This is a genomic window from Enterocloster bolteae (assembly GCF_002234575.2).
In the GTDB taxonomy this organism is placed as follows: Bacteria; Bacillota; Clostridia; order Lachnospirales; family Lachnospiraceae; genus Enterocloster; species Enterocloster bolteae.
The window spans coordinates 3,112,047-3,573,419 of sequence record NZ_CP022464.2 but is presented as its reverse complement, the minus strand read 5'-3'; the positions used below and the strand labels follow the sequence as shown (position 1 = coordinate 3,573,419).

General features: G+C 48.9%; 442 protein-coding genes, 5 tRNA genes, 2 pseudogenes and 2 riboswitches (1 of these 451 cut by a window edge). Of the genes and pseudogenes, 298 read left to right on the top strand and 151 right to left on the bottom strand.

What is annotated here, in order from left to right:
• Positions 1 to 139 precede the first annotated feature (139 nt).
• The 26 genes from CGC65_RS16820 to CGC65_RS16690 all read left to right on the top strand — a co-directional run bounded on the left by CGC65_RS16820 (position 140) and on the right by CGC65_RS16690 (position 31,497).
• Positions 140 to 1,810, top strand: a complete 1,671-nt coding sequence (locus CGC65_RS16820; protein ID WP_002564543.1) for a formate--tetrahydrofolate ligase — start codon at positions 140 to 142, stop codon at positions 1,808 to 1,810.
• Between the two features lie 97 nt (positions 1,811 to 1,907).
• On the top strand, positions 1,908 to 3,443 hold the full coding sequence (locus tag CGC65_RS16815; RefSeq protein WP_002564542.1) for a UDP-N-acetylmuramoyl-L-alanyl-D-glutamate--2,6-diaminopimelate ligase: 1,536 nt from the start codon (positions 1,908 to 1,910) through the stop codon (positions 3,441 to 3,443).
• Complete coding sequence (locus tag CGC65_RS16810) at positions 3,424 to 4,857, top strand: UDP-N-acetylmuramoyl-tripeptide--D-alanyl-D-alanine ligase (RefSeq protein ID WP_002564541.1); 1,434 nt, start codon at positions 3,424 to 3,426, stop codon at positions 4,855 to 4,857. Before CGC65_RS16815 ends, CGC65_RS16810 begins: the two co-directional genes overlap by 20 nt.
• A gap of 106 nt (positions 4,858 to 4,963) precedes the next feature.
• Entirely contained in the window at positions 4,964 to 6,370 is a 1,407-nt protein-coding gene (locus CGC65_RS16805; RefSeq protein WP_002564540.1) for an APC family permease, read from the top strand.
• Between the two features lie 71 nt (positions 6,371 to 6,441).
• Positions 6,442 to 7,764, top strand: a complete 1,323-nt coding sequence (locus CGC65_RS16800; protein WP_002564539.1) for a M18 family aminopeptidase — start codon at positions 6,442 to 6,444, stop codon at positions 7,762 to 7,764.
• Between the two features lie 137 nt (positions 7,765 to 7,901).
• A complete protein-coding gene (locus CGC65_RS16795) occupies positions 7,902 to 9,224 on the top strand; it encodes an MATE family efflux transporter (protein WP_002564538.1) in 1,323 nt (440 codons plus the stop codon).
• A gap of 484 nt (positions 9,225 to 9,708) precedes the next feature.
• Positions 9,709 to 10,317 (top strand): TetR/AcrR family transcriptional regulator, encoded by a 609-nt coding sequence (locus tag CGC65_RS16790; RefSeq protein WP_002564537.1) that lies wholly within the window; start codon positions 9,709 to 9,711, stop codon positions 10,315 to 10,317.
• A gap of 14 nt (positions 10,318 to 10,331) precedes the next feature.
• A complete protein-coding gene (locus CGC65_RS16785; protein ID WP_002564536.1) occupies positions 10,332 to 11,168 on the top strand; it encodes a class I SAM-dependent methyltransferase in 837 nt (278 codons plus the stop codon).
• A 424-nt stretch (positions 11,169 to 11,592) separates the two neighbouring features.
• Positions 11,593 to 13,902, top strand: a complete 2,310-nt coding sequence (priA, locus tag CGC65_RS16780) for a replication restart helicase PriA (protein ID WP_002564535.1) — start codon at positions 11,593 to 11,595, stop codon at positions 13,900 to 13,902.
• Positions 13,903 to 13,921: 19 nt separating this feature from the next.
• Positions 13,922 to 14,407 (top strand): peptide deformylase, encoded by a 486-nt coding sequence (gene def, locus CGC65_RS16775; protein WP_002564534.1) that lies wholly within the window; start codon positions 13,922 to 13,924, stop codon positions 14,405 to 14,407.
• Between the two features lie 11 nt (positions 14,408 to 14,418).
• Positions 14,419 to 15,405 carry a methionyl-tRNA formyltransferase gene (gene fmt / locus CGC65_RS16770; RefSeq protein WP_002564533.1) on the top strand — a complete coding sequence of 329 codons (987 nt, stop codon included), beginning with the start codon at positions 14,419 to 14,421 and terminating at the stop codon, positions 15,403 to 15,405.
• Positions 15,405 to 16,109, top strand: a complete 705-nt coding sequence (locus CGC65_RS16765; protein WP_002564532.1) for a zinc metallopeptidase — start codon at positions 15,405 to 15,407, stop codon at positions 16,107 to 16,109. The genes fmt and CGC65_RS16765 overlap by 1 nt, the downstream gene beginning before the upstream one ends.
• 66 nt (positions 16,110 to 16,175) lie before the next feature.
• Positions 16,176 to 17,543 (top strand): 16S rRNA (cytosine(967)-C(5))-methyltransferase RsmB, encoded by a 1,368-nt coding sequence (gene rsmB, locus CGC65_RS16760; protein WP_002564531.1) that lies wholly within the window; start codon positions 16,176 to 16,178, stop codon positions 17,541 to 17,543.
• A 23-nt stretch (positions 17,544 to 17,566) separates the two neighbouring features.
• Complete coding sequence (gene rlmN, locus CGC65_RS16755; RefSeq protein WP_002564530.1) at positions 17,567 to 18,655, top strand: dual-specificity RNA methyltransferase RlmN; 1,089 nt, start codon at positions 17,567 to 17,569, stop codon at positions 18,653 to 18,655.
• Positions 18,656 to 18,657: 2 nt separating this feature from the next.
• Positions 18,658 to 19,404, top strand: a complete 747-nt coding sequence (locus CGC65_RS16750) for a Stp1/IreP family PP2C-type Ser/Thr phosphatase (RefSeq protein WP_002564529.1) — start codon at positions 18,658 to 18,660, stop codon at positions 19,402 to 19,404.
• Positions 19,398 to 21,569, top strand: coding sequence for a Stk1 family PASTA domain-containing Ser/Thr kinase (pknB, locus tag CGC65_RS16745; RefSeq protein WP_002564528.1), 2,172 nt, complete (start codon positions 19,398 to 19,400; stop codon positions 21,567 to 21,569). Before CGC65_RS16750 ends, pknB begins: the two co-directional genes overlap by 7 nt.
• A gap of 9 nt (positions 21,570 to 21,578) precedes the next feature.
• Entirely contained in the window at positions 21,579 to 22,457 is an 879-nt protein-coding gene (rsgA, locus tag CGC65_RS16740; protein ID WP_002564527.1) for a ribosome small subunit-dependent GTPase A, read from the top strand.
• Positions 22,458 to 22,459: 2 nt separating this feature from the next.
• Complete coding sequence (gene rpe / locus CGC65_RS16735) at positions 22,460 to 23,125, top strand: ribulose-phosphate 3-epimerase (protein ID WP_002564526.1); 666 nt, start codon at positions 22,460 to 22,462, stop codon at positions 23,123 to 23,125.
• Positions 23,122 to 23,772 (top strand): thiamine diphosphokinase, encoded by a 651-nt coding sequence (locus tag CGC65_RS16730; protein WP_002564525.1) that lies wholly within the window; start codon positions 23,122 to 23,124, stop codon positions 23,770 to 23,772. The genes rpe and CGC65_RS16730 overlap by 4 nt, the downstream gene beginning before the upstream one ends.
• Before the next feature lie 155 nt (positions 23,773 to 23,927).
• Positions 23,928 to 24,548, top strand: a complete 621-nt coding sequence (locus tag CGC65_RS16725) for an ECF transporter S component (protein ID WP_002564524.1) — start codon at positions 23,928 to 23,930, stop codon at positions 24,546 to 24,548.
• A 13-nt stretch (positions 24,549 to 24,561) separates the two neighbouring features.
• Positions 24,562 to 25,467 (top strand): pyridoxamine kinase, encoded by a 906-nt coding sequence (locus CGC65_RS16720; RefSeq protein WP_002564523.1) that lies wholly within the window; start codon positions 24,562 to 24,564, stop codon positions 25,465 to 25,467.
• A 149-nt stretch (positions 25,468 to 25,616) separates the two neighbouring features.
• A riboswitch (Lysine riboswitch) is annotated at positions 25,617 to 25,837 on the top strand.
• Positions 25,838 to 25,953: 116 nt separating this feature from the next.
• Positions 25,954 to 27,420: an alanine/glycine:cation symporter family protein gene (locus CGC65_RS16710; protein WP_002564522.1), complete on the top strand. Its 1,467-nt coding sequence runs from the start codon at positions 25,954 to 25,956 to the stop codon at positions 27,418 to 27,420.
• 13 nt (positions 27,421 to 27,433) lie between these two features.
• Entirely contained in the window at positions 27,434 to 29,071 is a 1,638-nt protein-coding gene (locus CGC65_RS16705; protein WP_002564521.1) for an amidohydrolase, read from the top strand.
• A gap of 158 nt (positions 29,072 to 29,229) precedes the next feature.
• A complete protein-coding gene (gene serS, locus CGC65_RS16700) occupies positions 29,230 to 30,519 on the top strand; it encodes a serine--tRNA ligase (protein WP_002564520.1) in 1,290 nt (429 codons plus the stop codon).
• A 118-nt stretch (positions 30,520 to 30,637) separates the two neighbouring features.
• Positions 30,638 to 31,006, top strand: a complete 369-nt coding sequence (locus CGC65_RS16695) for a VOC family protein (protein WP_002564519.1) — start codon at positions 30,638 to 30,640, stop codon at positions 31,004 to 31,006.
• A gap of 29 nt (positions 31,007 to 31,035) precedes the next feature.
• On the top strand, positions 31,036 to 31,497 hold the full coding sequence (locus tag CGC65_RS16690) for a DUF5684 domain-containing protein (RefSeq protein ID WP_002564518.1): 462 nt from the start codon (positions 31,036 to 31,038) through the stop codon (positions 31,495 to 31,497).
• Positions 31,498 to 31,725: 228 nt separating this feature from the next.
• Here CGC65_RS16690 and CGC65_RS16680 read toward each other — a convergent pair whose 3' ends face one another.
• From CGC65_RS16680 to CGC65_RS16660, 5 genes are all read right to left on the bottom strand, one after another.
• Positions 31,726 to 32,907: an ISL3 family transposase gene (locus tag CGC65_RS16680; RefSeq protein ID WP_093979934.1), complete on the bottom strand. Its 1,182-nt coding sequence runs from the start codon at positions 32,905 to 32,907 to the stop codon at positions 31,726 to 31,728.
• A 197-nt stretch (positions 32,908 to 33,104) separates the two neighbouring features.
• On the bottom strand, positions 33,105 to 33,536 hold the full coding sequence (locus CGC65_RS16675) for an aspartate carbamoyltransferase regulatory subunit (RefSeq protein WP_002564515.1): 432 nt from the start codon (positions 33,534 to 33,536) through the stop codon (positions 33,105 to 33,107).
• Positions 33,530 to 34,453 carry an aspartate carbamoyltransferase gene (gene pyrB / locus CGC65_RS16670; RefSeq protein ID WP_002564514.1) on the bottom strand — a complete coding sequence of 308 codons (924 nt, stop codon included), beginning with the start codon at positions 34,451 to 34,453 and terminating at the stop codon, positions 33,530 to 33,532. The genes CGC65_RS16675 and pyrB overlap by 7 nt, the downstream gene beginning before the upstream one ends.
• A 252-nt stretch (positions 34,454 to 34,705) precedes the next feature.
• Positions 34,706 to 36,226: a response regulator gene (locus CGC65_RS16665; protein ID WP_002564513.1), complete on the bottom strand. Its 1,521-nt coding sequence runs from the start codon at positions 36,224 to 36,226 to the stop codon at positions 34,706 to 34,708.
• 245 nt (positions 36,227 to 36,471) lie between these two features.
• On the bottom strand, positions 36,472 to 38,214 hold the full coding sequence (locus tag CGC65_RS16660) for a sensor histidine kinase (RefSeq protein ID WP_002564512.1): 1,743 nt from the start codon (positions 38,212 to 38,214) through the stop codon (positions 36,472 to 36,474).
• Between the two features lie 184 nt (positions 38,215 to 38,398).
• On the opposite strand from CGC65_RS16660, the gene CGC65_RS16655 reads away from it, so the two are divergent.
• From CGC65_RS16655 to CGC65_RS16490, 32 genes are all read left to right on the top strand, one after another.
• A complete protein-coding gene (locus CGC65_RS16655; protein ID WP_002564511.1) occupies positions 38,399 to 39,748 on the top strand; it encodes an ABC transporter substrate-binding protein in 1,350 nt (449 codons plus the stop codon).
• 33 nt (positions 39,749 to 39,781) lie between these two features.
• Positions 39,782 to 40,690 carry a carbohydrate ABC transporter permease gene (locus CGC65_RS16650; RefSeq protein WP_002564510.1) on the top strand — a complete coding sequence of 303 codons (909 nt, stop codon included), beginning with the start codon at positions 39,782 to 39,784 and terminating at the stop codon, positions 40,688 to 40,690.
• A 9-nt stretch (positions 40,691 to 40,699) separates the two neighbouring features.
• Positions 40,700 to 41,542 (top strand): carbohydrate ABC transporter permease, encoded by an 843-nt coding sequence (locus tag CGC65_RS16645; protein ID WP_038281955.1) that lies wholly within the window; start codon positions 40,700 to 40,702, stop codon positions 41,540 to 41,542.
• A 6-nt stretch (positions 41,543 to 41,548) separates the two neighbouring features.
• Positions 41,549 to 42,580: a hypothetical protein gene (locus CGC65_RS16640; RefSeq protein ID WP_002564508.1), complete on the top strand. Its 1,032-nt coding sequence runs from the start codon at positions 41,549 to 41,551 to the stop codon at positions 42,578 to 42,580.
• A 108-nt stretch (positions 42,581 to 42,688) separates the two neighbouring features.
• Positions 42,689 to 44,089, top strand: coding sequence for a family 4 glycosyl hydrolase (locus tag CGC65_RS16635; protein ID WP_002564507.1), 1,401 nt, complete (start codon positions 42,689 to 42,691; stop codon positions 44,087 to 44,089).
• A 311-nt stretch (positions 44,090 to 44,400) separates the two neighbouring features.
• Positions 44,401 to 45,201, top strand: coding sequence for an ABC transporter ATP-binding protein (locus tag CGC65_RS16630; RefSeq protein ID WP_002564506.1), 801 nt, complete (start codon positions 44,401 to 44,403; stop codon positions 45,199 to 45,201).
• Positions 45,188 to 47,026: a COG1361 S-layer family protein gene (locus CGC65_RS16625; protein WP_002564505.1), complete on the top strand. Its 1,839-nt coding sequence runs from the start codon at positions 45,188 to 45,190 to the stop codon at positions 47,024 to 47,026. The genes CGC65_RS16630 and CGC65_RS16625 overlap by 14 nt, the downstream gene beginning before the upstream one ends.
• Positions 47,013 to 48,401 carry an ABC transporter permease gene (locus CGC65_RS16620; RefSeq protein WP_002564504.1) on the top strand — a complete coding sequence of 463 codons (1,389 nt, stop codon included), beginning with the start codon at positions 47,013 to 47,015 and terminating at the stop codon, positions 48,399 to 48,401. Before CGC65_RS16625 ends, CGC65_RS16620 begins: the two co-directional genes overlap by 14 nt.
• Positions 48,402 to 48,500: 99 nt before the next feature.
• Positions 48,501 to 48,590: riboswitch (ZMP/ZTP riboswitch) on the top strand.
• 70 nt (positions 48,591 to 48,660) lie between these two features.
• Positions 48,661 to 49,374: an IMP cyclohydrolase gene (locus tag CGC65_RS16615; protein WP_002564503.1), complete on the top strand. Its 714-nt coding sequence runs from the start codon at positions 48,661 to 48,663 to the stop codon at positions 49,372 to 49,374.
• A 16-nt stretch (positions 49,375 to 49,390) separates the two neighbouring features.
• Positions 49,391 to 50,569, top strand: a complete 1,179-nt coding sequence (locus tag CGC65_RS16610) for a phosphoribosylaminoimidazolecarboxamide formyltransferase (protein ID WP_024726355.1) — start codon at positions 49,391 to 49,393, stop codon at positions 50,567 to 50,569.
• Between the two features lie 227 nt (positions 50,570 to 50,796).
• Positions 50,797 to 52,134, top strand: coding sequence for an MATE family efflux transporter (locus tag CGC65_RS16605; RefSeq protein WP_002564501.1), 1,338 nt, complete (start codon positions 50,797 to 50,799; stop codon positions 52,132 to 52,134).
• A 46-nt stretch (positions 52,135 to 52,180) separates the two neighbouring features.
• Complete coding sequence (locus CGC65_RS16600) at positions 52,181 to 54,643, top strand: hypothetical protein (RefSeq protein WP_002564500.1); 2,463 nt, start codon at positions 52,181 to 52,183, stop codon at positions 54,641 to 54,643.
• A gap of 190 nt (positions 54,644 to 54,833) precedes the next feature.
• On the top strand, positions 54,834 to 56,765 hold the full coding sequence (locus CGC65_RS16595; RefSeq protein WP_002564499.1) for an LTA synthase family protein: 1,932 nt from the start codon (positions 54,834 to 54,836) through the stop codon (positions 56,763 to 56,765).
• Between the two features lie 70 nt (positions 56,766 to 56,835).
• Positions 56,836 to 57,465 (top strand): RNA polymerase sporulation sigma factor SigK, encoded by a 630-nt coding sequence (gene sigK / locus CGC65_RS16590; RefSeq protein WP_002564498.1) that lies wholly within the window; start codon positions 56,836 to 56,838, stop codon positions 57,463 to 57,465.
• A 157-nt stretch (positions 57,466 to 57,622) separates the two neighbouring features.
• A complete protein-coding gene (gene galE, locus CGC65_RS16585; protein WP_002564497.1) occupies positions 57,623 to 58,639 on the top strand; it encodes a UDP-glucose 4-epimerase GalE in 1,017 nt (338 codons plus the stop codon).
• Positions 58,640 to 58,962: 323 nt separating this feature from the next.
• Entirely contained in the window at positions 58,963 to 60,510 is a 1,548-nt protein-coding gene (locus CGC65_RS16580) for a putative DNA modification/repair radical SAM protein (protein ID WP_002564496.1), read from the top strand.
• A 20-nt stretch (positions 60,511 to 60,530) separates the two neighbouring features.
• The gene (locus CGC65_RS16575; RefSeq protein ID WP_002564495.1) at positions 60,531 to 61,316 is read left to right on the top strand and encodes a TIGR03915 family putative DNA repair protein; all 786 of its coding nucleotides are present in this window, start codon (positions 60,531 to 60,533) and stop codon (positions 61,314 to 61,316) included.
• A gap of 240 nt (positions 61,317 to 61,556) precedes the next feature.
• Positions 61,557 to 63,092, top strand: coding sequence for a YifB family Mg chelatase-like AAA ATPase (locus CGC65_RS16570; RefSeq protein WP_002564494.1), 1,536 nt, complete (start codon positions 61,557 to 61,559; stop codon positions 63,090 to 63,092).
• Positions 63,083 to 64,255 carry a DNA-processing protein DprA gene (dprA, locus tag CGC65_RS16565; protein ID WP_002564493.1) on the top strand — a complete coding sequence of 391 codons (1,173 nt, stop codon included), beginning with the start codon at positions 63,083 to 63,085 and terminating at the stop codon, positions 64,253 to 64,255. Before CGC65_RS16570 ends, dprA begins: the two co-directional genes overlap by 10 nt.
• A gap of 88 nt (positions 64,256 to 64,343) precedes the next feature.
• Positions 64,344 to 66,431, top strand: coding sequence for a type I DNA topoisomerase (gene topA, locus CGC65_RS16560; RefSeq protein WP_002564492.1), 2,088 nt, complete (start codon positions 64,344 to 64,346; stop codon positions 66,429 to 66,431).
• Positions 66,432 to 66,586: 155 nt separating this feature from the next.
• Entirely contained in the window at positions 66,587 to 67,375 is a 789-nt protein-coding gene (gene codY / locus CGC65_RS16555; RefSeq protein WP_002564491.1) for a GTP-sensing pleiotropic transcriptional regulator CodY, read from the top strand.
• Between the two features lie 280 nt (positions 67,376 to 67,655).
• The gene (gene rpsB, locus CGC65_RS16550) at positions 67,656 to 68,408 is read left to right on the top strand and encodes a 30S ribosomal protein S2 (protein ID WP_002564490.1); all 753 of its coding nucleotides are present in this window, start codon (positions 67,656 to 67,658) and stop codon (positions 68,406 to 68,408) included.
• 29 nt (positions 68,409 to 68,437) lie between these two features.
• On the top strand, positions 68,438 to 69,373 hold the full coding sequence (gene tsf / locus CGC65_RS16545) for a translation elongation factor Ts (protein ID WP_002564489.1): 936 nt from the start codon (positions 68,438 to 68,440) through the stop codon (positions 69,371 to 69,373).
• A 323-nt stretch (positions 69,374 to 69,696) separates the two neighbouring features.
• On the top strand, positions 69,697 to 69,897 hold the full coding sequence (locus tag CGC65_RS16540; RefSeq protein ID WP_007037518.1) for a hypothetical protein: 201 nt from the start codon (positions 69,697 to 69,699) through the stop codon (positions 69,895 to 69,897).
• Positions 69,898 to 69,958: 61 nt separating this feature from the next.
• Positions 69,959 to 70,159, top strand: coding sequence for a hypothetical protein (locus tag CGC65_RS16535; RefSeq protein ID WP_007037517.1), 201 nt, complete (start codon positions 69,959 to 69,961; stop codon positions 70,157 to 70,159).
• A 61-nt stretch (positions 70,160 to 70,220) separates the two neighbouring features.
• Complete coding sequence (locus CGC65_RS16530; RefSeq protein WP_007037516.1) at positions 70,221 to 70,553, top strand: hypothetical protein; 333 nt, start codon at positions 70,221 to 70,223, stop codon at positions 70,551 to 70,553.
• 56 nt (positions 70,554 to 70,609) lie between these two features.
• Positions 70,610 to 70,903 carry a hypothetical protein gene (locus CGC65_RS16525; RefSeq protein ID WP_007037515.1) on the top strand — a complete coding sequence of 98 codons (294 nt, stop codon included), beginning with the start codon at positions 70,610 to 70,612 and terminating at the stop codon, positions 70,901 to 70,903.
• A 60-nt stretch (positions 70,904 to 70,963) separates the two neighbouring features.
• Entirely contained in the window at positions 70,964 to 71,173 is a 210-nt protein-coding gene (locus tag CGC65_RS16520; protein ID WP_007037514.1) for a hypothetical protein, read from the top strand.
• A gap of 618 nt (positions 71,174 to 71,791) precedes the next feature.
• A complete protein-coding gene (locus tag CGC65_RS16510; protein ID WP_007037512.1) occupies positions 71,792 to 72,040 on the top strand; it encodes a hypothetical protein in 249 nt (82 codons plus the stop codon).
• 707 nt (positions 72,041 to 72,747) lie between these two features.
• Positions 72,748 to 73,287 carry a hypothetical protein gene (locus tag CGC65_RS16500; protein WP_002564488.1) on the top strand — a complete coding sequence of 180 codons (540 nt, stop codon included), beginning with the start codon at positions 72,748 to 72,750 and terminating at the stop codon, positions 73,285 to 73,287.
• A 24-nt stretch (positions 73,288 to 73,311) separates the two neighbouring features.
• Entirely contained in the window at positions 73,312 to 73,719 is a 408-nt protein-coding gene (locus CGC65_RS16495) for a PDDEXK family nuclease (protein WP_002564487.1), read from the top strand.
• Positions 73,703 to 74,692, top strand: a complete 990-nt coding sequence (locus CGC65_RS16490; protein ID WP_002564486.1) for a hypothetical protein — start codon at positions 73,703 to 73,705, stop codon at positions 74,690 to 74,692. The genes CGC65_RS16495 and CGC65_RS16490 overlap by 17 nt, the downstream gene beginning before the upstream one ends.
• Here CGC65_RS16490 and CGC65_RS16485 read toward each other — a convergent pair.
• From CGC65_RS16485 to CGC65_RS16365, 24 genes are all read right to left on the bottom strand, one after another.
• Positions 74,635 to 74,841 (bottom strand): hypothetical protein, encoded by a 207-nt coding sequence (locus tag CGC65_RS16485; RefSeq protein WP_002564485.1) that lies wholly within the window; start codon positions 74,839 to 74,841, stop codon positions 74,635 to 74,637. The two genes, CGC65_RS16490 and CGC65_RS16485, sit on opposite strands and share 58 nt — an antisense overlap.
• Before the next feature lie 28 nt (positions 74,842 to 74,869).
• The gene (locus tag CGC65_RS16480) at positions 74,870 to 75,301 is read right to left on the bottom strand and encodes a hypothetical protein (RefSeq protein ID WP_002564484.1); all 432 of its coding nucleotides are present in this window, start codon (positions 75,299 to 75,301) and stop codon (positions 74,870 to 74,872) included.
• A 10-nt stretch (positions 75,302 to 75,311) separates the two neighbouring features.
• Positions 75,312 to 75,659 (bottom strand): hypothetical protein, encoded by a 348-nt coding sequence (locus CGC65_RS16475; RefSeq protein WP_002564483.1) that lies wholly within the window; start codon positions 75,657 to 75,659, stop codon positions 75,312 to 75,314.
• A 50-nt stretch (positions 75,660 to 75,709) separates the two neighbouring features.
• Positions 75,710 to 75,982 carry a hypothetical protein gene (locus CGC65_RS16470; protein WP_002564482.1) on the bottom strand — a complete coding sequence of 91 codons (273 nt, stop codon included), beginning with the start codon at positions 75,980 to 75,982 and terminating at the stop codon, positions 75,710 to 75,712.
• Positions 75,979 to 76,359 carry a GNAT family N-acetyltransferase gene (locus CGC65_RS16465; protein WP_002564481.1) on the bottom strand — a complete coding sequence of 127 codons (381 nt, stop codon included), beginning with the start codon at positions 76,357 to 76,359 and terminating at the stop codon, positions 75,979 to 75,981. Before CGC65_RS16465 ends, CGC65_RS16470 begins: the two co-directional genes overlap by 4 nt.
• A gap of 92 nt (positions 76,360 to 76,451) precedes the next feature.
• On the bottom strand, positions 76,452 to 76,796 hold the full coding sequence (locus CGC65_RS16460; RefSeq protein ID WP_002564480.1) for a hypothetical protein: 345 nt from the start codon (positions 76,794 to 76,796) through the stop codon (positions 76,452 to 76,454).
• 53 nt (positions 76,797 to 76,849) lie between these two features.
• Positions 76,850 to 77,242, bottom strand: coding sequence for a TIGR04076 family protein (locus CGC65_RS16455; protein ID WP_002564479.1), 393 nt, complete (start codon positions 77,240 to 77,242; stop codon positions 76,850 to 76,852).
• Between the two features lie 27 nt (positions 77,243 to 77,269).
• Positions 77,270 to 77,737: a hypothetical protein gene (locus tag CGC65_RS16450; RefSeq protein WP_002564478.1), complete on the bottom strand. Its 468-nt coding sequence runs from the start codon at positions 77,735 to 77,737 to the stop codon at positions 77,270 to 77,272.
• 78 nt (positions 77,738 to 77,815) lie between these two features.
• Positions 77,816 to 78,130: a hypothetical protein gene (locus tag CGC65_RS16445; protein ID WP_007037505.1), complete on the bottom strand. Its 315-nt coding sequence runs from the start codon at positions 78,128 to 78,130 to the stop codon at positions 77,816 to 77,818.
• A 2-nt stretch (positions 78,131 to 78,132) separates the two neighbouring features.
• On the bottom strand, positions 78,133 to 78,393 hold the full coding sequence (locus CGC65_RS16440; protein WP_002564476.1) for a hypothetical protein: 261 nt from the start codon (positions 78,391 to 78,393) through the stop codon (positions 78,133 to 78,135).
• Positions 78,394 to 78,601: 208 nt separating this feature from the next.
• Positions 78,602 to 78,820 carry a YdbC family protein gene (locus CGC65_RS16435; protein ID WP_038281658.1) on the bottom strand — a complete coding sequence of 73 codons (219 nt, stop codon included), beginning with the start codon at positions 78,818 to 78,820 and terminating at the stop codon, positions 78,602 to 78,604.
• Positions 78,821 to 79,010: 190 nt separating this feature from the next.
• Positions 79,011 to 79,499 (bottom strand): hypothetical protein, encoded by a 489-nt coding sequence (locus CGC65_RS16430; protein WP_002564475.1) that lies wholly within the window; start codon positions 79,497 to 79,499, stop codon positions 79,011 to 79,013.
• A 348-nt stretch (positions 79,500 to 79,847) separates the two neighbouring features.
• A complete protein-coding gene (locus CGC65_RS16420) occupies positions 79,848 to 80,477 on the bottom strand; it encodes a CatA-like O-acetyltransferase (protein WP_002564474.1) in 630 nt (209 codons plus the stop codon).
• A gap of 90 nt (positions 80,478 to 80,567) precedes the next feature.
• Complete coding sequence (locus CGC65_RS16415) at positions 80,568 to 81,125, bottom strand: helix-turn-helix domain-containing protein (RefSeq protein WP_002564473.1); 558 nt, start codon at positions 81,123 to 81,125, stop codon at positions 80,568 to 80,570.
• Between the two features lie 193 nt (positions 81,126 to 81,318).
• Positions 81,319 to 81,918 carry a hypothetical protein gene (locus CGC65_RS16410; RefSeq protein ID WP_002564472.1) on the bottom strand — a complete coding sequence of 200 codons (600 nt, stop codon included), beginning with the start codon at positions 81,916 to 81,918 and terminating at the stop codon, positions 81,319 to 81,321.
• Between the two features lie 38 nt (positions 81,919 to 81,956).
• Positions 81,957 to 82,325, bottom strand: a complete 369-nt coding sequence (locus tag CGC65_RS16405) for a nuclear transport factor 2 family protein (RefSeq protein WP_002564471.1) — start codon at positions 82,323 to 82,325, stop codon at positions 81,957 to 81,959.
• A 55-nt stretch (positions 82,326 to 82,380) separates the two neighbouring features.
• Positions 82,381 to 82,893: a hypothetical protein gene (locus tag CGC65_RS16400; protein ID WP_002564470.1), complete on the bottom strand. Its 513-nt coding sequence runs from the start codon at positions 82,891 to 82,893 to the stop codon at positions 82,381 to 82,383.
• 22 nt (positions 82,894 to 82,915) lie between these two features.
• Complete coding sequence (locus CGC65_RS31350) at positions 82,916 to 83,068, bottom strand: hypothetical protein (protein ID WP_002564469.1); 153 nt, start codon at positions 83,066 to 83,068, stop codon at positions 82,916 to 82,918.
• 74 nt (positions 83,069 to 83,142) lie between these two features.
• Positions 83,143 to 83,664, bottom strand: a complete 522-nt coding sequence (locus CGC65_RS16395; RefSeq protein ID WP_002564468.1) for a GNAT family N-acetyltransferase — start codon at positions 83,662 to 83,664, stop codon at positions 83,143 to 83,145.
• A gap of 229 nt (positions 83,665 to 83,893) precedes the next feature.
• Positions 83,894 to 84,265: a hypothetical protein gene (locus CGC65_RS16390; RefSeq protein WP_002564467.1), complete on the bottom strand. Its 372-nt coding sequence runs from the start codon at positions 84,263 to 84,265 to the stop codon at positions 83,894 to 83,896.
• 155 nt (positions 84,266 to 84,420) lie between these two features.
• Positions 84,421 to 85,149 carry a hypothetical protein gene (locus CGC65_RS16385; RefSeq protein ID WP_227124992.1) on the bottom strand — a complete coding sequence of 243 codons (729 nt, stop codon included), beginning with the start codon at positions 85,147 to 85,149 and terminating at the stop codon, positions 84,421 to 84,423.
• Between the two features lie 184 nt (positions 85,150 to 85,333).
• Positions 85,334 to 85,582 carry a DUF3781 domain-containing protein gene (locus tag CGC65_RS16380; RefSeq protein ID WP_038281663.1) on the bottom strand — a complete coding sequence of 83 codons (249 nt, stop codon included), beginning with the start codon at positions 85,580 to 85,582 and terminating at the stop codon, positions 85,334 to 85,336.
• A 440-nt stretch (positions 85,583 to 86,022) separates the two neighbouring features.
• Positions 86,023 to 86,460, bottom strand: coding sequence for a hypothetical protein (locus tag CGC65_RS16370; RefSeq protein WP_002564463.1), 438 nt, complete (start codon positions 86,458 to 86,460; stop codon positions 86,023 to 86,025).
• Positions 86,461 to 86,561: 101 nt separating this feature from the next.
• Complete coding sequence (locus tag CGC65_RS16365) at positions 86,562 to 86,756, bottom strand: hypothetical protein (RefSeq protein ID WP_007037495.1); 195 nt, start codon at positions 86,754 to 86,756, stop codon at positions 86,562 to 86,564.
• A 96-nt stretch (positions 86,757 to 86,852) separates the two neighbouring features.
• Between CGC65_RS16365 and CGC65_RS16360 the strand changes: the two genes are divergently transcribed.
• The 5 genes from CGC65_RS16360 (at position 86,853) to CGC65_RS31345 (ending at position 89,323) form a co-directional block, all read left to right on the top strand.
• On the top strand, positions 86,853 to 87,482 hold the full coding sequence (locus CGC65_RS16360) for a hypothetical protein (protein WP_002564462.1): 630 nt from the start codon (positions 86,853 to 86,855) through the stop codon (positions 87,480 to 87,482).
• A gap of 17 nt (positions 87,483 to 87,499) precedes the next feature.
• A complete protein-coding gene (locus CGC65_RS16355) occupies positions 87,500 to 88,183 on the top strand; it encodes a hypothetical protein (RefSeq protein ID WP_002564461.1) in 684 nt (227 codons plus the stop codon).
• Between the two features lie 296 nt (positions 88,184 to 88,479).
• Entirely contained in the window at positions 88,480 to 88,857 is a 378-nt protein-coding gene (locus CGC65_RS16350; RefSeq protein WP_227179619.1) for a hypothetical protein, read from the top strand.
• Positions 88,858 to 88,903: 46 nt separating this feature from the next.
• A complete protein-coding gene (locus tag CGC65_RS16345) occupies positions 88,904 to 89,092 on the top strand; it encodes a hypothetical protein (RefSeq protein ID WP_002564459.1) in 189 nt (62 codons plus the stop codon).
• Positions 89,093 to 89,167: 75 nt separating this feature from the next.
• Positions 89,168 to 89,323: a hypothetical protein gene (locus CGC65_RS31345; RefSeq protein WP_002564458.1), complete on the top strand. Its 156-nt coding sequence runs from the start codon at positions 89,168 to 89,170 to the stop codon at positions 89,321 to 89,323.
• 533 nt (positions 89,324 to 89,856) lie between these two features.
• Here the strand turns inward: CGC65_RS31345 and CGC65_RS16335 are convergent.
• From CGC65_RS16335 to CGC65_RS16300, 7 genes and pseudogenes are all read right to left on the bottom strand, one after another.
• Positions 89,857 to 90,414, bottom strand: a complete 558-nt coding sequence (locus CGC65_RS16335) for a hypothetical protein (RefSeq protein ID WP_002564457.1) — start codon at positions 90,412 to 90,414, stop codon at positions 89,857 to 89,859.
• A gap of 719 nt (positions 90,415 to 91,133) precedes the next feature.
• On the bottom strand, positions 91,134 to 91,805 hold the full coding sequence (locus CGC65_RS16325) for a hypothetical protein (RefSeq protein ID WP_002564455.1): 672 nt from the start codon (positions 91,803 to 91,805) through the stop codon (positions 91,134 to 91,136).
• A 107-nt stretch (positions 91,806 to 91,912) separates the two neighbouring features.
• Positions 91,913 to 92,362, bottom strand: a complete 450-nt coding sequence (locus tag CGC65_RS16320; protein WP_002564454.1) for a hypothetical protein — start codon at positions 92,360 to 92,362, stop codon at positions 91,913 to 91,915.
• A gap of 143 nt (positions 92,363 to 92,505) precedes the next feature.
• Positions 92,506 to 93,039: a flavodoxin family protein gene (locus tag CGC65_RS16315; protein WP_002564453.1), complete on the bottom strand. Its 534-nt coding sequence runs from the start codon at positions 93,037 to 93,039 to the stop codon at positions 92,506 to 92,508.
• A 133-nt stretch (positions 93,040 to 93,172) separates the two neighbouring features.
• The gene (locus tag CGC65_RS16310; RefSeq protein ID WP_002564452.1) at positions 93,173 to 93,391 is read right to left on the bottom strand and encodes a hypothetical protein; all 219 of its coding nucleotides are present in this window, start codon (positions 93,389 to 93,391) and stop codon (positions 93,173 to 93,175) included.
• Between the two features lie 34 nt (positions 93,392 to 93,425).
• Positions 93,426 to 93,935 (bottom strand): GNAT family N-acetyltransferase, encoded by a 510-nt coding sequence (locus CGC65_RS16305; RefSeq protein WP_002564451.1) that lies wholly within the window; start codon positions 93,933 to 93,935, stop codon positions 93,426 to 93,428.
• Between the two features lie 62 nt (positions 93,936 to 93,997).
• Positions 93,998 to 94,276, bottom strand: a pseudogene (locus tag CGC65_RS16300) (hypothetical protein); the annotation flags it as partial.
• A 264-nt stretch (positions 94,277 to 94,540) separates the two neighbouring features.
• On the opposite strand from CGC65_RS16300, the gene CGC65_RS16295 reads away from it, so the two are divergent.
• Positions 94,541 to 95,707, top strand: coding sequence for an IS110 family RNA-guided transposase (locus tag CGC65_RS16295; protein WP_039896941.1), 1,167 nt, complete (start codon positions 94,541 to 94,543; stop codon positions 95,705 to 95,707).
• A 123-nt stretch (positions 95,708 to 95,830) separates the two neighbouring features.
• On the opposite strand, the pseudogene CGC65_RS16290 reads toward CGC65_RS16295, so the two are convergent.
• A pseudogene (locus CGC65_RS16290) lies at positions 95,831 to 96,664 on the bottom strand (DNA alkylation repair protein); the annotation flags it as partial.
• Positions 96,665 to 97,048: 384 nt separating this feature from the next.
• Between CGC65_RS16290 and CGC65_RS16285 the strand changes: the two are divergent.
• Entirely contained in the window at positions 97,049 to 97,609 is a 561-nt protein-coding gene (locus CGC65_RS16285; RefSeq protein ID WP_002564449.1) for a DUF4240 domain-containing protein, read from the top strand.
• A 67-nt stretch (positions 97,610 to 97,676) separates the two neighbouring features.
• Entirely contained in the window at positions 97,677 to 98,174 is a 498-nt protein-coding gene (locus tag CGC65_RS16280) for a nucleotidyltransferase family protein (RefSeq protein WP_002564448.1), read from the top strand.
• A gap of 193 nt (positions 98,175 to 98,367) precedes the next feature.
• On the opposite strand, the gene CGC65_RS16275 is transcribed toward CGC65_RS16280, so the two are convergent.
• The 4 genes from CGC65_RS16275 to CGC65_RS16260 all read right to left on the bottom strand — a co-directional run bounded on the left by CGC65_RS16275 (position 98,368) and on the right by CGC65_RS16260 (position 102,673).
• A complete protein-coding gene (locus CGC65_RS16275) occupies positions 98,368 to 100,170 on the bottom strand; it encodes an ABC transporter permease (protein WP_002564447.1) in 1,803 nt (600 codons plus the stop codon).
• Positions 100,167 to 100,850, bottom strand: coding sequence for an ABC transporter ATP-binding protein (locus CGC65_RS16270; RefSeq protein WP_002564446.1), 684 nt, complete (start codon positions 100,848 to 100,850; stop codon positions 100,167 to 100,169). Before CGC65_RS16270 ends, CGC65_RS16275 begins: the two co-directional genes overlap by 4 nt.
• 89 nt (positions 100,851 to 100,939) lie before the next feature.
• Positions 100,940 to 101,977, bottom strand: coding sequence for a sensor histidine kinase (locus CGC65_RS16265; protein ID WP_002564445.1), 1,038 nt, complete (start codon positions 101,975 to 101,977; stop codon positions 100,940 to 100,942).
• Positions 101,978 to 101,986: 9 nt separating this feature from the next.
• The gene (locus tag CGC65_RS16260) at positions 101,987 to 102,673 is read right to left on the bottom strand and encodes a response regulator transcription factor (RefSeq protein WP_002564444.1); all 687 of its coding nucleotides are present in this window, start codon (positions 102,671 to 102,673) and stop codon (positions 101,987 to 101,989) included.
• 294 nt (positions 102,674 to 102,967) lie between these two features.
• Here CGC65_RS16260 and CGC65_RS16255 point away from each other — a divergent pair, with 294 nt between their 5' ends.
• On the top strand, positions 102,968 to 103,594 hold the full coding sequence (locus CGC65_RS16255; protein ID WP_002564443.1) for a GyrI-like domain-containing protein: 627 nt from the start codon (positions 102,968 to 102,970) through the stop codon (positions 103,592 to 103,594).
• A gap of 87 nt (positions 103,595 to 103,681) precedes the next feature.
• Here the strand turns inward: CGC65_RS16255 and CGC65_RS31340 are convergent, their stop codons facing one another.
• Positions 103,682 to 103,825 (bottom strand): hypothetical protein, encoded by a 144-nt coding sequence (locus tag CGC65_RS31340; protein ID WP_002564442.1) that lies wholly within the window; start codon positions 103,823 to 103,825, stop codon positions 103,682 to 103,684.
• Positions 103,826 to 104,061: 236 nt separating this feature from the next.
• Here CGC65_RS31340 and CGC65_RS16250 point away from each other — a divergent pair, with 236 nt between their 5' ends.
• The 7 genes from CGC65_RS16250 (at position 104,062) to CGC65_RS16220 (ending at position 111,577) form a co-directional block, all read left to right on the top strand.
• A complete protein-coding gene (locus tag CGC65_RS16250) occupies positions 104,062 to 104,820 on the top strand; it encodes an EFR1 family ferrodoxin (protein WP_002564441.1) in 759 nt (252 codons plus the stop codon).
• Positions 104,821 to 105,024: 204 nt separating this feature from the next.
• Positions 105,025 to 105,381 carry a hypothetical protein gene (locus CGC65_RS16245; RefSeq protein WP_002564440.1) on the top strand — a complete coding sequence of 119 codons (357 nt, stop codon included), beginning with the start codon at positions 105,025 to 105,027 and terminating at the stop codon, positions 105,379 to 105,381.
• A gap of 250 nt (positions 105,382 to 105,631) precedes the next feature.
• The gene (locus tag CGC65_RS16240; RefSeq protein WP_002564439.1) at positions 105,632 to 107,518 is read left to right on the top strand and encodes an ABC-F family ATP-binding cassette domain-containing protein; all 1,887 of its coding nucleotides are present in this window, start codon (positions 105,632 to 105,634) and stop codon (positions 107,516 to 107,518) included.
• Positions 107,519 to 107,570: 52 nt separating this feature from the next.
• On the top strand, positions 107,571 to 109,175 hold the full coding sequence (locus tag CGC65_RS16235) for a hypothetical protein (RefSeq protein ID WP_002564438.1): 1,605 nt from the start codon (positions 107,571 to 107,573) through the stop codon (positions 109,173 to 109,175).
• A gap of 24 nt (positions 109,176 to 109,199) precedes the next feature.
• On the top strand, positions 109,200 to 109,484 hold the full coding sequence (locus CGC65_RS16230) for a Smr/MutS family protein (protein WP_235622279.1): 285 nt from the start codon (positions 109,200 to 109,202) through the stop codon (positions 109,482 to 109,484).
• A 247-nt stretch (positions 109,485 to 109,731) separates the two neighbouring features.
• On the top strand, positions 109,732 to 110,571 hold the full coding sequence (locus tag CGC65_RS16225) for a mechanosensitive ion channel family protein (RefSeq protein ID WP_002564436.1): 840 nt from the start codon (positions 109,732 to 109,734) through the stop codon (positions 110,569 to 110,571).
• Between the two features lie 34 nt (positions 110,572 to 110,605).
• A complete protein-coding gene (locus CGC65_RS16220) occupies positions 110,606 to 111,577 on the top strand; it encodes a Gfo/Idh/MocA family protein (RefSeq protein WP_002564435.1) in 972 nt (323 codons plus the stop codon).
• A gap of 197 nt (positions 111,578 to 111,774) precedes the next feature.
• Here CGC65_RS16220 and CGC65_RS16215 read toward each other — a convergent pair whose 3' ends face one another.
• The gene (locus tag CGC65_RS16215; protein ID WP_002564434.1) at positions 111,775 to 113,154 is read right to left on the bottom strand and encodes a bifunctional diguanylate cyclase/phosphodiesterase; all 1,380 of its coding nucleotides are present in this window, start codon (positions 113,152 to 113,154) and stop codon (positions 111,775 to 111,777) included.
• 460 nt (positions 113,155 to 113,614) lie between these two features.
• Between CGC65_RS16215 and CGC65_RS16210 the strand changes: the two genes are divergently transcribed.
• From CGC65_RS16210 to CGC65_RS16195, 4 genes are read left to right on the top strand one after another with little or no spacing between them, the layout of a single operon-like run.
• On the top strand, positions 113,615 to 114,130 hold the full coding sequence (locus CGC65_RS16210; protein ID WP_002564433.1) for a (2Fe-2S)-binding protein: 516 nt from the start codon (positions 113,615 to 113,617) through the stop codon (positions 114,128 to 114,130).
• Positions 114,127 to 116,427 carry a xanthine dehydrogenase family protein molybdopterin-binding subunit gene (locus CGC65_RS16205; RefSeq protein ID WP_002564432.1) on the top strand — a complete coding sequence of 767 codons (2,301 nt, stop codon included), beginning with the start codon at positions 114,127 to 114,129 and terminating at the stop codon, positions 116,425 to 116,427. Before CGC65_RS16210 ends, CGC65_RS16205 begins: the two co-directional genes overlap by 4 nt.
• Positions 116,427 to 118,814, top strand: a complete 2,388-nt coding sequence (locus CGC65_RS16200) for an FAD-dependent oxidoreductase (protein WP_002564431.1) — start codon at positions 116,427 to 116,429, stop codon at positions 118,812 to 118,814. The genes CGC65_RS16205 and CGC65_RS16200 overlap by 1 nt, the downstream gene beginning before the upstream one ends.
• On the top strand, positions 118,807 to 119,214 hold the full coding sequence (locus tag CGC65_RS16195) for an iron-sulfur cluster scaffold-like protein (RefSeq protein ID WP_002564430.1): 408 nt from the start codon (positions 118,807 to 118,809) through the stop codon (positions 119,212 to 119,214). Before CGC65_RS16200 ends, CGC65_RS16195 begins: the two co-directional genes overlap by 8 nt.
• Here the strand turns inward: CGC65_RS16195 and CGC65_RS16190 are convergent.
• On the bottom strand, positions 119,192 to 119,866 hold the full coding sequence (locus CGC65_RS16190) for a GntR family transcriptional regulator (protein WP_002564429.1): 675 nt from the start codon (positions 119,864 to 119,866) through the stop codon (positions 119,192 to 119,194). The genes CGC65_RS16195 and CGC65_RS16190 overlap by 23 nt on opposite strands.
• Positions 119,867 to 119,995: 129 nt before the next feature.
• Between CGC65_RS16190 and CGC65_RS16185 the strand changes: the two genes are divergently transcribed.
• Positions 119,996 to 120,385, top strand: coding sequence for a SpoVA/SpoVAEb family sporulation membrane protein (locus tag CGC65_RS16185; protein WP_002564428.1), 390 nt, complete (start codon positions 119,996 to 119,998; stop codon positions 120,383 to 120,385).
• Positions 120,386 to 120,420: 35 nt separating this feature from the next.
• Positions 120,421 to 120,786: a SpoVA/SpoVAEb family sporulation membrane protein gene (locus tag CGC65_RS16180; protein ID WP_002564427.1), complete on the top strand. Its 366-nt coding sequence runs from the start codon at positions 120,421 to 120,423 to the stop codon at positions 120,784 to 120,786.
• Positions 120,787 to 120,790: 4 nt separating this feature from the next.
• Here CGC65_RS16180 and CGC65_RS32555 read toward each other — a convergent pair whose 3' ends face one another.
• Positions 120,791 to 120,937: a hypothetical protein gene (locus CGC65_RS32555; RefSeq protein WP_235622280.1), complete on the bottom strand. Its 147-nt coding sequence runs from the start codon at positions 120,935 to 120,937 to the stop codon at positions 120,791 to 120,793.
• A gap of 29 nt (positions 120,938 to 120,966) precedes the next feature.
• Here CGC65_RS32555 and CGC65_RS31010 point away from each other — a divergent pair, with 29 nt between their 5' ends.
• From CGC65_RS31010 to ltrA, 60 genes are all read left to right on the top strand, one after another.
• Entirely contained in the window at positions 120,967 to 121,134 is a 168-nt protein-coding gene (locus CGC65_RS31010) for a hypothetical protein (protein ID WP_007038080.1), read from the top strand.
• Between the two features lie 138 nt (positions 121,135 to 121,272).
• Complete coding sequence (gene pyrH, locus CGC65_RS16170; protein ID WP_002564426.1) at positions 121,273 to 121,974, top strand: UMP kinase; 702 nt, start codon at positions 121,273 to 121,275, stop codon at positions 121,972 to 121,974.
• 52 nt (positions 121,975 to 122,026) lie between these two features.
• Complete coding sequence (frr, locus tag CGC65_RS16165; protein WP_002564425.1) at positions 122,027 to 122,578, top strand: ribosome recycling factor; 552 nt, start codon at positions 122,027 to 122,029, stop codon at positions 122,576 to 122,578.
• 130 nt (positions 122,579 to 122,708) lie between these two features.
• On the top strand, positions 122,709 to 123,428 hold the full coding sequence (locus tag CGC65_RS16160; RefSeq protein WP_038281676.1) for an isoprenyl transferase: 720 nt from the start codon (positions 122,709 to 122,711) through the stop codon (positions 123,426 to 123,428).
• 21 nt (positions 123,429 to 123,449) lie between these two features.
• A complete protein-coding gene (locus CGC65_RS16155; protein WP_007038078.1) occupies positions 123,450 to 124,250 on the top strand; it encodes a phosphatidate cytidylyltransferase in 801 nt (266 codons plus the stop codon).
• Between the two features lie 46 nt (positions 124,251 to 124,296).
• Positions 124,297 to 125,445: a 1-deoxy-D-xylulose-5-phosphate reductoisomerase gene (dxr, locus tag CGC65_RS16150; protein ID WP_002564422.1), complete on the top strand. Its 1,149-nt coding sequence runs from the start codon at positions 124,297 to 124,299 to the stop codon at positions 125,443 to 125,445.
• 85 nt (positions 125,446 to 125,530) lie between these two features.
• Positions 125,531 to 126,580, top strand: a complete 1,050-nt coding sequence (gene rseP, locus CGC65_RS16145; RefSeq protein WP_002564421.1) for an RIP metalloprotease RseP — start codon at positions 125,531 to 125,533, stop codon at positions 126,578 to 126,580.
• Positions 126,581 to 126,615: 35 nt separating this feature from the next.
• Positions 126,616 to 127,686 carry a flavodoxin-dependent (E)-4-hydroxy-3-methylbut-2-enyl-diphosphate synthase gene (gene ispG / locus CGC65_RS16140; RefSeq protein WP_002564420.1) on the top strand — a complete coding sequence of 357 codons (1,071 nt, stop codon included), beginning with the start codon at positions 126,616 to 126,618 and terminating at the stop codon, positions 127,684 to 127,686.
• Between the two features lie 15 nt (positions 127,687 to 127,701).
• Entirely contained in the window at positions 127,702 to 132,399 is a 4,698-nt protein-coding gene (locus CGC65_RS16135) for a PolC-type DNA polymerase III (protein WP_002564419.1), read from the top strand.
• A 181-nt stretch (positions 132,400 to 132,580) separates the two neighbouring features.
• Positions 132,581 to 133,783, top strand: coding sequence for a BMP family lipoprotein (locus CGC65_RS16130; protein ID WP_002564418.1), 1,203 nt, complete (start codon positions 132,581 to 132,583; stop codon positions 133,781 to 133,783).
• 176 nt (positions 133,784 to 133,959) lie between these two features.
• Positions 133,960 to 135,516: an ABC transporter ATP-binding protein gene (locus CGC65_RS16125; protein WP_002564417.1), complete on the top strand. Its 1,557-nt coding sequence runs from the start codon at positions 133,960 to 133,962 to the stop codon at positions 135,514 to 135,516.
• Complete coding sequence (locus CGC65_RS16120; RefSeq protein ID WP_002564416.1) at positions 135,513 to 136,613, top strand: ABC transporter permease; 1,101 nt, start codon at positions 135,513 to 135,515, stop codon at positions 136,611 to 136,613. Before CGC65_RS16125 ends, CGC65_RS16120 begins: the two co-directional genes overlap by 4 nt.
• Entirely contained in the window at positions 136,610 to 137,563 is a 954-nt protein-coding gene (locus CGC65_RS16115; protein ID WP_002564415.1) for an ABC transporter permease, read from the top strand. The genes CGC65_RS16120 and CGC65_RS16115 overlap by 4 nt, the downstream gene beginning before the upstream one ends.
• A 126-nt stretch (positions 137,564 to 137,689) precedes the next feature.
• A complete protein-coding gene (locus tag CGC65_RS16110) occupies positions 137,690 to 139,063 on the top strand; it encodes a sodium-dependent transporter (RefSeq protein WP_002564414.1) in 1,374 nt (457 codons plus the stop codon).
• 395 nt (positions 139,064 to 139,458) lie between these two features.
• Positions 139,459 to 139,659 carry a helix-turn-helix transcriptional regulator gene (locus tag CGC65_RS16105; protein ID WP_002564413.1) on the top strand — a complete coding sequence of 67 codons (201 nt, stop codon included), beginning with the start codon at positions 139,459 to 139,461 and terminating at the stop codon, positions 139,657 to 139,659.
• A gap of 2 nt (positions 139,660 to 139,661) precedes the next feature.
• The gene (locus CGC65_RS16100; RefSeq protein WP_002564412.1) at positions 139,662 to 140,150 is read left to right on the top strand and encodes a hypothetical protein; all 489 of its coding nucleotides are present in this window, start codon (positions 139,662 to 139,664) and stop codon (positions 140,148 to 140,150) included.
• A gap of 257 nt (positions 140,151 to 140,407) precedes the next feature.
• Positions 140,408 to 140,887, top strand: a complete 480-nt coding sequence (locus CGC65_RS16095; RefSeq protein WP_002564411.1) for a DUF3788 family protein — start codon at positions 140,408 to 140,410, stop codon at positions 140,885 to 140,887.
• Positions 140,880 to 141,788 (top strand): helix-turn-helix transcriptional regulator, encoded by a 909-nt coding sequence (locus CGC65_RS16090; RefSeq protein WP_002564410.1) that lies wholly within the window; start codon positions 140,880 to 140,882, stop codon positions 141,786 to 141,788. Before CGC65_RS16095 ends, CGC65_RS16090 begins: the two co-directional genes overlap by 8 nt.
• Before the next feature lie 81 nt (positions 141,789 to 141,869).
• On the top strand, positions 141,870 to 142,703 hold the full coding sequence (locus CGC65_RS16085) for an AraC family transcriptional regulator (RefSeq protein ID WP_330361545.1): 834 nt from the start codon (positions 141,870 to 141,872) through the stop codon (positions 142,701 to 142,703).
• A 98-nt stretch (positions 142,704 to 142,801) separates the two neighbouring features.
• Entirely contained in the window at positions 142,802 to 143,350 is a 549-nt protein-coding gene (locus tag CGC65_RS16080) for a DUF6144 family protein (protein WP_002564408.1), read from the top strand.
• A 160-nt stretch (positions 143,351 to 143,510) separates the two neighbouring features.
• Positions 143,511 to 144,284 (top strand): MurR/RpiR family transcriptional regulator, encoded by a 774-nt coding sequence (locus tag CGC65_RS16075; protein WP_002564407.1) that lies wholly within the window; start codon positions 143,511 to 143,513, stop codon positions 144,282 to 144,284.
• Entirely contained in the window at positions 144,259 to 145,029 is a 771-nt protein-coding gene (locus CGC65_RS16070) for a MurR/RpiR family transcriptional regulator (RefSeq protein WP_002564406.1), read from the top strand. The genes CGC65_RS16075 and CGC65_RS16070 overlap by 26 nt, the downstream gene beginning before the upstream one ends.
• 154 nt (positions 145,030 to 145,183) lie before the next feature.
• Positions 145,184 to 146,038: an HAD hydrolase family protein gene (locus CGC65_RS16065; protein ID WP_002564405.1), complete on the top strand. Its 855-nt coding sequence runs from the start codon at positions 145,184 to 145,186 to the stop codon at positions 146,036 to 146,038.
• A gap of 116 nt (positions 146,039 to 146,154) precedes the next feature.
• The gene (locus tag CGC65_RS16060; protein WP_002564404.1) at positions 146,155 to 147,927 is read left to right on the top strand and encodes an alpha-glucosidase; all 1,773 of its coding nucleotides are present in this window, start codon (positions 146,155 to 146,157) and stop codon (positions 147,925 to 147,927) included.
• 18 nt (positions 147,928 to 147,945) lie between these two features.
• Positions 147,946 to 149,919 (top strand): PTS sucrose transporter subunit IIABC, encoded by a 1,974-nt coding sequence (locus CGC65_RS16055; protein ID WP_002564403.1) that lies wholly within the window; start codon positions 147,946 to 147,948, stop codon positions 149,917 to 149,919.
• A 245-nt stretch (positions 149,920 to 150,164) separates the two neighbouring features.
• Entirely contained in the window at positions 150,165 to 152,549 is a 2,385-nt protein-coding gene (locus CGC65_RS16050) for a heavy metal translocating P-type ATPase (RefSeq protein WP_002564402.1), read from the top strand.
• Between the two features lie 89 nt (positions 152,550 to 152,638).
• Complete coding sequence (locus tag CGC65_RS16045) at positions 152,639 to 152,944, top strand: metal-sensing transcriptional repressor (protein ID WP_002564401.1); 306 nt, start codon at positions 152,639 to 152,641, stop codon at positions 152,942 to 152,944.
• 60 nt (positions 152,945 to 153,004) lie between these two features.
• A complete protein-coding gene (locus CGC65_RS16040; protein WP_002564400.1) occupies positions 153,005 to 154,495 on the top strand; it encodes an MBOAT family O-acyltransferase in 1,491 nt (496 codons plus the stop codon).
• A gap of 39 nt (positions 154,496 to 154,534) precedes the next feature.
• Positions 154,535 to 155,632: a hypothetical protein gene (locus CGC65_RS16035; protein ID WP_002564399.1), complete on the top strand. Its 1,098-nt coding sequence runs from the start codon at positions 154,535 to 154,537 to the stop codon at positions 155,630 to 155,632.
• 112 nt (positions 155,633 to 155,744) lie between these two features.
• Positions 155,745 to 155,939 carry a heavy-metal-associated domain-containing protein gene (locus CGC65_RS16030; protein ID WP_002564398.1) on the top strand — a complete coding sequence of 65 codons (195 nt, stop codon included), beginning with the start codon at positions 155,745 to 155,747 and terminating at the stop codon, positions 155,937 to 155,939.
• A 108-nt stretch (positions 155,940 to 156,047) separates the two neighbouring features.
• A tRNA-Pro gene (locus CGC65_RS16025) sits at positions 156,048 to 156,121 on the top strand.
• 10 nt (positions 156,122 to 156,131) lie between these two features.
• Positions 156,132 to 156,203: transfer RNA gene (locus CGC65_RS16020), tRNA-Glu, on the top strand.
• Between the two features lie 67 nt (positions 156,204 to 156,270).
• A tRNA-Thr gene (locus CGC65_RS16015) sits at positions 156,271 to 156,343 on the top strand.
• A gap of 379 nt (positions 156,344 to 156,722) precedes the next feature.
• Positions 156,723 to 157,430, top strand: a complete 708-nt coding sequence (locus tag CGC65_RS16010; protein WP_002564397.1) for a response regulator transcription factor — start codon at positions 156,723 to 156,725, stop codon at positions 157,428 to 157,430.
• Between the two features lie 12 nt (positions 157,431 to 157,442).
• Positions 157,443 to 159,968, top strand: coding sequence for an ICP22 family protein (locus CGC65_RS16005; protein WP_002578364.1), 2,526 nt, complete (start codon positions 157,443 to 157,445; stop codon positions 159,966 to 159,968).
• Complete coding sequence (locus tag CGC65_RS16000) at positions 159,965 to 161,884, top strand: sensor histidine kinase (RefSeq protein ID WP_002564395.1); 1,920 nt, start codon at positions 159,965 to 159,967, stop codon at positions 161,882 to 161,884. Before CGC65_RS16005 ends, CGC65_RS16000 begins: the two co-directional genes overlap by 4 nt.
• Before the next feature lie 200 nt (positions 161,885 to 162,084).
• Positions 162,085 to 162,804, top strand: coding sequence for a LytR/AlgR family response regulator transcription factor (locus tag CGC65_RS15995; protein ID WP_002564394.1), 720 nt, complete (start codon positions 162,085 to 162,087; stop codon positions 162,802 to 162,804).
• A gap of 1 nt (position 162,805) precedes the next feature.
• Positions 162,806 to 164,698 carry a sensor histidine kinase gene (locus CGC65_RS15990; protein WP_002564393.1) on the top strand — a complete coding sequence of 631 codons (1,893 nt, stop codon included), beginning with the start codon at positions 162,806 to 162,808 and terminating at the stop codon, positions 164,696 to 164,698.
• A 253-nt stretch (positions 164,699 to 164,951) separates the two neighbouring features.
• Positions 164,952 to 166,955, top strand: coding sequence for a type IV secretory system conjugative DNA transfer family protein (locus tag CGC65_RS15985; RefSeq protein WP_002564392.1), 2,004 nt, complete (start codon positions 164,952 to 164,954; stop codon positions 166,953 to 166,955).
• Positions 166,952 to 168,664 (top strand): ICP22 family protein, encoded by a 1,713-nt coding sequence (locus tag CGC65_RS15980; RefSeq protein ID WP_002564391.1) that lies wholly within the window; start codon positions 166,952 to 166,954, stop codon positions 168,662 to 168,664. Before CGC65_RS15985 ends, CGC65_RS15980 begins: the two co-directional genes overlap by 4 nt.
• 12 nt (positions 168,665 to 168,676) lie before the next feature.
• Positions 168,677 to 170,527, top strand: coding sequence for an Mbov_0396 family ICE element transmembrane protein (locus tag CGC65_RS15975; protein ID WP_002564390.1), 1,851 nt, complete (start codon positions 168,677 to 168,679; stop codon positions 170,525 to 170,527).
• 21 nt (positions 170,528 to 170,548) lie between these two features.
• Positions 170,549 to 172,612, top strand: coding sequence for an Mbov_0396 family ICE element transmembrane protein (locus CGC65_RS15970; protein WP_007038712.1), 2,064 nt, complete (start codon positions 170,549 to 170,551; stop codon positions 172,610 to 172,612).
• A complete protein-coding gene (locus tag CGC65_RS15965) occupies positions 172,609 to 175,320 on the top strand; it encodes a VirB4 family type IV secretion system protein (protein ID WP_007038711.1) in 2,712 nt (903 codons plus the stop codon). The genes CGC65_RS15970 and CGC65_RS15965 overlap by 4 nt, the downstream gene beginning before the upstream one ends.
• A gap of 40 nt (positions 175,321 to 175,360) precedes the next feature.
• Positions 175,361 to 176,077, top strand: a complete 717-nt coding sequence (locus CGC65_RS15960) for a type 2 periplasmic-binding domain-containing protein (RefSeq protein WP_002564387.1) — start codon at positions 175,361 to 175,363, stop codon at positions 176,075 to 176,077.
• An 11-nt stretch (positions 176,078 to 176,088) separates the two neighbouring features.
• Positions 176,089 to 176,382, top strand: coding sequence for a hypothetical protein (locus CGC65_RS15955; RefSeq protein WP_002564386.1), 294 nt, complete (start codon positions 176,089 to 176,091; stop codon positions 176,380 to 176,382).
• A 4-nt stretch (positions 176,383 to 176,386) separates the two neighbouring features.
• Positions 176,387 to 177,505, top strand: coding sequence for a hypothetical protein (locus CGC65_RS15950; RefSeq protein ID WP_002564385.1), 1,119 nt, complete (start codon positions 176,387 to 176,389; stop codon positions 177,503 to 177,505).
• A 50-nt stretch (positions 177,506 to 177,555) separates the two neighbouring features.
• Complete coding sequence (locus CGC65_RS15945) at positions 177,556 to 177,876, top strand: Mbov_0395 family pilin-like conjugal transfer protein (protein ID WP_002564384.1); 321 nt, start codon at positions 177,556 to 177,558, stop codon at positions 177,874 to 177,876.
• A gap of 100 nt (positions 177,877 to 177,976) precedes the next feature.
• Entirely contained in the window at positions 177,977 to 180,406 is a 2,430-nt protein-coding gene (locus tag CGC65_RS15940; protein WP_002564383.1) for a hypothetical protein, read from the top strand.
• Positions 180,407 to 180,408: 2 nt separating this feature from the next.
• On the top strand, positions 180,409 to 183,375 hold the full coding sequence (locus tag CGC65_RS15935) for a hypothetical protein (RefSeq protein ID WP_002578365.1): 2,967 nt from the start codon (positions 180,409 to 180,411) through the stop codon (positions 183,373 to 183,375).
• Positions 183,376 to 183,414: 39 nt separating this feature from the next.
• Positions 183,415 to 184,200, top strand: a complete 786-nt coding sequence (locus tag CGC65_RS15930) for a hypothetical protein (protein WP_002564381.1) — start codon at positions 183,415 to 183,417, stop codon at positions 184,198 to 184,200.
• A gap of 23 nt (positions 184,201 to 184,223) precedes the next feature.
• Positions 184,224 to 185,432: a SpoIIE family protein phosphatase gene (locus CGC65_RS15925; protein WP_002564380.1), complete on the top strand. Its 1,209-nt coding sequence runs from the start codon at positions 184,224 to 184,226 to the stop codon at positions 185,430 to 185,432.
• Positions 185,433 to 185,840: an ATP-binding protein gene (locus CGC65_RS15920; RefSeq protein WP_002564379.1), complete on the top strand. Its 408-nt coding sequence runs from the start codon at positions 185,433 to 185,435 to the stop codon at positions 185,838 to 185,840.
• Positions 185,841 to 185,877: 37 nt separating this feature from the next.
• Positions 185,878 to 186,150, top strand: a complete 273-nt coding sequence (locus tag CGC65_RS15915; protein ID WP_002564378.1) for an STAS domain-containing protein — start codon at positions 185,878 to 185,880, stop codon at positions 186,148 to 186,150.
• A 14-nt stretch (positions 186,151 to 186,164) separates the two neighbouring features.
• Positions 186,165 to 187,049, top strand: a complete 885-nt coding sequence (locus CGC65_RS15910) for a CPBP family intramembrane glutamic endopeptidase (RefSeq protein WP_002564377.1) — start codon at positions 186,165 to 186,167, stop codon at positions 187,047 to 187,049.
• On the top strand, positions 187,050 to 188,039 hold the full coding sequence (locus tag CGC65_RS15905) for an NHL repeat-containing protein (RefSeq protein WP_002564376.1): 990 nt from the start codon (positions 187,050 to 187,052) through the stop codon (positions 188,037 to 188,039).
• A 22-nt stretch (positions 188,040 to 188,061) separates the two neighbouring features.
• The gene (locus tag CGC65_RS15900; protein WP_002564375.1) at positions 188,062 to 189,909 is read left to right on the top strand and encodes a CHASE2 domain-containing protein; all 1,848 of its coding nucleotides are present in this window, start codon (positions 188,062 to 188,064) and stop codon (positions 189,907 to 189,909) included.
• A 21-nt stretch (positions 189,910 to 189,930) separates the two neighbouring features.
• Positions 189,931 to 192,456 (top strand): FecR domain-containing protein, encoded by a 2,526-nt coding sequence (locus tag CGC65_RS15895; protein ID WP_002578366.1) that lies wholly within the window; start codon positions 189,931 to 189,933, stop codon positions 192,454 to 192,456.
• Positions 192,457 to 192,514: 58 nt separating this feature from the next.
• Positions 192,515 to 193,348 carry an MBL fold metallo-hydrolase gene (locus tag CGC65_RS15890; RefSeq protein ID WP_002564373.1) on the top strand — a complete coding sequence of 278 codons (834 nt, stop codon included), beginning with the start codon at positions 192,515 to 192,517 and terminating at the stop codon, positions 193,346 to 193,348.
• Positions 193,349 to 193,530: 182 nt separating this feature from the next.
• Entirely contained in the window at positions 193,531 to 193,857 is a 327-nt protein-coding gene (locus CGC65_RS15885; RefSeq protein WP_002564372.1) for a hypothetical protein, read from the top strand.
• A gap of 515 nt (positions 193,858 to 194,372) precedes the next feature.
• Positions 194,373 to 195,764 carry a group II intron reverse transcriptase/maturase gene (ltrA, locus tag CGC65_RS15875; protein WP_002578367.1) on the top strand — a complete coding sequence of 464 codons (1,392 nt, stop codon included), beginning with the start codon at positions 194,373 to 194,375 and terminating at the stop codon, positions 195,762 to 195,764.
• A gap of 137 nt (positions 195,765 to 195,901) precedes the next feature.
• Here ltrA and CGC65_RS15870 read toward each other — a convergent pair whose 3' ends face one another.
• A complete protein-coding gene (locus CGC65_RS15870) occupies positions 195,902 to 196,210 on the bottom strand; it encodes a DUF3837 family protein (RefSeq protein WP_002564370.1) in 309 nt (102 codons plus the stop codon).
• 203 nt (positions 196,211 to 196,413) lie between these two features.
• Between CGC65_RS15870 and CGC65_RS15865 the strand changes: the two genes are divergently transcribed.
• The 5 genes from CGC65_RS15865 to CGC65_RS15840 all read left to right on the top strand — a co-directional run bounded on the left by CGC65_RS15865 (position 196,414) and on the right by CGC65_RS15840 (position 202,373).
• Positions 196,414 to 197,661, top strand: coding sequence for an AI-2E family transporter (locus CGC65_RS15865; RefSeq protein ID WP_002564369.1), 1,248 nt, complete (start codon positions 196,414 to 196,416; stop codon positions 197,659 to 197,661).
• Positions 197,662 to 197,691: 30 nt separating this feature from the next.
• The gene (locus tag CGC65_RS15860) at positions 197,692 to 199,653 is read left to right on the top strand and encodes a fructose-bisphosphatase class III (RefSeq protein WP_002564368.1); all 1,962 of its coding nucleotides are present in this window, start codon (positions 197,692 to 197,694) and stop codon (positions 199,651 to 199,653) included.
• 248 nt (positions 199,654 to 199,901) lie between these two features.
• A complete protein-coding gene (locus tag CGC65_RS15855) occupies positions 199,902 to 200,750 on the top strand; it encodes a transporter substrate-binding domain-containing protein (RefSeq protein ID WP_002564367.1) in 849 nt (282 codons plus the stop codon).
• Positions 200,751 to 200,971: 221 nt separating this feature from the next.
• Entirely contained in the window at positions 200,972 to 201,652 is a 681-nt protein-coding gene (locus CGC65_RS15845; protein WP_002564366.1) for an amino acid ABC transporter permease, read from the top strand.
• Positions 201,642 to 202,373, top strand: a complete 732-nt coding sequence (locus tag CGC65_RS15840; protein ID WP_002564365.1) for an amino acid ABC transporter ATP-binding protein — start codon at positions 201,642 to 201,644, stop codon at positions 202,371 to 202,373. The genes CGC65_RS15845 and CGC65_RS15840 overlap by 11 nt, the downstream gene beginning before the upstream one ends.
• 185 nt (positions 202,374 to 202,558) lie before the next feature.
• On the opposite strand, the gene CGC65_RS15835 is transcribed toward CGC65_RS15840, so the two are convergent.
• Positions 202,559 to 202,629, bottom strand: a tRNA-Gly gene (locus tag CGC65_RS15835).
• Between the two features lie 256 nt (positions 202,630 to 202,885).
• Here CGC65_RS15835 and CGC65_RS15830 point away from each other — a divergent pair.
• The 5 genes from CGC65_RS15830 to CGC65_RS15810 all read left to right on the top strand — a co-directional run bounded on the left by CGC65_RS15830 (position 202,886) and on the right by CGC65_RS15810 (position 210,223).
• Entirely contained in the window at positions 202,886 to 204,805 is a 1,920-nt protein-coding gene (locus tag CGC65_RS15830; protein ID WP_002564364.1) for a DNA gyrase/topoisomerase IV subunit B, read from the top strand.
• 18 nt (positions 204,806 to 204,823) lie between these two features.
• The gene (locus CGC65_RS15825; protein WP_002564363.1) at positions 204,824 to 207,058 is read left to right on the top strand and encodes a DNA gyrase/topoisomerase IV subunit A; all 2,235 of its coding nucleotides are present in this window, start codon (positions 204,824 to 204,826) and stop codon (positions 207,056 to 207,058) included.
• 17 nt (positions 207,059 to 207,075) lie between these two features.
• A complete protein-coding gene (gene deoD, locus CGC65_RS15820) occupies positions 207,076 to 207,801 on the top strand; it encodes a purine-nucleoside phosphorylase (protein ID WP_002564362.1) in 726 nt (241 codons plus the stop codon).
• 251 nt (positions 207,802 to 208,052) lie between these two features.
• Positions 208,053 to 209,129 carry an aspartate-semialdehyde dehydrogenase gene (asd, locus tag CGC65_RS15815; RefSeq protein ID WP_002564361.1) on the top strand — a complete coding sequence of 359 codons (1,077 nt, stop codon included), beginning with the start codon at positions 208,053 to 208,055 and terminating at the stop codon, positions 209,127 to 209,129.
• 29 nt (positions 209,130 to 209,158) lie between these two features.
• Positions 209,159 to 210,223 (top strand): aldose epimerase family protein, encoded by a 1,065-nt coding sequence (locus tag CGC65_RS15810; protein WP_002564360.1) that lies wholly within the window; start codon positions 209,159 to 209,161, stop codon positions 210,221 to 210,223.
• Here the strand turns inward: CGC65_RS15810 and CGC65_RS15805 are convergent.
• Positions 210,210 to 210,464 carry a hypothetical protein gene (locus tag CGC65_RS15805; protein WP_002564359.1) on the bottom strand — a complete coding sequence of 85 codons (255 nt, stop codon included), beginning with the start codon at positions 210,462 to 210,464 and terminating at the stop codon, positions 210,210 to 210,212. The two genes, CGC65_RS15810 and CGC65_RS15805, sit on opposite strands and share 14 nt — an antisense overlap.
• 200 nt (positions 210,465 to 210,664) lie before the next feature.
• On the opposite strand from CGC65_RS15805, the gene CGC65_RS15800 reads away from it, so the two are divergent.
• The gene (locus CGC65_RS15800) at positions 210,665 to 212,767 is read left to right on the top strand and encodes a DNA topoisomerase (RefSeq protein ID WP_002564358.1); all 2,103 of its coding nucleotides are present in this window, start codon (positions 210,665 to 210,667) and stop codon (positions 212,765 to 212,767) included.
• Positions 212,768 to 212,770: 3 nt separating this feature from the next.
• Positions 212,771 to 213,517: an acyltransferase gene (locus tag CGC65_RS15795; protein ID WP_002564357.1), complete on the top strand. Its 747-nt coding sequence runs from the start codon at positions 212,771 to 212,773 to the stop codon at positions 213,515 to 213,517.
• A gap of 148 nt (positions 213,518 to 213,665) precedes the next feature.
• Here the strand turns inward: CGC65_RS15795 and upp are convergent, their stop codons facing one another.
• Positions 213,666 to 214,295 carry a uracil phosphoribosyltransferase gene (gene upp, locus CGC65_RS15790; protein WP_002564356.1) on the bottom strand — a complete coding sequence of 210 codons (630 nt, stop codon included), beginning with the start codon at positions 214,293 to 214,295 and terminating at the stop codon, positions 213,666 to 213,668.
• 81 nt (positions 214,296 to 214,376) lie between these two features.
• Complete coding sequence (locus CGC65_RS15785; protein WP_002564355.1) at positions 214,377 to 215,201, bottom strand: hypothetical protein; 825 nt, start codon at positions 215,199 to 215,201, stop codon at positions 214,377 to 214,379.
• Between the two features lie 189 nt (positions 215,202 to 215,390).
• Between CGC65_RS15785 and CGC65_RS15780 the strand changes: the two genes are divergently transcribed.
• The 5 genes from CGC65_RS15780 (at position 215,391) to CGC65_RS15760 (ending at position 218,509) form a co-directional block, all read left to right on the top strand.
• Positions 215,391 to 215,615, top strand: a complete 225-nt coding sequence (locus tag CGC65_RS15780) for a helix-turn-helix domain-containing protein (protein ID WP_002564354.1) — start codon at positions 215,391 to 215,393, stop codon at positions 215,613 to 215,615.
• Positions 215,616 to 215,654: 39 nt separating this feature from the next.
• Entirely contained in the window at positions 215,655 to 216,149 is a 495-nt protein-coding gene (locus tag CGC65_RS15775; RefSeq protein WP_002564353.1) for a macro domain-containing protein, read from the top strand.
• Between the two features lie 336 nt (positions 216,150 to 216,485).
• Entirely contained in the window at positions 216,486 to 216,692 is a 207-nt protein-coding gene (locus CGC65_RS15770) for a hypothetical protein (protein WP_002564352.1), read from the top strand.
• 30 nt (positions 216,693 to 216,722) lie between these two features.
• Entirely contained in the window at positions 216,723 to 217,253 is a 531-nt protein-coding gene (locus CGC65_RS15765) for an O-acetyl-ADP-ribose deacetylase (protein WP_002564351.1), read from the top strand.
• A gap of 179 nt (positions 217,254 to 217,432) precedes the next feature.
• Positions 217,433 to 218,509 carry a 5'-3' exonuclease gene (locus CGC65_RS15760; protein ID WP_002564350.1) on the top strand — a complete coding sequence of 359 codons (1,077 nt, stop codon included), beginning with the start codon at positions 217,433 to 217,435 and terminating at the stop codon, positions 218,507 to 218,509.
• A gap of 90 nt (positions 218,510 to 218,599) precedes the next feature.
• Here CGC65_RS15760 and CGC65_RS15755 read toward each other — a convergent pair whose 3' ends face one another.
• On the bottom strand, positions 218,600 to 219,349 hold the full coding sequence (locus tag CGC65_RS15755; protein ID WP_002564349.1) for a GntR family transcriptional regulator: 750 nt from the start codon (positions 219,347 to 219,349) through the stop codon (positions 218,600 to 218,602).
• 205 nt (positions 219,350 to 219,554) lie between these two features.
• Between CGC65_RS15755 and CGC65_RS15750 the strand changes: the two genes are divergently transcribed.
• The 6 genes from CGC65_RS15750 to CGC65_RS15725 are packed head-to-tail and all read left to right on the top strand — an operon-like array spanning position 219,555 to position 225,996.
• Positions 219,555 to 220,502 (top strand): carbohydrate kinase family protein, encoded by a 948-nt coding sequence (locus CGC65_RS15750; RefSeq protein ID WP_002564348.1) that lies wholly within the window; start codon positions 219,555 to 219,557, stop codon positions 220,500 to 220,502.
• Positions 220,503 to 220,518: 16 nt separating this feature from the next.
• Positions 220,519 to 221,376, top strand: coding sequence for a class II fructose-bisphosphate aldolase (locus CGC65_RS15745; RefSeq protein ID WP_002564347.1), 858 nt, complete (start codon positions 220,519 to 220,521; stop codon positions 221,374 to 221,376).
• A gap of 25 nt (positions 221,377 to 221,401) precedes the next feature.
• On the top strand, positions 221,402 to 222,550 hold the full coding sequence (locus CGC65_RS15740; RefSeq protein ID WP_002564346.1) for a galactose ABC transporter substrate-binding protein: 1,149 nt from the start codon (positions 221,402 to 221,404) through the stop codon (positions 222,548 to 222,550).
• Between the two features lie 18 nt (positions 222,551 to 222,568).
• Complete coding sequence (locus tag CGC65_RS15735) at positions 222,569 to 224,098, top strand: sugar ABC transporter ATP-binding protein (RefSeq protein ID WP_002564345.1); 1,530 nt, start codon at positions 222,569 to 222,571, stop codon at positions 224,096 to 224,098.
• A complete protein-coding gene (locus CGC65_RS15730) occupies positions 224,095 to 225,099 on the top strand; it encodes an ABC transporter permease subunit (protein ID WP_002564344.1) in 1,005 nt (334 codons plus the stop codon). The genes CGC65_RS15735 and CGC65_RS15730 overlap by 4 nt, the downstream gene beginning before the upstream one ends.
• A gap of 15 nt (positions 225,100 to 225,114) precedes the next feature.
• Positions 225,115 to 225,996: an aldo/keto reductase gene (locus CGC65_RS15725; protein WP_002564343.1), complete on the top strand. Its 882-nt coding sequence runs from the start codon at positions 225,115 to 225,117 to the stop codon at positions 225,994 to 225,996.
• Between the two features lie 43 nt (positions 225,997 to 226,039).
• Here CGC65_RS15725 and CGC65_RS15720 read toward each other — a convergent pair whose 3' ends face one another.
• On the bottom strand, positions 226,040 to 226,672 hold the full coding sequence (locus CGC65_RS15720; protein ID WP_002564342.1) for a YczE/YyaS/YitT family protein: 633 nt from the start codon (positions 226,670 to 226,672) through the stop codon (positions 226,040 to 226,042).
• Between the two features lie 144 nt (positions 226,673 to 226,816).
• On the opposite strand from CGC65_RS15720, the gene CGC65_RS15715 reads away from it, so the two are divergent.
• Positions 226,817 to 226,899, top strand: a tRNA-Leu gene (locus CGC65_RS15715).
• A 113-nt stretch (positions 226,900 to 227,012) separates the two neighbouring features.
• On the opposite strand, the gene CGC65_RS15710 is transcribed toward CGC65_RS15715, so the two are convergent.
• Positions 227,013 to 227,993: a Gfo/Idh/MocA family oxidoreductase gene (locus tag CGC65_RS15710; RefSeq protein WP_002564341.1), complete on the bottom strand. Its 981-nt coding sequence runs from the start codon at positions 227,991 to 227,993 to the stop codon at positions 227,013 to 227,015.
• Between the two features lie 170 nt (positions 227,994 to 228,163).
• Here CGC65_RS15710 and CGC65_RS15705 point away from each other — a divergent pair, with 170 nt between their 5' ends.
• The 10 genes from CGC65_RS15705 to CGC65_RS15660 all read left to right on the top strand — a co-directional run bounded on the left by CGC65_RS15705 (position 228,164) and on the right by CGC65_RS15660 (position 238,169).
• Complete coding sequence (locus CGC65_RS15705; RefSeq protein ID WP_002564340.1) at positions 228,164 to 228,988, top strand: AraC family transcriptional regulator; 825 nt, start codon at positions 228,164 to 228,166, stop codon at positions 228,986 to 228,988.
• A gap of 118 nt (positions 228,989 to 229,106) precedes the next feature.
• Positions 229,107 to 229,436, top strand: a complete 330-nt coding sequence (locus tag CGC65_RS15700) for an anti-sigma factor family protein (RefSeq protein WP_002564339.1) — start codon at positions 229,107 to 229,109, stop codon at positions 229,434 to 229,436.
• A 25-nt stretch (positions 229,437 to 229,461) separates the two neighbouring features.
• Positions 229,462 to 232,254 carry a DNA polymerase I gene (gene polA, locus CGC65_RS15695; RefSeq protein ID WP_002564338.1) on the top strand — a complete coding sequence of 931 codons (2,793 nt, stop codon included), beginning with the start codon at positions 229,462 to 229,464 and terminating at the stop codon, positions 232,252 to 232,254.
• Positions 232,255 to 232,322: 68 nt separating this feature from the next.
• On the top strand, positions 232,323 to 232,949 hold the full coding sequence (gene coaE / locus CGC65_RS15690; protein WP_002564337.1) for a dephospho-CoA kinase: 627 nt from the start codon (positions 232,323 to 232,325) through the stop codon (positions 232,947 to 232,949).
• A 23-nt stretch (positions 232,950 to 232,972) separates the two neighbouring features.
• The gene (locus tag CGC65_RS15685; RefSeq protein ID WP_002564336.1) at positions 232,973 to 233,770 is read left to right on the top strand and encodes an MBL fold metallo-hydrolase; all 798 of its coding nucleotides are present in this window, start codon (positions 232,973 to 232,975) and stop codon (positions 233,768 to 233,770) included.
• 58 nt (positions 233,771 to 233,828) lie between these two features.
• Positions 233,829 to 234,101: an ACT domain-containing protein gene (locus tag CGC65_RS15680; RefSeq protein ID WP_002564335.1), complete on the top strand. Its 273-nt coding sequence runs from the start codon at positions 233,829 to 233,831 to the stop codon at positions 234,099 to 234,101.
• A gap of 58 nt (positions 234,102 to 234,159) precedes the next feature.
• Positions 234,160 to 235,530: a PFL family protein gene (locus tag CGC65_RS15675; protein ID WP_002564334.1), complete on the top strand. Its 1,371-nt coding sequence runs from the start codon at positions 234,160 to 234,162 to the stop codon at positions 235,528 to 235,530.
• A 39-nt stretch (positions 235,531 to 235,569) separates the two neighbouring features.
• Complete coding sequence (locus CGC65_RS15670; RefSeq protein ID WP_002564333.1) at positions 235,570 to 236,211, top strand: histidine phosphatase family protein; 642 nt, start codon at positions 235,570 to 235,572, stop codon at positions 236,209 to 236,211.
• Positions 236,212 to 236,282: 71 nt separating this feature from the next.
• Positions 236,283 to 236,918 (top strand): HAD family hydrolase, encoded by a 636-nt coding sequence (locus CGC65_RS15665; protein ID WP_002564332.1) that lies wholly within the window; start codon positions 236,283 to 236,285, stop codon positions 236,916 to 236,918.
• Between the two features lie 9 nt (positions 236,919 to 236,927).
• Positions 236,928 to 238,169, top strand: coding sequence for a class I SAM-dependent methyltransferase (locus tag CGC65_RS15660; protein ID WP_007036821.1), 1,242 nt, complete (start codon positions 236,928 to 236,930; stop codon positions 238,167 to 238,169).
• Positions 238,170 to 238,246: 77 nt separating this feature from the next.
• Here the strand turns inward: CGC65_RS15660 and CGC65_RS15655 are convergent, their stop codons facing one another.
• Positions 238,247 to 239,563 carry a tRNA(Met) cytidine acetate ligase gene (locus CGC65_RS15655; RefSeq protein WP_002564330.1) on the bottom strand — a complete coding sequence of 439 codons (1,317 nt, stop codon included), beginning with the start codon at positions 239,561 to 239,563 and terminating at the stop codon, positions 238,247 to 238,249.
• A 259-nt stretch (positions 239,564 to 239,822) separates the two neighbouring features.
• Here CGC65_RS15655 and CGC65_RS15650 point away from each other — a divergent pair, with 259 nt between their 5' ends.
• From CGC65_RS15650 to CGC65_RS15605, 10 genes are all read left to right on the top strand, one after another.
• A complete protein-coding gene (locus CGC65_RS15650; RefSeq protein ID WP_002564329.1) occupies positions 239,823 to 241,427 on the top strand; it encodes a S1C family serine protease in 1,605 nt (534 codons plus the stop codon).
• 140 nt (positions 241,428 to 241,567) lie between these two features.
• Complete coding sequence (locus tag CGC65_RS15645; RefSeq protein ID WP_002564328.1) at positions 241,568 to 241,900, top strand: cyclic-di-AMP receptor; 333 nt, start codon at positions 241,568 to 241,570, stop codon at positions 241,898 to 241,900.
• A 251-nt stretch (positions 241,901 to 242,151) separates the two neighbouring features.
• Positions 242,152 to 243,147, top strand: a complete 996-nt coding sequence (gene pta, locus CGC65_RS15640) for a phosphate acetyltransferase (RefSeq protein ID WP_002564327.1) — start codon at positions 242,152 to 242,154, stop codon at positions 243,145 to 243,147.
• Positions 243,148 to 243,171: 24 nt separating this feature from the next.
• The gene (locus tag CGC65_RS15635; protein ID WP_002564326.1) at positions 243,172 to 244,365 is read left to right on the top strand and encodes an acetate kinase; all 1,194 of its coding nucleotides are present in this window, start codon (positions 243,172 to 243,174) and stop codon (positions 244,363 to 244,365) included.
• A gap of 256 nt (positions 244,366 to 244,621) precedes the next feature.
• The gene (locus CGC65_RS15630) at positions 244,622 to 245,149 is read left to right on the top strand and encodes a YceD family protein (RefSeq protein ID WP_002564325.1); all 528 of its coding nucleotides are present in this window, start codon (positions 244,622 to 244,624) and stop codon (positions 245,147 to 245,149) included.
• A gap of 3 nt (positions 245,150 to 245,152) precedes the next feature.
• On the top strand, positions 245,153 to 245,335 hold the full coding sequence (rpmF, locus tag CGC65_RS15625) for a 50S ribosomal protein L32 (protein ID WP_002564324.1): 183 nt from the start codon (positions 245,153 to 245,155) through the stop codon (positions 245,333 to 245,335).
• Between the two features lie 264 nt (positions 245,336 to 245,599).
• On the top strand, positions 245,600 to 246,169 hold the full coding sequence (locus CGC65_RS15620; protein WP_002564323.1) for a TetR/AcrR family transcriptional regulator: 570 nt from the start codon (positions 245,600 to 245,602) through the stop codon (positions 246,167 to 246,169).
• A 203-nt stretch (positions 246,170 to 246,372) separates the two neighbouring features.
• Positions 246,373 to 246,696 (top strand): PH domain-containing protein, encoded by a 324-nt coding sequence (locus CGC65_RS15615; RefSeq protein WP_002564322.1) that lies wholly within the window; start codon positions 246,373 to 246,375, stop codon positions 246,694 to 246,696.
• 227 nt (positions 246,697 to 246,923) lie between these two features.
• Positions 246,924 to 247,691 (top strand): hypothetical protein, encoded by a 768-nt coding sequence (locus CGC65_RS15610; RefSeq protein WP_002564321.1) that lies wholly within the window; start codon positions 246,924 to 246,926, stop codon positions 247,689 to 247,691.
• Positions 247,688 to 248,293, top strand: coding sequence for a hypothetical protein (locus CGC65_RS15605; protein WP_002564320.1), 606 nt, complete (start codon positions 247,688 to 247,690; stop codon positions 248,291 to 248,293). The genes CGC65_RS15610 and CGC65_RS15605 overlap by 4 nt, the downstream gene beginning before the upstream one ends.
• A gap of 244 nt (positions 248,294 to 248,537) precedes the next feature.
• Here CGC65_RS15605 and CGC65_RS15600 read toward each other — a convergent pair whose 3' ends face one another.
• Positions 248,538 to 249,704: an IS110 family RNA-guided transposase gene (locus CGC65_RS15600; RefSeq protein WP_039896941.1), complete on the bottom strand. Its 1,167-nt coding sequence runs from the start codon at positions 249,702 to 249,704 to the stop codon at positions 248,538 to 248,540.
• 274 nt (positions 249,705 to 249,978) lie between these two features.
• On the opposite strand from CGC65_RS15600, the gene CGC65_RS15595 reads away from it, so the two are divergent.
• Both CGC65_RS15595 and CGC65_RS15590 read left to right on the top strand, forming a co-directional pair.
• Positions 249,979 to 251,538: a DUF4454 domain-containing protein gene (locus CGC65_RS15595; protein WP_002564319.1), complete on the top strand. Its 1,560-nt coding sequence runs from the start codon at positions 249,979 to 249,981 to the stop codon at positions 251,536 to 251,538.
• A 328-nt stretch (positions 251,539 to 251,866) separates the two neighbouring features.
• The gene (locus tag CGC65_RS15590; RefSeq protein ID WP_002564318.1) at positions 251,867 to 254,107 is read left to right on the top strand and encodes an ATP-binding cassette domain-containing protein; all 2,241 of its coding nucleotides are present in this window, start codon (positions 251,867 to 251,869) and stop codon (positions 254,105 to 254,107) included.
• Between the two features lie 81 nt (positions 254,108 to 254,188).
• On the opposite strand, the gene CGC65_RS15585 is transcribed toward CGC65_RS15590, so the two are convergent.
• The 5 genes from CGC65_RS15585 to CGC65_RS15565 all read right to left on the bottom strand — a co-directional run bounded on the left by CGC65_RS15585 (position 254,189) and on the right by CGC65_RS15565 (position 260,257).
• A complete protein-coding gene (locus tag CGC65_RS15585; RefSeq protein ID WP_002564317.1) occupies positions 254,189 to 254,815 on the bottom strand; it encodes a CatB-related O-acetyltransferase in 627 nt (208 codons plus the stop codon).
• Position 254,816: 1 nt separating this feature from the next.
• Positions 254,817 to 256,442: a ribosomal protection-like ABC-F family protein gene (gene abc-f, locus CGC65_RS15580; protein WP_002564316.1), complete on the bottom strand. Its 1,626-nt coding sequence runs from the start codon at positions 256,440 to 256,442 to the stop codon at positions 254,817 to 254,819.
• A gap of 52 nt (positions 256,443 to 256,494) precedes the next feature.
• Positions 256,495 to 257,844: an MATE family efflux transporter gene (locus tag CGC65_RS15575; protein WP_002564315.1), complete on the bottom strand. Its 1,350-nt coding sequence runs from the start codon at positions 257,842 to 257,844 to the stop codon at positions 256,495 to 256,497.
• A 432-nt stretch (positions 257,845 to 258,276) separates the two neighbouring features.
• The gene (locus CGC65_RS32550) at positions 258,277 to 259,191 is read right to left on the bottom strand and encodes a collagen-like protein (RefSeq protein WP_002564314.1); all 915 of its coding nucleotides are present in this window, start codon (positions 259,189 to 259,191) and stop codon (positions 258,277 to 258,279) included.
• Between the two features lie 169 nt (positions 259,192 to 259,360).
• A complete protein-coding gene (locus CGC65_RS15565) occupies positions 259,361 to 260,257 on the bottom strand; it encodes a radical SAM protein (protein ID WP_002564313.1) in 897 nt (298 codons plus the stop codon).
• Between the two features lie 473 nt (positions 260,258 to 260,730).
• Here CGC65_RS15565 and CGC65_RS15560 point away from each other — a divergent pair, with 473 nt between their 5' ends.
• Both CGC65_RS15560 and CGC65_RS15555 read left to right on the top strand, forming a co-directional pair.
• Complete coding sequence (locus CGC65_RS15560; RefSeq protein ID WP_002564312.1) at positions 260,731 to 263,250, top strand: transporter substrate-binding domain-containing diguanylate cyclase; 2,520 nt, start codon at positions 260,731 to 260,733, stop codon at positions 263,248 to 263,250.
• A gap of 14 nt (positions 263,251 to 263,264) precedes the next feature.
• Positions 263,265 to 265,370, top strand: a complete 2,106-nt coding sequence (locus CGC65_RS15555) for a sensor domain-containing diguanylate cyclase (protein WP_002564311.1) — start codon at positions 263,265 to 263,267, stop codon at positions 265,368 to 265,370.
• A 7-nt stretch (positions 265,371 to 265,377) separates the two neighbouring features.
• Here CGC65_RS15555 and CGC65_RS15550 read toward each other — a convergent pair whose 3' ends face one another.
• On the bottom strand, positions 265,378 to 267,075 hold the full coding sequence (locus tag CGC65_RS15550; RefSeq protein ID WP_002564310.1) for a putative bifunctional diguanylate cyclase/phosphodiesterase: 1,698 nt from the start codon (positions 267,073 to 267,075) through the stop codon (positions 265,378 to 265,380).
• Between the two features lie 268 nt (positions 267,076 to 267,343).
• On the opposite strand from CGC65_RS15550, the gene plsX reads away from it, so the two are divergent.
• The 14 genes from plsX to CGC65_RS15480 all read left to right on the top strand — a co-directional run bounded on the left by plsX (position 267,344) and on the right by CGC65_RS15480 (position 283,693).
• Positions 267,344 to 268,351, top strand: coding sequence for a phosphate acyltransferase PlsX (plsX, locus tag CGC65_RS15545; RefSeq protein WP_002564309.1), 1,008 nt, complete (start codon positions 267,344 to 267,346; stop codon positions 268,349 to 268,351).
• A 49-nt stretch (positions 268,352 to 268,400) separates the two neighbouring features.
• Positions 268,401 to 268,631, top strand: a complete 231-nt coding sequence (acpP, locus tag CGC65_RS15540) for an acyl carrier protein (RefSeq protein WP_002564308.1) — start codon at positions 268,401 to 268,403, stop codon at positions 268,629 to 268,631.
• Between the two features lie 100 nt (positions 268,632 to 268,731).
• The gene (gene rnc, locus CGC65_RS15535) at positions 268,732 to 269,436 is read left to right on the top strand and encodes a ribonuclease III (protein WP_002564307.1); all 705 of its coding nucleotides are present in this window, start codon (positions 268,732 to 268,734) and stop codon (positions 269,434 to 269,436) included.
• Positions 269,437 to 269,447: 11 nt separating this feature from the next.
• On the top strand, positions 269,448 to 273,008 hold the full coding sequence (gene smc, locus CGC65_RS15530) for a chromosome segregation protein SMC (RefSeq protein ID WP_002564306.1): 3,561 nt from the start codon (positions 269,448 to 269,450) through the stop codon (positions 273,006 to 273,008).
• Between the two features lie 98 nt (positions 273,009 to 273,106).
• Positions 273,107 to 274,060: a signal recognition particle-docking protein FtsY gene (gene ftsY, locus CGC65_RS15525; protein ID WP_002564305.1), complete on the top strand. Its 954-nt coding sequence runs from the start codon at positions 273,107 to 273,109 to the stop codon at positions 274,058 to 274,060.
• Between the two features lie 59 nt (positions 274,061 to 274,119).
• A complete protein-coding gene (ilvA, locus tag CGC65_RS15520) occupies positions 274,120 to 275,352 on the top strand; it encodes a threonine ammonia-lyase (protein ID WP_002564304.1) in 1,233 nt (410 codons plus the stop codon).
• A gap of 33 nt (positions 275,353 to 275,385) precedes the next feature.
• A complete protein-coding gene (locus CGC65_RS15515) occupies positions 275,386 to 276,972 on the top strand; it encodes a ClC family H(+)/Cl(-) exchange transporter (RefSeq protein ID WP_002564303.1) in 1,587 nt (528 codons plus the stop codon).
• A 32-nt stretch (positions 276,973 to 277,004) separates the two neighbouring features.
• Positions 277,005 to 277,586: a hypothetical protein gene (locus tag CGC65_RS15510; protein ID WP_002564302.1), complete on the top strand. Its 582-nt coding sequence runs from the start codon at positions 277,005 to 277,007 to the stop codon at positions 277,584 to 277,586.
• Positions 277,587 to 277,604: 18 nt separating this feature from the next.
• Positions 277,605 to 277,898 (top strand): hypothetical protein, encoded by a 294-nt coding sequence (locus CGC65_RS15505; protein WP_002564301.1) that lies wholly within the window; start codon positions 277,605 to 277,607, stop codon positions 277,896 to 277,898.
• Positions 277,899 to 278,133: 235 nt separating this feature from the next.
• Positions 278,134 to 279,831, top strand: a complete 1,698-nt coding sequence (locus CGC65_RS15500) for an ammonium transporter (RefSeq protein ID WP_038281975.1) — start codon at positions 278,134 to 278,136, stop codon at positions 279,829 to 279,831.
• Between the two features lie 139 nt (positions 279,832 to 279,970).
• On the top strand, positions 279,971 to 281,089 hold the full coding sequence (locus tag CGC65_RS15495; RefSeq protein WP_002564299.1) for a YkvI family membrane protein: 1,119 nt from the start codon (positions 279,971 to 279,973) through the stop codon (positions 281,087 to 281,089).
• Entirely contained in the window at positions 281,067 to 281,762 is a 696-nt protein-coding gene (gene pnuC / locus CGC65_RS15490; protein ID WP_002564298.1) for a nicotinamide riboside transporter PnuC, read from the top strand. Before CGC65_RS15495 ends, pnuC begins: the two co-directional genes overlap by 23 nt.
• Positions 281,752 to 282,792, top strand: coding sequence for an AAA family ATPase (locus CGC65_RS15485; RefSeq protein WP_002564297.1), 1,041 nt, complete (start codon positions 281,752 to 281,754; stop codon positions 282,790 to 282,792). Before pnuC ends, CGC65_RS15485 begins: the two co-directional genes overlap by 11 nt.
• Before the next feature lie 22 nt (positions 282,793 to 282,814).
• A complete protein-coding gene (locus CGC65_RS15480) occupies positions 282,815 to 283,693 on the top strand; it encodes an SPL family radical SAM protein (protein ID WP_002564296.1) in 879 nt (292 codons plus the stop codon).
• A gap of 46 nt (positions 283,694 to 283,739) precedes the next feature.
• Here the strand turns inward: CGC65_RS15480 and CGC65_RS15475 are convergent, their stop codons facing one another.
• Positions 283,740 to 284,624, bottom strand: a complete 885-nt coding sequence (locus CGC65_RS15475) for an MBL fold metallo-hydrolase (RefSeq protein WP_002564295.1) — start codon at positions 284,622 to 284,624, stop codon at positions 283,740 to 283,742.
• A gap of 205 nt (positions 284,625 to 284,829) precedes the next feature.
• Here CGC65_RS15475 and CGC65_RS15470 point away from each other — a divergent pair, with 205 nt between their 5' ends.
• The 9 genes from CGC65_RS15470 (at position 284,830) to CGC65_RS15425 (ending at position 298,279) form a co-directional block, all read left to right on the top strand.
• A complete protein-coding gene (locus CGC65_RS15470; protein WP_319638739.1) occupies positions 284,830 to 285,702 on the top strand; it encodes a DUF368 domain-containing protein in 873 nt (290 codons plus the stop codon).
• 288 nt (positions 285,703 to 285,990) lie between these two features.
• The gene (locus tag CGC65_RS15465) at positions 285,991 to 288,204 is read left to right on the top strand and encodes a transporter substrate-binding domain-containing diguanylate cyclase (RefSeq protein ID WP_002564293.1); all 2,214 of its coding nucleotides are present in this window, start codon (positions 285,991 to 285,993) and stop codon (positions 288,202 to 288,204) included.
• Between the two features lie 461 nt (positions 288,205 to 288,665).
• On the top strand, positions 288,666 to 290,102 hold the full coding sequence (locus CGC65_RS15455) for a D-alanyl-D-alanine carboxypeptidase family protein (RefSeq protein WP_002564292.1): 1,437 nt from the start codon (positions 288,666 to 288,668) through the stop codon (positions 290,100 to 290,102).
• Positions 290,103 to 290,161: 59 nt separating this feature from the next.
• Complete coding sequence (locus CGC65_RS15450) at positions 290,162 to 290,887, top strand: precorrin-2 dehydrogenase/sirohydrochlorin ferrochelatase family protein (protein ID WP_002564291.1); 726 nt, start codon at positions 290,162 to 290,164, stop codon at positions 290,885 to 290,887.
• Positions 290,880 to 291,788: a hydroxymethylbilane synthase gene (hemC, locus tag CGC65_RS15445; RefSeq protein ID WP_002564290.1), complete on the top strand. Its 909-nt coding sequence runs from the start codon at positions 290,880 to 290,882 to the stop codon at positions 291,786 to 291,788. Before CGC65_RS15450 ends, hemC begins: the two co-directional genes overlap by 8 nt.
• Before the next feature lies 1 nt (position 291,789).
• The gene (gene cobA, locus CGC65_RS15440) at positions 291,790 to 293,334 is read left to right on the top strand and encodes a uroporphyrinogen-III C-methyltransferase (protein ID WP_007036797.1); all 1,545 of its coding nucleotides are present in this window, start codon (positions 291,790 to 291,792) and stop codon (positions 293,332 to 293,334) included.
• 508 nt (positions 293,335 to 293,842) lie between these two features.
• Positions 293,843 to 295,561: a carbon starvation CstA family protein gene (locus CGC65_RS15435; RefSeq protein ID WP_002564288.1), complete on the top strand. Its 1,719-nt coding sequence runs from the start codon at positions 293,843 to 293,845 to the stop codon at positions 295,559 to 295,561.
• 261 nt (positions 295,562 to 295,822) lie between these two features.
• Complete coding sequence (locus CGC65_RS15430; RefSeq protein ID WP_002564287.1) at positions 295,823 to 296,581, top strand: glycoside hydrolase family 25 protein; 759 nt, start codon at positions 295,823 to 295,825, stop codon at positions 296,579 to 296,581.
• Positions 296,582 to 296,698: 117 nt separating this feature from the next.
• Positions 296,699 to 298,279 carry a hypothetical protein gene (locus CGC65_RS15425; RefSeq protein ID WP_002564286.1) on the top strand — a complete coding sequence of 527 codons (1,581 nt, stop codon included), beginning with the start codon at positions 296,699 to 296,701 and terminating at the stop codon, positions 298,277 to 298,279.
• A 323-nt stretch (positions 298,280 to 298,602) separates the two neighbouring features.
• Here the strand turns inward: CGC65_RS15425 and CGC65_RS15420 are convergent, their stop codons facing one another.
• A complete protein-coding gene (locus CGC65_RS15420) occupies positions 298,603 to 299,943 on the bottom strand; it encodes an IS30 family transposase (protein ID WP_002564285.1) in 1,341 nt (446 codons plus the stop codon).
• Positions 299,944 to 300,157: 214 nt separating this feature from the next.
• On the opposite strand from CGC65_RS15420, the gene CGC65_RS15415 reads away from it, so the two are divergent.
• The 39 genes from CGC65_RS15415 (at position 300,158) to CGC65_RS15220 (ending at position 337,255) form a co-directional block, all read left to right on the top strand.
• The gene (locus tag CGC65_RS15415) at positions 300,158 to 301,042 is read left to right on the top strand and encodes a DUF362 domain-containing protein (protein ID WP_002567754.1); all 885 of its coding nucleotides are present in this window, start codon (positions 300,158 to 300,160) and stop codon (positions 301,040 to 301,042) included.
• 38 nt (positions 301,043 to 301,080) lie between these two features.
• Positions 301,081 to 301,455 carry a MerR family transcriptional regulator gene (locus CGC65_RS15410; RefSeq protein ID WP_002567753.1) on the top strand — a complete coding sequence of 125 codons (375 nt, stop codon included), beginning with the start codon at positions 301,081 to 301,083 and terminating at the stop codon, positions 301,453 to 301,455.
• A gap of 131 nt (positions 301,456 to 301,586) precedes the next feature.
• The gene (locus CGC65_RS15405; protein WP_002567752.1) at positions 301,587 to 302,258 is read left to right on the top strand and encodes a helix-turn-helix transcriptional regulator; all 672 of its coding nucleotides are present in this window, start codon (positions 301,587 to 301,589) and stop codon (positions 302,256 to 302,258) included.
• Positions 302,259 to 302,343: 85 nt separating this feature from the next.
• A complete protein-coding gene (locus CGC65_RS15400; RefSeq protein WP_002567751.1) occupies positions 302,344 to 302,808 on the top strand; it encodes an NUDIX hydrolase in 465 nt (154 codons plus the stop codon).
• Positions 302,809 to 302,862: 54 nt separating this feature from the next.
• Positions 302,863 to 304,245, top strand: a complete 1,383-nt coding sequence (locus tag CGC65_RS15395; protein ID WP_002567750.1) for a Wadjet anti-phage system protein JetA family protein — start codon at positions 302,863 to 302,865, stop codon at positions 304,243 to 304,245.
• A complete protein-coding gene (locus CGC65_RS15390; protein ID WP_002567749.1) occupies positions 304,245 to 305,078 on the top strand; it encodes a DUF4194 domain-containing protein in 834 nt (277 codons plus the stop codon). Before CGC65_RS15395 ends, CGC65_RS15390 begins: the two co-directional genes overlap by 1 nt.
• The gene (locus CGC65_RS15385) at positions 305,063 to 308,455 is read left to right on the top strand and encodes an ATP-binding protein (protein ID WP_002567748.1); all 3,393 of its coding nucleotides are present in this window, start codon (positions 305,063 to 305,065) and stop codon (positions 308,453 to 308,455) included. Before CGC65_RS15390 ends, CGC65_RS15385 begins: the two co-directional genes overlap by 16 nt.
• A gap of 35 nt (positions 308,456 to 308,490) precedes the next feature.
• A complete protein-coding gene (locus CGC65_RS15380) occupies positions 308,491 to 309,669 on the top strand; it encodes a Wadjet anti-phage system protein JetD domain-containing protein (RefSeq protein ID WP_002567747.1) in 1,179 nt (392 codons plus the stop codon).
• A 130-nt stretch (positions 309,670 to 309,799) separates the two neighbouring features.
• On the top strand, positions 309,800 to 311,158 hold the full coding sequence (locus CGC65_RS15375; RefSeq protein WP_002567746.1) for a citrate/2-methylcitrate synthase: 1,359 nt from the start codon (positions 309,800 to 309,802) through the stop codon (positions 311,156 to 311,158).
• Positions 311,159 to 311,277: 119 nt separating this feature from the next.
• Positions 311,278 to 311,487: a DUF4177 domain-containing protein gene (locus CGC65_RS15370; RefSeq protein ID WP_002567745.1), complete on the top strand. Its 210-nt coding sequence runs from the start codon at positions 311,278 to 311,280 to the stop codon at positions 311,485 to 311,487.
• Positions 311,488 to 311,631: 144 nt separating this feature from the next.
• Positions 311,632 to 312,495: a MerR family transcriptional regulator gene (locus CGC65_RS15365; protein ID WP_002567744.1), complete on the top strand. Its 864-nt coding sequence runs from the start codon at positions 311,632 to 311,634 to the stop codon at positions 312,493 to 312,495.
• Between the two features lie 71 nt (positions 312,496 to 312,566).
• Entirely contained in the window at positions 312,567 to 312,911 is a 345-nt protein-coding gene (ylxM, locus tag CGC65_RS15360; protein ID WP_002567743.1) for a YlxM family DNA-binding protein, read from the top strand.
• 44 nt (positions 312,912 to 312,955) lie between these two features.
• Positions 312,956 to 314,332 carry a signal recognition particle protein gene (ffh, locus tag CGC65_RS15355; protein ID WP_002567742.1) on the top strand — a complete coding sequence of 459 codons (1,377 nt, stop codon included), beginning with the start codon at positions 312,956 to 312,958 and terminating at the stop codon, positions 314,330 to 314,332.
• A 100-nt stretch (positions 314,333 to 314,432) separates the two neighbouring features.
• Entirely contained in the window at positions 314,433 to 314,675 is a 243-nt protein-coding gene (rpsP, locus tag CGC65_RS15350) for a 30S ribosomal protein S16 (RefSeq protein WP_002567741.1), read from the top strand.
• 19 nt (positions 314,676 to 314,694) lie between these two features.
• A complete protein-coding gene (locus CGC65_RS15345) occupies positions 314,695 to 314,922 on the top strand; it encodes a KH domain-containing protein (RefSeq protein ID WP_002567740.1) in 228 nt (75 codons plus the stop codon).
• Between the two features lie 126 nt (positions 314,923 to 315,048).
• A complete protein-coding gene (gene rimM, locus CGC65_RS15340; protein WP_002567739.1) occupies positions 315,049 to 315,561 on the top strand; it encodes a ribosome maturation factor RimM in 513 nt (170 codons plus the stop codon).
• 240 nt (positions 315,562 to 315,801) lie between these two features.
• The gene (locus CGC65_RS15330; protein ID WP_051070355.1) at positions 315,802 to 316,011 is read left to right on the top strand and encodes a YcxB family protein; all 210 of its coding nucleotides are present in this window, start codon (positions 315,802 to 315,804) and stop codon (positions 316,009 to 316,011) included.
• Between the two features lie 121 nt (positions 316,012 to 316,132).
• Entirely contained in the window at positions 316,133 to 318,424 is a 2,292-nt protein-coding gene (gene mutL, locus CGC65_RS15325; protein ID WP_002567738.1) for a DNA mismatch repair endonuclease MutL, read from the top strand.
• 16 nt (positions 318,425 to 318,440) lie between these two features.
• Positions 318,441 to 319,400 carry a tRNA (adenosine(37)-N6)-dimethylallyltransferase MiaA gene (miaA, locus tag CGC65_RS15320; RefSeq protein ID WP_002567737.1) on the top strand — a complete coding sequence of 320 codons (960 nt, stop codon included), beginning with the start codon at positions 318,441 to 318,443 and terminating at the stop codon, positions 319,398 to 319,400.
• 29 nt (positions 319,401 to 319,429) lie between these two features.
• Positions 319,430 to 320,725: a methionine gamma-lyase family protein gene (locus CGC65_RS15315; RefSeq protein ID WP_002567736.1), complete on the top strand. Its 1,296-nt coding sequence runs from the start codon at positions 319,430 to 319,432 to the stop codon at positions 320,723 to 320,725.
• Between the two features lie 94 nt (positions 320,726 to 320,819).
• The gene (locus CGC65_RS15310) at positions 320,820 to 321,071 is read left to right on the top strand and encodes a DUF4321 domain-containing protein (RefSeq protein WP_002567735.1); all 252 of its coding nucleotides are present in this window, start codon (positions 320,820 to 320,822) and stop codon (positions 321,069 to 321,071) included.
• Between the two features lie 44 nt (positions 321,072 to 321,115).
• Positions 321,116 to 321,811 carry a RadC family protein gene (radC, locus tag CGC65_RS15305; protein ID WP_002567734.1) on the top strand — a complete coding sequence of 232 codons (696 nt, stop codon included), beginning with the start codon at positions 321,116 to 321,118 and terminating at the stop codon, positions 321,809 to 321,811.
• Positions 321,812 to 321,825: 14 nt separating this feature from the next.
• Positions 321,826 to 322,671, top strand: coding sequence for a rod shape-determining protein MreC (gene mreC, locus CGC65_RS15300; protein WP_002567733.1), 846 nt, complete (start codon positions 321,826 to 321,828; stop codon positions 322,669 to 322,671).
• Positions 322,668 to 323,201, top strand: coding sequence for a rod shape-determining protein MreD (mreD, locus tag CGC65_RS15295; protein WP_002567732.1), 534 nt, complete (start codon positions 322,668 to 322,670; stop codon positions 323,199 to 323,201). Before mreC ends, mreD begins: the two co-directional genes overlap by 4 nt.
• The gene (locus tag CGC65_RS15290) at positions 323,194 to 326,115 is read left to right on the top strand and encodes a penicillin-binding transpeptidase domain-containing protein (RefSeq protein WP_002567731.1); all 2,922 of its coding nucleotides are present in this window, start codon (positions 323,194 to 323,196) and stop codon (positions 326,113 to 326,115) included. Before mreD ends, CGC65_RS15290 begins: the two co-directional genes overlap by 8 nt.
• Before the next feature lie 21 nt (positions 326,116 to 326,136).
• Positions 326,137 to 326,805: a septum site-determining protein MinC gene (locus tag CGC65_RS15285; RefSeq protein ID WP_002567730.1), complete on the top strand. Its 669-nt coding sequence runs from the start codon at positions 326,137 to 326,139 to the stop codon at positions 326,803 to 326,805.
• A gap of 77 nt (positions 326,806 to 326,882) precedes the next feature.
• A complete protein-coding gene (minD, locus tag CGC65_RS15280) occupies positions 326,883 to 327,674 on the top strand; it encodes a septum site-determining protein MinD (protein ID WP_002567729.1) in 792 nt (263 codons plus the stop codon).
• 16 nt (positions 327,675 to 327,690) lie between these two features.
• Positions 327,691 to 327,975: a cell division topological specificity factor MinE gene (gene minE / locus CGC65_RS15275; RefSeq protein ID WP_002567728.1), complete on the top strand. Its 285-nt coding sequence runs from the start codon at positions 327,691 to 327,693 to the stop codon at positions 327,973 to 327,975.
• Positions 327,976 to 327,977: 2 nt separating this feature from the next.
• Positions 327,978 to 329,099: an FtsW/RodA/SpoVE family cell cycle protein gene (locus CGC65_RS15270; RefSeq protein ID WP_002567727.1), complete on the top strand. Its 1,122-nt coding sequence runs from the start codon at positions 327,978 to 327,980 to the stop codon at positions 329,097 to 329,099.
• Between the two features lie 21 nt (positions 329,100 to 329,120).
• On the top strand, positions 329,121 to 329,516 hold the full coding sequence (gene mgsA / locus CGC65_RS15265; RefSeq protein WP_002567726.1) for a methylglyoxal synthase: 396 nt from the start codon (positions 329,121 to 329,123) through the stop codon (positions 329,514 to 329,516).
• Positions 329,516 to 330,493, top strand: coding sequence for a D-alanyl-D-alanine carboxypeptidase family protein (locus CGC65_RS15260; RefSeq protein ID WP_002567725.1), 978 nt, complete (start codon positions 329,516 to 329,518; stop codon positions 330,491 to 330,493). The genes mgsA and CGC65_RS15260 overlap by 1 nt, the downstream gene beginning before the upstream one ends.
• An 89-nt stretch (positions 330,494 to 330,582) precedes the next feature.
• On the top strand, positions 330,583 to 331,002 hold the full coding sequence (locus CGC65_RS15255; RefSeq protein ID WP_002567724.1) for a hypothetical protein: 420 nt from the start codon (positions 330,583 to 330,585) through the stop codon (positions 331,000 to 331,002).
• A 127-nt stretch (positions 331,003 to 331,129) separates the two neighbouring features.
• Positions 331,130 to 332,530: a biotin/lipoyl attachment domain-containing protein gene (locus tag CGC65_RS15250; protein ID WP_002567723.1), complete on the top strand. Its 1,401-nt coding sequence runs from the start codon at positions 331,130 to 331,132 to the stop codon at positions 332,528 to 332,530.
• Between the two features lie 14 nt (positions 332,531 to 332,544).
• Positions 332,545 to 333,225 carry a YggS family pyridoxal phosphate-dependent enzyme gene (locus tag CGC65_RS15245; protein WP_002567722.1) on the top strand — a complete coding sequence of 227 codons (681 nt, stop codon included), beginning with the start codon at positions 332,545 to 332,547 and terminating at the stop codon, positions 333,223 to 333,225.
• 47 nt (positions 333,226 to 333,272) lie between these two features.
• Positions 333,273 to 333,782 (top strand): cell division protein SepF, encoded by a 510-nt coding sequence (locus CGC65_RS15240; protein WP_002567721.1) that lies wholly within the window; start codon positions 333,273 to 333,275, stop codon positions 333,780 to 333,782.
• Between the two features lie 95 nt (positions 333,783 to 333,877).
• Positions 333,878 to 334,972, top strand: coding sequence for a 3-dehydroquinate synthase (gene aroB / locus CGC65_RS15235; RefSeq protein WP_002567720.1), 1,095 nt, complete (start codon positions 333,878 to 333,880; stop codon positions 334,970 to 334,972).
• Positions 334,972 to 335,481: a signal peptidase II gene (gene lspA, locus CGC65_RS15230; protein ID WP_002567719.1), complete on the top strand. Its 510-nt coding sequence runs from the start codon at positions 334,972 to 334,974 to the stop codon at positions 335,479 to 335,481. The genes aroB and lspA overlap by 1 nt, the downstream gene beginning before the upstream one ends.
• A gap of 31 nt (positions 335,482 to 335,512) precedes the next feature.
• Entirely contained in the window at positions 335,513 to 336,424 is a 912-nt protein-coding gene (locus CGC65_RS15225) for an RluA family pseudouridine synthase (RefSeq protein ID WP_002567718.1), read from the top strand.
• A 192-nt stretch (positions 336,425 to 336,616) separates the two neighbouring features.
• A complete protein-coding gene (locus CGC65_RS15220; protein WP_007037172.1) occupies positions 336,617 to 337,255 on the top strand; it encodes a cytidylate kinase-like family protein in 639 nt (212 codons plus the stop codon).
• Between the two features lie 97 nt (positions 337,256 to 337,352).
• On the opposite strand, the gene CGC65_RS15215 is transcribed toward CGC65_RS15220, so the two are convergent.
• A complete protein-coding gene (locus CGC65_RS15215) occupies positions 337,353 to 337,898 on the bottom strand; it encodes a hypothetical protein (protein ID WP_002567716.1) in 546 nt (181 codons plus the stop codon).
• A gap of 156 nt (positions 337,899 to 338,054) precedes the next feature.
• Positions 338,055 to 339,881, bottom strand: coding sequence for a glutamine--fructose-6-phosphate transaminase (isomerizing) (gene glmS, locus CGC65_RS15210; RefSeq protein WP_002567715.1), 1,827 nt, complete (start codon positions 339,879 to 339,881; stop codon positions 338,055 to 338,057).
• A gap of 554 nt (positions 339,882 to 340,435) precedes the next feature.
• Here glmS and CGC65_RS15205 point away from each other — a divergent pair.
• A complete protein-coding gene (locus CGC65_RS15205; protein WP_002567714.1) occupies positions 340,436 to 342,331 on the top strand; it encodes an NlpC/P60 family protein in 1,896 nt (631 codons plus the stop codon).
• Positions 342,332 to 342,371: 40 nt separating this feature from the next.
• On the top strand, positions 342,372 to 344,312 hold the full coding sequence (locus tag CGC65_RS15200) for an LCP family protein (protein ID WP_002567713.1): 1,941 nt from the start codon (positions 342,372 to 342,374) through the stop codon (positions 344,310 to 344,312).
• 146 nt (positions 344,313 to 344,458) lie between these two features.
• On the opposite strand, the gene CGC65_RS15195 is transcribed toward CGC65_RS15200, so the two are convergent.
• Positions 344,459 to 345,184, bottom strand: a complete 726-nt coding sequence (locus tag CGC65_RS15195) for a tRNA 2-thiocytidine(32) synthetase TtcA (RefSeq protein WP_002567712.1) — start codon at positions 345,182 to 345,184, stop codon at positions 344,459 to 344,461.
• Positions 345,185 to 345,362: 178 nt separating this feature from the next.
• On the opposite strand from CGC65_RS15195, the gene CGC65_RS15190 reads away from it, so the two are divergent.
• The 12 genes from CGC65_RS15190 to CGC65_RS15135 all read left to right on the top strand — a co-directional run bounded on the left by CGC65_RS15190 (position 345,363) and on the right by CGC65_RS15135 (position 356,575).
• On the top strand, positions 345,363 to 345,620 hold the full coding sequence (locus tag CGC65_RS15190) for an HPr family phosphocarrier protein (RefSeq protein ID WP_002567711.1): 258 nt from the start codon (positions 345,363 to 345,365) through the stop codon (positions 345,618 to 345,620).
• A 146-nt stretch (positions 345,621 to 345,766) separates the two neighbouring features.
• Positions 345,767 to 346,861: a DUF871 domain-containing protein gene (locus tag CGC65_RS15185; protein ID WP_002567710.1), complete on the top strand. Its 1,095-nt coding sequence runs from the start codon at positions 345,767 to 345,769 to the stop codon at positions 346,859 to 346,861.
• Between the two features lie 24 nt (positions 346,862 to 346,885).
• Entirely contained in the window at positions 346,886 to 348,805 is a 1,920-nt protein-coding gene (locus tag CGC65_RS15180) for a BglG family transcription antiterminator (RefSeq protein ID WP_002567709.1), read from the top strand.
• Positions 348,806 to 348,945: 140 nt separating this feature from the next.
• The gene (locus tag CGC65_RS15175) at positions 348,946 to 349,284 is read left to right on the top strand and encodes a PTS sugar transporter subunit IIA (protein ID WP_002567708.1); all 339 of its coding nucleotides are present in this window, start codon (positions 348,946 to 348,948) and stop codon (positions 349,282 to 349,284) included.
• Positions 349,285 to 349,364: 80 nt separating this feature from the next.
• On the top strand, positions 349,365 to 349,685 hold the full coding sequence (locus CGC65_RS15170; RefSeq protein ID WP_002567707.1) for a PTS sugar transporter subunit IIB: 321 nt from the start codon (positions 349,365 to 349,367) through the stop codon (positions 349,683 to 349,685).
• A 68-nt stretch (positions 349,686 to 349,753) separates the two neighbouring features.
• Positions 349,754 to 351,088 carry a PTS cellobiose transporter subunit IIC gene (gene celB / locus CGC65_RS15165; RefSeq protein ID WP_002567706.1) on the top strand — a complete coding sequence of 445 codons (1,335 nt, stop codon included), beginning with the start codon at positions 349,754 to 349,756 and terminating at the stop codon, positions 351,086 to 351,088.
• A 72-nt stretch (positions 351,089 to 351,160) separates the two neighbouring features.
• Positions 351,161 to 351,685 (top strand): GrdB-related putative oxidoreductase, encoded by a 525-nt coding sequence (locus CGC65_RS15160; protein WP_002567705.1) that lies wholly within the window; start codon positions 351,161 to 351,163, stop codon positions 351,683 to 351,685.
• Between the two features lie 15 nt (positions 351,686 to 351,700).
• The gene (locus CGC65_RS15155; RefSeq protein ID WP_002567704.1) at positions 351,701 to 352,681 is read left to right on the top strand and encodes a N(4)-(beta-N-acetylglucosaminyl)-L-asparaginase; all 981 of its coding nucleotides are present in this window, start codon (positions 351,701 to 351,703) and stop codon (positions 352,679 to 352,681) included.
• A gap of 4 nt (positions 352,682 to 352,685) precedes the next feature.
• The gene (locus tag CGC65_RS15150) at positions 352,686 to 353,903 is read left to right on the top strand and encodes a Sapep family Mn(2+)-dependent dipeptidase (protein ID WP_002567703.1); all 1,218 of its coding nucleotides are present in this window, start codon (positions 352,686 to 352,688) and stop codon (positions 353,901 to 353,903) included.
• 50 nt (positions 353,904 to 353,953) lie between these two features.
• Positions 353,954 to 354,700: a copper homeostasis protein CutC gene (locus tag CGC65_RS15145; protein WP_002567702.1), complete on the top strand. Its 747-nt coding sequence runs from the start codon at positions 353,954 to 353,956 to the stop codon at positions 354,698 to 354,700.
• A gap of 3 nt (positions 354,701 to 354,703) precedes the next feature.
• Complete coding sequence (locus CGC65_RS15140) at positions 354,704 to 355,576, top strand: YitT family protein (protein WP_002567701.1); 873 nt, start codon at positions 354,704 to 354,706, stop codon at positions 355,574 to 355,576.
• Between the two features lie 264 nt (positions 355,577 to 355,840).
• A complete protein-coding gene (locus CGC65_RS15135) occupies positions 355,841 to 356,575 on the top strand; it encodes a hypothetical protein (RefSeq protein WP_235622226.1) in 735 nt (244 codons plus the stop codon).
• Between the two features lie 305 nt (positions 356,576 to 356,880).
• Here CGC65_RS15135 and CGC65_RS15130 read toward each other — a convergent pair whose 3' ends face one another.
• On the bottom strand, positions 356,881 to 357,114 hold the full coding sequence (locus CGC65_RS15130; RefSeq protein WP_002567698.1) for an HPr family phosphocarrier protein: 234 nt from the start codon (positions 357,112 to 357,114) through the stop codon (positions 356,881 to 356,883).
• A 712-nt stretch (positions 357,115 to 357,826) separates the two neighbouring features.
• Here CGC65_RS15130 and CGC65_RS15125 point away from each other — a divergent pair.
• The 5 genes from CGC65_RS15125 (at position 357,827) to CGC65_RS15105 (ending at position 361,694) form a co-directional block, all read left to right on the top strand.
• A complete protein-coding gene (locus CGC65_RS15125; RefSeq protein WP_002567696.1) occupies positions 357,827 to 358,246 on the top strand; it encodes an Hsp20/alpha crystallin family protein in 420 nt (139 codons plus the stop codon).
• Between the two features lie 86 nt (positions 358,247 to 358,332).
• Positions 358,333 to 358,794, top strand: a complete 462-nt coding sequence (locus CGC65_RS15120; RefSeq protein ID WP_002567695.1) for an Hsp20/alpha crystallin family protein — start codon at positions 358,333 to 358,335, stop codon at positions 358,792 to 358,794.
• Positions 358,795 to 358,980: 186 nt separating this feature from the next.
• Positions 358,981 to 359,805 carry a hypothetical protein gene (locus tag CGC65_RS15115; RefSeq protein ID WP_002567694.1) on the top strand — a complete coding sequence of 275 codons (825 nt, stop codon included), beginning with the start codon at positions 358,981 to 358,983 and terminating at the stop codon, positions 359,803 to 359,805.
• 99 nt (positions 359,806 to 359,904) lie between these two features.
• Positions 359,905 to 361,107, top strand: coding sequence for a hypothetical protein (locus CGC65_RS15110; protein ID WP_002567693.1), 1,203 nt, complete (start codon positions 359,905 to 359,907; stop codon positions 361,105 to 361,107).
• A 56-nt stretch (positions 361,108 to 361,163) separates the two neighbouring features.
• Positions 361,164 to 361,694, top strand: a complete 531-nt coding sequence (locus CGC65_RS15105; RefSeq protein WP_002567692.1) for a hypothetical protein — start codon at positions 361,164 to 361,166, stop codon at positions 361,692 to 361,694.
• Between the two features lie 87 nt (positions 361,695 to 361,781).
• On the opposite strand, the gene CGC65_RS15100 is transcribed toward CGC65_RS15105, so the two are convergent.
• Positions 361,782 to 362,624 carry a YitT family protein gene (locus CGC65_RS15100; protein WP_002567691.1) on the bottom strand — a complete coding sequence of 281 codons (843 nt, stop codon included), beginning with the start codon at positions 362,622 to 362,624 and terminating at the stop codon, positions 361,782 to 361,784.
• A gap of 188 nt (positions 362,625 to 362,812) precedes the next feature.
• On the opposite strand from CGC65_RS15100, the gene CGC65_RS15095 reads away from it, so the two are divergent.
• From CGC65_RS15095 to CGC65_RS15080, 4 genes are all read left to right on the top strand, one after another.
• A complete protein-coding gene (locus CGC65_RS15095) occupies positions 362,813 to 363,472 on the top strand; it encodes a suppressor of fused domain protein (protein WP_002567690.1) in 660 nt (219 codons plus the stop codon).
• 106 nt (positions 363,473 to 363,578) lie between these two features.
• The gene (locus CGC65_RS15090; protein WP_002567689.1) at positions 363,579 to 364,817 is read left to right on the top strand and encodes a hypothetical protein; all 1,239 of its coding nucleotides are present in this window, start codon (positions 363,579 to 363,581) and stop codon (positions 364,815 to 364,817) included.
• 126 nt (positions 364,818 to 364,943) lie between these two features.
• On the top strand, positions 364,944 to 367,016 hold the full coding sequence (locus CGC65_RS15085) for a ribonucleoside triphosphate reductase (protein WP_002567688.1): 2,073 nt from the start codon (positions 364,944 to 364,946) through the stop codon (positions 367,014 to 367,016).
• A 2-nt stretch (positions 367,017 to 367,018) separates the two neighbouring features.
• Positions 367,019 to 367,870: a PhzF family phenazine biosynthesis protein gene (locus CGC65_RS15080; protein ID WP_002567687.1), complete on the top strand. Its 852-nt coding sequence runs from the start codon at positions 367,019 to 367,021 to the stop codon at positions 367,868 to 367,870.
• 54 nt (positions 367,871 to 367,924) lie between these two features.
• Here the strand turns inward: CGC65_RS15080 and CGC65_RS15075 are convergent, their stop codons facing one another.
• The gene (locus CGC65_RS15075) at positions 367,925 to 368,689 is read right to left on the bottom strand and encodes a MerR family DNA-binding transcriptional regulator (protein WP_002567686.1); all 765 of its coding nucleotides are present in this window, start codon (positions 368,687 to 368,689) and stop codon (positions 367,925 to 367,927) included.
• Between the two features lie 131 nt (positions 368,690 to 368,820).
• Here CGC65_RS15075 and CGC65_RS15070 point away from each other — a divergent pair, with 131 nt between their 5' ends.
• The gene (locus tag CGC65_RS15070) at positions 368,821 to 370,140 is read left to right on the top strand and encodes an MATE family efflux transporter (RefSeq protein ID WP_002567685.1); all 1,320 of its coding nucleotides are present in this window, start codon (positions 368,821 to 368,823) and stop codon (positions 370,138 to 370,140) included.
• A 229-nt stretch (positions 370,141 to 370,369) separates the two neighbouring features.
• A complete protein-coding gene (locus CGC65_RS15060) occupies positions 370,370 to 370,993 on the top strand; it encodes a DUF4317 family protein (RefSeq protein WP_002567683.1) in 624 nt (207 codons plus the stop codon).
• Positions 370,994 to 371,083: 90 nt separating this feature from the next.
• On the opposite strand, the gene CGC65_RS31850 is transcribed toward CGC65_RS15060, so the two are convergent.
• Entirely contained in the window at positions 371,084 to 371,329 is a 246-nt protein-coding gene (locus CGC65_RS31850) for a (2Fe-2S)-binding protein (protein ID WP_240162627.1), read from the bottom strand.
• 205 nt (positions 371,330 to 371,534) lie between these two features.
• Here CGC65_RS31850 and CGC65_RS15050 point away from each other — a divergent pair, with 205 nt between their 5' ends.
• From CGC65_RS15050 to CGC65_RS15010, 11 genes are all read left to right on the top strand, one after another.
• Entirely contained in the window at positions 371,535 to 372,206 is a 672-nt protein-coding gene (locus CGC65_RS15050; RefSeq protein ID WP_002567681.1) for a TFIIB-type zinc ribbon-containing protein, read from the top strand.
• 11 nt (positions 372,207 to 372,217) lie between these two features.
• A complete protein-coding gene (locus CGC65_RS15045; RefSeq protein ID WP_002567680.1) occupies positions 372,218 to 373,177 on the top strand; it encodes a hypothetical protein in 960 nt (319 codons plus the stop codon).
• Between the two features lie 203 nt (positions 373,178 to 373,380).
• Positions 373,381 to 374,577 carry a hypothetical protein gene (locus CGC65_RS15040; RefSeq protein WP_002567668.1) on the top strand — a complete coding sequence of 399 codons (1,197 nt, stop codon included), beginning with the start codon at positions 373,381 to 373,383 and terminating at the stop codon, positions 374,575 to 374,577.
• The gene (locus CGC65_RS15035; RefSeq protein ID WP_002567667.1) at positions 374,578 to 374,796 is read left to right on the top strand and encodes a hypothetical protein; all 219 of its coding nucleotides are present in this window, start codon (positions 374,578 to 374,580) and stop codon (positions 374,794 to 374,796) included.
• 93 nt (positions 374,797 to 374,889) lie between these two features.
• Complete coding sequence (locus tag CGC65_RS15030) at positions 374,890 to 375,864, top strand: hypothetical protein (protein WP_002567666.1); 975 nt, start codon at positions 374,890 to 374,892, stop codon at positions 375,862 to 375,864.
• Complete coding sequence (locus CGC65_RS31335) at positions 375,837 to 375,980, top strand: hypothetical protein (RefSeq protein ID WP_002567665.1); 144 nt, start codon at positions 375,837 to 375,839, stop codon at positions 375,978 to 375,980. Before CGC65_RS15030 ends, CGC65_RS31335 begins: the two co-directional genes overlap by 28 nt.
• 185 nt (positions 375,981 to 376,165) lie before the next feature.
• A complete protein-coding gene (locus CGC65_RS15025) occupies positions 376,166 to 376,450 on the top strand; it encodes a hypothetical protein (RefSeq protein ID WP_002567663.1) in 285 nt (94 codons plus the stop codon).
• Positions 376,451 to 376,494: 44 nt separating this feature from the next.
• Positions 376,495 to 376,656 (top strand): hypothetical protein, encoded by a 162-nt coding sequence (locus CGC65_RS31330; protein WP_002585212.1) that lies wholly within the window; start codon positions 376,495 to 376,497, stop codon positions 376,654 to 376,656.
• Entirely contained in the window at positions 376,656 to 377,441 is a 786-nt protein-coding gene (locus CGC65_RS15020) for a zonular occludens toxin domain-containing protein (RefSeq protein ID WP_002567662.1), read from the top strand. The genes CGC65_RS31330 and CGC65_RS15020 overlap by 1 nt, the downstream gene beginning before the upstream one ends.
• Before the next feature lie 93 nt (positions 377,442 to 377,534).
• Positions 377,535 to 378,455, top strand: coding sequence for a hypothetical protein (locus CGC65_RS15015; protein ID WP_002567661.1), 921 nt, complete (start codon positions 377,535 to 377,537; stop codon positions 378,453 to 378,455).
• Complete coding sequence (locus tag CGC65_RS15010; protein WP_002567660.1) at positions 378,448 to 378,627, top strand: hypothetical protein; 180 nt, start codon at positions 378,448 to 378,450, stop codon at positions 378,625 to 378,627. The genes CGC65_RS15015 and CGC65_RS15010 overlap by 8 nt, the downstream gene beginning before the upstream one ends.
• 346 nt (positions 378,628 to 378,973) lie before the next feature.
• Here CGC65_RS15010 and CGC65_RS15000 read toward each other — a convergent pair whose 3' ends face one another.
• Both CGC65_RS15000 and CGC65_RS14995 read right to left on the bottom strand, forming a co-directional pair.
• Entirely contained in the window at positions 378,974 to 379,240 is a 267-nt protein-coding gene (locus CGC65_RS15000) for a hypothetical protein (RefSeq protein ID WP_002567658.1), read from the bottom strand.
• Between the two features lie 76 nt (positions 379,241 to 379,316).
• Positions 379,317 to 379,568 (bottom strand): hypothetical protein, encoded by a 252-nt coding sequence (locus tag CGC65_RS14995; RefSeq protein WP_002567657.1) that lies wholly within the window; start codon positions 379,566 to 379,568, stop codon positions 379,317 to 379,319.
• Positions 379,569 to 379,771: 203 nt separating this feature from the next.
• Between CGC65_RS14995 and CGC65_RS14990 the strand changes: the two genes are divergently transcribed.
• The 5 genes from CGC65_RS14990 to CGC65_RS14965 all read left to right on the top strand — a co-directional run bounded on the left by CGC65_RS14990 (position 379,772) and on the right by CGC65_RS14965 (position 382,111).
• Complete coding sequence (locus tag CGC65_RS14990; RefSeq protein WP_002567656.1) at positions 379,772 to 380,011, top strand: hypothetical protein; 240 nt, start codon at positions 379,772 to 379,774, stop codon at positions 380,009 to 380,011.
• A complete protein-coding gene (locus tag CGC65_RS14985; RefSeq protein ID WP_002567655.1) occupies positions 379,984 to 380,184 on the top strand; it encodes a hypothetical protein in 201 nt (66 codons plus the stop codon). Before CGC65_RS14990 ends, CGC65_RS14985 begins: the two co-directional genes overlap by 28 nt.
• An 86-nt stretch (positions 380,185 to 380,270) precedes the next feature.
• Positions 380,271 to 380,531, top strand: coding sequence for a hypothetical protein (locus CGC65_RS14980; protein WP_002567654.1), 261 nt, complete (start codon positions 380,271 to 380,273; stop codon positions 380,529 to 380,531).
• A 161-nt stretch (positions 380,532 to 380,692) separates the two neighbouring features.
• Positions 380,693 to 380,911, top strand: coding sequence for a hypothetical protein (locus tag CGC65_RS14975; protein ID WP_002567653.1), 219 nt, complete (start codon positions 380,693 to 380,695; stop codon positions 380,909 to 380,911).
• A gap of 606 nt (positions 380,912 to 381,517) precedes the next feature.
• The gene (locus CGC65_RS14965) at positions 381,518 to 382,111 is read left to right on the top strand and encodes a 3D domain-containing protein (protein WP_002567652.1); all 594 of its coding nucleotides are present in this window, start codon (positions 381,518 to 381,520) and stop codon (positions 382,109 to 382,111) included.
• 164 nt (positions 382,112 to 382,275) lie between these two features.
• Here CGC65_RS14965 and CGC65_RS14960 read toward each other — a convergent pair whose 3' ends face one another.
• Positions 382,276 to 383,958, bottom strand: coding sequence for a methyl-accepting chemotaxis protein (locus tag CGC65_RS14960; RefSeq protein ID WP_002567651.1), 1,683 nt, complete (start codon positions 383,956 to 383,958; stop codon positions 382,276 to 382,278).
• A gap of 521 nt (positions 383,959 to 384,479) precedes the next feature.
• Entirely contained in the window at positions 384,480 to 384,842 is a 363-nt protein-coding gene (locus CGC65_RS14955) for a winged helix-turn-helix transcriptional regulator (RefSeq protein ID WP_002567650.1), read from the bottom strand.
• 174 nt (positions 384,843 to 385,016) lie between these two features.
• On the opposite strand from CGC65_RS14955, the gene CGC65_RS14950 reads away from it, so the two are divergent.
• Positions 385,017 to 385,532 carry a nitroreductase family protein gene (locus CGC65_RS14950; RefSeq protein ID WP_002567649.1) on the top strand — a complete coding sequence of 172 codons (516 nt, stop codon included), beginning with the start codon at positions 385,017 to 385,019 and terminating at the stop codon, positions 385,530 to 385,532.
• A gap of 83 nt (positions 385,533 to 385,615) precedes the next feature.
• On the opposite strand, the gene CGC65_RS14945 is transcribed toward CGC65_RS14950, so the two are convergent.
• The 3 genes from CGC65_RS14945 to CGC65_RS14935 are packed head-to-tail and all read right to left on the bottom strand — an operon-like array spanning position 385,616 to position 388,453.
• Positions 385,616 to 386,371 (bottom strand): hypothetical protein, encoded by a 756-nt coding sequence (locus tag CGC65_RS14945; RefSeq protein ID WP_002567648.1) that lies wholly within the window; start codon positions 386,369 to 386,371, stop codon positions 385,616 to 385,618.
• Positions 386,364 to 387,584 (bottom strand): glutathionylspermidine synthase family protein, encoded by a 1,221-nt coding sequence (locus tag CGC65_RS14940; protein WP_002567647.1) that lies wholly within the window; start codon positions 387,582 to 387,584, stop codon positions 386,364 to 386,366. The genes CGC65_RS14945 and CGC65_RS14940 overlap by 8 nt, the downstream gene beginning before the upstream one ends.
• Positions 387,581 to 388,453 carry a DUF350 domain-containing protein gene (locus tag CGC65_RS14935; RefSeq protein ID WP_038281714.1) on the bottom strand — a complete coding sequence of 291 codons (873 nt, stop codon included), beginning with the start codon at positions 388,451 to 388,453 and terminating at the stop codon, positions 387,581 to 387,583. Before CGC65_RS14935 ends, CGC65_RS14940 begins: the two co-directional genes overlap by 4 nt.
• Positions 388,454 to 388,673: 220 nt before the next feature.
• Between CGC65_RS14935 and msrB the strand changes: the two genes are divergently transcribed.
• Positions 388,674 to 389,621 carry a peptide-methionine (R)-S-oxide reductase MsrB gene (gene msrB / locus CGC65_RS14930; protein WP_002567645.1) on the top strand — a complete coding sequence of 316 codons (948 nt, stop codon included), beginning with the start codon at positions 388,674 to 388,676 and terminating at the stop codon, positions 389,619 to 389,621.
• A gap of 45 nt (positions 389,622 to 389,666) precedes the next feature.
• Here the strand turns inward: msrB and CGC65_RS14925 are convergent, their stop codons facing one another.
• From CGC65_RS14925 to CGC65_RS14905, 5 genes are all read right to left on the bottom strand, one after another.
• Positions 389,667 to 390,608: a 3-oxoacyl-[acyl-carrier-protein] synthase III C-terminal domain-containing protein gene (locus CGC65_RS14925; RefSeq protein WP_002567644.1), complete on the bottom strand. Its 942-nt coding sequence runs from the start codon at positions 390,606 to 390,608 to the stop codon at positions 389,667 to 389,669.
• Positions 390,605 to 391,927 (bottom strand): F390 synthetase-related protein, encoded by a 1,323-nt coding sequence (locus tag CGC65_RS14920; RefSeq protein ID WP_002567643.1) that lies wholly within the window; start codon positions 391,925 to 391,927, stop codon positions 390,605 to 390,607. The genes CGC65_RS14925 and CGC65_RS14920 overlap by 4 nt, the downstream gene beginning before the upstream one ends.
• Positions 391,920 to 393,848, bottom strand: coding sequence for an NAD-dependent epimerase/dehydratase family protein (locus CGC65_RS14915; protein ID WP_002567642.1), 1,929 nt, complete (start codon positions 393,846 to 393,848; stop codon positions 391,920 to 391,922). The genes CGC65_RS14920 and CGC65_RS14915 overlap by 8 nt, the downstream gene beginning before the upstream one ends.
• Positions 393,849 to 393,889: 41 nt before the next feature.
• A complete protein-coding gene (locus CGC65_RS14910) occupies positions 393,890 to 395,146 on the bottom strand; it encodes a glycosyltransferase (RefSeq protein WP_002567641.1) in 1,257 nt (418 codons plus the stop codon).
• A gap of 264 nt (positions 395,147 to 395,410) precedes the next feature.
• Positions 395,411 to 396,952, bottom strand: a complete 1,542-nt coding sequence (locus CGC65_RS14905; protein WP_002567640.1) for an RtcB family protein — start codon at positions 396,950 to 396,952, stop codon at positions 395,411 to 395,413.
• Positions 396,953 to 397,114: 162 nt separating this feature from the next.
• Between CGC65_RS14905 and CGC65_RS14900 the strand changes: the two genes are divergently transcribed.
• Positions 397,115 to 398,167 (top strand): tyrosine-type recombinase/integrase, encoded by a 1,053-nt coding sequence (locus CGC65_RS14900; RefSeq protein ID WP_002567639.1) that lies wholly within the window; start codon positions 397,115 to 397,117, stop codon positions 398,165 to 398,167.
• Positions 398,168 to 398,312: 145 nt separating this feature from the next.
• Here the strand turns inward: CGC65_RS14900 and CGC65_RS14895 are convergent, their stop codons facing one another.
• The 7 genes from CGC65_RS14895 to CGC65_RS14865 all read right to left on the bottom strand — a co-directional run bounded on the left by CGC65_RS14895 (position 398,313) and on the right by CGC65_RS14865 (position 406,465).
• Positions 398,313 to 399,665, bottom strand: a complete 1,353-nt coding sequence (locus tag CGC65_RS14895; protein ID WP_002567638.1) for a hypothetical protein — start codon at positions 399,663 to 399,665, stop codon at positions 398,313 to 398,315.
• 52 nt (positions 399,666 to 399,717) lie between these two features.
• Positions 399,718 to 400,398, bottom strand: coding sequence for an MgtC/SapB family protein (locus CGC65_RS14890; protein WP_002567637.1), 681 nt, complete (start codon positions 400,396 to 400,398; stop codon positions 399,718 to 399,720).
• Between the two features lie 244 nt (positions 400,399 to 400,642).
• Positions 400,643 to 402,715, bottom strand: a complete 2,073-nt coding sequence (locus tag CGC65_RS14885) for a M56 family metallopeptidase (RefSeq protein WP_002567636.1) — start codon at positions 402,713 to 402,715, stop codon at positions 400,643 to 400,645.
• A complete protein-coding gene (locus CGC65_RS14880; RefSeq protein WP_038281719.1) occupies positions 402,712 to 403,098 on the bottom strand; it encodes a BlaI/MecI/CopY family transcriptional regulator in 387 nt (128 codons plus the stop codon). The genes CGC65_RS14885 and CGC65_RS14880 overlap by 4 nt, the downstream gene beginning before the upstream one ends.
• Before the next feature lie 104 nt (positions 403,099 to 403,202).
• On the bottom strand, positions 403,203 to 405,269 hold the full coding sequence (locus tag CGC65_RS14875; RefSeq protein WP_002567634.1) for a methyl-accepting chemotaxis protein: 2,067 nt from the start codon (positions 405,267 to 405,269) through the stop codon (positions 403,203 to 403,205).
• 126 nt (positions 405,270 to 405,395) lie between these two features.
• Positions 405,396 to 405,833 carry a flavodoxin gene (locus CGC65_RS14870; RefSeq protein WP_002567633.1) on the bottom strand — a complete coding sequence of 146 codons (438 nt, stop codon included), beginning with the start codon at positions 405,831 to 405,833 and terminating at the stop codon, positions 405,396 to 405,398.
• 14 nt (positions 405,834 to 405,847) lie between these two features.
• Positions 405,848 to 406,465 (bottom strand): DUF3793 family protein, encoded by a 618-nt coding sequence (locus tag CGC65_RS14865; RefSeq protein WP_002567632.1) that lies wholly within the window; start codon positions 406,463 to 406,465, stop codon positions 405,848 to 405,850.
• A 361-nt stretch (positions 406,466 to 406,826) separates the two neighbouring features.
• Between CGC65_RS14865 and CGC65_RS14860 the strand changes: the two genes are divergently transcribed.
• The gene (locus CGC65_RS14860) at positions 406,827 to 407,717 is read left to right on the top strand and encodes a LysR family transcriptional regulator (RefSeq protein WP_002567631.1); all 891 of its coding nucleotides are present in this window, start codon (positions 406,827 to 406,829) and stop codon (positions 407,715 to 407,717) included.
• A gap of 91 nt (positions 407,718 to 407,808) precedes the next feature.
• Here CGC65_RS14860 and atpC read toward each other — a convergent pair whose 3' ends face one another.
• The 9 genes from atpC to yneA form a co-directional block, all read right to left on the bottom strand.
• Positions 407,809 to 408,225: an ATP synthase F1 subunit epsilon gene (gene atpC, locus CGC65_RS14855; protein ID WP_002567630.1), complete on the bottom strand. Its 417-nt coding sequence runs from the start codon at positions 408,223 to 408,225 to the stop codon at positions 407,809 to 407,811.
• Positions 408,226 to 408,258: 33 nt separating this feature from the next.
• A complete protein-coding gene (atpD, locus tag CGC65_RS14850; RefSeq protein ID WP_002567629.1) occupies positions 408,259 to 409,659 on the bottom strand; it encodes a F0F1 ATP synthase subunit beta in 1,401 nt (466 codons plus the stop codon).
• A 26-nt stretch (positions 409,660 to 409,685) separates the two neighbouring features.
• The gene (gene atpG, locus CGC65_RS14845) at positions 409,686 to 410,579 is read right to left on the bottom strand and encodes an ATP synthase F1 subunit gamma (protein ID WP_002567628.1); all 894 of its coding nucleotides are present in this window, start codon (positions 410,577 to 410,579) and stop codon (positions 409,686 to 409,688) included.
• A gap of 19 nt (positions 410,580 to 410,598) precedes the next feature.
• Positions 410,599 to 412,122 carry a F0F1 ATP synthase subunit alpha gene (atpA, locus tag CGC65_RS14840; RefSeq protein ID WP_002567627.1) on the bottom strand — a complete coding sequence of 508 codons (1,524 nt, stop codon included), beginning with the start codon at positions 412,120 to 412,122 and terminating at the stop codon, positions 410,599 to 410,601.
• 10 nt (positions 412,123 to 412,132) lie between these two features.
• Complete coding sequence (locus tag CGC65_RS14835) at positions 412,133 to 412,648, bottom strand: ATP synthase delta subunit family protein (RefSeq protein WP_002567626.1); 516 nt, start codon at positions 412,646 to 412,648, stop codon at positions 412,133 to 412,135.
• The gene (atpF, locus tag CGC65_RS14830) at positions 412,641 to 413,132 is read right to left on the bottom strand and encodes a F0F1 ATP synthase subunit B (protein ID WP_002567625.1); all 492 of its coding nucleotides are present in this window, start codon (positions 413,130 to 413,132) and stop codon (positions 412,641 to 412,643) included. Before atpF ends, CGC65_RS14835 begins: the two co-directional genes overlap by 8 nt.
• Before the next feature lie 24 nt (positions 413,133 to 413,156).
• A complete protein-coding gene (atpE, locus tag CGC65_RS14825; protein ID WP_002567624.1) occupies positions 413,157 to 413,381 on the bottom strand; it encodes an ATP synthase F0 subunit C in 225 nt (74 codons plus the stop codon).
• A gap of 53 nt (positions 413,382 to 413,434) precedes the next feature.
• Positions 413,435 to 414,124 carry a F0F1 ATP synthase subunit A gene (locus CGC65_RS14820; protein ID WP_002567623.1) on the bottom strand — a complete coding sequence of 230 codons (690 nt, stop codon included), beginning with the start codon at positions 414,122 to 414,124 and terminating at the stop codon, positions 413,435 to 413,437.
• A 405-nt stretch (positions 414,125 to 414,529) separates the two neighbouring features.
• On the bottom strand, positions 414,530 to 414,829 hold the full coding sequence (gene yneA / locus CGC65_RS14815) for a cell division suppressor protein YneA (RefSeq protein ID WP_002567622.1): 300 nt from the start codon (positions 414,827 to 414,829) through the stop codon (positions 414,530 to 414,532).
• Positions 414,830 to 415,011: 182 nt separating this feature from the next.
• Between yneA and lexA the strand changes: the two genes are divergently transcribed.
• On the top strand, positions 415,012 to 415,626 hold the full coding sequence (lexA, locus tag CGC65_RS14810) for a transcriptional repressor LexA (RefSeq protein WP_002567621.1): 615 nt from the start codon (positions 415,012 to 415,014) through the stop codon (positions 415,624 to 415,626).
• A 211-nt stretch (positions 415,627 to 415,837) separates the two neighbouring features.
• Here the strand turns inward: lexA and CGC65_RS14805 are convergent, their stop codons facing one another.
• From CGC65_RS14805 to CGC65_RS14715, 19 genes are all read right to left on the bottom strand, one after another.
• Positions 415,838 to 416,725: a hypothetical protein gene (locus CGC65_RS14805; protein WP_002567619.1), complete on the bottom strand. Its 888-nt coding sequence runs from the start codon at positions 416,723 to 416,725 to the stop codon at positions 415,838 to 415,840.
• A 284-nt stretch (positions 416,726 to 417,009) separates the two neighbouring features.
• On the bottom strand, positions 417,010 to 417,360 hold the full coding sequence (gene rsfS, locus CGC65_RS14800; protein WP_002567618.1) for a ribosome silencing factor: 351 nt from the start codon (positions 417,358 to 417,360) through the stop codon (positions 417,010 to 417,012).
• Complete coding sequence (gene yqeK, locus CGC65_RS14795; RefSeq protein WP_002567617.1) at positions 417,311 to 417,949, bottom strand: bis(5'-nucleosyl)-tetraphosphatase (symmetrical) YqeK; 639 nt, start codon at positions 417,947 to 417,949, stop codon at positions 417,311 to 417,313. The genes rsfS and yqeK overlap by 50 nt, the downstream gene beginning before the upstream one ends.
• Before the next feature lie 4 nt (positions 417,950 to 417,953).
• On the bottom strand, positions 417,954 to 418,598 hold the full coding sequence (gene nadD, locus CGC65_RS14790) for a nicotinate-nucleotide adenylyltransferase (protein ID WP_002567616.1): 645 nt from the start codon (positions 418,596 to 418,598) through the stop codon (positions 417,954 to 417,956).
• Positions 418,599 to 418,640: 42 nt separating this feature from the next.
• Positions 418,641 to 418,940, bottom strand: a complete 300-nt coding sequence (gene yhbY, locus CGC65_RS14785; RefSeq protein ID WP_002567615.1) for a ribosome assembly RNA-binding protein YhbY — start codon at positions 418,938 to 418,940, stop codon at positions 418,641 to 418,643.
• Between the two features lie 11 nt (positions 418,941 to 418,951).
• A complete protein-coding gene (gene obgE / locus CGC65_RS14780) occupies positions 418,952 to 420,241 on the bottom strand; it encodes a GTPase ObgE (RefSeq protein WP_002567614.1) in 1,290 nt (429 codons plus the stop codon).
• Between the two features lie 61 nt (positions 420,242 to 420,302).
• On the bottom strand, positions 420,303 to 420,593 hold the full coding sequence (gene rpmA, locus CGC65_RS14775) for a 50S ribosomal protein L27 (RefSeq protein WP_002567613.1): 291 nt from the start codon (positions 420,591 to 420,593) through the stop codon (positions 420,303 to 420,305).
• A 3-nt stretch (positions 420,594 to 420,596) separates the two neighbouring features.
• Positions 420,597 to 420,935, bottom strand: a complete 339-nt coding sequence (locus CGC65_RS14770; RefSeq protein WP_002567612.1) for a ribosomal-processing cysteine protease Prp — start codon at positions 420,933 to 420,935, stop codon at positions 420,597 to 420,599.
• A gap of 11 nt (positions 420,936 to 420,946) precedes the next feature.
• Complete coding sequence (gene rplU, locus CGC65_RS14765) at positions 420,947 to 421,255, bottom strand: 50S ribosomal protein L21 (RefSeq protein ID WP_002567611.1); 309 nt, start codon at positions 421,253 to 421,255, stop codon at positions 420,947 to 420,949.
• Positions 421,256 to 421,439: 184 nt separating this feature from the next.
• Positions 421,440 to 422,048, bottom strand: coding sequence for a hypothetical protein (locus CGC65_RS14760; protein WP_002567610.1), 609 nt, complete (start codon positions 422,046 to 422,048; stop codon positions 421,440 to 421,442).
• Positions 422,049 to 422,181: 133 nt separating this feature from the next.
• Positions 422,182 to 423,621 (bottom strand): TrkH family potassium uptake protein, encoded by a 1,440-nt coding sequence (locus tag CGC65_RS14755; RefSeq protein WP_002567609.1) that lies wholly within the window; start codon positions 423,619 to 423,621, stop codon positions 422,182 to 422,184.
• Positions 423,622 to 423,637: 16 nt separating this feature from the next.
• The gene (gene trkA, locus CGC65_RS14750) at positions 423,638 to 424,993 is read right to left on the bottom strand and encodes a Trk system potassium transporter TrkA (protein ID WP_002567608.1); all 1,356 of its coding nucleotides are present in this window, start codon (positions 424,991 to 424,993) and stop codon (positions 423,638 to 423,640) included.
• Positions 424,994 to 425,028: 35 nt separating this feature from the next.
• Positions 425,029 to 426,186 carry a ribonuclease E/G gene (locus CGC65_RS14745; protein WP_002567607.1) on the bottom strand — a complete coding sequence of 386 codons (1,158 nt, stop codon included), beginning with the start codon at positions 426,184 to 426,186 and terminating at the stop codon, positions 425,029 to 425,031.
• Complete coding sequence (locus CGC65_RS14740; protein WP_002567606.1) at positions 426,186 to 426,941, bottom strand: TIGR03936 family radical SAM-associated protein; 756 nt, start codon at positions 426,939 to 426,941, stop codon at positions 426,186 to 426,188. Before CGC65_RS14740 ends, CGC65_RS14745 begins: the two co-directional genes overlap by 1 nt.
• A 5-nt stretch (positions 426,942 to 426,946) precedes the next feature.
• Entirely contained in the window at positions 426,947 to 428,815 is a 1,869-nt protein-coding gene (locus CGC65_RS14735; protein WP_002567605.1) for a TIGR03960 family B12-binding radical SAM protein, read from the bottom strand.
• A 481-nt stretch (positions 428,816 to 429,296) separates the two neighbouring features.
• Complete coding sequence (locus CGC65_RS14730; RefSeq protein ID WP_002567604.1) at positions 429,297 to 429,932, bottom strand: GNAT family N-acetyltransferase; 636 nt, start codon at positions 429,930 to 429,932, stop codon at positions 429,297 to 429,299.
• Between the two features lie 564 nt (positions 429,933 to 430,496).
• Positions 430,497 to 430,991 carry a hypothetical protein gene (locus CGC65_RS14725; RefSeq protein WP_002567603.1) on the bottom strand — a complete coding sequence of 165 codons (495 nt, stop codon included), beginning with the start codon at positions 430,989 to 430,991 and terminating at the stop codon, positions 430,497 to 430,499.
• A 296-nt stretch (positions 430,992 to 431,287) separates the two neighbouring features.
• A complete protein-coding gene (locus CGC65_RS14720; protein ID WP_002567602.1) occupies positions 431,288 to 431,689 on the bottom strand; it encodes an effector binding domain-containing protein in 402 nt (133 codons plus the stop codon).
• A 257-nt stretch (positions 431,690 to 431,946) separates the two neighbouring features.
• The gene (locus CGC65_RS14715; protein WP_002567601.1) at positions 431,947 to 433,197 is read right to left on the bottom strand and encodes a polysaccharide deacetylase family protein; all 1,251 of its coding nucleotides are present in this window, start codon (positions 433,195 to 433,197) and stop codon (positions 431,947 to 431,949) included.
• A 383-nt stretch (positions 433,198 to 433,580) separates the two neighbouring features.
• Between CGC65_RS14715 and CGC65_RS14710 the strand changes: the two genes are divergently transcribed.
• Positions 433,581 to 434,033, top strand: a complete 453-nt coding sequence (locus tag CGC65_RS14710; RefSeq protein WP_002567600.1) for a helix-turn-helix domain-containing protein — start codon at positions 433,581 to 433,583, stop codon at positions 434,031 to 434,033.
• A gap of 94 nt (positions 434,034 to 434,127) precedes the next feature.
• Here CGC65_RS14710 and CGC65_RS14705 read toward each other — a convergent pair whose 3' ends face one another.
• Together CGC65_RS14705 and CGC65_RS14700 are read right to left on the bottom strand one after the other, a co-directional pair.
• Positions 434,128 to 434,898 (bottom strand): SseB family protein, encoded by a 771-nt coding sequence (locus CGC65_RS14705; RefSeq protein WP_002567599.1) that lies wholly within the window; start codon positions 434,896 to 434,898, stop codon positions 434,128 to 434,130.
• Complete coding sequence (locus tag CGC65_RS14700; protein WP_002567598.1) at positions 434,885 to 436,618, bottom strand: putative bifunctional diguanylate cyclase/phosphodiesterase; 1,734 nt, start codon at positions 436,616 to 436,618, stop codon at positions 434,885 to 434,887. The genes CGC65_RS14705 and CGC65_RS14700 overlap by 14 nt, the downstream gene beginning before the upstream one ends.
• 172 nt (positions 436,619 to 436,790) lie before the next feature.
• Between CGC65_RS14700 and CGC65_RS14695 the strand changes: the two genes are divergently transcribed.
• A complete protein-coding gene (locus CGC65_RS14695; RefSeq protein ID WP_235622228.1) occupies positions 436,791 to 437,303 on the top strand; it encodes a hypothetical protein in 513 nt (170 codons plus the stop codon).
• 6 nt (positions 437,304 to 437,309) lie between these two features.
• Here the strand turns inward: CGC65_RS14695 and CGC65_RS14690 are convergent, their stop codons facing one another.
• The 32 genes from CGC65_RS14690 to CGC65_RS14540 form a co-directional block, all read right to left on the bottom strand.
• Positions 437,310 to 438,356 carry an IS30 family transposase gene (locus CGC65_RS14690; RefSeq protein ID WP_007037220.1) on the bottom strand — a complete coding sequence of 349 codons (1,047 nt, stop codon included), beginning with the start codon at positions 438,354 to 438,356 and terminating at the stop codon, positions 437,310 to 437,312.
• 82 nt (positions 438,357 to 438,438) lie between these two features.
• A complete protein-coding gene (locus tag CGC65_RS14685) occupies positions 438,439 to 438,972 on the bottom strand; it encodes a hypothetical protein (protein WP_007037221.1) in 534 nt (177 codons plus the stop codon).
• A gap of 25 nt (positions 438,973 to 438,997) precedes the next feature.
• The gene (locus tag CGC65_RS14680; protein ID WP_007037222.1) at positions 438,998 to 439,213 is read right to left on the bottom strand and encodes a hypothetical protein; all 216 of its coding nucleotides are present in this window, start codon (positions 439,211 to 439,213) and stop codon (positions 438,998 to 439,000) included.
• Positions 439,214 to 439,312: 99 nt separating this feature from the next.
• On the bottom strand, positions 439,313 to 439,453 hold the full coding sequence (locus tag CGC65_RS14675) for a hypothetical protein (protein ID WP_015516494.1): 141 nt from the start codon (positions 439,451 to 439,453) through the stop codon (positions 439,313 to 439,315).
• Positions 439,454 to 439,901: 448 nt separating this feature from the next.
• Positions 439,902 to 440,114 (bottom strand): hypothetical protein, encoded by a 213-nt coding sequence (locus CGC65_RS14670; RefSeq protein WP_007037224.1) that lies wholly within the window; start codon positions 440,112 to 440,114, stop codon positions 439,902 to 439,904.
• A gap of 40 nt (positions 440,115 to 440,154) precedes the next feature.
• The gene (locus CGC65_RS31325; RefSeq protein WP_007037225.1) at positions 440,155 to 440,316 is read right to left on the bottom strand and encodes a hypothetical protein; all 162 of its coding nucleotides are present in this window, start codon (positions 440,314 to 440,316) and stop codon (positions 440,155 to 440,157) included.
• A gap of 206 nt (positions 440,317 to 440,522) precedes the next feature.
• On the bottom strand, positions 440,523 to 441,467 hold the full coding sequence (locus tag CGC65_RS14665) for a glycoside hydrolase family 73 protein (RefSeq protein ID WP_007037226.1): 945 nt from the start codon (positions 441,465 to 441,467) through the stop codon (positions 440,523 to 440,525).
• A 3-nt stretch (positions 441,468 to 441,470) separates the two neighbouring features.
• A complete protein-coding gene (locus CGC65_RS14660; RefSeq protein WP_007037227.1) occupies positions 441,471 to 441,899 on the bottom strand; it encodes a phage holin family protein in 429 nt (142 codons plus the stop codon).
• A gap of 70 nt (positions 441,900 to 441,969) precedes the next feature.
• Complete coding sequence (locus CGC65_RS14655; protein ID WP_007037228.1) at positions 441,970 to 443,010, bottom strand: RNA-directed DNA polymerase; 1,041 nt, start codon at positions 443,008 to 443,010, stop codon at positions 441,970 to 441,972.
• A 357-nt stretch (positions 443,011 to 443,367) separates the two neighbouring features.
• Positions 443,368 to 443,757, bottom strand: coding sequence for a diversity-generating retroelement protein Avd (gene avd, locus CGC65_RS14650; protein ID WP_007037229.1), 390 nt, complete (start codon positions 443,755 to 443,757; stop codon positions 443,368 to 443,370).
• Between the two features lie 59 nt (positions 443,758 to 443,816).
• Entirely contained in the window at positions 443,817 to 444,911 is a 1,095-nt protein-coding gene (locus tag CGC65_RS14645) for a phage major tropism determinant (RefSeq protein WP_007037230.1), read from the bottom strand.
• Positions 444,911 to 445,405 (bottom strand): hypothetical protein, encoded by a 495-nt coding sequence (locus tag CGC65_RS14640; protein WP_007037231.1) that lies wholly within the window; start codon positions 445,403 to 445,405, stop codon positions 444,911 to 444,913. The genes CGC65_RS14645 and CGC65_RS14640 overlap by 1 nt, the downstream gene beginning before the upstream one ends.
• A gap of 21 nt (positions 445,406 to 445,426) precedes the next feature.
• Positions 445,427 to 446,467: a hypothetical protein gene (locus tag CGC65_RS14635; protein WP_007037232.1), complete on the bottom strand. Its 1,041-nt coding sequence runs from the start codon at positions 446,465 to 446,467 to the stop codon at positions 445,427 to 445,429.
• A gap of 19 nt (positions 446,468 to 446,486) precedes the next feature.
• A complete protein-coding gene (locus CGC65_RS14630) occupies positions 446,487 to 447,533 on the bottom strand; it encodes a siphovirus ReqiPepy6 Gp37-like family protein (protein WP_007037233.1) in 1,047 nt (348 codons plus the stop codon).
• Positions 447,534 to 447,537: 4 nt separating this feature from the next.
• Positions 447,538 to 448,491, bottom strand: coding sequence for a phage tail family protein (locus CGC65_RS14625; protein ID WP_007037234.1), 954 nt, complete (start codon positions 448,489 to 448,491; stop codon positions 447,538 to 447,540).
• 3 nt (positions 448,492 to 448,494) lie between these two features.
• Positions 448,495 to 451,488, bottom strand: coding sequence for a phage tail tape measure protein (locus CGC65_RS14620; RefSeq protein ID WP_007037235.1), 2,994 nt, complete (start codon positions 451,486 to 451,488; stop codon positions 448,495 to 448,497).
• Positions 451,481 to 451,654 carry a hypothetical protein gene (locus CGC65_RS31845; RefSeq protein WP_235622229.1) on the bottom strand — a complete coding sequence of 58 codons (174 nt, stop codon included), beginning with the start codon at positions 451,652 to 451,654 and terminating at the stop codon, positions 451,481 to 451,483. Before CGC65_RS31845 ends, CGC65_RS14620 begins: the two co-directional genes overlap by 8 nt.
• 116 nt (positions 451,655 to 451,770) lie before the next feature.
• Positions 451,771 to 452,121, bottom strand: a complete 351-nt coding sequence (locus CGC65_RS14610; RefSeq protein ID WP_007037237.1) for a hypothetical protein — start codon at positions 452,119 to 452,121, stop codon at positions 451,771 to 451,773.
• 81 nt (positions 452,122 to 452,202) lie between these two features.
• A complete protein-coding gene (locus tag CGC65_RS14605) occupies positions 452,203 to 452,757 on the bottom strand; it encodes a hypothetical protein (protein ID WP_007037238.1) in 555 nt (184 codons plus the stop codon).
• A 2-nt stretch (positions 452,758 to 452,759) separates the two neighbouring features.
• Positions 452,760 to 453,119 carry a hypothetical protein gene (locus CGC65_RS14600; RefSeq protein ID WP_007037239.1) on the bottom strand — a complete coding sequence of 120 codons (360 nt, stop codon included), beginning with the start codon at positions 453,117 to 453,119 and terminating at the stop codon, positions 452,760 to 452,762.
• Between the two features lie 2 nt (positions 453,120 to 453,121).
• Positions 453,122 to 453,514 (bottom strand): HK97 gp10 family phage protein, encoded by a 393-nt coding sequence (locus CGC65_RS14595; protein WP_007037240.1) that lies wholly within the window; start codon positions 453,512 to 453,514, stop codon positions 453,122 to 453,124.
• Positions 453,511 to 453,768: a hypothetical protein gene (locus CGC65_RS14590; protein ID WP_007037241.1), complete on the bottom strand. Its 258-nt coding sequence runs from the start codon at positions 453,766 to 453,768 to the stop codon at positions 453,511 to 453,513. The genes CGC65_RS14595 and CGC65_RS14590 overlap by 4 nt, the downstream gene beginning before the upstream one ends.
• Positions 453,761 to 454,072: a hypothetical protein gene (locus CGC65_RS14585; protein WP_007037242.1), complete on the bottom strand. Its 312-nt coding sequence runs from the start codon at positions 454,070 to 454,072 to the stop codon at positions 453,761 to 453,763. Before CGC65_RS14585 ends, CGC65_RS14590 begins: the two co-directional genes overlap by 8 nt.
• Before the next feature lie 18 nt (positions 454,073 to 454,090).
• A complete protein-coding gene (locus tag CGC65_RS14580; protein WP_007037243.1) occupies positions 454,091 to 455,302 on the bottom strand; it encodes a phage major capsid protein in 1,212 nt (403 codons plus the stop codon).
• A gap of 18 nt (positions 455,303 to 455,320) precedes the next feature.
• Positions 455,321 to 456,094 carry a head maturation protease, ClpP-related gene (locus tag CGC65_RS14575; protein WP_235622230.1) on the bottom strand — a complete coding sequence of 258 codons (774 nt, stop codon included), beginning with the start codon at positions 456,092 to 456,094 and terminating at the stop codon, positions 455,321 to 455,323.
• 5 nt (positions 456,095 to 456,099) lie between these two features.
• A complete protein-coding gene (locus CGC65_RS14570; protein ID WP_007037245.1) occupies positions 456,100 to 457,254 on the bottom strand; it encodes a phage portal protein in 1,155 nt (384 codons plus the stop codon).
• 228 nt (positions 457,255 to 457,482) lie between these two features.
• Complete coding sequence (locus CGC65_RS14565; RefSeq protein ID WP_007037246.1) at positions 457,483 to 459,153, bottom strand: terminase large subunit; 1,671 nt, start codon at positions 459,151 to 459,153, stop codon at positions 457,483 to 457,485.
• 3 nt (positions 459,154 to 459,156) lie between these two features.
• Entirely contained in the window at positions 459,157 to 459,546 is a 390-nt protein-coding gene (locus tag CGC65_RS14560) for a hypothetical protein (RefSeq protein WP_008722332.1), read from the bottom strand.
• A gap of 14 nt (positions 459,547 to 459,560) precedes the next feature.
• Entirely contained in the window at positions 459,561 to 459,965 is a 405-nt protein-coding gene (locus CGC65_RS14555) for an HNH endonuclease (RefSeq protein ID WP_007037248.1), read from the bottom strand.
• 85 nt (positions 459,966 to 460,050) lie between these two features.
• Positions 460,051 to 460,425: a hypothetical protein gene (locus CGC65_RS14550; RefSeq protein ID WP_007037249.1), complete on the bottom strand. Its 375-nt coding sequence runs from the start codon at positions 460,423 to 460,425 to the stop codon at positions 460,051 to 460,053.
• Between the two features lie 18 nt (positions 460,426 to 460,443).
• Complete coding sequence (locus CGC65_RS14545) at positions 460,444 to 460,836, bottom strand: hypothetical protein (protein WP_007037250.1); 393 nt, start codon at positions 460,834 to 460,836, stop codon at positions 460,444 to 460,446.
• Positions 460,833 to 461,373 carry the 3' portion of a VRR-NUC domain-containing protein gene (locus tag CGC65_RS14540; RefSeq protein ID WP_007037251.1) on the bottom strand. Its footprint extends 209 nt past the window's final position, so 541 of the gene's 750 nt are visible here — the last part of the coding sequence; its start codon lies off the right edge, out of view; it ends in the stop codon at positions 460,833 to 460,835. The genes CGC65_RS14545 and CGC65_RS14540 overlap by 4 nt, the downstream gene beginning before the upstream one ends.

Here is a 461,373-nt window from a genome sequence, read left to right as displayed (position 1 = left end):
AGGGGAACAGGGGTGTATGGGGAAACAAGAGCAGCGGCTGCCGGCAAGGGCAGCAGCGGCCGGTGCTTTTGAATAAAACGTTGACGGACCTGCAAAGGCGGGAAACCGTGGGGCGTAATATAAGAGGAGGAACAAAAATATGAAATCAGATATTGAGATTGCGCAGGAGGCCGTGATGCAGCCCATTAAAGAAGTGGCTGCTGCTTACGGAATCGGGGAGGATGACCTGGAGCTTTACGGTAAATACAAAGCAAAGCTGACAGATGAACTCTGGGAGCAGGTAAAGGACCGTCCCAACGGAAAGCTGGTGCTGGTAACAGCCATCAATCCAACACCGGCAGGAGAAGGAAAGACCACCACCACGGTTGGTCTGGGCGAGGCATTTGGAAAGATGGGAAAGAAGGCCATCATAGCCCTCAGAGAGCCTTCCCTGGGCCCCTGCTTCGGCGTTAAGGGAGGAGCAGCCGGCGGCGGTTATGCCCAGGTTGTGCCCATGGAGGATTTAAACCTGCATTTTACAGGTGATTTCCATGCCATTACCTCCGCCAATAACCTGTTGGCAGCTCTCTTAGACAACCATATCCAGCAGGGCAATGCCCTGGGGATTGACCCAAGGCAGATCCAGTGGAAGCGATGCGTGGACATGAATGACCGCGTTCTGCGCAACATCGTGGTGGGCCTGGGAGCAAAGGGAGACGGCATGGTCAGGGAGGATCACTTTGTCATTACAGTGGCTTCTGAAATTATGGCGATCCTGTGCCTGGCAGACAACATGGAGGATTTAAAGAACCGTCTGGGCAAGATTATTGTGGCCTATAATTTTGCAGGAGAGCCTGTGACCGCAGAGCAGCTCCATGCAGTGGGCTCCATGGCAGCCCTCCTTAAGGAAGCGTTAAAGCCCAACCTGATCCAGACCCTGGAGCACACAGGCGCCCTGGTACACGGCGGCCCGTTTGCCAACATCGCCCACGGATGCAACAGCGTGAGAGCCACGAAGACAGCCCTGAAGCTGGCAGACGTGGTAGTGACAGAGGCCGGCTTCGGTGCTGACCTGGGAGCTGAGAAGTTCCTTGACATCAAGTGCCGCAAGGCAGGGCTTAAGCCGGACGCAGTGGTTCTGGTGGCTACGGTCAGGGCCCTTAAGTACAACGGCGGCGTGCCCAAGGACCAGCTGTCAGCTGAGAATCTGGAAGCCCTTGAAAAGGGCATTGTCAATCTGGAGAAGCACATTGAGAACCTCCAGAAGTTCGGCGTGCCTGTGGTGGTTACTCTCAATTCCTTCATATCCGATACCGAGGCAGAATATGCTTATATCAAGAAGTTCTGCGAAGACAGGGGATGCGAGTTCGCTCTGTCCGAGGTATGGGCAAAGGGCGGCGAGGGCGGCATTGCCCTGGCTGAAAAGGTAATGGAGACACTGGAGAACAAGCCAACCCAGTACCATGTACTCTATCCGGATGAGATGAGCCTTAAGGATAAGATTAACACCATTGCAAAAGAGATTTACGGAGCAGACGGCGCTTCCTTTGCACCGGCCGCTGCCAAGGCGTTAAAGCGCATTGAGGATATGGGCTTTGGAAACCTGCCGGTGTGTATGGCCAAGACCCAGTATTCCCTGTCGGATGACCAGACCAAGTTAGGGCGGCCCGCGGGCTTTACCATCAATGTAAGGGATGCCTATGTATCAGCAGGAGCAGGCTTCGTGGTGGCGCTTACAGGTTCCATCATGACCATGCCGGGACTTCCGAAGAAACCGGCAGCAGACAGCATTGATGTGGATGAGAACGGTAAGATTACCGGACTTTTCTAGGAAATGGGCCTGGCCCGGCGCATCCGAAAAAGGAGCGCCGGGCCAGGATATATTTTGGCATAATATAAGTTGCACGAAAAAGAAATGAGGTATTGATATGATACTTAGAACCTGGTTGAATGAGCTGGATTATGAACTTGTCAGAGGAAGCCTGGATGTGGAGGTCACAGAGGTGGTCTACGACTCCAGAAAGGCAGTGCCCGGTGCTGTGTTTGTGTGTATGGCGGGGACCCGGGTGGATTCCCACCGGTTTGTACCGGATGTGCTGCGCGCTGGCGTCCGCGTCCTTGTGACGGAGCGGGACATTGAGGAGGAATTGGCTGCCTCAGGACTTGCGGAGCATGAGATGGGCCGGGTGACAATACTTAAGACAGCAGAGGCCAGGAGAAGCCTGGCTCTTCTCTCGGCAGCCAGGTTCGGTTATCCTGCGTCCAAAATGATTACCATTGGCGTGACGGGAACAAAGGGAAAGACCACCACCACCCATATGATAAAAGCCATTCTTGAAGCGGCAGGAAAAAAGGTGGGGATGATAGGCACCACAGGCACGGTGATCAATGGACAGGTGACCCCTACTATGAACACCACGCCGGAATCCTATGAACTGCACCAGTCCTTTGCGAAAATGGCGGAGGCAGGCTGCCAGTATATGATTATGGAGGTGTCCTCCCAGGGAATCAAGATGCACCGGGTGGACGGCCTCGCCTTTGACTACGGCATTTTCACCAATATATCCCCGGACCACATCGGGCCGGATGAGCACGCTGATTTTGCGGAATATCTCTGCTGCAAATCACGTCTTTTGAGCATGTGCAGGATAGGGCTGGTAAACTTAAACGACGGGCATTTTAAAGAAATCGTAAAGGACGCGTCCTGCCGGCTTTATACGTACTGCGTAAAGGAGGACGGGGAGACGAAGGCAGACTTTGAAGCCTCAAACGTCCGGTATGTGTCCCGGCCGGATTTTGTGGGCACTGAGTTTGATGTCACAGGGAACCTGGACATGGATGTCCGTCTGGGAATTCCCGGCCTGTTCAACGTGGACAATGCCCTGGCAGCCCTGTGCGTATGCTCCTTCCTGGGACTTCCAAAAGATAGGATTGTCCATGCCCTGGAGCACATACGTGTCAATGGACGTATGGAAATCGTCTACACCTCATCCAGGTGTACGGTCCTGGTAGACTACGCCCACAATGCGGTAAGCATGGAGAGCCTTCTTACCACCCTGCGCCAGTATCATCCCAGGCGGCTGGTGGTGGTATTTGGATGCGGCGGCAACCGTTCCAAGGACAGACGCTACTCCATGGGCGAGATTGGAGGAAGGCTGGCCGATTTAAGCATCATCACGGCAGACAACTCCAGGTATGAAAAGGTGGAGGACATCATGGCGGACATCCGGGGAAGCATAGAAAAAACAGGAGGGGACTTTGTTGAAATTCCTGACAGAAGGGACGCAATCCGCAGCAGCATCCTTCATGCGCAGCCGGGGGATATGATAGCTGTCATCGGCAAAGGACATGAGGACTATCAGGAGATCAACGGCGTGCGCCATCATTTCCTGGACAGGGAAGTCATTGAAGAAACCATAAAAGAGTTGGGAGACGAGACACAGTATGACAGGAATAACGGTTAAGGAACTGCTTGAAGCCACAGGAGGAAACCTGCTGCATGGCCAGGAGGATCAGCATGTTAAACACATCAGCCTGGATTCCAGAACAATGGAGGGGGATGACCTGTTTGTGCCCATAGTGGGTGAGCGGGTGGACGCCCACCGCTTTCTCTGCCAGGCAATTGCCAGCGGGGCGGCCGTGGTATTTACCAGCGAACATCACTGCGGGGAGGATGTTAAAGCCTGTGTCCGGCAGCAGTGCGGGGAAAACAGGGAGCAGGAGAGGAAAGCACTTCAGGCAGCGTGGATTGAGGTGCGTGACACGAAGAAGGCCCTTCAGGACCTGGGGAGTTTTTGCAGGAAAAGCCTGAGTCTGCCCCTGGTGGGAATCACGGGAAGCGTGGGAAAGACCACTACCAGGGAAATGATAGCGGAGGCCCTGAGCGCCGGATTCAAGGTCTATAAGACACCAGGCAACAGCAACAGCCAGGTGGGGGTGCCCATTACCATTGCGGAGATCCCGCAGTCTGCTGAGATTGGCGTCATTGAGCTGGGGATGAGCGAACCCGGGGAGATGGAGCGTATTGCCAGGGTGGCCAGGGTGGACTGTGCCGTCATGACCAACATAGGAATAGCCCACATCGAACAGCTGGGATCACAGGAATGCATTCTGGAGGAAAAGCTCCATATCCAGGAGGGAATGCCGCCAGAGGGCATATTGTTCTTAAACGGCGACGACCCTCTTCTGGCCTCAGTGGTTCCTAAGGAGGGCAGGAAGAAGGTGCTGTACGGACTGGGCAGGGACTGTGACTACAGGGCAGAGGACCTGCACCTGGAAGAGGGGTATCCCGTGTTCACGGCGGTTCACGGTGACTGCAGGGTCCGGGTGCGCCTTAAGGTTATGGGAAGCCACATGGTGAGCAATGCCATGGCGGCCCTGGCAGTGGCGGATACATACGGGCTTTCCATGGAGAAGGCGGCCCTGGCCCTGGGACAGTTTAAGGGCTACAAGGGACGCCAGCAGATATTTGAATGGGGCGGCGTCACTGTCATTGACGACAGCTACAATGCCAGCCCGGTGTCCATGAAGGCCGGACTGGAGGTGCTGGACAGCGTGAAGGGAGAACGAAAGATTGCGGTCTTGGCCGACATGAAGGAGCTGGGCCCGGATACGGAAAGGTTCCATGCCGAAATAGGCGCCTACATAGGAGAACATCCACTGGACATGGTTCTTTTGCTTGGAGAGCTGGCAGCCTGCATCGGCAGCGGAATGGATGCAGCCCGCGCAGCGACGCCCCATATTGAAATAGACAGTCTGGCCCAGGCAGAAAAGTGGCTGGACGAAAACATCAGGGAGGGCGACTGCATTCTTTTTAAAGGCTCCAACAGCATGAAGCTGTCCGAGGCAGTAAAGCATCTGAAGGAAACCAGGTCATGATTCTATCTGAGTGCTTATATCTTTCCCTCATTTTGGGAAGAATGTACGATATGGACAGAAATGTCACAGAAAGTACATTCTGAATGAGATAAGGAGAAACATTGTGATGCAGCAGAAAGATGATAAAAAGATTCTCTGGCATACCCTGGCTTTTATGGCTTTTTCAACGGTCTGGGGATTTGGGAATGTGATAAACGGATTTTCGGAATACGGCGGATTAAAGGCCATTGTATCCTGGATTCTTATATTTGCCATTTATTTTGTGCCCTATGCCCTGATGGTGGGAGAGCTGGGATCCACCTTCAAGCATGCCGGGGGCGGGGTCAGCTCCTGGATTCATGAGACCATAGGGCCCAAGATGGCTTACTACGCAGGCTGGACCTACTGGGTGGTCCACATGCCCTATATATCCCAGAAGCCGAATTCCACTGTGATTGCAGCCAGCTGGGCCCTGTTCCAGGACAAGAGGGCCAGCGGCATGAACACCACGGTGATGCAGATTCTGTGCCTGGTCATTTTCCTGTTTGCCATGTATCTGTCCGGCAAGGGGATGGGGGTGCTAAAGAGGCTTGCCACATTGGCAGGTTCCGCCATGTTCATCATGTCCATGCTGTTCATTGTCATGATGGTGGCTGCTCCGGCCCTGACAGACGGTGCCTTCTTGGCCATTGACTGGTCCCCTTCGTCCTTTATACCGGATTTTAACGCCAATTTTTTTCTGAGCCTTTCCATCCTGGTTTTTGCGGTGGGAGGATGTGAGAAGATTTCCCCCTATGTAAATAAGATGAAGGATCCTTCCAGGGATTTTGCAAAGGGCATGGTAGCCCTGGCAGCCATGGTGGCCGTGACCGCCATCCTGGGCACCATTGCCCTGGGCATGATGTTTGACTCCAATCATATTCCCCAGGACCTGATGACCAACGGAGCCTACTACGCGTTCCAGAAGCTGGGTGAATATTACCATGCGGGGAATTTCTTTGTGGTGGTATACGCGCTGACCAATCTGATTGGACAGTTTTCCGTTATGGTCCTGTCCGTGGACGCGCCCCTCAGAATGCTTTTGGACAGTGCGGATTCCCGCTTTATCCCCGGCAAGATGTTTGAGAAAAATGAACACGGCACCTATGTGAACGGACACAGGCTGGTGACGCTCATTGTCTGTGTGCTGATTGTGGTCCCTGCCTTTGGCATCAGGAACGTGGACGCTCTGGTGCGCTGGCTGGTCAAGGTAAACTCGGTGTGCATGCCCCTGCGATATCTGTGGGTCTTTGTGGCATACATTGCCTTAAAAAGGGCCGGGGATGCGTTCTGCGGCGAGTACAGGTTTGTGAAGGGGAAAACAGCAGGCATCCTGGTGGGCGGCTGGTGCTTTCTATTCACGGCCTTTGCATGCCTGACAGGTATTTACTCAGAGGATCCCTTCCAGCTGGCTCTGAATATCGTGACTCCCTTTGTGCTGGTAGGACTTGGGTTCATTATGCCATGGATGGCAGCAAAGGAGAAAAAAAGTTAAGCTTCCCGCATTGCCGTGGCGATGTCTTTATGGTACAGTAGAGGAGAAATAAGAGACAAAGGAGATATCATATGAATATAGACAGAGAAGACTGCTTAAGCACAGCCAAAGAACTCATCGGTTTTCTTGAAAAAAGCCCCACCTGCTTCCACGCGGTACAGTCCATTGCGGATTGTCTTGAGGAGGCGGGCTTCACACAGCTTCATGAGGGAGAAAAGTGGGAACTCACAGAGGGCGGCTCCTACTATGTGACCAGGAACGGTTCATCCATTGTGTCCTTTAAGGTGCCGGGAAAGGCATTTTCCGGTTTCCAGATCATGGCCAGCCACAGTGATTCCCCCTCCTTTAAAATCAAGGAAAATCCGGAGATGGAGGCAGAGAACCACTATGTGAAGCTGAACGTGGAGAAATACGGCGGTATGCTGTGCGCTCCCTGGTTTGACCGTCCCCTTTCCGTGGCAGGCCGTCTGGCAGTGAAGGAGGGAAACCGCATTGCCACAAAGCTGGTAAAGGTGGACCGCGATCTGCTTATGATACCAAACCTGGCCATTCATTTTAACCGTGAGGTCAATGAGGGCTATCAGTATAATGCCCAGGTAGACATGCTGCCCTTATACGGCGGTGCGGACGCAAAGGGAACCTTTATGGAGACTGTGGCTGAGAGCGCAGGGGTCAAAAAGGAGGATATCCTGGGACACGATCTCTATCTCTACAACCGTGTGCCCGGAAGTATCTGGGGGGCCGGCGGGGAGTTCTTATCCTGCGGCCATTTAGACGACCTGCAGTGCGCATTTTCCACCTTGAAGGGATTCTTGGAGGGCGGTCATCCGGAGTGTGTAAGTGTTCACGCGGTATTTGACAATGAGGAGATAGGCAGCCTGACCAAGCAGGGAGCTGACTCCACCTTCCTGGAGGATGTGCTGAGGCGGATTAACAGCGCCATGGGAAGAAGCGAGGAAGAGTATTTGATGGCCATTGCCTCCAGCTTCATGGTCTCCGCTGACAATGCCCACGCAGCCCACCCCAACCATGGAGACAAATCAGATCCCGTAAACCGTCCCTATATGAATGAGGGAATCGTCATCAAATACAGCACAAAGTACGCCACAGACGGACTTTCAGCTGCCGTGTTCAGGGCACTGTGCCAGGAAGAGGGAGTACCCTGCCAGGCATTTACCAACCGTTCCGACAAGGCAGGAGGCTCCACTCTGGGAAATATTTCCAACAGTCATGTGGCTGTGAACACAGTAGACATCGGACTGCCTCAGCTGTCCATGCATTCCCCCTACGAGACAGTGGGAATCAAGGATACCTGTTATCTGATTCGGGCCGCAAGGAGGTTCTACAGCACCTCTATGAAGGCCATGGGTTCCGGGAGCTACGAAGTGCGGTAATGAATGCAGAAAAACAATAAAGGGCAGGCCCTGGCCTGTCCCACGGATACCCAGCCACAGACCTGAGAGGAAAAAGCGCCTCCGGGTATTATGGCTGGGTATTTGCTGGAACTATGAGAGAAAGAGGAACGTAAGATATGTTTTCCAGAAAACAAATGATAAAACTTCTGGCCCCCCTTATTGTGGAACAAATCATGGCAGTGCTGGTGGGAATGGTGGACGTGGTGATGGTGGCCGCAGTGGGGGAATCCGCGGTCTCCGGCGTTTCCCTGGTGGATTCCATCAGCGTCTTAATCATACAAATCATGGGAGCCCTGGCTACCGGAGGCGCCGTTATTTCGGCCCAGTACCTGGGCAAGGAGCAGCCCAGGGATGCCAGAAAGGCAGCCGGGCAGCTGGTCCTGGTGACCTTGCTTCTCTCAGTCATCATTGCCGGGACAGCTCTTGCAGGGGGACGCCACCTGCTGGGAGGTATATTTGGAAAAGTGGAACAGGACGTAATGGACAACGCCCAGACCTATTTCTGGATCACAGCCCTGTCATATCCCTTTATCGGACTCTACAATGCCTGCGCAGCCCTGTTCCGTTCCATGGGCAACTCAAAGGTATCCATGATGACTTCCTTTGTCATGAATATGATTAACATTATAGGAAATGCAATCTGCGTGTTCGGCCTTAAGATGGGTGTGGCCGGAGTGGCCTGGCCCACCCTCATAAGCCGTGTGACAGCAGCCTTTATGATGTTTGTCCTTATACAGAACCGGAACAATACCATTCGTCTCAACAGCTGGAAGTTCCTGATTCCGGATCGCCATATGATAAAGAATATCCTGTCCATCGGAATTCCCAACGGGCTGGAAAACGGCATGTTCCAGTTTGGCAAGATATTCCTTCAGAGTCTTGTCTCCTCCCTTGGCACAGTATCCATAGCCAGCTTTGCCGTGGCCAGTAACCTGGTGACCGTGCTCTATCTTCCGGGAAATGCCATCGGTTTAGGACTGGTGACCATAGTGGGCCAATGCGTTGGCGCAGGCCGTCTGAAGGAAGCCAAGAGCGACACCAAATCCCTTATTATGGTGGTCTATGGAATCCTGGCCGTATTCAGCACAGCCATGGTCATCTGGTCCGGTCCGCTGGTGGGAATCTATCATCTGTCTCCCCAGGCAGCCCTTATGGCCCGTGAGCTGATCCTGATCCACAGCATAGCCATGGTTATATGGCCCCTGGCCTTCACCATCCCCCATGCCCTGAGGGCCTCCTTGGACGCCAAATTCACCATGGCAGTGTCCGTATTCTCCATGTGGGTATTCCGTATCGGGTTTGCATACCTCTTTGTATACATATTCGACCTGGGACTTTCCGGGGTATGGTACGGCATGTTCATTGACTGGATATTCAGGGCATTGATGTTTTCGGGAAGGTTTAAGGGGTTTGAGAGGAGAGCGGGGGTTGTGGAGTGAGAGGATTGGGAGTGGGAGGCTGCGGGAGGCGGTGGAATCGCGTCCGTGGAAGCAAGGGGGAAGGAACCTGGGGATACGGCTTCCTTCCCCCTTGCTCCCACCCACTACGTATAATAGGTCTCCCGGTACTTCACTGCACAATCAGAGAAATGGGTGTACCTTCCTCTGGGTATTTCCTGATGCTGTTTAAAATAGAAAATGATTGTTTTGCTGGTGGGTGCGGTTAATTCCATTGCGGATGGATGAACCGCACTTTTTAGTGAGGAAGGGGGAGTGTAAATTATAAAATATTAAATAAATTATAAAATATTGAATAGGGCTTGACAGTTGTTGATTGTTATGTAACAATGGTTGTATAACATTTGTTACATAACGTTTTGGCACAAATTTTGTGACATATCGGATGTTGTGCAACTGATGGGATGCATGTGATGGTACATGTGTAAAGCTGCTGATATAATATGACAATGAGCGAGGTAAGCCGATGCCGCCTAAAGCGAAGATTACGAAAGAGATGATTCTGAATACGGTTCTGGAGATTACAAGAGAGGCAGGATTTGAGTCTGTTAATGCCAGAAGTATTTCAGGCAGATTACAATGTTCCACGCGGCCTATTTTTACATGTTATGAGAACATGGAGGAATTAAGAAAGGAATTTCTTGACTTTGCATATGAGTTTTACAGTCAGTATGTGGAGAGTTACAGCAGTACGGAACACATAAATCCATGTCTGGTTCTGCCGCTTTCGTACATTGAGTTTGCGAGAGAGGAGACGAATTTGTTCAGGCTGTTGTTTATAAACCATATGGATTTGAGTATGGCGGAGCCAAAGGATTTTTATATGGAGGCAGGCAACGGGGAGAGGGAAAGGGTATTTTCTGATACAATTGGAATCGAGCCGGAGCGGGCAAAGGCAATCTTTATAGATTTATTTCTTTATTCCCACGGCATAGCGGTTTTAGCAGCGGCGCAAAAAATAACACTGGACAGAAGCCATATAGAAAAAATGGTTGCAAACATGCTGACAGCTCTCATAAGACAGGAAAAACCGGACTGGACCTTATCCGTTAGCGGTATAACCGAATCAATATAACATAGGGGTGCGATATGAAGACAAATCCATACATCATTGATTATTATAATAACTATGACGAGGACAGCCGGCTGAGCCCAAGGCATGGGACCGTGGAATTTCTTACAACCATGCGCTACATAGAAAAATACATAAAACCCGGCAGCCGTGTTCTTGAAATCGGAGCAGGAACCGGCCGGTATTCCCATGCGCTGGCGCGTCTGGGATATACGGTTGACGCAGTAGAACTGGTCCCCCATAACATAGAAGTATTTTGCAGTCATATGCTGCCGGCAGAACATATAACAATTACCCAGGGCAATGCGCTGGACTTATCAGCCTTTTCGGACAACCAATACGACATCACACTGCTGTTAGGGCCCTTATACCATCTATACACAAAAAAAGACAAGCGCCAGGCGCTGGGCGAGGCCATCCGCGTCACAAAACAGGGCGGCATCATCTTTGCAGCATACGTCATATCCGACGGCTGTCTTCTGGACGAAGGATTCAACCGCGGCAATATCAATGCAGCCGAATACATAAAAAACGGCCTGCTGGACCCCGAAACATTCGCTGCCAAATCCGAGCCCAAAGATCTGTTTGAACTTGTGCGTAAAGAAGACATCGACGATTTGATGTCCATATTCCCGACAACACGCCTGCATTACGCAGCATCAGACGGCTGTGCGCTGCTCATCCGGGAAGCAATCGACAAAATGGATGATGAAACATTCCAATTATACTTAAAATACCACTATGCCACCTGCGAACGCAAAGACCTGACAGGCATCACCAGCCATGCAATTGACATATTCCAAAAACAAACCACTCACCCCAAAACAAGCCCTAAAACAAGCCAGTCCCAATAAGGAATACTCCCAGCGAGCAGTATCTTTCACTCCCTTGGCGGGGAAGAACCAGCAAACGTCAAAAGAGCAGTGGGTGAGAGGGAGGCGGACGGGGGCGGGAGTGAATTTGGAGCGGTTCGCAGGGACTTAGGCGGCGGGGCGGGCCAGAGGGGAGGTTGCGCAGGGCGCTCAACGCCCGGAGCAAAGTGAACACGGAGCAGAACTCATCAAGAGTTCTGCGCAGTTTTCACGATCCTCCCCTCTGGCCCGCCCCGGCGTCTTAGTCCCTGCCGCCGCGAAAACCATCACTCCCGCCCCCGTCCGTCTCCCTCTCACGGACGCGATCCCCCCATCCCGTTTGCGTCCTCTCCCTCCCATTTGCATTTTATTCAATTCTCATGTATAATAACCAAGTACAAAATAACAAGACAGACAGGTGACGTAAGTGGCGCATAGATATGCCAGTATTATCATAGATATTTCCCATGAAAATGTGGACAGGACATTCCAGTACAGGATACCGGAGGAGCTTCAGGGAAAGATTCAGGTGGGGCAGCAGGTCCGCATACCCTTTGGGCAGGGAAACAGACAGCGCAGGGGCTATGTGGTGGATCTGACGGACCAGGCCCAGATAGATGTCCATAAACTAAAAGATGTGGCTGGGATTGTGCAGGGAAGCGTGGCTGCGGAGTCCCAGCTTATTTGGCTGGCCTGGTGGATGAAGGAGCGGTATGGCTCCACCATGAATCAGGCGTTAAAAACAGTCCTGCCTGTAAAACAAAAGGTCAGGGAGGCTCCCAAGCGGAGAATCCGTACCCTGGTGGACAGGGGTGTGCTTGAAGAACTGGCGGAGGAAGCCGGGAGAAAGAAGCATAAGGCAAAGCTGCGGCTTTTAGAGGCGCTGCTTCTGACAAGCGCTATTCCGTATGAGGAGGCTATGAACCGGCTGAACCTTACGCCGTCAGCCATCAAGCCTCTTTTGGAGGCCGGCGTCATTGCCGTAGAGGTGGTGGAAAGGTACCGGAATCCCCTGGAGGAAATGAAGCTGCTTATGGGCAGCCGGGAGAGGAACCAGGCTGTTTCGGATGATCGGGAATCAGGACTGTGGGGCGCGCCCCCTGAACTGAATCCGTTCCAACGGGAGATCGCGGATGCTGTCATAGGGGAATACGACCGGGGAATCCGGCGTACCTATTTGCTTCACGGGGTGACGGGAAGCGGTAAGACGGAAGTTTACATGGAGCTCATTGCCCATGTGCTGTCGGCGGGACGTCAGGTGATTGTGCTGATTCCGGAGATTTCACTTACCTGGCAGACCGTGATGCGGTTTTACAGCCGTTTTGGCAACCGGGTATCGGTTATGAATTCCCGGATGTCTGCCGGGGAACGGTACGACCAGTATGAACGGGCCAGGACAGGCGATATTGACATTGTCATTGGTCCGCGTTCCGCCCTTTTTGCCCCCTTTGAAAACCTGGGGCTTATCATCATTGACGAGGAGCATGAAAATGCTTATAAAAGCGAACTGTCCCCGCGTTATGATGCCAGGGAGGCGGCCGCAAAGCGGGCCCAGATGAACGAAGCCTCACTTGTGCTGGGGTCAGCCACCCCATCCCTGGAATCCTACACAAGGGCTATAAGGGGAGAGTATGGGCTTTTTACCCTGAAGGAGAGGGCAAAGGAGGATGCCTGCCTTCCCCTGGTTGAGATCGTGGATTTGCGGGAAGAATTAAAGGAGGGGAACCGCTCTATTTTCAGCAGGCGCCTTAAGGCTCTGATAGAGGAACGGCTGGAGAAAAGAGAGCAGGTCATGCTGTTTATCAACCGCAGGGGCTATGCCAATTTTGTGTCCTGCCGTTCCTGCGGCGAGGCCGTCAGATGCCCTCACTGCGACGTGACCTTGACACTGCACCGGGATGGGCGCATGATGTGCCATTACTGCGGCTACTCCATTCCCCAGCCCAAGAAATGTCCTGTCTGCGGCTCCCCGTATATTGCGCCTTTTGGCACCGGGACCCAGAAAATTGAGGCAATGGCGGCAGAGCTTTTCCCCAAGGCCAGGATTCTCAGGATGGATTTGGATACCACCTCAAAAAAGGGAGGCCATCAGGAGATTCTTTCTTCCTTTGCCAGGGGAGAGGCGGATATACTCATAGGCACCCAGATGATTGTCAAGGGCCATGATTTTTCAAAGGTGACCCTGGTGGGGGCCCTGGCAGCGGATTTATCCCTTTATGCCTCGGACTACAGGTGCGGGGAGCAGACCTTTGCCCTTCTGACCCAGGCAGCCGGACGGGCGGGAAGAGGGCAGCTGGCCGGAAATGTGGTGATACAGACCTATCAGCCGGATCATTACAGCATACGCACCGCGGCCACTCAGGATTATGAGAGCTTTTACAGCCAGGAGATGGCTTACAGAAGGCTGCTGGGTTATCCTCCGGCAGTGGCCCTGCTCACCGTGCAGATGGCGTGTCCTGCAGAAGGGACCCTGGCTCAGACAGCGGATCTGGCGGCAGGGTGGGTGCAGCAGTGGGCGGACCGCATGGAGCGGGAAAAAGTACAGGGATACAAGTCTTTCCGGCTCATAGGACCGGTCAATGCAGCGGTATACAAAGTTAATGATATTTATAGAAAAATTTTATATATTAAGCATGAAAATTATGATATACTGATACAGATTAGGAAAATGACGGAAGAGGGCCTGAAGGGGTTAGAAGGCCGTGATGGACTGACTGTGCAGTACGATTTAACATGATGAAGGAGATTGAAAAGAGATGGCAGTTCGGCAGATAAGAATTATGGGAGACGAAATTTTGACAAAAAAGTGTAAGCCCGTGAAGGCGATGAATGACCGCACCATGGAGCTGATAGAAGATATGTTTGAGACCATGTACCAGGCCAACGGATGCGGTCTGGCCGCCCCGCAGGTGGGGGTGCTGAAGCAGATTGTAACCATTGATGTGGACGACGGGAACCAGTATGTCCTGATTAACCCTGAAATCACAGCCACCGACGGCAGCCAGACAGGCTACGAGGGATGCTTAAGCCTGCCAGGCAAGTCGGGCATCGTTACCCGCCCAAACTACGTGAAGGTGAAGGCGCTTAATGAAAATATGGAGCCCTATGAGCTGGAAGGCGAGGGGCTGCTGGCAAGAGCCATCTGCCATGAATGCGCCCATCTGGAAGGACAGATGTATGTGGAGCTGGTGGAAGGCGAACTGGTGGATACGGCTGCGGACGAGGAAGAAATCGTAGAATAGGAGTGTAGTTTATGCGCATTGTATTTATGGGAACACCGGATTTCTCCGTGCCTGCCCTTAAGGCCCTGGTGGAAGCCGGTCATCAGGTAATTGCAGTGGTCACCCAGCCTGATAAGCCAAAGGGCAGGGGAAAGGAAGTCCAGATGACACCTGTGAAAATACAGGCCATGGAATACGGCATTCCGGTGTACCAGCCGGCGAAGGTGCGGGAAGCCTCCTTTGTGGAGGTCCTAAAGGGACTGGAAGCGGATGCGTATGTGGTCATAGCCTTTGGCCAGATTCTTCCAAAGGCAGTGCTGGAGCTTCCGAAGTACGGCTGCATCAACATCCACGCGTCCCTGCTTCCTAAGTACAGGGGCGCCGCACCCATCCAGTGGTGTGTCATAGACGGCGAAAGGGAGACTGGCATTACCACCATGATGATGGATGTGGGCCTGGATACAGGTGACATGCTGGAAAAGGCGGTAATCCCCATAGAGGAAAAGGAGACCGGCGGCAGCCTCCATGACAAGCTTTCCATGGCTGGCGGAGATTTGATTTTATCCACCCTTAAGAAGCTGGAGGAAGGCACTCTGGTCCGCACGCCCCAGACAGATGAGGGCACCTGCTATGCAAAGATGCTGACAAAGTCCCTTGGGGACATTGACTGGAATCAGGGCGCCGTGTCCATCGAACGCCTGATTCGCGGCTTAAATCCGTGGCCCAGTGCATATACCATGTGGAATGGGAAGACAATAAAGATATGGGCGGCAGATGTGATTGCAGGCCGGGAGGCGGCAGAATTTCTGTCCGAATCAGGTGTTCCCGCAGAAACGGGGACTGCTCCCGGCACGGTAGTGTGTTCGGATAAGCGGGGACTGGTGGTCTGCACCGGCGGCGGCCTGCTGTCCATCAGGGAGCTTCAGATGGAAGGAAAAAAACGCATGGATACCCCAGCATTTCTCCGCGGATATCCCATCCCGGCGGGGGACATGTTTGTAAAGAAAGAGAGTGATTGATGATGTTTTACCCTATGTTTTATTTTGACCCAACCTATGTACTGATATTGATCGGCGTAGTCATATCCATGGCAGCCTCTGCCAAGCTTAACTCCACGTATCAGCGCTACAGCGCTGTCAGGAGCATGTGCGGCATGACAGGCGCGGATGCAGCTAAAAGGCTTCTCGCCAATCAGGGAATCTATGACGTGACCGTGCGCCGGGTACCGGGCAACCTGACAGACCATTACGACCCCAGAAGCAAGACCGTAAACCTGTCCGACGCAGTGTATAATTCCACATCCATTGCAGCCATCGGAGTGGCGGCACATGAGTGCGGCCATGCCATGCAGGATGCCAATGATTACTCGCCCTTAAGGATACGCGCGGCCCTGGTGCCGGCGGCTAATCTGGGATCCCAGCTTTGCTGGCCCCTGATTATCATTGGACTTTTACTGGGAGGAAGCTCTGTCCTGTTGAATCTGGGCATCCTTTTGTTTTGCCTGGCAGTGCTGTTCCAGCTGGTGACCCTGCCTGTGGAGTACGATGCTTCCCACAGGGCGGTGACCCTTTTGGATTCCACCGGCATCCTGGCCGGACAGGAAGTGGGACAGACCAGAAAGGTCCTGAACGCAGCGGCCCTTACTTATGTGGCGGCAGCGGCTGCTTCCATCCTTCAGCTTCTCCGCTTGCTGATATTATTCGGCAACCGCAGGAATGATTAAGGCGCCGGGTACGGCAGATTTTATGGGGACTCATAAACAGACAGGCCCTGAGAGGAGAAAATTCAGATGGCAAAGACCTTAGACAGAGGACTGGAAAACCGGGAAATTGTCCTGGATATATTGACGGAGGTACTGGAACAGGGCGCTTTTGTCCACCTTGTACTGAACCAGGCCCTGCAGAAGTACCAGTACCTGGGCAAGGCGGACCGTTCTTTTATCACACGCGCTGTGGAAGGAACACTGGAATACCTGATACAGATTGACGAGGTCATAAACCGGTATTCCAAGACAAAGATAAACAAGATGAAGCCGTTCATCCGCAGTCTTCTGCGGATGAGCGTATATCAGATATTATATATGGACCGCGTGCCTGATTCCGCTGTCTGCAATGAGGCGGTGAAGATGGCGGTGAAGCGTCATTTCTCCGGGCTTAAGGGTTTTGTGAACGGCGTGCTGCGGACCATTTCCAGGGAAAAGGAGAATCTGACCTTTGACACTCCCTCCCTGCGGTACAGTATTCCTGAGTGGATGTACGCCATGTGGGAAAAGGAATTTGGGAAAGAAAAGGCGGAGAAGATTGCCGCCTCTTTTCTTGAAGATAAGCCTACCTGGGTCAGGTGCAACCTGCACCGGGCAGACCGGGAGAGCATTCTGGCCTCCCTTAAGGCACAGGGGACATCGGTCAGGGAGCTGCCTTTTATGGAGTCCATGATAGCCATTGACGGGTACGATTATCTGGAGGGACTGGATGCCTTTAGGAAGGGCTGGATACAGGTACAGGATGTGACCTCTGCCTTTGTGGGGGAGATTGCGTCCCCTGAAAAAGACAGTTATATCATAGATGTGTGCGCTGCCCCCGGAGGTAAGAGTCTCCATCTGGCGGATAAGCTGGAGGGCACCGGCATGGTGGAGGCCAGGGATCTTACATACCAGAAGACAGCCCTGATTGAGGAAAATATGGCCCGCTGCGGCGTGACCAACATGAAGACCCTGGTGTGGGACGCGCTGGAGACAGATTTGTCAGCCATGGCAAAGGCAGACATTGTCATAGCGGACCTGCCCTGTTCCGGTCTGGGAATCATAGGGAGGAAGCCGGATATCAAGTACAACATGACGCCTGAGAAGCTTGAGGAGCTGGCAGGGCTTCAGCGGGAGATTCTGTCTGTTGTCTGGCAGTACGTAAAGCCGGGCGGTCTCCTCTGCTACAGCACCTGCACCATTGACAGGCTGGAAAACCAGGACAATGCGGCCTGGTTAAGGGATCGGTTCCCGCTTGTGCCGGTGGATTTGACGGACCGGTTCGGCGGACTGCCCCAGGAGCCCTCGTTAAAGGACGGATGGATTCAGTTCCTGCCGGGGGTGCATCCCTATGACGGGTTTTTCATCAGCGTATTCAGACGTGCGGAGGATGAAACCGGCCCGGAGGGGATTTAGAGCGTGTTTTGGAAGGAGTTTTTATGCTGGATTTATTGGACTGCAACGGAAAGAAAGATATAAAATCCATGACACTGGAAGAAGTGACAGCACAGATGGCTGCCCTGGGAGAGAAATCTTTCAGGGCAAAACAGCTTTATGACTGGATGCATGTGAAGCTGGCAGAAGGATTTGACGATATGAGCAGCCTGTCCATACCGCTGAGGCAGAAGCTTAAGGAAAATTACAGCCTTACCTGTCTGAAGATGGTGGATGAGCGTGTTTCCCAGGTGGATGGCACCAGGAAGTATCTGTTTGGCCTGGAGGACGGTCATGTGATTGAGAGCGTGTGGATGCAGTACCATCACGGCAATTCCGTGTGTATTTCATCCCAGGTGGGCTGCCGCATGGGCTGCCGTTTCTGTGCGTCCACTCTGGACGGTCTGGAACGGAACCTGCGTCCCTCCGAGATGCTGGAACAGATATACAGGATTCAGTCCATCACAGGGGAACGTGTTTCCAATGTAGTGGTCATGGGATCAGGGGAGCCTATGGATAACTATGACAATGTCATCCGTTTTTTGCGGCTGGTTTCCCATGAAAAGGGGCTGAATATAAGCCAGAGGAGTCTCACCATCTCCACCTGCGGAATTGTTCCGGGCATCCGTAAATTCGCGGAGGAGGGCCTGGCCGTAACCCTGGCGCTTTCCCTTCACGCGCCCAACGACGAAGTGAGAAAAACCCTTATGCCTGTGGCCAACAGCTATAAACTGCAGGATGTGCTGGAGGCCTGCCATTACTATTATGAAAAGACAGGTCGCCGCCTCACCTTTGAGTACAGCCTGGTCCGGGGCGTCAACGACAATCTGGATGAGGCCAGGGCGCTGGCGAAGCTTATCAAGGACCAGCACGGCCATGTGAACCTGATTCCGGTCAACCCCATCAAGGAGCGGGATTACGTCCAGTCAGGCCAGAAGGCCATACAGGATTTCAAAAATCTTCTTGAAAAAAACGGTATAAATGTTACTATTAGAAGAGAAATGGGCCGGGATATAGGCGGAGCCTGCGGCCAGCTGCGCAGAAGTTATAAGGAAGCTTCGGCAGTACCCCAATGCACGGAAGGAGAGGGATGACCATGGAAGCATATGCTTTGACAGACATTGGCCGGGTCAGAACCATGAACCAGGATTATATTTATTCCTCACCGGAAAAGGTGGGCTCCCTGCCCAACCTGTTTCTGGTGGCAGACGGCATGGGCGGCCACAGGGCCGGCGATTATGCCTCGCGGTTCGCGGTTGAGAATCTGGTGATATACATAAACAGGGCAGGGGATGGCTCTCCTGTCATGCAGCTGAAAAAGGGCATCGAGGCAGTGAATGGGATGCTGTATGAAGAATCACTAAAAAGGGAAGAACTGAAAGGGATGGGATGCACCCTGGTGGCCGGTGTGGTGGAGGACAATATCCTCTATGTGGCCAATGTGGGGGACAGCCGTCTCTATCTCATCCATGGTGATTCCATCCGTCAGGTCACCAGAGACCACTCCTATGTGGAGGAAATGGTGGCCATCGGACAGATGAGAAGAGGCAGCGAGGATTATAACAGGCGAAAGAACATCATCACCAGAGCTCTGGGAATCGGCAGGGAAGTGGAGCCTGATTTCTTTGAGGTGGATCTGGAGGGCGGGGATTATATTCTGCTCTGTTCCGATGGTCTCAGCAACATGCTGGAGGACCAGTCCATGTATGAAATCATCACAGGAGAGGGAAGCCTTAAGGAAAAGGCAGCCCTTCTTATAGAGGAAGCCAACCGTCAGGGAGGCATTGATAACATTGCGGTGGTACTTGTAAGTCCGTCAGGAAGGGAGGCAGGCGTATGTTAGCTCCCGGAACATATCTCCAGAACCGGTATGAGATTCTGGAACGGATTGGCTCAGGCGGCATGTCAGTGGTGTATAAGGCACGGTGCCATACCCTGGACCGTCTGGTGGCCATCAAGGTATTAAAAGAGGAATTTGCCTTTGACGAGAATTTTGTAAGCAAGTTTAAGATGGAGGCCCAGTCGGCGGCGCGCCTGTCCCATCCCAATATTGTAAGTGTTTATGATGTAGTGGATGAGGATGTGTACCATTATATTGTGATGGAGCTGATTGAGGGCATCACCCTTAAGAATTATATAGAGAACAAGGGCTATCTGGAGAGCAAGGAAGCCATTGGAATCGCGCTTCAGGTGGGGCAGGGCATTGCGGCGGCCCATGAACAGCACATCATACACCGCGACATCAAGCCCCAGAACATGATTATATCCAGGGACGGCAAGGTGAAGGTGGCTGACTTTGGCATTGCCAGGGCCGTGTCCTCCCAGACCATGAACGCTACGGCCGTGGGTTCAGTCCACTATATTTCGCCGGAACAGGCCAGGGGAGGCTACTGCGACGAGCGCAGCGACATCTATTCCTTTGGTATTACCATGTATGAGATGGTAACCGGACGTGTGCCCTTTGAGGGGGATAACACGGTTACAGTGGCCCTGGCCCATCTGGAGGAACCGGTGACACCGCCCAGCCAGTACGTGCCGGACATGTCCCGCGCCATGGAGCAGATCATATTAAAATGTACCCAGAAACGTCCGGACCGCCGCTATGCCTGCGTGACGGATGTGATTGAGGACCTGCGGGCTGCCCTGATGGACCCGGACGCAGACATCTATGCCCGCAAGGACGGGGAAGAGGATGAGTTTGGCAAGACCAGGCCCATCACAAGGGATGAGCTCAACAGCATCCAGGAAGGCAGGAAGAGCTATCCCGAGGAAGCCCTGGAGGAACCGGAGGAGGAACAGCCCGGGCATCAGGACAGGAACCGGGCCAGGGAACCGCGCAAAAAAGAAGGCCGCATCCATACCAGGAAAAAGAATGAAGGGGATGATGTAAGTACCCAGTTTGAGCGCATCATAACGGCCTTTGGCATCGTGGCAGCCATCATTATCGTGGCGGTGGTGCTGTTTGTATTTTCGCGGCTCACCGGGATTTTCAGACAGGGCAGCAATAAGCCTACCACAGAGACCGTTTCCATGACCACCGAAGATTCCACCACCGTGGTGGATATCAATACGGAGGACCAGATAAATATGCCCAGCGTCCTGGGACTGCCCCAGGATATGGCCAGGGAAAAACTGAAGGAGAGCAGCCTTGTGATGGAAATCACAGGCAGCGAGTATTCGGATAACTATACGGAAGGCCAGGTCATGGGTCAGGATATCCTGGCAGGGACTGTGGTGAAGAAGTGGAGCACTGTGGGAGTGACCATCAGCAAGGGCAGCGACAAGGTAGACCTAAATGCCCTGGACCTGACTCAGATGACGGGTGAGGATGCCAGGCTACTGCTGGAGCAGAAAGGACTGGTTGTAGAAGTCAGAGAGGAGAACAGCGATACCGCCATAAAGGGCAATGTGATTCGTTTCAGCCCCCAGGTGGTGAAGGTAGGCGAGAGCGTCAGCCTCTATGTGAGCAAGGGATCACAGAACGTGGAGGGACGTGTTCCCAACCTTCAGGGACAGACTCCCACATCCGCGGATGCCCTTCTGGCGGGAGCAGGACTCTTGACAGGCAATGTAACCGTGGAAGCCAGTGATACGGTGGAGGAAGGCCTGATTATCAGCCAGTCGGAGCTGCCGGGTACCATACTTCCCCCAGGCACTGCGGTGGATTATGTGGTCAGCGGAGAGCCTGCACAGACCCAGGCGGCAGATGAACGCTATTACATCGGATCCATTGACGAGGCGTGCTCCTTAAGCAACTATATAGGACCGGCTTCCCAGACCAGCAGCGTGCGCGTGCTGATTCGCCTGAACCAGACCAATGATGAGGGAGCTTCCGTTTACACAACCCTTATGAGTCCAAGACTGGTTGTGGGCGCCCAGACCGTACCTGTGGTATTCCCCAGAATCAAGGGGGCGTACGGCGTGGACAGCGGCATGGTGGAAGTGGTGGATGCAGACAATTTAACAGTAATCAAGTCCTATCCGGTGGCATTTTTTCCGGTGGGATAAGAGGCGTATATGACAGGTAAGATAATCAAAGGAATTGCAGGCTTTTATTATATCAATGACGGAAGGAACCATGTGTACCAGTGTAAGGCAAAGGGCGTGTTCCGCAACCGTAAAATCAAACCCCTTGTGGGGGATAATGTGGAGTTTTCTGTATTGGACGAGGAGGAAAAGGAAGGCAATATTGACGTCATCCTTCCCCGATCCAACGTCCTCATCCGTCCGGCGGTGGCCAATGTGGACCAGGCCCTGGTGGTGTTCGCCATCACCCATCCGGAACCCAATCTGAATCTCCTGGACCGCTTTCTGGTGATGATGGGGATTCAGGGAGTACCGGTCACCATCTGTTTTAACAAGGTGGATCTGGGAGAGGCCGGGCTTGTGGATAAGTACCGCGTCATTTACGAGAGGGCAGGGTATGAAGTCCACTTTGTCAGCACCTACGAGGATACGGGGCTGGAGGAAATGAAAAAATTTCTCAGAGGAAAAACCTCGGTCCTGGCGGGACCTTCAGGTGTCGGAAAATCCTCACTGACTAACTGCATCCAGCCCCAGGCTGCCATGGAGACAGGGGATATCAGCCGCAAGATTGAGAGGGGACGCCATACCACCCGCCATTCTGAATTGTTTTATGTGGAAGAGAATACCTACATGATGGATACGCCGGGATTCAGCTCCATGTTTATCGACTGTCTGGAGCCGGGAGAACTGAAGGATTATTTTCCGGAGTTCGGGCCTTATGAGGAAGAATGCAAATTTCTGGGGTGCGTCCATGTGGGAGAGCGTGTCTGCGGTGTGAAGGAAGCCCTGAAACGGGGAGAACTGAGCCGCAGCCGCTATGACAATTACATCCTCATGTATGAGGACCTGAAAAATAAAAGGAGGTACTAGAGATGTATTACAAATTAGCGCCGTCTATTCTTGCGGCTGATTTTACCCGTCTGGGAGAACAGGTGAAGGAGGTGTACGGGGCGGGTGCTGAGTATCTCCATTTGGATGTGATGGACGGGGCCTTTGTGCCCAGCATCTCCTTCGGTATGCCGGTCATCAAGAGCTTGCGCCCATGTACCAGGGCTGTTTTTGACGTGCATATGATGGTGGAGGAGCCGGGACGCTACGTGGAGGATATGAAGAACTGCGGGGCGGATATCATAACAGTCCAGGCCGAGGCCTGCACGCATCTGGACCGTGTGGTGAACCAGATTAAGGAAGCCGGGCTGAAAGCCGGCGTGGCCTTAAATCCCGCCACACCGGTGCGTTCCCTGGAGTGTATCCTGGGGCAGCTGGATATGGTGCTTATCATGACCGTGAATCCTGGTTTCGGAGGACAGAAGTTTATCCCTTATACCCTTGACAAGGTACGCGAACTGAAGAATATGCTGAATGAGCAGGGACTGAAAACGGACATCCAGGTGGACGGCGGCGTAAACGCGGGAAATGTCCGGGAGATCATAGAGGCGGGGGCCAATATATTTGTGGCCGGCTCTGCTGTCTTTGGCCGGGACCCTTCTGCCAGAACCAGAGAATTCATGGATATTTTAAAGGAATATGAGAAATGAAGCGTTGTTTGATTATAACCGGCGGAAAACTGGACCTGTCCTTCGCCGGTTCTTTTTTGGGACAGGAAACCTTTGATAAAATCATTGCGGTGGACGCAGGGCTGGAGGCCGTGAAGACCCTGGGACTGGAACCGGATATGATAGTAGGTGATTTTGACACGGTGAAGCCGGAGGTGCTGGCATATTACAGGAGGATGGAACACATTGTATGGGACACCCACCAGCCGGAAAAGGATGAGACAGACACGGAGCTGGCCCTCTTAAAGGCCCAGGCCACCGGGTGCACCGAGGTGGTGGTGCTGGGGGCCACCGGAGGACGCATGGACCATATGCTGGGCAATATCCATCTGCTTTTTCCCTGCCTGCAAAAGGGAATGGAGGCATATATCCTGGACAGCCAGAACCGTATCTATCTCATTGACAAGGAACGGACGTTTAATAGGCGTGAGATCTGGGGAAAATATATCTCCTTCCTCCCTCTTACTGAGGAGGTCAGGGGCATTACCCTCACCGGTTTTAAATATCCTCTCCATGAAAAGGACATCGAGATAGGGACAAGTCTCTGCATCAGCAATGAACTTGTGGGGGAGGAAGGCGCCATTACCTTTACGGACGGGGTGCTGATTGTGGTGGAATCCCACGATTGACAACCCGGACAAAAGGATTTTTCTTCCACAGAACTGGACTGGCCAAAACTTCTCAAACTGGATATTTAAAACATTCCACTTTAGTGATACCATAGGTGGCATGAACGAATGCAGTTGTTCCGGTAAGAAATCTACAATATGAGGAGAGAATTTGTATGAAGACATCCAGTGCAGTGACAGCAGGCCACAGGGGCCTGGAAGACAGCCGTATATACAAGCTGGCCCTGACCGGCCTGTTTGCAGCATTATCCTATGTGGTTTTTACATTTTTGCAGATTAAGATTACCCTTCCCGGAGGAGACGCCACCTCCATTCATCTGGGCAATGCGGTCTGCGTCCTGGGAGCCCTGATATTGGGAGGCTTTTACGGAGGATTAGGCGGGGCCCTGGGAATGACCATCGGAGATTTGTTTGACCCCATCTATGTGGTGTACGCGCCGAAAACCTTCCTGCTGAAGCTGTGTATCGGTCTGATAACCGGTCTGGTGGCTCACAAGATTGGCAGAATCAATGAGAGTTCTGACAAGAGGCATGTGTTCCGCTTTGTTGTGGCGGCCTCTGTCTGCGGTCTGCTGTTCAACGTGATATTTGATCCCTTGGTGGGATATTTTTACAAGCTGGCGATTCTGGGCAAACCGGCAGCGGATCTGGTGCTGGCATGGAACATTGCCTCCACCTCCATCAATGCGGTGACGTCTGCCGCTGCGGCGGTAGTCATCTACATGCCCCTTCGCAGTACACTTATAAGATCCGGACTCTTTGACCGGTTCAGATGACAGGAGATTTGACATGAGTGCTTACCGACAGAAAAAGATTGCTATGGTTAATGATTTATCCGGATACGGCCGCTGTTCTTTGACAGTGGCTATTCCCATTTTATCTGCGATGAAGGTCCAGTGCTGCCCCATCCCCACCTCCATTTTGTCCAACCACACAGGATTCCCGGTCTACTTCTTTGACGACTACACGGAGAAGATGGGGGAGTTTATTCACAAGTGGAAGGAGCTGGAGCTGACCTTTGACGGTATTGTCAGCGGTTTTTTGGGTTCCGAGGCGCAGATTGAGATTGTGATGGATGTTATACGGCAGTTCGGGCAGGAGGATACAAAGGTAATCATAGACCCGATTATGGGAGACCACGGGGAGACCTACGCCACCTATACGCCGGCCATGTGCAGCCGCATGAAGGAGCTGGTATCCATGGGTGATATTGTGACTCCTAATCTGACAGAGGCGTGTATCCTGACAGGACGGACCTACCGAAAGGATGGATGGAGCAGGAAAGAGCTGGGGCAGCTGGCCGGGGAAATCCAGGCCATGGGGCCGAAATGCGTGGTTATTACAGGTGTGAACCAGGGCGGCTATATTATGAATGTGGTGGCTGAGGGAGAGCGGACAGCTTTCCCCAGAACCAGGCGCGTGGGCCATGAGCGGCCGGGAACAGGGGATGTATTCTCCTCCGTAGTGTCGGCGGCTGCCGTAAGGGGATGGAGTCTGGACAGCGCTGTGCGTCTGGCTGCCTCATTTGTAAAAGCCTGCATCGCCAGGTCGGAGGAGCTTGACATCCCCATTGCCAATGGCGTGTGCTTTGAGGAGCTGATGGATGTGCTGGTCCGCGCAGTGGACAGAAGGCATGAGGCAGGAAAGCTGGTCCGCGCGGTGGACAGCAGGTGTGAGGCAGGACAGCAGGCGTGAGGCGGGACAAGCTGGCAGGATGCAGGACAGCTGGCATGAGGCGGGACAACCGCAGAAAGCGCAGCCAGTCAGGGCCGGTCAGGAAATGTCGAAAAACGTTGACAGTTTCAGCCTTAAATAGTATGATGTTAAGGCAATATTAAAATATAGGATGCGATAGAGGCGCAGTAAGCATTAGTATCTGTGTGATAATGGATGCCATCCCCAGGGTGGCGGACAGAGGGGATTTTGTCCCGGAGGCCGGCGGGCCGGAGCACACAGGGAAAGGGATTACTGCCGAAACGGATTCTGTCTGCCGGCGGAATGTGTTGGGATGCAGTCTAACAGGCTGCGTACTCTCACTTTTTAAAGTGGTGGCGCTATTGGCTGGATTTTCTTAAGCAGATATGTGATTATGGAAAGCAATGGCCTGGGGTCATTGCTTTTTGTATATTGTGCCGGACAGCCATGATATCGCAATCCAGAACCAATAGGGGGAAGTAAAGAATGACAGAATTTTTAAACTGGCTAAACGGTGAAATCATATGGGGGCCGCCTCTGATTGCGCTTATTATCATTACGGGTATCTACGTGACGGTCCGATCCGGTTTTTTTCAGGTATGCCATCTGGGGTACATATTTAAACGGACCCTTGGATGTATCCTGAGAAAGGACCATGTCACCGATGAAAACGACAAGGGTCTTTTAAGCCCTTATGAAGCCATCGCAACAGCCGTAGGCGGTTCTGTGGGCTTTGGCAATATTGCCGGCGTGGCCACAGCTGTTACCACAGGCGGGCCTGGAGCCGTGCTCTGGATGTGGCTGACAGCCTTCATGGGCATGTTAATTAAGCAGGTGGAGGTTACTCTGGCCGTGTATTACCGCCGCACGGACGAGGAGGGAAATCCATACGGAGGACCCACCTATTACATGGAGTACGGACTTGGGGAGGAGCGCCATTGGGGTAAGAAATGGCTTCCGCTGGCTTTTGTGTTCGGCCTCGGCATCTTTTCCACCTTTTTTATCAGCGCCTCCAACTTTACCACATCGGAAGTGCTGGCCCAGTCCTTTGGAATTCCCCAGGAGCTGGCGTCCCTGCTGTTAGTGGTGTTTATCTATGCCCTGATCTGGAGAGGGGTTAAGAATTTAAGCAAGATATTTGTGAAGCTGGTGCCGGTTATGAGTCTGGGGTACCTGATATTCGGCCTGGTAATCATTGTGCTGAACATCGGCAACCTGATTCCCACCATTGTCTCTATCTTTACCCAGGCCTTTACTGGGACAGCTGCCATGGGCGGGTTCGCCGGAGTCACGGTGTCCAAGGCCATTGCCACCGGCATGCAGAGAAGTGTTTATTCCAATGAGGCCGGCTGGGGTACAAGCCCTATGGTCCACGCCTCCAGCAAGACACGTCATCCCGTGGAGCAGGGGCTCTGGGGATCCTTTGAGGTATTTGTGGACACCTTCATTGTGTGTACCATTACGGCGCTCAGCGTGCTGATTACCGGTGAATGGACCTCCGGGGCAACCAATGCAACCCTTGCCCTTAACGTGTTCCAGAACAATCTGGGATTTTTCGGAACTGTGTTCATGACAGCCACCATGGTGATCTTCTCCGTGACCACTTCCGGCGGATGGTATGTGTACTATGAGGCAACCCTGCGCCATCTGGCTATGAACCATCCCACGGTGAAGAAATGGCTGCTGCGCATGTTCAAGTATTTTTATGCCCTACCTCCCTTTTTGCTCACCCTTTACCTGATTCATGTGGGTGATTTGAGCATATGGACCCTGGTGGACATCACCAGCGGTATCCCAACTTTCATCAATGTGTTCGTGGTTCTTATACTGTCAGGCACATATTTCAGGCTTCTGAAGGATTACAAGGCCCGCTATATGAACATCGGAACACTGGAGGATAAGGATATGCCGCTGTTTTATGAGGATAAAAAGAAGCTGGAGAAGGCAGAATAAGGGGAGGGACGACATGAGGACAATATACCGGAATGGAGCCGTATACACTGGGGAGCTTCCCCTGTGCCGGGCCTTTGTGGTGGAGGATGGAAGATTTATATGCACAGGCAGCGACGAAGACGCCCTGGCCATGAAGGAACCGGGAGATGAGGTAACGGACTTAAAGGGAAGATTTGTGTGCGCGGGCTTTAATGATTCCCACATGCACCTTTTGAACTATGGAAATGCCCTTGGCGCAGCGGATTTGTCACAGCACACCCAGTCCCTGTCAGGGATGAAGGAATATATGAAGGAATTTATCCGGGAGCAGTCCCCAAAGCCCGGCACCTGGGTAAGGGGAAGAGGATGGAACCACGATTACTTTGAGGATGAAAGGCGGTTTCCCAACCGCCGTGACCTGGATATGATATCCACGGAGCATCCCATCTGCCTTACCAGAACCTGCGGCCATGCCTGTGTGGTAAATACCATGGCTCTCCGGCTGGCCGGCATCACAGGAAACACGCCCCAGGTGGAAGGCGGGCTCTATGAGGTGGATGAAAGCGGCGAGCCTAACGGGATATTCCGGGAAAATGCAATGGACCTGATATACGGATGCCTGCCTGAGCCCGCCAAAGAGGACATAAAGGAGATGATACTGGCAGCGTCCAAAGCCCTCAACCGTTATGGAGTCACCTCCTCCCAGACAGATGATTTGCTGGCTTTTAACAATGTTCCCTATGAGCGGGTGCTGGAGGCATACAGGGAACTGGATGCAGAGGGAAGGATGACGGTCAGGGTCTATGAACAGTCCCAGTTTACTACCCTGGACGGGCTGAAGGCCTTTGTGGAAAAAGGGTATAACACGGGCTGGGGAAACCATTGGTTTAAGATTGGCCCGCTTAAAATGCTGGGAGACGGTTCCCTGGGAGCCAGGAGCGCCTATCTCAGCCAGCCATATACAGACGATGGATCCACCAGGGGAATCCCCATTTTCACCAGGCAGCAGTTTGAAGACATGGTGGAATATGCAGATTCCCAGGGAATGCAGGTGGCCATCCATGCCATAGGGGACGGAATTCTGGATGATATCCTGGCAGCCTACGAAAAGGCCCTTGCACGGCATCCCGGAAAGGACCACAGGCACGGCATTGTCCACTGCCAGATTACAAGGCCGGATCAGCTTGATAAGTTTGCAAAACTGTCCCTCCACGCATATTTCCAGTCCATTTTCCTGGATTATGACATCCATATCGTGGAGGAACGGATCGGAAAGGAGAGGGCGGCATCCAGCTATCACTTCAGGACCCTTTATGAGACTACCCATGCTTCCAACGGCTCCGACTGCCCGGTGGAGCTGCCGGATGTGATGAAGGGAATACAGTGCGCAGTCACCAGGACAACGGTGAAGGATCACGTGGGCCCCTACCTTCCGGAACAGGCCCTGGACATAAAACAGGCCCTGGATTCCTTTACCGCGGAGGGAGCCTATGCATCCTTTGAGGAAAATGTGAAGGGGAGGATTGCTCCGGGGATGCTGGCAGATTTTGTGATACTGGGAGCCAATCCCTTTGAGACCTCTCCTGAGGAGCTGGCCCGCATTCCGGTGGAAGCCACTTATGTGGACGGCGTATGCCGGTACAGCATAGAGACGGAAGGAAAGCAGAAGTAGGAAAGCAGAAGTAGGAAAGCAGCAGTAGGAATACAGCAGCAGGAAAAACAGAAAAAGGGCTTTTATTTCCTGGTAAAATGTTATATACTCTTTAACAGTACAGGAATACCTGTCCAGAATTGGAAGGTATTATATCAAGGAAATCCAGGAGGAATACCATGTTAGATTTAAGATTCGTAAGAGAGAACCCGGACATTGTAAAGCAGAACATTAAGAATAAATTCCAGGACAGCAAGCTGCCGCTGGTGGACGAAGTGATTTCACTGGACACAGAGGCAAGGGCGACACAGAAGGAAGCCGATGATTTAAGGGCCAGCCGCAACAAGTTGTCCAAGCAGATTGGCATGCTGATGGGCCAGGGAAAAAAGGATGAGGCAGAGGCCGTGAAGCAGGAGGTCAGCGCCAATTCCGCACGTCTGGCAGAGCTGGAGGAAAAGGAAGGACAGCTTTCTGAGAAGATTACCAAAATCATGATGACCATTCCCAACATCATTGACCCAACCGTGCCCATCGGCAAGGATGACAGTGAAAATGTGGAAGTGGAGCGTTTTGGCGATCCCGTGGTACCGGATTTTGAGATTCCTTACCACACAGACATCATGGAGCGGTTTAACGGTATCGACCTTGACGCAGCCAGAAGAGTGGCAGGAAACGGCTTCTATTACCTGATGGGCGATATTGCCAGGCTTCATTCCGCAGTGATTTCCTATGCAAGGGATTTCATGATTAACCGCGGATTTACCTACTGTGTACCTCCCTTTATGATCCGCAGCAATGTGGTTACAGGCGTCATGAGCTTTGCTGAGATGGATGCCATGATGTATAAGATTGAAGGAGAGGACCTGTACCTGATTGGTACCAGCGAGCACTCCATGATTGGTAAATTTATCGACACCATCACGCCGGAGCAGCAGCTTCCCCTGACCCTGACCAGCTATTCCCCTTGCTTCCGCAAGGAGAAAGGCGCCCACGGAATCGAGGAGAGAGGCGTTTACCGTATTCATCAGTTTGAGAAGCAGGAGATGATTGTAGTCTGCAGGCCAGAGGAAAGCCCTATGTGGTATGAGAAGCTGTGGCAGAACACCGTGGATCTGTTCCGCTCCTTAGATGTTCCTGTCCGCACGCTGGAGTGCTGCTCCGGTGATCTGGCTGACCTTAAGGTGAAGTCTGTGGACGTGGAGGCATGGTCCCCAAGGCAGAAGAAGTATTTTGAGGTGGGAAGCTGCTCCAATCTGGGAGATGCCCAGGCACGCCGTCTGAGAATCCGCGTGCAGGGAGAGGACGGAGGCAAGTATCTGGCCCACACCCTGAACAATACCGTGGTGGCTCCTCCCCGTATGCTGATCGCCTTCCTGGAAAACAATCTTCAGGCAGACGGCAGTGTGAAGATACCGGAAGTGCTGCGTCCTTACATGGGCGGCATGGAAATGATGGTTCCCAAGAACTAAACATGCGAAGCAAACGTGTGAAACAATGAAACATGTGAAACAATTAAACATGTGAAACAATTGCCGGTCTGCATCCTGCGGTGCAGGCCGGTTTTAAAAAGAGAGAAGGGAGAGACCTATGATTACATTTAACCATTTCAATTTTAATGTGCTGGATTTGGAGAAGAGCCTTGCTTTTTATAAAGAGGCCCTGAATCTGGAACCAGTGAGGGAGAAGAACGCTTCGGACGGCTCCTTTAAGCTGGTGTACCTGGGAGACGGAGTGACGGATTTTACCCTGGAGTTAACCTGGCTGCGGGACAGGAAGGAAGCATATGACCTGGGAGAGTGCGAATTCCACCTGGCCTTCCATGTGGATGATTTTGACGGCACCCACAAGCACCATGAGGAGATGGGCTGCATCTGCTACGAGAATCCGGGCATGGGCATTTATTTTATCAAGGACCCGGACGGCTACTGGCTGGAAATCGTGCCTGCCGATAAGTAGGGAATATAGTTGGAAAGGCGGGTGCTTTTTTGAAAGAACTGAGTATACTGCTCATGGGGATGTCGCTGATTTTTATGTTTGTAATTGCGGTGGTGCTTGTCCTCTACATCCTGGCTTACTGGATGATATTCAGAAAGGCAGGGGAAGCAGGATGGAAAGCCCTGATACCGTTTTACGGCACCTATATAGAGTATAAGCTTTTCTGGAATAACAGGATGTTTGTCCTGTGGCTCATCATGGCATTGATTGCTGCGTCCTTGCGGTTTGTGTCCGGTCCCGGCGCCATGGCGGCCCAACTGGCTTATTTCGGCGTTTCGGTTATGCATATTCTGATATCCGTTAAGATGTCCTATTCCTTTGGACATGGGGTAGGGTATGCGCTGGGGCTTACTTTCCTTACCCCCATATTCCTGTTAATTCTGGCCTTTGATGAATCTGTCTACATAGGCCCGGGAGGAAAAAAGGAAACAGACAGGGAAATGTATCTGTAGGGCGCGGTATGGAAGGATACGGCATATGCGTCCAGATTGGATATGGATAATAAAATAAGAGCAGCCCGGTATCAATCCTTTGGGATTTTGGCTCTTTGTCAATAGTTGGGGTGGGATTTGTTAAAATCCCGCCCCAATTCTATGAAAAGGGCCCTTTTTATGTTTAGTTCCAGGTTTTACTGATTTTGGGCATGCCAAATAAGCCTCCGCATTACCGACCTTTTTATCCTATGATGTACAGTGAAGTATCCGGGTTCGGAACCGTTTGAAATTCCGGATTCCGTAGCTGCTCCGTTTTAACACCTTTATCTTGTTGTTAAATCCTTCTGTGGGACCATTTGTCAATCCGTATTTAAAGGCATTCAGGATTTCTTTTCGCCAGGCCCTGTAGGTCTTAGCACAGGCCTCAAATTCCTTAATCCCACAGCTCTGTGCATTCGCAATCCAGTCATCAAATTCCCTCTGCTGCTGACGATACGCTTCCATCTGGCAGATATCATAAAACCACTCTTTCATGCGGTGTGCCAGACGCAGATCCTCGCTATAGTGAAGCATTAAATCACAGGCCTGTTTGTTCTCATCCTTCAGCTTTTTATAGCGGGTCAGAATGAGTTTCCGGCTGCGTTTATAATACTTACGCAGAGAAACCGGCATGGAGCGCTGCAGCCGTTTGCGTACATTTTCAATCGCCCATGTCACCTGCCGGATGAAATGATATTTATCCACGATGATTGTAGCGTTTGGAAAGAAGGTCTGTGCAAGTTCGGTGTAGGGGCGCCACATATCGCAGACGAAGAACTTTACCTTCAGGCGTTCTTTCCTGGGAATGTTCCGCCAATAATCAGCCAGATGGCTCTGTGTCCGATCCGGGAGAATGTCGAGGATCCGGCGCTTTTTCGGATCAACCAGAAAGCACTGATATTTACCGGTAGAAGCATTGCCTTTGAATTCGTCAATGGAAAGCGCTTGTGGAAGCTGGTCAGGCGGAGGATAGCAAATCGTGTCCAGAAGGCGGCAGACCGTCTGGACGGAAACACCGGTAAGCTCTGCGATCTGTTTTAAGGAAAAGGTCTGCCGGAGCAGGGAGACAATGTAAAATGCCAGTCTGCGGGTCCTGCGGTGGTAGCTGGGGAGGAACGAATAGGGTTCCGTGAACCGTTTGCGGCAGTATGGGCAGAGGTAGCGGCGTTTGCGAAGGAGCAGGATTACTTGTTTTCCCAGTAAGGGAATGTCCTGGACTTCTTGTAAACGGTAATCATGAATCCGTTTAGTTTTAGCCCCACAGCAGGGACAAGTCTGTTCTACCGGTTGGGACTGGATGAAAATTTTAATGAAAGAGTCTGCCTGAACCACTTTTTTAATAAAAACACCTTCCAAGTTAAGGAAAGCCTTGGTATAATTAGGGTACATCTATAAGGGGTCACCTCCGTAACATTAAACTTTGGTCGGGATAATGCGTTTAGGAGGCTTCTTATAGATGTATTTTATTACAACGAAAAGAATGTTGGAAGTGTGCTTTTCAGCACACCCCAACATTCAGTATAGAACCGGGATTTTGATACCGGGCTGCCTTTTCATGTATTTACGGGCAGCGTCCCATAATCATCCTATTTAAATTCGCTGTACTTCTCTTCGCAGTACTGGCAGCGGTAAACCTCTGCCTTTTCATCTGCCAGGTAGAAGATATGAGGAAGCTCCTGCTCAATGGATGTGATGCAGCGGGGGTTCTTGCACTGAATCACATTGGTGATTTTCTTGGGAAGCTTTAAGGCGCGCTTCTCAGCAATCCTGTCGCCGCGGATAATGTTCACTGTGATGTTGTGGTCAATGTAGCCCAATACCTTTAAGTCAACCGTATCCAGGCCACCTTCGATTTTAATGATGTCCTTGCGTCCCATCTTATTGCTGCGGGCGTTTTTGATGATGGCTACCTGGCATTCCAGCTTGTCCAGACCCAGGTGATAGTAGATGTCCAGGCTTTTTCCCGCCTCAATGTGGTCCAGGACAATGCCTTCTTGTAATCCGCTGATATTTAACATGGTTTCTGCACCTCCAGTAATCTCATGATCAATGCCATACGCACATATACACCGTACTGTGCCTGCTTGAAGTAGGCAGCCCTTGGGTCGTCATCCACTTCCACGGAGATTTCATTTACCCTGGGAAGCGGATGGAGCACATACATGTCTTCCTTGGCAAGTTTCATTTTCTTTTTATCCAAAATATAGCAGTCTTTCAAACGGATGTAATCTTCCTCGTTGAAGAAGCGTTCCTTCTGCACACGTGTCATGTAGAGTATGTCTAACTGGCCCAGAGCGTCGTCCAGGTTGCCCACCTCCTCAAAGGGAACGTTATTTGCAATGAGCACGTCGTCGCGGATGTTGTCCGGGATGCGCAGCTCAGGCGGGGATATCAGTATGAATTTGACATTGGGGTAGCGGACCATGGCATTGATTAAGGAATGTACGGTACGGCCGAATTTCAGGTCTCCGCAGAAGCCCACGGTCAGGTTGTCCAGACGTCCCTTCATGGAACGGATGGTCATAAGGTCGGTCAAGGTCTGGGTGGGATGCTGATGGCCTCCGTCCCCTGCGTTGATAACTGGAATCTGGGCCTTCTGGGCAGCTACAAATGCAGCGCCTTCCTTTGGATGCCTCATGGCGCAGATGTCAGCATAACAGGAAATCATGCGGATGGTATCGGCCACGCTTTCGCCTTTTGCGGCAGAACTGGAATTGGCGGATGAAAAACCTAATACATTGCCGCCCAGGTTCAGCATGGCAGCCTCAAAGCTTAAACGTGTCCGTGTACTTGGCTCATAGAAAAGGGTGGCCAGTTTCTTGCCGTCACATACATGGGCGTATCCTGGAAGATTCTGTTCAATGTCCCTTGCAAGGGCCAGAAGGTCATCAATTTCTTCCACAGAGAAGTCTAAGGGATTCAATAAATGTCTCATGGGAGTCTCCTTTGCGCATTATATTGTAAAATATTGAATTTGGGAAATAGTTCACACTCTACCAGTGCGATAGCCGGACCAGCCAGATATGGCACTGATTTGTGCCTCGTCATATTCTTACATAGAATGCGTTATAAGTCAAGTAAAAATTACGGGCTTTAAAAAAAAATTACAGGCTGATGAAATTATAGGCTTTAAAAATACTTATATATACAAATGAAACCAGGTTTTTAAGTCACTAATTTAGGTTTCTTATAATGCATGATGCTTCAAATATGCACTGGGCGTCATACCTGCATATTTTTTAAATAATTGGCTGAAATATTGTGGGTTGTCTCCGCATCCCACTTGCTCTGCTATTTCACTTATTTTTTCATTATTTCCGTTTAAAAGCAGCTCTTTTGCTTTTTCCATGCGTTTGGAAGCCAGGTAGGAGGAGAACTTCACACCTGTCTGCTTTACAAATTGTTTGCTTAGGTAATCCACATTCATATAAAGGTGGTTTTCGGCAATCCATTTTAATGAAAGGTTAGGATTGGAGAGATATTCATCCACTAAAGAAATCACCTTAAAGATAAAATCACGAGAGGAGGAAGCACCTTTTTTCCCTGACTGCATGATTCCATCTAACTGCCCAGAAAAGTAGTGTATTAGTTCCTGAGGGTTTTTATAATGATTCACGTTCTCTATATAGGAATTTATCTGTTCACTGCTGACAAAAGTCTGGTGTGATGTGGTCAGCAGGCGAAAGAATATATCTGTTATTAATGCTTTTAAAAATGCAATATCCTGTATTGAGGAAAAGAGATCATATAAATCCTGCGCAGCGGTTTCATCGGGATTATCCTGAAATATGCGGGATATGAAGTACTCAGTTTTCTCAAATAAAGCAGTATGGTTTACAAACTGAATGGAATGGAAATGTTCAATAAGGCTGATTTGTTCGTATCGTTTCAATTTAGGCATGAGCGAATTCAAAAGCGCACCCAGATTCAGAAAAGAATAGGATTTGAATTCAATCGAAACTGATTGCTCCTTAAAACTGAAGCCATGTATATATTCATTCAGATCAGTATAGGTCGGTGCACAGTCCTCAAAGAAAAAAATTAAAGTGTTTTTAACATATATCATGTGGACAGGAAGGCTGGGAAAGTTGCTTTTAAAATAGGCTGAAAGCTGTTCCAGACAGTCTCCAAGATGTTTTTTTTCCAGATAAAAAATATAATAGAGTTTATACTCTGTATAACTGAAATCAAGTAGCTGCTCATAGTTTTTTGTTAGAGAAAGCATACTGCTTTCAGATGAAATGCACTCGAAAATCAGATTTTTCATAACATTTTGGGCCAGATTTTTCTCATTGTCTTTTTGTTGTTTTTGCATAGCTAGAAAAGAACGCTGCTTGTAGCAATCTTCTTTGACTGCATTGATGGCATCAATAATTTGGTGTTCGTTGCAGGGCTTAAGAAGATAATGATGTATGCCAAACTGCATAGCTTCTTTAGCATATTCAAAACTATCGTAGCCTGATAGAATAATAAATTGTATATTATTGTCAATTTCTTTAATCTTTTTTACCAATTCAAGACCTGAGAATCCTGGCATCTTTATATCAGTCAGGACAATATCAGGGTAATAGTCAAGAATGGTTTCGTAGGCTTCCACACCATTAGAGCATACACCTACAACCTCAATTCCGATACTTTGCCAGTCAATAAAATTACGTATGGTTTCCCGAATGATTTTTTCATCATCTGCAATTACTAATTTTAACATATTTTAACCTATTCCTTCCGTTTCGCTCAAGGCACAAACAAGGGACGAAAAAGCTTGTTGTGTGTCTCCTCTACTTGACTTATAATATTTTTTGGATAACAATACACTGTAGAGCACGGGAGGAGGAGTGGCGAACTTATTTTGCTCCCGCATATTTATATGTGCTGTTATCCTTTATAAGAACGCTGGCTTTTATGATGAAACTTGGCTGCCTAGAGGCTCAAGGCTATGAAACTTCATTCATATTAATTCATTTCATCCTGAATAAAAGGAATAGAAATCCGAGCCACTGCCTTGTTGTTTTCGTTATATACATCCAGTCCATAGTTTTCTCCGTATGTCAATTTGATTCTAGTATCGATATTAATTAATCCAATGCCGAATCCGCGGGAGTTTTTTGGATTTGCTCTTAATTTTTCTAAAAGTCCCAGCTCGAACTGGGAACCATCGTTTTTCACATATATATAGATTAATTGTTCGGTATGCAGTATTGTAATATAAATATTACACTCGTCGGCAATCTCCTCCAACGCGTATTTAATGGCATTTTCTACAAGAGGCTGAATGCTTAGTTTGGGAATAGGAATATGGGAGAGCTCCTGCTCAATGGACAAGTGGAACTTAAGCCGATCTCCGAAACGGAACTCCTGGATTGTTATGTAATTATGTATAAGTTCCAACTCATGCTCAAGGGGAATCATACGGGAACGGCTGTCCAGCGTAGCATGAAGCAGGTTGCCCAGTGACTCCACAATCTTTGATATTTCGGTTTCATGCTTGGATTTAGCCAGCCAGTTGATGGATTCCAATGTATTATAGAGAAAGTGGGGGTTGATTTGTTGTTCCAGAGCTTTTAATTGGGCATTTTTCATTAACATTTCAGCCTGATAGTTATCTCGAATAAGGCGTTGCTGTTCTCTGGCCATGGCATCAAAATTTCTGTGTACAATCCCAATTTCATCCTTTCGCGTCGAATAGTCATAATTTGTCTGAGGAATAACATCGGATTCACTGTCAAAAGTCTTCATTTTTTTCACTAATGCGAAAATATGTTTTGATATATTCTGCGATAAGACTCCGGATGCAAGCAGACTGAGGATGATACAGCAGGCCAGAGCAAGAAGAAAAAGCATATGTCCCATTAAAATAGAACCATGAGTTTTATCATAATTCATCCAACATTCAAATTCCCATCCATATCCCGGAATCATGCTTTTTAAAACAAAATAGAAATGTCCTTTGAATGGAATGACTTTATAACTATCATTCAGAATATCAAATGTGTTTTCTGGAGTAGGTGCATCTGAACGGTACACAGTCTTTGCGTCTGCACTTAGTATGTAGGAGCAGTCATCAAAGGTATTATGGGTAGTTGAGGCTTTGATGAGCGACTCTGTATTAATAAATATAACCAGCGTTCCCAAAGGCTCTAAATTGGTACCAGCTATACGCCGAATTTGGCGGGCTAGAACCAGTTGATTATTGTACTTATCTAAAACCAGAAAGCAAGGACTGCCTTTTTGTTCATCCGTATATTCCTTTATGTATTCCAGCTGAGAAACAGAAAGGGAGGACTGATGGTTATTGCTCCATATAGTTGATGTGGGGGTATACAGGCAGATGCTTTCAACATGGGGAATTGTATATGAATAACTCAGTATGGAATTGTATAAAGAACGGTAAGATACCGCTGTTTTGAGCGAGGAGGGGGAGTATTTGAGGTCATATAGGCTACCCTGAATTGTATTGTCGGCAATCAGTACGGAAGAAGATGTTGTCATGGAATCAAAGGAATTACCTATTTCACTGGAGAAAAATGTCAGTACGCTGGCGGTAGTATTGTATAGCAGTTCTTCGTTATATTTCATAAAAATATTTACCGCAAGAAACGACGAAATGCCGATAAAAAGGGTAATGAGACAATTAAAAAGGAGCAGTTTTGTTTTTAATGATGTGTCTATCAACCAGTTGTGCAGCTTTTTATACATATAAAGAAACCTCCCTTGAAATCGTACTTAAATTATAACAATATTTGGTGATAATTCAATAAGCTATCGCATATAAAAACGGTTTTGTGAACATTTAAACCGTTTTTTTGTATTTTATCTAAATATAAATCTTGCTATAATAAACCTACGAAATAAAGCACGCGACTATTTAAGGAGGGTTATTATGTTAAAGAGAAATCTTGCAATTGGAATGGCTATCGTGTTAAGTGCAGGAAGTTTATTTGGATGCGGCAGTTCAGAAAGCAATGGGGGAAACACTTCTGCAGCGGATACACCGGCGGTTACAGAGAATGCAGCTGATGCCTCAGGAGACATGGTATTACGGTTTTCCTGGTGGGGAAACCAGGTAAGGAATGAAAAGACGGATAAGGTTCTTAAAATGTATTCAGAAGATAACCCAGGAATAAGCTTTCAGGAGGAAATTAATGAATTCAGTTCTTACTGGGATCGATTGGCAGCTCAGTCAGCAGGTAACGATTTGCCTGATATCATACAGATGGACTATCGTTACATTGACCAATATGTATCTAACGGCCTGCTTTTGGACTTAACTCCCTATGTGGAGAATGGTTTGCTGGACCTGTCAAACTTAGCAGATTCAACGGTGGATTCAGGAAAAATTGGTGGAAAGCTGTATGGAATTTGTAATGGATTGAATGCTCCAATGATGATTTACAATAAAACTATAACAGACAATGCCGGGATTGAGATTGGCGATGAAATCACGCTGGATCATTATATTGAGTATTCAAAACTGATATATGAAAAAACGGGTACCCCTACTAATATTGCATATGGTGCAGGTACAAAATATTTACAGTATTATATGAGAGACAGGGGCGAAAAACTCTACAATAACCAAGGAGGATTGGGGGGACAGGAAAGCACCTTCGCTGACTTCTTCCGACTTTATGAAAATGCAATCAAAGAGGGATGGCACACGGACCCGGCGGCATTTGTGGAAATATCAACAACTTCCATTGAAGAGGATGCGATTCACAGCGGTAAGTCATGGTCTACTATCGTATGGTCAAACCAGTATGCCGCAGCTATGAATTCCAAACCGGAAGAATATGAGTATGCAGTGTGTACTTGGCCAGCCAACAATATAAAACAGGCAGATTATACAAAACCAAGCCAGTTCTTTTCCGTATCCAGTAATAGCAAAAATCCGGAAGAAGCAGTAAAGGTAATTAATTATCTGACTAATTCCAAGGAATGTAACGATGTATTGTTAGGTGAGAGAGGTGTTCCGGCGTCCTCTGTTATAGCAGAGGCTATTACACCAAAGTTGGGACAGGATGAACAGTTGGTGATTGAATTTGTAACAAAAGTATCAGAGAACTGTTCCGCTCTTGACCCTGCAGACCCGGTGGGCTCGGGAGAAATTACAAACCTGATTGATAGTTTGACAGAGGAGGTCTGCTATGGCAGCAAGACTGCTGATGAAGCAGCAGCAGAGTTCTACGAAAAGGGAAATGCAATCCTTCTAAAAGGGTATTCTGGACAATAATATGAAAAGCAGATTAAGAGAGGGGACAGAGAAATGAAGGAAAACAAATTGACACTGAGGCAGTGGTTTAATAAGGAAAGTGTGGCAGGGAGTATCTGCACATTGCCTTTTGCGGTCGGATTCTTGTGTTTTACGCTGGTTCCCATATGCATGTCTCTTTATTATTCTTTGACTGACTATAATATTCTATCCCAGCCCAAATTTATTGGACTTGCCAATTATATTGAAATGTTTACAACAGATAAAACGTACATTAAATCATTATTTGTTACTATTTTTTATACATTTATATCTGTCCCTATGAGGCTGGTATTTGCCTTAGCAGTGGCTGTCATCCTGGTTAGAAATACCAGGATGACCCCTATTTATAGGGCGGTTTATTATCTGCCGTCTATCATCGGCGGTTCTGTGGCAGTATCTATCCTATGGAAACGTATTTTTGCTACGGATGGTGTGATTAATGCTCTGTTGGCTGCCGTTGGCATTGATACTCAATTCGCATGGCTGGGCAATACTAAAACTGCAATATGGACCTTGATTTTGTTGGCAGTCTGGCAGTTTGGTTCCTCTATGCTTATCTTTTTGTCTGCACTAAAACAGATACCAAATTCTTTGTATGAAAGTGCGCGGGTGGATGGAGCATCCAGGCCATATATATTCTGGAAGATAACGCTGCCCATGCTGACTCCTACCATATTTTTCAATCTTATCATGCAGATGATTAGCGGTTTTCTTGCTTTTTCCCAGTGCTATATCATTACCCAGGGAAAGCCCATGAATTCCACTTTGTTCTATACCGTTTATATGTATCAACAGTCCTTTGAGTTTTATAGGATGGGATACGGAGCCGCTATGGCCTGGGTCATGCTGTTTATTGTAGGTACGGTTACAGTAATCTTATTCAAGACAAAAAAGAAGTGGGTATTCAGCGAAGGAGAATGATATATGGGTATGAAAAATAAAAGAACAATAGGGATTACAATTTATCACATTCTGGTCTGCATTGGCGGTCTGATAATGGTGTATCCACTAATATGGATGCTTATGAGCTCATTTAAAGAAACCAATACTATATTTGCTACAGCAAAAGAACTGTTGCCTGAGAAGGCGACTCTGGTCAATTATGTGAATGGGTGGAAGGGATTTGCCGGTAGCACCTTTGGCCGTTTTTTCGCTAATTCCGCCATCATTTCCGTGCTTTCAACCGTGGGAGCAGTTGCCTCATCTGCAATTGTAGGGTATGGATTTGCCAGATGCAGATTCAAAGGGAAGAAGCTGCTGTTTACATGCATGATGGTTTCAATGATGCTGCCTTTTCAGGTTATGATGATACCGCAGTTTATTTGGTTTAAAAAGCTAGGATGGGTAGGTACATATTTACCATTAATTGCGCCTTACTTTTTTGGACAAGGTTTCTTTATCTTCCTGATTATGCAGTTTATCGAGGGAATACCAAGAGAATTAGATGAGGCGGCGAAAATAGATGGCTGCTCATATTACGGTGTTTTCCGTCAGATAATTCTTCCTTTAATTATTCCTGCCCTTATTACATCGGGAATTTTTTCCTTTATTTGGAGATGGGATGATTTTATGAGTCCATTGCTCTATATCAACAAGACAACCATGTACCCAATTAGCTACGCTTTGAAATTATTCTGCGATCCAAGCTCTACATCGGACTATGGTGCAATGTTTGCTATGGCAACACTATCCCTGCTGCCGGCAGTCATTATTTTCATCACACTGCAGAAATATTTGGTAGAGGGCATTGCCACATCAGGAATTAAGGGGTAATGTAGAATGAAAAATATTGAAGGAATCATTGAAGGTGCACGAAAGGTAATCCAAAGTCACTGTGTAGATGGAGGAAGCGGTTATTCAAGATGGATATGGCAAAACGCTACGAATGATAGAGAACTGGTAATTAATCCATATGGGTGTGCAGATGCAGCAAATATACGGTACATGATTGGAGAGTTTCCAGCAACGTCAGCAGAACGCGAGAATTGGATTATAAATCTGCAAGGATTCCAAAATCCAATAAGTGGTTTGTTTGAGGAAGCTACGCATCATCCTTACCATACTACAGCACACTGTGTAGCAGCATTGGAATTATTTGAAGAAAAGGCTGTTCATCCATTGTTTGATATGCAGCCGTATTTGCAGCAGCATAATTTGGAACAATTTCTAGATGGACTTTGCTGGTCAGAAGATCCATGGCTGGCTTCCCATCAAGGAGCAGGCATCTATGCAGCTATGGTGCTTATGGAAGAAGCGGACATGCAGTGGGAGGACCGGTACTTCAGATGGCTTAGCATCGAAGCTGACCCGGAAACAGGATTTTGGAGAAAAGGACAGGTCAAACCAGTTCTAAAAGCAGATTCATTTGCTGGAGTAAGAGCAAAACCGTCTGTTTTTCCGCATCTTGCGGCGTCGTTTCACTATCTGTTCAATCATGAATATGCCCATAGGCCCTTACCATATCCGGATAAGATTGTGGATACCTGCCTGGCCATTTATAAAAAAAATGATTGGGAGACGTTGGGAAAAAAGGTTTCTTTTGCAGAAATAGATTGGGTTTATTGTTTAAACCGAGGACTGCGTCACAGTGGTCATCGGTTTGATGAAGCTAAAACAGCACTTCATGACTTTGCGCTCACCTATATTGATTATTTGGAACATCTGGACTATGAAACGGATGATGGATTTAATGATATGCATTCATTATTTGGATGTATCTGTGCACTAGCCGAGCTCCAAAATGCTCTTCCAGGGGAGCTTGTTACAAACAAGCCATTAAAGCTGGTGCTGGACAGACGGCCATTCATATAATTCCTGTTTGTGAACATAACCGGAATAAAACTTGTACTTTAGAATCTATATTTCCCCTTATGAAAGCGGAAAATGAGAATAAAAATAGATAGATGGAGGAAATCGAGAATGAGGTATGCAAAGGACAAAGTATCAGACATTAAAATTGCTTATATTGGCGGCGGTTCCAGAGGCTGGGCATGGACATTCATGACAGATTTGGCTTTGGAGGAACAACTGTCAGGCACTATAAACCTTTACGATATCGATTTTAAAGCAGCCAAAAATAATGAGATAATTGGAAATTTGATTTCCAAAAGGGAAGATACACTGGGTAAATGGAACTACAGAACCAGTACCAGTCTTGAGGATGCATTGACGGATTGTGATTTTGTGGTGATATCCATTCTTCCGGGAACATTTGATGAAATGGAGTCAGACGTTCATCTTCCGGAACGTCTGGGGATTTATCAATCTGTAGGAGATACGGCTGGTCCTGGAGGAATTATACGTGGTCTGCGTACAATTCCAATGTTTGCTGAAATAGCAGAGGCCATTAAGGCCTACTCACCAGAAGCATGGGTTATCAATTATACAAATCCTATGTCTCTTTGTGTAAAAACATTATATCACGTATTTCCTGAGATAAAGGCATTCGGATGCTGTCATGAGGTCTTTGGCACACAGAAAGTACTGAAAGGAATTTGTGAAGCATGTTGTGATGAGAAGAATATTGACTGGCATGATATTTGTGTTAATGTGCTGGGAATCAATCATTTTACCTGGTTTTCCAGCGCTTCCTATAAAGGCATTGATCTTTTTCCTGTTTATGATGCTTATATTGCAGAACATTTCGAGGACGGATACCATGATCCAGACAGAAATTGGATGAACTCATCTTTTAACTGTGCTCATAGAGTAAAATTCGACCTGTTTAAAAGATATGGCCTTATAGCAGCGGCAGGTGATCGGCATCTGGCCGAATTCATGCCGGGAAACGAATATCTGAATGATCCGGATACAGTGAAAAAGTGGAAATTTGGATTAACAACAGTGAATTGGAGAAAAGAAGACTTAAAGAGAAGATTGGAGAGAAGCCGCCGTCTGGCTGATAATGAGGAGGCTGTTGAGTTAAAACCAACCGGAGAGGAAGGAATTCTTTTGATAAAAGCATTATGCGGATTAGGCAGATTGGTCAGCAATGTGAATATTCCTAATACATATGGACAGATACCGAATCTATCCAGAAATGCAGTAGTGGAGACGAATGCAGTATTTGAACGGGATGCAATTCGGCCTATGATAGCCGGAGATATTCCTGAAAGTATTAAAGAACTCATTCTCCCGCATCTGGATAATCATGAATATACGCTTCAGGCGGCATTGAAGTATGATGAGGATTTGGTGGTGAAGGCATTCTTGAATGATCCTTTGGTAAAGGGGAAAAGATGCACAGAGGAAGATGTGAAGATGTTAGCGCATGATATGATACAGAATACTTTGAAATATTTGCCGGATGGCTGGAAGTAGAGGAAAAATAAACATAAATATGCTGTGGTATTACATTATTTAATAAAACCCCAAGACCGGGCCCCGCTGAACATCAGCGAAGCCCGGTCTTTTGCTGTGCTCTGTCCTGATTTGCTTTACAATTACCTGTTTTCGTGTTACATTTGCTACTGAAAACGGATAGGGTGTAAGGAATTATTAAAGGAAGATTAAAGAAAAACAGAAGAACAAATCGCGTTCTCTGTGCTATACTGAACAAAATCAGTACAGTCTGTCCATACGGGCTGTTATCTGGATTGGAGCGCTTTTACGCCCTGGAAAGGAGGCTGGATTTGGCAGAGGAACAACTGGCCGTGTCGTCGGTCCCTACAGCAAAAGAAAACAGGCCCGTGGTCATACGGGTAAAGAATTTATATAAGATATACCGGGTAGGCGATATCAAGGTCCGGGCCCTGGACGGGCTGGATTTTGATATATATAAGGGAGAATTCGTTGCCATTGTAGGAGCCTCCGGTTCCGGCAAATCCACCCTTCTCAACATGCTGGCCGGGTTGGAGAAGCCTACCAAGGGAGAGATTGAGATTGGCAGAGTTCATATAGAGAAGATGACGGAGCGCCAGCTGGTTAGCTTCCGCCGCGAAAAGGTGGGATTCATCTTCCAGGCATACAACCTGTTAAACACCATGAATGCTCTGGAGAATGTAGCCCTGCCCCTTTCCTTTCGGGGTGTTTCCAGGAGGCAGAGGCTTAAGGAAGCCAGGAAATACATGGACCTGGTAGGCGTGGGAGGACAGGCCAGGCATATGCCCAACCAGATGTCCGGCGGACAGCAGCAGCGTGTGGGAATAGCCAGGGCCCTGGTGGTTAATCCTCAGATTATATTTGCCGATGAGCCCACGGGAAACCTGGATTCCAAGACCACCATGGAGGTGCTGCGCCTGATGCAGAAGATTGTCAGGGAGCAGGACCAGACTCTGGTCATGGTTACCCATGACAACAATCTGGCCTCCTATGCGGACCGGAGAATCCGAATCATGGACGGCAGGATTGTGGGAATCGAGACAGGCGGCAGGGAAGCATTATATGAGGGGAATGCAGAGGAAAAGGAGTGCAATGAGAATGAGAGCAAATAAATGGTGCAGGGGCCTGACGGCGTTCCTGGCAGCCTCAATGCTGGCCGGGATGTATCCTTCCAGCGCAGCGGCCAGCGATTATAAACTGGGCTACAACACCAATGCCAGTGAAAATGATTATGTTTTTACTACAAAATCACCCAAAGGGACCATAGGAAAATCCATGTCCATTCCCTTCCGTATCAGGGCCACGGATGAGGATATGGAGAACCTGCGCATCAGTCTCCTGGAAACCAATGAGTTCCAGCAGATAGAGGAGCGGGGAAACGGGGATTACTCCGTTGACTACTATCCCTTTGAAATTATGGAGACCACCTTTGTGGCCAAGAACGTGGGAACCATCAAGAAGGGCAATGTAAAGAGCGTGTCCCTGTCAGCCAGGGTGCGGCGCGATGCCCTTCAGGGATACTACAGCATCCCTGTACTGCTTGAATGGGACGGCGGTTCTGACACAGACTATATTAATGTATGGATTTCCACCTCATCCACATCAGGAGCAGACGAGGAGGAGGATAAAAAGGAAGGCAATTACTTTGTGGTGGGAGAGAACCAGCCCACCCCCCGGGGTGTTTATCCCAATGTCATGGACTACACCGTGAACTTCCGCAATAAGAGGGAGACCACGGCCCAGGATGTGACGGTCAGCATGCAGCTCTCAGAGGACGATGCCAAGTTCCCCTTTGAAATCAACGACGGCAACTATGACCGCACCTTTGAGCGCGTGCAGCCGGGAGAAACCGTGTCCGCTCCCTACAGCATGGCAATCCGCAAGGATTCCTATACAGGTTATTATCCAATCAAATACACCATCACCTTCCGCTTAAGCTCTGAGGGGGATCTGCACACGGAGGAGGGAACTTTTTACGTACATATCACGTCCAAGGATAAAGAGGACGACCTGGGGGATTTTAACGCCAACGACAGGACCAGGGCCAGATTGATTGTGGAGAGCTACCACACGGTTCCGGAGGAAATCTACGCAGGGGACGAGTTTGAGCTGATTCTTAACATGAAGAATGCATCCACCTCGGTTGCTGCCAGCAACATTCTCTTTAACCTGGAGTCGGAGAAGGTATCGGACAGCGCCGTGTTTACCACGGAGTCAGGCACCTCCTCCCTGGTGGTGGACAATATGGCTCCCGGACAGACCACCGAGGTCAGGGCCAGGTTTACAGCCAGGGCAGGAGTGGACCAGCGCTCCTACGCCATCACGGTGAAGGAGAAGTACGACAGCCCTGAATTCAAGAACGCAGAGGAAAGCATTGTAGTGGACATCCCTGTAAAGCAGTATGCCCGGTTAAGCACCAGCACCATTGACGTTATGCCGGACAGCTTAACCGTGGGATCTGAGTCCAATGTCATGTTCGGCATCAACAACACGGGAAAGGTCATCCTTTACAACGTGACCGTGACCTTTGAGGCGGACTCCATCAAGACCACGGACGCCTATGTGGGAAACATCAAGCCGGGTGAAACAGGCAACGTGGATACCATGCTGACAGGTGTGGCTCCCACCCTGGACGAGGGAACGGTACGCATCCGCATTGATTACGAGGATGAAAACGGTGTTCCCGCAGAACCCGTGGAAAAGGAACTGACCCTCATGGTTATGGAGGAGATGGAACAGAACTGGGATGATATGGGAGCGGCCATGGACGCAGGCAGCATGGAGGCGGAGGCAGCCCCATCCTTCTGGGGCAAATACAAGTTCCTGGTGATTGCCGGTGCGGCGGCAGCCGCCGGTATTGCAGCTGCGGTTGTCATCCGAATCAGGAAGAAACGCAAGGCAGCAAGGGAAGAGGATGTGGACGATGAGATTTCCTGATCTCGTAATCATGAGCATTAACAACTTAAGACGCAGGAAGCTGAGAACGGTTCTGACTGTGCTGGGAGTTATCATCGGCACAGCGTCCATTGTGGTCATGGTGTCCCTGGGAATCGGACTGGACCAGATGTTTATGGAACAGATTTCCTCCTGGGGAAGCCTGACCACCATCAACGTGTATTCCGGTTCCTCCTATGGGAACGCGGTGATGATTGGTGGGGGCGGGAGCAGCAAATCCTCGGATCCCACCTACATCACAGACGATGTCATAGAACAGTTTGGCCGCCTGCCCCATGTGTCCGGGGTATCCCCTGTCCTGGAAATCAATGTGGTTATGCGCCAGGGAGCCTACGAGGCCCAGTATCTGTCCCTTATGGGCGTAAGCCAGTCGTTTCTGGAGCAGATTCCCCTGGGGGAAGGCAGGCTGCCGGAGCCGGGAGAGATGGGCATGGTGGTGGGCAACACGGTCCAGCAGAATTTTTATAATTCCAAGACAGGCCGGGGATACTGGGACACGGGCGAGCTGCCGGAAGTGGACTTTATGAATAAGCCCCTCTTTGTCATTTTTGATGTGGACGCTTATTTCCAGACCAGAAATGGTTCCGTCAGTTCGTCAGAGGACGGACAGACTCCTGTGAAACCGCCGAAAAAGTACATGATGAATGCAACCGGCATGGTGGAAGGCGGTCCGGATGACTGGAATTCCTATTCCTATAACGTGTATACAGACATCGACGGACTGAAAGCCCAGCTGCGCAAGGTGTTTAAAAAGGGAGCCGTGATACCGGGACAGCCCACCAACAAAAAAGGAAAGCCCCTTAACTATCTGACCTATAACAGGGCACAGATATTTGTGGACGATATGGAATATGTCCCGGAGGTTCAAAAGCAGATAGCGGACATGGGATTCCAGGTCAGCAGCCAGGCAGACTGGATGGAGAGCACGAAACAGCAGTCCAGCATGATACAGGCTGTTCTCGGCGGCATCGGAGCGGTTTCGCTGTTCGTGGCAGCCATCGGCATTGCCAACACCATGATGATGTCCATTTATGAGAGGACAAAGGAAATCGGCGTTATGAAGGTGCTGGGCTGTGATATGGGAAATATCCGCAACATGTTCCTCATTGAATCCGGCTTTATCGGCTTCATGGGAGGCATTGTGGGAATTTTGCTCAGTTACGGTATCTCGGTGGTTATCAACCGGTTTGTTAACCTGGAGGAAATGAACGGACTGACAGGCAACCTGTCCAGAATACCGCCCTGGCTTTCCGTGGCAGCCGTGGTCTTTGCCATCTTTGTGGGTATGGCAGCCGGATTTATGCCGGCTATGCGTGCCATGAAGCTGAGTCCCCTGGCAGCCATCCGGAATGAATAGGGGAAACAGGAGGTGCGAAAGACTGGTTTCTTCTACTTCCTTGATTAGTAAAACTTCTAAAAAAGGGTTGCAATATTAGAAAAAAAGATATATATTAATGGTAGGGCGTGTGACTGGCGGATAGTGGAGCAACCACAGGGAGCACGCAGTACCATGAACTATTTTGAGCCGACCGCCTGGGCACGCATGTTTTTTTGCGTGTCCGGGAGCCGGCTCTTTTAAGTTTCAGAAACCTATTAAGCCGAATGGAGGAATCAGTATGAATCAGATGTCACTGGAACAGGAGCTGAAAAGCAATGCTTATCCCGGACGGGGAATCGTCATCGGGCGTTCAGAAGACGGAACAAAGGCAGTAACCGCCTATTTTATCATGGGCAGAAGCGCCAACAGCCGCAACCGCGTGTTTGCGGAGGATGGGGAAGGAATCCGCACCCAGGCATTTGACCCTGCCAAGCTGGAGGACCCAAGCCTGATTATCTATGCCCCTGTGCGGGTTCTTGGAAACAAGACCATTGTGACCAACGGGGACCAGACCGACACCATCTACGACGGAATGGACCACCAGATGACCTTTGAGCAGTCCTTGCGATGCAGGGAATTCGAGCCGGATGCGCCTAATTACACACCGCGGATCTCCGGCATCATGCACATTGAAAACGGCAATTATAATTATGCCATGTCCATTTTAAAGAGCGACAATGGAAATCCGGATTCCTGCCTGCGTTTTACCTATGCGTACCAGTCGCCGGCAGCGGGTGAGGGACGTTTTATCCACACCTACATGCATGACGGCAATCCTCTGCCCAGCTTTGAGGGAGAGCCTAAGAAGGTGGGGATAAGCGGGGACATTGACGCCTTTACGGATTTGGTCTGGAACAGCCTTAACGAGGATAACAAGGTGTCCCTGTTCGTGCGTTTTATTGATATTGCCGCCGGCACATATGAGACGAGAATCGTAAATAAAAATAAATAAGGAGAGAGGTATGATTATGAAAGAACTGGCACTTAAATACGGCTGCAACCCAAACCAGAAGCCTTCCAGAATCTTCATGGAAGGGGACAGGGAGCTTCCCATCACAGTACTGAGCGGCAGACCGGGCTACATCAATTTCATGGACGCGTTAAACGGCTGGCAGCTGGTAAAAGAGCTGAGGGCAGCCACAGGGCTTCCGGCCGCCGCATCTTTCAAGCATGTTTCACCTGCCGGGGCGGCAGTGGGCCTGCCTCTTGACGAGACATTGAGGAAGATTTACTGGGTGGATGATATGGGTGAACTCTCACCGTTAGCCAGCGCATATGCAAGGGCAAGGGGAGCAGACCGCATGTCCTCCTTCGGGGACTTTATTTCTCTGTCTGATGTGTGCGACGCGGACACGGCCAGAATCATAAAACGCGAGGTGTCTGACGGCGTTATCGCTCCGGGATATGAGCCGGAAGCCCTGGAAATCCTAAAGTCCAAGAAAAACGGTAATTACAATGTCATCCAGATTGATCCAGACTATGAGCCTGAGGCCCTGGAGCGCAAGCAGGTATTCGGCATCACCTTTGAGCAGGGACATAACAACCTGGAGATCAACAGGGACCTTTTGGAGGATATTGTCACGGAGAACAGGGAGCTTCCGGATTCTGCCAAGATTGACCTGATGATTTCCCTCATCACCCTGAAATACACACAGTCCAACTCCGTATGCTATGTAAAAGGCGGACAGGCCATCGGCATCGGCGCGGGACAGCAGTCCAGGGTGCACTGTACGCGTCTGGCAGGCAGCAAGGCGGACAACTGGTATCTGCGCCAGGCTCCCCAGGTAATGAACCTTCCTTTTGTGGACAGCATCAAGAGGGCAGACAGGGACAATGCCATTGATGTGTATATGGGAGATGATTACATGGATGTGCTGGCTGACGGAAGATGGGAAAAGACCTTCAAGGTAAAGCCTCCTGTATTCACCGCTGAGGAAAAAAGGGCCTGGCTGGACACCATGACAGACGTGGCCCTGGGATCCGACGCCTTCTTCCCCTTTGGGGACAATATTGACAGGGCCAGCAAGAGCGGCGTGAAATACGTGGCGCAGCCCGGCGGTTCTGTCCGCGATGACCAGGTTATCGAGACATGCAACCAGTATGGAATGGTGATGGCATTTACGGGAATCCGTCTCTTCCACCACTAATGGATTTATCATGTGAAAAGACTGCGCCTGGGGCAAATCCTGTAAAAGGGAAAGCCCCGGGCGCTTTTTTTCGCTGATTTGCAGTATTTTGTCAGTGCTTTTCTCCGCGGTCCGTTCATATGTGCTTTGCGTTTCAGATTTGCGTTTCCTCTATATTTCCGGTTGCCCTTATGGCAGACCAAGGGTATAATGGTACATAAATTGCCATTGGGAGGAAAAAAGGTATCATGATTACAGATTTGACGGCGGAGCATCCGAAAAAGACACTGTGGCGGTTTGCGCTGCCCATGTTTATAAGCGTCATGTTCCAGCAGTTTTACAATATCGCGGACAGTAGCATCGCGGGCCGGTTTGCAGGTGAGGATGCGCTGGCAGCCGTTGGGGCCTCCTATCCCATCACGGTGATATTCATGGCCTTTGCGGTGGGAAGCAACCTGGGGGCTTCCGTGGTGGTGTCCAGGCTCTTTGGGGCAAAGGACATAGGCAGGATGAAGACCGCTGTCTACACGGCGTTCATTGCCTGCGGCGCCATGAGCCTGATTCTGACCGTGCTGGGATATGCCTTCTGCGGGGATATGATGCGTTTAATCCATACCCCGGACAACATATTCGCGGACGGGGAGCTGTACCTTAAAATCTATGTCTACGGGCTGACCTTCCTGTTTCTCTACAATGTATGTACAGGCATATTCACGGCCCTGGGGGATTCCAGGACACCCCTGTATTTTCTCATCGGTTCGTCCCTGGGAAATATCGCGCTGGATTACTGGTTCGTGGCCTGGCTGGGACTGGGAGTGGCGGGAGTGGCATGGGCTACTTTTATTGCCCAGGGGGTTTCCGCCATCCTGGCTCTGGGGACTCTGGCCAGACGTCTGGGCGCCCTTAAAACCGACCGGAGGACCGTGCTGTTCAGCGCTGTTTTGCTGGGGCAGATAGCAGCCATCGCAGTGCCCAGCATCATGCAGCAGAGCGTGCTGTCAGTGGGAAATATGTTTGTCCAGGAAATCGTGAACCGGTACGGCTCCGCTGTCATAGCAGGCTATTCCGGGGCCGTCAAGCTTAATACCTTTGCCATCAACGCATTCATGTCACTGGGAGGCTGTCTGTCCAGCTATACGGCCCAGAACCTGGGAGCGGGAAAGAGAGAGAGGATCCCCCTGGGCTTTAAGACCGGCGTCAGGCTGTCCTTTTATGCCACGATCCCGTTCTTCCTGCTGTATTTTGTGTTCAGCCGCCAGATGATGGGACTGTTCCTGGGGGCGGGAAGCACCCGGGCCATAGAGTCCGGCATGGAGTTTCTGCGCATCGTAAGTCCCATGTATTTTATGATTTCCATTAAGCTCATGACAGATGGCATTATCCGGGGCTCCGGAGCCATGACCTATTTTGTGCTGGCCACTGTGCCGGATTTGATTCTGCGCATTATCGTGGCAAATATCCTTACAGGGCGTTTCGGAAGCACGGGTATCTGGATGGCCTGGCCCTTTGGATGGATTGCGGCGACTCTGCTGACCGTGATATTTTACAGGAGGATTGTCTCAGGGAAATTCCGTATACGTATATGACGGGAAAGTGCTGAGGATTCGTTGGAGGTAATACCAGGAGGTATCCATGGGGTATAGACTGATCATAAGTGTAAGCATTCTCTCTCTTTTGCTGACTGCCTGTTTTGGGGCGGCTGACGGAGCGGACGCAGCAGCCGGAGCGGACGCAGCAGCCGGACAGCCGGTGAAAGAGCAGCCGGAATTGTCTGTGCCCCCACTGACAGACAGCGGCTTGTCAATGCTGGTTGAAGATAATACATGTTTCCCCGGGCTGCCGGGGGATTTAGAGCCGGCAGATGATTGTTACGGTTTTCCGGTGGAATTAGTCAGCGATTTGAAATACAGAATGAACCAGGAGGATGCGGATGCCTGTATAGAATATCTGGATGGACTGAACCAACAGGATTTTCGGATTGCAAACCATGAATTCCTGTCTCTGTTAGACATGACGGATGAAATGACAAATGAAATGGCTATAACTGATTTCAACGAAAATGAGGCGGAATATTCATGTTACCGCTGTGATACGGACGGCGACGGGACCGATGAGCTGATAGCCTTTGAAAAAGACGGAAGGGGAACCATATCCTATGTCCATATGATGGTTGAGGGAGAGAATGGGTATGTTTTTTTCAACAGCCAGTATATGGACGATGTCCGGTTTTTTACGTTATTCCAATATGAGTCTGCCTTTTATTATGGGGCAAGCTGCTTTGATGATTCCACAGGAACCGTCAATTTGCAGATATACATGCTTGACCGGACTATCTTTCATCTGGCCAACATTACAGACAGCATATGCTTCAACCGGACCTTCCGTATTTCCGAACCACACCTTCTGTACCGCAATGAGCAGCATCCTGATACCCATATTGTTCAGGATTATCTCGATGATGTCATATATGACGTTATCTATGCAAACAGGGCGAAAAATACATTTTATGGGGATGAATGGGAGTATCGGAACGATGAGCGGCCTTTTTTGTATGATGATACGGCTTATTGGGAGGATGCGGAGGATGCCGATGCTATAAACTGGAGCCATATGTATATCATGGATATAAACAATGACGGCAAAGATGAGATATTTACAAAAACACCTCCGGGATACAGGCAGCCGTTTGAACACAGTATCAAATGGTACGATAAGGATTTTAAGCAGTGTCCGGCCGCAGTGGAGGCATGGAGGGACAATCATTACAGGCTGGTTGATATGTGGTTTAAACATTTGAATGGAAAGGCGGCGGCTTTTACACTGTACCAGGAGATTCAGTCCGGGCAGAGGTATCTGGTGGACGCCAGAATACAGGAGGATGGCCAAACCACGATTTTAATGGATTACATGGCTGTATTGGAGCCGGATGATATCCGGGTGACAGAGTTTGGTGTGGGCACGGATGTCTCCATATATAAACCGCTTACATACCAGGATCCGGCCAGGGACAGCGCATTTCCCTATAACCTGCCGGATGTGGCAGAAGTGTTTTTGTTAAAAGTACAGGGTTCTTCTGCTGCCATTCAAAATAATTGTGCGGACATACCCGATGATTTCACGGAAATTCTGGCCGGTTTACTGGCGGACAAGGCTTTGGATCGTCTGGAGCGCGGGCTGGGAATGGAAATGTACCAGACAGACCAGGGGGATTTTGAACGTAAATATGGAACATACCTGAGTCAGGCCAGGCGTACGCTTAACGGCGGCACCCAGTATGTCTGCCAGATTTCCCTTGGCCGTACGGATTACTTTCTCCTGCTGCAGTACAGCGTCACAGGAAAAATAGGAGATCTGCATATTTACCGCGGGACTGCGGGCGGTCTGGCTTATGTAAGCACCTATCAGCCTGAGTATCTGGGCGGAAAAATAATCTGTCATTCCGGCGGACTGTATATTGTGGAGCGGCCGTTTCCGGGGGGTGAGCGTCCCCGTTATCTGGACAATATAATGATACACCGCCTGATACCGGAAGGCGGACAAGATGCCGTTATTGAGGCGGTGCCTGAATCATTTATGTGGCAGAAAATATATGATAACCGCGCTGCTTACGCAGGGGATGTCACCGGTTATCTGGAAGAAATAAAAACAGATTTGGCGGACCTGTCATACCGTTCAAACGATGAAGATGTCTATACGGGTGATGAAGATCCGGAGATTGAGCTGAATCAGTTTTTAAGGCTTGGCTCAGTTGTTTCACCTTATGAAACCTTTTATAAAATTGATTTTAATAATGACCGGAAGGACGAGTATATTTCAAAAGAAAAGAGTTACAACCATATATATGCAGGCATATACCAGTTTACCGGCAGGGGCATCATAGGACTGGAATATGATGAAACGGCGGAGGAGGCCTGGGGCCACCCGGTCCAGATCTGGTTTAAAGAAATACAGGGAAAGGTATTCACATTCCGGCTGTTTTACCATGAGGATTCCTATTACGTACTAAATGTTTCCCTGATAGAAGGAACCCGCATTACGCAGGTCCAGACCCATATAATTGTTCCAAAGGTCAATTATATCATGAATGAATATTAAGGATAAGAGCGTTGGGGCAGGGAGAGGATTTTTCCCTCCGGCTGGGAAGCGGGCTGGAAAAATGTGAAGGTTCTGTGAAATGTCTGTGAAATGTCATTCATGGAAGCATTTGACTCTTGAATCATTAAATCCTTTATGTTAGGATAAGTTTATTAAATTTTATTAACAAAATTCTAACAAAAAGGCGACAATGGTGACAAAAGAAAATAAGATAAAGATTATAAAATATATATGGTATACAGTGGGAACCGTGTGTCTGCTAATGGCCCCAGTGGCGTCATACTTTATGTTTGAGTATGTCACGGGGAATCTGGACACGGTTCCTTATTATATGGCTGCTTTGAACATAGGCTGGATTTATGTGCTGTATCTGGCTTTGTTTGCTGTCACGGGGAGGACCAGAATCGCTGTGCCCGCTGCTTCCTGCATCCTATATGTCATTTCCCTGGCGGAGACCTTTGTGGTGGCCTTCCGCGGACGACCCATCATGCTGTGGGATGTGATGGCATTCAGGACAGCCATGACCGTATCCGGCAACTATGAATTTTTCATTACCCGTCAGATGAAAGCAGCCTTTGTCCTGCTTCTGCTTATGAACGTGTTCCTGTGGTTCATACCGCGCCGGGTTAAAGGTTGGAAGCTCCATCTGGCAGTGGGAGGCGGCATAACTGCTTCCATAGCGGCCTATGGGGCATGGTTCTTTGCCGTTCTGGTCCCTTCCTGGGGGCTGGGCATCAATATGTGGGCCATCAACGGGACATACCAGGAATACGGCTATGTGCTGTCCACCGCTGTCTCCCTGCAGTATGTGGTAAAGAAGCCGCCTCAGGGGTACAGTAACGCCAGGCTAAAGGAGATATATAGCCGCCTGGAGGAGAATATATATGCGGAAGCAGGAAATGGTCAGGCTTATCCGGAAAAAAGCCGGGCCTATCCGGAGAACCCGGAGAACCCGGAGAACCCGCTGGAGGACGGGCAGCCTGTAACGCCGGTCAATTTAATATGTATTATGAACGAGAGCCTGGCAGAGCTTAAGACGGCAGGTGATTTTACCACCAATACAGAATATTTCCCCTTTATGGACAGCCTTGAGGAAAACACGGTCAGGGGCAGCCTTTGCGTGCCTGTGTTCGGTTCCATGACAAGCAATACAGAGTTTGAGTTTCTCACCGGGGACTCCATGGCCCTGCTGCCTGCCAATTCCATTGCCTACCAGTTCAATGTAAAGCCGGGGACCTATTCCATGGTCAGCACCTTAAAGGACCAGGGGTATTACAGCGTGGCAATGCACCCTTATCCCGGAGAAAACTGGAACCGGGTGGAGTGCTATCAGAATATGGGATTTGACGCGTTCCTGGACCAGGAATTTTACGAGGGCAGTGAAGAGCTGCGCAACTATGTAAGCGATGAGGCGGATTACCAGAAGCTGATCCAGGTGGTGGAGGCCAAGGAAAATCCTGAGGATAAGCTGTTTATCTTCAATGTAACCATGCAGAACCACGGCGGATATGAGGGGACCTACGACAATTTTGAACAGGAGGTATGGCTTACCGGCGAATATGAGGGAAAATATCCAAAGACGGACCAGTACCTGTCCCTCATGAAGCGTTCGGATCAGGCTTTCCAGTATCTGGTGGAGTATTTCAGCCTGACAGACCAGCCCACCATGATTGTCATGTTCGGGGATCACCAGCCCAGCGTGGAGGATGAATTTTACGATGACATAGCCGGCATGCCCAGTTCTGAAGTTCCGGCGCAGGAACATCTCATGTGGTACGAGACCCCATTTATTATATGGACGAATTACAGCATGCCCTCCGGGAATATGGGGCGTCTCGGCGCTGTCTACCTGTCCTCTGAGGTCCTGTGGAGGGCCAATCTTGAGATGGCACCCTATAACCGGTTCCTGCTTGCCATGAGGGAGGAACTTCCGGTGGTCCACCCTCTGGGCTGCTATGACAGGGAGGGAACCTATTACTACTGGGCCAAGGCAGAGTCGGAGCGCTGCCCCTATCAGGACACGGTACTGGATTATGAGGCACTTGTGTACAACCACAGCCTGGACCGGAAGAAGGTTAAGGAGCTGTTTGTCATAGATTCGGAAAATAGTATAAGCCAATAAAAACTTGTAAAAGCACTTGGCAAGCTGCCCCCGCATAGAATAAGATTAAGAATATGCAGGGTGGCTTTCTTTGAAGACTTTTCCAAAACCATTATCAGCAGGAGAGGAAAAAGAGTATCTGGAACGCTGCAAAGAGGGCGACCAGTCTGCCAGAGATATGCTGATTGAGCATAATATGCGTCTGGTGGCCCATGTGGTAAAAAAGTATCAGGGCTCTGATTACGACATGGAGGACCTGCTGTCCGTGGGAACCATAGGCCTTATTAAGGCAGTGAATACATTTAACGTAGATAAAGGCTCACGACTGGCCACCTATGCAGCCAGATGCGTGGAAAATGAGATACTGATGCTTCTGCGAGCCAGCAGGAAGTATTCCAAGGAAGTGTCCCTTTTTGAGCCCATCGGAGTAGACAAGGACGGGGAAACCGTCAGTCTGGTGGATGTGATAGAGATGGACAATAAAGAGACGCTGGATACCATGATTTTAAAACAGGACGTAAAAGAGCTTTATGAAGCCTTTGAGTCCTGTCTGACAGAGACAGAGAAGACGGTTCTGGGGATGCGATACGGGCTGTACCGCGGGAAGGAGCATACCCAGCGGGAGATTGCCGGCAAGCTGGGCATCTCCCGTTCTTATGTGAGCCGGATTGAGAAAAAGGCAATTGAGAAGATACGGACAGAGTTTGCAAAACACGGTTAAGGGGTGTCATTCAAAAAATATTGTAAAAAGATAGAAGAATTGTGCATTGTTTTATGACAGCTTTCCCTTTATACTAGTCATAACAGGCGGAACGGTCAGACAGCTTAACCTGTTCCGCCTTTTTGCAGCAATCAATTGTTCGTAAGGAGGAGATACCATGGCTATTTTAGTGACTGGTGGCGCCGGCTATATCGGAAGCCATACCTGTGTGGAACTGCTGACAGCGGGTTATGATGTGGTTGTTGTAGACAACCTTTATAATTCCAGCGAGAAGGCACTGGAGAGAGTGGAGAAGATAACAGGCAGGAAGGTAAAATTCTACGAGGCAGACCTTCTGGACCAGCCGGCCCTTAAGGAAGTGTTTGACAAGGAGGATATTGATTCGGTCATCCATTTTGCAGGTCTTAAGGCAGTGGGGGAATCCGTGCGCAAGCCTCTGGAGTATTATCACAACAATATCACAGGCACCCTGATTCTCTGCGATGAGATGCGCAGCCATGGGGTCAAAAATATTGTATTCAGTTCTTCCGCTACCGTGTATGGAGATCCGGCAGAAATCCCCATCACTGAAAACTGCCCCAAGGGAGAGATTACCAATCCTTACGGACGGACCAAGGGCATGCTGGAGCAGATACTGACAGACTTACATACAGCGGATCCGGAGTGGAACGTGGTGCTGCTGCGCTACTTCAACCCCATCGGTGCCCATGAGAGCGGTCTGATTGGAGAGGATCCCAAGGGAATCCCCAACAATCTGGTTCCCTATATTGCCCAGGTGGCAGTGGGCAAACTGGACCATCTGAATGTATTTGGCGATGATTATGACACGCCGGACGGGACAGGGGTCAGGGATTACATCCATGTGGTGGACCTGGCAAAGGGCCATGTAAAGGCAGTGCAGAAGCTGCAGGACAAAGAGGGCGTCAGCATCTATAACCTGGGAACCGGAGTGGGCTACAGTGTGCTTGATGTGCTCCACGCATATGAGAAAGCCTGCGGCAAGACGTTAAAATATGAGATTCAGCCCCGCCGGGAAGGTGATGTGGCTACCTGTTATTCTGATTCTGCCAAGGCAAAGCGTGAGCTGGGCTGGGTGGCTGAGAAGGGGATTGAGGAAATGTGTGCAGATTCCTGGAAATGGCAGTCCATGAATCCCAACGGATACAGGGATTAAAGACAAATCCAAATCCCGGACAGAATCATGTTCCATTGATTTTTTCCATAACTGTGAGGCCTGCGGCCGGATTCACGCCATATGATATGGCGGGGACGGGCGCAGGCCTCTTTACAATTAGGTTTCATACATGGGGGTGTGTGAAAATAATAGTCTGAGAATATGGGACTTAACATAATAGCCTGAACTTGTGGAATCATTGAAAAGAGCATCCCTAAAAGTTCGCCGGCAAGCAAAAAGAACAAATGTTCTTTTTGCGATTGCGTTTGTCTGAATTCTGTGTTATACTATCAGAGCAAACATACGTTCTGGGTGGTGATATCATGTTGATACAGGAGAATTTAAGCGTACAGGAAAAGTTAAAGATACTTACGGATGCAGCCAAGTATGATGTGGCCTGTACATCCAGCGGGGTAAGAAGAAAGGGAAAGGCAGGCAGCATAGGAAACACTTCAGAGGCCGGAATCTGCCACAGTTTTTCAGCGGACGGCAGATGCATCTCCCTTCTCAAGATTCTGTTTACCAACCAGTGTATCTATGATTGCAAATATTGTGTGAACCGCTGTTCCAATGATGTGGTGCGGACTGCCTTTACGCCGGATGAGGTGTGTAAGCTTACCATTGAATTTTACCGCAGGAATTACATTGAGGGCCTGTTTCTGAGCTCAGGCATTCTGTATAACGCCAATCATACCATGGAGCTGATTTACGAGACTCTGCATAAACTCAGGAACCAGTGGCATTTTAACGGATATATCCATGTGAAGACCATACCGGGGGCTGACTCTGAGCTGGTGGAGCGGATGGGTTTTTTAGCTGACCGCATGAGCATTAATCTGGAGCTTCCCACGGCTGAGGGACTTAAGAATCTGGCTCCCGGGAAGACCAGGGATAAGATATTAAAGCCCATGCGTCAGGTGCAGCAGGGAATTGCGGTGTCCAGCCATCTCCTGGGATATGACAGGGAATTTAAGAAGCCTTATGCAACGGAGAGGGCTGGTTTTGCAGGCGGCGCTGCCCTGATTCGTCCGGAGCTGGCACAGCCAGGCGCCCTTTTGCCGGGAAACCATGGTTTATCCGGCGGGGGGCAGGATGGTCTGGATGATGGACAGAAGGCCGTGCAGAGCGCCGGGGGAGAAACCAGGTACCTTCCCGACTCCCGGTATGCCAGGACGCCCTTTGTGCCTGCGGGCCAGAGTACCCAGATGATTGTGGGGGCCACCCCGGAGAATGATTACCAGATGATGGCTGTCACACAGGCATTGTATGAGAATTACGGCCTTAAGAGGGTCTTTTATTCCGCTTATGTGCCGGTTAACGACGACAGCTGTCTGCCTTCCGTGACAGCCAGACCGCCTCTGTTAAGGGAACACAGGTTATACCAGGCGGACTGGCTGCTCCGGTTCTATGGATTTAAGGCTGAGGAGCTGCTGTCGGAGGAACAGCCGAATTTCAACGTATTTCTGGATCCCAAGTGCGACTGGGCCCTGCGCCACCTGGAGCTGTTCCCGGTGGAAATCAACAGGGCTTCCTACGGGGAGCTTCTCAGGGTTCCCGGCATGGGAGTAAAGTCGGTCCAGAGAATTGTAAATGCCAGAAAGCAGGGCGGACTCCGGTTCGAGGACGTAAAGAAAATGGGGGTGGTCCTGAAACGGGCCAGATATTTCATCACCTGCAACGGGCGCATGATGGAAGGCGCCAGGCTGGACCAGGATTATATTACATCCTGTCTTGTGGGAGATGAGAGGCGCAAAGCCTGGGATATTGAGAACAGGGACAGTTTCCGCCAGCTCACACTCTTTGATGACATGCATCTGGAGATGCCGGTGACAGGCGAAGACCATTATGCTTCTGTGACAGGAAGCCTGTGAGGATTGAGGAGGTGCACCATATGACGGTTTACATGTGCGAGCCATGGCTTGAGGGGATTCTCTGCGGTGTATACGATGCCTGGTCTGACCCGGCCGGCCATGAGAATGTCCGGCTGGCCGTAAAGGGAGAATATGAGGAACTGGAGCTTTTTGCAGAGTACAGGGATGTACAGATCTGTCCGGAAAAGGCGGAGAAGGTTATCCGTTCCGTGTGCGCCAAGCTCTCCCAGGAGATATACAGGAAGGTATACACCGCCTCCCTGAGCCAGGACCGGGAACGGGCGGATAAGATATACAGGTTCCTGATACAGGCCTTCCGCCACGGCCCGTCGGTACTGGACATGCTTCAGCTTCCGGCCTGCTATGATATATTCGGCCTGTGCCGGAATGTTTACAATGAAAATCATCTGCTGACAGAGTTTCTGCGATTTTCAGAGACTCCGGGAGGCATACTGGTGTCGCGTATCGGTCCGAAGAACGATATCATGACTCTTTTGGCACCTCACTTTGCAGACCGGCTGCCGGAGGAAAACTGGGTTATTTATGATGAGAACCATAAAAGGGCAGCAGTCCATCCCGCCGGACGCTCCTGGTTTCTTGTAAACCAACCCCTTGAACCGGAACAGGAGAACAGCGACCGGGGATGGAGCCGCTGGCTTAGGGAGAGGACGGACGAGGAGACTTACGAGGACATGTGGCGTATGTTCTGCGATACCATTGCCATCAGGGAACGCCGTAACCCGGTATGCCAGAGAACCCATCTGCCCCTGCGTTTCCGGCCTTATATGACGGAGTTTCAAAAGTAGGAAGGGGCAGGAGGCGCAGCGGTCCCCGGATGGTCCCCCGGGAGACATGTTATGGAAAACAGTTCAGATTGCCCCTTGTAATTTTATGTTCCATTTAGTATAGTAATTATATCTTTCATTCAAGAGGATAGGGTTCTTCCTATCCTGTCTTATATTTAAATCCGGTACGGTATCGTGCCAAAGTTCCACTGATTTATGGATGTGTATTATAGTTACCAGCAAGGTGAAAGGGGCGGATGGATGTTTACGCGAATCAACAGCGGAGGAATATGGGCTGTGGAAGGGGTCCTGGTCTCGGTGGAGGCGGATGTGTCTGATGGGCTTCCGGGATTTTCCATATCAGGACAGCTGGCTTCAGAGGTAAGGGAGTCACAGGATCGGGTCAGGACAGCCCTTAAGAATTCGGGATTTCGTCTCCCGGCTAAAAAGATAACTGTCAACCTGTCTCCGGCAGGCATACGCAAGGGAGGCACTGCCTATGACCTTCCCATTGCGGTTGCCATATTGGGCGCGTTTCAGGTGGTTGGGACAGATACGCTGGAGGACAGCATGGTAATTGGAGAACTGGGGCTGGACGGCAGGGTGAAACCTGTAAGCGGTGTGCTTTCCCTGGCAGCTATGGCCAGGGAGAAGGGTATCAAAAGATGTTTCCTGCCGATAGAAAATGTGGCGGAGGGCCTGGTAATGGAAGGGGTAGATATGGTGGGGGTGGAATCTCTGGGCCATATGGCAGGTATACTTAAGGCCACGGCTTCCATGGAACCGTGCCATGCTCCGCTTTACCGTCCGGAGAGCGGCTGTCAGAAGAAAGATGGTCTGGATTACAGGGAGGTCAACGGTCAGGCCATATTGAGGAGGGCAGCGGAGGTGGCGGCAGCCGGCATGCACGGACTGCTTTTGACCGGCAGCGCCGGAACCGGTAAAACTATGATTGCCAAAAGAATTCCAACTATCCTGCCCGGACTGACGCGTGAGGAGGACATAGAGATATCCAGAATCTACAGTATCTGCGGACTCCTGCCGGCAGGCCGTCCCTTACTGTCTGAGAGGCCGTTCAGAAGTCCCCACCACACCATAACATCCAGGGCTCTGGCAGGAGGAGGCGTCCCTCCCAGGCCAGGAGAGCTGTCTCTGGCTTCGGGAGGAGTACTTTTTTTGGATGAGCTGCCTCATTTTAGCCCTTTTGCTGTGGAAATATTGAGACAGCCTTTGGAAGAACGGAAAATTACGGTGACAAGGGTATCTGGTAATTATGAATTTCCAGCAGATTTCATGATGGTAGCAGCCATGAACCTGTGTCCATGCGGATTCTATCCGGACAGGAACCGCTGTAATTGCTCGGAGAACCAGATCAGACGATATCTGGGGCATATATCCAGGCCCATACTGGAACGGTTTGATATCTGCGCAGAGGCGTCTCCGGTTACCTTTGGGGAACTGAACCCGGCCCAGGGTGAAAATGAGGACTCTGCATCCATCCGGAAACGGGTGGAGCATGCCAGAAAACGTCAGGAACGCCGCTTTTTGGGCTCAAAGATACGTTTTAACAGCCGCATGGGTATGAAAGAGGTAGAACTGCATTGCAGCCTGGGACCCGAGGAGAAGGACTTTGCCCAACGGATATATGAGTCAGGAGGCTTCAGTGCCAGAAGGTACCACAAGGCGCTGAAGGTTGCCAGGACCATTGCCGACCTGGAGGACAGCAGGGATATAAAGAAGGAACATCTGGCAGAAGCATTGGGATACGGGGGACTGGAGGAAAAGATATGGGGATAGGGAACAGTGGGGAGCAGGAATCCAGCCGGAATGCGGTTTTCGGCCCGGAGATGGATTTAGTCAAGAGGCATGAAAAAGAATATCTGTACTGGCTCACCCGTATTCCGGGCTTTGGGGCAGTTACCATACGGCGTATATGGGAGATGGCAGGAAGCTTTGAGCGGGCGTATTATATAGAAGGAATGGAATTAAAGAAACTGGGAATCTTACAAAGCGAGGAAAAATGCCGCACGTATGACCGGTGGAAGGAACGGTTTTCCGGCATGGTCCGGGAGTATAACTGTTTACAGGAGAAGGGAATCCGTTTCGTAACGCCCCTTGACAGGGAATATCCCAAACGGCTTCTGCATATTTATGACTATCCCATGGGACTTTATGTTAAAGGAGAGCTGCCGGATGAGAAATGTCCCACCGCAGCCATCATAGGGGCCAGGAACTGTTCGGAGTACGGAAGGCAGGCAGCCGGATTTATGGGAAAGGAGCTGGCAAGAGCCGGTATACAGATTGTCAGCGGTCTGGCCCTGGGTATAGATGGGGCCGGACATGAGGGCGCATTGAACGGAAAGGGGAGGACGTATGGAGTCCTTGGGTGCGGCGTGAACATCTGTTATCCCAGGAGCAATTATTATCTGTATGAAGCGATTCCTTTTCAGGGAGGTATCCTTTCCGAGTTCGGACCGGATGAGGAACCCATGGCCAGGAACTTCCCTATGCGCAACCGTATCATAAGCGGCCTTTCGGACGTGATTCTGATAATGGAGGCCCGAAAGAAAAGCGGTTCCCTCATAACAGCCAGCCTGGGTCTGGAACAGGGGAAGGAGATATTTGCGCTGCCGGGCCGGATAACGGATGACCTGAGTGCGGGGTGTAACGAGCTTATACAGTCCGGCGCAGGGATATTGACCAGCCCTGAGGATGTGCTGGACTATATGGGCATTTTTCACGAAAAAAAGTGTATTAACCGTGAAAAAGACCAGAAGGGACTTGCCAAGATTGAAAAAATGGTGTATAGTTGCCTAGATTCCGAACCCAGACATCTGGAACAGATTATGGTGCAGACAGGACTTTCAGCAGGACGCTGCATGAGCGCCCTTCTGGAGCTGGAATTGGAAGGATTTGCAGTGAGAACATCAGGTCAGAACTACATGAAAACAATCACATAAGTGTCAGGATTTTGGATATCCTCCGGCATCCGCCGGGGTGTGTCTCCATTTTGTGAAAATAAATGAACAGCGAGTAAGGAGTTTTACAATGGCGAATTATCTGGTAATTGTGGAGTCACCAGCAAAAGTGAAAACCATCAAGAAGTTTCTGGGCGCCAACTATGAGGTAGATGCATCGGGAGGCCATGTCAGGGATCTTCCGAAGAGCCAGTTGGGATTTGATGCGGAACATGACTATGAGCCCAAGTACATTACAATCAGAGGAAAGGGAGACGTTCTGGCCAAGCTGCGCAAGGAAGTGAAGAAGGCAGACAAGATTTATCTGGCAACGGACCCTGACCGCGAGGGAGAGGCCATTTCATGGCATCTGATGAAGGCTCTTAAGCTGGATGAACTTAAGAGTAAGGATGTTTACCGCATCAGTTTTAATGAAATTACGAAGAACGCGGTAAAGGCCTCCTTCAAGACCCCTAGGGAGCTTGATATGAACCTGGTAAATGCCCAGCAGACCAGAAGAATGCTGGACCGTATGGTGGGTTACCGGATCAGTCCGCTTTTGTGGGCAAAGGTCAAGAGAGGACTGAGCGCAGGCCGTGTACAGTCCGTTGCTCTGCGGATGATTTGCGACCGCGAGGACGAAATCAATGCATTTATCCCTGAGGAATACTGGAATCTGGAGGCAGACCTTCTCCTGAAAGGGAACAAGAAGCCTTTGGTGGCAAAGTATTATGGGAACAGGGACTCCAAGGGCGGTAAGGCAGTTATCCGCAACAAGGAGGAACTGGATCAGATTCTGAGTCAGTTAGAGGGATGTAAATACGAGGTGGAGGAAGTAAAGAGAGGGGAGCGGGTAAAGAAGGCGCCCATCCCGTTTACAACCAGTACCCTGCAGCAGGAAGCCTCCAAGGTACTTAACTTTTCCACACAAAAAACCATGCGTCTGGCCCAGCAGCTCTATGAAGGCGTAGAGGTAAAAGGCAAGGGAACCCTGGGTCTTATCACCTACCTGCGTACGGATTCCACCAGAATCGCAGACGAGGCGGACACAGCGGCCAGATCATTTGTAAAGGAGCATTACGGCGAGAAATATGTTGCTCAGGGAAGCCAGGTTAAAAAAGAGGGCGTTAAGATACAGGATGCCCACGAAGCCATCCGTCCCACTGACATAACATTGACTCCTACCATTGTAAAAGAATCACTGCAAAGAGACCTGTTCCGGCTTTACCAGTTAATCTGGAAGCGGTTTACAGCCAGCCGTATGGCGCCGGCCGTATATGAGACCACTTCTGTAAAGATTGGGGCGGGCAGCCACCTGTTCACAACATCGGCTTCCAAGCTGGATTTTGAAGGCTTTATGTCCGTTTACGTGGAGGCAGACGATGAGGAAGAGAAAAATCAGGTCCTTGGCAACCTGGAAAAGGGAACCGTCCTAAAGCTGGAACAGCTGGACCCAAGCCAGCATTTCACCCAGCCTCCGGCACACTACACGGAGGCGTCCCTGGTAAAGGCGCTGGAGGAGCAGGGCATAGGCCGTCCAAGTACCTATGCTCCCACCATTACCACGATCATTGCCAGAAGATATGTGGTAAAGGAGAGCAAGAACCTCTATGTAACGGAGCTGGGGGATGTGGTAAACCGCATCATGAAGAATTCCTTCCCAAGCATCGTGGACCCTAACTTTACAGCTAACATGGAATCTCTGCTGGATAAAGTGGCAGACGGTACTGTGGCCTGGAAGACCGTTGTCAGCAACTTCTATCCTGACCTGGACGAGGCGGTTAAAACGGCTGAGAAGGAGCTGGAATCCGTAAAGATTGCGGATGAGGTATCGGATGTGGTCTGCGACCTGTGCGGGCGCCAGATGGTGATTAAGTATGGTCCTCACGGCAAATTTCTGGCATGCCCCGGATTTCCGGAGTGCAAGAACACCAAGCCCTATCTTGAAAAAATCGGTATCCCATGTCCGAAGTGCGGTAAGGAGCTGGTGCGCAGGAAGACAAAGAAGGGACGTCTCTACTATGGATGTGAGGCCAGTCCTGACTGTGACTTTATGTCCTGGCAGAAGCCTTCCACTCAGAAATGCCCGGTCTGCGGTTCTTATATGGTAGAGAAGGGAAATAAGCTTTTATGTGCCGGAGAGACCTGTGGCTACCGCATGGATAAGAGTGAAAAATAGAAAAATTTGTAAAAACAAATAGGAAAAATATCAAAATCTTAAAATAATCGAAAACTTCAAAAAACTCTTGTTATTGCTTAAAAATTGTGTTAAAATTCTATTATTAGTAGAGTATTTTTGGGTGATATACAATTTGGATAAGGAGGCTTTCGGAGATGAGTGTTCAATTGTTGGACAAAACAAGAAAAATCAACAAGCTATTGCATAACAATAATTCTCATAAAGTTGTTTTTAATGACATCTGTAAAGTTTTGAGTGAGATATTGTTATCCAATATCCTGGTAATCAGCAAGAAGGGCAAGGTTCTGGGGGTGAGCATCTGTTCTGGGGTAGATGAGATAGAGGAACTTATCGAAGACCAGGTCGGAGGTTACGTGGATAAGATGCTGAACGAACGTCTTTTAAGCGTTTTGTCCACCAAGGAGAACGTAAATCTTGCCACCCTTGGCTTTGCCGAGGAAAATGTAAGGAAGTATCAGGCCATCATCACTCCCATTGATATAGCGGGAGAGCGGCTTGGAACCCTTTTCATTTACAAGTCGGATTCCCAGTATGATATTGACGATATCATACTCAGTGAATACGGAACCACTGTGGTAGGTCTGGAGATGATGCGTTCTGTCAATGAGGAGAATGCAGAGGAGACCCGGAAGGTGCAGATTGTAAAATCAGCTATCAGCACGTTATCCTTCTCCGAACTGGAGGCTATTATCCACATATTCGAGGAGCTGGACGGAAACGAAGGCATCCTGGTAGCCAGTAAGATTGCCGACCGCGTGGGCATTACCCGGTCTGTAATTGTCAATGCGCTCCGTAAGTTTGAAAGCGCCGGTGTCATTGAATCCCGGTCCTCAGGCATGAAGGGAACCTATATCAAGGTTCTGAATGACGTGGTGTTTGATGAACTGAAGACAATCAAGGCATCCAACTCAAATTTAAAGTAGATAAAAGGTACCGGTTAAAAAGCTGTTGGCGGATAGCCGGGTAATATAGAGTCAGAACAATATATATGGCAGTTTGCAGGAAAACTTACTAAAAGTGCTTGCAAGCTGCCATATTTTGTGATATATTTGAAAGGCTGACAAAAAACACGTCTGTGGATTCTGCGGGACGGTGCCTGGCCAGCAGTTTGCCAGGTCTTCCGGGAAGTGTCAGAAGCAGACGGAAGAGCCTGAACTCCCATACGCGACGGAGCAGGCTAAAAACCAAATGGAGGTAAATAACATGAGCGTAATTTCTATGAAGCAGTTACTGGAAGCTGGTGTACATTTCGGTCACCAGACAAGGAGATGGAACCCTAAGATGGCTCCATACATCTATACCGAGAGAAACGGTATCTATATCATTGACTTACAGAAGTCCGTAGGCAAGGTAGATGAGGCTTACAAGGCCGTATCTGACATTGCTGCTGACGGCGGCACCATTCTGTTCGTAGGTACCAAGAAGCAGGCTCAGGAAGCCATCAAGGCTGAGGCAGAGCGCTGCGGAATGTACTTTGTAAACGAGAGATGGCTGGGCGGCATGCTGACCAACTTCAAGACCATCCAGAGCCGTATTGACAGACTGAAAGAAATCGAGACCATGTCTCAGGACGGAACATTCGATGTTCTTCCTAAGAAGGAAGTAATCGCCCTGAAGAAGGAGTGGGACAAGTTAGAGAGAAACCTTGGCGGAATCAAGGATATGAAGAGACTGCCAGATGCAATCTTCATCGTTGACCCGAAGAAGGAGCACATCTGCGTACAGGAAGCTCACACACTTGGTATACCGTTAATCGGTATTGTTGATACTAACTGTGATCCGGAAGAACTGGATTATGTAATTCCTGGCAATGATGATGCCATCAGAGCCGTTAAGCTGATTGTTTCCAAGATGGCTGATGCTGTTATCGAAGCAAAGCAGGGCGAAGTTTTAGAGGGCGCAATGGAAATCGAGATTCCTGCCCAGGCTTTCGAGACAGAGGCTGTTGAGGCTTAATTAAAACTTTAAAATTGGAGGAAGATGAAATGGCAGCAGTAACCGCAGCAATGGTAAAAGAGTTAAGAGAGATGACCGGAGCCGGAATGATGGACTGCAAGAAAGCTCTTGCAGCTACTGACGGTGATATGGAGAAGGCAGTAGAGTTCCTGAGAGAAAAGGGACTTGCCGGAGCAGCCAAGAAGGCCGGACGTATTGCAGCAGAAGGCATCGTAGCTACAGCAGTAGCTGCGGATGAGAAGAAGGCTGTAATCGTAGAGGTTAACGCTGAGACTGACTTTGTTGCCAAGAACGAGAAGTTCCAGACATATGTTGCAGATGTTGCAGCACAGGCGCTTACCACTTCCGCTAAGGATTTAGATGCATTCATGGAGGAGAGATGGGCTAAGGACGAGACATTGTCCGTAAAGGAAGCACTTGCTTCCCAGATTGCCATTATCGGTGAGAACATGAATATCCGTCGTTTTGAGCAGGTTGAGGAGGCAAATGGTTTTGTTGCATCCTATATCCATGCAGGCGGAAAGATTGGCGTCCTGGTAGACGTAGAGACAGATGTTGTTAACGATGACATCAAGGATATGGCTAAGAATGTGGCTATGCAGGCAGCAGCCTTAAAGCCAATGTTCACCAGCAGAGACGAAGTAAGCGCTGATTATATTGCAAAAGAGACAGAAATCCTTACAGCGGCAGCTAAGAATGAGAAGCCGGATGCCAACGATAAGATCATCGAGGGCATGGTAAAGGGTCGTATCAACAAAGAGCTGAAAGAAACCTGTCTGTTAGACCAGGTTTATGTAAAGGCAGAAGACGGCAAACAGAGCGTTTCCCAGTATGTTGCAGCTGTAGCCAAGGCTAACGGCGCATCCATCAAGGTAAAGAAGTTCATTCGTTTCGAGACCGGCGAAGGTCTGGAGAAGAAGAGCGAGGACTTTGCTGCTGAGGTAGCTAAGCAGATGGGAATGTAATTTGTTGTCAACGTCCGAATTAAAATCGACCAAATGTCCGTAAAGTTGGACATAAAAAAGGTTAAAAAAGGATAGTTTTTCATAAAAAGAGGTTCCAAGATACAATTCAAAGTATCTTGGGCCTTTTTTGTTTTGTCGGAAAATCCGAAAAAATGAAAATGAGGCCCAAAGAGAGATAAAAAATGAAAAACCGTGTTTTATGGATTCCGTGTCCGTCTCTGCCCCGAAATCTCAGCCAGAATTAGAGCGATGACATTCTGTAAGAGGAAAAAAGGAGCGGAAATGGAAACGGAAACAGCTGGATTAAGGAATAGGACATCATCATGGCAAGTTTTAGTGGTAACATCTTCGGAACAGAACATATGAATGACGAAGAAGAAATGAAAAAATGCAGTGTTTATCTTCAGGAATGCCTGTCAAAGGAAGAACTGGAGCAATTGAGGGCCGAATATAAGCATTCCCAACCAAATGTTCCCTGGTGGAAATACGTTTTCTCCAATGTCAATGTATCCTACCGGAAATAAGACCTTTAATTCTGTATCTGGATCAGAGCCGGAGACAGGCCATAGCATACAGGAGAGCAGGATGGAATTAGATAAGAAAACTTACATAGGAATCGTAACCTATACACTGAAAAGCATGCTGGAACTATCCAAGAAAGAAAAAGAGTATAGTCTTGGCTTAGATTTAATCCATTACTACAAAACAGAAATAGAACCTAAAAACATCATAACAGAAGCTGAATTCAAGTCCTTGTGTGGTGATGTAGGGATAAATCTGGTCTAAGAACCCTGAACCAGAGCCTGGAACGGAGTCAGAATCAGTCTATGATAAGGAGGGGATACGAATGAACAAATGGAAATATAAGCTTGAATCACAGGGCAGGAAGCTGCGAGAACTGCTGGACAAAGACGACACGATAACAACTATAGTGGAAATATATAACCAGATGGAAGTTTGTCTGAAATCATTGCTGAAGATGCTTGATCCAAGAGATTTAGAAGAATGGAAGTATGATATCGAAAGCATGATAGAAGATATCCAGATGGCATGCCCGGATATAGAAGATTCAGAACTGATTTATAATGACGAAGAAGCTATATTAAACAGACACATGAAGGATTTTTACGATTTATGTGACAGCATGAGAGTATGGATTGGCCTGGGAATACACCCATAAGCAGAACTATTGTTGTACCTTAATCGAAATAATTGGAGCCTTGGAGGATATACCACATGGAAGCTGGGACATTTAAAGACCTGATTGTAGAGGCCTACAAGAAATCAAAGGAAGGCAATCTCGTCGGCACCTTATATGGGGCCATATCAACCAGCAGTTTTTCTGATATCCCTGATATCGAGGAGTTCTTAAAGGTTGGGCTTACGGATATGCTGCACCTTCAATCAACTGTGACTGGCATGGAAGAAGACATATATGAAAGAACACTGGAAAACTATAAAGTGAAAGCCAGTGAGAGAACTATCTATATAAAGCTGAAAGACAAGCCAGAGCAGCCTTTTATGTATTAGAGTCTGATTCTGCATCCGTACCTAAGCCAGGAATAGGACAGAAGCGGAGCCGGCGAGTGTATGAAGGGAAACATTATGAGTGAATATAAAGTAAAAAACAGCAAGGGTGAATACTTTGTCAGCTGGGTAGAGAAGACCCCTGTATTCAACCGTAATAGCATGTTTGGGGAAAGATTTTCGGAGACTGGAGCCTCGAATCTGATCAAACTTCTTTCAGAGGAAAATATCCGTGGATGTGAGTCTGTTCCCGTATCTGCATCTGGGATATAGCCGTCACTAAGCCGGCCTAAAAGACATGCTCTATACATTTGGTGAAGAGGCCCCCCTATAGCTTTGACATCAAAAAGGTAGAAGAGAAGTAGAATACAAAGCAGGACCGAAGGAATGGGCCCTGCACAGAAGCACATTGATAACTGAACAAAGTAGAAGAAGACTATCGTTGGTTTGTTTTAGAGATATCATATCCGTTTTTGAAGTTTATGTTCGTATAGAAGATGAAAAGGCGCGATAACCGTTACACCATAAACAGACATACGGAAATAAACCTGAATAAGATTAGGTATATCTCCATGGAACATTATTACACTTATTAGCACAGTAAGAATAGCCAAGCTATCAATTAGTATTAATATGCCAAGCCAAATCGTAGAGATTGTGTTGCTTGTTTCAAAGAAGTCCTGCAAATGTTTGATCATAAAAACCACCTTTTTATTTTAGTATGACAGGGTTTCAGGTGATTAGTAAATAAAACTCTTCTATTTTATTCAGTTATCAATGAACAGTTTAGTAATCGGATATGCTAGGAGAGGTTTTGTTTTACAGTGTCTCCGTTTCCGTATCTGAACAGAGACCAGGCAGAGCCAGAAACAGAAGGGAGGTTGATGCCATATGGAATGGGATAGCTTAAGTAGTGAAGCCAAAAGAATCCTTAGCTTGATTAAGGATCCTGTCACAGGCGACTATCATCTCGATGCAAATATCTTTGTTCAATTAGGAGCGATGTTTGAAAACGGTGAAGTAAAAGAAATGATTACCCCTGAAGTGTTTGATGAGATCGTTTCGTTTACCCGCGATGATGATAAGATCATGGCTCTTGGGAACTGTGATGGCGAACTACTGATTTCTATAAAAAAGTAATAATGGATTCCTGTTTAATCCCACACCTTTGTTTATGTCCGACTTTTAGGACTTTTTGTCACTTTTAATTTGGACAATGACATTTGTTGTTGATGTGCCACTTAAAATAGGCATGTTGGCCCACAAAACAGCACCATTTTGGGGCTAAAATATCAAAAATAAGGACCTAAGGTATGTGAAAACCATACTTTGGGTCCTTTTTTTGCGCCTAAAATCTCCAGGCCCCTTGTCCCGGCATTCCCCGGGGCCATCGGCCGATTTGCCCTGCCCAGGGCCATTCTGCCGTTAAAAATAGGGAGAAGAATAAGGAGACAAAAGGCTGGAACCCCTTGTAAACAAAGGCTTTGGTGGCGGTTGGGGCTACCTGGGGCCGGAGGGCGAGGGGGAGGAAAAAGGGGGCCAGAGGGAAGGGCTATGAGAGTGCCAGAGGGCAGAAATTCTGGATGCGAAAGCAGGAGGCAGAGGGCCGGGAGGCTGCTGTCTGTTATATATGTGCTATTTTGTGGGACAATATGCCTATTTTAAATGGCACAACAACATAGACCCTTGAATTAATTAGAATTAATCCGAGTTTTTGCATTTTGAATTAGAATTAATTCAAGTTTTTGCATGTGAAAAGGGCTTTTTCGGCAAAAACTCGGATTAATTGCAAAAACTCAAATTAATAGGTGCAAAAACTCGGATTAATTCCGGAAAGGAGGATTTTCATGGAAAGACGGCAAATCAATTCCCTCTCGGGCATCGACATCCCTTCTCTTGGTATTGAGGACATCCGCTTCATGTACGGGACTGGGATAAGTGAACCAGACGGGTTTGGGAGGCAAAAGAAACGTTCCCTGCGCAATGGGGTCCAGACGCAAATCGGGGACATCAGGGAAGACCTTTGGTATCAGCTGGCGGAACAGGTCATTGGGCTGCATGGGGAGACGTGGCTCTTGGAGGCGCTGGAAGTGTGGTGCAGGGAGGAGATGCATTATCCAAGGTATGGCTTTGATTTGCACAAGGAGGCGTTGGAGCTGCACAGTCACCGGATATTCGACAGTGAGGGATGGATTGATTACATTGCATTCAATAGGAGGTTCCGGCCAGAGGTGGTGGAGGGGCGTAGGTTCCCCAGGATAAGGGTGGGCTGCTGTGATAGGGAGATAAGTGAGGCAACAGAGGAAATGCTGGAAAGAAGGGATGTCGCCCCATGCCCGAAGTGTGGTGCCTTCCGCAGCTATGAGGTAATTGAGCGCCCGGAATAGGGCACATGGAGCAAGGAGGCATATATGGATAAAACGGAGTCAAAGTATAGGGATATACAGTTTTACAGTGAAAAGAATAAGTCTTTGATGTCGGTACACAGCAAGGACGCAAAAGCATATGCAGACCTTCTGGAGGCCAGCCCCCATGTGGTGAAGTATAAATGCATCCTGCCATTGGACCCGGGTTTTATGGAAGAGGTCTCAAGGCTGGGGATACGTCCGGAATGCTTCGGGATAGCCTGGGCTTCGGACTTCTGGATTGAGAATGCGGATGGGACTACGGGTATACGGGAAGTGGTATCAGTGGCGCAGCTGGTTAAGAAATCTGCCATCCAGAAGCTGGAGCTGTCGCGCAGGTACTGGAAGCAGCTTGACGTGGATGACTGGAAAATCGTGGTCATAGACAGAGGAGGGGATGAGGTTGTTTTTTAGGATGAATGGGGAATTGTTCAAGAGGCTGATTGCCCTGGACCATGGGGCCTGGGTCATCTCCTATGACGAGCCTGGGGCGCCGCAATACATCACGGCTGCTTTCCTGGAGGCCTGTGAGAAGGTAGAGATGCCGGAGGGGTACAGGGTTGCCCTGGAGCAGGCAAAGCATCTGACAGAGGCGGAAATGAAGAGGCTTGCGTTGATTGAACCGCTGCTGGAGGATTCCATTTACATCGTTGACGGGAAATCGCGGCTGGCCATGGCAAAGAGGATTGCAGAAGAAAACGGGACCACAAGGAAACGGATACTGGGACTGTATTACAAATATCTGGCAAGGCTGGTGCTCATGGAGAAAGGGGGAAGGGAAAGAGGAAAAGATAGGGACGTAAGGAATTTTGACTGGGCCATACGGAAGTTCTATTTCAGCGCAAAGAAGATGTCCCTAAGGGATACATACGACCACATGCTGGCATCCCGGTATATGACGCCGGATGGGAAGCTGATGGAGGTAGTCCCTTCATGGTACAGCTTTGAACATTATTACTACAGGCATGGATACAGCAAGTCCATCAAGTGCAGTGTCTCCAGGGGAGGGCTCTCCAATTACCAGAGGAATAAGCGGCCATTGTATGGCTCCACCATGAGGTGGAAGGACCGGGTGGGCGCGTTCCAGATGGACGCCACCGAGGCCGACATTTACCTGGTGTCCCGGTTTGACCGTTCTGTGGTTGTGGGACGCCCCAGCATCTATATGGCAGTGGATACGGCCACACAGCTCGTTGCCGGAATTTCGTCCGTTTCCCCGTATTTATGTTCCCCGACGATATTCCCGACCAGGCACCATTGCCATTCCTGCCCAGCTGGTTTTTCTTCTGTTGATTCCATAAGTATTTATCACCTCGAACACCCTGTTTATCAATCCATTCTGTTGAAAATGACCGTCTGTTCCTTCATGGAAATCTTACCGACCTGATAGCCGTAGTCTGTCAGCTCTTTTTTGTAATTCAAGAAAGAGTGGTCTATGGGGATGCCTGCAATCTCCTGTATTTCTTCAAAAGTAAGCTTGAATGATGGGCTTCCGTTTTTCTGTACATATTCCCATAGGGTATTATATTTGCTCATTGTTCTTTATCTCCTTTTGATTTTGCAATCAGTTCACAGGCTCGCCATCGACCATTCTGACAAAACCTTCACGCCATTCCAATGCGCCTATTTTCCATCGGGTTACAGTCCATTCTTCCCGTTGGTATTTCTTCTTCATGACCGGAAGCTCTGCGTCTGCCTGTTCTTCTGTGAGGAAGCATGGGCTTTCGATTATGTCTATCTCATCTAGGTATTCATTTGTATTCCATCCATGTACCGTCCATAAGTAATCAGATATCCTACTGTTGAAATCGCCAATAACGTCTTTCTTCACAATACGGTATGTACATGGGAAATCGCAGAAGCCTTTTATATTTTTAAGATAATGCTTGGCAATATCCTCAGCTTGCTGTTCAGTATCAAATAGGCCAATGTAAAAATCCTCTGAATAATTATCATAAGATAATTCAGGGTCAGTCAATACCAGCAGATATAACATAAGCGCTCCTTTAAAAAGATGAGTCCTGATTTAATGATTGTTCTATATATTCTTTTACTGCATTTATCCCTTCAAACTTTTTATATCGGGGGAATCCATCTGTATTACATTCAGAATAAGTCAAATGGAAAATATAATATATGTCTGCGCCTCCGCCATTATCAGCCAGATACAAGACATCATCATTTGAATCACATTTGGCCACTGCCCATATCTGTTTATGATAGAGAAAATGATTCTTACCGATTTCTTTCTTTAGCTCTGCTGTAAATGTATGATTTGAGAGTGGCAGCATATGCCAGTTAAAATCATCACCATATTTATCGCTTAACTCGCAAAAGACTTCTTCTGCTGTCATATGGTATCCCTCCATTAGTCCCATAGGCCCAATATGTCAAAATCCGTACACTACAACTCTTTAATTTTTTCCCAGTCCCTTTCCAAAACAATCCCATCAACCTGTTGGGCGTTATACAGCTCATCCAATGATTTGTAGTTGTACTCGCCGCTTGCTTCTTTTGGATTGCCGCACCGCTGAAAAGAGCAGTGGTCGTCATAAATTATAATCATGTATTCATTCGGGTTGTCATGAAAGCATAAGCGTAATTCTGATTCAAAATCATGCTCCTGGATGCTTTTTAATAACAATCCTTTTATCTCTTCAAATGTGTAATTGGTCATTTTGTGCCCCTTATTGTGTAGGATTGCAGGCTCCGTTGGCAACCGTTCCTTTCGTAGAACGGTTCAACTCCCGGCTGTGCGCCAAAATACAGCATGGTTGGCGTATTATCCTTAGCAAGCTGGAGGAGCTTGCTGCCGATACCACGTTTCTGATATTCGGGAAGAACAAGCAGTTCTGTAATTGTGCCAAAGAAATAGCCGTCTGAAAGAATCCGCAGGCAGCCTACAAGTACGTTATTTTCGTAAGCGCTTATGTTCAGTGTTTTTGACAATGCTGACTGCGTTTTCTCTTCATCATAATCTCCAGGCCATACTTTATTGACAAAAGGGATAAATACGGAAGCGTTAAGCCCCTGGTCATTCACTTTGTATTCCAATGATTCTCTGGACCTCCTTTCTGGTTAAACTCCCTATTCCTGATAGCCCTCTCATTGCTTCCGAGGCCACACCGGTTTTACAAGATAACATATTATCTATCTGAAAATTCGCTGATGATATGTATTTCCCCGATGATATGCTCATTAAATTCATCCAGTTTTTCGGCTGGGACCCATAACTCCTTATGGTGCGGGCCCCCGACCTGATGGACTTCAAACTGTCTACAATATTGGTCGTCTACCTCAAACTTTGTGACATAACCTCTGTGGTCTTCATTATATTTTACATTCCAGCTGGAAGCAATCTCCGTTGCGTACTGTTCGTTCAGGACTGGATAAAAAATAGGCTGTTCCACTAATCTCGGTGGAAATCTGCGATAATTGCTTTTCTTTATCAGCTCCAATTCTTTTGAGCCAACAGGTCTGTATAAAATCATTTTTCCTCCTAATGGTCTGTGTTCCGGTTGCATAAACTAAAAGTTCCAGATTTTTATTCGTAGTCAATTCGCTCAATTTTGAAAATTACAGGCCTTGTTCCGTCCGAGCAGCAGGTAATCATGGTGTTTTCTTCTCTCATCCAACCTTTCATGATAGAGCCGCCTTGAAGTCCGGTATAAATATAATGTGAAATAGCGTCCCATGCTTCGGAACAAAATGGCATTTTAGGTCCGCCTGCAACTGTATCTGCATTACCACTGGTCTTAATTAATGTATTCAAACCCATATGCCAGAAATCATCTCTTTCATCATCACGATAAAATACAAATTCATCTCCCACATTATAGCAAGGACAGATACCCGAATTGGGGTCATGACAATATTGTTGTTGCAATTCAGGATAAAGTTTTTTATCAATGACAGTTATTTTAACTTTATATTTCATCTTGTTTTACCTCCTTCAAACTCCGATTTAATAATTTCTCTGTTCACTATAATTCCATATGTCAATTAAATAATGATATTCATCGCGGGAATCAGAGCCGGCCTCCAGCATACGGTTTAAATCTGTCTCAGCGAGCAGAAAGCCTTTGGTATTTCCATTATGTAACCACAGGGAGGGGATTGCAAGCCGTAAATCCAATAGCTTAATCCTGCACCATATGCCGCAGTAAAAGTAATACTCATCGTTTTCCTTCAAATCCATAGTACCAATGAGCCAGGAATAAACCGTCTCTGCTGGAGATTGGTATGATAACTTGCTATATGGTTCAATATCATTTCCAAAAGTAGTGGTATAGGCGGAAAACATTTCGTTTAAACCCGGATTTTCATTCTGCTCTAAAAGTTCCAGTATGCTGATACCGCTCATTTGTTTTAATTTGTTTTTGGCAGCCTGTACGGTCTGTTTATATGCAATTAGTTTCTGGCGTTCAGTCATTCCATTCGTATCTCCTCAACTTCCGATTGTCAGCCCGGTAAGCCGGGAATCCTTTCTTACCATGAGTGAAAGTTTTACTCAACGCGATGGTTTATGAATAAGTCCTGCATCTATGTCCATATAATAGTCAACTTCAATATTTTCATTAATCGGCACATTATCAAGAGGCATTTCTTCAAAATTATATCGCGCACAAAATATTGAAATAAAATCCTTTGTTTCGGCTTCTGCCAGAATTTTTGCCAGTCTTTTCTTTAATTCAGACACAGAACATTTCGGGCCATTTAGCAATCTGTCCTTTGGATACATTTCAATATAAATCAGCATGATTGAAAGTTCCTTCCTCTCTGTAATTCCAGGTTTGTCAGCCCGGTAATCCGGAAACTGCCTCAACGTTATTGTAACTCCCGATATGATTCTAATAATTCCAGTAATCGAATCGCCAATGGATTTGAATAGTCCCAGCTATCCGCAATCCCCTTTGGGTAATATGGATGGAATAGATGGATGTCTCTGATTCGCTCCATTTTATCCAATTCTTCTAAAATTAAATATAGCTGCTTCTCCAAAATAAAGTCAGGGCGATTGTCTTTATTTTTTATTTCCTTTTGTACAAGGGCTTTGGTTTCTTCAACCATTGACTGGAACTCATCCATTTATTTGCCTCGCTGGTTTCAATATTACTTTTATATTATCATACACCGCCTAATCCGTCCACGTTTCCTTCCTGCTGCAGAAGTAAGTTCTTTTGTCATTAGAGAATGGGGAAATAAATACAGGCCGCCCTCGGTAGGATAGGAGAGCAGCCTATATTATTTCTGGGTACTGGTGGCGATGTAATTGTAGGAATCATCCTGGTGGAAATCAGAATATTGACATTTCATTAAGCAGATTTTTTAAAACGACCATCTGTCCCGCTGTAATTGTTACCCCTTTTCCGTACTCCGTATGTTCGCTATTCCATGTTCGTATATCATAAACAGGCTCTTTATTGTCCCACGAAATCAAATTTAGTTCTTTTATCCACCCATTATTTAATGGGGATAGATTACCGATATGCTTATAAATTTCATAGCGTTTCATATGAAGCACCCCCAGATAAATTACGATTTTCACAGTTCATTTTGTAAAAATTCTTTTCCATTATACGATTGTGACGCTGTATCCCTTTTTATTTTTACCGCGTTCTATGTGTTCTTTACCATAGATTCAAGACTATAGAGATTATCTTCATCTCATTCGTAATCACTTAACCCAATCCCCGATAAGCGGTCTATTCATTCCAGATATTTGAAGTATCAGATGATTTTGTGTACTGGAAAGCAGAACCGTTTTGCAGATAATCCCAAGTGGAATCTGTAAAAGTGACGGTTGCTGCCTGGCCGTCTGCTGTAATGATGCCCCTGATTGGATTCCCTGCAGCATCGGTCGCAGTAAAGTTCATACCATCAGCCGTCAACTCCCCAATGCCATCACTTAATGAAGTCAGGCGGTAAATTCCTATCTGTACGATATATTTGTTATCATCACCTCTCGCAATTTCAAGATTTGGCTCATTGACATCAGAATCCAGATATTCTCCGATATAAATGGTATCATCTAAATGTGCGTCATTTACATTCGGTTCCTCATTGTTAATGCCTTTTGTTGCGGATTCTGCATTCACTGCAGCAGATTGTCCGGCGACAACAGATGTATTTGAAGCACAACCGCTGAGTAACAGGATTCCTGCATATAATCCGATTATAATTTTAAGTTTCATCCCAAACGATACTCCTGTCAAAATTACTTTTGTATTTTTTCTTAATCACCAAAGAATAAACTGCCATTAAAACAATGGTTTCCACTACAACTCCCGCAACAATGTCCTGCAAGCAAAGGAAGTCCGGGCAGAATAAATACAATGCCATGTGCAACATAAAGTTTGGACATGGTATGATTATACTTTCTTATATCCGTCACCTCAAACATTTTCTTATTTCCCCAGAAACCAATTGCTTTTTTGAAAACCATATGTATACAGCCAAACATAAATTAATAACGGCCCAAATGCATCATATGAAAAAAAGAATATATTTTTTTCCACTCAGATACCTTATCAAATTGGAATCTAACATCTATCGAAAAACCTTTGAAGCTTATCTACAAATTTCCCAATATGTATGCCGTCAACAAAGGAATGATGTGCCTGTACTGATATTGGAATGACAATTTTCCCATTCTTCTCATAAAATTTTCCCCAATCAAACAGAGGGGTTGCATTATCCTTTTTCCCGGAATTGGTATGAGAAATATGCGTGTAGGTGACCCACGGCATAGGAGAACATTGAAAAACATCATTTCCTAATGGACCTGTAAAATATTCTTTTTGCTCCTTTGCTATCGTTTCTGCAAACTCACAGTATTCTTTTAAATCGTCTATCATGGGGACATTAACCACTTTGAACAATTCGGTTTCTTGATTTAGATAGGTAAATGCAGTATCTATCTTGTCAAACAAAACAATCTGTCCATCAACAAACCGATAACGAAATGCGTCTATATCATTTGCACATTTACAAACTGCATATACCATTGCCAATGTAAAAGAAACCCCCTGTTCTTTAACTACACGTTTAAATCTTGTAATATCCGCTTCAAAGGTTACACAAAACGCTGGTTCAACACTATTTCTAAAAATCATACAGTGCATTGCTCTATTCCATGTTTTTTCATCAATTACTTTATACTTATTTGCCATGTGCTTATTCCTCCAAATTCTAAATTTTCATTCTTTGCGATTGTCTGACAAACCGGAAGTTGGCAAGCATAGAGTATGTTCCTACTTTCATTAAAATAATAAGCTTTTAGTTTTAGCCTTCTTCTTTGACACCCATATAATAGCAATACCAGCAATAATTAAAATAATGCAAATAAATAATAATGCCTGCAGCCTATATTCTGATATGAATTTCCAAAAATCATAACCAAGGATATCTCCACCACCGTAATATTGAACCGAACCGTCTGGCAATATACGTTTCTTTTCAACATGAACCTTTATCATTGTAGAGAGGACAATTAGTGTAATACTTCCAGCACAACCCATAGCAGAACAAATGAAGCCAATAACAAGTAGTATTTTAGAACGAAATTTATCTTGTAAAACAGTTGTATTATGCTGGACGGCTGGAATATCAGCCTCACTGCAGATGTTATCATTTAGCAGGAAGTCAATCGAAACTGAAAACAATTTGCTAAGTTGTATTACATTTTCTGTATCTGGTAATGATTCTCCTAGTTCCCATTTAGATATTGCCTGTCGTGATACAGTTAATTGTTGTGATAACCTTTCTTGTGAAAAGCCTTTTTGCTTTCTTAAAAATTTAAGTTTTTCTCCAAATGTCATATTAGCACCTCCTGTGTTATATAAAAATTTAACATTATAAGCGGTTGCTATCTACCACATAAACCTCGAAGTTTCGCAACTATAAGTTGCAACCCTTTTATCATAACATTTTTACCTTGAAAATATAAATAATCCCAGTTATAACTTCCGATTTCTCATGCAATTCAAGCTGTTAAAAGTGTAACCGATATCCTCAACATAATTTGTATCCTTTGTTATTAATCAAATCCAGGCAGTTTTTTGTTATGTATTCCTTATGTCTATATTCATATTCCTCCCCGTAGTTTTCGTCCTTCATGCTTATCAGGATAACTGTAAATTCTGTATAAGGAGCTATCTTTTTCACATATCTCACCAGGGAGTGATACACCTTGGTCAAACAGTCCGGCCTTTGTATATATTTTTCATTTTCATCGTAATATCCAGATATGCAATAGATTCTTGCCCTGTGGATTTCCTTTTTCTGCCGTGACCCGGCAACGCCTGCGGGCTCATTGACGATGGAAGAGTAGCCGGCTTCAATGAGGGCATTCCCGGTTGCAGTATAGCCATAATCCAAACATTCCTTGCCATTTACGGTAAGGACCTCTATGGCTCCTGCCTCCGGAAGATGGAAGTAGTAGCCTGGATAATTGGATGTTCCATAGGGGGTGATGATACCGGCATCCTTGCTTTCAATGACTTTGCCTAACTTAAGGTCCTCTTTTACAACCGTACAGCCCAAGTCAACTGCCATTTGCGCGACCAGCAAAAAGTTATCATAATCCATCCAATAATTTATCTGTTTTCCCATCCCATCACCAGCTTACTTTGGATTTTTAACACAATAGGCTAATTGATTGGCTTGCCTATACACATTTCCTTACGCCATAGCGGTGCTTCGCCATCATCAGACCAGTATTCATCAACGGACACAATTTTTTCATCCTCTATTCGGAAAAATGATACAACATGAAATGAAGAGGACCTGTCTTTTGGAAAGACATGCGTCGTAGTTATTATTAGGTTCCCTGCACATTCGACACGCTCAACCTTTCCATCCCAATCTCCCGGATATTCGCAGTTTGCCTGGATAAATTCATCCACAGTAAAACATTCATTTGTACAATGCCAATTCACATATGCGGTATTTTGGAAGAATCCTTTTATTGCAGCCCTGTCCTGTTCCAAAACTGCCTTCCAAAACAGTCTTATATTCATATAGAACCTCCTATGAATTCTGGTAAGCTTCTATCATCAATCAGATGGTTTGTTATTACGGAAATATAGAGGAATCCAACGCAAGATATTTCTGGCTCACCCCATTATCTGAAAGTATTTTTGAAATATCATCATACAATTTAAGGACCTCTTTCCCCCTATATGGGGGATTGCCAATGATAGCCACATCAACATTATCCCTAAATGCGGAAATGTTGAAAACAGTAATTATGTTGGAAAAGGATTCCTCAGGTGCAAACTCAAAGGTATTGATGAATCCATCCAATACCACAGGGAACTCAATTTCCTTATATTTGCAGACCTCCAGGCGGGTGAGCATGGCATCCCGAATCATATCAATATGGTTTTGACTGATAGTGATAGTGCAGGAATCAACGATTGTATTTGCATGCAATCTAGGTGTAACAAAATATAGACACCTTACATTCCCTTTTTCCACACCCTCCATCACATCGACCTGGGATATTGTGGTTTCCCATGCATCTGCCCGGGTATATCTGAAAATGCGTCTTTCTTTTGCAGACATCTTCGTATTCTGTATTGGCATGTTATTATCCCTCACAATATCTTTATTTCCACTCCATAGCGCCCAGATGTTCAGCAAGGGCTTCCAGTTGGGCCTCGTCATTAGCCCCGGTATTATTGAAAACCAATTTATTTACTGCTTCTTGCGTGACCAGTTGCTCATCATCATTAAGAAAATGAATGGCAAGGTTATCCATACTTATTGCCTTCTTAAAAAATTCCGATTTGTCGGTAAGCTCAATTTCCCTACAAACCGGAATTTGTAAGTTTCTTATAATTCCAACCTCATATAAATAACTTCTTGAAATCCTGTCACGCGGGAATTAAAGCCTTTCGGATTTATGCCATATTTAACAAACCCTGCTTTCTCATACATGGATAATGCCCTTTCATTTTCAGCAACCACACTCAACTCCAGCTGAATATACCCCGCCGCCCTTAGTGCCTGTCCAATCCCAAGTCCCCAAAAATCTTTAGCGACGCTAATACCAAATTCGGCACGATGCCTTACCTTATATTTTGAGCCTATTGCTTCAATTCCAGCAGTTCCAACAACTACATTCCCGACTACGGCAACTATCTCAATCTCATTTGAACTTTCGGATTTTTTTTTCAGAAATTGACCTTCCTGCATCACGTCGAAACTATTCTCATCTGGATAGGATAGTAAATAATCGGTTTGTCCATGGGTCAGATTAAAGCAATCCCATACAGCCTGTCCATCACTTTCTATGCCGTTTCTCAAACAGCATTCCACACCATTTTTTAAAATTATTGTCTTACTATATTTCATAACTTAATCCATTCCAATTCATATTTTTTATTCCGCCGGATTACTCAGTCAATTCCGATTTGTCGCTTCGTTCAGCTCCCCTACAAACTGGAATTGCATTAAAGTTCTCCGGCTGGAATTTTTTTATTTTTGTATGCAGTAATAAGTTTGTTAAGCCATTCGTCTTTATAGTTTAATATAAGACTAACTTTTTTTATTTTCACAGCATGATTCCTACATAAATCGAAAGTTATATTTCCTTATCCATATTAACTGCATACAGTACATCTGGTTTTAATCGCTGCGATACCCTGTTTATATTTTTTTCAAGTATTTCAAAAGGTGGCCATTCATAATCGCATAAAAGCTGTAAAGCATCCTCAGACACATCATCATCCGTTGAAGAAATTACCACTGTTTGCAAAAGCTCAACCAATTCATTGTGAATATCTGAAATATCTTGTTTAAAGTAAGGGTCCATAAACCAATCCAGAGCAAATAACAGACTTCTCTTTTTATTTTTATCATTACCCATAAGAACTTTACGAATTTCCACTATTCCAGCCTTTATTATTTTCTTCTCGTTTTCACCATACGAAATATAGCTAATAGGCTTCACCATTGCTTCTCACCCCCTAAATTCAAGGAGAATAGTATTTTCATAAAAATCATCCCATAAATTGTGTCCTATTTCTCCAATCCAGATTCCATTTTTGAAAAATACGTTTGGTATAGTCATTGCTTCACTTCTCCATTAAATTATGATAAAATCCCTCATCATCCCAGGATGCTTTTAAAGACCACGAACAGTACAATGGCCAGCAGGATAAGAACCAGATAAGCCAGGCCCACTAATTTCACGATTTTCTTTGCCTGGGCCGAACCTTGTTCTCTTATTTTCCTTAATTTCTGTTCCAATTCGTCCGCAGCCTGCTGGCCGAACTCCTTGGCAATCCAGTTTGGGTTATATTTGTCGTTGTTCTTACCATAGGTATAGCTGTTGGATATCTGAACCGTGTTCTTGGTAAGCTCCCCACTGTGATTGTATTTCCGATAGTCATAATATACGGTGAAGAAGGAGAGGACTGGAATGATTGACGCATACTCGTCCTTTATATGAAGGAAATAGACATCCAGGTTGTCTGTGACTGTAAGAGGCTTTGTGATTTGAGCTATCTGTTTTTCATCATCATAGATGGACACATAATTGTTCCTTCCCCTATCAAGGCTGTATCCCAGATAGGCATTTCCCATACACTCAATGCAGAATTTGCTGTCAAACAAGCCGTTCTGCATGACATAGAAGGACCCTTCGCTGCCATTCCTGCCGATGATTTCAAACTGCCCGAAACGCTGCCCTTTTGTCAGCAGGTATTTGAAGGGAATCAACTCCTCCACGAGGTTGTCGATGAATCTATAGCGGGTAGTATAAACTATTTCCCCGGCAGGATTGGAAAAGGTGAGTTCCCGTAAGTCTTCCGCATTGAACGGCAGGGAAATTTTCATCCACGGGGCTTTTGCCTGGAACAAGAGTTGGCCGTTGGAGGTAACTTCAAATAAATTTTCAGTATTTGATTTTGTTTGTTGTATCGTAACCAGCATAGCTGTATCCTTTCTATAGAAAAATATTAGGAAATGCAGATGCCCCGGAATCGCATCTGTTTCCCACTTTTATACGAAAAATTGGGAGTTATTTTATGATGTGTGCAGTAATAATCGTATAACTATAATAGTTGACGGTTATCTTTACACTGTCAATTTCGCAGTACCAATTTTTGCCCTGCCGGTATATATGGCAATTTTCATCCATAATTTTGTCCTTACAATATTCAACCACGTCAACATTTTCTAATTTCAGATTCCGTCTGATTCTGTCAGCGCCCATTTCAGTAGTATGGATTTCATCAATATTATCAATCAATATGACTCTATCACTCATCATGTCATTCTCCCATAGCTTCCGATTTAAAAAGTCACCTATGTTCATTATAGTCCCATATGTCAATCAAGTAATGATATTCATCGCGGGAATCAGAACTGGCCTCCAGCATGCGGCTCAAATCTGTTTCAGCGAGCAGGAAGCCCCTTGTATTTCCATCATGCATCCACAAGGAGGGGACTGCAAGCCGTAAGTCTAACAGCTTAAAGCCAGGAATAAACTGTTTCTGCCGGGGAACAGCACGATAATCTGCTGTATGGCGCTATATCATTTCCATAGGTGGAGACATAGGCGGAAAACATTTCGCTTAAGCGCGGATTTTCATTCAGTCCCATAATTGTTCAGTCTGTTTATATGCAATTAGTTTCTGGCATTCGGTCATTCCATTATCTGTCTTATTCTGATTTTTTGTGTTGATCAGCTCCCCTACAAACTGGAAGTTACGTTGTCAATTTCTTTTCTGTTTCAGCTATGTCTTTTTCAATCAGCGGACGCATACTGTCCTTGTATTTCGATAAATCTGCACTCCGCAAACATGATAATATTACTGGTATATATTGTGGCTTTGCTGAACCAACCTGTGCAAGAGCCTTTATGCACTGTCTGGCTGTGATTGGCTTTTCATCCGTTATATGTGCAAGAAAATCAGAAATTATCAAGTCGAAACGATTTTCGTCATCCCATTGAGCATTTGCCGCAAGGATATACAATGCTCGATTTCTCACTAATGATTTTGGATAATTAAGCAAAGAGGCAAAGTCATCAAAATATTCATACCATTCATCGGTTTCTAAACTTTCTGATATGATTTTATCGGCAAGAGCACAAGCATATTTATCGTCTTTTCCCGTCAACGTTGCTGTAATATTTTCTTTCATGGCTATCCCTCTAACTTCTGATTTTTTCATTTTTTGCGTTTGTCTGACAAACTGGAATTTACAAGACTAAGATTGGCCTGGTACTTCGGCAAGAGCGAAAATCATGCAAACCATTCAATTTCAAAATCATCATTTATAATTTGCTGTAATATTCCAGCTTCTGTTATGTCCCAATAAAGTAATTGCTCTTTATCATGAAATATTATGAGATAAAATCCACCAGTATCGTCTGAATCTCCACAAATTCCGATTTGTTTATATGGCGCTATCAGCTTATAAAAGTATAGCATGTACATTCGGATTCCACAACAGTTTCCCCACCCATCTGCCAGTTGCCGCATATACTTGCCGTATGATATAATTTATCCCATGAACGAGAGGGAGGAAGCGGTATGCCGGCGTATTTCAATCTATCAGTCCAGTTCAGAAGGGATAAGCTTTATCCCACATTTGTGAAGGATTTCTATGCCTTGCTTGATGAAGCGGCAATGAAATTCCAATCAGGCTATTGGGGATTTGAGGAGGATTCATTGGAAGAGACCACCGAATGGAACCAACGGAAGCTGGAAGAGGATTTTAACCTTGGGTTCACGGAGCACCATTCACACGATTATAAGCAGGTGATATATAAGTTTGGCGGTTATTCCGAGGTGCGGGGGTTCTGGATGAACAATTACCCAGAGGACGGGGAGTTTACCCATGAAATCATCATACCGGAATCAGATGTCCTGGCGGAAGGATATCCAGTCAGATTCAAGGAAGAAAGAATTGAGGAACTTCTGGGATTCTCCAAAAGGATATGGCAATTCCCTCCTGTCAGGGCCATACAGACGGGCTTGGAAATTGAGGATGACTCAGCCGGCCTTGCGGAACTGGCACAGGGAGGATTCCCGAACGCCTGGCCTTTTGCTATCGTGGAGGACTCAAGGGCTTGCTATGAAGATTCCATATATGATATCCAGCCCATAACCGAGGGGAAGAAGGGGCTCCTATTTCGGCGTACAGGAGCTGACAATGAATAGAAAATGAGGAGGATATTATGATATCGGCTTTTTGGGAGATGTTCAAGCCGCTTTATGCAGTGGATACATTGGAGGGGTATACGGAGAATGAAATTGTATATTTGAAGGAGCTATTCGGCGCTCTGCCGCAGGTATTGGAGGATTATTACCGTGCCGCCGGGCGGACAAAGGCGTTCCACTGTGTTCAGGACATATGGATACTGCCAGAACATTTCCAGAAGTGGGAATGGCTGTGGGAACCGGAATACTTGATTCTTCTGAATGAGAACCAGGGAGTATGCCGGGCCGGAATCCGCAGGGAGGATTTGATGCTGCCGGACCCTCCGGTTTATGTAACGGAGGATGATAAAAACTGGACCCTTTGCGCGCCCACGACCAGTGAGTTCCTGTCTGCCGCACTGGCTTATGAGTGTGTTTTTACCTTTGAATGCAATCCGGAAGAATTCTACTGGTTGACAGAGGAGGAGCTGGGGCTGATTCAGTCTAAGCTCACGAAGCTTCCTTTTGAAATAACAAACTGGCTTTGCGGCATGCGTATTACCCTCTATAGCAATGAGCCGGACAATATGGTGGCCGTCATGGACTGTGGAGACTGGGAACTGCATGGGGACGGGGAACTGCAGATGCTTTATGGGGCGGCAAGTGAAGCCTCATATGCAAGCCTGATGTCCGTCCTGGAAGGCGTTGGGGAAGCGATATAATTTAATGAATGTGGATTGTGAAAGGGGAAGAAAGCCCTTGATTTTGGTGGAACCTCATACGCCATGAACTTGGAGAAAGAGCCAAGCAACGAGGAAGGCGGGATTACAGAGGACGTGAACTATTACGATGGCTCCAAGCCCAAGAACACAATGGAGCTGGTTGCGTGGTTTGATAAGGATTGATAAGGGGGCGCGTCAGACAGATGGGATATGATGGTAAGTCTTTATTTGAATGTGTCCGTTGCCCGATGTGTGCTTGCCGCCGGCTGCCTCCATATGGAATTTTCACGGTTGGATTGGATTACGCATTTGATTATATAATTGACGCTATGAAAGTGACGGACAACCTGGGGGAAACAATTGTATTACCAGAAGCTGTTTTCCTTTCCTGTTTTGAAAATCTGGGGGAGGCTGTGACTTCCTTCAGTCCGATTCACTCAGATACTACAGTATACCATTTATATATGGTTTTAAGAGGTGATGATTGCAGCCTGGAGGAAATCAAGGCATATGCAAAGGTCATGAATGTGAATTATCTCCAGGCAAAACGGGCATTGATGCAGAAGCGGAACCTGATTGCGGCCGGGAGTGCCTATGATATATGGAAAATGCTCGGCAGGCTTGAGCCGTTTAATGTGCATCATGAAATCGAGCCTGAGTATCCATATGGATAAAAGAGGAACAGGACACATAAACAGAGTATATAGGGGAGGTGCGGGCATGGCAAGGGCGTATTTTGGGCTCGCAAGGTGGGGCATTACCCTGATACTGCCGGAATCCCTCCCCGCATTCCAGGAGATAGTGATAGCGGATAGAAGGATGAACAGGGGTGAGCAGCTGGCAGCCCTGGCTGTTAAAATATGCGAGGCAATCTTTAGGGAGAAATATATGATACATTTTGGCGTTTGACCTGGGTTTCCGGATATACAAGGGCATACAAACCCCAGGCTATTTGCCATGGATAATGGAGGATAAACGAAGGATATGGTTGAAAAACAGCGCATTCAGGCTATTTTTACAGCAAAGGATTATATGGAACTCTACCGGACCCAGAAACCAACGGTTGACCTGATGCTTGGAATTAAAGAGCAGTGGGAGTTTGAGGATTTTCTGGAAGAGGAAGATTGGATATATATGTAGATATAGATGAACGGGATAACCTGGAAGAAAAAATGGGGCTTTGCAACCAATACCTGGCGTGTGCAGGCTATTCAATCCAGGTAGAACATGACGATACCTATTGTACATGGGATTATTTCTTGTCGGTTCAACATGCAAGAACATGAAAAAAGACGGCGTTCCTGCCGTTTTTCTTTGCAAGCGGTCCTTCCAGTGTGTTTTTCCTAATCCGGCAATTAAAAGCAGGAGACAGAGGGCCGGGAGGCTGATTTCTGTTATATATGTGCTGTTTTGGGGCTGAAAAAGTAAAAATAATAGACCTGAGGTATGTGAAAACCATACGTTGGGTCCTTTTTGCATGCATGAAATCTCCCAGGCCCCTTTGCCCCAGGCTATCATGTGTATCCACGAAAGACCTTCTTTCACATAGTTGAATTTAGTTCACAGGCAGATCGTCAACCATACGGACAAACCCTCACGCTGCCCTAACATACGATATGGAAAACCCTGTCTTTTAGCTGATTCTGCACATTATTACCACCGGCTTAAAGCTATTAGTCTGTCAATGAAGCTCCTATAATGACGAAACGGTTCATCCATTTATCGTATATACTCCAAAGAGCAGTTCCCCACCATTCTTTACCATCATCAAAATAATTTGAGAAATCATCATTCCAGCTAAATATCTCCAAATCCTTTCTAAACAGTATAGGAAATAGTGAATCATTGATTTTACGAAAGTCCTCTTTGCTGTAGGGGATACCATAAGGCGGCCCTGAAAAAGCAAGCCAATAGTTCATTTTCATCTTCTCTGGCGTTTCAGAGACTCCTTTATTAAACCGTCCTCTGTTATCCTCATAAAAGAACGCACCTGCGTCACATTCAATACACCGCATGTCTGATTCATGCACATAAAACAGAGGATGTTTTATGTTGTTGCCTACACGATGCCTTGTGTTAAGTATTGACAATATTGCTTCAATTACAGCTTTTTTGTGAGATTCTGCCCCGTGATAGTCCTCATCCCAACTGAGCAAAACATAGTCAAGCAGAAGTTCGTTATATTTTTCAGACAAAGTTGTATAGAATTTGTCCCCGACAAGTTCTTTCATTTACTTTTACCTCATTATCTTTATCAACCCCGATTTTTCATCCGATTGATCATCCCATTCAACTCAGGAAGCTCACATTTCGCTTTTAGCCTGTCACACAAGTTACCAAATAAAATCCTGCTTAACGCCTATATGAACTGAAAGTTACCAAAACAATTCATAACCGATTGTTTTTAAGATATCTAATCCATTCAGATAATGATAACCGGTCAGGTTGGAGAAATCTATCTGTTTACTGCACTGTTGTATTATCTGGGAAACGAACAATGGCTGGTTTAAATTTATGCTCACTCGCTGTCTCTGAAAAACCGCGGGGAGGCCGCTGTTGAGCAGGAAGTGATCCTTGATTGGGAAATTGATATGCAGGGTAGCTTTGGGGAACGCTTTTGTAGTTATCAATAGGTATGGAATCCTTTGATAATCATAATCGTCATATCGGAAAAGCCACATATATTCTGAATTGTCTACTATGATTTTTCTGAACGTTCCCATATTGTGTGATTCCTTTCATTAAATAGCATATCCCGGATGAAACGGTTTCCTGGGGCCAAGGTTATTTGCGCGATACCTTGGCGCAGCTAACGACACTACATTCCCAGTCCCGTTCTAAAACAATACCATCAATCTGCTGGGCTTTATATAATTCATCCAATGATTCTCTGGACCTGCCTTGATATGTATTTCCTTCACCATACCGTCACCTGTTACTGTATTCAAGGTCATTGGGTCTGATGAATGTTTTCTTCCAAATAGCAATAGTCATCTAAGAAACGAGGATTATCCCATGTGCTCCTGGCTGTTTGCAGCAATTTTGCGGTACGGGCATAATCTTTATGGCCGATTGCTGCATAAATATCGAGTACAGCGATATTTCCCCCATATAACTTGCTGCTTCGATATGGATTTAATATCCTTTGGCTGCTTTCGTATAATGCCATTGCACGGCCTGTTTGTTTTTGATAGAAGTAACAAAGGCAGAGATTGAGACGATGAACCAATTCTAAATCACCGGACAGTTTCACATCTGATATGCTTTCCAATAGTTCGGCAGCCTTGTCATATTGTTTGAGTTTGCAGTATCCTGCTGACAAATTGATTGTAAGCATGCAGTTTGCAAAGCGACCTTTGGCGAGACGGCGCATTGACTCCACTTCTGTGACGTATTCCTCTGCGCGGTTGGATTCCAACAGATGTACGGCTGCCTGCATCTTTTTCAGATAACGCCGGTTGTAGAGGAGGTTGAATGCTGCTGTGCCAACAACTGCGATTCCTCCGCAAATCAGATAATACTTCCAAAATAAGTCATCTGGGATTTGAAATACTATTTTTACAAAGAGTAACGGCAGTCCCAAACAAAGTCCGGCGATAATAATTTTACCCATTCGTTTCATTAATCTGTCCTCCGATAAAAGCTTTGTTTTGTGCTGGAGATGGCCGCGTTCTCTAGGTTACTGAAGGAATCGGAAAGCTTAACTTTTGATGGGAGACGTCTGGCAAATTAACTATTTAGAACAAAAAGATAGGCATAAATACTTTCTTCAGACCCATGTTCATATCGTTTCATACATCTGATAACAGGCCAAATGACAGTACCGTCCGCTAACTTGACAGAAATATGTATCTCTCCCTGTGGGTCGCTATCATCAGTATTCCATTCTCCACCATATAATTTGATAGCAGATTCTCCAATATATGAAGCTAGACCAAATAAGATTTCACCACGGTTTTTTGAAAGCAGCCCTGTTTCGGAACTCTGCTCATCAAAAAATCTGTCGATTTCTTTCATGCTTTCTAAAGAATAGTCTGCCTTGTAGCCAGATGAATTTAGCGCTTTAACCACCCAATCTGACGCCAAATGAATATCCTCTTCAAGCGTATTATTATGTTTCTTCTCACTACCATTATTTTTCTTAAAAATCATCCTAAAAGTTTTCTTGAAAATCCCCATATCATTCACTCCAAGTCCATTTTATGATTTCCAAGTTCGCTATAGTCCCATATGCCAATCAAGTAATGACATTCATCACGGGAGTCAGATCTAGCCTCCGGCATGCGGCTTAAATCTGTCTCTGTGAACAGGAAGCCCTCTGTTTATATATGGCAGCCCATTTGATAAGCTATATTTATGTAAGGCGTTCCACAGACTTTTCCTGCATCCATAACATTCGTTGCATAAATACGTCCTTTTATCTCATGTTTTTCTAGATGCTCGACAAAACCGTCCAAATCACCTAATGAACGTTTTACTATGTCTTCGCCCAGACCGGCGGAAATAATATAATAAACTTCTTTTTCTCCTAAATGCTGCCATATAGGATATGTCCTGTCAATAAATGTTTTCATTTGAGCGCAAATACCGTAGAAATATACAGGTGTTGCTAATACCAGAACATCTGCTTTTTTAAAAGATTCCAGAACTTCAGCCATATCGTCTTGCTGAACACAAGTGCCATTATTTTTCATACAAACATCGCATGCTTTACAAAATCCTATTTTCTTTTCTGCTAACCGAATCAGTTCCACAGAGTTTCCTTTATCCTCAGCTCCTTTTTTAAATTCTTCACATAATCTTTGAGAATTCCCTTTTTTTCTGGGACTACCTGAAATAATAAGCACATTTTTCATTAAGTATATCCTCCGAATTACGATTTTTTATAAACGCTATCCGCTTATAAAAGTATAGCATGGTCCCCTGATTTCCACAACGGTTTCCACGTCCGGCTGCCTGTTGCCGCATGCACTTGCCATATGGTATAATTTATCCCGGAAAATTCAGTTTTAAGTATCCCTGCCAGGTCTGTTCTTTCAGGGAAATCTTGCCGACCTGATAGCCGTATTCCGTCAGTTCCTTTTTATAATTCAGGAAAGAATGGTCTATGGATATGCCGGCAAAATCTTGTATTTCTTCAAAGGTAAGCCTGAATGACTGGCTTCCGTTCTTCTGTACATACTCCCACAGGGCGTTGTATTTGCTCATTGTTTATTCCTGCCTTCCACAATTTTGGCTTATATCATCGTGATACCACATAACGGTAATGAGGCATATCCACACCTCTGTAATGTTTTGTCCATGTGCCGGTCATTGTCATACCGTTTCTTATGGCTACGTTTTGGGAAGCTATATTTGTATCCCGGATGATAGAGCAGACTTCATCTGCCTTTAATATTTCAAAAGCATACGTTTTACACGCCTTTGCTGCTTCGATGGCATACCCTTTATGCCAGTACGGCCGCGCAAGAAGATAACCTATTTCAAGCACTTCTGTATCTTTCCACGGCTGCATTGTAAGTCCGCACTGACCTATCATTTCATTGGTTTCTTTTAGAATGACTGCCCATAAACCAAAGTTCCATTTTTGATAACGGAAAATTTGTTTATCCAGCCATTCCTGGACTTCATCATCGCTGAATGCACCTTCATATGCATACATGGTATCCTCGTCCTGTAAGATGCTGCATAAAGAGTCAAAATCGGACTGATTCATCTCGCGCAGATATAATCTCTCTGTTTCAAGTATCATATTTACCTCCGAAAATTTGAGTTTATCAAGTATTATGCTGCGGTAATAAATAAAGCCAATACCTATATTGTCAATTCAAAATCCAAGGTATCCTGCTCAGCGCCATTGACAATAAGCGTGACGGAATGTGTTCCCGGATAATGTTTCCTTATCCTTAAATCTGAGAAGGAATGTTTTTTTATATATGTCTTTTTCTGGTTTGCCTTTAACAAAATCTCCGATATCTGGAATATTTTCCGGCTCAGCCTTCCATCTGCTTTTACATAGCCCATGGCATACTCCAGCCGTACCTTTGTTGTTTCTTTTGCCGAAACTGTAAACGAAAACGTCATATTTTCTTGTATGATGTTGTTAGAAGCAAACACAACATACTTCCTTTCTTTTTCTGTTTCGTGGTTTAATACATTCAGATACTGTGACTTTTGATGTTTTTTTGTAGCCTCGACTACTCGACAGGAGTGTATTGCCATCTCTTTTATCTGAATTGTTTATTAGCTGGATGTTGCCGGAGCGTTTGCTCTGAGTACTTATTTCAATCAAGTCTACGATGATAACTGCTGGTGGATATCACGGTATCAGACTTTATGAAAGGGAGGTACAACCTCATGATTTACGTAGGCATTGATATTGCCAAACTCAACCATTTCGCCGCCGCGATTTCTTCCGACGGCGAAATACTCATCGAGCCGTTCAAATTTTCTAATAACTATGATGGCTTCTATCTACTGCTTTCTCATCTGGCACCACTTGACCAGAACAGTATCATCATAGGTCTTGAATCAACGGCACACTACGGTGACAACCTTGTTCGTTTTCTCATCAGCAAGGGCTTTAAAGTGTGTGTTCTCAACCCTATCCAGACTTCGTTCATGCGTAAAAATAATGTACGCAAAACGAAGACTGATAAAGTCGACACGTTTGTGATTGCTAAAACCCTTATGATGCAGGATTCCCTTCGGTTTATGGCCTTAGAGGATCTGGATTACATTGAGCTCAAAGAGCTCGGTAGATTCCGCCAGAAACTTGTGAAGCAGCGTACACGCTTAAAAATTCAGCTGACTTCCTATGTAGACCAGGCATTCCCGGAACTACAATACTTCTTTAAGTCTGGCTTGCATCAAAACTCTGTCTATGCCGTCCTTAAGGAGGCTCCGACACCCAACGCTATTGCTTCTATGCATTTGACCCATCTTGCTCACACCCTCGAAGTTGCTTCCCACGGCCATTTCGGTAAGGATAAAGCCAGAGAATTAAGAGTTCTCGCACAGAAGTCTGTCGGTGTCAATGACAGTTCTCTATCTATTCAAATAACTCATACCATTGAACAGATCGAGTTACTGGATAGCCAACTTTTTTCTACAGAGCTTGAAATGGCAAATCTTGTCACCTGCCTGCACTCTGTAATTATGACCATTCCCGGAATTGGTGTCGTGAATGGCGGAATGATTCTTGGTGAGATTGGTGATATACACCGATTCTCTAATCCAAAGAAACTGCTTGCATTTGCTGGACTGGATCCGACCGTTTATCAGTCTGGAAACTTCCAGGCTCACAGAACCAGGATGTCCAAAAGAGGATCTAAAGTGCTACGCTATGCCCTCATGAATGCAGCTCACAATGTCGTAAAAAACAATGCTACTTTCAAAGCTTATTATGATGCCAAGAGAGCGGAAGGCCGGACTCATTACAATGCCCTTGGGCACTGTGCTGGCAAACTTGTCAGAGTCATCTGGAAGATGCTCACTGACGAAGTAGCATTCAACCTCGAATAAGAGGTCTGTATACCATAATCGATAGATTTTGAAAAAGGGCTTTTAGGGAGCTTTGTTAAAGTTACCCTTCTTTCTGCGAAACACGGAATTGAAATTTCCACCTAATTTATACTTGACTTTTCATAGCTGGTCTCCGAGGGAAATAGACGCAGAGCCTAACGTAAAATCAGCGATATCCACGGAACCGGCATTGTGGTACCCGAAGATATCCAGCACCTCCTGATTTCCTTTTTTAAGCAGTGTCCGGCATCCATGTTTTACAATCCAATCCGTATACTCATGTCTGCCATACCAATCTCTTGCGATTTTTGTAACCAGGCCAGGATGGGTTTTTGAAATATCATTTAAATGATTGGCCACGCTTTTGCGGACATACAGTGATGGGTCCGTGTTCAACTGCTCCAAAATAGGAAGTACCGGCGACGGGTCCTTTTTGAAGCTGGTCAATGCCTGGCCCCAGGGGAGGGCGGGACGGCAGCCCTCGCTGGCAAGCCGCCGCACATGCTCGTTATCATGCCTGGCCCAGACAGCCATCTGCTGCATCATGCGGGCTTCTTGCTTTATAATAAACGGTCTTACGGCAAACTCCGCAGTTGAAAGCGGGGTATATCGTTCTATGGCGGCCATTGACAAGTCCCAATGGCATTCATCCTGTCCATAGACTTCAACAAAATCCGGAAAGTATATGAGTGCATTATCGTTATACCCTGAAGGATACCCGGCAATGACCTGGTCTATAATACCCAGTGCCTGTTTATAGTCTGCCGGCAGATATTTTCCTAAATTGATAGTGATTTGCCGCATACGGGCCTTCAGTTCCAATGCATCCCATGTTTCGTTCATAATATGGTCCACAAAATCATTTTCCTGGAATGAGGGAAAGACAGCTTTAATACGCGAAGCCAAATCGTGAAGCGAATCGTAATTATAATATTTGTCTTTCATTAATACGGGCATATGTTTCCTCTTTTCAAATGTGATTCAGCCATGGGTATACCCTATCATAAACAGTTTGTCTGACTTCAACAAAAGTATAGCATGGCCGCCTGGATTCCGCAACGTCCCTATCTGCCTGTTGCTGCATGCACCCGCCATATGATATAATTTATTTTATGAAGGAATGGAGAGGGGCAATATGCCGACATTTCAAATGGCGGTGGAATGTATAATTGACGCAGAAGCGGAATCTGATTGTGGCCGGGAGCGCCTATGATATGTGGAGAATGCACGGCAGGCTTGAACCCTTTGATGTACATTATGAAATCGAGCCAGAGTATCCATATGAATAAGCCGGGTTACTTGTGATGGGGGACGGAGAGCCGCATTTTAAGGAGACAAAATATGGATAAAGACAATGAAGTTAAAAAAGAGAGAAAATATTATACTTCTGGGCCGGGGAAACCGCCGATTTTTATTCAGGCTATTTTATATGAGAAGAAAATGTCGGCAATTGATTTTTTTCATTTGACAGATGCCTGCCTGGATTGGGAAAAGCAAGGGGACGATATTGCTGTCATTGAACCTCTTGTCACATTGCTTGCTGCCTGGGGAGATGACCTTATTTTTGCGTTCCATGATACCATGGCAGAGCTTTTATATTCGTTAGACACTCAGAAAATTGCAGGGGACATTTATAAGGACAGAAGTTTTTCTGCGGATGAGTTTTTATATATTCGATGTGCTGCATTAATTAATTCCAAACGGTATTACAACGACATTGTCAGCGGCAGAAGAAAACTGAAAGGCAGCCTGTCATTTGAATCTATTCTGTCTGTTCCTGCTTTTGCGTGGGCAAGAGTACATGGTAAACCAGAGAATGAATATCCCCACACAACAAAATATTGTTACGAAACCATGAGCAATATTGAAGGATGGAAAGGAAAGACTGAGAGAGAGGATTGAGGGAATAGATTGCAGAGGGCAGATTGCAGAGAGCAGATTCAGAATAATCTGCAAGGGGAGGTTAAACGTGAATGATCTTCAGAAAAAGATGGATGTATTACAAAAAATAGCAGCAGAGTTTAACAAAGATAATCTTTTATGGGCTATCGGTGCATCACTGCTTTTGTATTTTAAAGGAGTGGCAGAGGTGTTTCATGACATCGACATCATGGTTGATGAAAAAGATGTTGAACGATGCAAAAACATTCTTTTGAACATGGGAACTATGGGTGCTGCCAGCCCTGATCCTCAATATAAGACCAGGACCTTTATAGAGTTTACCGTGGATGAAGTGGAAATAGATGTGATAGCTGGATTTGTTATAGTAGATAACGGCATGGAACACGATTGCTCCCTTAAACCTGACCAAATTACTGAGTTTATCACCATAGGCAAAGAGCATGTCCCTTTACAGGGATTGGCGCTGTGGCGTCAATATTATGAGTGGATGGGGAGAACGTCTAAGGTTGAATTGATTGACAAATTTGCAGAACACAAAACCGGGACCGGCAAAGGCGAAAGATAAAACCATATGATATGGTTTGGTACAGGAGGCCAGGGCAGGAATCTGCGAAACTTACGGAAAATGATTTCCCTGTTTCGCAGCCTTTGCACCGGCCAAGCCCGGACTTAACCCCGCCCTCCCCCGGACCGGCTTTCCGTCCCGGTGGTAAGTCCCGGCGCATAATGCCAATAACGCAGCTGCAACAATAACGCAGCTACAATTCGTTTATGATTTCTGTTATTTCCATGTCTCTCATTCGCTTTGCAGGGGCATAAACGGCTGCAATCGCTGCCATACAAACAAAGAAAAGGATTATCAGTAAAGGGGCGGCAGGCAGACTTAGGGCAGCGTAGCTGAAGTGAGAGATTATGAGAATGTCATATAAAAGCTTGTAAATCAGCAAACCGGCTGCACAGCCCACAAGGCCGCCGGTTAAAGCATAGGTAAAGGCTTCGGCCGCAATCATTTTCGTAATCTGATATTGGTCCATCCCAACCGCCCGCATTGCTCCGTATGATTTTATTCTGGAGGATACGCTCATGGAAATACTGTTTACGATATTCAACACCGTAACCAGCGTAATGATTGCTAAAAACGCGTATATGCAGAATACAAATGCAAAATAAGTGCCGGAATTGTGCTGGCCGCGCAGGTCCTTTAATACGCAGTTTTGGTCTAATATGCTGCGGATTGCTGTCACATCTTCATCTGTCACATCCTTTGCTGTCTGTATCATGATGAGAGAGTAGTCAGTGATGCCGGTCAGACGGGTAAATACAGCGCCGGAGGTAACAAGGGTTATTTCTCCATTTGTAAGACCGTTGCTGCTGAAAGGGTTATATTTTAATAAGCCTGCGATTTCAAGCTCTTCATTACCAACATCTATTTTATCTCCGATGTCCAATGTGCTGTCTTTATCCCAGACCGCAAGCACATATTTGCTGTTTCCGTATACCTTTGAAATATTGCTGCCCTTTTTCAGCATACCATCTTTTACAAGGCAGTCCAAATCAAAGTCATCGTAAGAGACAATATCAATCTTAGCCCCACCTGAATGTAATCCTGCGGAAACATCAAAACTGCTTCGGCGCCCGTAAACGCGTTTTACCCCATGCATTCCAATGATTGTATCAGGCAAATCACTGCTGACTGTATTTGAACCGTCAATACTTGTAATGTTTATATCAGATGTGCCGGCTGACTGCGGCATAATATAGCCGACAAAATCGATCAGAACAGAAAAACTTAAGAATAAAATAATACTGAGGGCAAATGAACCTGTCATAAGTATCAGGTTTTTTGCTGCAGACAGGGCGTGATGAATGCCAAGCGCTGTCTCAACTTTAAACAGGTGTGTATTTACTGTGTGGTGTGCATTACCATCATTTTGTGAATTGCCTGAAACGGCTGTGACAGGAGATACTTTTGCAGCCCGTTTTGCGGGAGCTCCTGCGGCGAGTAATACTGTAACGATACCCACAACGATTCCGCTGACAATACCGGGCATGCTGATGCCGAAAAGAGGGATGCCGGAGAATTCTTCACCGACAATAAAACGCAGGGCAGCGCACAGGCACCATGTGACTGCAATTCCAAGCGCAACGCCTGCGGGAATAGCGGTTTTGCACCAGTTCAGGGCTTCCAGTCTCACAAAACGGATTATTTGCTGACGGCTCATACCAAGACAGCGCATCATTCCGAAAAACTTTGTTCTCTGGGTTATATTGCTGTTCATACTGCTGGAAATCATCAATACGGCCGCTGTCAATATCAGCACGAACAATACACCTGCTGTCAGAAAAAGGGTTTGGGTCATTGTATTAGTTAGCAGGTCCTGAAGGGTCAGGTTTCCATGCTTCTCCAGCAATCGGGACTGCTCCATTTTGACACCCATATCAGCCATGCTGAAAACAGCTGTAACCAAAAAGACAGCAAATACAATGCATAAAAGTGTCATGCTGTTTTGCCGTTTTCTGACCTTTGCGGAGATAGGGATAAGGCTTAGATAGCTTTTCATTGGCGGCACCTCCCAAAATCAGTAAGGACTCCGTCTGATACCTGCAATACCCTGTCCGCGGTTTGCGAAATACTGCGGCTATGAGTAATCATAATAATGGTCTGTTCATATTTTTTTGACGCTTCTTTCAGGAGCGCGATTACTTCGCTGCTGTTTTGTGTGTCGAGATTTCCGGTTGGCTCGTCAGCCAGAATTAACGCCGGACGCGTAATAAGGGCGCGTCCGATTGCAGCGCGCTGCTGCTGCCCGCCGGATAACTGGCTGGGCAAGTGATTGCGGCGTTCTTTCAGATTGAGTATTGTAAGCAGTTCTTCTAAATACTGCCTGTCAGGTTTCTGGTAATCAAGCAGCACCGGAAAGATAATATTCTGCTCAACGGTCAGTTCCGGTATAAGGTTGAAGGCCTGAAAGATGAAACCTATATTTCTTCGTCGGAATATGGTACGTTTGCGGTCGCTCATGGAAAAGATATCGTTGCCGCAAATCATTACTTTGCCGGATGTGGGTGTATCAAGAGCGCCTATCATATTGAGAAGCGTGCTTTTGCCGGATCCGGATTCACCGACGATAGCCACATGCTCGCCTTTGGGAACGGAAAAACTGACATTCCTGAGTGCATGCACAGCGGCGTCACCGTTTCCGTAGGTTTTGCAGATATGGTTGATTTCTAATAAATTCATGGTATAAACGCCTCTTTCTGTTTTGATAATCCCAATATAACAGAGCAATCCTACGCCAATATGACTGTAAGCCTACAATTTTGTAGGAATTAGAATTTGGAAGGAATTAGAAAATTTATTGTGATGGAGGTGCCGATGCCTAATGTGCTGTCTGCTTCAATCGTACCGTTATGGGCTTCCACAATCGCTTTTGCTAACGGCAGACCAAGACCGATTCCTTGTGTATCCTTGGAAAACCGGCTCCGATAAAACCGTTTGAAAATATGGTGCAAATCTTCGGGATGAATGCCGCATCCATTGTCCTTTATGGTAATCTGGACAACAGAAGCAAACGCCTGCCATTCGATACGGACAAAACTGCCTTTTTCAGTGTGGTCAAGGGCATTTTTGACAAGATTGCTGACAGCTTCGATGATCCAGGTACGGTCACATAAAAGTGTAATTTCTCCACTGCCGGATAAGCAGATTTCTTTTCCCTCCCTTTGGGCGCGAAACAGGAAATGTTGTTTTACGTTTTCTGCGAGTTCGGACACATGTTCTAAAGACTTCTCTAATATAATCGTACCTGCGTCCAGCTTTGTGATTTTCAAAAGATTCTGCACCAGTGTTTCTATGCGGTCCAGCTCCTGCTCGGAAAGCAGGCTGAATTCCTGAATAACCGGAGAATTTTTTCCTTCGTCCTGTATAATGCCGTTGTAAATATTCAGGGCGGCAAGGGGTGTCTTTAGTTGGTGTGAAATATCTGATATGGTATTTTGCAAAAATTTCTTTGAGTTTGTTTCATTTACGGCATGGGCATTCAAGATAGAGACCAAAGAGTTTACTTCATGGAACAGTCTGTATAGTTCGCCCTCGTCATTACACTCAATGGTAACATCTTTGTTGCCGGAAATAGATTCCTTTATCTGTGATATGGCGTTTTCCATGATTGTATGCTGCTCTCTGAAATACCGGAAACAGAGCATTAATATTACAGCCCCCATACACAGGCTGCTAAATAGGATGCAATACGACGCATTCCTGACCTCAAAGCCTGCTAACAGCGCTGAAATCAATGTAAAAGCTAAGATGGACCACAAAATACCGGCAAAAAGAAATTTGATTCTTCGGTTGGCAAATAGTTTCATCATAACACCTCAGTCTGCTGTATTCCATTTATACCCCATGCCGCGGACCGTGATTATCCTTTCCGGTGCTCCGGGATTGTCCTCGATTTTTATTCGGAGCCTGCGGATGTACACCGTAAGGGAGCTGTTATCTATATATTGTTCGCTGCAATCCCATAATTTGCTTAGTATCTGGTCCGGGGAAAGTATCTGGTCAGGATGCTCCATGAACAGGCATAACAATTTATATTCACTGGCTGTCAGGTCGAGCCGTTTTCCGTTTTTATATACCGTTCCTTTCAGAAGCTGAATATGAATGCCGTTGGAGCTGATTTCTGCAGCAGCTGTATTAAAATTTTCGCTCCTGCGAAGAAGTGCGTTAATTCTTGATAAAAATACAGCCAGCTTAAAGGGCTTTGTAATATAATCATCGCCCCCCATATCAAGCCCCATGATAATATCTGTTTCTTCGTCGGCAGCAGTAAGAAACATGACAGGTACTTTTGACATACGGCGAATCTTCCTGCAAAAATCAAAACCGGAACCATCGGGGAGACTTACATCCAGAATAGCCAAATCATAGGATCCATTTGCCCATAATGTGTCAGCTTCCAGTATGGTACGGGCAGCATCTATTTCATATCCCTGCTTTTTTACAGCAAAGGAAAGCCCGCTGATTAAACTCAAATCATCTTCCAGCAAAAAAAGTCTTTTCATCTGTTATCGGTTCCTTTCCCTTAAGGTCCAGCAGCCAATCAGCTGTTGTATCTTAACATCGTAATCGTATTCCCTTTCAAACACCGCTTCTCTAATTGTATACGGTGAGCTGAATAAAATCAACAAGAGAGGGGGAGCGGCCCGGCTTTTAACTTAAATACAATACTTTCCTTCAAACGGCTTTTTTGTTATACTGAGAGTAATTGTATGAGGATACGGCACCTGTATGGGAGGAGACCTATATTGGAACTGTTTGTAAAACCAGTATTTATTTTAAAGAAAGGAAACTGAGCCATGGCTTTTGATTTTAAGAAAGAATATAAAGAGTTTTATATGCCCAAACATAAACCTGAAATCATAACTGTACCGCCGGTAAATTATATAGCTGTCCGGGGTAAAGGAAATCCAAATGAAGAGGGCGGTGCATATCAGCAGGCGCTGGGGATTTTATATGCAGTGGCCTATACGTTGAAAATGAGTTATAAGACAGATTATAAAATGGAAGGATTTTTTGAATATGTTGTTCCGCCCCTTGAAGGATTTTGGTGGCAGGATAATGTGGAAGGGGTGGACTATTCGGATAAGTCTTCCTTTCAGTGGATTTCCGCTATTCGGTTGCCGGACTTTGTAACGAAAAAGGATCTTGATTGGGCAAAAGAGACAGCGGAAAAAAAGAAAAAGTTAGAATGTTCATCAGCAGAATTTTTAACCATTGAGGAGGGGCTGTGCGTTCAGATGATGCATTTGGGTGCATTTGATGACGAGCCTGCATCTGTGGCCGTTATGGATAAATTCATACAGGAAAAAGGTTATGTAAATGATATGAACAGTAAACGGCTTCATCATGAGATATATATGACAGATGCAAGAAAGACTGCGCCAGAGAAATGGAAAACGGTTATCAGGCACCCGATTAAATAAGAACCATGTTTAGCCAAGGGTACTTATTAAAACAAAAACCATTACAACCGCCAGCAAAATGAGTACCAGAAAAATCAAACCGACGATTTAAACTATCTGCTTTGCCTGGGCCCAGCGCTGTTCCTTTGTGACCAGATATTTAAAGGGGATCGCTTCTTCAATCATATTGTCAATTATTTTATAATGTGATGTATAAAGGATTTCCCCGGAGGCATCCGTAAAGGTAAGCATATCTTTAATCCTTCCTGCTCAGGTATTTTATGGTACATCAGAGGTAGAATGTGTATAAAATTATAACATGGCGCCCTGTTTTCCACAACTTTTTCTGTTTTGATATGCCGGTTGCCGGAGGGACCCTAATATGGTATAATTTACCGGTGAAAGCGGGATGGCATAATCCCTGATATAATGAACGGCCAAATGATAGAAAGCAGAATGTGAAATCGAACATTACGAGGTGGATAGAATTGATCGGAATATATCTGAGCGGTACGGGAAACACCAGGCATTGTGTTGAAAAATTAACAGGACTACTGGATTCCTCCGCAGAATCCATGCCTTTAGAAAGCCGGGGGACCGTTGAGGCAATACGAAATAATGATACGATTATACTGGGATATCCTACGCAGTTTTCAAACGCACCTTATATGGTCAGGGATTTTATACACAGAAATGCCGGTCTGTGGAAGGGAAAAAAGCTGTTATGTGTTTCAACAATGGGTGCGTTCAGCGGTGACGGCGCTGGCTGTACCGCAAGATTACTCAAAAAATATGGTGCAGTTATTCTGGGCGGACTTCATATCCGTATGCCGGACTCAGTATGCGACAGTAAGCTTCTGAAAAAGACACTGAAACAAAACAGAGAAATCATTATTCTGGCTGATAAAAAGATAGAATCTGCCGCGCTGCTTATAAAACAAGGGATATATCCAAAAGACGGCATAACGTTCATTTCCCATTTGGCCGGTCTTTTGGGGCAGCGTCTTTGGTTTTACGGAAAAACAGCAGATTACACGGATAAGCTGAAAATCAGTAAAAGCTGCATTGGCTGCGGGCTTTGTGTTTCCTTATGCCCAATGGAAAATATTTCTATGAAAAACGGAAAAGCAGCTGCGGGTAAAAGGTGTACAATGTGCTACCGGTGTATCAGCCGTTGTCCTGAAAAGGCAATTACGCTTTTAGGCAAAGAAGTAAAAGAACAGTGCGGTTACGAAAAATATCGTTAGGGTAATCCTGGTTTGCAGGCGTTTTGGACAAGCCCAAAGCGGCCGGACAATAAAACACACCATTACCGCCAGGCTCCGGAAAAAACCGGAACCAAAAGCCGGTTATGCCGATGCTCCTTGACACGGCTTAAAAAACCCCTTGCATACAAAGGAAAAATCTGTCATAATATCATCAGAATTTGTTTACAGAAGAAGGGGTTCCATATGGACTATTTGTACTGCATGCCTGATTTGAACAATACCAGGGAAAACTGTGAGAAGATACATAATATACTGGCAAGGATGTCTGACAAGTATAAACTGAATATTGTACCTGAGCCGGTTAAGGCAAAGTATTTTGGCGGTTTGGATTATTACAAGAAATATCGGATTTATAAGGAGATACGGGAAATCGGAGGCAACAGCGCAGAAGCATACCTGCAGGCGGATGAGAAAGAGATGATTCTCAGCGTATGTAAGAACCAGCAGGAGCAGGAGCTTATGAAGAGCTGTATTTATGCCTATTGTTATCCGGCGCAGATGGTGCTTAAATCATTTAATGACAGAGATAAAAAGAAATAACCAGCTGGTATGACGGACAGAGAGAGGAGGGCTTGCCTGACCTCTCTTTTTTGACTCATGGCAACATTATCCTGGTTTCCGGGTCTATATGGTAAAATCCGCAAAACGCAGTCCGGGAAAGGAAGAAAAAGTATTTATTACTACAATCAGGCGCGTCATGATATAATACAGATAACAGCCAGAGAAAATGGCAGGATAATCACATCACCAGAAAGATTTAACTATATTATCACAGACAGAGGACACAGTCATGTTATACCAGATTTCAAACGGGACCGTATCAGTGGGCGGCGAGCTGATTTTATCCCACATTGATTTTGAGATTCGCGGCAATGAAAAGATAGCAGTGGTGGGTAAGAACGGAGCAGGCAAAACCACTCTGTTAAATCTTGTGGCAGGGAAGCTTTCTCTGGACCGGGATGACAGACGCGAAGGGGCGGGGATACGGTGTTCGCGCCGGCTCACCGTTGGGATGCTTTCCCAGCAGGCCTTTAAGGACGGGAACCGGACCGTGGAGGAGGAGCTTCTGGAGGCATGCCCCTGCCGGGATACCTTTGAAAGGGAACGCTTTGAATATGAGCGTGAGTACGACACGCTTTTTACTGGTTTCGGATTTCCGAAGGAGGATAAGAAAAAGCGGATAAGCCAGTTTTCCGGAGGGGAACAGACCAAGATAGCTTTAATCCGCCTGCTTCTTGAAAAGCCGGATATACTGCTTTTGGACGAGCCTACCAACCATCTGGATATGGAGACAGCCGGATGGCTGGAACAGTATATGAAACATTATAAAAACGCGGTGGTAATGGTATCCCATGACCGTTTTTTTCTGGACCAGACCGCGGATGTTGTGTATGAGCTGACAGGAAAAGGACTGAGGCGGTATCCGGGCAATTATACCCATTACAGGGAAGAAAAGCTGAAACAGATTCGGCTTCAGAAGAAGGCATATGAGCGCCAGCAGGAGGAGCTGGCCCGTTTGGAAAATCTGGTGGAACGGTTTAAACACAAACCAAATAAGGCTGCATTTGCCAGGGCAAAGCGGAAGACAATGGAGCATATGGAGCGTGTGGAAAAACCTCAGGAGGATGATGCTCATATCTTTACAGGTGAGATTAATCCTCTGCTGCCCGGCAGCAAGTGGGTGTTCACTTCAGAGCACCTGAAAATCGGATATGAAAAGCCGCTGCTTGAAATCACCATGCGCATACGGCGCGGACAGAAGATTGCGCTACTGGGACCAAACGGAGCGGGTAAGACCACATTTTTAAAGACCATTGCCGGTTTCCTGCCCTCTCTGGAAGGGAGCTATTCCCTTGGAAATCAGACCACCATTGGTTATTTTGACCAGCACAGCGGGGCCATCCAGTCGGAGCAGACCGTGCTGGAGCATTTTACGGCCCAATTCCCTGCACTGACAGAGAAGGAGGCCAGAAGTATCCTTGGCGCATATCTGTTCGGGGGAAGGGACGCTCAGAAGAAGGTCAGTTCTCTGTCCGGCGGAGAAAAGGCAAGGCTGGTGCTGGCTGAGCTTTTACAGAGCCGTCCCAATTTTCTGGTTCTGGACGAGCCAACCAACCATATGGATATCCAGGCAAAGGAAACACTGGAATCCGCGTTCCGGGCCTATAAAGGGACGATTCTGTTTGTGTCCCATGACAGATATTTGATCCGGCAGGTGGCAGATGCGGTAATGATATTTGAAAATCAAACCGTAATGTATTATCCCTTTGGATATGAGCACTATCTGGAGCGCAAGGCCAGGGAGAACCAGGGCGGTTCCATGGCAGCACAGATCAGGGCCGAGGAGCAGGCGCTGATAGCAGGTATGCGCGCCGTGCCCAAAGCGGAACGCCACCGGTTAAGGGAAATACCGGAGGATGAGGCGTACCGGGAATGGAACATGGGCCTGGCCGCCCAACATCTGGAACCTGCCGGGAATGCAGTGGAATATCTGACGGAGCAGGTGAGGGAACTGCGGGCCATGTGGCATGGCTCAGAGGAGTATTGGAACGGAGGTGCCTGGGAGCGGATGAATGAATATGAGGACCGGTGCCTGCGTCTGGAACAGGCCTGGGAGGAATGGCACAGGGCCTGTATGGAATGGCTGGAAAAGGCCCAGGAGATGGAGGTTCTGTAGCCAGGCACAGTGCAGAAACGGAAGTTTTTGCCGGGCAGAAGGGAGGTTTTTCATGCTTTGGACAAAAGTTGAGAAGGAACGGTTGAAAAGGGCATACCATGCCAGGATGTCCCAGGCCATATCCGGACTGGAAGCAATGGACATTTCCGGTCTTTCCCAGGTGTACTGTGCGGTGGCAACAGAGGACCGGGAGTTGATACGAAGCGGGGGAAGAGCCATAGGGATGGTCATGGAGGGTATGACCATGAGGCAGGTGATACGGCTCAGCGAACATTTCCGGCAGTATACCTCTATGGAATGGGATATTGACTGGAAAAAAGTGGATATAAGGCAGAAGAAAGACTGGTTCCGGTCAGATAGGGATTACTTTTGGATATTGGCCCTGGGCAGCTTCCATCCCAATGGCTATTACCGCCAGGCCTGTCTGGAGGAGATGGCTGGTTATCCTGGCGCGCTCCCCTTTCTTGTGCTCCGCCTCAATGACTGGGTGGGCGAAGTGCGTTTGGCTGCTGCACGGGCAGCAGCCAAACGCCTGGAGACATGTCCCCTGGATGAATTGTTTGCGGCCATGATGGCCCTGGATAAGGTAAAGCGTTCCGGGAGAAAGGACGGCCGGACCGTGGAACACATCGGAACAGTCATGTCAGAACGGCTGGACCAGGAGGCGGGTTCCCTGTCAGTGCCATCCGTTCTGTCCATGGATTATGAGGTGAGAAAGAGCATATACCGCTTCCTGTTCAGCGGCAGAAGGCTGGACCAGGAGACGGCAGAACTATTTCTCAACCAGGAAAAACACAGCTACTGCCAGTCCGTCATATGGACAGGGCTGCTTACATATTACCCGTGCTCCATAGAAATGGCTGACTGTTATTTGCTGCACCGCAGCTCTTTTGTCAGGAGAAAGGCCATGGAGTATAAATATCATGTTCTGAAATGTGCCTGGCCGGGTGTGGAAGATTTGCTGCTGGATGTCAACTGCGGCATACGGGATCTGGCGGCCTACATACTTAAAAAGCACAGCCAATTGGATATCCTGGCATTCTATGAGAAGCATCTGAAGGAGCCTGTCCCGGTGCCGGCTATTTTGGGAATCGGGGAACAGGGAAGGGTGCTGGATGACAGGCATGGATTGGCGGACCTTGTTCTTCCGTATCTGGAGCACGAATCTGAAAAGGTGGTCAGGGGCGCTCTGGAAGCCGTGGGTATGCTGATGGGGGCAGAAGGGGAAGAAATTTACTGGAAGTATCTCCTTGATACCAGGCCCTGTATATCCAAGGCCGCTTATCAGTGCATCCGGAAAAACGGGATACATCCCGGCGCAGCTCTGCTTTACGGGGAGCAGGAAAAATGGAGGAAATCAGACGAGACTGCGGGAAAGTCCCCGGATTCTGTCTGTCACATCAGAAGATACCTGATACTCCTTCTCATACAGGAGAATTCCTGGGACCGCCTGCCCTATCTGATTTTCCTGCTGAAGGATGAGTCTCTGAAGGAATACAGGGATAAATTGCTGGGTGCGCTGCAAATCAGAAGTCCCTATGCAAGGGTGGACAGGAAGCAGGCTGCTTTCATTAAGCAGGTATTGGCGAAGGAGGCTGAGGCGGTGCCTGAGGAGCTGGCAAGGGCCATCGTGTTTGATTTAAAATTTATGGCGTGATGTATTATCATACGGACAGTATGTTTGACAACAAAAGAAGTGAGGAATGATGGACAGATGACGGGCGGAATCATAGAGATAGACGTACACGGAAAAAACACAGAGGAAGCGAAAAAGGCAATCAATATGCAGATACATTCTGCGGGAAAAAGCATTTACCGGATTCGTGTCATACACGGATATAACGGCGGCACGCGGATTCGGAGCATGCTCCGTGAGGAATACGGTTACGGAAGGGAGCCGGCGGTAAAACGAATTGAGATGGGAGACAATCAGGGAATTACGGAGCTGGTAATCAGGGAGTTCTGATGATAGGAGGAATACGTATAGGGACGGGGGATAAAGGCTGCGGATAAAGGATGCAGACACGGGAGCAGGCACGGAGCAGACATGGGAGCTGGTCTGAATATGGAGATTGCAAGAAGGGGGCCGGTATGGTAGACTACTAATGCAGCCTGCGTACATAACATGACTGATACTTAAAGGAACTGTATAAAAGAACAGCATAATAGAACAGCATAATAGGAACGACATAAATATGAAAGGATATATTTGAATGCAGATTTTATTGATTAAGATAGCGGTGATTGTAGTATTCTGGAGCGGGGGAATGTTTGCGCTTAATAAGATATTCGGGATGATTCTGAAGCGGAAGGAACAGATTCATATTAAATTCCTACGGAGTATGTCCAAGGTCGTGCTGACAATCATAGCCTTTATCTGCATCAGCGGACTTTTTAATACCACTAAGGCGCTGAGCGCTACTTTGCTTACCAGCTCCTCGCTTTTAGTAGCCATCGTGGGTTTTGCTGCCCAGCAGGTTCTGGCGGACGTCATAAGCGGCGTCATGCTCAGCTGGTCCCGTCCCTTTAATCTGGGAGAGAAGGTGAACATAAGCAGTCTGGGCATTTCTGGAATCGTGGAGGATATGACGGTGCGCCATACCGTAATCCGGACCTACCATAACAGCCGCATGATTATTCCCAACAGCGTCATCAATAAGGCAATTGTGGAAAACAGCAACTATAACAATGATTATATAGGCAATTACATGGAAGTCTCCGTCAGCTATGAAAGCAATCTGGAACAGGCAATCGAGGTGATGCGGGAGACCATTGCCTCTTATCCGCTGGTAGTTGACATCCGCCCGGATCCGTCGGAGGGTAATAAGGTCAATGTGGCGGTTAAGGAACTGGGAGATGACGGAATCATCCTTAAATCCACGGTATGGACCAAGAACATTGACGACAATTTTACTGCCTGCAGCGATATACGCCGCCTCATTAAGAAGAATTTTGATGCCGTGGGTATCTCCATACCATACAGGCATGTCCATGTAGTTACCGGAAGCTCAGAGAAAGAATTGGAACAAAATGGAATAACAGAGAAACAATAGAAGAATAAAAAAGCATTAAAGGAGGGTTACTAAGATGAAGGTAGGTATAATTGGAGCCGGGTCAATTGCGGGAACCATGGCAGGGACCATTAGAGAGATGGACTGCGCGCAAAATTACGCGGTGGCTGCCAGGGATTATGGAAGGGCAGCTGAATTTGCGCAAACGTATGGTTTTGAAAAAGCCTATGGATCTTACGAGGAACTGGTGGAGGATGCCGGGGTGGAGCTAGTATACATTGCCACACCTCATTCACACCACTATGAGCACATTAAATTATGCCTGAACCACGGAAAGCATGTGCTGTGTGAAAAGTCCTTTACAGTCAATGAATCCCAGGCCAGGGAAGTGCTTGCGCTGGCCAGAGAAAAAAAGCTGCTTCTGACAGAGGCCATCTGGACCCGGTATATGCCCATGAGGAAAACCCTGGATAGCGTGCTGTCAAGCGGCGTCATAGGACGGCCCTATATGCTCACAGCCAATCTGGGCTATATTATCAGCGGCAAAGAGCGCATCATGCGCCCTGAGCTGGCAGGAGGAGCCCTTTTGGATGTGGGAATCTATCCGCTCAATTTTGCGTCCATGGTGTTCGGGGATGAGGTGGACTCCATCACCGGTACCGCGGTGATGACAGAGACCGGAGTGGATGCTCAGAACAGCATCACCATTACCTATAAGGATGGAAAGATGGCGGCATTGTGCAGCAGCGCAATGGGACTCAGCGACCGCCGGGGCATCATCTACGGTGACAATGGATTTATTGAGGTGGAGAACATCAACAACTGTGAGGGAATCCGGGTCTATGACCGCTCCAGGAACATGATTGCCTCCTACGATACACCTAAGCAGATCAGCGGGTATGAGTACGAGGTGGAGGCGTGCCTGCGGGCGATCAAAGAGGGAGCTTTGGAGTGCCCGGAAATGCCTCATGAGGAAACCCTGCGCATGATGGGGTGGATGGATGAGCTTCGCAGACAGTGGGGGTTGGTTTATCCGATGGAGAGGTAGAAAAATAACAGGAGGGTTAAGCTGGTGAAGGATGGACACAGTGAGCTGACCATACATTCAGGAATCAATGAATCCATTTATGCCCAGTGGAAGCCGTAATACAATATCTGATAATGATAACAATAACAATGCAAAACGCAGGAACCGTTAAAACGGAACCTGCGTTTTCCTGCATTTATTTCCTGCAAGGATTATTGTTACATCTTCATTTTAAGCTTCTCTTCCTCAATGGTAACCCTGGACTCATCCAGCGTAGTTCCCATGACCTTTATGAGCACGTCCTGCTCCATGGTGGGAGCGTAGTAGAAGCCCTGCTGATACTCGCACTGATAGTTGTTCAGTGCGTTCAGCTGATTCTCTGTCTCCACACCCTCAGCGATGATATGGATACCCAGTTCCCTGGCAATCTGAATCAGTCCGCCTGCAATGGAGGCTGATTTTGGATTGGTCTCCAGCTGCCATACAAACATGCGCTCCAGCTTTACTGTATTGATGGGAAGGTCCAGGATACTGCTGACAGGAGCGCATCCGGAACCGAAGTTGTTGAGTACCAGCTCCACACCCATGTCGGAGAGCTCCTGCATGGTGATGTTTACGTTCAGATATACATTGGACAGGGCGCTGTCATCCACCTCCAGGGCCAGCTTGCCCTTGGGTATCTGGTAGGTCTCAAGGACTTTTGTGACCTGTTCCAGAAAATCCTCCTGTACAAGAAGCACTGGGGAAACAGGGATACAGATGGAGTCAAATTCCCTTCCCGTATTCATCAGTTCGCTAATGCATCTGCCGGCATGGTCCAGGGCGTAGTAGCCAATGGCCCTGATCTGGCCTGAATCCTCGGCTATGGGCATAAACTCAGCTGCGCCCACCAGCCCGATGCCCTGAATGAATATTCTCATATAGGAATCAGCCCTTGTAAAGCGGCCTTCCTTCAGGTTATAGGTGGGACGGTAGCGGACCTCCAGCTCATTCTTTTCCAGGGCTGTCTGAAGGTACATGGCAACAGCCTGGCGGCGGACGAACTGGGTATGCATGTTGCTGTCATATACTGCCATCTGGTTGGGTCCGCAGTCAGAGGCAGCAGACACGGCCAGGTCCAGGCGCTTAAGCAGCTCATCTGTGCTGGTGGCATGACCGGGGTAGGAGCAGAGACCTATCTGTGCGGAACACAGACAGTCCACGCCGCGGATTTTCCAAACGTTTCCGAAGCGTTCCAGAATCTCATCAGCCAGGTCGCAGGCCTTCCCTTCTGAAAGCTGTTCCAATATAATGATGAATTCCACACCTATGTAACGGTAGATATTGCCCTCAGCCACTTCCTTCAGATAGCTTTTTATCTGGGAAAGAAGCTCCTCACAGTAATCATATCCGAACGTCTTATTCAGACTCTTAAAATTCTCCAGATAGAGTTTTAGAACCACTCCCTTGGACGAAGGGGCGCCCAGTACGGACTCCAGCCTGTTCATGCAGGCTGCGCGGCCCTCGCTGGCAGCATCCGGTTCAGTGGGGGTAAGGACAGGCGGTGTAGGCGGAAGCTCTGCTGTCCCTTTTTCTTTTTTATGCTGAAACAAACCCATGATTGTTTCCTCCTTTGTCATATGCAGACAGCGGTTGTCTGCATTCGCATTTCTTTTATTATAATATAAAAGCCAGAAAATCTCAATTTTTATTTATGAAATGTTAGACGAAATGGAAAAATAATAAATAATTTTGTTTAACAACTGTTTGTGAAAGATGCCTATGACAGTAACCCGGCATAAATCAGGAAGAACCGTTAAATACGGTTCATAGACCGGACTGCCGTATACTGTTATTCGTTATATTTAAAGTAGTATATCGAAACAGAGGAGTGTACAATTGACATTTGCTGAAAGGGATGATAGTATTTTGGTATACCATAAATTATTAAAAATAACTATATTATATAATAATATAAAATAAATATAGTGCATATTTTAAAAATAATCGAGAAAAAACGATAAAAATTCAAAATAAACGGTATACCAAAAGAAACACATAAAAATAAAGGAGGCAGCTATGAAAGAAAAGCTTCAACAATTCATCACGCTTACAGTGAACCGCAGGGAATATGAGATACCCGTGGGAAACAACAGGGGGGATATGCCCCAGTCTGAAACCCTGGCCCACACACTGAGGGACCGGCTTCATCTTATGGGCCTGAAACTGGGATGCGGGCAGGGGGCCTGCGGCTGCTGTACGGTAATCATGGATGGCCGTGCGGTTACTTCCTGCATGGTGCTTACCATGGACTGTGACGGAAGCAGCATCACCACCATTGAAGGGCTGGCGGACCCGGAGACAGGGGACTTAACCGGGCTGCAGCAGGCTTTTGTGGACAATTGCGGATTCCAGTGCGGATTCTGCACATCGGGCATTATTATGACAGCCAGGGCCCTGTTAGATGAGAAGCCCTGCCCCACTGAGGAGGAGGTCCGGGATGCGCTGGCCGGCAATTACTGCCGCTGCGGGACCCATTACACGGCAGTGGAGAGCATCATGTCTTATGTGGAGAAAAGGAGGAGTGAAGAATGAACCAGGATTACAAGGTAGTTGGCAGGGAAATCAAGCGTATCATAGCAGATGACATTGTCACCGGGAAGGCTGTGTTTACGGATGACCTGCGGGTGACAGGAATGGTTTACGGCAAGGTGCTCAGAAGCCCTTACCCCCATGCGCGTATTACCAGGATTGATGTGGACAGGGCAAAGGCCTGTGACGGGGTCCATGCTGTGGTTACATACAAGGACATACCGGACAACATCTATATTACAAACCAAATGACTCCGGCGCCCCACTACCGGCCGTTGAATGAAACAGTCCGGTTTGTGGGGGACCCGGTGGCCCTGGTGGTGGCGGACACAGAGGACATTGCATTGGATGCCATGGAACTGATTGAAGTGGAGTATGAGGAACTGCCTCCGGTATTCACCATTGATGAAGCGCTGGCGCCGGACGCGCCCCAGCTCTATGATGTGTTTCCGGGCAATATAGCGCCCCCTATCTTTCCGGGACTGGATGACCTTGATTTTAAGGTGGGTGATCCGGAAGCAGGATTTGCCCGGGCGGATATCATTGTGGAAATGGACGGGGAGATTAAAAGCGGCCAGAACGCCATGCCGGCGGAAGCCCCTGTGTGTATTGCACAGTGGAATGATGATATGCTGACCATCTACGGATCCATCGCGGCACCGTCCAACTGCCAGACTTATGTGGCTGCGTCCCTGGACATTCCCTATGAGAGGGTGCGCATCGTGGCTCCCTGTGTGGGGGGAAGCTTTGGTTCCAAGCTGTTTGTGGGCAATGTGGTTCCGCCGGTGCTGACCGCCATCATGGCAAAGGCATCCGGACGGCCTGTGATGTTTTCTTATACAAAAGAAGAACATTTTGCATGCCACCAGACGCGCATGTGCACCAAATCCCATGTCAGGCTTGGGGTGAACCGGGAAGGACTGGCAACCGCCATTGAGATGACCCAGTATGCGGATGCAGGCGTCTGTGCCTCCACCCAGGAAAACATGCTATCTGTGGGCACGGCCAGTCTGCCCCTTCTGTGCAAGACGGATAACAAGCGGTACAAGGGTACTGTGGTAGTGACCAACAAGGTTCCCTCCGGATCTTTTAGGGGATACGGATACATGGAATCCTCTGCCCTGGTAAACCGGGCAATCATGAGGGCGTGCATCGGCCTGGGGCTTGACCCGGTGGTGTATTATGAGAAGAATGTGCTGCGTCACGGAGAGCGGTATTACAATGCATTGAACCAGAAGGAACCGTGGCAGTACAATGCGTCCCCTGACTGGAAGGACACCATCCATGCTGCGGCAGAGGGATTCAGATGGAAAGACCGCTTCAAGGGATGGGGCATTCCCAGCAGAGCTGACGGAAGCAGGCGGTACGGCGTGGGCATGGGACTGTCAGGACACTCGGATATCGGCGGCATGGCCTCCAATACCAATGTGACCATGACCAGCGCAGGGGGAGTCATGATTCAGACCGTTATGACGGAATTCGGCAGCGGGGTCCGGGACGTATACCGCAAGATCGTGGCAGAGGAACTTTGCATACCGGTGGACCGGGTGCGGGTAAGTATTTCGGACACCAGCGCAGCACCTCTGGATTTTGGAAGCATTGCCTCCAGAAGCACCTACTCCGGCGGCATCTCCGCCCAGAGGGCAGCCAGGGATTTAAAGAAAAACCTGTTCCAACTGGCAGAGGAACGGCTGGGAATACCGGCATCCGACTGGGACTTTAAGGACGGTATGCTTAAGCGCCTGTCAAATCCGGAGGAGGTACACGACCTTCATGAAATTCTCATATATCCGGACAGCTTAAGCGGAACCGGACACTGGCCCGGCATCGACAATGCCACCATCATGCATGTACAGTTCGTTGAGGTGGCAGTGGATACAGAGACAGGGCTGATAGAGATAACCGACCATTTTGGCGGATCGGACGCAGGGACCATCATGAACCCAAGGGCTGCCTATAACCAGATGACCTCCTTCTTCGCGGGGCTGGACGTGGCCATCCGGGAGGAGACGGTCTGGGATAAATGGGACAATAAGGTGCTCAACCCCAACCTGATTGAGTACAAGGCCAGAACCTTCAACGAGGCGCCGCCTCATGACCATGTGTGCCTGGAGTCCACAAAGGGGCGGGAAAGTGACTTCCCCTTTGGGGCAATGGGAATCGGGGAACCCATCATATCGCCGTCCGGGCCGGCCATCACCATGGCTGTCTATAATGCCTGCGGCATTGAACTGGAGGAATACCCATACCTGCCTGCAAAAGTACTTGCAGCGTTAAAGGAAAAGGAGGACAGGGCATAATGAAAAATTTTGAATATATAAAACCGTCAACCGTTACCCTTGCCAGTGAGCTGTTAAAGGGGGAGCATACGGCTGCCTGCGCCGGCGAGACAGACCTGATTGACCTTATGAGAAACCGAATTCTGCCGGAATACCCAAAACGGGTGGTCAGCCTTAAGGGGATAGAAGGCCTGGACTATATACGGGAGGAGCATGGCAGCCTGCTCATAGGGGCAATGACCACACTGAATACCATTGCACGTTCCGCCCTTGTAAAGGAGAAGAATCCCATGATTGCCCAGGCAGCCGAAAGCGTGGCATCCCCCAACCTGAGAAACACCGCAACCATAGGCGGCAACCTGTGTCAGGATGTGCGGTGCTGGTACTACCGGTATCCGGACAGCCTGGGCGGACGGGTGAACTGTGCCAGAAAAGAGGGACATCTCTGCTCCGCCATGATGGGGGAGAACCGGTACCATTCCATCTTTGGGGCAGCCAAGGTGTGCATGACTCCGTGCACACAGGGATGTCCGGCCCATACGGACATCTCCGCCTATATGGAAAAGCTGAGGGAAGGAGATGTGGACGAGGCGGCCCGCATCATCCTGAGAGCCAATCCCATGCCGGCCATCACCAGCCGGGTATGCGCCCATTTCTGTCAGGAAAAATGCAACAGGGAGCAGTACGATGAGCGTGTCAATGTAGGCGCGGTGGAGCGCTATGTGGGGGATTATATTCTGGAACACCATGAGCGGTTCATGAAGGCGCCAAAACAGGAAAATGGAAAGAGGGCCGCCATTGTCGGATCCGGTCCCGCCGGACTGGCAGCAGCCTATTATCTGAGAGAGAGCGGTTATGGGGTCACTGTGTACGAGCGCATGAAGGAGGCCGGCGGATGTCTGGCCTATGCCATCCCGGCCTACCGCCTGCCAAAGGAAATCGTGCAGAAGTTTGTATCCGTCCTGGAAGGCATGGGAGTCTGTTTTGTGTTTAACACAAAGGTGGGAGAGGATATTGAGCTGGAGACCATACGCAGTGAAAATGACAGTGTGCTGCTGGATACCGGCGCATGGAAGCGTCCGTTAATCGGAATTTCAGGTGAGGAGCTGACACGGTTCGGCCTGGATTTCCTGGTGGAGGTAAACAGCTATATCCATGAGCGGCCCGGTTCAGAGGTTGTGGTGGTAGGCGGCGGCAATGTGGCTGTGGACGTGGCTGTCACGGCAAAGCGCCTGGGTGTGCCAAAGGTCACCATGATCTGCCTGGAATCCAGGGAACAGATGCCGGCAGGCAGGGAGGAGATAGAACGGGTCCTGGAGGAGGGGATTGAGATTAAGAACGGCTGGGGCCCCATGGAAATCCTTAAGGAATCCGTATCGCCGGAGGAGGACAGGATAACAGGCGTCCGGTTTAAGGCGTGTGTCTCCACACTGGACGGGGAAGGACGCTTTGCACCTGTCTACGATGAAGCCAGACAGATGGAAGAAAAGGCGGATGTGGTATTTATGGCAGTGGGACAGCGATCTGACCTGAGCTTCCTGGACAGTGTATGCAGGGTTGAGACGGACCGGGGAAGAATAAAGGCCAGTGAGGACCACAGCACCAGCCAGGAGGGTATATTTGCCGCCGGCGATGTGACCACAGGACCGGCCACGGTTGTAAGGGCACTGGCCGGCGGCCGTGAGGCGGCTGTCATGATGAACCGCCACATGGAGGGAGCGCTACTTTCTGTTGAGACAGGTGAATGCCGCCAGGGGCTGGCAGGTTTCCTTCCGGAGTGCGGGAACATCAGCTGCTCCAATGAGCCGGACCTGCTGCCGGCCGGAGAGCGTGGGGTGAACCGGGAAGACCGTAAGGGATACTCGTACAACATGTTGAACAGCGAGGCGGGACGGTGCATGAACTGCGGCTGTCTGGCCGTGAATCCCAGCGACATGGCAACCGCGCTTCTGGCATCGGATGCAGTTATCCGCACAAACCTGCGGACTCTGGGGGCGCAGGAGCTTCTGACCTCCCATACACGTATTTCCGACACCCTGCTTAAGGGGGAGCTTATCCTGGAGATACAGATTCCATGGGACGCAGCAGGCACCATATCAGGATACGAGAAATTCAGGCTGCGCAAATCCATTGATTTCGCAGTGGTGGCCCTGGCATACAGGTATGTGCTGGATGACGGTGTGATTACAGATGCCAGGATGATGCTGGGCGCTGTTGCACCTGTTCCCATGAGAAGGAAAAAGGCGGAAGCGTATCTGATTGGAAGGAAACCTTCCGGGGAGACGGCACTGGGTGCCGCTAAGCTGGCACTGGAGGGGGCGCTTCCCCTTTCAGGCAACGCTTACAAGATTGATGTTGCCGAAACACTGGTACGGCGTTCACTGGACTGGAGCGGGAAGGATGAATAAAGAATACATAACAGAAACAGCCCTTAAGGGTGAGTACAGGGGAAAGCCCCAAACATGCATGGGGACAGGGGCCTGCCAGGACCCCTCCTGCAGGGATGTGCTGACCTACTATTTCTCAGCGGACAGAGAGCTTATAACCTCCATCTCCTACACAATCACGGAGACATCCTGTTTTCCGTCCAAGGCGTGTGCTGAGACAGCCGCAGCCCTGGTCAGGGGAAGACCTGTACTGGAAGCCTACACCATAGACAGCAGTGCCATTGCAACGGCTCTTGGAGGGCTGGAACCGGAATACATGCACTGCGCCATGATGGCGGAACTGGCCCTTAAGCGCGCAGTACTGGATTATGCAGGTAAACGAAAGGAAGGGCAGCCTGTCAAAGCTGCCCCTCCGATGTAAGCTTTTGGATTAAATAGCGTTTTAAATGACTGTAATGAGCCTTCATCTGAAGCTCTGCCTCTGCCTGGTCGTTATCCTCTATGGCCTTCATGATCAGAAGATGTTCTTCCACAAATACGCGGTTCATTTTCATGGACGACGAGGTGATGTAGCGGAAGCGGTGGAATGGATCCACGGTGGAGCAGATGATGTCGGCCAGCCTGGCATTGCCGCAGTAATCCGTATAGTACTGATGGAAATTGACATCATTTTCAATGAGCATACCCGTGTTTTCCATGCGCACCGCGTCCCGCATGTTATCGGCAAAGGTGCGGAGCATGGCAATCTGATCCCTGGTGGCCTGTTTCATGAAGGACAGGAGAACGGCCGGATCAAGAAGGGCACGGATTTCATATATTTCCTCAATGTCCCTGCGTCCGATGACAGATACATAGATGCCCTTGCCGGGGACAAAGGTGGCAAGGCCCGTGTGGCACAGGTCCATAAGGGCGGCGCGTATGGGGGTGCGGCTCATGTCGAGGGAATCGCTGAGGGTGCGTTCCACCAGAAGGGAACCGGGCTTGTATTCGCCGGATATGATGCGGTCCTTAATCCGGACATAAGCCTCGTCCTTTTTGCTCAGAGTCTGTACGGCCTGTGTGTTGTCTTCCATGGTGAAGCCTCCTTTAACCTGATTCGTCATCTGATATAGGAATTATAGGCAATGATTTGGGAAAATGCAAGAACTGTTACCTTTTATGAACGATTTCTGCTGTGAAAAGCAGAAGGAAATGAGGTGGAAATGAAGATAAACCGTTATGCAGGCGCATTTCTGACAGGAGGCGCTATCTGCTTTTTATGCCATTTCCTGACAATGGCATACCGCATGGCCGGCGTACCGGAACTGTTTGCTGTCAGTGTAACCGTATTCACACTGGCGGCCATTGGTTCTGTCACAACCATAACAGGCCATTACCAAAAGCTTACTGATTTTGGGGGGATGGGAGCCATGATTACCATGGGAGGCTTCTCGTCCGCCATCACTGACGCGGTTCACGGAGCCAGGAAAGAGGGCATGGGAGCGGGCCGGGCGTTGTGGCGGGGTGTGAAGGACGGGCTGTTCATATTGTTTGCAGGATACCTGGCGGCTGTTGTGTCCGTTGTTGTGATGTATGCGGCTGGCCGGATTTAGCCGGCCTTACCATTTGGAAAATGGGGGAATTAATTATGGAGCTGGTTAAGATTTTTATTGCAGGCGGAGTGTTCTGCATGTTTGGTGAAGTATTGTGGGCAAAAACAGGGCTGGGCGTGGTGAAAACCCTGATGGTCTGTATTGCAGCAGGGGTTGCTCTGGATGTGGCCGGGATACTGGGGCCTGTTATCGGATTCGGGCAGGAAGGGTTTACCGTTACGATTTACGGGGCCGGGGCCTCCATTTTTGACGGAGTCATGGGGAGCGTCAGGGACCATGGCCTGTCGGGGATTATACGTCTGACGAACTTTTATTTTCTCAGGTTTTCCGGGCTTATCGTGTGTACCATGGCCATGGCGGCCGTACTGGGATTCCTGTTTCCCGGGACCAGGGGGAAATAGCATATCATCGGGGGAAAACAAGGAGGCTGCCGCTATCAGAAATTGAAAGCGGCAGCCTTTGATGTGTGGCGGCCAGCTTCCCGCCGGGGCAGGCGGTTCCGAACAGCAGATCCGCCAGCGCCTTTCCGGCGCCTTCACCTGCATAGCCCATCTGCAGGATGGCTTTCACGCGTCCGGCCCATGGCCTTGCCACTGTATTGCCGGTCCTTCATTAGCAGCTTCAAGCAGGTTTACCACACCACACCGTCCAAATACAGGACATCCCTGGAAGGGATCAGCGATATTGAGAACCGGGCAGAGAACAGAAAGGCGGAGTTTTTTAAGGACAGGGCAGGTGACCTGCGGTAAAAAAACGGAAAAAGAAAGGGCAGAACCATGAAATGTTAGACGAAATGGAAAAAATGATAAATAATTTCTTTTTCTTTGCAAATTGACCTAACTATGCTATAATAGCCACAGATATCGCAACAAGGAGATAAAATCTTTATGAAGATGAAACGCGTATTCTTAAAGTTAAGCGGAGAGGCCCTTGCAGGCCCTAAAAAGACCGGGTTTGACGAGGACACGGTGAAGGAAGTGGCCAGGCAGGTAAAGCTCTCTGTAGATGCCGGTATACAGGTTGGAATCGTCATTGGCGGGGGTAATTTCTGGAGAGGCCGTACCAGTGAGGCCATTGACAGGACAAAGGCGGACCAGATTGGTATGCTGGCCACTGTTATGAACTGCATTTATGTTTCTGAGATTTTCAGGAATGCAGGCATGATGACACAGATTCTTACGCCCTTTGAGTGCGGTTCCATGACCAAACTGTTTTCCAAGGACAGGGCGAATAAGTATTTTGAAAAGGGTATGGTGGTATTCTTTGCAGGCGGGACAGGACATCCCTATTTCTCCACAGATACGGGAATTGCCCTCAGGGCCATTGAGATGGAAGCAGACTGTATCCTGTTGGCCAAGGCCATTGACGGAGTGTATGACAGCGATCCGAAGCTGAACCCGGAGGCAAAGAAGTACGACACCATTTCCATACAGGAAGTCATTGACAGGCAGCTGGCTGTGGTGGATTTGACTGCGTCTATTATGTGTATGGAGCATAAGATGCCCATGGCAGTGTTCAGCCTCAATGAAAAGGACGGAATTGCAAACGCCATGCAGGGCCGGATTAACGGAACCATCGTTACTGCATAATAAAACGAACATTATTAAGCAGCAGGGAAGGCTGCATTAACAGGAGGAACTTATGGAAGAATTAAAAGTTTATGAGGACAAGATGAATAAGACACTGGATGTATTGCTGTCTGATTACGGCACCATTCGCGCAGGACGTGCCAATCCCCATGTGCTGGACAAGATTAAGGTGGACTATTACGGCACCCCCACACCCCTCCAGCAGGTTGGCAATGTTTCTGTTCCGGAAGCCCGCATGATTGTGATTCAGCCATGGGAGAAGAGCCTTCTTAAGCCAATTGAGAAAGCCATCCTCACATCTGAACTGGGCATCAACCCAACTAATGACGGAAACTGTATCCGTCTGGTGTTCCCGGAGATGACAGAGGAGCGCAGAAAGGAAGTTTCCAAGGATGTAAAGAAAAAGGGCGACAATGCAAAGGTAGCCCTGCGCAATATCCGCCGTGACGCCAACGAGGCCTTTAAGAAGGCAGAGAAGGCAGGGGATATTTCTGAGGATGATCTGACCGAGATGACCGAGAAGATGCAGAAGCTTACGGATAAGATGGTGGAAAAGGTTGACAAGGCAGTGGAAGAAAAGACCAAGGAAATCATGACCGTGTAATCTGTGATAAATGAATATGGGAGGCAGGAGGGACTCCTGCCTCTTAATTTGTTTTTGATACCGGAAAGATATAACATGATAAGGATATTATTTGGGCAAGTTACTTTTAGACAAGAAAGGCAGAGAAAGAATGGCATTAAATAAGGATATGATCATACCGGAGCATGTGGCCCTGATACTGGACGGAAATGGCCGCTGGGCCAAAAAACGGGGGCTTCCCCGCACCCTGGGGCACAAGGAAGGATGTGTCACCGTGGAGAAAACCGTTGAGATTGCAGCCAGAATGGGAATCAGGTATCTGACTGTCTATGGGTTCTCCACCGAGAACTGGAAACGTTCCGCGGAGGAAGTAGGGGCGCTTATGCAGCTGTTCCGCTACTATATGGTGCGGCTTTTAAAGATAGCATCTGCCAATAATGTACGGGTAAAGATGATTGGCGACAGAAGCCGCTTTGACAGGGATATCATAGACGGCATAAACCGTCTGGAGTCCGAGACACAGGATAACACAGGTCTGACCTTCGTCATAGCGGTAAATTACGGAGGCAGGGACGAGATCCGCCGGGCGGCGGCCGGGCTGGCAAGAGACTGCGCCCTTGGAAAGGCGGATCCGGACCAGGTGGATGAGGCGCTGTTTGCATCATATCTGGATACGGCGGGAATGCCGGACCCGGACCTTTTAATCCGCACAAGCGGGGAGCTGCGGCTGTCCAATTACCTGCTGTGGCAGCTGGCCTACACGGAAATCGTGGTGACGGATTGTCTCTGGCCGGATTTCAATCAGGAGGAATTAGAAAAAGCCATTGTGCAGTATAATAAGAGAGAGCGGCGGTTCGGCGCTGTAAAGTAAGGAGAGGGAAAGGAGAAGGCCATGTTTACGACCCGGTTAATCAGCGGTATCATACTGGTGCTTCTGTCCATTGTCATTGTTGGGCAGGGAGGAATCCTGCTATATGCCGTTACGGCCCTTATATCCATCATCGGTTTATTTGAGCTTTACAGGGCTCTGGGAATGCAGCGGCGTTCCCTGGCTGTTGTGGGCTATGTGACGGCCTGCTCCTATTATGGACTTTTGTGGTTCGAGGGACAGCGCTATGTGACGCTTATGATTATCGCCTGCCTGATGGCGATGATGGCCTTTTATGTGCTTACCTTCCCTGAGTATAAGACAGAGGAGGTGACGGGCGCGTTCTTTGGCGTATGCTATGTGCCCATCATGCTGTCATTTCTGTATCAGACAAGGGACATGAGCGATGGTGCATACCTGGTGTGGCTTATATTTTTAAGCTCCTGGGGCTGCGATACCTTTGCCTACTGTACAGGCATGCTTTTGGGCAGGCATAAGCTGGCCCCTGTCCTGAGCCCCAAGAAATCCATTGAGGGGGCTGTGGGAGGCGTGGCCGGCGCGGCCCTTCTGGGCTTTATCTATGCATCCCTTTTCGGAGCCAGCATGGCGGAGCTTGATAATCCCCAGGCGGCCTGTACCATTGCCTGCGCCATTGCGGCGGTTATTTCCCAGATAGGGGATTTGGCGGCTTCCGCTATTAAGAGAAACCACAACATAAAGGATTACGGCCATCTGATTCCGGGCCACGGAGGTATCCTGGACCGGTTTGACAGTATGATATTCACGGCCCCCGCTATTTATTTTGCCCTCACATTTTTAAAATAAGGATGGGCTTTTTGAGTATTTCTTCAGGATAGGGAGAATATAAGTTATGATGAAGAAGATTGCAATTCTGGGTTCCACAGGCTCTATCGGCACCCAGACATTGGAAGTGGTGAGATACAATAAGGACATCCAGGTGACGGCCCTTGCCGCCGGCAGCAATGTAAAGCTTTTGGAGGAACAAATCCGAGAGTTTAAGCCTAGGCTGGCCTGTCTCTGGGATGAAGAGAAGGCAAAGGAACTGCGGGCCGCGGTAGCTGATATGGATGTGAAGGTGGCAAGCGGCATGGAGGGACTGATGGAGGCAGCCGTGACGCCGGAGGCAGACCTGGTGGTGACGGCCGTGGTGGGGATGATTGGAATTCGTCCCACCATTGCCGCCATGGAAGCAGGAAAGGACATTGCCCTGGCCAACAAGGAAACCCTGGTAACGGCCGGCCATATCATCATGCCTCTTGCCAGGGAAAAGGGCGTGAAGCTGCTGCCGGTAGATTCGGAGCACTCTGCTATATTCCAGTGCTTACAGGGAGCAGCCGGCAATCCCCTTCACAAAATACTGCTCACTGCCTCAGGCGGTCCGTTCCGGGGATTTACCAGGGAGCAGCTGGAAAAGGTCCGGCTGGAGGACGCGTTAAAGCATCCCAACTGGTCCATGGGGCATAAAATCACCATAGATTCCTCCACCATGGTCAACAAGGGGTTGGAGGTCATGGAAGCCCGCTGGCTGTTCGGGGCGGAGATGGACCAGGTGCAGGTGGTGGTACAGCCGGCCAGCATCATCCACTCCATGGTTGAATTTGAGGATGGGGCTGTCATAGCCCAGTTAGGTACGCCCGATATGAAGCTGCCGATTCAGTATGCGCTCTATTATCCGGAGCGCCGTTTCCTTCCGGGGGACCGGCTGGACTTTGAAAAGCTTACAAAGATTTCCTTTGAGGTGCCGGATATGGAGACGTTCAGGGGCCTTAAGCTGGCCTACGAGGCGGGGCGCAGGGGCGGTACCCTGCCAACTGTGTTCAACGCGGCCAATGAGATGGCAGTCGCCATGTTCCTTGAGCGGAAAATCAATTACCTGGCCATCGTGGATATGATAGAGGGGGCCATGGAGCATCACTGTGTAAAGCCCTCCCCTGACGTGGCGCAGATTCTGGAGGCAGAACAGGAAACTTACGATTATCTATCATCAAAATGGAATTAAGACAGAAATGGAATTAAGACAGAAAGGAGGCGCACGCCGCGCGTAAAAAGGGCGGCGGAGCGCCGGATGGACAGGTGAGAGCCGGATGAGCTTGATTATTGCGATGCTGATGCTGGGAATCATTATCATGATTCACGAATTCGGCCATTTTTTGTTTGCAAAGTTAAATGGGATAGGTGTGATTGAATTTTCCCTTGGCATGGGGCCAAGGCTGTTCAGCTTTGAGAAAGGCGGCACCCGGTATTCCTTTAAGATACTGCCGTTTGGCGGCTCCTGCATGATGCTGGGGGAAGACGAGGGGATAACAGACGAAAGCGCGTTTAACAACAAGTCCGTATGGGCCAGGATTTCCGTGGTGGCAGCCGGACCTGTGTTTAATTTTATCCTGGCCTTCGGCCTTTCCATGGTGCTCATCGGTATTACGGGGTATGACACCACCCGGCTGGCCGGGGTTGTGGACGGGTATCCGGCCCAGGCAGCCGGCATGGAGGCCGGCGATGTGATTAAATCCATTAACGGCAGAAAGGTCCATTCTTACAGGGATATTAACTGGTACCTGTTCACCCACCCGCAGAAATCTCTTAAGGTTACCTGGGAGAGGACGGAGGAAGGGGGAGGGACCGAGCGCTTCAGCACGGAGCTGGAGCCTGTCTTTTCCGCGGAGAACAACCAGTATATGATGGGGGTCCAGTTTAACCCGGTCCCCAGCACGGTAGAGAACATAGGGCAGCTTCTGGTACACAGCGCCTATGAGGTACAGTACTGGATTCACTATGTGTTTGACACCTTTTATATGATGTTCCACGGCATGGTTTCGGTCAACGATATCAGCGGTCCTGTGGGGATTGTGAACGCCATTGACACCACGGTGGATGAAACCGCGCCCTATGGCCTGTCGGCTGTGGTGCTCATGCTGATTAATTTTACCATACTCTTAAGCGCCAACCTGGGCGTCATGAACCTGCTGCCCATTCCGGCTCTGGACGGAGGACGCCTTGTGTTCCTCATCATAGAGGCCGTAAGGGGAAAGCCCATTGACAAGGAAAAGGAAGGCATGGTCCACATGGCGGGAATGATGGTTCTTCTGGCCCTTATGGTGCTTATCCTGTTTAACGATGTCCGGAAATTATTTTAACGGCTTTGTCCTATATTCAGAAAAGAGAGGTATATATGACCAGGAAAGATACAAAAGTGATTCAGATTGGGGACCGGGTCATCGGCGGGGGAAACCCTGTCCTGATTCAGTCCATGTGCAATACCAAAACCGAGGATGTGCACGCCACGGTGGAGCAGATCCAAAGGCTGGAGCAGGCCGGCTGCGACATTATCCGCGTGGCCGTGCCTACCATGGAAGCCGCCTCGGCGCTGGGTGACATCAAGAAGGAGATTCATATTCCGCTGGTGGCAGACATCCACTTTGATTACCGTCTGGCCATTGCCGCCATGGAGAACGGGGCGGATAAAATCCGCATCAATCCCGGCAACATCGGCGACCGCCATAAGGTGCAGGCAGTGGTGGACCGGGCCAGGGAATACGGGGTGCCCATCCGCGTGGGCGTCAACAGCGGTTCCCTGGAGAAACCGCTGCTGGAAAAATACGGGGGAGTCACAGCGGAAGGAATTGTGGAGAGCGCCCTGGATAAGGTGAAGCTCATCGAGGATATGGGCTATGACAATCTGGTCATCAGTATCAAGTCCTCGGATGTGCTCATGTGCGTAAAGGCCCATGAGCTGATTGCCATGCGGACCCATTACCCTCTCCATGTGGGAATCACGGAGTCCGGCACCCTGATGTCCGGCAACATCAAGTCCTCGGTGGGACTGGGTATCATCCTTCATGAGGGCATCGGGGATACCATCCGTGTGTCCCTGACCGGAGATCCGGTGGAGGAGATAAAGAGCGCCAAGCTGATTCTGCGGACCCTGGGACTGAGAAAGGGCGGTATTGAGGTGGTGTCCTGTCCCACCTGCGGGCGCACGCGGATTGATTTGATTGGCCTGGCAAACCAGGTGGAGAACATGGTGACGGAGTTTGATGACCTGGATGTGAAGGTGGCTGTGATGGGATGTGTTGTAAACGGTCCCGGAGAGGCCAGGGAGGCAGACATCGGCATCGCAGGCGGCGTGGGAGAAGGCCTGCTGATACGAAGGGGCGAAATCATCCGCAAGGTGCCTGAGTCTGAGCTTCTGGCAGTACTGCGGGAAGAACTGCTGGCCATGAGCCGGGAACACCGGGCATAGAAGGAAGACGGATATATGGAAAAGAATTTTCTGGAAGTATTTCCAACCCTCAATATAGCGGAATCCCTGAAGGAGCTTTTAGGCCTGGCCCAGGTGGAGAAGGTGACCACCACCAGGGATAGAAGCTCTATCCGCATTTATCTGAAGAGCGCAAGGCTGATACATAAACAGAATATATACGACCTGGAGCGAGGCATCCGGGACCAGCTGTTCCCGGATAAGCAGGTGGCCATCAAGATTCAGGAAAAATACAGGCTGTCGGACCAGTATACGCCCAAAAAGCTTTTGGATGTATATAAGGACAGTCTTCTTCTGGAACTTAAAAACTACAGCATCATCGAGTACACCATGTTCCGCAAGGCCGGGATTACCTTTGAGAAGGAGGATATCATGGTCTTGACCGTGGAGGACACCATGGTGAACCGGGACAGGACAGCCGAGTTAAAGCGCGTCATAGAGAAGGTCTTTGCGGAGCGGTGCGGCCTGCCTGTGGAGGTGCGCTTTGCCTTTGTGGAGCCACAGGGCAGCGACCGCAGAAAACAGATTGAGCTTAAAATGGAGCGGGAGGCCCAGGCCATATACTGGCAGAACCACAGGGAGGAGCTGGAAGCAATGGGCGCCTCTTTCTCCACCCAGGGGCTGGAGGGCCAGGAGCTGCTGTCCGGAAATGGCGGCAGGTCAGGCCAGGATTCCTATTTGGACGCAGGCCAGGGGCCGGAGGGCGCTCCCTGGGATGCACTTATGGCCCAGGCTGCTTCCGGGGATGTGGGAGACGGGAGCGCGCCTGGAGATAACGGGGGCCGGTCAGGGGCGCCGGGTTCGTCCCAAAGCCAGGGAAGCCCGGCCAGAACAGGACAGTCTGGGCAGGGACAATCAGGCCAGGGCGGCGGCCAGAAGCAGGGCTTTAAGGGAGATAAGCCTCAGCTCAATAAGGGGCGCAAAGGCTGGGGACGGGATAAGGACAGCGGTTTCGGCGACGACAAGAAGTACTCTGTCAAGCGTTCCAACAACCCGGATGTGCTCTACGGACGTGACTTTGAGGACGAGCCCATGGAGATTGAGAAGATCGACGGGGAAATAGGAGAGGTGACCTTAAGAGGCAAGGTGCTGACCTGCGAGAACCGGGAGCTGCGAAGCGGCAAGTTTATCCTTACCTTTGATGTATCGGATTTTACGGATACAATTACGGTTAAAATGTTTATCCGCCCGGAGATATTTGACGAGGTGAAATCCGCCATCAATCCGGGCATGTTTATCAAGGTAAAGGGAGTCACCACCATTGACAAGTTTGACGGCGAGCTGACCCTTGGCTCCATCGTGGGAATCAAGAAGGCGGATGATTTTACCAGCAAGCGCATGGACTCCAGCCTGGAAAAGCGCGTGGAGCTGCACTGCCATACAAAGATGAGCGATATGGACGGCGTATCCGAGGTAAAAAGCATTATCAAGAGGGCCAAGCAGTGGGGCATGCCCGCTGTGGCTGTTACGGACCATGGCTGCGTCCAGGCCTTCCCGGATGCCAACCACGCCCTGGACAAGGGGGATACCTTTAAAATCCTCTACGGGGTGGAGGGATACCTGGTGGACGATACCAAACAGCTGGTAGAGAATTCCAGGGGCCAGGATTTTGGGGACACCTTTGTTGTGTTCGATATCGAGACAACAGGCTTCAGCCCTAAAAAGAACAAAATTATTGAGATTGGCGCCGTGAAGGTGGTGGACGGCAGGATTACGGACAAATTCTCCACCTTTGTGAATCCGGACGTGCCCATTCCCTTTGACATAGAGAAGCTGACAGGCATCAACGATTCCATGGTGCTTCCATACCCAAAAATCGACGTGATTCTGCCGCAATTTCTGGAGTTTGTGGGGGATGCGGTCCTTGTAGCCCACAATGCAAGCTTCGATGTGGGATTTATAGGCCATTTCGCAGAGAAATTGGAACTGCCCTTTGACCCCACGGTGCTGGACACGGTTGCCATTGCCAGGCTTCTTCTGCCTAATCTTAACCGGTTTAAGCTGGACACTGTTGCCAAAGCCCTTAATATTTCGCTCCAGAACCACCACAGGGCGGTGGACGACGCGGGAGCCACGGCGGAGATATTCGCTGCCTTTGTAAAGATGCTGCGGGACCGGGATGTAAATGATTTAAACCAGCTCAATGCCCTCAGCACCATGGACACGGATACCATACGCAAGCTCCCCACCCACCATGTAATCATACTGGCCAAGAACGATATCGGGCGTGTGAATATGTACCGGCTGGTGAGCTGGTCCCACCTGGAGTACTATGCCAGAAGGCCCAGGATACCCAAGAGCCTGCTGGAGAAATACCGGGAGGGACTGATTATCGGATCGGCCTGCGAGGCCGGAGAATTATACCAGGCCCTGCTTCGCGGCGCTCCGGATACGGAGATTGCCCGGCTTGTGAGTTTCTATGATTACCTGGAAATCCAGCCCCTGGGAAATAACGCGTTCATGCTCCGGGACGAGAAGAGCACGGTTAAGTCCCAGGAGGATTTAATCGAGATAAATAAAAAGATAGTGGAACTGGGAATGCAGTTTAACAAGCTGGTCTGCGCTACCTGCGACGTCCACTTCCTGGATCCACAGGACGAGGTATACCGCAGAATCATCATGGCCGGCCAGGGATTTAAGGATTCGGACGACCAGGCTCCCCTGTATCTCAGGACAACAGAGGAGATGCTGGAGGAATTTTCCTACCTGGGGCCGGATAAGGCCCATGAAGTGGTAATCACCAACACCAGGAAGATTGCCGATATGTGTGAGAAGATTGCCCCGGTGCGGCCGGACAAGTGTCCTCCTGTCATCGAGGATTCCGATAAGACGCTGACCAAGATCTGTTATGACAGGGCTCATGAGATGTACGGGGAGGACCTGCCTAAAATCGTAGTGGACCGTCTGGAGCGGGAGCTTCACTCCATTATCACCAACGGATTCGCGGTTATGTACATTATTGCCCAGAAGCTGGTGTGGAAGTCCAATGAGGACGGATACCTGGTGGGTTCCCGTGGTTCCGTGGGTTCCTCCTTTGTGGCCACCATGTCCGGAATCACCGAGGTAAACCCCCTGAGCCCCCATTACCATTGCCCCAAGTGCCGTTACTATGACTTTGATTCCGAAGAAGTGAAGCAGTTCTCCGGCATGGCCGGATGCGATATGCCGGACAAGGAATGCCCTGTGTGCGGCACACCGCTGGAAAAGGACGGGTTTGACATCCCCTTTGAGACCTTCCTGGGATTTAAGGGAGACAAGGAGCCGGATATCGACCTTAACTTCTCCGGTGAATACCAGAGCAAGGCCCATGATTATACGGAGGTTATCTTCGGAAAGGGCCAGACCTTCCGCGCGGGAACCATAGGCACCCTGGCGGACAAGACGGCCTTCGGATATGTAAAGAAATATTATGAGGAAAGGGGAACCAGGAAAAGAAACTGCGAGATTAACCGCATTGTGCAGGGCTGTGTGGGAGTGAGAAGGACAACGGGACAGCACCCCGGAGGTATTATCGTGCTTCCGCTGGGCGAGGAAATCTATTCCTTTACCCCGGTGCAGCACCCTGCCAACGATATGACCACCTCCACGGTCACCACCCATTTTGACTACCATTCCATTGACCACAACCTGCTGAAGCTGGATATACTGGGACACGATGATCCCACCATGATACGTATGCTTCAGGATCTCATCGGCATTGACCCTGTAAAGGACATTCCCCTGGACAGCCGGGAGGTCATGAGCCTGTTCCAGGACACGTCCGCCCTAGGAATCATGCCGGACGATATCGGCGGCTGTCCCCTGGGGGCCCTGGGCGTGCCTGAGTTCGGTACGGACTTTGCCATGCAGATGCTTCTTGACACCAAGCCCAAGTATTTCTCCGACCTGGTGCGTATCGCCGGTCTGGCCCATGGTACGGATGTGTGGCTGGGCAATGCCCAGACCCTGATTCAGGAGGGAAAGGCCACCATTCAGACCGCCATCTGTACCCGAGACGACATCATGGTTTACCTGATTGCCCAGGGTTTGGAGCAGGGACTTTCCTTTACCATCATGGAGAGCGTGCGAAAGGGAAAGGGATTAAAGCCGGAGTGGGAGGAGGAGATGAAAGCCCACGGCGTTCCGGAATGGTATATCTGGTCCTGTAAGAAAATCAAGTACATGTTCCCCAAGGCCCATGCGGCTGCCTATGTTATGATGGCATGGCGTATTGCCTACTGTAAGATATTTTATCCCCTGGCCTATTACGCCGCGTTCTTCAGCATCCGGGCCAGCGCGTTTTCCTATGAAATCATGTGTCAGGGAAGGGATAAGCTGGAATACTATCTGGCGGATTATAAGAAAAGGGCGGACACCCTGTCCAAGAAGGAACAGGATACTTTGAGGGACATGAGGATTGTCCAGGAAATGTATGCAAGAGGCTTTGATTTTACGCCCATTGATATCTACCGGGCCAAGGCGCGGCACTTCCAAATCATAGACGGCAAGCTGATGCCTTCCCTCAGCAGCATCGACGGCCTGGGCGAGAAGGCTGCTGATGCGGTGGTGGATGCGGTCAAGGACGGAGCTTTCCTTTCCATCGAGGATTTCAGCAACCGTTCCAAGGTAAACGGCACCCTTTGTTCCCTTATGTCGGATCTGGGGCTGCTTAAGGACCTTCCAAAATCCAATCAGTTATCCTTGTTTGATTTATAAACAGCTTTTATGCAGGAATCCGGGAGAGGCGGTTAATGCTCAGGCATGCCGCCCCTCCCTTTATGTTTTGGCGGATATGACAAAAATATGGTTAAATGGTTGTAATAATTTGTAATTTATGATAAGTTAGAGTTGTACTGAGACGCTACGCAACCATATTTGAAGAGGAGGAATCAAGCTTATGAAAAAAAGGATACTGGCACTTGCCATGGCAGCGGTCATGGCCGGTTCCCTGACAGCCTGCTCAGGCTCATCAGGAACAGACACCAAGGCAGCTCCGGCGGAAACAGAAGCTCCGGCTTCAGAGAGCAAATCAGAAGCAAAGGAAGAGTCCAAGGCAGGGGAAGGGGATGCCGCAAACACAGCCTCATCCAAGGGCGGATCCGAAGGCTATGAGCTTGCCCTGGTCACCGACCTGGGGACCATAGACGATAAGTCCTTTAACCAGGGCGCATGGGAGGGACTTAAGAAGTACGCGGAGGAGAACAGCATCTCCTATAAATATTACCAGCCCCAGGAAGGCACTACGGATTCCTATTTGGAAACTATAGGCCTGGCCATTGAGGGCGGCGCTAAGCTGGTGGTATGTCCGGGATTCCTGTTTGAGGAGCCCATCTACCTGGCCCAGGACAAGTACCCGGATGTGCACTTTATCCTGCTGGACGGGGAGCCCCATGATGCGGACTACAATTATAAGACAAACGATAATGTAATGCCCATTCTGTTCCAGGAGGACCAGGCAGGTTTCCTGGCCGGTTATGCGGTTGTAAAGGACGGCTATACGAAGCTTGGATTCATGGGAGGCATGGCAGTGCCGGCCGTTATCCGTTTTGGATATGGTTTTGTCCAGGGCGCTGAGTTTGCGGCCGAGGAGGACGGGATTACGGGCCTGGAAATCATGTATAATTATACAGGCGCATTTTCAGCCACGCCTGAGGCGCAGTCCATGGCTGCTTCCTGGTATCAGAACGGCACAGAGGTAATCTTTGGATGCGGCGGAGCTGTAGGTAATTCCGTGATGGCGGCCGCCCAGGAAAAGAATGCAAAGGTAATCGGCGTGGACGTGGACCAGAGTGCTGAATCCGAAACCGTGATCACGTCTGCCATGAAGCTTCTTTCCAACTCCGTGTACGACGGGGTAAAGGATTTCTATGACGGCAGCTTCCCTGGAGGCAAGACCTCCGTGTTTACCGTTGCCAACAACGGCGTGGGACTTCCCATGGATACCTCCAAGTTTGAGAAGTTCTCCCAGGAGCAGTACGATGCCGTTTACAAGAAACTGGCTGACGGAGAGATTGGGCTGGTTCAGTTCTCAGCGGACAATAATGACCCAACGAAGGATTTGACCGATTTGACCAATACAAAGGTTACCTTTGTGGAGTAGGGACTGGCAGCAATACGGGCTGTACAAGGGCCTGAAATGACCTGCGGCAGATAGTCATGACACAGAGGGTGCCGGCATGTCCGGCACCCTGCTGTTATACCGGAACACCTCATCCCGCCGGGCGGTGGGGCGGCCGGAACATGCTGTCTGGACGGTTTTATATGAGGGGGAACCGTATGGATGATTACATTATTGAGATGTTAGGCATTACAAAAGAATTTCCCGGTATCATTGCCAACGACAACATCACCCTTCAGCTGAGAAAGGGGGAAATCCATGCGCTGTTAGGTGAGAACGGCGCCGGGAAATCCACGCTGATGAGCGTTCTGTTCGGCCTTTACCAGCCGGAGAAGGGAATCATAAAGGTCAGAGGCCGGGAAGTGAAGATAAAGGGGCCTCTGGACGCCAATGCCCTTGGAATCGGTATGGTGCACCAGCACTTCAAGCTGGTACACAATTTTACCGTGCTCCAGAACATTGTGCTGGGAATGGAGACAGTCAGTCACGGCTTTCTTAAGATGGACAACGCCAGGAAGAAGGTGGTGGAGCTCAGCGAACGCTACGGCCTCTACATTGACCCGGACGCGCTGATTCAGGATATAACGGTAGGGATGCAGCAGCGGGTGGAGATACTTAAGATGCTCTACCGGGACAATGAAATCATGATATTTGACGAGCCCACAGCGGTTCTGACGCCCCAGGAAATCGACGAGCTCATGGAAATCATGAGAAGCCTGGTGGCGGAAGGCAAGTCCATTCTTTTCATCACCCATAAGCTGGATGAAATCAAGGCAGTGGCGGACAGGTGTTCTGTTCTGCGGCGGGGAAAATACATAGGCACCGTGGACGTGGCTTCCATCACCAAGGAAGAGATGTCGGAGATGATGGTGGGCCGCAAGGTGAGTCTGTCTGTTGAAAAGACTCCGGCAGCGCCGGGCAGGACCGTGCTGGAGGCAGAGCATGTTTCAGTGAAATCCCATATGGAAGGCCATACCAAGCTGGTGGTAAATGACGTGAGCTTTCAGGTAAGGAGCGGTGAGATTGTCTGTATTGCCGGAATTGACGGCAACGGGCAGACAGAGCTGGTACACGCCGTTACCGGCCTGGGGGAAACCGCCGGAGGAAGAATCCTCATAAACGGCCGGGATGTGACGAAAAAGAGCATACGCGCCCGCAATACAGGCGGGCTCAGCCATATACCGGAGGACCGTCACAAGCATGGCCTGGTGCTGGATTATAATCTGGCCTATAACCTGGTGCTGCAGCAGTATTTTGAACCTGGGTTCCAGCGCTGGGGGTTCCTTAAGGATGAGGAAATTTATAATTATGCCGACAAGCTGATTGAAGACTTTGACATACGAAGCGGCGAGGGAGCGGACACAATCACCCGCAGCATGTCCGGAGGCAACCAGCAGAAGGCAATCGTGGCAAGGGAGATATCCAGGGACCACGACATCCTGCTGGCGGTCCAGCCTACCAGAGGGCTGGATGTGGGCGCCATTGAGTACATCCACAGGGAGCTGGTAAAGCAGAGGGACGCAGGTACGGCCATTCTGCTCATATCCCTGGAACTGGACGAGGTCATGAATCTCAGCGACCGGATTCTGGTCATGTTTGAGGGAACCATTGTGGCTGACCTGAATCCACAGGAAGTGACGGTACAGGAGCTGGGCCTTTACATGGCAGGTTCCAAACGCCAGGAGCCAGAAGGAAAGGCAGGTGAGAGGGCGTGAGCACAAACAACAGGACAGGGAGAAAACGGGATTATGTAGGCGTGCTGTCATCGGTCTTTGCCATTGTTATCGGACTGCTGGTAGGATTCGTCATACTCCTTATATGCAATCCGTCCCAGGCACTGCCGGGATTTGTGACCATCCTGACAGGAGCCTTTACCCACGGTCTGAAGGGCGTGGGACAGGTGTTTTACTATGCAACCCCCATCATACTGACCGGTCTTTCCGTTGGCTTTGCCTTTAAGACAGGCCTGTTCAATATCGGTACGCCGGGGCAGTTTATTGTGGGCGCCTTCGCAGCTGTCTATGTGGGTATCATGTGGACGGGGCTGGGGAGGATACAGTGGGCCGTGGCCCTGCTGGCGGCAATACTGGGCGGGGCTCTGTGGGGAATGGTCCCGGGATTCCTGAAAGCCTGCTTTAATGTAAATGAGGTTATTGCCTCCATTATGATGAACTATATCGGTATGTATATGGTGAACTGGATTGTAAAGAGCTACAAACCTCTCTTTAACAACCTGCGCAACGAATCCAGAAATGTGGCTGCCACGGCCCAGATTCCCAAGATGGGAATGGATAAGCTGTTTCCGGAGTCCAGCGTGGGCGGCGGTATCCTTCTGGCCATTGCCGCCGTGCTGATTATCTGGGTTATCCTCAATAAGACCACCTTTGGCTATGAGCTTAAGGCAGTGGGCTTTAACAGGGATGCCAGCAGGTACGCGGGCATCAATGAGAAAAGGAATATTATCATGAGCATGGTCATAGCCGGGGCCATAGCAGGCATGGCAGGGGGACTACTCTACCTGGCAGGCACCGGCAAGCACATAGAGATAAAGGATGTGCTTGCGTCGGAAGGCTTTACCGGTATCTCCGTGGCGCTGCTGGGACTGAGCCATCCCATCGGAGTGCTGTTTTCCGGGCTGTTCATTGCGTATCTGACAGCCGGGGGATTTTACCTGCAGCTCTTTGAATTCTCCACGGAAATCATTGATATCATTGTGGCGGTCATTATTTATTTCAGCGCCTTTGCCCTGATAGTGAAGACCATCCTGACCCGGATGAACCATAAACGGGAGAAAGGAGGCGGCCGGACATGAGTGTGATTTATTTTATATTCCAGCAGACCATGCTTTTTACCATTCCCCTGATGATTGTGGCTCTGGGAGGCATGTTTTCCGAGCGGAGCGGCGTGGTCAACATTGCTCTGGAGGGAATCATGACCATGGGAGCCTTTACAGGCATCCTGTTCCTGAACATGACAGGAGGCAGGATGAGCGGACAGATGCAGCTGCTTCTGGCCATCCTTATCTCCACGGCCACAGGGGCTGTCTTTGCCTTTTTCCATGCCTACGCATCCATTAACATGAAGGCAAACCAGACCATCAGCGGAACCGCCCTTAACATGTTTGCCCCGGCCTTTGCCATCTTTGTGGCCAGGGTCATCCAGGGAGTACAGCAGATTCAGTTTAACAACACCTTCCGGATTGAATCCGTTCCCCTGCTGGGCAGCATCCCGTTTTTCGGGCCTTTGTTATTCCAGAACACATATATCACCACGTATCTGGGCGTCGCCATTCTGATTTTGTCCACCCTGGTGCTTTACCGGACCAGGTTCGGCCTGAGGCTGCGCTCCTGCGGCGAGCATCCCCAGGCAGCAGACGCAGCGGGTATCAATGTCTGCCGCATGCAGTACGCAGGCGTCCTCATATCCGGAGTTCTGGGCGGTTTAGGGGGGCTGGTGTTCGTGGTGCCCACATCCACCAACTTTAACGCGGATGTGGCCGGATACGGATTCCTGGCCCTGGCGGTCCTTATCTTCGGACAGTGGAAGCCGGTGAAAATCATGTGGGCCTCCCTGTTCTTCGGCCTCATGAAGGCGGTGGCGGCAGCTTATTCCGGCATACCGTTCCTGGCGGCAACAGGGATACCCAGCTATGTGTATAAGATGATACCCTATGTGGCTACCTTGATTGTCCTTGTATTTACATCCAGGAACTCCCAGGCGCCCAAGGCCTCCGGCGTTCCCTACGACAAAGGACAGAGATAGGTTGATATTTATGTAATAATATGGTAGTATATGAAAGAGTCCTTAGGGTTAAGGGCTCTTTTATTGAGTCCGGCTGTCTGAAAAGGCCGGTAACTCACGATATATTACGAAACGGGGGATATATAGATGGAACGCGAAAAATTCTCGTCCAGGCTGGGCTTCATCCTTATAAGCGCAGGGTGCGCCATTGGTTTGGGCAATGTGTGGCGGTTCCCTTATATAGTAGGCGAATACGGAGGGGCCGCTTTTGTGCTGGTATACCTGGTGTTCCTGCTGATACTGGGACTTCCCATCGTAGTCATGGAATTTGCAGTGGGAAGGGCCAGCCGGAAAAGCGCTGCCCTGTCCTTTGACCTGCTGGAGCCAAAAGGAAGCAGGTGGCATCTGACCAAGTACATCGCCATGGCAGGCAACTATATTCTGATGATGTTCTACACAACGGTGGGCGGATGGATGATGCTTTATTTCTTTAAAACTCTTAAGGGGGATTTCGGCGGCATGGATGCAGAGGCAGTGGCCGGTGAATTCGTCAGTATGCTGGCCAATCCCGCGCTGATGGGAGGATTCATGGTCATCGTGGTGCTTCTGTGCTTTGAAGTCTGCGCCATGGGTCTTCAGAAGGGGGTGGAGCGCATTACAAAGGTCATGATGGTGTGTCTGCTGGTGCTGATGGTGGTGCTGGCCGTACATTCCATGGTTCTGCCGGGAGGCGGTCCCGGTCTGGAGTTTTACCTGAAGCCTGACTTTGGGAAAATGGTGGAGTCGGGTATCGGGGAAGCCGTGTTTGCTGCCCTGGGACAATCCTTTTTCACCCTGAGCATCGGCATCGGAGCCCTGGCCATCTTTGGTAGCTATATCGGCAAGGAGAGGACACTGACAGGGGAGGCCGTCAGCGTCACCCTGCTGGACACCCTGGTGGCCTTCATGGCAGGACTCATCATATTCCCGGCCTGCTTTGCCTACAATATTGAGGCCAAATCAGGGCCGTCCCTGATTTTCATTACCCTGCCCAATGTGTTTAACCATATGGCAGGCGGCAGAATCTGGGGGACACTGTTTTTCCTGTTTATGTCCTTTGCGGCTTTTTCCACCATTATCGCGGTGTTCCAGAACATCATTTCCTTTGCCACGGATTTGACGGGCTGCACCCTTAAGAAGGCGGTTCTCTGCAACATAGCCGCCATCATCCTTTTATCCCTTCCTTGTGTGCTGGGCTTTAACCTCTGGAGCAGCTTTGCTCCCCTGGGAGAGGGAAGCACGGTTCTGGATCTGGAGGATTTTATCCTCAGCAACAACCTTCTGCCTATCGGCAGCATGCTTTATCTGCTGTTTTGCACCAGCCGTTACGGATGGGGCTTTAAGAAATTTATGGCGGAGGCCAATGAAGGGGAGGGGATTCATTTCCCCGCATGGACCAGGGTTTATGTGAGCTATATCCTGCCTTTGATTGTACTCATCATATTCATTCAGGGATATGCCTCCAAGTTTCTGGGGAATTAAAAGGTAATTAAAAAGTGTATTTGACAAGAACAGAATGAATGCAAAGGGCTGCCCCCGGGGATCCGCTGTAATCGGAATCCTCAGGGGCAGCCCTTTGCATTCAGATAGATGTATTCAGATAGATGTATTCAGATAGATGTATTCAGATAGATGTATTCAGATAGATGTATTTAGATAGTTGTATTCAGGTTTTTGTCTTCCGGATTTTGTTCCGGATAAAAAATGTAAAACAACCTTGACATTTAATGTAAAGCATACTATACTAAAAATGTAAAGCGAACTATACTGTAAGAGATGGAGACGAAAATGAGGAGAGAAGATTTAAGGCTGGAATGAATGATGCTGGAATGAGGTTAGAACAAATAGGGCTAGAACGAAACGAGAGGGTGGTGTGATTGAAAACCAGGATACAGGAACTAAGGAAACAGAACAAGGTAACCCAGGAGGAGCTGGCTTTGGCCCTGGGGGTGACCAGGCAGACCATAATATCCCTGGAAAACGGGAAGTATAATGCTTCCCTGCAGCTGGCTTTTAAGATTTCAAGATTTTTCGGAAAGAGCATAGAGGATATATTTTTATTTGAAGAGGAGGAATGATTATGTGGCTGAATCAGTTATTTATTGAAAATCCCATTGATTTTGAGAAGAGGTGCAGGAACAGGATTGTGTATGGGATATGTTTTATCCTGTTGGGCGCAGCGGCCATAGGCCTGTCTTTTGCGGTCGGAAACCATGCCATGGTGATGTATCTGGAACAGGGATACAAGGATTTTATGCCGGGATTTTACGGCGGGACCGGATTTGGCCTGGCCGCGGCCGGCGTCATAACCATCATGCGCAATCTGAAATATCTGCGAAATCCCGAGCTTAAGGAGAAGCGCAGGATATATGAGACCGATGAGAGGAACCGTATGCTGGGGCTGCGCTGCTGGGCCTATACGGGATACACCATGATGATATCGCTTTATATCGGAATCCTTATAAGCGGGTTCATCAGCATGACCGTGACAAAGACCCTGATATCCGTAGCCGTATTTTTTGCGGTGCTCCTGCTGGTGTTCAGAAGGCTTTTGCAGAAGGTTATGTAGGGACATACCAGTTAGAGGTTCTAGGCAAGGGCATAATAAGACAAATGAAAACACAGGAGCCAACACACAACAAAAACGCCGCCATTGGAGACAATGTGCGGCGTTTCCGCCGGTATGGGATTTTTTTAATTTTATAATAATGACAACCATGTACTCAAATAAAAAAGATGACTAACCCAACAAAAACATGACAGAGCGTGTCATGGTATCTATGGTATACTATAATTAACAGATAAAGATTAAAGAGGTGTTTTGATATGGCAGAAAAAATTCGATATGAAAAAAAGAAAACAAGGCTGACTGAAAAATATCAACAGCCGCCAGAGTCTCTTATCCGGATTTTTATGGGCATTGAGGCTTGGAAGCGTTTAATGCGCTTTGAGGAAATGCTAAGAGAGCGGTACGATGTAAGCCGCGAAATAAGGTTTCCCTTCGGCAATGAATATGGCTGGAGTTTCCGGTATTCTCATAAAAAGTCGTTGCTGCTGTATGTGTTTTTTGAAGAAGGCGGTTTTTGCTGTACTATTTCTATCAACGATAAAGGCGCTCAGGAGGTTGATTCCATATTTGGCGAATTGTTGCCGGAAATACAAGCAAGCTGGCTTAACCGATATGCCTGCGGTGCAGACGGCGGTTGGCTTAATCGTTCGGTTATAAGTGATGAAGAACTGCCTGACCTGATCCGACTGGTAGGCGTTAAAGTCAAGCCGAAAAAGATTGGGGGCAAAAATGCATGAAGGGCGCCATTTCCGTATTTTATATATTCTGCTAAACAATGAGCGGGTTACTGCACCAGAACTTGCAGAAGAATTTGGCGTTTCAGTACGGACCATTTACCGTGATATAGATACAATGAGTGCTGCTGGTATTCCAATCTACATGCAGGGAGGCCGTAAGGGCGGTATCTATCTTTTGGAGGGATATCGGTTAGATAAAGTAACGCTTTCAAAGACAGAGCAGGCTGAAATACTTTTAGCGCTGCAAGGGCTGGGAGCTGTTCAATATCCTGATATTGACCCTGTTCTTCTAAAATTAGGCGCGCTATTTATGAGCCAGGACCGCGATTGGATTGATGTTGACTTAACACGCTGGGGAACAGCCGAAACGGTTCACAGAGATAAGGAACTATTTTCAATACTTCGTAAAGCTATTACCGGGCTGCGGCGTATTCACTTTGAATATTATAGTGCCAAAGGTGAAATGACGGTACGAACTGTTGAACCTGCGAAACTCATTTATCGCTGTCGTGCATGGTACTTGGCCGGATATTGTCTCATGAGACAAGAACCGCGTGTGTTTCGGCTTTCCCGCATGAAAAAGACTGGACTGACAGAAGAACTCTTTGAATATTCTCCTGAAAAGGAAGCTCCATATTTTACGCTGGACGGGAATTACGGACCTCTGCTCAAGGTAAGGCTAATGTTTAATAAGTCGGTAGCATATCGTTTATATGATGCTTTTGAAGATGATACTATGATTCGGCAGGATGATAACATCATAGTAGAAACGCAATTACCGGATTCTGAATGGCTTTACAGCTTTTTGCTATCCTTTGGTGGGAATGTAACTATCCTGGAACCGGAGAATTTGAGGCAGGCTGTTAAAGAACGGATTTTACAGGCGTTGTCAATCATTTAGAACAGCTGTATACTATATATCTGACAGCGGTTACTTGTAAGGAAAAGATTAATGATGCTTTTAAGCATTAGGGAATGGTATATGGATAGAAAAAAACTTATCAATCAGAGCATTGATTATATTATGAAACATTTAGATGAAAATTTGTCTCTTGATACAGTAGCCGCTCATTTTTTTATATCGAAATACCACTTCAGCCGAATCTTCAAGGAAGAAACCGGCGAAAGTGTCTATGCATTTATCAAGCGCTGTAAAATTGACCAAAGCGCAATCGACATGAAACTCAACCCAGCAAAAGCAATCACAGACATTGGTTTGGATTACGGATATAGTGCGTCCAATTATAGCTCCGTATTCAGACAGCACCATGATACCCCGCCATCTATGTTTAGGCAGTCAATACCCACCCGCAGTATGTCTCTTCCCTTTTCCTCAGAGCGGATTGTCCATTTTAAAACAGCGGAGGAATATACCGCACAAATCGAAGTCCAGAAGCAGGAGGATCTGTTTGTGCTGTATGAACGTTTTATTGGAACTTATGCGGACCTTGAAAAAAACTGGTATCAGTTTTTAGATAAGTACAAGGATTTTTTGAATGAAAAGACGCTTTTGGTTGAGCGGTTTTTTAATGACCCTGCTATTACCAGCCCGCTGCAATGTATCTGCGATATTTGCATGACTGTGGAACCGGATTGTGGGCTAAGTAATGTCATGCGGATCAGCGGCGGCCAATGGATCGTGTATCATTTCGATGGAAAGATCAAAGACATCTTTGAAACACTGGAGGGGATTTTCAGCGTTTGGTTTCCCCAAAGTGGTTATAAGATGACGCGGAGATATGGACTCAATATTTATCGCCGCGTTGACCGGGATAATCACAGCGTTATAATGGATTTGTACATCCCAATTTCATAACAGCAAGAATTCAGAAGCGGGCAGCGCGCTTTCTTTTTATAATATAAGAAGTATTAAGCCTTTATAGAAATTGGTACAAGATAAATACGGAGGAAAATATGTTTGATATAAGAAAAGTGCAGGAGAAAGTAATGTATGAAGCTGTCAGAGCAAAAAGCAATGCAGATGTGGCTGGTGAAGTGGTATACGGCTGTGAGAAGGCCGCTCATACGGAAAATAATTCTGACTGGGTGAAGTCTGTTATGCGGCGTCTGGAAAATAAATTTGAATCAGAGGATGTCAAAGAAATACGAATGGATTGTCAATGCGGTTACGGAATGAACGAAAAGCTTGTGCTTGTAAAGGAGCTGATGGCAGGAGCTGCTAGTATAGAAGAATTTACAAATTCGGAGAAGGCAAAGGCGGCGGGGCTGTTTTGTAAAGGCGGCGAGCTCTTTCTGCAATTTTATTTTTGTCCCTGTCCTATGCTTGCCGAGGTGGAACGATTAGAGACAGCCGCATGGTGCCAGTGTACTACCGGCTACAGCAAGGTCCTTTTTGAACAAGCGTTTGCCTGTAAAGTGGATGTTGAGTTACTGAAAAGTATAAAGATGGGGGATTCTGTGTGTCTTATGAAAATTACTCCCCACAACCCTGTCTGGCAATAAAAGAGAATACGACGCAGGGGGTTACACGGCGCTGCACCGCCGCCATGCCCCTGCCCGGTCAAGTGACCGGCAGGGGTCATTGACATCCGGGTCATTTTCCTTTACAGTGTAGTTGGGGAAACGAAGGCGCAGTGAAGGAGTTCAAGGGAAGGAGACAGCCATGAACCTGGAATACAGAATCAATGAAAGCTACGACCGTCTGACGGCCAATGACAGGGAGGTTCTGAATCGGATTTTACGGAACAAGGCGCAGTCTGCCGGTATGAACAGTACGGAACTGGCGGCCTTCTGCCATGTGTCCAGGACAACCCTGATCAGGCTGTTTAAAAAACTGGGAATCGGCGGCTTTGCTGAGTTCAGGCTTTTACTGAAAGAACGGGCCGGGATGCAGGAGCTGGCCCGCCTGGATATGGAGGAAATCATATCCAACTACCACCGCATGGTGGAAGGTCTTAGGGAGTACGACTACAGCGTGATTCTGGAGGCCATCCATGAGGCGGGTACCATATATCTCTATGGCACGGGAAATGAGCAGAAGGCCATTGGGGAGGAGTTCAAACGTATTTTCCTGATGTTTGGAAAGTGCTGCATTGATTTATTCGATTACGGGGAGGTGGAGTACGCTTCCCGGTATTTTAAGTCCGGCGATTTGTTTGTGGCCATCTCATTGTCGGGGGAATCGGAAAACGGCATACAGGTACTGCGTTTTGTCCAGTGCAGGGAAATAAAAACCCTGTCCATTACCCGCTGGACCAATAATACCATGGCCCGGATGTGCCGGTACAATCTCTATGCCGGAACCAGAATGATAAGCGGAGGCGGGGAGCCGGGATATGAGATGGTGGCTACCTTCTACATCCTGTTAGACATGCTGTCGGTAAATTACCTGGAATATGAGAGGAAGGGCCATGAGACTGGAAGAAGCGTTCAATAAAAATTATAACAGGTTCACGGAAAATGAACAGTATATCTGCCGGTATTTGCTGGAGCATAAAAAGGAGTGCGCTGTCATGAGCATAACAGAATTTGCCGGAAGCTGTCATGTGTCGGAATCCATGTTGGTGCGTTTTGCAAAGAAGAACGGTTTGGCGGGATACGGGGAGCTGAAGGCCAGGCTCAGACTGGAGGAGCAGGAAACAGAAGAAGCCCTGGGACCTGGGGAAGAGCTGCTTAATACGGTGACAGACAGTTACCACAAAATGATGGATGAGCTGATTGGCCGCGGCCTGGATTCCCTCTTTGAAAAGCTGTACAGGGCCCGGCGGGTATTTCTCTATGGCAGCGGCTCAGCCCAGACTAGGGCGGCCAGCGAGATGAAGCGCATTTTCCTTCCGGTGAAGGAAATGTTTCATATCCATGGACACGACATGCGGGGCGCATTGTCCAGGGTGATGACGGAACGGGACATGGCAGTCATCATATCACTGACCGGGGAGTCTGAGGCCACGGTAAGTCTGGCCCGGGAACTGCGGCTGAGACAGGTGCCCACCCTTTCCATTACCCGGCTGGGCAATAATACACTGGCATCTGTCTGTGATGAGAATCTCTATATCCATTCCATCACCCTGCCGGCCAGATACGGGGTTGAATATGAGATATCCACCCCCTATTTTATTCTGATAGAATATCTGTATCTGGCGTACCAGGAGTTCCTGAAACGCCGGTTGGACTCCCTGTAAATCTCTGAAATAAGCATTTTTAACATGTTTACAAATATTCAAAAACCGAAAAAATGTACTATAAGTGTACAAAGATTTTAAGCGGGTCCAGGCTATTGCCGGGGCCTTTGTTTTTTGCTAGAATGAGGTCACACAGATAAGGAAGGTAGGGAAAATGGTTAAGGCAATTTTCTTGGACATAGACGGCACACTCAGGGACGAATGTAGCGGCGTGCCCCAAAGCGCGTATACAGCGGTCCGCATGTGCAGGGAAAGAGGAATCCGGATACTGATATGCACGGGGCGGAATCTGGCTTCCATTCAGGAGGAAATCCTGTCCATGGATACAGACGGCATCATAGCCGGAGGAGGCTGTCTGATCGCGGAAAACGGATATGTGCAGAAGGAAAGTTATTTTCAAAAACCGGAAACAGAACGGATTCAGGAATACCTGTTAACAAGGGAACTGCCTTTTGCCATGGAGTCCCAGGAGCGTATATTCATGAACAGGGCTGCGGCAGTGCTGCTTAGACAGGACTTTATCGGCAAGCTAAAGGGACTGGGAGCAGAGGAAATAAGGAAACGGGAGAAGGAAAACAGTATCCCATATGAAGATACCCTTAAAGAGTATATGCACAGCCCGGATCACATACACAAATTTTGTCTGTGGTGCCGGCCTGAGGACTGGGAGGCCGTGTGTGCAACGGTTCCGGGATGGGGCGCTGTCGTCCAGCAGTCTGCCCCCACGGACGGCAAAATCAGAAAATGGGGATATCTGGAGCTCCAGCCTGCGGGCTGCACCAAGGGGCAGGCCATACGCTGGTGGTGCAGGCGCAATGGAATAAGATTGGAAGATACCATGAGCTTTGGGGACGGAAAGAATGACGTGGATATGATTCGGACAACGGGAATCGGAGTGGCCATGGAAGACGGGGATGAGGAGCTGAAGCAATGGGCGGATTCCCTGTGCAGGCCGGCTGCCCGTGATGGGATATACAGGGAACTGGTAAGGCGGGGAATTATCGAGTGAGGTTTTACCGGGAAGAGAGATGTTGGGCAGGGATATATCAGGCAGAGAGATATGGGCAGGGATATATCATACAGAGTGATATTAGACAAAATTTATCGGGAGAAGGAGAGGATTAGATGAGAGCAGAAGAGCAGTTAAGAATCAGGCCGGAGGAACCGTGGTGGAAGGAAGAGGTGGTGTATCAGATTTATCCCCGAAGCTTTAAGGACAGCAACGGCGATGGTATAGGGGATATACGGGGGATTTTGGAAAAGCTGGATTATCTGAAGGCGCTTGGGATTACTATGCTGTGGCTCTGCCCCATATACCAGTCTCCCATGGATGACAATGGTTACGATGTGTCCGACTACTGTGCACTGGCCCCTGAATTCGGAACCATGGAGGAACTGGATGAGCTCATAGAGCGGGCGGGAGATATGGGAATCAAAATCATACTGGATTTGGTTATCAACCATACCTCGGATGAGCACCGATGGTTCAGACAGGCTATGGAGGATCCCGAAGGGGAGGAACACAGCTACTATATATTTAAGAAGGGGGACAGGGAACCAAATAACTGGCGTTCTGTATTCGGAGGCAGTGTGTGGGAAAAGGTGGAAGGACGCAGTGAATATTATTTCCATGCATTCGGGAAGAAACAGCCGGACTTAAACTGGGAAAATGAAACCCTTCGGAAGAAGCTGTATGAGATGGTCAACTGGTGGCTGGAGAAGGGAATTGCCGGATTCCGCATCGACGCCATTACCTTTATAAAGAAAGACCTGACCTTTGCAGACCAAGAGCCGGACGGGGCAGACGGACGGGCCAAATGCACCAAGGCTTCCAGGAACCAGCCGGGAATCGGGGAATTTCTCAATGAACTGAAGCGGGAAACCTTTGACAGGCATGGATGTGTGACTGTGGCGGAGGCGCCTGGCGTTCCCTATGAAGGACTGGGGGATTTCATTGGAAGGAACGGTTATTTTTCCATGATATTTGATTTCCGCTATGCGGATTTAGATATAGCCTCGGGCAGCGAATGGTTTAAGCGAAGGGAATGGACGGTGAAAGAGCTTAAGGATAAAATCATGGCAAGCCAGATGGCTGTCCAGACCTATGGATGGGGGGCCAACTTCATCGAAAACCATGATCAGCCCAGAGCGGCAACCAAATATCTGAAGGAAGCAGCAGAAAATCCCAGTGCTGTCAAGATGCTGGCAGCCATGTATTTCTTCCTGAGGGGAACCCCCTTCCTGTACCAGGGGCAGGAGCTGGGAATGGTGAATTTTGAACGGAGTTCCCTGGATGCATTTAACGATATATCCAGCATAGACCAGTACCACCGTTCCCTGGAGGAAGGCTTCAGTGAAGAGGAGGCGCTTCAAATCATCAACCTGAGAAGCCGCGATAATGCCAGGACTCCGTTCCCATGGACCGGCGGGCGATACGGCGGATTTTCTGAAACAGCGCCATGGCTGCCCATGAGCCGGGAATATCCGGAGAACAGCGCAAAAACCCAGGAAGGGGACAGGGACAGCATACTGGAGTTTTACCGCTCCATGATTCGGTTCAGACAGTGGGGACCCTGGAGGGACTGCCTGGTATACGGCGCCATACGTCCTCTGGCGTGCAGCGAACATGTAATTGCCTATGAGAGAAGAACAGAGGATACGGTTATCTGGTGTTACTTTAATTTCAGCGGTACAGGGACCGTGGAGAGGCTGCCGGGAATCAGCGCAGGATGCATATGGGCCAATGACCGGGAGGCAATGGACGGAGTGATGTTTAATGGGAAAACAGCTGACAAAAAGACAGCCGGCAAAGAAACCGCCGGTAATAGAGCCGGCATAGAGGACGGAACGCTTTATTTGGAACCATATCAGGCGCTGCTTTTAAAAGGCAGCTGTTAGAATGCGGAGGGAATCGTGATGGAAGGGAATCAGTACAGGGATGCGGCAGGCCGGATAGTGGAGGCGGTGGGAAAGGACAATATATTGTCAGCCACCCACTGCGCCACAAGACTCAGACTGATAGTAAAGGATAAGGAACGGATTGACGAAAAGAAGCTTCAGGAAATAGGGATGGTCAAGGGAACCTTCTTCAACGCCGGCCAGTACCAGATTATCCTGGGCACAGGGATTGTGAATAAGGTCTATGGGGAGATGGAAGGGCTGGGACTCAATACCCTGTCCAAGCAGGAGCAGGATGAACTGGTAAAGAACCAGCAAAAGGGCGTCAAGCGCATGATGCGCATGCTGGGCGACATCTTTATTCCTATCATTCCGGTGATTGCAGCTACCGGTCTGTTCCTGGGACTTAAGGGCTGTGTGTTCAATGACAATGTGCTGGGCCTTCTGGGCTTATCCGCATCCATCATACCGGACTATGTGGTGACCCTGGTGAACGTGCTTACAGAGACTGCCTTTGCCTTTCTTCCGGCCCTTATATGCTGGTCGGCCTTCAAGGTGTTTGGAGGAACTCCGGTCATCGGCCTGGTCATCGGGCTTATGCTGGTATCCCCCAGCCTTCCCAACGCATATGCGGTGGCTACTCCTGGCAGCGGCGTGGAGGCAGTGATGGCATTTTCACGCATCCCCATTGTAGGCTGTCAGGGAAGCGTTCTGACAGCTATCCTGGCAGCGTTTCTGGGGGCTTCCATGGAAAAAAAGCTGAGAAAAATTATGCCCAATGCCCTGGATCTGATTATGACTCCCTTTCTGGTGATGCTGGGAACATTTCTGGTGGTGATGCTGGGAATCGGACCCGTCATGCATGTGGTGGAGCTTAAGCTGGTAACCATTGTGGAGATGCTGGTGCACCTGCCCTTTGGCATAGGGGGATTCCTGATTGGGGCCACCTATCCGCTGCTGGTGATTACAGGACTCCATCACACCTATACCATGATAGAAACCTCTCTGCTGGCCAATACCGGATTTAACCCTGTCATTACCTTATGCGCCATGTACGGTTTTGCCAACGTGGGAACCTGCCTTGCCTTTTTTGTGAAATCCAGGAAACAGAGTGTAAAATCCACCAGCATCGGGGCCATGCTGTCCCAGCTGTTCGGAATCAGTGAACCGGTGCTGTTTGGAATCCAGCTGCGTTACAATCTCCGTCCCCTTGTCATTATGCTGTTTACGTCCGGCCTGGGGGCAGCGCTTTTGTCCGTGCTGGGAATACAGTCAAATTCCTATGGACTGGCGGTGCTTCCTTCATATCTGATGTATATATACAAGGGAAACCAGTTGATGTGGTATTTCATCATTTCCCTGTGTTCCGTTGCATGCTGTTTTTTCCTTACATGCCTTTTCGGCATCCCACAGGAGGTGCTGGAAGCGGACGGAGAACCCCATGACCCAGAGTTCCGGGAAAATCAGTTGACAGGAAAAAATGCCGGTGAAATGCCGGATGAAATAACAGGAGAAGCAGTATCTGATATGGTTTCTCCGGCAGACGGACATATCCTGCCTCTGGACCAGGTAAAGGATGAGGTATTCGCTGGAAGGGTGCTGGGAGACGGTTTTGCGGTGGAGCTTACCGGCGGCCGTATCCTTTCACCGGCAGACGGTACAATTGAAGCAGCCTTTGACACGGGCCATGCAGTGGGAATCCGCACGGAGAATGGAATGGAAATCCTGATTCACATTGGTATCAATACAGTGGAACTGGGAGGAAAGGGATTCCGCCTTCATGTTTCCCAGGGACAGAAGGTACGCAGGGGAGATTGTCTGGTGGACGTGGATTTGGAGGAAGTGAGGAAGACTGGAAAAGATCTGACCACCATGGTTATTTTTACCACAGGAGAAAGCGTAGCCGTAAAAAGCGGGGAGGCCGTGACGGCCGGGGCTGGATTTGAAATACGGATTGGACAGAAGGGAACCCGCGGGTCAGAGCTTTCCTGATATAAGCTGTTATAAATGGAAAGGGATGAGGAGGCAGATTACATATAAGAAAACAGGCAGATGTACCCAGGGATACAAGATTATCCCCGCCGTGCATCTGTCTGTTTTTGAGTAATCGTAAATTTTGCTGAATCAGTATATATAGTAAATTTTTTCATTCCGGGCATACTACCTATTGACAATATGCGGTTAGTGCTCTATAATTGCAATATACCCAGGTGGGGTATAAGGAAGGAGTGAAACATATGACCACGCAGCAATATCATATAGACGGAATGTCCTGTGCCGCATGCAGCAGCGCAGTGGAGCGTGTTACGAGAAAGTTAAACGGTGTGGAGAGCAGTAATGTGAATCTGACGACCAACCGCATGGTGATTACCTATGACGAGAGTCAGGTGACACCTGAAATGATTTGTGAGAAGGTATCCAAGGCGGGTTTTTCTGCCAGCCTGATTGTGGAGGAAGAACAGAACAAGAAAAAGGAAGAAGAGGAATGGCAGCAGCAGGAGGAACAGCTGGAGGCTGTGAAGCGCAGGGTGGTTACAGCTATCTGTTTTGCGGTGCCTTTGCTCTACATTTCCATGGGTCATATGCTGCCCTTTACCCTGCCCTTGCCGGCGTTCATGCAGATGGATAAGAATCCTCTCAATTTTGCCCTGGCCCAGCTGATACTGACTGTACCGGTTCTTATTTGCGGACGTAAGTTCTATCTGGTAGGCATCCGTTCCCTGCTTAAGGGCAATCCCAATATGGATTCCCTGGTGGCCATTGGTACGGGAAGCGCATTTATTTACAGCCTTGTGATGACCTTTGGCATTCCCGGAGATCACATGAAGGCCCACCAGCTGTATTACGAGTCGGCGGCCGTGGTGGTCACCCTGGTCATGCTGGGCAAATTCATGGAGAGCCGCAGTAAGGGAAAGACATCTGAGGCCATACGCAAGCTCATGGAGCTGGCGCCGGACACAGCTATTCTCTATGAGAACGGCATGGAAAGGGAAGTGGAGACCTCCCTGGTGTCTGTGGGACAGCATATCCTTATAAAACCGGGCAGCCGGATACCCCTGGATGGTATACTTGTACAGGGCAGCAGCAGCGTGGATGAATCCATGCTTACCGGAGAGAGCATTCCGGTGGAGAAACAGCCGGGGGACAGCGTGATCGGCGGAAGCATGAATTACAATGGAGCCATGGAGGTGGAAGTGACCCATGTGGGAAGCGATACCACCCTGTCTAAAATCATTAAGATGATCGAGGATGCCCAGGGCAAGAAGGCCCCTATCTCCAAGCTGGCGGATAAGGTAGCCGGATACTTTGTTCCCGCAGTCATGGGAATTGCCCTGGTGGCGGCCCTGCTGTGGTGGATATTGGGAGGAAAGGAACTTTCCTTTGTGCTGACCATATTCGTGGCCGTACTGGTCATTGCCTGCCCCTGTGCGCTGGGGCTTGCCACGCCCACGGCCATTATGGTGGGAACCGGAGTGGGAGCCGGGCACGGCATTTTGATTAAAAGCGGCGAGGCCCTGGAGATTTGTCATAAGGTGGATGCCGTCATACTGGATAAGACAGGGACTATCACAGAGGGAAAGCCCAAGGTGACCGATGTAAATGTAATCAGCGGTGCTGTGGTGGAGCAGGTGTGGAAACTGGAATCCTCCTCTGTGCCGGGGGCTGTGTTGCCCGCCGCGGGTGAGAACCGGGAAGGCAGTGCTTCCAAGGACAGCGTCAGGGAACCTCAGGCCTCTGACGACGAGAAAAAGGAGCACCTTCTGGGAATCGCAGCTTCCTGTGAACAGATGTCGGAACATCCCCTGGGCCAGGCCATTGTAAACGCCGCCAGGGAGAAGCAGATGGACCTGGCCATGCCCGAAGCATTTGAGAGCATCACCGGGGCAGGCATCATCACTACCTGGAAGGGATGGAAGGTGGCAGTGGGCAACCGGCGTCTCCTGGACCACCTCCATGTGCCTGTATCCCAGGATACGGAAAAGACAGCCTCAGAGTACGCCAATACAGGAAAGACCCCCATGTATGTTGTGATAGACGGACGTCTGGCCGGAATCGTGTGTGTGGCCGATACAATTAAGGAAACCAGTGTGGAGGCAGTGGAAAAAATAAAGGGTCTGGGAGTGACCGTCTACATGGTCACAGGTGACAATGAGAAAACGGCCCAGTACATCGGTAAGCTGGCCCATGTGGACCAGGTGGTGGCTGAGGTGCTTCCGGAAGATAAGGCACAGGTGGTAAACCGGTTGCAGAATGAGGGAAAAACAGTTATGATGGTAGGTGACGGCATCAACGACGCACCTGCGCTGGTACAGGCGGATGTGGGCTGTGCGGTTGGAAACGGCAGCGATATTGCCCTGGAGTCAGGGGATGTGGTGCTGATGAAATCTGACCTGATGGATGTCTACAGGGCTGTCAAATTGAGCAAGGCAACCATCCGGAATATAAAGCAGAATCTGTTCTGGGCGTTTTTCTATAACTCATTGGGCATCCCGGTGGCAGCCGGAGTGCTGTACCTGTTGGGCGGCCCGCTTTTAAGCCCTATGCTGGGAGGATTTGCGATGTCTTTAAGCTCAGTGTGTGTGGTGGGAAATGCCTTAAGACTCAGGAATCTGAAGCTGTAGCACAGGTCTTAAAAGACCTGGGGAAACCGTTCCTGTCCGGAACAGGGGCGGTTTCCCCCAGGAACAGTAAGGTAAAAGGAGAGGATCACATGAATCAGGAAGAAGGCTGCACCTGCCGCCATAAACACAGGGAAGTGACGGAAGAACGCGGTCTCATGAACCGGCTGAACCGGATAGAGGGACAGATAAGGGGTATCAAGTCCATGGTGGAGGACGAGCGCTACTGCGTGGATATCATCACCCAGGTGGCAGCGGTCCAGGCCGCCCTTAACAGCTTTAACAAGGTGCTTCTGGAGCGCCACATCAAGAGCTGCGTGGTGGATGATATCCGCCGGGGCGACAGCGACGCCACGGTGGAGGAGCTTTGCAGGACCCTGCAGAAGATGATGAAATAACAGGAAACCAGACATAGAAAACAATTATAGAAACCAGAGATAAAGGAAACGAAACGATACATGCAGTTTAATTCATATTTATTTTTATTATTATTCCTCCCGGCTGTGCTGGCAGGATATTTCGGGCTTTGCCGGATGAAGCGCCATACATGGGCCAGAGGATTTTTGGCTGCCATGTCCCTGGTATTTTTCGCCTACGCGAATCCATGGTATCTGGGACTGCTGGTGGGAAGCGCGGTATTTAACTGGGCTGTTTCCAGAGTGCTGGCAGGAGAAGGAAATAAGGAGACAGCCAAAGGAAATGGTAAGACGCCCGGCAGGACGGATGGTAAAAAGAGCGGCAGGCCCGGCAGTAGGATGGTTCTGGTATTTGGCATATGCGCCAATCTGGCCCTGCTTTTTTACTTTAAATACACGAATTTCTTTATAGAGAACCTGAACGCGTTTCTGGGAAAGGACATTGCCTTTACAAGGCTTCTCCTTCCGGTGGGGATCAGCTTTTTTACCTTCCAGCAGATTGCGTGGCTGGTTGACTCCTTCCGCATGGAGACAGGAGATTACAGTTTTTGGGATTATTTCCTGTTTACCGTATATTTTCCCAAGATAGCCATGGGACCCATTCTCCTGCACGGAGAGTTCATTCCCCAGCTTAAGGACCCCTCCCGCCTGAAGGCAGATTCCCGCAATATGGCAGAGGGACTGATGATACTGGCCGTGGGACTGTTTAAGAAGGTCATCCTGGCTGAGTTTTTTGCGGGGCCGGTAAACTGGGGGTATGCCCAGGTGGAGATACTCAGCTCCACAGACGCGTTTCTGGTCATGCTGGCTTACACCTTCCAGCTGTATTTTGATTTCAGCGGTTACTGTGACATGGCCATGGGAATTTCCAGGATGTTCAACCTGGAACTGCCCCTTAATTTTAATTCTCCCTACAAAGCGCTGTCTCCGGTGGAATTCTGGAAGCGCTGGCACATGACACTGACCCGTTTCCTCAGAACATATATCTATTTTCCTCTGGGTGGAAGCAGGAAGGGAAGCCTGCGCACCTACATGAATATCATGATAGTGTTTCTGGTAAGCGGTTTCTGGCACGGCGCTGCCTGGACCTTTATCCTGTGGGGGGCGCTTCACGGCGCTGCCCAGGCCCTTAACCGTGTATTTAAACGGCAGTGGGAGAATCTGCACACGGCTTTTAGATGGATGGCCACCTTTCTCTTTGTCAACCTGACCTGGGTTATCTTCCGGTCAGAGAGCATATCCCAGGCAAAGCTGTTTTTGAAACGGCTGCTGGATTTTGGAAACATGCAGATTAATCCGTCCTTTATGGACAGCTTCAAAATGGTGGAACTGCCTCTCTGGCTGACAGGCCACCGGGTATTTACCGTGCTGGGGCTGTATGGAATCGTGCTTTGCCTGGTGATGAATGCCAGGAATATGGGGGAGACAGAGCTTCGTCCCACCTTCCTTCGCGGAGCGGGAACAGCCCTCCTTCTGGTCTGGTCCGTCCTGTCCCTGGCAGGAATATCCGGCTTCATTTATTTTCAGTTCTAATTAGGCTTATTTGAATAAACAGCTACAGGAGAGATTATATTGGATACACAAAAGCAGGAAAATGGGACAGAAGACATGAGGTATGGGAGATGGCTGTGGTTTACCGTGGGAGCCGTACTGGCCATGATGGTTATGCTTGGCGGACTGGTGGTCTGGGTGGATCCTTTTTTCCACTATCACAAGCCCCTTGAACATCTGGCATACCCAATTGACAGCGAACGGTACCAGAATGACGGTATCAGCCGCAATTTTACATACGACGCAGTGCTAACAGGGACATCCATGATGGAGAATTTTAAAGCCAGCCGTTTTGACAGTCTTTTCGGCGTGTCATCCGTCAAGATACCATATGCGGGAGGATATTATAAGGAGGTGGACCAGGCTGTGAGAAGGGCCCTGTCCTATAACCCCCAGGTAAAGGTGGTGTGCAGGAGCCTTGACAGGAGCTTCCTGTTTTATCAGAAGGACCAGCAAAATCCGGCGGCTCCTTCCCCCGATTATCTGACGGATGACAATCCCTTTAATGATGTGAATTATATTTTCAACAAGGAAGTGATCTTCGGCACTATTCAGGGTGTTTTTGCCAGGACAAAGGCAGGCGGGCAGACCACCACCTTTGACGAATACATGCACTGGGCACCGGAGCGGGACTGGGGCAGGAAGGCTGTCTTAAAGACATATGAACGGGAGCCGCAAAAAAATGAAACCGTTCCTTTTACAGAAGAAGACCGCCGTACGGTCATGGAGAACCTGGAACAGAATGTGCTGGCCACGGCCAGGGCCAATCCCCAGGTCACCTTTTACTACTTTATTCCGCCCTACAGCATCAGCTGGTGGGACAGCGAGCTGATGGTAAAAGGGGAGTTTGAACGGCAGATGGAGGGATACCGCCTCATGGCCCGTATGCTGCTGGAGTGCAGAAACATACGTCTCTTTGCCTTTGACGACCAGTTTGACATTACCTGCAATCTGGACCATTATATGGATGTAATCCACTACTCGGAGGACATTGGTGACCAGCTGCTGGAATGGATGGCGGCAGGAGAGCATATGCTTACAAACGACAATGTGGACCGCTATTTTGATAGAATCACGGATTTCTATGCAAACTATGATTATGACAGCATTTATGAATGACGGGATGTTTCAGAAAGTCATGACAGCCTCATGACAGCCGGACAGGATGGCGTCCCTGCCTCCAGAGGGCGGGGAAAGCCTGTTAATATAAAAACAGAAAAGGAGAATGAACATGAAAACTTATAAGTGCGAGGAAATGATGTGCGAGGGTTGTGTGAACCGGATTAAGAAGGGACTGGACGGAGCAGGCATTAAGAATACGGTGGATTTGTCCGTCAAGACAGTGACCATTGACGGGGATAAGGACTGCGAGGCCAAGGCAGTGGAGATTTTAGACGACCTTGGATTTACCGCGGTGGAAGTGTAGTACAGAACCTGTAACTGGGGCTTTTCGGAAATTATCATAATTATTTTAAAAACTTTGACAATTTATGGTTGACTTTCTGGAATAAATGTATTATACTACCAAAGGTATCGAGGCGTGGCTCAGTTTGGTAGAGCGCTGCGTTCGGGACGCAGAGGCCGCGTGTTCGAATCACGTCGCCTCGATTTACCTTTAGGCCTGATGGTCAAGCGGCTAAGACGACGCCCTCTCACGGCGTAAACCCGGGTTCGATTCCCGGTCAGGTCATGATGGCAAGGCTGTTGCTTAGGCAGCAGCCTTGTTGCATCAAAGGAATGGCAATTGCTGTTCGGATGCCACTGTAGCGCAGTTGGTAGCGCAACGCATTCGTAATGCGTGGGTCGCCGGTTCGAGTCCGGCCAGTGGCTTGATAAAAATTCCTTGTGTCTGCAGGCAATATTATTAGGATAGTGATATTTAGTTAAGCATTCTTTCATGGCTGATAAACTTTTAATGTTTACCAGCTATTTTTTTTGTCTTGTTTTTCACTCCTGCTAAAAAGTATACTACAATAAGGCAGATGGAAATGTCTGCGTATTTAGAAAAAGTCCCTTATTCTGTTAATCTGATAGGATATGTGGTAAAATGTTGCTTGTAAAACAAAATTTTTCGGTATAATGAATGATTGAGTTAAAACATCTGCCGACTGTCTTATCCAAAAGACCAAGGCTGGGGGAATAGAGATACAATAAGATTCCCGGACCTGAATGGATTTGAGATGGCGCAAGAAAGCTGGGAGGAATTGTGATGAAGGGATATCATATTCTGCTAGGAGAGGATGAACCGGATATATTGGAATATAACAGGGAACAGCTGGAACAGCGCGGCTATCAGGTTACGGCGGTTTCCACACTGGGCCAGGCGGAGTCGTGTGTTCTCAGGGATAATCCGGATTTGCTGGTTTTGGATGTTATGATGCCGGACGGTTCCGGGGTAGATCTGTGCAGAAGGCTGCGTGAGCAGTTTCAGGGGCCGATTCTGTTCCTCACAAGCTTGGGGGAGAGCAGTCAGATTGTCCAGGGGCTCCGGGCCGGAGGTGATGATTATATTACAAAGCCTTATGATATTGAGGAGCTGGCAGCCAGAATTGAGGCACATCTCCGAAGATTAGAGCGCAGGGGCGGGGAAGATATCCACCAGGGCGGCAGCAGGTTATATTTGAATGTGAAGAGCCAGCGGGCTTATCTGGATGGGAGAGACATGCTTTTAAAGCCAAAGGAGTACCGTCTCCTGGCCGCGTTGATGAGAAACAGGGGAAGATATATGGAGTCCGGGGAGCTTTACAGGGAGATATGGGATATGGCGCCCAACCGGGATATACGGACAGTCTGGGTTCATATATCTAATCTGAGAAAGAAGCTGCAGGATGCAGACGGAGAGTTGATAGCGGATATAGAATGTAAACGTGCACTGGGATATAAGCTTGTGATGTTTGAGGATGAGAATGAAGATTAGACGGTGGGACAGATGAGGAGAACGTATTATAGAATTGTATTGACAGTGGTACTGGCTGGCTTTCTGGCTGGAAAAACAGTAATTTTTCCAGCTTATGGTATGGTCGGTGACGGGGATATGTCCGAATTATCCACAGGAGAAGATGGAAAAGAGGATGCCTCTTTATCCCCGGACGGAGAAGGAAGCCGGGGGGAAGCGCCGGAAAATTCGCATGGAGAAAACGGAGAGGGGGGAAACCCGCCATCCCCGGACGGAGAAGACGGAGAGGGAGAAACCCCGTCATCCCCGGACGGAGAAGACGGAGAGGGAGAAACCCCGTCATCCCCGGACGAAGAAAACGGAGAGGGAGAAACCCCGCCATCCCCGGACGGAGAAGATGGAGAGGGAGAAACCCCGTCATCCCCGGACGGAGAAAACGGAGAGGGAGAAACCCCGCCATCCCCGGACGGAGAAGATGGAGAGGGAGAAACCCCGCCATCCCCGGACGAAGAAAACGGAAAGGGAGAAAACCCGCCATCCTCGGACAGAGAAGATATAGAGGGAGAGAATCCGGAACATCCGGATTCCGGACAGACAGGCCATAATCAGGAGGAGTTAGAGAATCCCGGAGATATCCGTCAGCCGGAAATTCAATTACAGATGATTGAGATACCGCTGGATGAGGAGGTCCAGTGCGGCACTGTGGAGGAACTTTTAACCCTTCTGGAGACCGGGGAGGAGATTTGCCTTACAGGGGATATTCTTGTTGCAGGTTCAGTTGATTTGAATATTGCTCCGGAAGATGAAGCCGTGGTGAATATGAATGGATATTCCATCGTTGTGTCTGACAAGGGGAATTTGTTTGTGGACGGCCCCATCCGTTTCCAGGGCGCGGCAGGAGACAAAGCGCTGTTTCAGATATCCGGAAAAACCACCTTTAAAAATGGTGCCGGGGTATGGGCAGAGGGCGACGGAGCGGTTGCGGTGGAGATTTCAGAAACGAAAAACGGTAAATATGCGCTTCAGACAGATAACGCTTATATCGGAGTTTCCGGGGACAACAGCATTGCCTTAAAGTGGACGGGAAAGGGGGACTGCAGCCTGCAGTATGCCCATATTGAGGCAGAAGGGGAAAACTCAGTGGGCATTGAGGCAGACACGCCGGTAGAGCTTAAGCTTTGCCTGGTGGAGGCGGAGGGCAGTTCCGTTGTCACGGATAAAGTGCTCATTGTGGACACATCGCAGGTGACTCCCTTGCCCGAACAGTCTGAGGTGATTACAAGGGAGATTTATCTTGATGGCCGCCTGGATGAAAACGGGGTCAGCGTATTAGCGGGAACAGACTGTCAGGGGCTGTATGATAAGCTGGCGCCGTCGGCGTCATATGTATTTTGCGATCCCACAGGGGAAAGGAAAATGTGGACCCGGGATTTTACGCTGAACTGGAAAGACCTGCCTGAGGAACTTTCAGAGCCAGGGGTTTACAGGGCTATGGTAGAAGCGGAGGGGTATCCCGACTGGTTTTTTATAGAGATACCGGAAATTGAGATTGAGATTTATGTTGTGGACCCTAAAACGGTCCATATTGAGGAAATCTTCAGGATGGAGGATATGGCTGTACTGTATTTTTTGAATCCTGTAGAGGACGCACAGAGGATTGAGCTGTTTTGTTCAGCAGATGGAGGGGATACATGGCAGGACGCAGACTCTATGCCCGGATGCTCTGTGCAGATAGATCCCTTGACAATCACTGTGGAGGGACTTGAATTTAATCATACATACCGGTTCTGTGTTGCTGTCACCGGAGGTTCCATGGAAGGGCTGTCATCGGTGAAATCCTTTGGTTATTATGAGAATGACTCAGACCGGTTTGGCCATGGAGACCGTGACGGGGATGACCGGGATGACCAGGGAGACCTTCCGCCCTGGAACAGCGCGCCTCCTCCGGGGGATGAATTTGGCGGTTCAGGGGATCCTGACAGTGACGGCAGGGGAACCGCAGAAGCAGACGGAACATCCGGCACGTCAGATGGGGACGGCACTCTGTCCCTGGAGCCATCTGCTGTGAAGTGCGCCGGGATACCAGAGCCCTGTACTGCGGACAGGATCGGTACACAGAGACTCTCCACGACGGCTGCCGCCGATACACAGGAGCCCTCCGCGGCGGCTGGCTCAGACCCAAACGGGCCTTTAGCTGCGGACAAAATCCGCAGACAGGAACCTTCCATAGAGGAAGGCATGGCCGCGCGGGACGCGTCTGGCGCAGGCGCAGGGGATAGGCCGGGGGCCTCCGGTTCAGCGCTTGGAGAAGACGGCCGGGCATACGGTGGCGGGGAAGCAGAAGACTCCTTTCACGAAGATGGTTTGAGGACAGGGAATCTGTTGGAAGAAAATGCCACTGAAAACCGGGAGGAACCTGCCGGAGAGGGTATGGATGCGGACTCCGGCCGCCTTCAAAGGGATAATCCTTCAGGATTCATCTTCCGTACTGTCCTGGGAGCGGCAGCGGGTATAGCGGTGTTATCCTGGTACAAAAGAAGGAGCAGGAGGAAGCCATGATGAAAGTCAGAGAGAAGCAGGCGTTCCTGCTGATAACAGCTGTAATCCTTCTGAGCTTCGCTTTTTTCTATTACTGCTATGAAAAGGATAATAAATATACCCGTCCCCGCCCATATTCCAGGGATGGTGTTATATGGCTGGAGGAACAGTGGTACAGCAGGCACCCTATGTTCTATCTTACGGACGGCTGGTCCTTCTACCAGGACAAGTTGCTGTCCCCGGATGAAATTGAAAACCATACTCCGGACGCATATTTTTACATAGGCAGGTATGGAGGCTTTGACCTGGGGGATCGGGAGGCTTCTCCCCACGGGAAAGGAACCTATAGGACAGTGATCCTCACAGAGGGGCATGAGCAGGAATACGGACTGGAGCTGACACCGGTCTACTCTCGCTGGAGACTTTGGGTGAACGGTAAGCTGAAGCAGAGCGTGGGCATGGACGGGAACATAAACGGGGACATGGGGCCCCGTCCCCCGGTGAGCATGGTAACATTCACAGCTAAGGACAGAATTGAGATTGTAGTTGAGGCGGAGGATGACAGCCATTTTTACAGCGGCATGGTATATCCGCCGGCTTTTGGCGTGCCGCAGCTGGTGTCCAGAACCTCTGAACTGCGGCTTTTAATCCATGGCGCTGCAATTATGGCGGCTTTTCTCATTGGAGCCATGTGCCTGTGCCTGGGGGCTGTCAGACGGTTTTCCAGGCCATATGGGGCGATGGCGTTTCTCTGCTTCTGTTTCTGCGGCAGCACGGCCTGGCCCCTGTTCCAGGTAATGTCGGAGAGTATGTACTGGGTCCTGCTGGCGGAGCGCTTCTGTTATTATGGGATGTTTTTTTCTATGATGTGGATCCAGTGGCAGATCTGCGGCCTGCCTGGGAGAGTATATGTTCCCGCCTGCGCGGCAGGTTTTTTAATTTGTCTGAGCGTCCTTATCCAGCCTCTGATTCCGGCTGAGACAGCGGGAGCCTTGTACACATATGGCAATATACTTGGATTGTATAAGTGGTTCACTGCTTTTTGGCTGCTGGCCACTTCCGGCTGGGCTGTCTGTAAGAAGCGTCCCTGCTGTCTTGCCGTGCTGGCCGGAAACAGTGTCTTTATGTGTGCCCTTGTGGCAGGGAAGATGTTCCCACTCCATGAACCGGTGCTGACAGGGTGGTTCGCAGAGCTGGCTGGCGGAGTCATTATCCTCATAACAGGCGGGATTATGATATATGATGTGGATCGGACCTATAAGGAAAGCCTCAGGCTTAAGATGGAGCAGCAGCTGTCCCAGGTCCAGCTGGAAGCCAGAGCCAGATATGGTGCCCTTCAGCAGGAGTATATCAGGGGAACCAGAAAGCAGCTTCATGAAACCCGCAACCGGCTTACCCTGATTAAACATTATCTGGATACAGGGGAGACCGATAAACTGAAGGAATATCTGAAAGGGCTTGTTTCTTCCACGGTGGACATGGAGAATGGGGAATATACAGGCCATATCCTTATGGACTCCATCCTGGCGGTGGAGCTTGGAACGGCAAGGAGCCAGGGGATATACGTGGAAGCAGAGGGGGACAGGCTGCCCGGAAGCCTGGCGGTCCATGACGCCCATCTCACTGCGCTTTTGATGAATCTTCTGGATAACGCCATAGAAGCCTGCAGCCGGCTTCCGGAGGATGGGGAGAAATGGATTTCCCTGGAGATTGGGCGGGTTGGAACCGGCCTTACTATCTTGTGCACCAACAGCAGCCTGCCCCGTGAGGAAGGCAGAAGTACCAGTAAGGAGGACAGCCGGGCCCATGGGTATGGTATGGAGCTTATGAGCCAGGTGGTCCGGGAGTATAGGGGGACATTTGAGACAACATGGTATACGGATAGTTTTTCCGCCCGAATATTCCTGCCGGACGCAGTGAAAGACGGTGAACTTTAAATTTTGTTAAACGTGGTAAAAATCCCGGATTAGCGTGGTAAAATAAAATACAGATGGTTTAATGCAAAGAGCACCGGTTTCCTTCAGCTAAAGAAGGAAGCCGGCGTTTTTGCTTTCAGGATGAACCGTCCGCATATGGAATGTGCCGTTTTCAGGGAAAACAGACCGCTGTTTTTAATACAAAAGAAGAGGAAAAACCAATGATTATAGCAGTAGTGGATGATACCATGCAGGACAGAGAACTGCTTAAGGGTATGCTTGACCAATATTTTTCCGGGCATCAGACAGTACCTGAGATTCAAGAGTTTGAATCCGGAGAAGCATTTTTAGAGGCTTATGAGCCGGGGCATTATGACATTATATTCTTTGATATATATATGGGAGGGATTACCGGTATGGAGACAGCCTCTCTGGTATATGAGCGAGATAAGGACTGCCGTCTGGTGTTCTTTAGCTCCAGCGCGGATTACGCGGTGGACAGCTACCGGGTAAGGGCCGCCTACTATCTGATGAAGCCCCTGAGCTATGAGGATCTGGCCCTGGCCCTGGACTGCTTTACCAGAGAGCTTCTGGAGGCGGGACGGGGACTTACGGTGATGGTGAAGGGCGGAGTGGAGGCTGTGGTGCCCTTTAGTAAACTGTTGTACGTGGACAGCCTTAAACGTATGGTGCGGATACATACCAGCGATACCGTACTGGAGGCTGCGGAGTCCTTTATGGCTGTGTCCGGGCGGCTGATGCCGGATTCCAGGTTCCTTTGCTGCAACCGGGGGATTTACGTGAATATGGACTGGATTCAGGAGGTGGGAGACTCTGTTATTCGTCTGAAAAATGGGGAAACCCTGCCTGTACGGGTCAGAGGCAGGGCCCAGGTAAAAAAGGAATATATGGAATATGCCCTGAAGGATCTGCGGAGGTAAGATGAAAAATCAGAAATTGGTAAGTTTACGGCCTATTATTGTTATTACTGCCTCAGCCATTCTCTCTGTTTTATTCATACTTATTCTTTACTATGCAGATAATAAATACACGGTGGGGGGGAAGCAGCCGGAATTGGGAAGACTGGAGCTGACGCTGGGGGATATGGAGGAGAATCCATACCGGTATCTTGTTACGGGATGGGAGTTCTATCCCGATCTGCTTCTGGGACCGGACGCGTTTGACGGAGCGGAGAAACCTGCCGGTGTAACTGCGGCAGTAGGAAAATATGGACAGATGAGGCGGAATCAAAGGGGAACAAAGGGTACATACCGCCTGGTTTTGGAGCTGCCGGAAAAGGGCGGTCCCTTTGCCCTGGAACTGCCTGAGATAGAAGGGGCAAGCAGGGTCTATATCGGGGGAGAGCTGGTCCGGGAATGGGGAAGCATAGAGGATGTCCGCTCCGGTATGAAGCGGTTTGTCTTTCCTCTCACCCAGGGCCGGGACACAGAGCTTATCATACAGGCCGCGGCTCTGGGCGCCTTTCATTCCCAGAACTTCAGTCCGCCGCTTCTTGGAGTCTACGATGCCGTGACCGGGATACGGGATGTGGGGCTGTTGCTGAAGGTGATGGTTCTGGGGCTGGCTGTGTCCGCAGCCGGTCTCTCCCTTCATCTGGCTGTGAAAATCCGCTGGTGGAGAGGTTTTCTCTTCTGCCTGTTCTGCCTGTGCTTCGTAGGGTATCAGCTGTGGCCTCTGGCGCGGGAGAGGATTCAGCTGGGGCTGCAGCCCTGGTACGGGATCCAGGTGTTCTGCTTTTACGCCATGCTTTGGCTGATGGTCATATTGGAAAATGACCTGTACCGCATCAAAGGGGGAAAGGTGTCCGCCGCCATGGGAATATTCTGTATTCTGGCCCTGGTATACGGCTGTTATGCCCAGTATGGGACGGCGGCCGCGGCGGATCTGTTCAGCTATATTACCCAGTGGTATAAATTTGCCATTGCCTGTCACCTTATACTGGTGGCATATATGGCGATGGCAGAGGGAATGGAGCGTTCCCAGACCCTGCTGGTAATTGCGGTTGTACTTGTTTCCGCCCTGTTTATGGAAGAGCTTCTGCCGCTGTACGAGCCTATAATAGGCGGAAGCTTCCTGACCATTGGCTGCGTGGTCATTATGGTGGGAATGTTGAGTATTCTGTGGCAGGATATGGCGGACGCGTTCCGGGCCAGAACCTTTTTTGTAACAGAGACAGGACGGATGAACCGGCAGCTGGCTCTGCAGAGAGATCATTACCGCCAGCTCAATGCCAGAATTGAGGAAACCAGACGGATCCGCCATGATATGCGCCATCATATAAGACTGCTGCAGGCCTATGCGGCGGAGGGAAATTTGGAGCATGTAAAGGCGTATCTGGGACAGCTTTCACCTGCCATGGATTCGATGGGGCCTGTTACATTTACCAGCAACTATGCGCTGGACGCAGTACTGTGCCATTACACTGCCCTGGCAGAGAAGGAGAAGATTGAAACAGATATCCGGGTTATGGTTCCGGGCCGGACCGTTCTTCCTGATGATGAGTTATGCGTGGTTATGGGAAATCTGCTGGAAAATGCGGTAGAAGCCTGCAAACGGCATGAGTCGGGCAGGAAGTTCATATTCTTAAGATGCCTTCAGGACGACAGCCGCCTGTCCATTGTGCTGGACAACAGCTTTATGGGGGATGTGCAGTATGAAAGGGGATATTTCCGGTCTTCCAAGCGGGAGAGCGTGGGGATTGGAGTGGAGTCGGTAAAGGCCATCGTAAAACGTCACGGGGGGATTGGCACCTTTGTGCCGGAGGAGAAGGTATTCAAGGTTTCCATTATCCTGCCGCTAAAGGATGAGGGATAAGGGCGGCGCGGCTTCACGGCTGTGCCGCCTGTTTTTGTGTACCCGGCGGGCATATGTTCTAATGGGCGGGGAGGCACTTGTAAGGGTAAATCGGAAGGGGGATTGAGTTTCGGTCGGAAAAACTGACTTTCGGTCGCAGGCTATTGTTTCAGGATAAATGCTATTGTAGTATGAAAGCAATAAAAAAGCAGTGATTGTCCGAGATTTTATGGACAGAAGGCATATGGAGCATATACGAAAGCGGGAGGGCCCTATGATAAAGAAGATAGCAGGATACATATTAGGAGGTATTGTGGTGGTGATGGTGTTGGGGTACCTTACCGCCATGATGCTGACGGAGCTGGTTCCGGCCATTTTAACCCGGGATTGGGGAAGACTCTGGAATCCGGGCCTTCTGCTTAAGCCGGCTGTCTGGATATATGGAGCGGTGGTCACGGTAATGGTTTATATGCTGTACCTGGTATTCCACGTGGGAACTGTAAAACGGGCCAAACGTCTGATGAAGGCCAAGGAGGACAGTATTGAAAGTTCCCTGGAGAATTCACGCTTTATGACCGACAAGGAGAAGGATGATAATTTCTCCCCGAAGCGTTTTACCAGACTTAAAGAGGAAAAAAAGGACGGGATTCCTGTATACGCGGTGTACAACAAGAAAAAGAAGGAGCTCAACATCAACATTGCCAAGCCCATGCATGGCCTTGTAATCGGCGCCACAGGCAGCGGTAAAACCACATCCTTTATCAACCCCATGATTCAGATACTGGGGAAATCCTCAGCCGGTTCTTCCATGATCTGCACGGATCCCAAGGGAGAGCTGTTCCAGCTTCACAGCGGCATGCTGGCGGAACAGGGCTATAAGGTAATGGTTCTGGACTTAAGGGATCCTTACAGCTCCTTCCGCTGGAACCCTTTGGGAGATATCTATGACAGGTACCAGCTTTACCTTAAGGCGGGACAGGGAATCTTCCAGTGCGACACGGACGTGAGGCAAAGCGGTTTGGAGCTGGTGAATGAGGCGGACCAGTATAAGGATGTGTGGTACGAGTATAAGGGAAAAGCCTACGCTGTGCGCAGGGAGCTGCTGACTGTTATCAAGGTGGAAAAGCAGAAGATATATGATGAGATTTACGAAGATTTAAATGACCTTATCAGCGTGATCTGTCCCATTGAATCCCAGGACGATCCTGTGTGGGAAAAAGGAGCCCGTTCCATTATCATGGCAGTATGCCTGGCCATGCTGGAGGACAGCGAGTATCCGGAGCTGGAGATGACCAGGGAGAAGTTCTGCTTCTATAATGTAAACAAGGCTATCAGCAATTCGGAGGACGAGTTCAGGGCTTTAAAAGAATATTTTATGGGACGCCCCAAGCTGTCCAAGTCAGTTGGACTTTCAAGGCAGGTTCTGTCAGCGGCCGATACCACCCTGGCCAGCTATATGTCCATTGCGTTTGATAAGCTCTCTATGTTTAACGACGAGGGACTCTGCTCCCTTACCTCGGAGACGGATATCGATCCCCAGCAGTTTGCAGCCGAGCCTACGGCGCTGTTCCTTAAGATACCGGATGAAAAGGATACCCGCCATGCCCTGGCGGCCGTATTCGTACTGTGCATTTACAAGGCGCTGATTAAGGTGGCCTCCGCCAGGGAGGATTTAAGCCTTCCGAGAAATGTATACTTCATCCTGGATGAGTTCGGCAACATGCCTAAGATAGACAAGTTCGACAAAATGATAACTGTTGGCCGGAGCCGTAAAATCTGGTTCAACATGGTAGTCCAGTCCTATGCCCAGTTAGACAATGTATATGGGCAGACCATAAGCAATATCATCAAGAGCAACTGCGGCCTGAAAATGTTTATTGGTTCCAATGATATAGAAACTTGTGAGGAATTCTCAAAGCTCTGCGGCAACAAGACTGTTTCCACACAGAGCGTATCCTCTACTCTGGGGGACAAGACAGGGAACATCAATGTATCCAGCCAGGTGCAGACCAGGCCCCTTATATACCCTTCGGAGCTGCAGAAGCTGAACAATAAGAACAGCACCGGCAACGCCATTATCGTAACCTTTGGAAATTATCCCTTAAAGACCCAGTTTACGCCCAGCTACAAGTGTCCTCTCTATGAGATGAAGACCATGGATTTAAGCCAGGTACGGATGAACGCCTTTTTCGGGGACGAGGTTTACTATGATTTGGATGAGCGCAATTATATCATTGCCAGTCGGCAGGAAAAAGAGATGGAGGTGTCTGCGGAATGAACAGAGGAATAAAAAAGGGACTGCTGCTTTTTGCAGGCTGCTGTATGGCGGCTGGGCTGCCGGACAGGGCGCTGGCAGCTTCCTATAACGATGACACGGCAGACTCCTATCTGTCCAGGATTTATACTGAGGCAGAGGACTGGATATCAGAGGGAGGGGCAGAGGACGTATTCAACGGACCGGGGGCGGCGCAGACCGCTCTGGAGGAGGACAGCGCTTTGGCGGGTCCAAGGATACATGAGGTGTCCATGGGAGAGAAGTATCACAGTGACTATGATTTATATGAACATTCCATAGACGGCAGATATTTTATTTATTCCAATGTATCCAACGGAGGAATAACGGATCGCCCCGTATATGTGGAGATACCTGTGGACGTGTTCTGTACAGCTGAGAAGGACGGCGTGCCCATGAACTATACATCCGGCCAGCTGTTGTCGGACAGAGGGACCTATGTTATGCGCTTAACAGCAGTATATGATAAGAATGTTCCCCTCTCCCAGCAGGAAGAGTACAGAACCGTATTCCGGTTCCGCATTGATGAGAAACGGCAGGACGCGTCAGGCGCCGTATCAGGAGCCGCAGGCGCCCTGGCCCGGCAGATAGATGGACTCACCGGAAGTGATACCGCAGGACTGCTGAACCAGATTACTTCGGAGTCAGGGATTGCCGGTGATGACATTGCGGCAGCCTTGGCCGGCCAGCTCTTTTCCGAATCCGGGGATAAAGGAGAGGCAGGGGAAGGAAGCAATGACGGGACAGATAATGAGGCAGGGAACACGGACCAGGGGCTTCACGCATCTTCGGAAGGCGTCCTGGGCCAGGGAGAGGATTCCGGCCAGGAAGGTGCGGGCCAGGAGAAGGATTCCGGTCAGGACGGTGCGGGCCAGGAGGGGGATTCCGGTCAGAATGGTTCAGACCAAGGAAGGGGTTCCGGCAGGGAAGGCAGAGAAGTCTCCGGGAGAAGCCAGGTTTATCTGGAGGATGAAAAGATGTACCTGGTAACCCTGGAGAACGGCTTTACGTTCCGGTCCAGCGTGCCGGAAGGAATGCTCATTAACCAGTCCGTGGCAATCTATCCGGGTGAAGGGCAGTACACTCTCTACAGAGGGGAGGAGGAAACAGCCCTGAACGAGCGGCAGGAGGCGGCGGAATACGGAATATACCGTCTGGTATCCGGGGAATATGAGTTTACCTTTGAAATCAGCAATACATATGTTAACCGGGATACCTTTAGCGCGCCTGAAGGGACCAGGATTTCAGCAGCTTCCTTTAACGGGAATTCCCTGGACACAGGAGAGGGAACTCTGCTCACCATGGAGGCCGACGGAAGCTACCTTGTTACCCTGAAAGGAGATTACGGGGAGACTCTGGAGGTAGAGCTTAACCGGGACACGGAGCCTCCGGCAGTGGAAGTGGAGATAGAGGGGCAGACGGCCCGGATAATCTACAGTTCCACGGATCTGGCCTCTGTGACCCTGGCAAAGAACGGCGGGGAACCGCGGGAATTTAACGGATTTACGATAACCGAAACAGGCAGCTATGTACTGACAGTAACAGACAGGGCCGGCAACCAGACCCTTAAGGAATTCTCACTGCGGTATAAGGTAAATATGTATGGGGTCATTGCCATAGCGGCGATAGTCATATCCATAACGGCAGGAGCAGTGATGCTGGTTCGGAAAAAAAGGAATCTGACGGTTCGGTAAGGAGTTGATGGAATGGAAGTGGCAAAGGGCTTTACTGATGTGCTTTATACCACAATGGTGCTTTTATTTAACGAAATATTTGTGCCGGTTATGACGGAAATCCTGTCCTTGTTCTATGAAAAAGCAATGTATGTACTGTCCCACAGCGTCTCCATCCTGGCATACTTCTTTTTGATTACAGTGTGCAAGATTCTGGACTCCCTGGAAACAATGATAGGCATTTTCGCAGGCACTGAGAATGTTATTGTGGATAACAAGCCAATGACCTTTATGGAGATGGTGTTCAACCAGGACGCGGTCAGCAAAGGCTTTCTGATGATAACTCTGGTGGCCGTAGGCATATGCTTTTTATTTACCATTTTTGCCATAGTGCGCTCCATGTCCTCCTCCACGCTGGAAAACAAGAATCCCATCAGCCAGGTGCTGAAGGATGCCATGAAAGCCTGTGTCTCCTTTATGCTGGTACCCTTTTTGTGCATTGCCCTGATGCAGCTGAGCTCGGCTCTGATAAAGCAGACCAAAGCGGTCATACAGGCCGAGTCCGGCACCGCAGGGGATCCGAGCATGGGCCTTTACATCTTCCTGACAGCCAGCTTAAGAGCCGGAAGGGCGGATTTTGAGATTCCTGTCTTACAGGAGACGGCAGATGTTGCGGAAGGGCTGGGCGATAAGTTTACCTATGAGATACTGACCAGTCTTGATTCGGCCTTCCGTGTTGAATACCTGCCGCCCAGTATGAGCGACGACCTGCGCCGCAGTTATCTGAACGGTGATAAGGATTACCTGGATTTCAGGGATTCGGGCTCTGATTTCTCCGCGGCCAAAATTGATTATCTTCTGGGCTTCAGCGCAAGCATCTTCATGATTATCATGCTGGCAGGCGTGCTTATACAGTTTATACGCAGGCTGCTGGAACTGGTGCTGCTGTACCTTGTAGCTCCATTTTTTGTGGCGACAATCCCTCTGGACCGGGGGGATATGTTTAAGCGCTGGAGGGAAATGTTTATAGCCAAGTTTTTGGCGGGATTTGGAGTTATCTATGCCCTGAAAATATTCATGCTGCTGCTGCCTTTGATTTTCAGTGATAACCTGAGCCTTGGCAGCTCCTTTGTAATGGACCGGCTGTACGCGGGAGGTGTCTATGACCAGACCAAAGATAAGTTTTTTGATAATCTGAGGGAGCAGACCGGAGGAATAGAAATTCCGGGCTCCGGTAACCCTGCGTATCAGGAGGAGGTAAACCGCATGGAAGAGGCTGTGGATTTCGCCTGGGAAAAAACAGGCATGAGCTATATGGAGAACCACTCGGCCATGGACAGCGTACTGGTGAACATGGGCCTTGTGGACAGGAATTCACCTTCTCTGGAGGAATCCATGATTGATTCCATACTTAAAACCATATTTTTCCTGGGAGGTATGTTTGCTGTATATAAAAGCTGCGCCATGTTCCTGGAGATCCTCAACCCTAAAGCGGCAGAGGATGCCAAGACATCCACCATGCTGGCCATGGGATATACGGTGGGAGCGGCAAGGAAGGCGGCATCGACTGGCGTTCAGCTGGGTGTGGCTGCAGGTGTAGGCCTGGGCACCGGTCTGGCCACCGGAGGCGCTGGCGCTGCGGCCACAGCGGGAGCGGCAGGAGCCAAGGCAGCCGCCACAGCAGGGGCCAAGGCAGCCGCCACAGCAGGGGCCAAGGCAGTAGGGACGGCTGCCAAGACGGCCGGCAGCACAGCTAAAAACGCGGTTAAATCCGCAGCCAAATCCACGGCCAAAAACGCTGTGGGGGCGGCAAAGCAGGGGGTCCAGGGGGCGGCCTCTGGCGCCGCGGGAGCGGCAAAGGATTCCGGGGACAGAGACGGATAAGGAGGTGCTGATAAGGTGGAGATGTCATATCTGGGGATTTATGAGTGGGTATATGAAAAGGTCCTCTCAAGTATTGTCACACCTGTGTTTGATTTTGTGGTTTCGATTATAAACATTGCCTGGGGATATGTGTTTCAGTACATCCTGGGGCCCATACTCCTTCCTGTGCTCCAGGTTGTGTTCTACTGGGTGATTCGGGTAGTAGAGGTGCTGGGCGCCTTTATGAACTATTTGCAGTTTATAGGATATCTGATGGTGGTGGACTGTCTGGAAAAGGCGTTTGATATCTTTATTGGCCTGGAGCCGGTTACCTACTATCCCAATGGCAGAGAGGGAGCTGCCGTGACAGGGAGCCTTTTAGAGGTGCTGTTCACCAGCACCGCCATCTCTGAGGCCTTCAAGGTTATCACCCTGGGAGGCGTGGGTATTGCCCTGCTTCTGACTATATTCGGGGTGGCAAAGTCGTCCTTTGACTTGGATTTTGAAAATAAACGGCCGGTAAGCCATGTGCTCAAGCAGCTGTTTAAATCTGTTCTGGGCGCTTTCCTGATTCCCTTTGCGGTTTGGTTCATGATACAGCTGTCCATGATTATACTTACAACCCTTAACACCGCAGTGTCCTTTGATGACAATGGAGGGAGGAGTACTCTGGGCAGCACCATATTTACCATTGCATCCGTAAACGCGGCCTGGGACAGCGAGAATAATATGTCCAAATGGGGAACGGTGGAACTGGATGAGGGCTTTGGCTTTAAGGTGCTGGACAAAGCCAACCCGGATTTTGATATAACAAAGGAGCCGAGAAAGAACTTTTATTTGAATGACACTTATGAAAGATATACCAACATACCCAATGTGGTTCTCAATTTTGATTTAAGCAGATTCGATTATCTGATGGGAGGATGGACCGCTATTTTCCTGTGCGTTATCCTCTTCCTCTGTTTCCTGACAGTCATACGGAGGATATTTGAAATCCTTCTGCTGTACCTGGTGTCTCCTTACTTTGTGGCAATGATGCCCCTGGATGACGGGGAGAAATTTAAACAGTGGTTCGGGATGTTTATGGGAAAGCTTTTTACAGGCTACGGTACCGTTGTTCTGATGAAGATTTATCTGATGCTGATGCCCCTGATTCTCAGGGGAGGAATAACAGCTGAGGGCATGGGGGGAGAGAGCAGGATTGTCATGGCAGCCCTCTATGTTATGGGCGGGGCCTGGACCGTGTACAAAGCAGGCAGCCTGCTGACCGGTCTGGTGAATGAAGCCGCAGGACGGCTGGAGCAGGAGAGCAACCGGGATGCCTATGGAGCGGCCATGCTTGCCGCTGCCCCATTCAGGGCAATTAAGAACCGGCTGGAGCAGAAGGTATCCGGAAAGCTGGAGGAGAAGATTACCGGCGCAGGTAAGGATGTGGGAACCCGGCTTCAGGGCGGAGATCCTAAGGGGTCCGGGGCCCGGAGTGAGGTAAGGACCAGCCGCCTGCGATCTAAGCCGCCTAAGCAGCCAAAGTTTAAGAAGGCCGTTATTTATGACGAGCTGAAAAACAGTTCCGGCTTTACCATAGGCGGGCACCGTCCTGCCAGAGGAAGGTCAAGGCAGCTGGAGCCTGTTTCAAAGGCAGCCCTTAAGAATGTAAAGAAGAGTACCTTAAAGCATATAAACTTTGAAAATGATAAGAGGCCTTTTAAATACGGTTACGACCAATTTAGAAAGGATAATGCGTTTATAAGAAATAAGGACGGCACCGTAGACTTTATGTACCCTGCTAAAAGGAAGAGCGCCGTACTTGCGCAAAGAAATGAAATCGCCAAGGTCAGGGAGGAGGCTTTGTCTTATTCCGATCCCAAGGAGCGGTCCCGGTACGTTACAAATTGGCTTCAGCACCAGTCTGATGATAAAAACAGTTTAATGTATTTTAACCCTGCCGATAGAATGCGTCTGGAGCGCACCTTTGGTTGTAAGATTGACAAAACTCCTATAAGCAGCGGAATTAATAAGGGACAAATCGCCTTCTATCCAGAGAAGCCCAAACTGCCCAATGGTACAAGGCTCAATCCAGATAAAAGCAAAGGGGATAAAAAATGAGAATAATACCAAAAAAAACCAGGGTTTCCATGGAATTTTTTAAGGGAATTGAACTGCTGGACATTGTGATTGCGGCAGCAGGGGTGACCCTGACCCTTTTTATGCTTCTGTCCAACCTGCCTTTGCGATGGATGGCCGCCCTGATTGTATTTATTGTCTTTTCAGCCTCCATTATCCCTCTGGATGACGAGAAGGCATATAAGAGCCTGTATTATGCAATCAGATATGCCATGAGCTATAAAGAGTTTGTAAAGCATCCGGAGAAAAAGGGGCAGATACCTGTAGCCGGGGTGACCCCGTTTACAGGCATCTCAGATATGTTTATTGAATATGGAACCTCTTACCTGGGGGTAGTGGTGGAGATTCCCTCCATTGAGTTCAGATTCCTTACGGAGCCGCGCCAGAACCAGCTTATTGACCAGGTGTATGGTTCTATCCTTCGGACAGTCAATGACACAGATTCCGCCGCTATGGTAAAGCTGGACCGCCCGGTGCTCTATGACAGCTTTATCGAAGGCGAAGAAAAAAAGATGGAGGATTTAAAAGCAGCCTATATCCGCGGACTGATGACAGATGAGGAGCTGACGGTGCGTATCGGGATTATACAGGACCGGATGAGCCAGCTGGAGCTGTTTAATAATAAAGAGACGGTATATCTGCCCTTTCATTATATGGTGTTTTTCGGGCGGGACAGGGGGCGTCTCACAGAGCAGGCACAGAACATGGTGGATACCTTAGGTCCCCATGGTATAGAATGCAGAATTCTCAAAGAGCAGGAGCTGGCTATATTCCTGAAATACAACTACAGCGGAGTCTTTGACGAGCGGGAGGCGTGGAAGCTGACACCGGACCAGTACATGGACTGGATTCTTCCGGATAAGCTGGCGGTTACATCCAGGACGGTTGCCTATGACGGCCTTGTAACCCATAATCTGCGGGTAACCGATTATCCCATTGTGGTACCCAATGCATGGGGCCATGCCCTTTTTAACCGGCCTGATGTGCGTGTAACGCTGAAGATGAGGCCCATTGACAGATATAAGGGAATTAAACAGATTGACAGGGCGATTGATGAACTGCGGGAGCAGGGAGCCAGCACTGGAAAAACCAGCCGTCTGATGGAGCTGGGCAGCCATATAGATACCCTTGCTGAGGTGCTTTCGCTTTTGCAGGGGGATAACGAGATACTAATGGACGTGAATATTTTCATCACAGCCTATGACTATGAGGCGTCTCCGGAGCTGCTGGGACCGGGATACAGGCCCCCGGGCCAGGGAATCGGCATGAAGCGTCAGATCCGCAGGGAACTGTCGGAATGGGGGTTCAAATCCTCAGATATGTTTATGCGGCAGTTTGATGCCTACGCTTCCGGCCATATATCCGCCTTCGACGCATTTTCCAAGGACGGGCGGGGAATCCACAGCGGCTCTGTGGCCGCGGCATTCCCATACGTGTATAAGGTAATGATGGAAAAGAAAGGGATCTGCCTGGGAAAGAGCGCAGGGCGTCCTGTATTCCTGGACTTTTTTGCCAGGAACAAGGAGCGGGTCAACAGCAATATGGTGGTGATTGGAAAGTCCGGTTCTGGTAAATCCTATGCAACCAAGAGTATTCTGGCCAACCTGGCCGCGGAGAACAGTAAAATATTCATACTGGATCCGGAGAACGAGTATCTGGGGCTGGCCCGTTCCCTTAAGGGAAAGATTATAGACGTGGGAAGCGCCACCGAGGGAAGACTGAATCCCTTCCACATCATCACCGGACTCTCGGATGAGGAAGATGAACTTGACGGGGATGAGGAAGAGAACCAGATTCCGGGTGCCAAAGTAAGCTTTAATATGCACATGCAGTTCCTGGAAGAGTTTTACCGGCAGATACTGCCGGGAATTGAAGCGGACGCGCTGGAGTACCTGAATAATATTACCATCCGGATGTACGAGGCAAAGGGAATTGACGCAGAGACTGATTTAAGCGGGCTGACACCCGGGGACTACCCCACCTTTGACGATCTGTATGAGAAGATACTCAATGATTTTCAGATGTCCACCGGGGATTACAGCAAGAAGAATCTGACGGTGTTGCTGAACTACATATCCAAATTTGCCACCGGAGGAAGAAACGCGGGACTGTGGAACGGTGAAGCCTCCATAAGCACCCAGGAAAATTTTATTGTGTTTAACTTCCAGTCCCTGCTGGCCAACAAGAATAATACCGTAGCCAATGCCCAGATGCTTCTTGTTTTAAAGTGGCTGGATAATGAAATTATCAAGAACAGAGACTACAACTTAAGATACGGCGCCTCCAGAAAAATTATAATCGTTATCGACGAGGCCCATGTATTTATCGACAGCAAGTATCCCGTGGCCCTGGATTTCATGTACCAGATGGCCAAGCGTATCCGAAAGTATAACGGAATGCAGATTATCATTACCCAGAACATTAAGGACTTTGTGGGAACAGAAGAACTGGCGAGAAAATCTACGGCTGTCATCAACGCCTGCCAGTATTCCTTTATTTTCCCCCTGTCGCCTAACGATATGCATGACCTGTGCAGGCTTTATGAGAAGGCGGGAGCCATCAATGAAAGCGAGCAGGATGAAATCATCAACAACGGCCGGGGCCGGGCGTTCGTGGTTACCTCTCCGTCGGAACGTAGCAGCATTGATATTGAAACACCTAAGGATATTGAGCGGCTGTTTGGCATATAGGCGGGAAGATTACAGCTATGAGGAAAGGATTGCAGCTTTTATGAAGGGCATAGTGAGGAAAATAACCGTTGCCGCGGTTCTCCTGTGGATACTCCCGGGCCTTTCCGGCTGCGGGGATAAAGACAGGGTGGATGAGATTAAAGCCCAGGGAAGACTTGTGGCAGCCGTGCCTGAGGAAGGGGAGCGGTCTGCCTGGGATCAGGCGTATGCCAGGGAGCTGGAGCAGCAGGTTCTGGAGGAAATGGCCTCAGATATAGGTGTCACCCTCCGGATTGAGCGGGTAAAAGAGCAGGATCTTGTCCCGGCAGTGAAACAGGGAAGGGCCCACGTGGCGGTGGGAGTCCCTGTGCTTCCCGGACGTCAGGACGAAGGATATTCCCTGGCTTATGGACGAAGGGCCTCTTATCTGGCAGTGGCAGACGGCACGGTTCTGGACTCCTGGGGAGCGCTGGCAGACGGCATTGTGGGTTATTCCGTAAACACGGGGCCTGCGGTGCTGCGGCAGCTTAATACCTTAAGCGGAATTGAGCTTAAGGAGGTGGAGACAGGGGATGCCGTCAGCGGGCTTGCGAAGGGGGACATCACAGCTTATGTGTGCGGCGAGACGGAAGCCAGGGAGTTTATGGCGGCAGAAGGCATCCAGATTCAGGAACTGCCCGGCCTTTGGCCGGAAACCTATACCTTTTATACGGGTGAGCTGCAGTACCGGCTTCTGGGACTTGCGAACCAGGGCATTACTGATAAGCTGACGGAGTAATGGAGGAAAAAATGGCATATTTTGACAGCCCCAAGAACAGGGTCAAATGGGAGATTGAATTGGAGGAGCTGCGGCAGCAGAAGGAGGATTTTGCAGCAGGAAGGCTTCATGATACAGGTGAAATAAAAAGGGGCGCCATGGCGGAGGGACAGCACAGAAAACCTGTTACCTTTGAACAGCTGGAGAGGGAGGAGGCTTCTGCTTCCCGCAGAAGGGAAGCGGGAAGCCGGGATATGTCTCCCGGGAGGAAAAGGGAGGTGTCAAAGCCTTCCCCCAGCCCGTCCATTGGCCCCAAAGGGGGGTGATAGGATGAAACGAATCAGAAGTCCGCTCCTTTTGGCCGCCATGGCTCTGCTGGCCGCCGGCCTGACGCTGTGGGGCTCGGCGGACAGATCTTTTGCCGGTCAGACAGACCAGGGATACGGCGCCGGCGGTGAGGCTAGAGAACTGGACAAAGAGGCGCAGGAGAGCATGTTTTCCTACCAGGTGGAAGGAGAACCGGAAAGTCCCTACGGAGAAGGCAGTCAGGAACTGGAACGGCTGCTGGAGGCTCTGGGAATGGAAGTCCCTACCTTACTGCCTGAGGAAGCAGCAGGGATGGAGAAGGTAGTGGATCCGCCCATGAACTTCCTTGTGTCAAAGACAGAAGGGCTCCTGGATTATACGTTGCCCGATGGCAGCCGGTTTTCCGCCAGTGTGCCCCAGGGAATGACTGTAACGGATCCGGTGACATTTAAGCCTGTGGAGAATGCCATCCTCACTGTCCTGCGTAATGGCTCCGGCATCGAAACTTCCAGGGATGGTATCTACAGCCAGCCTGGGAAGTACCACATCCGGATGGTGATTCTACCCACTTCTTCAGAGGGAGGAAGCAGACTTTTGGAGGTAAACTTCCGGTTTACCATCCTGCCCCGGGAGGTGTCTTTGCTGAATCTGCTGAAGGCCCCGGAGGGCTTTGCCATAGAGAAGATGGAACTGGACGGAAGGGGTATTTTACCCGATAATCCCCGATGGCATTTTCTGCATGGGGATGGGCGCTATAAGGTGAGATTCGCCCAGGAAAACGGAGGGCTCTTCTATGACATTTCCTTTAAACGGGATACCCAGGCGCCCCTTTTTACAATTTCTCCTGTTCCGGACAAAAAGGAGATGAAGGATACGGTCTTCCTGGAGCTTACAGAGGACATGACATCTCTGGAAATGTATTATAACGGAAGGATGGCGCCCATCCCCATAAAACGGCTGGAGCTGGCCGGACTTTACCAGTTCCGTCTCTGGGACAGGGCGGGAAATGAACGGTATTACCAGATAAGAATTGCAGAGCGGCTCCGGCCGCCCTCGCCAAAGACAATTATAATAACCATTTTAGGGGTGGGAGCTGCAGCCGGATGGTTTTTCTATCAGCGCAGGCACCCCAGGTTTTTATAATAGATCCATTTTAATGGATGGAATGAAAAAAATATGCAGGAGGATATGATATGAATGTACCGGTAATGTTATTAAATTCAACAGGAGGAAACCCTTTTGAGCAGGTATCCAAACCCGTAGTTGAACTGCTTAACATGGCTCTTACTCCCGCCCTTGGAATCGTAGGGGCGCTGGGAGCGATTTATTGCATTTTTCTTGGAGCAAAGCTGGCAAAGGCCGAGGAGCCCCAGGACAGGGAAAAGGCCAAGAACAGCCTGAAAAACGCAATTATAGGGTTTGTGCTGATATTTGTACTCATTGTGGTATTGAAGATTGGTATGGATGCTATGTCTAACTGGATGAACAGCGCCATGAGTAATGTAACTCCATAGTTCGCAGATAACGGGAAAACGGTGCTGCGCCTTATAAGGCGCAGTACCGCCCATGCGGGACAGGACACACAAGGGAAGCAGTTGGGAGGAGGTGCGCTTTATGAAAAGAAAATTAAGGAATTGCCTGGCCATCCTTACCGGCCTTAGTCTTTTTTTCACAGGGTGTAAAAACCAATCAGTGAATCTCTACATGGAAACGCTGGTGCCTGAGAGCGCCAGCCCTCCCCAGAGGCCGGTGGAGACAACCGGCACGCCGGCCAGCCTGCCGGATGTGGAAAAGGAAGTGGGGGAGCAGGCGTCTGTGTATCTGGAGCAGCGGTTTCAGGAGCTTACGGGTCCAAGAGCATTTTTTTTCCCAGAAAACCATTCACTGAGCCATACCGATATAAAAGTGTTTCAGGTCCTGGGACTGCTGGAGGGGAGATTTTATTATTATTATGTCACAAAAGAGATAAACACAGGGCAGGAGGTACATGCGCTGGCCTCATACGAATATGAAACAGAAAGATACAAGTCCCTCTATGAGAACAAGGTAGATCCCGGAGCAGCGGGGACGGATACAGACTCACAATACAGCTTCTACGGCCATCTCGCCGCGGATAAACTGGGACGGCTCAGAATCAGCCTGTATGATGGCGGAAATTTATTCATTCTTGACGGGGAGGGAAAGGTTGTTTTTTCCCGGACCTCGGAGGATGAGGGGGAGGATTTTCTTTATCTCATAGATTCAATCTTTGGCGTTGGGGGAACGAATCCGTCTTATTTCAGCAAGGATATTACAAATGTCACCACAAACGGGCGCTATTGTTTTTATGTTCCCATTACTCTTTATAAAGGTGATTACACCAGGGAGGTGGAGATAGGTGAGGAGGAGTATATACTGCAGTATGCATACTCTCCTATTGGAGCAGGTACCTTTCCCAATACAGAATATCTTCTCCAGGAGGATTTAAACTGGAATCAACGGGTTCTGGAGTGGAAGGCCATAGCAGACTCAGGGAACAGCGAACGGGATCCTGAGGAGGACTGGAAGGACGCCCTGAAGAAATATCCGGTGAAATGGGGTCCCTATTATGTGTCCACAGGCTATGACTGGGCGCCCGCCTTTCTGTATCGGCTGATGGAGTGGAAAAATCAGAAATTCAGGAATTTTGTGGAAGGAAAGAAAGGGATTTCTACTGCAGACAGCAAGGAAAATGAGGGATATGCCGAACTTTTTGCTATACCGGATGAGGAATCCATCTTCACGGATGTGTGGGAACTGAAGACAGGGCAGAACCTTATGAAATTCTTTTTCTTAAGCCCCGGGGAGGGGTACTGCCCTCTGGTGGGCAAAGTGGGCCAGAGATCGGATATTTTAAAGACAGAGACAAGAACGTATACGATTACAAAGACCAACAGTAAAGGTGAGAGCGAGGAGATAGAAATTGAGGATGAAATCCAGGCGGTTATCCGCAGAAAGGCCCTCTTTGCGGAGGGGGCGGCTGTAGAGCAGTTCTATGTCCTGGATAATAAAGCCGGAATAGGAGTGACAGCCGGACCTGTATGGAGGAGCGGAAATTATTCCATGGGTATCAATATAGGCCCCATTCTCCTGTGCATTGATTATTTCAAAGACCAGACCGCAAATGAGGCAGTATTTTTTCCCGCAGTTACCCAGTGGGAGATGCAGATGGGGGAGCAATATGAGGGAAATCTGAGCTTTTGCATCCTTGGCGGCCGGGCGGGAGACAGCTATCCTATGGCCCATAATCTGGAGAAGGAGATTATAAGCATATATGCAGGGGATGGTAAATACATAACCATAAAAACGGATGATTTAAATGCTTCCGGTTATGGACAGACATCTGCCGATCAGGAACTGCTGAGCGAGGTGGAGAAGCGGAAAGAATACAGGGAAGAGAAGGGATTTAACAAGAACAGCACTTACAAAATAGATAAAGAGAATGCCTATACCAATCCTGACCGGTACGGCAGGGATAACATACTGGTGATAAAGAATGGTGATTCAAAGAATCTTTTGTTTACCAGCTTCTATAACGGGATGCTTTATTTTGAAACGGAGAGGTACAGCATGAGTACGGAGCTTTCCACCGGAAAAGGGTATCACCTGTCTGAATGGACTCTGTATCAGGCATGGCAGACCGGGGAGGATGAGATAACCTGCATAGGCTTTCAGCGGACAGATGCAGTTTACTATTACATGGATATGGCAATGGCCCGGGTTTATAAACTCAGTTTAAAGGAGTTTAAGGAACAGGCGGCCGGTTATCAGATTCCTGTTGAAAGGAAGGCTCCGCCGGAAAACGAGGCTCGGGAGCCCAGCCTGGATGAAGGGGTGACTCTTCCTGCCCTTCCACAGGATATGGAAAGAATAAAGCAGGATATAAAAGAGAATTCCATTCCCCCCACCAGCTCCGCGTCCAGGGAGGAAATGGAAACCTTGCCGGATGTGACCATTACCGAGACAGGAGCTGTGGGAGACAGGATGTGGAAGGATGCACAAGAGAGAATGAGAGGAGAGGAATAGAAATGGCAGCAAACAACGGATTTAAGATTGTACAGTTTTCACCTGAATTGATTCAGGCCCTGACGCAGATGGGCGAGTTAAGAACCAGAATAAATGATTACGCGGTGGAGGAATTCAAAAACTACAAGGGTGAGGAAAAACTGGATCACCGGGATTTCGTGGAGATGATGAACCTGTCTCCGGAGAAATCGGAGAAAGAGCAGAAGGAATATGTGCGCAACTTCGTTAGAGACTACACCAGCGGAGATCCGCAGCTTCGTAAAAAATGCCTGGATGATATCTATGACAGGGATGACAGCTTTAATCCCGCCAGCCTGGATCTGTCCTGCCTCAAGGGCACGGACACCGGCCCCAGGGAGCCGGGAGGGCTTACCGGCAGTGAAAAAGATTTTATGAGCCTTATAGGCGCCTTTCGCCGGGAGCAGGCACTAAGTGTAAAGCTGAAGGAGAATCCCGGTTATGCGCAGGAGCGGTACGGTTCGGATTCAAGGAAGCGGGCGGAATTTGAGGCCAGGCGCACGGCTATGATGAACGGCTTAATTTCATATACGGACAATATGTTGAGGAACAACGGCTTTAATGAGCGGCTGCACCGGGGGAACGTGGCGCCGATGGCCGGGGACGGCGAATATGTGGCGGCGGATCTTGCTGTAAATCTTTACAGAAATTCCATGGACCGGTTGCAGGGCGGACGTACAGGGGAGAACCGGTTAAATTTCTCTCTGGGGCCGGAGAACGGCAATATATATGGATTGTCCAGGCAGCTGGCAGCGGGAAATCTGACCAATCAGATGAAAACCAATGCGGCGGCAGCATTTGACACATCCCTGGCAACCCTTTACCGCTCCGGGCTTCCGGCTACCACAATGAATGAGATGGGGGTTGACGCCCTGGATTTAATCCATGTGGACGGTCTGTCAGTCAGAGAGCGCTATGGTAATAAATATGCCAATCTTTCGGAGTGGGAACAGAACAAAATGATAAAGGCGGAGGTCATGGGCGCCATTATGGACGGACAGCGTGTGGACGCCGTCACCTTAGGGCTGGGAGCCAGGGGAAGGATGCAGGCTGTCACCCATACGCTGGAGGCGGATCTTCACGCCTACGACCAGATGGAAAAGCGCAGTGAGCACAGCGGATTCAGGCGCCTGTTTGACTGGGGGCCCGGAAAGATACGGACAAAAGCAGATAATGTTGACAGGAAAAACCGGGAAGACAGGCAGATGGAGGAACGCACTGGACTGATTACAAACAGCATTGCTTCCAGACTGGAGGCCAGAGAGTCCAAACAATATCTCATGGAGAATCTGGGGATGTCCCCCAAACCGGTAACGCCCCAGATACAGAGACAGGAGGAAAAGCTGCGGGGAATCGAAGGCAGGATTGGGGACATTGAAAAACAGAATTTTTCCAGCTATGAAGAGATCGGGAATATAAGCCGGGAACTGGAGCGAAGAAAGGTATATGAGGGAGCCCGGGAAAGATTTAACAAGGCAAAAAGCAAGCTGGACACCACGAAGGCTGTTATGGATAACGGCAATTTGCTGGAGGTAGATATACGGGAAGTCATGGATCCGATTATACCGGATTATGGGCCGGAGCAGAAGGAAAAACTTGGAAATTCTTACGACAATGACTTTTTGCCGGGGTATTACAAACTTGATGAAATACGTACTGCCAGGGATTTAAGCCAGGAGAAGCTGGAAGCCCGAAGGGACAGGCTTAACGCCTCTTTGGATCAGGGGCAGAAGAAGAATGAATACAGGCTGGAGGCAGTGAACAGGCTTTTAGATGCGAAAACACCTGAGGAAAGGGAGAAAGTGATTGGGGACACCCTGGAGGAGTTTAAGAAGGGGGCTCAGGCACATCTGGAACAATGTGAAGATACGCTGAACAGCCATCCCTGCGGTGAAATGTCTCCGGAACAGATTCAGGAAAAGGAAAAGAGGCTTCAGGTTCTGGAGGAAGGGCTCACACCAGTTCCCCAGGAACTGCTGCAGGAGCGGGCCATGGAGGAGGCAAGGCTGAACCAGCTTAAGGAGATGAACGGGGAAGACCGCACGCCTCAGATTAAAAAGTTCAATCAGGCGGAACTGCTGCACCCGGATTATATTCCTCCTGCCACAAAAGAGGAGGCTCTGGCGCGGATTGGCGAGCTGGACGCAAAATACGGCCCGGAGATACAGTATTTGGACCGGAGGGAAATGGTTAAGAATTTCAGGGCTCAGGATCTGTCTACCATTGATGAGACAAAGCCGTACTGGGCTAAGGAGCAGGCCGCTATGACGCTCCGTTATATGGATAGTATACCCATTGATACCAGCGGCCTGAGTGACAAGGCCAAGCAGACATTGGCAGAAGGACGCACCGCCATGGAAGCCATAGCGGGAGCCAAGGCAGGAACCGTTTCACTGGCAGGCAGCAATGCCAAGGGAATCGGAATCAGTATTGCTTATGAGGAGGCGTTAAAGACAGATCCTGCCTGTGCCAAGGCGGCAGTTAAAGGCGTGGAGTATGCGGAGAGCTTCAGCGCCCAGTGGGAAATGCGCCAGCTTCTGATGGATGACCTGAAAGAGCTTGTAAAAAAAGAGCCGGTGAAGAATATGAAGGCTGAGGCAGAGAAGAGCGGGCCGGAGAAGGCCGGGGCGGAGAAGGCCGGGGCAGAGAAGGCTGAGGCGGAGAAGGCCGGGGCGGAGAAGGCTGAGAAGGAAAAGAGCGGGCCGGAGAAGGCTGAGGCGGAGAAGGCCGGGCCGGAGAAATCCGGCGGGGCCAAAGGCAAAACAGAAGTGACTTTCGTGGAGCTTGAACTTTCAGAGAAGGAAGCCAAGGCAGCCGGGGCAGCTGCAAAACCCCAGAGCTCCTGGGAAAGGCATGATTTAAGCCCCTTCCACAAAGAAAGCAGCCGGTCCTTCCAGAAGGAGAGCGGCATAGGCAGCCACCGTCAGGATAATAAAAAGCCGGCCAAGTAGGAACTGGAGCGGGCAATAACCATCAGAGGAGGTAATAGGATGAAAGCAGGAAAGTTGACGGCAGGTTTCTGCCTTACAGTGCTGCTGACGGCCGCCGCCGCAGTCACTTCCATGGCTGCGCCGGGAACTTCCGGGGATTGGCGGCAGGAGCAGGATGGACGCTGGTATTATTATGATGAAGGAGGAACCATGTGCACCGGATGGATTGAGGTGGGGGGAAAACATTACTACCTCTATGAGGACGGCCACTGCGCCATGAACGAGATAACCCCGGATGGTTTCAGGGTAGACGCAGACGGGGCTTGGTATGAGGCAAAGAGGGAGCTTCTGGGGCAGGAATTCCCTCTGCCGGCCGGATTCCAGAACAGCATCAGCCTGGGAGACGGATGGGGCGGCGCACAAGCCGCCCTCAATGGAGCCGCAGGGAAGATAAGTGCGGATTCCGGCGGGAAAAGGAAGCTGTTGATTGACAGTACGGCAATTGAGTATAAGTCAGCTGTCAAGTCTGCCAAGGATGACGCAAGGTACATGGGCCTTTATAAGGATAGTACAACCGGAGGCTACAGACTGGATATCTTTATTCTACTGGACAGAAACAGCGAGACACAATCCCTTGGAGAGGCGCTGGATTATGAAGTCTTTAAGGCCATGCTGACCACTGTCAGCTCCACCCCCGACCAGCTGGAGGAAGCTGTATACAGCAGCTGGCAGGGGGACAATAGCTGGAACATATCCAGAGCCGCAATTACATCTGTGGGAGACTGCAGCGTGATATATGAGGCAGGACAAGGTTACGGGCGGTATTATCTCCGGCCCTCGGGCTAGTATTGCTGAAGGGAGTGCAGAAGATGGATATAGACAGATTGCTGGCCCTGAAGGAAGTGAGGGAACTGTTTCCCGCAGATGAGAAGGGAAAACTGCCGGAGGGAAGCTGCCTCCTGCTCTCCGCCATGGAGGAGCTTGACTTCCCCCCGGGCCGGGATATAGTGACCTGGGGGCAGGCGGGGGAGGATGGAATGTACATCCTTATGGAGGGCAGCGCCCAGGTGTTAGATTGCCATGGAGAGGAGATTAACACTCTTATGGGGCCGGGTAGTATTGTAGGGGAAATGGCCTTAATACGGGACGAGCCCAGAGGCGCCACGGTGCGGGCAATCACCCGGGTCCGGGCGGCCCGCCTTTCCAGAGTCCAGTTTGAGGAGGCGGCCGGAAGTAACCGCAGGCTGTATGGAGAACTGCTGAATGTGGTCTACAAAAAGACCACCAGTCTTGTCCGGGAGCAGGCTCGCCTCCACTCTGAGCTGGATATTGCCGCCAGGATACAGACTGGACTTCTTCGCAGAGACTTTGGGGGGCTGGAAGAACAGCTGGGTCTTCGGGCCTGGGCTTTAATGGAACCCGCCAAGGAGGTGGGCGGTGACTTTTATGACATATTCCCGGCTGCTCCCGGGAAAGCCTGTATTGTCATAGCGGACGTGTCGGGCAAAGGAGTCCCTGCTGCCCTATTTATGACCATGGCTAAAACACATATTAAAAACTACGCTATGCTGGATATGCCTTTGGAGGAGCTGGCATTCCGGGTAAACAACCGGCTCTGTGAAGATAACCCGGAGGAAATGTTTGTCACTGCTTTCATTGGAATGCTGGACACGGAGCAAGGTATTCTCACCTTTGTAAATGCCGGACATAACCATCCATATGTATCTTCGGAGCAGGGACCGTTTCACCAGGCGGCCTGCCATTCGGACTTTGTACTGGGCCTGTGGGAGGATATGAAGTACAGGGAACAAAAAATGGAGCTGGGAAAACAGGGAACCATTTTTCTTTATACAGACGGGGTTACGGAAGCTGAAAATCCCGAAGAAGAAATGTTTGGGGAACAGCGCCTGAAGGCGGTGCTGGACCGCTGCGCTCCGGAGGAGGACCCAAAAGGGATTATCAGCCGCATATCCATGGCAGTGAAGGATTTCTCGGTTAAAAAAGGGGCTGTGCAGACGGATGACATTACCATGCTGTGTGTCAGGGCATTATGCCGGAAAGAAGGGAATGAGAGATAAATGCTGGAGAAGCAGGTGCCGGCCGGAATGGAATATATGGATGGGGTGCTGGAGGCGCTCCGTGAGTATCTGGAAGAAGTAAACTGTCCAAAGAAAACAGCGCTTCATCTGGAAATCGCCCTGGAAGAGCTGTTCACTAATATTGCCAGCTACGCCTATGGGGGAGAGCCCGGACCGGTGCGGGTATACTGCGGACTGGAGGGTGGGGAGCTGGTGTTAGAGGTGGAGGACAAAGGTATTTCCTTTAATCCTCTTGACCGGGAGGCGCCGGATTTACAGCTTCCCCTGGAGGAACGCCCTGTGGGGGGATTGGGAATCTATATGGTGAGGCAGTTTGCGGACAGCGTTGAGTACCAGTACAGGGACGGGTGCAATATTCTCCGGCTGAAGATATGCATACGCCCATAATTATATGCCCTTCTGCGGCAGAATCGAGGTAAGTTATATGACAGAGGTTAAGACAGCAGTTAAAATCAGCGTGGCTCAGGCTCCTGAATTGGAAAAGGCCCTTAAATCCGTGCTGGAAACAGAGGAAAAAGAGATTGTGGTCAATATGGAGGATACGATTTATATGAGCTCCGTTGGACTGCGGGTATTTGCTTCCATTCAAAAAAAGATAAACGCATCGGGGAAAACCATGGTGCTTAAGAATGTCCGGCCTCAGATGAAGGAAATTTTTGAGGTGACGGGATTTGTAGGCGTACTATCGTTTGAGTGACAGGGGAGACGGGAATGGATAACAAAACTTTGACCTGGCAGCAAAGGGTGTGGAAATGGATAGGAGACTTTGTCTACGGGATAAGGCCACTGCTCCTTTATCTCTTACTGCCTCCCGCTATCTCTGCTTTCGGGCTTTTTATCGCCGGGCTTAAGGAGCATATAGAGTTTTTCCTGTGGCGCAGCGGCCAGTTTTACAGGACTCTGGGCCTGATTCTTGTATTTTATCTGATGCGGAGGAAATGCAGAAAGCGGGAAGTGTCCATCTGGGATGAAACCACTCTTTACTGGAGAGGGGTAAACGCAAAAAAGCTTCTCCTGCTTATGGGAGCCGGGGCAGGACTTAACCTTTTTATGTCCGCCGCCCTTACGGTGATTCCCTTTCCCGACTTTCTTATAGGCCCTTATCACGAGATGACCTATGAAGTGTTCGGTAAGGTAGATAAGATTTTGGCTATCCTGTCGGTTATGTTTCTTGCGCCTTTGGTGGAGGAACTGATATTCAGGGGATATGTGCTGAACCGCTTCCTGCGCAGGTTTGAGAGCCAGACGTTTGCAGTGCTGCTCTGTACCGGCATTTTCGCGGCCTGCCATGTAACTCCCCTGTGGGTTGCGTACGGACTTTTTATGGGTCTGCTGCTGGCCCATGTGTCCATTGTGGAGGACAATATTATTTATGCGGTGGCTCTTCATATGGGTTATAACATAATGACGCTGCCGGTGTGGTTTGCCAATGAGAGCCAGCAGATTTCCATGGTCCTTTTCGCATCCCCGGCACTGATTGGGGTTTATGGAGTAATCGGAATCTCAGTGGCTGTGCTTTGTCTCCGGCAGTATCCTTTGGATATAAGACAGCTGGCGGAATATTTTCCTCGGATAAAAAGAAAGGGAGAGAGGTAAATGAAAACTATCTGGAAAAGACATGGAATGACCGGCTGTGGGACGAAGGCGCTGGGCTTTGTCCTGTCATTGGTATGTTCCGGATGCATTCTGGGGGTGAGTCTGTCGGGTGCCGCTCCCTTTTTTGATAATACAGGGGATGGCTTCTCACCCCGGGTCATGGTACAGGGCCGGGAGGGATGTTTTCTGGCGGCGGATGGATTTAACAAGGTAATCTGGCAGGTGACAGAGGAAGGCCGCAGTATCTATGCGGGGCAGAAGGGAGCTGCCGGGAAGTATGGGGAACCCCGTGGCGGCTACAGGGACGGAAGCCTTGGGGAAATGCTTATCGGCGAGCCCTGGGATATGATTCCTTATCTGGATGGATATGCTCTGTCGGACAGGAGCAATCATGTAGTGCGCTATATTTCCCCGGAGGGCGCCATGACCGCGGCGGGAACCGGAAAAGCAGGTTATGAGGATAATCTGGCCTCAAAAGCATTGTTTGCCGCCCCAACGGGCCTGGCTGCGGGACCTGACGGAATACTTTATATTGCAGACACGGATAATGACGTAGTCCGCAGCCTGTCCCTGTCCGGGAAGGTGGATACCTATCTGCGGGGCCTGTCCGCGCCAACAGGCATATGCTTTTATGAAGGTGCGCTGTATGTGGCGGACACAGGCAACAACCGGATTGTGAAGGCTATGGACGGAGCCGTGGTCTGGAGCGCGGGAACAGGAGAGGACGGATTTGCGGACGGCCCTGTGTCGCAGGCCATGTTTTCAGGACCTCAGAGAATTACCGCGGCGGAGGACGGCGCCCTCTATGTGTCGGATACAGGCAACAGTGTGGTACGGAAGATATGGGGGGACAATGTTTCCACCCTACCGGCCGCCGATGCGGCGGACCCGGATCTGACCATCGCGTCCCCGGAGGGGATGATGGTGATGGGGGATCATATTTACCTGTGCGACAGTTTTTTGAGAAAGGTGTTTGTGCTGCCCAGATAACAGGGAATAGATGGGAGGCAGTATGGATAAAAAATTGATAAAGGCGTACCTGCCCTGGGGGTTATGTGCCGGGATATTTACCATAGCGGCCGCGTCCGGATTGTTCTATGAGATGGATAACCGTCTGTCAGACGCGCTGTATCAGGAGCGGCGGGGGACAGACGGCAGAATCGCCATTGTGGGTATTGACCAGAGATCCCTTGAAGCGCTGGGGCCTTTTGGCACCTGGGACCGGCGGATACTGGCACAGACGGTTTCCTATCTGAACCAGGGGGATATCCGTCCTGCGGTTATCGGGCTGGATGTACTTCTGGCAGGAGAAACCGGGACAGAAGGGGATTTACTTCTGGCAGAGGCTGCGGGGACCGGGGAAAATGTGGTCACCGCAGCAGCGGGAACCTTTGGTTCCTCTCTGGTTACAGCGGCGGACGGCACCTTTTATCTGGATGATTTTACCGTGAAGTCCTTTGATGAACCTTACAAAGCCCTGAGGGACGTGACCGCCCAGGGACATATCAATGCAATGTATGATAAGGACGGCATCCTGCGCCACCAGCTGCTGGAGCTTGGGCTGCCGGACGGGCGCGTATTTCCATCCTTTGCCCTGACCATAGCAAGGAAGTATATACAACAGGAAGGAGGCCGGGAGGCCGGTCTTCCGCCTGTGGATTCCAGGGGCTTCTGGTATTTGAATTATTCCGGGCTGCCGGAGGATTACAGTGAGTTCATTTCTATAGTGGATCTTTTGGAAGAGAATATTCCGCCTGAATATTTTGCAGATCGGATTGTGCTCATAGGGCCTTATGCCGCAGGGCTGGGAGACCAGTATATTACCTCCGCAGACAGGGGAGACCCCATGTACGGCGTGGAGATACAGGCCAATGCCATACATGCGCTTCTGGAGGGTGATTATAAGGAGGAACCAGGCGCTGGCATCCAGCTGGCGGTTCTGTTCCTGGTGCTGGCGGCAGCCGGCGCGTGGTTTAAGAGCAGCCGGCTGGCAGGGGGAGGGGCAGTGTGGCTGGCAGGCTCTTTCGCATATGTAATCATTGCCAAGGCTGCCTATGAGAAAGGAATGGTCCTGCGTATTCTTTGGATTCCCCTGGGATTGACCCTTTTTTTCGGGGCGTCGGTGATGATCCATTATGGAAAGGCTGTCCTGGAGAAACAGCGGGTGACGGCCACCTTCAAACGTTATGCAGCACCGGAGATTGTGGATGAGATACTGAGGCAGGGAACCCAGTCTCTGGAGCTGGGCGGAAAGCTTACACAGCTGGCTGTGCTGTTTGTGGACATCAGGGGATTCACCTCCATGTCTGAGGCGTTGGAACCGGGACAAGTGGTGGAGGTATTAAACAGTTATCTTACCCTGGTTTCATCCTCCATCAAGAACCATGGAGGAACCCTGGACAAGTTTATTGGGGACGCGGCCATGGCCTTCTGGGGCGCGCCCCTGGCACAGGAGGATTATGTGATGAAGGCTGTCCTGGCTGCTCTGGATATGGCAAAAGAGGCGGACCGCCTGGGGGATCAGCTGGAGGCGCGTTTCGGGCGCAGGCTTACCTTTGGAACCGGAATCCACACAGGTCCCGCTGTGGTGGGAAATGTGGGGGCGCCTGACCGAATGGACTATACTGCCATCGGGGATACGGTAAACACGGCTTCCAGGCTGGAGTCCAATGCCCCCGGGGGAAAGATTTACATATCCGCAGCTGTTGCAAATGCGCTGGAGGGAAGGATTAATGCAAAGGCCATAGGCAGCATCCGGCTGAAGGGAAAAGCCGGGGAATTCCAGGTGCTGGAGCTGGAAGGGCTTACGGAAGGAAGCTCCGGCAGAATGCCGGTGTCAGAGGGTAAGAAGGCGGATTAAGTATTGGAAAGGTGATGGTATATGAGAGAGCGCGGGAGAAATCTGATACGATGCGGGGCTGCTTTTGCGGTGTCCTGCTGTCTGCTGGCAGGAAATGTGTTTCCTGCGGCAGCCGACACCTCTGTAAGCGGAGCAACCATGCGTCTTTCTTCCAGAGAGGGCACGGTAAATGTGTCGGGAAAAGGAGGAAAGGCGGTTGCGGCCTTTGATAACATGCGGCTCCAGAGCGGATATTACCTGGAAACAGAGGCTGCAAGCTACGCAGGCCTTGCCCTGGATGACGTAAAGGCCGTGAAGATGGATGAACTGAGCAAAGGAGAGATCCGGAAGAAAGGAAAGCAGCTGGAGCTGCTTCTGTCAGAAGGAAGCCTTCTCTGTGATGTAACCGCGCCTCTTAAGGGGGAGGAGTCCCTATCCATCCGCACCTCTACCATGATAACCGGAATCCGGGGAACGGTAGTATACGCGGAAGTGGTTGACAGCAATACGAGCCGCGTCTGCGTCCTGGAGGGGCAGGTTCTTGTAAGACCGGTGAATCCTGTGGAGGGTGACCGGAATGGGCAGTACATAGAGAAGGGCCGGCAGGCACTTATTATCGGTCCTGACCGCATGGAGCGGAAGGGAGAGATACAGACGCTTCCCCTTACGGAAACAGATATTGCCCCTTATGTGCTTTGGGAAATCCATGAGAATGAGGAGCTTGCCAGAAGGCTGAGAGAAGCAGGCTGGGATGTGGACTGGATGATTGAAAACGCGGAGCGGCTTTTAAGGGAAGAAGAGGATAAAAACTCCCAATGGGCAGAGAATGGGCAGGGAACATCAGGTTCTAAGCCTGGCGGGAAGGATATTCACACCCCTCTTTTTAACGGAGGGGATTCCGGTTCTGATTCCGGAACCGGCACACAGCCGGGCAGACCTACGGTGGAGCTTACTATGCCGGTGAGCCCGGAAACCATAGAGGAAAAGCTGCGGACATCTGATGTGGTTCTTCACAGCGCTGCGGACAGCAATCCCCTTATCATTGATAACAGCCTGACCGTACCGGCAGGCAGCCGGCTGGAATTAGCCGGGGGAATGGGGCTGGTGGTGGGAACGTCGGCAGCATTGCAGGTGGACGGAACTTTGATTGTGGACGGAAACCTGGAAAACAGAGGAACTGTAACGAATACCAGTATGAATACCCTGGATATTAAAGGAGATTATGTGGGAAGCGGAACACTGAATAATAAAGGGAGAGTGGCGGCAAATGGTTCCTTTATGCAGGAAGGCGGCAGCTTCCAAACTATCGGACAGGGCCGGCTTGAGGTGGAGAGAAAAGCTGTTATTGATAATGCAGCCTTTGATTTCGGTACCGGAACTACATTGTTTCATGGTGATTTGACAGTCAGAAACGCTGACGGGGAATTTGGCGATAACCTGTGTGTGGAAGGGATGCTTTCACTGGAAGACAGCAGTATTCTGGTAACAGGGGGATTTTACGGCGGGGGGATTACCGCAGTAAAGAAACAAGATGGAGAGAATATAACATATGAAGAGCTGAACCTGGAGGGAGGAAAGGTTTTGGCTGAACGTGGGGTCAAAGGGGTAATCTTTGCAGAAAATTATAAGCTGAATGTACAAAGCGGTATCTTGGAAAGGTCAGATGATGGGATTCCTTTTATAACCGGCACAGGTATTTTAGAAATGGATGGAGAGGAATATAAAATTGAAGAGTTGACAGAGTCCATGTTTGAGAGCGAAGAGACAGAGACGGGCTGGGTTTTAACTGGTATTGTCCAGGAACAAAAAAAACAGGCAGAGGTGCATACTTCTATCCCTCTTCAGGCAGATGCTGAAAAACTGCCGGATGTGAATGAGGAAGAGAAAGAGCTACAGGAGGAAGAGAATTTGCCGGAGGAAGGAGAGCCGGAAGAGGGCGGAAACCAGCCGGAGGAAGGAAGTCCGGAAGCGGGCGGAAACCGGCCGGAAGAAGGAGAACCGGAAGAGGGCGGAAATCAGCCGGAAGAAGGAGAACCGGAAGAGGGCGGAAACCAGCCGGAAGAAGGAGAACCAGATGAGGGCGGAAACCGGCCGGAGGAAGGAGAACCGGAAGAGGGCGGAAGCCAGCCGGAGGAAGGAATTCCGGAAGAAGGCGGAAACCGGCCGGAAGAAGGAGAACCGGGAGAAGGCGGAAACCGGCCGGAGGAAGGAAGTCCGGAAGAAGGCGCAAACCGGCCGGAAGAAGGAAGGCTGGAAGAAGGCGGAAACCGGCCGGAGGAAGGAAGTCCGGAAGAAAGCGGAAACCGGCCGGAGGAAGGAAGTCCGGAAGAAGGCGCAAACCGGCCGGAGGAAGGAAGTCCGGAAGAAGGCACAAACCAGCCGGAAGAAGGAAGTCCGGAAGAAGGCGCAAACCAGCCAGAGGAAGGAAGTCCGGAAGAAAGCAGAAACCAGCCGGAAGAAGGAAGTTCTGAAGAAGGCGCAAACCGGCCAGTAGAAGGAATTCCGGAAAAGGGCAAAAACCAGCCTGCAACAGGTAAACCGGAAGAGTATGGAAATCTGCCGGGATAAGGAATCTATGGAAGAAATACCGGAAGCCGGACATTAATGACAATACGGAGTAGGTAAAATGAATAATAATATAAAAGTCACCTGCTGGGGGAGCCGGGGATCCGGCCCGGCTCCCTACACAGAGCAGATGGAATATGGGGGAAACACCTCCTGCTTCACCATAGAGACAGGGCAGATGCTTCTGGTTCTGGACGGTGGCACTGGGCTGGCGGCACTGGGCCGGGAGATGATGAAAAATCCGGATGACAAGAGGGATATCCATATTTTTATAAGTCACCTTCATTTGGATCATATTATAGGAATTCCGCTGTTTAAGCCACTATTTCAGACTGGACGCCGCATCTGTTTTTATGGAGAGAGCCGCAACGGCCGTTCCTTAAAGCAGCAGCTGAACCTGTTTATAGGGCCTCCTTATTGGCCTGTTTCCCTCAGCCAATGCAGTGCGTCCATTGAGTACTATGAAGTGGAGGCCGGGAAAATCCTGTCATTGCCGCTGCCGCAGTCCGTACAGATTCTCCCCATCCGTTCCAACCACCCGGACCAGACGGTGCTGTACCGGATACAGCTAGAAGAAACCATGGTATTCTATGGACTTGACTGTGAATTAAACCAGGAGATGACGGATGTGCTGTCAAACTATGCTGAGAATGCCGGACTTCTGATTTGTGATGTCCAGTACTCACCGGAAGACTATATCTTCCACAAGGGATGGGGACATTCCACATGGGAAGCTGCTCTTAAGCTGGCAGAAGCCAGCAGCGCGAAACGGATCTGGCTTACTCATTTTGACTGGGAAGCGGACAGCAGTACCTTGTTCTGTCTGGAAAGGCAGGCCACGCTTTGCAATCCTAACTGCGAATATGTACGTGAAGGTATGACGGTCTGGCTGTAAAGGTCTGATAATACAGCTGTACTATAGACCGGAGCCGCAGAGAATAACCGTTTTCTGTAACTTTAATCCTAACCTTGTAAATTGTATTGAAAAATCCCGGGTGATATGGTAGATTTTAATTAATACATCTGCACGGGCAATGGATGAGCAAGGGCCGGCTGCTGCAAGGAAGGGTGGGATTTATGAGAATAGAGGCGTTAAAGTACCAGACCGACAAGAAGGAGGACATCATTATTTTTGTAGATTATAATGAGGTGTACAGCGAGGGATATCATGTACAATGGTCTATAGCCGATATTGCCTACCGGAGGCCGCCTTCGAGAAACTATATCTTTTTGAGCGATACATACCGGGACGACAGTGAGTACTATATACTGTCCCCGGAAGAAAAGACAGCATATGCTTTAAAGAGACAAAAAGAGTTTGCAGGTGAGGTAAAGCTGAAAGAGGCACTGGTTTCCGCCTGGAATATCATCCGCCCTGATACGGATTCCATATTGGGAATGTGAGAAGGGGAAAATTTGGGGACATATCTTATATAGAACAAACGGGGCAATGCCATTACGGCATTACCCCGTTCGCTTTTCAGTGCGCCCGGCGGCGCACGTCTCTAACTGGTGAAAGTCCGGAATCCGCCCGGTGGTGGGAAGGATATAGCCGAAGGCAGGGGTGTTCATCGTGAGGTGAAATCTGAAGGAAGCCGGATGTGGGGAACATACTAACCCATGGGCAAATCTCTGGTCTGACGGACAGAAATCACATCAGGCCATGCGTGAGGGTAAGACTGCTGAACAAGTCGAAGCCCAATAACCACACGGAATCACGTATGGTAAATGTGGCAGATAGATGGAGAGAAAGGGACGTGTGGTACCCGGGGAGGTCTGTGCGGAATGTCCTGAAAGGGATAACCATTATCGAAAGATAGTGCTGAACGTACAGAAGTCAGCCGAGGCCGTAGTAGTCGGGAGATGAAGGACCGAATCAACAGGAGTCTTTAGTACAACTGGGAAAGGAGGAAGGAACATTGGGTACAGAAAACAAAGACAGCTGCTCGCAAAGAGATAGCGCGGAACGTGAAGGGTATGTGAGAGCGCACCGTTCTTTCCGCCGGATATGGAAGGAAAGGGACAGTGCACAGCCGGAACTCTTGGAGGAGATACTGGAGAAGGGCAACCTCAACAGAGCTTTTAAGAGAGTAAAGGCAAACAAGGGGGCGCCAGGAATCGACGGGATTACCGTGGAGGAAATAGGCGCATACCTGAGGGAAAACCAGAAAGAACTTATCGAGAGAATCAGAAGGGGAAAGTATACCCCCGACCCGGTAAGACGAGTGGAGATTCCCAAGCCAGACGGTGGAATACGAAAGCTGGGTATTCCAACCGTAAAAGACCGCATTTTCCAACAGGCCATAACACAGCGCCTTACACCGGTCTACGAGCCGTTGTTCTCGGAGAACAGTTACGGTTATCGCCCGGGAAGAAGCGCGAAAGATGCCATTCAGAAGGTGAAAGAGTATGCAGAGCAGGGATATATCCATGCGGTAGCATTGGACTTGTCGAAATACTTTGATACCCTGAACCATGAGATACTCCTGAATATCCTGCGCAGAAATGTGAGGGACGAAAGGGTAATCCAGTGGATTAAGAGGTACTTAAAGAGTGGCGTGATGGAAAACGGAGTAGTCATGGAAACAGAAGAAGGTTCGCCGCAAGGAGGAAATCTTTCCCCCCTGCTGGCAAACATCTATCTGAATGAGTTTGACCAGGAGTATCAGAAGCGTGGAGTTGTATTTGTCCGTTACGCGGACGACATCGTGCTGCTGGCGAAAAGCGAGAGAGCTGCCAAGAGACTGATGGAGACGAGCACGAAATATCTGGAAGGGCCGCTGAAATTGAAAGTGAACCAAGAGAAAAGCCGTGTAGTCAGCGTGTTTGCAATCCGAACTTTTAAATTCCTTGGCTTTACATTGGAAAAGAACGGAAAGGGCATATATGTCCGGGTTCATGGAAAGTCATGGAAGAAAATGAAGTCAAAGCTGAAAGAACTTAGTTCCCGAAGGTCTGTTCAGAGCATACGCCCTGCATTAGCAAAGATAAAAGTGTATAAGTGTGGCTGGCTGAATTATTACGGGATTGCGGAAATGAAGAACCGAATAGAAGAACTCAATAAGTGGCTATACCACAGAATCCGAATGTGTATATGGAAACAATGGAAGAAACCGAGAACCAAGGTGAAGAACCTGCGGAAAATGGGAGTGCCGGAAGATTTGGCATGGCAGGCAGGAAACAGCCGGAGAGGATATTGGTTTACCACGCAAACGGTAGCGGTAAATATGGCAATGACAAAAGAAAGACTGATAAGCAGTGGCTTTTATGATTTAGTCACAGCTTACCAGTCTGTGCACGTCAACTGTTGAAACCGCCATGTACCGAACGGTACGCACGGTGGTGTGAGAGGACGGCGGTTAATCACCGCCTCCTACTCGATTATTCGTCTTTCCGGCCGGTGCATTCTTTTAAGCTCCATTACCCCGGCACTTTGTGGCCTGTTCTGTCACCTTTCATTTTCATATCCATATGCCACATATTCCATCATCTGGTCCGTGGTATCCTCATTTCGTATGAAGTCTTTCAGGATGGCGTGTATCCTGGCTATCCGGCTGTCCTCAGGCTCATTGCCCCCCATATCCCCATCCAGCTGGTCACGCATCTCAAAAAGCGTATCCTTTCTCTCCGGCATTCCTAACTTCATGGCCTTGGCAATGGTGCCGACGGCGCAGTAGGCTTCTAAGGGGGATGTCATGGGCGCCGGGGGCTCAAAACCGGCTTTGATGTCCAGGGCCATTTTTATGATATAAGACATGTCTCAACACCTCTTTTCAAAGATAGGAATATCATATCACAAAAATCCTGCTTTGTCCTCTCTGTTAAGATTTCGTGAAAATCTTCACGGGACACACACTGTAATATAAAACCTAATTGCTGTTAGTTTCAGCTTATGATATGATATATGGGTGAATGACTTGCCGAAATGACGGAATACTTAAGACATAGGAGTAAAGATGTATGAAAAACCCAAGATTTAAAAATTATATATACTGGGGCACCACTGCGCTGGCCGTGGTGGCCTGCAGTGTTGCCTTTGGATTTTTCCTGTCCCGGTTTGAGATTGTATCAAGGGCCGTGGGAAAAATCGTATCCATACTGATGCCCATTATCTACGGGGCTGTGCTGGCCTACCTGATGCTGCCCATCTATAACAAGACCAGGGTCTATACAACAGAAAAACTGAAACGTTGTATCAAGGACGGACACACGGCAGACAGCCTGGCAAAGGCGGCCGGGACGCTGGTGAGCCTGCTGTTACTCATTGCCATTGTCTGCGGATTGTTCTGGATGGTGATTCCCCAGATTTACACCAGTATCATCGGCCTCCAGGAGAGTCTGGGAGAGAACATCAATAACCTGAGCCTCTGGCTTATGAAGATGTTTGAGGACAATCCCACCATAGAACAGACCATTATGCCCTTTTATGAGCAGGCTGCCACGGAGTTCCAGAACTGGCTGACCACGGACCTGGTGCCCAATATGTCTAAAATCATCGGTGAGCTTTCCACGGGCCTCTTAAGTGTGGTCACCGTTGTCAAGAACATACTGATTGGCGTCATTGTCATGGTCTATTTTCTCAACATCAAGGATACCTTGTCCGCCCAGAGCAAGAAGATCGTCTACAGCCTGTTAAAGCTTAAGGATGCCAACCGGCTGGTGAGCGAGGTGCGTTTTGCCCACTCTGTATTTGGAGGTTTTATAACCGGAAAGCTTTTGGATTCCCTGATTATTGGCATCATGTGCTTTTTTGCCATGCAGTTTTTAAAGATGCCCTATGTGCTTCTGGTGAGCGTGATTATCGGAGTGACCAACGTGATCCCCTTTTTCGGCCCCTTTATCGGAGCCGTGCCCAGCGCATTTCTCATACTGCTGGTGAGCCCTATGAAATGCCTGTATTTCCTTATCTTCATCCTGGTGCTCCAGCAGTTTGACGGCAACATCCTGGGGCCTAAAATCCTGGGGGATTCCACGGGGCTTCCCAGCTTCTGGGTGCTGTTTTCCATCCTGCTGTTCGGCGGCCTGTTCGGATTCGTGGGAATGATTATCGCGGTGCCGTTGTTTGCAGTTATTTACAGGCTGACCGCCACCTATGTGAGCAGCGCGCTGAGAAAGAAAGATTTATCCGCCAGGACAGAGGATTACCTGAGCCTGGATTATATTGACGAAGAAAACAAGCATTATGTTGACAGAGAGAGGGAGGAGTAAAAAACATATAAGTATTGAGGGAGGAAAGCAATGAGTGATTTGCAGACAAGGTATCTGGAACGGCTTGCGGAATTATATCCAACCATAGCAGCCGCTTCCACAGAGGTGATTAATCTGGAGGCAATCCTTAACCTGCCCAAGGGGACCGAACATTTCCTCACGGATATCCACGGCGAGTACGAGGCGTTTTCCCATGTGCTGCGAAACGGATCCGGGGCCGTGCGGCGCAAGGTCAACGATGTGTTCGGCAACACCCTGAGCAGCCAGGACAAGCAGACCCTGGCCACCCTGATTTATTATCCCAGGGAGAAGATGGCCCAGATACTGGAGCATGTAAAGAACCGGGAGGACTGGTACAAGATTACCCTGTACCGCCTGATCGAAGTGAGCAAGCGGGCTGCCAGCAAATACACCAGGTCCAAGGTGCGAAAGGCTCTGCCCCAGGAGTTTGCCTATGTGATTGAGGAACTGATTACGGAAAAGGTGGATGTGAGAGACAAAGAGTCCTATTACAACGCCATCATACAGACCATTATCCGGGTGGGAAGAGCTGGGGAGTTTATCGTGGCTCTCTGTGAACTGATACAGCGCCTTATTGTGGACCATTTACATATACTGGGAGATATTTATGACAGAGGTCCGGGGCCCCACATGATTATGGACAAGCTGATGACCTACCATTCCCTGGACATCCAGTGGGGAAACCACGATGTGCTGTGGATGGGGGCGGCTGCCGGTCAGAAGGGATGTATTGCAAATGTAATCCGCATCTGTGCCAGATACGGCAATCTGGATATCCTGGAGGATGGCTACGGTATTAATCTGCTGCCGTTAGCAACCTTTGCCCTGGACACCTATGGGAGCGATCCCTGCGCCTGCTTCCAGCTCAAAGGGGCGAATGCATGCAGCCCCAGTGAGACGGAACTGAATATCAGGATGCACAAGGCCATATCCATTATCCAGTTCAAGGTGGAGGGCCAAATCATAAAGGAACATCCGGAGTTCTGCCTGGAAGACCGGAACCTGCTGCACCGCATAGATTTAGACAAGGGGACCATACTGCTGGAAGGCGGTGAGCAGGAAATGCTGGACAGCCATTTTCCCACCATGGATCCGGCTGACCCTTACAGGCTTACGGCGGAGGAGAACGCCATCATGGAACGCCTTGCGGCCGCATTTCAGAACTGTGAAAAGCTTCAGCAGCATATGCGCTTCCTGCTGGCAAAGGGAAGCCTTTACAAGGTATACAACGGAAACCTGCTGTATCACGGCTGCATCCCCTTAAACAGGGACGGCAGCTTTAAAGCGGTGGATATATACGGGCAGAACTACAAGGGCAAAAGCCTCTATGAGTGTCTGGACGGTTATGTGAGAAAGGCGTTCATGGCAGTGGACCCGGCAGAGCGGGCAAAAGGCAGGGATATATGCTGGTATATCTGGCTCCATCAGGATTCGCCCTTGTTCGGAAAGGATAAGATGGCTACCTTTGAGCGCTATTTTCTGGCGGACAAGGAGACCCATAGGGAAGAAAAGAATCCCTATTACTCCATGCTGGAGGATGAGGATACAGTGGGCCGCATCCTGGAGGAGTTCGGCCTGCCGCCCCAGGAGGGACATATTGTCAACGGCCATGTGCCGGTCAAGTCCAAGAACGGGGAGAATCCTGTAAAATGCGGCGGAAAGGTGCTTGTCATTGACGGCGGCTTTTCCAGGGCTTACCAGAAAGAGACTGGAATCGCGGGATATACCCTGATTTATAATTCCTACGGATTGATTCTGGCGGCCCATGAGCCTTTTGAGTCCACGGAGGCCGCAATTGAGAAGGAGAGCGACATACACTCGGAGAGCACCATTGTAAAACGTGTGTCCAGCCGGAAGCTGGTGGGAGACACGGATGTGGGCAAACAGCTTAAGACAAAGATTAAAGACCTGGAAATGCTTTTGGAGGCCTATCATACAGGGGCAATTGTGGAGCGTTTTCCTGTGAGATAGCGGGAAATGGTCGGAAGATAAGGCAGGTAAGGTCTGGAATAACCGGGGCCGCATTGGGCAGAAGCACGGTGCGGTCCTGTTTCTGCACAAATGGTACAGTTATTTAATTGTAACTATTACAACAAGTTGACTTTGACATATCTTTGTGCTATAGTAATCAGGATGATGCAGGCGCATCACAGGTCAAGGGAGACAGGTTTATTAAAGTCACCCTTATTTTATTTCGATCAGTAGAGGAGGAAGTAATTATGAAGAAATTTATGGCGTTATCCATGGCTGCCATCATGGCATTGACAGTGGCAGGATGCGGCTCCAAGCCCGCAGAGACCACAGCCGCCGGCACAACAGCAGCAGAGACTGCAGCAAACGCGGATACCACGGCAGCTGAATCAGCAGCAGAAGAGGAAACCAGCGCGGCGGCCTCAGGCAAGAAGTACATCATCAACACAGATACCACCTTTGCCCCTTTTGAGTTTGAGAATGAAAAGGGAGAGATGGTAGGCATTGACCTGGATATTTTACAGGCAATTGCCCAGGACCAGGGCTTTGAATATGAGGTGGTTCCGGTGGGATTCTCCGCAGCTGTAACTGCCCTGGAGGCCGGTGAGTGCGACGGCGTGATTGCAGGCATGTCCATCACCGATGAGAGGGTGCAGAAATATGATTTCTCAGAGCCCTACTATGATTCCGGCGTAGGCATGGCTGTCCTGTCTGATTCCGATATCACCTCCTATGACCAGTTAAAGGACCAGAAGGTGGCTGCCAAGATTGGTACCGAGGGATGTACCTTTGCAGAGTCCATTGCAGAGCAGTATGGTTTTGAGGTAATACAGTACGAGAGCTCATCTGACATGTATCAGGCCGTTATAGCAGGAGAGGCAGTTGCCTGCTTTGAGGATTACCCTGTTATCGGTTATGAAATTTCCAGGGGACTGGGCCTCACCCTTCCCACACCCATGGAGAAAGGTTCCTCCTATGGTTTCGCGACCTTAAAGGGCGCAAATCCGGAACTGGTGGAGATGTTCAACAAGGGACTGGAGAACATCAAGGCAAGCGGCAGATACGATGAGATATTGAATACATACATTGCAAAATAGGACTGCCGGAGAACCTCCGGGCAGTGCTGCCCGGCGCCGGTTCCTGCCTTATGCAGGGCCGGCGCCTCAATGCCGGCAGGTTATGGATGAATTTAAAGCAATTATACGGTTTTTTACCGGTTATGCTTAAGTGCTTTAAATTTGGCTATAACATTCCATGGGCATGGAAGGATATCCCTGGAATGATGCACGTCAACGAATAATCAGAAAAGGATGATAGTATGCAGATTGTAAACATCATAACACAGTATTACCCATCATTTTTTAAGGCTCTGGGAATCACCCTGCAGATGACCGTGATATCTCTGCTCTGCGCCACGGTTCTGGGCGTTATTTTCGGCCTGTTCAAGGTCTCGGATTTTAAGGTACTAAAACTCGTTGCCGATGTCTATATTGACATTATCCGCGGAACACCCCTGCTGGTACAGGTCATGATTATGATGTACGGTGTGGGAAGCGTCCTGAAGCCATATGGTTTCCAGTGGAGCAATATAGGCGGCGCCTTTACGGCGGGCTGCGTGGCCCTGAGCCTTAATGCAGGCGCTTATATGGCGGAAATCATCCGCGGAGGAATTGAGGCTGTTGACAAGGGACAGATGGAAGCAGCCAGAAGCCTGGGACTTTCCTACGGCAAGGCCATGCGCAAGGTAATTCTGCCCCAGGCATTCAGGACCATGCTGCCCTCCATTATCAACCAGTTTATCATCTCCCTGAAGGATACATCCCTTGTGTCTGTCATCGGACCCAGGGAGCTGACCCAGAACGGCAAGATTATTGCAGCCAATTCAGCTTCCATGGTTATGCCCATCTGGATCTGCGTGGCCCTGTTTTATCTGGTAGTCTGCACGATTCTGTCCAGGATTGCCAAGTATGTGGAGAGGAGAGTGTCCTATGGAAAATAAGATTTCAGTCCATAACCTGAAAAAGAATTTCGGAAAGCTGGAAGTCCTCAAGGATATCAGCATCGAGATAAGAGAGGGGGAAGTTGTATGCATGATAGGCCCCTCCGGTTCCGGCAAAAGTACGTTTCTGCGGTGTCTGAACCGCCTGGAGAAGATTACATCCGGCCATGTGGTGGTGGACGGCCATCCCATATCCGACCCTAACACCAACATCAACAAAGTGCGGGAAAACATCGGAATGGTGTTCCAGCATTTTAACCTGTTCCCTCATCTGACGGTGAAGGAGAACATTACACTGGCTCCCACGGAATTAAAACTTATGGGAAAAGAGGAAGCCGGCAGGAAGGCCCTTGAACTGCTGGCCCGGGTGGGGCTGGCGGACAAGGCGGAGGCCTATCCGGGACAGCTCTCCGGCGGACAGAAGCAGAGGGTGGCCATCGCGCGTTCCCTTGCCATGAATCCGGACATTATGCTGTTTGACGAGCCCACATCCGCCCTGGATCCTGAGATGGTAGGCGAGGTGCTGGAGGTCATGAAACAGCTGGCAGCCGACGGCATGACCATGGTGGTGGTTACCCATGAGATGGGATTTGCCAGGGAAGTGGCGGACCGGGTGGTGTTTATGGATGACGGCTACATTGTAGAGGAAGGGACCCCGGATGAAGTGTTTGGAAATCCCAGGGAGGAACGGACCAGGAGCTTTCTGGATAAGGTGCTGTAGAAAGCCGGATTTCATGAAGGATAAGAATAGAAAAAGCAAAAAATGAAAAGATGGATTATAACAATAACAGGCTACCCGGCCACAGCGGACCGGGCGGCCTGTTATTGTCTTGCGGAAAGAAAAAGCAGAAGATAAAAAAACGTATTCAGGACAGCAAAAAAGCCCTGCACACACAGGGCCTTAAAAGCAGATGACGGGAATCGAACCCGCCTCCCCAGCTTGGGAAGCTGGTGTTCTACCGATGAACTACATCTGCACAACACTGATATTATATCATGTATTTTGGAAAATTCAAGTGTATTTTCATATTTTTGTAAAAATCCGTAATGATTTCTGTGTATTTCTATGAATTGAGTCCGGATTTTTTCCCGGACCTTCCGAAAACAGAAGGGAATCCGTATGCATACGGGAATTTCTCATGGCCGGAACTTGCCAAAACAATCTAAATATGGTTTAATACTATAAGACGAAACATATGTACGCATCTGTACATAGCAATATGGAGGAATAGAATGGCAAAGGAACAATATAACGCGGACAGTATTACGGTGCTGGAAGGATTGGAGGCGGTCCGTAAGCGTCCTGGTATGTATATAGGAGGTGTGGGCTCCAAGGGGTTAAACCATCTGATTTATGAAATCATTGATAACGCGGTGGATGAGCACCTGGCCGGATTCTGCAGCAGTGTGTGGGTGACATTGGAAGCCGACGGTTCCTGCACGGTCCGTGATAACGGCCGCGGTATTCCGGTGGGGCTTCACAAAAAGGGCATATCAGCAGCCAGAATCGTACTGTCCACCCTTCATGCAGGCGGTAAATTCGATAACGACGCTTATAAGACCAGCGGAGGACTTCACGGTGTGGGTTCCTCCGTAGTTAATGCCCTGTCGGCCCATATGGACCTTAAGGTTTACAGGGACGGCTGCATCTATCACGATGAATATGAAAAGGGACGTCCTGTCATCAAGCTGGAGAACGGACTTCTCCCTGTGATTGGAAAGACGAGGGAGACCGGTACCTGCATCAATTTCCTGCCTGACGGCGATATATTTGAGAAAACCCGTTTCAAGGCGGAGTGGCTTAAAAGCCGCCTGCACGAAACAGCATACTTAAATCCCAACCTGACCCTTTATTATGAAAACAAGCGGCCCGGAGAGGGAGAGAAGGTGGCCTTCCATGAGCCGGAGGGCATTGTTGCCTATGTGCGGGAGCTGAACTCCGGCAAAACGCCGGTACACGACCCCATCTATTTCAAGGGAACCGTGGACAAGGTGGAGGTGGAGGCCGCCATCCAGTTCGTGGACACATTTGAGGAGAACATACTTGGCTTCTGCAACAACATCTTTACCCAGGAGGGCGGCACCCATCTGGCCGGCTTCAAGACCAAATTCACGGCGCTGATTAACAGCTATGCCAGGGAAATCGGCATTTTAAAGGATAAGGACACCAACTTTACAGGAGCCGATACAAGGAATGGCATGACGGCCGTCATCGCGGTAAAGCATCCTGACCCCATCTTTGAGGGACAGACCAAGACTAAGCTGGCCAGCGCCGACGCCACCAAGGCCGTGTTCACGGTGACAGGGGACGAGCTGCAGCTTTATTTTGACCGCAACGTGGAGGTGTTAAAGGGAGTCATTGGCTGTGCGGAAAAATCAGCCAAGATTCGCCGGGCTGAGGAAAAAGCCAAGACCAACATGCTGACCAAGTCCAAATTTTCCTTTGACAGCAACGGCAAGCTGGCAAACTGCGAGAGCCGGGATGCCTCCCGGTGTGAGATATTCATTGTAGAGGGAGATTCCGCCGGCGGCTCTGCCAAGACTGCCAGGAACCGCCAGTACCAGGCCATCCTGCCCATCAGGGGAAAAATCCTCAATGTTGAGAAGGCGTCCATGGATAAGGTTCTGGCCAATGCGGAAATCAAGACCATGATCAATACCTTCGGCTGCGGTTTTTCGGAAGGATACGGCAATGACTTTGACATCACCAAGCTGCGCTATGACAAAATCATCCTGATGACCGATGCCGATGTGGACGGCAGCCATATCGACACCCTGCTTCTCACCTTCCTTTACCGCTTTATGCCGGAACTGATTTATGACGGTCATGTGTATATTGCCATGCCGCCCTTGTTTAAGGTGATTCCCAAGCGGGGGGAGGAACAGTATCTGTACGATGAAAAGGAGCTGGAGCGTTACAGGAAAACCCATACCGGCGACTTTACGCTGCAGCGCTACAAAGGTCTGGGTGAAATGGACGCGGAGCAGCTGTGGGAGACCACGCTGGACCCGGAGCGCCGGGTCCTTAAGCGGGTGGAGATAGAGGATGCCAGGATGGCTACGGAGATAACCGAGATGCTCATGGGCACCGAGGTGGGACCCCGCCGCCAGTTCATTTATGAGCATGCGGACGAGGCGGAGATTGACGCATAGACAGGAGACAATTAGAACATGGCTGAAAAGATATTACGGACTGAATACAGTGAGGAAATGCAGAGAAGCTACATGAACTATTCCATGAGCGTCATCACTGCAAGGGCCATCCCTGATGCCAGGGACGGCTTAAAACCGGTACAGCGCCGGGTTCTCTATGATATGAGGGAGCTCCATCTGGACCACGATAAGCCCCACAGGAAATCGGCGCGTATCGTGGGCGATACCATGGGTAAGTACCATCCCCACGGCGACAGCTCCATATATGAGACACTGGTTGTCATGAGCCAGAATTTCAAGAAGGGCATGGCCCTGGTGGACGGACACGGCAACTTCGGCTCCATAGAAGGGGACGGGGCAGCCGCCATGCGTTACACGGAGGCGCGTCTGGAGAAGTTTGCGGAGGAGGTCTACCTTAAAGATCTGGATAAAACCGTGAATTTTGTGCCCAACTACGACGAGACGGAAAAGGAACCGGAGGTGCTTCCTGTCAGGGTCCCCAACCTGTTAATCAACGGGGCGGAGGGCATTGCCGTGGGCATGAGCACAAGCATTCCGCCCCACAACCTGGGCGAGGTGATAGACGCGGTCCAGGCGTACATTGATAATCCGGAGGTGACCACTCAGGAGCTGATGGAGTTTATGCCGGGGCCGGATTTCCCCACCGGAGGAGTCATTGCCAATAAGAGCGAGCTGCCCCAAATTTACGAGACCGGCATGGGTAAAATCAAGCTCAGGGGCAAGTTCGAGGTGGAGCTTGGAAAGCGCAAGGCGGACAAGGATAAGCTGATTATTTCAGAGATTCCCTATACCATGATTGGCGCCGGAATCAATAAGTTTCTGGTGGATGTGGCCGATCTGGTGGAGAGCAAGAAGCTGACGGACGTGGTGGATATCTCCAACCAGTCCAACAAAGAGGGAATCCGCATCGTGCTGGAGCTGCGCAAGGATGCGGACATTGACAAGATAAAAAATATCCTCTATAAAAAGACAAAGCTGGAGGATACCTTCGGGGTCAATATGCTGGCCATTGCGGACGGCCGTCCTGAGACGCTGAACCTGAAGGGGATCCTGAGAAATTTCCTCAACTTCCAGTATGAGAACACGGAGCGCAAATACAATGTTTTACTCCAGAAGGAAATGGATAAAAAGGAAGTACAGGAAGGACTTATTGCGGCCTGCGACTGTATTGACCTGATCATAGCCATCCTGAGGGGCTCCAAAAACTTAAAGGATGCCAAGGCATGTCTGACCACAGGCGATGTGACCAACATCCATTTCAAGGTTCCGGGGTTTGAGGAGGACGCAAAGAAGCTTGCCTTTACGGAGCGCCAGGCATCCGCTATTCTGGAAATGCGTCTTTATAAGTTAATCGGACTGGAAATCCTGGCTCTGGAAAAGGAGCACAGGGAGACCTTAAGGAAGATTGGGGAGTATAAGAAAATCCTGGGAAGCAGGGCCCAGATGAACCGTGTTATCAAGGAGGATCTGGCTGCCATCAAGGCTGAGTTTGCCACTCCCAGGCGCACCCTGATTGAGGACGGACCTGAGGCGGTGTACGACGAGAGCGCTGTGGCTGTCCAGGAGATGGTCTTTGTGATGGACCGGTTCGGATACTGCAAGCTGTTGGATAAGTCCACCTATGACCGGAACCAGGAAACCGTGGACACCGAGCAGGTCCACGTGGTGAAATGTCTGAATACGGATAAAATCTGTCTCTTTGCTGCCAGCGGCAGCCTTTACCAGATAAAGGCCATGGATGTGCCGGCCGGCAAGCTGAGGGATAAGGGAACGCCCATTGAGAATCTGAGTAAATTCGACGGTGCCAAGGATACTATTGTTTACCTGACCAGCGCAGAGGACATGAAGGGCAGGATATTTGTATTCGCCACTAAGATGGCCATGGTAAAGCAGGTGCCTTCGGAGGAATTTGAGACCAACAACCGGGTGGTGGCAGCCACCAAGCTCCAGGAGGGGGATGAACTGGCGGCCGTGATACCGGTGGAGGGCGAGACCGAGGTGGTGATCCAGACAACAGGAGGCGTGTTCCTGCGGTTTGCCCTGGAGGAGATATCCATGCTTAAAAAGGCATCCAGAGGTGTCAGAGGCATCCGGCTGACCAAGAATGAGGAGCTGGAGAAGCTGTATCTGATTGGTGAGAATCCCATTGTGGATTACAAGGGTAAGGAAGTCCATTTAAACCGTCTGAAACTGGCCAAGAGGGACGGGAAAGGCAGCAAAGTGCGGCTGTAGAAAAGGAGGTATATGCCATGTCATTATCCAACACACCCACACCCCATATCGGGGCTGAAAAAGGAGAAATCGCAGAGACAATCCTGCTTCCGGGAGACCCCCTGAGGGCAAAGTATATTGCGGAGCATTTTCTGGAGGACGTGAAGCAGTTTAACGGGACCAGAAACATGCTTGGCTACACGGGAATCTATATGGGCAGGCCGGTATCTGTCATGGGCACCGGAATGGGGTGTCCCTCCATCGGTATCTATTCCTATGAGCTGATTCACTTTTACGGCTGTAAGAACCTGATACGGGTGGGCACGGCCGGGGCCCTGACGCCTGACGTCCATGTGAGAGACATGGTGTTTGCCATGGGAGCCTGTACCACCAGCAATTTTGTGCGCCTGTTGGGGCTGCCGGGCGATTATTCGCCGGTGTGCAGCTACAGCCTGTTGGAGCGGGCCGTGGCCGCTGCCAGGGAGCGGGGACTGTCCTTCCATGTGGGCAATGTGCTCAGCTCAGACATGTTCTATGCCCCGCCCAAACAGGTGCAGGGAGGAATGACCTGGGCTGACATGGGAGTCCTGGCCGTGGAGATGGAGGCGGCAGCCCTCTATGCCAACGCTGCGGCGGCCGGCGTCAATGCCCTGGCCGTTCTGACCATCTCGGATTCCATGGTCACCGGGGAAGCCACCTCAGCCATGGAAAGGGAGACCAGCTTTACACAGATGATGGAGGTGGCATTGTCACTGGTTTCCTGACCCAATGGCAGTGTTGCATACAAAAAAGAGAGAATGTCCTTGCGGGGCGCACAAATGTATTTTTCTAGCGAATAAATCTTGATTTTTTCCGTTGTTTGGTATAGGATAGGGAAAGATTCGCCGTACCGTGGATTCAATGAGGCTACGATTCAATGAGGCTATGATTCAATGTGACTGTCATGGATTTAATGCGACAGGTTCCGTGACAGTTCCGGAGGGCGGGAAAATCAGGATAATGAGGAGAATGATTTATGGAAAAGAAGCTGAAGGTTGGAATATTAGGCGCAACAGGTATGGTGGGGCAGCGTTTCATCGCCCTTTTGGAGAACCATCCGTGGTTCCAGGTAGTGACAGTGGCAGCCAGCCCCCGCTCTGCCGGCAGGACGTATGAGGAAGCAGTGGGAGACCGCTGGAAGATGACTACCCCCATGCCGGAGGCTGTTAAAAAGCTGGTTGTGATGAATGTAAATGAGGTGGAAAAGGTTGCGGCGGGAGTTGATTTTGTATTCAGCGCCGTGGACATGACAAAGGATGAGATAAAGGCCATCGAGGAGGCATATGCCAAGACGGAGACGCCTGTGGTATCCAACAACAGCGCCCACCGCTGGACGCCGGATGTTCCCATGGTAGTGCCGGAGATCAACCCGGAGCATTTTGACGTAATTCCCTTCCAGAAGAAGAGACTTGGGACAGAGAGGGGATTTATTGCGGTAAAGCCCAACTGCTCCATCCAGAGCTATGCGCCGGTGCTGACAGCATGGAAGGAATTTGAGCCGTACGAGGTGGTGGCCACTACATATCAGGCTATCTCAGGCGCGGGAAAGACATTTAAGGACTGGCCGGAGATGGAAGGCAACATCATTCCCTATATCGGCGGCGAGGAAGAAAAGAGCGAGCAGGAACCCCTTCGCCTGTGGGGAACCATTGAGGACGGTGTTATAGTGAAGGCACAAAGTCCTGTCATCACCTGTCAGTGCGTAAGGGTACCGGTACTGAACGGCCACACGGCTGCCGTGTTTGTGAAGTTCAGGAAAAAGGTGACAAAGGAGCAGCTGATTGAGAAACTCAGGGAGTTTAAGGGAGTTCCCCAGGAGCTTAAGCTTCCCAGCGCCCCGGCGCAGTTCATCCAGTATCTTGAGGAGGATAACCGTCCCCAGGTGACAGCGGATGTGGACTTTGAGAGAGGAATGGGCATTTCCGTGGGCCGTCTGAGGGAGGACGCTGTGTATGATTATAAATTCATCGGTTTGTCCCACAACACGGTAAGAGGCGCGGCAGGCGGAGCCGTACTCTGCGCAGAGCTTTTGACGGCAAGGGGATATATTTAGTACTGCATGGAGAAGGAGCGGAGAAAAACATGGCAATCGAGAAAAATTCATTCGGGAAAATGCCCGATGGTACAGAGGTTTACAAGTATACGCTGACCAATAAGAATGGGGTATCTGCTTCGTTCATCACTCTGGGAGGCGTGTGGGTTTCCATGGTGGTGCCTGATAAGGACGGCAGCATGGCGGATGTGGTGCTGGGATACGATGATTTGGACAGCTACCGCAGGAATCCTGCCCACTTCGGCGCGCCCATCGGCCGCAATGCCAACCGGATTGGCGGAGCTGTTATCACCATAGACGGTAAGGATTATAAGCTGGAGGCCAACAACGGCCCCAACAACCTTCACAGCGGACCGGACCTGTACCACGACAGGGTCTGGGACTGCGCCGCCTCAGAGACAGAGGCAGGCAGCAGGCTGGACTTTTATCTGGAGAGCCCGGACGGCGATCAGGGATATCCGGGCAATGCCAGGATCACGGTGAGCTATACCCTGACAGATGAGGACAGTCTTGTGCTGGATTATCATATGGTCTGCGATAAGGATACGGTTGCCAATTTCACCAACCACAGCTATTTTAACCTGGCAGGACATGACAGCGGCGACGTGATGAAGCAGGAGGTGTGGCTTAACGCGTCCCGGTATACACCGGCGGACGAGGTTTCCATTCCAACGGGAGAGATTGCTCCTGTGGCTGGAACGCCCATGGACTTTACAGAGATGAAGGCCATTGGAAGGGATATAGGCGCTGATTTTGAGGCCCTGGTATTCGGAAAGGGATATGACCACAACTGGGTGCTGGATAAAGAAGAAGGAGAACTGGCCCTGGCTGCAAAGGCCATGGACCCGGCCAGCGGCCGGGTGCTGGAATGTTATACGGACCTGCCCGGAATCCAGTTTTATACAGCTAATTTCCTGCAGGATGAGATGCCGGGAAAGGGCAATGCCCGCTATGATTACCGCCACGCCTTCTGTTTTGAGACCCAGTATTTTCCGGACGCGGTCCACAAGCCACAGTTCCCGTCCCCCTTGCTGAAAGCAGGGGACGAGTACAGAACCAGGACCGTCTATCAATTTTTGGTTAAACAGGCGTGATTTTAGTTGCATAGGCCCTGCCTTCAAGGGGCTGATAGATTTCCACGATGGCAAAATGGGGCGTCAGATCTGACTGCTCCGGTTCGGCTATGGTCATGAACCGGTAGTTGGTCCCGTTTACCACCTGTTTCGCCACGGCGATGGGCCGGTAGAAGTAATCGGGATGTTCCCCGATTGCATTGTAAAAGATAAATGAATCATATGTGGTGAGATAAGGCTGATACTGCCAGCTTCCAGGCATGGAAGTCACCTCCGGAATGTCGTTATAGTAGTTTATGCAGGAAAACCATGAGGGTTCTGCCATCGCTGGCGCTTCATGGTTTTTTTGATTGCGGCAAAGGCAATTTAATGGTATACTATTATAATATGCGCCCTGCCGCCATGGAAATCTGCCGGAGAAATCCGGGGCAGCGCGTATGAAGAAAGTAAATGAGGGATTGGATGTCAAAATCATTATACATAGCAGAAAAGCCCAGTGTGGCCCAGCAGTTTGCCGAAGCGCTTAAGATACGGGGACGGCGGGGCGACGGGTATATAGAGTCTGATCAGGCAGTGGTGACGTGGTGCGTGGGCCATCTGGTGACTATGAGTTATCCGGAAGCCTACGACATGAAGTTCAAGCGCTGGAGCCTTCAGACACTGCCATTCCTTCCAAAGGAATTCAAGTATGAAGTTATAACCAATGTATCCAAGCAGTTTGAAATCGTCAAGGGTCTTTTGAACCGGCCCGATATTGATACCATCTATGTGTGTACGGACTCGGGACGGGAGGGAGAGTATATATACCGCCTGGTGGCCCAGATGGCCGGGGTAAAGGATAAGAAGCAGAAACGGGTGTGGATTGATTCCCAGACAGAGGAAGAGATATTGAGGGGAATCCGCGAGGCCAAGGATGAGACAGAGTATGACAACCTGTCCGCCTCCGCCTATTTAAGGGCCAAGGAGGACTACCTTATGGGAATTAATTTCTCCAGGGTGCTGACCCTTAAGTACGGACCTGCCCTGTCAAATTATCTGGGAACCAAGTTTACGGTTCTGTCCGTGGGCAGGGTCATGACCTGTGTCATGGGAATGGTGGTGCGCAGAGAGCGGGAGATACGCGGTTTTGTCAAAACCCCCTTTTACAGGGTGATTGGATCCTTTGAGGCGCCGGGTAAGGACGGCCAGCCGGTTCCCTTTGAGGCGGAGTGGAAGGCAGTGGAAGGTTCCCGCTATTTCGGAACCCCCTGCCTGTATAAGGACAACGGCTTTAAGGACAGGCAGCAGGCAGAGGAGCTGGCCGCCTTATTGACGGCAGAGCCGCCTCTCACGGCCACGGTGCTCGCCAAGGAGAAGAAAAAGGAGACCAAGAATCCGCCCCTTCTTTACAACCTGGCGGAGCTTCAGAACGACTGTTCCAAGATGTTTAAAATCAGTCCGGATGAGACGCTTAAGGTGGTGCAGGAGCTGTATGAGAAAAAGATGGTCACCTACCCCAGAACCGATGCCAGGGTTCTGTCCACGGCAGTGTCCAAGGAGATTCAAAAGAACATAGGCGGCCTTAAGAATTACGGGCCTATGGCAGGGTTTGCGGATGAGGTGCTGAATATGGGATCCTATAAGGGGATTGCCAAGACACGCTATGTCAATGACAAGCAGATAACGGACCACTATGCCATTGTGCCCACCGGACAGGGACTTGGAAACCTGAGGGGACTGCCGCCATTGTCTGAAAAGGTGTATCAGGTCATATGCAGACGGTTTTTGAGCATATTTTATCCTCCGGCGGTTTATCAGAAATACAGCCTGGAGCTGGAGCGCCTGAAGGAACATTTTTTTGCCAATTTTAAGGTTCTGTCCGAACCGGGATATCTCAAGGTGGCGGATGTGAACCTGGCAAAGAAAAATGGGGTGGAGGAATCCTTTGACGAGGCCAGGGATGAGACAAAGGATGAGACAAGGGATGAGTCCAGGGACGAGGCAAAAGAAGGTGTCCCAAATGCCATTTCTCCAAAAGTTGACAGGACAGTATTGCTCCAGATGCTTGCAGAATTGAAAAAAAATGATATACTTACTTTGGTGGAGCTGAATATAAAGGAAGGCGAGACATCACCTCCCAAGCGCTATACCTCCGGTTCCATGATTCTGGCCATGGAAAATGCAGGCCAGCTCATAGAGGACGAGGAGCTGCGGGCTCAGATTAAGGGCAGCGGCATAGGCACCAGCGCTACCAGGGCTGAGATACTTAAGAAACTGTTTAACATCAAGTATCTGAACCTGAACAAGAAAACCCAGGTTATTACGCCGTCCCTTTTAGGGGAAATGGTCTATGACGTGGTGGACCAGTCCATCCGCCAGCTTCTGAATCCCGAGCTGACAGCCAGCTGGGAAAAGGGGCTCACCTATGTTGCGGAGGGTTCCATAACCTCAGATGAGTATATGGAAAAGCTGAATCGTTTTGTTGCCGGCAGGACAGTCAATGTCATCCGCATGAATAACCAGTACAATATGAGAGGTTATTTTGACGCGGCAGCCGCATTCTATAAAACAAAAAAGGAGAATTAATTTATGAAACTGGAACAGATGAAAATCAAAGAACTTTTAGACACAAGCCATACAATCGCTGAAAAGCTGTTTGAGGGCCATGAGTATCCATGGGAAGTTCTGGGTGACATCAATGGGTTCATCGAAAGTCTGGGCGCCAGCCTTCCGGAGAACGAATACAAGAAGATTGGAAAGAATATCTGGATTCACAAGACAGCACAGATGGCTCCCACCACTGCCATGGGCGGACCTATGATCATCGGACCAAAGGTACAGATACGCAACGGAGCCTTTTTAAGAGGAGGCGTTATCCTTGGACAGCACGTTGTCATCGGCAATTCCTGTGAAATCAAGAACTCCATCATCTTTGACGAGGCGCAGGTGCCCCATTTCAACTATGTGGGCGATTCCATCCTGGGCTACAAGGCACATATGGGAGCCGGCGCAGTGACCTCCAATGTGAAGGCTGACAAGGGTCTTGTAAAGGTTCATGCTGAGGATGGTGATGTGGAGACAGGACGCAAGAAATTCGGCGCCATCTTGGGCGATCACGCGGAGATTGGCTGCAACAGCGTGCTCAATCCCGGAACGGTCATTGGACGTAATTCTAATGTATACCCGCTGTCCAGCGTACGCGGCTGTGTTCCCTCTGACTCCATCTACAAGGGCCAGGACAACATCGTTGTAAAAGAGGCCAGGGAAGTGGAAACAGAGCAGGAAGCGCCCGAGGCACCTGAGAAGGGAAAGGGCGGGCTTAAGGTAGTAAAATAAGCCGTCAGTACAGAACGAACAGAAACACGGAACAGTCAGAGAGTTTATAAAAACAGGAAGCCGGACACTGCACATCGCAAGTCCGGCTTCCTGTTTTATCTTATGGTTTGTATGTCCCTGTATTTGTATTTGCCTGTAATAATTCCTGTTATTTTGTTCCGAAGATACGATCTCCGGCATCTCCCAGTCCGGGGCAGATATAGGCGTTTTCATTCAGGCAGCGGTCCAGATGTCCCACGTAAATCTGTACATCGGGATGGGCTTCATGGAGACGCTTAAGGCCTTCCGGAGCAGCTATGATAGCCATGAATTTAATCTTTTTCCCGCCGTGTTCCTTGATAAAGTCAACGGCTGAGACACCGGAACCGCCAGTGGCCAGCATGGGATCTGTGACGATGATGGTACGCTCTTCAATGGGGTTTGGAAGCTTGCAGTAATATTCATGAGGTTCGTGAGTCACCTCGTCCCTGTATAAACCGATATGACCTACCTTTGCGCTGGGAACCAGAGCCAGGATGCCGTTTACCATGCCAAGTCCGGCACGGAGAATCGGAACCACGGCCAGTTTGCGTCCGGCAATCATGGGGGTCATGCATGTCTCGATGGGAGTTTCCACCTCCACATCCTCCAGAGGAAGGTCGCGGAGGGCTTCATAGCCCATCAGCATGGCAATTTCCTCAATGAGGGCACGGAACTCATTGGTTCCTGTAGCTTTATTGCGCAGAATAGAAATCTTGTGCTGAATCAAAGGGTGGTCAAATACCATTACGTTATCCATAAATTTTGCTGCTCCTTTATCTATTAGAATTACTGATAATTATATATCAAATATCTTATGATATCAACCCCGGTTAAAGGACTATTTGGTGGTGGGGTCAAATGCAACCAGCACATAGTCGCCCAGGGCATGGGGAACAGGCAGTGAAAAGTAGATGGTTCCCTGTTTTTCATAGCTGAAGGATTCGGGCCACTGGGTCTCTGATGACAGAGGGAAGTCCGCGCTGTTAAAGACAGCGGTCAGGGAATCCAAATCCATGGAAGAGCGGTAGCTCAGGACCTGGGCCTCTACATCAGAAGAAATGCCGGAAAACTTTACATCGTCGCTGAGCACATATCCGGCCATGGTATAGGCGTCGGTAAAATCATCCAGTCCCAGGTTCTGGGCCTGAAGCAGATTGACTGTGTTGGAATAAAACAGATTGACCGGATGGGCGGCTCCCTTTGCGGACAGAGTGCCGGTGTAAGTGGCAGTGAGACGTTTGCGGTCCACGGAAATCACCTTGCACTTGATATCCAGGGTATCGTTGGCCTCGTCGATGTCATTGGCTTTTATGAAGGACAGGGCATTGGTCTTTAACAGTTCATTAATCTTGTCCTTCTTTGAGGCGTCATCCATCTGGTCCACCGCAGGATACTGGATAGATACCTTTCCGGATGTATAGGTCTCGATGGAAGCGGAAACACTGGAAGCAGCGTCTTCCTGGCCTTCTGTGGTCTCCTCTGTCTCCGGAGCCTGTGTGGCGGCGGGAAGCGTTTCCTTGGGAGCTTCCGTGGCTGCCTCTGTATGTATGGTGGACAGGTCTGCCTTTTCCGGCGTCTTGCTGAGCAGGAGGCCGATGGCAATGCCGCCGATGACAACAGCAGCGCCAATGGCTCCTATCAATATTTTCTTGTTTGTATCCATAATAATCCTCCTTTGTATTCCGGGCAATACCCGAATTGTAACTATTATACATGATATTCATGGACGGAGTTTGAAGAAATACTTACAAATTATTGAAGGACTTTTGTGCATATTTTTATTTACAATTTTCCTCTCAGCATTTATGATAGATCCGACACAACTTTTATACTGGAATTGGGGGAATGAAATGTGGTACAGGAAAGGATTGACTTGAAGAATCTGTTTGCGGAAATCAGGCGGAAGGGCAGTACCAGCCAGGTATCCAGGGATCTGGATGTATCCATGGGAAACATCAGCGACTGGAAAAACGGAAGGAGCGTGCCGAACGCGGTCTCACTGGTAAAACTGGCGGACTATTTCGGCTGTTCCGTGGATTATCTGCTGGGCCGGACCGAGCACCGGGATATGATATAACGGGCGGACAGCATCATGAAAGAGATAGAGGAGGAAATTATGATTCAATATTACAATGGCAGCATATTTGATTCAAAGGCAGATATTCTGTGTCATCAGGTGAACTGCCAGGGCGCATTCGGCTATGGTATTGCAGGACAGGTAAAGAAGCTGTTTCCAGAAGTGGAGAAAACGTATAAGCGGATAACGAAGCAGTGGATTGAAAAGGAAAACGGGGACACATCCAAGCTGCTGGGACGGGTGTCTGCCCAGCCGGTGGAAAAGGACGGACGCTGGTTTCTGATTGGCAATCTGTACGGACAGGATGATTACGGCAGAAAAAAGATGGTCTATACCGATTATGACGCATTGGAAAAAGCGATGGGAGAAATCCGGAGCTTTTTGGAAGCCAGGGGCAAAAACGAGACAGTGGCATTTCCCTATAAGATAGGATGCGGCAGCGCAGGAGGCGACTGGAATATAGTGGAGGATATTATTAAACGTACATTTGAGGGATATTCAGGTGAGGTGCAAATCTGGAAATACGAAGAATGATGATAGATAATCTTTTTGGGGGGAGCCCGGTGCTTCCACAACATGGGGCTGTGGAAGCTGCCGGGCTAGCGTCATTTCTGACCTGATGTGAATATACCATAGTTCAGGATGAATTGCAACGGAAGTCAGTGAAATGTAATGAAGCGTAATGTTTCTTACAAAAAGCTGACTTTTTTTAATGGAATGATTAATTTTTACCATAGGGAAAGCGAAAGATTTTCATGATTTCAATGGAATGATATGGCTGCCAACAGGAATATTCTGGAAAAAGCCTGCATATATTATTAGGCCGGCATTTTTAATGGAAGGTTGAAAAAGGCAGAAAGAAGGTGAATCATGACACATTTAGAGCTGGTGGCGGAAATCGGAAGCGGACCAATGGAAATCGTAAAGCTGTACCTCAAAGGCCTGCTTTCCTTTGCAGAGCTGGAAAATATCCTTGGCAGGGATAAGGCCAGTCTGGTCCATACCTTTGCGGCTGACAGCGGAGCGGGGAAAATCGGTGAATTACTGCTGTCGGGACTGAGGGGTTATATGGTATAATCAAAGGAAAGAAATCAGAGGAGGCCAGCTATGAAAAATGAAAACAACACAGTCATAGGTACTGTATTAGGTGATATAACGAAGATAACCGGAATGGATGCAATCGTCAACGCGGCCAACTCATCCCTCCTTGGAGGAGGAGGGGTGGATGGGGCTATCCACAGGGCCGCGGGAAAGGAACTGCTGCATGAATGCAGGCTGTTGGGCGGCTGCAAGACAGGACAGGCCAAGATTACAAAGGCCTACAACCTGGAATGCCGGTATATTATCCACACCGTGGGTCCTGTGTGGAACGGCGGCACATGCGGGGAGCAGGAGAAGCTTGCCTCCTGCTACAGGAATTCCCTTTTGCTGGCCCTGGAAAATGGAGTGAAGCGGATTGCATTTCCCTCTGTCTCCACCGGTATATACCACTTCCCGGTGGGGCTGGCAGCAGAAACCGCCATAGGAACTGCCAGAGAATTTGCGGCAGAGTATCCGGGTGAACTGGAACAGATTCTGTGGGTTCTCTTTGACGCCAGGACAAAACTGGTGTATGATACAGTTTTGAGGAAACTGTGACTTCCCGTTACAGTCATGTCTCCGGAAGGAGGAGCCATATGGGACAGATGGAACGCTTGATAGTGCTGGTATTCATTGTAGCCGCCCTGCTGTTTGCCGGAATCTGGGACAGGCATCACCGCAGGTAAGCATAATGGCCCGCACAATGACAGAATACGAAAGAAAGAGATGGAATCAGAATGTCAGAAAGAAAATTCGTGATTGTTGACGGCTCATCCCTGCTGTCAACCTGTTACTATGCAGTGTTACCCAGGGAAATCATGTTCGCCAAGACGGACGAGGAAAAGGAAAAGCATTACGGGAAAATCCTCCACGCATCGGACGGGACCTATACCAACGGCATCATGGGGGTGCTGAAGGCCGTGGTTTCCCTGCTGAAAAAGCAGCAGCCGGCCTATGTGGCATTTGTGTTTGACAAGACAAGGGATACCTTCCGCAGGGAGCTGTATCCTGATTATAAGGGGACCAGAAGCAGGACACCGGAGCCACTTAAGCAGCAGTTCGTACTGATGGAGCGGATTCTGGAGGAAGCAGGTTTTAAGGTGCTCTACAGCGACCGGTATGAGGCGGATGACTATGCGGGAAGCCTGGTCTATAAATTCAGGGAGCAGGTGCCCATGGTGGTGATGACCAAGGACCATGATTACCTTCAGCTTGTGAGCGATGAGTATAATGTAAGGGCCTGGATGGTCCAGGCCAGGCAGGAAAAGGCGGAGGAGCTCTGCGACAAGTATTACGGGCTTTACGGCCTGGATAAGGCATCGGTGAACCTGCCGGAAAAGACCTTTGAGTTTACGGCTGAGACGGTGTATTCCGAGGAAGGAGTGTGGCCCAGGCAGATTACGGACCTGAAGGGAATCCAGGGCGATACCTCGGACAATATCCCGGGAGTCCGCGGCGTTGCCAGCGCAGCACCGCTTTTGCTGGGAGAATACGGCACCGTGGAACATATTTATGAGGTGATACATGAGGCGGAGCAGGATAAGAAGCAGCTTAAGGAGCTGCAGGACTTCTGGAAAAACTGCCTGGGAATCAGCCGTTCCCCCTACAAATCTTTGACCAAGACAGGGGAGGAAGGGGAACTGTGCGGGGAAGCCGCAGCCAGGCTGTCTAAGGAGCTGGCCACCATTAAGACCGACATACCCCTGGATTTTGAGCTGGAGGATTTTTCCGCATCCTGCTGCAGGGAGGAAGTGCTTAAGGAGTGGTGCAGGAAACTGGATATTAAGACTGCTTCTGTGTTTGGGAAAAGTTAACAGGTGAACCGCAGCAGCGGGACCGGATCAAGTGTAATCCGGTCCCGCTGTTTTTAGATGGTAAAAGGGCAGAAGAATGCTGCAGATGGGTTATTTGGGGCTTTCGTTGATTTCAAACTTGTTCATATCCCCACGGTAATGGGCATAGGCATAGTCAATTATGGTACCGTCGCTGGTGGTGGAAATATTATTAAAGCAAAGCATGGGACTGCCGGGCTTTACCTCCAGCAGCTTAACATCCTCGGGAGTGGCTGTTTCGGCGGAAACAATGGTTCGGGTATTGTCAATGCAGGTTTCCGGCCGTGACATGAAGAGATTGTACAGTGAAACATCCTTAAAGTCATGGCTCAGCACAAAATGACAGAGGTTGTAGGGAAGATAGTTCTGGATTGTCACCACAGGCGTTGCATCCGCAAAACGCCGTCTGAACAGGGAGATAACCTTGTCATTGGTACCAAGACGCAGAAGTTCCCTGATCCGATCATCCGGTTTCATGACGGACATGTCCAACAGTTCCGTATGCGGGGTCTTGCCCAGCTCCTGGATTTGCTGGTGGAATGGTTCAAAGGACTTGATGAAGCTTGTTTTTTTATTAGGCTCTGTGACAAAGGTGCCTTTGCTGGTTTTCCGCAGCAGGTAACCTTCATTTACCAGCTCGGAGATGGCCTGGCGCACCGTAAAGCGGCTTATGTTGTAGTGGCTCATGATTTCCATTTCAGTGGGAATAGTATCCCCGGTCTTTAAAGTGCCGTTCTCAATATCTGTTTTGATGATATTTTTCAGCTGGTAATAAAGGGGGATGGGCACATCTTTATTTATTTCTTTGGTGAACATGGTCATAATTTAAAATCCTTTCAAGTTAGATACATATGTATGTACAAACAAAACATCAATTATATTGTAAAGCATGTTGTGAAAAATGCAAGGGAAAATTTGAAAAAATAACATTTTATTATAATTTTACCACAACTACTTGACAAATATACATCATTGTGCAATTATATGTATGTACGGACATATGGATGAAGGAGGGGTGGTTTAAAAGGTGGTGCTTAGTTTTGGAATGATGGTGTGCGATACTTTGTTAAGGCCGGTGGACCGGGATGCCTTAAGCAGGGACTGCACCATGATAGAAAAACCGATACAGGCCTGCGGCGGGGACGCTCTCAATACAGCTATCGCATTATCACGTCTGGGCATTCCTGTCACCATGGCGGGACGGGTGGGAGATGACCTGAATGGAAGGTTTGTTCTGGACCAATGCAGGAAGCTGGGAATGGATGTTTCACATGTGGTAACAGACCCGGTCCATGCGACGGCATCCAGTTTTGCACTGATTGAGGAAAATGGAGAGAGGCATTTCCTGTCAGATGTGACGATTTTTGACGAGGTGGATGACAGTGACCTGCCGGAGAAGGCTGTTGAGAATGCGGATATTGTATACATTGGTTCTGCTTGCAGCTTTAACCGGATGAACCAGGGCGGACTTGCCAGAATCCTGAGGCGGGCCAAGGCACATGGCAGGATGACGGTCATGGATGCGGCTATTAACCAGAGGTCTGTCTGCAGCTGCTGGATGGATATGTTTAAGGAGGTTCTGCCCTATACAGATGTTTTTTTCCCAAGCTATGAGGAAGCATTGGCCATAACCGGATGCCGGGAGATACCGGACATCAGCAGCGCCTTTAAGCCCATGGGACTTGCCTATTTTGGAATCAAGCTTGGTTCAAAGGGATGCTATGCCACAGATTTTATCAGGGAGCGGTATATAGAATGCCCGAGAGGGATCAGGGCCGTGGACACCACGGGGGCAGGTGATTCCTTTATGGCCGGGCTGATGGCCGGCCTGGTCAACGGGCTTTCATTTTTTGAAAGTGCTGGATTAGCAGGCTCAGTTGCTTCCCACAGTGTCCAGCATATGGGGGCGGCGGGCGGTATACTGCCCTATGAAGACGAGTTGTACATATACAATCACCATAAAAAACTAAAATAAAAGGAGAAGAAGACTTATGAAATTATCACCGATGAAAGACATTTTGGAGATGGCTGAGGAGAGGAACATTGCCTATGGCGCATATGTGACTGTATCCTATGAAACTGCATTGGCAGCAATTGAGGCAGGTACAGAGTTGGATATTCCGGTCATCTTTATCACAGGTACGGACTGCTGCGATTTGATGGGCGGTTTTGAGGGGACTGTGGATACGGTTAAAAGAGCCATGAAGGCAGCTGACTGCAAAGTTCCTGTTGCGCTTCATCTGGACCACTGCCGTACATATGAGGAATGCGTACAGGCCATACAGGCCGGATATTCCTCCGTCATGATAGATGGCTCATCCCTTCCCTTTGAGGAGAATGTGGCGCTGACCAAAAAGGTGGCTGATTATGCCCACTGCTACGGAATCACGGTGGAAGGGGAATTAGGCAAGCTGGTGGGAGAAGAAGGAAACTTTAAGGTGGAAGGCGACCCTGAATCTGCCCAGACAGACCCGGACCAGGCAAAGGAATTTGTGGAGCGCACAGGCATTGACTGTATCGCTGTCAGCATCGGGACGCAGCACGGCGTATATGTGGCGGCTCCCCATCTGAACATTGAACGGCTTAAAAAGATACATGATGTGGTGGATGTTCCCATTGTGCTTCACGGCGGTTCGGGAACACCTAAGGAGCAGGTACAGGAAGCAATCAGGAACGGAATCAGAAAAATCAATATTGCCACAGATGTATTGATAGCGGTTGCCAATTCCTTTGAGGATATGAAGCAGAAGCCGGACTTTAAGTATAATACAGGCATGTTTGTCAATTCACAGGCCTGCGCAAGGGAGTTTATTAAGGGAAAGATGAGAGAATTTGCACTGATGGATTAATATATCAAAAAGGAGAAGATGACTTATGAAAAAAAGCATGAACAGATTCGTATGTGGGTTGACAGCAGCCGTGATGATGGGTACATTAACAGCCTGCTCCGGCGGTCTGGGGGAGACAAAGCCGGCAGTTCCGGCAGGCAGTGAATCAGCCGGAAATTCAGAGAGTGCCGCCCAGCAGGGAGAGGCCCAGGCAGAGATGAAGGCCACTGTTATCTGGAGGGCCTTTGACGACCAGTTCCAGAGCGGATTCCGCATCATTATGCAGAACGAGGCTGAAAAGTCGGGCGGTATCACCCTGGATATGCAGGACGCGGCAAATGACGTATCCACGGCCAATTCCAAATTAGAGGTGGCCCTGAGCAAAAAGACGGATGTGGTTGCCATATGCGCGCCTGACAGGGAGAGCATTGAGAACATGATGAAGAAATGCGATGCTGACGGCGTGCCGGCTGTATTCTTCAATATGGAGCCGATGGAAGATACCATGAACCGCTACGAAAACATCTGGTATGTAGGCGCCCAGGCCAAACAGTCAGGCGAAATGTGCGCCCAGGCACTGATTAACTACTGGAATGACAATAAAGATATTGCAGATAAAAACGGGGACGGAAAACTTTCTCTGGTCATTCTTCAGGGAGAAATCGGCCAGCAGGATGTGACACTTCGCACAGATGCGTATAAAGAGACCCTGGAAAAGAACGGAATCGAATATGAGATTCTTGCCTGCGATACCGCCAACTGGGACCAGGCCCAGGCACTGGATAAAATGAATGCGTGGATTACCGCTTACGGAATCGACGGGATTGAAGGTGTCCTCTGCAACAACGACTCCATGGCTATGGGCGCGGTGCAGGCCTGCATCAACAATGGCTATAACTCAGGGGATGCTGAGAAGTTTGTTCCCATCGTGGGAATTGATGCTAATATCGACGCCCTGGAGGCAATGAAGGCAGGTTCCCTTTTGGGCACTGTGCTGAATGACAGGAAGAGCCAGTCTGACGCCATCATCAATGTGATAAAGGCAGTACATGCAGGAACGGAAATCACAGAGGACGTGGTAGGCGTGAACTGTACGGTTGACGGAAAATATGTATGGGTACCGTATGTGATTGTTGATGAAAGCAATTTAAGCGCAACCCTGGAGGACATGCTGGCAGTGGCCCAATCCGAATAAGGAATCTGGAGGATGCAGATGGAAGAATACAGACTGAAGATAGCAAATATGTCTAAATCCTTCCCCGGAGTAAAAGCCCTTGACAATATTAAGCTTGCGGTGAAGCCTGGAAGTGTACATGCATTAATCGGCGAGAACGGGGCCGGCAAATCCACTTTGATGAAGTGTCTGTTCGGCCTGTATCATCCGGACAGCGGTACCATTGAAATTGATGGCCGGGTCATGGATATCAAAGATCCCAATGATGCGCTGAAAAACGGCATTTCCATGATTCACCAGGAGCTGAATCCGGTTCCTTACAGGAATGTGGTGGACAATATATGGGCGGGCAGGTTCCAGACAAAAGGCATTGTGGTGGATGAAAACCAGATGATGGAAAAGACCAGGAACCTGCTTCGGGATTTGGATTTTGATATAGACGTGACAACCTTTGCAAAGAACCTCTCCGTTTCACAGATGCAGGCAATTGAGATAGCAAAGGCTGTCTCATATAATGCAAAAATTATCATTATGGACGAGCCGACCTCCTCACTGACTGTGGCAGAGACACAGCATCTTTTTAAAATCATTGACAAGCTTAGAAAGGAAGGGCGCTCTATTATCTATATATCCCACAAGCTGGAGGAGATATTTGAGATAGCGGACGAGATAACAGTGATGCGGGACGGCCAGTACATAGGCACATGGGATATAAAGGACATTACCATAGACCAGCTGATAGGCCAAATGGTGGGAAGAAAGATGAACGAGCGATTTCCTTTGTGCGAGGACGCAAGAACAGATGAGGTGATGCTGCAGGTAAAGAACTTTACCAGTGCAGACCCGCGATCCTTTAAAAACGTGTCCTTCGACCTTCATAAGGGGGAGATACTGGGCATAGGCGGACTGGTGGGGGCACAGAGGACAGAGCTCATAGAAGCCATATTCGGCCTGCGAAGAATTGTAAGCGGGGAACTGACTGTCAATGGAAAAACAGTGGTCAACCATTCACCCCAGGATGCCATACGCAACGGCTTCGCCCTTCTGACAGAAGAGCGCAGGGCAACGGGAATCATTCCCATGCTGTCAGTCTGGGACAACGCCCTGACGGTTGCCTATAAGAAACTGACAGGCAATGTTTTCGGATACATCCATACGAAAAAACTGTTCCCCAGCGTTGACAAGGTGTGCACGGATCTGGATGTCCGCATGGCCGGGACAAAAACGCTTATCAAGAACCTGTCGGGAGGGAATCAGCAGAAGGTGCTGATTGGCAGATGGCTGCTGGCAAACTGTGATGTCATTATGCTGGACGAACCCACCAGGGGAGTGGATGTGGGCGCTAAATATGAGATATACCGAATCATGCAGGATTTAGTGAAAAAGGGAAAGGCGATCATTATGGTTTCCTCTGAGATGCCGGAGTTGTTGGGAATGTCGGATCGTATCATGATTATGTGCGCCGGAAAGCAGACAGGTATCCTTGGCAAAACGGAGGCTACCCAGGTTGAGGTGATGAAGTACGCCACCCAATTTGAAGATAAAACGAAAGAAGGAGTGTCAGTATGAAAATAAAGGAGTTGACAGCAAAAGACATAAAGAATATCATGATGGATAAAGCTCTTATCATCGTGCTGGTATTCATGATTATAGGAATTATCATAATCGAACCTTCTTTTCTGCAAATAAGAGTATTGACAGACATACTGACCCAGTCTGCCGTTAAAATGATATGTGCATTGGGGCTGATGTTCGCTCTGCTCTTAGGAGGAACAGACCTTTCCGGCGGCCGCCAGGTGGGCCTGGCAGCCGTTATGGTGGCATCCCTGTCCCAGATGGCGGACTATTCCAACAAGTTCTGGCCTGGCCTGCCTGAACTTCCCATTATCATTCCCGTCATCATGACCCTGGCTCTGGTTGCTGTGATAGGAGCTGTCAACGGCTTTATGATTGCAAAGCTAAAGATGGCGCCTTTTATCGCCACATTCGGCATGAGCACCATTGTCTACGGCATTAACTGTCTGTACTTTGCAAAGAAGCCGAACAATTCCCAGCCCATCGGAGGCATAAGGAATGACTTGACTGTGCTCAGCAGCTTTAAGGTATTTGGCCAGATTTCCTTTTTAGTGGTCATCGCCGTCATTGCCATTGTCGGCGTTTGGTTTCTGCTCAACAAGACTGTGTTTGGGAAGAACATTTATATCGTGGGCGGCAATCCGGAAGCGGCCAAGGTATCCGGTATAAATGTCAGCAAGGTGATCATCACTGTATTTATCATCGAATCCATGTTTGTAGGGCTGGCAGGTATCCTGGAAGTGGCCAGGACCGGAGGCGCCAACTCGGCTTATGGAAACGCGTATGAATTTGATGCCATATCCTCCTGTGTGGTGGGAGGCGTATCTCTGAGCGGAGGAGTGGGAAAGGTATCCGGCGTCATCATCGGTGTGCTGATATTTACTTTTATCAGCTATGGACTTGCCTACATAGGAGTTAATTCCAACTGGCAGTTGATTGTAAAGGGACTTATCATATGCAGTGCAGTGGCCCTGGATATGAGAAAAAATTCTTAATTAAGGAGGATTAACGTGAAAAAAGTTAAATTGTCGGAAGGGCTGTCATTGTCAGCCGTGGTTCAGGGATTCTGGAGGCTGGACAGCTGGAAATGGTCTGCAGAAGAACTGGCCCGATTCATGAATGAATGTATTGATAGGGGAGTCACCACCTTTGACACGGCGGAAATCTACGGAGGCACGCTCTGTGAGACGCTGATGGGGCAGGCCTTTGAACAGGATCGCGCCATTCGAAACAAAATCCAGCTGGTATCGAAAACCGGTATTTTCAAAGAGGGCGGATTTGGATATTATGACACAAGATACGACAGGGTAAAACAGTCCTGTGAGGAGAGCCTGAAGCGGCTTCATACAGACCATCTGGACCTGTATCTGATTCACCGTGAGGATCCCTGCATTGATTTTGAATCAACTGCAAAGGCACTGACAGAGCTTAAGAAGGAAGGAAAAATAGGGGAAATGGGCGTCTCCAACTTTGATCCTCATAAATTCAACGGTCTTAACAGAGCTGTCAACGGACAGCTGGTAACGAACCAGATTGAGTGGAACCCTGTATGCTTTGAACATTTTAATTCCGGAATGATGGATGACCTGACTGCGTCCGGAATCCATCCCATGATATGGTCGCCTCTGGCAGGGGGGAGAATGTTTGATCCCAACGACAGCCTGTGCGCTGCGGCTATGAAAACCATAAAAAGGATTGCCGAGAAGCATGACGCAGACCCGTCTGCCATCATATACGCATGGATTATGTATCATCCGGCAGGGGCAGTTCCTATTTCAGGAAGCAACAGGCTGGACAGGCTGGATACGGCCATTAAGGCCCTGGACATCCGTCTGGAGCACTATGAATGGTATGAAATATATAAGGCCAGCGGCCAGCAGGCAATCAGGTAAGGGAAGGGCCGGAGGGACTGTTTTGGGCGGGCAGATACCTGCCTTAACAGTCTTTTACCAGCCGTCCGGCCACTTGGACATTGAAGAAATGGACAATGGGGCCCAGGCCGAAGGCTGACACCAGGGTGCCCAGGCCAATGATTCCTCCTGCCAGGAAGCATATGACGGCGCAAACTGCATCCGTGGCTATCCGGTGCCAGAAGTAGGGGATAAGAGGGCGGCTCTTTGCAGTAATCAGGGAAATACTGTCATAAGGCGTAACCCCTGCATTGGGGGTCTGGTACAGGGACACGCCGAAACTGGTGACAATGACGCCGACAAGCACGGTGACCACGCGCAGGAGCATGGTGTCCGGCACAGGAAACAGCAGGGGCCATAAACCATTAAAAAAGGTGACGATATATCCCAGAAGAAATGCATTTACCAGGGTGCCGATTCCTATGAGTCTGCGGCCTGCGGCCAGTTCAAAGATAAAGAGTCCGCCGTTAATGACCAGCAAAAAAGAGGCGTAGCTGAAGCCCAGTATATTGGCCAGGGCCATGACCATACCGCTGAAAGGGTCGTTGCCCAGGCCGGACAGCTTGAATATACTGATTCCCATTCCAAGAAATACATTTCCCATAATCATGATGAGCAGCCGGCGCGCCCCGATTTTTTTGAAGTAGTTCACAGCCATGAAAGAGTACCCTGCCTTTTCTGTTATTCTATTTCTTTATTTCATTATCTGCTTTATTATAGTACCGGAATGGAAAAATGGCAAAGGTTTTGAAAAAACACTTGCCAAAATATGTATCCTGTGATAAAATAATCAGCGTTGTAAGCCGGCGTGTCGGAATGGCAGACGATGCAGACTCAAAATCTGTTGCGGGTAACCGCGTGCGGGTTCAAGTCCCGCTGCCGGCATCTATACGTGTCAGATTGACGGCACATGAGACAAAAAAAGACCCATGCAGAAGTGATTCTGTGTGGGTCTTTTGCGTCCGGCCTTTTTCTGACAGACAAAGGCGGAGGCTTGTTTAAATGGCGGAGGCATAGGTGCCATGGGAGGAAACGGTATATTCCGCAGACAAATTCCGATGTCCCCTGATTTCATCCATCATCTGAAGTGTCTGTATGGAGGATGCAAGCTGACGCTGCCAGCTGCATTTTCCCTTTATGAACGCCATACAGCGGTCCAGTTCCCTGGCGCGGCAGGCTTCATCGGAAAAGGAAACCAGTTGATCTTTATCTCCGGACCGGTTTTTATATGTCACTTCCTTTAAATTCCGTAAATCACGTATTAACAGGCTCCCCCTTTCTCCCTCTATCAGACTTGGTACATGGCTTCCTGATATCTTGGAATAGACTATCTCCACTCGGGCGGTGCCCAGATATCCCCTGACAGTGCCGGCTGCGTCCATTCCATGTTCCGTGAGCACCATCTGGGCATCCATCTGTTCCGGTATGCCGAAGAGATGCACAAGGGGATAGAGGCAGTCGGCGCCCCTCTGAAACAATGCGCCTCCCGGCGGAACGCAGGCGGGGGGACGGACAGGAGAAATGCGTAACCCCTCACAGCAGAAGGCATACTCACAGGAATGGAGACGAATCCGCCCAATGGGCCCCAGGCATGTCAGCGCTGTCTTTAATGATGCCATACATGGATTAAATGCAAGGTGGATGTGATCCAACAGCACTGCGCCATGTTCATCGGCTGTCTGTGCCAGCGCCTTCAGGCTGCCGGCATCTGCAGCTCCCATGGTTCCGAACAGGACGTGTTTTCCTGCCTTCAGAAGTTTGCGCACCTGCCGGAAATCCAGACTGCTGTAATCCGGAAGATATATGACGTCTGCTTTCTCCAGAGTGCCTATCCCCAGAGTTCCTATCTCCAAAGTTCCTTCTTCCAGAAGGCCTTCCTCCAGATACAGGTCCTTACGCCCGGCTGCTGCTTCCAAAAAGGAGCGGCTTTTTTGTGTGGCAGCCATTACAGCCATGGATATCATGGTCATTTCAGCCATGGTCATTCCTCCATTTCCTTGTCTGATTCCTTGTTTACCTTTGGTTGGCTTTATGGTATAACAAAAACAGATGGAATAATACGGATTTTATGGGATTTTTTCTAAAAATTACAGTTTTTTTGCCATAACGCTCCGGCTATGAAAGAGAAATGGAAGGAGAAAGACCGCATATGAGCAATACCATGATTCTAAAGGATAAAAGCGTTCAGGTCAGTCGTATCAGAAGGTCCTCCAGCTTTGTGATGAAGCGGCCTCATTATCATTCTTACTATGAGATTTATTATCTGTTATCAGGAAAGTGTAAAATGTTCATCAACCAGGACATCTATTACCTGGAACCGGGTGACATGACCATCATTCCGCCTCTTGAGGTCCACAAGGCCCTGTATGAGCCAAGCTGGGAGGCTGAGCGCTTCGGCATCTATTTCTCCAGGGACACGGTCACCTCCTTTTTAAGCCTTTGCGGGAGGGAGGCCTTTGGCCATATCTTTTCACAGCCCAAACGCACCATTCCTTCAGAATTCCGCCCTAAGATAGAGGAACTGCTGGCTCAGATGCAGGATGAGGAAAAGCAGGGCGACAGCTACTGCCAGATACAGCTTTGCAGCCTCCTGCACCAGATTCTGGTGGTATTGGGCCGCTGCCAGGAGGCCCGGAGGGAAGGACACGCGCTGGAGGAGGCAGAGGAGGCCATGGTGCGTGCGGCCAGATATATGAACCAGCATTACCAGGAAGGGGTGACGCTGGGGCAGGTGGCTGCATTTGCCAATATGAGCCCCACCTACTTTTCTAAGAAATTCAAAAGCTCCACCGGCCTTTGCTTCAAGGAGTATCTGAACTACATCCGCGTGCAGAAAGCATCTGATATGCTGCGCAATACAGACCTTTCTGTGACCGGTGTGGCCATGGCCTGCGGGTTCTCGGACGGCAATTATTTCGGGGATGTGTTCCGGCGGCTGACAGGCGTATCTCCCAGGGAATACAGGAAGGGGTAGTCTGTCCGGAACCGGAGGATGGGGGGATGGGAGTCCTAATCTTTCATTGAAAAGTAAGCTGATTTATTGTATGATGTAAGAAGAATTGGATTAAAATGATAGACAGGAGGTGCTGGCTGTGACCTGCAGGGAAGCGGAGCGTCTGGTGATGCCGTATATCAACGGCAGCATTACGGACGAGGAACTGAAAGAATTCTTAAAACACATCGAGACCTGCGAGGAATGCCGGGAAGAGCTGGAGATTTACTTCACAGTGGACGTGGGTATCCGCCAGCTGGACCAGGAAACAGGCACCTATAACATCAAGGGAGCCCTGGAGACAGCTCTGGAGCTGTCCCGGCAGAGGGTGCACACCCTGGGAATCCTGGAAACAGCCCGCTATGCGGTGAACACTCTGTGCTTCTGGGCCGTGCTGGCCGTGCTGGTGCTTCAGTTCAGGATGTGGTGACAGAGACAGAAAGGAACTCATATTAATGGACAAATTGGTTTTGATTGATGGACACAGTATTATGAACCGGGCATTTTACGGGGTACCGGACCTTACGAATTCGGAGGGTCTGCATACCAACGCAGTGTACGGTTTTTTAAATATCATGCTGAAGATATTGGAGGAGGAAAAGGCGGACCACGCAGCCGTTGCTTTTGATTTAAAAGAGCCTACCTTCCGGCATGAGATGTATGACGCCTATAAGGGCACGAGAAAGCCCATGCCCCAGGAGCTTCATGAGCAGGTTCCTGTGATGAAGGATGTGCTGAAGGCCATGGGAATTCCTATCATGACCCTTAAGGGGTTTGAGGCGGATGATATACTGGGAACCGTGGCAAAGCGGTGTCAGGCCAAGGGTATCCAGGTATCCGTGGTATCGGGTGACAGGGACCTTCTGCAGCTGGCTGATGAGCACATCAAGATACGGATTCCCAGGACCAGCAGGGGTGTGACCGAGATCAAGGACTATTTCCCGGAGGATGTGCTGCGGGAGTATCAGGTGACGCCGGAGGAATTCATTGATGTGAAGGCCCTTATGGGGGATGCCTCCGACAATATACCGGGGGTGCCTTCCATCGGGGAAAAGACAGCAACCAGCATCATCGCCCAGTACAAATCCATAGAGAACGCCTATGCCCATCTGGAGGAGATTAGGCCCCCCAGGGCTAAGAAGGCTCTGGAGGAGCATTATGACATGGCTCAGATGAGCAGGAAGCTGGCGGCCATCTGTACGGACTGTCCTGTGGAATTTAATTATGAGGACGCCCGGATTGAGGACCTGTATACCCCGGAGGCTTACCAGTATATGAAGCGTCTGGAATTCAAGTCCATCCTGGCCCGTTTTGATAAAACCGCTGCCCAGGAAGCAGCCGCGCCTGATATAAAAACCCATTTTACCCTTGTGAAGGATATAAAGACAGCGGATAAAATATTCAGCAGGGCAGCAGAGACCGGGCTGGCTGGCTTCCAGCTCATACTTGGCAGGGACGGGGCTTTAAAGGAGACAGCAGAGCAGCTGTCCTTCAGCTTTGACGAGAACGGGGAAGTAAAAGCAGGAAAAAAGGCCAGATCCGGGCTGAATCCCGTGACAGGCCTGGCCCTGTGCCTGGGCGAGGAGGATATTTACTGTCTGGCGGCAGGAGAGCAGATTACCGGCGAGTATCTTCTGGAACAGCTCAGGGCGCTGTGCGGGAGAAATCAGGAACAGGATAACCAGGCACAGAATAGCCAGGGCCAGGATAACCCAGGCGTCAGAGAGCTCTGGGCCCTGGATTTAAAATCCATGCTTGCGTACCTGGAACTTAAGGATACGGATCCTGTGTATGACGCGGGAGTGGCCGGATATCTTTTGAATCCTCTTAAGGATACCTATGCCTACGACGATCTGGCCAGGGATTATCTGGGGCTTACCGTGCCCTCCAGGGCGGACCTGCTGGCCAAGGAGGATCTGGGAGATGCCCTGTGGAGGGGAGAGAAGAATGCCGTAGACTGTGTATGCTACATGGGATATACCGCGTGGAAGGCCGCTGCACCCCTGGCAGGCCAGTTAAAGGATACGGGAATGTACAGCCTGTATACAGATATAGAGATGCCCCTGATTTACAGCCTTTTCCATATGGAGCAGGAGGGCGTGAAGGTGGAACGGGCTGAGCTAAAGGAATATGGGGACAGGCTTAAGGTGGGAATCGCCAAGCTGGAACAGGAAATTTACCAGGAGACAGGGCATGAATTCAATATCAATTCCCCCAAGCAGCTGGGAGAGATTCTCTTTGAACAGATGGAGCTTCCGGGAGGCAAAAAGACAAAGACCGGTTATTCCACGGCAGCGGATGTACTGGAAAAGCTGGCGCCTGATTATCCGGTGGTCCAGAAAATCCTGGACTACCGCCAGCTGACAAAGCTGAATTCCACCTATGCGGAAGGCCTGGCAGCCTACATCGGTGAGGACGGAAGGATTCACGGCAAATTCAACCAGACCATCACGGCCACGGGGCGCATCAGCAGCACGGAGCCAAACCTTCAGAATATCCCTGTGCGCATGGCCCTGGGCAGGGAAATACGCAAGGTATTTGTTCCAAAGGAAGGCTGTGTGTTCGTGGACGCGGATTATTCCCAGATTGAACTGCGCATCCTGGCGCACATGTCAGGGGATGAGAGGCTGATCGAAGCATATCGTTCCGCCCAGGACATCCATGCCATCACCGCTTCCCAGGTATTCCATGTACCCCTTGATGAAGTGACTCCCCTCCAGCGCCGCAACGCAAAGGCGGTGAACTTTGGAATTGTATACGGCATCAGCGCCTTTGGACTCAGCGAGGGACTCAGCATCTCCCGCAAGGAGGCGGTGGAGTATATTGACAAATATTTTGAGACCTATCCGGGGGTTAAGACATTCCTGGACGGACTGGTCAAGCAGGGCAAGGAACAGGGCTACGTGACGACCCTGTACGGCAGGAGGCGGCCCATTCCTGAGCTTAAGTCCGCCAACTTTATGCAGCGTCAGTTCGGAGAGCGCGTGGCCATGAACTCACCGATTCAGGGAACCGCAGCAGACGTCATGAAGATAGCCATGATTGCAGTGGACAGGGAGCTGAAAAAGCGCGGCCTAAAATCCAGAATCGTCCTTCAGATTCACGATGAGCTTCTGATTGAGACGGCCCGGGATGAGATTGAGGCGGTTAAGGAGATTCTGACCGACAAGATGAAGCATGCCGCGGATTTAAGGGTTTCACTGGAAGTGGAGGCGGAAGTGGGAAAATCCTGGTTTGACGCCAAGTAGGAAAGTTAGGAAGAGATCAAAGCACAAAGCACGGAAAATAAAGACATCAAAAGGGGCAGCGGCAGGATATGGAAAATATAAGAAATGCATTCCCCGCAGGCGGTAAGTTCATATTGGGAATCACAGGCGGCGTGGGGTCCGGCAAGAGCCGGGTGCTGGAGATACTGAAGGAGGAGTATGGCTTCCGTGTCATCCAGGCGGATCAGGTGGCAAAGGATTTGATGCAGCCAGGGCAGGAGAGCTACCGGGCTGTGGTGGACTTCCTGGGGCCGTCCATACTGAATGAGGACGGAACCATCAACCGTCCTGCCATGGCCCAGGTAATCTTTGGCTGCCCTGATAAACGCGTCCAGGTGGACCGCCTGACTCATCCCCTGGTATGGAATACGGCCTTTGGGGAGGCGCTTGCCTGCCCTGAACCTCTGGTGGTCATAGAGGCGGCCATTCCCTCAAAAGAATTCCGTGACAACTGCGGGGAAATGTGGTATGTTTATACATCGAGGGAGAACCGCATGGAGCGTCTCAGAGAGAGCCGCGGTTACACACAGGAGAAAACGGAAAGCATTATGGACAGCCAGGCGCCGGAGGCCGGATTCAGGGAGTTTTCTGATGCGGTTATCGACAACAACGGCTCTGTGGAGGACACAAGAAAACAGATCCGCAGACTCCTGAAGAACAAAATCAGAATGCAATAAATAAGACAAAAGGACTGTAAAACATGAGAATGGTAAGTATTGCCAGCGGAAGCAGCGGCAACTGTATTTACATAGGTTCTGACAGCACCCACCTGCTGGTGGATGCGGGGATCAGCAACAAGCGGATTCAGCAGGGGTTAAATGAGATAGGACTTACGGGAAACGATGTAAACGGGATTCTCATTACCCATGAGCATTCGGACCACATCAAGGGACTGGGAGTGCTGTCGCGCAAGTATGAGATTCCCATTTACGGGACCCGGGAAACCCTGGATGAGATTGCGGCCGCAGGCAGCCTGGGCAAATTTGATAAAGGGCTTCTGACTCCGGTATGCCCGGATTTGGATTTCATGGTAGGCGATTTGACCGTGAAGCCCTTTAAGATTGACCACGACGCAGCGAATCCGGTGGCATACCGCGTACAAAACGGGGAGAAGTCCGTGGCTGTGGCCACGGATATGGGACATTTTGACCAGTATATCATAGACCATCTTCAGGGGCTGGACGCCCTGCTCCTGGAATCCAACCACGATGTCAGGATGCTGGAGACAGGACCTTATCCCTATTACCTGAAACGAAGGATCTTAGGGGACCACGGCCATCTGTCCAATGAAAATGCGGGCAGGCTTTTAAACTGCGTCCTTCACGACAGACTGAAAAAAATTCTTTTGGGACATCTCAGCAAGGAGAACAATTACGAGGAGCTGGCCTACGAGACCGTACGGCTGGAGATTGACGAGGGAGACTGCCCTTACGGAGCTTCTGACTTTTCCATTTCCGTGGCCAGCAGGGACTGCATGAGTGAAATCATATATCTGTAAAACGTATGGATATCCGTTCACCGGATTTCAATAAAACAAAAGCGTGAGGAGAATGAAGATGAATAAGGCAATCATTACAGTAGTAGGGAAAGACAGGGTAGGAATCATTGCAGGCGTATGTACATACCTGGCTGAGAACCAGATTAATATACTGGATATCACCCAGACCATTGTAAAGGGATTTTTCAACATGATGATGGTTGTGGACGTGGAGAACATAACCAAGTCCTTTGGCGAAGTCGCCCAGGAACTGGAACAGGTCGGAGAGGAAATCGGTGTGAGCGTGAAGATTCAGCGGGAAGAAATTTTCCTGAAGATGCACCGTATCTAACGGCATCCCCAGAGGATAGGGCGGGCCTGTAATTTCAGAAGAAAGGGACGAAAGAACTATGATTAACGTAAATATGTACGAGGTAAATGAGACCTACAACATGATTGAACATGAGAAGCTGGATGTGCGTACCATTACCCTGGGCATCAGCCTTCTGGACTGTGTGGACAGCAATCTTGAGGCTCTCAATGAAAAGATTTATAAGAAAATCACGACTCTGGCAAAGGACCTGGTTTCCACGGGCCAGGATATAGAGGCTGATTTCGGTATTCCCATTGTCAACAAGCGTATCTCCGTCACCCCCATTGCGCTGGTGGGTGGTTCTGCCTGCAAGCGCCCGGAGGATTTCGTCACCATAGCCAAGACCCTTGACCTGGCTGCAAAGGAAGTGGGCGTAAACTTCATCGGCGGCTATTCCGCCCTTGTGAGCAAGGGCATGACCAGGGCTGACAAGAACCTGATTCTCTCCATTCCCCAGGCGCTGTCCCAGACAGAGCGCGTATGCAGTTCCGTCAATGTAGGCTCCACCAAGACAGGCATTGACATGGACGCGGTGGAACTGATGGGAAGAATCGTGACTGAGACAGCCGAAGCCACCAGGGACCATGATTCCCTCGGCTGTGCCAAGCTGGTGGTATTCTGCAATGCCCCTGACGACAACCCGTTTATGGCAGGCGCCTTCCACGGCGTCACGGAGTCCGAAGCCATCATCAATGTTGGCGTAAGCGGTCCGGGCGTTGTGAAGGTTGCCCTGGCAAAGGTGAGGGATGCCAACTTTGAGGTGCTCTGTGAAACCATCAAAAAGACCGCGTTTAAGATTACCCGCGTGGGACAGCTGGTGGCGCAGGAGGCTTCCAAGCGCATGGGCATTCCCTTTGGAATCATTGATTTGTCCCTGGCCCCCACTCCTTCGGTGGGAGACAGTGTTGCTGAGATACTGGAAGAGATAGGACTGGAGCGCGTGGGCGCGCCCGGAACTACGGCAGCCCTTGCCATGCTCAACGACCAGGTGAAGAAGGGCGGCGTCATGGCCTCATCCTATGTGGGCGGTTTAAGCGGCGCATTTATCCCGGTCAGTGAGGACCAGGGAATGATCGACGCGGTCAGCATGGGAGCCCTCACCATTGAGAAGCTGGAAGCCATGACCTGCGTTTGTTCCGTTGGCCTGGATATGATTGCCATACCGGGAGACACACCCTCCAGCACCATTGCAGGCATCATTGCGGACGAGGCAGCCATCGGAATGGTGAACCAGAAAACGACTGCGGTACGTCTGATTCCCGTGGTGGGAAAGAAGGTGGGGGAGACGGCTGAGTTCGGCGGTTTGCTTGGCTATGCGCCTGTTATGCCTGTAAACACATTCTCCTGCAGGCGGTTTGTTACCAGGGGCGGAAGAATTCCGGCGCCAATCCACAGCTTTAAGAATTAAGGTTATCCGGGCTAAGGCAGACGGATGGAGGTCAGTCAGATGAAGATTTTTTTGATACGCCACGGCAGGCAGTGCAGCAAGCTGTGCAACGTGGATGTGGATTTAAGTGAAGAAGGATACAGGCAGGCGTCTCTCTTAGGAGAGCGCCTGTTTCATGAAAATATACAGGTGGTGTATTCCAGCAATCTGCTGCGGGCCGTGGAAACGGCTCAGGCAGCCAATCTCTACTGGAATGTAGAGCATATCATACGGCCCGAGCTGAGGGAGATATCCTTTGGCCATATGGAAGGCATGGAAGACCGGGACATCGCGGTGAAGTACAGGGATTTCAAGGCGCAGCAGGCCCTTATGGAGGAGGATCTGCCCTATCCGGGCGGGGAATGCGCCGGGGATGTGGTCCGGCGCGCCGAACCTGTGTTCAGGGAGATGACAGAAAGCGGTTATGAGCGCATTGCCGTGGTGACCCACGGAGGCGTTATCCGTTCCGTGACAGCCCACTGCCTGGGAATCCCCATGAACAAATGGAGAATCCTCGGTAAGAACCTGGAAAATTGCAGCATTACGGAGCTTAACTGGGATGGGGCATCCGGCCGTTTTACACTGGAGCGGTTCAACGATTATGCCCATCTGGAGCCCTATCCCGATTTGCTGCGAAAGGGATGGGTCAGTGCTGAAAATTAGGGGTGCACAAGTGCTGTATGGCTTCAGAGCCAAAGCCTGCGAATATGGATGGGAAAGGAATGGTAGTGGGTATGAATAAAGGGATATTGTTTGACGTGGACGGTACGCTGTGGGATTCGGCGGCCCAGGTGGCTGAATCCTGGAATGAGGTGCTGGCCCGTTACCCTCATCTGGGAGTCAGGATCACGGCCCGGGATATGTATGACAATATGGGAAAGACCATGATGGATATTGGAAAGACGCTGTTTCCGGGGCTGTCCCAGGAGGAGTGCAGGAAGGTGATGGAGGAGTGCATGACCTATGAGAACCATTACCTGCTGTCACATCCGGGAGTCCTGTATCCGGAGACCAGGGAGATCATGGCGTGCCTCAGCCGCCAGTATGGCCTGTACATTGTCAGCAACTGCCAGAGCGGATATATTGAGGTGCTGCTGGAGAGCTGCGGCCTCCGGGAATACGTCCGTGATATTGAGTGCTACGGCAATACCGGACTTCCAAAGGGAGATAATATCCGCATGGTGGTGCAGAGAAACCATCTGGAACGCTGCTTTTATGTAGGTGATACCCATATGGATGAGGAAGCGGCCGGCGCGGCCGGGATTCCCTTTGTACACGCGGCATATGGTTTTGGCAGGGCAGAGCGGCCGGTTGGCACCATCGAGTCATTAAGCCAGCTCACCGCCCTTGCAAAGAAACTTCTGGATTAGGAGCTGGACATGAATCAGGAAGAATGTAAAGAAATCAAACAGGCGCTGGATCTGTTTTTAAATGAATCTCTGGAGCGGATTCTCATGAGCAATCCCACGGACAGCGGCAAAATCTCCAGGTCCAGAATCCGGCCTCTGCTCATGAAGGGCAGGCTGGTATTCCAGGCGGAGGAACAGGCGGGAAAGCAGGCATTTCACCGCAATCTGGACCGGGATGAGGCGGCAGATTATGTCACTGGGCTTCTGGACGGATCCTTCCGCCAGGCGGAGATTGCATCCGGTCTTGGAAATGCCCTTATTCTGGTGAGCAGGAAGGGAAAGGTGACTGTGAAGGTGAAGCAGAGTCCGCGGCCGGCCAGGATTTTGCCTGCCGGAAACCCGGCTTCCCGGGAACCGGAACGCGCTGCTTTGCTGTCCCACAACCGGAAGAAGCATTATATCCTGGAGGAGGGAATTCCTGTTCCCTTTCTGGTGGATTTGGGCGTCATGACAAAAGAGGGCAGGGTGGTGAACAGCCGCTATGACAAATACAGGCAGATAAACCGTTTCCTGGAGTTTATAGAAGATATCCTTCCCAACCTGGACCAGGACCGGGAGTCCACCATTATTGATTTTGGATGCGGCAAATCATACCTCACCTTTGCCATGTATTATTATCTGAAGGAACTGAAGGGATATCCGGTGCGGATTGTCGGCCTGGACCTTAAGGAGGATGTCATAGAGCATTGCAGCCGCCTTGGACGCCAATATGGATATGAGGGACTTTCCTTTTGTCATGGGGACATTGCCTCCTTTGAGGGAGTGGAGAAGGTGGACATGGTGGTCACCCTCCACGCCTGTGACCTGGCCACGGATTATGCCCTGGAAAAGGCGGTAAACTGGGGGGCCAGGGTCATTTTATCGGTTCCCTGCTGCCAGCATGAGCTCAACGGGCAGATGGAAAACAGCCTTCTACGGCCGGTACTCCAATACGGCCTGATAAAAGAGCGCATGGCAGCCCTTTACACGGATGCCATCCGTGCCCAGGTTTTGGAATACAGGGGATACAGAACCCAGATACTGGAATTTATAGATATGGAGCATACGCCAAAGAATATATTGATTCGGGCTGTGCGTCAGGGGAAGAAACGGGACAATGGCCTCCAGATACGGGAGCTGGCTGATTTCCTGCATGTGAAGCCCGCCGTGGTGGAGCTCCTGGCTCCGGAGCTTTGGGAGTCCGGGGGAAAAACTAAAGACAGCTGGTATTAGCAGATATATATGAAAATAAAATGACAGGTCCCCATCCGGGCATTGCATCCGGGGGGCCTGTCATTTTGCCTTTTATCTTATAAAATACAGATTGGATGGTTATATTCATTCCGAACCGGCTGTTCCAGCTTTTTTGAGAGCAGGGTCTGACGGATATGGGAGGCGTAGATGTCCTGTGAAAACATGTCCAGGGCTGTTCCGGTGAGAATGCGGGGGGCGTCGGCAGTCTTGGTAATCAAGGGAATGGCGGTTTTCTGCTTTACCAGGGCCAGCAGTTCCTGAGACTCTTTCCTGAACCCCAGGATTCTGGCGTAGGGGGCACGGCCGGCCTCTTTGTAGGACTGTACCCTGGCATCGGTCAGGCCGAGGACCATGTGAAGAAGGGCGCGGCTGAGCCGGGTATAGGTATACTGGCGTGTCTTAAGCTGTTCGATACGGCCTTCCCAGCTGACCTGTTTGAGAAGGCAGTGATCCAGCCGGCGCGCCATTTCCGCCGACATATCCCCGTATTGCGTATAATCCGTTCCTTCCCGCTTCAGGGACAGGAGGCAGAAGTTCAGTATCTCTGACAAATCGTTGGCCTCCAGGACAGGCTCCCGGCCGTACAGGGGCCGGATTTCCGGAGGAATGTGCGTCATGGCCTCAGGCGTCAGTTTTGCATATGGAAACAGGCCCGCTTCCCCGGATGGCACCCCGGCTTTAAGTGTCCGCCGGATGGCTGAGGCTGAAGCCTGTCCGCCCTCCAGCCCATTGTCGTGGTATCCCTGTCCCCGGCGGCGGATGGTGAACGGAATAAGCGGACTGTTCTGGCGCAGGATGGCCTTGCAGTACTCGATTCCCAGGAGATTGTTGGGGGAGCCCAGGAGTTTGTCCATTTCTTCTCTCTTCAGAGGAAAATCCTTATCTTTGTCCGCCATCTTAAGCAGGGCCTGGCTGCGGGCCTGGGGCCAGCTGAGGCCGCTTCGCAGTCCAATGCTTAGAAGTGAGGAAAAGTCCCCGCCTTCCTGCGCCAGGATACCGGCAGCCGTCCGAATCCTGCGGATATCCCCGTCCTCACTGCCAAAGCACAGGACATCCACTGCCCCCAGTCCTGTGAGCAGGGCCACGCCGCAGGCGGCAAAATCCTCCGCGCTGCTGACCGCAAAGGCGGAGGGAAGCTCCACCACCAGATCCGCGCCGCAGGAAAGGGCCATTCTGGTGCGCAGATATTTGCTGTAGACCGCAGGCTCCCCCCTCTGTACAAAATCGCCGCTCATGGCAGCCACGCACCAGTCTGTGCCGGTCCGTTTTTTTGCTTCTTCTATTTGAAATTTATGTCCGCCGTGAAACGGGTTATATTCGGCAATGATGCCGATTACCTTTGCCGGCTGTTCCAAACTATCTGGCTGTCCCAAGTTCCTTTACTCCTGTCCTGATTCGTTCCTGTTTTATTTTATCATGTCCATTATATCCGCAAACATCCATTCCGTCCAGACGGCATTTGTTAATCTTCAGTTTATAAATCTATAATAATTAGAACACAGATTCTCCACAATCGTTTCACAATTCCACCATAAATGGCGGCTATATTAATAATTGTAAAAAGCAAGAGCAATTAAAAAACAGCCCTTACAGTTAAATAAAATAGAGAAATGTATGAAAGGAGACTTTGCTATGTACGAGAATGAAAATAAAAATATGAATGGTTTGGGAAATGAAAATATGGAACACAGGGATGTACCTGAAACAACCGTAAACTGGACGATTCCAGGTGATGAGAGGAACCGGCAGGGACAGAATACGCAAGGACACCGGACAATGGATCCGGAGGCACGCAGCCAGGAGGCGCAGGGTCAGTATTCACAGGCCCGGTATTCACAGGCCCAGGAAGGCCAGGATTCCCGAGAGCAGCATCGAGAGCAGCATACCCAGGGACCAGACGCCGCATTCGGTTCATACGGCAGCCAGACCCGCCGCCAGGACTGCTATGGCGGAAATACTTATCAGGGATATCCGGGAGGTGGTGATAAGCAGCGCAATCACTCCAATAAAGGACGATTTGTTAAAAGAGCGGCAGGAATTACAGCGGCAGCGGTCCTCTTCGGAGCCGTATCAGGCGGGGTCATGACAGGTGTGAATTACCTGGGGAACCGGCTCACAGGCGCATATGGAACCGCGGGCACATTAGCCGGGACGCAGGCTCAGAACCAGATAGCACAGGCGGCACCGGCCAATGCACAGGCGTCTGCAAACCAGGGCGCCACGGCAGTATCCGCTGTTACCGATGTGTCGGGCATTGTGGAAAACGCCATGCCGTCTATTGTGGCCATCAATGATACCATGACCGTGGAGCAGCGCGATTTCTTCGGAATGCCCCAGACCTATACAGCCCAGAGCAGCGGTTCCGGCATCATTGTGAACCAGACTGACACGGAACTTCTCATTGCCACCAATAACCATGTGGTGGACGGAGCTTCCGACTTAAAGGTTACATTTGTTGACAACAAGGATGTGAGCGCAGCGGTAAAGGGAACGGATTCAGCATCTGACCTGGCAATCATCGCAGTGCAGTTAAAGGATATCCCCTCCGATACCATGAGCAAGATTAAGGTGGCCACTCTGGGCAATTCAGATGATATCAAGGTGGGGCAGCAGGTCATTGCCATAGGAAATGCCCTTGGATACGGCCAGTCCGTTACCGTGGGATATGTAAGCGCCCTGGACCGCGAGATTACAGATGAAAAAGGAATTAACAGGACCTTCATCCAGACAGATGCAGCTATCAACCCGGGCAACAGCGGCGGCGCCCTTATTGATTTAAACGGAAATGTCATCGGCATCAACGCCGCCAAGACAGCTTCCACAGAAGTGGAGGGGATGGGCTTTGCCATTCCGATTTCAAAGTCCCAGGATATCTTAAACAGCCTGATGACAAAGAAAACGCGTGTGGCTGTATCCGAGGATGCCCAGGGCTATCTGGGAATACAGGGAACCAACATTGATGCTGCCACATCCCAGATGTACGGCATGCCGGTGGGAATCTATGTCTATAAAATCGTGGAGGGCGGAGCAGCCTCATCCTCTGATTTAAAGGAAAAGGATATTATCACCAAGTTTGACGGCCAGTCCGTTACCAGCATGGAAGAACTGAAGCAGATGCTCACCTACTATGAGGGCGGAGCAGCCGTTACACTCACAGTACAGTCCCTGGTGGACGGGGCATACGTGGAGCACGACGTGCAGGTGACTCTGGGAACCAAGCCGGCCGCCCAGAGCTGATGAACCGGTAACGGATAGTACTGTTTTATGGGTTTGACTGTGCATGAGGCGAATTAAGAAACATTTGCAAAAAAATTACAGATCTTAACTGAAAAATGTGCTATACTAACGTATATAAACTCGCCAAGGAGGTACAGCTTATGAAATTAGTGTATGCAATTGTGAGAAATGATAATGAAGATGATGTTGTAAGCCAGCTGACCCAGCATCATTACAGTGTTACAAGACTTTCCACCACAGGAGGTTTCCTGAAAAAGGGAAATACAACCTTGATGATTGGTGCAGAAGATGATAAGGTACAGGAAGTGATTGATGTGATTAAGCAGGAATGCGGACAGCATCAGAAGTTAACGGTCAACATGCCTTATATATCAGGCACCACCATGGTAAATTACGCAACTATGCCCATGACAGTTGATGTGGGCGGCGCCACTATCTTTGTGATTAACGTGGACCGTTACGAGAAAATTTAATCATCAGATACCTGAATCCGCGGACCGGCAATCATATGGTCCGCGGATTTTTTGTGTTTTCTGTGCTTCACGGCAGGCGGTTTGGCTATCGCCGCCCGCCGCCCCGTCAGAAAAGGTGGAAAATAAACACAGAAAGACCTCAGGTATACGAAAAAGTGCAATATTTGGATAAAATCGGCTTGTATCTCCAATTCTGTCAGTATATAATAAAGACGTATGCTTAAATACACCAAGGAAAGGGGTAAATTATCATGGGATTTATCGATTTAGTTAAAGCTCGTGCCAGGGCTGACAAAAAGACCATAGTACTGCCAGAGTCTATGGACAGGAGAACCTGGGAGGCGGCCGAAACGATATTAAAAGAGGACATCGCCAATCTGATCATCATAGGAACACCGGAGGATATTGCAGACCACAGCAAGGGACTGGATGTATCAGGAGCAACAGTGATCAATCCTCAGACCTATGAGAAGACTCAGGAGTATATTGATTTATTTGTAGAGCTGAGGAAATCAAAGGGAATGACACCGGAAAAGGCAAAGGAAATCATCATGTCCGATTATGCCTACTACGGCTGTCTTATGATTAAAAACGGAGATGCAGACGGACTGGTGTCCGGTGCCTGCCACTCCACGGCCGACACATTAAGGCCATGTCTGCAGATTGTCAAAACAAAACCAGGCACAAAGCTGGTATCTGCATTCTTCCTCATGGTAGTTCCGGACTGCGAATATGGAGCAGAGGGAACCTTTATTTTTGCCGATTCAGGACTGAACCAGAATCCGAATCCGGAAGAGCTGGCAGCAATCGCCAAATCATCTGCTGATTCATTTGAACTGCTGGTACAGAAGGAAGCAAGGGTTGCCATGCTGTCCCATTCTACCAAGGGCTCTGCAAAGCATCCTGACGTGGACAAGGTAGTGGAAGCCACCAGAATCGCAAAGGAGCTTTATCCGGAGCTTAAGCTGGACGGGGAACTCCAGTTAGATGCAGCCCTTGTACCGGAGGTTGCTTCCTCCAAGGCACCGGGCAGCGAAGTGGCAGGCAAGGCAAATGTACTGATGTTCCCGGATCTGGATGCCGGTAATATCGGATACAAGCTGGTTCAGAGACTGGCCAAGGCAGAGGCTTACGGCCCTGTTACCCAGGGAATCGCAAAGCCGGTTAACGATTTGTCCAGGGGTTGTTGTGCAGATGATATTGTGGGTGTAGTAGCAATTACGGCCGTTCAGGCACAGGCTGAATAAGCCGGAATAAAGGAGGAGATATCAATGAATATTTTAGTTATTAACTGCGGGAGCTCATCATTAAAGTACCAGCTGATTAATTCAGCATCAGAGGCTGTACTTGCAAAGGGACTTTGCGAAAGAATCGGTATTGAGGGAAGCCAGATTACCTATCAGCCGGCAGGAGGAGAGAAGGAAGTAACGGTTTCTCCTATGCCTACCCATACCCAGGCCATTCAGATGGTATTAGATGCCCTGACCAATGATAAGACAGGCGTGATTAAGAGCCTGGATGAAGTAGGGGCAGTGGGACACAGAATCGTTCATGGAGGAGAGGCATTTACCGCATCTACCCTGATTACGGAAGAGGCCGTTAAAGCAATTGAAGAGTGCAGCGATTTGGCGCCTCTGCACAATCCTGCAAACCTGATCGGCATCCGTGCCTGCCAGGAACTGATGCCCAACACACCCATGGTAGGTGTATTTGATACAGCGTTCCACCAGACCATGCCGGAGAAGGCATACCTGTACGGACTTCCTTACGAGTATTATGAGAAATACAAGGTTAGAAGATACGGCTTCCACGGGACAAGCCACAGCTATGTATCAAAGAGAACAGCAGAAGTTCTTGGACGTCCTTATGACTCCCTTAAAACAGTGGTTTGCCACCTGGGCAACGGCTCCAGCATCTCAGCTGTCCTCAACGGAAAATCCGTGGACACCAGCATGGGACTGACTCCATTGGAGGGACTTGTGATGGGAACCAGAAGCGGCGATGTGGATCCCGGCGCCCTGCAGTTCATCATGCACAAAGAGAATATGGATATTGACCAGATGTTAAACGTGCTGAACAAGAAGTCCGGCGTATACGGTATGTCCGGTGTTTCCAGCGACTTCCGCGATGTGGAGAACGCTGCAAATGACGGCAATAAGAAGGCAGAGGTTGCTCTGGAATCATTTGCTTACCGGGTAGCTAAATACGTGGGAGCATACGCAGCTGCAATGAGCGGTGTGGACGCCATTGCGTTCACCGCAGGCGTGGGTGAGAATGACAAGATTACCAGAAAGAAAGTGTGCGAGTATCTGGGATTCCTGGGAATTGAAATTGACGACGAGGCCAATTCCAAGAGGGGACAGGAAATCGTAATTTCCACTCCTGATTCCAAGGTAAGCGTACTGGTTATTCCTACCAACGAGGAGCTGGCAATTGCCAGAGAAACACTTGCGTTAGTGAAATAAGTATAACGGAGTGGTAAAAAGCTGGCGTACATGTGATTTTAATACATGTACGCCGGCTTTTGTCCTGGTTTCCGGGATGGCGGTCAATGGCCTGGGACAGGACATCGGATAATATAAATAACAAAATCCGGCAATACTCTCCAGGTACACACCGGTATGCAAAACAGTACACAACTTCTGGAAAAAAAACGGAAATATAGTTGACAAAATGTGCAATGGTATGTATAATGCAAGAGATGCGTATTAGGAGGTTAATATGCTAATTAACTTATCTGAGCTGTTTCCCGTTGAGGGAAAGTCCAAAACATATACGCCTGAGCTTGAGATGACCCAGTTCAGGCTGGCCGACACTGTATACGACATTGCCGAAAAGGGACCGTTGTCATTGGTGATAACAAATCGGGGAAATAAGAAGCTGGCTTTAGCGGGAACCATTGATTTGGTTTTGATTATGCCATGTGCCAGATGCCTTGACCCGGTGAGAGTTCCTTTCCATCTGGAAATTGACCAGGAACTGGACATGAACCAGAGTGATGAAGAACGAGTGGAAGACCTGGACGAGCAGCCCTACGTAAATGGTTATAAACTGGATATCGACCAGCTGGTTGGTAATGAGTTAACCTTGAACCTGCCTATGGCGGTTCTCTGCAGCGATGACTGTAAGGGAATCTGTGATAGATGTGGCACAAATCTCAACCATGAGACTTGTGACTGCGATAATAGGCCACTTGACCCAAGGATGTCAGTTATCCAGGATATTTTTAAACAGTCGAAGGAGGTGTAAACCATGTCTATCTGTCCAAAGAATAAATCTTCTAAAGCTAGAAGAGACAGCCGTAGAGCAAACTGGAAGATGAGCGCTCCAAATCTGGTAAAGTGCAGCAAGTGCGGTGCCCTGATGATGCCTCATAGAGTTTGCAAGGCTTGCGGTTCTTATAACAAGAGAGAAATCGTCAGTGTTGAAGATTAATTTTCAACAAGTCAAACATTTGTGAAGAGTTGGTAAATACGCGGTCTTTTGAGTATTCTCAAAAGACCGCATATTTTTTTGGGCTCATGGTACAATGAGTAGGCGCATGGAGGTTAAAGGCAAAACAGTGAGAATGAGTGTCATATCATACAAGAAAATTTTTTGTAGGTATGATATAATATTTTTGTTGCAGAAAAAAGCAGCGCTTGACAAAACTAATCCGATTAGTTACTATGTATTTAACAGATGATGAAAGGAAAGGTTATGGCGCGGGCAGGACTTGATAAAAATGTTGTAGTAGAGAAGGCTGCACAGTTAGCAAACAAAATGGGAATTGACCAGATTCAGTTGAAAACGCTGGCGGAAAGTCTGAGTATACAGCCGCCGTCCCTTTACAACCATATCAGGGGGTTAGATGATTTACGTCGTGAACTGATGATTTATGGCTGGAAACAGGTGGAAAAACGTATGCTGGAAGCGGCATCAGGTGCTGACGGGTATGCTGCGTGGGAAGCGGTCTGCCGGGCATTCTATCAGTATGCGACCGAAAACCCCGGTGTGTTCAGCGCAATGCTCTGGTATAATAAATACCAGGATAAAGAGACGCAGGGCGTCACGGAAAAGCTGTTTTCCATTTGCTTTGCAATCACATCATCCCTGAACATTTCTGAGGAAAACTGCAATCATCTAATCCGTACCTTTCGGGCATTTTTGGAAGGCTTTTGTCTGCTGGTCAACAACAATGCCTTTGGCTATTCTCTGTCAGTGGAGGAGAGCTTTGACTTGTCCCTGAAGGTGATGATTGGCGGCATGAAGGAGTTGGAGGGAAAATAAGTGATACAGACATTATAAAGAGATGGTTCTGACCAAAGACTTTATTACCGGTCTGTTGGAGGACAGTATCCAGTTTGTACCTGTTTCTGTACCAGGATCGGAGAGTGTGCAGCTGGCATTTTTTTCCCAGGTCCGGTGATAAAACGCTATCAAAAATATGATATAGGGATTATTCAATTATATACATAAAAGGAGAACAAATCATGGCAGATGCATTAGAATTACATGAAGGTGAAGTAGTTGAAAAGGAGTTTAAATCTGATTACTGGGAGAAAACACTTTGTTTTTATAGCCAGAAACGTGGTAAATACTGGCTTACAAATCAAAGAATCGTATTCAGGGGCGGTTTTGCCACCATATTGGAAATCCCCTATGCTGATATTGAATCGGTACAGTTATGTAATGTGGGCGGGCTTGTTCAGATTATTCCCACCGGAATCAAGGTGACTCTTAAGTCTGGAAAGAGCTATAAGCTGTCTGTGACAAAGCGTAAGGAAATTCTTGCATTCATTCAGGAGAAAATATAATAGTGTTATAATTGATAGGGAGTGTTGCATTTGATAAAGCAATACTCCCTTTTTGTTTAGTGGCTTTAACGGATGGAAATACGTCTGTTATTTGAAGCGCCTCCATGATGTTATTGTACGTGAAATGTAAAGTAAAATTAAAAGAAGAGGCCGTTCGGATGTGATAAAATGATATTATCACATCATGCTTTTATATCGTGTTTTCATATCGTGTTTGGGAGGAAAAAATGAAAAATATACGGGCTGTTATTATAGTATTGGCATTGCTGTCAACAGGCGGCTGCTCAGCCAATGTGGCGCAGACATCGGATGAGCCATGGGAAGAATCAGGATCCGGGCTGGGACCGGAAAATTCATATGTTATTTCCATTGACACGGATTCTGTGGTTATACCGCAGACTGTTTCTGCAGAACCGGCGATTGATTTATCTGATTACAAGAATATCGTAAATCATTCATCAGATATCATATATGGTGAAGTGGAGTCGGTTGAGAACTTTAACGCTGATGGAGGCACCGCATGGGTGAAAGAGCGGGTTCGTGTTCTGGAGACATACAAAGGCCGGCTTTTACCGGGAGCAGAAATTACAGTTATCCAGCAAACAGGCTATATTTCTGTCAATGATTATATCAATTCTTACGCAAAGACAGACAGGGAGACAGTGCGCAATATGATGCTGCAGAACATACCGGTTGAAGATGCAGGTAATATGGTTTTGGATCAGACCCAAGGAGTACCGCTTGATCAAGCAGGTGACAAGATTGTTTTCTGCCTCTGGGTGTCGCCGCAGTCTGACGGCGAAAAGACGTATTATGAGCCCGTCGGGGATTGGGCCGGAAAGCAGGTGGACATGGGAAATGATACATTTGCCCAGTTTTATCCTTCTGTTGACAGTGATGCGGGACGAGCTGCCGGCGAAAATTATGAAACCAGAAGTATAGATGAAATGAAGGAGTTATTTGAAACAGAGCAGATAAGGAGTCTTTTCAGATGAAAAAAATTATTGACTTTATGGAAGAGAATGTGGATGGCAGAACGCTGTTTACAAAGGAGTTGGTTTACGAATTGGAAAATGGCGCGTTGCAGGGCGTATACTCTGACCAGATATCCTTTTCTAATCTGAAATACTCCCAAAGCGGATTTCAGATTGATATGTTTATTGTATCCAACGAGAAAATATGGCTGATTGATAAGGAAGGACAGCGGGATAAACTAAGAAAGGATTTCAGCTCGGTATCCATGTTTCGCTTTGAACTGGCCATGCGGAAAAGTACGAACGCCATAACAGGCTGTTTTCGTTTTATTTCCGCTTCCGGGAAAAATGTGCCGGCAGAAGCTGTCGTAAGTGGAATTTATGATGTGCGTCTTGAAAACAGTGTGCTGAAATTATCGGAATCCCAGGTTTTGTACCGGGATCAGCCGATACAGGACGGGCGTTATAAGCCGGTTGCTTTTCAAGCGGAACATCGTTTTTACTGCGAGGACGGAAAACTGCATTATGAATACGATGGACGGTGTTTTGACGTGGATGCCAATACGATGCAGCGCCGCGATAGCTCCGATACCTTCCCTCCGTTTATTTCAATTGAGAAGTAAGCAAATCAAGAAAGTAAGCAAATCAAGAAAATTAGCGCCTTATCGGTAAATGACGGACTTGGCGGATGCTTGACACCCCCACACCCCCAAGCGGGAAAGCCGAATGAAAGGAGACCAGCTATGAAAAGTCAAGTATAAATTAGGTGGAAATTTCAATTCCGTGTTTCGCAGAAAGAAGGGTAACTTTAACAAAGCTCCCTAAAAGCCCTTTTTCAAAATCTATCGATTATGGTATACAGACCTCTTATTCGAGGTTGAATGCTACTTCGTCAGTGAGCATCTTCCAGATGACTCTGACAAGTTTGCCAGCACAGTGCCCAAGGGCATTGTAATGAGTCCGGCCTTCCGCTCTCTTGGCATCATAATAAGCTTTGAAAGTAGCATTGTTTTTTACGACATTGTGAGCTGCATTCATGAGGGCATAGCGTAGCACTTTAGATCCTCTTTTGGACATCCTGGTTCTGTGAGCCTGGAAGTTTCCAGACTGATAAACGGTCGGATCCAGTCCAGCAAATGCAAGCAGTTTCTTTGGATTAGAGAATCGGTGTATATCACCAATCTCACCAAGAATCATTCCGCCATTCACGACACCAATTCCGGGAATGGTCATAATTACAGAGTGCAGGCAGGTGACAAGATTTGCCATTTCAAGCTCTGTAGAAAAAAGTTGGCTATCCAGTAACTCGATCTGTTCAATGGTATGAGTTATTTGAATAGATAGAGAACTGTCATTGACACCGACAGACTTCTGTGCGAGAACTCTTAATTCTCTGGCTTTATCCTTACCGAAATGGCCGTGGGAAGCAACTTCGAGGGTGTGAGCAAGATGGGTCAAATGCATAGAAGCAATAGCGTTGGGTGTCGGAGCCTCCTTAAGGACGGCATAGACAGAGTTTTGATGCAAGCCAGACTTAAAGAAGTATTGTAGTTCCGGGAATGCCTGGTCTACATAGGAAGTCAGCTGAATTTTTAAGCGTGTACGCTGCTTCACAAGTTTCTGGCGGAATCTACCGAGCTCTTTGAGCTCAATGTAATCCAGATCCTCTAAGGCCATAAACCGAAGGGAATCCTGCATCATAAGGGTTTTAGCAATCACAAACGTGTCGACTTTATCAGTCTTCGTTTTGCGTACATTATTTTTACGCATGAACGAAGTCTGGATAGGGTTGAGAACACACACTTTAAAGCCCTTGCTGATGAGAAAACGAACAAGGTTGTCACCGTAGTGTGCCGTTGATTCAAGACCTATGATGATACTGTTCTGGTCAAGTGGTGCCAGATGAGAAAGCAGTAGATAGAAGCCATCATAGTTATTAGAAAATTTGAACGGCTCGATGAGTATTTCGCCGTCGGAAGAAATCGCGGCGGCGAAATGGTTGAGTTTGGCAATATCAATGCCTACGTAAATCATGAGGTTGTACCTCCCTTTCATAAAGTCTGATACCGTGATATCCACCAGCAGTTATCATCGTAGACTTGATTGAAATAAGTACTCAGAGCAAACGCTCCGGCAACATCCAGCTAATAAACAATTCAGATAAAAGAGATGGCAATACACTCCTGTCGAGTAGTCGAGGCTACAAAAAAACATCAAAAGTCACAGTATCTGAATGTATTAAACCACGAAACAGAAAAAGAAAGGAAGTATGTTGTGTTTGCTTCTAACAACATCATACAAGAAGATTATGATTAAAAAAATAATACTGGTATTAAGTGCAGTGTTTATAATTTCAACATTTGTCGGAGCCGGCTATATTTTCTTACATAGGGGCAGGGTTAATCTGTCTTCTGCCGGAGCAGAAGCCCAAAAAGAAAGCGGAGAAGCGGACCGTCCTTCACAGGCACTGTCTTTAACAGAGAAAAGTACAGAAGACAGTACAGCGGATAGTGCAGCGAACAGTGCGGAGGATAGTGCAATAAACAAAGCAGAGAACCGTGCAGAGGACGGAGCAAAAAACAATACAGAGAACGGAGCAGGTAAGGATGTAGAGGGAGATTACGATACAGTGCTTCTGGACGAAGCCAGAAAACTGTGCAGAACCTACTTTAAATCAGGAGACTTTTCCTATCAGATCGTAATCACGCCCGGAGGGCGCAGGAACAGAAATCAGCTGAATGTAGATGTAGTAAAGAAAGATGGGTTAGGCTACACCGTTCTTAACCGGCTTTCCATGTACTATGATCCGGAGTATCCGTTCCGGATGCAGAGCAGTATGGATCAGGCCGCCTATCAGGCGGATGGAACTATCAAGGAATACCAGATTGTTCCATCTGAGAATGGCTTTATAGGGCTTTACGGACAGCTGGAGGCGCAGGGAAGCTATTTTCCTCTGGATGATTTATTTATGCCGGAATTTTTCTCCAGACCTCTCAACGAGACAGATCTTATTGGCATGACTGTGGCTGATATGAAAATCCTGAGAAACCAGTATTACGCTGTTCATGGAAGGATATTTGAAAAGCAGGAGCTGAGAGATTATTTTCAGGAAAAAACATGGTATCTGGGAGATAAAACAGAGGATGAATTTGACGAGACCGTGTTTGGCGGTCTGGAAAAAAGAAATATTGCATTTTTAAAGAAAGCAGAAGCTGAATTTGACGAAGAAAAGAGCAAAGAGGTGAAAAAAATTTATGACGGGCTTTTAATGGCTCCCTATGCGTCTCTTCTTACTGCCCATACGGAAATGGGAGTAAGCCTGTATTCTGATATTCAGCACAGGGCAGATAAAGGGATATATTATGAAGCAGAAGGCACGATTTACACACCGGTCATTCTTTCACCCAAGCAGTATGAAGCGGTCATGAAAGAGGGTAAAGAAGAACGGATTTGTGTGAATGAGCTGACGAAAGAGACAGCTGCTGTAAGAAGGACGGACAATTCCGATTATGGTGACTGCATGCTTTTTTATGATTCTGGTACAGAATCAGGAAAAACATCGGGAGAGGATACGCCCCATTACTATTTTCTGTCCTATGAGCCTTATTCAGGAAATTATACGTTGTGGGCGAATAGCGACGATACGTTGTTTAAAAATATTTATAAAGGTACGGTCTATGTGCTCAAGGGAGCGGAACATGAGTGGTATCAATATTTTAGTATCCCGGATAAAGCGTATTTGGAAAGCGGCGAAAGAGTGATGCAGTTCGACGATATAACCAATCAAGGAGCAGCTGGTTATGGCGGAGGCCAGCCGGTGTTCGATGAAAAGGGATATTTAAAGGCGATTTATTATTATGGAGACTGATTCTGCCCTTGAAAAGGGAATCGGAATGGGAAAACCAGCCATAGGGGTGTGAGTGTATGGATGAGAGACTATCAATGACGAAGTCTGGATAACCGGAAGCGTAGACAATCTCCTATTAAAAAAAGAATGAAACTCCGCAAAAAATATCATGAATGGGGAAGTCCCTTTTGATATGATGTAATCTGGAAGGTGTCAGAATTCCGGCATGATAAGATAAAAGAGAAATGGACGAAACAATGAGGCCAGGGCAGAGCGTTTGGAGCCCTGGGCATATAATCATATGAACACTTGATAAGGTATACTATAACGTAAATCGAGAGAGGTAAAAATGGCAGATATTCTTGTATATGGGCTGACCCAGAACAATCTGAAGCACGTCACATTCCGTATTCCAAAGGAAAAAATTACGGTGTTTACCGGCGTGTCCGGTTCCGGCAAGTCCAGCATTGTTTTTGATACTATCGCCGCTGAGTCACAGCGGCAGATGAACGCCGCCTACCCGGCTTTCGTGCGCTCCAGACTGCCGAAATATCCGAAGCCGGCAGCGGAGCGCATAGACAACCTGACGGCCTCAGTGGTGGTGGACCAGTCTCCCCTGGGCGGGAATGCCCGCTCCACGGTGGGAACTATAAGCGGCCTGTACGCCAGCCTCCGTCTGCTGTTTTCACGCATCGGGAAGCCCTATGCGGGTACGGCCTCTTACTTCTCCTTCAATGATCCCAACGGGATGTGCAGGACCTGCTCCGGCCTGGGAAAGATTACAAAGGTCGATGTGGAAGCTGTTCTGGATATGGATAAATCATGGAATGAGGGCTGTGTCAAGGACTCCCTTTACCGCCCCGGATCCTGGTACTGGAAACAGTACGCCCAGTCCGGTCTTTTCGATTTAGACAAGCCGATCAGAGCGTATTCCGGTGAAGAATACAACCTGCTCTTATATGGCTCCCGCGACGGCAAAGGCGAACCGGAAAACCCAAAGGTGACCGGGCTGTACCACAAGTACACAAAGACGCTTCTCAACCGGGATATCAGTAATAAGAGCAGGCACACCCGGGAGAAATCCCAATCCCTGATTGCTGAGATGGAGTGTACCGACTGCCATGGGAAGCGGCTGAATGGGGCGGCTTTGAGCTGCAAAATAAAGGGGTACCATATCGCTGATTTATGCTGCATGGAGCTGACCGGACTTCGGGAAGTTCTGGCTGGGATTACCGACCAAAGGGTGGACGTCCTGGTGCAGACCATCATCGAAGGTCTGGACAGGCTGATTGAAATAGGCCTTCCCTACCTTCACTTGAACCGTGAAACGCCCTCCCTTTCCGGCGGCGAAGCCCAGCGCCTGAAGCTGGTCCGGTACATGGGCAGCAGCCTGACCGGCCTGACCTATATCTTTGATGAACCAAGTGCCGGAATGCATCCCAGGGACGTTTACCGGATGAACAATTTGCTGCGGCAGCTCCGGGACAAAGGCAACACGGTTCTGGTGGTGGAGCATGACAAGGATGTGATTTCCATTGCCGACCATGTGATTGACGTGGGACCGGGGGCCGGACAAAACGGAGGAGAAATTGTATTTGCGGGCAGCTATCCGGAGCTGCTTCTGGCCGATACCCTGACAGGAAAGGCAATGAGGCAGGTACTGCCCATCAAGGAGACGCCGCGGCAGGCTGCGGGAAGCCTGCCGGTCAGGGGAGCCTGTCTCCACAACCTTAAGCATGTGGATGTGGATATCCCCTTGGGTATTATGACCGTGGTGACCGGCGTGGCCGGTTCGGGCAAGAGTACCCTGATCTCCCGGGTATTTGCAAAACTCTATGAGAGCAATATCGTAATGGTGGACCAGGGACCCATCACAGCCACCAACCGTTCCACACCGGCCTCTTACCTGGGCTTTTTCGATGAAATACGAAGGCTTCTAGCAGGAGAGAGCGGCAGACCGGACAGTCTGTTCAGCTTTAACTCCGCCGGGGCCTGCCCGGTATGCGGCGGTAAGGGCGTCATTGTCACCGAACTGGCCTTCATGGATCCTATAGTGACTGAATGCGAGGCCTGCGGCAGTGTGCGGTATAATGAGGAAGCGCTTGCCTGCACCTACAAGGGAAAGAATATTGTGGAGCTGCTGGGCCTGACTGCGTCCCAGGCCCTTCAGGTGTTTGAGGACGCCAAGATCCGCAGGCGCCTTAAGGTGATGGAGCAGGTGGGATTAAGCTATCTGACCCTTGGACAGCCCCTCAGCACCCTGTCCGGAGGGGAGCGCCAGCGAATCAAGCTGGCGAAGAACCTGGGCAGAAAGGGGAGTATTATTGTGATGGATGAGCCCACCACCGGACTGCATATGTCCGACATTGAAAATCTGCTCAAGCTGTTTGACTTAATCGTGTCCCGCGGCAATACGCTGGTGGTGATTGAGCATAACCTGGATGTGATGAAGCAGGCGGACTGGCTCATTGATATTGGGCCGGACGGTGGGAAGAACGGCGGCCAGGTGGTATTTACCGGCACACCTATGGAAATGCTGCGCTGCGCCAAAACATTGACAGCGGACAGCCTGAGGGCTTCCCTGGGCTAAGGCGCGAGTTACATTACAGGGCCAGCAGCACACGCATGCTGGCCGTGCAGGACATCATAATTCTTTAGGCATGTAATGAATTTATTTCAGTTCATTCAGTTGCCCAGCCTGTATTGCATGGAGGTTTTGCGCAATCCGATTCTCCGGCCAGTCCCACCACTTCAGTTCTGACAGGGCGGCTATGGTTTCCTCCGGATACCGCTTTTTAATCGGTTTTGCGGGAATACCGCCGGCAACCGTATATGGAGGGACATCCTTTGTCACCACGGCCCGGGCCCCGATTATGGCTCCGTCCCCAATCGTAACCCCTGCCATAATGACTGCCTCATATCCTATCCATACATCATTTCCCAGGACAATATCTCCTTTGTTGTCCCAGGATTCGGCCACATTCCTCTTTTCCAGTCCCCATTCCTCAAAGAAAAGGGGAAAGGGGTAGGTTGAGAGAGAAGAGAGGGTGTGGTTTGCGCTGTTGAAGAGAAACTTTGCGCCGCAGGCTATGGAACAAAATTTTCCTATGATCAGGCGGTCGCGGTTTATGGGATAATGGTATAAAACATTGTTTTTCTCAAATCCAACCGGGTCATTGACAAAATCATTGTACATCGTATAATCTCCAACAGTAATAGCCGGATCTGTAATTACGTTTTTTAAATACACAGTCTGTTTATCCCCGGTTCTGGGATATAATTTTTTTGTATCTGCCATTTTATAACTCCTCCTCTGAATTTAATCCATAATAGTATTCTAACAATTCCCGGGAGTAATCCACGATTCTGCCGGATGGCAGGATCAGTACCCGGTTAATGCCGAGCTGCTCTACAAACCAGGGGTTATGGCTGACAGCCATAATCGTGCCCTCAAAAAGATGGAAGTTGCCTCCGATGATGCTCTGCGTTTCAGGATCCAGGTGGTTTGTAGGCTCATCGAGTACTAAGAAGTTCGCCCGTTGAAGCAGAACCTTGCAAAGCGCAATGCGGGCCTTTTCACCGGGGGACAGGACCTCTGCTTTTTTATGGATATCGTCTGCATAAAAGAGAAAATTGCTTAAAACAGAGCGAAGCTGCTTTACCGAATATCCATCCGTCCAGGCATTTTCCAGTACTGTTTTCTGCAGATCAAGCTGTTCCAGCTCCTGGGCATAGTAAGCCACATCGGTTTTGGGATGAAAATGGATATTTCCCGCATCGGGAGAAAGGATTCCCATGATCAGTTTAAGCAGCGTAGACTTTCCGACACCATTTTCCCCAACAACTAAAAACCGTTCTTTTCCATTTATTTGAAAGGATAAATCGCGGTATAGGGGCGGCTGGTTTGGATAGTGAAAGGACAGGTGTTCTGCTTCCAGCAAAATAGCGGCACACTCACGCAAGGGGTGGATGTCCATTTTTATACGTTTGTAGATCCGGTCGCGGGTCTGCTTCGCCCTTCGCTTTTTCTCCAGGCGAAGGGCGCGTTCCTGTCCCATACGCTTGAGCGCATGGTTGGTCCGGCTTGCCTGGTTTGCCCTGCGGACAAATTCCTCCAGTTCCAGGATCTCCTTTTCCTCCTGCACAATGGCCTGTTCCCGCAAACGCTGTTCCTGTGCATACTTCTGTTTGTAGGTATCATAGCTGCCGTCATAGACGGAAATTTTGTGTGTGGCTTTGTTAATAAACAGGATTTTATTGATAATCTGGTTTAGAAAGCTGATATCATGGCTGATAATCAGCACCGTGCCTTTGTAATTTTTCAGAAATCCGGTTACGAATTCTTTGGCTGCCGCATCTAAATGATTTGTCGGTTCATCTAAAAGCAGAATGTCGGATTTTGCATACAGAACACGGGCAAAGGCTATCTGCGATTTCTGCCCGCCGGACAGATTGCCAAGGGGCATGCCCAGTAAGTCAATATCAATTTGCATACGGTCAATGATATGAAGAAGAATGCTGTCTGCCTCGTAATAATCTAACGATTCCAAGCGGGACTGAAGCTTCTCCATCTGCTTAAACAGTTGGGCGTGCTCCGATGAATCGGCGCTTTCCAACTGTTGGTAAATCTGGTTCAGTTCGTTTTCCAGTTTTTGAATCGGCCGTCCGCTCTGCAGGTATTCAAGCACGGTGCAGGATTCGTTCTCAAGGATGATTTCCTGCGGAAGATATCCGATTCGTAAATGGCCGGTGGATACGGTGCCGCTGTCTAATTCCTGTTCATGCATCAAAACATGGAACAGGGTTGTTTTTCCTGCGCCGTTTACTCCCACAATGCCCGCTTTGTCGTGAGCGTCTATATGAAAATCCGCATCTTCATAGATGACTTCCAATCCAAAGGAGAGATTCATGTTTGTTCCTTTCATGACTGTATCAGCCTCCTTGCTTTTTTGTATAATTTGTATAGCTGTGTTCTCTTTAAAGGATTCTTTTATTCTTCCATCCTTTACTCTTAAAATAGAGTAATCCGGCGGCAGCAGGAAGAAACGGAGAGAGGGCCTGACCGATATATATGCCCGGATAACCAAGACCGAGGGGGAATGCCAGCAGCCAGCTTACCGGAAGCCTGACAATGCCCGCATCCAACAGTGCGTTGAACATGGCAATATTTGCAGATCCGATACCGATGGCAAAGGAATCAAAGGTATACATGACCGCGTATACCAGGCTGTTTACACTGCAGCATATTCTTAAATACAGGATTCCTTCCTCAAGTACTTCCGGGCTTGCCGGGGTAAACAGGAGAATGAGCTGCTTTCCAAAAATCTGTACCAGTAAAACCATAATAAGTGTAATAAGAAGATTTAGGCAAAGCCCTGTACTGGTTGTTTTTTGCACGCGTTTTATATTGCCAGCGCCCATATTCTGGCCTGCCATGGCTGTCACCGCCTGACCGATTGCCCAGCAGGGCATACCGGCAAACGTATTGATTTTTAATCCCACACCAGATGCAGCAGCCACAGATACGCCAAATTGATTGAGCATTCCCGTAATCAGGAGATAGGAAAGATTGACGGAAGCCATTTGTACCGCTGTGGGAAGACCGACTTTCAGGATGGCCGCCAGCTCGTCGGTTTTTATAGAAAAGTGAGATAGCCGAAAGTCGAAAACAGAATCTTTCCGCTTCAAATGGAACACGGAGATTACAAAGGAAATCCCCTGTGAAAAAATGGTTGCGCAGGCGGCGCCTTCGGTGCCCATGCCAAAAGGACCTACCAGAAGAAGATCCAAAACAAGATTGATCACTGTTGCAACCGCCACAAAATAAAGCGGGCTTTTGGAATCTCCCAATCCCTTCATGATGGAGCAGACTGCGTTATAGCCAAATACAAATATGGTTCCATAACAGATGATTTTCATATATCCGCAGGCGTCCTCCATTGCAGGCGCAGGTACATGCAGCAACCGGAAAAGCGGCCTGTAGGCGGCCAGACCGGCTGCGGTGACAAGGACTGCCGCAATAAAAGCAACTGTGAATAAGGTTCCGATTATCTCAATCTGGCCGTGTTCATCCTTTGCCCCTTTATACTGGGCGGCTAATACCGTACCGCCCATTGTAATGCCGATACACACAGAGTTGATAATAAAACTGAGCATAGAGGCGTTGCTGATTGCGGCAAGCCCGGTTTCTCCCACGATTCTGCCAACGACCAGCATATCCATAAGGCTGTAAAATGACTGGAGCAGATTTGCGGCCAGCAGCGGGAGAGCATAGGCAATTAACTTTTTGGAAATAGTTCCAGTTGTTAAGTCTTGTTTATCGTTCATTCTTTATCGTTCCTTTCCAGATATAAAAGCAGAGGGCGTACAAAAGCCTGCACGCCCTCTGCTCTCAGAGAGACAGATTTATCACCAGCAATCAAAAAAGGCGGCAGACAAAACACTGTCCACCGCCGCAAAAAAACAAACTGCTGTTTATTGGAAAATACGAAAACAAAACTCCAAAACCAGTAATTTGGAATCTAATAGCTGCCGGCTATTGTTTTCGTATTTTCAGGCTCCGTACAATGTTTTAAAATATCAAATTGTCCGGAGCTATAATCAATGCAGAACTTACCGAATAACATTGCACTCACCCTTTCCTCTTCATATTATAGTCATTATAGCCACTCATGGGTATGCTGTCAAGTGTTATACACGTTTCAGGGAGGCTGTTTTACCGCATTGGAAAAAGCGGGTGTACACCTGTTCCTAACTGTCTCAGGTATTAATCAAAAACAGATCAATGCTGCAGGATGAGACAAAGGTTATATTGGTTCTGGCTTCATTGGAAAGTACTAACATGCCATATTCATTTCTAATAACGGTTCCCACGGATGGAGTTTGGCTGCTGGTTATTATATTAACCCCAGCTGTTCCCACAGGCAAAAGAGAACGAATGGCTGCTTGGCAATCAGCGCAGCAGTCTGTGGGAGCGGGAAACGGCTCTGGCAAATAAACAATTGTATCATTATACGTTGCATTGTCTATTTGAATCGTATCTATGCTGCATATAGATAAATACTGCATTTGATTTTGAGGATTTATCACTTCAAATACTCCGGTACGTCCATCCGGCCCTAATATCAAAGAACCAGGGCGTCCAAAAGATGCATCACCGCTACTCAAAGTCACCAATAAATTATTATTTGGATATAAAGCAATAATTTGCTGGATTATATTCCTCATTTGCTCCTTACAGCGGCAGCTGACAGAATTCTCATTACCAGCAGGACCTGTAGGGCCGGTGGCTCCGGTCACTCCCGTAGTTCCGGCGGGACCCATAGGGCCGGTGGAACCGGCTGGGCCCGTAGGCCCAACTGCGCCAGCCTGACCAGCAGGACCGGTTGGACCCATAGGGCCGGTGGGGCCTACATAGCCCTGAGGCCCCATTGCCCCGGTTGGTCCGGTGATGCCCTGAGGGCCTGGGCAGCCCCGGGGCCCTATGGGACCGGGCAGACCCGGACAACCAGGCGGACCAGCGGGACCGGTTGGACCTTGGCAGCATCTGTGGTAAAAGGAATTGGGCTTTATGCCCATGGGCTCTGCGTACCTGTTATCATATCCGGAATATTCATTCGACTCATCATATGAGTATTCACCTCGGTTCATACCGTTCGCATAATCATATCTCATTTAAATTCACTCCCTCATATTTATTACAGACTGAACATGGTTTGTCCGATTTAGAATCCAATCAATAATACGCTTCCATATTCCTGAAAAAACGGTTGCTTGGAATCCATGGGTCAGGACAAGGGTTTCAGTTACGATATTATATGAAGGCAAGATTGTTTTAGTGTTTTTAAATGGAATATGCTCCGGGCGAATCATCTGCGGCTGCAATGACAGGCTCATGCTCCCTGTACCCTTCGATGGCCAGATCCAGCCTGTCTAACATTTTCATCTTGTCATCAGGCAAGGTACCGCGCACTCTGAATTCAATACGGTCATGAAACCCGTCGTAAGTCAAAGGCCCATCCGTATTCAGAAGCTCCAGAAGCAGCCGTTCCTCCTGCAGGTTCTCCAGCTCAGTGGCAGGGATGAAGATTTTGGCCTGCGCTTCCTGATACAGCGGGGCGCTGTGAAACAGGAACAGAGAGAAATTTATAATGCGCTGCGGCTGGGTGCGGTTAAAGAATTCTGCGGTGGCAGTTCCGTTCTCGAGTCCCCTTCCATGTCCCGCGATTCCGGTCATGATATGGGCATCGAATATAAACCCTGCACTTTGGATGCGGTCGATTTGACGGTATGCCTGGTCCAGATTATGGTCCTTTCCCATATAACGCAGGACATCGTCCAGACCGCTTTCAATGCCCAGATACAGATGACGTATACCTGCCTCCCGAAGGGCCCGCAGCTCTTCCTGGGACTTGGCCTGAATATTGGTGATGGTCCCATCCATATTGATGGCTTGGCAGTCCGGAAAATAACGGTGAATCAGGTCTGTTATTTCCAGCAGACGTTTTATACCCAGGCCAAAGGCATTGCCGTCCCCAAGAAAGACATGCTTTGGATTGCCGCCCAGGCTGCGGACTCTTTCCAGTTCTGCCTCAATTTGCTCCATGGGAAGTTCCCTGTATTTCAGATGCCGGAACAGGGTGCAGAATTTACACCGGTTGTAAGAACAGCCAACAGCAACCGGAAGCATATAGGACGAACGCTCCATGGGACCGCGGCAGATTTGTCCTTCATAATTCATAAAAATCCCTCCTGGATAATTTGAAAGTATCACGGTTTTATCTGAGTATATTTTACCACGCTGACGTCCGGTTCACAATGCGAATCTTGATGCAGGCGCATTTGCCGGAACATTGCTGGAAACATAAATAATTTGACATTGAAGTTTTAAGATATTAGGGTTACAATATGTTTATATAGCATGATTATCCTATTTCTTCTGTTTTTTGGGGAATGAGGACTGGACCGCAAAGAAAGAACGGAAGCAAGGGATAATAAAGCAGAAGAACTGCTGGAAATACATTGGCTGGAAACATTGCGGCGGAACCGGCTTGCCAAGGTAAACAAAAAGGGGATTTTTCCATAAGGGGGAATCCCCCTCTCTGTCTTAACAGCATGGGGAGTGATTTACATTGTTATATGCGGCAAGCTGTTATATAATGGATGGGATATTATGTACATGAATAATAGATATAAACGACCGGGAGAGAATCCATGAACCAATTGATTAAAAAATATAGGATGGTTTTGTCTGCAATATACTGCCTGATACTGCCATACAGTTTTGTTTCCTATGGAGCAGAAGCAGAGTCTGTGATTCGGGTGGGATTTCCCGTGCAGTCGGGTCTGACCATGAAGGATGAAAATGGCAATTATGCGGGTTATACCTATGATTATCTGAAAGAGATTGGACAGTACACAGGATGGACCTATGAGTTTGTGGAACCCCAAGGATCCATGGATGAACAGTTGATTCAAATGATGGATATGCTGGAACGGGGGGAACTGGATCTTGTTGGAGCCATGAATAACAACAAGCAGACTTCCTCTGTTTTTGATTTTCCCAGTGAAAACTACGGCAACGCGTACAGTGTGATTGCGGTCCGGGATGATGATGACCGCATTGATGAATATAATCTTTCTGATTTCAAGGGACTGCGCATAGCGCTTTTGAAACAGGCAGATTACCATAACGAAAAGTTTTACCAGTACGCGAAGCTCAATGGCATCCAGTATGAGATCGTTTGGTGCGAGAGGGATGGGGAGCAGGAGGAGAGGGTTTATTCCGGTAAGGCGGACGCATTGCTGTCCGTTGATGTATCCCTGTCCCAGGGATTCCGTCCTGTTGCTAAATTTTCGCCTACTCCCTTTTATTTTGCCACCACCAAGGGTAATACCAAAATAATCAATGAACTGAACCGGGCAATCTCCTATATCAGTGAGAATAATCCCACCCTTCAAATGAACTTGTATAATAAGTATTTTTCCCGGTCCGGAAGCCAGATGCACCTCAACAGCAAGGAGCGGGAATACATACAGGAACATCCGGTACTTAAGGTACTGGTCCATGACGGGTTTGGCCCCATCCAGTACTACGATGGAAAAGGACAGGTGCAGGGCGTAGCCAGAGACCTGCTCAGCAGTATAGCCCAAAAGGCCGGATGGACGCTGGAGTATGTTTACGCGGATGATTACAGTGAATTTGAACAGGCGTTAAATGAAGGCAGAGCCGATGTGATTCTGTCTATCCTGTATGATTATGATGCAGTCCAACGGAGAAATGTTCTTTTAAGCAATCCATATCTGGAGACAGAGAGTGTGCTGGTGGCCCGCGACGGGTTTGATATGACAAACCTGAAGGGCAGGGTACAGGCTGTGTATATGGGCATGCGCAAAAGCGACGATGACCGGACGGATGTGCGGTTCTATGATTCTCTGGAGGAAAGTCTTAACGCAGTTGAAAGGGGAGAGTGCGATTATACATACAGCAACAGTTACACTGCCTCTTATTATCTGAGCCGCAACCAGTACGAGCATGTGGCTATCTATCCCCAGGCCGGCAGTGACAGTGTGAAATACAGCATAGGTATTTTGAGAAAGGATGATAAACAGATACTGGCTATCCTGAATAAAGGAATCCGTTCCATAGAGACGGGTGAACTGGAAAAATACATCTACAACAATGCGCAGCAGAAACAGGAAGTGACTCTCAGGACCTTTATCAGGGATAATTCCGTTCCCTTCATTTTGTTTACCCTGTTGGCTGCTTCCGGCCTGCTGGCCCTGATTTATGCCCATTACAGAAGCCAGATGAGGATGAAGCGGCAGATTGAACTGGAAAATACCCGTTACCGCTATCTCTCAGACATATTGAAGGAAGTGACCTTTACGTATGACTATGGCAGTGATGTGCTGACCCTATCAAGGGAGGGCGTTGAAATCTTCGGCACGGATAAAAGCATCGGGCAGTATTCGCGGTATCAGGGAAGCAGCGGACAGGAGGAGGGTCTCCCATCTCTGTATTATCTGCTGGAGCAGAGACAGGATGTGGATACAGAGATTCTGATGGTGCTGCCGAATGGGGACACCAAGTGGCACCGTGCAGTCATAAAAGTGATTTTCGACGGGAATCAGGCTGATTCTGCCATCGGACGCTTACAGAATATCCATGGCGACAAGCTGGAAAGGGAGAGACTGGAGCAGCGGAGCAAACGGGACGCTCTGACGGGGATTTACAATATAGCGGCAGCAAAAATGGAGATCACCCGGATGATAAACCTGCATACCGGCGCCCTTGCTCTGGCTGTCATAGACTTAGACGGCTTTAAGGAAATCAATGACCGTTACGGCCATTATACGGGGGACCAGGTGCTGATTCATACAGCAAAAGCGCTAAGGGAATCTTTTTGCGGGGAGGCTGTCACTGCCCGTATGGGCGGAGATGAATTTATCGTCTGTGTACCCTATACAGGGGAAAACCATCTGGCAAAATGCTGCAATGCACTGTTTGATTCACTGCAGGCTAAATGCAGGGCGTCCGGATACCCTGCTGCGACTGTCAGCATCGGTATATCTATAAGCCGCAGGGAGGACGACTATACCACGCTTTATCAGAGGGCGGATACCCTGCTCTATGAAGTTAAAAACAGCGGTAAAAATAATTTCCGGATAGAAGATGAAGCGGGAAGGACTTCCCGGCCGGACACGGAACAGGAACATCACACGGTACAGTAAAAAGGGAGACAATCATGGAGCAGGATATGATCTTATATGAAACACCGCTTTTAGATGAACTGGAGGAAATCATCTATGTCAGCGATATCCGGGACTACAGCCTTCTTTATCTTAACCGGGCTGGCAGGTCGCTGACAGGTCTTAAGCAGGAGGACGTGCGAAACAGCAAATGCCATCGTGTACTTCAGGGCAGGGATACCCCATGTCCCTTCTGCACCAATGCCAAACTGAGCAAGGACGGCTTCTACGTGTGGGAATATGAGAATCCCCACTTAAATAAGAACTTCATTGTAAAGGATAAGCTGGTGGAATGGGAGGGAAGGCCTGCCCGCATGGAAATCGCAGTGGATGTGGGAGACCGCGTGAAGGAGCGCGGCAGCCATACATCCAAATACCATATGGAAACCGTTATGCTGGAAACGCTGCGGGTCCTGAATACTGCGGACTACCTGGATGATGCCATTAACCGTACGCTGGAAATGATAGCTGATTTTTACGGCGGAGAGCGGGCCTATATCATAGAAATTGACCGTGTACAGGGATTTGCCCGTAATACCTATGAATGGTGCCGGGCTGGAATTCCTTCCCAAAAGGCAGCCTTGCAGCAGGTGCCCCTGGATGGGATTCCCTATTTGTTTGAGACCTTTAACAAAAAGCAGCACCTGATTATCTCCAGAACCGGGGAACTTAGGGATTCATACCCCAGCGAGTACCGTTACCTGACCGCCAGAAACACGGACAGCCTCTTTGCTGTGCCGTTTGAAGACGAATCCGCCTTCAGCGGATATATTGGAATCGACAATCCCAACATCAACCAGGACACCATTAAGCTGCTGGATTCCATTGCCTATAATATTGCGAATGAGATAAAAAAGAGACGCCTCTATGAGCGCCTGGAGTATGAAGCTGCCCATGACAGCCTCAGCGGCCTGCTGAACAGAGAAAGCTTTGTGCATTTCCGCAATGATTTGATGAGAAGCGGCAAGGCGGTATCCTGCGGAATTGTGGCCGGGGATATCAATGACTTAAAGCAGTTAAACCGTGATTATGGGCAAAGCCGGGGAGATATGACCATCAAAGAGGCGGCATCCGTCATGGCCTCCTCTTTTGCAGGGGCCAGCATATTCCGGCTCAGCGGGGATGAGTTTATTATTGTCAGCCTGGAATCAGCATATGAGGAATTCATGGAGCGGGTCGGGAAAATGGAATGGATGTTAGACAGCCGCACCCCAAACGGTGTCTCACTGGGGTGTACCTGGGAAGAACACCTGGCGGATTTTGACCGGCTGATGCGCCATGCGGAAGAACTGATGCTTGTGAACAAACAGATTTATTATAAGGACAGCAGCCAGGAACGCAAGCACTATTCGCCGGAATACCTGAATCGTCTGCTACAGGACATGGAAGAGGGCTGTTACCGTCTCTGTCTCCAGCCAAAGTATAATCCCCTGACCGGTAAGGTGTGTTCCGCCGAGGCCCTGGTGCGTTATCGGGCAGCCGGTACCGAATCCACACAGCCGCTGAATTTCGTGCCCCTTCTGGAGAAGACAAAGCTTATACGGTATCTGGATTTCTATATGCTGGAGCAGGTATTTAAACTGCTTTCAGACTGGAAGGAGCGAGGCAGGGAGCTTATTCCTGTTTCGGTCAATTTTTCGCGGATTACGCTGCTTGAAAGGGACCTGTTCCGGGTGCTGACAGATATGCAGAAAAGATACCATATCCCCGCCCGCCTGGTCATGATTGAGATAACAGAAAGCATAGGGGACATTGAGCGCAAGGTGATTGAATCCATTGGTTCAAAACTTCGGGAAGCTGGATTTCGTATCTCCCTGGATGATTTCGGGGCCAACTATGCCAATATGTCCATTCTTTCCATCATGCAGTTTGACGAGGTAAAGCTGGATAAATCCCTGATGGATGACCTGGTGGAAAACCAGACCAATCAGACTGTGGTAAAATGCATTATTGATATGTGCCACAGCCTGCAGGTGGAATGTGTGGCAGAAGGGGTGGAAAACCAGGAACAGCTGGAACTGCTGACTTCCTTCGGATGTACCGCCATTCAGGGCTACTATTACAGCAGGCCTCTGGAGATAGCGGAATTTGAGAGAATATAAAACAGGCTTACCCTATATCAGGATGCTTTATATGCTGTTTTTCAAATTCATCAGGTGTAACCGGCTTTGAAAAATAAAATCCCTGTACGGAATCAGCTTTCAATCTGAGGACGGTTTCCAGCTCGTCTTTTTCCTCCACGCCCTCTGCACATACGGATATTCCCACGCTATGGCAGAGATTTATCACAGACCCGATGAAGGAACGGTTGAAGGAGTGGGACTGGTCGCAGATTCCCCTGATGAATTCACGGTCAATCTTTACAATGTCGGCCGGCGTACAGGACAGACAGCTCAGGGACGAGTAGCCTGTGCCGAAATCATCCATGGCCAGCCGTATGTTAAGGCTGCGCAGACGCATAAATGTATCGTTTAAGCGGTCCTGGTCCGTGACAAAGCGGCTCTCCGTCAGCTCCAGCACAATATGGCTGGGGTCCAGTCTGTAACGGTTAATGATTTCTTTGACGGATTGTACAAAGTCCTCATCCAGCATCTGTAGGTAGGAGCAGTTGACGTTCATCACAAAATCCGGTACACAGGCAAGCCATTTGCAGCATTGGCGGACAGACTGCTCCAGCACCCACTTTCCCACTGGGATAATGAGGCCGCTGGATTCCAGCAAAGGGATGAATTCAAGGGGAGATACACTGCCCATGTCCTTACAGGACCAGCGCAGCAGCGCCTCGGCCTCGGCAATCTTTGTGTCGCTGGAACGCACAATGGGCTGGTAGACCACAGAGAATCCCTCCATATGGTTCATGACGCTGCTTCTTAAACGGTCCATGATTTCCAGGGAGCGCAGTCTGGTGTGAATCAGCTCCTCGTCATAGAGGGTGCACTTGTTCTTGCCCTTATGCTTGGAGGTTTCCAGGGCACCGGATGCACAGGTCAAAAGCTCCGTATAGCTGGAACCGTCCTGGCAGAATACGGCGATTCCGCCGGAAACCGTACAATAGTACTGGATTCCGTCCACCTCATGGCGGCAGTCGCTGTAGCTGTTTATGACTTCATAGAGCAGGGCTATCTCGCCGTAGGACGTATTCTGGCACACAATGACAAACTGGTCCCCGTCATGGCGGTATATGCTGGCGTAATCTGGCAGGAGCCTCTGGACGTTCTGGGCAAACTGGCGCAGGACGGAATCGCCGTATATGTGTCCTTTCAAATTGTTGATGCCGGAGAAATCATCCAGGCCCAGGAGCAGAATTCCACCACTCTGGCCTTCGGACAGGCATTCCTCCACCACGCGTTCGCATTCCTGCTGCATAAACAGACCGGTGACATAGTCCACCTTACCCCTGTGGCTTAAATTGGTCACAATGCCCGCAAACATGGCGGGACTGCCCTGCTGGTCCCTCTGGAGGACGCCGCGGCATACGACCCAGACGTACTCATTCTTTCTGTTTCGGACCTGATACTCCACATCGTGTACATCCGTCAGGCCGCTTAACATTTGTTCGATGGATTCATCATATCGAGCCCTGTCACGTTCGTGAATCAGACTGCCCCAGAGAGGTACCAGTCCGGGCACGATTCTGCCCGGAAGCTCGAAGTCCCTGACCATGTTTTCCGATATCAGGGATGTGTCGGTTTTCATATTGACAATATAGACATAATCGTCCGTACTCTTTACGATGGCATCGTAAAAAAGAGCCGCATCCAGTTCAAATCCGAATTGTCCCAGAATATCTGTTTTATCATTTGTCATGTTATTCACCTGCTAAATGGAGTGGGAGGGGCATTGCTTCATAATATGCCCCCACAAGGTCTATAGAACTTATTTTACCATGTTATGAACCGATTGTCTAACGACTTTGCAAAGTTGCAGAAGTATGCATATTTTTAACGTTTGTACGTCTGCAGCGGACAGGAACATGGGTTCTTAATTCCCCCAAAACCATTGAAAAAATATATTGATTTATAGAATGATATCTAGTATATTATAAGTTGTATGCAGGACCGAAAGGAGAGTCATTATGATTAAAGTAGCGGTAGACGCCATGGGCGGGGATTATGCGCCGGGCGAGATGGTAGCCGGAGCAGTGGAGGCTGTGAACGCAAAACCTGGCATTCAGGTGCTTCTTGTGGGGCAGGAGCAGGCAGTTGTTTCAGAACTGTCAAAGCACACCTACGACAAGGACCGGATTCAGGTTGTGAACGCCACAGAAGTCATTGCCACTGAGGAGCCGCCGGTAAACGCTATCCGTAAGAAGAAAGACTCTTCCATCGTGGTAGGCTTAAACCTTGTAAAACAGGGGGAGGCCGACGCCTTTGTATCCGCCGGAAGTTCCGGGGCAATCCTGGTAGGCGGACAGGTGATAGTGGGGCGCAGCAAAGGTGTGGAACGTCCCCCGCTGGCACCGCTTATTCCTACGGAGAAGGGCGTATCACTTTTGATTGACTGTGGAGCCAATGTGGATGCCAGAGCGTCCCATCTGGTGCAGTTTGCCCAGATGGGTTCCATCTATATGGAGCATGTGATGGGAATAAAGAACCCGCGGGTGGCCATTGTCAATATCGGTGCGGAGGAAGAAAAAGGCAATGCGCTGGTGAAGGAGACATTTCCCCTGTTAAAGGAATGTAAGGGGATCAACTTCACCGGAAGCATTGAAGCCAGGGAAATTCCCCATGGCGGAGCGGATGTCATTGTCTGTGAGGCATTTGTGGGCAATGTAATCCTGAAGCTGTATGAGGGGGTTGGGGCCACCTTGATCAGTATGGTGAAGGGCGGTATGATGTCCACCCTGCGCAGCAAGATTGGCGCCCTTTTGGTGAAGCCGGCCCTCAAGGAAACGCTTAAATCCTTTGACGGCAGCCAGTACGGCGGAGCACCCCTGCTGGGTCTGAAAGGCCTTGTGGTCAAGACCCACGGCAATTCAAAGCGCACGGAGGTGCGTAATTCCATTATTCAATGTGTGACGTTTAAGGAACAGGATATCAATGGTAAAATCCAACAGTGCCTGAACGTTCAGAACGAAGAATAAGTCCGAAGGACGAAGTAAAAATCAAGATTTAAGAAAGAGGAGCTAAGAGATGGAATTTGAGAAATTACAGGGTATTATCGCAGAAGTGTTGAACATTGAACCGGAGGAAGTGACAATGGCAGCTACATTCGTAGATGACCTGGGTGCGGATTCACTGGACATTTTCCAGATTATCATGGGAATTGAAGAGGAATTCGACATAGAGATTCCAAATGAGGCTGCAGAACAGATTGTAACAGTAGGCGATGCAGTAGAGCAGATTAAGAACGCTTTAAACTAACGGACAGGCACAGGGGCTGTAAGCACAGCCCTTTTTGTGCGTTTGGGAGGCTTGTTTTAAAGGCCTGTCCCAAAGTGTATTTGAAGAAGGAAGGATCATTATGAACAGTCATTTAAAAGAACTGGAAGAGAGGATTGCATACGAGTTTAAGAACAAGAACCTGTTTACTCAGGCCCTGACCCACAGCTCCTATGCCAACGAACACCGTCTGGACCACAGCAGATGCAATGAGCGCCTGGAGTTTCTGGGGGATGCTGTCCTGGAAATCGTGACCAGTGAATTCCTCTACCGCAAGTATGAAACGCTGCCTGAGGGAGATTTGACGAAAATCAGGGCCAGCATTGTGTGCGAACCCACCCTGGCTTACTGCGCAGGGGACATTGAGCTGGGCCAATACCTGTATCTGGGCAAGGGTGAGGACGCCACCGGCGGCAGGAACCGCAATTCCGTGGTGTCAGACGCCATGGAGGCCCTGATTGGCGCGATTTATCTGGACGGTGGTTTTGCTAATGCAAAAGAGTTCATTCATCGTTTTATCTTAAACGACATTGAACACAAGCAGCTCTTTTATGATAGCAAGACTATCTTACAGGAGATGGTGCAGAGCCGCCAGGAGGCGCCCCTGTCCTATGAGATCATCCGTGAGGAAGGGCCGGATCACAATAAATCCTTTGAGGTCTGCGCCAAAATCGGGGATGAGGAGGTGGGCCGCGGCGCGGGACGTACCAAGAAGGCAGCCGAGCAGGTGGCTGCCTATAACGGCATACTGAAGCTTAAGGCACAGGAAGCCGCAGCAGAAGAATAAGCAGGTGGACTATGTATTTAAAAAGTATTGAGATTCAGGGGTTTAAATCTTTTGCCAATAAGCTGGTATTTGAATTCCATAACGGCATCACCGGCATCGTGGGCCCCAACGGCAGCGGAAAGAGCAATGTGGCTGACGCCGTGCGCTGGGTGCTGGGCGAACAGCGCATCAAGCAGCTGCGCGGCGCCAGCATGCAGGACGTCATCTTTGCGGGAACCGAGATGAGAAAGCCCCAGGGGTTTGCCTACGTGGCCATTACCCTGGACAACAGCGATCATCAGCTGGCCATTGACTATGACCAGGTGACGGTATCCCGCCGACTCTACCGTTCCGGTGAGAGCGAATATATGATAAACGGCAGCGCCTGCAGACTTAAGGATATCAACGAGCTGTTTTATGATACGGGTATCGGCAAAGAGGGATACTCCATCATCGGACAGGGACAGATTGACAGAATATTAAGCGGCAAGCCGGAAGAACGCCGGGAGCTTTTTGATGAAGCTGCCGGTATCGTTAAATTTAAGCGCCGCAAGGCCATTGCCCAGAAGAAGCTGGAGGACGAGCAGGCCAACCTGGTCCGTGTAAGCGATATCCTCTCTGAGCTGGAGAAGCAGGTAGGTCCCCTGGAACGTCAGTCCAGGGCAGCCAGGGAGTATCTTCAGTTAAAGGACAGCCTTAAGATTTGCGATGCCAACCTCTTCCTCATGGAGACAGAGGGAACAGGCACGCAGCTGGAGGAAGTGGAGAAGCGCCATCAGGTTCTCTCCGGCGATATGGAGGACACGGGCAGGGAGTCTGAGCGCCTGAAGGCCGGATACGAGGAGCTGGAGCAGACTCTGGCGGACCTGGAGCGCCGCATGGCAGCTGACCGGGATGAGCTGAGCCAGGGCACTGTGCTGAAGGGGAATCTGGAAGGCCAGATTAATGTTCTGAAGGAACAGATACATACGGAGGAGATGAACCAGGAGCATCTGGAGCACAGGCGGGACGTGATCAAGGAGGAGCTGGCTGCCAAGAATCAGCAGCTGGCCTCCTATAGAGAAGAACGAAAGGCCATGGGCGACCAGGTGAGGGATGCTGTAAAGCGCCAGGAGGAAGCCGGAGCCCGTCTTGGGGACCAGGACGAGTCCATCCGCCGGCTGGAGGAAGCCATTGAAGGGGCAAAGGCAAGTATCATTCAGGCCCTCAACGAGAGAGCCTCCCTGACTGCCAGACAGCAGCGGTATGAGACTATGCTGGAGCAGGTGAATTTACGGCGCAGCGAGGTATCCCAAAAGCTTCTCAGATTCAAGAGCGACGAGTCGGTGCAGGACGAGCTTATCGGCAGGGAACGGGCTTTGTTGGACCAGCTGAATGAGGAGCTGGAGAAAAAACAGTTCGCGGCTCAGGAAGCCGAGGACGCCCTTCTTAAGGCTGAGCAGGAATCCCACCGCCTGAACCGGAATTTAAACGATACCCAGCAGGAATACCATATGGCCTACACCAAGCTGGAATCTCTTAAAAACCTGGCGGAACGCTATGACGGCTACGGCAACAGCATCCGCAGGGTCATGGAGGTGCGCGATCGGGTACACGGCATACATGGGGTGGTGGCGGATATCATCACCACCAGCCAGAAGTATGAGACGGCCATCGAGACAGCCCTGGGCGGAAGCATCCAGAACATTGTGACGGATTCAGAGGCAACGGCCAAACAGCTGATTGAATATCTGAAGAAGAATAAATACGGCAGGGCAACCTTCCTGCCGTTAACCAGCATTAACGGCAAACAGACATTTTCCCAGCCGGCCGCCCTGAAGGAGAAAGGGGTTCTGGGGCTGGCCAGCGATCTGGTCCAGGTGGATTCACGGTATGAAGGCCTGGCCAGGTATCTGTTAGGCCGGGTGGTGGTGGCAGATACCATCGACAATGCCATTGCACTGGCCAGAAAGTATAAATACAGTCTCCGCATCGTCACCCTGGAGGGCGAGCTCTTAAGCGCCGGCGGTTCCATGACGGGCGGCGCCTTTAAGAATTCCAGCAACCTGCTGGGGCGGCGCAGGGAGATTGAGGAGTTAGAGAATACCTGCAGCAAGGCCCTGGTCCAGGTGGAGAAGATTCAAAAGGAGCTTAACCTGGAAGAATCCATGGCCCAGGAGAAAAAGGGAGAACTGGAGAAGCTGCGCGCCGACATGCAGTCCATGGCCATCCGGGAGAATACCATCCGCATGAACATATCCCAGCTGGAGGACAAGAAAGCGGAGATAGCGGAGTCATCCACGGACCTGGTGCGCGAGCACGGCCAGCTGGAAGAGCAGGTAAAGGAAATCAATGAGAGCCGCACAGCCCTCACCCAGGACTCCAGGGAGCTGGAGCAGGTGAGCACCCAGGCCAACCAGGAGATCGAGGACAAGACGGTTCTTCTGGAGACCTCCAGAAAAGAGCGGGAGACCTGCGCTGCGGCCCTGTCGGCCCTTCAGATGGAGGCAGCCAACCTGCGCCAGAAACAGGACTTTATCCGCGAAAACGCAGACCGTGTGTCCGGAGAAATAGAGAAGCTTACGGAGGAGTTTGACTCACTGGCCGAAGGCACGGGAAATTCCGAACAGGTGATTGAGGGCAAACGCCGGGAGATTGCCCATCTGGGAGAACTGATTCAGAATGCCATGGTGCATATGAAGGAGCTGGAACAGGTGATGGCTGGCCATGAGTCCGAGAAGGAGGAGATGTCCTCCAGGCAGAAGGCGTTTCTGGCAAAGCGGGAGGAACTGACCGCCCGCCTGGCAGAGCTGGACAAGGATATGTTCCGCATCCAGGCCCAGAGGGAAAAGCTGGAGGAAAAACTGGAGGCGTCCACTGCCTATATGTGGTCTGAATATGAGATGACTTATTCCACGGCCCTGGAGCTTAAGAGAGAGGAATACCAGTCCGTCCCTGAGGTAAAGAAGCTCATAGACGAATTGAAATCCAGGATAAAGGGACTGGGCAACATCAATGTCAACGCCATCGAGGATTACAAAGAGGTATCGGAGCGCTACGAGTTTATGCGCACCCAGCATGAGGACCTGGTCACTGCCCAGGCCGAGCTGGAGAAAATCATCGAGGAACTGGATACCGGGATGCGGCGCCAGTTTGAAGAAAAGTTCGGTGAAATCCGGGCTGAATTCGACAAGGTCTTTAAGGAATTGTTCGGAGGCGGACGGGGCACACTGGAACTGATGGAGGACGAGGATATCCTGGAGGCAGGCATACAGATCATTGCCCAGCCCCCCGGTAAGAAGCTGCAGAATATGATGCAGCTCTCAGGCGGTGAAAAGGCCCTTACAGCCATTTCCCTGCTGTTTGCCATCCAGAACCTAAAGCCGTCCCCCTTCTGTCTTCTGGATGAGATTGAGGCGGCCCTGGATGATTCCAATGTGGACCGCTTCGCGGGATACCTTCACAAGCTGACCAGGAATACCCAGTTCATTGTCATCACCCACAGAAGAGGCACCATGGTCTCAGCGGACCGCCTCTACGGCATCACCATGCAGGAAAAGGGCGTATCCACGCTGGTCAGCGTGAACCTCATTGCGGATGACCTGGATAAATAGTGCAACTGGATAAATAGTGAAAGTTATGATATGATGATTCATATATATATTTATTGTATATAAGACCTAAATGTAAGACACAAAAAGGAGAATGATTTATGGCAGAGGGAAGGAAGGGCTTTTTCGGGCGCCTGGTAGAGGGCCTGGCCAAGACCCGCAGCAATATCGTGTCAGGGATAGACTCCATTTTCAGTGGTTTTTCCGCCATTGACGATGATTTCTATGAGGAGATAGAGGAGACCCTTATCATGGGAGATTTGGGAATCCAGACCACCATGTCCATTGTGGAGGATTTGCGCAAGAAGGTGAAGGAGCAGCATATCCGGGAACCGGAGGAGTGCAAGGAGCTTTTGATCAACAGCATCAAGGAGCAGATGGACTTAGGGGAAAACGCATACGAATTTGAGCACAGGAAGTCCGTGGTTCTGGTTATCGGCGTCAACGGAGTGGGCAAGACCACGTCTGTGGGCAAGCTGGCCGGACAGCTTAAGGACGACGGGCGCAGGGTCATACTGGCGGCTGCAGATACCTTCCGGGCGGCTGCCATTGAGCAGCTGACCGAATGGGCATCAAGGGCCGGCGTGGAGCTGATTGCGCAGCAGGAGGGATCCGACCCGGCGGCTGTTATCTACGACGCAGTGGCGGCAGCCAAGTCCAGGAAGGCGGACGTGCTTATCTGTGATACGGCCGGAAGGCTTCACAATAAAAAGAATCTGATGGAAGAGCTTAAGAAAATCAACCGCATCATTGACAAGGAGTATCCGGATGCCTACAGAGAGACTCTGGTGGTGTTAGACGGCACCACGGGACAGAATGCCCTGGCCCAGGCCCGCCAGTTCATGGAGGTTGCCGACATCACAGGCATTATCCTGACCAAGCTGGACGGCACAGCCAAAGGAGGCATTGCCGTGGCCATTCAGTCCGAACTGGGAATTCCTGTAAAATATATTGGAATCGGGGAGAAGATAGACGATTTGCAGAAATTCAATGCAGATGACTTTGTCAATGCCCTGTTCCATGTGCAGAAGCAGGCGGAGGAGAATCCATCTTGAATTTAATACATTGACGTGCTATAGTATAGGATAAAAGTAAGGGAAAGAAGGACCAAGATATGGAAGAACTGACACTGGAAAGATTTGAAGAGGCCTCCGAGCTTGTGAAAGATGTGACCACAGAGACAAAACTGGTATACAGTGAGTATTTCTCTGCCCAGACAGGAAACAAGGTATTTTTCAAGCCGGAGAACATGCAGTACACGGGCGCCTATAAGGTGAGGGGAGCCTACTATAAGATACACACCCTGACCGAGGAGGAGAAGTCCAAAGGACTGATTACTGCATCAGCCGGCAACCATGCCCAGGGCGTGGCCTACGCAGCCAAGCTGGCCGGCGTAAAGGCAACTGTTGTCATGCCCACCACCACGCCTCTTATGAAGGTGAACCGAACCAAGAGCTACGGCGCCGACGTGGTGCTGGAGGGGGACGTGTTCGATGAGGCCTGCGATCACGCCTATAAGCTGGCGGAGGAGTTCGGATATACCTTTGTACATCCTTTCGATGACCTGGACGTGGCTACGGGACAGGGCACCATTGCCATGGAAATCATCAAGGAGCTTCCCACGGTGGACTATATCCTGGTTCCCATCGGCGGAGGCGGTCTCTGTACCGGCGTTTCCACACTGGCCAAGCTTTTGAACCCGAAGATTAAGGTTATTGGCGTGGAGCCGGCAGGCGCCAACTGCATGCAGGTATCCCTTAAGGAGGGAAAGGTGGTGGGACTTCCCCAGGTGAACACCATTGCGGACGGCACGGCGGTGAAGCGTCCCGGCGAAAAGCTGTTCCCTTACATACAGGAAAATGTGGACAGCATCATCACCATCGAGGACAGCGAGCTGATTGTGGCTTTCCTTGACATGGTAGAAAACCACAAGATGGTTGTGGAGAATTCCGGCCTTCTGACTGTGGCGGCCTTAAAGCATCTGAACGTACAGAAAAAGAAGATTGTATCCATCTTAAGCGGCGGCAATATGGACGTCATCACCATGTCCTCCATCGTGCAGCACGGCCTGATTGAGAGGGACCGTGTGTTTACCGTGTCCGTGCTGCTTCCTGACAAGCCGGGAGAGCTGGCCAGGGTATCCGCCCTTCTTGCAAAGGAGCAGGGCAATATCATCAAGCTGGAGCACAACCAGTTCATCAGCATCAACCGAAATGCTGCCGTGGAGTTGCGCATCACCATGGAGGCGTTCGGCACAGAACATAAGAATCAGATTGTATCTGCCCTTACCAGCGCGGGCTACCGTCCCAAGCTTGTAAAATTCAAGGGCACCTACAGTGAGATGTAGGCATCAGGCCAGAAGGATACAGGGGGAAACGTTATGCAGCCGGAAGAACATACGGTTACTCATACCATTAACCGTTACCGGAGTTTTCGTTATGAGTTGATTTTAGAGGGGGTAGTGGTGGGAGCCCTGGCAGGCGCCGTGGTGGTGGCCTTCCGCTATCTCATCGGTTCCGCGGATATACTGCTGAACATGATACTGGACTATGGTAAGAGCCATACCTGGTTTGTGCCGGTATGGATTCTGATTCTGGCCGTTGCCGCGTGTGTGGTGTCCCTTCTCCTTAAATGGGATTCCCTGATATCAGGCAGCGGCATTCCCCAGATTGAAGGAGAAATCATCGGGGAAATTGACGAAAAATGGTGGCGTGTGCTGCTTGCCAAGCTGGGAGGGGGCATTATATCCCTGGGATGCGGATTGTCCCTGGGACGCGAGGGCCCCAGCATTCAGCTGGGAGCCATGACGGCAAAGGGGTTCTCAAGAGCCGCCAAGCGTGTGAAAACAGAGGAAAAACTTCTGATTACCTGCGGGGCCAGCGCCGGATTGTCGGCCGCCTTTAATGCGCCCATTGCAGGCATACTGTTTTCTTTGGAGGAGGTACATAAGCACTTTTCACCGGAGCTTCTCCTTTCCTCCATGGCGGCATCCATTACTTCGGATTTTGTATCCAGGAATGTATTCGGCCTTACGCCGGTATTTTCCTTTCACATCACCCATATGATGCCCCTTGGCACCTACGGACATGTGCTGGTTCTGGGTGTGCTCATGGGAGCCATGGGCGTGGTTTATAATACCACCCTGTCTAAAACCCAGGACTTGTACGGAAAAATCCCCTGGGGCACGGTGAAGCTTCTGATCCCCTTTCTGCTGGCAGGCGTGTTTGGTTTTACATACCGCAGCGTGCTGGGCGGTGGCCATGCCCTGGTGGAGGAGCTGTCCACGGGCGAGATGGCGCTTGGGGCGCTGTGTCTGCTGCTGGTGGTCAAATTCACCTTCAGCATGATAAGCTTCGGATCCGGAGCTCCGGGAGGCATCTTCCTGCCCCTGTTGGTGATGGGGGCCATCATAGGAAGCATATATTACAATGCGGCCCTTCTTGTCAGCCCCTCACTGAGCGGCCTGGTGGGGAATTTCATTATCCTGGGCATGGCGGGCTATTTCTCCGCCATTGTGCGGGCGCCGATTACAGGCATCATACTGATTAGTGAGATGACAGGATCCTTTTCCCATCTGCTGACCTTGTCCATGGTTTCACTGGCAGCATATCTGGTTCCGGATATGGTTCACTGCGCACCGGTGTACGACCAGCTTCTGCACCGCCTTCTGGCAAAGCAGAACCCGGACAAAAAGGTCACGCTTACAGGGGAAAAGGTGCTGGTGGAAGGTATGATTTACCACGGAAGCGCAGCTGAGGGAAAGAAGGTTTCAGCCATCGCCTGGCCAAGGACCTCTCTGGTGGTATCCCTTATGCGCGGGGAGGCCGAGTTTGTGCCCAGAGGAGATACCGCGCTCAGGGCAGGTGACAAGATAGTGGTGCTGTGCGACGAGACTTCACAGGGGCAGCTTCACAAGGCGCTGCAGGAATATTGTGAGACGGTGGCTCCCATGCAGAAAGGGCAGTGACCTGTGCATGGACGGATGGAAGGAGGAATTACATGAATCGAATCAAAAGGTTTATGGGCAGAAAGGGTATTCTGCTGGCAATAGCGCTTACGGCCCTGCTGGCCGCAGGATGCGGGAGCAAAAAGGAGCCTGCTAAGACGTCTGAGGCAGAGACATCCGCTCCGGCAGAAACAGCAACAGAGCCGGAAGCCGGGAACCAGGAACTGCCCAATCCCATGGTGGAGGTAGAGGATGTCCTGGCCTTTGAGGCCATTGGCGTCCATATGGTGCTGCCGGAGGGGGCTGAGGATACCAGCTTTTTCATTATCAACCAGGAGGTAGCGGATGCCCAGTTCACTTTGGACGGTGTGGCATACACCTACAGGGCCTCGGATACGGCAGAGGACTTTGCGGGAATTTTCGAGCGATTTAAGGATGAGGCTATTGCACAGAACTATGATTACGGTGAAACCAGCCTGGAGGTCCTGATTAAGACCACGGACAGCGGCGGCCGCCTGGCTTCATGGGAGTGGGGAAGCACCAAGTACACACTCTATACGGCAGCCCAGGTGGACGATGAAACCATCACGGATCTGACCATGAACCTGGTGGAGCTGAGCCAGTATGAAAAGTAGTTTAAAAGAGGATAGCATATGCTGGAGTTAAGGGATTTTATGCCGGTTAATTTCCTGAAAAAGGAGAAGTTTACAGGAAGCCACAACGGCATGCGTTTTCGTATGGAGAAGCTGGATTTGGAAGGTGAGGACGGCCCCCGCCTGAGTGTTACCATTTGGCCTGAGCCCTATGGCTATGATGCTACTCCGGAAGAAGAAAAGGAACAGCAAATCCTGTCCTTTGACGCGGACGGCATTGCAAAGGGAGTGGACTGGCTGAACGAGCAGTTTGAAGGCCAGAAAGCCAGATGGAAGGCTGTGAGCCGGGGTTAAAAATAAATCTGATTAGTCATTGACTTTTCGTAAAGTGTAAACTATAATAAGCCACATAAAGAAAAGCGCCGGTGCTTAGACATCCGGCGCTTTCTCTATTTTCTGCGCAGATAACAGATACACAAAGAGGTGTATTGCCGCAGCCAGGTACCGGGCGGGTAATGCACCTCTTTTTGCGTATTCCCCCATGAATGCGCATCCCCAACAAAAATAAAACCTCAAGGAGGAATGTATGATGGAATTTTCAGCGGTAAACACAATTTGGGTCCTGTTAGGCGCGGCCCTGGTTTTCTTCATGCAGGCAGGCTTTGCCATGGTGGAAACCGGCTTTACAAGAGCGAAGAACGCAGGCAACATTATCATGAAGAACCTGATGGATTTTGCCATTGGTACCCCTTTGTTCTGGCTTACAGGCTTCGGCATCATGTTCGGAGGAGCGGGGGCTTTTATTGGAGGATTTGATCCGCTGGTGCGGGGAGATTATTCCGGAATCCTTCCGGCCGGCGTTCCCCTTCCCGCCTATCTGATTTTCCAGACTGTGTTCTGTGCCACGGCAGCAACCATCGTATCAGGTGCCATGGCGGAGCGCACCAAATTTATTTCTTACTGTATCTACAGCGCTGTCATCAGCGCAGTGGTTTATCCTGTGTCGGGACACTGGATTTGGGGCGGCGGTTGGCTGGCCCGGATGGGATTTCACGATTTCGCGGGCTCCACAGCCGTCCATATGTGCGGCGGGGCTGCGGCCCTGATTGGAGCCAGGGTACTGGGACCGCGTATGGGAAAGTACACTGAGGACGGAAAGCCAAACGCGATTCTGGGCCACAGCCTTACCCTTGGCGCCCTTGGCGTGTTCATCCTGTGGTTCTGCTGGTTCGGTTTTAACGGATGCTCCACCGTAGCCATGGACAGTGACGCGGCCGTATATTCTGCCGGCAATATCTTTGTAACCACCAACCTGGCGGCTGCCACAGCCACCGTAGCCACCATGATTATCACCTGGCTGCGCTATAGAAAGCCGGACATCTCCATGACATTGAACGGTTCCCTGGCCGGTCTGGTGGCAATCACAGCCGGCTGTGATATGGTCAGCCCGGCGGGCGCGTTTTTTATCGGACTCATAGCAGCCTTTGTGGTGGTATTCGGCATTGAATTCATTGATAAGGTGTGTAAGATAGACGATCCGGTAGGTGCCATCGGGGTCCATGGCATGTGCGGGGCCGCAGGCACCCTTCTCACCGGCGTCTTTGCGGTGGATGGAGGCCTTGCATACGGAGGCGGTTTCTCCTTCCTGGGAATACAGCTTTTAGGTGTTGTTTCCGTTATCCTTTGGGTAAGCGTGACCATGATTATCACCTTTCGTGTGCTGAAGCATACCATTGGTCTCAGGGCCAGCGAAGAGGAGGAGACAAAGGGACTGGATGTAACGGAACACAATCTGGCCAGCTCCTATGCGGATTTCATGCCAATGGTATTTATGGGAAAAGCAAAGGAAGGAGCAGCAGATACAGGTGTCCCTGTTGAAAAGGCAGTTCCGGTGGAGCATTACCCTTCGGCAAAGCCGGTATCCGCTAGTGTCAAGCTGTCCAAGGTGGTGGTGGTATTCAACCAGTCCAGGTTCACCGCCCTTAAGGATGCGCTGACGGAGCTGGGAGTTACCGGTATGACCATCACGCAGGTCATGGGCTGCGGAACGCAAAAAGGCCATGTAAATTACTACCGCGGCATAAAGGTGGAGGAAGCAGCCCTTCTTCCGAAGATGAAGCTGGAAGTGGTGGTGAGTAAGGTACCGGTGGAGGATGTATTAGAGACAGCCAGGAAAGCTCTTTACACAGGCAATATCGGAGACGGGAAGATTTTTGTGTACGAAGTGGAAAATGTAGTGAAGGTCCGTACCGGAGAGCAGGGGTATGACGCGCTCCAGGGAGAGTAAAAGAACAGAAATTATAATCTGAGATGAAATAGTAGATAAATATGGCATTGAATATGAATTATGGTATTCAATGCTATATTTTTTATGTGCCTTCTGCTATAATATAACAAAATCAGGTGCGGATACAGGGGGAACAGGAATGAAGGGAAAGGGCAGCAGGTGCAGCATCCGAAATGTGGTTACGTTTGCAGGAGCTTTTATTGCCTGGATTATCGGTTCAGGCTTTGCTACAGGTCAGGAGATACTTCAGTTCTTTACCAGTTACGGATACTACAGTTATGGTGTGGTGCTGCTGAATCTCCTTGGCTTTTTATTTTTGGGCCAGGTATTGCTTACCACAGGATATGCCCACAGGGAAGAGGTGAATTTTAATCACTTCACTTTTTTCTGCGGAAAAAATGTGGGAAGGTTTTATTCATGGCTGATTCCAGTCACGCTGCTCATGATTATGGCTGTACTGATTTCAGGAGCAGGGGCCACGATTTCAGAGTATTACGGAATAAACAGATATCTGGGTTCCATGATAATGGCGGTCATGGTCCTGTGTGCGTATCTGACCGGATTTGAAAAAATGGTACGTATTGTATCCACCATCGGTCCTGTCATAATCGCGTTCACCCTTATGGTGGGGTTAGCAACCGTAATCCGCGGCGCCGCAAATCTCTCCCATATCCGCCAGTATGAGACTGGGCTGGGGGCGTCACGGTCAGCGCCTAACTGGCTTATCAGCTCTGTCCTTTACATATCCCTGAACTTTCTCAGCGGCAGCACCTATTTTACGGCTCTGGGGATGACGGCCCGCAGCAGGAAGGAAGCCAAATGGGGGGCTGTATGGGGCGCCTTAACTATGATACTGGCCATTGCCATCATGAATACCGCCATCCTGCTTCACTCAAAGGATGCCGCGTCCCTGGCGGTTCCCACTCTGTATCTGGCCAGACATATTTCCAATGTGCTGGGCGCTGTTTTTTCCGTTGTCCTTGTCCTGGGTATGTTTTCCTCCTGCTCCACCATGATGTGGACGGTCTGCAGCCGTTTCTCATTCTCTGCGCCCGGCAGAAACAGGATGGCCGCAGCGGCGGTGACTGTATTTGCGTTCCTGCTGGGAATGCTTCCATTCAGCCGCTTAATCAATGTATTTTATCCCTTTGTGGGATATATGGGACTGATCTATATAGGATGCGTGGCCTGTAAAGGGCTGCGGCCGCTAAAAACATACAAGAAGGGGAACGGGGATGGGAAGATTTCTGAAACATGAGTTGTCAGGCTGGAAGGCCTGGGAGATTATATGGCTGGCAGCTGCCTGCACCATCATCACGGCCCTGTCCATACACTGGGGTGACGACGTTCTGGGCATTACCATGGCCCTCACCGGTGTGATCTGCGTCATACTGACCGGAAAGGGCAAGATGAGCTGCTATCTGTTCGGACTGGTGAATACAGTTCTCTATGCCTGGATTGCATTTGGGGCCAGATATTACGGAGAAGTCATGCTGAATGCCTGCTACTATGTCCCTATGCAGTTTGTGGGATGGTTCATGTGGAAAAAACACATGGACGGTAAGACAAAGGAAGTGGAGAAAACCAGGCTTACCGTTTCAAGACAGATACTACTTCTGGTTTTGTCCGCTGTCTCCATCTGCGGCTACGGGCTGGTATTGAAACGATTAGGCGGAAACCTCCCCTTTATCGACAGCATGAGCACCTGCCTGTCTGTGCTGGCCATGCTTCTCAGCGTCAGGCGCCTTATGGAGCAGTGGATAGTATGGATTGTGGTGGATGTGGTGACTGTATTCATGTGGTTTGCGGATTATCAGAAGGGCGGGACCGATATCGCCACCTTACTGATGTGGTGCATCTATCTGTTAAACGCCATGTTTATGTTTGTAAAATGGTTCAGGGAAAGCGGGGAACATGTCAATGAAGTATAAGACGGGAATGTTCGGGGGATCCTTTGACCCCCTGCACACAGGCCATATCCACGATATCATCCGGGCAGCCGCCATGTGCAGGGAGCTCTATGTGGTTATCAGCTGGTGCCGGGGACGGGAGTCCACCTCAAAGGAGATGCGCTACCGGTGGATTTTAAACAGTACCAGACATCTTTCCAATGTAATGATACGGATGGTGGAGGACCAGGCCCTTACCAAGGAGGAATATGATACACCGGGGTACTGGGAACAGGGAGCCAGGGATATAAAGGCAGTCATAGGAAAGCCTATTGACGCTGTGTTCTGCGGGACAGATTATCTGGGAACAGGCCGGTTCGAGGCTCTGTACGGACCTGAGAGCCAGGTGATTTACTTTGACCGGAGCGAGGTGCCGGTGTGCTCCACGGACATCCGCGCCTGGGCGCTGGGACACTGGGATTACATTCCCTCTGTGTGCCGGGATTACTATGCCCGGCGTGTGCTGGTTCTGGGGAGCGAGAGCACGGGAAAGAGCACCCTGGTCCGGAATCTGGCACTGGCCTATAATACCAACTATGTCAGTGAGGCCGGCAGGGATACCTGCGATTATGCGGGCGGGGAAGATCTGATGATAGCGGAGGATCTGTACGAAAACCTGCTGCGCCAGAAAATCAATGTGATGGAGGCTGCCAAACACAGCAACCGAATCCTGTTTGTGGACACAGACGCCGTAACCACCTTGTTTTACAGTCATTTTCTTTTAGGAGATAAGCAAAAGGAGCTGACGGTGTGTACGAAGCTGGCTGAAGCCATTCATGAGACAGACCGCTGGGATCTTGTGCTGTTTCTGGAACCGGATGTGGAATTTATCCAGGACGGGACACGCAATGAAAAGATACGGCAGGACAGGGAGGGATGCAGCCTTCGGATTAAAGAACTGTTAGACCGGTACAGGGTGGAGTACCACTGTATCGGAGGCACATATCTGGAGCGTTTCAACCGTGCAAAGGAACTGATACAGGAACAAATCGGACTGGTCACAGTGTGGTGACATCAGGGAGAGGAATGCAAAAATGCATGAAGTAAAAGCCAAATCCATATTGTCGGCCAGGAATGGGATGAATCTCTACCGGGGGTGCAGCCACGGATGCATTTACTGTGATTCCAGAAGCACCTGCTACGGCATGGACCATGCATTTGAGGACATTGAGGTAAAGATAAACGGCCCGGAGCTGCTGGAGCAGGCCTTAAGACGCAGGAGAAAGCGGTGTATGATTGGCACAGGGGCCATGTGCGACCCATATATGCCGGCGGAACGCAGCCTGGGGCTTACCAGGAAATGTCTGGAAATCATTGAACATTATGGGTTCGGAGTCTCTATATTGACGAAATCAGACCTGATTCTGCGGGATCTGGACCTGCTTAAGCGAATCAACCAAAAGACAAGGTGCGTGGTCCAGATGACCCTGACCACCTGCGCTGAAGACCAGTGCAGGATAATTGAACCCCATGTATGCACCACCAGCCGCAGGGCCCAGGTGCTGGAGATCATGCGGGATGAGGGGATTCCCGCCATTATCTGGATGTGTCCCATCCTTCCCTTCATCAACGACACCGAGGAAAACATTCAGGGTATCATCGAGTACGGGGAGAGGGCCAGGGTCCACGGCATCCTGGCCTTTGACATTGGAGTGACCTTAAGGGATGGAGACAGACAATATTTTTACAGCAGGCTGGATGAACATTATCCGGGCCTGAAAAAACAGTACATGGATATGTACGGAAATGCCTATGAGGTGGGAAGCCCCCGCAAAAAAGAGCTTATGGCGTTTTTTAAGCGCCTTTGCAGAGAACGGCAGATGGAAACTGATATCAATAAGCTCTTTGCCTATCTTCAGAAATTCGAGGACAAGGGAGCGGGAGAGCAGCTGAGCTTCATGGACCTTATATAGAGCCTGCCTGTGATACTAGGAGTACCTGTGAAACCGGGGCTGCCTGTCAGCTTCTCCAATACAGGCAGTTTTCTTCTATGTAAGCCTCCATTTCACCCATATCCTTAAGCCAGGACAGGTAGGAACGTATCGTACTCCCCACCAGCACATGCTGCTGGAAGGTCATGACCAGCCCATAGTGGTCAAAGACTTCCTTAAGAAGTGTTTCAAAGGTCCTGGGGACGCGGCACAGCTCCAGAAGCAGTTCCTTTATCTCCATGACGCAGTCCCTGTTATAGGAAGCCAGGGCTGCCACGTTGTAAGAGACTTCCGCGTGGGCCGGTACAAACAGGTTTGCCTTCATGGATGCCACCTTATCCAAGGTTTCCAGATAGGCTGCCACATCGTAGATAAAGGAGACCCTGTATTTTTCCAGGGTGGCGCGGCTGCTGAGACAGTCGGCCAGGAACACGGTGTCATCCGGGGTGCGAATGCCTATCATCTGGAAAAAATGGCCGGGAAGGGGAATCAGTTCCAGGTCTTTTAGCAGCTGGTCCTCTGACAGCCGGGACACATCGCTGACATCGCTTTCCTGTGCCATCAGGAACTTATGGCGCAGGTCTTTAAACGGATAGCCGCCGTAGAGAAAGGCCGGTTCCAGTATGGGATGTCTGGTAAACGCAGCTTCCATGCTGCTGGCATAAATCCTGCATCCGGTCTGCTGCATCAGATATTTATTGCCGCCGATGTGGTCCGCATTGGAATGGGTGTTGATGATGGCGTGGAGCGACCATTCCTCCCGTTCCAGAATCTGGCGCACCTTGCGTCCGGCATCCTTATCATTGCCGCTGTCAATCAGACAGACTTTCTCATCATCAATGAGATACACACCTATTTTGACCGGACTGTTAATATAGAAACTTCTGGGACCGGCCTGAATCAATTCATACATGGGATTTCCCTTCCTTTCACAATTTAAATTATTACTATGATACCACAGGAACAAATTAAAGGGAAGGAAGAAAATATAAGATCACAGAAACGTCAATGAAAAACCGTGCTTGAATTTTCTGTCAATTCCTGTATAATGATTCAGAGAAAAACATGCTGACATCCGGTGCGGCCGGAAGGCAGTAAAATGACAGGAGGAAAGATACGTGCTTTTAAATGGAATAAGAGGTTTCTGCATGGCTCTGGCGGACAGCGTTCCGGGGGTATCCGGAGGAACCATTGCTTTTTTACTGGGTTTTTATGATACATTTATTGAATCCCTGAACGACCTTATGGGCCGGGACAACGGCAGAAGGAAGGCTGCCTTTTTGTTTCTGGTAAAGCTGGGAGTGGGATGGGTCATCGGCTTCTGCATGTCGGTTCTGATTCTGTCCAGCCTTTTTGAGGTTCACATCTACCGGATCAGCTCCCTGTTTCTTGGACTGACTTTATTCGCCATTCCCATGGTGATCCGTGAGGAAAAAGAAGTTCTTAAAGACAGGTACGGAAATATTGTATTCACCCTTATAGGAGTTCTGCTGGTATTTTGCATCACCTATTTTAATCCCTCCGGCGGCGAGGGGATCAGTGTATCGGTGGAGCATCTGTCACTGGGGCTGGTGGTGTATGTATTCTTCACAGCCATGATTGCCATTACGGCCATGGTGCTGCCGGGCATCTCAGGTTCCACACTTCTTCTCATATTCGGGCTCTATGTGCCCATCATAGGTGCTGTGAAGGAATTCCTGCACATGAATATGGACTATTTCCCCATCCTGATGGTATTTGGTCTGGGCGTCGTCACAGGGATTGTGGGAATCATTAAAATCATCAAGATGTGCCTGGAGCGGTACCGTTCCCAGACCATTTACACCATCATCGGCCTGATGACGGGTTCCCTCTATGCCATCACCATGGGGCCAACCACCCTGGATGTGCCCAGGGCGCCCATGAGTCCGTCCACCTTCAGCATCCTGTTTTTCTTACTGGGCGGTGTGATACTGGCAGGGCTGGAGCTTTTGAAGGCGCGTCTGGACTGATTTGCGCTTTTTTAATATTGTTCTATTAACCTGCTCCTGATCTATGAAACTATTATGTACTTCCTTAACCGGCAGACAGGCCTTTCGGCCTTCTGCCTTTTTTTGCGCTATAAAGGTTATGGAAGTATACCGTGACGCATATGTCAGGCTGGAAGACATATTCCGGAAGTTGAAAGAAATCAATGCTTAATTTAAGCCGAACTACTGGAATCCTCCATAGTTGCATGTTATAATCAATATATTGTTAGAACAAACAAATTATAACCTGTGGGTGATGGGATGAAGAAGTTGGCGGCGGCTAAATACAGGATTTTCCTGATTGTGTCATCATTCCTTCTGTGCCTTTTTTTAGCCTTGCCTGTGCAGGCAGCGGAGAAGGTGCGGGTAGGCTGTGTGGATATCGGGGATTTCATCCAGATAGACCAGGACGGCTATGCAATAGGATATGGGGCGGATTATCTGAATAAAATAGCAGAATATACGGGATGGGAATATGAGTATATCCAGGCGCCCTGGGGGGAGTGCCTGGATATGCTACGCAGAGGGGAACTGGATTTACTGCTCCCTGCTGAATACAGCGAGGAGCGGGCAGAGGATTTCCTTTTCAGCAGCTACGAGTGCTGTTTTGATTTTGCCGCCCTGGTTGGGCGCAAGTCGGACGAACGTCTGTATTATGATGATTACCACGGGTTCCAGGGAATACGGGTAGGCATGATTAAGGGTAACTTCCTGAATGATTTATTTGCCGAATATGCAGAGAATCATGGATTTTCCTATGAAGCCGTATACTATGATACCGGCACCCAGATACTGGAGGCCCTGGAGCGTGAGGATGTGGATGCCATTATCAACGGCAATATGGAATATAACATGAACCAGAAGCTTCTGGCCAAGATTGACTATATGCCGGCTTACTTCATCACGTCGGTGGATAAGCCCGGGCTGATGGTGCGGCTGAACAAGGCATTGAAGCAGATTTTCATAGATAATCCCTATTACTCGGCAGGACTTTATGAAAAATATTACCATGAGATGGACCGGCAGTTTGCAGAGTTTACCCGGGAGGAGAGCCAGTTTGTGAAACAGACCGGGCCGGTATCAGTGCTGGTGGCCCGGTCCGACTATCCTTTTGAATGGTATGACGAGAAGGAAAAAACATGCAAGGGCGCTTACGTGGACTATATGAGGCACCTTTCCAAGGTGAGCGGATTGAATTTTGAGTTCATTCCACTGGAACCGGAAGAGGCTTCAGCAGATAAATTGTTCCGAGAAAATGCCCAGATTCGTTTAAGTGTATTTAAGCAGAAAAGAAGCGGAATGTCCGGCAGTCTTAAATATACCATCCCCTACTATAACTGCAGTTTTAGCCTGGTAGGTAAAAAGGATGAGCCTCTGAATCTTTCCTCCTACCAGCGGATTGCAATGGTAGAAAAAGTGGACGGCCTGCAGGAGGTATTGGAAGACAAGTATCCCAAATGGGAGATTGTTACCTATGATACCCCTAAAGACTGTCTCACAGCGGTGGAAAACGGAAATGCCGACTGTGCCATGGTATCCTCCATCAAGCTGTCGGCGGACCGGAATCTTCTGGGCATGAATCTTGTGGTGGTGGACGGCAGTACGGCTGTTTCACCTGTTTACATAGGAGTCTCGGAAAGTGCCAATCCCCTGCTGGCCCAGGTCCTCTCCAAATCCATTGCAAAGGCGGGAGAGGGGGCTATGGATGAGGCTGTGTATGCAACCCTGCTTTCAGGCAAGGAAAACAAGGACTTCAGCTACTTCATACAGACTTATCCCTTATATTTTGCCTTTGGGGTTATAGCGGTTTCACTGCTGGGAGTGGGAATCCTGTTCATGCGTTACGATGCCCGCCATCAGAAACTGCAGAATCTGATTCTCCAGAAGAAGAATGAGGAGCTGAAGGCTGCTATTGCCATGCAGACCCTGCTTAGGCGCAAGGCACAGACTGATGCCCTGACCGGATTGAAAAACAAAAGCACCACGGAGGAGCTGTGCCGCGCCTGTCTGGAACATGCACAAGGGGACATATGTGCCCTGTTTATCCTGGACCTGGATGACTTTAAACACATCAATGACGAGAGGGGGCATCAGGCCGGTGATGTGGTACTCAGGGCCTTTGGTGATACCATACACAGATGTGTGCGCCAGGATGATGTGGCCGGCCGCATTGGCGGGGACGAGTTCATGCTGTTCATGGGCGGGATTAAAGATGCGGACCAGCTGACACGGTTTGCGGACCGTGTCTATAGGGCTTTAAAGGATAACCCTGATTTCAATGCCACCTGCAGCATGGGCATTGCAGTGGGCAGGACCGGCAATATATCCTATGAGGAGATGTTTGGGATGGCTGACCACGCTTTGTATCAAGCAAAGGCAAACGGAAAGAATAAATACCATATTGAATATATTCCGGGGGAGGCAGCGGAAGACGGGAATTCTGAATCTTCTGAGCCTGCCAAATCTTCCGGGGATATATTGTAACAACGTATGTATCCCTATAAAGACAGCATCAGAACCGGAATGGCTGCCAGGGACATGATGGCGGTGGTGACAATACAGCGCATAATCCTCATGGCCCCGTATTTGGCAGCCAGAAGGCCGCCGTTGCCAATGTTATGAGGCGTACCGTGACGTCTCCTGTATTGGCAATGGCTGTGTCTATAAATCCGGAACCGGAAATCCGGACATCCAGCGGACAATGCCCAGGTATACGGTGATGATACAGGGATTCAGAAGGATGCTCTTTTTTACCTCCAGTGATGTATAAAATAATGGCACTGCTTCCAGGATATGCCATCTAAAGTATACCGCAATTCCCACTGCATGGCTGATTCGTTTCTCAACGAGATACAATTAGTAATTTTAATTCATTGACAGCGGCCCTTTATTAAAATATAATCATGGGTAGGCTGTTTTATTTTGATAAAAAAGAAGAGGTAATTATGCGTCGTATATCCTACATAATCACAAGTCTAATCATGGTCTTTTCAATGGCCACCATCACCGCCTTCGCAAAACCGGACTGGCCCATAGACACAGGGATTCAGTCAGAGGCCGGCATTGTCATGGATATGGATTCCGGAGCCGTGCTGTTTGCCCAGAACATACATGAGCAGAAGATTCCGGCCAGCATCACCAAGCTGCTGACAGCCCTTGTGGTCATTGAAAATACCAATGACCTGGACGCGCCGGTCACATTTTCCCATGACGCCATATACAATGTGGAATCCGGGGCCGGCAACAAGTTCAACCTGGAGGAAGGGGATGTATTAAGCGTCCGCCAGTGTCTCTACGCCATGCTCCTCCAGTCGTCCAACCAGTCGGCCAATGCTCTGGCAGAGTATGTGGCGGGAAGCAGACAGGCTTTTGTGGATATGATGAACCAGCGGATTGCGGAGCTTGGCTGTAATGAAAGCCATTTTGCCAATCCATCCGGTTTGAACGACGACACCCAGCGCACCACGGCCTACGACATGGCCATCATAGCCAGGGCCTGCTTCCAGAACCCCACTGTGCTGGAGATTGCCTCAGCCAGAACTTCTACTATACCAGCCACTGCCAACAACCCCAATGGGCGGACTTTTTCCATTGAGCATAAAATGCTGCTGTCGGATGATTCCAACTATTATCCCGATGCCATTGCAGGTAAGACCGGCTGGACATCCCAGGCAGGACAGACCCTTGTCACCTATGCCAGACGGGAGGGCAGAGGCCAGATAGCAGTTACCCTTAAGAGTACCCAGAAAACCCATTATTCAGATACAAAGACCATTCTGGATTTCTGCTTTGCAAAATTCAAGAATGTGAACATAGCTGACAATGAAATCGAATATGTCACAGGAGACACGCCTGTAACCATTGCCGGGGAGACATATGATCCATCGGAACTATCCATTGAAAGCGGGGCGGTTATCACCATACCTAATGACGCACAGTTTACAGATGCGGACAAGGCGCTGGAGACGGATTTGCCTGAGGACCATCCCCAGGAGGCCGTGGCCAGGCTGGTCTACACCTATAATGAGCGGAGAGTTGGAGATGCATGGATTTACAGCTCCAGGGTCCAGGCTGTTAACGCAACTCCCTCCGAGCCTGGTGAGGATACGCCCCAGGAAAGCCAGCCCGAAAAGGACGGACAGGACGGAAAAACCGGCCTTAAGCTTCCAAGGGCAGTGCTCATAGGCGGCGGGGCTGTCCTGGTCTTGGCGCTGATTGCCGGCGGCGGAGTATTCTGGTTTAAAAGACGGCAGGCAGCGGAGCGGGAACGCCAGCGTATCCTCAGGGAAAAGCGCAGACAGCGTCTGGCGGACATAGGTTATACGGAAGAGGATTTTGAACGTCTGTTAGATGAACGAAGAAAGCAGCATGACATGCGCTGATTTTCTTCATGTTGCAGATAAAAATAGCAGGAAAGAGACGCAGACAGGAGGTTTTGTGAATGGCTGTCTGCGTCTTTTTCGGTACGTTCGCCCGGACGGCTCTGTCCGGGGATAGAATGGGAGGAGCGAACTTCATGGCATATTTTCCGTTTTTTGCAGATATTGAGGGAATGAGATGGCTGATTGCGGGCGGTGGAAGCGTGGCCCTGAGAAAGGTGCATGATCTGCTTCCCTATGGAGCGGTCATCGAGGTAGTATCCCCGGACATGTCCCCTGGCCTGGATGAGATGGCGCAAGACATCGCATACACGGACACTCTCAAGCTGACCAGAAGAGAGTTCGAGGACAGGGACCTGGATAGAGCCGACTTTGTCATTGCGGCCACGTCTGAGCCCGGCCTTAACAGCAGAATATCCGTACTGTGCAGGTCAAAAAGGATTCCTGTAAATGTGGTGGATGTAAAGGAGGAATGCTCCTTTATCTTCCCGTCCATTGTACGGGACGGACCTGTGGTGGTGGGAATTTCCACCGGCGGCATGAGCCCTGTCATAGCCAGGTACCTGAAGGCCAGAATCCGGTCCGTAATGCCGGACAGCCTGGGAGAGCTGACAACCCGGCTGGGAGCTTACAGAGAGACGGTCAAAGACCTGTTCCCTGACTCGCCCCGGGTCCGTTCAGCCTTGTTTTACGAGCTGGCGGAGGAAGGGCTCAGCCATAACGGCTGTCTCACACGGGAACAGGCGCAAATTATAATAAACAGAAAGCTGGAACAGGAACATGAATGATATCATCCGCATTGGAACAAGAAAAAGCGCACTGGCGCTGATTCAGACACAGCTTGTAGCTGATGAATTAAGGCAGGTCTGTCCTGGCATACAGGTGGAAATCGTAACAAAAGATACCCTGGGGGACCGGATACTGGACAAGCCCTTACAGGAATTCGGGGGCAAGGGTGTCTTTGTATCTGAGTTTGAGCAGGCCATACAGGAAGGCGTCATAGACCTTGCGGTCCACAGCGCCAAGGACCTTCCCATGGAGCTGGCCCAAGGACTGACCATTGCAGCGGTATCCGGGCGGGAAGACCCAAGGGATGTGCTGGTCACCATGAGAGGCCATAGGATCCGGCCGGAGAGCGTGGTCCGTATCGGCACCTCCAGTCCAAGGCGGCAGCTTCAGGCCCGGTTGATGTGCAAAACACTGTGGCCGGAGGCTGCCGGGGCAGAATGCAGCACTCTCAGGGGAAATGTTCACACCCGGCTCAGGAAACTGGAAGAGGAGAACTTTGACGGTATCATCCTGGCGGCTGCCGGATTAAAAAGGCTGGGACTGCTGGAACAGGATACCTACGAATATACGTTTCTGGCTCCGGAAGAATTCATACCGGCAGGAGGCCAGGGACTGATGGCGGTGGAGGCAAAAGCAGGAACCGCGGCCCACAGTCTCGCCCAGGCCATGGACCATGCCCAGGGACGGCTGTGCCTGGATCTGGAGAGAAGCGTCCTTAAACAGCTGGATGCGGGATGTCATGAGCCCATCGGCATCTACTCTGTCCTTCAAAACGGGCAGTTGGAGGTATGGGGCATCAGCAGCCCCAGGGAAGAGGTAAAGCGGATTCACCTGACCGGCGGTACCTCCCGGAGGGATATAGAAAAACTGGCGTCAGAAGCATGGAAAGGATTGATGTGATATGGAGAATAAGGGAATGGTATATCTGGTGGGCGCAGGTCCGGGGGACCCGGCCCTGATGACCCTGAAAGGCCAGGCGCTTCTTAGCTCCTGCGGCGCCCTTGTCTATGATCATCTGGCATCCAGACAATTCCTGGAATGGGTGCCCTCCGCCTGCCGTAAAATCTATGTGGGCAAACAGGCCGGACATCACTCCATGAAACAGGATGAGATAAACGCCGTTCTGGTGGAACTGGCCCTTTCAGGGCTTACGGTGGTCCGGCTAAAGGGAGGGGATCCCTTTGTGTTCGGGCGGGGCGGCGAGGAAATCCAGGCACTGGAGGCCCACGGGATTCCCTACGAAACCGTTCCTGGCGTAACATCCGCCATAGCGGTCCCGGAATGCGCCGGGATTCCCGTAACCCACCGCGGGGTAAGCAGAAGCTTCCATGTGATTACAGGCCACACCCGGGACGGAGAGGATTGTCTCCCTCCTGAGTTTGAAACATACGGTTCCCTGCCGGGCACCCTGGTATTCTTAATGGGACTGGGACAGCTTCCGGTCATTACAGCCAGGCTGATTGAGGGAGGAATGGCTCCGGACACACCTGCGGCTGTCATTGAAAACGGCACCCTGCCGGACCAGAGGGCAGTCCGGGCGCCTCTTTCCGGGATTCACGCCAAGGTAATGGAGGCGGGGATCGGCACTCCGGCCATTATTGTTGTGGGCGAAACAGCCTCCTTTGATATGAAATGCGATTTGAAATGCCGTTCTTTTGGTCCCCTGGCCGGATACAGAATCGGTATGGTTGGCACACGGCATTTTACAGACAGTCTTGGACATGCCCTTAAACAGGAGGGAGCGGTTGTCTCACCAATCCTGGAGATGAAAGTGATATCCCATACAAAATGCCCTGCCATGCAGGAAGCCTACCGAAACCTGGCTGCATACACCTGGCTGATATTCACCAGCGCCAATGGTGTGCGCCTGTTCTTCCAGGAAATGCAACACTCCGGCATGGATTACCGCTTGCTGGGTCATATAAAATTTGCCGTTATCGGCGACGGCACAGGCAGGGAACTGGCAAACTTCGGTTTCCATGCAGACTATATGCCGGATTCCTTCTGTGCCGAGGCACTGGCCCGGGGACTGGCATCCATCCTTACAGACAGCGACCGCATCCTCATTGCCCGCTCCAAAGGCGGATCACCTGTACTGACCAGTATACTGGAAAAAGCCGGACTTGTTTACGATGACATTGTTCTTTACCAGGTGGAAGGCAGGCTGGCGAGTGAACAGAGGCAGGCGGAAGAGGGATTTGACTATATCACCTTTGCCAGCGCGTCCGGTGTAAGGGCTTATCTTTCAAGCGGCCTGAATATAAATCCCGGACAAAGGACAGGACAGACCAGGCTGGTATGCATCGGGGACATAACGGCAGGGGAGTTAAAAAAACATGGAATAAAGGCAGATATCACTGCCGGAACATACCATATACAGGGGCTGGTGCAGGCCATTGCAGATGACGCCATATCCCGCGAAGCGGAAGGTTCTGCATCCGTATAACCTGTAGTTATGAAAAATATATAAATAAAGTATAAAAAAAGTGTTAAAATATCATTGATTTCTCTGTGTTAAAGTGGTAAACTTCTTGACATCAAGAGTTTGATACTTGAGAAAAGCAATGACTGGGACATGTCATGGTTTCAGATTCCGGCACAGAGAGCAGCCCGGCTGGTGGAAGGGCGCGCGAGAGGAATCATGGCCTCACCCAACAGCTTCTGTTCTGAACCCCTTTCCCGAGAGAAAGGCCAGTAGGGATGGACGGGTTTCTTTCCGTTAACAAAGATTCCGGCTGACTGAGAGCAGCAGGAACTTAAGGGGCTGTCCTTTTACGGGGCGGCAAACAGAGTGGTAACGCGGATTGATTCGTCTCTGCATCGCAAGGTGCAGGGACCTTTTCTTTTTACAGGGCCGGTTATTGTTCTTTTCAGTGCAGGGGGCTTAAGCAGGATGCAGAGGCATTTCCCGGACAAACTCTTTGAAACCTACTTTATATACGTGAGGAGACTTGATGATGAATGGTTTAGTTATGATGCTTTTAGCCGTAGTGGTATTAGGCGGTGCCTATCTGATTTACGGCAGATATCTGGCAAAGAAATGGGGCGTTGACCCCGATGCAAAGACCCCGGCCTATGAGATGGAGGACGGTGTGGACTATGTGCCGGCTGATACCAACGTGGTATTCGGCCACCAGTTTGCCTCCATTGCAGGAGCAGGCCCCATCAACGGCCCCATCCAGGCAGCTATGTTTGGCTGGCTGCCCGTTATGCTGTGGATTCTTCTGGGAGGCGTATTCTTCGGCGCGGTTCAGGACTTTGCCGCCATGTATGCTTCCGTCAAGAACAAGGGACGTTCCATTGGCTACATAATCGAGGTTTATATCGGCAAGCTCGGCAAAAGGCTGTTCCTTTTATTCACCTGGCTGTTCTCCATCCTGGTAGTGGCGGCCTTTGCTGACATTGTGGCAGGCACATTCAATGGTTTTGATGCAGCCACAGGCGAGAGAATCGCTGCTAACGGAGCCGTTGCCACCACATCTCTTTTATTCATTGCATTTGCAGTGGTACTGGGATGCTTCCTGAAGTATGGAAAATGCAGCAAGCTGGTAAATACCCTGGTTGCCATCGGACTTCTTGTGCTGGCTGTCGCCCTTGGACTGGCATTTCCCGTCTATGTGCCCCAGAGCGCATGGCTCATTTTCGTATTCCTGTATGTGATTGTTGCCTGCGTGACTCCTGTATGGGCTCTGCTTCAGCCCAGGGATTATCTGAACAGCTACCTGCTGCTGGCCATGATTATCGGTGCGGTTCTGGGAATATGTGTTTATAATCCGGCCATCAACCTTCCCTCCTTTACATCATTTGTGTTTACAGATGCAAAGGGAAATATTTCCTATCTGTTTCCAACCCTGTTCGTTACAATTGCCTGCGGTGCCGTATCCGGCTTCCATGCGCTGGTATCCTCCGGAACAGCCAGCAAGCAGATAAAAAATGAAAAGAACATGCTGCCGGTATCCTTTGGCGCCATGCTGTTAGAAAGTCTTTTGGCCATTACCGCGCTGATTGCTGTCGGTGCGCTGGCTACCAGTGAAGGCCTTCCAACCGGAACACCTCCACAGGTATTTGCCAAGGCCATTGCCATGTTTCTTACCACATTGGGAATGCCTGATTCCATCAGCTATACACTGATCACGCTGTCCATTTCAGCCTTTGCCCTGACCAGCCTGGATTCCGTGGCGCGCGTGGGACGTATTGCTTTCCAGGAATTTTTTACTAACGACGATATTGACCCATCACGGCAGAGTTCCCTGAACAAGGTGCTGACTAACAAATATTTCTCCACCATACTGACCCTGGCTCTCTGCTACGCATTATCCAGGGCAGGTTACGCGAGCATCTGGCCTCTGTTCGGCTCTGCCAACCAGCTGCTTTCCGCGCTGGCCCTGATTGCCTGCGCCGTATTCCTGAAAAAAACACACAGACAGGGCGTCATGCTCTGGGGGCCCATGGTTATCATGCTGGGCGTCACCTTTACGGCCCTGAGCCTTAAAATCAAGGACCTTATATCGGCCCTGTCAAGCCAGTTTGTATTCGGCAACGCGCTTCAGCTGGTGTTCGCAGTTCTTCTTCTGATTCTGGGCGTGATTGTTGCCTTTGAGGGCATCCGCAAGCTTTTGGATAAGGATACAGAGGCAGATAAGGCAGCTCCGGGCAAGGGTGTGACTGCGTAGAGGGTGTGACCGCCGCATTGTTTATCTGCAATAAAAGGATGCAAACTCTGTAAAGAGAACATGCATCCTTTTATTGTGTTTTAAGCAGAACCCATCCGAAGATGCCGGCAGCGGATTTTTTGGAAAACCGTTCAATTTCTATGTTCATTTTACTTGAAAAGCCAGGACAGGTAATGCATAATGATAAAAGATGAACCTTCTGATATCTTACTGAAACAGCTTCAGCAGTACGGATTGGGGTTCAGGAAAGCAGGACTTCACATGAAACACAGATACAAATGGCTCCGCATACTGGCCGCTCTCGTTGTCATGACGGTTTTTGCTGCCGGTATCATGGCTTATCTGATATGGAACGGATGGATTCTCTTAAACAATCCTTCAAAAACACGTTATCCGGTACGGGGGGTGGATGTGTCCCATTACCAGGGCGAAATTGACTGGAAGGTGCTGGGAAGGCAGGATATTGATTTTGCTTACATCAAAGCCACAGAGGGCAGTTCCCATGTGGATGAGAAATTTTATCAGAATTGGTCTGAGTCGGCCCTGTCCGGCCTGGCTGTGGGAGCATACCATTTTTTCAGTTTTGACAGCAGCGGGAAGGACCAGCTGGCGCATTTCATCCAATGTCTGCCTGACAGGGAAGGGATGCTTCCGCCGGCAGTTGACGTGGAGTTTTACGGTGACAAGGCTGCCAATCCTCCAAATCCGGCGGACGTGGAGCAGGAGCTTGGGGCCTTGCTGGAAGGACTGGAAGCACAGTATGGGATAGTCCCTGTAATCTATGCCACGGAGGAATCCTGGAACCTGTACATCCGCGGAAGGTTTGACCGGTATCCGCTCTGGATTCGCAACGTAAAAACAAAGCCCCGCACCGAGGGGGAACCATGGCTGCTGTGGCAGTATACCAACCGCCAGCGTCTTGGGGGATATGAGGGAGAGGAGACATTCATTGATATGAATGTGTATTGCGGGAGCCGTGAACAGTGGGAAAACTGGTACGGGAATCGTAATAAATCGTAAGGAGTGCCCAAAGACTTTTCTTACTTCTCCTGCTATACTTTTGACAAAGGCCGTTGGCGGGATTATCCCGGTTTGGAAACAGATAAAGGGGCAGGTAAGGAGGAGCAAATATTTTATATGGAACCAACAACAGAAGAAAAAAACGGACAAAACCAGGAGGACAGACAGGATACAGAACCAAACAGCAACAAACCTCATAAGCTGGGAAAGGGCAGATACATGATTGTGTCAGCCCTGTCCGGCATTCTGGTATTAGCTGCCGTCCTGGCTGTATTCATGACAAGGCACAGGGAGACCGGCACTGTGATAGCCGGGATGGATTACCACGAAGCTGCTGTGGATAATAAAATCTATACCTCGTATTCCCAGCATGATACGCGCTGGAGCAGCAATCCTCTGGGCAGTTCAAAGGACACCATGGGAAGTTCCGGATGTCTGACCAGCTGCATCGCTGCATCCCTGACCGCTCAGGGGGTGCACAGTTTTTCGCCGGGGGAACTGAATCAGATTTTTAATGAAAATAAGGTTTATAATGACCGCGGAGCCATTGTGTGGAAGGAACTGGAACAGGCATTGCCCTATGCCAGGGTCCGCCTGGACTGCGGTACCACCAGCGAGAGCATCAACCGCCTGCTGGATGAAAAAATGTATCCAATTGTAAAGGTAAAGCGTAAAAGCGGGGCCGTGCACTGGATTATGCTTACGGGTACGGAAAAGGATACTCTCGATATCACAGCCATGGATCCCATTGACGGTTTCGTCCATATGAGTGATTATGATAACCGTATCTATGGCATCAGGGTGGTAACCGGCAGCGGGAAATCATCGGAAACAACAGGAGGGGAGACGGAAGCATCAGGTAAACCCCATGAAGTTTCCGGCACCTTGTCTGGACAGGGACAGGATAAAACCGGTAAAACAGAGGACAGGGATACAGCCGCAGTGACAGGCAGGGCGGAGGAAGGATTCTGGAAAACAGAGGAAGCCTTTGCGCAGAAGGAGATTCAGCCTGTATCTTTAGAAGAACTTGGAAAGGCGCCTGATGCGCAGGGAATAGTATTTTTATCAGCCCTTTCCCAGAACAAATTCCGTCTCTACGGCTATGCAGGGCCGGCAGGACATTACGACGGTATTTACATCACGGACTGGGAGGGCAACATGAATTCATTTCCCTCCATTCCCTATACTTCTCCCCGGTTGATTCTTCCTAAAATGGGATGGGACCAGGAGAACGGCATATTGAAAGCCTCCTTTCATACCATGACTGGCACTTCCCTGTCCAGAGAGCAATTTTATGCCTTTCTGCGATATGACACAGGACATCTGGAACCATATGAATTCCGGGAAGAGGACTATGAAAAACAGCTGGACCGGCGCCTGTCCTATAAACTCGACAAGGAGAAAAACATGGTCACATTCTACGATGAGTCGGAAAAAATCGTATCCTTACCCTTAGAGGACCTGGACAGCAGCCGCATCCGGGATGTCATTTATACGGATTTTGTGGCCTTTAATCCGAATCAGCCCGTGACAATGGCATTTACTCCTGGTTTTATAATAGAAGGAATGACAACCCCTCAATACCTGGAGCAGGATGTCCGTCTGGAAGCAGCCATTGATGTCATACGCGATTCGGATTCCAGCGGAGCAGATGTGGTGAGATTCCATATCAGGGACATTGAAAAGGGCGGGAGCTGATTGTTGGATTCGATTGCTCTTCACGGCATTTGAGAATATTTTGGATATATAACAGCATTTTACGCTTAATTTTGTCAATTTTCCTCATGGTAAAATTACAGAGTGAATTCGTGATTTCTACAAAACATTGATTTTGCAGCACCTAATTCGCTTCATTTCGGTTTACGAGTGACAAAAATAGAGTTACAATGACCTTACAGGGGCCTGTTTTCATGTGTGCAAGCATGGCAAACAGGCATCTGGGTAAGTGTGCAAGACTAAATTCCACATGCCAAATTTTTGTAGGATTAAATTCGGCAGTGGATTCCGTCTTGATTCTAATTCTATTTTTTAAGTAACGATGGTTTTAAGTGGACTTGGTCGCCAGGTATTTCCTGGAGACATAAAAGTCTGTGTAACCTGTTATTTAAAAGCATCTTAGACAGCCTGAATGGAGTGCAGCCGTTCAGGCTGTCTCTGGCTTCACTGTTGATATGATTCATAAGTACGCAGGCATCTCTCTGCTTATAGTGATCCAGACTCTGGCTTTTGGGAATCACATATCGGATGTATTCATGATTTTTCTCGATACGTCCTTTTTGCCAGGAAGAGTTCGGATTGCAGTAAAAGATTTTGGTGCGAATTTCACCATTTTTATCACACTCCAATCGTTCTGGAAATTGAAATTCCACACCATTATCAGTCAAGATTACAGGGAACAGTTCCTGAAAAACCTTAATACCGAGTTTTTCTGTCAAATAGTCGAAAACTTTTATGACCTGGTCCTGTGATTTCTCTTGCAGCACAAAAATAAGCATAAGGGAACAGTTCCGGAAAAAGATGGTAAGGAAAGCCTGCGTGCTGTTATCCCGGCCGCCTTCTACGGTATCAAGTTCGACAACTGGAATATCAGGATTTTCCTGAATGAATTTTTGAAAATCCTCGTAGGTTCGTCCTATACGGAATTCTTTTGCAGCCAGGCTGACCCTTGTACCAGTTTTTCTTGGCTTGCATTTGTAACGTACCTTGCGGCGTAAATCGATGTTTTTAGCAGTAAAAACACCCTGATCGATATAATTGTAGAGCGTCTTTCTGGAACAAGGAATCTCGTGTCCGTGAAAGGCATAAATGTGCGCCAGTGACTGTCCCTGGGCAAGCAATGGTGAGATAAGCGTATCAAGCATTGCGATATCGGCAGGAGCCTGGTTAATCCCCTGCCTGCATGATACAAGCAGCTCCTGAGAGGATTGATCTGCATTCTGGGCAATGTAGTAGGCTTTTTCCTTATTGCAGGTCCGCTGCCTTGCGCAGTGATTGCACACAAAAGGTGCTTTAGATATAGAGGCACATTGAGGCTCCCGGTATTCAGAACACAGATAGCTGCATTTTGAAACCTGCAGCTTTATATCATAGCAGCTCTTACACATCTTTACACAGTCTTTTTTATCGCAAAGGAAACGCAGGGTGCACTCTTTGAAGAGGGCACACCTGGCCGGCTTCTTCGGGTCTTTCTCGCGGGGCTGAAGCGTCCGGTATTTTTTAACTTCCTTTGCAATGGTGCTGGGATGCTTATCTAGTTTTCTTGCAATAGCAGCAAAGGACAAACCGTCATTTAATCCTTTTTCGATGTGAATGCGCTGGCTGGTTGAAAGGTGCTTGTGATCATATTCTTTTTTCTTAGGCATAATAATCCTCCTAATGGAGGAATCCACTTACCAAGAGAATCATATCACATTCTGTGTAAGACTGAAATCGTCAATCACGAATTTAGTTGGTGAAACAAGAAGTTAATATTACATTTTAGGTCAATTTTCCTCATTTTCTCTTGACTTGGAGTTGACTTTAAGTTGTAGACTCTCATTACAGCTTAACAACAACATTTCAAGGAGGACAATCAATATGTCTATCGTTTACATGACAAGGGAAATCACGCCGGAAAGCCTGGTCCGGATTTACCGCGCATTGGGTGTCTCGCTCCCCGGCAGCGCAGCGGTAAAGATCTCCACAGGGGAGCCGGGCGGCCGCAATTTCCTGCAGCCAGAGCTTATCAGGAACCTTGTACAGGAACTTATGGGCACCATTGTGGAGTGCAATACTGCCTATGAGGGAAGAAGGAACACTTCCAAAGCTCACTGGGAGACCATGCGGGACCATGGGTTCACAGCCATTGCTCCCTGTGATATCCTGGACGAAGAGGGCCATATGCCCCTTCCGGTAACAGGCGGTCATCATCTGACGGAAAATTATGTGGGATCCCATCTTCAAAACTATGATTCCATGCTCATGCTTTCTCATTTCAAAGGCCATGCCATGGGAGGCTTTGGCGGGGCTTTAAAGAACATGTCCATTGGGCTTGCATCCTCTTACGGCAAAATATGGATTCACTCTTCCGGCACCAGCACCCGGTTTGAGGATGTATTTACAGCGGACCACGATTCATTCCTAGAATCCATGGCGGACGCGGATCGCTCCGTCATGGACTATATGGGCCGTGAAAATATAGTGTACATCAATGTGGCCAACCGTCTGTCCGTGGACTGCGACTGCGACGCCCATCCCCATGACCCGGAGATGGGGGACATCGGTATTTTCGCATCCGCAGATCCTGTGGCCCTGGACCAGGCGTGTGTGGATGCAGTATACGCTTCTGAGGATGACGGAAAGGCTGCCCTGATAGAGCGCATAGAATCCCGGAACGGGATACACACGGTGGAGGCAGCCCATTCTCTTGGCCTTGGCAGCCGCAGATATGAGCTCAGATGTATTGATTCATACAAAAATTGATTCATACAAGATTACAGGGTAAAGGAGTTGATGAAGGTTTGACTATTGCAGAAGTCAGCAGACAATATGACATATCGGCCGATACACTGCGCTACTATGAACGGATCGGCCTTCTTCCCCATGTGGGCCGTACGTCCGGCGGCATCCGCAATTATTCCGAGGATGACTGCCATTGGGTGGAGTATATCAAGTGCATGCGCAGCGCAGGGGTTTCCGTGGAGACATTGCTGGAATATGTGACATTGTTCCATCAGGGAGCTTCCACCATCCAGGCCAGAAAGAATCTCCTTCTGGAACAGCGGGAACAGATTGCGGCCCGAATCAATGAGCTGAACCAAGTCCTGGCAAGGCTGGACTGGAAACTGGACGGCTACGAGGAACGGATGCTGTCATACGAGGAGCATTTAAAATAGTATTCAACCGGGCATGGAAAAAGCCTTATATTATAAGGGTGCAACAGATTATTGCGTGACACCGGAACCAAGAGCAGATAATATGAATTCAGAACAAAGACTATTATAAAATGGTTCCCGGAGGTACCGCTATGAAAAATACAGTAGGAAAGAATATTGTAAAATTGAGAAAGGAACAGGGGATGTCCCAGGAACAGCTGGCCCAAAAGATTCACGTCACCCGGCAGGCCGTATCCAATTGGGAAACAGGCAGGAGCCAGCCGGATCTGGATATGCTGGAAACCCTGGCAAGTGCCTTCGGAACCGATATTCTTGTAGTCATATACGGTCAGATGCCAGCCGGTGCAGATGAGGAGACCAGGTCTGCCGTCAGAAAGCGTCACCTGAAAAAGGCCGTGTTCTGGGGCATCCTGACCCTGGCCTCATACCTCATTCTGACAGCGTTAGGACGGCATCTGGATGTGCTAAAAACCAGGACATACAATTCCATGCCTTATATCCTGCTGCAGACATCCGTCATGCCTCTTATAAGTGTGGGATTTGCTGTCAGCCTGATGCATGTGCTGAATGTGGCAGGCACTGTACGGATAGCTGAATCCGGCATGAGAAAAAAACTCCTTGTAGTGGGAGGGCTGACAGCTGCACTCTACATGCTCTGTATGCTGTGGCTGTTTGTCCCCCTTCCGTTATTCCCGGGAGCCCCCCTGTGGATTTGGCGCATGTCCTTTTCCGTTATCCCCCATATCCTGTTTTTTTCCATAGGACTGCTTCTTTACCTTGGACTGGACCATGATAACGAATGAAAACCTTTGCCGGGAGACTGGCTGTTTAAGCATTATAACAATCCCAATCACACACGCCGTACATTCCTGATAAGGAGGATACCACATGATAAGCGTCGAATTTCACAACACAGTGGATGATTCCCTGCTGAAGTTTGCAGTCATCCTGTCCAGATACCAGGGGAAATGGCTGTTCTGCCAGCACAGGGATCGGGATACCTACGAGTGTCCCGGAGGCCGCAGGGAAGCAGGGGAAAAGATAGAACACACGGCCCGCAGGGAATTATACGAAGAGACCGGTGCAGTGGGCTTCACCCTGACGCCGTTAAGCGCATATTCGGTCCGTGAGACCGCTGGAGACCCTGATACGCCTGGGATAAGCTACGGAATGCTCTATTACGGCGACATTACAGAGCTGGGCCCCATACCGGAGGGGTATGAGATAGCCCGCACCGCACTGTTTAGGGAACCGCCCGCCAACTGGACTTATCCTGACATCCAGCCTGTCCTTCTCGGATATCTGAAAGCCTGGCTCCGGGAGTCAGGAGATGGCGGGGCCAATGATTTCTGATTGTCACTTCCGGTGTTTCCTGTTATAATGATAGGGAAATACGGAGGTTTGTAAATGATACTGATGAATGAAATACCAGACCGGTTCTGGAGCCTGTTCCGCTCTGTCAACCGGTCTACTTACATAGAGGCACTTCTTAAAATCAACGAGGAGTATGAGTACAGCAATTACTTTCTCAGCAGGGAAGTCTGCATCCAGCTTTTAAGTGAATATTTCTCCCAGAAAAAATATGTCATATGGCAGGACGAGACCGAGGATGACTGGGATGAACTGGAACCGCCTGCCACCAGGGTTCTTAACTGGCTCCTGAGGACCGGCTGGCTCCGCAAGGTGGATGATTACGCCAGCATGACGGTCAACATCGTCATTCCGGATTACGCCGCGGTGATGATTGAGGCATTTTCACGTTTATTAGGCGATGATGAGGATGAGACCCAGGTTTATATCCAGAATGTCTATGCCATTCTATTTTCTCTGAAAAACGACCCCCGCTCCAGCGTCAGCCTGCTAAATACGGCTCTCATAAATACGAAAAAACTGAACAAGTCCCTTCAGGACATGCTGCACAATATGGATAAGTTCTTTGGCAGCCTGCTGGAACAAAAAAATTACGGGACCCTGTTAAAGGAGCACCTGGAAGGATACGTGACGGAAATCGTCAATAAAAAATATCATATATTAAAGACCTCGGACAATTTTTATCTCTACAAGACAGATATTAAATCCTGGATAGCCGCCATGCGGGAGGACAGTTCCTGGATAAATAAAATGTGCGCAAAAAGCGCGGCTTCAGCCAGAGGCCAGAAAAAGGCCCCCCTGACAGAATACGATATTGTGGAGAAGCTGGACCAGCTGGAGCGCGGGTTCGATGATATAGAACACCGCATCTCCAACATGGACAAGGAGCACTCCCGTTATGTCAAGGCAACCGTCACACGCCTCAACTACCTGTTAAACCAGGAGGACAACATGAAGGGGCTTGTAATCAGGCTTTTAAACCATCTTTCGGAATACGGCTGCCCGGAAGAGGAGCTGGCATCTGTAAGCGCCAGGATGAACCTGTCCCAGATGACCATATTGTCAGAAAAATCCCTGTACAAACGGCGTAAGACCAAGGCAGACTTTACAGAACAGTTAAAGGATGAGGAAGAATCCGAGGAACTGTCCATGGAGGAAGTTCTGAACCTGAACAAGGTCAGGAACCGTTACAGCCAGAAGGAGATTGAAGCCTTTATAGAAGGCAGCATGACAGAGGGAAAAATGGTGGTGGACGAACAAACCATACATTCGGACCAGGACTTTGAAAAACTGATACTGGCCTATGACTATTCCACCAGGAGAAAGAGTCCTTATAAGGTGGAAGAGGAAGATTCGGAAATGGTGCACTGCAAAGGCTATACCTATCCGCGGCTGGTATTTGTCAGGAGGGCAAGATAGTGGAAAACATGGAATTGGAAAACAGCATGACAGACATCGCGCCGGCGGCCGGATACACCGGAAACGGCGTTCCTTACTACGACAATCTGATGCAGTCGGAGCAGATGGAAGTGACGGAAATCATCCGTCTCCTGTGGCGCCAGACCTTTATACTGGAACACAAATATGACAAGCGCACCGGAAGATTCCAGTACAACAGAGATTACCGGGTATGCAGCAAACACCTGGAATTTATGAAGAATTATTTTGCCATCAGCGGAGTGGAGCTGCGCGAAAACAGCCAGATGGGCGTCATGTACATCCAGGGTGAAACTGTGGTGGGAGACAAGCTGCCCCGCCTGGCCACCCTGTATCTGCTGGTGCTGAAGCTGATATACGATGAACAGATGGAAAGCGTTTCCACCAGTGTCAATGTCTATACATCTCTGCGGGAAATCCACGAAAAGCTGGGCAATTACAGGCTGTTCAAGAAGCAGCCCGCTCCCACGGAAATCCGCCGGGCAGTGACCCTCCTGAAAAAATACCAGGTTATAGAACCTTTGGATCTGCTGGAGGACTTAAAAAGCGAAAGCCGCATGATTATATATCCCTGCATCAACGTAGTGCTCATGGGAGACGATGTGCGCTGCCTTCTTTCCTCCTTTGAGGATGATTCGGATGAAAGCGGAGTCCAGTTGAAAGCTGATTTGGAGGAGGAAGAACCGGACGCCACGGACGGAATGACGGAGGACGGAATGGCGGAGGATGAGATGACGCAGGATGAAATGACAGAGGATGAAATGACAGAGGATGAAATGGCATCAGAGGAAGGAGAACCATGGAACAGAAAATAGCAAACGATCGTTTTCTCGCCCTTTCCAGGATATGTTTGAATAACTGGCACTATATAACCAAAAGGACCCTGTCCTTTAATGATGAAATTAATTTTTTTACCGGACATTCGGGCAGCGGCAAGTCCACGGTTATAGACGCCATGCAGATTGTGCTCTATGCCAATACGGACGGCAGGGGCTTCTTCAACAAGGCGGCTGCCGATGACTCTGACCGCAGCCTGATTGAATACTTAAGAGGTATGGTAAATATCGGTGAAAACAACGAGTTTTCCTATCTGCGCAACCAGAATTTTTCCTCTACCATTGTGTTGGAACTGAAACGAAGCGATACGGGCCAGTGCCAGTGCGTGGGAATTGTCTTTGATGTGGAGACAGCCACCAATGAGATATCCCGCCGTTTCTTCTGGCACAAAGGACCCATGTGGGACAATGGCTACAGGGGCGGGAAACGGACCATGTCCATCGTGGAAATAGAAGACTATCTTCAGGCGAATTACAGCCGGGAGGATTATTTCCTGACCTCCCACAACGAGCGATTCCGCCGCATACTCTACGATTCCTACCTGGGGGGCCTGGACTCTGAAAAATTCCCCCTTCTCTTCAAGCGGGCCATCCCATTCAGAATGAACATCAAACTGGAGGATTTTGTAAAAGAATATATCTGCATGGAGCAGGACATCCATATCGAGGACATGCAGGAAAGTGTTATGCAGTACGGCCGCATGAGAAAGAAAATAGAGGACACATGTGCGGAAATCCAATCCTTAAAACAGATTGAGGACAGATTCCTAACCTATGCTGACAAGGAACAGCAGATCGAAAAATGTTCCTACTTTGTGCAGAAACTGGAGATTCTGCAGCTTCAGTCAGAGGTCCGTACCCTGGCTGACAGGGCAAAGCTGGCAGGAGAGGACCTGAAAAAGCAGGTTCAGGCCAGAAGTTCAGTGGACGAACAGATTGGCGAGCTGACCCGGCAGAGCGACGAGCTGCTGCGCCGTATTGCCTCCACAGGGTATGAGGAGCTGAAAAGCCAGCTTAAGAGCCTGAATGAACTGTTGGAACAGCTGGGAAAAAGCGAATCCAGGTGGCAGCAGACCGCAACCGCCTTAAAGCGCTGGGAGGAAGAGGACATCACCTCCAACCAGACCCTTTGGGATATGGAGGAATTTGAAAACCGCACCATTGACCTGGAGACATTGGAACGACTGAAAAAAAACATGGTATCCATGCGTACAGATACGGAAAAACAGCATCAGGAAGCTGCTGCCGCTGTCAGAGAGCTCAAAAAGCAGGAAAAGCAGACAAGAGATGAACTGGAAAAACTTCGTTCCGGCAGCAAAGCCTATCCCAAATACCTGGAAAATGCCAGGAGCTACATCCAGCGCCGCCTTCTGGAGAAAACTGGTAAGAGCGTGGATGTGCATGTGCTGGCTGATCTGCTGGACGTAAAGAGAGATGAGTGGCGCAACGCGGTGGAGGGCTATCTGGGAAACAATAAATTAAATCTGGTGGTATCTCCTAAATACGCCAGAGCCGCCCTGGAAATCTACGGGGAACTGGATAAAAAGGAATACTTCAATGTGGCTGTGCTGGATACGGAAAAGGCATCCCAGAACCAGCCCCAGGTACAAAAAGGCGCCCTCTCAGAGGAAGTGACTGTGAGGGAGTCCTACTTAAAACCTTATATAGACCTGCTGCTTGGAAAGGTCATCAAGTGCAATACCATAGATGAATTAAGGGAATGCCGTATCGGCATCACCAGCGGCTGCATGCTCTACCACACCTTCCGCCTGCAGCACATCAACCCGGATAACTACACTAAATTTGCCTATATCGGCAAGGACAGCGTCAGGAGGCGTATCCGTCTTCTGGAGCAGGAACTGGCGAGCCTGGAGGAAAAGAAAAAGCCTTTGGAGGAAACGGCCAGGGAGTCCCTTAGAATCCTGGCCCTCCCCTGGCTCTCAGCCGAACCCACGGAATACATGGACTGGCTGAATGACATAAACAGCTACAAAGCCAAGGAGCGTGAAAAGAAAAAACTGATACAGAAGCTGGAGCTTTTAAAGGAGCAAAATGTAGACCAGTTAGAACGGGACCGCCAGGCGGTTATCACGCTCTGCGACGGCAAAAAGAGGGAGAGGGACAGCCTGAATGTGCTGATCCGTGACAAAGAGCGTGAGATAGAAGGGTGCCGGAATAAGTCCATTGACAGCCAGTCCCTTCTCACGTCAAAGGAACGGGAGTTAAAGCAGAATCCTGACTATGACAACGAACTGTCAGCCTATCTGCCCTCCAGGGATACGGTGCGCTATGACAGGGAAAAAGAAACCTTCATTGCCAGGTGCAGCAAACTGTCTGAGGCCAGGGAAGCAGCTTTTCAGGAGCTTCTGGCCGTCAGGACCAGCTATATCAGGACTTACCCCAACCGCAATTTCACGGTAAACGCCAGAGATAACGCTGCCTATGACCGCCTTTTAAGCGACCTGAAATGCGATAATCTGGAAGAATACAAGCAGAAAGCCACGCAGCAGGCCAAATCCGCGGTAGAACATTTCCGGGATGACTTTATGTATAAAATCCGCAGCGCAATCCGGGAGGCCCTGATACGCAAGGATGAGCTGAACCGCATCATCAGCCGCCTGGATTTCGGAAAGGACAAATACCAGTTTGTTATCGGCCGCAACAAAGGACCTGACGGGCGTTTCTACGATATGTTTATGGATGATTCACTGGACATCAATCCGGCCGACCTCAATTATTCCTATGAAAACCAGATGGACCTGTTTACCATAGAGCATGAAAAACAGTATGGGGATTTGATGAATGAACTCATCAGTATTTTCATTCCCCCGGAAAACGCCACCCCGGAGCAGATGGACGAGGCCAGGCGGAATATGGATAAGTATTCAGATTACCGCACCTACCTGTCCTTTGACATGCAGCAGCTTATACAGAATGAAGACGAGGTAATCAAAATACGGCTGAGCAAAATGATTAAGAAGAATTCAGGCGGAGAAGGCCAGAACCCGCTGTATGTGGCTCTTCTGGCCAGCTTTGCCCAGGCCTACCGCATCAATCTGCCCTCCAAGGTGGAGCGCAATCCAACCATACGTCTGGTGGTGCTGGACGAAGCATTTTCCAAGATGGATGGGGAGAAGGTGGCCAGCTGTATTGAACTCATCCGCGGCCTTGGGTTCCAGGCCATCATCAGCGCCACCAATGACAAAATCCAGAACTACGTGGAAAACGTGGACAAGACCTTTGTCTTTGCAAACCCCAACAAAAAGTCCATATCCATCCAGGAATTTGAACGGGAGCGCTTTGTTGAGCTGATGCAGGATATAGAAGATGGGGATGAATTTGCGGATACGTTATAATAACCGTCATTATAAAAAGGGAGGGGAAGCTGTTTATGAATGCACCGCTGGAATGTATTATCCAAAAATACGAGAAGAGTACTGTGGACTGGAAGAAAGGTATGAGCGGAAAACGCTCTGTCATATTCAGGGAACAGGATTTTAAAGAGACAGGAAAACGGGACTTTATGAACCAGCTTATGGAACTGGAAATGGAAGGGCTGGTGAAGGTCAAATGGTATCAGTACGGTATCGAAGCGGAGAAGGCGTGGTACAGCCTGGAACAGATGGAGACTATATACCAACGACTGGGAAAAATACCGAAGTTCAAGCGTATCAATAAACTGAAAGAAGAGGTGGACCAACAGCTTGCTTTGATACAAAGCCAGTGGATACGCAGCTATTACCAATCCTTTCTCCAAAGTCTGGATAAAGGAGATGTTCCCAAAGCACTGGATACCCCAAAACGGGAACTGCTGTTTACTTGTTTCAAGGCCATAGATTGTCTACAGGAACCAGTCTACAAAAGGATTTTCAGTAAAAAATATCTGGGTAAATCCAAGGCATTTGAAAAACATCTGCAATCCAAAGTCTTATCTGCTGCGAGGGCTTATCTGGACACGGTAAATGATGACATGGATGACCGGCAGGTACTGGATCAGCTGATGATTAACGGCTATGCCCAAGAGTTAGCCGTGAAAGGAAACCTGATTATTGAACTGGCAGGAAACAAGATAAATCTTTCCCTGTTTCCCAGTGGATTTGTCTTTAATAATCAGACGCTCAGAAGCGCATCTATCCCACCAGAGCAGTCCATTTCAAAGGTGATTACAGTGGAAAATAAAGCGAATTATGAAAGCATGCCCTATGAGGAAGGGACTCTAATCATATATTCACACGGATACTTTTCTCCGGATGAGCGTGCGTTTCTGATTCAGCTGGAACGGGTTTTGTCCGGCATTCATACTTCCTGTGGGACGGCCTATCTCCACACAGGCGACTTGGATTATGGTGGAGTTAAGATATTTCAATATATTAAGAAACGCATTTTCCCGAAACTGTATCCATACCTTATGGATACACAAACGTATGATCAGTATATGGCCTACGGTGAACCTATAGAAACCAGTAAACTGGAAAAACTCCAGCGGACAGCCGAACCGCTCCTTCAGCCCCTCATAGACAAAATCTGCGCTGAAAAACAGGTGATAGAGCAGGAATCCTTCCTGTTTTGAACTTTTATTTATACAAAAAAGTAAAAAAAGTTTGCAAAAAATCTTAAAATGGAATAAAATAGTAAAAATACCACTTTTACAGGAGGAATTTTATAAGAGAAAATCAAACAGTCGAAAGGAGAGGTTTTGCATGATTGAAACAAAGGAATTTATGGACAACTTGAGCCAGTGGTCAGATATTTGTCTGAGCGATGAGAGGATTGATTTGGAACTGTATGAAAAGTACGACGTGAAGCGGGGGCTCCGTGATAAAAACGGAAACGGCGTGGTAGCGGGTCTGACGAAGGTGTCCAAAATCGAAGCCAACAAAGTAGTGGATGGAGTAAAGGTCCCCTGCGAAGGAAAACTATTTTACAGAGGTTATAATATCTATGATTTGATTGGCGGTGTAGTGAGAGAAAACCGATATGGTTTTGAAGAAATTGCATACCTGCTTCTGTTCGGAGAACTTCCTAATGCAGATCAGCTTACAAAATTTAAAGAAAGCCTGGCATTCAGCCGTACACTTCCCACAAATTTTGTCCGTGACGTAGTAATGAAAGCACCGACAAAAGATATGATGATATCCCTGAGCAAGAGTATTCTCACCCTGGCTTCCTATGACGAGAAGGCCTGGGATATTACGGTTCCCAATGTACTCAGACAGTGCATGATGCTCATCAGCGTAATGCCCATGCTGGCTGTGTACGGCTACCATGCCTATAACCATTATGAGAGGGACGGTAGCATGTACATACACCGCCCGGACGAAAATCTCTCTACCGCAGAGAATCTGCTCCGCCTTCTGAGGCCCGACATGAAGTACTCGCAGGTGGAAGCCCATGTGCTGGATTTGGCGTTAATCCTGCATATGGAGCATGGCGGCGGCAACAACTCTACCTTTACCACCCATGTGGTTACCTCCTCTGGCACAGATACATATTCTGTCATCTCCGCAGCCCTGGCCTCCTTAAAGGGACCCAAGCACGGCGGAGCCAACATCAAGGTAGTGGAAATGATGCAGGATTTAAGGAGTGAGGTAAAGGATGTCACTGACAGGGATGAGGTGGAATCCTATCTGAAGAAACTGCTTCACAAAGAGGCATTTGACCGCAAAGGCCTTATCTATGGAATGGGCCATGCAGTGTATTCCAAGTCAGATCCGCGTGCCGAGATTTTCAAACGCTTTGTGCGCCAGCTTTCAGAGGAAAAGGGCCGTATGGAGGAATTTGCCCTCTATTCCATGATTGAGGAGCTGGGCCCCAAGGTTATCACCGAGGAACGCAGAATCTACAAGGGCGTCAGCGCCAATGTGGACTTCTACAGCGGATTTGTATACAGCATGCTGGATATTCCGGAAGAAATGTTCACGCCCATCTTTGCAATCGCCAGAATCGTGGGATGGAGCGCGCATCGTATTGAGGAATTGATTAATATGGATAAGATTATCCGCCCTGCCTATACAAGCATTATGAAGGAAGAGAATTACAAACCCCTCTGTGACCGATAATAGGAACTATTCCTGAATCTATATATAATCTTTATATGCCCTTTATAAATTCCCATAGTATCTTTATGATATCCGGCGCTATAATAAGTGCAAATATCAAAAGAGAAAGAGTTGCGGATATGGGAAAATATGAATATAATTTTGTGGAAGTTCCATTTGACGGGGATTTGAAAAGTGGTAATGCTGAAACAATTGAGAAGTGTAAAGATATTATCAGGAAGGAATCTGCCCAGGGATGGCGGCTGGTCCAGATTATAAGCCCATCCAGCGAAAAAAGGGTATTGACAAGCAACAGCAATTATGCCATTGTTTTTGAAAGGGAAAACTGAATTGTTTTCCCTTTTTGATTGTGTTAATTCCTTCCGGGATTCAGGGAGTGCCAATATAAAACAAATAAAATTCACTCATTTCCCTTGACTGTACAGTTGGTGGATACCTTATAATCAAATCAGAAACAGAAAGGAGATGAGTTTATGAAAATGAAAGAAGCCGAGGCCCGTACCGGCCTGGACCGGAAAAATATACGTTATTATGAAAGCGAGGAACTTTTAGCGCCCCGGCGCACAGAAGGAAACCGGTACAGGGATTACAGCGAGGAAGATATACAGCGTCTGCTGGAAATCCGTTTTCTGCGGCAGCTGGGTATTCCAATCCGGGATATCCGCGGATATTTTGAGGGGCGGCTGAGCGTAAGCGATCTGATGCGCATGCGTCTGGACCGGATTGACGGGGAAATGTCACAGTTAAAGAAGCTTGAACAGATATGTTCCAGACTGGAAGAACAGCAGACGCTGAAACCTTCCATCGTGGAAAGCTGTCTGGAGGAATTCAGCCGTGAAGATGGCAATACCACCTGGCTGGAGGATATCAGGAAAGACTGGAAGATGTTTCAGAAGGAACTCCACTCCCAGTACATCTATTTTGAACCTGAGGGGGAAATCCTGACGCCGGAGGACTTTGCGCGGGAGACAGCTCTTTACGCGGCCAGAAGGAATCTGGACTATGAGACGATCCGGCTGGAATTCACCTATGCCCTGGTCCGGCTGGAAGGAATCGCCTATCAGGCTTCCTTTACCTTCGGTCCCTGTTTCCGCCTTGGCAGGATTCCTCTTGTGAAGCTGGTGCGGTGCACACCGCCTCCCCGCAGTGTTTCCAAGGGAAAATACATGTTTTTTGTGCTGCTTCCCACCATCCTGATGTTTGGCAGTATCCTGTTCTGCCTCATTGACAGCCAGGTTGGCGCCCGTTTTTCCGGAATATACCGAATTCTTATTATAGGATGCTTTATCGCTGCCATACTGCTGATATCTGTAAACAAAAATGTTTACTATCAATAATTTTGGGGATTGTCAAGTGAAAATGCTTGACAATCCTTTTTCTATCGTGTATGATAGCACAGGTGGTTGAAATGGAAAAGATTGTGGAACAGGGTTTGTTATATGATTTTTATGGAGAACTGCTGACAGAACATCAGCGCAGGATATACGAGGACGTGGTGTTCGGTGACCTTTCCCCCAGCGAGATAGCGGGAGAGCAGGGAATCAGCCGTCAGGGTGTCCACGATTTGATAAAAAGATGCGACAAGATACTAAAGGATTATGAGGCCAAGCTTCATCTGGTAGCCAAGTTCATTAAAGTCAAGGAGATAGCCGGCGAGCTGGAGCGTCTCTCTGATGAATGCATACGCACCAGGGATATGGCACTCATTGACCAGATTAGGCGGTTGTCCGCAGAAATCACCAGCACGCTTTGATGTGTGATTCATTGAATGCAGTGCAGTCTTAGGAGGATTATTTCATGGCTTTTGAAAGCTTATCCGATAAATTACAAAATGTATTCAAGAACCTTCGCGGTAAAGGCCGTCTTTCAGAAGCCGATGTAAAAGCCGCGTTAAAGGAAGTCAAGATGGCGCTTCTGGAAGCAGATGTAAGCTTCCGTGTGGTTAAACAGTTTATCGGGTCCGTTCAGGAACGGGCGGTGGGCGAGGATGTATTCGGAAGCCTGACACCGGGACAGACTGTCATCAAAATCGTGACCGAGGAGCTGGTAAAGCTCATGGGTTCCGAGACAACAGAGATTTCCTTAAAGCCCTCCAACGAAATCAGCATTATCATGATGGCTGGTCTCCAGGGCGCGGGTAAGACCACGACCACGGCCAAGATTGCAGCAAAGATGAAGGCAAAGGGACGTAAGCCCCTGTTAGCTGCCTGCGACATCTACCGGCCGGCTGCCATAGAGCAGCTGCAGATTAACGGCGACCGGGTAGGTATTCCGGTGTTCTCCATGGGCAACAAAAACAAGCCTGTGGACATTGCCAAGGCGGCACTGGAACACGCATCCAAGAACGGACTTAACGTGGTTATCCTGGATACAGCGGGACGTCTCCACATTGATGAGACCATGATGGATGAGCTGGTAGAGATAAAGGACAATCTGGATGTCTGCCAGACCATATTGGTGGTGGACGCCATGACCGGCCAGGATGCAGTGAATGTGGCAGGTACATTTAACGATAAGATAGGTATTGACGGTGTCATCCTCACAAAGCTGGATGGCGATACCAGAGGCGGTGCGGCCCTTTCCATCCGCGCAGTCACAGGTAAACCGATTCTATATGTTGGTATGGGCGAGAAGCTGTCTGATCTGGAACAGTTCTACCCGGACAGAATGGCTTCCAGAATCCTGGGAATGGGCGATATCCAGTCCCTGATTGAGAAAGCGGCTGCCGAGGTGGATGAGGAACAGGCCAAGGAGCTGAGCCAGAAGCTGCGCAAGGCGGAATTTGATTACAATGATTTTCTGACCCAGATGCAGCAGATTAAAAAGATGGGCGGTATGGGAAGTATTCTTTCCATGATGCCGGGTATGGGAAACCAGCTGTCCGGTGTGGATATGGATGAAGGTGAAAAATCCATGCACAGAGTAGAGTCCATCATCCTCTCCATGACAAAGGAGGAGAGGGCCAATCCAAACCTCATAAACCCTTCCAGGAAACAGCGCATTGCAAAAGGCGCCGGTGTGGAGGTCAGCGAGGTCAACCGTCTGGTAAAACAGTTTGACCAGATGAAGAAAATGATGAAGCAGATGCCGGGCCTTATGGGCGGCGGCAAGCGAAAAGGCGGATTCGGCGGTCTGGGAGGACTGCTGGGCGGCAAGATGAAGATGCCCTTTTAGGACACAGAATGCTGATACCACAATCCGCAGACCAGGCTAGTCAAACAGGAATACTCCTGTATGTCTAATATAAGAACAATTCACAAGGAGGTGAAATCACATGGCAGTAAAGATGAGATTAAGAAGAATGGGACAGAAGAAGGCTCCTTTCTATAGAATCGTAGTTGCTGATTCCAGATCCCCAAGGGATGGCAAATTCATCGCGGAAATCGGCACTTATGACCCAACCAGGGAACCAAGTGTCATCAAATTTGACGAGGAAGCAGCTAAGAAGTGGTTAGCAACAGGTGCACAGCCAACTGAGACCGTAGGAAAGCTCTTAAAAATCGCCGGCATTCAGTAGTTGACAATGAGGTGTTAAGATGAAGGAATTAGTCGAAGTGATTGCGAAAGCACTGGTCGATAACCCAGAAGAAGTTGTTGTTACCGAATCAATGAAGGGCGAGGACACCCTGATTGAGCTTAAGGTGTCTCCTGCCGACATGGGCAAGGTCATCGGCAAGCAGGGCAGGATTGCAAAGGCAATCCGTTCCGTTGTCAAGGCCGCTGCATCCAAGGAAGACAAGAAAGTAATCGTTGAGATTCAGTAAGCAGGATTCAGTACGCAGACAATGAAGGACCGCTGGCCGCAGGGCTGGCGGTTCATTTATTGCCCGGGAATATTGTCCCGGAACATTTATCCGTAAAATTACTTATCACAGAAAGGTGACAGGTGTATGGAAAACATGCTGAGAGTGGGAGTCATAACCTCCGCCCACGGAATCAAAGGGGAAGTAAAGGTATTCCCCACCACAGATGACGCCAAGCGTTTCAAAGAGCTGAAGGAAGTCATCCTTGACACAGGAAAAGAGCATATTCCCATGGAAATCGAACATGTGAAATTCTTCAAGAACATGGTCATCCTCAAATTCAGGGGATATGACAATATAAATGAAATAGAAAAATATAAATCCAGGGACCTGCTGATAACCAGGGATCAGGCCGTGGACCTGGAGCCCGATGAATACTTTATCACGGACCTGATTGGACTTACTGTGGTATCGGACCAGGGCGCGGAGCTGGGAACCCTTAAGGATGTGCTGGAAACAGGGGCCAATGATGTATATGTGGTTGCCATGAAGGACGGAAAGGAACTGATGCTTCCCGCTATCGGTGACTGTATTCTGAATGTGGACCTGGAGCAGGGACGCATGGAGGTCCATGTTCTGGAGGGACTTATGGATTTGTAGTGCCCATAACCTGGTAAGACCCATGGTTCAAAGGCCCATGGTTCTGTAAAAAGGGCTTGTGTTTTATCTGGTTTTGTTGTATATAAAGAGAGGGGATAAACCGTGCTGCATCATGTAATGCAGTATTGGGGCGGAAGGCCGCCGGTGCAGCAAGGAAAAGGAATCTGATATGATAACTGAAGACCCTCTTCCTGATTCTGGCGTATCTGGTCCGCACCATGGGGCCGGGCTTTATCCGCAGTGGCCTCTTTAATTCAGACTGTTCCAACCGGATGCAGGGCAGTACACGCATACAGCCAGATATCCCACATATGCGAGACACAGCAGTGCCTGGTGTTATATACCATGGACCATGGCGGCTATCTTCTGGATAAGAGACAGATGGGCGCTGTCTGCATAAACGGCCTGCGCACGTTCCTTTCCGAACGTTCCGGCAAGTCGGTAAAGTAGATACAGGTCAGGGATTATATACCTGTAAAAAGCAACTGATAAAGCCGGCCCTGGCATCTGAGATTGGGGCCGGCTTTTAGAGATACTTTTTGGCTGAGTACAGACAGAAAGGAACTTAAACATGGCCAACATAACTGTTTTAGACCAAAGCACCATCAACAAAATTGCAGCCGGCGAGGTCATTGAGCGGCCTGCTTCCGTAGTGAAGGAGCTGCTGGAAAATGCCGTTGACGCCCATGCCACCGCCGTAACCGTGGAAATCAAGGACGGCGGCTGTTCCATGATTCGCGTCACCGACAACGGATGGGGCATCCCAAAGGAGGAAATACCCCTGGCATTCCTGCGCCACGCCACAAGTAAAATCAAGACAGTGGAGGATTTATTCACCATTTCCTCCCTGGGTTTCCGCGGCGAGGCCCTGGCCAGCATAGCGGCCGTGGCCCAGGTGGAGCTGATTACAAAGACGGGGGACAGCCTTACCGGTTCCCGGTACCAGATTGAAGGCGGGGTTGAGAAGGGGCTGGAGGAAATAGGCGCCCCTGATGGTACCACCATCATTGCCCGAAACCTGTTTTACAACACGCCTGCGAGGAAGAAATTCCTTAAGACACCCATGACAGAGGGCGCCCATGTGGCGGCCCTGGTGGAGAAGATTGCCCTTTCCCACCCGGATATTTCCATCCGCTTCATACAGAACAATCAAAATAAGCTCTACACCTCAGGAAACCACAACCTGAAGGACCTGATATATACTGTATTCGGACGGGAGATTGCGGGAAACCTTCTCCCGGTGGAAATCAATGAGGACTGGATTACAGTCACCGGATTTACAGGCAAGCCGGTCATAGCCAGATCCAACCGGAATTATGAAAATTATTTCATCAATGGCCGTTACATCAAGAGTTCCATTATATCCAAGGCCATTGAGGAGGCATATAAACCCTATATGATGCAGCACAAGTATCCCTTTACCATGCTGCATTTCCATATTGAGCCGGACACCCTGGACGTAAATGTGCATCCCACCAAGATGGAACTGCGCTTTGCCGACGGGGAAAAGGTGTACCATGCAGTGTTAAGGGCTGTCAGCAATGCCCTGGCCCACAAGGAGCTGATCCCCCAGGTCAGCCTGGAAGCAAAACAGGAAAAGGAGGCCAGGCAGCTGGCAGAGAAACTGGCTCCCCGCCCGGAGCCGTTCGAGGTGCGCAGGCGGGAGAACCTAAGCCAGAAAACCTCCGGCAGCCCCGTCCAGGTACAGAACGGCGGCCCGTCCTCCGGCGCCGGTTCAGTTTACACCCAGTCAGCCCCGCCCAGGCCATCCTTTGTCAATGAGCTGATGCCTGACTGGCTGAAGGAGAGAAGAAAGGAACAGGAAAAACGTTCAGTCTCCCCGGCCGCAGTTAATCCCCATCAAACGGAAAACACGGTTTCTGCCGGGAAGGATATTGGGGCCGGCGGGCCAGCTTCCGGACAGACAGACTCCGGCCAGACAGACTCCGGCCAGACAGACTCCGGCCAGACAGACTCCGGACAGACAGTTTCCGGACAGACAGGCTCCGGCCAGACGGCACCTGGTCAGACAGCTTCCGGTCAGACAGGCCCCGGCCAAACAATTTCCAGCCAGACAGCCCACGGCCAGACAGCCCACGGCCAGACAGCGCCCGGTCAGTCAGACTCCGGCCAGACAGTCCCCAGTCATCCGGAACCCGGTATGACCGGGAATTCAGACACAACCGGTACCGCTTCTGCCCATACAGGAGCCGGTACAGCCGGCTGCACCGCCGGGCCGGAACAGCTGGACCTGTTTGACGGCAAGCTTTTGGACCCCAAGGCCAGGCTGAAGCACAAGCTTATCGGCCAGCTGTTTGACACCTACTGGATGGTGGAGTACAATGAACAGCTGTTCATCATTGACCAGCATGCTGCCCATGAAAAGGTGCTCTATGAGAATACCATCAAGTCCTTAAAGACAAGGCAGTACGACATGCAGATGGTGGACCCGCCCATTATCCTTACACTGAACATGAACGAAGAACTTCTCCTGGAGAAGTATATGGATTATTTCACGGGAATCGGTTTTGAGATAGAACCCTTTGGCGGCAGGGAATACGCGGTGCGCGGCGTGCCTGCCAACCTGTTTTCCATTGCCAAGAAGGAACTGCTGACAGAGATGATCGACGGGCTCTCGGAGGATATGTCTGTACATAACCCGGACATCATCTATGAAAAGGTGGCCTCCATGTCCTGCAAGGCAGCTGTCAAAGGACATCATACCATGTCCTTCCAGGAGGCCAATGTGCTCATTGACCAGCTTCTGGACCTGGAAAATCCCTATGCCTGCCCTCACGGCAGGCCTACCATCATCTCCATGAGCAAGTATGAGCTGGAGAAAAAATTCAAACGCATTGTCTGAAAGGAGCTTTTAACATATGAAGCAGCCGCTCATTGTCCTCACAGGACCCACGGCAGTGGGAAAGACCGCCCTTTCCATCCGGCTGGCAAAGGCCATTGGCGGGGAGATCGTCAGCGCGGATTCCATGCAGGTATACAGGCATATGGATATCGGCTCTGCCAAGGTGACTCCCGGGGAAATGGACGGGGTTCCCCATTATCTCATTGACGTGCTGGATCCCCGGGACTCCTTTAATGTGGTCACCTTCCAGCAGATGGCAAAGGAGGCCCTGAGGGAGATTTACAGCCACGGCCGCATTCCTGTCATTGCCGGCGGAACCGGCTTTTATATACAGGCCCTGCTGTACGACATTGATTTTAAAGAAAATGAGGACAGCAGCCCTGTCCGCAGGGAACTGGAAGCCCTGGCTGAGAGGGAGGGAGAGAGGGCTCCCCAGCTCCTTCATGCCATGCTCCGCCAGGTGGACCCGGAGGCAGCCGCCCAAATCCATGCCAACAATATAAAACGTGTCATCCGGGCCATTGAATACTTCCGCCAGACAGGGGAGAAGATTTCCCTCCATAACCAGCAGGAGAGGGAGAAGGAATCCCCCTACAATTTCCTCTATTATGTTCTGAACACGGACCGGGCCCTGCTCTATGAGAGAATTGACCGCAGGGTGGACCTGATGATGGAACAGGGACTGGTGGAGGAAGTAAAGGCATTAAAGGATATGGGCTGCCGGAGAGGCCATACCTCCATGCAGGGGCTGGGATATAAGGAGATTCTGGACTATCTGGAAGGCAGATGCAGCCTGGATGAGGCTGTATATATACTGAAACGCGATACAAGACATTTTGCAAAACGCCAGCTGACCTGGTTCAAACGGGAAAGGGATGTGCGCTTTTTGAATCTGCCTGATTTCGGAGGGGATGTCTCAAACGTCCTGGAACGGATATTAGAGGATTGCGCAAAGCAGGGAATCGTGCTACAATAACAAACCGGAAAACGGAGGATTATAAACCAATGGATATAAATGGAATGAACCAGATGTACGAAAGCCTTGGCATCAGCCGGGAAGTCAGGGAGTTTGCGGCTGAGACGGAAAAAGCGCTGAGGGAACGCTTTGAGGCCATTGATGCGGTGGCGGAATACAATCAGATGAAGGTTATCAAGGGAATGCAGGACAACCGTGTCAGCGACATCCACTTTGCAGCTACCACAGGTTACGGTTACAATGACCTGGGACGCGATACGCTGGAGGATGTGTATGCCAGCGTATTCCACGGTGAGAGCGCCCTTGTGCGTCCTCAGCTCATGAGCGGCACACATGCCCTTCATGTGGCCCTGTCAGGCAACCTGCGTCCAGGGGACGAGCTTTTGTCGCCTGTGGGCAAGCCCTATGACACCCTGGAGGAAGTCATAGGAATCAGGGATTCTGTGGGTTCCCTTAAGGAATATGGGGTGGTCTACCGCCAGGTGGACCTGTTTGAGGACGGTTCCTTTGACTATGAGGGCATCGCGGCAGCCATAAATGAAAGGACAAAACTGGTGACCATACAGCGTTCCAAAGGGTACGCCACCCGTCCCACATTGTCTGTGAAGCGGATTGGGGAATTGATTTCCTTCATAAAGAACATAAAACCGGACGTTATCTGCATGGTGGACAACTGCTACGGTGAGTTTGTGGAAACCCTGGAGCCAACCGATGTGGGGGCGGATATGATTGTAGGTTCCCTGATCAAAAATCCCGGCGGCGGACTGGCTCCCATCGGCGGCTATATCGTGGGCAGAAAGGACTGTATTGAACGGGCGTCCTACCGCTTAAGCGCTCCCGGACTGGGCAAGGAGGTAGGCGCCAGCCTGGGGTTAAACCAGCAGCTGTACCAGGGGCTTTTTCTTTCCCCTGTTGTGGTGTCAGGAGCCTTAAAGGGCGCCATATTCGCGGCCAATATTTATGAGCGCCTGGGCTACGGCGTGGTGCCAGACGGCAGTGAATCCCGTCACGACATCATCCAGGCCATCACCTTCGGCACGCCGGAGGGCGTCATATCCTTCTGCAAGGGAATACAGGCAGCCGCGCCTGTGGACAGCTATGTGACACCCGAGCCATGGGATATGCCTGGATACGACAGCCCTGTTATTATGGCAGCAGGCGCTTTTGTCCAGGGATCGTCCATCGAGCTCTCGGCTGACGGCCCCATTAAGCCGCCCTATGCCGTATATTTCCAGGGAGGACTGACCTGGTACCATGCAAAGCTGGGAATACTCAAGTCATTGCAGCAGCTGTTGGATGACGGGGTTTTGAAAATCTTAAGATGACACCCCAGGAAACTTATGGTAATATATACTAATTAGGCTGAACCCAGGTCCTGCGGCCCAGGGGTTTGGCCTGACTGACCGGAGGGTAAGACACATGCATTACAAGAATTTCTGGATACTTTTAATCATGCTGCTGGCAGGCATTGTCCTGGGAGGCTTTATGGGACAGCTGGCAGAAGGGATTTCCTGGCTGAACTGGCTGAATTTCGGACAATCCTTTGGGCTGGATTCGCCTCTGGTAATTAATTTCGGCATCCTGGTCATCACCTTCGGACTGACCATCAAGATTACCATGGCCAGTATCATCGGCGTGGCAGTGGCACTCATCATTTACCGGTATATATAATTTTCCTGACTTTGTGCTTGGAGAGGTGCGTAGTTAGGAGAGAGATGGAAAGAATAAGAATTAAGGATCTGCCCCACAAGGACCGCCCCTATGAAAAATGTCTGAGTCTGGGTCCGGACAGCCTGTCCGATACAGAGCTTCTGGCAGTCATCCTGCGCACCGGAAGCAGGGAAGGAAACTCCCTGGACCTGGCAGACAGCCTGCTGGCTCTGGGAAGCCCCGGAGACGGCCTGCTGGGCCTTTTGCACCATTCCCTGGATGATTTTACACGAATCAAGGGAGTTGGTAAGGTAAAGGGGGTCCAGCTGCTTTGTATAGGAGAGCTGTCAAAACGCATCTGGAAGCGGAAGGCCAGCGAGCATACTCTTTACTTTGGCCGTCCGGAGGAAATATCGGACTATTATATGGAAGATATGCGCCATCTGGAGCAGGAGGAAATCCGGGTCATGTTTCTGAATACCAAGCAGGCCATGGTTCGTGATCAGATTATGGCCAGAGGGACAGTAAATGCATCTGTCATGACACCCCGTGAGGTACTCATCGAAGGCCTCAGGTGCCGGGCCGTGTCCATGGTGCTGGTTCACAACCATCCCAGCGGAGACCCCACCCCCAGCAGAGCAGACATACTGCTCACCAAACGCCTGAAAGAAGCGGGAGACCTGGTGGGAATCACACTGATCGATCACATTGTCATCGGAGACAGGCGGTATCTCAGTTTCCGCGAAGAGAATTTAATGTAAGAGGAAGTTTATCCATGGAAACCAAACACAGTAAATATATTCTGGCAGGACTTACGGTGCTGTGCGTACTGCTCATCTGCATCACATCCCTGAAGGACGGCATCATGGAACCCCTGCGCACCGGTGTGGGTTATTTTCTGATTCCCATACAGACAGGAGTCAACGCAGTGGGAACCGGCATCTATAACGAATTAAAGGATTACGGCAGCCTAAAAGACGCGCTGCGGGAAAATGAGGAACTGAAGACCCAGATTGTACAGCTCACAGAGGACAATAACCGTCTGCAGGCAGAGCAGTTTGAACTGGACCGCTTAAGGAAGCTCTATGAGCTTGACCAGGATTACATGCAGTATGATAAAATCGGGGCCAGGGTCATTGCCCGTGATTCAGAAAAATGGTTCCAGGTATTCCGCATCAACAAGGGTTCTGCCGACGGAGTGGCCGTGGACATGAACGTGGTTGCCGACGGCGGCCTGGTGGGCATTGTGACGGATGTGGGCGCCAATTACGCCACGGTGCGTTCCATCATTGACGATTCCAGCCGTGTGGGAGCCATGAAGCTGGATTCCTCCTATAACTGTATTGTGGCAGGAGATCTGACCCTCTATGAGGAGGGGCGTCTTAAGCTTACGGATTTTTCAAAGGATGCGGTTCTCAGGGACGGCGATCAGATCGTCACCTCCAACATCAGCACCAAGTTCCTTCCGGGCATCCTGGTTGGATATGCTGCGGATGTCTCCATTGACCCGGACCACCTGACCCAGTCAGGCTATCTGATTCCGGTGGCTGATTTTAATAATCTGCAGGAGGTGCTGATTATTACAGATATCAAAGATACAGGAGAGGCGGCTGCCCAGTGATTCAAGCAAAGATAAAACAGGTACTCATCAATATATTGTTTATCGTGCTGGCATTTACGGTGCAGAACTGTGTATTTCCCCTGCTCCCGTTTTTGTCGGCAACGCCCAATCTGCTTTTAATCCTTACGTTTTCCTTCGGCTTTATCCATGGGAAGAATGCGGGGATGTTTTACGGCGTTCTTTCAGGCCTTTTACTGGACCTTTTCTACAGCGGGCCTTTTGGCTTTTATACCCTTATCTATATTTATATCGGCTATGCCAACGGCATTTTTACCAAGTACTATTACGAAGACTACATCACCCTTCCGCTGATACTCAGTATTTTCAACGGAATCTGGTACAGCATGTATATATATATATTCCGCTTCTTAATCCGCGGACGTCTGAATCTTCCTTATTATTTCAGGAACATCATGCTTCCGGAGATTATATTTACTGCAGTTACCACTCTTTTGATTTACAGGCTGTTCCTTTCCGCCAGCAGACGTGTGGAGGATATAGGAAAAAGGAGAGACACAAAACTTGTTTGACGAACTGTTAGAAATTGTAAAAGAATTTTTCAAGAAGCTGTTCAGCTCACGGCTCTTTGCCCTTTCCGTGATGTTTACCGTCATGTTTGCCGGGCTGTTAGGCAAGCTGTTTCAGATGCAGATTCTGGACGGAAGCGAATACCAGGAAACCTATATGCAGAGGACGGAAAAAAACGTCACCACACCGGGGTCCAGGGGCAACATCTATGACAGAAACGGCAACAGGCTGGCTTATAATGAGCTGGCTTATTCCGTTACCATACAGGATTTGGGGGATTATCCCAGGCCCAGCTCACGCAACCAGATGCTGTACCGCCTGGTACGGATACTGGACCGCCGCGGTGAGACTGTGGAGGGAAAATTCGAGATTGCCCTTGATCAGAACGGTGAGATGTTCTTCACATCCAGCTCTGATTCGGCCAGAACCCGTTTCTTCCTGAATTTTTACGGTCTTTCCTCCACCGCAAGCCTAAATGACCCAAAGGGCAAATATCCCACCAACATCACGGCCAGGGAGGCCTTTGAGCGCAAGAAGGTGGATTATGAGCTGGATAAGATGAAGGATGAAAAAGGCAATCCCCTGGTCATACCGGACAACATAGCCCTGGGCATGATCAATATTATCTATACCATGAAGCTGACCGAATACCAGAAGTACGAGACCACCACCGTGGCCACCAATATCAGCAATGAGACCATGGTGGAAATCAATGAGAACGCCGCGGACTTAAAGGGAGTTGCGGTGGAGCAGTCCTATGTGCGCAAGTATGAGGACAGCATCTATTTTGCCCCTATCATCGGCTATACCGGCAAGGTTCAGGAGGATCAGCTGTCCGCCCTGAACGAGCAGTGGCACCAGTCCGATGAGGCGGCCGGCCTGCCGGAAGACGCTCCGGACAAGTACGATCTCAACGATATTGTGGGCCGTATCGGAATCGAGAAATCCATGGAGCTGGAGCTTCAGGGAGAAAAGGGCTACTCCAGGATGTATGTGGACAACATGGGGCGTCCCCGTGAAATCATTGAAAAGACGGACGCCAAGGCCGGGGATGATGTGTACCTGACCATTGACAGGGATCTGCAGATTGCTATTTACAAGCTGATAGAGCAGCAGCTGGCCGGTATCATCAGCTACCATCTCCAGTACGATGATTTGGACCCCGACAAGACTTATGACCCTTCCAAAATACCCATTCCTGTAAAGGACGCCTATTACCAGCTGATTAACAACAATGTGCTGTCCCTGATGGATATGTCCCAGGAAGGGGCGTCCGACATTGAAAAACAGATTTACAGCAAATACGAGACATCCAGGGATCAGATACTCGGGGCGATACGCAACGAGCTTCTCAGCTCCCATGCCCTGGCCATGAACGATCTTCCCAAGGACATGGCTACCTATATGAATTATATCTATGCTTATCTGTCTGACGGGTCCGTGGGGATCATACAGAAGGATAAGATTGACCAGTCCTCGCCGGAATACCAGGCGTGGAGGGATGGCACTATCAGCCTGAGGGATTATATTTACAGCGGAATCGCGGGAAACTGGGTGGACACCACCCGTCTGGACGTGACCAGTAAATACTCCGATGCAGACGATATATTCACCCAGCTGGTGGACCATGTCATCGAATCCCTGCGCAGCGACAACAAATTTACAAAGCGCATGTTCCGTTACCTGATTAACGATGAGGTCATAACAGGCCGTGAACTCTGTCTGGCCCTTTATGCCCAGGGCGTGCTGGCATATGACGCCCAGGCCATAGCCGCCCTCCAGATGGGGGATTCCACCTACACCTACCAGTTTATCAAGGAAAAGATATCCAACCTGGAGCTGACACCGGCGCAGCTGGCTCTTGACCCGTGTACGGCAGGAGTGGTGGTGACGGACGTAAAAACAGGTGAAGTCCGGGCCCTGGTCACATATCCCAGCTATGACAATAACCTGATGTCGGGCAGCGTGGACGCGGCTTACTTCAGCCAGCTCCAGGACGACATGTCCAGACCCCTTTACAACAACGCCACGCAGGCCCAGAAGGCCCCCGGTTCCACCTTTAAGCCCATCACGGCTGTGGCAGCCCTGGAAGAGGGCGTGATAGGACTTCAGGACACCATCGAGTGTACCGGTATATACGATCAGATTTCCAAGCCCATCAAGTGCTGGATCTGGCCCGGACGCCATAACAGCGAGAACATCGAGGAAGGCATACAGAACTCCTGCAACTACTTCTTCGCCGAGCTGGCCCACAGGCTCTGTATGAAGCCGGACGGCACCTATTCGCCGGACCAGGGTCTTGCCACCCTGCGCAAATACGCCACCCTTTTCGGTCTGGATCACACCTCAGGTGTGGAGATTTCCGAGAACGAGCCCCAGATATCATCGGAGGACCCGGAGCGTTCCGCCATGGGACAGGGCACCCATTCCTACACCAATGTCCAGCTTTCCCGCTATGTGGCAGCTCTTGCCAACCGCGGAAATGTATTTGAGCTGAGTCTTTTAGATAAACTTACCGACTCTGACGGCAACCTGATTAAGGACTATACCCCTGCCATCAGCTCCCATGTGGACGCGGCTGACAGTACCTGGGACGCGGTCCAGACCGGTATGCGCCGGGTAATCACGGACAGCTCCGCCAAGAGTATTTTCTCCGACCTCCCTGTGGAGGTGGCAGGCAAAACCGGAACAGCCCAGGAGGACAAGAGCCGTTCCAACCATGCCTTCTTCGTTTCCTTTGCGCCTTACAGCCATCCGGAAATTGCCGTGACTGTAAATATTCCTTACGGATATGCGGGAACTAACGCCGCAACCCTTGGCAAAAAGGTGTACGAGTATTATTATAAATATACCACCCTGGAGCAGATAGAAAGCTCCGGTGCATTAGGTGTATCAAATGTAAATATTGGTGACTAAACCAGCAAAAGAGGTGATTGTATGCGCAATGCAGTTGTAATCAAGAGCAGCAAGGCAGGAATGACTGTCATCCTGGACCCTGAACTGCCATTTGGCGAGCTTTTGGACGCCATCGGGAAAAAGTTCAGTGAGAGCGCCCGTTTCTGGGGTTCGGTCCAGATGACCCTGACCCTGGAGGGCAGGGATCTGACTGCGGCCCAGGAATTTGCAATTGTCGATACGATTACGAAGAACTCACAGATTGAAGTCCTCTGTCTTCTGGACACGGATGCGGAACGGATTGAACGCTGTGAGAAAGCACTGAATGATAAGCTGATGGAACTGAACTCCCAGACAGGGCAGTTCTACCGGGGAACACTGAAGCGCGGAGACTGCCTGGAATCCGAGGCCAGCATCGTGATCATAGGAAATGTGGATCACGGAGCAAGGGTGACGGCCAAGGGCAATGTCATTGTACTGGGAGAACTTAAAGGTACAGTGACAGCCGGTGTGTCCGGCAATCCCCAGGCCGTTGTCATGGCCCTTGACATGGCTCCCCTGCAAATCCGCATCGGGGATATGAGCAGCCGTTTCAACGAGAGAAACAAGCGTCTGGGGCGGGGACCCATGATAGCCCTGGCGGAAGATGGGGCCATTGTTATGCGGTCTTTAAAAAAGTCATTCCTAAACAATATGTTAAATTTTGCTTAATGCCAAAAAAATACTGGTAAATTTACGAAATTTAATGTACAATAGGAAGGTAAAGTAATTTTCAGGAGGATTTCATCATGAGCGAGGTCATTGTGATTACTTCTGGAAAAGGCGGGGTAGGCAAGACGACTACTTCTGCCAATGTGGGAACAGGACTGGCTATCCTGGGTAAGCGGGTAGTGCTGATTGATACAGATATCGGCCTGCGCAACCTGGACGTGGTCATGGGACTGGAAAACCGCATTGTCTACAATCTTGTAGACGTGGTGGAAGGCAACTGCCGTATGAAGCAGGCCCTGATAAGAGACAAAAGATACCCGAACCTATACCTTCTGCCTTCGGCCCAGACACGGGACAAGACATCCGTGAATCCGGAGCAGATGATAAAGCTGGTTGATGACCTGAGGGAAGAATTTGACTACATACTGTTAGATTGTCCCGCAGGCATTGAACAGGGATTTTACAATGCCATAGCCGGTGCTGACAGGGCACTGGTAGTCACGACGCCGGAGGTTTCGGCTATCCGCGATGCAGACCGTATCATCGGGCTGCTGGAACATGCGGAGATAGACGAGATTGACTTGATTGTCAACCGGATCCGAGCCGACATGGTCCGTAGGGGAGACATGATGTCTTTAAGCGATGTGACGGACATTCTGGCAGTAAACATCATCGGAGCAGTGCCCGATGACGAGAACATCGTCATTTCCACCAACCAGGGAGAACCTCTGGTGGGACTGGGCTCTACGGCCGGACAGGCTTATCTTGATATCTGCCGCAGGATACTGGGAGAGAGCATACCTATGACAAATCCCGGTGAGACGGAAACCTTTTTTGCCAGGCTGCGCGGAATACTTAAGAGAGCATAGAAGGGATGGTGTCAAGGTGAGATGGTTCCAGGGGTTTCAAACCAGGCGTTCCGGAGAGACAGCTAAGATGCGGCTAAAGCTTTTGCTGGTATCCGATAAGGCAGGCTGCTCACCGGAGATGATACTGATGATAAAAGATGACGTGATACACGCCATTTCCAAATATATGGAGATAGAAAAGGACAAAGTCCAGATACAGATGGATACAGAGGGCAGTCCCCAAAAGGGCGGCTGCCGGACACTGCCTGTGCTTCATGCCAACATACCGATTCGTTCCATATCGAACAAGGGGCTATATTAAATATGTTTTTGGATTATGATTTCAGACATTTTAATTTTCGGCTGATATTTTATATGATTGTACTCAACGTCATCGGCGTGCTGGTTATCCGCAGCGCTACGAATATGAACGCGGATGCAGTCAACAAGCAGCTTTTAGGAGTGTTCATAGGACTGGCTGTGGCCATTGGTCTTTCCCTGGTGGATTACCACAAAATCCTGAACTTCAGTACCCTCATATACGGCCTGTGTATTGCAAGCCTTGTGGCCGTACTGATTTGGGGCAATGTGGTGAACAACGCCAGGCGCTGGATTGAGGTTCCGGCCATCGGCCAGCTTCAGCCATCAGAGTTTGTTAAGATAGGCCTTATCATAACCTTTTCCTGGTATTTCATGAAATACCAGGAAAAGATTAATCAGGTCAGCACTGTGGCCATAGCAGCCGTACTGTTTGCCATTCCGGCGGCATTGATCTTTGAACAGCCGAATCTGTCTACCTGTCTTGTAATTATGGTAATGGTACTGGGAATCGTATTTGCAAGCGGCATAAGCTATAAGTGGATTGCAGGAACCCTGGCTGTTACCATTCCCGTAATGGCCACCTTTGTCTACCTGCTGCTTCACGGTATGATTCCATTCATAAAGGATTATCAGGCAGGACGTATCCTGGCCTGGTTTTATCCGGACCAGTACGGAGAGGCCCGTTATCAGCAGAACAACTCCATCATTGCCATTGGTTCAGGCCAGCTAAAAGGCAAAGGGCTTTTCAACACCACCATAGCGTCTGTCAAGAATGGTAATTTCCTGTCAGAGGAGCAGACGGACTTCATCTTTGCCGTGATCGGCGAGGAGCTGGGCTTCATCGGCTGTGTGGTGGTCATCGCCTTATTTTTATTAATAATTTATGAATGTCTTATGATGGCTGCACGGGCCAGGGATTTATCCGGCCGCCTTATCTGTGTGGGCATGGCAACACTGATTGCGTTCCAGGCATTTGCCAACATCGCTGTTGCCACAGGCATCTTTCCCAATACAGGACTTCCCCTTCCGTTCATCAGTTTCGGAAGCAGTTCTTTAATCAGTATTTTTATGGGAATAGGGCTGGTGCTCAATGTGGGGCTTCAGAGAGAAACAAGACATATCTAATCCAAGGAGGGTTAATTTAATATGACAATTGGTTTGATTGCACATGACGCAAAAAAGAAACTGATGCAGAACTTCTGCATCGCATACAGGGGAATACTCAGCAAGAACACACTGTATGCAACAGGTACCACAGGCCGCCTGATAGAAGAGGTGGCTAACCTTAATATTCACAAATATCTGGCAGGGCATCTGGGCGGAATGCAGCAGATGGCTGCTCAGATTGAGCACAATGAGATGGATCTGGTCATCTTTTTACGTGACCCGCAGAATCCCAAATCACATGAGCCGGATGTAAACGATGTGGTCCGCCTGTGTGATATCTACAACATTCCCCTTGCCACCAATCTGGCATCTGCCGAACTGCTTATCAAGGCGCTTGACAGGGGCGATATGGAATGGCGAGAGGTAGTCAGGTAATGAAGGCAGTGCGGACGCGCAGCTTTCTGTGTGCGCTTCTTCTGGGGGCTGTCGCCCTTTCCACCACGGGCTGTCTTTCAGGCATTAAGGAACCCTACAGCCTGGAAGAGCGAATCCCGGTCATGGAGGACAGCCTGTCCCGGACCGTGCGCTATGCAGACGGTTTTGCTTCGGATTTATGTGTAGTGGAGGATGAAGGCAGCTTTGACGAAAATTATGTGACATCGGAGGCAGCTGCCCTTTTTGATGTCAGCGACAGGGAAACACTCTACAGCAAGGAAGCCTTTGAACGGCTGTATCCGGCCAGTATCACCAAGGTTATGACCGCTCTGGTAGCCATTAAAAACGGCGATTTAAACGCCCGGGTAGTTGTGACGGATGATGCTGTTATCACGGAATCCGGGGCAACCCTGTGCGGCATTGAACCGGGAGATACCCTGACATTGGAACAGCTTTTATACGGGCTTATGCTTCCTTCGGGCAATGACGCAGGCGCTGCAATCGCAGTGCACATTGCGGGCAGCATTGACAAGTTCGCGGATATGATGAACCAGGAGGCTGCCAGTCTGGGAGCCACCGGAACTCATTTTGTAAACCCTCACGGGCTTAACGATCCGGACCATTATACCACGGCCTATGACCTGTATCTCATTTTCAATGAGGCCCTTAAATATCCGGTATTCCGGCAGATTGTGGGTACCACATCCTATACGGCCAACTACCACGACAAGGACAGCCAGGCCGTCACCAAGACATGGAAAGGCGGAAACTGGTTCATGACAAGGGAGCGGGAGACGCCGGAAGGCCTGACCGTATTCGGGGGAAAGACAGGCACTACCAACGCAGCCGGCTATTGTCTCATCATGGCTACCAGGGACCAGAATGATAAGGAATATATATCTGTTGTACTGAAATCAGACAGCCGTCCCGGCCTATATGATAACATGACAAATATAATTTCTAAAATCGTCAAATAGTGATTGCGCTTTCTATGAATTTATACTATAATTAGAGTAATCTTAATTGATTTTTTATACAACATATATAACTCAAGGAGGAGATTGGTATGGTTCAGATTATTGCAGGAAAAAAAGGTAAAGGCAAGACCAAACATCTGTTAGATATGGCCAATGCAGCAATCAAGGGGGCCAACGGCACTGTCGTATATCTGGATAAAAGTGCCCAGCATATGTATGAGTTAAACAACAAAATTCGTCTCATTAATGTCAATGAATTCCCACTTACAAACAGCGATGGATTTTTAGGATTTATCTGTGGTATTATCTCTCAGGATCACGATTTGGAGACTATGTACCTGGATAGCTTTTTAAAGCTGTCATGCCTGGAGGGAGCAGACATTTCTGATACATATATGACATTGAAAAATATCGGTGAAAAATACCATATAACCTTTGTGTTAAGTATTTCCATGGACGCTGCGGAGCTTCCTGAGTGTGCTAAGGGCGATGTGATTATTTCATTGTAATGATACATTTTCTGTGATAAAATACAGACAGGACTTATAGGCTGCCAACCTGCTGGGATTAAAATGCCTGGTATGGAGGGCAGCTTTTTGTGAAGTGATGTGTATTTTGTAAAAGGAGGCCGGATTTATGGCCAAAAAGAAAAACAAAAAAGTCGTACGTTACCGCAGGCCTCTCAACATCAACGTGGGAATGATTATCTTCTTTATCATTTTTATTTACCTGGTATTCAGCGTTTATACGTATCTGAAACGGGAGAAGATTCAGTTCTATGAGGTAGTGGACGGCGGAATCGTCAATAACCGAATCTACAACGGGTTGATTCTCCGTGAGGAGCAGGTGCGGACAGCAGACCGCTCCGGCTATATCAATTATTATCTGCGTGAGGGAAAACGTGCTTCTGTGGGAAGCCGTATTTATTCTCTGGACGAGACTGGGAACCTGGAGGCGCTGTTAAAAGAGAATGCCGAGGAGGGCAGTTCTCTTTCCGATGACAGCCTGTCGGACCTTAAAAAGCAGCTTACATCCTTTGTCCTGTCCTTTCAGAACCAGGATTTCGGAACCATCTATGACGCCAGAATTTCCCTGGACGCCTCAGTGATGGAATATTCCAGCTTCAGCACCCTGGACCAGTTAGACAAGCTGGCGGAACAGTCCGGGGCTGTCTTTGAACAGGTCCGATCCGATGTATCGGGAGTGGTATCTTACGGAATTGACTCCTTTGAATCCATGACAACGTCAGACGTGGAGGCAGCTTCCTTTGACCGAAGCACCTACGTCAAGACAGTACATAAATCCGGGGATTTGATTGACAGCGGCTCTCCGGCCTATAAAATTGTTACTTCGGAAAAATGGTCCATTGTATTTCCGCTGAGCGAAGAGGACGCGGCCCTTTATAATGACAAGACTGTCCTTCGGGTCGTATTCCGCGACTATTCCCTCAGCACACCGGCCGCCTATTCCACCTTTACAGGCAAGGATGGAGCTGCCTACGGGAAACTGGATTTTTCAAAATATATGGAACAGTTTATCTCAGACCGATTCGTGGATTTTGAGATAAAAGTGGATAAGGCTGACGGCCTTAAAATTCCTGTCAGCGCAGTGACGGACAAGAATTTTTACCTCATACCGCTGGAGTACATGACCCAGGGCGGCGATTCCTCGGAGGACGGTTTTTATAAGGAAGTTTATACGGAAAACGGCACATCCATTGTCTTCGTGCCCACTACGGTTTACTATTCGGACGAGGAATTTTATTACGTGGACATGGGAGAGGAAAACGGCTTCAAGGCAGGGGATTATGTGGTCAGGCCCGAATCCTCGGACCGTTACCAGATTGGGAGGACTGCTTCCCTGAAGGGTGTTTACAATATTAATAAAGGCTATACTATTTTCAAACAAATTGATATACTGGATTCCAACAGTGAATATTATACTGTGCGGAAGAACATGAAATACGGCTTGTCCGTGTACGACCACATCGTGCTGGATGCCTCCATGGTGGAGGAAGGACAGCTGCTGTACCAATAAGGGAGGAAAACAATATGATAAAAAAACAGCTGGAAGAAGTAAGAAAGCATATTGAAGATGCCTGCCGCAGGGCGGGAAGAAATCCTGAGGAAGTGACTCTCATCGCTGTCAGCAAAACAAAACCCGTTCCCATGCTTATGGAGGCTTATGATGCCGGGGCCAGGGATTTCGGTGAGAACAAGGTACAGGAAATACTGAACAAAAAACCGGAGCTTCCGGAGGATATCCGATGGCATATGATTGGTCATCTGCAGCGCAACAAAGTTCACCAGGTCATTGACAAGGCCGTGCTGATTCACTCTGTGGATTCCCTGCGCCTGGCCCAGCAGATTGAGGACGACGCGGCAAAGCTCGGACTGGATGTGGACATTCTTTTGGAGGTCAATGTGGCCCGAGAGGAGAGTAAATACGGGTTCCTTATGGAGGAAGTGGAGGATGCCATTATGCAGATTAAGGATTTCCCCCATGTGCATATTAAGGGACTTATGACAATTGCGCCTTTTGTAGATAATCCAGAAGAAAATCGTGGAATTTTTAAAAAATTATTTGAATTTGCTGTTGACATAGGTGGCAAAAACATTGATAATGTTACTATGAGTGTGCTCTCAATGGGAATGACTGGGGATTACGAGGTTGCCATTGAAGAAGGAGCGACCATGGTCAGGGTCGGTACCGGTATTTTCGGTTCACGATAAGGTGTTTCCCCCAGTAAGCACTTCATATAGAGATTGGAGAGTGTAAGATGAGTCTGTTAGGTAAGTTAATGGATACCATGAGATTAAATCCTGATGAGGAAGAGGATGATTACTACCTGGACGATGACTTTGAAGAGGAGGCCCCGCGCAAGGGACTGTTCTCAAAGAAGAATACGGAATATGATGAAGAAGAGGAGCAGGACAAGCCCCGGTTTTTAGGAAGATCCAATCCCAAAGTAGTACCTATGAGACGCAGCATGGAAGTGACGATGATTAAACCCACATCCATGGAGGATTCCAGAGACATCTGTGATTACCTTCTGGCAGGCAAGGCGGTGGTACTGAATATGGAGGGTATACATACAGAAGTGGCTCAGAGAATCATAGATTTCACCTCAGGAGCTACCTATTCCATGAACGGCAATCTGCAGAAGATATCTAATTATATCTTCATCGCAACACCTGATTCCGTGGAACTGTCCGGGGATTTCCAGGACATCCTGGCCGCAGGCAGCGCCATGGGCATGGATGTCTCAGGACTCAATATCCATTTGTAGTTGACAAGGAAAAAGAAGCCCCTGTACAGGGGACAAGTATGCGGCAGACCTGGTGTGTCTGCCGATTTGTTGTATAAAATCAGGAGGACACTGGCATGGCTGACAGGATAAATGTATGCAGGGATGGGAAGGCTATCTACGATATCGTACTGACCCAATCCTTTGACGGTTTAAAGGAGGCAGTATCCTGCCTTCCTGTTAAGGAACACAAAATTTGCATTGTGACGGATTCCAATGTGGCGCCCCTGTATCTGGAGGAGGTGCGCGCTGTTCTGGCCGGATGCTGCAAGTCTGTTTCGGTTTTTACCTTCCCGGCCGGGGAGGAACATAAACATCTGGATACGGTGCGAAACCTGTATGAGCACCTGATTCTGGAGCGTTTTGACAGAAAGGATATGCTGGCTGCCCTGGGCGGCGGCGTGGTGGGCGATTTATGCGGTTTCGCAGCCGCCACTTATCTCAGGGGAGTTGACTTTATTCAGATTCCAACCACCCTGCTTTCACAGGTGGATTCCAGCATAGGCGGCAAGACCGGCGTGGATTTTGACGCCTATAAAAACATGGTAGGCGCATTTCATATGCCCAGGCTGGTTTATGCCAACCTGCGCACCCTTTTAACCCTTCCTGAGGAACAGTTCTCCTCAGGCATGGGCGAGGTGGTGAAACACGGCCTGATTAAGAACCGGGAGTATTATCAGTGGCTGAAGGACAACCGTGAGGGCATTGCTGCCAGGAACCTGGATCTGTGCCAGGCCATGGTTTATGAGAGCTGTATGATTAAGAAGCGTGTGGTGGAAGAGGATCCCACGGAACAGGGAGAAAGAGCTCTTTTGAATTTCGGCCATACCCTGGGCCATGCGGTTGAGAAGCTGGAGAATTTCACCATGCACCACGGCCACTGCGTGGGGCTGGGCTGCATTGGGGCTGCCCGTATCTCCCAGCTCAGAGGCATGCTTACAGAGGAGGAGATGGCGGACATCAGAAATACCTTCCTTTCCTTTGGAATTCCTGACGCTGCGCCGGGTCTTGTGTGGGATCAGGTCCTTAAAACCACCCAGAGCGATAAAAAGGTTGACGCCGGCGTCATCCGTTTTGTCCTGCTTAAGGCCATTGGACAGGCGTATGTGGATACGACTGTTACGGCTGATGAGATGAGGGCTGGTTTTGATGTGATAGGAGGACAGGCATAATGACAAAACAAAAGCAATCCCTGATTGCCAGCTTCCTCATTGGTTTCGCCATCCTTGTGGGCCTGGACCAGTGGACCAAGGGACTGGTGGTACAATCCTTAAAAGGCCAGAAGCCCTTTGTCATCTGGAACGGGGTATTTGAATTCTATTATTCGGAAAACAGGGGCGCTGCCTTCGGAATGATGCAGGAAAAGCAGCTTTTCTTCTTTCTCATCGCGGTCCTTGTGCTGGGAGCCGTGGCTTACCTCATATATAAGATGCCGTCAGACGGAAAATACCGTCCCCTGGCTGTCTGCCTGATGATGATAAGCGCAGGCGCTGTGGGCAATATGATTGATCGGGTCAGTCAGGGATATGTGGTGGATTTCCTGTATTTTAAACTGATTAATTTTCCTATTTTTAATGTGGCCGACTGCTATGTAACCATCGGCGCTGCCTGCCTTGTGTTTTTAATCATGTTTTATTATAAGGACGAGGACATGGCATGTTTCTCATTGAAAAAGCAGTAGCATCATACATCAGACAGGAGGAGACACCCCTTTGAAACAGGAATTTTATCCAACGGATATGGAGGACCATGTGCGTATTGATAAATACCTTGCCGAAGCCTGCCCTGATTTAAGCCGCTCCTACATCCAGAAGCTCCTTAAATCAGGGCAGGTCCTGGTTAACGGCCAGGGCATAAAGGCAAGCTATATCGTGGTGGAAGACGACAGGATTGAGCTGGAAGTGCCGGAGGCCGTGGAGCCGGAAATCGACGCAGAGCCCATGGACCTGGATATTCTCTATGAGGACCAGGACCTTATCCTCATCAACAAGCCTAAAGGAATGGTGGTCCATCCGGCTGCCGGACATTACAGCCATACCCTTGTAAACGGCCTCATGTACCATTGCAAGGACCAGCTGTCCGGCATCAACGGCGTCATGCGGCCGGGCATCGTGCACCGGATCGACATGGATACCACCGGGGTCATCATAGCGTGTAAAAATGATATGGCCCACAGCTCCATCGCTGCCCAGCTCAAGGAACACTCCATCACCCGCAGGTACCAGGCTATTGTCCATGGCGTCATTGCAGAGGATGAGGGGACAGTGGACGCGCCCATTGGCCGCCATCCAGTGGAGCGCAAGAAAATGAGCATCAATTACCAGAACGGCAAGAATGCAGTAACCCATTACAGGGTTCTGAACCGTTTCAGGCAGTACACCCATGTGGAGTGCAGGCTGGAGACAGGCCGCACCCATCAGATTCGCGTCCACATGGCCAGTATCCGCCATCCTCTTTTGGGGGATGCTGTGTACGGGCCTGCCAGGTGTCCTATAAGCGGTCTCTGCGGACAGACACTTCATGCCGGCATCCTGGGGTTCATTCACCCCAGGACCGGAGAATATATGGAATTTTCAGCGCCCCTGCCGGATTACTTTGAGAAACTCCTTCGCACCTTAAGCTGAAACCAGGATGAAAAAGCGCAGTAAAAACATACTTTAATAGACAAGTTGTCACTTTTGTCGCAAAGCTTAATACTATTTTTTACTTTTTTGTACATTTCTATATACTTTTCTGAATTTTTGAGTTATAATACTTAATAGATAAAATATGACTTATGACCTACAGGACAGACAGTGCAGAAAGGGGAATGTAGAATGACAAATAATCTAATTATCACCATTGGCAGGCAGTGTGGCAGCGGCGGCAAGATGATCGGCGAATTACTGGCAGAAAAGATGGGTGTTAAGTGCTACGACAAGGAATTGTTATCCATGGCTGCAAAACACAGCGGACTTTGCGAGGAGCTGTTTGAGAAACACGATGAACGGCCCACCAGCAGTTTCCTCTACTCACTGGTTATGGATTCCTATTCCATGGGCTATACGGCATCGGGATATTCCGATATGCCTATTAACCATAAGATATTCCTTGCTCAGTTTGACACCATCAAAAAGCTGGCGGAAGAGGCCTCCTGCGTCATGGTTGGACGGTGTGCGGATTACGCCCTGGAGGACTACCCCAATGTGGTCAGCGTATTCATCACAGCCAACGACGATGACAAGATAAAACGCCTTCAGGACCTGTACAAGGTAGACGCGTCCAAGGCAAAGGACATCATGATTAAGACAGACAAACAGCGCGCCAGCTACTATAATTATTACTCCAACAAGAAATGGAGCGACCCGCGCAGCTATGATCTGTGTCTTAACAGCAGTGTCACAGGACCGGAGGGCGCAGTGGATGTCATCCTGAATTTTGCAAAAGTGAAGCAGACGTGGAGGAAACAGAAGTAGTTTCATCGAATTGCATGGAGATATGTCAACATAAGCATCTAAAACAGCAGATGCAGCAACGCCGGCAAAAGCCGGTATTGCTGCATCTGTTTTGATGTCAGTGTAAATCTTTACCCAAATCAATCATATCCTCAGCCATGGCCACCAATTCATCCCTGGTCACAATCTTATTGATGTCCATAAGAATGTAGCGTACGTCCCCGTCAATCCAGGCCAGGGAATTGGCTTCTGCCGTACTATAATACAAGTCTGTCTCCCCATATTTTATAACAGACGCATTGCTTGAAAGGGACTGGCCTGACGCTGGTTCTGCGGACAGGGAAACGGATTTGGAGGTATTATTGTCCTTTTTTATATATTTAAAGCTTATACCTTTCTGTTTGTTGACAGGAGCGCCATTTGAATCAAGATCAAATGATTCCGTAATATTTCCGCTGCCAAACAGATAACCGCCAGCCAGGCTTGCAGGCGCCTTTGGCCTGAATCCCACATCCTTTTGCAGGGTATCCCCGTCAGGAAGCGTGGAATATTGATTTTCTTCGGAACTTGAAACACTTACCTTCATTGACGGGGACGCAAAGCAAGGCACGGTGTTTGCCAGACAAATCCCTGTGATCAGCAGTAAAGCAATCTTTCTTTTCATGGCTCGTATCTCCTTTTATTTTTCAGATGCAGTATTCTTTGAATAACCGTTATGGTATGTATCATACCGTATAGTTCTCTAAACCACATCTAAAAATGCTGTATTCCGGATATTCATGTCAGGAATCCATTCCAGAAAAAGATGAGCTGTGAGCTGTCACTCCACCGTAACAGATTTGGCCAGGTTGCGGGGCTGATCCACATCCAGATGTTTGCCGATGGAAGCATAATAGGCAATCAGCTGCAGGGCCACTGCAATGGGAAACACGGTGAAGCGGTCTTCCAGGTCCGGTATCCGAAGTTCTATATCAGCCACTCCATCCTCCACCACAGACTGTTTCTTGGCCAGAAGGATGACGTAAGCGCCCCGGGCCTTTACCTCCCGGATATTGGAAATGGTCTTGGCAAATACATGGTCCTGAGTTGCTATTGCTATGACAGGCACATTGTCATAAATCAGGGCAATGGTTCCGTGCTTCAGTTCACCGGCGGCATATGCCTCCGCGTGGATATAGGAGATTTCCTTAAGCTTAAGGGCCCCCTCCAGGGAAAAGGCGTAATCCAGGCCTCTTCCAATAAAAAAGGTGTCTCTCTCACGAATCAGGTGGCGCACAAAGGACTGGATAAATTCAGACTGTCCAATAACGGTTTCCATAGCCGGTATGACATCCAGCAGATCCGTCATAAATTCCCGTGCCTCATCCTGGCCAAAGGCCCCGCGGACCAGAGCCATGCGGCAGCCAATCATGTAGAGGGCAGCCAGTTGCACGGAATAAGCCTTTGTACTGGCAACAGCAATCTCAGGGCCTGCATGTGTATATAATACGTAATCGCTTTCCCTGGCAATGGTGGAACCCTTTACATTGACAATGGAGAGGGTGACAGAGCCAAGACTTTTAGCCAGGTTCATGGCGGCCAGTGTGTCAATGGTCTCTCCTGACTGTGATATGACTATGACCAGGGTGCTGGAATCAATCAGCGGATCCTCGTACCGGAATTCAGATGCAATGGACACGGTGACGGGTATACGGAGCATGGGCTCCATCAGTGCTTTTGCCACCATTCCCGCATGCATGGCTGTACCGCAGGCAATAATCCGCACCTGGGAACACTCTGCGAATAAGGAGTCCGGAATACCGTCATCTCTAAAATCCGGCAGACGGTCCAACATCCTTGGAAGAATGGTATTTTTAAGGGCTTCCGGCTGTTCGTGGATTTCCTTGAGCATGAAGTGGGGGTATCCGTTCTTCATGGCCGCGTCCATGTTCCAGCTGACCTCCAGTGTTTCCGGCTCCACACGGTTAAAGTCCATATCATATACACGGACTTTGTATGGCGTCAGGCGCACAATACAGCCCTCCGGGACCACAAAATACTCCCTGGTATAAGAAATCAGGGCCGTAAGATCCGAGGCTACAAGCGCTCCTGAGTGGGTGTAGGAAGCAACAAGGGGGCTTACCTTCCTTACGGCATATATCTCACCGGGACGGTCCGCAAAAAGGATACAAAAACCATAGGAGCCTTCAAGCATACCTGTAAAGGCTGCGATAGCCTTCAGCGGATCCTGGCCGCATCCCCTGTAAGCAGAATCCAGAACAGCCGCAGCTACCTCGCTGTCAGTCTGGGAGGCAAGACGGCCTTCCAAGCCATATTCCTGCGTTAGCTGGCGGTAATTTTCGATGATTCCATTGTGAATCAGGGTTACCTGTCCGAAGCTGTGGGGATGGGCATTGGCGTCCGTTACACCTCCGTGAGTGGCCCAGCGGGTATGGCCGATTCCGCAGTGGGATATCTCGCAGGTTGATTTTACACATTCCCTAAGGGCGGCTACCTTGCCCACCTTTTTAATGCTCCTGACCTGGGAATCCTGGTTGAAGTAAGCAATACCGGCGCTGTCATATCCTCTGTATTCCAGTCCTGCGAGTCCCTTTAACAATACATCCTTGGCCTCCAAAGGGCCTGTATATCCAATTATTCCACACATAATTTGTTCTGCCTTTCTTTGTTAGTTACAGTTATTTTAACTGCAATTGTTGTTCCTGAAAAAGACAGCAAAAAACTAAGCTGTCTTATACAGGCAGTTTTCAGCATTCCATTTTTTATCCATTTTACTGATATCATACATCCGGTCACACTGGCTTTGTTTTGCAGTTACCCGCATATTTTCCAGTATGCAACACGCCCGGACAGCATGGGAGAGCACCCGCCGAATTTCTCGATTCTCTCTCCACCTCGTTAACCTTATAAACGGCAGCAGACGTTCCTGCTGTTCACGTACCCGCTAAAAGGTGCATGGCGCTTAGCTTTGCTATGTGTCTCTGTCCCTCCTGTGACAGATTGTGAATATTATAGCTCACTCTATTTTATGCGTCAACCATATTTTGGGTGAGCCGCCCTGCCGGTGCCCGGCATAATCCCTGTTTTATGCGCGATTTTAAAGATTCTTTAAGACTTTTGTTCTATTCATTCACCTGCCTGTGTGATATAATGAGGGGCGGTGCAATTATATGATTTATGAATCACAACAGGACGCACAACATGAAAAAAAGCGATTACATACAGGTGATAAAAAAATACAAACGAGAGATTCTGCAGTGTTCGGCCCTGGCCGTGACTGTAGTGTGCGCCTGCGCAATGTCCTATATGGCGGGGCGTTACAGCGGGAGACTGAATGCTCCCGCTGCCGGCCGCTCTGAGGGAGGGGCCGTAGAAACCACCTCACAATACATAGATCTGGCTCCGGGTTCGCCTTCCTTTCTCTTTCCGCCAGGTGCGGCCTGCCGGGATGCAACTCCTTCCAATGCGGACATGATGGATTCCCAGGTACTTAACCTGGCCTATCTCTATGAGGATGGGGCAGATTCCACGGATCCGGCTGACAGCTATGCGGGCCGGCTCTATGATCTGCTGGCTTTAAAGGACGCGTCGTGGATATCGGGTCTATATGACCTGTACAATTATACGCCCCAGCAGCTTGCAGCCCTGCTGGGACTTCCGGAGACAGCCGTCACTTCACCATCCGGCATCATACCGGAGTTCCGGAACATATCCGTGCACTTTGTAAACAGCGAACAACAGGAAACCGGAAGCACTTCTAACGCAAGGGAAATCATTTCTATTATCAATACCCTGCATTACTTCGGCATACTTAAAGATATGAAAACAATGGAGGACTGTGCGGACAAGCTGTGGAACGCTTCACACAAGTACTCTGTGCGCATAGGCGGAATTTATTATTGTGACGGCAGCTGCCTGGACGAAGCAGCAGACGGGCAAAGGGACGCGGAGGAATTCGGGACGGAAGCAGCTGGAGCACAAACAGCTGGTGTTGAACCAGCTGACGCAGTAATAGCTGGGTCGGAAGCAGCTGGAGCTGAAGCAGTTGGGGCAGCAGTAGCTGGGTCGGAAGCAGCTGGAGGTGAAACAGCTGGCGCAGTAGTAGCTGGGTCGCAAATAGCTGGTGCTGAAGCAGTTGAAGCAGCAGTAGCTGGGTCGGAAACAACTGGTGCTGAAGCAGTTGAAGCAGTAGCTGGCGCAGAAACCGTTGGAACAGCAGCCGCTGGGACGGAAGCAGTTGAGTCAGGAGCAGCTGGTGGAGAACCAGTTAGCTCAATGGCAGCCAGTGCAGCAGAAGCTGAGACAGCAGCCGTGGCCAGTTTTTCTGATGCGTCATCCGTCGGATCCGGGGATTCTGATACAGGTCCGGCAGACGGCTCCCAGACCTGTCCGGGCCATGTGGACTGTACGGTACTGGCCGTGGTCAAAGGCACTGCCGAGGCAGACAGTCTATTCCAGGCAGCAGATACACTGGAAGCTGTCAAGGCTTCCGGCTGGACAGGCTGGAATGCGGATACCAGAAACATGGCAGGCGCGCTGCTGGCCCAGGATTGGTCCCAGGAATATGGTCTTTATACAGTTGACTATCCGGTAAAAGGACTTTTGAATTCCCAGGAGATTGAATTATACATGAGTCTGGTTCCGGAAGACGCCAGCCGGCAGCGTAAAGATTTCGTGCGGTATGCCCTTACATCGGTAGGTAAGATTCCTTACTACTGGGGAGGCAAACCATCAGCACCTGGTTATACCGGAAATGGCTTCGGCTCACTGACTGTCCCGGATGAGGACGGCAGGCTTTTAAAGGGACTGGATTGTTCCGGCTGGATCAACTGGGTATACTGGTCGGTCACCGGAAAAGGGCTGGGGGCCCAGAGTACCGGTACACTTTTGGGCTGCGGTTCACCGGTAGCCAGGGATGAACTGCTGCCGGGAGACATCTGTATCCGGTTTAATCCCATGGCCCATGTGGTAATATTCCTGGGCTGGACAGCAGAGGGGAATATGCTCTGTATCCAGGAGACCACAGGCAATTCCAATAATGTGGAAGTGGGAACCGTGACAAGTAACTGGGAGAGTTACTTGCGTATTCTGGAATGATTTCCGCATAAGAACCAAATAGATAAAGAGGAGTATAATCATGAATAACAGAGAAAATGACGATGAGCTGGAACGCATGAGGGCACGTGCCAGAAGAGGCAGCGGCAGGCAGGAAAGCGGCAGACAGAGCAGCAGGGCATATCCGAGGCCTGTACAGCCAGCCGGTGAGCGCAGAAGTGCCAGACAATCCTATGACGGCCGCGAGGAGTATGACGAGGAGTACTATTACGGTGAGGAATACGACGCAGAAGAGGACAGGCAGATTGATTTTCCCATGGAGGACTATCTGGACGACGAACCTCCCATGCCCGCCCGCCGGCTTAGATCCTCTTATGGTTCGTCTGGTTCTGCCGAAGGACGGCGTCAGGCGCAGTCCGCGGGAAACAGAAATGCCCAGGGCAGGAAATCCCGTCAGCCGGGAAGTGCCTCCTCTAATCAGGACCGGGCCAGAACAGCACCGTCCGTTTCAAGAAATCAGGGGCGCACCGCAAAAAGGCAGCAGGATACTATGGAAAGGGGCAGGACATCTGCCGGACGGCAGCAGGGACAAATGGCAAAACGACGTAAAAAAGGCAGATGGAAGGGGATTCTTTTGCTCCTTCTGGTTGCATTCATAGGGTATGGAGCCTGGCTGTTCCTTCACAAACCTACAGGCTACTGGAATATAGCTGTTTTTGGAGTGGACAGCAGAGATGGCAATACAAAAAACGCACTGGCAGATGTTCAGATGATATGCAGCATTGACAGAGCTACAGGGGAAATCCGCCTTGTCAGCGTTTACAGGGATACATACCTGAAAATCAATTCCGAGGGAACCTATCACAAAATTAATGAAGCATACTTTAAGGGTGGACATAAGCAGGCAGTGTCAGCCCTGGAGGAAAACCTGGATATCAAGATTGATGACTATGCCACCTTTAACTGGAAGTCAGTGGCTGAGGCGATTAACATTCTAGGCGGCATAGACCTGGAAATCACGCCTGCGGAATTTAAGTATATCAACGGCTTCATTACAGAAACCGTCAATTCAACAGGTATTGGTTCCTATCAGCTGGAGCAGGCCGGGATGAACCATTTAGACGGCGTCCAGGCTGTGGCCTACAGCCGTCTGCGTCTCATGGATACGGATTTCCAGAGAACGGAGCGCCAGAGAAAGGTGGTAGAGCTTGCCCTGGCAAAAGCAAAGCAGGCTGACCTCTCAACTCTGACCTCGCTGGCAGGCTACATGGTGCAGGAAATTTCCACCAGCGTAGGAGTAGACGATGTACTGCCTCTGGCAAAGGATATCGGTAAGTATCACATCGGAGAGACTGCCGGTTTCCCATTCTCAAGGCAGACCATGAAAATCGGAAAGATGGACTGCGTGGTGCCCACCACCCTGGAAAGCAATGTAGTCCTTCTTCATCAGTTCCTGTACGGCCAGGAGACGTCCTACAGTCCATCCTCCGCTGTCCGTAAAATCAGCGCCCATATCTCGGAAGAAACAGGGCTTTATGAGGAGGGCAAGGCAGCTCCTTCCGGAGGCGGCTCCTCAGGAGGAAGTTCATCAGGAGATAAGGCGCCTGCCCAGAATGTACCGGCAGAGACACCTCCGCCCGAAACAACAGCGCCTGTGGAGACAACGCAGGAGAGTACCGGGGAGACGGAAGAGACAGAGGAGACAACCCAGGAGAGTACCGAAGAAACAGAAGAGACCGAAGAAGTGGGGCCGGGCGTATCAGGCAAACCCACAAAGGCTCCTGAAAGCACCAAACATACGGATGAGGAACAGGGACCGGGAAGCAGCGGCCCGGGCGGCAGCGGCGCCGCAGAACCTTCCGGCAGCCATCCCACAAAGGCCCCTGAGACAGAGAAGCCGGGCTCCGGTTCCTCCCCTGGCTCCGAATCTGATTCCGGCAGCAGCGGCCCGGGCCCAGGAAGCCAGGACAACGGCCCTGGCCAGGCCCAAAGCGGTACGGACGAGGGCGGCCCAGGAATCTAAAGCAGGTTCCGGTATCTGAAGCAGTACCCGGCATCTAAAGCAATACCCGGCATCTGAAGCAGCACCGGTATCTGAAGCAGTACCCGGCATCAAAGACCACCCCGGAATAGAAGCACAGGGGAAGTGCAAAAGGATGGCCTCAGGCATTATTTCAACGCCTGGGGCCATCCTTTTATGCTGCCGTCAAGGATTGCCCGGAACATACAGTCTTTTATATGAGGATTGTCCTCCTGCAGCCTGTGTATCAGCTCCTTAATATACTGCCGCTTTGTGTATCCGTCCATGGGGCATGGGTTTTTGCATACAGGAAGCTGGTATTTGTTCCGGAATCCTATGACATCTGCCTCCGTGACAAAAATCATGGGACGGATGACGGTCAGATCCATGCGGTCCAGATAGGTAAGGGGTGAGAAGGAGTGGAACCTTCCCTCATAGAACAGTGACATCATCATGGTCTCGATCACATCATCCCTGTGATGAGCATAGGCAATCTTGTTGCATCCCATCTCCTTGGCCTTTTCATTGAGAGCGCCTTTTCGCATCTTGGCACAAAGAGAACAGGGGTTGGTTTCCTTGCGGATATCAAAGAGGACCGCGCCGATTTCTGTGGAGATGATTTCATATGGAATCTCAAATTCCCGGCACATAGCTGCCACCGGTTCCAAATCCATATTGCCAAGCCCCAAATCCACCGTAATGGCGCACAGTTCATATTTTTCAGGGTAAAACCTCCTCAGATGATGAAGGGCATGGAGCAATGTCAGGCTGTCCTTTCCGCCGGACACTCCTATGGCGATACGGTCACCGTCCTGAATCAGCCCGTATGTATCAAGAGCCTGGCGTGTCAGGCTCAGAAGACGCTGTAATTTCATGTGGGTTCCAACCAATCCTTTCTGGTCTTTTCTTTCTCTGCCGTTTCAGCGCCTTCGGTATTTTATCTTTACCGGAATGCTGCACGGCTTTTTCTATTCTACCTGTCAACACACCTGGTTGTCAAGAAAAGTTAACTATGTTAAAATGGGGGGAGAATAAATTAAGGGTGATGATGAAATGATAAGTTATAAATATGTAGTATCTGACAAGCAGGGGCTTCATGCTACCAATGCTATGAGTCTGAGCAGGGCGGCCGCGGAATATGAGAGCCGTATAACCCTTAAAAGCCAAAAGGGTACAGCGGACTGTAAGAATGTCCTTGCTCTCATGAGCCTGGGCGCACACCAGGGAGAACGCCTGGAGCTTACGGTGGAAGGACCTGACGAGGGCCAGGCCTCCGGTTTCCTAAAAGGACTCATGCGCACCATTTTATAAATACGCTCTGACAGGCGGCTATGATATAATAAATCCGTTTCCTAACAGCTAGGAAACGGATTTACCGCAAAATCCCCTCTTGACAGGCTATAGTTAATATCAAAGAACTGCTTTGCAGTTCAAATCTGGAAAGAGGGGTTATTATTATGGCAAGATTAGGTATTTCTATTTATCCGGAGCATTCCACAGAAGAACAGGATATAGCGTATATCAGAAAGGCAGGTAAACTGGGTTATAAGAGGATTTTTACCTGTCTTTTAAGTGTTGGTGAAAAGAGCGGTGAGGAAATCATCGGACAGTTCCGCCGTCTGGCTGACGAAGCCCATGCCTGCGGTATGGAAATCATTCCGGATGTAAGCCCCTCCGTATTTTCAAGGTTGGGAATCTCCTATGAGGACCTGTCTGTGTTCCGGGAAATGCATGTGGACGGCATCCGGCTGGACGAGGGTTTTGACGGCATGAAGGAAAGCCTTATGACCTATAATCCGCAGGGGCTGAAGCTGGAGCTGAATGCCAGCACCAAGCTGGTCTATGTGGAAAACATCATGGATCACCATCCGGACCGTGAGAAGTTAATTACCTGCCATAACTTTTATCCGCAGGCATACACAGGACTGAGCCTGAAGCATTTTAACAGGTGCAATGACAAGATGAAGTCACTGGGTCTTAAGGTGGCTGCCTTTGTATCCAGCAATGCGCCCGGAGCTTACGGTCCATGGCCTTTAAACGAAGGACTCTGCACCCTGGAAATGCACCGCGGCCTTCCTCTGGATTTCCAGGTGCGCCATATGTTTGCCACCGGCATGGTAGATGATGTGCTGATTGCCAATGCCTATGCAACGGACGAGGAGCTCCATGCCTGCGCAGCAGTCAATCCCAGCATCCTTACCTTCGGCATTGAACTGGAAAAGGAGCTGACGGACACAGAGAAGCAGATCCTGGACTATGAGCCAAAGCATGTGGTGAGAGGGGATATGAGCGAATACATGATCCGATCCACCTGGCCCAGGGTAACATTTGCAGACCAGTCCATTCCGGCTGGCAACACCAGGGACTTACGGCCGGGCGATGTGGTCATTCTCAATGACGGTTACCTGAAATACAAAGGAGAGCTCCACATCGTCACAAAGGATATGCCCAATGACGGCCGCAAGAACGTGATTGGACATCTGCCTGAGTATGAACATGTACTGTTAGACTATATCGAGCCCTGGAAGGTGTTCGCATTCCGTATTGTATAAGACTGTAAGAGAAGGAGTTTAACCATGCAGAATAAAAGACAGGAACAGCTGCTTGCCATATTATCAGAGCGGAGGGACTGGATGACCAGCCGGCAGCTGGCCGGCCTTCTGCAGGTGTCGGACCGGACCATCCGCTCCGATGTGGAGGCCATCAATAAGCACACGGACCCGCCGCCCATTGAGTCCAATGTGCGTCAGGGATACAGGCTGTGCGAGGAGGCACGGCCTGCCCTGGCGTCAGGGGCAGAAACAAGGGAGGCAGACATTCCCCAGACTCCCGGCGCCCGCTGTGCATACATGATACAAAAGCTGCTGTTTGAGGTAAAGGAGCTGAACCTTACCATGCTCCAGAGCCAGATCTATGTCAGCGGTTATTCCATTGACAATGATTTAAAGCGCATACGAAAGATGCTGGAGCCATACAGCGGCCTGAAGCTGGTGCGGAACAAGGAATGCATCTCCTTAAAGGGAGACGAGGCCAGCAAGCGCCGTTTTTACCGGGATTTACTGGTGGCTGAGGTGCAGGAGAATTTTCTTAATCTGAACACCCTGGCCCATCTCTACAGAAGTTTTAACCTGATTGAGGTCAAGGATATCTTTGTGGATGTGCTGGAGGAATACGACTATTCCATCCATGAGTCCATGTTTCCCATGCTGATTCTCCATGCGGGGACCAGCATTGAACGGATGAACTGCGCCAATTACATCAATATGGAGGAGGGAATGCAGGGGCTGGAGGATACCATTGAGTACCAGATAGCCCAGACCTTCTTTGACCGCATTTCCAAGCGGCTGCACATAACGGTCCACGACGGCGAGGTGGGCATGTTCGCCCTGGTAATCATGGGCAGGCGGGCTTCCAACTATACCAGCGATTTTGTCAATTACAACGGAAAATGGATGAATACCAAGAAGCTGGTGGCTGAAGCCCTGGAACAGGTTTATGCCCTGTTCGGCCTGGATTTCAGGCAGGACGCAGATTTGGTGGCGGGGCTTAAAATGCATTTTCACGGACTCATCGAACGTGTCAAGAACCAGGTGCGGATGGAGGATGTGTTTGTGGAGGAAATCAAGCGCAAATATCCCCTTGTTTTCGAAATGGGAATCTATGTGCTGGAGTTTCTGGAGCAGCGGCTGGAACGGCCCATATCAGATGTGGAAAGCTGTTACATTGCCCTTCACCTGGGAGCTGCCAGTGAGCGCATGAATTCCGTGAGAAAGTACAGGGCTGTGATGATTCTGCCCCACAACCAGTCTTTTTCCGACATGTGCGTGAAGAAGATATCCGACATGTTCCGCGAACGTATGGAAGTGGTAAAGGCATTCGGCTATTTTGAGGAGGATGAGGTATCGGCCCTGGACCCGGATTTACTTCTCAGCACCTTTCCACTGGAGCACGGACTGGATGTGGAGACTGTTTCCATTAACCTGTTTGTGGACTCGGAAACAGAGTCAAAGATTCTCCAGGCCATTAACCGGCTGGATAAAAAAGGCTTCCGTCTGGAGTTTACATCCCATATCGGGAACCTGATACGAAAAGAGCATTATCACTCCCAGGTAGACATGGACCAGCCGGAAGAAATCATCCGTATGCTGTGCGCGGGCCTGGAAAAAGAGGGCATCGTGGAACCGGAATTCACGGAAGTGGTCTTAAAGAGGGAGCAGATGTCGCCCACCTCCTTTGTGAACACATTTGCCATTCCCCATGCCTTTGGCGCCTTTGCCAGAAATTCCACCATTGCCGTGGCACAGCTTAAGAATCCGGTGAAATGGGGAGCCTTTGAGGTGCGTCTGGTCATGCTTTTCGCCATCAACGAAGGGGATGCCAGAATGATTAAAATTTTCTTTGACTGGGTATCCAATGTGGTAAACCAGCCGGAGGAGCTGGCAAAATTAGTGGCTCCATGCAGCTATGAGGAATTTATTGACAGAATTATGGGTTGAATTTCCTAACAGCTAGGAAATGTCTTTAATGAAAAAAAGTGAATAACTGCCTTATAATTAAGGCAACTTAATAAGAAATGCAGCAAACAGAATGGTTTTGTTGCATTTTCTCGTTTCAAAAACAATAAGGAGGCAGCAAAATGGTAGAGGGATTAGAAATGATTTGCTTCAAGATTATCTCCAATGTGGGAGGCGCGCGTTCCAGCTACATCGAAGCAATCCAGAAAGCAAAGCAGGGAGACTTTGAGGGAGCCAGGGAATGTATAAAGGCAGGCCAGGAGATGTTTCTGGTTGGACATGAGGCCCACTTTGAACTGATTCAGAAGGAAGCACAGGGAGAGCAGGTAGGCGGCTCCATGATTCTGGTTCATGCGGAAGACCAGCTCATGAGTGCGGAAGGCTTTAAAATCATCGCGGAAGAGATGATTGCCAGCTACGAGCGAATCGCTGAACTGGAAAAAAAGCTGGAAAACCGTTAATTCAGACACCGTATTTTACCCATCGGTATAAAACAGGAACAATAAAAGGAAACTATATAGATATCAAGGAGGATTTAATCATGAAACGAGTATATTTATTTTGCAGCGCAGGAATGTCCACCAGTATGCTGGCAAGCAAGATGCAGGACGTAGCCAATTCCCATGACCTTCCCATTGAAGTAGAGGCATTCCCGGACGGAAAGATTGGCCAGATTATTGATGAGAAGCACCCGGATGTGATTCTCTTAGGGCCCCAGGTCAAATACCGCTATGGCGAGATTGTTGAAAAGTACGGCGACAAGGGCATTCCGATTCAGGTTATCGATCAGACGGATTACGGTATGATGAACGGTGAGAAAGTACTGAAATCAGCGATCAAGCTCATGAAAGCAGCAAAATAACAGTCCGGCGCAGCATCTTAGCCCGCCTGTGCTAAAACAATCATAGTTGAAATGGGGGAACATGAATCATGCTAAATAAGTTAGAGTCCGTACTCATGCCGCTGGCAGAGAAAATCGGAAAAAATAAATATCTCATTGCCATCCGTGACGGCTTCCTGCTGTCCATGCCGCTGTTAATCGTAGGGTCCTTTTTCCTGCTGGTTGCCAACTTCCCAATACCGGGATGGACGGATTTCTGGGCGCGGTTTTTCGGGGACAACTGGGCATCCTATTTTTCAAAGCCCACTGACGCCACCTTCTCCATCATGGCAGTGCTGGCCGTTATAGGCATTGGCTATTCCTTCGCGGAGCAGATGAACGTAGATAAGCTGTTCGGAGCAGCCATTGCCCTGGTAAGCTGGTTCCTCATCATGCCCTATGAGATTCTTGTGGACGGCGGTTCCAGCGTCACCGGAATTCCGTTAAACTGGGTGGGGTCCAAGGGTATTTTCGTGGGAATCATCGTGGCCTTCCTGTCAGTCCATATTTATGCATGGGTAAACAAAAAGGGCTGGGTCATCAAAATGCCTGACGGCGTTCCTCCTACAGTATCAAAGTCATTCTCGGCCCTGATTCCTGCAGGTGTGTCCATACTGGTATTCTTTATCATGAATATCGTGTTTGCAATGACGCCTTATAAAAACGCATTTAACTTCATCTTTACAATTTTACAGACACCGCTTTTAAAACTGGGCAATACACTTCCGGCCATGGTAATCGCATATATATTCCTTCACTTCTTCTGGTTCTTTGGAGTGAACGGCGGTTCCGTTGTAGGCGCTGTGTTCAATCCCATCCTTCAGACACTGTCCGCCGACAACCTGGCTGCATTCCAGGCAGGCCAGCCGCTGCCCAATATTATTTCCCAGCAGTTCCAGGATTTGTTCGCAACCTTTGGAGGATGCGGTTCTACATTGTCGCTGCTCATTGCAATGCTTTTATTCTGCCACTCCAAACGTATCAAGGAATTAGGCAAACTGGCGTTTATACCCGGTGTATTCGGCATCAATGAACCTCTTGTATTCGGCCTTCCCATTGTGCTGAACCCAATGATTCTCATTCCCTTCATGCTGGTGCCCACTATAAACATCGTAATTTCTTATTTCTGCATGAGCATTGGTCTGGTTCCCCTCTGTACAGGCGTCGCCATTCCATGGACCATGCCCGTGGTACTGTCCGGATTCCTGGCAACAGGATGGCAGGGAGCTGTACTGCAGCTGCTTCTTCTCATACTGGGAGTATTCATCTATATGCCGTTTATTAAGATGATGGATAAGCAGTATCTGGAAGATGAGGCCAAGGCTTCTGACAAATCAGATGACGATGACATTGACTTTGACGACCTTTCCTTTGACGACCTGTAGGCCGGCTGCCTTTGACGGTCCGTCCATCCTTTGACAATCCCTGTGGGGATACAAGAATATGAGGTGAAGATAATGAAAATTATTATGATATACGACCAGATACAGTCCGGTCTTGGAACAAAAGATGACACAATGGTTCCCCTAACAGGCAAAAAGGAGCCTATTGGTCCCGCAGTTATGATGGAGCCCTTCTTAAATAAGGTGGACGGCCATGTGACAGCCTGCCTGTGCTGCGGCAACGGAACCTTCTTAGCTGACCCGGAGGAGGTCAGCCGCAAGCTCTGCGCCATGGTAAACAAGCTGCAGCCGGATGTGGTTATGTGCGGCCCTGCCTTTAACTTCGCTGACTATGCGGGCATGTGCGCCAAGGTGGCATGCGACATCAACGCTACCACAAAGGCAAAGGCATTTGCAGCCATGTCTGTTGAGAACAAGGATACCATCGCCGCCTACAAGGATAAGGTGGCCATTGTGGAAACTCCAAAGAAGGGCGGAATGGGACTAAACGACGCGCTTAAGAACATGTGCACACTGGCAAAGGCACTGGCTGACGGCAGCGATACAGCGGAACTGGAACATAAATTCTGTTTCAAATAGAGGAGGATATATAGGATGTGGGGTATGATTGCAACCTGGCGCATGGCAGTGGAAGGAATTACTAAGGGCGCCGAAATGCTGAAGGACGGCGGGGACGCAGGAGATGCCGTCGAGTCTGCTATCCGGGAAGTGGAGGATTTTCCTTACTATAAATCTGTGGGCTACGGCGGGCTTCCAAATGAGGAGATGGAGGTGGAGATGGATGCCGCATTTATGGACGGCAATACTCTGGATATAGGCGCTGTTGCAGCCATCAGGGACTTTGCCAATCCTGTGTCCATTGCCAGGCGTCTGAGCCGTGAAAAGGTCAACAGCCTGCTGGTGGCGGAGGGTGCTGAAAAATTCGCCCATAAGGAGGGATTTGAGCGCAAAAATATGCTGACGGATCGGGCAAAGGCCCATTACAGAAAGCGTTTAAAGGAAATGTCCGACCAGGCGGCCCTCCAGTCAGCCTCCGGAAAGCTTAAGCCATACTCAGGCCACGATACCGTGGGCATGGCCTGCCTGGACATGAGCGGCAAAATGACAGCCGCCACCTCCACCAGCGGTCTCTTTATGAAGAAAAAAGGCAGAGTAGGAGACTCTCCCATATCCGGATCCGGTTTCTATGCTGACAGCAAAAAAGGTGCTGCCAGTGCCACGGGCCTGGGCGAGGACCTGATGAAGGGCTGTATTTCCTATGAAATCGTCCGTCTCATGGGGGAGGGTATGCATCCCCAAAAAGCCTGTGAGACCGCCGTGGCCCGCCTGGACGCAGAGCTTAAGGAACGCAGGGGCGAGGCGGGGGATTTATCCCTTATAGCCATGAACCCAAAGGGGGAGTGGGGCGTAGCCACCAACATAGAGGGATTTTCCTTTGCCGTTGTCACAGAGGCCCTGGAACCAACCGTGTATCTGGTGACCCGCCAGGAGGACGGCCTCTGTACCTACGAAAAGGCATCGGATGAGTGGATGGAAAACTATATGAAGACGCGCATGGCGCCCATTGAGGAATAGGAATATGGATGAACAGAATCAGATTGACAGAATGCTTCTGGACTATATCGACGAAAACCGGGACCGGCTGGTGGAGCATGTTCGTCAGATGGTGCGTATTGACAGCGTGGAAAGGGAGGCCCGGGATGGGGCTCCCTTTGGTCCTGGTGTAAAGAAGGCCCTGGACCTGGCGCTATCCATCAGCAGGGATATGGGCTTTGAGACTGTGGATTTGGACGGATACATCGGATACGCATTCTATGGCAGGGGAGAAGACTATGTCTGCGCCATGGGACATGTGGATGTGGTGCCGGCCGGAGAGGGCTGGAAGGAGCCGCCTTTTAAGGGCCATATGGAAAACGGAGTCATATACAGCAGGGGAGTATTGGACAATAAAGGGCCAGTCATGGCATGCCTCTACGGCCTGGCCGCGGTCAGGGCGCTGGGGCTTCCCCTCAGGCATCCGGTGCGCATCATCTTCGGATGTGACGAGGAAACGGGTTTTGAGGATCTCAGATACTATCTGTCAAAAGAAAAGCCTCCTGTTTACGGATTTACGCCGGACTGCAAATATCCTGTGGTATACAGCGAGCGGGGAAGGGCAGTGGTGCGCATCACCGGCACAAGGGAATGCCTGGGTACATTTTTCGACTTTGTAAACAAATATTTTATCGGAGCAGGCAATACAGGCGACCGATTGGGTATTGACTATTACCATGAAGAATATGGTATGATGGAGATGCGCGGTTACAGACTGGGATTAGATCCCGTCTGGAAGGCCGGTCAAGGGAACATCCGCCGTGTAAATGCCGGAAACAAAAACACAGAAGTAAGTGCCGGAAACGGAAACGCGGCAAACACGGTATACTTTGAGGCCACCTTAAGCTATCCGGGCGGTATCACCATCCGGGAAATCATGAAGCCCATAACGGAAAAGGCTGAGAGCTGCGGTCTGAAGGCAGAGCTGGTACAAAATTATGATCCTGTGGTTTTTGCCAAGGATACACCTATGGTAAAAGCCATGCAGGACAGCTATGAGCGGGTCACCGGCATGAACGGCACTCCCGTAACCACCACCGGCGGAACCTATGCCAAGGCCATGCCCGGTATCGTCCCATTCGGTCCCAGCTTTCCGGGCCAAAAGGGAATCAGCCACAATCCAAATGAGTGGATGACCGTGGACGACCTGGTAACCAACGCAAAAATATATGCACTGGCTCTGTACCGTCTGGCACAGCTTTAGGCTTTTTGCCGGTACTGTGCCGGCGGACAGGAAGAAGGAGAGGTTTTTATATGTTGGAGATATGCTGCGGCAGCTACTATGATGCCATGCAGGCTGCGTCCGGAGGAGCCGGACGGATTGAACTGAACTGTGCCCTGCACCTGGGCGGGCTTACGCCCTCCCTGGCATCCCTGGAACTGGTGAAGGAGCACTGCAATGTGAAGGTAATTGCCATGGTCCGGCCCAGAGGTGGCGGATTCTGTTACAGTGAAGAGGATTTTAATGTGATGCTCAGGGAATGCGAACATCTGGTCCGCCACGGAGCGGACGGCATTGCCTTTGGCTGTCTGAGGGAAGATGCCTCTATTGACAGGGAGAGGAATGCCCGAATGATTTCCATTATCCACAGCCATGGAAAGGAAGCTGTATTCCACCGGGCCTTTGACTGCACCTCCAACCCCTATGAGTCCATTGAGACACTGATTGAGCTGGGTGCGGACCGTCTTTTGACCAGCGGACTGAAACCAAAGGCTGTCGAGGGAAAGGCTCTGCTTGGTGCTCTTCAGTCGTCTTATGGAAACAGCATAGAAATCCTGGCCGGAAGCGGCATCAATGCCTCCAATGCCAGAACGCTCATGGAAGAGACCGGAATAAGGCAGGTTCACAGCTCCTGCAAGGACTGGATGACAGACCCCACCACCACTTCCCACGGGGTGACCTACGGCTTTGCAGAGCCGCCCCATGAAAACTGCTATGACGTGGTGTCAGAGGCACTGGTCCGTAAGCTTCTAGACAGCCTTGGGGAGTTGGGGAGATAGGCCATGATAGCAAAATACAAAAAGAACATACTGGTGAGAAGGCTCATAACCATCCTGGCTGTCGTGGCGTCCGCCCTGCTGCAGACCTATGTAATCCAGGCATTTATACGGCCGGCCAACCTTCTGTCCAGCGGATTTACCGGTGTGGCTATCCTCATTGACAGGATTGCCTCCCTCTACGGGCACAATATTTCCACCTCCCTGGGAATGCTGGTCCTCAATATACCGGTGGCCATCCTCTGCAGCAGAAGCATAAGCATGCGTTTTACCTTTTATTCCATGCTGCAGGTGTTCCTGGCCAGCTTTTTTCTGAAAATATGCAGCTTTCAGCCCCTGTTCAATGACGTGCTGCTGGATGTGGTTTTCGGCGGTTTTCTGTACGGGCTGTCCATTGCCATTGCCTTAAGGGGAAATGCCTCCACAGGCGGCACGGACTTCATTGCCCTGTATGTTTCCAATAAGACAGGAAGGTCCATATGGGAATATGTATTTGCAGGCAACTGCGTGATTCTCTGCATCTTCGGATACATGTTTGGATGGCTGTACGCAGGATATTCCATCCTGTTCCAGTTCGTATCCACCAAAGCCATCTCTGCCTTCCATCACAGGTATGAACGGGTTACACTGCAGATTACCACCACCAAGGCGCCGGAAATCATAAACCAGTACGTCAAACAGTACAGACATGGCATATCCTGTGTGGACGCGGTGGGAGGTTACAGTCACAAGAAAATGTATCTGCTTCACACCGTGGTGTCCTCCTATGAGGTGAATGACATTGTGCATCTCATGCGGGAGCAGGATCCCCATGTCATTGTCAATATGATTAAAACGGAAAACTTTTACGGCGGATTTTATCAGGCGCCTATTGAATAGTGGTATTGTTAGGCGCAGGCCGGGGGGATTGGGCTGTAAAATCCCTCGGTAGTCGACATAATATTTTTATGTCAACTTTCCTCTTTCATCCGGGCCGTTGTCCGGATGACCGGAGGTTTTCACTTCCAAATATACTTCGGAAAAATTAAGATATATGAAAGGGATGTTAAGTTGATACTTACATCCTTTTTGTTTACAATAAAACCAGACATAACCGTTGGAGATGACGGATTTTATATGGATTACATGAGGGAGGATTTTAAATTGAGGAATTCAGGAAAAATACTTTGCATCGCAAGTCTGCTGGGGCTGCTGGTTCTGTCCGGCTGCGGCCTGAAGTCAGAGCCTGCTGCGGGGACCGGGGCGGATGGAGCTGCTGTTGGGGCAGAAGGAACAGTGTCTGCCGGAGCGGATGAGGGCAGGGCGGATGAGGATAAGACGGACGGTAACGGGACGGACCAGGAGATTCATATTTATTCCGACACCCGGGCCGGGGATTCTGCCGGTGATGAAACGGTCCCGGCTGCAAACGGCGGCAGCATCATCCAGGACCAATCTTTTGACGTGGAACTGGACAGCTTAAAAGCAGCGGAACCACCGGCAAAAGAGAGCATAAGTGAGACCCGTGTTGTTTCTGAGGAAATCATCCGTCAGGCCGCCGGTTCCTGGACCCTGAACGGGCCGAAAACAGATGCCGGACTACGGCAGCATGGCTCTCTGCTGGAAATGTTTGGAACCGGCCTGCATATGGGCAACAGCCTGGAAATCAGCGATAACGGAGAGATTGAGTATTATATCGGCATCGGAACCGGCGGAGAGGGGCAGTGTACGGAGACAGGCGGATCCACTGAAACAGGCAGTTCCATTACTGCCTCCATCACGCCCTATGAGGACCATGGGAACAGTCAAAACAGTCTGACGCTCCACCTGATAACGGAGGATGACACAGAATATCTGACCATGGAATATGACGGCGAGATACTGTACTGGAACAGATAGCTGCAAGGTAAAACCTAATATCCAGACACTGTTTTACAAAGAATTTACTAAATGTGCCTCTTGGAATTTACATGGATTTTATATAATAAAAGCATAAAATAAAATCCGGGAGGCATGCGGTATGAAATCATTTAAAATTATAAAAGAATATTGGCGTCTGGCAATTCTGGGGCTGGCCTATACAGCCGTGTTCGCCGCCGCCGTTACAGTTGTAATATTACAGTTATAATCAGATAGTCAAAAGCAGCCGGCTAAGTCATAACCGGCTGCTTTTTTGAATCCTGTTCTGTTTATACTGCAAATTTCTATACTGCAAATTTCGCAAGTCTGTTTTTTATATCCCCGGAGCCATCCTCATCAATGTGAAGAATCAGCTCCACTGTGCGGGATACCGCCAGGTAAAGAACTCCCAGAACGGACTTGGCGTCTACCATACGGCTGCCATATTTGATATCTGCATCACAGTCATAATGGCTCAGTGTATTCACAAAATCTACCACCTGTTCCGGCTGTTCAAACTTAACTAACATACTTGTCATAATCTTACACTCCTTTGCATATCACCGGCTTCTGTTTCCTGCCGGATTTGTCATATGGTGTTGTTATAAGTATAGGAGCCCTGCATGGATTTTTCCATGGTAAGATCTTTGGATTTCCTGTAATATTTCACGTTTTTTGACTGATTTAAGGAAAACACAGGATGTAAAATGATAAATTGATGTTAAATCCGCACTCCGTCAAACGGCAATAGCAGGGGTTACAGCCAGATATACGCCCGGAGCGCAGCCGCTCCCAACATGACTAATAACATAATTCCCAAACCCGCCATATCACTCCAGAATTCCTTCTTCATATCAATACGCCTCCTTTATATATCGAATTACTTCTTTGGATGACATGATAGTAGCACCATACGGTTTAAAGATTCCATATCCAAATCATGAGGTAACTATAAAGATTTCATGAGGAAGGTTTTAAATCCCTGGCAGAACCCGTCAGGCCCAATGTGTAAATACGTACCGGGAAATCTGCAAAAGTGAAAAAAACAGCCCAAATGAATACGAAATGTGAAAAAAGTGTGAAATTAGCACTCGACTCTTGACTTTGCTAATAACGCGTGTTATATTACATATAGAACAGATAGAGAAGGGAATGTAAGAGGAGATGAGATAAGTTTTACAGTTTCCTTCCTATGCGGTTCCAGTACAATATAACAACCTCATAGATTATTAAATAAAGGAGAGATGACATATGTTGATGCCTAGTATTTTTGGAGAAAACTTATTGGATGACTTTTTTGATTACTCATTCGGCAGCCACAAGACATTCGATATGATGAATACCGATATCAGGGATACTGAGAATGGCTATGAGATAACCATGAACATGCCGGGTGTCAGGAAAGAGGATGTAAAGGCGGAACTCAAGGACGGCTATCTGACCATACAGGCCACAACAGATTCCAGCAGGGATGAAAAGGATTCCAACGGAACCTACATCCGCAGGGAGCGCTACTGCGGATCCTGCAGCAGAAGTTTTTATGTAGGTGACGCAGTGACCCAGGAGGACATCAAGGCCAAATTCGAGGACGGCACCCTGAAGATGCTGGTTCCCAAGAAAGAAGCCAAACCGGCCGTGGAGGAGAAAAAGTATATTGCAATCGAAGGTTAAACTCAAATATGACGTACAGACCTGACCATACATGGCTCCCGGAACTGTTTCCGGGAGCCCCACAAAAAACAGAGGAGGAATGACGTATGTTAATGCCCAGTATTTTTGGTGAAAATATGTTTGATGAATTTTTCAGGGATCCTTTTTTTGACAGCAAGGATATGAAGAAGCTGGAGAAGAAATTATATGGACGCAGAGGCAAAAACCTGATGAAAACCGATATCCGTGAAACAGATACAGGATATGAACTGGAAATGGATCTGCCAGGATTTAGAAAGGACGAAATCAGGGCATCCCTCAGGGACGGATACCTGACCATCAGTGCTGCCAAAGGACTGGATAAGGACGAGCAGGAGAAGACGAGCGGCAGATATATCCGTCAGGAGCGTTATGCCGGCGCCTGCGAAAGAAGCTTTTATGTGGGCGAAGATATGACGGAAGATGATATAAAGGGCGAATTCAAGCACGGTATCCTGAGACTGTCCATTCCAAAAAAGGAAGCGAAACCACTGGCAGAAGAAAAGAAATATATCTCCATTGAAGGATAAACCCGGCATAGCATAACAGAACCCCGCAGTGGCGGTGATGCAGCATCACATCATCAAAACCGCGGGGTTCCTTTTTATGTCCTGGATTTTATTTGTATGGTATAATACAAATGACAATACATGCCTCAGGATCCGATACACCTTGATCCGGGCATACAGCCAGTGATGACAGGAGGAACGAAAGGTATGAAAAAGGATAAGGGGTATGGACTTTTATGGATGCTTGCGGCACAGGTGGTCCTGCTTATTTTCTTCCTTGCCATTGCTCCGCGGCTGAATGCTGAGGGACTTCTGTACCGGTCCGCCGTGCCCGTAACCCCAGAGGAAGTGCTGTCAAAAGACGATAACGGCAGTTTTGAGCTGAAATACGGGGCAGGTTACCCCTGTACGGAGCCGACCGGGTACATGACCTCTGTATCGGATTTACAGAAAAACTATATCGGCGCATGGGAGGCAGATGCCTCTCTCTTTCAAGCAACCGGTATCTATAAACAAATCAGCCACAGAACCCGGCCGTCAACGCAGCGCGGCTATTACAGCAGCCGCAGCCCAACCTACGGGGTCACTGCCCCCGCCATTACACGGAGCCGGTGGACCACCTTCTGGATGAGGCCGTATGCGGATTATGCCCAGTATTACCTGATTACTTTTAAGGACGGAACCAGAACCTGGGCTCTGGTGGACAACGCAATCACCAGAATACCTGCAAAAGGCAGGGTGGCCCTTCCTGTGGGCTATTACTGGGACGAGGGGGCCGCCCGCTTTCTGACTGATAAGGAAAAAAAGGCATACCGCATAACAGACCGTGATGTGCTGGAAGATAACTGCCTGGGAAATGCCCTGGACCTGTACAGCGGCTGGATAGAGGGAGACGAGATGAGACAATACCATGAAACATGTTCCTTCGTCCAATCCGTTGCGCTGGTAATAATCGGCATTCTTTTATTCATCACCCTGATTCTGTTCATGCTTTCGGGCAAAACGTCTGGCAGGCATACGCAGAACCGCTGATATTAGGAATTTTGCAAGGGAAAATTAAGAGTTCTCTGCCCACACTTATAGTATACTTTTAGTATAAAAATGAAACGCGCAGAGAAAGGATGGAAAGAAATGATATGGTCCCCAATCGTGACAATACTTGCTGTGACTGTTCTCCTCTGCGGATGCGGCGGCACAATATCTCCCACTGCAGCCAGCAGCATGGCGCGTGAGCCTGCCCTGCCGGAAGGCATGGAATACCGGTCCGAGGCGCCGGCGCCGGAAACAGCGTCAGAATCACTGCCTGAAATCACAGTAAAACCGGAGCTGCTGACGGACGCCGGAACCCTCTGCCCCATGGAATACGGAACGGACGCGGACGTTATATTCTTTGCAGATCTGGACCATGATGGAGAACCGGAGCGCATCACTGCTGGACTGGCTGATTTCCAGGCATCAGGAGGACAGTATGCCTCCCTTAAGGTATTGGCGGGAGAATCGGCTGATTCCCCGGTCATCTGGGAGCATGACTACAGTGTGGCCCATGCAGGCTGGACCATGCTGTATCTCTACAGAGAAAACGGGGCGGATTATCTCATGGAATATTCACCTTATATGAACCAGGGATATGGCGCATACAGCATTCGTATCTTTTACATAGGTCCGGATAAAAAAACAGTGGAAGCGCACTCCCACACAGCAGATTTCGCACTCCAGCAGGAGGACAGGACAGGCTTTTTCGGAGATCCGGACGCCCTTGCAGCATTCATGGATACGGCAGAGGGCTACATAAAGAGCAGTCTTTTGCTGGTAAGCACCGATCAGGGGCGCCTGGCATACAGCACCCCGGAACGTCCGGTTACCCTGGACCATGACGATTCCTTCTTTACAGATTCATGGAATGTAACGGGAAAATGGAACGGGCGGGAAACCATTGAATACATGTCGCAAAAAAACTGGATGGCGGCAGAAGGTATTCCCCTGCTTTGCATTTCACGCCCGTCCGGGGACACAGTGGAAGTACAGTTTAAAAACCGGAATCATTTTTACACCACCTCCAATCCGGTGATAGACCAGTTATTTGCTGATATGACCGGCAGGAACTGGACCTTTCTTCCGGACCGGGAACCGCCGCCAGGTCCCCCTGACGCGGTACTGTCAGTTTACAGGAAGGAAGGCATGGATGTGTTTATATCGTGTTATCAAAAGGAGGAGACAGCAGTCATCTGGACAGCCCCCTTTGTCTATAATATTGCCAACGATATGAGAAGTATCAATGAATGCTATTATATGTCTGCCAGTGCAGTGGAGCGCCTTCTTTCATGGGCGCCGTGATGCTGTCTGTCATTCAGTTCTGTCATGGTAACCAGCAGCAGGGGAGGAGGACGTGTATGGTCAGTATCCTATCTTTCATCATCGTAATTTTAATCATAAGCATCCTGTGTTTTTTGTCAGGGCGCAGAATGGCGGAGAACAGGGCGGCAAAAAATCCAAATGCAGAAAACCGGACAAACGGAAACAGGACGGCCCAATCCATAAATCATTTTCTTATGCGCCATCCTGTCATGGTAAAGGGTCTGCTTTTATTTTATATTGCCTTTGCAGGCTGTTTTACATTTCCCATAAGAAGCCAGCCCTTTCCCCTGGATTTCACCAAAGCTTATCTGCTGATTTGCTCTTACGGAATCATAGGTTGGGGATTTGCAGGCCTTTACGGGAAGGCAAAAGAGAGGGCTGTCTATCCTCTGACCCTCCTTATGACCATTCTGGGCATGGTGTGCAGATATGTTCTTGAATATGGAGAGGCATCCAATGTCTATAATTTTACCATGCTCAATATTCTGTCTTACATAATCCTCATACCTGCTTTTACAGTGGGTGCATACCATTATATTGTAAAGTATCTGATTTCCGCCAGGTAGAGCAGTGAAAGGTCCTTTGCAACATGAGAATGCGGGCAACATCAGACAGAAGATGGAAATGGAAATAAAACCATGTCCGGGCTGCAGTTAATGCTTGGGCCTGTAAATGATTTCATTTACCGTATACACGGTGACAAAAGCATCCTTATCTGTTTTCAGCACATAATTCATCAGGGTTACATACTCGTTTTTATCAACAATGGTGATGATCTCCCTCCTTGGCTGGCCGTCATAGGCTCCGATGGCTTCATAAATCGTGGCGCCGCTGTGGAGATGATGCAGGATAAACTCCCTGATTTCTTCCTCCCGCTGGGAAATGATGCACACCCTCTTTTTTATGTTAAAGCCAAAGATGAAATGGTCCAGGACGATTCCGTTGAGATAGGTGCCAAGGACACTGAGCACCACAATTTTCTTGTCATAGACCAGGGCCGCGGACAGTGCCACGCACATGCCTGACATGGACATGGCCCGGCCAAGTTCCATATGCAGGTATTTGTTCAAAAGCTTTGCCACGATATCCAGGCCGCCTGATGACGCATTCCTGTTAAACAGCATGGCCAGTCCGATGCTTACCACAAAGATATAGCATATCATATCCAGAAACGCATCGTTGGTGATGGAAGCATTTTCCGGAAATGCCGTCTCAAAAACAGCCAGGACCACAGGCAGCAGGAACGAGGTGTAAACAGTCTTTGCCCCGAATTCCCTTCCGATGAGCAGGAAGCCCAGAACCAGAAGGAGCATATTGAGGATAAAGGTGATTGCTGAAATCTTAAGGGGAACAAAGTTTCCCAGAACAATTGCCAGACCGGATATACTTCCCACCGATACATGGCTTGGCATCAGGAAGAAAAAGACAGCTGCCGCCACAATGACGGTGGCAAAGGTAATCATGATGAACTCCCTGATCGTTTCCCACTTTTTCATAAAAACAAAGCCTCCAATACATACATTTTTTTACATATACGGTCCCCTTTAAACGGTCCGTCAAACGTCCCGTGTGGTATTGTATCACATTGCGGTCCTTCCTGCAATTCATAGAATCCGCGGATGATATATTCCTGATGATATATTTTGCATCCACGGTTATATAAAAACTCATGTGAGGAAATCAAATGACAAAAGAAGAATTTTTAAAACGCGTAAAAGAAAACGAAGAATGGGCGCCGGGCTGGGAAACCATTGAACAGGAATTTGAGCGGCTCTACCCGGGACAGGAGCCCCGGCATTATGGCACAAACATGATGGCCAGGGCCATATTTGGCGGCGACTGCTACCTGGACGGCTATTCCATCTATGATTCTCCCAAGGGATATAAGCATATTGTGACATTTGGAATGACGGAGCTTTATGCAGATGAGGAGTCCTTTGGCGGAGAATGGAATAAGTGGGGTTATGAGATGACCATCAAGCTTAGGGAAAAGGAGCCGGAAGATTGTCTCTGGGCAATTGATATGCTCTCAAATCTTGCCCGCTACACCTATACCCAAAATCAGTTTTTTCTCCCCAGCCAGTATATAGCAGGTAACGGCACATCCCTTCATGTAGGGACGGATTCAGCTATCACGGCACTGATAACCACCATGGACACAGAGGCGGTGTCTCAGGATTCTGTCTATGGAAAGACGGAGTTTATCCAGCTGGTAGGTATTACGGAACAGGAATTTAAGAACATTCAGGGAAAAACAGCGAACATTGAACTTCTGCTGGAACGTATGAAGCAGGATAACCCGGATTTGGTGACAGACATGACCAGGACAAGCTCTTACTTGTAGCGGGACAGAAAACACTGGATTGACTGAACTATATTAATTGTATATTGACTGTATATTGACTGTATCTTAAAAACCAAAGCACATATGAAAACGAGGGTAACTAAATATGAAGTATATCACTAACAAACATATTTCAAAAAAACTGACAGCACCTTTACTCTGCATGGCGCTGTGCGGCGTATTGACTGCCTGCGGGCACAAGGAACCATCCCATGCGCTGTCCCCGGAACAGGCAGAATCCCAAAGCACTGAGGCCGAACCGGAAATCAGGATTGACACCCAAGAGGGCTCCCAGTCTGAGCAGTCATCGGAGCATCCCATAGGCAGCACCGCTGCACCGGCTGATTCAGCCCAGGGGGAGGCCGGATATCTGCTGATTAAAGACCAGACGTTTGATGTGACCCTGGAGCCATTGGGCAGCGTCACATTTGCGTCCTATAAACCGGACAGCCTTCAAAATCCTCTTGCAGATGTTATGTTTGAGATAAAGAAGGAGAAAAAAACAGTTTGCCTTCTGGACGGCGTGTATGAGGGCAACACACGAAGTAACGAGACGTTTAACAAGGTGGAGGCAGTATCCTTTCCCGACTATAACAGCGATGGTTTCAATGATATCATCATCATATGCAGCTACTCACCGGCCTCCGGGCCAAAGACAGGCACAGGATATCCTGAGGTGAGAATCTACAGCGGAAAGGCTGACGGCAGCTTTACCCTGGAGAGAAGTCTGTCGGAAAACGCCAACTCGGCCCTTGCCGAAAAGACCGTACAGTCTGTCCTGGGATTTCTGGGCGCGGGCAAAGGCAGGCCCAGTGTATCTGCCTCCGGCTGGCAGCAGGCCTATACCGGCCTTCTCCAATCCCAGGACAGCGGTCAGTGGCAGGGGTATAATTTAATTTACATCAATGACGACGACATCCCCGAATTGGTGGAAATCGGCATCGACGAGGCAACGGGCTGCAAGATAGTCAGTTTTGCAGACGGGGCTGCCTATGAAACGCAGCTGTCCAGACTCTATTTCTCTTATATTGAACGCGGAAATCTTCTGTGCAACTCTGAGGGAAATATGGATTACTACTACGATATTGTGTACAGTATGGAATCGGGCCGGCTGCTTCCCATTGCTTCCGGATATTATGGGGCTGAGGATAACTCCCATGTGCAGTTTGATGAGGAGGGGAACCCCATCTATCAATATGAATGGGAAGGTGTCATGATGACGCAGGAGGAATACAATCAGGCATTCCGGGCTGTCTATGACACATCCTCAGAGAAGCCGGGGTATGAATGGGATAAATGGCTTTCCCTGGAAGAGGTGATACAGGCCATTGACGGCATCCAATAAACGCCGGATGGAAGGACAGCGTATTCTGGTGAAATGATGCTGTATTTATGCCCATGTCTTTGATATAATATAATAAATCTGCTTATACCGACAGTGAATCACGCCTAACAAGGAGGAGACAAGAACATGCTTTTAGTGGCTAAAAGGGACGGGGAAACCGTGGAATTCCAATTGGATAAGATAACGCTGGCTATCAAGAAGGCCTTTAAAGCAACAGGTAAATCATATACGGCTGATATTATCGAGCTATTGTCGCTCCGGGTCACATCTGATTTCCAGATGAAGATAAAAGACAGCCGGATTAGCGTGGAGGATATACAGGACAGCGTGGAGAAAGTCCTGGAGGAATCCGGCTACACTGATGTGGCCAAGGCCTACATACTATACCGGAAACAGCGGGAGAAAATCAGGAATTTGGATAAGACCATCCTGGACTACAAGGATGTGGTGGATAACTATGTAAAGGTGGAGGACTGGCGCGTCAAGGAAAATTCAACCATCACATATTCTGTAGGCGGTCTGATTCTGAACAATTCCGGCGCAGTGACTGCCAATTACTGGCTTACAGAAGTCTATGACCGGGAGATTTCCGATGCCCATGTAAACGGGGACATCCATATCCACGATTTATCCATGCTGACCAGCTACAGCTGCGGATGGTCCCTCAGAAAACTTCTGTTAGACGGCCTGGGCGGCATCACCGGGAAGATTACCGCATCTCCGGCCAAGCACCTGGCCACCCTCTGCAACCAGATGGTAAACTTTCTGGGAATTATGCAGAATGAGTGGGCTGCCTCCCAGTCATTTTCCTCCTTTGATACCTACCTGGCTCCCTTTGTGAAGGCAGACAACCTGTCCTATGATAAGGTTAAGAAATGCATGGAGGCGTTTGTCTTTGGAGTCAACACTCCCAGCCGCTGGGGTACCCAGGCCCCATTTTCCCACATTTTCATGGACCTGAAGGTTCCAGGGGACATGGCTGACGAAAAGGCCATTGTGGGCGGCAGGAGAATGGAATTTACTTACGGAGACTGCCAGAAGGAAATGGACATGGTAAACAGGGCGTTTCTGGAAACCATGCTGGAAGGCGATGCCAATGGCCTGGGATTCCAGTATCCTATTCCGGCTTATGGGATAGGAGCAGATTATGACTGGTCTGACAACGAACAAAACCGGCTATTGTTTTCCCTGGCATCCCATTACGGAACCCCATATTTCATCAATTATATGGGAAATGGCATGAAACCGGAAGATGTAAGGACTTCTTATGATGGAATCCGGCCGGATTTCCATGTGCTGCGGAAAAAGGCTGGCGGCTTTTTCGGTTATGGGGAACATACAGGTTCCGTTGGCGTGGTCACGGTCAATCTTCCCCGGATTGCGTACCAGTCAAAGGACGAGAAAGAGTTTTATGCCCGGCTGGACCAGATGATGGACCTGGCTGCCCGTTCCCTGAGCATTAAGCGGAATGTGATCTCCACCCTGTTAAAGAATGGTCTTTATCCCTATACGGCCTGTTACCTCACTGATTTTGACAACCACTTTTCATCCATCGGCGTCATCGGCATGAATGAAGCAGGGCTCAATGCGCAGTGGCTGAAAGCCGGCCTGGAATCAGAGGAGACAAAGAAGTTTGCTGTCTCTGTCCTGAACCATATGCGTGAAAAGCTGATTGGATACCAGATGGAGTACGGTAATCTCTACGGCCTGGAAGCAACGCCCGCAGAGTCAGCTACCTTCCGTTTCGCCAGGCTGGACCGTGAGCGTTTTTCCGGGATCCGGACAGCCGGACACGAAGGGGACACCCCCTATTATACAAACAGCACCAAACTGCCGGCGGATTATGACGGCACATTGCAGGGTGCACTCATAAACCAGGATTCCCTGCAGCCTCTTTATACCACAGGCACTGTATTCCATGTGTATATGGAGCGGGAACTGGAGGACTGGAAAAAGGCACGGGATCTGCTCAGCAGTATGATTACAGAACACCATATTCCCTGTTTCACACTGTCTCCTGTTTATACCATCTGCCAGACCTGCGGCTATCTGCCCGGCAGACAGGAGAGGTGTCCGAAATGCAATGGCGCTGCGGATGTTTACAGCAGGATTGCGGGCTATTACAGACCTGTCCATGATTGGAATGACGGCAAGGCGCAGGAGTTTAGGAACAGGATTATGTTCCGCATAGGAGAATGATAATGGATGTTTATGTGGCAAATGCGTTCAGCAAAGATAACAGAGGCGGAAACAAGGCGGGTGTGGTATTGCAGCAGGCCCGCCTGAATGAAGCAGAAAAAACAGAAATCGCCCTTCTCATGGGATATTCAGAGACCGCCTTTGTCGCTGATTCAGAGCTGGCTGATTTTAAATTAGAATACTTTACCTCTGTGGGCGAAGTTCCTCTGTGCGGTCACGCCACAATCGGGACTTTTACTGTGCTGCGGCATTTAGGGCGGCTTGAAAAACAGGAGTATACCATTGAGACAAAATCCGGTATATTGAGAATACGTGTGGATAAAAGCGGTCTGATATTCATGGAGCAGAATATCCCGGAGTTCTATGAAAGACTGGATAAAGGGGATGTGAAGGCATGCTTTGATTCTGACGGTATCCCGGATGCCTTACCTGTGCAAATCGTGTCCACAGGATTAAAAGATATTATACTTCCGGTAACGGACCCTGAGATTCTGGGCCGGATGACGCCTGATTTTTCCGCCATCACCAGACTAAGCCGTGAGAAAGAATGCATCGGCATCCATGCGTTTTCCCTGGCAAAGGAGATGGGTCTGACTGCCATATGCAGAAATTTTGCCCCGCTTTACGGCATAGATGAGGAATCCGCAACCGGCACCTCCAACTGTGCCCTGGCCTGCTATTTATACAGGTACGTGTCAAAACAGGACCAGTATATCTTTGAACAGGGGCATAATCTAAACAGCATTTCCAGAATATACGTTAATCTGGATACCGAAGATAATACGATTACGGGTGTATGGGTGGGAGGATACGGATATTTGTCCTGTTTGTCACAAATCTGCTGTCAGCCATGAACCTGACCATACTCACATCCAGGGTATATCTGAAAATTGTCAGCTGACAACTCATTATCCATTGTCCCATATCTCAAGCCAGGCTTCGTAATAATCGCAGCGGTACCCGTCACAGGCAGTTAGCAGATAACGGCCTGTCAGTTGTCCTGAGCCATATCCCATGGACTGGGCGGCTTCCAGGAATGCTCCTGCGTTATTGCAGTCCGGGGATTGGGCATTTACCTTGAGAAGCCCCTTCAGATACAGCCTGGATTCGGCGTCCTGGTCCCGCAGGATGACACTGTTTCCCAAATCATAATCCGGGCAGGCCAGGAAGATACCATACTGTATCTCCTGGCCTTGTTGTGGTTTAATCAGAATGGAGGACTGGTATGGATCTTGTACATAGGTCTCCAGGGATTCCCTGTCCTCAGGAGAAAACAGTTTCATGGCAGGGAGAAGGTCCCTCAGGACCTGAAACGAAGTCCGCTCCAGGTCCATAATGCGCTGGACCATGGAGCGCCGTGTTTGAAGCTTTTCAAGCGTCATCTGCATCTGCCTGATTTGGTCCTCCAGCCGTCTTGCGTTTGTCTCCAGGGTGTGGTCCACATCCTCTACGCACATGCCAGGAATGGACTTTATCTCCTTGATGGACAGAGACAGGCTGCGGTAAAAAATCACATCACATATATCCAGCATGGTTTGGGAAGTGGGACAGCGGTAATGGTTGTCCTTTGACCTTTCAAAGCGAATCAATCCCTCGTCATCCCAGTAACGCAGGGCCGAAGCCGGCAAATGGAACAGTTCTGACACTTCCTTTATACGGCTGATGTGTTTCAAGGTATTCCTCCTTATTAAAAGTCCCTATCAATTTCCATTCTATACAGGGGACCTTATTAAAAACAGATTGACTTTCAAGCAGCTTTAAGGTTTATACTATTCTCATTGTATCAAATAATGGGAGGTTTGTCATGTTAAGACGTTTTATAGGAGCAGTACTTCCGTCCATGCTTGCATTTGCCTTTTCAGGACTTTACACGATTGTGGATGGCTTTTTTATTGGGAGAAACATAGGAGACATTGGACTTGCCGCCGTGAATATTGCCTATCCGCTGGCTGCCCTGGTCCAGGCTGTGGGAACGGGTATCGGCATGGGAGGCGCTGTCTGGATATCCCTTTACCGTGGAAAAGGAGACCGGGAGAGGGAGGAAGAGTGCCTGGGAAATACTCTTACCACCCTGTTTTTGGGAGGGCTTTTGCTTATGGCTGTCCTGTTTGCATTATGCGGCCCGGTCCTCAGACTGTCAGGGGCAGAGGGCAGCGTGTATGGAGAAGCCATGGTATATATCCGTATTCTGATTGGAGGTTCCCTGCTTCAGCTCTTTGCAACCGGCTTTGCACCACTGATTCGAAATTATGAAGGGGCAGTGACAGCCATGGGATCCATGATTGGAGGATTTTTGACCAACATCCTGCTGGACTTCCTGTTTGTAGCTGTATACCACAAGGGTGTGGCGGGCGCCGCGGCCGCCACCGTCATAGGGCAGGGGGTTACAGTGGTCCCTTGTATTTTATTCATGGGAGCCAGAATAAAAGGAATCCGGAAAGAACACTTTTTATTAAAGAAAAAGCAGATGCTCAGGATTGCCGGTACAGGCGTATCGCCATTCGGCCTTACAATCTCCCCCTTTATTGTAATCATGCTGATTAACCGGAGCGCATATGTGTATGGAGGTGAGGCTGCGGTGGCCGCCTATGCAGTGATATCCTATGTGGTAGCCATCGTACAGCTGCTTTTACAGGGAATCGGAGATGGAAGCCAGCCTCTCATGAGCTTTTACCTTGGAATCGGAAAACCAAAGCAGGCCAGAACCGTGCGGAACATGGCATATTTGTTTGCCGCCGTTACTGCTCTGGCCAATATGGGAATTCTCTGCCTTTTGAGGAGTGCTGTTTCCGGCTTTTTCGGCGCATCCTCCGCTGCATTCCCGATTGTGGCTGAAAGTATGCCGGTTTTTACTGCCGGTTTCCTCTTTATTGCCTTTTGCAGGACCACCACATCCTACTTTTATGCAACAAAACAGAACTTGTTTTCCTACCTTTTGGTCTATGGTGAACCAGTACTTTTATTCTTCCTTCTGACCCTTGGACTGCCTCCTGTCATGAAGCTAGAGGGCGTATGGCTGTCTGTTCCCATTACCCAATCACTATTGGCAGTTCTGGGGATAGCTCTTCTGCGGATGGAGGAGAGAAGCATTCCTGGCTATCAATACAGCCCGAAAAATGATTAACATGGTCACTCCAATCAGCAGAAGGCCCATGACACGGTCAATAGACAATGCCATGACAATTTCCTGGTCTATTACCTGCTCTGTTTCTTTTATCATTTCATTCGCCATATGGCGCACCTACCTGTATATAATTTAACTGAATACAATTTTAATATGTTGTTGGACCATGAAGTATATGGTACAATCTGTTTATGAATGACAGAAAAGACAGGAAAGCAACGGACAGATTATGATAAACAGAGAAGACATGCTGGAGCTTACAAGACGGATGACCCTTTCCCGCACCTCCTTTACCAGAATTGCAGGATGTTATGTTGACAGGGATGGGGATTTTGATGGGAGTTTTAATATTAATTTTCTTAAATTATCGGCATCAGAACGGACAAAGAAACTGAAGCTGGCTAAGGAAATCCCCTTTGCAGCCACGAATGTGAACCTGAAAAAGTACGAATATCCTCAAGGTGCGCGGAAACCAGGAAGTATGTGGCAGCTTCTCATGGCCATGAATGAATGCGGCCTGAAAAATGATGCCCTGATGGATACATTTTATGATGTTATTATGGAGCATTACCGTGCAGAGAGGGAGTATGCCATCCTGGTTTTCCATGATCGTTATGATATCCCGGCAAAAGGTTCTGACAAGGAACGCCAGTGGGAATCAGAGGAGGTATTTGAATATATGATTTGCGCTGTCTGCCCCCTGAGCGGGGAGTATGAGCCGGATAAACCCGTATGCGGCTTTTTATTCCCTGCCTTTACGGACAGAAGCGGGGATCTGAATCACATTGACGTATTTCAGGCGGATGCTGGCAAGCCTCACAATGAAATACTGAAGCTTTTGGAAATTATTTGACAGAGTTTGGGCTTCCGGATTCTGGAGGGTGTGCATAAAACCTCCAGAATCCAGAAGCCCTTTGCCGGCAGATGTAAGGAATATGGGACCTTATGATTGGTATATATGATTGGACTGGATTGAAAAGATATTATTGTATTCCCTGATTATACCTATAATCGCAGAGGAACATCATTTCCCTGTGGGACTTAATTCTTTACATCTGCCAATAGTGCATGCCCCTGTCATTTGTTTTATATCGTCCAGGTTCCGGGCGCCGTTATCCAGAGCTTCCAGAATCTGTGCCTTTGTGACACCCGCGCAATAACATATCACTTCACGATTATCCATTATCATTCTCCTTTATCATTTTCTGATAATTTCACTATATCACAAACACTCCAATATATCTATAGAAGCACTGCGCGCGGCTTCCTTTTTCTGGCTTATCCAGGTGAGATGTGATAAAATAGAGACAGATAGCTTTTGACTGAACCCCTCACTGAAACTTGCAGTCAGCGCCAGGCACCACAGAGCTTTTGGCGGGAAAGGCTGGTCATAAATGAAAAAAATAAAATGCCCCATTTGCCAGAAAGAGTTGGAACAGGACAGCATACAATGCCCTTACTGTAAATATAGATTCAAAATCGTGCCCAAGCGCGTTAACAGTCCGGAAGATAATAAAATGCGGTTAGACGGTTACCTGGTATCCGATATCCGGGACTGTCTGGTTCATACCGAAGAAGATACACTGGAACGGTTCAGAAAAGCCCAGAACAAGCCGGAGTTTAACCCTTCCGCCGGATTTGGAGGAAACCTTTGGTTTGCCAAAAGAGGCATGTTTGACATTTCCCTGTGGCTCATTGTCCTCAATATGACAGCAGTCCCTCTGATGGCTGCCGCTTATGGATGGATGCACAAGGGAAGCCGTTCTCTGCCTTATGATACCGGCTATGTATTTCTGTTCCTCCTTATTATGCTGGCGTTGGAATTCTATCCTTTGGGAAAAATAGCGGACCGGATGTTCTGGAAACACACCAGGGAAGTTCTCGATTTTCATGGGTGTAACGACAGGGCAGAGGAAGAGAACCCGGAGTTAAAAAAGATGCTGGCAGAGGACGGCGGACTGTCAACGGCCAACAGTCTGATCATTCTTGGACTGGATCTGCTACTCATGTTTTTCTGTAAACAGGTAACCACAGCAATTTTTCTGTATTTCAGCTACACCAGATAAAGGGGGAGACAATGAAGCCATTGAAAAAGAGCACAGGAATCCTGGCGGCGGTCATCCTTATTGTCATGATATCAGGACTTTTGCTGGCCAATCAGATGATTGATCACCTTGAAAATAATATAACCACGGATTATACAAAGGTATACCATGATGACCTGAATCGGCTGCTGGGAGAGGGGTGGATGGTGCTGGCGAAAGAGAGCGGCTATACGGTCACGCCCTTTGATTCCACTAACATTTATACATGGGAAATCGGTTATAAGGATAAGGACGGACAGGAGCGCTCCATACTGCTCAGTAACTTTAAGGACAGGAGTATGGAACACCCATTCGGATACTGCATAGAAAAGAATTTCCAGACCATGACAGGAGAGGTATATGCCAGGGATGTAATCAGCCCTGTTATTCCCGCTGTCTGTTGGCAGCCTGAGTACTGGATTAGATTTCTCAATTATTATGTCAGCGGAGACCATATAACAGACAGGCCGTATAAGGACCCTGCTGCAGACATAAGTCCCAGGGCAGAGGTAGCGCTTAAGACATCGCCCCTGTTGGATGAATCTGACAGCAGCATGGATTGGGAAAATCCAGAATCAGATTTTTGTTTGTATGATATTGATTATGCCGGTATCTTCAAAAGGAAGCCGGACCTCTGGTATCTAAGCGTTTCTCTGGATTTTTATTTGGAGGATATGGAGCAAGCTGAGTATGCCGGGAAAGCAGATGCCCTGGAGGAAACCGCGAAGCAGGTTCTGGCCCGTCTCAACGAATATACGGGGCATACAGTGAACGCAGAAATCATTTACCCTACAGGTTCAGACCAGAAGGGCACTGCATATCATCACTGGTATGTCATAAACGGCGACATTGTGGACCAGTCCGTATCCGATATACAGCTTCCCATATTTGGTGTCGTTGACCCGATGTATAATCACATGAAAAAATTCTATCATCCGGAGCAGGAATATTAAAACAGTTTGGATGAAAGAGATGGTTTCAACATGTCTGAAAATTGCGCGAAAATGAAATCTATATTTAAACTCGGGTATAGTTAGGCCCGGATAGAACGGCCTTTCTAACTATTCGCGAAAGTCTAGTTTAACGAATAATTAAGACTGATTTAAGTATATAAGGATACATCTTTTAACACTTTTGTTAGGGGGTGTATTTTTTTATGGTTAAGAAACTTTTAAGTGCTCTGTTGGCGCTTTTTATCCTTTCGTCATTCCCCCTGACTGTTTTGGCCGGGGACCTTCCTACATCTACCAATACGATTAACTGGTCAACGGTTGAAGTTTTTGCTTATGGTTCTGGAACCTATAAGAAATCCCTTGGTAAGGTTCAGGAGGCTGGCGGGCAAGGTGCTTTTGGTAAGGAATTTACACCTTCTGACGGTATGGGTATTCAAGGTTTTGTTTTGGTTCTCCCCCGCTCCTCTTTTCCGACAACTGGCAAGTGGAAGGCTCAGGTTTCCATCCAGACAAGTAGCACTTCATTATTGCTTGATAGGATGTATGCCCGTGGCCGTGTTAAAAGACCTAACGCTTCGGATTTATCCGGCCAGCTTCCGAAGATTGCTTCGGACACCATCCCTCCTGACTTCTACACGGTTACATACAACGTAAATAGCCAGTCCCTTACCTCGGTTGAGTTCTTTTTCCCTTATGCGTTTCCTCTTTATGGTACGCAAAGGCTTAACTTTTCCTCGGTCATTTCCTTCCGCGATTATGAATCCGGTAACATTAACAATCCGGTTGCTCCTCTCCCGGATGCATCAGAACAAAATCAGGCGATTGCCAATTCAGTCCAGGATACGGCTAATAATACGGCGGTCTTGGTGCAGAAACAGGATACTATCATTGAGCAAATTGTGGATACCACTCAGACTATCAGTAACCAGCTCCATTCCTTTTGGGACCAGTTGGCGGGTGAGTTCACGAACATGTATAACAAAATGAATCAACATCACTCTGAGGATTTAGCCGCAAACCGGCGCAATACAGAGGATATCATTGATTCCCAGGAATCTAACACCACGAATATCATTAATAACAATAATGCAAATACGGATAAACTTGCAAATGGTTATGATAAATCCCGTCTGGATAATAGCAATGCTCAGTTGAATGATTCGATTCACAATATGCAGGAAAATGAAAAACAGCTAATGGAGGATGTAAGCAATAACATTAATTCGTTCCGTTATGATGATTATTTTACCCGTATTAGGGGGCCTTTATCGGATATATCCTATTTCCTGAATCATATTTACAATAACATGAAGGGCTTGAATATCCCTATTGGCTTTTCCCTTACTCTCACGATTGCCATGCTCTGCATTGGCTATTATCGGTTCAAAGGGGGTACATAGATGTTTCAATTTTTTGATGCGGTTGCCGGGTTTGTTGAAACTGTGGTTGGCTTCATTGTTAACATGATTGCAACGCTTATCCTTGTGATTGTTAACATTGTCCGTTCTGTCGGCTGGCTGGTGATGTGCCTTTCCTATCTCCCGCCCTGGATGGTTGGTTTTGTGGTTGTCCCTATCAGCCTTGCAGTTGTGTTCCAGATTCTTAATAAGGGGTCGTGATTATTATGATGCGTGATTTAATTGATTTTTGTATCTTTATTGTTTCAAAGATTGCTGTCCTTTTGTTTGGCAGTGATTTAGGAGGATATTCATATGGTGATTTTTTGGTCGCTGTCCTTGTTGTTTCTGTGTTTGTTACTACGCTTGTTATTTCCTTCCGTGGTGCGGGAGGCAGTCCATCTTCTGTGGTTCGTCCGCCTAGGGCATCTAAACGTAGTGGTGGTTCTAAGTAGCTTTATCCTGCTCTCCTGCCCTCTCCTGGCCTACGCGGATACAGCTACACCTTCCAACGCTTCCAGGCCGCGCAGGGAAACAGAATTGGTAAGATATGAGGATGCTATACCTGTTGCATCATCTTCCAACGCTTCTTATACGGATTTGGATTTATTGGTTGATGATAGGACCTTAATGGATATTGATGATTTTGAGGATTTAAAACGTGATGATTTACTCCGATACATTTTATGCGAACTTGTTGCTATTCGTGATTCTTTTGGCGGTCCCGGTCTTGCTTCCTCCTCGGATGCTGCGCTTTCTTCCCTGGAGGATGCGCAGGATGTTTCTGACCTGGAGGAAGGCCCTACAGATATTATTCCTATGGACGCCCCTGTCCGTTCGGCGCGTTCGGTTTCTGCTTCTGACGATTATGTTAATGTACTTCGTTATGATGTTTCTATCTCGGGCCAGGAATATACCCTTCTCTTTCCTCCTGAGTATGCGGATTCCCTTTATGTAGACAGCCGGGGCCGTCTGTTCAATGTTTCGGCTAATGCCATTCAAGGCCGTCTGGTGGATGGGAATTTTAATCCATATGCGCAGACAGGTAAGCTTGTGTATCTTACTCCTTGTCTTGGCAATAACTTTTACTCTATCAGGGAGTATGGCTCCCCCAACTATGTCAGGGAATATTATTGGAGTGCGGGCCGTCTCCAATACCGTGATACATACGTCAATATTCAGGTGAATCAATATCATCATATATTCAAGGTTTCTGACACGCTTACATATATCGTTGTCGTTCTGATAGGAGGTTGTTTGATATGTTTATGGAGAAAATCCTCGCGTTGATGGGGGATGTCCCTGTCCAGTTCTATCCGGTTTGTTATGCCTTTGGCTTCATTGCTTTTTTATGGATTGTGGATAAGTTCTTCCATATCTTTGTATCGCTGATAGACAGGCGGTGATTATATGAACCTTAGTATTGTTATGAAGGTTGTTGAATGGATGTTTCATGAGTTATCACTTCTGTTTGATATCCTTTGGAGACATTCCTACTGGGTGGGGATGTTTGTGATTGGTCTGCCCCTTCTTAAGAAGGTTGTAGATATATTTAGGCGACTTTTATAAATTAATAAGGAGGTGTTTGTTTATGTTGAAGATTAAGAATGCGGTTAAGAAGTATCGCTGTGTCCCTGTCGCCACTGGTGTTGCGTCTGTTGCTATGGCTTTCCCGGCTTTTGCTGAGGGGGCTACTCCGGCTACGGGCCTTGACAGCCTGTTAGCCACGTTTTCCGTGGTTACGGCCTGGCTCTGGAAGGAATGTGGGCTTCTGCTCACCTGGATTTTAAGCCAGCCTATCCTTTTGGCCGCCATGTGTCTGTTCTTCGCTGGCGCCGTGGTTGCGTTCTTCATGCGCATTTACCATCAGGTATGATTCAGAAGGGGACCCCGGTCCCCTTCCCCCATTGAGGTGATTTTATGATTGATTTATTCAACCTTTTTATAGATGTGATTCTGTTCCCCATGTCCCCGGATGCCTTTACCCTTGATACGAATATTATGTGGCAGTTCATGCTTTTAATCCTGTTACCCGTTGGCCTTATCCGTATCACGAAACAGCTTGTTAAGGGGGTGTTTTAATGTATGCGCTTTCTGTTCTACTCTTTGGCTTTGGCCTGTTTTGGATTGTCTTTTTTGCTTATCATTTCTTTAAGTATCGCAATCCATATAAGCTCTTTATGGTCTTTGGCAAGAAAGGTAGTGGCAAGACTACGCTCATGTGTAAAATGGCACTTAAATACCGTAAGAAGGGGTGGCACGTCTATAGCAACGTGCATATACCTGGAACTTATCACTTCGATACCGTTGATATTGGTGTTGCCCATTTTCCTGAAAATTCTATCCTGCTTATAGATGAGGTGGGCCTTGTATGGGATAACCGTAATTTCAAGTCCTTCCCGGAACACGTAAAGGTTTATTTCAAATATCAGCGGCAGTATAAACATATCGTGTATCTGTTCTCCCAGTCCTTTGATGTTGACAAGAAGATACGTGACCTTACTGACCATCTGTACATCATCCACAACTTCCTGAACTGCTTTTCCATTGCCAGGCGTATCACAAAGACAGTTGCCGTTGTCCATGCGGATAAGTCGGCCAGCGGTGAATCAAAGATAGTGGATGATTACAACATTGATTCCCTGCTCCTGGCCCCCTTCGGTTCCGTGCGTTTTACCTACATCCCGAAGTATGTAAAGTATTTCAATTCCTACAATCCTCCCCAGCTCCCGGAGAAGGAGTTTGAATACATGCCGTTCCCGGAACTGGTGAAACAGGGGAAGCTGGGAGCGCTCCGCCGGGCGATGGCCGGCGGACGCGTACAGCTTCATGAGGTCGTGAGGAAATGGAACCGTAAGAAACGGTGACCGACTTCGGACCCCTGTCTAATTAGGTCCGAAGTCCTGAAAAATTCTTTCACTTTGTATAGTTTTTTAACAATCTTTTAGGAGGTCCTGCTCATGCTTTACTACTTCAATCCGCTCCTTGAGGATGGCATATTTTATTCCTGTGATTCCCTCCGGTACTCTTTTGAGTTTCCAGACGTAGATACAGTTGAATCCTTCCTTTCCTTCCTCTCCCATCTTCCAGGCTGTACGCATTATCATTCTTTAAAGGATTTTGATTACCGATACCTTTTTGTATTTGGTATCAAAGGATTATCATTTTCCATTGGACTTTGTATGAATGGTGTAAAGAAAGAAACAGTTTTACAGGGTTTCCTGGACTTTAACCCAAACAAGATACTTGGTGAGATTGCTTATGATGATGGGTTCATGCGTACAAGTGTATCTCCTTTTGACCAGGAGGAAGTGGAATACAGAGGCCTGCAAAGCCAGATAGGACAGCTCCTAAGAACGGTCCTAAACGAACTGTTCCCCATGGTAGAAACAATAAAGATAAAAAGATGGGATTTAGCAGTGGACGTGCCATATGGCCGTGACTGTGTACAGCTTATCAAGGATAACAGGAAATACAGCCAATTTTACAAATCAGCGCAGGACTTTACAGAATATTTAGGATGTATGTCCGCTCCCGGCCGGGTAAAGGTCTACAACAAACAGATAGAGGCTGGCCTTGATTATCCCCTCACCCGGATAGAGGTCACGCTGGATAGCCTGGACTACATAGATTGCTGTCGCTGCTGGCCCAATGTCTATACCCGTAAAGTGATAGACCTGGCGGAATCAAAGGTCATGGTGCAGCTTCTCGCGGAACAGCCTGTTGACAGAATGGATTATTATCTCCGTCAGATGTCAGCGCCTACGAAACGTAGGTATAAGGCCCTGCTCCTGGACCGTCCCTTTGAGATTGAGGGTCCCATATTTAACAAGTTGCGCAGTCAGTTATTGAGATATCAGGAGGGAAATTTTTATGAATAAGCCAGTTGGAAAAATCAAAGTCAATGTTTACCTGACCACGAAGCAGTATGACCGCCTTTGCAGGTACATGGAGTTCTGTGAATGCTACTCCACCCCGGCTGAAATGGCAACAAGGCTTGTCCAGGTCGGCCTGGCCGAGGCAATCAAGCGTGGGGCGATTGAGGAGGATTAATATGACGTCTGAGGATAAAATTTATTTCTGTTCGGTTTTCTTTGTTGTTTTGCCGCTTTTATACTTTGCTATCCATAACTATTTTGTCCGCAAGCGTTCGCGTGGCAGGAAGTATACCGACTTGGACATGATTGTATGTTATGTTTACATGATTGCATTTATTCTGTTTTCCTTTTACTTTAAGTACATTGCTAATCTTTGAATTTTTTAAATAGGAACATGGCTAATACTGCGGCTCCTATGCTCCAAAAAGCTTTATTTGTAGCTAGTCCAATGATTCCATTAATTATATTTCTCATATGTGCTCCTTTCGCATATCCCCGGCATAGAGCCGGGGATTTTGCTGTCATAGTGCTTTTGGTAATATGCCTTTTGCTTCCAGGACTGCAATAAGTGTTTCAATAGCGTCATTTGCTTGTGCTATGTCTCTCCTGGTATCTCTTTCGGCTATTTTTACATCAAGGGTCAGATTATCAAGTTTTTTATGTGTGGCCTGTTCTTTGATTTCTAATACGGTTAGCCGGTCTTTCACTTTGCTGATTTCCTCATGTATGGGTTCCAATTCTTCTTTTAGCATTCCTCTGATGGCTTCTATTAACTCTTTATTTTCCATTTTGTTGTCCTCCTTGATAAAATGTTGCCTTAGGTCTTTAAAATCGCTTCTCGTTCATTCTGGTGCGTTTGTGGCCCTATTTCATGTTGATATCCCCATGTATATTTCCGGCTACAATTCCTTTGTTATGATTTATTTGGATTCCAGGTGTATTATTCATATCCCGTTGTATTAGGTCATTTACATACGCATTCAAGCTTTTATAGCCTTTGGCCTTCCAGTATTCTTCTATTACTGCTTTTTGGCCTTTGGGTACTTGTATGTTTAGGCGGTCATATTTTTCTTTCGTAAATTCGTTTTTGTATTTTGTTGCATTAAAGCTAGACATATTCCTCTCCTGTTATTCTTGTGCAAGATGCAAGATTATATATCTTTAATCTTGTGTAAGATGTCAATATTATTCTTGTGCAAGATGTGATAAGATATAGGTGTAACGATAAGTAACAATTAAGCGCTTAGTTAGTATCTATTTTACCACAAATTTAGTTAGTTCACAAGAATGATTTAGTTAGTGCATAAGGAGGATTTAATATGATGGATAAAAAGCGTATTCGCCAGACACTTAATGATTTTGTAGAACGGTATCTTCTTGGTGATGTTGATGGTGATTTCCGTTTTAACTATATTTGGATTCGTTCACAGTTGAGTTTTGCATTCAGCATTGATGCAATTACGATTGATGAGTTTGATGCTTTGTCTTCCGTTGTCCTTCACGCTTATAAAACTGACAGGAGGGGTCCAGAATGCGTAGACTTTCCAAGGCTCTCATAGAGCAGGAACAAAATGAAACCAGTGTGGCGATATGCCGGGCCATGGCCTTGCATGACCAGTGCCGTGTGGATGTTCTTCAATATCATTTCGCCCGCCTGGAACATATTTTGGCTTACCTGGACGAAAAGACGGATTCCATCCCGTCCATATCCAGTGAGGTCCAGACAACATAGCTTGTTCTCCGGGGTATCCTTTTTCGGCTCTGCCCTGGATTACATATAACAATCAATTAGTTAGTTGAGAAAGAGAGGTTTTGATTATGGTATATGAGATTTTAGGCATTGAGAGATTCGAGGGTATCTCTAAAAAGACTGGTAAGCCTTATGACTTCACCCGTTTCTATGCAGTTCCATCCAGACAGCCCGATAAAGTCCGTGGCCGCCGTGTGGAACAGGTTGACGTCTGGAACGGTGAATATGCCCCGGATATTTCTGGTATTCATCCAGAGGATTTTGTGGATATCTCCTATGGCCGCGGTGGTTTTGTCGAGGAATGCCGTCTGGTCGATTCTCCAAACTAGTGGAAGCGAAGTCCCCGGCCCCCGGTGTAGCCTAGGGGCCGGGAATACCCCCTTCCCCTTGACTACAGAAAGTGCCAGGTCCCTGGCGGTAGCGATTCATCATGCCATGGATGTGCCTACGGGGTCGCGAACATAAGAAATCAATAGAAAGTAGTGGTTGGATGAACATAGAACTTACGGAACGGGAACTGCGCTATCTTAACCGGGTGGTTAATGTCCGTCTGGATGAATTGATAGAACGCTGTGCCCGGATTCGCCGGATACGTTCTCTTGAGGATATTATTACCAGTGAGCGTTTTAGCATTGCTGAATCAGAAATTAAGGTCATGAAAGGGGTCCATGATAAGATTGCTGACGCCCTCTCTGACTGTAACATGTAACAAGCTGTATCCTTGCATACTTAATAAAATAAGCTAACTATTCGCGATAAGTCTAGTTTAACGAATAGTTAGCAGGGGTGAGGTTCCTTGTTCTTTCTATATATCAATATATCAATTCTTGATAACTCCCATTGTTTAAAATTGAATAAAGGATGTGATGTTTTATGTCTGTTGCCACTCCTTCTGAGGTCAGACCTTCTGACAATAAAGTCTCTGGCTTACAGTACTTACTTAATGATTATGAGTGGGAATTTGATACAGTCAGAATCTCTGGATACGTCCATTGATAATGCAAACATTTGCCATACTGCTGAAAATACGGCCAATATCGTTCCGTTGCTTTTGTGTGCCTTTTTCCTGCTGACTCTTATCCTTGGTTGTCTGCTTTGTGTTATATTCAACCGCTTCTTTAGAAATTGATATCATGCGTTATAATGGTGAGGAGCTTCTCCCCTTCCCTCTTATCTATCTGAGGCTCATAAACCCAAACACGGATATATTTTACTAAGCCTACATGAGAAAAAAACGCCTTCTGTCCTGTTTTAGCTTAGAATTTCTGCTGAACAGCCGATATATAATTTATAATAACGAAGGGGGGATTGCAAGTTGTGCAGAAGAATTTTCTTATCTGTCCTGTTTTTTACGGCGGTGTTACTGCTGAAGGTGGATTTTTTTGATTCTTATGCTCTGCCCCTTAAAGGAGACATAGAGGTACAGACAGCGGATGGAAGCAATACAGTTGAGGCACCAGGAATAATTGTGATTCAGGATACAATTTCTGGGGAGGGCGGGCTGGAAACAAAGGGGCTCCAGGATATCAAGGATGACCGGATAAACAAAGCAGCGCAGGAAAAACAGGCAGATACGGACGTTCCCTTACAGGCCAGTTCCCAGGGAGCCGCCGGGGAAGAATCCTGCGGCATGTTTGAAATCACTGGTTATTGCAGCTGTGAATTGTGTACCGGGGAAAACCATTTTACCAAATCAGGGACCGCTCCCAGGCCAGAATATACGGTTGCTGCTGATCCAGATGTGTTTCCATTGGGCAGCAGGATTCGGATTGGAGAGATTATTTATTTAGTGGAAGATACTGGGGCTTCCATCAAAGGAAATGTTGTGGACATCTATTATGAAACCCACGAAGAGGCGGTTGCCAATGGTAGATACGAGACAGAGGTGTTTTTAATAAGAGGTATGTGATAATCCGGATACAGGGTTTATGATATCATCATTCTGACACCCCCATTGTTTCCAATGGGGGCGTTTTGCAGCAGGCAGGACTAATCTTCCCTTCTCGGCAGCCAGTTGTTTCACATTACCGCACAGGACTCATTGCCTGCTATGAGTCCTTTACCGTTAATCTCTTACTGAACCGTGATAAGGCGGAATTGACTAATCAGTTTCTTTAGCAGCTGAGCCTGCCCTGACAGTTCCTCACTGGCCGCAGCGCTTTCTTCCGCAGTGGCGCTGTTCGTCTGTACGACACTGGAAACCTGGTCAATTCCCTGAGTGACCTGTCCGATGGCATCTGCCTGTTCTGTGGAATCATTGGATATCTGTCCAATGGTGGCTACCACATCCTTTACACCTGAAACCACGTCCGAAAGGTTCTTAGCAGTATCATCAGCTATTCTTGTACCATTAAGAACAGCGCGCAGGGAGTTTTCAATAAGGGCTGACGTACTGTTTGATGCATCTGCTGATTTGCTTGCAAGACTCCTCACCTCATCAGCTACCACGGCAAAGCCCTTCCCTGCCTCCCCGGCTCTGGCAGCCTCCACGGCAGCGTTTAATGCCAATATATTGGTCTGGAAGGCAATATCTTCAATGGTCTTAATAATCTTTCCTATTTCTTTGGAAGAACTGCTGATTTCATCCATGGCGTGTATCATGTCCTGCATCTGGCGGTTGCTTTCCGTTATCCGGCGGCCCATTTCCACAGCCTTCTCATTGGCGCTCAGAGCATTCTCTGCGTTCCGCTTAATACGGGATGCAATTTCGTTTACAGTAGCCGCCACTTCTTCAATGGAGCTGGCCTGTTCCGTAGAGCCTTGTGACAAAGACTGTGCCCCGATGGATACCTGCTCCGAACCGGAGGATACCTGCTCGGCCGCCTCGTTGATTTCTCCCATAGTATTGCTAAGGGAATGGATTATCGTAAACAATGACTCTTCAATTGTTATAAACGCCCCTTTGTACTTTTCATTAGGGGAAATATTAAAATTACCATGGGATATTTCGCTCAGTCCTCTGGATATATCTGTGATGTAGCGCCGCATCATCCCGGCAGCCTCGGAAAATGAGCGTGTCATCTCTCCCACCTCATCATTGGAATCGTTGGAGATGAATATATCTAAATCTCCCTGGGCAAGCTTGAACGCGGCATCCCTTACGTTCAGAATCGGCCTGGATATAAGCCGCGCAACCCAGAAGGACATTGCCACGGATATACTCACTGAAATTATAATAACAAAGACAATCATATATATAATAAGCCTGCTGTTATCCGTAAGGGACCTGGATATTTCATTTCCCATCTGTTTGTTAAGGTCCGCCAGCTTTTGGGCTGCGTTCATAGCATTATTAAGAATCGGTCTTGCCTGGTTCCTGAATATGTCCAACGCCTCATCATTATGGTTTTTAAGTCCCATTTCCACCACCTGGGATCGGATTTCCATATACCTGGGCAGTTCCTGGTCAATAACAGCAATCAGCGACTGTTCTTCCGGCGTCTGGCAATTTATCTTCAGAGCATCCAGGGACTGCTGCATTTTCTGGTCAATCTGTTCCAGCTCGCTGCGGGAATTCTGTATCTCCTTCTCCTCAGTAAGAAGCACAATATCCCTCACAACAGCAGAGCCTTTATTGAGGTATGTATCAAATGAGCCGATATCTCCTTGGCTAAACCCATTTTCCACAAGAGCTTTGCTGTAGTTCTGATCTGACCAGTGCAAAAAAAATGCCCCCAATATACCAGATATACTGGACAGACATGTAACCAGCATAAAACATAGTATCAGTTTTGGACCAATCTTTAAATTCTTCATTTTTGCTCCCTTTCCTTATTTGTACATATTCTGTTCGTGATTTATCAGATAGTATGATATTTGTTTCTGATAATGCATATTATCAATAGGACTGTTCCAAAATAACCTGTTTTTTTATTTTTATCATACAATAATCTCACACTTTTTCGCATACCGACAAAATAAGTTGTAATTTTTTAATCCTGGGGGATTATAAATTTAGTTTTATTGTCGAAATATATTATAGTTATGCGCACAGGTATCCGCATTTATCTATATAGGAGTTATTTGTTTTGGTTGATAATATGCATTATGGGAAGCCGCTGTTTTGGTCAATATTTATCAGAGAGGCTATCGTGGCTATAATATTTATTATTTATTAAAAATCCCCTGTGCAGTTAAAATGCACAAGGGATTTAGTGTTCTTTCTGGATACCTTGTATCCACTTAATATTTTCTCACACGCTTTGTGTTTACATAATATTTTTACGTAAACCAAATAATCTAACTAACATAAAAATGCTATGAGTCTTTCCCTCCACTCATCCCCTCTCCTGCTTCTGACAAGGTGTTTTCACATTCAGCCCGTTTAAATAATCCGTTCCCCAGGTACACATCACATCCAGCACCGGAATAATGCTTTTGCCGAATTCGGTCAGGGAATAGATAGTCCTGGGCGGTTTCTCCGGTATAACTTCTCTGGAAATCATACCCGATGTTTCCAGGCCGCGAAGCTGCTGGGAAAGCATTTTAGGTGTTGCGCCGGGAATGAGCCGCTGTAACTCCATATAGTGAAGCGGCTCTTTTATCAGATGCCAGAGAATAATTGGTTTGTATTTTCCGCCAATCAAGGATAAGGTCGCCTCCACCGGACAGTTGAACATGCTTCTTTCCTGCTGTGTCATGATTTCCTCCTGTTTGTCCTGCTATTGCTTACGGGGATACTATGGTTTTGGGAAGTATCTACCTTAAAAGTGCATTCTTGTGAATTATATGACAGATGATAAAATAAAGTCAATGGTTGTAAAATCAATGGTTGATTTGATGCCATAATAAAAATCAGAAAGGAATTTAATATTATGGAGTTTCTCAGTATCGCAAAGCAGCGTTTTTCTGTGCGCAGTTATACCAGTCAGCATGTAGAACCAGAAAAGCTGGAGAAAATTCTGGAAGCCGCCCGTGTTGCCCCCACTGCTGCCAATCTGCAGCCGATCCGTCTGATTGTCGCCCAAAGTGAGCAAAGCCTTGCAAAAATCGGAAAGGCTGCTAACATCTACGGAGCTCCCCTGGCCATCATTGTCTGCGCAGACCATGAGAAGGCATGGGTTCGTCCCTTTGACAAAAAACAGACCGGCGACATTGACGCCTCTATTCTGACAGACCATATGATGCTGCAGGCCACGGAACTGGGCCTGGGAAGCGTTTGGGTATGCTATTTTAATCCGGACATTTTGTGCAGGGAGTTTGAACTGCCGGAACATCTTGAACCAGTCAATATTCTGGCAATTGGATATTCCAATGCCGGAACTGCTGATACCAGCCGCTTTGACCGGCAGAGAATTGCCCTGAGCCAGCTGGTAACGTATGAAAAATAATAGCATTTCTTTTAACAAATCGCCCTATTGCCTGGCAGACATCTTCAAGGCAATAGGACGATTTCGCATTCTTCCGCCGCTTCCTAGCCAATACCATAATACCGGGTTCCTGAGGACTGGGTGGCCTCGGGCACCATTCCGCCGAATCCCCCCGCTGCATTCCTGGTCAGTCCCAGCAATGTGCAAAAGCGGTACAGAAAACTTTTAAAATGGGAAGGCCTCACTACAGTCAGCTTTTTCGGCTCGCCATTATCCCTGACCTGATAAATCCGAATCCCCTTCTTTTGATAGCGCAGAAGTATATGGGCCAGATCATTCTGTATCTCCTTGGTTCTTACATAAATGGATTCGATACCCTGGGCCTTCAGAAAATCAGCCGAGGGGGCGTCCTGCGGAAAGACGCACCAGCGGTTATCATATCTTCCCGGCTGTCGGGCCGTACCTTTCATTCTGGCCGCATCCAGAAGAAATGCAGGCGGCGCATCTGGACGAATATGCTGGCAGCTAAGGTAATCTGCACCTTGATACAACGTTTCCGCCACAGATGTTACATCCACGGCCATGGACCACTTATCGGCGCCGTAGACACCGTTATAAAGAGGTACAGGACGGTAACCCATTTGAGCCAGGGCAAGTCCCTCCAGTACGCCTCTCTTTCCAGGCAAATCCACAAACAGAGCCGTTCTGCCGTCCCCATAAGGGGCCCATTTAACGGAAGGCAGAACCAGCTTTTCCGGAACCTGCTGGAGCGTCCGGGCAAACAGCACCGGCTTGGCCCACTGAGTCCACAGAGCATTGTCCGGCGCCCAGATTCGGTATGTATTGTAATTGTCATTCATTGGGTTTATCCTCCTTCTCCACCAATAGGGGAATATCCTTTGCCCTGGCATCTATGCGGGGAAAGGGACTGATGCGCCCATAAAAACCGGCAGCTTTGCCATCTACTGTAAACACTCCCACACAGAGATGAAAATGTTCCCCCTCATCGCCAGAAACCGGTTTGCTTTCAAACCGTTTCTGTACAATCCAGTCTTTTGGGTGCCAGCGGACATTTCTCTGAATCTGCCTGTATTCCTTTGGAGTCAGTGCCTCCCGAGTGGAAATCCCCTCCCCCACACGGCCAAGGGCGGGTTTGTAAATCCACCCATCCCCAAATTTACCGGCCTCCGGAGCGCGGGTCTCAGGAAGCAATGCCCTCCATGCAGGCAGTTCAAGCCCCAGCTCATCCCATATAAGCGGCAGACGCTTGGACTGGGCAAAAACAGCGATTGGATGGTTGCAGGATGGTGTCTGTGTATCATAATAACCGCCCCAGTCCGTTCGTCCGGAAAGATTGGGGAGCCATTCCAGGGGATAAAACCGCACAATTCCGCCTACAGGGCCTTCTTCCCCCTGAATCAGGCTTACCGCCTGCTGCTCCCTCCAGATAAGATGGTCAGGGGCCGCATACAGGGAACGGTATCCATTTTCTTCAAAATAGTCCCCTAAAAACTGCATGACCTGGCGGTCATCCGCATATGAGGTAGCATGTACAAAAGCAATCCTTACGCCGGGACCGGTTCTCTTTTGGAATGCCTCCAACAAACTGCGGGCCACATGGCCTTGTGGTTCATACTGCGGAAAATACGGCTGCGCGATTCTCGGGAGTACAGACGCTTCCGCCAGACCTCCTGGAACATCGCTGTTGACCTCTGATACTGAGCAGCCATCTGTGGTGGGATGAAAGTCAAAGCGCATGAGCCTAACATGTCTTTCCGGGGAATAACTGCCCATTCTGGGAATTGCCTTCTTTACCTTAGACGGCAGGCCCAGTTTTTTTACCAAATCGCTCCGTTCCATCATAGCCTGCTCAATCTCCATAGTCTCAGCGGACAGCTGTTCCGCCCATTGTTCCAGTTGTCTGGCTGTCTGGCTGTCCAGAAGCACCACATGCTCAGCCACTGTGTTGTGGTCCTCCACCTGAGGATCCCATTTGTATGCCCTAAAAATTGCCTCATAACGGTAATCCGAATACCGTTCACCGGGAATTCGGGCAAGCACCGCCCCGCTCACAGGAGTACCCCGCCGGAAATACGTTCCGGAATCCCATGAAAAATCAAAAGCACAATACCGGCATAGACCAGGTAAATAACCCCCCAAAGAACTGACGGAAGTATATTTGCCTGCAGACGGTTGTCCGCAAGGGAACGGGACGGACGTATGTAAAACCACTCCACCGCAAGAGAAAACAGCATAAGGGGAAGCACAGGCCATCCAACGGAGAACTCCATGAGCGTGGCTTGGGTGGAGGTCCAGTCCCCGCCCGACGCATAAGCCAGTATCAGGCTGCTGGCAATCAGATAAGCACCGAAACGGATGCCGCTGCCCATGTCACGATCCACGCTGACCCGCTCGGATATATCAGTCAAGAGATTTATCACCAGCGCCAGTCCAAGCCAGGTAATAAACCCCAGTCCTGCGGCAAATAAGACAACCCACCAGCCGGGTCCATCCCCTGTGTTGGCTCCCGCGTAAATAAGAGTCACTCCCACAAATCCCCCGGCAGCCGGAAAAACCGCAGCCTTATTATCCAGGTGGACGGCGTCAAAGGGCCAGGATAAATCCAGGCATTCCATCATGAAAACCCCGCCGCATATCCACGCATATCCCATAAGAATATAAAAAACAACCCAAATTCCAACCACGTCATAGGATGCCATGGTCAGTAGAACAAAAAGTATGATGGCCAAGGAAACAGGGGGAAGGCAGCCCAAAACCCGGCGCCCCGTCTCCCCATGTTCAGGCGGCCAGGTCTCAAGCAGCGGCATATACCATTTATACAAAAACCTGCACGTAACGTACGCGCTGCCCAAAAACAAAAAAACCTCTGTTTCATACCAATAGGATACTGCTGCGGCAATTCCGAAAACCAACATTTCCATAAATAGAACCTCCAGCCCAAAGACCTGTATTAACCGTCTGTATAATATGATTTTACACCAGAATTTTACAGTCTGCAACAAATTAAACAGCTCTCTCTGCCGCAGACGGCACTCCTTTTGATTGCCGCATTCATTATTCATTGATTTTAGTCCTTTACCAGGGCATAATAGAATCATGGATTCAATTCAGAAAAAACATAGAAAAGGATGTGATAGGATCATGCAGAAAATATATTTTGCAGGAGGATGCTTCTGGGGGGTGGAAGAATATTTTTCCCGTATACCGGGAGTCTGCGATACGGAGTGCGGCTATGCCAACGGAGCCGTGGAAAATCCAACGTACGAGGAGGTCTGCTCAGACACCACTGGTTTTGCTGAAACAGTCTGTATTTTGTATAATCCGGACATTGTTGCACTTCGCATACTGGTCAGACAGTTTTTTAAAATTATTGACCCTGTCAGCATAAACCGTCAGGGAAATGACCGCGGAAGCCAGTACCGGACCGGTATCTACTATATCAGCGATGAGGATCTCGGCCCCATCCAGTCTGTCATGTTTGAAATCCAGAAGGACTACAGCCAGCCCCTGGCTGTGGAGTTAGAACCATTGAGGAATTTCTATCCGGCTGAGGATTACCACCAGAACTATCTGCAAAATCATCCCCACGGTTACTGCCATATTGATTTCAGCAGTCTCAAGGACCTCATTGTCCGTCCGGACGGCAGAACGGGCATAAAGCAGGATCGGGCAGAGCTTCAGAAACAGCTGACCAGGGAGCAATATGACGTGACCCAGAATGCCTCCACCGAAAGGCCCTTTTCAGGACCATATTGGAATCATCACGAACCAGGTCTATATGTGGATATCGTTACAGGAGAGCCTCTTTTTACCTCTGCCCACAAATTTGATTCCGGCTGCGGATGGCCCAGCTTTACAAAGCCGGTCATGTCCTGCGCCGTCACGGAGCTTCCGGACAGCAGTCATGGCATGCACCGCGTGGAGGTGCGCAGCCGCGAGGGTGATTCCCACTTGGGCCATGTGTTTGAAGACGGTCCTGCCGGGACCGGCGGACTGCGCTACTGCATCAACAGCGCTGCCCTCCGCTTCATTCCCCGCAGCAGGATGGAGGAGGAAGGATACGGGGCATATCTGGATCTGGCAATATAGATTTACAGGTTCCGGCTTGGAAATGAACACCTTCAGACATCCCCATTAAATCCGCATCAAAAGAAAATTTGCCGTCAGACCGGCCGCCGTACCAATGAGCAGCACCAGGTCTCCCTTCCCCACCCGTCCCTCCTCAATGGCTTCACAGAGAGCGTAGGGTACTGAGGCCGAAATCATATTTCCATATTGTGACACACGGTCTATATAGGTTCCTTTCCTAAAGCCCAGCCTGGGCATAATAACATCCAGCGCCCGGCTGGCCTGGTGGGGAACCACCAGGTCAATGCTCTCCCGCTTTACCCCCGCCTCCTTCAGACACTGCTCCACAAATCCGGGCAGATTCTGGGCAGAAAGCTTCAGGATACGTTTGCCTTTCATATCGAAGTAAAAATCCTCGCGGTTTTCTTCATTCATGGAAAATGCCGGCATCATGCCTCCACCTCCCCTGATTTCCGTATCATGGGCGCCTTCCGACCAGGTTTTCTGACAGCTGTAGAGAATTTTCGATGACTCCTGTTCCCCAGCTCTCGTCAAAACACAGGCGCTGGCGCCGTCTGAAAACAGCTCATAGCTCTCCTTCTGCCTTGGATTCAGGGCCGCGGACGCAGTGTCGCCTGATATGATCAGCACATTCTTATACCGCTCCATTTCAATCAGGCATGACATCACATCCAATGCCGATATAAAGCTGGTGCAGGTGGTATTAATATCCATAGCCGGTATGTCCAGTCCCTTGGCCAGCTGTTCATGCACCAGGGCAGCGTTGCAGGGAATGGCCTGCAGCGGGGTTGCCATGGCGCATACAATGCAGTCCATATCACTGATATCCATGGCCGCGCGCTCCAATGCCTTTCGGGCAGACCTGACCGCAAGCATTAGTAAGGTTTCGTCTTTATCCAGACGGTACCGGGTCTGGCCATCAAATTCTATTTTCTTTCCCGACAGGGTGTTTCCCCAGCCGGCAATTTTCACCTTGCGTTCCCTCATATGTACCTTCCCTTCACCGGCTCTGCACCTCTGCGCTCCACACGCTTCATTTTCCTTCCCTTTTCACAACTATACGGCTGGAAGGAAATATCCGGCAGCAGGAAGCCGCAGTCTTTTGAGAGCAGTTCAAACTCCTTTAAAACCCTCTGTTTACCAGGGTCTGCCATGTCCGCATACACAGTCAGACGCCCATCCGTCTCCTGTACAATCCTGTAATCTCCGGAAGACCCTGCCTGGTTTTCACCGCTGCCCTTATCCCCAAACAGGATGCATCTCCTGATAAAATCCGGGAACACAGGCACATTCCTTCCGTCCTTCCCTTTAAAGGAAAACACATCATCCTCGCGTCCCTCTATCTTCTCCAGAGCCAGGAAGGGGCTGCCGCAGCCGCAGGGTTCCTTTCGCTCCACCAATATGTCATTCAGACGGTAACGGATGATGGGCTGGGCCTTTCTCTCTAAATCCGTCACCACCGGCACGAACCGCCGGTCATCCAGATACTCCCGCTCAATGTACACTATATCTTCATTCAAGTGCAGCGTTCCCATGGAACAGGTGGCTGCCAGGCATCCTTCGGTGCACTGGTAGACCTGATGAATAACAGAAAGGCCAAACGCCTCCTTTATCCTCTGTTCATCCGCCTGTTCCAGCACCTCGGCAATGGATATGACAATCCGGGGACAAATATCCGTTTTCCCCTTCCTTACATCCTCTGCAATCATAAGAAGGAGCGACGGCTGTCCTGCCAGTATCCGGGGACGGATTTCTTCCAGCCGTTTTCTGTGTTCCTCCATATCCTTGTAAATATCAAAGAAATGGAACTGTATGTTTTTGGACTTCACTGCCTGGTATAAATTACTGTCCGCCCTCATGAAAAATGCTATGGAATACGTCTCAAACAGACTTCCCGGCAGGAACCTTGCAAGAATATATCCGGCCCAACGGTTTTTCTCATCATCCGATACCAGAAAGATCCCCTGTTTTCCCGATGTGCCGGAACTGAGCCCTACTGTTACCCCCTTAAGCTTAGGTGAGAAATTCCGTTGGCGCTCTGCCAGGACCGCAAATTCCAGGGCCTCCTCCCTGCCAATTCCAACTGTGTTCAGTTCATCAAAATGTTCCATCATAAACTTCTTGTCTATAACCGGATAAGAGGACAGTTTTTTCATTCCCTTGTAAAGCCGGGAATGCTCCCCCACATACTCCAGATGCTTCCTGATTTTTTGTACCTGCCACCGTTCCAGGGCGCTTCTGTCTGAAAACCGCTTTTTGTATTTGTAGTAAAGATAGTATTTGAGAACAGATAACGTATCAGCCATATGTTTCCTCGCTTCCTTTTTCATGGGTAAACACAATCCTTATCTGCGGATGGTCCCTGTGAAGCTCACAAAGCTTTTTTAATGTTTTCTTATATTCCGTAAAGTCATTCTGTATCAGACGCGGAAACAGCCTCATTTCAAGCGTATGGCGGACCAAATCGCCGCCCCAGCTGGCGTCTGCTGCCAAAAGCAGCTTAAAATCAGGAATCCATATCCCCATCTGCCCCCTGCAGTGTCCGTCCAGCACCACGCCTATGATGCTCCCGTCTCCCAACAGGTCATACACCTGTTCAAAATATCTGCATAAAAAGTGTTCTGACAGCCGTTTTTTGGGCGTTCGCCCCCTTACTTCACAGCATTTTCCCGATGGAATATCTGTCATCATATCCTGAGGAAGCTCTGATACTGCCTCCCTGGGCGTACCGGAAAACATGCCCCAACGCTTGGGATGCATATGCGCAGACCTATTCGGAAGCATATTCGCAAACACCAGATTCCTCACAGAGGGTCTCAGAAGCGCCTTGTGTACCTGTTCTGTTGCCACCAGATGATACCCTTGGAAATGTTTAAGCCCTCCCATATGATCCGGATGTGCATGGGACAGAATGATGGTCCGGACGCTCTCAGGATTTATGCCGTCTGCCCTCAATTTCTCATCAATGATCTGATCAGGCTTCACATGGACCGGATTCAGCCGGCGGTACAGCTTTAGAAGAAATCCATCTTCATACACAGCCTGTGAATAACCTGTATCATACAATATATTGCCCAGGTCACGGTGCTGTATCAGAAACGCTCTGGCCGGAAACTCCCTCTTTTGGCCGGGATGCCTCTTAAACAGGAGACCCAGGTCATTGGTACAGGAGCCGCAGTGATACATCTTTACCCTGGCGATACGATCCGGAACCGGCTCGTCCCTGTTTTTCCACCATTTTCCATATTCCTCTATGGATTCCATCAATGTCTTTTCCGGCTCATAGCCCAATATGGTTCTGGCTCTGCTGATATCCATGGTTTGGGAAAATCCCAGGGTACACACTGTATATCTTGTAAGTGCCGGTTCTCCCGGAAAATGGAAGCTCCTGTATACCCATTCCATGGCCGCAGCCATGCCATAGACAGCTCCAAAGGGCAGTTTTCTGTAATGGGGCTTCTCTCCGATAGCTGCAAGAAAATGCTCCAGCAATGTCTTGAATTCCATCGGCTCGCCGTTGGTAATATTAAACGCCATGCCATCAGCCGCCCGGGCTGTCAGCGCTAACTGGCAGGCCTGAGCCACATTTTCCACGCTGGTAAGGTCTACCGTATTAAGGCCCTCCCTCATAAGCGGAATTCCAATCCGCATATTGGCCCGCAGCAGCCGGGGCACAAGGCTTGTATCCCCAACCCCAATCATCCCCCTCGGGCGGAGGATGACAGTCTCCAATCCCTTCTGGTGTACGTCCTCAACCACTCGTTCCGCTGATAGCTTGGATCTGATATAATGATTCAGGTCATTATACTTTGGTGCCTGTTCCTCGCGGATATCATAGCGGTCGCATTTTACCGTGTAGATGCTCGGAGACGATATATATACCAGACGCTCAATCCCATTTTCCAGGCAAAGCTCTGCCACAAGGGCGGTACCAGCCACATTCGTCCGGTAGAAATCCTCCCATCTGCCCCAGACAGTGGAACGTGCGCCTGCGTGAATCACATACCGGACTCCCTTAAAATATGCCTCACACGTTTTCCGGTCTGTAAAATCACCCGGGCAGAACACAGCGCCCAGCCCTTCAAGTTTCCTCCCCTGTTCCCGGTTCCTTCCCATTGCCAGGACCCGGTATTCCTTTGTAAGACGCCTTACCAGATATTCTCCCAGAAATCCGGTTGCACCTGTTATAAGAACTGTATTTTTTCCGTTTTCCACGGTCTTTCCCATACTTTGTTTCCCCTCTTATCCATATATTTCAGCCGGCCTTTTCATTTGTTTTCATCAAATAATTGCAGTGCCGCTTCCATGTGCACAGCACACATTTCTGTTCTGAGTCCTTCATCCCACTGGTCTTTCAGCTTCATTGCAGCCATGGCTTCCCCATATAAATCCAACCTGTCCCTCAGTATCCGTCCAAACCCCAAAGCTTCAAACTGACCGGCATTCAGCCGCTGTTCTCCCTGCTGGGGGCACATCAGACAGGGTACGCCGTAGTACAATGCCTCATGAATGCTGTTCATTCCTCCTGCTGTGATAAACAGGTCCGCATGTTTCAGTATCTCACCCTGGTTGACGAAAGGACGGATAATAAAGTTATCCCTGTGTTTCCATTCATCCTTCTTGGTGTCTGTGTTCCTGCCGGCCGTTTCCATATTCCAGACCATGACTACATTCCAGGGGTTCTCATTTTTATACGGTTCCCCATCCACCGGATGTTTTTGCCCAAACTGGCGCAGTATCTCCCGCAGGAGTCCCTCATCCCGGTTAAATACGGTTCCCAGGGAAATATAAATCAGCCTGTCATCGGGACAAACAAAATCATTGGTCTGGATGACCTTTCTAAAGGGCGCCAAGGGTCCCAGGAATACATAACCGTTTCCCAATTTGTTTCCGCCCGGCTGGAAGTCTTTGGAATATCCCATCAGATTACTGCTTCCCCTGTTCATCAAAACAGACAGCACACCCAGCTTTCTGATTCCATATGTTTGCCTTAGCTTGCGGCGGATATCCATGGCCCGATTAAATTCTCCCGCATACCGGAGAAAAGAAGCTGAGAACCCGGATGCATATGCCCAAAATGCGTTCCCTCCAACACGGTCCACGACCGCAATGCTGTAAAAGCTGCATGAAGGTATCTTCATGATTTCTCCCACAGCCCTGCCCCACAGGGCCAGAGAATCAAATATGACACGGTATGGTTTTTCCTTTTCTGCCTCTGCCAGAAGATGAGGAAGCATATCGCGGGTGTATTCCAGAATCAGACGGTACAGTTTTAACGGCTTGTCCCCGTCAGAGGCATCAATGGAATCCCGGTCCAAAGGATAAGCCCTGAACTCACAGTCATTTGCCTCAATTTCTCTCCTGTAAGGCTCCATTGAATAATAAACAACCCTGTATCCGGCAGCAGACAGGCATCCTGTTAAATAAAGGTTTGAATGCAGATGCCCGTAAGCCGGTATTCCATAAAAGAAGATAGACGTTTCTGGCAGTATACCACTCTTATCCTCTGCCGGCCTCTCCGCCATAATAACACCTCCTTATCACTATGTGGCAATTATAAGATACAATGCCGGAATTAGATAGATGTCATTTGCCATTTTGTGAGTGACATATGTCATTGTCATTCACATTTGTCATCCATATGATTCCTGTTTACCAGATTTTCCTCCTGTTCCCGCAAAAAAAACCGCTGTTATATGAGGTGTCATCGCGAAAAATTCCGTCAGCAATTCCTCATTCCATTTCATACAGCGGTTTCTTCCTAACATATTCTGATAAGGTTTCCCCTTCTACGCCTTCACCGTAAACACCGGCTCCATCCTGGCCACCAGTCCTGCCATCCCGTGTTCCTCATGGACCTTTACCACCTGGTGGATATCCTTGTAGGCATAGGGCGCCTCAGAGCGGATGGTTTCCTCCCATTTTTTCAGTATATCGTTCCGGCCCTTTAAATCACTGCGGTCTGGATCAATGGGTGTCACGATATGGAATTTTTTCATAAATTCCTTAAATTCCCGGTCATTTCCATGTATCGCCTCTCCCCTGGAAAGCCTGCGCCCGGCTCCATGGCTGGCGCTCCACAGGGATTGCGGATTTCCCATGCCTCTCAGCAGATAGCTGGAGCTTCCCATGGAACCAGGTATCATCACCGGCTCCCCGTAGTAGGCAAAGGGCGTTCCCTCCATCCCCTCCATCCCCCTGGCTGAGCAGGCCCCTTTCCTGTGAATGAAATAATTCCTGCCCTCCATCTCCTCTTTCCAGATAAAGTTGTGGGGTGAATCGTACAGAAGCTTCATCTCATAGGGCCGTACCTTGTCTGTCACGGCACGCTGAAGCATAAGCCCCAGGAATAACCGGTTGGCAAATCCGAAATTAGCGGCGTTGTATGTAGTGCTGCAGAAACGCTGCCATGGGCTGTCTGTCTTATCGCTTACCGGAACATTTTCTCTGCTATTTATTTCCATTTTTTCCCTTTCGGGCAAAAGATAAATTCCGTTGTCCGGATGGGGAACTCCTTTCGGATACAGCTCCTTTGTTATGATTCGGTTAATTCTGCCGCTCTGGTGGCCGATGGTCAGAGATCCGGAATGAATCATGACCAGTATACTTCCCTTCCTGATTCCCCATGCATTGGCTGTCCGGCCGTCGTAAATCTCCGCCACGCGCTGCATCTCCACAAAATGATTTCCGCCTCCAATGGATCCAATCTGGTCATCATAGGACAAAGTATGGGCGGCCCCGATAAAATCCCCCAGGCCCTCGGTGCCGGTCGTATACAGGCTGCCCTTAAAGGCCGTGTACTCCAGGGCTTTTTCCTGTTCATCCCTGTCATAAAGGGACCATATTCCCCTTCCTTCTGCCTCCCCCGAAGTCTCCAGCAATCCCGTAAGCCCATGTCGCAGCATGGCTTCCCTCTGTATTCCGTTCATAGGTATACTGCGTCCGCCTTCAAAAAAGATACGGCGGATTTGGGGCAGCAGGGACACCAGGCAGCATTCCAGTTCTTCCTCCTTTAAATCCGTAGTATAGAGCCTCATACCGCAGTTAATATCATTTCCCATGGCCTGGGGTATCACGAATCCCTCTGTCATCAGCACAGTGCCGATAGGAATGCCGGCTCCCTTGTGAAAATCCGGAGTCACTGCTGCCTTTATGACAGAGTGTTCCTTTTCCGCCGAAAAAACGCCGGACTCTTTCATCCGCTCCACAGTACCGGTAAGTTCCATCATTGATTTCAGTTCATCCGCCGCCTTTTTCTCCGGCTTTGTCCCATTAGGAAGGAAGATGGACACGCCGCAGGATTGGCCGCCAAATTCTAATTTTAATTCCATGTTGCCTTCTTTCTCTGTTTGTTTATCTGAATTGCTCTATTATACAACAAAATCCATAAGGAAAAAACAATCAATTGACAATCATTTGCAGTTGACGCTAAAATATATATTATAGCGTGTCTGACACGACAATACTTTTTATGAAATGAGGCATCCACTTACATGAGTCAATTATCATACCATGAACAGGTAGACCGGGAAAACATTCTGCGGCTGCGCAATCTGATAAAAGACCTGCCGCCATTCTGCGGAGACTTTTTCCGCGGAATCGAGCCCAGGACATCCTCCAGGACCAGGATCGCCTATGCCTATGACCTGCATGTGTTCTTTGATTTCCTCCATAAGGAAAATCCGGCCCTTGCCAGGATTACGGTGCAGGATATCAAACTGGACCAGCTGGACCAGCTGTCTGTCACGGATTTTGAGGAATATATGGAATACCTGAAATATCGTTTCAATGACAAGAACCAGGAGGTCATGAACAAGGAACGGGGAATCATGCGAAAAATATCCTCCCTGAAAAGTTTCTACAACTACTATTACAGGAACGAGCGAATTAAGAACAATCCGGCGGCCCTGGTACAATTGCCCAAGCTCCATGAAAAGGAAATCATCCGGCTGGACGTGGATGAGGTGGCCCTTCTTCTGGACGAGGTGGAACAGGGTGACAAGCTGACCGATAAACAGAAAAATTACCATGCCAAAACAAAGACGCGGGACCTGGCCCTTCTTACCCTCCTTCTGGGAACCGGAATCCGTGTGTCTGAATGTGTGGGGCTGAATATCTCCGACATTGATTTTAAGAACGGCGGCATCCGCATATACCGCAAGGGCGGCAAGGAGGTGACCGTATACTTCGGAACAGAGGTGGAGGACGCCCTTTTAGACTACCTGGAGGAACGCGACCGCATCATCCCGGAGCAGGGACATGAGGACGCCCTTTTTCTCTCCCTGCAGCGCAGGCGAATGGCTGTGCGCAGCGTGGAAAATCTGGTTAAAAAGTATGCCCGCACCGTAGCTCCTTTAAAACCAATCACCCCTCACAAGCTGCGCAGCACCTATGGCACCAACCTGTACAGGGAGACAGGCGACATCTATCTGGTGGCCGATGTGCTTGGCCACTCCGATGTCAATACCACTAAGCGGCACTATGCCGCGCTGGAGGATGAGAGAAGACGCAGCGCCAGGAATAAGGTCAGGCTTCGGGAGAAATAGAATTACAGTACCGGACAGAAATAATTTACAGTACCGGACAGAGCGTGCAGACTGTGCAGACTTCCCGCCGCACGGTCTGTCATATGTTCTGGCCCACCTGTTGTGCACAGCAAAAACATGACCCAGGATACAGGCAGGGACAAAATCACGACCAGTCCCTTTTAATGTCAGATATATGTATCTGTTTCTTTTTGACCTTATTCAGAAAATATTCCAGTATCTGCTGTATAACGATTTCCGGTATGGGCCGGAAGTACAGAAGATTTTGTACGGCTGCCATGCCCTGGTCCTCCAGGTATCGGTCCTCCCGCCTTCCCCTCCCCATTTCCGGCGCCTCCGCCAATAGCATCACCATCTCAGCCAAAGGCAGGGATGCCTTTTTATCGAAAAGCATCTGACCGTCTCTTTGAAGGCATATGAAAAATCCGCGGTTGAAGGTATCATACGTAATCTTTTCCAACGCCAGGCTCTTCTCCAGTTCCTCCTTCTGCTCTTTGTCAATGGGACCATATTCCATCTGTATTCCCAAATCCGAAAAAACTGCCGCATATCTGTCAAGCAGCGGGCAAATCCGTTGGTATTCCTCCTTAAAAAGAGATTGTCCTATTGAAAAAGACACAAATCTGTTCTGCAGCAGGCACCGGACATACTCACTTGTTTTCTCCGCCCCCTCGACTGGAATGCCAAGCTCTATCATGTGACGCAGGAAGGCAAATGCGCAGCGCATATCAGACGCATCTGCTGAAAAGGTCCGTACCTTTGCCAGACACGTTCCTTCCCCGCCGTAAATCCGGGCGTTCAGTCTTCCTTCCTTATTTTCCTTCAGCTGTATTTTTGCAACATCCAGACAGCTGCATGTAAACTCTTTCCGGAACAGCTTACTTACAGCAAGCTGCCTTCCTCTCACCTCAATCTTTGACACTTCTTTTGGAAGCCACGGGGAAGTCCTGACCAGGAAACGGCGTTTATCAGGCTCCGGATGAACCGCCGCAGTCTGCTCCGGGCTGAACATTCGCCCCGGAAGGTCCACCTGTGCTCCCCGTTCCTCCAACAGTTCAAACAGCCGCTTACAATCCGGGCAGTAGCCGTAAATTTTAAACAGCTTACCGGTACTGCCTGAAAATAAAAAGCCGTCATGGTTCCATCTCACACTACATATATCATCCAGGGTGTATCTGTGTTTTCTGAAAAATATATCCCGAAACAGGATCTCCTCCCCTTTGACCTGGAGCATTCTGCATCCATAACACCAAAGCCATAAACCCATGGTGCCAAAAATCAGTAAAAATCCCAGGGACATACCTGCCGACGCAGTCTCATTGCCATTTAGGTAATCCCGATAGCACCAAAACGACATCAGGCCCCCGAATACGATTCCAATCGCACCTATAATTCTTATAGTCCGGGGCGCCCTGATAAGCAGTTTTTGCCGGCTGGACAGCACGGCCTTTTCCGCCTTTCTTTCCTGTTCCGGTTTATTCTGAGTCTCTTTGATCATCCTCTTTTGCCCCCGTTCATCACTCAGCTGCCAATCATGTTCTATGACAGGCTCACTGCACGGATATACGCTTCAGCTGGCCTTTTTTCTTAAGCTCTCCCACCAGTCCGGACATATCGTAATACGCAGGCGTTTTTAACTGGGCCGTCAGCACATAGGTGGACGCCTCCTCTGTAAGCTGGATATTCACCATCTTGCAGTTTTGGTCCTGCAATGTCCGGTTGATGAACTGGAAGATGTCCTCATCCAGACTTTCACAGTATTCAATCTCCACCTCTTTGTCCTCCCCGTTCCTTCTGGAAAAATAACCTTTCCTGCCCAGGAACAGTTCCGAGAGCATCACGATAGCCGTGGATACAGCCCCCAGAATATACATTCCCGCTCCCATGGACATACCCACGCCCACAGTCGCCCATATTCCGGCCGAGGTAGTGATTCCGTTCACGCTGTTGTTCCGGAAAATAATGATGCCTGAACCAATAAAGCCAATGGCCGTAACCACCCCCGCAGCCACACGGGAAGGGTCCAGTTTTACATACTCGTTCAGCACATCCCCGAACCCATACTTGGAAATAATCATCATCATGGCAGAGGCCACAGCAATAATTACATGGGTCCTGGTGCCTGCCGTCTTCTTTTTACTCTGCCTCTCGCAGCCAATAAGGCCGCCGCAGAGAGCAGCGGCCACCAGCCGTAATACGTAGATAAGCTGTTCCGTGACAAATTGATTCATGTAGCTCCTCCGTCCCGGGAGCACAGTCCTGTTCCGGGCTCTGTGCCAATCCATTTACTAAATAATATATTCTAACACCCCTCCATCTGCTTTTACAAGTTAATTCCTTGTAAAGGTTTCCATTAAGACAGCCATTAAAGCTGCCATTCAAACTGCCGGAACCTGATGTGCAATACAGGGCGGCGCCCAAATTCCTGCGCTGCCCTGCTGCATGGCCAAACACATTTTTACTTACCTCATACGGTTAATCCAGCACATATAAGAACTCCTGCTTCCCATCCCTTCCGGCACGTTCCTTCAGGGATGAAATCTGGCTGGAGGACAGCCGCTCCTTAAGAACATAGAGATATTCCACCCGGTCCTCTTCATAAGCCTGAATAGCCATTTCCCCGGCCTGTTCCTGATTCAATGACTCATATGTCATATAGAATATATCTGCATGGTCTGTCTGGTATGCATTCCGGGCGATTTCCGCCTTATCAGCATCCGTCAGCTCATCCTTTAATATGGAAAAAATGTCCGTATTCCCGGCCCTGGCAGCCTGCTTTGCCATCTCTGTTTTTCTGGCCTTAAGGGATGGGGCATCATTTTCCGAGATAATGGCAAAATACTCTATCTGGTTCTCGGCATAAAACTGTTCCATCAGGCTGGCACAGGTTTCCGGGCTTACACTGCCTGACACGGCTGCAAAGTAGGACAGATTATCCGCCTCATAGAAGCGCTGGGCCAATTCATCCGCCGTACCTTCAAAGGGGCCTGCCGCTTCCAACAGGGCCATCTGCTCCGGCCGGAACCCGTATTTGCTCTTACTCAGCTTTTGCTTTTCAATAGACTGCCGCACTGCCTCAGCTATGGCGCTGTTATCTGCATATTGCTCCGTCCTGCCAGTAAAGCATAAAGGCTTTCCGTCAACCTGCCGGACTACATCATACTGGCCGGGGTCCACGTTCCAGGCCAGAACCACGATATAACCATTGACCCAGAACATTTTTGTCTGAAGGCTTTTCTGGTCCGGACTGCGGCGCACATCCTCATACTCATTCCAGCTGATCGTTTCTGAATCGGCAAAGCTCCCGCCGGACCTGACGGATGTATCTGCTTTCCCAATTCCCGCTATCGTCTGCGCTCCCAGCCGATCTGCCGCGCCTGTCAGAACATTCTCTGCCCCAACCGTCCCATTTTCCCTCTGTAACGGAGCAAATCCGCACAGCACAGCCATGGACACGATTGTTGCAGACATTATACAGGCTGCCAGGGACCATGGCCTGCTTCTCTTTCTGAATTCCATGATCGAAACCAGCCTCTCCTTCATCCACTTTGCATTTTCACTGAGAGGAAGGCCCATATCTGCACTCACCGGCATGGGACGGCGCCTGAGCGCGGTGAGGAGAATCTCGCCATAAAGGTGTTTATTCCTGCCGTCCATACGGCGGATTACCTCCTCGTCACAGGACAGTTCACAGGCCCGGGATACCTCCTTTTGCAGCACATACACAGCCGGGTTAAACCAGTGCAGGCATACGGCCGCCTCCACCAGCCACTTGTAAAACCCATCCATACGCCGGACATGGGTGAGCTCATGCAGAAATACATAATATGCCCTCTCTGCCGGAAAATCACCAGGCATGATGATAACAGGGGACAACAGCCCCATTGTCACCGGCGAAGGAAGGGTGCTGCTGACCACCAGCCTCGGTCTCCTGTTCAGGCCGCAGACACGGCAGGCTTCCTCCAGCGGTGCGCCATAGGCCTCCAGCCCCCCATCACGGGCAATAGCCAGGGATTCATTTCTCTTATACAGCCTGGCTGCGGACCTGTAATTCCATATCCTTCTTCCCATCAGCAAAGCGGCCACAGACAGCCACAGTGTAAGGAGAAACAGATACAGCCCAGGGGCCTTTGCGGTATAGGCCTTTGCGGTATCAGCTTTTGCGGTATCTCCCACCGTGAAAGCCATCTCCTCCATATCTCCTGTTTCCGCCAATCTCTCCGTCCCCGTTCCCGGACGCACTCCCATAACCGATTCCGGCTGTCCCGCAGGATTTCCGCTGCCGGAACGTCCATCCATCCAGGCATAAAGATTCCCCCCGTCAGACAGAAGGCCGGCGGACATCCCGCTGCTTAAAGCATCCGGAAAGATAAGGCCGGCCGGGGATGGTATGGGCAAAAGCAGCCTGAGCACGGCTGCCAGCCAGATGTAATACTGCCATCTGCGCCCCATATGGCTGCCAAATATCCGTGTGGCTCCAAGGAGCACCAAAATCAGTGCTGTTCCTGACAGTGACAGGGTAAAGAGCATCTTCAGGCACATATTCATCCCTTATCTCCTCCCTTCTCCCAGAACGCCTTCAGCTCCTCATAATCCTCCTCCGTCAGATATTCCTGACTGACAAGAGCGGATATCAGATGCTTTGTGTCTCCGCCAAATATCCGGTCTACCAGAAGCCGGGCCTGGGTCTGCCGGTACTCCTCCCTGGACACCAGGGAAACATATTCGTTCAGCCTGCCCTGCTTGCGCACGGTCAGCATACCATTTTCAGTCAGACGTGATAACAGAGTCAGAATGGTATTGGGCTTCCAAGACTTTCCCCTGGCTGCCAGTTCCTCCCCCAGAACGCCGAACATGGTCCTTCCTCCTTTGTCCCAGATGACCTCCATAACCTCCATTTGTGCCTCAGGCAGTGATATTTCCTTCTCCATCTGACCAACCCCTTTCACCTACATTTTGTAGTTCTTATACTCAGTTTACACCTACTATATGTAGGTGTCAAGAACAAATGATAAGGGTTGATGATAAAATCCTGTCACAGTACATCCGTATTGTCAAAACGGAACCGCTCTAAGAGTCCTTTCAGCAGCAGCGCCTGGGCTGAAAGCTCCTCGCTGGCTGCCGCGCTTTCCTCGGCCGTGGCTGAATTCTCCTGAATCACGCCTGCTATCTGTTCCATCTCCCGGGTCACCTGTTCCACGGAATACGCCTGTTCCCTGGATGCAGACGCTATATCGTCCATGGTCTTTACCACATTCTGCACCCCGTTCAATGCATTTCGCATGGAAACAGCTGTGGCGTCCACAATTAGTGTCCCATCCTCCACTGCCTTTAACGAATGGGTGATAAGGTCAGCTGAATTCCTGGATGCCTGGGCGCTTTTGGATGCCAGGTTTCTGACCTCCCCTGCCACCACGGCAAATCCCTTCCCCGCGTCCCCGGCCCGTGCAGCCTCCACAGCAGCATTGATAGCCAGTATGTTGGTTTGAAACGCAATATCCTCTATGGTCCTGATGATTTCACGTATTTTAAAGGTACTGGTCTTAATATTGTGTATGGCGTTCTGCAGCTCCTGCATCCTGCCATCGCTTTTTACAGCCTCCTCTCCCACATTTGCGGCCAAGCGGCTGCCCTCTGAGGCGAGGTCGGCATTGGATGTAATCTTCTGGGAAAGGTCATTGATAACAGTTGCCAGTTCCTCCACGGATCCTGCCTGTTCCGCAGCCCCCCTGGACAGTGTCTGGGCCCCCGCGGAAACCTGTTCCGAACCGCAGGAAACCTGCTCTGCCGAGATGTTTATTTGCCTTAAGGTATCATTCAGAGAAGCGATGATTTGCTCCAGAGCTTCCCGGATAAACCTGAAATCACCTATATAATTCCCCTCCACCGGCACAGCCAGGTTTCCCGCCGAAACCTCTGTCAGTATATAGGTGATATCCTCGATGATATCCTTTAAGGAGCGCACTGAGGAACGGACGCTTTCAGATAGTCTTCCAATCTCATCATCCCCGGCAGCCCGTATATCCACATCCAGATTCCCCCTGGAAAATGCCTCCATACTGGCGCTGATGCCCCCCAGAGGCTTCAGCACCCTGCGGACCGCAAATACAATCAGCAGGACCAGCAGGGCCAGCATCAGAATGGACACGAACGCCATTGTCTCTATCAGATAATTGCGGGTGTGGTTTACTTCTGACAAAGGCAGCGTGGCCACGGCCAGCCAGTCCGTTGTATCACAGTTCCGGAACATGGCTGTGTATTTGACGCCGGAATATGTAAAATCCGCAAATCCATTGTAATTATTTTTTACCTTGTTTTTATAATCATCCGATATTTTTATCTCACTGACATTTTTGCCGGATGCAGTGGGGTCGTCGCTGTAGATGTAATCCGAGCTGTTGGAAATCAACTCCAGGTATCCTGCCTCTCCTACCTTTATATCGGAAAGTGTCTGCTTAAGTGTATCCAGGTATACGTCAAATCCAAAAAGACCTGTTATCTCTGAACCATTCCCGGATACTACCGGTGACACGATGGAGACAATCATCTCATGAGTGGCCGGATCCAGAAATGGTTCTGTTATGATGGTACTTCCCCCTGAAATCACAGATTCATACCATTGAGTATCCTCCAAACCGGCGTCCACCACACTGCCGTTTGACAGAAGGTAGCTGTCTGTCCTTGGATCTGCCACCCAGGCCTCCATCACCTTCTCCTTTTCCCCCATCTGAACCAAAGCACTATTAAGCACCCTCAGCACATCGTCCAGTTGGTTATAAGCACTGATATCTTCCTCCCTGGAGACAGATGCAAAATATGTCTGCAAATCATCATTATCCCGAAACATGCCGGCTGCTGTAACCTTGCTGCTGAAAAAGTCATCCACGCTGGAGACTGCATAATCTGTCTGAACCTCCAGTATTTTGTCATTCAGGGCGGAAATGGCCCCGGCTGCCATGACACAGGCCATGGTAATAAGTATAATTAAAAAGGGAATCAGTACCAGTAAAAGGCTCAGGCTGATTTTAAAAGAGATGGAGCTCCTTCTGCATCCTCTGCCCTCCTTTCGGTTAATCCTGCCTCTGCCTTCTGAGTTTTCCATAAGTTTTATATCCCCCTGCTGCTTTTATAAAATCATGACACCATTCCATCATTATACCATAGCGCCAAAAAAAGGCAAACCGAAAGGTCTGCCAAAAGACATGGTATCTGCAATTATGATTCTGCATTATACTTCTGCGGCCGCCAGAGCCTCTCCCAGCTCCCTGCAATGATTGAGTGCATCTTCGCCCGGACTCTCCTGGGCAATGACGCCTTCTCCTCCCACTACGTCGGCTCCTGCATTGGCCATACGGGCCTGCCAGTCGCGCATCCACTCTCCATCACCCCATCCATAGGAGCCAAAGAGACCAATATGCTTACCGGAAGCAAACGTCTCCACCTCTGCCACAAACGGATCCATCTCACTCTCTTCCAGGACTTCTGCTCCCATAGCCGGGCATCCCAGAGCAAAAACGCCTGCATCCTTCAGCGCATCTGCCGAAATATTGGAGACCTCTGTCACCAGGGCATCCTTTCCGGCCTTCCTGATGCCTTCCGCCACCGCATTGGCCATGGCCTCTGTGTTGCCTGTCTGTGACCAGTAAACTACCATAATCTGATTCATGTCGTATATCCTCCTTATATTGTCATTGATTTATATTGATTCAGATTGTGTATCCTTAAGATTGCATCAATCTTCATACCGCGGGAAACCATATGGATAATGTGCTCACGGGCATGATTGTATGACTGAAATATGCGCTTGCACTCAGAAAGATCCGAATAAACCTTCCAGTATCCTATATAAAGGAAATTCTTTCCGTTATTCTCGATAAATCCTGTCACATCCTTGGCAGGATAACCCAACAACAGACCTATCTCATGAGGGAACCCGGCGCAGTCTTCCATGTGCTCCTCATATTTGATGGACACAAGGCTTAAAATCTCTTCCAAATCCCATCCCCTGTAACCAAAGCGTTCCATAAGGACCTTTACCTCAGGCCGGGACAGATACGCTTCAAGAGCCGGCCTGATATAAAGAAGAAAAGTGGTTTTCTCAGATGATTCATACAGAATGCAGCAGGACACGGCTGTTTCTTTAAACAATTCCAGAACCGCCGCCCTTTTGGAACGTCCTACCGTTAGAAGGTTTGATATCTTCATACCTGTCAGTAACGGCGCGCACTGCAATGCCACCTGGGTATCCAAATCTTCCGTATTCAGCTTTAACATTAGATGTAAGGTTTCCTTGCTCACGAATTACCTCCGCCTGTCTCAGAATTTTTTTACACCCGAGAGATTCATAGGTTCAATCTGTCTCTGATTACTCATCCCTTGGCCTATTCCCCTCAGACATATTTCCTTTAAAATATTTCTCCCATATCGTCTTCTTTGTTAGTCGTGGCTAACTTCAATACAATATTATCAGACCACACATGAATTTACAATAGCTGAAACAGGGAATAATTCTCATTTTCTTTAAGTTTTTTCATCTTCTATTGTATTGAGTTTTTTTCTCATTTAAAATTCGAATGCATTTTTTTGAATTCTGTTATATAATAGTCGGATACCCGGGCGGGGCTCCCCTGTTCGTAAAATCATATCTCTGAGGTGACATATGGAATTACTGCAATTACGATATTTTTTGACAGCCGCTGAATACCAGCATATGACTAAGGCGGCCGAACATCTTCAGATAGCACAGCCGGCCCTCTCTCAGGCCATCCACCGGTTAGAGGCAGAGCTGGGTGTGCCGCTCTTTGAGAGAAAAAGCAGAAGTGTGGAACTGAATGAAGCCGGACGCCTTCTTCAAAAGCGGCTGATTCCCATTGTAAGCGCCCTGGACCGGATTCCCGGCGAACTGAGAGCCGACCAGTACATGTCCAGCCATACCATCCATTTAAAGCTTTTGGCGGCCTCCACCCTGATTACCAACCGGATTATTGCCTACAGGGCCCTGCGGCCAGATGTAAATTTCCAGCTGTACCAGGCTGAAAACCATTCGGACTATGATTTATGCGTGTCTGCGGTCCGGTCAGACTTAAAAAATACTGATTATGAGGATTACATGGTTATGCTGGAAGAGGACCTGTATCTGGCAGTCCCCACACATTCTCCCTATGGGGATAAGGATTCTATCAATCTGGCTGACACAAGGAATGCGGGATACATATGTCTGGCCGGTTCCAGGCCCATCCGCCAGATATGCAACAGCTACTTTTCAGAGGCGGATTTTGTCCCTAACGTAATTTTTGAAAGTGATACCACAGAGTCAGTCAGGAACCTGATTGCTGCCGGCCTTGGCATCGGATTCTGGCCCCAGTACTCCTGGGGACCATTGGGCGGCGAATGGGGCCCCATGTCTCCCCACTCCCCGGTAAAGCTGCTTCCCATCAGGGATCAGGTATGCCGCCGTCAGATTATCCTCATGTGTTCTCCTCTCGGCAAGGACAATCCTATCGTCATGGACTTCTGCAATTTTCTCATACAAAATTCAAAATGGCTGTAGGACATTTCAGTCCCACAGCCATACCTTTATACTTCTCTTACCATCATATCTTACATATTACTATAATCAAGCTGCTATAAATATTCTTCCGTCACTTAAGTTCCTTCAGATGGCTTCCCTTTAGCCTGGTAAGCGCCCTTGCCATGGATGCCTGGGACATCTTGAACTCCCTCAGGCTCAGTTGCTGGCGCAGCTGCTCTTGTGCGCGCTCCAGCGCCTCCCTGGCTCTGACCTCGTCAATGTCCTCAGGCCGCTCCGCTGTGTCCACAATCATGGTCACACGGTTATTAGCCACCTGCAGGATCCCGCGGCCCACAATGGCCTGATGCCATTCTGTTTCCTCCGGCACCTTAAAACGGAGGTTCCCCTCCTGGATAGCCAGAATCATAGCCTCATGGTGAGGCATAATGCCCATCTCACCGTCCGGTGCTGGCACTGCCAGATATGAACAATGTCCATTATAAAATATGTGGTCGCTGGCTACAATTTTCAGCCAAAATGCAGACATATCCCGGCTCCTTTCTGCGTCAGACAGTCCTGGTTAAGCCTCATGATGCTCCAGGGTCTTGGCCTTCTCCGCAACTTCGTCAATGGTACCCACATTGAAAAATGCAGCCTCCGGGTACTCATCCATCTCGCCGTCAATGATGGCCTTGAATCCCCGGATCGTTTCTTTTACAGGCACATATTTACCAGGTACACCGGTAAAGTTTTCCGCCACATGGAATGGCTGGGATAGAAACCGCTGGATCTTTCTGGCCCGGTTTACAGTCAGCTTATCATCCTCAGACAGCTCCTCCATACCCAGAATGGCAATGATGTCCTGCAGCTCCTTATACTTCTGAAGCATCTGCTGCACCTTGTTTGCCACCTCATAGTGCTCTTTCCCAACCACATCCTCTTCCAAGATACGGGAGGTGGATTCCAGAGGGTCTACAGCCGGATAAATGCCCTGCTCCACAATCTTTCTGGACAATACCGTGGTGGCATCCAGATGTGCAAAGGTAGTAGCAGGCGCCGGGTCAGTCAAATCATCAGCAGGCACATAAACAGCCTGGACCGAAGTAACGGAACCATTCTTGGTGGACGCAATCCTTTCCTGTAATTCGCCCACCTCAGTGGCCAGGGTAGGCTGATATCCCACAGCCGAAGGCATACGCCCCAACAGGGCGGATACCTCGGAACCGGCCTGGACAAAACGGAATATGTTGTCAATAAACAGAAGTACGTTCTGATGCTCCACATCTCTGAAGTACTCAGCCATGGTCAGTCCTGTCTCGGCCACGCGCATACGGGCCCCCGGAGGTTCATTCATCTGTCCGAATACCAGGGCTGTCTTTTCCAGCACCCCTGACTCCCTCATCTCGGTCCACAGGTCATTTCCCTCACGGGAACGCTCTCCCACGCCCGTGAAAATGGAGTATCCGCCGTGTTCCGTTGCTATATTGGTTATCAGCTCCTGTATCAGTACGGTCTTGCCCACACCTGCGCCGCCAAAGAGACCTATTTTTCCTCCCTTGGCATAGGGGGCCAGCAAATCAATTACCTTAATACCAGTCTCCAACATCTCCACAACAGGGCTCTGGTCCTCAAAAGACGGCGGGTCCCTGTGGATGACCCACTTATCCTCGCCTTCCAGGCTCTCTCCTCCGTCAATGGTCTCGCCCAATACGTTGAAGAGACGCCCCAGGGTCTTCTCGCCTACAGGAACCTGAATACCGGCGCCTGTTGGCTCCACTTCCATATCCTTGCACAGGCCGTCGCTGGATGCCAGCATAATGCAGCGCACCACATTGCCGCCTACATGCTGGGCCACTTCCATGACGCACTTCTTACCCTGATTATCCACCACCAGGGCATCCTTGATATGGGGAAGTCCATCATCCTCAAAAGCCACGTCAACTACAGGTCCCATGACCTGTATAATTTTTCCCTTGCTCATGGCTGCCTCCTTTTATATTTACGAATTTACGATTGTTTCTTTTTTTGTGCCTTTGCACCGCTGATTACCTCTGTGATTTCCTGGGTAATAGCCGCCTGCCTCACACGGTTGTACTCTATAGACAAGTCATTTAAAATTGCGTTGGCATTGTCGCTGGCAGACTGCATGGCCATCATCCTGGCATTCTGCTCGCTGCAGAAGGACTCCACCAGGGCACCGAATATGAATCCGGTCACATAGTTGGGGACCACATGGTCCATGACGGCGCTGGGGGAAGGCACCATCTGTATCTCCTCCTGGATGATATCCGCAGGGATAACGATATTGCTGAAATCCTCACGTTTAAGGGGAAGAAGCTCTGTCATCTCCGCTTCCATCTGCATGCTGTTCATCATCTGCGTATATATAATCCAAACCTCATCCAGACGTCCTTCCTCGTAATCCTCCAATATAGTAGAGGAAATCAGACGGGCGCGATGCATGGTGGGATTCTGTACCGTGTAATGGAACTGCTCCTCCACCTGGACATGTCTGGCCTCAAAATAATGGCGTCCCAGTTCTCCCACCACATAAAGCCGGTGGTTCTTACTCTGTTCCATCCACTCATGGGCCATCTTCAGCACATTATGGTTGTAAGCGCCTGCCAATCCCTTATCGCCGGTAATGACAATCAGCCCCTTTACCCTGTCCTCCTCCTTGATTTCCTTCCTGGGATTGAAGTAAAAATGCTCCACATCCGGCATATGGCGCAGGATACGGCGTATCAAATCCTGAAGGCTATAGAAGTAAGGCTCTGTTTCCTCCAGAAGTTTCTTGCTTTTCTTAAGCTTGGTGGAGGAAATCAGGTACATGGCATTGGTAATCTTCCGGGTATCCTGGACGCTTTTCATACGGCTTAGGATTTCTCTTGCATTTGCCATATTAACTCCTTCTTCCTGGTCAGACGGACGCCTTATATTGGTTTGTCTTATACTGGTTTGCAGCATCCACAATACGGTTTATCAAGTCATCGCCCAGGACCTTGGTCTCCTCGATTTCTTTTCCAATCTCCGGATGCTTTTCATCAAACCAGGCCAGCATGTTCATCTGGAATTCCTTAATATCCGAAACCTCTACGGAAAGCATGACCTTGTGGGTCGCCGCGCAGAGGGTAATGACCTGTTCATGCAAGCTGAGGGGCCTTCCCAGAGGCTGCTTAAGCAGCTCCATAAGCCGCTTTCCGTAAGCCAGCTGCTCCTTGGTAGCCTCATCCAGATCAGAACTGAACTGGGTGAATACCTCCATCTCCCGGTACTGCGCCAGGTCGATACGGATACTTCCCGATGCCTTCTTCATGGCCTTTGTCTGGGCTGCACCGCCTACACGTGACACGGAAAGTCCCACGTTCACAGCCGGCCTCATGCCGGAGAAAAACAGGTCGCTTTCCAGGAATATCTGACCGTCTGTAATAGATATAACATTGGTAGGGATATAGGCCGATACATCCCCTGCCTGTGTCTCAATGATGGGAAGGGCTGTAATGGAGCCGCCTCCCTTTTCATCACAAAGTCTGCTGGAACGTTCCAGAAGACGTGAATGAAGATAGAACACGTCGCCCGGATAAGCCTCACGGCCCGGAGAACGCTCTAACAGCAGGGACAATGCCCTGTAGGCCACTGCGTGCTTGGACAGGTCATCGTAAATAATCAGAACGTCCTTCCCCTGATGCATAAAATATTCAGCCATGGCAGTCCCGGCATAGGGTGCTATGTACTGAAGGGGCGCTGCCTCACTGGCCGTGGACGACATGACAATGGTATAATCCATGGCATCGTTCTTCTTAAGGGTGGAAACCAGCTTTGCCACGGTGGATGCTTTCTGGCCAATGGCCACATAGATGCAGACCACATCCTTGCCCTTCTGGTTCAGTATGGTATCCATGGCAATGGAGGTCTTACCGGTCTGCCGGTCTCCAATGATTAATTCTCTCTGGCCGCGGCCTATGGGAAACATGGAGTCAATGGCAAGAATACCTGTCTCCATGGGAACTCCCACTGATTTCCTGTCCACAATACCGGGAGCTTCCTCCTCCACCGGGAGATAATCTTCTTCCTTTACAGAGCCCAGTCCGTCAATGGGCTCTCCCAGAGCGTTGACCACCCTGCCTAAGAATCCGCTTCCCACAGGCACGCCTGCCCTTTTCCTGGTGCGGACCACCTTGGTGCCCTGGCCCACTCCTGTATCCTTTCCGAAAAGGATACAGCCAATCTCATTCCTGCGGATATCCTGGACCATTCCCTTAACACCATTTTCAAATATAACGATTTCCCCGTACATGGCATGTTCAATGCCGTATACAATTGCTATGCCGTCTCCTACCCAGATAACAGAACCAGTTTCCTGTTCCTGTCCGGCATGCATGTCAAAATTCTCAATCTCACTCTTAATAATGGAGATGATTTCCTGGGAACTGATTGTGCTCATATCAAGACTCCTATCTTACCACAGCCCGGCCCAGCCTTACCAGCTGCCCCTTCAGGCTGTAGTCATATTCTGTATCCCCGGCCTTCAGGACAAAACCGCCCACCAGGTCCGGCTGGTTCACCAATCGGATGTTCACATCTTTTTTGTTATATTTCCTGCACAGAAACTGTTTCATTCCTGTAATCTGGGCCGCACCCGGCATGGTAACATAGTGAAGCTCGGCATCCATAACACCTGCCGCCATTCTGGCATAGGCGTCACGGGCTTTTGCAATCTCCTCTGTCTGTCCGATGCATCCCGCATCACAAGCCTTTTTTAAGAAACGTACCATCAGTACGGAAAATTCCGGTTCCCTGAACACCTTCTCAATAACGGCATGCTTACTTTTCAGGGGAACCACCGGGCTATTAAGGACCTCCGGAAGTTCCGGATTCTCCTTAAGCAGCTTTACAGCTTCCCTGACCATCTCTTCCGGTATGCCCAGTTCATATAGAACAATGGCATACGTTCTGGCTGTCTCAGTCATTTCCTTCACCTGATTCTGCTAAAAAGCGGTTGTATAGGTTCCTGTCGCCGTCCGGTGCGCTCTGCTCGCTAATCAGCTTGGCAGCAGCTGTCATGGCCAAACCGGCCACTCCGGCCTTCAGGTCATTCATGGCTTTCTCGCGCTCCAGGGCAATAGTACGGTCTGCCTCTTCCATCTTTTTGGCAGCGTCTGCCCTGGCCTGGGCCAGAACCTTCTCGTACTCTGCGGCAGCCCTGTTCCTGGCTTCCTCGATGATTCTTGAAGCTTCTTCATCTGCATTGCCGATGGAGGCCTGATACTGCTCCTTCATCTGACGCGCTTCCGTTTCCCTGTTCTTTGCCTCGTCCAGGTCGTGCTCAATCATCTGCTTCCTCTCATCCAGTATACTGCGCACCGGACCAATCAGGAAGTGCTTCATAAACAGATATAAAACCAGTAGGTTAATAACCGTAAAGGCTACATTCCAAATGTTTAAATTTAACATATTAAGTCGCCTTCCTGCTATAAATTATTTTAAGAACAGAATGATTAAAAGGCCGATGACAAAGCCGTAAATGGCGGTTGCCTCAGCAAGGGCGCATCCTAACAGAAGTGCCTTTGTAATCTTGCCGTCTGCCTCAGGCTGTCTTGCAATAGCGTCCACTGCCTTGGAAGTGGCCAAGCCGATACCTATACCTGCTCCAATACCTGTAACAACTGCAACACCTGCTCCTAATGCGATTAATCCTGTCATAATAAGACTCTCCTTTTTCTCTCAATATTTTCTTTTTCCATAAGGCTGCAAACTTAATCCTCAATGGCTTCTTTTATATATAGTGATGTGAGGAACACGAATACATATGCCTGTATCACTCCATCAAATATATCAAAATAGAAGCTGAATGGCAGCGGCACAATTAACGGCAGCAAATGCTTGATGAGTGCCATGACAACAATGGCGCCCAGCACGTTGCCGAACAACCGCATGCACAGGGACAATGGCCGTATAAACAGCTCCAGCACATTGATTGGCGCTATGATGGCAATGGGCTCCGCAAAGCTTTTAATCCATCCCCTGACACCCTTCTTACGGATGCCGGCCACTTCCACCAGAACAATACTCATAACAGCCAGGGAAACGGTCACATTCAAATCCTTGGTTGGCGACTTGAAGCCAAGAAGTCCAATCATATTGGCAATTCCTATGTATATCACCACTGTAATCAGATATGGTATATAAGCCTTTCCTTCCTTTCCCAAAAGCCCTTCAAAAAAATCATAGATAAAAGACATACCGCTCTCCAGAGCAGCCTGTTTCTTACTTATGTTCCTTACCTTCAGGCCATGGACCAGTATCAGGGAAGCTATCATCATAATCGCCATGATGATCCATGTCACTACCACGGATTCCATCACATCAATACCGCCAAACAGCGGTATGGTGAACACCACATTGCAGTTAAGCTCTTCCATCAGTGATTCCACTAAACCGTTCATACTAAACAACCCCCTTTCTCTTCTCGTTTGCTTTTGCCTATTATAGACACCTTATTTAATAATTTCAAATACATATTATTTATAAATTGATAATATAAATGTTATAAAAAAGAAAATGTTACAAATCCATGACGATTTCATTCTGCAATTTGTGTAATATATCACGTCTCATGATATGCATTTTCACAGCATCTTAACATCAAGAAAGAAATTTGTATCATTTTGCACAATAAAACGCTGCAAAATTATATAATTTGGAACTTCTGGGAATTTTCGGGCAAAAATGTAACCGGAATATACAGAAAATCCGTGAAAAGATAAAAACCCTTGGAGCTGGCCGGATATCTCCAAAGGTTTAAAATGTATCTCGTACTATCATATTATATGTACAGAAGCTAATCCTGTTTACTCAAAATATACTACGGTCAGATACTGCCCTGTATGGATGGTATCCTTCTTAAGGCCGTTCATCTGCCTGAGCTGATTCACATACTCATCCATGCTCATGGAACTGCCTTCCCTGTACTGACGGGCAATCCCCCAAAGACTGTCCCCTTCCTGGATGCGGACGCTTTTATAATAGGGAGTGGTCCTGCTCCCCTCCTCCTTGGCCATGGAAGTAAACATGGTACGTCCCATAATAATGGAAACAAACAGTAAAACCGTAAAACATGTAGCTGACAACCTTCTCTTTCTCACTCTCATATGGTAACCTCCCTAAGGCGGTTCCTTCTTGCGCGCAATACAGAACGTCTGTTCTTTTGTATATTCATACTATACTACCAGAACAAATGTTTGTCAAGTGTTCCCGGCAAAAAATCGAACAAAGGTTTGCATTTTTACCGAACATATGTTACTATAAATATAGAAAACGCAGGAGGTTGATTATGGCACAGGATAAAATTACTTCTAAGCAGCAGGAGATTTTAGAATACATCAAAGAGACTATTTTACAGAAGGGATATCCGCCGGCTGTGCGGGAGATTTGCGAGGCAGTACATTTAAAGTCCACCTCTTCCGTTCACTCCCATCTGTCCGCTCTGGAGGATAAGGGCTACATACGGCGTGACCCCACCAAACCAAGGACCATTGAGATTTTGGACGACACCTTTAATTTTAACCGCAGAGAGATGGTGAATATCCCTCTCGTCGGAACCGTAGCAGCCGGAGAACCCATTCTTGCAGAAGAGCGGATTGAGGACTATTTCCCATTCCCGGCAGAGATTCTTCCCAACTCTGAGACGTTCATGCTGAAGGTTAAGGGCGAAAGCATGATTGGCGCCGGAATCCTGCCCGGCGACAAGCTGATTGTGGAGCAGTGTCCCACTGCGGCAAACGGGGAGATTGTTGTGGCCCTGGTGGATGATTCAGCCACGGTCAAGCGTTTTTATAAGGAGAACGGACATTACCGCCTCCAGCCGGAGAACGATGCCATGGAGCCTATCATCACGGAAACCGTAGAGATTCTTGGCAAGGTCATTGGCCTGGTTCGTATGATGTAGCGGCAGGGATGATGTGTCTTTTGCATCATGATATAGCAGGCCTAACGATTTATAGGCATAATATATTCCGGATCTGTTACTGTTATATACCGCTATCACACACTGCTGCAACTGCACAAACAGGAACCGCTGGTGTATTGTTATCCTTACACCGCAGTTCCTGTTTTTAAGATTCATCTCTATGCCCTCAGAGACATGAGCATACATACTATTACTTATCTAATAAGAAGAAAAGTTTACCTGATTCCAGTATAATGTATTCTTCTTTTATCATCAGCGTTGTCAGCGCCTCTCCAACCATATCTGAGCCGTCAATGATATTCACAATACGGAACGATTTGTTTTTATGTGCATAGAAATAGCTGAGCTCCTGGACCTGTATTCCACTATCTTCCTTTTTCATATTCTTTACGGTACCATTTTCCATAAATTTTTTTATTATTTGGAAAACATATCTGTTCTCTGCCTGCTCTGTTTTGTAAATACAAAATTCCATTCCCATAATCCAAAGACTATTATTATACGGCATATCAACTGCCAAGCGTGAATCAATAATAAAGAGACGGCCCTTATGCCTAAAATAACAATGGTCATAATCATAAGGCATCCGGTTATTCTCATCCAAGAGTAATAGCCTGGTCACATCATTGCCAATATCCACCCGTTGTCTTTTGCCGCATATTTTCTCTTTAAGCCATCTGTCTACATATGGGCTGTTTTCCAAATCAAACAGATTTATTCTCATTTGTTCTGTTGTAAGAGGTCTTTGCAGTTTGTCATCATCAATTTCTTTACCAAAGAAATGCTCCATTTTTTGCTTATAGCGCCTGCATCCCATGACAGCAGCTGTTCTCTTCAACTTATTGTATGCATCACTACCTATAGTTAGATATATTTGTGTTAAGTATCGTCTTTTTAAATATTGGCCAATTGTCTGGCCTGCAGCTATCTTAAACACTAATCTAACCTGCTGTTCACTGTAGCACAGCGAATCCGCCAAATATTGAATGCTCATTTCTTTCATTATTTTAGTCTCAGCAACTTTTATAATCTTTGTTACTTCTTCAATAATCGTTTCCTCTAACATATTTACTCTCATTACCTTTTTCTCCTAATAATTAAATTATTGTAAAAAGCAAAACCGGTCTTATTTTTATTGGCCTTATTCTATTAGCCCTGTTTATATTTCATTTGTCTCCCTTCGTTTTATAGCATAACATAAACATCTGTCGTTTTTCGCTTAACATATTTGATTGAAAACAGGAGAAAACAGTATCACTTATATATAAAAAACGGATATACGAAGGTCTTATCATTCCAGACCTCATATATCCGTCCCTCATTGGATTTAATTCATTTTCATTCATTTCCAACTCTTACACATTACAGCTCATTTACATCCACAAATGTCTTTCCATCTCTCCAGATTCGCTCCAAATCATAGAACAATCTGTCTTCCCTGCAGAAGATATGGACTATCACATCCTTGTAATCCATCAGAATCCAGTTTGCGTTCTGGTAGCCTTCAATCTGCTTGCACTCGCAGCCTGCCTTTTCCAGAATTTCCTCCACATTATCAGCCATGGCCTGCACCTGATTGGGGTTGCTGCCGTCAGCGATTATAAAATAATCTGCCAGAACTGATACGGACTGGATGTCAATAATTTTAATGTCCTCTCCCTTTTTATCGCTGAGAGCCTGATATGCCAGTTTCACCATTTCCTTTGAGTTCATCGCGTTCTCCCTTCACTTTCTTAAAATATTCATATGCCTGGGCTGTCATGGGGTCAATACTTCCGCCCTTTTTTTCCAGGTAATCTAAAGTTCCCGCCAATATGGCATACATGGTCTCATCCAGATCCTCATACGCCATCCGCCTTATCATTGGCAGATTATCGGCCTTGTAGCGCCTGGGTTCTATATAATCCGCTATATAGAGGATTTTATCCAGAGTCGTCATCTCCGGCCGGCCTGTGGTGTGGCAGCCGATGGCATCCAGTATTTCCCGGTCCGTAATCTGGTACTTGTGCTCCGCCAGCCATGCCCCGTATTTTGCATGGAGCACAGGCAGGGCCTTGTACTCCGCGTCCGTCACTTCCAGACCATGTTTCAGGCATTTCTTCAATATGATATCATCCGAATACCGCTTCCCGCAGTCATGCATCAGTCCGGCCAGCTCTGCCTTGTCCAGGCTGCAGCCGTAACGCATGGCCAGGTTCATGCAGGTGTATGACACGCTGAGAGAATGCTCGTAGCGCATGGGCGCCAGCTTTCTCTTAAGGCTTTTCCTGTATAACATAATCTGGCTGCATTGGTTTTCCATACATTCATTCTCCTTTGCCGGCCAGGACCGGGGTCTTGACGCCGCCACCGTACAGTCCATGGTCCTTAATATATTCTTCCACTGCATCCGGCACAAATCCATGGATGGAATGTCCGTCAGACACGGATGCCCTTATTTCCTCCGAGGACACATCCATCTCACGGCAGCGGATGGGGTAAATCTTTGCCCCATACCTGGCAGTCAGGTATTCAATCTGCCTGTCAAAGGGCTGGTGGTCATCATGATAGGCACGCCCGGCCACCAGAAGCACTGCCAGCTTCATGACCAGCTCCGGGTGGAACCACTGTTCGATCTGATACAGGGAATCTGCTCCTATGATGAAATAGAACACGTCCTCCCTATATTCCTCACGCAGCAGGGACAGGGTCTGGGCGGTGTAGGTATTACCCTTACGCCTTAGTTCAAAATCCGAATACAGGAAATAGGGAGTATCTGCAATGGCCAGTTTAACCATACGCTCACGCATCTCTCCCTCAGTGATTTTATGATCTTTTTTATGGGGCGGATTTCCTGTGGGCATGAACCAGACTGCATCCAGTCCAAACTGCTCATAAGCTTCCCTGCCCAGCCGCAGATGACCATTGTGGATGGGGTCAAAGGTGCCGCCCAATATTCCTATTTTTGCCAAACAAATCCCTTCTTCACATACCTTTACCGGATACCTGCCTGTCTATTTCTCCGGCAGCACAATCTTACGTTTCTTTTCCTCTTTGGCAGGACGGTAAAGAACGATTTTCCTGCCAATGACCTGTACCACCTGTGAGTGTGTGCGCTCTGCAAGGACATCCGCGATGGAACCGCCGTCGTCCAGACAATTTTTCAGCACTGTCACCTTAATCAGTTCCCTTGCTTCCAGTGCCTCGTCCACGGCCTGGGTAATCTCAGGCGTAAGGCTGGATTTACCAATCTGGAACACAGGATCGATGTTCATAGCCAGGCCTTTTAAATAGGCTCTCTGCTTGCTTGTCATAATAACTCCTTCTATTTGTAATAATCAAACTCCAGCCCATACATACGGACCGTATCGCCTTCCTCTATGCCAGCCTTCTCCAGGTCGTCCAGAACTCCCGTATTCTTAAGGAACTTCTGGAAGAAATCAAATCCCTTCTCAGAATCCAGATTGGTGTATCCAAGCATCTTGTCGATTCTGGGACCTTCCACCACATAAGCGCCGTCATCCGCCCTGGTAACCGTATAAGGCAGGTTTCTGTCGCCCTGGTACTGGACCTCGAATTCCTTCTCAAACACAACAGGCGCATCATCCACTGTTTTAAGAAGGTCATTGATATGGTACAGAAGCTCCTTCACTCCCTGTCTGCTGACAGCGGATATGGGGAACACCCTGATTCCCTTTGGCTCGAATTCGTTTCTCAGCTCGTCAAGTATAATCTCAGTGTCTTCTTCTGCATACACCGCATCCATCTTGTTGGCGGCAATCACCTGGGGACGCTTTAACAGCTCCGGATTATAGGCTTCCAGCTCCCGGTTAATGGTCCTTATGTCCTCCAGAGGATCCCTGCCCTCCACGGAAGCTCCGTCCACCACATGGACCAGGACCTTGGTGCGCTCAATATGCTTTAAGAACGCATGTCCCAGGCCGATGCCTTCAGAGGCGCCTTCAATCAGGCCCGGAATATCAGCCATGACAAATCCGGCTCCGTCTCCCAGGTCCACCACGCCCAAATGGGGATTCAGGGTGGTAAAATGGTAATTGGCTATCTCCGGCTTTGCGTTGCTGACAACAGACAGCAGCGTGGATTTTCCCACATTAGGAAAGCCCACCAGGCCCACGTCCGCAATGACCTTAAGCTCCAACTGCACCCACAGCTCGGCACCGGGCTGCCCGGGCTGCGCGTACTTGGGCACCTGCATGGTCGATGTTGCAAAGTGCATATTTCCAAGACCGCCCCTGCCGCCCCTTAAGATGACTTCCCTCTGGTTGTCACCTGACATGTCGGCAATGACCTTACCCGTCTCGAAATCTTTAAGCACGGTTCCCTCAGGCACCTTCACAATCAGGTCATCGGCATCCGCTCCATGGCAGCGTTTCTTTCCGCCCTCCTGGCCATCCTTTGCAATATACTTACGCACATGCCTGAAATCTACCAGGGTATTTTTTCCTTTGTCTACCTGGAAAATGACATCGCCTCCACGGCCGCCGTCACCTCCGTCAGGACCGCCATTGGGAACATACAGCTCGCGTCTGAAGGACACATGGCCGTCTCCGCCCTTACCGGATTTAATAAATATTTTTGCGCTATCGGCAAACATACACAGTACCTCCTGTGGTGTGAAAAAGAGCCCCATACGCTAAGTATGGAGCCCTTCGAAATTATTCGTTGATTGCCCTTGGGTATACAGAAACCTGCTTTCTGTCTCTGCCCTTTCTTTCAAACTTAACAACTCCGTCTACTAAAGCAAATAAGGTATCATCGCCACCCCTGCCTACGTTGTTGCCAGGATGAATGTGGGTTCCGCGCTGTCTGTACAGAATGTTGCCAGCCAGTACGAACTGTCCGTCGGCTCTCTTAGCGCCAAGTCTCTTGGCCTCGGAGTCTCTACCGTTCTTGGTAGAACCAACACCTTTCTTATGAGCGAATAACTGAAGGTTCATCTTTAACATGTGTTACACCTCCTTAAACTTCACGTTAATATATGATTTCCCATAATCCCTCTCAATATTCTGAAGTCCCAGAATAAGAGAGTTCATCAGGAGTTTTGATTCAGGACTTATATCTGAAGTGAAACGGAATTCAAACGAACCGCTCTCTCCCGCCCCGCCTTCAAATCCATCTTCCGTAAATGCCTCCACTGAATTGAAAAAGTTAAGAGCCAGAGCCGAAACCGCCGCACAGATGATATCCTCACCCTCATCGGCATAACCGGCATGTCCCTCCATCACAATCCCTGTGTAAACAGCATTGCCTGAATCTGTGGAATTCTTGAATACGGTTGCTTTAATCATATCATTTACAATTAAGCGTTGATTTTTTCAATCTTCACCTGGGTATAGAGCTGTCTATGGCCGTTCTTCTTGTGATAGCCAGTTTTTCTCTTATACTTGTAAACGATCACTTTTTTAGCCTTACCTTCCTTCTCAACTGTTGCTGTAACAGTTGCGCCGGAAACGGTTGGGCATCCAATCTGCAGCTCGCCGTTATTTACAACCAGCACCTGGTCAAATGTTACGGTCTCGCCTGCGCCTGCGCCCAGTCTCTCTACCTTAATGACATCGCCTTCTGCTACCTTGTACTGCTTTCCGCCTGTTGCTATAATCGCGTACATGAAAGGCACCTCCTATTATCATTACTCGCCAGCTTCGGTGACCTGCTTTCTTCCGTGGAATACTGGCAGACTCTTACAACCCCGCTGTGCGGCATACTGGTATATCATAGCATTTTCCTTTTCCGATGTCAACCGGAATTTCCATATTTTTTTGTCATTTTTTTGTCACTTTTACGGGCCTCATTCAGTCAGACACCCGCTCGATTGACCCGGCATCAAAAAGCTCCAGATACTGCCCCTCTGCGATGTTGACCGTGACCGGCTCAAACAGCGCGGCGTATTCATCTATATAATCATAATAATATCTCACGTCGTTATAAAGGGCGTAATACCCGCTGCCAAAGGTAAGGGGCGTAATGCGGTATGTGCCCGGTTCCATATCCCGGCCAGCCTTGTACATACCGGTGGTTCCCAGGGTAATGCCCGCCCGGTCTGCCTCCACCGCGTACCCTTTTGTGATTACCAGATGCTGTCCTTTGTAAAGGGTAATCAGTCCGTGGTGCTGAAACTGGAAGGTTCCAATGCGCCGCTCATCCGTATCATCCTTATATAAAGTAATGGTACAGGTGGAATAGGCGTTCTGTTCCGATGTGTCCTCCGTAAAAACCGCATATTCTCCCGGCAAAATATCCTCGCCAACGACATAGCTTCCCGGTCCATAGGTGACTGTGCCTTCCGAAGCCTCCGTCTCAACGGCCCATGATACAGCCGGATACGCAAACGTCAGGGAGAACGCCAGAATCAGGGCGCCGGCGCCCTTTATGCCTTTTAAACCCTTTGTACATCTTACCAATCCGTCTCCTCCTTCACGGTGATTTCCATACACGCCAAAGGCGTACCATCATAAATTTCTTATGGAAATCATACCCCGCCGGTCCGGATTCGTCAATAAAAGTCACTGTTTTTTCACTTGTTTTTCACAAATCTCAACTGCGTTTCCAGGTTCCCGGAGACAGAAGAACCAGCATGGGGAACAGCTCCAGCCTTCCGGCCAGCATATCAAATATGAGCACGGTCTTGGACAGATAGGACATCATGGAATAGTTGGATGCCGGACCCACCACAGACATTCCTGGACCAATGTTGTTTAAGTTGGCGGCCACTGCGGAGAAGGATGTCATAAAATCATAATTGTCCAGACTCACAATCAGGGTGGATATGCCGAATATCATGAAATACACAATAATATAAGCGTTAAGGGACCTGAGGGTATTATGCTCCAGAGGCTTTCCCTCAAACTTCAGCACCTTTACGCTGCGGGGGTGGATAACCGATGCCATCTCCTTTTTTATTTCCTTAAACGCAATCATGACACGGGATACCTTCATGCCTCCGCCCGTACTGCCGGCACAGGCGCCGATAAACATGATGAGCAGCAGGATTGTTTTGGAAAACTCCGGCCAGCTGTTGTAATCAATGGTGGAGTATCCCGTTGTGGTGATAATGGAGGAAACCTGGAACGCCGCCTGGTGGAATGCCATAAACAGGGACGGGAACAGGCTCCTGATATTGATGGTGATGAGCAGGATGGCAATGGCCACCACAGCCAGATATCCCCTCAGCTCCTCACACCGCCCCGCATCCTTGGGCCTGCGTATGAGCAGCAGGTAGTACACATTGAAGTTCACGCCAAAGAGCAGCATAAAAATAGTGATGACAGCCTGCTGGTACACCGTGTAATCCGCCTGCCCTGAATTACGGCAGGCAAAGCCTCCTGTGCCGGCAGCCCCGAAGCTCATGCATATGCTGTCAAATAAGGGCATTTTTCCAAGCAGCAAAAGGATCATCATGACAATGGTCATGCAAAAATAGATGGAGTACAGCAGTTTGGCGGTAATACGGATTTTAGGCACCAGCTTTCCCACGGAAGGGCCCGGACTCTCGGCCCTCATAATATGCATGTTATAATCCCCTGCCATGGGCAGAATCGCCAGGATGAACACCAGAATTCCCATGCCGCCAATCCAGTGGGAAAAGCTTCTCCACATCAGGGTGGCATGTGACATATCCTCTACCTTGGGAATAATACTGGACCCTGTAGTGGTAAAACCTGATACGATTTCAAACATGGCGTCAATGATATGGGGAATCTCCCCGCTTATGACAAAGGGCATGCACCCGAAAAAGCTCAATACAATCCACCCCAGGGAAACCGTCACAAATCCTTCCCTGGCAAAAAACATCTTTGTGCATGGCTTCTTCCTGGTGCACATAAATCCCAGCAGACCGCAGACAGCCGCAACGCCCAGATAAATAAAGCCAATGCTTTCCCTGTAGACAACAGCTGTAACAACTGGCAGTGTCATGAAAATGGCTTCCATATTCATGATCCAGCCCAGCATATAAATGATTATACTTCGATTCATGTCGTCCCGCCCGCCTTTACATTAAGATATCCTTCAAATCATTAAGCCCTGTATGGGTGGTCACAATGATGACTGTGTCCCCTGCCTCCAGGGTATCCTTGCCTCGGGGCATGATAATGCGGCCGTTGCGGTTGATGCATGCCACCAACAGATTATTCCTGGTCCTCAGCTTCTCCAGCGGAATCCCCAGCACAGGCGAATCTCCCCTTACCCTGAACTCCAGCGCTTCGGCCTTGTCGGCCACGATTTTATACAGAGTCTCTATGTTGCTGCCCATGGAGTTCTGCATGGCCCTTACATACTGCAGGATGATGTCGGCTGTCAGCATCTTGGGGTATATGACGCTTCCCAGGTTCAGGGCGTTGATTACATTTTCAAAGGCTATTTTATTAACCTTGGTGATCAGCTTGGCCCTGGACTGGCTGGCCGCATATAAGGACAGCAGTATATTTTCCTCATCAAACCCCGTAAGGGAGGCAAATGCTTCCGTCTGACGGATACCTTCTTCCAGCAGCAGCTTCTGGTCCGAACCATCCCCGTGTATAATCATTGCATGAGGAAGAAGCTCACTTAAGATCCTGCACCGCTCCTCGTCCTGCTCAATAATCTTAATTTTTATCTTGGTATCAGCCAGGGCCTTGGCCAGATACACGGTCAGCTTTCCTCCGCCCACAAACATGGCGGAATTAACCGTGTTGTTCTCGATACCCGCTTTGCGGAAGAAATCAGCACAGTCTGCATGGGGCGCAATAAAGGATATCTTATCTCCGCCTCTCATCTCAAAGTTGCCGTCCGGTATCACCACATCATCCCCGCGCTCCACGGCGCAGATCAGCACATTGCTCTTTAACCGGCTCACCACGTCCATTACCTTCATGCGGTCCAGAATGGAATCCTTGGGAATCATGAATTTAAGGAGCTCAATTCTGCCCTTGGCAAACAGCTCAATCTTAATGGCATTGGGAAAACGAAGCAGTCTGGCAATCTCCCTGGCGGCAGCCAGCTCCGGATTAATGGCCAGTGAAAGGTTCAGTTCTTCCCTGATATAGTTGATTTCCGCTGAGTACTCAGGATTGCGGATACGGGCAATGGTATGGCAGTTGCCTGCTTTCTTTGCAATCAAACAACAGAGCATGTTAAGCTCATCTGAATTGGTGGTGGCAATCAGCAAATCCGCTTCCTTGATTCCCGCCTCCATCTGCACCTGGTACACGGCCCCATTTCCGGTAACGCTCATGACATCTGTACTGTCTGAAATAGATTGGAGCGCTTCGCTGTCGCAGTCAATCAGTGTAATATCGTGGTTTTCCCTGTTCAGCTGCTCTGCCAGTGTGGTTCCCACCTTACCGCAGCCTACAATTATGATTTTCATATTTCTTCCCCTTTATCCCCTGTGTATTGTCATATTCAGACCTGTTCGTGGAGCGGCTTTCTCACTTTCTTTCTGGTGAGCTCCACCAGGTTCAAAGCCGTCATATCCACCACCGTGGTCTTTACCGGGTCTCTCGAAACAACTTCTACTAAATGGGCAAGAAGGGCCTTCCTGTCCTCCTCCCTCTCCATATCAATAAAATCCACAATGATGATACCGGAAAGGTTGCGCAGCCTAATCTGCCGTCCAATCTCATCCGCAGCCTCCATATTTATCTTGTATATGGTGTCCTGCATCTTTTTTCTGCCTGAGTACTTCCCTGTATTAACATCAATAACCGTCATGGCTTCTGTGGGCTCTATGACCAGGTATCCCCCGGACTTCAGCCATACATTCTTACCCAGTGCCTTTTCAAAAGCAGTTTCCAGGCTGTAAAGCTTGCCAAGGGGCAGAAGGCTGTCCTCATAAAGGGTCAGGCGTCCCGCGTCTTCCTTCTGGCACATTTCCAGATATGCCTTCAGCTCCCTGTGGTACTCAGGAACATCTGTAATAATTTCTTCCAGGGTCCCGCCGAAGGAATCCCGTATAGCCGCTATATAGCCCGGCAGCGCCCTGTAAAGGCAGCTGTAGCAGACTCTGCACCCAGCTTCCGCCGAAAGCCTTTGCCATGTCCGCATCAGCTCAGCCAGTTCCTCCCGCACAGCACATTCCTCCACCGTAACTGCGTTGGTCCGGACAATAATGCCCAGGTCCTTAGTTCCTGCCAGGTCACATTCCAGAAGTTCACGAAGCCTGGCTTTGTAGGAGGCATCACGTATTTTCGCGGAAAAACCGATTCCGGTCTTTCCCACAGTCAGCACACAGTACCGCCCCGTAAAGGACAGACGTTCCGTGACCACCGGGGCCTTTGATTTCACAGCATCTTTGCTGACCTGCACCACCAGCTCGTCGCCGGTCTTAAGACGTTCCGGCTTCCACCGTTCCTGCAGGCTGTAATATCCGGTACATCCCGGTCCTATGTCAATAAAGGCGGCATTGATATTGCTTACCACCTTCTGCACCTTGCCGATATAAATATTGCCCAGCAGGGAGTCGGCGGTATCCGGCTCCAGCATCAGCTGGCTTACCTTTCCGTCTGATACCACGGCCGTACAGACCTTATCCCCCCGCCGGGTCACTACTAATTTGTCCATTATCTGATTTCCTCACCCAGCTGTTCCAGAGAGATAAAGGAGTGAATACCGGCTTCCTTCTCAGCATCAGAGGCCCTGTCCGCATATACTTCTTCCCTCTGTACCATAAAGGCAAAGGGCGGCCGCTCCTTTCCCAGGAACCCGTAATACGCATCCAGCACCTGTTCCGGTTTCACATTGGCAGCGCTGCCTGCGGATATTTTCATAAACAGACGGGGGCCTTCCATTTCGCCATCCCCCTCAGGACAGATTCTGAGCTCATAAACCAGGGGCTTTAGATCCATCTCCTTATCACCGCGCTTGGTTTTCTTTGTCACCATGACGCTGGGACGCTCAAAAAAGGCAATAAGCCCCTGAAACCACGTTTCCTTATCCATGTCCTCTGGCTCGTATCCCGGTCTGAAGGCCAGGGTATAATCCCCGGCCCCGACTATGGACATGGCATTGGCCGCGTCATCCGGCAGACCTCTGTAGCTTACGACCTCAAAGCCTTCCGACATCACCCCGTTCAGACATTTCTTCATGGTTTCCGAATCTTTGGTGGAGGACACCTCTATGTCCACGTATTCCCCGTTGCTGGTATTTCCCACTCCCAGAGGGGCCGCAAAGGACATGATCTGATGAGGGGAGAATCCTCCGCTGTAACATACATCCACATCCGCCCTGCGTATGGCCTTCTGGAAATAACGCATCACGTCCAGGTGACCGATGAATTTCATTGTTCCATATTTTCTGAATTTAATCCGAATTTTCATTTATCCTATTCCTTTACGGTTTCATAACAGACGCCGCAGCCAAAATCTCTGGCTCCGCAGCCTGAACATCTCTGACGGCAGTTAGGCGTCACTTCTTCCTTCACGGCATGGTTCCACTCACGGATCAGGAATTCCTTTGATACGCCAGCATCAATGAAATCCCATGGGAATACCTCATCCAGGCTTCTCTCCCTGGTGGTATAAAATCCGATATCCACGCCGCAGGTCTCAAAGGCCTTCATCCATACATCATTCTTAAAATATTCAGACCAGGAGTCATAGATGGCCCCTGTGCGGTAAGCTTCTTCTATCACGGCCCCGACCCTGCGGTCGCCTCTGGCCAGCACACCCTCCAGCACGGTAAGCTCCGCCTCATGCCAGTTATATTTAAGGCTCTTGAAGTTTTTCATCTCGCGGAACTTGCCCCGGACGATATTGGCTCTCTCAATAAATTCTTCCTTTGTACACATCCTGGCCCACTGGAACGGTGTAAAGGGCTTTGGCACAAAGAAGGAGGAACTGGCTACAATCTGTACCTTTCCGTTTCTCCGGTCCTTGGGGATATCATAGTATGCTTCCGCAATCTTTTCAGAAAGCAGCGCAATTCCCTCCATATCCTCCACTGTCTCCGTGGGCAGACCCAGCATAAAATACAGCTTTACCCGGTTCCAGCCTGATTCAAAGGCATCTGTTGCTCCCTTCAGTATCACTTCTTCGGTCAGCCCCTTATTGATGACGTCACGAAGTCTCTGGGAACCCGCCTCCGGCGCAAAGGTAAGGCTGCTCTTTTTCACATCCTGCACCTTGCTCATGACGTCCAGAGAAAATGCGTCGATGCGCAGGGAAGGCAGGGATATATTCACGCCTTTGCCCTTGAATTCGTCAATGAGGAAATTGACCAGGCCCTCTAACTGGCTGTAATCGCTGGAGCTTAAGGAACTTAGGGATATCTCCTCATGGCCCGTGCTCTTTAACATGTCGCTGGCATAGTGCTTCAGATATTCCAGGCTGTGCTCTCTGAGAGGCCTGTACACATCCCCGGCCTGGCAGAACCGGCACCCGCGGATACAGCCCCGCTGAATTTCCAGCACCACCCTGTCCTGGGTCACTTTGATAAATGGCACCAACGGCTTTTCAATATATCCCACACTGTCCATGTCCGTTACCACTTGTTTGGTAACCACCGGCATGGCATGTTCATTATTCGGCAGAAAACATTCAATGGTACCGTCTTCCTTATAGGTCACATCATAAAAAGCAGGCACATAGATGCCCGGTATCTCCGCCGCCATTTCCAGAAACTGCTTTCTGGTGCCGCCGGCCTTCTTATTCTCCTTGTAGCGGTCCATAAGCTCAAAATATACGGTTTCGCCCTCTCCGATATAAAACAGGTCAAAAAAGTCAGCCAGCGGTTCCGGATTGTATGCGCAGGGCCCGCCTCCGATAACAATGGGGTCATTTTCCGTTCTGTCGCATGTATGGAGCGGAATCTGTGAAAGGTCCAGAATCTGAAGCACGTTGGTGTAGCACATCTCGTACTGGAGAGTGATTCCCAGAAAATCAAAATTCTTTACCGGCTCCTGGGTTTCCAGGGTAAATAGCGGTATCTTCTTCTCCCTGAGTATGGGGTCTAAGTCTGTCCACGGGGAGTAAACGCGCTCACAGCAGATGTCCTCCCTGCTGTTGAACATGGAATACAGAATCTGAATGCCCAGGTGGGACATACCGATTTCATACACGTCGGGGAAACACATGGCAAAGCGGACATCCACTTTTTCAGGGTCCTTAATCACCATATTTACCTCGCCTCCGATATAGCGGGCGGGTTGTTGAATGCTTAGTAATATCTCATCATTTAAAGCTAGTTTTCTCATGGTTTTTCCTTATTTATTGTGCTGTTTACACAGTATTTTTGGCTTGTAGCAAGGGCCGGTCCAAATCGAAAAGAGCCGGAGTTCAGGTCCTTATTTTGCTCTTTTCTGCTCCTTTTTCACCCCTTTTTCAAAGAAAATCAGGCCCCTTTATTTTAATTACGACATTTTTTACCCCAACTATATAACACGGGTTAAAACATTATGCCACAATGCCTAATTATAAGGCATTTCACAGTATTAAGCAACACCATTCGGCAGTAGTTTCATTTCATATGATTAATTTCATTATAAGCACTCATGCGATATGAGTCTTCCTGTTTTGTTATTTTCCCCTGCTTCCCTTACTTCCCTTATAAAGCAATCCATATTTTCATACGAAAGCTTCAGGCTGTCACTCTTCCACGGTTCGTTTTACCATATGCATTTTCACGGCATAACCTTTGGTTCACTACTTCGTGATTGATAGCCCGGACCTAGTTTCTTACTCAATAAAAGCATGGCTCATAATATAAAACTCTTCCTGGCTCGGCTGATATTTCTTTTCCATTTTTTCTAAGGTATTATCATATTCCTGTGCTTCTTCCTCAGAGATTGCCATAACAGGGCTGTCATAATAGAACCATTTTCTGCCGTCCAATTGATTGGGGACCAGTTCCTTCACCATCATCGCAGCCGGATACTTCCCATTTTCCATACAGATATTCAATTTCCTGCTGCTTTTAAAACCGCAGCCCACATAGTTCATCGGACTTCCCAGTATGACAACCACATCATAGCCAAGCAGAACGGCCTGTTCAAAGGAATGCTCAATCAGCATCCTTCCGTACCCTCTTCTCTGATACTCAGGAGCAATACTGACCGGACCAAAGGTTAGGATTTCTTTTTCTGTTCCGGCTTCATCAACCAGCCGGGCTTTTGTATACATAATATTCCCAATCACCTGTCCGTCCAGTTCAATCACAAAATCCAGCTCTGGTATAAAATCCTCATGACCGCGCATGATGTGAACCAGATAATGTTCCGCACATCCCGGTATATATAGATTATAAAATGCCTTTCTTGTAATTTCTTCAACGACCTTGTAATCACGTTCTTCTTCATTTCGTATCGTTATCATATCAACTGCTCCTCTATACCTTTATTTAGAATTGGTTATCCCTTTAATCATATCTTTTTAATCAGTCCCGCATTCCTGAAATATAATGATAAAACTCTGTCTAACTGCCGTCAGCCCGTTCTGTTTCTTCAGCCTTCGCTGTGTCTGCATATAACTCCAGGCCACTGTCTGCAATTCACCAGCCTTCTCTTGTCCAAGCAAGTTCGCAAAATGTACCCGGCAAATCATTGGTAAATGTATGGCTGTTGCCTATAAACAGAAAACGTGCTCCATCTGTGACAGTGTGTTCAACCTGCGATGCTCTCGTTAATTCCCCTCCACCCTTGTTAATACGCCAATGCCCGCAATATATGCGGGCTTGTAATGCTTGTAAAGCCGAAGCTTTGATTGTTCTTTCGTTTTACCATATATACAGGCGAAAAAATATCATATTGTAAAATTTTCTAATACATTGCAGAAAACTCATGATATTATGATAACTGATATTATGATAACCGCTTTTAGGATAAGCCAATAGCAGGAGGGATATACTTGACAATTAGTAAATTAATCTATATGCCGTTCTTAACGATTCAGCTGCTGCAAAGCCGGCTTACGCGCAGCAGCCTCAGCACAGATCAGCCCGGCAATATACTCTGCTGTTTCCTCTGTCAGAAGGAAGAGCATTCCGTCATTACGGCATTTTTTTTGTGTCTCTCCATTCAGAGAATAGACGAAACCTTTCACGCATGTATCACTGCATGCATCAGGGTCAATAAGTCTCTTGCAATCACGGGAAGCCGCCATTTTCTTTTGCATGTGGGCAGGCAGAGCGGCGATGACCTCCTCATACCTGCCGGCATTATCTCCGTAAATGCGTGCCCAGATACCGGTCTTGCGAAACACCCAATTCATTACGGTTTTCTTCTCCAGCTGGTATGTGGCAGTGTATCCGCTTTTGACTTCCTTGATTACAAGTTCACACCCCTGTTTCAAAAGTTTGTCATTCAGCTTCTCCACAAATACACGATGCTCCGGCGCAACTGCCAATAGAAATTCATTAAATGAAGTCTTTGCCATTATCCTTTCCCTTTCTTAAATACAAATTAGTCAGACGAATATCCCCATCCAGCCCTGCCTGCTGTTCAAGGCAACCGCTTTTTCTGCTGCATCCTCCGTAATCAATCCCATCCGTTGTGTGGCAGGAATGGAAATATGGCGGTGTCTCACCCTAAGATTACGCCATAAATAAAATACGCATCACATGCGCGGGCATATAAGTCAAATTTGAAATGTTCCATATGTAAATCCTCCTGCTGCTATAAACTGTTCTCTGGACTAAAAGCAAAGAATGCCTGTACTTTTTCCTGCGTCCTCTACTTTATCATTTCCTTAACAGGCAGCAGCAGATCAATCTGTGTATCTTCCATTTTCGCCCCATTATTCATAAGGTTGTAATAATTTAATATTTCCTCAAAGCATGGACCGCCGGCCTCTTCGTATCTTTCGCTTTCTCTGGCCCACTCCTGAAGCAAACTCCAATCCTGAAAACTCCAGTCCCTCAATACATGGGCAGCATACATCCCGCCGCCAAACGTTTTTTTAACCAGAGGCGGCTTAACTTCCATATCCTCAGGGATTGATACCCATGCTTCATATGCGGTGGGAGCTGCTCCGGCTTCCACTCTTAAATCTGCTCTGGAACAATCAAATCCCATCCCTCTGGCATCGGGTTTTAGTTTCAGCAATTCCGTTTCGTAAACAAATTTCTCAATCATACCGGTGGCTTCCGGCCCCACTCCATACTCAGCTTCCCCTGAAAAGCGGGCTGTCTCCGGGATTAATTTTTTGATACCATGCTGACAGTCTGCATTTGTTCCATAGTGTTTATACTTTTCTCCTAAATTAAGTATAAAGCACGACACGGTATTCGTGTCAAGAAAAACTTTACACGGAACTTAACTGCCAGCAGAAAAGATTTACAATCCTCATCTGCGCGCTGATTCCTGTGGAAGTTAATAAGGTATTCTAATCATCACCCCTTAGGAATATTAAAATAGACCTGACCAGCCTCCAGCGGCACTCCTTTGGCCGCATACATCTCACTGACCGTAACAAACTGGTAGCCCTGGGCAGCCAGAAGGGGGATGACCGTCTCAAATGCCTCAGCCGTGGCGGAATAAAGGTCGTGCATCAGTATGATGCTCCCATCCCTTGCCTGGGAGAGCACAGAGGCTGCAATGGCATCCTTATCCTTACTGGACCAGTCCTGTGTATCTATGTTCCACTGAATCATGGGGTAAGATACCAGGCCCGGCACCTGGCCCTTAAAGGCGCCGTAAGGCACACGTACCAGTTTTGGCCGGAAACCTGTTACAGCCTCCACCGCATCGTTGGTCATCTCAATCTGGGAGGTCACTTCTTCGGGAGAAATTTTTTCCAGATTCTTGTGGTTAAATGTATGGTTTCCTATCTCGGACCCGGAATCCCGGATTCTCTTAAGAGTGTCCTTGTAGTCATTAACGCGGCTTCCTACTATAAAAAAGGTAGCCCTGCCCCCGTAAGCCTGAAGCGTGTCCAGAATTCTGCTGTCCACACTGTAATAAGGACCGTCATCAAAGGTAAATGCAATCATGGGCTTGGAGACATCCGCAGGCCCGGAAACAGGGAACAGCTCATTTCCGCCGCCTGCCGGGCCTAAAGACGCTTCTCCTAAAGGCGGTGCTGCCTGCACCACGTTACCCGGTCCATCGCTGGAGACCGCGAAGGGTGCAATGGTCTCCGGTGTCTGCTGCTGACCCTTTTCAGAATCAGGCAGAAACGGCTCCAGGACGATTCCGGACGGCGGTTCTCCTGTTTGTATTTCTTTGGAAGCCAGACCTCCTGTTATGCCTTCTTTTGTTTCAGGACCTGCTGTCTCTTCCTGTTCTTCTTTCTCCGGTTCTCCTGTTTTTGATAAAACGGATGAATCGGACGGATTGTCCTTTGTTTGACTGCTTTCTGCCGCTATCCAGGCAGCGGGACCATTGCTCCTGTCCGCCATCACATTCTTTCCATAAAAAAACAGTTGTGCACATCCAATCACAACTGCCAGAACCAAAACCAGTTTCACACCAAACTTCAGAGTGGACTTTACTTCCTCCTCCCGCATCTTTGCCTGCCTGGTCTTACTGATTCGCTTCATTGCATTTTGTCTGTCCTGTGTTTTTAAGTTTTTAGGGATTTTACTGTTTGTATTTTTTCTGTTGTCAGTCCCTTTTATATTTTTTTTGGTATCTTTAGACATAAATTCTGGTCTCCTGTGTATTTTAAATGCAGCCAGCCTTTGACCAGCCCGTCTATTGTAAACAAATTAAGCGGCGCTGTCCATGGATTTAAAGAAATTGAAAGAATATGTAACAAAAATTCATACAGGAACAGATCCCTCTATGTAAGAATAAATCGGACATCATAACCGCGCTGAACATTATGAGAAAAAACTTCGCAAGGTAAAACAGACCGAAAAATTTGCGAGAAAAAATATCATGAGAAAAAATATCCTTAAATCAATGTCGTTTCTTGAAGAATCTTCATTTATATGGTAGAATTATCCATAAGAGGTATTTTATGGCAATACTACGGGGTTAGAGACATATATCATATGGGATTACCAGGAAACGGGGACGTACTGTGAGAAACGAGAAACTGATTGCACTTATGAATTTAAAGGGCATGACCCAGGCAACCTTATCAAAGGAGACACACATACCTGCCAGCACTTTGAAGAGAATCATAAACGGAGAAAATCAAAAGGATAAAATGGTTCACATGGAATCCATCGCAAAGGCACTTGGCACTTCCGTTCATTCCATTTTCGACATTCCGTTGGAAACGCCTCTTGCCGCAGCGCTGCGCCCGGACGAGGCAGGGGCATCTGTCACCAAGCTGCTGACTTCAGATGAATCGCTGCTCATTTATTGGTTCCAGAACACATACCGGGAAGGTCAAGCGGCTATCCTCAAACGGGCCAAGGAAGAATATAACAAAACACAAAACGAAATATTAAAAAAAGTAACTTCTCTTGATAAACCAAAAGATAATCCCGGTGATTTCGACCAACTGTCCCTTGAACTCAGAACGTAACGAGGCTGCGATGAATTAAATCTCATCGCAGCCTTTCTGTATTTACCTTTTTTATTTTCGCTTCACGGTTTATATAGAGTTTTTTTCTCATGCCTTAAGCATCTTTTTTTGGCTGACTGGGCGCCCTCTTAATTTGCAGCGGCATTCTGACCCCCATAGGATTGAGAATCACGCCCTTTGCCTCTTCTGTCATGATTTGAGGTATTTTATCAGCTGTTACCACAAGGGGACGCAGTTTTCCCTCCCTGTTAAATTTCTGAAATTCCAATATATCTGTAAAGATAGCCTGGAATAACTGTTCGTTGACTTTGACAGCAGCCAGCCCCTTTCCCTCCTTCTCCACAGGAACAATAAAACTGCCCTTGCTGAAACCATTGGAAATCTCATCCTGCCACTCTTTTATTTCCGGAAGATTCTCCTGTCCCGGTTTTTTTCTAAGTTCCTGCATATAATACAGCATCGTCAGATGAAGGGACGGATTCTCCACCCACACCTTCTCCCCTGTCTCCTGTCCCTGCTGCTTATTGCGCTTCACAAAGTCCTGCAGCTGAATCAGGCTGTTCCTCCCGCCGTCTTTCACCAGCAGAGCATTAACCCCAAGGGTGTAAAGGCTGGTGTAAAAGATTAAAAACTGCTTATTCTCCAGCTTCATGGGCCTGACAGGCGTTCCCGCTTCTGTCTGTTCTTTTGCCTCCTCTACAGCTGCCTGGGAGTCAAAGAAAACTATGATCTCATCATCATATGTTTCCTGGTCGCAGACCACATAGGGTTCTCCTGTACACATGGAAAGCAGAACATATAGCTCCCCTGCATTTTTAAGACGGTACATGATTTCCTGTTTTTCTGCAGCTTCATTCGGTTTCATTTGTTTGTTTCTCCTTTATGTTATTATAATTTGCCGGTTCCCTCCCCCCGGTCTTTTCCCGGTCCGTCTTTTTCATCAGCTCCTCAAAGACATCCTCAGGCATAGGCTTCCCAAAAAAATAGCCCTGTACGTAATCACATCCGATTTCTCTGAGCCGTTCCAGCTGTTCATCTGTCTCCACGCCTTCCGCCACCACGCTCAGGTTCATCCACCGCGCAAGGCTCATGATGAAACGCAGGATTCCCTGATTCACTGGCTTGGCTGTCTCGCTCTGGATAAACTTCATATCCAGCTTCAGTATATCGAGAGGCATCTGGTTCAGCATGTTTAAGGAGGAGTAACCGCTTCCAAAATCATCCATCTCAATGATGAATCCCAGCTCCCTGAGGTGGGTTACTGTATCAATGATTTGTCCCGGGTTTTCAGTATAAGCACTCTCTGTAATTTCCAGATGAAGGCGCGACGGCGGCAGATTATATTTATGTACAGTCCTCAGAAGGATGTTGGCAAGGTCCGCATTGTAGATATCAGCCCTGGACACATTCACGGACACAGGTATCTGCGGATACCCCTTACTGTCCCAGTCACGCAAAAAAGCGCAGGTGCGGTCCCACACATACTGGTCCAGCTGTGTGATGAATCCATTTCTCTCGAACAGAGGAATAAATTCCCCGGGCGACTGGAACCCCCATTCCGGATGAATCCACCTTACCAGAGCCTCTGCTCCTGACAATTCCCTATCCTTCAGCCTGTACTTTGGCTGCAGGTACACAATGAACTGCCCCTGAGCCAGGGCATCTTCCATACTGTCCGTGATGGCCTGTTCCCTAAGCAGCTTACTGCGCAAGGCATCATCATAGGCTGCAAAATGCCTTCTGTACTGCCCCTTAATGCTGCGGACCGCCAGCAGTGCGCGGTCGCACATCTGTTCCACAGATATGGAGCGGTCATCAATATGGTAAACTCCCCATTTCATCACCATATTTTTCACATTGGACATGGCATTAATCTGATTGCCTGCCTCCGCAAACAGCTGCTCTGAGTAGTCAAGGCGGCGCTCCGAAAGACAGGCAAACTGATCCGCATTAATCCGGCCGCAGATACCCCATCTGCCAACCTGCTTTGAAAACATGGCGGCCACATTGACCAGAAGCCTGTCCCCGGAAGGCACTCCGAATATGTCGTTGACAAGTTTAAAATTCTCTATGTTGGAATATATAATGTCATACTCCTGCTCAGGATGAGCGGCCAGGGTTTCCTTTACACGCTGGTAAAAAAATTCTTTTGAGTAGAGTCCGGTCAGCCGGTCATACTGGATCAGATTTATCATGGCGGCTGTTTCCCTGAGCTTGATGATATTGGCAACACGGTGCAAAATAACCTGGGGTTTATAAGGCTTTGCCACAAAGTCTGTGGCCCCGTGGGAAAGAGCAGTCACTTCATCGGATTCATCATCACTCTGCGTGGTTACGATGACCGGTATGGATGCCAGCGCCGGATCCTCCTGCATACGGGCAAGGAAGGTATACCCATCCATCACAGGCATAATGATATCCAGAAGAATCAACGCGATTCCATCCCTGTATTTTCTCAGAACCGCCAGGGCAGCCTGTCCGTTCTCCGCTTCCAGCACCTCATATTCCGACGAAAGAATGGCGCTCAGCATCATACGGTTTATCTCATTGTCTTCCACAACTAAAATTTTTCTTTGTGTGAACATTAATTTCCCTCTTTTCAAATGATACACAGCTTTGTCTATTGTACCATATCTGAAAACCCTTGCCAAGTAATCCCTGACGATGCTGTTACTTTCATTGTGTTTTCCGGATATTTCTGTTATTATCATAAATGCACAGTATGCTGTAAGCATGAAACGGGAAAGGAATATAAAAATGAAATCGACCGGTCTGTCACTAAATGATTATATTGATGCAACAGATGGTATCATTGATACCATCTGGGAACTCCGTCTAAAGGAGGAGGAAGTATATGTCTGGAGGGACCGTACCCTCCCCTCCACCACAGGGCAGACCCTTGATTTGGAGCAAACGCTGAGGGAGCTGTCAGAGCATAATGTATATGGTCCGGACCAGGCCATATGGAATGAATTCTTCTGTACAGAATCCCTGCGCAGCTTTTTTGCAAGCGGCCGGAAGCACAAACGCATAGAAATCCGCTTTATCGGAGCGCCCTATGGGTTCGAGTGGCATGAAATTTATTTAAGTACCTGTCCCCATTCCGGATGCAGCAGTGACAGGCTTCTTTTATTCGCCCGCCGGATTGAGTCAGAAATGAGGTCCCATCTGGTGGAGATGGCGGCCCAGGATGACTATGATTATGTGACTTACATAGATGCAAATACAAACCACCTTCTTTTTGTCAATAGTTTTGCGACAAGTTTTTAAAAAATATTATGCCGTGATTTTCTCCAACTCTTCTTTAAATAATTCTTCTGATGTTTTGAAACCGAAAATGCCCCGTGGGTATGTGTTTATCCAATTTTCTATAAACTCAATGTCCCTATCTTGCTTTTCGTCAAAATCTTCCCCTTTAGGGATATGGCGGCGGATTAGTTTGTTGGTGTTTTCGTTGGTCCCTCTCTCCCAACTACTGTATGGGTGGCAATAGAATAGATATGTGCGTTTCTCCCCTGGTGTCAACGCTGAACGCTCCATGCCCTTACAATCCGAAAACTCCACGCCATTATCTACCGTGATGCTTCTAAACACTTTAGAAAACATATCTCCCCATTTTCTTTCTAAACGGTCCATGGCATCCACCACGCTTTCCGCCTTTTGGTCTTTCAGTTTAAATATAATCTCGTCCCTGGTCTTTCTCTCTGTTAATACAAGCATACATGATTTTGTAACGCCTTGTTTGCCCTTTACTGTGTCCATTTCCCAATGTCCGAATGTTTCACGGGTTGCCACTTCATCCGGGCGGTTCTCTATGCTCTCCCCGGCTGCTGCCCTCTTCTGCACCTGGACTTTCTTATTTTTCTTTTTCTTCTTGCCCTTAACGGGTAAATGCTTGTTGGTAAGTTTAAGGAATATGCCGTTATCAATATAGCGGTATAGGGTTCTTACGCTTATAGTGGTACTAAATTCTATTCCGCTTGTGGCTACTGCTGCCAACGCCGCTTCCGGGCTATATTTATTTTCCACAATCTTATTTTCTATGTATTCCGCCAATTTAATATCATTGCCTATTTTAATGTTTCTGCCTTTGCCCTGGGCGTTCCAATCATGGGTCTGCTGCCCCTTATCACTACTATAACGCACCTCTTCCGTATAGTCTGAATTTCTATGTACATACTCGCCCCGTTTCATTTCTCTGTAAATGGTGCTTCTGTGAACGTGCAAATAATCCGCAACCTCTTGTACGGAATGACCTTTGTTAAGTAGTGTTTCCATTGATATTCTATCATTTTGGCTTAACTGTCTGTATTTTCTACCCATAAAAATAACCCCCTTGATACGGCAATAGGGACAACCCGGAATAATCCGTTGTTGTCCCCGTCTGTTTCCTATGCTTCTTTCCTTATTCTGTGATTTCCTCTTTATAGGTTATTTCAATGGTAATACTAAATTCTTTTTCTAATTCATCATAGTAATATACATCTTTCCCGGCATCATACCTTAGTCTTTTGTAATTTCCGCCGGAAACCTCGGACCATATATTTTCTATATTTCCTTTCTTTAAAAGGTTCTTTACTTTGCTTACGCCGCCTTTTTTAATATCTCCAATGTGGGTATTACACACAAATACTTGTAGTTGTTCCACCCCCCCCCCCTCACAAGATGTAGGGGTTATTGTGGCTTTTTCGTTCAATTCATATTCATAAATATTTTCATCCGTCCTATCATCTTCTATAAGGTCTTTCTTTTTTAACTTGTAATCCTCGTTTTTCTCCACAAGGTCCATAATATCTTCCATGTGGTCTTTTATATTATCCAGGATGAACCGTTGACTTTTTACAATGTATCTTGGCTTTTTTTCTTCCGGCATCTGTACGGGCTGCGGTTGTACTGCTGCCGTGTTCTTTTTAGAAAATAGGTTACTAAATAATCCCATGTTGTGTTCCTCGCTTTCTTCCGTGCTACTCTTCTGTTTCCGTTGCCGCTTCCATTGCTTCCATTTTTTCTTTTACCGCTGAATACACAAACTCATTTACACTTGTCCCTGCTGCTGCCGCTTTTTCCTTTATTACTGCTTTTTCTCCCTTTGGCACAAGTAATTCCATGCGGTCGTAGGTTTTCTTTTTATATTCGTTCTGATATTTCGTTTGGTCGAACTCTTTTTTTATTTTTGGCATTTACGCCCTCTTCCTTTCTCTTGCCAAATGGTGTATAATACTTTTTACAGTTTAGGGCGGCTTTGGCAAGTCCACCGCCCTTTCTGTTTCCCTAAAGCCTTACTTATTAAGTAGGGCTTTTACTCTTTCTTTGGCTTCTGCCAGGTCCTTGCACTCGTTTAAGATTTCAAGTATTTTCCTGGTCTGATTTTCTTCTGCCGTTTCTTTAAGTAACTCGCCTACGTTCATATCCTCGTCCATAAAGTTCTCCTTTCTATGCTTGCCCATTACTCATTAAGTTTGTGTATCTCCCTTAACTGTCTTTATTATATAACATATTCCGTACTATGTCAATACATATTCCGTACTATTTTAAATTTATTTTTATGTGCAATAAGCCCGGCGGAATGTGCCAGGCTTAAAAGTGCGTGTATTTACCATTGATAAAATCACAGAAACAACGGGTTTCAATATATAGTTGCATCATATAGGCGTTTTGGGTTTCCGGGCATTGGTCTAAACGATTGTGTATATAAGCAATGCACCCTTGCCCGGTGTATTCCTCATTGCTTCCCCGTTTCACATTAAAACGTGGGTCAAAACTTGTCAGACAGTACCGCAACGCCTATTGTTGCAACCCCTCAACGGTTTATAGTGGCTTGGGACACTCGCACCCGTTCACGGTGTGGCCGTTTTAGTTGCCGGGCGGCTATTGTTCCGCCCTGTATTTTTTCAATGCTTCTACTGCCATTTCTATGTTATATTGTGCTTCCTCTTCCGTTAAATTTTCCTTTTTCTCGTATTCTTCCATTTTTTCAACAAAATTTTTATGTGCTTCCTTAAAATTCCCCGGATTTAAAAAAACATCTTCCATTATCATGTAATATTTTACCGCTCTTGCTAATTCTTTTGTAATATCCATGTTTTCCCTTTCCGCCGGGGACTTTGCCCCGGCTCAATGCTTATAGTGCAGTTTCGATAAACTCAACCGCTGCCTTTATGGTTTTGAATGTGTGGAACTCTCTAAAGCCTTTTCCCTCTCTTACTGATACATGGTAAGCACCACGGCTTCCAATCATTCTTGTTATATCATATCCCTTTACTGTTTTTACTACTTCCCACATTTTCTTTTCCTCACTTTCTTTGTGTTCCTCTCTTAACTGTCTTTATTATATTACATATTCCGTACTATGTCAACACATATTCCGTACTATTTTAAAAATCTTTTAAAATAAAGAAAAAAGCACACTTTTTAAGGTGTGCTTTTAATTCCGTGATATACATTATTTCCTTGCTCTTTTGGTAGCCAAATTCCTAAAGGCGGCGTTGCTTATGCTGCTGCTAAATTGGCGGCGTTTACTGCTGCCGTTACGGTGCTACCGATACCAATAACAATTCTGTCATTCTTAACCTCGATAACATCATATTTACTGTACCAACACTTAAACATATTACCGTAGTAATCATAAGCATTGATAACCTTTACTTTCTGCCCTACCTTGAAACCGTGGGCGTTCTCTGTTTCTTCCTGGGTCGGAATGTCGGTTGGTGTTTCCGCATCCGCCGGGGCTTCTGCAATCTCTTCATCCTTTGCAATGTTGGCGGCGTTTACTGCTGCCGTCACGGTGTTACCGATACCGATAACAACACGGTCCCCGTTTACCTGGATAACATCATATTCATCATAATAGGTTGCGAAACGCACCCCGTTGTATGTGATGTTATCAATCACTCTTACCTTGTCCCCCACCTTGTAACCGTGGGTTTCCTTGTTTGCCGGTCCCTGGTTCTCTCCGTCCCATGTGTCATACTGTGTAAGGTTGTAAGAATTGATGATGTTCATTACATTCTTGATGTATGTAGGACTTGTTGCATATCCGCCGTTTTTGATTGCGGTAATGGCACTTTCGGCGTTTCCGTTGTTTACCGCTCCGGCATAACGGGAACTTCCGCAAATCAGATTGTAATAATCCGCCACACTCTCTTCCAGGCTATCATAAGCACGGAAAGCGGCGGTAATCTGCGTGTAGGTCTTGCCGTCATAGCACTCGTTTGTTTTGCTACTGTAAACCTTGCCTTTCCAACTGCTGCCGGCCTTGATGCCAAAAAACGCATTGGCTTTTGTCATAAGCCCGGATGTTCCCCACCCGGTTTCTAATGCTGCCTGTGCGATACATACGGACGGTAAAACCCATTTATCACGGGTTAAATATTCTTTTCTTGCAATTGCTGCCAATTTCGCAATAAAGGCGTTTACCTGGTCTTTTGTTGCCATGTCTTATTCCTCGCTTTCTTCTTTTTCTTCCGCTTTCGCTGCGTTCTTGTCCCTTAACTGCAAAAGCACATCTTTTAACTGCTGCGGTATGTTGATAAATTCCGCCGCATTTTCCAAAATAGAAAGTGCTTCATTGCAGATAAAGAAAACAATAACAATTTCCCTTAATGGTATTGTGTCCCCGGTCATTCTCTGCACGTTGTAGGCAACTGCGATAACCACAAATACCATGATTTTTTTTACAATCCCCTTAAATCCGATTGCACTTGAAAGTTCTTTTTTATAGACTGCTTTCAAAATGCCCGTGAAATAATCCAGGATAGCAAAAAGCAATATTGTGTATAACATCACATCCCAACCGCCGAACAACGAAACGATAAAACCGCCAACCAATCCACCAATCACGGAAATAAAGTTAAACATTTTCTCCATTGTTCCATGCTCCTTTCCTTGTTTTTTACAAGTAAATCATATAATGGAACGGCTTTTTATTCTGACCCTTTTACGCCGCTGCTTCCAGGCGTTCCCATTCATAGAACAACAATTCGTATTCAACCGCCTTTGCAATGTGGTATGTGTCGGCGTGTCCTAAATGTCCCTTTCTGCTTTCGTACTTCCGGTTAAATTCTTCCGGCGGCAATTCGCCCAACTCATACGCCTTTACATCTTGCTTTAACTTTCTGATAGATGATTTTCTTACTTTCTTGTGGTCTGCATAGTGGATATATCCGCAAAAATCTATGCCATTCCCAGCGTATAGGATTGTGCTTTTAGGGTTAATATGCAAAAGCATTTCATTTTCCAAAAATTCTTCTATTCTCTTAACCCATTCTTTCAACTGCTCCAAATCATCCGATAGGATAATAAAATCATCCATGTACCGCACAAAATACGGAATATGTAAAACGTGCTTGCAAAATTTATCTAACTTATTGCCGTACACATTCGCAAATAACTGACTTGTGAGGTTTCCAACGGGTATTCCCACGCCGTCCGGCAATATGCCGTTGTGGTCTATAATATCGTCCATTAACATAAGGGCTTTCTTATCCCCTATATAGCGGCGGTTTTCATCCTTTAATTTGTCATGTGGTATAGATGCAAAATACTTTGATATGTCCCCTTTAAAGGCATACATCCTTAACCCTTGTTTAACCTCTGTTTCATACATCCATTGATACAATGTATCACTTGCGGCGTGCATCCCCTTACCGGTCCGGCAAGCGTAAGAATGGTAATAAAATCCGTTCTCAAATACGGGTTGAATAGCGTTACAAATCATGTGTTGCACCACTCTATCATAGAACGGCAACGCCATAATAAGCCGTTCTTTTGGCTCAAACACCTTAAATATCTTATATTCCCCTTGCCTATATGTTAAATTCTGTATTTCCTCGGTTGCTCTTAAAAGTTCCTCTTCCTTAACCATAGAAAAAGCCAATACCTCATCCGTGTACCGCTTGCACTTGGCCGCCTGGTGGAATGAAGTATTGGCATTTTCAAAGGTCCCCATTTTCTCATGTAGTCCCTTTACTGTTTTCATTTAATCCCTACCAATTTTCAAATATTCTATTTTACTAAAAGGTGGTTTGCTTTGTTAGTTTGTCCGGTATCACACCGGAACGGGCAAACCGTCTGACTTACTTAAAAAATGTAAATCTTTGCTAGTGGCCGCTTGGGCTTCTATGTCTATAAAATTGTAAAGTCACACACGCACCGCACACCAATGTTCGTGTTCACGTTCCACGGGTAATTGTTGCAATTGACGGCACGGCTACCGCAATGCACGCCGTTGTTCCAATTGCCGCCGCCAATGAGGGCGTGCAAGGCTCGGAAAGTTCCGTGAACTGGCCCGGTGCATATTAACAGTTTCCCCAAAATAAAATTGGCAATGCCAACATTATTTCCAATTTCCATTCTTTACGGCTTCGATTATTCCGCCAATGATACATCCTAATTCTGTCATTTTCTTACTCAATACTTCGTATCTGTGTTTGCTCATTGCCGGATATTCCAAATCGTAGGAAAGCCGTATGAGGGTTTTGATAAACTGCAACTCTACATCTGCGTTATATATATGGCTCTTTGTCCCGGTCTTTCTAAATCTGATTACTGATTTAAGCATTTCAAAAACCGCCGTTTTAATTTGGCTCTGCAATGCGAATTTCTCAAATTTCGGAAACTGTGACAATATGGGATAAAGGTATAAAAGAAAATCATAGGTCTTTTGATACGCTTTCATGCTCTCCATATACGCATCCGCTTGATTGCTTTTCTTGTTCTCTGCCATGTTTTTATCCTCGGTTTATATATTTTTCTATGGGGTGGGCTTTCGCCCACCCTGGCAGATTACAGACTGTCACACACGCACCGCACACCAATGCTCGCGGTCACGTACCACGGGTAATCGCTGCAACCGACGGCACGGCTACCGCAATGCACGCCGCTGCCCCAATGGCCGCCGCCAACGAGGGCGTGCAAGGCTGTTTGTGACGGCATATAAATTTGACCGTAGCCGGACATAACATTGTACCAATTCCAGGATGCAGCGGTTGGGTCTAAACACAACTCGTTAATCCATTCCCACACGTTCCCGGCAATGTCCATAATGTTTTTTACAGAAATTGCATTTTTGATTTTTCCAACGGCGGTTCTTGCAGTGTTGGTTGTTGCGGTCCAACCGTTTGTATTGCTGCCGTCTAATCCCTGGGGGCTTCCCTCTGCTGCAATTAACCACTCTGCAAGGTCCGGTAAACGCTTTCCGACACGGGCAGCCTTTTCATTGGCAATATACCAATTTAAACCCTCTGTACCCGTAATAGGCGTTGCATTATATACAGATTGTAAGCCGTTCGCCCCATCATCTGATGCAAGGTAAATATCAGCCCACAAACCATTCCCCAGGTATGCCATACCGGACGGGTCGCACTTCGGACGGTGTAAGGCGGTCCATACGGAGTTAGGGGCAATGTCCTCATGCACGTTACTTTCCCAACCGCTACCACGCACACTTCCACTTGTATTTACTTCTCTGCCGTATTCATCCACATTTCTAACAAAGCCATAGTGGAAACCGCCAATTTTACGGGTGTTTGTATCGTCCCATTCCACGCCGTCCGGGAATGTGGAATTTTCAGAGATTAAATAAACCTCGTTTGAACTGTCCTTGCCATTGTTGCATAAGTAAATGTAATAATCTTTGCCGTGTGCAAAGCTGCTTGCACCGTCCAGGTTGGCAGCTGAAAGCGTTGTTTCCTCGGTCTGAAAAATGGCATCCCCTACCGCAATAACTGCCCCGGCAAGCACGGTTAATTGTCCGGCTGCGGAATACTGTATAAACGCCTTTTCACTCGCTACAATGTCCGATACGGCGGCCATTTTAGCAACTGTGATTTTCGCCCTCTCGTCCGTCATATTCTCGTCATAAACAAATAATCTTCCCATTATGCTAACTCTCCTTTCATCTGCTCCACTTCCTCTTCTGTAATTCCCAGGCGGTCATAAAATGTAACTTCTGCCGGAATACCGATTGTAGCCGCATCCGCCGCAATAGCCTTTGAAAGTGTCAAAATTGTGTGCTTGGTCTGATTGTTATTTGTGGTTGTTTCGGCATCTGCTGCCGCCGTTCCCTCTACTGCTGCCGCTTCCTGGTCTGCTTCTGCTGCCTTTTCAACCTCGATATGCTCCACGGTCTTAACGGTTGCGGTCGCGTTCCCGGCTTTTACCTTGTCCCCCTCTGTAACCTCGTTTACAAACATAAGTGTAACGCCCTTTCTATCCTCGGTTTTCTCCAGGATAGGGCAAAAGATGAAATTCTGATTTTCCAACTTCTCAACTGCTGCCAACCAATCTTTTTTCTTCAATCTGCCTTTCTTTACAAGTTTGTAAGTGTTGACTAAATCCGCCTTTGTCTTAATTACTTTTGGAAATCCTACCATTGTTTAATCCTCTCTTTCTTTTTATTGTGCAATAAATGAACCAATATAATTTCCGATATAGCCCAGGTTTGAACCCTCACGCAATGTAATATTCTGCGTTGTCATAAGATTATCGTTTGTAACCTTAAAGGCTTTCGGTGTAACCATAACGCTTTCCAAATCCGCTTCCACGGTGTATTCTCCGGCTTCTGTGATATAAAAGCCCATTTGGCTTTTTGTAACTGTAACCGTCTGCATGGTCCCGGTTGTCTTGTTTGTGAGTTTTACCGTTACCGGGCTTGTAATCTGCTCCAATGTGCTAATGATGTAAACCTTAAAGGCAATGTTGTAAACCTTTTCTTTTACATCATCAATCTGTAATTGCAGTTTCCCGGCAATGTCCCCGGAAAGTTCCGTTTGCTTCTCTTTAAACCACTTATTCCATTGTGCTTCCTGGTCCGTCATAAATGCTTGTGTCATTTCGGCGTATTCTTCAATGAAATTTGCATGGTCTTGTTCCATGCTCTTTTTTTCCAGGGCGAACCATGCGTTAAATTGCTTTGTGAACTGTGAAAAATCAAAGTCCTCAAACTGTGATGCAATGAAACCGCACAATCCCGTGTCTGCCCTGGTGTCTGTAATATCACTTTGGGATATTGCCACCGCTCCAGCGGCCACATAAATTTCCGCCAAACATTTTTCCTGGATTGTGTCATTGTTCGTAAGTTCCGGCGGCTGCGGATTACTCGAATATGCCCCCTCTAAAATAAAAATGCTTGGTTTTCGCTCTGTTTCATCATTCCGCAATATTACACGGTCAATTCTTGGCAATGTACCGTTTGAACCGCTCACGGGTAATTCCAGGACGGTTGTATTATGGATTGTGTGCAAGTTAATGTATGCGTACCCGGTACGGTTTCCGCCGTCCACCTTTACCGCCATACTTTCCCCGTCTGCGGTCACTTGCAAATGTCCATACGCCACGCCCTCTTTATAGAACGGGGCTTTATCCTCGTTCATATCCTGGCCGTTGTATAATCGGTCTTTATTTACGGAATTGTAAAAAAATCCTCTTACTGCCATTTGCTTTTCCTCTCCTTTCCTAATTGTCCCAATTTATTGTTGTGGGTAGGGCATCCCCAAAAGTAGGAACAACATACATTCCGCCGTATTCGTAAACCTCGCAAAGTTCCGTAATACGTAAATTTAATACTTTGTTCCATTTCGCCTTTTCTACTGTCACAATGTCCCCTAAATCGTAATCCGTGCCATAGATAAAATTAACCTCGGCTTCCACTTCGGCTTCTATGTTCTCAATCACGGCGTTTTCCGCTCTGTACTGCTCCCCCCGGATGCGTAACGCTTCCAGGTATTCCGCATTGGTTGAAAAATCATCTTTGTTTATGTCTTTGGCATCCAAAAACTCTTCCCGTAAATCAAACCCCGTTCCGCCGCCAACCGTTACATAAATACGGTCCGCACCGTCCCCGGCCCCACCTACAACAATCTTTGTTTTGGCGGTTTCGTCTGAATAGGTATGTTTTGCACGGTTTAGGTTGTTGTAACTCTCTGAAAAGATTACACGGGGCTTTGTGCCTTGCTTCGTGGTTCTGTCTATGCCTTTGTATGTTTCAAAGGTCATTTTCTTACCCTTAAAGTCCGGCACTACCCTAAAGCCCAATTCACAATACCGGGCAATCTTGGAAAGATAGGTTAAAACATTCTTATAGGTTGCCTGGAATGTTATTTTGGTTGCATCCCCTATTCCTGGGGCTACTTCCAATAACGGTACTGCTGCCATACGGTTAATCATAAAGCGCATGGCATCTTCACACGTTCCGTTGAATGTGAACATGGGGCCGGTCAATCTGTCATTGAAATATATAGGCAGAAAATAGCCGTTTCGCACAATCTCATTTACAAGGGTGCTTTCCTCTTCCGTCTGGTCCCCACGGATAACGGCGGCTTCATCCTTTCCTTTTGGCCTTATTACATTACCCGGCTGCAAAAGCCTTATGTTGTCCTCTGTTGCCGGGGCGTGTAACTCAAACGTGCCACACTCGTAATATTTTCTATGCCATTGTAAGGATGTATGGTTTTCAATCGTCCCCAGGCGGTACAAATTGCGGTCATATACAATAATTTCCATGCTCTTACACCCCCAAATATGAAATGCGGTAATATACTGACACGGATAAATAGTTAATGCCGCTTTCTGCGTTGTATGTAATGGTGTTTGTGCCGTCCTGCAACTGTATATACTCCCCGTCCTCGTCATAATATTGGTTTATGATTGTCCCGTATATGGAAACAACCGTGTCCCAATCAATCATTCCGTAACGGTCCTTGTGTTCCTCAATTTCCGCCTGGCTCACACCGTCCAAAAGATACATATTTTTCTTTCCGGTATGTGTGAAAATAACCACATATTGACCGCTTTGTAATTCAAAATCATTTCCGGTATAACCAACCTTTGTATATTTCCCACTCTCTGAATGGTAAATGGCCGGATTTTTTACAATGCCGTCTGCTTTGAATATTGCGGTAATTCCGATATTGTCCGCTCCGTTGTCATTCTCAATTTCTTTTACCAACTCGGCTTCCCGGTGTCCAAATTCCACGCCGTTAATATCAAACCCGTTTTCAAAGTACCAATCTGATACCCAACTTGCCATTACCACTTCCACATCTGACAGGTCCTTAAAGTATGGGTCTGGACATTTAAGACTAATTGTATAATCCCTCACAACGCCCGTTATTGCTCCCGGCAATACATTTTCTACTTTGTAATTGATAGTTTTTACATCCCCGTCCTCGCTATATTCAAGCGTTCCGGTTCTGCCCTTTTGGAATACTCTGTATAATAATTCCCGGTTCTTTTTGTAATCCCCGTCAATCTCTGTTGTAATTACAATGTTTCTTTCCTCTGCCGTGCTTCCCTGGTATGTGCTGCCGTCCGTGGTAGTATTTTCTGATGTTGTAACCTTGCAACTGTAACCATAAATTCCCTCTACATCCAATAGGTGGAATGGGCTTTTATCCCAATCCCACCTAAAGGTAATAGAAACATTTTTATCATTTGTACAAGTAATTGTAATATCTGCCATAATTTACCCCCTCTGCATTGCAATAGCCATTGCACGGGTCTGTATTCTCGTTTGTCTTGCCACTTCATAAGGGGATAGGGCTTTAGGGCTTGTAATATTGATTTCCTGGTGGAAACCGCCATTATTACCCTTTAGGTTGTCTGCTGCCGTGTTTACGGCTGAACCCGTAAGCGGTGTTACAACCGCTTTTCCGTTTACCATGCTTAAAAGTTCCGGCCCGGCTTCTGCTACCATTGCCGTACCCTCTCTTAATACACCGCCCTTTGCAAGTCTCGGAAGTGAAAGCGTATCAATTTTTGAAAGTGAAACGCCCGGTATCTCATTGATAATTCCAATTACCCCGTTAATCATACCGATAAACTTATTTACAACGCCCTCTATGGTTGATAGGCAACTGTTGATTGCCGATTTAAAAGCATCACTTACCGCACTACCAATTGCCGTACCGACATTTACGAAACAACCCTTGATTTTCTCCCATAAATCAGAGAAAAAGGAAGTTACATTGGCAAATGCGTTTTTTATGTTCGTCCATGCGTTATCAAACTGTGTTTTAAACCATGTTGGAACGGATGCAAGGGCGGTTTTTATCTCCGTCCACCTTGCCCCAAACCATGAACCAATTGCAGCAAATACATTTGTTACGTTGGTGTATGCGTTTGTGAACATAGTTAAAAACCATGTGGCTACTGCTGCAAGGGCGGTTTTTATATCGTTCCACCTTGCGGCGAACCATGAACCGATTGTAGCGAATACGTTTGTTACATTCGTATAGGCATTTGTAAACATGGTAAGAAACCACGTTGCCACGGTCGCAAGGGCGGTTTTTATGTCGTTCCACCTGGCGGCGAACCATGAACCGATTGCAGAAAAAATTGTGGTTATTGCGTTCCATGCTTCCGTAAATCGGTCACTGAACCACTGACCCACGCCCTGGAATACGGCAACAATGCTATTCCAAATATTGGTAAATAATGTTTTTACATTTACGCCGAACCCCTCTAAAAATCCGATTATGAAATTTATAACCGCCTGGATGATGTTTTTTACAAACGATATTGCACTATTAAACGCACCTTGCAGATACGAAAAGAAACCGTCAAAATCTCCATGTAATAACGCTATAATGGCATTTATGATATTGGTAACAAAATCAATCACATTTTGGATTGCTGCAATTATCGGTGCTGCTGCATTGATAACCCCATTTACAATACTTGCTATGTATGTAAGAACAAATTCAAATACGGGTTTTAATGCAGCCATGAGGTTAATAAACGCTTGCTTTAGGCTCTCCAAAAGCGGTTGTATGGTTGTCCACATCTGCGAAAAGGCATCCTTTACCTTTCCTATGGTCCCGTCCACTTTCTCTTTAAATTCATCATTCGTTTTATATAAAGCAATGAACCCGGCGGCAAGTGCCGCTATAATAGCAATCACTATTCCAACCGGTCCCGTGAGTGCTGATAAAACACCACTCATTCCGCCTATTTTGCTTGTTAATCCCGTTACGGTTTTTATTACCCCGGATATTCCCGTTGACATTTTCCCAAATATGATTAAAGCCGGGCCGATAGCCGCAACAATCATTCCGATTTTTACAATCATCTGTTTTGTGTTGTCGTCCAGGTTTTTAAACCATGTTGTAAACTCTTTTACCTTGTTCACAACCTTATCAATTGTTGGCTGCAATGTGGTTAAAATGGAACTTCCCAGGTCTGCCCCGGCAAGTTTCAAATTGTTCATTGCTACGGCTGCATCATCCCACGGGTCTAATGTGGTTTCAAATGTGTCACTTACCACATCCCCATAGTCTGATAAAGCACCGCTTAAATCGTCTACGGATAAGCGCCCCTCACGGATTGCCTGGGTCATTTCCGCCGCACCTTTCTTTCCGAAAAGGTCGGATGCAATGGTTAAGGCTTCCGTTTCTGTCTTTGCGTTTTTAATGCTATCTATTGTTTCGGTCAATGCTTCGTCTGCACTCTTGCCGTCTGCCGTTGCGTTCTGAACCGCTTTTTTCATTCCGGCAAGTGCGGTTGAAACATCAACGCCGCTTGCTTCCATTTGTGCAAGCAAATTAACGGATGATGTTAAATCAAGCCCCATTTCTTTAAGGCTTGCACCGTTGGTTGTAAGTGCGGTTTCCAATGTTTCCATTGAAATACCCGTGTCCTGGCCCGCTTTTGTCATAAGCCCCAACACATTTTTTGTCTGTGAAGCATCAACGCCGAATTTTGTCATAATACTGTCCACGCTATCAATAGCCGTGTTTAAATCCGTTCCGTTGATGTTTGCAAATTTAATAAATTCTTTTGAAAGATTTTCTAACTCTGTCCCGGTTGCCCCGAACCTTGTATTTACTTCTCCAACCGCTACGCCCACATCATCCATTGTAGTTGGCATATCTGAAAATACATTGTCCGCTACTGTCGTAAGGCTTTCCAGGGCTTCCCCGGTTGCTCCCGTCTTGGTAATAATGGTGTCATAGCCGTTATCTAATTCCATAGATGCAGCAACCCCGGCTGCTCCTAATGCGGTTATTCCGGCCGTTACGGGCATCATCTTTTCCCCGGCTTTGGTTGCCTTATCCCCTACCGTTCCAAAAGCATCCCCCACCTTTGCAAGCGTTGAATTACTCGCCTTTGCTTGCTCTTCCAGGTTTTTAAGTTCTGCTTCCGTTGCGATTACTTCACGTTTGATTGCCCGGTACTGCTCCTCGGATGCTTCGCCGTTTTTAAACTGCTGCTCCACCTGGGCTTCTGCCGTTTTTAATACATCTAATTTATCTTTGGTTTCGCCTACTGCCTTTGTAAGCAACTGTTGTTTCTGTGCTAAAAGTTCGGTATTCTTGGGGTCTAATTTCAAGCCCTTTTCAACCTCTTTTAACTCATTCTTGGTACTTTTGAGGTCCCCGTTTACACCCTTTAAGGCATTTTGCAACTTGGTTGTATCTCCGCCAATCTCAATAGTAATACCCTTAATGTTGTTAGCCACTTGATTTTCCCCCTTTCTTTCCAAATCTTTCTCTTAATCCCTCACGGTCCGGTTTTGTCTGCTCCATACGGAAGCAATCTTTTAAATATTTCCGTCCCTCTTCGGTCTGTGAATTTTCAAAAATCATTGCTTCCCGTAAGAAGAAAAGGTAAATATCTATTTCCATTTCCTGGACTTCGTAAATATTGATATGGCAATAGTCCATAACCAATTTTTCCGGGCGTGTAAGGATTGTATACGGGATTTCGCCCTTTTTATCCTGGCGTGGATAATAGGGCATTTTTAGTTTGGGTTTGCTTTTAATTCATCCACAAACTCCATGTATGCGTTAAGGATTGCCGTACACTCTTCAATGTCGTAACTCTCTACCTCTTCGGCTGAAACTTTCACATTTCCCATATTGTTGTTTAATACTGCTGCCACAAGGTTATAAATGGTTGATGTATCGGCATCCTCGCCCGTTCCGTTGGCTTCCACATCCTTTATTGCTTCAAAAACGCCCTTTTGCGGCATACGGACAATAATTTTTTTGCCCTTTTCAACCACATTTCCGTTTTCATCCTTTTTATCTTTCAGAGTAAACGGCCAAAAGGTACGTTTAATTTTGTTCATGTTAAATTCTTTTACTGCCATGTTGTGTTCCTCTCTTTCATGCAATAAGGCGGCTCGATTTTTCAACCGGCCGCCCGTTCTTATCGTTGGCCCGTGTTTTGGCTACTCTGTTTTGTCAATATCCTCTGTGTAAAGGATTAAAGTACCCTCTTTGTCCATAGGCTGTGCTTTAAATTCTGCATCAATAACGGTTTCGCTATCCTTTGCAAAGGCAATCGTAAAACCGGCCTGGTTATTACCAACAATCGTTACACGGATATTTCCGTCCTTGGTATCTTTATGGACAAATCGCAAAAGGTATTTCTTACCCGTTGCGTTTCCGATACCGCCAATTTTGACCGTTCTAATTCCCTTTGCCTTATCTTCTGTCACTCTTGCGGTCTGACATAACTTTTCAAGCGTTGTTCCGCACCATGTCATAATTCCGCTTTTAAGGGTGGCTTCCTCTTCCGTAATAATTACTTTGGAAACTTTACCCATATCGTCTTTTGCTTCGTAAAACTCCGGTGCATACTCAATTTCCGCACCGCCCTTAATATGCCCCAGGCGGTTATCTTCTGTTTCAATCGCCGCATCATCCGGGATTGCTTCGTTTGTTCCCTGGAAGTCTGTACAATACAAATCTCCGCTACCTAAAACAATGCTTTCTTTGTCCATTCTTATTTCCTCGCTTTCCTCAATAATCCCGTGACTTCGTAGGCCGTTTGAAAACATTCCTCACTATCCACATAAGCCACAAATTTAACATAGTCCACATCATGTAAAACCTCGTTTTCAATCCGTGTTCTGATTTCTTCCGCCGCTTCATCATCTGCAACGGTGTAAAGTTCCAATTGCCAATCATCCGCCATTAGATTATTTGGTCTACTATCCGCCCCGGCGGTTGCTTCCCGTGGCAAAAGGTAAACCATGTAAGGTAATGGCGGCACGGGGTTTTCTAAAGTCCCCTCAAAGGCGTTTTTTGTTATGGGTAGTCCCAGACTTTCCGCCCTCTCTGTTAATACTGCTGCCGTTGCCATTTTTACCCCCTTAATTTGCTTTCAATCTTTCCGGTTACCATTTCGCCCAATTGTTCATTGACCGGGGCAATGTGGCTAAATGCCTTTACACGGCCCCCTTTTCTGCTTTGGTGTCCGTTTTCCAAAAGGTGGGTTAATTGGTAATGCTTCTTGTTATAAACGCTATATCCATTTAACCCGGTAACTACACTTGTCCGGCTTCCTCGCTTGTCAACCGCCCAATCTTTTGTGTATGCTCCGGTTCTTTCCTGGTACGGTCCGCCTTTTTTTAACATTTCTGCGGCTTCTTTTGCCGTTTCCTGGAAACTGTCATTTGCTGCGTTTATCACTTCCGCATTGAAATTTTCCAATTCTTTTTTTATTTCTTCGTCCAGGCTATCAAGTGAAACTTTCAACCTTTCCCCACCCTTTCCGCAATATACAACTCTGTTTTTCCGTTGCTCTTCGGTCCGTAGGTTCTATATACTGCATAACGCTTTCCGTCTATGGAAACTTCCGTTTGCCCGTCATATTCAAAGTCCCAAACTTCCAATTGTGATGTTGCTTTATAACCCAATTGCCCGGCGGCTGCGAACTCGTCACGCCCCACCGGGTTAATTGATGCTATTACTTCCGTTTCCTGGTATTCTGTTTGGTTCTTTTTAATCAATAGTTTTATTGACTTCTCTATGATACCCACCGCCTTTTATCTTGGTACACATTGCATTATAGGATGCAAGTAACTGTGTCTGATTATCCGGGCTTCCAAAATTAGCGTGACAATATAACAAAACGGCTTCAATGATTAAGGGGTCTTTTATGTCTGCTTCATCCAAATAGGAACTATGCACACCGATACGTTTTAAGTCTGCAAGGGCAACTTCTACAAGCTGCCCCACATCTTCATCCAACATATCACTTGATGTTTTTCTAATTCTCAATTTGGCTTTCGCAATCAATTGTTCCTTTGTCATGCTTTAGCCGCCTTTCTCTTACGCTGCCGGGTTCTTTACACGGATAAATCCGTTTCTTGCAACGACATTTCCGCCCATGAATACGCAACCCTTGTAGCAAATCTGGCCGGACTTAAACTTGTAATCCGTAGATTTTGCCGTTTCAATATCAGAGAATACGGCAACCTCGTAATTTGATAACGGACCGTAAGCCATACAATAAGCATCTTTTGTTCCGCCAATTTCTGCACAAGCGGAGTTGATGATATAAGGCACTTCGTCAATTGTTCCGGTATTGCCATGGTTTACGATTGTATAAACCTTTCTGCCCTGTTTATCTCTTAACTTGGCAAACTTCTTTAAGTCTTTCTTACTAAGGATTAACACGGCTACATCCTCTACCTCTTCATCCCCACCGTAGGAATAAATAATCTCGTCCAGGGTATCATCTGCAACGGCGGTAATGGTTGTAATGTCCGTGTTGCGGTCAATAATATCATCACTTTCGCTTGCCGGATTATAGAAAATTCCCTTGAATTTTCCGCTTGTGCCGTCCCCTACCAAAATCTGACGAGATGCGTAACGGCGGATTGCTCTTGTAATGCTATCTTCAATAACGCCGTCATAATCTGCATCCGTTAATTTCTGCATTTCTTCCGGCTCTTCGGCGTATGCTGTGATTTTCTCTCTTGCAATCTCTGCGTAACCAAATTCCGGTTCAGATGTGTTGTAATCTGCTCCCTCTGCGGTGCTTCCGGCCCCGTCCCCGTATGACTTCACATAAGGACGGCTATATGTTTCGCCGCCTACAAGCGGAATAGTTGTAACACGGTCAATAAGGGATGATACGTTGTTAAATGTCGGTGTAATGTCCGGGCTTGTATGGTGTGGCATAACAACGCCCGTTGTGGTGGAAAGTGCCGCCATAGGTTTAGCAATCTTCTTTGCGTTGTATGTGGTCTTTGCTCCGGCTTTTAATGCCTTACCGCTCTTTGCTCTTGCCTGGTCTTTGACCTCTGCACCCTCTCCGGCGTTTCCGTCCGGTCCTTCGCCCTCTCCGGCTGCTGCCTGGGCTGCCTTTGCAAGTTCCTCACGGGCTTTAATCTCGTCCAGGATTTCCCCAATGGTCCTTGCTTCGTCCATGAGGGAGGTTAATTCCTCGCCGCTCTTGTCCTGGGCTTCTTTACCCACGGTAACAAGGCGTGCTTTTAACTCTTTCTTGCTCATTTTCATTAACTGTTCTCTGTTCATGCTACTTTCCTCTCTTTCTTACTCCATGTGTTGAATTGTTAATGCTGCAATTTTGCTTCTGATTTCTTTTTCTTTGGCTACTGCCTGGTCCTTGGTATCGTCCGGCGGATTTCCCCCGGCTAATGCTTCCGGCGTGTTCTTGCAATATAATTTCGTGTAGTCCTGGACTGCTGCAACGGCGGTATTTTCTTCTCCCACCGACACGTTAAAGTATTTTGCGGCTTCCTCGCCGCTCAACCATGTTTCCGCTTCCATTAACTCTTTTATCTGCTCGATTGTTACGCCCTCTGCTAAATGTTCCTCGTAGATGCTCCAAATTCCGGCTTCTATGGCTTCCAATGTGTCCGCCATTTTGCGTAATTCGTTAGCGTTGCCCTCGCAATCGCACCACGGCTTATGTATCATCAAATAGGCGTTCTTTGGAATTGTTGGTTTGTCACTATCCACAAACGGAAAAAGTGATGCTATCGAACCGGCCAGGGCATCCACAAAACAATGTTTCTTTCCCTGGTAGCGTTTAAGCATATTGTAAATAGCAATTCCGGCAAATACCGAACCGCCGCCGCTATTGATGTAAATGTTTAAATCTCTGCCGTTTGCTTCTGCAAGGAAATTTTTGATTGCATCCGGGTATTGGTCCTCGTCTTGCCATGCTCCCCACCAATCCGAAACAATATCCCCGTAAAAATAAAGGTCCGCCGTTGTATCTGTGATGTTTTTAATCTCACAAAACGGCTTTACGGTTGCGGTCTTGGCATTTTTGCACGCAATAAACTGTTTTATCTGTGGCATTTCCATTAACCCCCTTTCATAATCTGCATATAGGCACGGGCGGCCGCTTGCATTGCCCGTTTTTCTCTGTCATTTGCTCCGGTATCATCCGGCGGCTCGTTCTGCTGCCCTACCTGGTACAATGATTGGTCCCCAACCTTGACATAGTTTAGAGATACCAACCTTTGGTCCCCGTCCTCTACCGGGCCGTAATACATAAGTTCTCTGTATTCGTTAATTGTCAACGCTCCACGGTCAAACATTCCGCCGCCTATGGTTTCCCTTGTCTGCAATGTGGCATACTGTAAAAGGTTTGCCACAAAATCAATGCGGTTTCCGTAACCAATTTCACGGGGCGTTAAGAGTTTAAATGTAAACTCATAGGACAATTGCACGCTGATAGGTTCAATTACATTCTCGTAAAATGAAATAAACTCGGTATCGTTTAGCGTGGAAGTCAATATTTTGTCATTCACGCCGTAATAACGATATATGTTATCCCGTAAGAATGTAATTTGGTTTGTCGGTATGCTCGGCGTTCTCTGTGAGATTTCTTTAAACTCCACCGTGTTATCAATTGCGGCAATTCCCCCGGCGTTGTCCTTGTTCATATAGGCATCCTGGAAATTCCGGGCTATTTCTTTCAATTCTTCATCATCTGCGATATTGTTATATTTCAAATACCCGGCTAAAGAATTTGAACGGTTTACAATGTTCTTTATGGTTTCCCCGGATGTTTCTATGAGGTCCAGGCTTCTTTTTAACTCCATATCCGGCGTTGTTCCCAGGAAACGGCGTTTATTATATCTCGCCTTAACATGGATTACATTTTGGTATGGCACGGTGTACGTTTTTCCGTCATAATCCCAACGGAAGCGGAAAAGGATGTTATTTTTATCATCCTCAAAAATCCTATATGATGTTGTGGTAATCGGTTGGATGCTCTCAACCCTGGTAAAATCCTTGTTCCAAAAAATCACGGAAAAGGAATTGGATGTATAAACCAAATCAACGGCAATACGGTATAAAAAATCATAGGTTGACATTTCCGGGCATGGGCGTAAAGATAAAAGCCTTGCAATGTAATCATTTTTAATTACCATGCCTTTTTCATCCTTACGGATTACCTGGGGTTTCAACTTGCCAACATTCTTTCCGATTGCATCCGCAATTGCTCCCACAATGTCATTATCCCGTAATGTTCCCGTTGGCTCATACTCTCCACGGCTCAATAGTAGGGGTCTGTACTTTGCCCGGAATGAATTTAATACATTTGCGATAATTCCCGTTTTCTTCTCCCCCTTTCTTCAAAAATAGGGCCAGTTTTCCCACACCAACATTCTATAATGTTTCGTGTTGAAATTCTGACCCACTTTAATACTGCTGCCGCAATGCATTTTCCCTTGCATCTATGCGGTTTCTTTGCTTATATTCAATAATTTCTTGCCTATCTCATTGTGGTACTTGGAAACCATTGTGAGGGCATCAAACACACTCATAGCCCCGTCTATCCTCATACGCTTTTCAATTTTTACGGGTTTCATTCTGCTATCGTTTAGGTTAATATCCACCGCCACGTTAAGGAAATGTGCCGCCAACATGGAATTGTCCCCAAAATCAAAAAGCCCGTCTTTTAAATTCCCCTCAAACTCATGTAATACGGGTGTGAGGTTCGTTCCCTGGTATACATCATCCGTGTGAAACCCGGCGGTTTTCAAATCTTCCACAAGGTAATTTGCCGAATACCTATCATAGCCGATTTTTAGCGGTTTGATTTTATACACTTTCACAAGTTCGATAAACCAATTGTAAACATCCTTATAGTCCACCTGGTTTTCCCCGGATATGAACAAAAAACCCCGGTCCCTATATATGTTGTACGGCGTGTTGTCCTCGTTAATTGCCACTTCATACCGCTTTTGTGGCATATAAAACCGTGTGAATATATGGTTTATTCCGTCCCGGTTTATTACAATGCTTGCTGCGGTTAAATCCGTGGTTCTTGATAGGTCGATACCGCCCACACAATAGCATCCTTTAAAATCTTCCAGGGATAATGGCTTTTCTTCGTGTACGCATTTCATAACATCCCAATAATCCAACCATGCCACGGCTGAATTTTGTTTGATGTTACAAAACTTTGTCATAAACTCAACCTTTTTCGAGATTGAATTTCTTGCAATCTCTATTTGCTCCAAATAGTATTCCACCGATACGGACACGCCCAAATTTGGGTTGCTCTTCTTTAATTCCTCTATGCTATCCCATTTCTCTATATCGTCTATCATGTAAATAAAAGGCAAAAGCCGTTTTTCTCTGCTATTGCCCTTTAGAAATGCCGTTGCCCTTTTAAATAATTCATCAAAAATTCCGTCATTCACATATCCGGCGGTTGCAATGGATATTATTAACGGCTGCTTTCTCGCTCCCAGGGCGGAAGTCATAACCTCGTATTGCTTCAATCCCTGGTCTCCCGGCCACGCTTCCATTTCGTCATTGACTACCAATTGAGGGTTGAAACCGTCCGATTTCTTAGAGTTGAAAGCAATCTTTTTTACGCTTGTATTGAAAGCCTTTATGTAAATATCACTCCGGCGTTTTTTTGTGATACTGTCTAATTCATCATCTGATTGCACAATCTGATAAAAGGCATCATACACCAAATCCGCCTGGTCTAACTTCGGTGCAAGGAAATAAACCTTTGCCCCATATTCCCCGTCTACGTATGTCATGTATGCGGCTATTGCTGCGGCAAAAAGTGTTTTACCGTTCTTACGGGCAACAATTATAAAAACCTCTCTAAACTGCCTATACCCGGTTGTTTTGTCCATAATGCCAAATATGGCGGACACAATAGCCTTTTGCCACAATTCCAGGTGTAAAAGGTCACTCCGTCCCTCTGAATGGTGGCAAAAATTTTCTATGAATTTTATAGCCTTGTTCGCTTTTTTCTCGTTAAATTCCCACTCGCCATTTAATAGCCCGGTTGTCAAAATTTCAAAACACAACCGCACCCATACACCCACAATTACTTCTTTTTTTTGGATTGCTTCATGGTATTTAAAAATCCAATTATCCATTAACTATTCATCCCGTAACGCCGCCAAACGGTCCACTTTTTCTTTTTCTTTTGGCGGTAAATACTCAATGAGTGAGTGGATAATTGCGGTATATTGGCGTGAATATTTCTCGTAAATTTGGGTTGAGGGGTGGGCTTTTACAAATTTCTGTGATGCATTCACGGTTTCCGTTGTAAGGCCCTCTTTTTTCAATTCTTCTTTCGCCTGGAAACAAGCCACTTTTAAAAACGCCGCTTCCTCAATCAGTGAATTTATAAGGGTTTTCTTGTTTTCATCATCAACCCCAACGAACATTTTTTCTAAAAACTCTATCTCTTTTTTAATCCTCGCATTTGTTAATTTGTTCGGTCTTTTTTTCTTATTTTCTGTTAAATCATTCTTGCTTTCTGCCATAAATATACCCCCCCTCATATGCGTGCGACCTTGCGGAGTTTTTTTGAGGTAACTCCCTCGGTTCTTTTACCCGGTGTCAAATTCTGCACACCGGGGGTGTGGTCTGATTTATTATTTTCTTTCGGCGGTAATAAATTTCCGTTTGCATCATACTGATAACGCATTGGTGTATGTACTGCCTTGTGTTCTTTGTTGTGGCAATCCTCACAAACATATTCCAGGTTGTCCAGGTTCAATGTGATGTTTGGATTGCTGATATTGCCCGGCGTAATATATTCTTTGTGATGTACAATGTAACCTGGCTTATATATTCCTCTCGCCTTGCACCGTTCGCACAATCCGTTGCTCCTGGTTATTACTTGCTGCCTTGCTCTCTTCCATGCGGCGGACTTATAAAAGCCCTTTGCATATTCTTTCACGGTCCCACCGCCCTTTCTGTAAATGGTTTATGGGTTATGTGTATTGCTACCCCATAACCCAATTATAAATTCTTTTGCCTTGCTATTATGTCCCCGTTGTACTGCTGCATCCGGTATTCCTTTTAGTCCTGCTGCCTGGCAACATTCCTAGCCCCTCGGCAACTGCGGTTATAAATTCATTGCGGTAATCGTAGAATTGACGGCGGCCACACATCACATCATAAATACTTTCATACGGCGTACAATGAACCACGCTTTTATATATTTGTTTCTGCATCTGCTCCCGTGCCGCTTCGCTATCTATGTTGTGGCATGAATTATTAAGGGCTTCATTTATCACGCTATATGCCATACGGTCAAATGCTGATGCGTTCCCGTTAAGCATCCGGCGTTTGCGTTTCTCGTTGCCCTGGATAATCTTTTTTACTGTGGCTTTAATATCATCATCAATTCTTTGCAATACTGCCCCCCCAATCCGCTATTCTTCGTATGTGGTCTTTTTATTCTCCGACCGTTCAACCTTAATACTTTCTTTCGCCATTTTAGAAACCTTTGCTTTTACGCCATGCCCCACATCAACGGTAATCCCTTTCATGTGCTTATCCTCGATTGCATCAACGGTTGCAATTAAAAGATTAACCACATCTTCCGCAACGGGCTTTTCTGCACCGCTGCCGAATAATTCATTTACTCTTTTCTTTGCCTTGTCCTTTCTCTCTTTTGCTTTGGCGTATGCTTGTGCTTGCTCACATTCGCACTCACACGTTACCGCTTCGTTAATCTGCCCTTGCTCCCACTCTTCCGGGACCTGTATTATTTTGGTCTGTCCACAAAAGGAACATGAACCCGTTTTATCTGCTTTTGCACTCATACTTTCATCCTCGCTTTCTTTCCTACTTCGTAGGCTTTCATAGCAACCGTTAATACTGCTGCCGACTGCTCCACGGTCAATTCATTGCCTTTTACCATTCCGCCCAATGTGGCGTTGATAATCTCCAATGTATCTTCCATGCTCTCAATCTTTTTATTTCCCGTCTGACCGCATGAAAGATTTATAATTGCTTGCTTTATTTCTCTCTTTTCCGGGTGTTCGTTTAAAATCTCGTTTATTATTCTCTCTTCTCTTCCTGGATTAAAATTCTTGCACCCTCTGCACTCTTCCCGGCTAAACATTCGTGACGGTAAATTGATACCGTCACACTTTCCGTTAATCCACGGTGCATTTACGCACGCTTTCTTTGGCATCCGTCCCGGTTCTGTGAGATATGACAATATTTCTTCCCCGGCTTCCTCTGCCCCATAGCACACCGCCGTTTTATAACCTTGTGCATTAAGCATTGCCATATACTCTTCCTGGGCTTTGGTTGCCTTATTCTTTCCAAACTTCAATTCGATATACAACCCGTGA

Coding starts and splice junctions, on each gene's coding strand:
- CGC65_RS16820 (WP_002564543.1), top strand. CDS start 140: ATGAAATCAGATATTGAGATTGCGCAGGAGGCCGTGATGCAGCCCATT.
- CGC65_RS16815 (WP_002564542.1), top strand. CDS start 1,908: ATGATACTTAGAACCTGGTTGAATGAGCTGGATTATGAACTTGTCAGA.
- CGC65_RS16810 (WP_002564541.1), top strand. CDS start 3,424: ATGACAGGAATAACGGTTAAGGAACTGCTTGAAGCCACAGGAGGAAAC.
- CGC65_RS16805 (WP_002564540.1), top strand. CDS start 4,964: ATGCAGCAGAAAGATGATAAAAAGATTCTCTGGCATACCCTGGCTTTT.
- CGC65_RS16800 (WP_002564539.1), top strand. CDS start 6,442: ATGAATATAGACAGAGAAGACTGCTTAAGCACAGCCAAAGAACTCATC.
- CGC65_RS16795 (WP_002564538.1), top strand. CDS start 7,902: ATGTTTTCCAGAAAACAAATGATAAAACTTCTGGCCCCCCTTATTGTG.
- CGC65_RS16790 (WP_002564537.1), top strand. CDS start 9,709: ATGCCGCCTAAAGCGAAGATTACGAAAGAGATGATTCTGAATACGGTT.
- CGC65_RS16785 (WP_002564536.1), top strand. CDS start 10,332: ATGAAGACAAATCCATACATCATTGATTATTATAATAACTATGACGAG.
- def (WP_002564534.1), top strand. CDS start 13,922: ATGGCAGTTCGGCAGATAAGAATTATGGGAGACGAAATTTTGACAAAA.
- fmt (WP_002564533.1), top strand. CDS start 14,419: ATGCGCATTGTATTTATGGGAACACCGGATTTCTCCGTGCCTGCCCTT.
- CGC65_RS16765 (WP_002564532.1), top strand. CDS start 15,405: ATGATGTTTTACCCTATGTTTTATTTTGACCCAACCTATGTACTGATA.
- rsmB (WP_002564531.1), top strand. CDS start 16,176: ATGGCAAAGACCTTAGACAGAGGACTGGAAAACCGGGAAATTGTCCTG.
- rlmN (WP_002564530.1), top strand. CDS start 17,567: ATGCTGGATTTATTGGACTGCAACGGAAAGAAAGATATAAAATCCATG.
- CGC65_RS16750 (WP_002564529.1), top strand. CDS start 18,658: ATGGAAGCATATGCTTTGACAGACATTGGCCGGGTCAGAACCATGAAC.
- pknB (WP_002564528.1), top strand. CDS start 19,398: ATGTTAGCTCCCGGAACATATCTCCAGAACCGGTATGAGATTCTGGAA.
- rsgA (WP_002564527.1), top strand. CDS start 21,579: ATGACAGGTAAGATAATCAAAGGAATTGCAGGCTTTTATTATATCAAT.
- rpe (WP_002564526.1), top strand. CDS start 22,460: ATGTATTACAAATTAGCGCCGTCTATTCTTGCGGCTGATTTTACCCGT.
- CGC65_RS16730 (WP_002564525.1), top strand. CDS start 23,122: ATGAAGCGTTGTTTGATTATAACCGGCGGAAAACTGGACCTGTCCTTC.
- CGC65_RS16725 (WP_002564524.1), top strand. CDS start 23,928: ATGAAGACATCCAGTGCAGTGACAGCAGGCCACAGGGGCCTGGAAGAC.
- CGC65_RS16720 (WP_002564523.1), top strand. CDS start 24,562: ATGAGTGCTTACCGACAGAAAAAGATTGCTATGGTTAATGATTTATCC.
- CGC65_RS16710 (WP_002564522.1), top strand. CDS start 25,954: ATGACAGAATTTTTAAACTGGCTAAACGGTGAAATCATATGGGGGCCG.
- CGC65_RS16705 (WP_002564521.1), top strand. CDS start 27,434: ATGAGGACAATATACCGGAATGGAGCCGTATACACTGGGGAGCTTCCC.
- serS (WP_002564520.1), top strand. CDS start 29,230: ATGTTAGATTTAAGATTCGTAAGAGAGAACCCGGACATTGTAAAGCAG.
- CGC65_RS16695 (WP_002564519.1), top strand. CDS start 30,638: ATGATTACATTTAACCATTTCAATTTTAATGTGCTGGATTTGGAGAAG.
- CGC65_RS16680 (WP_093979934.1), bottom strand. CDS start 32,907: ATGTACCCTAATTATACCAAGGCTTTCCTTAACTTGGAAGGTGTTTTT.
- CGC65_RS16675 (WP_002564515.1), bottom strand. CDS start 33,536: ATGTTAAATATCAGCGGATTACAAGAAGGCATTGTCCTGGACCACATT.
- pyrB (WP_002564514.1), bottom strand. CDS start 34,453: ATGAGACATTTATTGAATCCCTTAGACTTCTCTGTGGAAGAAATTGAT.
- CGC65_RS16665 (WP_002564513.1), bottom strand. CDS start 36,226: ATGTTAAAATTAGTAATTGCAGATGATGAAAAAATCATTCGGGAAACC.
- CGC65_RS16660 (WP_002564512.1), bottom strand. CDS start 38,214: ATGTATAAAAAGCTGCACAACTGGTTGATAGACACATCATTAAAAACA.
- CGC65_RS16655 (WP_002564511.1), top strand. CDS start 38,399: ATGTTAAAGAGAAATCTTGCAATTGGAATGGCTATCGTGTTAAGTGCA.
- CGC65_RS16650 (WP_002564510.1), top strand. CDS start 39,782: ATGAAGGAAAACAAATTGACACTGAGGCAGTGGTTTAATAAGGAAAGT.
- CGC65_RS16645 (WP_038281955.1), top strand. CDS start 40,700: ATGAAAAATAAAAGAACAATAGGGATTACAATTTATCACATTCTGGTC.
- CGC65_RS16640 (WP_002564508.1), top strand. CDS start 41,549: ATGAAAAATATTGAAGGAATCATTGAAGGTGCACGAAAGGTAATCCAA.
- CGC65_RS16635 (WP_002564507.1), top strand. CDS start 42,689: ATGAGGTATGCAAAGGACAAAGTATCAGACATTAAAATTGCTTATATT.
- CGC65_RS16625 (WP_002564505.1), top strand. CDS start 45,188: ATGAGAGCAAATAAATGGTGCAGGGGCCTGACGGCGTTCCTGGCAGCC.
- CGC65_RS16620 (WP_002564504.1), top strand. CDS start 47,013: ATGAGATTTCCTGATCTCGTAATCATGAGCATTAACAACTTAAGACGC.
- CGC65_RS16615 (WP_002564503.1), top strand. CDS start 48,661: ATGAATCAGATGTCACTGGAACAGGAGCTGAAAAGCAATGCTTATCCC.
- CGC65_RS16610 (WP_024726355.1), top strand. CDS start 49,391: ATGAAAGAACTGGCACTTAAATACGGCTGCAACCCAAACCAGAAGCCT.
- CGC65_RS16605 (WP_002564501.1), top strand. CDS start 50,797: ATGATTACAGATTTGACGGCGGAGCATCCGAAAAAGACACTGTGGCGG.
- CGC65_RS16600 (WP_002564500.1), top strand. CDS start 52,181: ATGGGGTATAGACTGATCATAAGTGTAAGCATTCTCTCTCTTTTGCTG.
- CGC65_RS16595 (WP_002564499.1), top strand. CDS start 54,834: ATGGTGACAAAAGAAAATAAGATAAAGATTATAAAATATATATGGTAT.
- galE (WP_002564497.1), top strand. CDS start 57,623: ATGGCTATTTTAGTGACTGGTGGCGCCGGCTATATCGGAAGCCATACC.
- CGC65_RS16580 (WP_002564496.1), top strand. CDS start 58,963: ATGTTGATACAGGAGAATTTAAGCGTACAGGAAAAGTTAAAGATACTT.
- CGC65_RS16575 (WP_002564495.1), top strand. CDS start 60,531: ATGACGGTTTACATGTGCGAGCCATGGCTTGAGGGGATTCTCTGCGGT.
- CGC65_RS16570 (WP_002564494.1), top strand. CDS start 61,557: ATGTTTACGCGAATCAACAGCGGAGGAATATGGGCTGTGGAAGGGGTC.
- dprA (WP_002564493.1), top strand. CDS start 63,083: ATGGGGATAGGGAACAGTGGGGAGCAGGAATCCAGCCGGAATGCGGTT.
- topA (WP_002564492.1), top strand. CDS start 64,344: ATGGCGAATTATCTGGTAATTGTGGAGTCACCAGCAAAAGTGAAAACC.
- codY (WP_002564491.1), top strand. CDS start 66,587: ATGAGTGTTCAATTGTTGGACAAAACAAGAAAAATCAACAAGCTATTG.
- rpsB (WP_002564490.1), top strand. CDS start 67,656: ATGAGCGTAATTTCTATGAAGCAGTTACTGGAAGCTGGTGTACATTTC.
- tsf (WP_002564489.1), top strand. CDS start 68,438: ATGGCAGCAGTAACCGCAGCAATGGTAAAAGAGTTAAGAGAGATGACC.
- CGC65_RS16540 (WP_007037518.1), top strand. CDS start 69,697: ATGGCAAGTTTTAGTGGTAACATCTTCGGAACAGAACATATGAATGAC.
- CGC65_RS16535 (WP_007037517.1), top strand. CDS start 69,959: ATGGAATTAGATAAGAAAACTTACATAGGAATCGTAACCTATACACTG.
- CGC65_RS16530 (WP_007037516.1), top strand. CDS start 70,221: ATGAACAAATGGAAATATAAGCTTGAATCACAGGGCAGGAAGCTGCGA.
- CGC65_RS16525 (WP_007037515.1), top strand. CDS start 70,610: ATGGAAGCTGGGACATTTAAAGACCTGATTGTAGAGGCCTACAAGAAA.
- CGC65_RS16520 (WP_007037514.1), top strand. CDS start 70,964: ATGAAGGGAAACATTATGAGTGAATATAAAGTAAAAAACAGCAAGGGT.
- CGC65_RS16510 (WP_007037512.1), top strand. CDS start 71,792: ATGGAATGGGATAGCTTAAGTAGTGAAGCCAAAAGAATCCTTAGCTTG.
- CGC65_RS16500 (WP_002564488.1), top strand. CDS start 72,748: ATGGAAAGACGGCAAATCAATTCCCTCTCGGGCATCGACATCCCTTCT.
- CGC65_RS16495 (WP_002564487.1), top strand. CDS start 73,312: ATGGATAAAACGGAGTCAAAGTATAGGGATATACAGTTTTACAGTGAA.
- CGC65_RS16490 (WP_002564486.1), top strand. CDS start 73,703: ATGAGGTTGTTTTTTAGGATGAATGGGGAATTGTTCAAGAGGCTGATT.
- CGC65_RS16485 (WP_002564485.1), bottom strand. CDS start 74,841: ATGAGCAAATATAATACCCTATGGGAATATGTACAGAAAAACGGAAGC.
- CGC65_RS16480 (WP_002564484.1), bottom strand. CDS start 75,301: ATGTTATATCTGCTGGTATTGACTGACCCTGAATTATCTTATGATAAT.
- CGC65_RS16475 (WP_002564483.1), bottom strand. CDS start 75,659: ATGACAGCAGAAGAAGTCTTTTGCGAGTTAAGCGATAAATATGGTGAT.
- CGC65_RS16470 (WP_002564482.1), bottom strand. CDS start 75,982: ATGACCAATTACACATTTGAAGAGATAAAAGGATTGTTATTAAAAAGC.
- CGC65_RS16460 (WP_002564480.1), bottom strand. CDS start 76,796: ATGATTTTATACAGACCTGTTGGCTCAAAAGAATTGGAGCTGATAAAG.
- CGC65_RS16455 (WP_002564479.1), bottom strand. CDS start 77,242: ATGAAATATAAAGTTAAAATAACTGTCATTGATAAAAAACTTTATCCT.
- CGC65_RS16450 (WP_002564478.1), bottom strand. CDS start 77,737: ATGACTGAACGCCAGAAACTAATTGCATATAAACAGACCGTACAGGCT.
- CGC65_RS16440 (WP_002564476.1), bottom strand. CDS start 78,393: ATGGATGAGTTCCAGTCAATGGTTGAAGAAACCAAAGCCCTTGTACAA.
- CGC65_RS16435 (WP_038281658.1), bottom strand. CDS start 78,820: ATGAAACGCTATGAAATTTATAAGCATATCGGTAATCTATCCCCATTA.
- CGC65_RS16430 (WP_002564475.1), bottom strand. CDS start 79,499: ATGAAACTTAAAATTATAATCGGATTATATGCAGGAATCCTGTTACTC.
- CGC65_RS16420 (WP_002564474.1), bottom strand. CDS start 80,477: ATGGCAAATAAGTATAAAGTAATTGATGAAAAAACATGGAATAGAGCA.
- CGC65_RS16415 (WP_002564473.1), bottom strand. CDS start 81,125: ATGACATTTGGAGAAAAACTTAAATTTTTAAGAAAGCAAAAAGGCTTT.
- CGC65_RS16410 (WP_002564472.1), bottom strand. CDS start 81,918: ATGGGAAAACAGATAAATTATTGGATGGATTATGATAACTTTTTGCTG.
- CGC65_RS16405 (WP_002564471.1), bottom strand. CDS start 82,325: ATGAATATAAGACTGTTTTGGAAGGCAGTTTTGGAACAGGACAGGGCT.
- CGC65_RS16400 (WP_002564470.1), bottom strand. CDS start 82,893: ATGCCAATACAGAATACGAAGATGTCTGCAAAAGAAAGACGCATTTTC.
- CGC65_RS31350 (WP_002564469.1), bottom strand. CDS start 83,068: ATGGATAACCTTGCCATTCATTTTCTTAATGATGATGAGCAACTGGTC.
- CGC65_RS16395 (WP_002564468.1), bottom strand. CDS start 83,664: ATGAAATATAGTAAGACAATAATTTTAAAAAATGGTGTGGAATGCTGT.
- CGC65_RS16390 (WP_002564467.1), bottom strand. CDS start 84,265: ATGGTGAAGCCTATTAGCTATATTTCGTATGGTGAAAACGAGAAGAAA.
- CGC65_RS16385 (WP_227124992.1), bottom strand. CDS start 85,149: ATGAAAATTTCCCTGCCGTTCAATGCGGAAGACTTACGGGAACTCACC.
- CGC65_RS16380 (WP_038281663.1), bottom strand. CDS start 85,582: ATGAGTGATAGAGTCATATTGATTGATAATATTGATGAAATCCATACT.
- CGC65_RS16370 (WP_002564463.1), bottom strand. CDS start 86,460: ATGAAAGAAAATATTACAGCAACGTTGACGGGAAAAGACGATAAATAT.
- CGC65_RS16365 (WP_007037495.1), bottom strand. CDS start 86,756: ATGTACATGCTATACTTTTATAAGCTGATAGCGCCATATAAACAAATC.
- CGC65_RS16360 (WP_002564462.1), top strand. CDS start 86,853: ATGCCGGCGTATTTCAATCTATCAGTCCAGTTCAGAAGGGATAAGCTT.
- CGC65_RS16355 (WP_002564461.1), top strand. CDS start 87,500: ATGATATCGGCTTTTTGGGAGATGTTCAAGCCGCTTTATGCAGTGGAT.
- CGC65_RS16345 (WP_002564459.1), top strand. CDS start 88,904: ATGGCAAGGGCGTATTTTGGGCTCGCAAGGTGGGGCATTACCCTGATA.
- CGC65_RS31345 (WP_002564458.1), top strand. CDS start 89,168: ATGGTTGAAAAACAGCGCATTCAGGCTATTTTTACAGCAAAGGATTAT.
- CGC65_RS16335 (WP_002564457.1), bottom strand. CDS start 90,414: ATGAAAGAACTTGTCGGGGACAAATTCTATACAACTTTGTCTGAAAAA.
- CGC65_RS16325 (WP_002564455.1), bottom strand. CDS start 91,805: ATGAAACGAATGGGTAAAATTATTATCGCCGGACTTTGTTTGGGACTG.
- CGC65_RS16320 (WP_002564454.1), bottom strand. CDS start 92,362: ATGGGGATTTTCAAGAAAACTTTTAGGATGATTTTTAAGAAAAATAAT.
- CGC65_RS16315 (WP_002564453.1), bottom strand. CDS start 93,039: ATGAAAAATGTGCTTATTATTTCAGGTAGTCCCAGAAAAAAAGGGAAT.
- CGC65_RS16310 (WP_002564452.1), bottom strand. CDS start 93,391: ATGAGCAAATACAACGCCCTGTGGGAGTATGTACAGAAGAACGGAAGC.
- CGC65_RS16305 (WP_002564451.1), bottom strand. CDS start 93,935: ATGATACTTGAAACAGAGAGATTATATCTGCGCGAGATGAATCAGTCC.
- CGC65_RS16295 (WP_039896941.1), top strand. CDS start 94,541: ATGATTTACGTAGGCATTGATATTGCCAAACTCAACCATTTCGCCGCC.
- CGC65_RS16285 (WP_002564449.1), top strand. CDS start 97,049: ATGGATAAAGACAATGAAGTTAAAAAAGAGAGAAAATATTATACTTCT.
- CGC65_RS16275 (WP_002564447.1), bottom strand. CDS start 100,170: ATGAAAAGCTATCTAAGCCTTATCCCTATCTCCGCAAAGGTCAGAAAA.
- CGC65_RS16270 (WP_002564446.1), bottom strand. CDS start 100,850: ATGAATTTATTAGAAATCAACCATATCTGCAAAACCTACGGAAACGGT.
- CGC65_RS16265 (WP_002564445.1), bottom strand. CDS start 101,977: ATGAAACTATTTGCCAACCGAAGAATCAAATTTCTTTTTGCCGGTATT.
- CGC65_RS16260 (WP_002564444.1), bottom strand. CDS start 102,673: ATGAAAAGACTTTTTTTGCTGGAAGATGATTTGAGTTTAATCAGCGGG.
- CGC65_RS16255 (WP_002564443.1), top strand. CDS start 102,968: ATGGCTTTTGATTTTAAGAAAGAATATAAAGAGTTTTATATGCCCAAA.
- CGC65_RS31340 (WP_002564442.1), bottom strand. CDS start 103,825: ATGCTTACCTTTACGGATGCCTCCGGGGAAATCCTTTATACATCACAT.
- CGC65_RS16245 (WP_002564440.1), top strand. CDS start 105,025: ATGGACTATTTGTACTGCATGCCTGATTTGAACAATACCAGGGAAAAC.
- CGC65_RS16240 (WP_002564439.1), top strand. CDS start 105,632: ATGTTATACCAGATTTCAAACGGGACCGTATCAGTGGGCGGCGAGCTG.
- CGC65_RS16235 (WP_002564438.1), top strand. CDS start 107,571: ATGCTTTGGACAAAAGTTGAGAAGGAACGGTTGAAAAGGGCATACCAT.
- CGC65_RS16225 (WP_002564436.1), top strand. CDS start 109,732: ATGCAGATTTTATTGATTAAGATAGCGGTGATTGTAGTATTCTGGAGC.
- CGC65_RS16220 (WP_002564435.1), top strand. CDS start 110,606: ATGAAGGTAGGTATAATTGGAGCCGGGTCAATTGCGGGAACCATGGCA.
- CGC65_RS16215 (WP_002564434.1), bottom strand. CDS start 113,154: ATGGGTTTGTTTCAGCATAAAAAAGAAAAAGGGACAGCAGAGCTTCCG.
- CGC65_RS16210 (WP_002564433.1), top strand. CDS start 113,615: ATGAAAGAAAAGCTTCAACAATTCATCACGCTTACAGTGAACCGCAGG.
- CGC65_RS16205 (WP_002564432.1), top strand. CDS start 114,127: ATGAACCAGGATTACAAGGTAGTTGGCAGGGAAATCAAGCGTATCATA.
- CGC65_RS16200 (WP_002564431.1), top strand. CDS start 116,427: ATGAAAAATTTTGAATATATAAAACCGTCAACCGTTACCCTTGCCAGT.
- CGC65_RS16195 (WP_002564430.1), top strand. CDS start 118,807: ATGAATAAAGAATACATAACAGAAACAGCCCTTAAGGGTGAGTACAGG.
- CGC65_RS16190 (WP_002564429.1), bottom strand. CDS start 119,866: ATGGAAGACAACACACAGGCCGTACAGACTCTGAGCAAAAAGGACGAG.
- CGC65_RS16185 (WP_002564428.1), top strand. CDS start 119,996: ATGAAGATAAACCGTTATGCAGGCGCATTTCTGACAGGAGGCGCTATC.
- CGC65_RS16180 (WP_002564427.1), top strand. CDS start 120,421: ATGGAGCTGGTTAAGATTTTTATTGCAGGCGGAGTGTTCTGCATGTTT.
- CGC65_RS32555 (WP_235622280.1), bottom strand. CDS start 120,937: ATGGGCTATGCAGGTGAAGGCGCCGGAAAGGCGCTGGCGGATCTGCTG.
- CGC65_RS31010 (WP_007038080.1), top strand. CDS start 120,967: ATGGCCTTGCCACTGTATTGCCGGTCCTTCATTAGCAGCTTCAAGCAG.
- pyrH (WP_002564426.1), top strand. CDS start 121,273: ATGAAGATGAAACGCGTATTCTTAAAGTTAAGCGGAGAGGCCCTTGCA.
- frr (WP_002564425.1), top strand. CDS start 122,027: ATGGAAGAATTAAAAGTTTATGAGGACAAGATGAATAAGACACTGGAT.
- CGC65_RS16160 (WP_038281676.1), top strand. CDS start 122,709: ATGGCATTAAATAAGGATATGATCATACCGGAGCATGTGGCCCTGATA.
- CGC65_RS16155 (WP_007038078.1), top strand. CDS start 123,450: ATGTTTACGACCCGGTTAATCAGCGGTATCATACTGGTGCTTCTGTCC.
- dxr (WP_002564422.1), top strand. CDS start 124,297: ATGATGAAGAAGATTGCAATTCTGGGTTCCACAGGCTCTATCGGCACC.
- rseP (WP_002564421.1), top strand. CDS start 125,531: ATGAGCTTGATTATTGCGATGCTGATGCTGGGAATCATTATCATGATT.
- ispG (WP_002564420.1), top strand. CDS start 126,616: ATGACCAGGAAAGATACAAAAGTGATTCAGATTGGGGACCGGGTCATC.
- CGC65_RS16135 (WP_002564419.1), top strand. CDS start 127,702: ATGGAAAAGAATTTTCTGGAAGTATTTCCAACCCTCAATATAGCGGAA.
- CGC65_RS16130 (WP_002564418.1), top strand. CDS start 132,581: ATGAAAAAAAGGATACTGGCACTTGCCATGGCAGCGGTCATGGCCGGT.
- CGC65_RS16125 (WP_002564417.1), top strand. CDS start 133,960: ATGGATGATTACATTATTGAGATGTTAGGCATTACAAAAGAATTTCCC.
- CGC65_RS16115 (WP_002564415.1), top strand. CDS start 136,610: ATGAGTGTGATTTATTTTATATTCCAGCAGACCATGCTTTTTACCATT.
- CGC65_RS16110 (WP_002564414.1), top strand. CDS start 137,690: ATGGAACGCGAAAAATTCTCGTCCAGGCTGGGCTTCATCCTTATAAGC.
- CGC65_RS16100 (WP_002564412.1), top strand. CDS start 139,662: ATGTGGCTGAATCAGTTATTTATTGAAAATCCCATTGATTTTGAGAAG.
- CGC65_RS16095 (WP_002564411.1), top strand. CDS start 140,408: ATGGCAGAAAAAATTCGATATGAAAAAAAGAAAACAAGGCTGACTGAA.
- CGC65_RS16090 (WP_002564410.1), top strand. CDS start 140,880: ATGCATGAAGGGCGCCATTTCCGTATTTTATATATTCTGCTAAACAAT.
- CGC65_RS16085 (WP_330361545.1), top strand. CDS start 141,870: ATGGATAGAAAAAAACTTATCAATCAGAGCATTGATTATATTATGAAA.
- CGC65_RS16080 (WP_002564408.1), top strand. CDS start 142,802: ATGTTTGATATAAGAAAAGTGCAGGAGAAAGTAATGTATGAAGCTGTC.
- CGC65_RS16075 (WP_002564407.1), top strand. CDS start 143,511: ATGAACCTGGAATACAGAATCAATGAAAGCTACGACCGTCTGACGGCC.
- CGC65_RS16070 (WP_002564406.1), top strand. CDS start 144,259: ATGAGACTGGAAGAAGCGTTCAATAAAAATTATAACAGGTTCACGGAA.
- CGC65_RS16065 (WP_002564405.1), top strand. CDS start 145,184: ATGGTTAAGGCAATTTTCTTGGACATAGACGGCACACTCAGGGACGAA.
- CGC65_RS16060 (WP_002564404.1), top strand. CDS start 146,155: ATGAGAGCAGAAGAGCAGTTAAGAATCAGGCCGGAGGAACCGTGGTGG.
- CGC65_RS16055 (WP_002564403.1), top strand. CDS start 147,946: ATGGAAGGGAATCAGTACAGGGATGCGGCAGGCCGGATAGTGGAGGCG.
- CGC65_RS16050 (WP_002564402.1), top strand. CDS start 150,165: ATGACCACGCAGCAATATCATATAGACGGAATGTCCTGTGCCGCATGC.
- CGC65_RS16045 (WP_002564401.1), top strand. CDS start 152,639: ATGAATCAGGAAGAAGGCTGCACCTGCCGCCATAAACACAGGGAAGTG.
- CGC65_RS16040 (WP_002564400.1), top strand. CDS start 153,005: ATGCAGTTTAATTCATATTTATTTTTATTATTATTCCTCCCGGCTGTG.
- CGC65_RS16030 (WP_002564398.1), top strand. CDS start 155,745: ATGAAAACTTATAAGTGCGAGGAAATGATGTGCGAGGGTTGTGTGAAC.
- CGC65_RS16010 (WP_002564397.1), top strand. CDS start 156,723: ATGAAGGGATATCATATTCTGCTAGGAGAGGATGAACCGGATATATTG.
- CGC65_RS16005 (WP_002578364.1), top strand. CDS start 157,443: ATGAGGAGAACGTATTATAGAATTGTATTGACAGTGGTACTGGCTGGC.
- CGC65_RS16000 (WP_002564395.1), top strand. CDS start 159,965: ATGATGAAAGTCAGAGAGAAGCAGGCGTTCCTGCTGATAACAGCTGTA.
- CGC65_RS15995 (WP_002564394.1), top strand. CDS start 162,085: ATGATTATAGCAGTAGTGGATGATACCATGCAGGACAGAGAACTGCTT.
- CGC65_RS15990 (WP_002564393.1), top strand. CDS start 162,806: ATGAAAAATCAGAAATTGGTAAGTTTACGGCCTATTATTGTTATTACT.
- CGC65_RS15985 (WP_002564392.1), top strand. CDS start 164,952: ATGATAAAGAAGATAGCAGGATACATATTAGGAGGTATTGTGGTGGTG.
- CGC65_RS15980 (WP_002564391.1), top strand. CDS start 166,952: ATGAACAGAGGAATAAAAAAGGGACTGCTGCTTTTTGCAGGCTGCTGT.
- CGC65_RS15975 (WP_002564390.1), top strand. CDS start 168,677: ATGGAAGTGGCAAAGGGCTTTACTGATGTGCTTTATACCACAATGGTG.
- CGC65_RS15970 (WP_007038712.1), top strand. CDS start 170,549: ATGTCATATCTGGGGATTTATGAGTGGGTATATGAAAAGGTCCTCTCA.
- CGC65_RS15965 (WP_007038711.1), top strand. CDS start 172,609: ATGAGAATAATACCAAAAAAAACCAGGGTTTCCATGGAATTTTTTAAG.
- CGC65_RS15960 (WP_002564387.1), top strand. CDS start 175,361: ATGAAGGGCATAGTGAGGAAAATAACCGTTGCCGCGGTTCTCCTGTGG.
- CGC65_RS15955 (WP_002564386.1), top strand. CDS start 176,089: ATGGCATATTTTGACAGCCCCAAGAACAGGGTCAAATGGGAGATTGAA.
- CGC65_RS15950 (WP_002564385.1), top strand. CDS start 176,387: ATGAAACGAATCAGAAGTCCGCTCCTTTTGGCCGCCATGGCTCTGCTG.
- CGC65_RS15945 (WP_002564384.1), top strand. CDS start 177,556: ATGAATGTACCGGTAATGTTATTAAATTCAACAGGAGGAAACCCTTTT.
- CGC65_RS15940 (WP_002564383.1), top strand. CDS start 177,977: ATGAAAAGAAAATTAAGGAATTGCCTGGCCATCCTTACCGGCCTTAGT.
- CGC65_RS15935 (WP_002578365.1), top strand. CDS start 180,409: ATGGCAGCAAACAACGGATTTAAGATTGTACAGTTTTCACCTGAATTG.
- CGC65_RS15930 (WP_002564381.1), top strand. CDS start 183,415: ATGAAAGCAGGAAAGTTGACGGCAGGTTTCTGCCTTACAGTGCTGCTG.
- CGC65_RS15925 (WP_002564380.1), top strand. CDS start 184,224: ATGGATATAGACAGATTGCTGGCCCTGAAGGAAGTGAGGGAACTGTTT.
- CGC65_RS15920 (WP_002564379.1), top strand. CDS start 185,433: ATGCTGGAGAAGCAGGTGCCGGCCGGAATGGAATATATGGATGGGGTG.
- CGC65_RS15915 (WP_002564378.1), top strand. CDS start 185,878: ATGACAGAGGTTAAGACAGCAGTTAAAATCAGCGTGGCTCAGGCTCCT.
- CGC65_RS15910 (WP_002564377.1), top strand. CDS start 186,165: ATGGATAACAAAACTTTGACCTGGCAGCAAAGGGTGTGGAAATGGATA.
- CGC65_RS15905 (WP_002564376.1), top strand. CDS start 187,050: ATGAAAACTATCTGGAAAAGACATGGAATGACCGGCTGTGGGACGAAG.
- CGC65_RS15900 (WP_002564375.1), top strand. CDS start 188,062: ATGGATAAAAAATTGATAAAGGCGTACCTGCCCTGGGGGTTATGTGCC.
- CGC65_RS15895 (WP_002578366.1), top strand. CDS start 189,931: ATGAGAGAGCGCGGGAGAAATCTGATACGATGCGGGGCTGCTTTTGCG.
- CGC65_RS15890 (WP_002564373.1), top strand. CDS start 192,515: ATGAATAATAATATAAAAGTCACCTGCTGGGGGAGCCGGGGATCCGGC.
- CGC65_RS15885 (WP_002564372.1), top strand. CDS start 193,531: ATGAGAATAGAGGCGTTAAAGTACCAGACCGACAAGAAGGAGGACATC.
- CGC65_RS15870 (WP_002564370.1), bottom strand. CDS start 196,210: ATGTCTTATATCATAAAAATGGCCCTGGACATCAAAGCCGGTTTTGAG.
- CGC65_RS15865 (WP_002564369.1), top strand. CDS start 196,414: ATGAAAAACCCAAGATTTAAAAATTATATATACTGGGGCACCACTGCG.
- CGC65_RS15860 (WP_002564368.1), top strand. CDS start 197,692: ATGAGTGATTTGCAGACAAGGTATCTGGAACGGCTTGCGGAATTATAT.
- CGC65_RS15855 (WP_002564367.1), top strand. CDS start 199,902: ATGAAGAAATTTATGGCGTTATCCATGGCTGCCATCATGGCATTGACA.
- CGC65_RS15845 (WP_002564366.1), top strand. CDS start 200,972: ATGCAGATTGTAAACATCATAACACAGTATTACCCATCATTTTTTAAG.
- CGC65_RS15840 (WP_002564365.1), top strand. CDS start 201,642: ATGGAAAATAAGATTTCAGTCCATAACCTGAAAAAGAATTTCGGAAAG.
- CGC65_RS15830 (WP_002564364.1), top strand. CDS start 202,886: ATGGCAAAGGAACAATATAACGCGGACAGTATTACGGTGCTGGAAGGA.
- CGC65_RS15825 (WP_002564363.1), top strand. CDS start 204,824: ATGGCTGAAAAGATATTACGGACTGAATACAGTGAGGAAATGCAGAGA.
- deoD (WP_002564362.1), top strand. CDS start 207,076: ATGTCATTATCCAACACACCCACACCCCATATCGGGGCTGAAAAAGGA.
- asd (WP_002564361.1), top strand. CDS start 208,053: ATGGAAAAGAAGCTGAAGGTTGGAATATTAGGCGCAACAGGTATGGTG.
- CGC65_RS15810 (WP_002564360.1), top strand. CDS start 209,159: ATGGCAATCGAGAAAAATTCATTCGGGAAAATGCCCGATGGTACAGAG.
- CGC65_RS15805 (WP_002564359.1), bottom strand. CDS start 210,464: ATGCCTGGAAGCTGGCAGTATCAGCCTTATCTCACCACATATGATTCA.
- CGC65_RS15800 (WP_002564358.1), top strand. CDS start 210,665: ATGTCAAAATCATTATACATAGCAGAAAAGCCCAGTGTGGCCCAGCAG.
- CGC65_RS15795 (WP_002564357.1), top strand. CDS start 212,771: ATGAAACTGGAACAGATGAAAATCAAAGAACTTTTAGACACAAGCCAT.
- upp (WP_002564356.1), bottom strand. CDS start 214,295: ATGGATAACGTAATGGTATTTGACCACCCTTTGATTCAGCACAAGATT.
- CGC65_RS15785 (WP_002564355.1), bottom strand. CDS start 215,201: ATGGATACAAACAAGAAAATATTGATAGGAGCCATTGGCGCTGCTGTT.
- CGC65_RS15775 (WP_002564353.1), top strand. CDS start 215,655: ATGATTCAATATTACAATGGCAGCATATTTGATTCAAAGGCAGATATT.
- CGC65_RS15770 (WP_002564352.1), top strand. CDS start 216,486: ATGACACATTTAGAGCTGGTGGCGGAAATCGGAAGCGGACCAATGGAA.
- CGC65_RS15765 (WP_002564351.1), top strand. CDS start 216,723: ATGAAAAATGAAAACAACACAGTCATAGGTACTGTATTAGGTGATATA.
- CGC65_RS15760 (WP_002564350.1), top strand. CDS start 217,433: ATGTCAGAAAGAAAATTCGTGATTGTTGACGGCTCATCCCTGCTGTCA.
- CGC65_RS15755 (WP_002564349.1), bottom strand. CDS start 219,349: ATGACCATGTTCACCAAAGAAATAAATAAAGATGTGCCCATCCCCCTT.
- CGC65_RS15745 (WP_002564347.1), top strand. CDS start 220,519: ATGAAATTATCACCGATGAAAGACATTTTGGAGATGGCTGAGGAGAGG.
- CGC65_RS15740 (WP_002564346.1), top strand. CDS start 221,402: ATGAAAAAAAGCATGAACAGATTCGTATGTGGGTTGACAGCAGCCGTG.
- CGC65_RS15735 (WP_002564345.1), top strand. CDS start 222,569: ATGGAAGAATACAGACTGAAGATAGCAAATATGTCTAAATCCTTCCCC.
- CGC65_RS15730 (WP_002564344.1), top strand. CDS start 224,095: ATGAAAATAAAGGAGTTGACAGCAAAAGACATAAAGAATATCATGATG.
- CGC65_RS15720 (WP_002564342.1), bottom strand. CDS start 226,672: ATGGCTGTGAACTACTTCAAAAAAATCGGGGCGCGCCGGCTGCTCATC.
- CGC65_RS15710 (WP_002564341.1), bottom strand. CDS start 227,993: ATGGCTGAAATGACCATGATATCCATGGCTGTAATGGCTGCCACACAA.
- CGC65_RS15705 (WP_002564340.1), top strand. CDS start 228,164: ATGAGCAATACCATGATTCTAAAGGATAAAAGCGTTCAGGTCAGTCGT.
- polA (WP_002564338.1), top strand. CDS start 229,462: ATGGACAAATTGGTTTTGATTGATGGACACAGTATTATGAACCGGGCA.
- coaE (WP_002564337.1), top strand. CDS start 232,323: ATGGAAAATATAAGAAATGCATTCCCCGCAGGCGGTAAGTTCATATTG.
- CGC65_RS15685 (WP_002564336.1), top strand. CDS start 232,973: ATGAGAATGGTAAGTATTGCCAGCGGAAGCAGCGGCAACTGTATTTAC.
- CGC65_RS15680 (WP_002564335.1), top strand. CDS start 233,829: ATGAATAAGGCAATCATTACAGTAGTAGGGAAAGACAGGGTAGGAATC.
- CGC65_RS15675 (WP_002564334.1), top strand. CDS start 234,160: ATGATTAACGTAAATATGTACGAGGTAAATGAGACCTACAACATGATT.
- CGC65_RS15670 (WP_002564333.1), top strand. CDS start 235,570: ATGAAGATTTTTTTGATACGCCACGGCAGGCAGTGCAGCAAGCTGTGC.
- CGC65_RS15665 (WP_002564332.1), top strand. CDS start 236,283: ATGAATAAAGGGATATTGTTTGACGTGGACGGTACGCTGTGGGATTCG.
- CGC65_RS15660 (WP_007036821.1), top strand. CDS start 236,928: ATGAATCAGGAAGAATGTAAAGAAATCAAACAGGCGCTGGATCTGTTT.
- CGC65_RS15650 (WP_002564329.1), top strand. CDS start 239,823: ATGTACGAGAATGAAAATAAAAATATGAATGGTTTGGGAAATGAAAAT.
- CGC65_RS15645 (WP_002564328.1), top strand. CDS start 241,568: ATGAAATTAGTGTATGCAATTGTGAGAAATGATAATGAAGATGATGTT.
- pta (WP_002564327.1), top strand. CDS start 242,152: ATGGGATTTATCGATTTAGTTAAAGCTCGTGCCAGGGCTGACAAAAAG.
- CGC65_RS15635 (WP_002564326.1), top strand. CDS start 243,172: ATGAATATTTTAGTTATTAACTGCGGGAGCTCATCATTAAAGTACCAG.
- CGC65_RS15630 (WP_002564325.1), top strand. CDS start 244,622: ATGCTAATTAACTTATCTGAGCTGTTTCCCGTTGAGGGAAAGTCCAAA.
- rpmF (WP_002564324.1), top strand. CDS start 245,153: ATGTCTATCTGTCCAAAGAATAAATCTTCTAAAGCTAGAAGAGACAGC.
- CGC65_RS15620 (WP_002564323.1), top strand. CDS start 245,600: ATGGCGCGGGCAGGACTTGATAAAAATGTTGTAGTAGAGAAGGCTGCA.
- CGC65_RS15615 (WP_002564322.1), top strand. CDS start 246,373: ATGGCAGATGCATTAGAATTACATGAAGGTGAAGTAGTTGAAAAGGAG.
- CGC65_RS15610 (WP_002564321.1), top strand. CDS start 246,924: ATGAAAAATATACGGGCTGTTATTATAGTATTGGCATTGCTGTCAACA.
- CGC65_RS15605 (WP_002564320.1), top strand. CDS start 247,688: ATGAAAAAAATTATTGACTTTATGGAAGAGAATGTGGATGGCAGAACG.
- CGC65_RS15600 (WP_039896941.1), bottom strand. CDS start 249,704: ATGATTTACGTAGGCATTGATATTGCCAAACTCAACCATTTCGCCGCC.
- CGC65_RS15595 (WP_002564319.1), top strand. CDS start 249,979: ATGATTAAAAAAATAATACTGGTATTAAGTGCAGTGTTTATAATTTCA.
- CGC65_RS15590 (WP_002564318.1), top strand. CDS start 251,867: ATGGCAGATATTCTTGTATATGGGCTGACCCAGAACAATCTGAAGCAC.
- CGC65_RS15585 (WP_002564317.1), bottom strand. CDS start 254,815: ATGGCAGATACAAAAAAATTATATCCCAGAACCGGGGATAAACAGACT.
- abc-f (WP_002564316.1), bottom strand. CDS start 256,442: ATGAAAGGAACAAACATGAATCTCTCCTTTGGATTGGAAGTCATCTAT.
- CGC65_RS15575 (WP_002564315.1), bottom strand. CDS start 257,844: ATGAACGATAAACAAGACTTAACAACTGGAACTATTTCCAAAAAGTTA.
- CGC65_RS32550 (WP_002564314.1), bottom strand. CDS start 259,191: ATGAGATATGATTATGCGAACGGTATGAACCGAGGTGAATACTCATAT.
- CGC65_RS15565 (WP_002564313.1), bottom strand. CDS start 260,257: ATGAATTATGAAGGACAAATCTGCCGCGGTCCCATGGAGCGTTCGTCC.
- CGC65_RS15560 (WP_002564312.1), top strand. CDS start 260,731: ATGAACCAATTGATTAAAAAATATAGGATGGTTTTGTCTGCAATATAC.
- CGC65_RS15555 (WP_002564311.1), top strand. CDS start 263,265: ATGGAGCAGGATATGATCTTATATGAAACACCGCTTTTAGATGAACTG.
- CGC65_RS15550 (WP_002564310.1), bottom strand. CDS start 267,075: ATGACAAATGATAAAACAGATATTCTGGGACAATTCGGATTTGAACTG.
- plsX (WP_002564309.1), top strand. CDS start 267,344: ATGATTAAAGTAGCGGTAGACGCCATGGGCGGGGATTATGCGCCGGGC.
- acpP (WP_002564308.1), top strand. CDS start 268,401: ATGGAATTTGAGAAATTACAGGGTATTATCGCAGAAGTGTTGAACATT.
- rnc (WP_002564307.1), top strand. CDS start 268,732: ATGAACAGTCATTTAAAAGAACTGGAAGAGAGGATTGCATACGAGTTT.
- smc (WP_002564306.1), top strand. CDS start 269,448: ATGTATTTAAAAAGTATTGAGATTCAGGGGTTTAAATCTTTTGCCAAT.
- ftsY (WP_002564305.1), top strand. CDS start 273,107: ATGGCAGAGGGAAGGAAGGGCTTTTTCGGGCGCCTGGTAGAGGGCCTG.
- ilvA (WP_002564304.1), top strand. CDS start 274,120: ATGGAAGAACTGACACTGGAAAGATTTGAAGAGGCCTCCGAGCTTGTG.
- CGC65_RS15515 (WP_002564303.1), top strand. CDS start 275,386: ATGCAGCCGGAAGAACATACGGTTACTCATACCATTAACCGTTACCGG.
- CGC65_RS15510 (WP_002564302.1), top strand. CDS start 277,005: ATGAATCGAATCAAAAGGTTTATGGGCAGAAAGGGTATTCTGCTGGCA.
- CGC65_RS15505 (WP_002564301.1), top strand. CDS start 277,605: ATGCTGGAGTTAAGGGATTTTATGCCGGTTAATTTCCTGAAAAAGGAG.
- CGC65_RS15500 (WP_038281975.1), top strand. CDS start 278,134: ATGGAATTTTCAGCGGTAAACACAATTTGGGTCCTGTTAGGCGCGGCC.
- CGC65_RS15495 (WP_002564299.1), top strand. CDS start 279,971: ATGAAGGGAAAGGGCAGCAGGTGCAGCATCCGAAATGTGGTTACGTTT.
- pnuC (WP_002564298.1), top strand. CDS start 281,067: ATGGGAAGATTTCTGAAACATGAGTTGTCAGGCTGGAAGGCCTGGGAG.
- CGC65_RS15485 (WP_002564297.1), top strand. CDS start 281,752: ATGAAGTATAAGACGGGAATGTTCGGGGGATCCTTTGACCCCCTGCAC.
- CGC65_RS15480 (WP_002564296.1), top strand. CDS start 282,815: ATGCATGAAGTAAAAGCCAAATCCATATTGTCGGCCAGGAATGGGATG.
- CGC65_RS15475 (WP_002564295.1), bottom strand. CDS start 284,624: ATGTATGAATTGATTCAGGCCGGTCCCAGAAGTTTCTATATTAACAGT.
- CGC65_RS15455 (WP_002564292.1), top strand. CDS start 288,666: ATGCGTCGTATATCCTACATAATCACAAGTCTAATCATGGTCTTTTCA.
- CGC65_RS15450 (WP_002564291.1), top strand. CDS start 290,162: ATGGCTGTCTGCGTCTTTTTCGGTACGTTCGCCCGGACGGCTCTGTCC.
- hemC (WP_002564290.1), top strand. CDS start 290,880: ATGAATGATATCATCCGCATTGGAACAAGAAAAAGCGCACTGGCGCTG.
- cobA (WP_007036797.1), top strand. CDS start 291,790: ATGGAGAATAAGGGAATGGTATATCTGGTGGGCGCAGGTCCGGGGGAC.
- CGC65_RS15435 (WP_002564288.1), top strand. CDS start 293,843: ATGATGAATGGTTTAGTTATGATGCTTTTAGCCGTAGTGGTATTAGGC.
- CGC65_RS15430 (WP_002564287.1), top strand. CDS start 295,823: ATGAAACACAGATACAAATGGCTCCGCATACTGGCCGCTCTCGTTGTC.
- CGC65_RS15425 (WP_002564286.1), top strand. CDS start 296,699: ATGGAACCAACAACAGAAGAAAAAAACGGACAAAACCAGGAGGACAGA.
- CGC65_RS15420 (WP_002564285.1), bottom strand. CDS start 299,943: ATGCCTAAGAAAAAAGAATATGATCACAAGCACCTTTCAACCAGCCAG.
- CGC65_RS15415 (WP_002567754.1), top strand. CDS start 300,158: ATGTCTATCGTTTACATGACAAGGGAAATCACGCCGGAAAGCCTGGTC.
- CGC65_RS15405 (WP_002567752.1), top strand. CDS start 301,587: ATGAAAAATACAGTAGGAAAGAATATTGTAAAATTGAGAAAGGAACAG.
- CGC65_RS15400 (WP_002567751.1), top strand. CDS start 302,344: ATGATAAGCGTCGAATTTCACAACACAGTGGATGATTCCCTGCTGAAG.
- CGC65_RS15395 (WP_002567750.1), top strand. CDS start 302,863: ATGATACTGATGAATGAAATACCAGACCGGTTCTGGAGCCTGTTCCGC.
- CGC65_RS15385 (WP_002567748.1), top strand. CDS start 305,063: ATGGAACAGAAAATAGCAAACGATCGTTTTCTCGCCCTTTCCAGGATA.
- CGC65_RS15380 (WP_002567747.1), top strand. CDS start 308,491: ATGAATGCACCGCTGGAATGTATTATCCAAAAATACGAGAAGAGTACT.
- CGC65_RS15375 (WP_002567746.1), top strand. CDS start 309,800: ATGATTGAAACAAAGGAATTTATGGACAACTTGAGCCAGTGGTCAGAT.
- CGC65_RS15370 (WP_002567745.1), top strand. CDS start 311,278: ATGGGAAAATATGAATATAATTTTGTGGAAGTTCCATTTGACGGGGAT.
- CGC65_RS15365 (WP_002567744.1), top strand. CDS start 311,632: ATGAAAATGAAAGAAGCCGAGGCCCGTACCGGCCTGGACCGGAAAAAT.
- ylxM (WP_002567743.1), top strand. CDS start 312,567: ATGGAAAAGATTGTGGAACAGGGTTTGTTATATGATTTTTATGGAGAA.
- ffh (WP_002567742.1), top strand. CDS start 312,956: ATGGCTTTTGAAAGCTTATCCGATAAATTACAAAATGTATTCAAGAAC.
- rpsP (WP_002567741.1), top strand. CDS start 314,433: ATGGCAGTAAAGATGAGATTAAGAAGAATGGGACAGAAGAAGGCTCCT.
- CGC65_RS15345 (WP_002567740.1), top strand. CDS start 314,695: ATGAAGGAATTAGTCGAAGTGATTGCGAAAGCACTGGTCGATAACCCA.
- rimM (WP_002567739.1), top strand. CDS start 315,049: ATGGAAAACATGCTGAGAGTGGGAGTCATAACCTCCGCCCACGGAATC.
- mutL (WP_002567738.1), top strand. CDS start 316,133: ATGGCCAACATAACTGTTTTAGACCAAAGCACCATCAACAAAATTGCA.
- miaA (WP_002567737.1), top strand. CDS start 318,441: ATGAAGCAGCCGCTCATTGTCCTCACAGGACCCACGGCAGTGGGAAAG.
- CGC65_RS15315 (WP_002567736.1), top strand. CDS start 319,430: ATGGATATAAATGGAATGAACCAGATGTACGAAAGCCTTGGCATCAGC.
- CGC65_RS15310 (WP_002567735.1), top strand. CDS start 320,820: ATGCATTACAAGAATTTCTGGATACTTTTAATCATGCTGCTGGCAGGC.
- radC (WP_002567734.1), top strand. CDS start 321,116: ATGGAAAGAATAAGAATTAAGGATCTGCCCCACAAGGACCGCCCCTAT.
- mreC (WP_002567733.1), top strand. CDS start 321,826: ATGGAAACCAAACACAGTAAATATATTCTGGCAGGACTTACGGTGCTG.
- CGC65_RS15285 (WP_002567730.1), top strand. CDS start 326,137: ATGCGCAATGCAGTTGTAATCAAGAGCAGCAAGGCAGGAATGACTGTC.
- minD (WP_002567729.1), top strand. CDS start 326,883: ATGAGCGAGGTCATTGTGATTACTTCTGGAAAAGGCGGGGTAGGCAAG.
- CGC65_RS15270 (WP_002567727.1), top strand. CDS start 327,978: ATGTTTTTGGATTATGATTTCAGACATTTTAATTTTCGGCTGATATTT.
- mgsA (WP_002567726.1), top strand. CDS start 329,121: ATGACAATTGGTTTGATTGCACATGACGCAAAAAAGAAACTGATGCAG.
- CGC65_RS15260 (WP_002567725.1), top strand. CDS start 329,516: ATGAAGGCAGTGCGGACGCGCAGCTTTCTGTGTGCGCTTCTTCTGGGG.
- CGC65_RS15255 (WP_002567724.1), top strand. CDS start 330,583: ATGGTTCAGATTATTGCAGGAAAAAAAGGTAAAGGCAAGACCAAACAT.
- CGC65_RS15250 (WP_002567723.1), top strand. CDS start 331,130: ATGGCCAAAAAGAAAAACAAAAAAGTCGTACGTTACCGCAGGCCTCTC.
- CGC65_RS15245 (WP_002567722.1), top strand. CDS start 332,545: ATGATAAAAAAACAGCTGGAAGAAGTAAGAAAGCATATTGAAGATGCC.
- CGC65_RS15240 (WP_002567721.1), top strand. CDS start 333,273: ATGAGTCTGTTAGGTAAGTTAATGGATACCATGAGATTAAATCCTGAT.
- aroB (WP_002567720.1), top strand. CDS start 333,878: ATGGCTGACAGGATAAATGTATGCAGGGATGGGAAGGCTATCTACGAT.
- lspA (WP_002567719.1), top strand. CDS start 334,972: ATGACAAAACAAAAGCAATCCCTGATTGCCAGCTTCCTCATTGGTTTC.
- CGC65_RS15220 (WP_007037172.1), top strand. CDS start 336,617: ATGACAAATAATCTAATTATCACCATTGGCAGGCAGTGTGGCAGCGGC.
- CGC65_RS15215 (WP_002567716.1), bottom strand. CDS start 337,898: ATGAAAAGAAAGATTGCTTTACTGCTGATCACAGGGATTTGTCTGGCA.
- glmS (WP_002567715.1), bottom strand. CDS start 339,881: ATGTGTGGAATAATTGGATATACAGGCCCTTTGGAGGCCAAGGATGTA.
- CGC65_RS15205 (WP_002567714.1), top strand. CDS start 340,436: ATGAAAAAAAGCGATTACATACAGGTGATAAAAAAATACAAACGAGAG.
- CGC65_RS15200 (WP_002567713.1), top strand. CDS start 342,372: ATGAATAACAGAGAAAATGACGATGAGCTGGAACGCATGAGGGCACGT.
- CGC65_RS15195 (WP_002567712.1), bottom strand. CDS start 345,184: ATGAAATTACAGCGTCTTCTGAGCCTGACACGCCAGGCTCTTGATACA.
- CGC65_RS15190 (WP_002567711.1), top strand. CDS start 345,363: ATGATAAGTTATAAATATGTAGTATCTGACAAGCAGGGGCTTCATGCT.
- CGC65_RS15185 (WP_002567710.1), top strand. CDS start 345,767: ATGGCAAGATTAGGTATTTCTATTTATCCGGAGCATTCCACAGAAGAA.
- CGC65_RS15180 (WP_002567709.1), top strand. CDS start 346,886: ATGCAGAATAAAAGACAGGAACAGCTGCTTGCCATATTATCAGAGCGG.
- CGC65_RS15175 (WP_002567708.1), top strand. CDS start 348,946: ATGGTAGAGGGATTAGAAATGATTTGCTTCAAGATTATCTCCAATGTG.
- CGC65_RS15170 (WP_002567707.1), top strand. CDS start 349,365: ATGAAACGAGTATATTTATTTTGCAGCGCAGGAATGTCCACCAGTATG.
- celB (WP_002567706.1), top strand. CDS start 349,754: ATGCTAAATAAGTTAGAGTCCGTACTCATGCCGCTGGCAGAGAAAATC.
- CGC65_RS15160 (WP_002567705.1), top strand. CDS start 351,161: ATGAAAATTATTATGATATACGACCAGATACAGTCCGGTCTTGGAACA.
- CGC65_RS15155 (WP_002567704.1), top strand. CDS start 351,701: ATGTGGGGTATGATTGCAACCTGGCGCATGGCAGTGGAAGGAATTACT.
- CGC65_RS15150 (WP_002567703.1), top strand. CDS start 352,686: ATGGATGAACAGAATCAGATTGACAGAATGCTTCTGGACTATATCGAC.
- CGC65_RS15145 (WP_002567702.1), top strand. CDS start 353,954: ATGTTGGAGATATGCTGCGGCAGCTACTATGATGCCATGCAGGCTGCG.
- CGC65_RS15140 (WP_002567701.1), top strand. CDS start 354,704: ATGATAGCAAAATACAAAAAGAACATACTGGTGAGAAGGCTCATAACC.
- CGC65_RS15130 (WP_002567698.1), bottom strand. CDS start 357,114: ATGACAAGTATGTTAGTTAAGTTTGAACAGCCGGAACAGGTGGTAGAT.
- CGC65_RS15125 (WP_002567696.1), top strand. CDS start 357,827: ATGTTGATGCCTAGTATTTTTGGAGAAAACTTATTGGATGACTTTTTT.
- CGC65_RS15120 (WP_002567695.1), top strand. CDS start 358,333: ATGTTAATGCCCAGTATTTTTGGTGAAAATATGTTTGATGAATTTTTC.
- CGC65_RS15115 (WP_002567694.1), top strand. CDS start 358,981: ATGAAAAAGGATAAGGGGTATGGACTTTTATGGATGCTTGCGGCACAG.
- CGC65_RS15110 (WP_002567693.1), top strand. CDS start 359,905: ATGATATGGTCCCCAATCGTGACAATACTTGCTGTGACTGTTCTCCTC.
- CGC65_RS15105 (WP_002567692.1), top strand. CDS start 361,164: ATGGTCAGTATCCTATCTTTCATCATCGTAATTTTAATCATAAGCATC.
- CGC65_RS15100 (WP_002567691.1), bottom strand. CDS start 362,624: ATGAAAAAGTGGGAAACGATCAGGGAGTTCATCATGATTACCTTTGCC.
- CGC65_RS15095 (WP_002567690.1), top strand. CDS start 362,813: ATGACAAAAGAAGAATTTTTAAAACGCGTAAAAGAAAACGAAGAATGG.
- CGC65_RS15090 (WP_002567689.1), top strand. CDS start 363,579: ATGAAGTATATCACTAACAAACATATTTCAAAAAAACTGACAGCACCT.
- CGC65_RS15085 (WP_002567688.1), top strand. CDS start 364,944: ATGCTTTTAGTGGCTAAAAGGGACGGGGAAACCGTGGAATTCCAATTG.
- CGC65_RS15080 (WP_002567687.1), top strand. CDS start 367,019: ATGGATGTTTATGTGGCAAATGCGTTCAGCAAAGATAACAGAGGCGGA.
- CGC65_RS15070 (WP_002567685.1), top strand. CDS start 368,821: ATGTTAAGACGTTTTATAGGAGCAGTACTTCCGTCCATGCTTGCATTT.
- CGC65_RS15060 (WP_002567683.1), top strand. CDS start 370,370: ATGATAAACAGAGAAGACATGCTGGAGCTTACAAGACGGATGACCCTT.
- CGC65_RS15050 (WP_002567681.1), top strand. CDS start 371,535: ATGAAAAAAATAAAATGCCCCATTTGCCAGAAAGAGTTGGAACAGGAC.
- CGC65_RS15045 (WP_002567680.1), top strand. CDS start 372,218: ATGAAGCCATTGAAAAAGAGCACAGGAATCCTGGCGGCGGTCATCCTT.
- CGC65_RS15040 (WP_002567668.1), top strand. CDS start 373,381: ATGGTTAAGAAACTTTTAAGTGCTCTGTTGGCGCTTTTTATCCTTTCG.
- CGC65_RS15035 (WP_002567667.1), top strand. CDS start 374,578: ATGTTTCAATTTTTTGATGCGGTTGCCGGGTTTGTTGAAACTGTGGTT.
- CGC65_RS15030 (WP_002567666.1), top strand. CDS start 374,890: ATGGTGATTTTTTGGTCGCTGTCCTTGTTGTTTCTGTGTTTGTTACTA.
- CGC65_RS31335 (WP_002567665.1), top strand. CDS start 375,837: ATGTTTATGGAGAAAATCCTCGCGTTGATGGGGGATGTCCCTGTCCAG.
- CGC65_RS15025 (WP_002567663.1), top strand. CDS start 376,166: ATGTTGAAGATTAAGAATGCGGTTAAGAAGTATCGCTGTGTCCCTGTC.
- CGC65_RS31330 (WP_002585212.1), top strand. CDS start 376,495: ATGATTGATTTATTCAACCTTTTTATAGATGTGATTCTGTTCCCCATG.
- CGC65_RS15020 (WP_002567662.1), top strand. CDS start 376,656: ATGTATGCGCTTTCTGTTCTACTCTTTGGCTTTGGCCTGTTTTGGATT.
- CGC65_RS15015 (WP_002567661.1), top strand. CDS start 377,535: ATGCTTTACTACTTCAATCCGCTCCTTGAGGATGGCATATTTTATTCC.
- CGC65_RS15010 (WP_002567660.1), top strand. CDS start 378,448: ATGAATAAGCCAGTTGGAAAAATCAAAGTCAATGTTTACCTGACCACG.
- CGC65_RS15000 (WP_002567658.1), bottom strand. CDS start 379,240: ATGGAAAATAAAGAGTTAATAGAAGCCATCAGAGGAATGCTAAAAGAA.
- CGC65_RS14995 (WP_002567657.1), bottom strand. CDS start 379,568: ATGTCTAGCTTTAATGCAACAAAATACAAAAACGAATTTACGAAAGAA.
- CGC65_RS14990 (WP_002567656.1), top strand. CDS start 379,772: ATGATGGATAAAAAGCGTATTCGCCAGACACTTAATGATTTTGTAGAA.
- CGC65_RS14985 (WP_002567655.1), top strand. CDS start 379,984: ATGCGTAGACTTTCCAAGGCTCTCATAGAGCAGGAACAAAATGAAACC.
- CGC65_RS14980 (WP_002567654.1), top strand. CDS start 380,271: ATGGTATATGAGATTTTAGGCATTGAGAGATTCGAGGGTATCTCTAAA.
- CGC65_RS14975 (WP_002567653.1), top strand. CDS start 380,693: ATGAACATAGAACTTACGGAACGGGAACTGCGCTATCTTAACCGGGTG.
- CGC65_RS14960 (WP_002567651.1), bottom strand. CDS start 383,958: ATGAAGAATTTAAAGATTGGTCCAAAACTGATACTATGTTTTATGCTG.
- CGC65_RS14955 (WP_002567650.1), bottom strand. CDS start 384,842: ATGACACAGCAGGAAAGAAGCATGTTCAACTGTCCGGTGGAGGCGACC.
- CGC65_RS14950 (WP_002567649.1), top strand. CDS start 385,017: ATGGAGTTTCTCAGTATCGCAAAGCAGCGTTTTTCTGTGCGCAGTTAT.
- CGC65_RS14945 (WP_002567648.1), bottom strand. CDS start 386,371: ATGAATGACAATTACAATACATACCGAATCTGGGCGCCGGACAATGCT.
- CGC65_RS14935 (WP_038281714.1), bottom strand. CDS start 388,453: ATGGAAATGTTGGTTTTCGGAATTGCCGCAGCAGTATCCTATTGGTAT.
- msrB (WP_002567645.1), top strand. CDS start 388,674: ATGCAGAAAATATATTTTGCAGGAGGATGCTTCTGGGGGGTGGAAGAA.
- CGC65_RS14925 (WP_002567644.1), bottom strand. CDS start 390,608: ATGAGGGAACGCAAGGTGAAAATTGCCGGCTGGGGAAACACCCTGTCG.
- CGC65_RS14920 (WP_002567643.1), bottom strand. CDS start 391,927: ATGGCTGATACGTTATCTGTTCTCAAATACTATCTTTACTACAAATAC.
- CGC65_RS14915 (WP_002567642.1), bottom strand. CDS start 393,848: ATGGGAAAGACCGTGGAAAACGGAAAAAATACAGTTCTTATAACAGGT.
- CGC65_RS14910 (WP_002567641.1), bottom strand. CDS start 395,146: ATGGCGGAGAGGCCGGCAGAGGATAAGAGTGGTATACTGCCAGAAACG.
- CGC65_RS14905 (WP_002567640.1), bottom strand. CDS start 396,952: ATGGAATTAAAATTAGAATTTGGCGGCCAATCCTGCGGCGTGTCCATC.
- CGC65_RS14900 (WP_002567639.1), top strand. CDS start 397,115: ATGAGTCAATTATCATACCATGAACAGGTAGACCGGGAAAACATTCTG.
- CGC65_RS14895 (WP_002567638.1), bottom strand. CDS start 399,665: ATGATCAAAGAGACTCAGAATAAACCGGAACAGGAAAGAAAGGCGGAA.
- CGC65_RS14890 (WP_002567637.1), bottom strand. CDS start 400,398: ATGAATCAATTTGTCACGGAACAGCTTATCTACGTATTACGGCTGGTG.
- CGC65_RS14885 (WP_002567636.1), bottom strand. CDS start 402,715: ATGAATATGTGCCTGAAGATGCTCTTTACCCTGTCACTGTCAGGAACA.
- CGC65_RS14880 (WP_038281719.1), bottom strand. CDS start 403,098: ATGGAGAAGGAAATATCACTGCCTGAGGCACAAATGGAGGTTATGGAG.
- CGC65_RS14875 (WP_002567634.1), bottom strand. CDS start 405,269: ATGGAAAACTCAGAAGGCAGAGGCAGGATTAACCGAAAGGAGGGCAGA.
- CGC65_RS14870 (WP_002567633.1), bottom strand. CDS start 405,833: ATGAATCAGATTATGGTAGTTTACTGGTCACAGACAGGCAACACAGAG.
- CGC65_RS14860 (WP_002567631.1), top strand. CDS start 406,827: ATGGAATTACTGCAATTACGATATTTTTTGACAGCCGCTGAATACCAG.
- atpC (WP_002567630.1), bottom strand. CDS start 408,225: ATGTCTGCATTTTGGCTGAAAATTGTAGCCAGCGACCACATATTTTAT.
- atpD (WP_002567629.1), bottom strand. CDS start 409,659: ATGAGCAAGGGAAAAATTATACAGGTCATGGGACCTGTAGTTGACGTG.
- atpG (WP_002567628.1), bottom strand. CDS start 410,579: ATGGCAAATGCAAGAGAAATCCTAAGCCGTATGAAAAGCGTCCAGGAT.
- atpA (WP_002567627.1), bottom strand. CDS start 412,122: ATGAGCACAATCAGTTCCCAGGAAATCATCTCCATTATTAAGAGTGAG.
- CGC65_RS14835 (WP_002567626.1), bottom strand. CDS start 412,648: ATGACTGAGACAGCCAGAACGTATGCCATTGTTCTATATGAACTGGGC.
- atpF (WP_002567625.1), bottom strand. CDS start 413,132: ATGTTAAATTTAAACATTTGGAATGTAGCCTTTACGGTTATTAACCTA.
- atpE (WP_002567624.1), bottom strand. CDS start 413,381: ATGACAGGATTAATCGCATTAGGAGCAGGTGTTGCAGTTGTTACAGGT.
- CGC65_RS14820 (WP_002567623.1), bottom strand. CDS start 414,124: ATGAACGGTTTAGTGGAATCACTGATGGAAGAGCTTAACTGCAATGTG.
- yneA (WP_002567622.1), bottom strand. CDS start 414,829: ATGAGAGTGAGAAAGAGAAGGTTGTCAGCTACATGTTTTACGGTTTTA.
- lexA (WP_002567621.1), top strand. CDS start 415,012: ATGGCACAGGATAAAATTACTTCTAAGCAGCAGGAGATTTTAGAATAC.
- CGC65_RS14805 (WP_002567619.1), bottom strand. CDS start 416,725: ATGAGAGTAAATATGTTAGAGGAAACGATTATTGAAGAAGTAACAAAG.
- rsfS (WP_002567618.1), bottom strand. CDS start 417,360: ATGAACTCAAAGGAAATGGTGAAACTGGCATATCAGGCTCTCAGCGAT.
- yqeK (WP_002567617.1), bottom strand. CDS start 417,949: ATGGAAAACCAATGCAGCCAGATTATGTTATACAGGAAAAGCCTTAAG.
- yhbY (WP_002567615.1), bottom strand. CDS start 418,940: ATGACAAGCAAGCAGAGAGCCTATTTAAAAGGCCTGGCTATGAACATC.
- obgE (WP_002567614.1), bottom strand. CDS start 420,241: ATGTTTGCCGATAGCGCAAAAATATTTATTAAATCCGGTAAGGGCGGA.
- rpmA (WP_002567613.1), bottom strand. CDS start 420,593: ATGTTAAAGATGAACCTTCAGTTATTCGCTCATAAGAAAGGTGTTGGT.
- CGC65_RS14770 (WP_002567612.1), bottom strand. CDS start 420,935: ATGATTAAAGCAACCGTATTCAAGAATTCCACAGATTCAGGCAATGCT.
- rplU (WP_002567611.1), bottom strand. CDS start 421,255: ATGTACGCGATTATAGCAACAGGCGGAAAGCAGTACAAGGTAGCAGAA.
- CGC65_RS14755 (WP_002567609.1), bottom strand. CDS start 423,621: ATGAATCGAAGTATAATCATTTATATGCTGGGCTGGATCATGAATATG.
- trkA (WP_002567608.1), bottom strand. CDS start 424,993: ATGAAAATCATAATTGTAGGCTGCGGTAAGGTGGGAACCACACTGGCA.
- CGC65_RS14745 (WP_002567607.1), bottom strand. CDS start 426,186: ATGGACAAATTAGTAGTGACCCGGCGGGGGGATAAGGTCTGTACGGCC.
- CGC65_RS14740 (WP_002567606.1), bottom strand. CDS start 426,941: ATGAAAATTCGGATTAAATTCAGAAAATATGGAACAATGAAATTCATC.
- CGC65_RS14735 (WP_002567605.1), bottom strand. CDS start 428,815: ATGAGAAAACTAGCTTTAAATGATGAGATATTACTAAGCATTCAACAA.
- CGC65_RS14730 (WP_002567604.1), bottom strand. CDS start 429,932: ATGATAACGATACGAAATGAAGAAGAACGTGATTACAAGGTCGTTGAA.
- CGC65_RS14725 (WP_002567603.1), bottom strand. CDS start 430,991: ATGGCAAAGACTTCATTTAATGAATTTCTATTGGCAGTTGCGCCGGAG.
- CGC65_RS14720 (WP_002567602.1), bottom strand. CDS start 431,689: ATGATTGAGAAATTTGTTTACGAAACGGAATTGCTGAAACTAAAACCC.
- CGC65_RS14715 (WP_002567601.1), bottom strand. CDS start 433,197: ATGTCTAAAGATACCAAAAAAAATATAAAAGGGACTGACAACAGAAAA.
- CGC65_RS14705 (WP_002567599.1), bottom strand. CDS start 434,898: ATGAAACCGAATGAAGCTGCAGAAAAACAGGAAATCATGTACCGTCTT.
- CGC65_RS14700 (WP_002567598.1), bottom strand. CDS start 436,618: ATGTTCACACAAAGAAAAATTTTAGTTGTGGAAGACAATGAGATAAAC.
- CGC65_RS14695 (WP_235622228.1), top strand. CDS start 436,791: ATGAAATCGACCGGTCTGTCACTAAATGATTATATTGATGCAACAGAT.
- CGC65_RS14690 (WP_007037220.1), bottom strand. CDS start 438,356: ATGGGTAGAAAATACAGACAGTTAAGCCAAAATGATAGAATATCAATG.
- CGC65_RS14685 (WP_007037221.1), bottom strand. CDS start 438,972: ATGGGATTATTTAGTAACCTATTTTCTAAAAAGAACACGGCAGCAGTA.
- CGC65_RS14680 (WP_007037222.1), bottom strand. CDS start 439,213: ATGCCAAAAATAAAAAAAGAGTTCGACCAAACGAAATATCAGAACGAA.
- CGC65_RS14675 (WP_015516494.1), bottom strand. CDS start 439,453: ATGGACGAGGATATGAACGTAGGCGAGTTACTTAAAGAAACGGCAGAA.
- CGC65_RS14670 (WP_007037224.1), bottom strand. CDS start 440,114: ATGGATATTACAAAAGAATTAGCAAGAGCGGTAAAATATTACATGATA.
- CGC65_RS31325 (WP_007037225.1), bottom strand. CDS start 440,316: ATGTGGGAAGTAGTAAAAACAGTAAAGGGATATGATATAACAAGAATG.
- CGC65_RS14665 (WP_007037226.1), bottom strand. CDS start 441,467: ATGGCAACAAAAGACCAGGTAAACGCCTTTATTGCGAAATTGGCAGCA.
- CGC65_RS14660 (WP_007037227.1), bottom strand. CDS start 441,899: ATGGAGAAAATGTTTAACTTTATTTCCGTGATTGGTGGATTGGTTGGC.
- CGC65_RS14655 (WP_007037228.1), bottom strand. CDS start 443,010: ATGAAAACAGTAAAGGGACTACATGAGAAAATGGGGACCTTTGAAAAT.
- avd (WP_007037229.1), bottom strand. CDS start 443,757: ATGGCAGAGAACAAGAAAAGCAATCAAGCGGATGCGTATATGGAGAGC.
- CGC65_RS14645 (WP_007037230.1), bottom strand. CDS start 444,911: ATGGGAAGATTATTTGTTTATGACGAGAATATGACGGACGAGAGGGCG.
- CGC65_RS14640 (WP_007037231.1), bottom strand. CDS start 445,405: ATGGTAGGATTTCCAAAAGTAATTAAGACAAAGGCGGATTTAGTCAAC.
- CGC65_RS14635 (WP_007037232.1), bottom strand. CDS start 446,467: ATGGCAGTAAGAGGATTTTTTTACAATTCCGTAAATAAAGACCGATTA.
- CGC65_RS14630 (WP_007037233.1), bottom strand. CDS start 447,533: ATGGAAATTATTGTATATGACCGCAATTTGTACCGCCTGGGGACGATT.
- CGC65_RS14625 (WP_007037234.1), bottom strand. CDS start 448,491: ATGGCAGATATTACAATTACTTGTACAAATGATAAAAATGTTTCTATT.
- CGC65_RS31845 (WP_235622229.1), bottom strand. CDS start 451,654: ATGGAAATAGATATTTACCTTTTCTTCTTACGGGAAGCAATGATTTTT.
- CGC65_RS14610 (WP_007037237.1), bottom strand. CDS start 452,121: ATGGCAGTAAAAGAATTTAACATGAACAAAATTAAACGTACCTTTTGG.
- CGC65_RS14605 (WP_007037238.1), bottom strand. CDS start 452,757: ATGGACAAAGAAAGCATTGTTTTAGGTAGCGGAGATTTGTATTGTACA.
- CGC65_RS14600 (WP_007037239.1), bottom strand. CDS start 453,119: ATGGCAACGGCAGCAGTATTAACAGAGAGGGCGGAAAGTCTGGGACTA.
- CGC65_RS14585 (WP_007037242.1), bottom strand. CDS start 454,072: ATGACAAAGGAACAATTGATTGCGAAAGCCAAATTGAGAATTAGAAAA.
- CGC65_RS14580 (WP_007037243.1), bottom strand. CDS start 455,302: ATGAACAGAGAACAGTTAATGAAAATGAGCAAGAAAGAGTTAAAAGCA.
- CGC65_RS14575 (WP_235622230.1), bottom strand. CDS start 456,094: ATGCCACAGATAAAACAGTTTATTGCGTGCAAAAATGCCAAGACCGCA.
- CGC65_RS14565 (WP_007037246.1), bottom strand. CDS start 459,153: ATGGATAATTGGATTTTTAAATACCATGAAGCAATCCAAAAAAAAGAA.
- CGC65_RS14560 (WP_008722332.1), bottom strand. CDS start 459,546: ATGGCAGAAAGCAAGAATGATTTAACAGAAAATAAGAAAAAAAGACCG.
- CGC65_RS14545 (WP_007037250.1), bottom strand. CDS start 460,836: ATGAGTGCAAAAGCAGATAAAACGGGTTCATGTTCCTTTTGTGGACAG.